This is a genomic window from Pedobacter sp. ok626 (assembly GCF_900100435.1).
Taxonomy (GTDB): Bacteria; Bacteroidota; Bacteroidia; order Sphingobacteriales; family Sphingobacteriaceae; genus Pedobacter.
Genome location: NZ_FNEX01000001.1, coordinates 230,686 through 608,623, shown reverse-complemented (window position 1 = coordinate 608,623; position 377,938 = coordinate 230,686). Strand labels below are relative to the sequence as shown.

The following is a 377,938-nucleotide window of genomic DNA, read 5'->3' as shown; positions in this document are numbered from 1 at the left end:
ACGTATTACTCAGGTAACCATAGACCAACAGTTTCAACATCAAACGGGGATGGAAGCTGGAGGCTCCGCCTCCTTTATATTTACGGTTGATCGGTTTAACATCTACCTGATCGACAACCTGTTTAACGATCCGAACCGGATGGCCTAAAGGCACTAACTCTTCCAGGCTATAAGGTAAAAATGTCGCCTGATCCGGATCATAGGGCTTAAAAACTACTTTTCCTGACATGACTTTAAATTACAAAAATTTCACATCAAAAAAAAGAAGCTGCCTCACTTTTGAGACAGCTTCTTTTGTCTCATAAACTCTTGCTCTTCTATAGTGATGTGATCATCATCAATTGCAGGGGCGGCAGTAATACCAGCTACTTTTAATTCATCCATAATGTCTACAAAGTTTTTGTAGTTGGCTCCTGTTGTAGGTTTAATGATCACAAATAGAGATTTTTTAGGATTATTGGCATTTGCGGCATCCACCTTCAACTTATTTTTCAAAATTGATTGCCTTATACCTCCAAATCCTTCGATTACGGGTTGGCTTTTATCAGCCTCCCCCATATACCAGGCTACTTTGTTACTTTTACCGAGCAAAATGGTCATTGAACGGGAAGCGGGAACAGGCTCCTGCACGTCATCCAGAGGCTCATCTGGCTTTACCACATCCATCGCTACTGGTTTAGATAATGATGTAGTGAGCATAAAAAAGGTAATCAGCAAAAATGCAAGATCAACCATAGCGGTTAAATCAACTTTAGGAACCGCTCTTCTGTTCGAGGAAACGCTTAATTCGGCCATAATCTTTTGTTTTATTTCAATAAGATGATGCGCAAAGAACCCCGATTCCATAAGCGGAATATGGACAAAGTGGATAAATAATTTTTACAGAGAAGTAGGTCTTTTTGAGGCTTTAAGTCTTTTTTCGACAAATGATTTCTCCATAAGGAGTTCTTCATTTTTAGGATCATAAGATAAACCTTCATTAAACTGCTCAAGGGCCAATTGGTATTCTTCCAAACGATTGTAAACCCATCCAAATCCCCTGTATACATCCGGATTTCTAGGATTTAGCATCCACGCCTGGTTAAGTCTATACATGGTAGTTTGCAAATCATCATGACTAAGGTAATCGCATGCTTTCAGAAAATAGTGATTGGATGCAGAATCTGGACTTCCCGCCTTCGCAATAACCGTTTCTAAAAAGATTTTATCAGCATTAATCTGTTCCTGCGATTTAACTCCATTCCCATATTTTGGGCAGAGTCTGAAATCTTCCTTGGCTACTTCCAGCCATTTTTCATAGGCTATTTTTCTCCTTACGGCAGATACTGGCGCATCTGAAGATGAAGAGGAGGAACTCCACTCGCAAGAAGCAACGAGCGTCGCTAACAACATAAAAGAGAGGCATTTAATCATAGAATAAAGGTATGATTTTTTTGAAATAAAAAAAATATCCAGCTATTATGATGATAAATTCATCATTAAACCGCATTGAAACCAATATACAGTTGATTATATTCGCTATCAAATTGTACAAATGGAAACCATAGTCATATTAACGGGTGCTGGAATTAGCGCAGAGAGTGGGCTCAAAACATTCAGAGATTCAGATGGTCTATGGGAAAATCATCGCATCGAAGATGTTGCTACGCCTGAAGCCTGGCTACGTAACCCGGAATTGGTACAAGAGTTTTACAATGAGCGTCGTAAATCAGTACTGGAAGCACAGCCTAATGAGGCACATAAAGCACTTGCCAGATTGCAGGACAAGTACAATGTTCAAATCATTACCCAAAACATTGATGACTTACATGAACGTGCCGGCTCAAAAAACGTATTGCATCTACATGGCGTAATTACCCGCTCACAATCGGATATTGAATCCAACCTAACCTACCCTATATCGGGCTGGGAACTGCGTTTCACTGACCTTTGCGCCCATGGGAAGCCGCTTAGACCACATGTAGTATGGTTTGGTGAAGCTGTGCCGAATATGACATTTGCCACAAGACTTTGTCGTAAAGCGAATGTATTTGCAGTAATAGGCACAAGCTTACAGGTTTATCCGGCGGCAGGTTTAACAGAATATGTACCCAAAGAAACGATTAGGTATGTGGTGGATGTAAATGTGCCATCTATGTCTGGGAGCGATCACATGAGAAAGATTGAACAGCCCGCCACCATTGGGGTTCCAATGATGGTTGAAGAGCTCCTGGCCCGTAAATAGTATAAAAAAATGTTGTAGCTTTGGCGGACATTAAAAGATCCTCATGGCAGTATTACATAGAAAAGAAGAGAAAATTGAAGTTGTGCTTAGTAAACTTCCTAAAGATTACACTGATAAACAGTTTGTTGACATGTTTATTCAACTTTACTCGAAAGACTGGGGAAAGATTAAAGCCAATTACATCAAACAATCGCAGGATAAAGAACCTGGTACCATCATTACCATGCCTAAGCCTGAAATCTATTTGAAAAACATTCTGGAAGTATATCTACAGAACGCTAAATAATAAAGAAAACATCAAAAAAAAGCCTTTCAGTAAAGAGATTCGGAATCTCCTTACTGAAAGGCCCAATAAATAGCAATTACGCTTAAGCTAGCATACTTTCAGCTTTCTCCAGGACTAATTTCAATCCCTCTTTTTGCTTACCACCCGCTGTAGCATAGAAAGGCTGTCCACCTCCGCCACCTTGAATATCTTTAGCCAATTCACGTACTATATTTGAAGCGTTCAAGCCCTTATCTTTTACCAGATTCTCCGACAACATCACCGTAATACCCGGTTTATCATCAATCAGCGTTGTAAATACAAGGAATAAATCATCAACCATGTCCTTTACCGCAAATGCCAGGTTCTTAACCGCATCTGCATTAGGTAGATCAACATGAGTGGCAATCAAATTAACACCATTAATCGTCTTAAGGTGATGTACAATTTCATGTTTTAGATTGGCAGACTGTGCCAAGGTAGCTTTCTCTGCATCCTTTTTTAGCTTGTTATTCTCTTCTATCAAAGCAGAAACAGCTGAAGTTAAATCCTTGCTCCCCTTTAACAAGGCACGCAATTCATTTAATTCTTTGTTCTGATCTAATACAAAAGCTTCAGCTTTATCAGCTGTGATCGCTTCTATACGTCTCACTCCCGCTGCTACAGCTCCCTCAGAAACGATTTTAAAATAACCAATCTGACCGGTAGCTTTAACATGTGTACCGCCACAAAGCTCTTTAGAATAATGATCATCAAATGTAATGATACGCACCAGATCGCCATATTTCTCTCCAAACAAAGCCGTTACTCCGCTTGAGATCGCCTGATCATAAGGCACATACCTTTGCTCTTTCAATGGGATGTTCTCTCTTACTTTCTGATTTACCAAATGCTCTATCTGTGCCAGCTCCTCATCAGTTACCTTAGCGAAGTGAGAAAAGTCAAAACGCAGGTAATCAGCGTTCACCAATGATCCCTTTTGATTCACATGAGCGCCCAATACTTTTTTCAATGCCGCATGCAATAAATGCGTTGCAGTATGGTTGTCCTGCGAAAGCAAGCGTTTATTCTCATCTATAACCGCCCAGAAATGTCCTTCAACATCTTCTGGCAAAGTATCAGCATAATGTACAATGACGCCGTTCTCTTTTTTAGTATCGGTAATTTCAACGAAGAAAAGGCGGCTATGATCTTCCAAACGACCTGTATCACCAACCTGACCTCCACTTTCCGCGTAAAAAGGTGTTTTGCTCAATACAATCTGGTATTGCTCCTTACCTTTTGCAATCACCTTACGGTATTTAATAATCTGGGTTTCAGCTTCAAAATCATCATAACCCACAAACTCAACTTCAAGATCAGGATTAACCAGAACCCAGTCGCCCGTATCTATAGCAGTTGCAGCACGCGAACGCTCTTTTTGCTTAAGTAATTCTGTATTGTAACCTTCCATATCAACGACCCAGCGTTGCTCTCTGGCCATCAATTCAGTCAGGTCAATCGGGAAACCATAAGTATCCTGTAATTCAAAAGCAAAAGCTCCAGAGATCACCATATCGTCTTTCAGGATGCTATACACCCAGGGATCATTAAATGACTTTTCAAGCTCAATGGCGTTCTCAGCCATCAATACCTCTGCTTGCTTTTTAGTGTAATTTTCAAAGCGTTGGATACCTGTAGCTAAAGTTCTTAAGAAGGAAACTTCTTCTTCCAAAACTACCTTTTGTACAAAGTCCTGCTGTAAGGCCAACTCCTCAAAAACGCCTTTAAATTGCTCAGCTAAAATCGGAACAAGCTCATTTAAAAACGGATCTTTTAAGTTTAGGAAAGTATAAGCATAACGCACAGCGCGACGTAAGATACGACGGATTACATAGCCCGCTTTATTGTTTGAAGGCAACTGCCCATCAGCAATTACAAAGGAGATGGCGCGAATATGATCTGCCATTACACGCATTGCAATGTCTGTTTTCTCATCCTTACCATACTCAATACTTGCTTTAGCAGCTATAAATTGGATTAATGGTTGAAAAACATCCGTATCATAATTTGATGATTTCTCTTGTAAAACACGTACCAAACGTTCAAAGCCCATTCCAGTATCTACGTGTTGAGCAGGCAAAGGTTGCAACGAACCGTCTTTAAGGCGGTTAAACTGCATAAATACATTGTTCCAGATCTCGATTACCTGAGGATGATCAGCATTGACCAAGGATTTACCATCGACAGCTTTACGCTCCTCTTCTGAGCGGCAGTCAACATGGATCTCAGAACATGGTCCGCATGGTCCGGTATCGCCCATTTCCCAGAAATTATCCTTTTTATTGCCCAATATGATGCGCTCTTCCGGCACATATTGTTTCCAAAGCTCATAAGCTTCAGTATCTCTCGGAAGACCTTCTTTCTCATCTCCCTCAAAAATTGACACATAAAGCTTGTCTTTTGGTATTTTATAAACCTCTGTAAGCAGTTCCCAGCTCCAGGCGATGGCTTCTTTTTTAAAGTAATCACCAAAGCTCCAGTTACCAAGCATCTCGAACATAGTGTGGTGATAAGTATCGATACCTACTTCTTCGAGGTCATTGTGTTTCCCTGAAACACGTAGACAACGCTGTGTATCGGTAACCCGTGGGTATTTTATAGGGGCTTCGCCCAGAAATAAATCCTTAAACTGGTTCATCCCTGCGTTGGTAAACATCAGGGTTGGATCATTTTTAACTACAATTGGTGCAGATGCAACGATATGGTGCTGTTTCGATTCGAAAAATTTTAAGTATGCCTGTCTGATTTCCTTAGCTGTCATCCTTCTCTTGATTTGTTTTGAGCAAAAATAACATATTATTGTGATATTTTTTTTAATCTACCCATTGATACTTGCATAACTTTTCCTAAGTTTGAACACTTTAAATAAAACCTGTAATCAACTAATAATCAACACAAAAATATGCCTTACAAAGAAAGGGAAATAAATAAAATGTATTACACCATGGGTGAAGTAACCGAAATGTTTGGTGTCAACGCATCTCAGATCCGCTTTTATGAAAAGGAATTCGACGTGTTACAGCCCAAGAAAAACAAAAAGGGCAACAGGTTATTTACTCCTGATGACATTGAAAACTTAAAAATCATTTTCCATCTGGTAGACGATAAAGGTTTCACACTAAAAGGTGCTAAAGAGCATTTAAAAACCAACAGCGGAGAGGTTAAAGAAAACCAAAAAATCATCGCTTCGCTTGAAAAGTTGAAGGACTTCTTACTAAAGCTAAACGAAGAAATTTAAATTATTTCTCAATTATTTTTTTTTATTCAGTAATTTCTACAGTGATTTGGCCAATTTAAGCTGATCACAATGAGAATATTATGTTTGCTATTTCTGCTGCAAGGCGGATTGAGTGCTATAGCTCAAGAAGAAGAAAAAATCAAGGACATCATTGAGGGGCTTGCCGAAAACTCGATTGAAGGCGAAGACTTATCTGAATTAACAGAGCGGCTAACCTTCTTCCGTAAGCACCCTATAAACCTTCATAAAACCTCGTCCGAAGAGTTAAAAGGTCTAATCTTCCTTTCCCCTCTGCAAATCAGCAATTTCTTTAGCTATATCGCAAACACGAAACTGTTGGATGTTTTGGAATTACAGGCCATACCCGGTTTTGATTCGGAAACCATCAACAAGCTACTGCCCTATGTAACCATAAGCACGTTGGAAGGCTATGAGCAGATGAAATTAAAAAAACTGGCACAGATAGCCAATCATGACCTAATTTTAAGATACGCTCAATTACTCCAAAAGCAAAAAGGCTTTAGGGATTTGCCAGGCAGCAGATACCTCGGTAGTCCCGAAAAGTTATTACTCCGTTACAGGTTCCATTATCAGGACATCCTATCTGGCGCAGTGGTAATCGAAAAGGACGCCGGAGAACGACTTTTTAACCGTAGCACAGGATTAGACCACCTTTCTGCCAACATAACTTTACTTAAGCTTGGACGCGTTAAGAAAATCGTTATTGGTGACTATAGTTTACAATTCGGTCAGGGACTAACGCTATGGTCTGGTTTTGCTTTTGGTAAAGGTCCAGATGTGACCAGTGTAGCCGCCAAAGATGTTGGTTTAAAACCCTATACTTCCGCTAATGAAGCCTCCTTCTTCCGTGGAATTTCGAGCAGCCTAAACCTTGGTAGAAACATCCACTTAAGCCCTTTTATTTCCTACAGACGACTTGATGCAAGTTTAAAAGCCACAGACGACCAGAGATTTACACTTGCAAACATTAGCATAAGCGGTTTACATCGCACTCAAACAGAGCTTAAAAATCAAAAGTCATTGAAACAAACCGTTTATGGCGGGGCTTTGCAATACATCACTGACAATCTAAACATCGGATTTGTCGCCTATCAATCCGATTACCAACACCCATTCGTTACAGGCACGCAGTTATATAACAAATACAGCTTTACAGGCAGGCACCTAACTAATATTGGATTACACTACAATTACACTTTTAGGAACATTTACTTTTACGGAGAGCTGGCGCGAAGCATCGGTGCAGGACGCGCGTTGATTAATGGCGCTATGGCAACGCTTTCACGTAAATTATCAGCCGTAGCACTGCACAGAAGCTATGACAAAGACTACCATAACTTCTTTAGTAAAGCTGTTGGTGAAGGCGCTGAAACTAATAATGAAAAAGGTTGGTATGTGGGCCTGAATTATTTATTACCAGGCAACCTTAGTTTGTCAGTATATGGCGACTACTTCAAATTCCCCTGGTTAAAGTACAGAGTCGATTCGGCTTCTGCCGGCTATGAAGTCCTTAGTCAACTAACTTACAAAAGAGGTAAAACATTTAAATCTGCACTGAGATTTAAAAGAGAACAAAAACAACAAAACCCGGATGCGGGAAGTACTTTTCCACACTTAGAACAAGTGCTGAAGCAAACCTACCGCCTGGAAGCCAGCTGGAAACCAAACCAAAAGTATAACTTTCAACAAAGAACAGAAATAACTCAATATCAAAAAGATATAAACAAAAAAGAATCAGGAATATTAGTCTATACCGACGTGAACTACAGCCCAAAAGCATCCAAATTATCAGGAAACATACGTCTTGCTTATTTCAAAACCTCATCCTATAACAGCAGAATTTACGCCTACGAAAATGACGTTTTATATGGATCTGGTTCCGGCATATATTCTGGCAATGGTATCCGTGGTTTTATAAATATCAGGTACCGGCCAGTCAAAAAAATAGACATCTGGTGTAAGTATGCACTCTTCCTCTACATGAACACCAAAACAATCGGTACCGGATTAGATGAAATAGAAGGAAATAAGAAAACTGAGATCAAATTACAACTCAGATATCAGTTCTAATGGACAACCTTAGGGTGGTAGCCCAACCGGAGATCGTTTTTGTAAGAATACTGATCCCCTTTGCCACGGGAATAGTTAGTTGCTATAGCCGCGAAACCCACTTTCTATTTTACGACCTGCTCATCCTAAACCTCTTTTTATTCGCCACTTTGATTTTCATAAACATCAATTATAGTAAGAGAAATATTTATCGTTACAAAGGCATTAATGGAGTAATACTTCATAGTTTTCTATTCGTTGCAGGCAGCTTATCTTCTATTTCATATAATAGTCATACATGTACTGATTATTATATATTTAAAAAATCAAAATACCTAAAAATCAGAATTTTAAACGAACCACAAAAGAGACAGAATATAATTCTGTTTAGCGCTATCGTGACCAAATACAGCCCATCAAAACCCTCATTAACAGCCCAAAAACACAATATTCAGCTTTTAAATAGCGCTTCTGGAAAAATTAGGGTATCTATCCTCGTCAACGATCCAAATCCGCTGACCTTAAAGTATGGTGAGGAGCTGATCATACCTGCCAGATTTTCTGAAATCCCAGCCTCAGTCAACCCAGCCGAGTTTGACTTTAAGGCATGGCTGGCCACCCAAAATATTTACTATCAAACCTTTTTAAAACAAGAGGAATTAATCAAGCTAAATACCAATTCAGGAAACAAACTGATAGCTTTTGCGCTGGAATTAAGGGCGAAGCAGGTAGCGATATACCGCAAGCTCATCAAAAATGATGATGCGTTTGCCGTTGCATCCACACTTATATTAGGTTATAGAGCAGATCTAAGTCCTCAAATGCTTGATATTTATTCAAAAACCGGCACTATACATGCCTTATCGGTTTCTGGAATGCATGTTGGCCTAATTTATCTTGTACTGAATTGGCTGTTCTACTTCCTCAATAAAAACAAAGCTACCAGACTTATCAAAACCACCTTAATTCTTTGCCTGATCTGGTTCTATGCGCTACTTACAGGCTTCTCCCCCTCTGTGCTTCGCTCTGCCATCATGATTTCGGTATATGTCCTGGCCAAATCATTCACCAGAACCACCAATAGCTATAACATTGTTGCTTTTGCTGCTTTTTGTTTATTGCTTTATAAACCTTTCCTCATTTGGGATGTCGGTTTCCAATTGACTTTTCTTGCTATTTTAGGATTAATCTATCTGCAGCCTAAAATCGAGTGCTGGTTCCATCCTAAGCACACCTGGTTAAATAAAATATGGAGCACCATAGCCATGTCTTTAGCTGCACAATTGGCCACCTACCCCTTTAGCGTATACTACTTCCATCAGTTCCCCCTCTACTTTTTACTCAGCAACCTATTTATCACGCTCCCTACGGCATTAATAATGTACATCGGACTCATTATACTTCTTTTTAAATTGGAATGCTTAGGACCACTATTTGAATGGCTCATCACTTTTACAAATTCGGGCTTAGATCAAATTGCCCGACTACCTTTTTCCGGGATATCTGCGATCTGGATCAGCAAAACAGAATTGATTGTGCTATGCATAGCCCTGACGCTATTTATTATGGCTGCAAGTGAAGCCAAGAAGGGCATGTTGATTACCGCTATAGCACTTTTTGTAGGTCTACAGAGCTTCACGACTTATAGGAAGATACATTCCTTTCATCAAAAAAGTACAATTAGGTTCGCCTTAAAGAAAAATTACGCAGTAGCATTTATCTACTCGCATAAGGCCATTCTTTTTACAGATCTAACTTCAGAGAATAAGGCTTTCAAGTATTTTATTAAACCTGCACTCGACCAGCGTAAAGTAACTCAAATTCAATTCAGGGAAGCCGTCGGTTCTCCAGAATTAAAAGATCATTAGGAAAATGTGCTTTCCATCTTTGAAATCATAAGCGAGCTTAAACCCATACTGAGCGCAAATTTGATAGGATATCGCAAGCCCCAAACCCATTCCTTCAGACGCAGCATTTTTGTAAAACCGTTCAAATGCCTGATCCGATAATTTTTCAGGATTACCAGTATTGCTAACACTCAATTCCTGATTATTCAAATGCACAGCAATCTCACCTCCATCATAATTATGACGAATGGCATTACTGAATAGATTATTGATTAATATATCTGCGAGGTATCTATTCATGCTCAACTCTTTATCTTCCAATTTTTGACTTAAAACAACACCCTGTATCTGCATCAGCTCCTGAAACTGCCTGAGCTTTTGTTCGATAAGTTCTTTCAAATTGATTGGTTCTTGATCTGCTGCTATCATGTTATTTTCTAGCTTAGCCAGCAACAAGAGCGATTGATTCAATCTAGATAGTCGGCTTACTGCCAAATAAATATCCTCAATCACCTCTCCTTGAACATTAGTAAAGGTTTCCGTTTGAATTAAGGTATCCAGCTTAGAATTAATCACAGCCAGGGGCGTCAACATTTCATGAGAGGCATTATCAGTAAAGTTTTTCAACTCTTTATAATCCTGTTTCACGCGTGCCGACATGGCTATAACTGCAAGATTTAGCTCCCTGAATTCATCGATATTTGTATCCTCTGCCACCACTTCATCCTTATCAGCAAGATTGAAATCTTTCATCTGTTTTAAAACAGTATAAAATGGTCGCCACAACTTTCCCAGTAAAAATCGATTGATCAGCATCAATGTGATCAAAAGCATAACTGTTACTCCCAGGGTGATCATTAAAATCATCCTCACCAAATCCTCAGCTTGCACACGTGATTTGGTAATTGTAATCCCATATGGCACTCCATTTACATTCAAAGAAGTAACGAAAGTTCTCCCAGGCTCATGCTTATTCTCAGATTCGTTGAGATACGCAGTATTAAAAAAACCACGTTCAAGTGAATCACCCGGCTTCATGAGCCGATAAACGACTTTCTGATCTTTAAAATTTCCAGCCAGCGGTAGCTTGCCAAATGTCTTTACATAAGCAACAATCTCTTCTTCCTCCAGCACCAGATCTTTATCCAGTCGATCCGTTAAAATAAAGTGAATCACAGCATAGTAAATGACACCAGTAAATACAAGTATAATGATAGAGGCAATTATGGTTACCCTGTTGTATTTAACTAATAATTTCATTGGCTTTCGAACTTATAACCTACACCGTACATAGATTTGACATAATCCGGACAACCAGCTTCCATCAGTTTTTTTCTTAGATTTTTAATATGGGTATAAATGAAATCAAAATGATCAACGAGGTCAATTTCATCACCCCACAAATGCTCTGCAAGTGCGTTTTTAGAAATCACTTTCCCCCTGTTTGCAATAAAATAAACCAACAGATCGTATTCTTTTTTTGTAAGGGCTACTGCATGCGCAGCAACTTCAACCTTCATCGCCAATGTATCAATACTGATCTCATTAAAGACAATAACATTGCTACCGCTATAACTTTTTCTTCTAACAATTGCCATCACCCTTGCTTTTAACTCTGAGAGATGGAAAGGTTTAATCAGGTAATCATCTGCGCCAAGATTCAAACCATCTAGTTTATCTTCTAGAGAATGTCGCGCAGAAATAATCAACACGCCATCGTTTTTATTCATTTTTTTGAGACGCCGCAGTATCTCCAGTCCATCACCACCAGGCAAAGTCAGGTCTAGTAAAATACAGTCGTAATTATAAACAGCTATTTTATCTATTGCAGATTTGAAATCAACAGCCGTTTCACAAATATTGCCCTCTCCAGTAAAATAAGCAATAATACTCTCTCTAAGGGGCTGTTCATCTTCAATCAACAATATCTTCATGTAAAACGTTTTGGTTAAATATATCACTTAATTTACCTAAATTCATTCAAAAAAAGATGTGGTGGATTTATGCTTTACTATCAGCCTTTTTCGCCGCCCTTACCGCTGTTTTAGCCAAATTAGGGATTAAAGGAATTGATTCCAACCTGGCAACAGCTATAAGGACGGTCATCATTTTACTTTTAGCATGGGCAATTGTATTGTTCAGAAATGACCAACAGGGAATTTCCGGCCTAACGAGACAGAACTGGACTTTCCTTATTCTTTCCGGTCTCGCCACAGGCCTCTCCTGGATCTTTTATTTCAAAGCACTACAATTAGGAAAAGTATCACAGGTAGCACCAGTAGATAAGGCCAGTGTAGCGATAGCTATCTTATTATCCGTTGTATTTTTAGGCGAACCCCTAACTTTGAAAACCGCTATAGCCGTTTTGCTCATCACGGGTGGAACTATAATCCTCATCTTTCAATAACCGATTTTTGATACAGCTTCCTGATCATACTTGGCAAAATGATTAACAACAATGGAAGCGCAACTATAAAGCCACCAATTACAGCTATAGCAAGCGGCTGATGCAATTGAGCACCGGCCCCTATGCCTAATGCCAATGGAAACAAAGCAATGATCGCTCCTAATGCAGTCATCAATTTAGGCCTAAGCCGGGTGGATATGGCATAAGTAATGGCTTCATCGACATCATTTTCATGCACAGACTCTTTAAATTGCAAAAAAGTAAACACCGCGTTTTCGGCTATGATTCCAACAATCATAATCAATCCTGTATAACTTCCCACATTTAATGCCGTATTGGTAATGAATAAAGCCAGATAACTACCCGAAATGCCCAAAACTGCAATAAGCAAAATCAAAAAAGCAATTTTGAAATCCTTAAACAAGAACAGAATCACGCTAAACACCAATAAACTCGAAGTAATCAGGATCATCAATAACTCTTTAAATGATTGCTGTTGTTCGGCGTAAGCGCCCCCGTATGTAATGTGATAGCCCGATGGCAAAGCTATTTGTGCCCCCACCTCTTGCTTAACATCTTTCATTACACTCCCTAAGTCTCTATTATCTAAACGTGCAGTAACTACACCGATAGACTGCAAGTTCTCTCTTTCTACTTCCGCGCTTCCTGTCTTAAGTTCTATTTTAGCTAAATTGCCAATCGGTATCGCCTTTCCTGAGGGCAGAAATATTTTAAGCTCATTGATGTTCGCAATTGCGAATTGCCTACTTCCCGGATAAATGATACGAATTGGAGACAATTGTTGCTGATCATACAACTCAGCTATTACATTCCCCTCCAAGGCCAGTTGAATTTGAGACTGGAAACTTGCAGGGGTAATTCCATACTGTGCAAGCTCCGAAAAGTTTGGTTGTATACTAACCGTTGGCCCCGACAAAACAATTCCATCAAATACGTCTGCTGTACCGTTTACTTTTCTCAACACATCCGCTACTTTTCTGGATAAAGCCTCCAGCGCAAATTGATCATTACCAAATATTTTTACCTCTACAGGCTGTGTAGAACTCATCAGATCGCCCAGCATATCTCCAATAACCTGTCCAAAATCTACTTTTAAGGCGGGTTGACTGCTTTCTATTTTACGCCTGATCTCAGCAATCACCTCATCCGTAGTTTTACTCCTATTGGGTTTTAGTTGAATCAGATAATCACCAGTATTCGGCTCCGTTATAAAAAAGCCCATTTGTGTCCCCGTTCTTCTCGAATAAGCTTGTACTTCTGGTATTTTAACCAGCTCTTTCTCTACCCCCTGCAGCATCCTATCTGTTTCAGATAATGAGGTTCCCGGCGGCGAGCTATAATCCAGCACAATACTCCCTTCATCCATTTCAGGCAAAAAACCAGTCTCCAAAAGCGGAAAAACGATTACGATAGCAACGACAAGGAACAGCATACCGATTATACTGATATAAGGGCGCTGAATAAAATACCGGATCCATTCCTGTTTTTTAACCGGATGTCCACTATTCTTTTTACTTATAGAATTTGTACCTGCATTTCGAGTAAGCAACAAATAAATAATCGGTAAACCTATCCAGGTTACAAAGAAAGAGCAAACCAACGTAATGATCATGGTATTGGTCATCACTTGAAAGTAAGCCCCAGCTACCCCAGTCATCAGCACAAAAGGAACAAATATTACGATAGTGCTGATAGAAGAGCCCAACATTGCAGGAAAAAGATAATCTACTGCTTTTTTCAACAGATTTACCGTTGGCTCTTCTGGATGCTCTTCATGCGTTCGGTGAATCTGCTCCACCACAACAATGGCATCATCGATAATTAGACCTATAGCCGCAGCAATAGCACCAAGTGTCATAATATTTAAAGAGTACCCAACAAAATAGAGGACAATGATACTTAAGCAAAGTGTTACCGGTATAGTAATTAAAATGGTTGTACTGGCCTTTAAGGATCGCAAAAAAACAACCGCTACAATAATGGCTAATACGAGACCAATCAATAAACTATCCCGAACACTTTTAACAGATTCATTTACAAAATCAGCCTGTACATAATAGGGCTTTATGTATACACCGGATGGAAGAATTTTTTGAAGCTCAGCTACCTTGGTCTCCATTTGTGCAGACAAATCGACTAAATTGGCATTTGGCTGCTTAATTACCGCAATTAAGATCCCATCTTTTCCATTCGCATTGATGCGAGTATAAGCTACCCCCTCCTCTATTTTAACCTTAGCAATATCTTTTACCCTAACGATCCGGTTACCAGTTTTACTAACGATCAATTCTTCCAGATCTCCCTTGCTTTTAACCGTTGCATCTGTAATGGACAGGTATAGATAATTATGGTCAGAAAGGTATCCATTAGACTTGATAAAATTCGTTTGCGCAAGCATGTTGCTCAACTGATCCGGCGAAATAGACAAAGTAGTCATCTTTTGAAGATCAAGCTCCAACCAGTATTCTTTGCTTTTTCCGCCAATCACTCTAATTTCAGAAACCCCATCTACCTGGGATAAAAAAGGCTTTACCGTATAAGTAGCCAACTGCTTGAGTTCAATAGGCGACTTGACATGACTCTCTAGGCTATAGCCACTTACAGGCAATATAGAGGGATTCATTTTTTCAACAGACAAATTTACCCCCGGTGGTAAAGCACTTTTAATTGTTTGTATATGTGCCTCAATTCTTTGCTGGCTAAGATCAATATCCGCTCCACTATTCATATAAGCTGATAGTTCACAACTCCCCCTACTGGTTACACTTCTGATTAGTTTTAAATCTGGCACCTGCTTAATTGCGTTCTCCAGTGGCCGCGTAACTGTAAACACCATCTTATCCACTGGTTGAAGCTCGGCTTCAGCAATGATCTTTATTTTAGGAAAGGTAATCTCAGGAAAAAGAGCTGTCTTTAGCTGATGATAAGAATAAACACCTCCCAAAAGCACCAAAATAAGTACCACCAATAAGGGGTTTCGGTGCGATATAAAAAAATTCTTCATAACTGTTTTACGACTTTAACCCTTGCTGTATCCGTCATACCATAATTCCCCGTCATAACAATGCGGTCCCTAACATTAAACACAGGGCTTAAAACCTCAATCTTATCTTTATTTTCAAGGCCTCGCTTAACCGGAACTTTTATCGCTGTAGAATCATTAATTAGCTTCATCACCCAAAACTCATCCTCAGTCTCGTTCGTTAACACAGCTGATTTTGGCAACATACTCGCATTTGCCTTTGCTACCTTAATGATATTGACCCTGGCAATCAAGCCTTCAGGAATTGGATGTGAAACCTTCACTTTAATGATCACTTTTTGTGTTTGGGAAACAGAATCCACTACAGGCAAAGTGCCACTAATTGTTCCTTTCAGTTTTTCTCCATCAGGTAAAGTAAGTTCAAGCGCTTTGTTACTGGCTATTAATGCTCGTTCTTCATAAGGTAAATCAAGCAAAAACACAAAGCTGTTTTTATTGATGATTACAGCTAAGGCTTCGCCATCCTGAACATAATCTCCTTTCTGATGACTGACCTCAGTGATAAAGCCTGCCTGACCAGCCCTGATGTCCGATGTCCCTGAAAACTTAAATGCCGGATCAAGTTGATTAACTGCATTCCCAATAGCTCTTGCTTCTTTAGTCATCAGGCTAAACAACAACTCATTCCCAGCAACCTGCTGCCCCACTTGTGTGTGGACAGATTGCACATAACCGTTCATATTTGCTTTAACAAAACTCTTTTGCAAATAAGCAGATACAGCATTTAGTTCTGTAGACTCAGAAAGTGGGCCGTTAGTTATGTAAGTCACCAAAACTGGGGTTACAGGTGCAATAGGATCTTCGGCAGAATCGGCTCCATGACAAGCACTTAAGGTCACTGCAATTAACAGACATAAATATTTAGTCAAATTCTCCTTCTTCATAAACCTTCGAGATTATCTATTCCAGTAATTGAGCTGATTGATGAGTCGTAAACGGTTAATATTGGTTTGTCTGAATAGATTTTGTGCCACCATGTAATTATTGATGGCAATTACAAAATCAGCAATCTTAACATTTCCAGTATGCAGCAGCTTACGATCAACATCAATAAGACCGCTGATAATTTTGATTTGATCCTTAATTTGTTGGTATAAACCATCAGTAGCAGCAATTTGCTGCCTAAGTAAATCGATTTGTTGCTTTTGCTGTGCACTGAAGTAAGTTCGATAGGCGGAGCTGGTTTGCAATTGCAAGTTAAGCCTATCGTACTGCATTTTTTTTTGATGTCCATCGTAAAGCGGAACAGAGACTGTAAAGCCTACACTCGTACCAAAATTTTTATATGGCTGAAGCATAAAAGAAGAGTTGTAACCTCCATTTACATACAGACTTGTTCTTGGTTTATAGCTAAAATCCACAGCCTGACGCGCATTTAAAGTTTTAAGACTATCAATTTGGAAACGTTTAATAAAGAAATTCCCTTGTTGCGGCCCATCTTCATCAATTGCAATTAAAGGCTCCATTAGTTTCACTGCACTTGTATCATTAATACCCGATAAGTAATTTAATACACCATAATCATTTTTAAACTGAAGTTCGGCCTGCTTCCATTGCAGCTGCTGTTGTTTTAGGCTAACCAGAAAAGCAAGATATTCGGTCTGCCGGTAAGTATTTGAGCGGGTAAGTTCTTTCAATAAAACCTCTTCCCTGGCCAAAAGGGCATAAACATCACTATTAAAATCAACCTGCTGCTGACTAGCATAGGCTGTGATGTACTGATCAGTTATGGCTTTTTTCAAATCCAATTCTGAGAGCTTTGAGACATAATGGATGGAGTCTCTCTGTAAAAGTATCTGCTGTAACTTGTTATCCTTCGAACCTTTACTGATCAGATTATAATTCAGACTGACCAATGCATCAAGTGTATGTTCATTACTCAATGCCACGTCATAGCCATAACCATTAATTATAGGTGCATATAAACCGGTAGAACTAGTGGTTACTTGTGGCAGATAGCCTGCTCTCCACCTTAGACTATCAATTTTATTCATCAGTAATTGGTTTTTATAATCGTTACTGAGCGGACTTGATGTCAACGCCTGATGAATGAAAAAATTCAGGTCTGCGGTTTCCTTTACCGAGCGCTGGGCATGGCTTCCTAAAGTAAAAAAGCTCAAGCATAAAACAATTACGAATCTTCTTTTTCTAAAATGTTCCATTAAAAGAGAGTCCAAAACTATGTTCCTGATATGATGGTACAACATTATAATTCATTGCCCCCTTGCCCAAAAGCAGTTTTTTCAATTTTGGATAAACAAAATAGGCAACCTTAGTGGATATAATACCGAAGCCTGCACCTGCTACAACATCACTAAACCAGTGTTTATTGTTATACATCCTAAGTGTCCCAGTAGCAGTGGCAACGGCGTACCCGGCAATACCATACCAAGGTGAAACATCTCTGTATTCTTGCCTTAAAAATTCTGCGGCTGCAAATGCATTGGCTGTATGACCTGAAGGAAATGAATTAAACCCGGCTCCATTCGGTCGTTCCCTATGAGTTGCCGACTTTAAAATGAGGACGGTACCACCTGTAATGGAAGAAGACAATAAATACAAACCGGTAGCATCCAACAAAGAATGCTGTCCTTTTATACCAACCAGGTTTAACCCATAAACAGCTACAGCGGGCGCAAATTGTAGATAATTATCCGCATGTGCTGCAAATAGAGGATGGTCCTCCTGTAATTCATCTTTAGTTGAATAATCCAGTCGCCGCACCACATTATTTCCCATCAGAGATACTAAACCATAACCTATAAATGACGCTGGAACAATAAAAGGCACAATACCAGGTTTATACTCCGTAGCAACAGGATTGTATTTATATCCCTTTGCTGTTTGTACCCTTAAAGTATCTTGCGCATTTCCAGTCTGTGCGATACAAAGACCGGGTAAACACAAACAAATTAGTACAATAAATAATTTTCGGTACACTGTACAATGACTAAAAGCGCGCATAACTATAAAGTTTAAGACTAAGTTATATCCCAATTGTGGAGAAAATCTGAAGCTTATCTTATATTTGGTCAGAATAACTGAATATTTGTATGACTGAACCTTTGGTTTTATACTCGTTAAGCCAGCGTATAGCTACCATCTCTATTAACCGTCCGGAAAAGCGCAATGCGTTAAACCCCGAACTCGTTGCTCAACTAACTGTTGCATTTGTTAAGGCTTCGGCGGATGACGAAGTTAAGGTGATTATCTTAAAGGCAAATGGTAGCACATTTAGTGCGGGTGCCGATTTGGCTTACCTACAGCAGCTTCAACAAAACACTTACGAAGAGAATCTTGCTGATTCAGAAAACCTAAAGAACTTATTTACCACCATTTATTATCTACCTAAAGTAGTGATTGCTCAGGTAGAAGGCCATGCTATTGCAGGTGGATGCGGCTTGGCAACGGTTTGCGACATTATATTTGCTGTACCCGAGGCCAGTTTTGGCTATACAGAAGTAAAGCTTGGCTTTGTGCCCGCAATTGTTTCCTGCTTTTTACTGCGTAAAACAAGCGAAACTATCGCCAAAAAGATATTATTTACTGGGGCTCTATTCTCCGCACAAGAGGCTTTAAACTACGGCCTGATCACTTTTGTAACAAACAAAGAGGATATCAGTCTTAATGTAAATAATTTTGCATTAAGTTTGTGTAATGAAGCTTCTGCCAATTCGTTAATGGTTACAAAGCAGCTCATCGGACAAACAACCAATCCTGAATTGGATAAAAGCTTGTCAGAAGCTGTGCGAATCAATGCCCGGGTAAGGGAAAGTGAAGATTTCAGAAAAGGGGTTGCTGCCTTCATCAGTAAAGAAAAAATTAACTGGTAAACTAAATTATTATTTAAAATATGTTTAAATCTATCAAAACTGGAGTTCTTGTAATCATTTTAATAGGAACTGCGATTATCGCTAAAGCTCAAAAGGCAATTGACGCAGGAACAATTACCTATGGAGTTGAATATCTTTTAACAGATGAACAGAAAAAAGCTGTAGATCCATCAGTGTTACCATCAGAAAGTAAAGTAGAGTTTAATGGAAACCTATCTAAAGTGCAGGTAGATATGGGTATGGCCATGTTAAAAATAATTAATGATGGAGCCATCAATAACGCGCTTGTTCTTGTAGATATTCCGATGATGCAAAAACAGTATGCAGCAAAAATGTCAAAATCAGAGATTGAGGAGCAATCAGGGTCCTTGAAATATAGCGATTTTAAAGCAACTGGCGAAAAGCAAACCATTGCAGGTTACAATGCCGAAAAATATACCTATAAAGATAATAACGGAGCCGATTATGAATTATGGGCTACAACAGAGATCAAACTGCCTGTAGGTGCCAATCCTCGCGGGTTTTCTGAATTAAAAGGTACAGCTATCAAATTCACCAATACACAAGATGGCTATAAAACAATGCTTACGCTAAAAAGTATAAAAGAAGGAAAAGTAGGTCCTTTCACTTTGGACATTCCAAAAGGCTACGAAGAAAAAACTATGGCTGAATTAAAAGCTATGAGGGGTGGCCGATAACCCTATAGTAAAATGTTAAAAAGTCTGTTTTTTTTTATCCGCTTCTTCTTATTCTGGCTGTTATTCTTTTTTATTGACCGCCTGATATTTATATTCATCAATCATCAAAAACTTGCTGCTGTTTCCTCCAAAGAAACAACAGCAACGTTTTATTATGCTTTACCTCTAGACTTATCCATGACGGCTTATTTTGCCGTCATTCCGCTTTTAAGTTATATCTATTGGCTTTTAAACGGCCGAAAAATAATAGAACTAAAATGGGTGTCGATTTACAACACCATCTTGATACTGATATGCAGCATCCTTTCTGTTGTTAATTTTAACATTTACAGGGAATGGGGTAGCAAGGTGAACTCAAAGGCGATTGGTTTTGCATTTTTGTCTCCTAAAGAAGCAATGACATCCAGTGCCTCCTCTCCTCTTGGCTTGTCCATATCTTTATTGATCCTGCTTGCGGCATTAGGACTTTTCCTTCAGCGTTATTTGGTATATAGGAAGCTAACCTTTACAGGTAGTCCGATTTGGGCTAGAATATTACTATGTGTAGCCTTGATGGGCGCAAATTTCCTATTGATCAGAGGTGGCGTGGGTGTATCTCCAATTACGCAAAGCAGAGCCTACTTCTCGGAAGTACAGGTATTAAATCATGCTTCAGTAAACACGGAGTGGAACCTGATATCAAGTATAATTTCCGCTAAAATGACCAAAAGCAATCCTTACCAGTATATGGATAGCAAACAGGCGGCAGCAGACATTAGAGCTTTGTATAGCCCCTTAAAGGACACTACAATCAACATACTCCAAACAAAACGCCCAAATATAGTAATGGTCATTATTGAAAGCTTTACGGCCGACTTGACCAAAACCCTGGGCAATGAAGATGGTATTACCCCACATTTTGATAGCCTCATTAACAAAGGTGTACTTTTTAGTCAGATCTATTCGCCTGGAAGTCGTACCGACAAAGGGTTAATTGCTACACTCGCAGGATTCCCTACCCTTGGAACAGGAAGTATTGTAAAATGGCCAGAGAAAATGCAAAAGATACCTGCTATTTCTCAGTCCTTATATAAAAATGGCTACAACACTTCATTTTACTACGGCGGAGAGTCAGAGTTTGACAATTACAAAGCTTTTATTTTAAGTCATAATTATCAAAAACTGATTGATATACACAATTTTGAAAGTACCGGTATGAGATCCAGGTGGGGAAAATTTGATGAGGTGGTATTTCAAAAACAGCTAAGTGATCTGAACAAGGCAAAACAACCCTTCTTTTCTACGACACTTACGTTAACCAATCACGAGCCATTCGACTTACCCGGAACTTCAAAATTTGGCAAGGCCGATAATATTGCCAACTTTAAAAGCACAGCTTATTACACAGATTCTTGCATCAATGCTTTCTTAACCGAGGCAAAAAAACAGCCATGGTATAAAAACACACTATTTGTATTTGTTGCAGACCACGGTCACGTGTATCCTAAAAACATATACGACATTTCTACACCGCAACGCTATCATATCCCTTTGCTATTTTATGGAGACGTAATTAAAGATGAATTTAAGGGGCGCAAATTCAACAATATCGGCAGTCAAACTGATATCGCGGCTACCCTACTGGCTCAACTAGATCTCCCTACTAAACAATTTGAATGGAGTAAAAACCTATTGAATCCCTACAGCAAACCTTTCGCATTTTTTACATGGGACAATGGAATGGGATTTATTGATAACCAACAATGTGTTACATTTGATAATGTAGGAAAAATGATCTTGTATAACAGCAATGAGAAAGATACTGCACAGACTCCAAAAACGCTTAATCATGCAAAAGCATACTTGCAAAATGTATATCGTCAATTTATAGAACTTTAATAAAATGAACTTCAGAAACATCATTTTTAACCTGGCATTAGTCGTACTGATTGGCTTTTATGGAAAAACTCAGGCCCAGAACAAACCTGAGCTTAAATGGACAAAAGATGGAAATGCTTACTATCAGATGATGGATGGTGAATTAGTTTCTATTTCCCTTCCCCAAAATGAACGTAAGACCATTGTAAGTCGTGATTTACTATATTCCAGCGGCACTAACCCTGGTAGAATAATTGATTTTGAACTTTCTGAAGACGGTACAAAAGTGCTGATCTATAGCAATAGCAAAAAAGTTTGGCGCTATGAAACCAGAGGTGATTATTTTGTTGCCGATTTAAAAGCTAATACGCTTACACAAGTAGGAAAAGACAAACCTGCTTCGTCTCTTATGTTTGCTAAATTCTCACCCGATGGCAATAAAGTTGCTTATGTAAGTAAACATAACCTTTACGTGGATGACTTGTTGGCTAAGACGACTAAAGCCTTAACAACCGATGGAACTGACAGAATGATCAACGGAACCTTTGACTGGGTATACGAAGAGGAATTTGATTGCAGGGATGGGTTTAGATGGAGTCCTGATGGACAATCTATCGCTTACTGGCAAATTGATGCGACCAAAATCAGAAACTTCCTAATGATCAACAATACGGATTCTATTTATGCTTTTACAGTTCCTGTTGAGTACCCCAAGGTTGGACAAGATCCTTCATCTTGCAAAGTAGGTATTGTTAATATTGCCACTGCGCAAACTAAATGGTTAAACGTGTCTGGTGACAAAGTCCAAAACTATATACCAAGAATGGATTGGATTCCTAATACCAATGAGGTTATTTTGCAGCAATTGAACAGGGAGCAAAATGTAAGCAAACTGTTTGTGGCCAATGCGGCTACTGGGGCTGCAAATAACATCTACACAGAAACAGACAAAGCCTGGATAGATGCAGCAAAAGACTGGCAGTGGGTAAATCAAGGAAAAGATTTTATCTGGATGAGCGAGAAAGACGGATGGCACCATGCTTATCTAATGAGCAAAGACGGAAAAAAACAAACCTTGATTACAAAAGGAGATTTTGACGTTATAGAAAACTCATTGGTTGATGAAAAGAACAACCTGTTGTATTATATGGCTTCTCCTTTAAATGCTACGCAGAAGTACTTATTTAAAACTAAGTTAAGCGGTGGTGGCAAGCCTGAGATGGTTACCCCTTCTATTTTACCGGGTACACATACTTACGAAATCTCGCCAAATGGGGTATTTGCACGCCATACTTATACAAGTGCATTGGTACCTCGTATTACGGAATGGATGAAACTAACAACTTTAAATCCCCTGACCATGGCTGGTAGTATTACCAATCAATTGGGCAGGACAAAAGCACCTGTAAACAAGGTGGAGTTTTTTAAAGTAAAAACAGAAGATGGGATTGAGCTGGATGGCTGGATGAAAAAACCAGACAATTTTGATCGGACCAAAAAATATCCAGTTGTATTTTATGTTTATGGAGAGCCGGCTGCGCAAACCGTTACTGACACTTATGGTGCCGGTCAAAACTGGCTTTATGCTGGAGATATGCCTAAAGATGGTTACGTTTATATTTCTATTGAAAACAGAGGTGCCCCTGCTCCTAAAGGACGTGAGTGGCGTAAGAGCATTTACAAAAACATAGGTACATTGAATATCCGCGATCAGGCAATGGCTGCTAAAAAGATCATAGAATGGCCATTTATTGACAAAAACCGCGTTGCAGTATGGGGATGGAGCGGTGGTGGTTCATCAACGCTAAACCTGATGTTCCAGTATCCTGAGATTTATAAAACCGGTATTGCCATTGCAGCAGTAGGTAATCAATTAACCTACGACAATATTTACCAGGAACGTTATATGGGTTCTCCATTGGTTACAAAAGAAGCTTATATAAAAGGTTCTCCAGTTACTTATGCTAAAAACCTGAAAGGAAATTTATTGTATATCCATGGAACGGGTGATGACAATGTTCATTATCAGAATGCTGAAATGTTGATTAATGAATTGATCAAAAACAGAAAAATGTTCCAGATGATGTCGTACCCAAACAGAACACATAGTATTAATGAAGGTGAAGGCACGTCAGAACATTTGTCGCTCACTTACACCAAATTCTTACAACAATACTGCCCTCCAGGGGGTAAATAATAGGAAAGCGGCATTTTCCCTTAGGAATAAATATAACGACAGCGCCCGGGCACATTACATGTCCGGGCGCTGTTGTTATATACTTTAATACTTATTTAAATACGGTTGAAAGCTTCTTTTCCAATTCTTCTCCGCGAAGATCTTTTGCGATGATCTTTCCATTGGCATCTACCAGGAAGTTCATTGGAATAGACCTGATGCCATACTCCTGAGCCAAATCACTTTTCCAGCCTTTTAAATCAGAGGCATGTAGCCAGGTCAATTTATCAGCGTCTATAGCTTTTAACCAATTGTCTTTTTTATCATCCAAAGAAATGCCCAAGATCTCAAATCCTTTATCATGATACTTCGAATAAGCCTTTACCAGATTTGGATTCTCTTTTCTACATGGGCCACACCAGGAAGCCCAAAAATCTACCAGCACCACTTTACCCTTCAAAGCTGATAATTTGATTGGTTTACCATCCTTATCAGGCAATGTAAAATCAGGTTTTACACCTATCCCTGTTTTTGCACCGATCTTTAAGGCATTACCAAGTTCTTTACCATAAATAGAATTTTTACTTACTGCAGTTAATAAAGCATAAGTGCTCTGCGCCTTTTCAGGATTCGGATAAGTCACAAAACGATCAGTGATAATATATGGGCTAATTGCCGAAGAAGGATGTCTTTTAACAAAATGCTCTACAGAATCGATTAGTCTTAAACTGAGTTTTTCAAATTCAGCATTTACAGCTGTCCGGTCTCCTTTTTCACCAATACTATCCAGGGCCTTATAAAGCTGTCCTGCACGACCAGATATTACGCCCCAGGTTTTCCCCCACTCTTTCCATACTTTTTGCTCCTTCGCTCCGGTTACTTTCACCTCATTCAGCTTGCTTAAAGTACCTTCAACTTTTATCTGTTCGTTGGGCTGTACTGCAATGCTCATAAATTGTTTACCTAGCCTTAAGCCATATATTAAGGTGCCGGGGGTAGTTCCCTTAAAACTGAAAACACCATTCTGTGCCACTACAGAGTCAGTTAGATCTTTACCAGAATAGCTTCTGCTTAGGTATACTTTTTGATCGCCCAGCCCTTCAATTTGACCATTTATCTGGTAGGGACCTGCTGTCTGCGCGCATACTGTACTCCATAATGCAAATGGGCTTAAAGCCGTTAGAAGTACTTTCGCAAGCAGGTTGTATTTCATTATTTTTAGTTTCATACTCGTAATTTTTATATAAAATTTTAGTTGATTAGTATTTATAAGCCAGATCTACGATCTTACCAAAGCCATTAAACACATTGGTATAAGAGCCCATACCACCTACGTTTGTGATCGTAAAGTAGTACAGTTTCCCCTCTGTTCCGTTCCAGGTCGCCACCAATAATCTGGCACTGGTACTTCCCGAAGTATACTTAGCATACTTTATGCTTGTCACCTGTTCTGCTGCCGGGAAAGTATATGTCTCCACAACTGTATTAGAACTGGTTTCGTACCTCGAAACCGAGTTAGCATTTCCATAGTAGATGTGAGGGGTGCTTGTTGAACCTGATGCAGCAGTGTAATTTAAAATGCCGGGAGCATTCATCAACTCCTTCTTAAGGGTGATGCGTGGTGCAGCATCGGTTTTCTCCGTTTTATACCTCAACAGGTAGGCTTGATTGTTATTATCTTTCATAATCGCATTAAACTCCTTCACCACATCTGCTGAATCCTGAAAGATCATGGTCATCCCTACATTGTTCATATCAAACTCTGTACTTGCCGCTGAAGGAAAGGCTTCCAATGAACCTGCAATTGGTGTAGGGCTATATCCCCTTACAGAATAAAACCGTTTTGCTGTATTGTCATAAACAATGGCTGGGTAGCTATTACCACCCGTTGCAAAAGGCGCCAGATTGTAATTCGTATTTCCTTCTGGAGTAAGCGCTACATCACCCCATTTTTTTATACCCGGAAATCCACCAATCAGGTTCGAGTGCATTTTGCCATTATTGATTACAACTCCCAATCCACCTGACCTATTTGCACTGTTAGTGCTTGGACTCGTCCAGGTCATCACTTGCGGTTTGATAATAGCAGGCGCACTAAAAAACTCAAATGCATAGTCAAACTTCTTCACCATAGTGAGGTAGTTGTATTCCTGGCTTCCATTATCAGCCAAAATATACAAACGTTTTCCAGAAGCGGAAATGTCATCAGTAATTGCAAAAGGTGTCAACTCCAGTTTTTTAGGGCCAATCAATGGGGTTGTGTTCCGATCCGAATAAATCCCATGCTCCACTGAATTATCAGTAAATACAAACGATAGGTCACCTTTCCCAGCTTTGTCTTCTAACACTAACCAACCTGTACCATATTTATTACCGATGAGGATGTTATAGTTTAGGAATGACTTCAAACCGGTAGATTTATCCTTTACGGTTAAGCGCAGCAGGTAGTGCTGACCAAGTGTAAATGGATCACCATTTATTAAATATTTCAGTTCATATTCCTTAGAAAGGATTGCTTCCGGGACTACATAGGAACTGGTTGTAGAGTTATCATAAACACTCCACTCAAACTCAAGTTGATCCATTTTATCACTTAAGGACTGAGATAATGTTGGTTTAAGATTCAATATCTGTCCCTGGAAAGCGTTGAGGGTATTTAAAGTTTTAGGATCAGAAAGAGCTACCTTATTCAATTCGGTTAAGGCCAGTGTACTTTTATCTTTATGACAGCTACTCAGGAACACCATACCTGTTAGCAATAAAATGCCGGAGATCTTTTTATTTATTGTTTTCATCTGTTGATCTTTAAATAACATTAATTAGGGAACACTACGACCTGGCCAAACTCATCAATCATGTCACCATGTGCCTGATTGTACTCTAGCAAAGCGTTTTTAGCCCTTTGCGACATGAAACGGGTGTCAGCAGGGTAAGGATAAGCGTTCCAATCTGTCCTTCCAGTAACTTGCAACAAAAACAAAAATTTCACTTTAGAATAAGTACCAAAATATGCACTCCATGCAGCATCCCATATTGTTGGTTTCGATAAAATATCGGAAATGGTAATCTTATAATTTAGCTGATCTGAAAAGCCCAAATTAAAATCGGCATTTTTCTTCAGTTCCAATTCTACTCTAACCACACTATCCTTTAAACCAGGTTTGCGATAAACATACACAGGAACGGAGGTGCTAAATTCATTTGCTTTGATCACAACCTTACCAATTTTATAATGATAACCTTCTTTTGCAGTCGCTCCCGGCTTTGGGACAAAAGTTACCTCACGGTCGGTTGTTGCAGCAGTACCTATAATCCTCAACGGAATATTTATAGTATCACTTACTACACTCACCGGAGATGTAGCAAAAGTATATGCAGTACTATCTACACTAGCCTCCACATAAACAGATGTCATCTCACTAAACATCAATTGCTTATCCTTACTGCAAGAAGCCAATATTACTAGTGCAGCGAAAAGGATTAAGCCTTTATATATTAATAGTTTCATAATTCTTTAATTTAAATTCCAGATGATCCAAATTGCAATTCGTCGTTAGGAAGCGGCAACACATATTTTGCTGCATTCATTGGGTTAGCCACTCCATTCGGAATATTCAATATATTCTTCCGCTTGTAGTAATACCACAACTGTCCCTCAGCATAAAATTCCTTGCGATATTCGAGCGTAATCTCGCTTTCAAGATTAGCCTGACTTGCAGGTATAGGTAACTCAGGGATCAGGCGGGCTGCCCTTACCACGTTCAGGTACTTCATCCCATCCTCTAAAGTTGGTGCTGCTTCAGCAGCGATGTAATACATCTCGGAAAGTCTGATGGCCGGAATTAAACGCTGTGTTACACTCTTGTCATTATCGCTATAATATTTCTTGGTGTAAACTATACTTGTATTGATCTCGTTCCATAGACTTTTGGAAACACCTACCTTACGAATATCAGTTCCATAACCTACTATCCCACCTTGGTAGGTGGATTCGAGCGTAGCTTTAGCGGTGTAAAAATCACGTGTATCGCCGTAAAAAGATGAGGAGGCAGAAGATTTAAAGGAATCATCAACCAACTTCTTCAACCCAGAAACATAAAACGAAAACACATGCTCTGAGCTAAATGTAAGGTCTGATGTCACTTGCAACGGATCTACAATTAATGAAGGTTGAGCTACAAACTTAAACTTGGTACTATTGATTACCTCCAATGCATACTTCAAGGCATTTACCTTGTCGCCTTTATATTGGTACAATCTGGCTAGTGTAGCCTTTACGGCCCAATAATTCAAATGGTTCTGACGGAACATCAAAAATAAATCTGCACTTGTGCTCCCTTGATTTCCGGCAATCTGATCTATATCCTGATTTGCAGACAATAGTCCTTCTGCCGCCTTCAGATCCGATTCAATTAAATCGAGGTAATCCTTTAATGGGAGTCTCGATTGAGGCACTACCGTAAAGGCCTTTAGATACGCTAAAGACGAAACCGTCGCGTTTGCTCCTCCGTTATAAATTGGAGCAAACAAACGCACCAAATCAAAATGTAGAAATCCACGCATTCCCAAGGCTTCTCCTTGTATAATCTGCTTGCTACTTTGATCCAATATCCCGTTATCTATATTTTTCAATATATAATTGGCTTGTGCTATGGCTCCATAACTATTTGAAAATATTTCGCTGATCCTCTTTTCTGAGGCTGTATCTGTATAATTGTACCTTGCTACGGTCCCAAATGGCGAACCTACAGACATGCCAGAATATTGCTGAGCCAGGATGTCTACAAATCCAAAACTCATATTCCTGCCATAACCTGTTGTTTTTGCCGCAGTTTGATAAATACCAAACAAGGCATCTATAAAACCTTGTCTGGTGCTAAACTGCACCTCTTCTTTCACCTGTGTTTTTGGACTCACATCCAGCCATTTCTTGCAGGAACTAAACACTGCCAGTAAGCCAAATAAAACAGGGATTATATATTTTATACTTTTCATAATTTTCAGGTGTTTTACCGATTAAAATGTTGTTTGTAACTGTAAGGTAAAGGAGTGACTGAAAGGATAATCCAAACCACGCTCCCGTTTGATACTACCCAGTCTAAACAGGTCGTTGGTAAACAACGTAACCTTTGTATTTTGCAACCCCAGTTTCTTATTCAGTTTGTCAGCAAAACGATAGTATACAGATGCACTTTCACCGGCCAGGAAATTGTTCTTTTGCACAAATCTTGAAGAAGCATAAGTCCTGGCTTGATTTAATGGTGTTCCGGTGTAATCCAAAATCCCTTTAAAGAAGGCAACATCGCCAGGTTTCTGCCAACGGTCGCTGGCTACCCTACTGTCCACATTATAATAATTAACATTCACATTCTCTACCCTGTCAATCAACGTTTGATTATAAGAGTCACCCCCAAAATTGAAGCGCAGGTAAACGTTAAAACCAATACCATTAATCTCCATATTCGTACCAAAAGTTCCCTGTAACGTCGGTGTTTCATCGCCAACAATCATCTGGTCAGCAGGATTGTATATTGTAGTAACGTCTCCATTCAGTGTTTGGAACAATTCATTACCCGACGCAGGATCTATCCCTAATGATTTTACTGCCCAGATCGCATTCTTAGATTGACCTTCAGCGTATCGCGGTAGTGGTGTAGTTGAACTAACAGTATTAGACCTGTTATTCAATGCCTCAATTGTTTTTGAAACTTTTTCAATAGTATTCTTAAAATGGAATGCGTTTGCAAATACCGACCAGTTGTTTCTGTTTGCCGGGTTCGCAATGATATTAAAGCGACCATAAAGTTCATAACCTTTATTTACCACATCCCCCATATTATCATAATACCCATAGAATCCTGATGATGGAGCGCTTGAAATAAAGGCAATACTTCCTTTTGTCTGTTCTATGAAGTAATTAGCATTTAATGATAGTCGGTTTCTAAACAAAGTCAGATCCAAACCTATATTTTGTTTAAAAGTCTTTTGCCATGCCAGTGCAGAATTTCCATAACCCAGTAAATAAGTAGCAATAATACCACGGTATTCCCTATCGGTATAATACTGACTGGTGGTTACTCCTTTAAAGCTCTCAAAACTCTCAGATCCGGTGGTACCAACGGTATACCTCAACCTAAATTCATTCACCTGATCATTATCTTTTAAGAAGGATTCATTTTTAATGTTCCAACCTGCGCCCAAAGACCAGAATGGCGCATAGCGCTGATCAGATCCAAATAACGAGGAACCATCCAGTCTAAAAGTTGCATCAAAAAGATACCTGTTATCATAAGAATAAGCTACGCGGGCAAGCGTTCCTATAGATCTCGAAATCCCTTCTGTGCCGGTTGGCTTCCCCCCAGATGGATATTGATTACCCAAAATCAATTCATCTAATGTTGGATTTGGAAAACCCTCTACCCGAATAAACTGCGTGTCGAATGTGTTTTCTTTTACATTTAACGTAGCCGAAGCCGAGAGAAAATGCTTATCAAAGTTCTTATTTGCCTCAGCAGTCAAAAACCCTTCTATACGTTGATTTTTGCCTAGCCCTTTTGTATAAGATCCTTTTTCAAATGTTGGCTTTTCTGCGAAGGAACTATGCTGAGCAGGAAGAAAAATATCAGACTCATCGTTTTGAGTGGTGTAAGATAAACGCCCTGTTAAGCGAAGCCATTCTTTAGCCTGCCATCTGGTTTCAAAATTGTTGGTAATCCCCCTAAAAGAAGTTTGATCTTTTATATTTAACGAAGCATTATAAAGTGGGTTAAGCGGACGTCCTATATAACCATTCAGATTATTATAATTATCGAAGTTAGTTAACCTAATTCCTGTCTGCGGATCTATAATGGTCTCCAGATACACCTTTAAAGTACCGTCAGCGTTGTATGGACTCCAATAAGGATTTAGTTGGGTGTATTGTCTAAACGATCCATAAGGCGAGTTATTAGCCTTATTAAAATTCAAGGTCAGATCATTTCTGAATTGAAAGTTTTTGATACGATAAGATAAAAAAGAATTGGCTGTAGTGGTGGTCCGGTCAGAAGATTTCATCACACCAACATTCCGATCATAAGTTAAACTAAGTCCATAAGATACGGCATCGGCTCCGCCCTCTACATAAACATTGTGTTTCTGTCCAACGCCAGTTCTCAGGGGTTTAGACATCCAGTCAGTATTTACCCCCTCTTTCACTGCTCTTAAACGAGATTCGCGATAAAGATCCAATTGGTCCTGTTTGAAATTCCAACTGTCAATAAAAGCATTTGAACGGTCTTCCAAATCAAATTTCCCTTGAGCATCCAATAAGTTATAACCCGTTAGATCAGGCGCTTCAATAGTCATGCTGGCATTATAGCTTACTCTCAACTTACCATCTACTGGTCGGTTCTGTTCGATAACAATTACACCATTTGCTCCCCTTGATCCATAAATGGCTGTAGCACCAGCATCCTTTAGGATAGTAACGCTTGCAATTCGATTCATATCCAAATCATTAACCCGCTGCAAAGTAGTTTCAAAACCATCCAGAATAAACAATGGCGCGTTTGGTGCGGACTGATAATTGAATGGATTACTGTTTCCGGGTGTACTAATGTCTAAAAGTGTATTTCCACCGCGCAGTACGACATCAGGAAGAACGTTAGGATTAGAGCCGATGTTCAGGTTTTCAGGCATTTGAAATGACGGATCGAGCGACTTCAACGCAGAAAGCACGTTATTGTTCGACACTTTTGACAGCTCTTGGGCATTAAAAGTTCTGGCTGCCCCCGTAAAAGTAGTTTTCGATTGGCTAAAGATACCGGTAACAACTACTCCTTTTAGTGATTGCGCGGATTCTTCCAAACGGATTTCCAGTACCGGTTTAGTTACCGTCACTTCCTGGGTCTCGTAACCAATGTAACTGATCAAGAGTATATCCCCCATCTCTGCACTGATCCGAAAGTTACCCCTGGCATCAGTTAGTGCCCTGGCACTTCCATTCTTTATCCGTACCGTAACGCCTACAAGTCGATCTTTGGTTTTAGCGTCAAAAACAGTTCCCGTTATCAATGCATAAGAAGCGTTGTTTTCGCGTACAATTAAGCTAGGCACTTTCCCTGAGACATACCTAGTAATCAGGATTCTATCATCAATTTGCTTGAACGATAAGGAGGTACCCGCAAGCAATTGCTCCATTAAATGTGCGACACTGATCGACCTGGCATTGATATTCAGGTTATCAATACTTTTAACATCGGCCGTACGGTACAAAAAGCGGAAAGGGGTTAGCTGTTCTATCTTTTTTATCGCCCCGATAAGGTCTTCATTTTCTAATTTTATACTTACGTTGATATTCTCCATAGCCTGTCCCTTCGCCGACGAGGAATAGACCATTTGGAGTGAGAGCAATATAACGAAGCTTACAAGTAAGGTTATACGCATACAGTAAATTAAGGCATGTTGGTATTTCCGGAAAATAGGATCCCCGTATCTTGCTGCATTTGCAGAAAAATTCATATTTTAGTTTTTTTATGTGATTACTAAACTCTTTGCTTGGAATTACATGATGGGTTTCCATTCTAAATGGAATAGCCCCGGGATAAGGCAGACTGTTGAATACTCGCAATATTTAACAATCACCTTATCCTTTTTTATGTTGAGTTTGTAGTGTCTGAGTAGAATTTCTTCATGATTTATTGGTTTAAAGGTTGAATTGATATGGTATTATTTTTATGATTTATCGTATAAGATGCACCAATAAAGGCACAAATACTCTTAATAAAGGATTCTGCGGATTCATTAGCCCGCATCGAATAGTTGAAAGTTGCATTCCTCAGTTCAGGATCCTGCACTGAAATTTTATAGCCAAACTTATCCTCAAGTCTGCTTTTTGCGTCCCCTATAGAAATATCTTTAAATTCAAGATCCTGATGGTTCCAGGACAGCTCTTTTTCGGCATCAATAACTTTACGAGAAATTTTATCTGTGGTTTGATCAACAACAGCCTGCATATTCTTCTTCAGATAGGTTATCCAACTCGACTTTATATTTTTCACTTCCACCAATCCTCTAATCACATTAATCTTTACCGTTTTAGCCCCAGGAATAGCGGTCACATCAAAGGCAGTTCCCAATACAGTAGTCCTCACCTTTCCGGAATAAATGATAAAAGGTTTAGAGGGATTGTGAGCAATATCAAAGAATGCTTTGCCTTCCAGCTCAACTTCTCTGGTATGTTTCTTATTAAATGCAGCCAAGATGGTCAGTTTACTTCCCTTTTGCATAATCACTATACTACCATCTGACAGCTTTACCATACTATTCTCCACCTTAGAAGCAAACAACACTTCATCTTTTAATTCTTCAGTCGCTTGCTGCTTAACCATCTGTTGCTCAACAACAGGTTTAGGACTTGTGTTATTTTTAAATTTATAAACGAAAAGTATAGCCAAAACTGCTACTGCAGCTATCGATGCCCATCTGATCAGTGGGATAATATTGCGTTTAGGTTTAATGTTATTCCACATCTCTTCCTTTGCCAGCAACATTTGATCATCAGCAGGTCTCCTCTCATTTTGCTTCAGCTCGTTCAAATACCAGCCATCCATTATTGCCCGCTCTTCTTCAGTGCAATTTCCGGCAGTATAACGCTCAAATATATCTTTAGAAAACTTCTTCTTCATTTTTTAAATCATCAAAAAACAGTTTTGATTTAGTACATGTCGGGCAAGAAGCAGTTTGGTAGTAGAAGAATGTGAAAAAAAGTTAAAAAAGAAAGAAATAATGATTTGTAAACTTTGGCTTGAGCAACTTTATCGCATTATTAATCTGCTTCTTTACTGTTTTGTCAGAAATATTTAAGGTATCCGCAATCTCCTTATGAGAAAGCTCAGCTTTTCTACTCATCTCAAACACGATTCTCATTTTTTCAGGAAGATTTCGAATTTCCTTTTCCATTTCGTCATTGATCTCCTTTTCTAGCAAAGCATGATCTGTGCAAAGGTTACCCGCAGAGACATAATTATCCAAAGTATCAAGATGGTTCTGGCGCACTTTCTTACGACTGATATAATCGAATACCTTATACCTTACCGCAGTATACAAATAGGATGAAAAAGAAACATTGATTTCCAAATCGGCACCTTTATTTAAAAGAGATATAAAAACTTCCTGAACGACGTCCTTAGCTTCTTCTTCATCCTTCAAAACTTTACAGGCCGAAACGTATAGCAATTGCCAGTAACGCTCATAAATCATCTTAAAAGCGGCTCTATCTCCGCCTTTGAATAAAGACAGCAGATCCTGATCGCTCATGTTAAGATTAGTTACCATTAATGCACTTCAAAAGGAATCCCTTATCCCTATTTATTAAAACCATAAATATCCGCCAGTGTTTATACCCCACCGATTCTATTTGTATCCTCTAAATTACATTTTATGAAACGTAATATCAAAAATGAGTATTTAAATACCAGATATTTTAATTGGAAGCCAAGGTAATTAAAGTCGACTATTTTAATAGTATTAATTTAGTTTTTTTTACACTAATTTGTTTTTTATATTTTTACCCATATGATTTTCCTTGAAAACGAGCATTTAATAGCTTCTTTCGCCAATAAAGGTGCGGAGCTACAAAGTTTAAAAAGCAAAAAACACAACATAGATTATCTGTGGAGCGGAAACCCTACCTATTGGGGGAAGTTTAGCCCTATTCTTTTTCCTATTGTGGGCTCTTTAAAGAACAACACCTATTATTTTGAGAACAAGGAATACAAACTATCTAGACATGGTTTTGCAAGAGACTATGATTTCGAACCTCTTCAACTGAGCAATACTGAGGTCGTATTTACACTTACGCAAAATGATGAGACCTTAAAAGTATACCCTTTTCACTTTGTGTTACGATTGCGGTATATCTTAAATGAATCGGGATTATCCTGCACTTATGAGGTAAGCAATCCAGCCGATGGCTTACTCCTTTTTTCTATTGGAGCACACCCTGCGTTTAGAGTCCCAATCGAGGACGACCTACAGTACACTGACTATTTTCTGAAATTTAATAAAGACCAGGTCTTAGCTTACCATAAAATCAGCGAAGACCTTATTGCAAATGAAACAGTTGAAATGGAACTACAGGATGAAAAACTACCATTACGGCACGAACTTTTTTATGAAGATGCATTGGTTTTTAAATCTTTAAAGAGCGACTGTATCTCTATCGCCAGCGATAAAAACCCTTACGGCCTTCATTTTAAATTTAAAGACTTTCCATTCTTTGGCATCTGGGCGGCAAAAAATGCAGACTTTGTTTGTCTGGAACCTTGGTGTGGCATTGCCGATGGCGTTGACCATCAGCAAAATCTGGAAAAAAAAGAGGGCATTATCTCCCTCGCCCCAGACAAAAGCTGGAGCAGAACATGGGAAATTGAATGCTTTTAATTATTTAACGCCAGGTAACTGAACCGTAAACTTAGCGCCTTTATTTTCACCTTCGCTTTCGGCAAAAATCCAGCCGCCATGAGCTTCAACTAAAACCTTTACAATGGAAAGGCCTAGCCCGGTTGAATGCTCTCCAGCAGTCGGTTGCGCACTCAATCGCGTAAAACGTTGAAACAATTGCGTTTTATCATCAGCTGTTAAACCTGGTCCCTCATCTTCAATCTCTATTACAGCTCTACCATTTAAGGTACTCACCCGTACATAGATATTGGTATTTAAAGGTGCATATTTGATGGCATTATTGATCAGGTTATCTATAACCTCATTTAATTTACCCTCATCAGCATTGATATAGATATCCATTTCAGGAGCAAAATGGATAGTTTGTCCCTTTCTTTCTGCGAGGGGCTGATTCATAGCCACTACATTGCTTACCAGGTAAGAGACGTTTAATTTTATAAGAAGTAATCTAATCTCACCAGCTTCCATACTGCCAGATTGCAATAGTTCATCAATGATACTTACCATATTTAAACTGGCAATTTTGATTTGATCACACATCGCGTCAACAATAACAGGATCACTTTTTTTAAGCTTAATCAGATCGGCACGAACAGGTATCGTAGTTAATGGATTTTTGAGGTCATGAGCTGTTCTATTTAAAATCTGATTGTGCTGTGCCACTGATAGCCTCGAAGTAAGTTTTAGTTCTATCTGCTCCATTACAATGTCTCTCAGATCTCTTAAAATTTCTTGTTCATCGACAGAGAGTACTCTTGGTTTTTTATCGATAATACAAAAAGAGCCCAGGTTAAATCCATCCTTGGTTTTAAGTGGGAATGCTGCATAAAATCTCAATCCAAAAGGGCCTACTACCAGTTTATGGCCCATAGTACGGGGATCTGTGACTGCATTTTCTACCAAATAAAAATCGTCTGATGAAACTACATTTGCACATAAGCCCTCTTCACGTTCCATCTGCTGTACATCTACTCCGTACTTTGATTTAAACCAAACCCGGTGTGTATCAACCAAACTAATGATTGCGACAGGAACATTAAGAAGCTTTGCAGCCAATTTTGTCAGTGTATCAAAAGTATTGTCTGGGGGAGTATCAAGGATGTCGTACCTATGTAAGGCTTTAATTCTTTCTTCTTCAACCGAAATCAGTTCCTGATCTGTTTGTATAGCCATGAGATTCATAATAGAGATACCATAAAGTTAACATTGTTCCTTGGTAAAACAAATTAATATCCCCTTACTTAATAACGGCAGTTCGCGTGCTTGTTGTATAAGCATTAAAGATGCCCAATGCTCCATTACTAAAATTTGAAACCGGATTGGAAGGTGCTACAGGCGGCCCACCCTGCCCACTACTTTGCTTTAAACTATAAAAATAACGATAAACATTTGGGTCTATACATTGAAACTCTACTTCTAAACTATCTCCCGCTACTAAATCTTCCAGCTTGTAAAAAATTACATCCGAAACTTTATTCCCATTATTAAAACGATCATTACTCACCATATCTTCTTCTATTTTCCCTTTCGCTTTTAAAACATAGCGGTATTGATTTACTGCATCTACCGGGTCTTTATAATTAACCGCTATATAAGTGGTTGTTTTACCAAAAAGATTAAACTGTTTAAAGGTAAGCGAGTCTAGCACTACCTTTGCTGGCATCATTGAGCTTGCACTATATTTTTTACCATCTATAGTAACATCTAGTGTATACTTATTGCCCGGAACACCCCGGGTTTTAACGGATTGATATATACCCGGCGAAACTTCTGTATAGGTCACAGTCGACATGTTTGGTCTGGTAACCACCACCTTTGCCCCTGTCACCCCATTAAACTTATTAGGTTCACTAAAGCTATATGTTTTAGATATCTTAATAATCTGATTTTCGCTCTGATCATTTATCCCCCCGTCAATAACTATTACAGGAGCCGAATCATCTAGCTTAAGCTCAATCACTTTCTCGCAACCACTAAGTAACATTCCTGCAAAAATTGCTATAAATAAAATAGGTCTCATCTTACTAAAATTTAAAATTCCATGTTACCGAAGGGATAATTCCAAATAAGGTGGTTCGCACCACTTCAGTCTTGGTTGGATCATCCGGATTATCCTTAAAATCAATCGAAAAAGCATTTTGACGGTTATATAAATTATAAATCCCAAATGACCAACTGGATTGTAATCTTCTCCCTGGTTTACCTTCCAATGTTGCTGCAACATCTAAACGGTGATATGCAGGTGTTCTGTATCCATTCTTTTCGGTATAATAAAAAACGGTTCGATCGTTAATCTGATATTTACCACTTGGATAAGTAACGGCATTACCTGTGTTGTAAACAAAAACAGAGGAGAAGGTCCAGCGTGGACTGGCTTTATAAATACCCACAAGCGACAGGTCATGCGTTCTATCTTGTTTCGCATAAAACCATCTCCCATTGTTAAGGGCATCAAATTGCCTTTCTGTACGCGACCAGGTATAGCCTACCCAACCATTAAAACGGCCAAATCTTTTCTTAAAAAACAACTCTAGTCCGTAAGCCCGACCATCACCATACAACAAATCAGCCTCTACATTCCCATTACCACGCAAATCAGTACCACTACGATACTCAATCTGATTTTGCATCCATTTGTAATATACCTCCGCCGAAAACTCATAGTTATTGTCATTAAAATTTCTGAAATAGCCCAAAGCAACCTGATCAGCAATTTCCGGTTTTACGTTGTTGCTATTCATAATATAAAGGTCTGTCGGCGAAGTAGATGTTGAATTCGACATCAAATGTACATTTTGGATATTCCTGGTGTAGGCACCTTTTAATGAACTTGAATTACTTAACTGATAACTAGCCGACAATCTTGGCTCCAGATTGAAATAACTTTTCACAAACTCCCCAGCTTTATAAGCTTTAGTATCGATGATGTTTCCCTCTGTATCGTAGGATTTGATATTGCCAGGCCCCATTAATGAGAAGCTACTTAAACGCAATCCATAAACCAGATTCATCCGATCACTAACAGCCCATTCATCCGAAACATAAGCAGCCAACTCAAGCCCTTTACGGTCTTCATAAGTTGTTTGATTTACACTAGAAGTTTCTGATGCGGTAAGTTTACCAGGGGCGATAGTATGGTGAATGGCATTTACCCCAAACTTTAAATTATGGCTATTGCTTAAACTATATTCAAAATCCTGCTTTAAATTAAAATCCTTTATGGAAGAATTCACTTCAAAGTTATTCTCTTCCATAAGATTCTGAATCACATAGTTGTAATTGCTATAGATTAAAGAAGTATTAGAGAACAATCTATTGCTGTATAAATGGTTCCACCTCAATGTAACCGTTGCATTCCCCCAGTTGAAACCAAAAGTATCCGCTATACCCAGCTTATCTCTACCAAAATAACCACTTAGGTATATCGTATTCTTATCATCTATCTGGTAATTCGCTTTTGCGTTAAAATCGTAAAAATAGAGGGTATTACTATTTACAGAACTGTCGGATGATAACTTCAAAAAAGCATCCATATAAGTTCTACGGGCGCTAATCATAAATGAACCTTTGTCTTTCACAATAGGGCCTTCTACTTTTAACCTTGATGAGATCAGGCCAAGACCCCCTTCAACAGTATAGGTTTTCCTATTGCCATCGTTCATTTTAATATCCAACACCGAAGCCAATCGGCCTCCATATTGTGCTGGCATCCCGCCCTTATATACACTTACATCTTTTATCGCGTCGGAATTAAATGTAGAAAAGAAACCCAGCAAGTGCGAAGCATTATAAACTGGAGCTTCATCCAAAAGAATCAGGTTTTGATCCGTAGCCCCCCCCCTTACGTAAAAGCCGCTATTGCCCTCCCCAGCCGATTTTATGCCCGGAAGCAATTGCAGCGTTTTAAGCACATCACGTTCTCCCAATAGTACAGGTACACTGTTGATGTCTTTGACATCGATTTTTTGTAAGCCCATTTGCGGACTACTTACATTTTCATTCCGCTTAGTGGCAGCAATCACCACCTCATTTAATTGGTTATCTTCTTCCAGCACAAAATTTATCCTGGTATCTTTAGCTACATTTAGGTTCTGCTTTATTGTCTTATATCCAATAAAACTGACCGAAATCTCGTACGTCCCCTCTTGTGTATTGATTGAATAGAAACCATAAGCATTCGTTACCGTTCCAGCCGTAGCGCTACCAGTCAACTTTACGCTGGCACCGATTAGTGTTTCACCGGTTTTTGCGTCCGTCACATTTCCATTAACAGTTTTTTTATTTTGGGCAAAGACAAATCCTGGTTGGGTAATTATAAAAAGTAGTATCAGTATAATTCTAAAGGTGTTTGGCATAATCACATCGTGAGTTGTAAAAATAGAAAGAATTACCGTATAGACAAGCCATCCAAATATTAGCATTGTTGATATTAAAATTTGCAGTTCGGATTAATCTTTAGGAAATTAGCTACTCAAATAAAACGAATTAAGATGTACCGGAAAATTGATGATTTCCTGAAAGACTGGAAAAACGAAGAGGAATTTACTTTAAAAATTTTTAGTTTAATCAGTGCTGAGGCTAAAGCTGCACAAGTTCATGAACATGTACGCACCTTAGACAGGTTGGCCTGGCATTTAACGCAGACCATTACAGAAATGGGTAAACGTGCAGGATTACTCGCAGAAGATTTACTAGAGCATCAAGCTATTCCGGAGACGATGAATGAAATAGCCGAAATCTACAAGACCAATTCAGAACTCCTTTGTCGTGCCGTACGTTTAAAATGGACAGATTCCTCCCTCGAAGACCTTGTACCTATGTATGGCGACGAATGGATGAAAGGAAAAATTTTACAAATCTTATTGTTACACCAAACACATCATCGTGGACAAATGACTGTAATTATGCGTATATTAGGTTTACCAGTACCGGGACTATATGGACCTTCGAAAGAAGAATGGATTGCAATGGGCTTACCGGCAATGGACTAATCTTAATAAAACGCCGGCCTTATGACTGAATTTTATTGGACTTTTAAACAAACTCAATTTCATGGTATCCATTGGCTACCTCAAAAATTCGATAAGGTAATGATCATCGTACATGGCATCGGGGAGCACATCGGACGTTATGACCAAGTAGCTGCTTTTTTTGTGCAACAAGGCTATGCAGTTATCGGTATTGATCATTATGGTCATGGTAAAACTGATGGCCATAAAGGTGCTTCCCGAGGCTTTGAATTCATGTTTGATTACTTAAAAGCCTTTTTACGTCATGTAAAAACTCAATTCAGCAAACCCGTTGTTATGTTTGGTCATAGCATGGGTGGAGGCGTATTAACAGGGTTCTTACTTAAACGACAACCGGAAATACTAGCTGCAGTTATTTCTGCCCCAGCACTAATTATTGGTACGCGCCCAGGCCCTTTACTTAAGGGGGCACTAAAGGTATTCACCGCTATCGCACCTAACTTCCGTATCTCTCAAGGGCTGGATATCAATAAAGTCTCACATGATCCATTAGCCATAGAAAAGTTTGAGAATGATCCCTTGCGCCATGATAAAATCAGCTTCCGGCTAGCCAACGACATGATACAGAACGGGGTCTGGTGCCTGGAACATGCAGACCAACTGAAGATCCGCACACTGTTAATGCATGGTAGCGCCGATGAATTTACAGCAGTAGAGGGTTCTCGCCTGTTTGCCAAACGTGCACCTGCCAAGCTACTCACTTATAAAGAATGGGACAACCTGTATCATGAGATGCATAATGAACCAGAAAGTGCACAAGTGCTACAGTATGTAGCAGACTGGCTAAAAGGCTAAGCCCCTTCCCGCTTCACATTTGATCTACCGGCATTGATAATTTGCTGAATGATCAATGCTATCAATACCACCAACAAACAACCAATTACATTGAGCCATAAATAAGCTACAAATTCCGATCTTCCCAATACTATAATTATAGCCTCAGTTAGTAAGGCTGCAAAAAACACAGCTCTTCCGTTTACCCGCTTCACATAAAATGCAACCAGAAAAACACCAAGAATAGTTCCGTAAATATAGGACCCTAGAATATTTACTGCTTCCAATAAATTACCAATCTTGCTTGCATATAAAGCCATTACAATACATACTACACCCCAAAACACAGTTGCTAAACGCGATGCCTGCAAATACTGATGATCCGTAGCATCCTTTTTAATCAACCGCTTATAGATATCAATAACAGTTGTCGAAGCCAGTGAATTTAATGCACTTGCCGTAGAGCCCATAGATGCCAGGAAAATGATAGCAATTAATAGCCCTATTAATCCCTTTGGCAAATATTGGGTTACAAAACTTAAAAAGATGTAATTGTTATCCTTAGTATTGGCCTGATCATCATTCTTTAACATTAAATCTGTCACCTCTTTTCTGATTGCCTTCTCCTTCTCATCAGCAAGGCGCAGAGCAGTTCTCTGTTGATCAATAAGTGCTTTGTTATCGGCGTCAAGTGCCGCATTCATCTTATTTACCTCCACCTGTTTTTCATCAAACGCACGGTTATAATTGACTTTAATCTTATCCAGTTCCGGCCCATATTTACTCGTTTCCAGTTTATTTAACTCAAAACTGTTAAAAAAAATAGGTGGTCTGTTATATTGATAAAAAGCAAAAACAAGCACTCCAATTAGTAATATCAGGAACTGCATCGGTATTTTCACCAAGCCATTCATCAATAAACCCAATCTACTCTGACTAACCGAGGCGCCAGACAAATATCGTCCAACCTGGCTCTGATCTGTCCCAAAATAAGACAACTGCAAAAAGAAACCACCTATTAAACCTGTCCACACTGTATACTGATTATTTAAATCAAGTTTAAAATCTATAGCATTGGTTCTGCCCATTTTTCCAGCGATGCTGATGGCTCTACTAAATCCAATATCCCCCGGAAGCAAGTGGACCACCATTATTCCAGCTGCAAACAAACCACAAAAGATAATACTCATTTGTAGCATTTGTGTGTATGAAACAGCTTTAGTACCACCATATACAGTATAAAACACAACCAAACTACCAATAAATAGTGTGGTATAAGTAGTGTTGATATTTAATATAGTCGATAAAATAATAGAGGGTGCATAAATCGTTATTCCTGTAGAAAGTCCACGCTGAATTAGGAAAAGAAATGCCGTTAGCGCCCTTGTTTTCAAATCAAATCGTTGTTCCAGATACTCGTATGCAGTATAAACCTTTAAACGATGAAATATAGGCACAAAGGTGATGCACAAAACAATCATTGCCAAGGGTAAGCCCAGGTAAAACTGCACAAAACTCATACCCGACGAATAAGCCAGCCCCGGTGCCGATAAAAAAGTAATCGCACTGGCTTGCGTAGCCATCACTGATAAACAAACATGGTACCATGGCAGCGACTGATTACCCAACAAATATCCTTGAATATTATGGGCACCGCGACTTTTATAAACGCCATAAACTACAATTACAACAAGTGTAATGATTAAGACAGACCAATCTATAACACTCATTCGAAATATTTAGTAAAAGCGTAAAAAAATAGGATTAAAAACACCAGCCAACCGATCAATAGTCGATAAAACTGCTTCCAAGTTTTAACAAAAGGAGGCAAATCCTGTTCTTTTTCACCCATTGGTTCCTGCTCCATCATATATGATTGGTAGATTAATTATTTTTTGGTGGATAATAAATTCACGAATAAACGGTATGCACCAGGAACACCAGCAGGTAATTGTCTGAAGAAGGAAATACCGGTATATACATACCTGCCTTTTCCATAATTGGCAACAATTAACGATCCTGTTTTAGCACTTTCGCCATTGTCATTCATACTCAGGATTGGTGTATATTTCTGATCTGCATCAGTAACAAAGTACAAGCCACGCTCTTGTATCCAACCATCAAAATCCTTAGCCGTAATTTTGTTAGGATAATTTAAAGCCGGGTCTTCAGGCGCAAGGATAGTAACTTTTGCATCTTCTTCCGTAACCCTATCGCGTGACAATTTAAAGGGATAAGGACCAATATTATCAATCTTTAAAGGGCTATTTACATTATACTGAATTAACAAAATTCCACCATTCTCTACATACTTCATTAACTTAGGTTGCATATTTTTAATCTGGTCATTCACATTGTACAGTCTCACTCCGGTAACGATCGCGTCAAAACCTGACAGATTACTGTTGATTACCTGATGCTCAGTCAAGCTAACTACGTCATAACCTATTTGCTTTAAAGATTCAGGCACAAGGTCACCCGCACCAGCGACGTAACCAATACGTTTTCCAGCAAATTTTAAATCTACTTTATCTAAGCGGGCTTCAGCAAAAGGAAAAAGTGTTTGCAATGGAATATGCTCATAACTAATTACACGAAGCCCCTTGTTATAGGTTTGCCCATCAACCAGCACATTCAACAACAAATTGCCACCTGTAGTATTTCCTGCAGGCGTAACCGTAAACATTACCGATTGTTCATCTCCTTTTTTAGCCAATGTAAAGTCTATCTTCTGAGGACTTACCTTCCATCCCGAAGGTACTTGCGGAGCTAATACTCCAGATGCGTTGTCTTTAAAACTCTTTAACAATACTGAGATGCTTTTGGCTTCATTACCATTAAAAATAAAGGCTTTCTCAGAAAGTGTAGCAGTTACAGGTGCTGCGATAACCAATGGCTGGTAAACCTCTCCACGTACCTGATCGGTATATTTGTAAACCACCGGACGTTTCTTTTCTATGATCTGATCACCTATTTTGATTTTAAATACTGCCATTAGCGCTGGCCTGTTTTGAGGCATCCCAATTAGCAAAAGTGAATCGACTATAAAAGAACCTATTGGATGTTGTTTTTCAAGCCAGTAAGGTTGAGTAATGCCAACATTCGCTGTTGAAATTACTTTATCCTGAGTTCCAAACTTATTTGGAGACAAATCAAATGAGGTACCGCTGTTTACTTCCTCCATTGTAATAGTCATTGGAAATCCCGGTTTTACTCTTGCAATTCCCTGCACTTTTACATTTACTGGTTCGTTTAGGGCGTAGGAAGAGTGTGTTGCAGAACTTTCAAGCCAAACACCTGCACAAGCCAGAATCAAATCATCTAGCAGATCCTGCTTAAAAGGCTTTCCTTTTACCAGCTGTTTTAATTTTAAAAGCTTAGTGATTGATTTTGAAGGATCGGCAACATTGTATTCAGCATTGATCTCTGCCAATAATTGTTGAATAGCAGCAGTTCCAGGTGTTCTATTCAATGTAAAATCTATACCATCAAATATATCCCCCTTTGCTCTTTCACCTGCCACAGGTGTAAAATATTCTATACCCGTTCCGCGCTGTCTTGCAGCACCAAAGCCCTGACTTCTATGATTAGACCTACTCTCTGCAGCTATTTCTCCATAACTTTTACCTAGCAGAGGATTATACAACCCAACATCGATCTTCATTTGATCCTCGGCAGTAGTATTGTTGCCTCCAAAGTTAAATGTATTCCATACAATCCTTTTTGCTTGCCATGGCTTTACAAAAGCCAATTGCTCTGGAAACTGCTTAGGATCTGCAGCAGCCGCGAAGGCCTCACGAGCCAATATTGCGGAGCCGGAATGATGACCGTGTCCTGCACGTGCATCTTCAGGAAAACGTGTAATGATAACATCGGGTTGAAACTTACGGATCACCCAAACCACATCTGAAAGAATCTTTGTCTTGTCCCAGATTTTAAAACTCTCTTCTGGATTTTTAGAAAAGCCAAAATCATTGGCTCTTGTAAAGAATTGTTCTGCACCATCCATTCGACGGGCGGCCAATAGTTCTTGTGTACGTATTAGGCCCAATAACTCGGCCTGTTCATTACCAATCAGGTTTTGCCCGCCATCACCCCTGGTTAATGATAGATAACCGGTTCTTACCTTTTTTTCTTTAGCCAGATAAGTCAGTAATCTGGTATTTTCATCATCTGGATGTGCAGCGATATACAGCACGCTTCCGGTAACATTTAGTGCCTCAAGGCCTTGTTTTATCTCTGCAGCATTTAATTGCTGCATATTTTGTGCCCAGCTAAAAAAAGGAATGATTACAGCAAAAAGGAGCAATGATAAGCGAAACTTCATATTCAAATTTTAAATGATTATTGTGGTTGTACATTGTCTTACTATGCACAACCACGATCATTCGAAATTAATCAAAAATCATTAATCTGAAGTTTTAATTGCAAACTAGTCAGTAACAATACTGCAATAGTACTACAATTTTTATAGGAGAATCTTACTGCTCACTTCTTTATCTATTGTAATAAACCCAGGGTATTTTACCAAGGTGTTTCCAACTTTAATGCTAGGTCTGATCTTAAGCGTAAGGATGCCTTTCTTTTCAGGGCCACCATTCTTACCGCTTTTAAGAAAATCACTAATCTCTCCCATTACTTTACTGTTGGAAATAAATGGGTAAACGTTTACTTCCATATCAACAGGTACAGTAGCAGACCTACCCGCAGCAACATTTAAGGCCTGGTTCACAAAACCTGTAGCCAACTCCTGCTTGTTGATCAAAATTTTATATTCAAATTCATTGATCGAAGCATCATCTCCAGTCGGATTTTGAACTTCCAGATTTAACCGGGCTCTCAAGGGAACATCTTTTCTAAGTAAACCTAATGCTAATCCAGGTAGACTAGCCAGATTAATATCTTGATTGATGACCATCTTTTTCACATCCGCCCCACCAAGAGTAACTTGATCCGCAGAAGTGATCTTGTACCTGCACTTTTCGAGCGCTTTAATTTGCTGCGCCTGTTTATTTATACCACAACTTGATATAACAACAGTAGCGAGACACAATAGCAATATTTTCTTCATAACAGCTATAACGGTATTTGATTCAAAATGATATGTAAGATATAAATATTTAGCGCTTGCGACTGTATAACCTTTTACTAATAATGTTGTCAATGCTGTATTTTCCAGGACCAGATATCAATAAGAAAACGTAAACCAGTAGGTAATGTAAGCCCAATTCTTTCTTATCAAAGCCATCTGGCGCGTGTACAATAAATACGGCAACTACCATTGTAATGATTAGTGGTATGAGCGCTAATCTGGTCCCTAAACCTAGTAACAAAAAAATAGAACAGAAAAATTCGGCAAAAACAGCTAAATACAAGGAGGCCGCCATACCTACTCCTATTGGGTCACCAAATTGAATTTCGCCACCTGCCATAAGCCATCCTAGTTTCTGATAACCATGAACAATCATAAAAGATGCAATACCTACACGTAAAACAAGTAGCATAAAATGCAGAGATGCGTTATTAAAATTGGTGTTAAATAGTCTTTTCATAGAGAAATTTGTTTGTTGGTGATTAAAATATGGATGATTAAGATGTTAAATTAGATATTGATTAAATTAGCAAAGATTTGATAAATCCAGATATGGCGTCTTGTAGTATCTTACGATTCTCCTCCGTAGGCTTACCATCTTTTCTCATCATTTGGATAGACACCAAACCATGAAGGATAGATAAATAAGTATGGTACTTAAGGAAAAAATCAGCCTCCTTATTTGGGCTTGTCGCAATCGTCTCCTGGATGGTCGAAATCATAATCGTTGTCATGTTTTTCATTTCCGAAATCTGATTTACCTTCTCACAAGCCGGAATCCCCAAACCAAACATCAACTGATAAAACTCCTGATGATCAAAGGCAAAATCCCAATAAGCATGTGCCATTGCTTCTAACTGCACAGCGGGTTCCTGATGTTGATCTTTAACCTGTTGAAGTGCCTCGCCTAGTTTTTGAAAACCTTCTTTGGTAAACTCCAGCAATATAGCTTCTTTATTTTCAAAGTGGTTATAAATAACTGGGATACTGTATTCAATAGCATCAGCAATTTTACGAATCGACAAAGATTGCCAGCCATCTGTTAATACCTGAAGCCATGCAGCCTCCAGTATACTTGCTCTGAACTCCTCCTTCTGTCTAATTTTTCTTTCCGCTATTCCCATATGCCATATATTTTAGTTAACAGTGTTAACAAATGTAATGGCTAAAATAATAGTTACAAAAGCTATATCTATTTTCTGACTTAAATACAACAAATATTATTTGATCAGGCGAAAAGTCAAATTGATACGAAGTCCTGTGGGAAGGATTGTTTTAGGTAATCTATGCTCCCATAAATGCTGAGTTTCAGCTTTCATGATCAACAAACTACCATGAATAAGGTCAACTGAAATAATCGGAATTTTATCTCTATAATTCCGAAATTGAAATATTCTCGGTGCACCAAAGCTAACCGAAGCGATAAAGGGATAAGTTCCCAAGCTCTTTTTATTATCACGATGCCAGCCTAAACTATCTTCCCCATTGCGGTAATAGCTAAGCTGACAACTATTAAAATCAACGTCAAATTTATGAGCTATATCCTGCTTAATATTCCGCAACACATCTGTCCATGGTAATGCGTGCATTGTATTTCCAGCGTAACTATAGCTAACGCCCTCATCTCCATAAAAAGCAGTAAAATGCGGCAGTAAGATCTTTTCACCAAATACCTTAGTAGATTTTTGTTTCCAATCGATCGCTGTATTCAAGTAGTTAAAATACTTATCACTGCTTTCTTCATCAAAAAAATCGGGGTAAAAAAACACCTCTCCTGGAATTGGCAACAGATTTAGATGATCCAGATACAGTGATTTATCCATCTAGTAAATATACTAGATATATTCCATCATATATGCTTTCGGTTTTTCTGAACGTAACGTTTTCAGGGCTTTATCTTTAATCTGTCTTACGCGTTCTTTACCCAGTTTCATCTTGCAGCCAATCTCATCCAAACCGATAGCGGTATTCCCTCCCAGTCCATAAAACATAGATAGGATTTCTTTTTCACGCTCTGGTAGTCTTTTCATTAGGCGCTTTATATCAACCGAAACAGAACTTTGCAATACAGTATTATCTGTCTTCTCTACATTAGTGTCTTCAATCGTTTCGGCTAGCGTAAAACCAGACTCTTCGGCAATCACAGCATCAAGTGAAGTGGTCATTGGTGCATGATAGAGATAATCAACTACCTTTTCTTCCGGTAATTCAATAAATTCACAAACCTCTTCCAGACTTGGTATTCTTTCCAGGCGCTGCTCCAATTCACTCATAGCCTTATTGATCCTCATAATGCCACCAATTTGATTAGCAGGCAAGCGAACCATTCTTTTTTGTTCCGCTATTGCCAGCATAATACTCTGACGAATCCACCATACAGCAAAAGAGATAAACTTAAAACCCTTGGTTTCATCAAAGCGTTGGGCTGCTTTAATCAATCCTAAATTGCCTTCTGCAATCAAATCTGACAAGCGAATACCTTGATTCTGGTATTTCTTAGCCACCGAAACCACAAAACGGAGATTAGACTTTACCAACCGATCTAATGCCAGTTGATCCCCATTTCTGATCTTCTGAGCGAGCACGATCTCTTCTTCAACACTCAGCAGGTCAATTCTCGCAATATCATACAAGTATTTTTCGATTGAGTCCGAATCCCGGTTGGTAATGGACTGCTCTATTTTTAATTGTCTCATCGCGAGCAAGGTCAGAAGAAATGATTTTTAGATCAATGGATAACGCTCATTTCCGATTATTTTACGGAAATGATTCAAAAAATTTACACTTTTTACGGAAATCTTATTTTAAATAGCCTTTTTTTTATTAGTTTCGAAATCTCAGTGTACGATACACACTTTCATCTAATCAACTGGTAATGAATACCCCAAATCTAGACAAGACAGACATCGGAATTTTAAGACTTTTACAACAGGATGCGCTACTGAGTAACAAGCAATTGGCATTGGAACTGAACAAATCCACCGCAACCATCCACGAAAGGGTAAGAAGATTAAAATCCGAAGGATACATTAAACGTTCGGTTGCTATCGTGGATGGGAAGAAAATTGGCAAAAGCCTGATTGCTTACTCTCAGGTACAACTTAAGGAGCATACCGATAGTGCACTAAGTAGCTTTGAAAAAGAGGTAGTAAAGTTCCCTGAAGTTATGGAATGCTATCACATGACCGGAGCCTTTGATTTCATCCTCAGGATTGTGATCTCTGATATGGATGCCTATCATAATTTTTTAAGAAGCAAACTGGCACAGCTAAGCAATATTGGTACTGTACAAAGTTTCTTTGTGATGTCTGAAATTAAAACAGAAACCGCATACCCACTTTAATTACTTAATAGCAGTTATTTTATATAGTGGAAAATCAACTGGATTTTCTTTTCCTTTAATCAGTTTGTATTCATAAAAGCGATCAAGGTATTTCTTAAATCTATCTAACGAAGGTATTGCCCCATTATAATCCTCGTCATACTCAACAGTTTCCCCTACCCTAAGTGCAGGCTCAGGATCAGTTAACTTGTGCATTTGCGTTAAATCGTTAGGATTTATATTGTGTCTTAAATCTTCCATTTTTTTAATCAAACCTACACTATTAAAAGGGTAACTCGTCTAATTATCAAATAGTATTTATCTACCACCCTATCCATCTATTCCAAAACCGGATTCTCTTTAATCGGCAATTTGGCAAAACGAATCACTTCAATACTTGGAAAACCAAAATCCTCTACTACTTTACCTAATATCAAATAGCAGCCTTTTCCTCTAAAAGGATAGATGGGGGTATGATTTGGAAAGTGTGTAGTATCGAAGAAGTTTCCATCGGCATCCAGAAAAGTACCAAACCACATCTTTTTATTATTCTTTGCATGTACCGTTTTTTCGCAGACATACAATCCTACCATTTTAACTGTTTGCCCTACATAACGAATCAGGTTATCCGTACGTACATCTCCTCGGTAATCCGTTTTTAGCAGATCAAACATAGAGAGACTAAGGGGAAAACCTAGTAACTCCAGTTCATGGTAAGCATCTTCCAGTTTGGTATTTACCAGTTCAGGCAACCTATAATGCTTACTTTCTATATGAAAAAGCTCGGCATCATTAAGGGGCTTGGCCTTGGCCCCAAGCAATAAATGCACCTCCCAAAGCAGTGCTTTTTTACTCTTACCTGTAAATCTAAAAGCTCCTACCCTGATCAATATCACCACTTGCTCCAAGCCCATACCTGTGCGCTTTACAAAATCTTCCAAACCAGTAAATTCACCATTCAGCCTACGTTCTTCTGTAATCAGTTCAAAGAATTTACTTTCCAGGCCTTGTATTCCGATAAAGCCTAAATATGCCTCGCTCCCTTTAATGGACACCACAGCGGCACTCACATTTACACAAGGCAAATGAACCTTTGCACCTGCCTTTTGCAATTCATGTACATATAACCAACGGGTATAAAAACCACCGTAATTATTCAGTACAGCAACCATAAACTCCTGAGGATAATAAGTCTTCAAGAACAAACTTTGATAACTCTCTACAGCAAAACTTGCAGAGTGCGCCTTGCTAAAACTATATCCTGCAAAAGAAAAGACCTGCCGCCATACCTCAGCTGTAATGGCTTCAGGTCGACCTAATGCTTTAGCTCCATCATGAAACTTATCCACCAACTTGTTAAACTCCATCTTTGATCGATACTTCCCACTCATTCCTCTTCTCAAAATATCCGCATCGCTTCCATTCATACCGGCATAATGGATACAAATCTTGATTACATCTTCCTGATATACCATTACGCCAAAAGTATCTTCAAGCTGCTCCTTCATTACAGGGTGCAAGTAATTTACATTTTCAGGATTATGGTAATTCTGAATATAGGTCTTCATCATACCAGATTGAGCTACTCCTGGCCTGATGATGCTGCTTGCTGCCACCAGCGTCAGATAATCCTCACAACCTATTTTGGTTAGCAGTTGTCGCATAGCTGGGGACTCTATGTAAAAGCAACCAATACTATTCCCTGACTTTAATTTATTGTTCAGGTTCTCATCTTTCATAAACATCCTCACCTGATGGATGTCTATTTTACGTTGCTGATTTTCTTCCACCAGCCTTACCGCTTCCTTGATGTGTCCAATACCCCGCTGACTTAGAATATCATATTTATCGTAACCTATCGCTTCTGCTTCGTACATATCCCATTGCACTGTAGGCATTCCTTTTGGAGGTAAATCCAGGGCCGTATAATAGGTAATTGGTTCTTCCGAAATCAATACTCCTCCGGCATGAATACTCCGCTGATTAGGCATATTTCCCATTAACTCGTATATAGCCATGATCTTTTTAAAGGTACCATTGGCTCTATTTACCGCTGCTCTTGCCGGATCTGTAAAGCCATCAATTTCCTCCTTTGGCAAGCCCATTACTTTACCGATCTCCCGAATTACCGAACGGTCTTTAAAGGTAGATATGGTACCCAGTAATGCAGTATGGTCCTTACCATAGCGTTTAAAAATATAATCTTGTACATCTTCGCGCTCGTCCCATGAATAATCAATATCAAAATCCGGTGGAGAAGTTCGCTGGGCATTCAGGAAGCGTTCAAAATATAGATTCAGTTCGAGCGGATCAACATCAGTAATGCGCAAGCAAAAAGCAACAGTACTATTGGCGCCCGATCCACGCCCTACATGATAATACCCTTTGCCTGTAGAATACCGAATAATATCCCAGGTAATCAAAAAATAGGCGCAGAACTCCAGATCCTCTATCACCTTCAGTTCGTCTTTTACCTTTTTTAGCGCTACTTTATTATTTTTCCCATAGCGTTTAACCATCCCATCCATCGCCAGCTTTTCCAATAGCGCTCTATCATCGTCCTTATTTCCGGTAAAGGTTTTACGGTTTAAGTGCACTTTACCCCGCGCATAATCCATCTTACACCCGTCCATTAACTTCTTTGTATTGTCAAGGATAAAGGCGTATTTACTAAATTTTGCTTCCAACTCGCCAGCAGGTAAAAACTTGTCGGTGTTACTACATTTATCGTCCTGCTTTACCATGGTCAGCAAAGTATTTAAATCTATCCCACGCAGGTACTCGTGCAGTCGGTACTCTATCCTATCGGCCACAAAAACAGGCTGTAATACCACAAACTTATCTTTTATGGGACTGATGTCTTTTCCATGAAGGCCGTGAAGTTCATCAAAACGAATTCCCAGGTACTCATTTTCATTTAATACGCAAGCCTCGGCATAGAGACTATAAGGATAAATGATCACTGCATTTTTAAACGGTCTGGCTTTATCGGGCAATGGCTTTTGCTTCAGGTTATGCCAGGTTAGGAAATCATTAATTTCTTTCATTCCTTCCTTGTCTCGGGCAATACAGATGTAAAGCAATTGCTTATCCCTTCTAAATTCCATCCCCGCAATGGGTTTAATGCCCTTTTTATCGCATTCCCTCATAAACTCCATTACCCCGGTAGAATTATTGATATCGGTAATGACCATTTGTGTGATGCCACAAAAACCGGCTTCTTCTACCAGCTTTTTTATAGGCATAGTGCCATAGCGCATACTATATTGAGAATGGACATTCAGGTACATGTTTTAAAGATTTAAGTTCATAACCGAAGCCCTTGTAATCGCCTTTTCGCCATAGCGCTTGCGGATCTTATCCATAGCTTGTACCAGGCTATATTGTGTAGTTGATTCGCTATACAGATCAATCTGTTCAAATCCATTTACCAGGTTCGAAAGCCGTACACCAACCAACCTTAATAACATTCGTTTTGTATACACCTGTCTAAATAAATCCTTTGCTTTTTCAATTAGCGTACTATCCAGCGAAGTATAAGGAATCACCGCCTGTTTAGTTACGTCTTCAAAATTGGCGTACCTAATGGTTACGGTAATACAGGCTGCGAGTTTATTTTTTTCTCTCAACTGAAAAGCAATATCCATCACCATTGAGATCAATAAATTATTGATGATATCCACATCAATGGTATCTGCTTTAAAGGTGCATTGTGTACCTATAGATTTTTGTTCTGTATAAGGGATTACTGGGCTATTATCAATACCTTTTGCTTTTTGCAATAACTGGAGACCGCTTTTCCCTAGCAAGGCATTCATATGATTGGGATGGATCTGGGCCAGCGTAAAAATCCTCTTGATTCCCATATCACTAAGTTTAAGAAAGGTTTTCTCACCAAGTCCCGGAATTTTTCTAATAGAAAGCGGGTTCAAAAAAGGTTGTACACCAGTCGCTACCACATCCAGTTCTCCGTTGGGCTTACACTCATTAGTAGCCATTTTCGAAACTGTTTTATTTACCGATAAGCCAAAGGAAATGGGCAGTTTCAATTCTTTCATAATTGTTTCACGCAGTTCATGTGCATATTTCATGCAACCATGAAACCGATCCATTCCCGTCATGTCGATATAATGCTCATCGATACTCGCTTTTTCAAAAAGCGGTACTCTTTCTTTGATAATGGCAGTAATATCATGAGAAGCCTGTGAATAGGCATCCATATCCCCCTTAATAAACACCGCATGTGGGCATAATAATTTTGCCATACGCGATGGCATAGCGGCATGCACCCCAAACTTTCTAGCTTCATAACTACATGAAGTCACTACCCCACGATCTGATACCCCACCGATAATTATGGGTTTCCCCTCTAGTTTACTATTTTTCCGCAGCTCAACAGATACAAAAAAAGCATCCTGGTCCATATGGATGATTTGCTTCCCTTCCCTCATAACAAACAAATTTAGCTAAGAGCAAAGTTAAGACTAATATTTTTAGTAAAAACTAATTAAACTAAAAAAATTAGCTGAAAATAGGAATTAGGCTACAATGTCTTCTCGAAACAAACACTATTTTCCACCCCTTCATATTGACCGTAATTAGGAATAATAGCATAGCCCATTTTTCCATATAAACCAATAGCTTCTGGCTGGCGACTCCCTGTTTCTAAAATAGCTTTATTAAAGGCCATTTCTTTAGCCCAGGTTTCAAGTTCCATTAAAACTTTACTAGCTACCTTTTTCCCTCTCGCAGCCTTCAAGACATACATCCTTTTGATCTCTACAGTAAGGGCATCAAAATATTTGAATGCGCCACAACCTACAGGTTTCTCATTCTCATAAGCAACAACGACATTTTTAATCAGATCAATCTTATTAAACTGAGCATAAAACGAATGGTCTTCACCATCTCTCACAGCCAGATCCTTGTCCAATAATTTTACCAAATCAATGAAATCCTGGTTTAATGAATCAGTTCGTACAAAAGCGAGCATAAGTCAAAACGATTAATAAAATTTTAAATGTAAATAAACATATGGTCCTATTTTGCCAATACAACTTCTCTAAACAAGCTTTCGTTTCCTGTACGATCGACCGCAGTTACTGCAATCTTATTTAACTTCGCACCACCCTCTAAAGCCGATTTAACCAAATAGCGATCATTACGATTTAGAATCACGTAGCTCCAGTTATTGTCATACTGAACATATACCACCCACCTAAATACATCTTTAGCATCGATACCATTCCAGCTAAGCTTCCATTGTCCCTGTTTTAATTCAGTTCTAACATCAGGTGCTGCCGGTACTTTATCGTCCAACCAAGGACTCGCCGGAACAAGAGCCTGTTTTTTATAAGGACCTTCAGCAATACCTTTGATTAGTTTCTCATGTTTAGTTAATCCAGCAATACTCCAGTGTGCGGCACCGGGGCTATTGGGTAACATACCACGTGTAATCATGATTTGATTCACAATCTCATCCACATTCTTATCATCTCCACCCAGGCCAACATTCATCCCAGGCCATAAATGTCTATTCATGGTGTTCTCAGATGCCCACCATCCCAGCAATACCGGAAAACTTTGTGCTGCATTATTAATAGACCAATATAGTTGTGGCATAAAATAATCGATCCAACCTTTGTTTAACCAAAACCTCGCATCAGCATATAGTTTATTATATTGATCCAAACCTTCAATTGAAGCCGGGTAACCTGGCTTCCAAATACCAAATGGACTAAGGCCAAACTTCACATATTTCTTTTCCGCTTTAATTTCTTTATAAACCCGCTCTATAAACTGATTCACACTTTGCCGACGCCAATCACCCCTGCTTAGCTTTCCACCACTTTTCAAGTAAGCCGCCCAGCTGACCTCATCTGGGAAATCAGCACCACCGTTATAAGACTCATAAGGATAAAAGTAATCATCAAAATGAACCCCATCAATGTCATAGCGTTTTACAATATCCTTTACTACAGCCGAAGCATGGTCTTGAGTCCCCTTATTTGATGGATCCATCCAATACTGCCCATCTTTTAGCTTCAGCACCAGATCAGGCCTTTTCTTAACGATGGATTGATCGCTAATCACCTTACCCGAAGTATGGTGTGCACGATAAGGATTAAGCCATACATGAAGTTCTAATCCACGATCATGTGCTGCCTCAATCCAAAACTGTAGCGGATCATAATAAGGATTCGGTGCTTGTCCCTGTTTACCAGTTAGAAAAACAGACCATGGCTCCAAATCGCTTTTATAAAAGGCATCAGCTTGTGGCCTAACCTGAAATATAACTGCATTAAAATTGTTCTTTTTTAAAAAATCAAGCAGAAAGAGTGCTTCTTTCTGTTGCTCAGCAGTACTTAAACCAGGCTTAGAAGGCCAGTTGATATTAGCCACAGAGGCGACCCATGCTGCCCTGAATTCTTTAGCAACCTGAGGCCTATCGGCAATCACAGACTTAATTTCAGTAGCCGAAGTCCTAACTCTTTTGCTTGTCCCGCAGGAATAAAATAAAAATAGGCTGCAGCAAGATAATGCCAGCAGCCCCTTTTCAAGATTTTTAAATGATACTTTCAATAGTTCGTAGCTTTTATCGTATGTTGTACCAAAGCTACGAACGATTATTCCTTTAACCTATAAGTAAAGTATTTTTTTTACACGGTATTAAGCCGTTTGTAATTTGGCAATATTTCTGTAAGGAAAAGAACCAAAAATATGACGACGTGCAAATCTACCAGGTGAGTCAGCATTTACCAACTTCACATAAACCGCTTTAGGCACACCAAAATATTCATAAGCACTGCCATCCAAAAAGTGCACAGTAAGTACTAAACCGGCCCAATTGTAATCAGCAATACCACAAGTAGCAGTAGTTTGCGTATATTCATCAATAGAAAGTGCAAGTGTTTCTGGAGCTATACTTACCAGGAAATGATAAGCTTCAATGATTTCCTTACTTTTAGCTTCGGCATCAAGTTTAGCTTCTTCGCTGTCCTGAAACTTATCAGGGTGCCAGTCTTTCATTAAATTCCTGTAAATGGATTTCAATTCTTTTAATTCGGCATCCTTTTGTACACCTAATAGTTTTCTGTAATCAGTGATCTTCTTCATAAAATTTGCGCAAAGGTAAGCATATTTACTTTAACATAAGCATCTTACTCCTCTTCATGTAATCTTCATTTAATTATTTCAACTTTACAATACAATTAACGAATAGAAATAAAAACAGAAACCATGAAAAAATTATTAGGATTAATCGCAATTATGGCATTAGGTTTAACTACCACATTTGCCCAAACACCAGCAACTGCTGTACACAATGCACCAGCAAAAAAAGTGGTGAAAAAAGAAGTTAAAACAGTTACTGCACCTGTAAAAAAAGGAGTTAAAGCTGCTCCAACAACAACTGTAACTACTAAAACAAAGGTAGAGGGTTTAAAAAAAGACGGTACACCAGACATGCGTCTTAAAGAAAATAAAGCAAAAGCTGTAGTAAAACCAGTTGCTGCACCAACCAAAAAAGATGGCACACCTGATATGCGCTATAAAGAAAATAAAGCGGTAAAGAAAATAAAGCGGTAAAGAAAATAAAGCGGTAAAGAAAAATAAATAATTGTTTTAGATTCAATTTTAGGAGAGGTGCTTAATGGCACCTCTTTTTTTGTATAAAATTAAATTCGGCGTATATTAACACTTCAACCCCCTAAAAAAGAACACATGAAACAATCACGCCGTAGTTTTCTTACTCAAATCAGCCTGCTATCCGCCGCGCCTTTGATGGCATCATCCAACTTATTTGCAAGCGTAATTTCCCCTTTTGCAATTCAATATGGCTACGCTGCAATCACCTGGGGCAATAACATTAAACAATCCATTCAGGATATATCTTCACTCGGTTTTAAAGGAATCCAGCTAAGAGCCAATGCTTTTACAGAATTTGGCCAGAAACCCGACGAACTAATCAAATTACTAAAAGACGCAAAATTAAAACTAGCCATGTATTCGAGTGGCAATGCTAATATGAACACGGGTAATGATGAAGCCGAAATCGCCAAACATATAGAAAGCGCTCGTTTTGTTAAAATTCTTGGTGGCGACAGCATACAAGTTACCAATTCCTCACGTCCTAAGTCAGGCCCAGTAACAAATGAAGACCTGATAAAATATGCAAAATTGTTAAATGAAATTGGAAAAAGGACTGCCGCTATTGGAATAAAAACAACTTACCATAATCACATGGGGCAGCTTGGACAAACACCAGAAGAGGTGGCTATAATTTTACAACATTCGGATCCAAAGTATGTTAAACTTTTACTGGATGTAGCCCATTACCAACAAGGTGGCGGAGATCCTACAGCGGCAATATTGAAATATAAAGACCGATTAGATTGTCTGCACATCAAGGATGTAAAAAATACCACAGATGCTAAAGGCTATATTTTTGTAGAGCTTGGCCAGGGGCGCGTTGACTTACCTGCCATACTAGCTGCATTAAAAACCATAAACTACAATGGATATGCAATTGTTGAGCTAGATGCCGTTCCTGTAAAAGACCGCACACCATTGCAAAGTGGTCAGATTACCCGCGATTATTTAACGAACACCTTAAAAGTGAAGATTTAAATACACCACATTCTAAGCTACAATGGCAATTAAGTAAATTTCCCTTTTATATTTGCAAGCATGTTTAAAATTGGATTAGCAGAGGACGACCTGAAAATAGCCGAATTGATTAAAACCGGATTGGAAGAATATGGGTATGAAATAACCAGCATTAGCAACGGTATTCAGGCGCTCGAAAGTTTTCAAACTAATAATTTCGATTTGGTCATCCTTGATCTTATGATGCCTGGACTTAATGGAATAGAACTTTGTCGGCAACTTAGAACAACTCATAAAACGCTGCCAATACTCATGCTTACTGCCTTGGGTTCCATTGATGATAAAGTGACCGGGCTAAAGTCGGGTGCAGATGATTACCTGGTAAAACCATTTCATTTTAAGGAACTGCTGGCAAGGATCGAAGCTTTACTGAGAAGAAATCAGTTTCAACCGGAGAAAACTGATGATCAAATGCTCAGCTTTGATGACATCAGCTTAAATACATATAGCAAAGAGGTGCAACGGGCTGGTGTACCAATAGAGCTTACCGCCAAAGAATTTACTCTACTCGAACTATTTTTACGCAATCCAAACCGCCTACTTTCAAGACAGTACATTGCCGAAAATGCATGGGACATTAACTTTGATACTGGCACCAATGTAATTGATGTATATGTAAACTTTTTACGTAACAAAATAGAAAAAGGATTTGATAGGAAGCTCATCCACACTAAAATAAACATGGGCTACATCCTTAAGTAACAAGCATGAAGATCAGAGACAGACTCGCTTTATATTTTACCTTAAGCAGTACATTAGTCATGCTGATATTATTGTCGGCCATTTATTTCACTTTTCTTAAATTTCTGGAGGCCGACTTCTTTGCGCGACTTACTGATCGGACTATGGTAACTGCAAAGCTGTATCTGGAAGCTGATGAGATCTCTACAGATTCGCTAAGCAAGGTGAGAAATTTGTATCTGGAGAAACTAAATGGAGAAGTGATCCGAATCTACAACTCCAAAAACAATGCGGCATTTATTGGTGATGATCAGCAATACTGGAGTACCAGCACCATTAATAAAGTAAGAAACCTAGGTAAACTCAAATTTAAAGATGGAGAAAGACAAGTAGTCGGCATCTATTATAAAGATAATCAGGGTGATTTTGTAATTATAGCCTCAGCTGTTGATCAAAGCACCTATTATCGTCTTGATAAATTACGAAAAATCATGCTGGTCATTTTTGTGCTCATCTTTATCGGTCTCCTCCTCTCGGGCAGATGGATTGCTAAGAAAATTTTAAGTCCTTTAGACCGCTTTATTGGAGAAGTCAAGCAAATTAAATCCAACAATCTACATTTTAGGGTGCAAGAGGGAAAAAACAAAGATGAGATTAATCTACTGGCCCGTAATTTTAATGCCCTAATGGAACATATAGAACAAGCTTTTGTACTACAAAGAACCTTTGTTGCTAATGCTTCGCACGAACTCAGAACCCCCATAACCAGAATGACCATTGCTGCAGAGCTGGCACTCTCGCAAGAACGTGAAAAACAAGATTACCAAAAAGCATTAAACTCGGTACTGGAAGATGCAGGAAAAATGGAAAGCATCATTACCGGACTGGTAAATCTGGCTCAAGCCGATCTTCACTTTGCTTCTTCGAAACTTAGTCCCGTTCGCATCGATGAAATCTTATGGGCCTTACAAAAGGAATGGAAGGATCGTTCAGCACTTACCCTTCAGATTGAGATGAGGAATCTACCTGAAAATGAAACTGAGTTATTGGTTGAAGCCAATCCCATTTTATTACATATTGCGCTCAACAACATTGTATCTAACGCCTTTAAATTTTCAGACAACCAAGCGGTTCAATGCCTGCTTGATTTACAATCCTCAGAGATCCACCTTTCCTTTACAGACCAGGGAATAGGAATAGCTGAAGCAGAACTTAAGGAGATTTTCAAACCATTTTACAGTTCAGCAGTTGAAAGTGGGTATACAGGTAGTGGTATGGGATTGTATATGGCTCACAAAATCATCACTCTTTATAAAGGCAGTATCACTGCAAGGTCACAAAAAGGCCAAGGCACAACTATAAAGGTTGTCTTCCCAAAGTTTTAATCCCATTTTAATTTCTGTTTAATTTTCCTTTAATGCCATAAGGATAGGTTTGACCAAACGATACACAAATGGTCCGCTTATCTCTAAAATTCAATTCACTTATGAGCATGTTAGCACTGTTGTTTATGACAACTGCAACATCTGCTCAAACCAAAAATGTCATTCAGCTCAGTTTATCAGACGCGGAGAAACATTTCATACAAAGCAATTACCAACTAATTGCCCGGCAATATCAAACCGACCAGGCCAAAGCTGATGTAATTACCGCCAGGCTATTCGATAATCCTGAAATAAGCTACGAAAACTTGCTTTACAACCCTGAGACTAAAAGATTCCTCGAAACTAGCAAGGCCACCGGACAGTACCAGGCTGCGCTATCTCAAATGATCAAACTAGCTGGAAAGCGGAATAAAAATATTCAATTGGCTACTGCCGGGGTCAAACTAGCAGAATACCAATACTTTGATTTGATGCGTACACTACGTTTTAACCTCAATTCTACCTTTTACAAAACCTATTACAATCAACAGTCTGCCAAAATTTACGAACAGCAAATCAACTCCTTGAAATTGCTATTAAGCGCCAATGAGCAGCAGTTAAAACTAGGTAATGTGGCCGTTAAAGACATCATACGCATTAAGTCTTTACTCTACTCCTTACAGGGTGAATACAGTGCACTAATGAATGAGATTGAAGATTGGCAAACTGAGATTAAACTGATGACCAACCTGCAACCTGATGCAGAGCTTGTTTTGGTTGTATCTCCCGAGGAAGAACAGAACTACCAGTTAAACAAACAGGTGTATACAAACCTACTAGATTCTGCACGTAACAACAGAGCGGATTTGCAATTAGCGAAAACAGGTATCAGATATGCCGAAAATAACTTAAAGCTACAAAAGGCTAACGCCATACCAGATGTAGAGTTCTCTCTAAGCTATGATCTAAAAGGAAGTTACCCCGATAATTATACAGGTATTGGAATTAAACTCCCTTTACCCCTATTTAACAGGAATCAGGGAGAGATTAAAAAAGCCAGAATTGCAATTGATGCTCAAAAAGTCCAACTGCAACAACAGGACGCGCAATTGGAAAACGAGGTTCACAACAGCTATACTTCGGCACTACGGACAGAGAGCCTATACCAAGGTTTCGATAAAAACTTCAATGCGGACTTTGACAAACTGATTGCTGAGGTCATCAAAAACTTCAAAAACAGAAATATTGGCCTGATCGAGTTTCTTGATTTTTATGATTCCTATAAGGCGAGTACCCTTCAGATGAACAGCTTAAAATATGAGCGCATGAACGCGAAAGAAGAAATCAATTTTGTAACAGGATCCACCATTTTTAAATAAACGCACATATGCAAAATACGCTAAAAAACATCGGGATTTTAACCACGTTATCTGCCGCCTTATTTTTATCAAGCTGCACTGAAGAGACTAAGGAAACACCAAAAGATGAAAAGTTTGAGTTGACAGATTCACTAATAAAAAGACTCCAAATAGACACCGTAAAAAGTGCAAATAATCAAACTGATATCAATTTCTCAGCAAAGATCACTGCAAACGAAGAAAAGACGGCCAAGATTTACCCAATGGTAAGTGGTCATGTGAAAAACGTTCCGATAAAACTTGGCGACCGCGTGAGCAAAGGACAATTGTTAGCAACTATGACCAGTGCCGAAATGGCGGGCTTTGATAAAGAAGCCATCAGCTCTTCAGCAGAGCTAAGCAATGCACAGCGTAATGTAAAATTGGTCCAAGACCTATATAACAGCGGACTTACCTCAGCTTTGGAGCTAGAGCAAGCTAAAAACGACTTGTTGGTAAAACAAGCAGAAGACAAAAGAAGCCGTTCAATTTTAAATCTGAACGGTGGTAACAAAAATGGAGTTTATGCTTTGACATCGCCATTATCAGGTTTTGTAACCGAAAAAAATGTAACGAGTAATATGCAGGTAAGACCAGATAACAATCAAAATCTATTTACTGTGGCGGATCTTTCGGATGTATGGGCATTGGTTAATATCTACGAAAGCGACATTTCGAAGGTAAAAGAGGGCGATGAAGTAAGTATTTCCATTCTCTCTTATCCAGATAAGTCCTTTAAAGGTAAGATTAGCAAGATCTATAGTATGCTAGATGATGACAGTAAAGTAATGAATGCTCGTGTAGTGATTAATAACCCAGGGTATTTGCTAAAACCAGGAATGATGGCCACTGTACAGATCGCCACTAAAAACGGCATCAGCTTACCTTCAGTACATCCAGACTGTCTCATTTTTGACAACAATAAATATTATGTATTAGTACTGGATCAGGTTAAAAAAATCAGAATCCAGGAAATAGAACTCAGCCGAAAATTTGAAGATAAGGCTTACATCAGCAAAGGGCTTAATACTGGCGACCGTGTGGTTGCTTCTAAGCAGCTATTCCTTTACGACAGCTTGAAACCATAATCGTCTTCACCCTTTAAATCCAAACTGTAATGAATAAATTCATTAAGTCTATTATAAATTTTTCCCTGAAGAATAAGTATTTTATCTTCTTCAGCACCTTCATATTAATTCTGGCGGGCTATTTAAGTTTCAAGCATACCACGATTGAAGCTTTCCCTGATGTAACCAACACCAATATCACCATCATTACGCAATGGCCGGGCCGTAGTGCAGAGGAGGTAGAAAAGTTCGTTTCCCGTCCGCTAGAGATTGCAATGAACCCGACTGAAAAAAGAACCAGTATCCGTTCTTCTTCTCTTTTTGGCCTGTCTGTCGTAAAAATCACCTTCGAAGATGATGTAGATTATCAATTTGCCCGTGTGCAGGTCAACAATCACCTGGATGAAGCTGACCTTCCGGCAGGTGCAAAACCCGAGGTACAACCGCCTTATGGCCCTACCGGCGAGATCTTCCGCTATACCTTAAAAAGCGATAAGAAATCAATAAGAGAACTAAAAACCCTACAAGATTGGGTAATTCAGCGCGAGCTACTTTCCGTTCCAGGAATTGCCGATGTAGTTAGTTTTGGTGGCGAAGTTAAGACCTACCAGATTACTGTCGATCCTCAAAAATCACTTCAATATGGTGTAACGGCAACAGAACTTTTCGAAGCCGTTTCTAAAAGTAATGTCAACGTAGGTGGTGATGTCATCGAACAAAGCGGGCAAGCCTATGTGGTCAGAGGAATTGGTGTATTGAACAACATTGATGAAATTAAGAACATCATCGTTGATAATTTTAAAGGAACACCCGTTTATGTAAAAAACATTGCCGAGGTTACGGAATCAGCCCTACCCAGATTGGGACAAGTTGGCCGCGACCGTGATCCTGATGTAGTAGAAGGTATTGTTGTGATGCGCAAGGGTGAAAACCCAAGCGAAGTCATCACTGCCTTAAAAGAGAAAATAAAGGAAGTAAATGAGAATATTTTACCAGGCGATGTAAAAATCAGTCCATTTTATGATCGTGAAAATCTGGTCAATTTTGCTACACATACAGTGATGCACAATATGCTGGAAGGGATCATTTTTGTAACCCTGATTGTGTTTCTTTTTATGGCCGATTGGCGAACTACATTAATTGTATCCATAATCATCCCACTGGCCTTACTTTTTGCCTTTATCTGTTTAAAACTGAAAGGCATGTCGGCTAACCTATTGTCCATGGGGGCCATCGATTTCGGGATCATCATTGATGGTGCAGTAGTAATGGTCGAAGGGATTTTTGTAGCGCTTGATTACAATTCACATAAAAATGGCACGGAGAAATTTAACCGGATGAGCAAACTTGGTATCATCAAAAGAGCCTGTCTGGAAAATGGTAAGGGTATCTTTTTTGCTAAGCTAATCATCATTACCGGCCTTATGCCCATATTTACCTTCGAAAAGGTAGAAGGAAAAATGTTCTCTCCACTAGCATGGACCTTAAGTTTCGCCTTACTAGGTGCCTTATTGTTAACTTTTACATTGGTACCAGCTATGGCTAGTGTATTGTTAAAGAAGAATGTAAAAGAAAAGCACAACATCTTTTTGGAATACCTAACCAAAGCGGTGATGAGCACTTATAATGCTGCATTTAAATTCCGGAAGCTCGTATTTTTCTCTTCTCTAATCATTTTGATTGTTGGTCTTTTCAGCTTCAAATTTCTAGGTACAGAGTTTTTACCCACCCTTGATGAAGGTTCTATTTACGTAAGGGCCAGTGCGCCGCTTAGTGTTTCCTTAAATGAGACCAAAAAGCTGAGTAACGAGATGCGAAAGATCTTTTTAAGCTTCGAAGAGGTAAAACAAGTGATGTCGCAAACCGGCAGACCAAACGATGGCACCGATGCTACAGGCTTTTACAACATGGAATTTCTGGTAGACATATACCCAAGATCTGAATGGAAACGAAAGGAAACTAAGGAACAACTTGTGCAACGCATGCAGGAGAAACTGAAAGACTATCCTGGTATCAGTCTAAACTTTTCTCAGCCAATCTCTGATAATGTCGAAGAAGCAGTATCGGGTGTAAAAGGTTCTATTGTAGTAAAAATGTTTGGCAGTGATTTCAGTTTTATAGAAGCTCAGGAAGAAAAGATAGAAAACATTCTGAAAACCGTTCCTGGTATTGAAGATCTTGGGGTTCTAAGAAATCTGGGACAGCCGGAACTGCAAATCAATCTGGATCAGAGTAAAATGGCACTGTATGGAGTTACTACTGAAGATGCCAACTCCATTATCGAAATGGCCATTGGTGGTAAAGCGGCTACCCAGATTTACGAAGGGGAGAGAAAATTCGATCTAAGAATCCGTTACCCGGAAGATTTCAGAAACGATGAAGCTTCTATAGGCGCGCTACGCATCCCTACCCTATCAGGCGCTAAAGTACCTTTGAGTGAAATTTCCAGCATCAGGAAGATTACCGGCCCCAGCATTATCTACAGAGATAAACACCAAAGATATGGCGCTATAAAATTCTCAATCCGTGGTCGCGATATGGGGAGTACCATTGCCGAGGCACAGAAGAAAGTAGCCGAGCAAATCAAATTACCGAAAGAATATAAATTGGAATGGGCTGGCGATTTTGAAAACCAGCAACGAGCTACTTCAAGGTTATCTACTGCCGTACCAATTAGCCTGCTGTTGATCTTTTTCATCCTATTTGTACTATTTGGCAATATCAAAGACTCATTACTGGTTTTAAACAATGTTCCTTATGCAATGGTTGGGGGCATACTGGCCTTACTCATCACAAAGGTAAATTTCAACATTTCGGCAGGAATTGGCTTTATTGCTTTGTTTGGTATTTGCGTACAAAACGGTGTAATCCTGATTACGAGGTTCAAAAGCAATATGGTAGAACTAAAACACCATCCAACCTGGACCTTTGCAGACGCCATACGAGATGGTGTAGCAACCAGACTTAGACCGGTAATCATGACGGCTATGATGGCTGCAATAGGCTTAATGCCGGCTGCATTGTCTACAGGAATAGGCTCAGAAGCTTCTAAACCTTTGGCTATTGTGGTCATTGGCGGCTTAATTACCAATACCATTTTCTGCTTATTTGTATACCCTATCGTATTTTATTGGTCCTACAATAAAAAAGCGAAACATTTAAAGCAAATAATAAACCGATAAGACCGCCTTTCCTGGAATATTTTCTCTTGAAAACATTTGCGCAATTAAATGATTGCACTTATATTTGCAATCAAATAGTTGCACAATGATAACAAGAAGAGATGTATTCCAGGCAATAGCCGATCCTACCCGCCGGGAGATTATTCAAAGAATCGCTCAAGGTTCACTGAATCTAAATTCAATAGCTGAATCTTTCGACATTAGTCGACAAGCAGTTTCAAAACATATCCAAATTCTTACCGAATGCGGCTTAGTTGTCATTACCCAAAAAGGACGTGAACGTTATTGTGAAGCCCAGCTTGAACAGCTTAATGAAGTAGTCAGTTGGATTGAGCAATCCAAAAAACAATGGGTTAGTAGATTTGAAAAACTGGATACCTATTTGAACGAATTACAAACTAAAAACCAGCAAGATGGAACAAAATAACCCCCAACAAGAAAAAGAACTGTTCATTACACACCTCTTCAACGCGCCAAGGGAACTTGTATTTGAGGCCTGGACAGATCCTGAAAAACTAATACACTGGTACGCCCCTGACGGCTGTACTGTTGAATTTAAATTTATAGATGTTAAGGAAGGTGGATCCTTTCATTCTTGTATTCACGATCCAATACATGGGGATTGCTGGATAAAGGGGCTTTATAAAGAAGTTATTTTTCCTGAAAAACTGGTCTTCTCTATGATCTTAACTAACGAGGATGGCCATAATGTTGGCGCCACAGAAGCTGGAAAACCGGAGGATTGGCCTGAAGAAACCTTAACGACCGTTACTTTCAAATCAATTGGTAACCAGACTAAGCTTTCTATTCATCAAACCGTTTCTGAAGCAGAAGCTAAACAGACTGGCGCTTACCAAAGCTGGATCAAAATGTTTAACCGACTTGAGACAATATTATTAACATAATACGATAAAACCAGCCACATTCCGAACCAATTCCGAATTTGATTGTTATTGATAAAACGATCACAAAAACGACAAGAAAATATGGGATTAATGGGTTATTATCTGATTGCAGGCATTATGTTTATAGTTGGGCTGATTGTTAGCAACAGGCTCAAAAGTAAATTTAATGAGTATAGCCAGATTGGCCTTCAGAATGGCATGAGCGGCAGAGAAATTGCCGAAAAAATGCTGGCGGATAATGGCATTTACGATGTGCGTGTCACCTCTGTACCAGGGCATTTAAGTGATCATTATAACCCACAAGATAAAACAGTAAATCTGAGCCCCGATGTGTATGAGGGAAGGAGTATATCAGCAGCAGCAGTTGCCGCGCATGAGTGTGGCCATGCCGTGCAACATGCTACTGCTTATCAAATGCTGACTTTCCGTAGTGCAATTGTCCCTATAGTTAATATCAGCGCACAACTTTCCCAATGGATCATACTTGCGGGGCTCGGACTTTTAGTAGGAAACGCAAATCCTACCATTTTACTTGTAGGGATAGCCCTATTTGCCATCACTACACTTTTTACGATCATTACACTTCCTGTTGAATACGATGCGAGTAACCGGGCATTGAGCTGGCTTGAAAGAAGTCACATCACCACCCCTGCCGAACACGACAAAGCAGCAGATGCACTAAAATGGGCAGCACGTACTTATGTTGTAGCTGCAATTAGCTCTATTGCAACCTTACTTTATTACATCTTGCTTTTTGTAAATAGCAGAGACCGCCATTAGTCATTTTACAACAGTCTATCCAATAGGTTATCATTCACCAAATGCGGCATGGTAATGTTCAATGTCGGTGTCCGTTCCATTTCTCTGGTTATGGCAAAGCGGGCTTCTTTATTTCTGGCCCAGCTTCTCCTGGCAATTCCATTATTCACATCAAAAAACAGCATGCTTTTTAACTTTCCAGCAGCAGCCTCTGTCCCATCAAGCACCATTCCAAAACCACCATTAATCACCTCGCCCCAGCCTACACCACCACCATTGTGGATGGATACCCAGGTTGCCCCTCTAAAGCTATCGCCAATCACGTTATGAATAGCCATGTCAGCTGTAAAACGACTTCCATCATAAATATTACTGGTTTCCCTGAAAGGAGAATCTGTACCACTCACATCATGATGATCCCTTCCCAATACCACTGGAGCAGTTAAACGACCTGAATTTACTGCTTCATTAAAGCGCAGGGCGATTTTAGCGCGCCCCTCAGCATCTGCATATAAAATCCTTGCCTGAGAGCCTACCACGAGCTTATTAGCCGCAGCTTCTTTTATCCAAACGATATTATCTTGTAATTGCTGTTGTATTTCTGCTGGAGCTTTTTCTTTGATCTCCTGCATCACTTCACAAGCCAGTTGATCTGTGATCTTCAAATCTTCGGGATTACCCGAAGCACAAACCCATCTAAAAGGACCAAAACCATAGTCAAAACACATTGGACCCAAAATATCCTCTACATAAGATGGATATTTAAAATCTATGCCATTAGTTGCCATTACATCAGCTCCTGCCCTACTACATTCCAATAAGAAAGCATTACCATAATCAAAGAAATAAGTTCCTTTTGATGTATGCCTATTTACAGCCGCGGCGTGTCTGATTAATGAAGCCTGAACTTGCGCTTTAAAATGCTCAGGTTCAGCAGCCATCATTACATTCGACTCCTCATAGCTAAGTCCAACCGGATAATAACCGCCAGACCATGGATTATGTAATGAAGTTTGATCTGATCCAATCTCCACAAAAATACCAGCCTCGTCAAAACCTTCCCATACATCAACGATATTTCCAATATAGGCAAGAGATACGGTTTCCTTTACAGCTTGCGCAGTTTTGATCCTTGCAACCAATCCGTCCAAATCTTCCAACAACTCGTCTACCCAGCCTTGCTCATGCCTTTTACGAGCGGCTGTAGCATTTATTTCAGCACATACTGTGATGCAACCACTTATGTTACCCGCTTTCGGTTGCGCACCACTCATTCCGCCTAAACCTGCGGTCAGAAAAATCCGACCTGCCGGACTTTGAGTAGCATCCAATTTCTTCCTAAAAGCGTTCATTAGGGTGATCGTTGTTCCATGCACAATACCTTGTGGACCGATATACATATAAGAACCAGCGGTCATTTGTCCGTATTGTGTTACCCCCAGCGCACTGTACTTCTCTAAATCATCAGGAGAAGAGTAGTTAGGAATCATCATCCCATTGGTTACAACCACACGTGGAGCCGCTGAAGAAGAAGGAAACAAGCCTTGCGGATGCCCACTGTACATATTCAAGGTCTGCTCATCCGTCATCCTGGCCAGGTACTGCATCGTAAGCAGATACTGCGCCCAATTCTGAAATACACCACCGTTCCCTCCATAAGTAATCAATTCATGTGGATGCTGAGCAATTGCCGGATCAAGATTATTTTGAATCATCAGCATGATACAGGCCGCATGAAGACTCTGATATGGATATTCAGCTACGGGGCGTGCATACATATCATAATCCGGCCTAAAGCGATGCATATAAATCCGGCCATAGGTCTTTAGCTCCTCAAAAAATTCGGCCGCTAGTTCTTCATGCCAGGCTTCAGGGAAGTAACGCAAAGCATTACGAAGTGCTAGCTTCTTTTCTTCCTTCGTTAAAATATCCTTGCGTACCGGTGCATGACTAACCTTTGTATCGTATATTTTTTTTTCAGGCAATTGACTCGGAATCCCCTGTAATATTTGTTCCTTAAAATTCATTATTATTGGGTTTGATAGCTGAACAATACTCAATATTGACCTAAAAATCTTCAAATTGCGCAGTAAATGGAGTAGTGTTAACAACGTTCTCTTTGGCCGCTAATTCCTGAGCAATTTTTAAAACTGTCCCACTCTGTACCATCTCTATTGCTTTTTCCATCATTTCATACATGATCTGATCCTCTTCCAGATGTTCGATTTTAGAACGTACAAACTCATGTACAGCCATTACGATCTTTCCAGACTTTAATGGCGCATGATAATCCATCGCCTGCGCAGCACAGAAAAGTTCTATACCTAAAATTTTCTCTACATTTTCAATCACTTGTAGCGCTTTTCTCCCACTGATAGAGCCCATACTCACATGATCCTCCTGCCCCAATGAGGTAGGAATACTATCGGCACTTGCCGGAAAGCATAGTCCTTTATTTTCACTGGCCAAAGCTGCAGAAGTATACTGTAAGATCATAAAACCGGAATTTAAACCTGTTTCCTTCATCAACAATTTAGGTACACCATCCGTATTTCCTTCCAAAGAAAGATAGATTCTGCGGTCTGATATATTACCAATCTCTGATGCTGCCAAACAAGCGTAATCTAAAGGCATGGCAATAGGCTGTCCATGGAAATTACCACCGCTGATGGTATTGTCTTCGCTAAAGATAATCGGGTTATCTGTAACCGAATTGATCTCGATTTCTAAGGTATCCTTAAGGTGTAACCAGGCATTTCTGGAAGCCCCATGCACTTGCGGAATGCAACGTAAAGAATAAGGATCCTGCACTTTCGCACAATCCAAATGCGAACTTACAATCTCCGAATCCGCCAACAGATTTCTAATGTTAGCAGCCACATGCTGATTCCCAGCGTATGGTCTTAATTTATGTAATCCTTCATCAAAAGGCTTCACCGATCCCATCAATCCTTCCAACATCATGGCAGCAGTGATATCTGCCGTAGCCAATACATTGTAAAAACGAGCCACCACTTTTACCGCATGAGCGGCTATAAACTGAGTACCGTTAATTAGCGCCAGACCTTCCTTCGCTCCTAAAGCAATGGGCTTAAGGTTATGTTCTTTTAAAAGATCCGCGGTAGCTACAACAGCTCCTTTGTAATGCACTTTCCCCAATCCAATTAAGGGAAGAAAAAGATGCGATAAAGGCGCTAAATCACCCGAAGCACCGACAGAGCCTTGCTTTGGAACTAGTGGTATAGCCCCTATTTCCAAATGCCAGATCATACGATCCAAGGTAGCTTCCTGAATACCTGAATAACCTTTTGCTAGTGCTTGTAATTTAAGTACCAACATTAATCTGGATATTTCAGCATCTATAGGTTCTCCTACACCAACGGCATGACTCTTAAGAATATTCTCCTGCAGTTTTTTGGTATCTTCAGCAGAAATCATTTCGGTACACAATGGACCAAAACCAGTATTAATGCCATAAACAGGCTTATCTGCAAGTGCTATTTTTTCAACTATAGCACTGCTTTCTTTTATCTTCTGACGGGTTTCAGGGCTTAAAACCCCTTTCAAGTTTCCTTTACTAATTGCCAGCGCTTTGCTAACTGTAAGGAAGTCTGAACCGTAATTAAAAAACTGATTAACACTCATATCAAAAATCGTTTACACAAATATAACCCCTATCTTTGATACTTATAAATACCAATTACATCATCAACCAATAACCATGAGTTATCAAATAGAACTACGTCACTTGAAATATTTCCAGATTCTTGCTCAGGAATTAAAATTCAGAAAGGCAGCAGAATTACTATTTATTTCACAACCCGGCCTTAGCCGGCAAATCATGCAAATGGAAGAGATATTTAATGTAAGCTTATTCGATCGTAGCAAAAAAAAGGTGGAGCTTACCGCTGCAGGACTGTATTTAAAAGAAGAGGTCGACTTTATTTTTAACCATCTGGAAACCATCAGGCGCCAGCTCGACAATATTAGCCAGGGAAAAGAAACAGAACTGCGCATTGGCTTTTTAGGCTCTGCAGCACAAAAGATAGTCCCAGAACTGGTACTTAGATTAAACACAGAATATCCCGGAATACAAACTATTCTGGACGAAATGCCCAATAGACTACAGGTAGAAATGCTCGAAAAGGACAAATTAGATCTCGCTTTTATCCGACTGCACCGTTTACCAGAAGGAATATCCAGACACCTGGTTCATCAGGACACCTTTGCGATGGTATTACCTATGAACCATCCAATAAATGAAACCAATTTTAATAGCGTAAGGGATTTCAGCAGTGAACAGTTTATCTTTTTCTCAAGTGAGGACAGCCCATTTTACCATGAGCTGATTACCAGTATTTGTGAAGATGCCGGCTTTCGCCCTAAAGTATTCCATAAATCAGTAAATGCGCTTACTATATTTAAGTTGGTCGAAGAAGGTCTTGGGGTAGCAATTGTACCCACATCTTTGCAATATGGGTACAGTTTAAATGTTAAGTTTATTGAGCTCAAAAATATTCCACAGCGAACGGAGTTGTATGTTGCTTGGAAGGAATCGAACAGAAATCCGGCCTTGAAAAACGTAATAGAGCTCTTACTTAAAGAAACAAAAGATTAAACATTTAGGAATCTTTGAGCAGTTCAGGGATCGTAAAATAAAATGTTGTTCCTATCCCCTCCTCACTCTCTGCCCATAAAACGCCACCATGTTTTAATACAAAATCGTTGCAAAGACTCAGGCCTAAACCTGTTCCCTTTTCACCCAAAGTACCAAAAGTAGTATAGTTTGAATTCTTATCGAACAACTCATTGAGCTTATATTTTGGAATTCCAAGCCCATTATCTTTCACAGAAAAGAGTACAGCATTATTATGCTCTACGACCTTAAGTTTGATACTTCCCCCGGCAGCTGTAAATTTAACTGCATTGGAAAGTAAGTTTCTAATAATCGTCTCCAACATTCCGATATCCGCATGAAGCAAAATATCTCCTTTGAAACAAGGGGCAATGTTAATGTTTTTCTTAATCGCCATAGGAGAAACCGTCTGAATACATTTATCTATAAGGCCCGCCAGGTCTTTAATTTCCACAGGATTAAAACTTACGGCATCGAATTGAGATTTTGCCCAGGTCAATAAATCCTCAAGCAGTATATTGGCATTAGATAACTCGGTTTTCATCATTGAAAGATACAAATGGACTTCATCTGCCGAACTCGACTCAAAATCATTGAGTGTCAAATCCAGCAATTGCAAACTTCCTGATATTGGGTTTCGCAAATCATGCCCTATAATCGAAAAGAGTTTATTTTTTTGTTCATTTGAAGCGGTAAGCTCAGTGTTTAAAGCTTGTAATGCATTTTCTTGAAACTTTCTCCTGGTCACATCTCTCATACTGCCTTCAGTCCCTATAATCACGCCATTTTCCACATTAAGTTTTGCGTTAACCGAAGCGTAGCGGAGCTCCTCATCTTTGGTTTTAAGCCTGACTTCAAAATCAATAACAGCACCATTAATGCGCAGCTGTTCTATAATCCGTTCGCGATCCTGGGGATAGTAGTAAAAATCCCCCACAGGTTTTCCAATTATCTCTGTACGGAGATAACCTGAGTGGTGGGCAATAGAAGGACTGATTTCAGTAACAATTCCTTCCTGATTCGTTTGATAGAATACATCCTGTACATTTTCAAAAATGGTTCGATATTTCTTTTCACTCAGTACCAGGTCGTTTTCAATCTCTTTTCTTTTGGTAATATCTTCAATCTGAGAAACATAATGAAGTGCTTTCCCAGCACTGTCATAAAGCATCGTAGCTGCGATAACCACCCAAATGGCACTCCCGTCTTTATGTAAATATCTCTTTTCATATTTCACTTCTTCAATCTTACCCAGGGCCAAATCTTCTAATATAGTCTGGCTCCCCTTAAGATCTTCAGGGTGAGTAAGATCCTGGATACTAAGCGACTTCATTTCGTTCTCCGTATAGCCAAGCATCTGACATAAACTTTTATTTACCCTCTCCCATTTTCCTTGGGGACTAATCAGCGCCATCCCAACGAGCGAATGCTCAAAAGCCTGTTTAAATTGAGCTTCACTTTGATAAAGTTCTTCTTCAAGCTTAATCCTTTTTGTAACATTAAATGCTACTGCACCAACCATTCCGCCCTCTCCATCTTTAAAGGGGAATTTATAGGTTTTATAATACTGAGGATGCCCATTTCCATCTCTTACAGTTTGATGAAATTCCTTGTTTTCCCCAGACCTCAGCACATCTTTATTGTCTAATCGTGCACTTCGGGCTATCTCCTCCCCAAAAATTTCCTCAAGTGGCTTTCCTATTATTTCCGGGGTAAGATGAAGGGTCTCAAAAAAACACTTATTGGCGTATCTTAAAAAATTATCATCATCGGCAATCCAACACAATCCAGGCAATTCATCCATAAATGCATAAAACCTCTTTTCGTTCATTGTAAAAGCACCATGTTCTGCCTTTTTCGTAATATCAGAGATCACATGATCCAGCTCCAATGCAGACTTCGATAGATACTCATGCAAAATATCCTGATCTTCAATAGAAACATTGTCCTTCAGCAATTCAATTAACGACATAATCTGTGTTAGCGGTCCTCTAACTTTATGCGAATGCATCCAGGCAATATCGACTAGTTTTTTGTTTTGATCTTCAATCTCCTTTATATAGTTCCTATTTTCTGTAATGTCTCTTTGGATAGAAATCCAATGGGTGATGGCCCCGGTATGATCAGCAACAGGGCAAATATTAATGCTTACATCGTAAGGCTTTCCACTTTTGGTATAATTAATCAGTTCAGCATTACATGGAAGTCCATTTTTTATAGCGGTATCAATTTTTCTTAACCCCTGTTGAGCATGGTTGTAACCATGAAAAACATCAGGAACTTTTCCAATTAATTCTTCCCGACTAAAACCAGACATGTTCAACAGTGCATCGTTAACATAAATAATAACAGGACCTGATTCAACAGTATTAGTAATCACAACTCCATCTGTTGTATTGATCACTACAGACTCCAATAGCTTAGACCAATGCTCCTCTTCTACACGCTTGGTAATATCATGGACCAAAACTACTCGGGCTTGTTTATCATCAAATTCAATCTCATTACTTTCAACTTCCACAGCGATCAGTTCGCCATTTTTTTTAACATGTCTAAAAGTATTTTTATAGGGCTCTCCTGTTTTAGCATTTTCCCGCACAATATTTTTAGCCATATCTGCATCTTCCGTCGGAATTATAGCAGCTATTGTCATTGTTAAAAACTCCGCCTTCGAAAACCCATATAATACAGTGGCGGCAATATTTACATCAAGAAAGCAATATGTATTGACATCATAAACCCACATAGGCAGTGGGGACTTCTCAAATAAGTTATAGTAGCTCGCTTTTCGTTTCATTTTAATCCTTTACCTTTCACGTTTTACCAAACGGAATGTAGTATTATTTGAACTAAAACACGCCAGAAATTATATTGATTTAATTAAATTCAATTCATCTGCGACACAAAGCGCTTACTCAAAGAAAGTTAACTTAACAAACATCTGATTTTTTTTTAGCAATTGCATCTACTGTCATTTTCAACACAGCAGATGCAATATTTGTACCAGGCAACTTATTTTTTAACCTGGTAATTCCCAGCAACAGCGCCAGTTGATTTTACAATACGGTTCCATGAATTGATCTGCGCTATAGCGAGCGTAAGGTTGGCAATCTCCTGTTTATTAAAATGGCTCAAAAGCACTTCATGAATTTCATCAGCCTCAACATCAGCTTTCATGTAAGTCAGCAACTCTGCAAATTCAAGCACAGCACGTTCTTTTGGCGTATAATAAGGAGCCTCTCTCCAAGCCGAAATAGATATAAGCCGCTGAAAAGTTTCACCTGCATGTAAGGCTTCTTTCGAATGCATATCTAAACAATAAGCACAACCGTTAATTTGTGAAACCCTTAACCTCATCAGCTCAAGTAGCAAATGATCAAGACCTGATTGATCAAGATAAGCTTCCACATGATGCATCGCTGCCATCAATCCTTGTGGCAATTCATTATTTTTAATCCTTTCCATTATACCATATTTTTTTTATCAATAACAAGACAAAAAATAGAAACACAACGTGACAAAAACGTTGAATTACTTTAGGTTTTTTAATTTATCAGGATTCCTGATGATGTAAGCACCAATGATCTGACCATCCTGAAGCGTAAATATTACACATTTTGCTAATACGCCTTTTAGGTAATAGAACAAAGCTGGCTGCTGATTAACTACTCCATGATGCACGACTGCCTCTTCATAAAATTTAGTGTAAAGACCTTGCAACAATGCGGCCACAGACTTTTTGCCATACACAGGATTGATAGCCGCACGAGCCTTACCGCCTCCATCAGAAATAGATACAATATCTTCGTTCAACATAGCCTCTAGCCTATTCATATCACCCGAATGAAGGACATTGAGATAATTAGTTAAAAAAGATTCCGGCACACGACTACGTGTCACTTCTTTCGGATCCCCAATACTTTTCTTGGCTCTCGTTAACAGTTGTCTGGAAAGATCAGGCTTAATATCTAATACGGCCGCAATTTCAGTATGTTCATAATCAAACGCCTCTTTTAAAATAAATACAGCCCTTTGTCTGGGATTTAACTTTTCTAAAAGTACCATCAACGAGTACGACAACAATTCTTTGCGATTGATCCCCCCATCTGAACTTTCAGTAGCCATTGGCTCAGGGAGCCATTCCCCAGGGTAATCCAACATTTGTTTCTTTAACTTCTTCTTTTGATTGATAGCACGATTAATTACCATCCTGATCAGATAAGATTTGGAATCTTCAATATGCTGCTGATCTAAATCCAAAAACTTCAACAATACATCCTGTACCACATCCTCCGCGTCCTCTACCGAGCCACAAATGTTGTATGCATAATTTTTTAAGCTTGGTCTTAAGCGAGTAATCAGTTCTGTGTTCATCTTGTTTTCGGCATCAATAGGGCGTCTAAATTAATAATAAAATTGATATACGATACTCCGAAACAAATTGGTTCTAATTTTCTTTATACTTTTACGTCAAAGCAATAATATGGAATTAGGGATTAGCACATTCGGAGAATTACAACCAGATGGTACTGCTGGAAAAGCAATAAATGCGCAAAAAAGAGTTCAGGAACTATTGGAAGAAGTAAAGTTGGCCGATGATGTTCCGCAATACCAGATTCCTTGCGCAATTGGTAACGGGTGCGATATCGCATAAACAAATTCTAAAAACTATTGAACTGTTTGGTACTAAGGTTGCGCCTGTTGTAAGAAAAGAAACCAGAAAGGGTAATTAGCTTGCTTAACGGCCGCTTGTTTTTTTCAGATTCGCATCGATCAAGGCAACCATTTCTGCAAATTCTTTCTCTGAAAAACCTATCGACTGATAAATGATCTTACCATTTTGGTCTACAATAATGTTCCGTGGAATAGATTGGGTAGCAAATTTGCTAAAAATACTGCGATCAACATCTGGAAGTATAGGGAAAGTGAATCCTTTAGCTTTTTTAAAGGGTTCTAATTTATCCCAGCCTTCTTCACGCCCAAAAACAAAAAATGCGAAGTCAGGGTTGTTACTATATTTCTCCCAAATCTGCTTTTGAACCAGCGGAAGTTCAGTATTACATGGCGGACACCAGGTTGCAAAAAGATTAATAAGAATAAGCTTCCCTTTATAGTCATCGATATTAGCTGTTTTTCCTCTTTCTATCTCAAAAGAAAATTTTGGAACACTTTCTCCAAGTTTCGTTAAGGTACTTTTGTCATCCTGTGCGATAGTGGCGAAGGGTAGCAAAAGCAATAAGATTGCTACGCGGGTCAATTTCATATTCTTTTTATTTAAAGAGATTTAAGCAAATTGTCTGAAGCACAAGCGTGCTTGAAAATCCAGCAGCTGTCTTTTTCTTTTAACCAAATCAGTTTCTCTGGCTTTACTTACATCATATCCTATAGCTTCAAACTGCTTTAGCGTATGCTCCAGTTCGTAAAAGTCGCGATACCTCGTCTTTAGCTCATCCAAAACATACCTTTGGGCTGCAATAAAATGAAAGTATTTAAAAATATGTAAATCCCGTTCTTTTAACTGCGCGCCCAATAGCTCACACTCTGCTTTAGCATCAGGATCATTACAAATTTCATTAAACCTACGTACATCATTCAATACCTCATCATTAAATAAGTCTTCAATGTGATAGATTGGAATTACTACAGGTTTTTGATAAATATCTTCCAGATTTTCAACATAGGGTTCTCTATAATTAAAATACCCCTGGTAAATTTCCGGATAATTTTCATTGTACATAATGGGAATGATTTATTTGGTTCTGCAAAATAAAAAAATAAAACATATTTTCAGCTAAAGTGTTAATATCTAAGGTATCTGTTAGTATTTAATCTGTAAATCAAACTACAATGGGAGCAACAGAATTACAATCACAAGACTTTGACATAGAGGTTAATTTAAACGGAAAACCTACTACCATCCAGGTAAAGGTAGAAGAAACTACCGATGGAGTTGCATATTACGAATGTATACACTCGGGTAAGAGTTTAACACAAATCAGAAAAGAAGAAGATGGAGACTGGGAGCAGATTTGGGGAGATCTGGATCAACAAACGGTAAACCTCATTGGATCAGCAATAAGTAACAAGTAACACCATATTATGACTACACATCAAACTAATCTGAAGCTTCGTTCGGGCAAATTTTCTATTGAAAAACACCAATATGCAAACGTTGGTGTGAATGAACGTATGGTATCCATGTTTTTAGCTGGGATATTAATGAGCAGAGGCATCAAAAAACCATTAGGCGCATCATTTCTATATGGAACCTACCTCGCTTATCGGGCCTTTACAGGTCATTGCCTATTGTACGAGTCATTAGGTATAGATGCCAGCAAACCCCATACGATAAACATTAGAGGCGAATTTGAAATCGACCGTCCAGCCAAAGATGTCTACAATTACTGGCGTAATTTAAATAACCTACCGGGAAGCATTAAGCACTTACTAAATGTAGAAATGGTTGAAGAAAATCTATCCAGATGGAAATCAAATGTGATGGGCAATTTGTTTGCTGTAGACTGGCAAGCAGAAATTATTAAAGATGAGCCCGGACGTTTAATCGGCTGGCGATCCGTTCCGGGCTCATTAATTCAGCATGTTGGAAGGGTTCAATTTACAGCAACACCCGACCAACAGGGTACATTATTAAAAATTGTGCTTTCTTACCGCCCTCCGGCTGGTGGCATTGGCTTGGGAATGGCTAAACTGCTAAACCCGTATTTCGAAAGTCTGCTTAAAAAGGAAATAAAAACCTTTAAACATACTATCGAAAATACTATGCCCCACCAGTTTTAGCCACAAGCGTAAGCAAGATGCCAAGTATATATACAGCCATGATCACAATGGTAACCACACCCCAAAACTTAAATACTGATTTCATTTTTTTCATTGCAACAGTAAAGTTCTCCTGGTCACCGTACAATACCGCAGTATTCGCTGCATTAGAAAATTTAAACAGCAAAAAACTAGGGTAAAACAGCATCAGCGAAACGCATAAAAAATATACTGTCAGAAACGTCGCACCCAACTGGGCCATTGGGTTCCCTGGCGCAGAGACCTGAAGAGTCTCCATGATCGCAGTCGCGCTAAATGCAGTAAGCGCCATCAAGGCTGCAAACAAAAAACCTATAACGGAGAGAAACCGGGTCCACTTTGCAGTCTCGTAAATATAGCTCCTGATCTCTTCAGTTACTACTAGTTGTTCATGTTCTTCAGCTGCTTCTTCTATCGGCTCTGTATCTTCAATATTCTCCATAATCGTTAATTATTACTTAATAAGGTTTAAGTACCCTAAACATAAAAAATATTTTTAAAAAATTGATACCTTTGCGCCAAATCAAGAAAAAAATCATTCATGGCATTACAATGTGGTATCGTTGGTTTACCAAATGTTGGAAAATCTACATTATTTAACTGTTTATCTAACGCGAAAGCCCAAGCGGCGAACTTCCCTTTTTGTACTATCGAGCCTAATATAGGCGTAATTACTGTACCAGACGAGAGATTGACAAAATTAGCCGAGTTGGTTAAGCCAAACCGTATCGTTCCAAATACTATCGAAATCGTAGATATCGCTGGTTTGGTAAAAGGTGCATCAAAAGGTGAAGGTTTAGGCAACCAGTTTTTAGGTAACATCAGGGCTACAAATGCAATCATTCATGTATTGCGTTGTTTTGACGATGGAAATGTGATCCACGTTGATGGTTCAGTTGATCCTATTCGTGATAAAGAAATCATTGATACCGAATTACAACTTAAAGATCTGGATACAGTTGATAAACGCATTCAGAAAGTTGAGAAAATGGCTAAAACAGATAAGGACGCCAAAAGAACTTTCGATATCCTTAGCATTATTAAAGCACAGTTGGAAAGCGGACAATCAGTTCGTTCGGCAGCAGTATCAGCAGAAGATTTCGAATTTATTCAAGACCTGGGCTTGTTAACTCAAAAACCAGTATTGTACGTTTGTAATGTTGATGAAGGTTCGGTAATCAACGGCAACGCTTATGTTGAACGTGTTAGAGAAGCAGTAAAAAATGAGAATGCTGAAGTATTGGTCATCTCTGCTAAAATAGAATCAGAAATTGCTGAATTAGAAAGTTACGAAGAACGTCAGGAGTTTTTAGCTGATCTTGGTTTAACAGAATCTGGTGTAAACAAATTGATTGTTGCAGCATACCGTTTATTAGACTTATATACTTATTTTACTGCAGGTGTACAAGAAGTAAGAGCCTGGACAATTACTAAAGGCTTTACAGCTCCACAAGCTGCTGGTGTAATCCATACCGATTTCGAAAAAGGATTTATCCGCGCTGAGGTGATTAAATATAATGACTTTGTAACCTTAGGTTCTGAGAATGCTTGTAAAGACGCAGGTAAATTAGGTGTCGAAGGAAAAACCTATGTTGTAGAGGATGGTGACATTATGCACTTCCGTTTCAACGTTTAAAATATTAAAATAAAACATTACTCTTCGAAGAAGGAACCTTTTGCCATGAAGAATGGCAAAAATTCCTAGGTCTTCTCTGAGAACGTATTATTTTCTACTCCAAATAGAGATAGGTCATCTCAAAAGATAAAAGTATATTATGAAACAGATTAAACATTTAGTGCTTCTTGCTGCAATTGCAACTGGCTTTACAGCTTGTAAAAGTAGCGTTGATGATTTTGATGCAAACGCACAGTTAACAGCAGATACTATTGCAATCAGAAAATATGTAACTGACAACAAAATTCCTGCCCTTAAAGATAAATCAGGTGTATTTTATCAAGTGATCACTCCAGGCTCAGGCGAGGTAGTTACAGTTAGTAAAACAGTTACTGTTGATTATTCGGGTAAAGTATTGGGAGCATCAAGCAATTTTGATAGCGATCAGGCAAAACCATTTCCATTAAGTAGTTTAATTGTAGGCTGGCAAATTGGAATTCCATATATCCAAAAAGGTGGACAAATAAGACTATTTATCCCATCAGGATACGCTTATGGCAATAATGCACAACCTGGTATTCCAGCAAACTCAGTACTTGATTTCACAATAAAACTTACAAACGTTCAATAATCTTTATAACAGCACTCCTGTTAAAAACATTACTGCTACAGAGAAGTAAATGATTAACCCGGTTACATCAACCAGGGTTGCAACAAAAGGAGCTGACGACGTTGCAGGGTCGGCTCCTAACTTTTTAAGCAGCAGAGGTAACATAGATCCTGCCAGAGAACCCCATAACACTACACCCACCAGTGCTACCCCAACCGTTAAGCCTACCAACATCCAATGCGGTCCGTACATATCTGTAAAGAAGGTCCATACAAATATCCTTAAAAAGCCTATAGTACCCAGTACAATACCAAGCATCAATCCGGAAATGATCTCTCTTCGCATTACGCGCCACCAATCACCTATAGTAATTTCTCCCAATGCCATCGCTTGTATAATCAATGTAGAGGCTTGAGATCCACTATTTCCACCACTCGATATAATTAGTGGCACAAACATGGCTAAAATAACGGCTTTGGCAATATCGGCTTCAAAATGGGCCATTGCTGTAGCGGTAAGCATTTCGCCGAGAAACAGAACAACCAACCAGCCAATCCTTCTTCTAAATAAACCGAAAATTGGCATATCCAGATAAGGTTCGTCTAGCGCTTGGGTACCCCCAATTTTATGCATATCCTCGGTGTACTCTTCATTAGCAATCCATAGAATATCATCAACCGTAACAATACCAAGCAAAACGTTATTATCATCAACCACAGGTAAAGCTACCCGGTTGTTCATTCTAAACACATTAATCGCTTCCTCTTGCGGGTCATTTACTTTCAATGAAATCAAACGATGATCTGTTAACTCACCAATTTTAGCGTCAGGATCTGCAAGTAAGACTTCTCTGATTCTGATGTCATCCAGCAATACACCATCTTTATCAATCACGTAAATCACATCAATGGTTTCAGAGTTTTTTCCATAACGTCTGATGTGAGACAATACCCGGCTAACGGTCCAGTCTTTTTTAACTGCTACATAATCCGGAGTCATCAACCTACCCACACTATCCTCTTCGTAACCCAATAACGAAAGTGCTTCAATCCTATCCTTTGCGGGTAACAGGATAATAAGTTTTTTTACAGCATCCCCTTTCAGTTCGCTAAACAAAGCGGTACGGTCATCTGGAGGCAACAAGTTGATCAGCTCAGCCAGTTTATTTCCCGGAAGTTTTTTAATGATTTTTTCCTGTGTAGGAAAATCAAGGATTCTAAAAACATTAACTGCTCTTTTTATAGACAGCGTATCGATAAATTTTACTGCGTGTTGGGGAAGCTCATCTATTAAATGCTCAACATCCGAAATGTTAAGATCATCAAGATAAACTTTTAATTGTGTATCGTCATCCTGTTCTAACAGTCTAACTATCTCTTCAACCACTTCCTCTTCCATATATACGCAGTTCTTTTACATCTTTATTCTATTGTTTTACAGTTTTGCAAAAGTGCCTTTTATTTTTTAAAAATCTGCCTTTTTATGTGATTAATTCATAGTTTATTTTAAGCCAGGTATATGGGCCAAATACTGCGGTGTATAGTTATTGTCGGATTGTGACCCTTGCAATATTCTTATTACATAAAGAAACCTTCCAAGGCTAAAACACGCCTTAAGAGAGATTGGTTAACTTTTAATTAAAATTAAACAGCAGAATGATAAGGATTAATTGGGTTTTTAAAAAAAAGGCTTAAGTTTGTAATATGAGGTATCTAGCTTTCATATTCACCATATACGTAATGGCCCTGTCCGCATGGCCATGCTGTGGTAATGAAACAGATCTTCCCTCGAGCCATGAAGATGCATGTTATTCCGCTTCGGACAACCATACAGAAAAACATGAAAGCCCACATGCCTGCTCACCATTTTTCCATGCCAGTACTTATCATGCTTTTGTAGCTTCAGCTACGGCAAATAAAGTCCCTGCGCTTGTCCTGGATGAACGAAATAACAGTTTCCCGGATTACCTCGATGTTGCTGTTAGCTTATTTCCTGGCGACATTTGGCAGCCCCCTCAATGGGTATAATTAATTTCAGATTTTTTCTTTTTAATTATTAACCCAGGCATTTTCATGGCAAAAATTTGCTATTGATCTGCTGTAATTAACATCATTATATGTTTAATAAGATTATTTTATTCTCAATAAAGAATAAACTAGCGATTGGCATAATGACCCTGGCATTAGTCATATGGGGGATTTATTCCTTAACAAGATTACCTATTGATGCGGTGCCCGACATCACCAACAATCAAGTACAAATTATCTCCCAAGCCCCAAGTCTGGGTGCACAAGAAGTGGAGCAATTCATTACAGCACCGATTGAGCTGGCCATGGCCAATATTCCCAATGTGATCGAGAAACGCTCTATTTCGCGTTCCGGAATATCCGTAATCACCATTGTTTTCGAAGATGACACTGATATCTACTGGGCAAGGCAACAAGTTTCCGCACAACTAAAAGAAGCCGAAAGCATCATTCCTGATGGTATGGTAGAGCCTACGTTGGCCCCTATCACCACTGGTCTCGGTGAAATTTATCAGTATGTGTTACACACAAAAAAAGGCTACGAAAATAAGTATACCGCTACCGATTTAAGAACCTTGCAAGATTGGGTAGTGAGAACTCAGCTTGCCGGAACTAAAGGCGTTGCCGAAGTAAGCGGCTGGGGAGGTTATGTAAAACAGTATGAAATTGCATTAGACAATGAAAAACTGAATGCCAATAATGTAACCATTTCTCAGATTTACGATGCGCTTAAAAACAACAATGAAAACACTGGAGGTTCCTATATTGAGCAACAAAGCAATGCTTATACCATCCGCGGTATCGGTCAGGTTAAATCCCTGGACGATATTGAAAAGATAGTAGTTAAAAATGTTGGCGGCGTTCCAGTACTGATTAGAGACATTGGAACAGTACAATACGGCACCGCAACAAGATATGGCGCGGTAACTAGAAACGGAACTGGTGAAGTTGTAGCTGGAATTACGCTGATGCTAAAAGGTGAGAACTTCAATCAGGTGATCTCAAACGTAAAGGAACGGATCACACAAATTCAAAAAACCTTACCTGAAGGAGTAGTCATAGAACCTTACATAGACCGTACCGAACTAGTTGGTCGCTCCATCAGTACAGTTCAGAAAAATCTGATTGAAGGAGCCCTGATTGTAATTTTCGTTCTTTTGCTCCTACTTGGAAACTGGAGAGCTGGTCTGATTGTGGCTTCAGTAATTCCATTATCCATGCTATTTGCCTTTTCTATGATGCGTCTTTTTGGGGTGTCTGGTAACCTGATGAGTTTAGGTGCTATAGATTTTGGTCTTATTGTAGATGGTGCGGTAATTATTGTAGAAGCGATTATATTCCGGCTCACAGAAAGCAAGCTTTTTAAAGACACACCAAGGTTAACCCAGCAACAAATGGACAAAGAGGTTTTTACAGCTTCTTCCAAAATCAGAGCGAGCGCAACTTTCGGCGAAATCATCATCCTTATTGTATACCTACCCTTACTCTCATTAGTAGGTATTGAAGGCAAAATGTTTAAGCCTATGGCCGAAACCGTAGTTTTTGCCATTGTTGGTGCCTTTATTCTTTCTCTCACTTATGTACCAATGGTAAGCGCATTATTTTTAAGCAAAAACACGGAACATAAAAGAAATATATCCGACAAGATCATGGATTTTTTCAAACGTGTGTACAAACCCATGCTAGAAAAGGCGCTTGGTTTTAAAAAGCTAGTCGTAGCTATAGCCATTGTCTGCTTTGGTTTTACCTTATGGGTATTTAGCAATATGGGTGGTGAATTCCTACCTCAGCTTGAAGAAGGAGATTTAGCCGTTGAGATTGCCATGGCTCAAGGGACCTCACTTACACAAGTGGTAGAAACATTCAGCAAGGCTGAGAAAATATTGAAAGATAAATTTCCAGAGGTAAAACAGGTCGTAACAAGGATTGGAAGTGCAGAAATACCAACTGACCCGATGCCGATTGAACGTGGTGACATGATGGTTGCTATGCTGCCTAAGGAGGAATGGACCTCTGCCAAAACCAAGGAAGAAATGTCGGAGAAAATGGAAGAAGCATTATCCATTTTACCGGGTGTAAGTGTTGAACTTACTCAACCCATGCAAATGCGTTTCAACGAACTCATGACTGGTGTTCGGCAAGATGTAGCCATTAAAATTTATGGTGAAGATCTGGATGTGCTGGTAGAGGAAGCCAATAAAGTTTCCAAACTGATAGCCCCTGTAGCCGGTGTAAGTGAGCCTTTTGTGGAACAAGTAACCGGACTACCACAAGTATTGGTGACTTACGATAGAGATAAAATCGCACAATATGGATTAACCATTGGCGATATCAATAGTATTTTAAAAACCGCTTTTGCCGGAAATGTGGCCGGAGTAGTATTTGAAGGTGAAAAACGCTTTGACATGGTGGTACGTTTGCAGCGCGACCTTCGGGAGAACATTTCGAGTATAGAGAACTTATATATCCCCCTTCCATCTGGCAATAAAGTCCCGTTAAACCAGGTGGCAAAAATCGAGCTTAAGGAAGCTCCTGCCCAAATCTCACGTGAAGATGGAAAAAGACGTATTTACGTGGGCTTTAATGTTAAAGGAAGAGATGTAGAACGTACTGTTGCTGAAATTCAACAGATACTGGAAGCAAAATTAAAACTGCCATCGGGTTATTACATTACCTATGGTGGCCAGTTCCAAAATCTTAAAGAAGCAAAAAGCAGACTTTCAATAGCAGTTCCGGTAGCCATGCTTTTAATTCTGGCCTTGCTTTATTTTACCTTCAGATCTCTCACACAAACCGTATTGATCTTTACGGCCGTTCCATTATCAGCTATTGGAGGCGTATTTGCCTTATTACTTAGAGGTATGCCTTTCAGCATCTCGGCCGGAGTTGGTTTTATTGCCCTGTTTGGTGTTGCTGTATTGAATGGAATTGTACTCATCTCCTATTTCAATCAATTGAAAGAAGAAGGCGTTACCGACGTTTATAAACGCGTAATGCAAGGTACAGCAGTAAGACTTAGGCCCGTAATTATGACCGCTGCAGTAGCTTCATTAGGCTTTTTACCAATGGCCTTATCAGGTGGCGCTGGTGCTGAGGTTCAAAAACCCTTAGCTACTGTAGTGATTGGTGGTTTACTTTCTGCAACGCTACTTACCCTATTTGTACTGCCTTGTCTTTATATATTGGTTACTGACCGTAAAAAGAAACTAAATATGCCTACAAAACCTTTAGTAATGATCTTGTTGATTTTTGCAGGATTAGGATTTACAGGTTCCGCTAAGGCACAACAATTGCCTATCTCTGCGGATACAGCTGTTGCTCTTGCCTTAAAAAACAACCTGCAATTAAAGTCCTCCGGATTAGCAGTCGACCAGTCGAGGGCCATGCAGAAAACCGCTTTTGATCCAGGAAAAACTGCATTCAGCGTTTCTCAGGATCCTACAGGTGGCGGTAGTAATGACAATTCCATCTCTGTCTCTCAAAGCTTTGCCTGGCCAGGGTTTTATAAAAACCAGAAAAAAGTACTAACTGGACAAACCGGCCTAATGGAAAAAACTGGTAATTACACCAAATCGGAAATTACCCGAGACACCAGATTGGCCTACTATAACCTGCTTTACAGTATCAATACTTTAAAAGTATTGGAATTGCAAGACAGCATCTACCGCAATTTCATTAAAAAATCAGAGCTCAGATACAAAGTAGGTGAAACATCTAATTTGGAGTTGATTACTGCAAAGAACAAGTATCAAGAAGTGCAAGCCTTAAAAAAGGCAGCCGAAGCTGACCTGGCTATCCAACAGTTAAACCTTCAGCAATTGCTGAATTTAACAACAACCATCAGCCCTACTGAAAAAGTACTGCCAGTACTTACGTTAACTGAAACAGGAACAAATGGAACTGATAATAGTCCACTGATTGATGTATACCAACAACAAATAGCAGTGGCTAAGGCAAAAATTGATTTAGAACGTTCACGCGCCATGCCTGATCTTACGCTTGGTTACGCGCAACAATTCGTGATTAAATCTTTCAATCCAGCAAATGTTGACCGTAGTTATACCCCGGGAACCCGTATTGCTGGTATCCAGTTAGGTATTGCTGTGCCCATATTCAATGGTGCAGGCCGTGCCAGGGTAAATAACGAGAAAATTGCGGTACAAATTGCAGAAACAGATTATCAACGGATGCAAAACCAACTGACCATGCAATACAAGCAAGAGCTTCAAAATTACGCCCAGCACAAAAGCATAGTAGATTATTTTACTTCCGGTGGCTTAAAACAAGCCGATGAGCAGCTGCGTATTGCACAGGTATCTTACGATCTGGGAGAGATTGGTTATATTGAGTTTATTCAAAATATGGCCTTAGCTGTACAAAGCAAGCTCAATTATCTTCAAACTGTTAACCAATTGAACCAATCAGTTATTCAATTACAATTTTTAAAAGGGAACTAATCAAATGAACGCAACATCATATATCAAAAGAAACATAGCTGTACTCATATGTTCAGCATTTATCACGGCCGCAATCAGTTCGTGCGGCGATACGACAAAGAAAAACGAAACAACAACTGAAGATGCACACGATCACGGCGCTGAAGGCCATGAAGAACACAGTGAAGCACTTGAGCTGAGTCAGGAACAAATGAATGCCGTAGGTATTGTGATTGGGGAAATTGAACAAAAGAACCTGACTGCTGTAGTAAAAGCAAGCGGACAATTAGCTGTACCACCACAAAATGCGGCCCAAATCAACGTACTTACAGGTGGAATCATCAGAAAGATCAATGTAATTGAAGGCCAGCGCGTAAGTAAAGGACAGGTATTGGTGACCATTGAAAATCAGGACTTGATCAAACTTCAACAGGATTACCTGACCGCTAAAAGTGGCTTTAGTTTCATAGAAGCCGAGTACAACCGTCAGCAACAGCTAAAAGCAGCTAATGCAGGTACCGGTAAGGCTCATCAACAGGCAGAGGCCAATTACAATGCAGAACGTGCAAAACTTAAAGCCCTGGAGCGTCAACTTCAGCAATATGGAATTTCCGTTAGCCGCATTGCTTCAGGAAATATTACCTCGCAAGTACCCGTTACCGCTCCTATCAATGGTACTATAGGAAAAATTTCAGCCGAAACCGGCTCTTATGCACAACCAGGTGTCTCGATCATGGATATTGTAGACAACTCTAAAATCCATGCAGATCTGATTGTATTTGAAAAAGACTTGTCCAAGATTAAAGTGGGACAGAAAGTTGATTTCCGATTAACCAATCAAAAGAATGAGCAAATTGAAGGGCAGATCTACGGCATCAACAAATCATTTGAAAATGATAGCAAAGGAGTGGTTGTACATGCTGTTATAAAAAAACCAGGCGCCAATCTCATCCCAGGGATGTACGTAACCGGCCTTATCGGCGTGGGTACTGAAACAACCAGCGCTGTACCGATTGATGCAGTGGTAAGATCCGAAGGCAAAGAATTCATCTTTGTGGTTGATGAAAGCGCCAAAGCCGCACATGAGGAAGAACATGATCATGCACATAAAGGAGAAGCAGAAGAAAAACATAAAGAAGAAGATGCAAAAGACCAAAATTCAGTGCATTTCAAAAAAGTTGAAGTAACTACCGGAGTTTCAGAGTTAGGCTATATCCAGATCACTCCCGTAGAAAAATTACCTACTCATGTTAAAGTAGTTACAAAAGGGGCCTTTTATTTGCAGTCAAAATCATCAGGACCAGCAGAGCATAGCCATTAATTGAACATTAGCATAAAGCATATGATAAAGGACGCAGAAAGCAGACTTAAAGCCAAGCAAATTAACCCTACCGCCATGCGTTTACTGGTATTGGAGTTTTTAACGAAACAATTTGCGGCTATAAGTTTAAATGATCTTGAAAAAGGCATGGCTCCATCCGACCGTATCACCCTATACAGAACACTAAAAACTTTTGAAGAGAAAGGTTTAGTCCATAGCATAGAAGATGGTAGCGGCGCCACCAAGTATGCTTTATGCGATGAAGATTGTGATGCTGAAAACCATCACGATCTTCATGTTCATTTTTATTGCAATAATTGCAAAGAAACCTTTTGCCTACCCAACACCAGCATTCCAGAACTGGCCTTACCTGAAGGGTTTAAACAACAGGAAATGAACCTGATTATTAAAGGTGTTTGTAAAGTTTGCAATAGCATTGCATAATGTCTTACCTTACCTTTGACATATAACTTAAGGTAATGAAGACATCAAATATAAATTCTGACTGCTGTGGAGCAGAAGAACTCAAGCATAAACATCATCACAACAATCAGCCAACAGCTGTAGCACATGAACATAGCGATGACGATGGGCATAACCATGGCGCCGAAGCCCCTCAAAGTTGGACCAGTCACTGGCCATTATTAACTGCACTTACAATTGTAGTGGTAATGATGGTGTTAGAATATGGTTTCCACATCACCTTTAACAATCTGATACAACTACTCATCTTTATCCCCGCTTACTTCCTTGCCGGATACAATGTGTTGGAGCTAGCTTTTAGAAAAGCCATAAGATTTGATTTTTTTAATGAATTCTTTTTAATGAGCGTGGCTACGATTGGCGCTTTCGCCATTGGCTCTTATAGCGAAGGTGTAGCTGTAATGGTTTTCTATTCTATAGGCGAATGGTTTCAGGATACTGCCGTAAGTAATGCAAAACGAAGCATTAAAGCCCTACTGGACATTAGACCCAATGCAGTTGACGTAATCAGAGATGGAAAAGTAATGACTGTTGATCCTACTGAAGTAGCGATTGATGAGACCATCCAGGTAAAACCCGGCGAAAAAGTAGCATTAGATGGAATACTCTTATCAGACAAGGCTACCTTTAATACCGCAGCATTAACAGGTGAAAGTAGGCCCGATAATAAAGTTAAAGGCGAAATTGTACTGGCCGGAATGATTAACCTGGAACAAGTTAGTACGGTTAAGATTAAAGCTGCTTTTAAAGACAGTAAGCTGAGCAAAATATTAGAAATGGTTCAGGATGCTACTGCACGAAAATCGCAGACTCAATTGTTCATTTCTCGTTTTGCCAAAATATATACCCCCATTGTATTTGCACTGGCCGTGATGGTTGTGCTCCTACCCATGCTCTTTGTTACAGATTATGTGTTTAGAGATTGGTTATATAGAGGTTTAGTATTCTTGGTCATCAGTTGTCCTTGCGCATTGGTGGTTTCCATCCCACTGGGTTATTTTGGTGGAATTGGTTTAGCTTCAAAAAACGGGATCTTGTTTAAAGGATCAAACTTTTTGGATGTAATGACCAAAGTAAATGCCATCGTGATGGATAAAACTGGTACCCTGACAAAAGGCGTATTTGAGGTTCAAAAAGTGGTGGCCAATAATTTTGACGAAAAGGAATTGATCGCACTAACCGCAGCTATAGAAAGCAAATCTACCCACCCTATTGCGCTTGCTGTAGTTAAATACGCAGGGAAGGTGTCTCATGACATCAAAATTGGACACATAGAAGAAGTTGCAGGCCATGGTCTTAAAGGGACAATAAACGATAAAGCCATACTTGCTGGAAACACCAAGCTGCTTACAAAATTTGGTGTTGATTACGACCATAGTATCGACAGCGAAGCGGATACCATTGTAGTGGTTGCCGTTGATGGCAAATATGCAGGTTACATTACCATTGCCGATGAGATTAAAGAAGATGCGAAGCAAGCCATTACTGATTTGCACCGTTTAAATATCCAAACCGTTATGCTTAGCGGTGACAAACAAAGCGTAGTCGATAAAGTGGCCAAACTATTGGGCATAGACAATGCCTTTGGCGATCTGTTACCTGAACATAAAGTGAAAAAAGTAGAAGCGCTTAAAAAGGAAGGCAAGCACCTGGCCTTTGTAGGCGATGGTGTGAATGATGCCCCGGTTGTAGCCCTTGCCGATGCAGGAATTGCCATGGGTGGTCTGGGGAGTGATGTGACAATAGAAACCGCTGATATTGTAATTCAGAACGATCAGCCTTCTAAAATTGTAACCGCTATAAGAATTGGAAAGATAACCAGAAACATTGTTTGGCAAAATATAGCTTTAGCTATGGGCGTTAAAATCATTGTTTTGATTTTAGGTGCCGGTGGCGTAGCTACCTTATGGGAAGCAGTAATTGCCGATGTTGGCGTAGCCCTTTTAGCTATTTTAAATGCAGTACGTATTCAGCAAATGAAGCTGTAAATGCATTGCCAATCGAATTTATAGATCTGCTAATAACACATATTAAAAAATCGGTTTTTATGACGCAATTGCATATGCAATTATAAATTCAAATGAGAACCAAATCAATCTTAGCTATCTGCATTCTTTTTGTTGCAGGATTAACTCTTTCCTTCGTAAAAGACAAAGTATGGACCTCTAAATTCTTAAGGGTAAACAAAGATGGTAGCATTACCTATATCCCCGATGAGAAAGGTAATATCATTCCCGATTTTAGTCTTGTAGGCTACTATCACGGTTTAAAAGAAATCCCACCAGTTAAGGTTGTAAAAACCGTTTCTCCGGTAAAAGGCGATGCAGGTAGTGCCATTCAGCAAGCCATTGATGAGGTATCCGCCATGCCAGTTGGAGCCGACGGTTTTAGAGGTGCAATCCTGTTAAAAAAAGGTGATTATTCGATTGCAGGCACACTCAACATAAAGGCTGATGGCATTGTTTTAAGAGGTGAAGGAAATACCGCTCAAGGCACCAGGTTAATTGCCGCTGGTAAAGGTTTACGTTCACTAATCGAGATTAAGGGAAAAGGAAAAATTTCAGAAGTCGGCAGCAGAGTAAAAATTACAGATACTTATGTACCAACAGGTGCAAAATCTTTTCAAGTGGCTTCTTCGACAGGTTTTAAGGCTGGTGACAAGATCATTGTGTATAGACCTGGAACAGAAAACTGGATCCATGACCTTCAAATGGATAAAATTGTGGAGAGAAATGGCACTAAACAATGGAAACCGGAAGCCTATAACCTAAGTTACGAAAGAGAAATTGTAGCTGTGGATGGTAATAAAATCACGATAGACAATCCTATTGTAATGGCCATGGAAGAGCAATATGGTGGCGGCTTAATTTTTAAATATGAATTTAAAGGACGTATAAAAGAAGTTGGCATTGAAAACATCTATTTTGAATCTGAATACGCGAATGACACAGATGAAGATCATGGTTGGATTGCTGTTGATTTTGATCGCATAGAGAATGCCTGGGTAACTGGGGTAACCTCGCGCTTCTTTGGTTACTCTTGCGTAAGTTTAGGTGGCGATGCAAAAAATGTAACAGTAAAGGCTTCAAAATGCCTGGATGCAAAATCGGTAATTACAGGTGGCAAAAGGTATTCGTTTAACAATAACGGACAACAGAACCTCTTTATGAACCTGGAAACTACTGAAGGTAGGCATGATTATGTTACGGGTGCAAAAACATGTGGTCCTAACGTTTTTTACCATTGCAAATCACGGAATACACATGCGGATATTGGGCCACACCACCGCTGGTCTAGTGGTACTTTATACGACAACATTGACACTGATGGTGAAATTAACGTACAAGATCGCGGCAACTGGGGAAGCGGTCATGGTTGGGCTGGTGTTACTCAGGTTGTATGGAATTGCAAAGTTAAAGGTGCTGCCATACAAAATCCATGGGTGTCAGGCAAAAACTATGCGGTTGGCATACAAGGGACGAAAATGAAAGGACGCTTAGATGGAAAGCCTGATGGAGAATGGGAAGGCCTAAATAAAACTGACCTTCAGCCCAGCTCCTTATATGAAGCTCAACTGAAGGCCAGATAAATCTTACCTGGATAAGACATCGTCGATCATTCCAAATTCCTTAGCTTCAGCTGATGACATCCAGTAGTCACGGCTGGCAGCTTCGTTGATTCTTTCGTAAGGCTGTCCACTGTGTCGGGCGATGACCTGATAAAGCTCTTTTTGTACTTGCAATACCTGCTTAATCGATATATCCATATCTGTCGCTGTCCCCTGGGCTCCGCTTGATGTCTGATGGATCATCACACGGGAATGTTGCAAAGCAGAACGTTTTCCAGCCGCACCGGCACAAAGCAATACAGCGCCCATAGAAAGTGCTATTCCTGTACAAATCGTAGCCACGTCTGGCGCGATAAACTGCATCGTATCGTAAATACCCAAGCCAGCATACACAGATCCCCCAGGTGAATTGACATACAGCTGAATATCTTTTTCAGCATCTGTCGACTGCAGAAAGAGCAATTGAGCTTGTATTACATTAGCGTTTCTATCGTCCACAGCCTCACCCATAAAAATGATGCGATCCATCATTAAACGGGAAAATACATCCATCTGAGCAACATTTAATTGCCGCTCTTCTGTAATGTAAGGTGTCATAGCAGTAGGCCCCACCATAGCCGAGGTTCTGGAAATGTAATTATCTACATACAAGCTATTAATGCGATGATGTTTTACAGCATAGCTGCGAAATTCCTTCTTGTTCATATTCTTTTTTTAGATTAAATCGGGCATAGCATTGCCCTTGCCCATGATCTGGACATTATAAACTTGTCATTAAATTAAAATGGTTTACTTACTAAAGAACTGTTTAATCCGCTCGCTGAAGGAAAAATTTTCAGGCGAGGTAAATAGTTTTTGATGTACCTGCCTGATTTCTTGGCGAAGCTGTTCCCTACCGTAGGTTTCAATCAAGCGATACGTTTTCTGCTGCCAGTACACGCTTTCCTGAAGATCAGGCTGTAGTATCTGACGAGCCTGCATCAATACTTTATCTTCTGCATTGGCATCTCCTAACAGAAAATCTTCAATTAACTGCAGCTCATTCAAGGATGTCTTCATAGCTTATTGATTTTTCTTTTACAGTTTCTTTAACTTTTTCGAGGCATTTAAATTTCTGAACCGTAGCAGAGCGTGGCCCTGAAAAGCCAAACCGCTCAGCAATATTTTCCATCTTTAGCTTCTCATAATAAAATGCACTCAGCAACTGCATACATTTCTGACCTGAGGTTTGTAAAAGCTGAAACAATCGGGATGCAGAGACCTCCTGATCATCAGAATTGAACAAGCCAACCTGTTCGTCAAAATCAGCATCGAGTTCATCAATCGATACCTGCTTTCCAGTTTCTTTATATCGTTTGTTCCACAGGTGACGAGCTATGCCAAACAGGTAAGCTTTATCGCTATGCTTCAGGCTCAGTTCAGCACGTATTGTTTTCTCATAATAAATGATCAATGCATCCTGAAAAATGTCCTGGGCTTCATCCAATGAACCACCCATCCTGCTGATGTGTTTTGCTACCAGCGGAAAAGTAGTCTTGTACAATGTCGTAAGCCAGGCTTGGCGATCATTATGTGATGTATCTTCCTTTAATTTTGTGGCCATGATTACTATGTTTTAATAGTATGTGCACATTTAAAGTCAAATATCACCAAAATATGAGAAAATTTTATCTGGCTTTTAGAATAAAGTCGACTATAGGCTGTGGATTAGGCAAACTATGTGGATGATGCTTTCCTTCGGGCTTATGAATAATTCTAATATCCCCCCCAGCTTGCTTTATTTTCGCTGCAAATGGCAGGGTATTCTCAGACATAGGAACCAACTCATCCATATCGCCACAAACATGAAGCATTGGATATTTACCTTTAACGATCTCCTTAATTTTATCTATCGGACTTCCGGCAAAACCTGCGGCCTGCTCTTCTGTAGCATAACCATAATCCTTTAAAAAGATATCCCATTCCTTTTTACTTCCTGGCCCTATCCCCTTACCACCTGGCCAGCTCTTCAAATCCAAAACCGGATTATCGACGTATACGCAGGCCACTTTTGTAGGATTGGCAGCAGCCCAATTATAAGCATACAACCCACCGCGACTCATTCCTTCCAGTACAGCTTTTTTAGCAAAGCCCATTTTCTGCAACTGCTTATAAAAATCATTCCAGATTCCAATAGCCTCTGTATTACCAAACAACTCAGCTACATCGCAATACACCACATAAAAACCTCTTTCCAACAGGGCGATATCAGTTTGCGGCTCATGCCCCCAAAACCGAGCTCTCCATATCCATGGCGTACCTTTGGCCACTTCTTTTGGTGCTACTATCTTTGCATTATGACCTTTAAAATCAAATGAGAAGCAATTGTATCCATAGAAATTACTTTTTTCTGCCCGACCAATTAAGCCATTGTCAGCCGGAACAGCTTTAGTTTGCAGCTTAATAAAGTCATACAATCGCGAAGCGATAAACCCAGCACCAACCGCATTGGGATGAATTTTATCTGCCAATAGCTCTTCCTTATCTGCAAACAAACTATATAAATCAAGTACCGCTAATTTATCATCATAAGCTACCTTTTGAATCATAGGAATCATACTCGCTTTGAGATAGCTTCCTGAAATACCAAATTTCTCATCCGAAAAAGCTTTTACAGGTAACAATAAAACCACCTTCGGATGACTCGGCAATTCCAAAAAACTCCGGATCATATCATGATAATCCTGCTCAAAATCACCCATCATAGGTCTATTCACCGCTTTACTATCATTGGTTCCCAGTTTAATAAATACCAAATTGGGATTACTCAATAATGCCTTCTGATATTCTGGCGTATTCCAGTACGGTTTATTACCCTTTTTAAGCATCGTAGCCCCACTCACACCAAAATTAAACACTTCATAGCCCGAGCCTAATAAAGTCTGTAGTTGAGCAGGATACGACTCCTGAGCCCTATTCTTTAAGCCAGATCCATAAGTGATGCTATTCCCAATACAAGCGATACGTATTTTCGATTGTCCAAAAGAATTCCCTACTAGCAAGAATAGCCCCCAAATAAGGATGAGCCTAACGATATATTTCATTTCTATTTGATTATTAGCCTCTAATATAAGCATCCATTTTAGCCGCCCAAGCTAGTCGCCTAGCTTAGAGAAAAATTACTTTCTCAGAAAGAGCCTAGCGTTCTTCGCTCCTTCAGCGAAGTAATGCAGCTCTTGAAGAGAACAGTTATTTTTTATTTTAAACGTAAAGACAATTGCGCTTCAAACAGTGATTTTGGCAATACCGTTTCCCCCTGCATTTCTACTAATCCAGCATTATCAAACGTAACCGGCTTATTAGAAGTAAAGCCAACAATGATTGGTGCTGCAATCGTATAATTCCTACGTCTGCTCATGTCCCAAAAATTATAATGCTGGTCCTTATCAGACTTATGATGAAAATTCCATAGTACCAATTCCCTACCATGATGCGGATGTCCTGGTTCAGGGCCTCCTAGATTATAAAAAACACCACCGTCAATATCATCATAAAGCGTAGCATAAGGCTGTCCAGAATGAATATCAAAGTTCTGATCGGTACCTAATGAGCACTGTGTAACAACTGTGCCCACCGCACTATATCCTGTTCCAGCACCATGGTGTTGCGCAGCATTAAAAGTACAATGTTTCACCAGCACACCGTAGCCTGTACGTGCGTGCACAGAAGCATGGCCTTTTTTACCCCTAAAGTGTGTATTCTCTACAGTAACCTGATAACCTGAGCGTATGAAAACCCCCTCATTCCAATCATGAAACTCACAATTGCGAACCCAGCTATTCTTTACAAACTCCATACCTACAGCTTCATAAGCATAATCATGAATCTCATTTTTATGGTGAATAAACTCTTCAGGATAATTTTTCCAATTGCTGGTAAATAAAACATCTTCTACACCACAATGATTAATAGAATTATAAGATTCTATGGTCCAATTGGCAGACTTAACCATTTTAATATCGATGTGAATAGGATTTTTAAAAGTCACCTTATCACCTTCAATTTTAGTGATCGTATGGATTTCATAAATCAACATCCCACCTTTATCACCAAATAACCTTGTCCATTGTGGTTTTAAGTCTAAGGGAGCAAAATAAAGCTTTGTAAATTCCTCACTTTTGTGACGAACAGCTACATCCTGACCAACTTTAAGTTTTGAAGGATCTTTTACGACAACCGAAAAGGTTTCACGTCCGGCATCCTTAACGATGGTTGCTAACTTTTCAACTTTATTCTCTTCGGGTTTAAACAAAAACTGTCTGCCATTAATTCTCTTATTGGCCTGATAGATTTCTGTCCCCCCCTTCCCACTTCCACTACCTTTTAAAACGATATTACTTTTAGTTATCCTGATTTGCTTAGTCGCATCCTCATCTGCTGCTATTAAGTATTTACCCGCTGAGAAAAATACTACACCACCGCCAGGATTCGCTTCAGCTGCATCTATGGCCTTTTGAATAGCTACATCATCAAACTGATCATCATTGGATTTTGCACCATAATCATCTACCTTAAAATACTTTTTATCACTAACAGAAGGGAGTGGTATTTCAGAAAACCCATAGCCCGCATATGAAAAATCAGGGAGTACTGCTGTACCCCCTGATTTTTTAGCTTTGACAAAGTCTTCCCATAAAGGGGCCGTTTTTTGTGCCTGAGCAGTTACTGCTAAGAGCAATACGTTTAAAACAAGAATTATTCTTTTCAAAATCTTATTAATCTAATGCGCCTGTTTTCATTTCTTTCTTAGGTTTTGTCTCTACCTGATGAGCTATTGCCCCTTCAAACTCAACCTTTATCACACTGGCAATTTCGTCTGGTGCTGTCGCTGGTACATTGATGGTTAGCCCATCACCTTTGATTTCTGTTTGCAACTTAGCTTTTGAAGCCAATAATGTTGCCGACAAAACTTTATTATTTACACCTGGAATAACCAATTGTCCATTCGCAGGCCAGTTAAACACAGAAAAATAAAGCGTAGTGCCTTTTGGCGTTTCTTTTCTTGTGCAACGACCCCAACTTAAAGGTGCCAATGGACTCGATTTAGTGCCGTATATAGCTTCGCTATTGATCTTCATCCAGCCACCTATAGTTTTCAAACGATCTACACTTTCCTGCGGAAATGTCCCATCAGGCTTAGGGCCAATATTCAATAAATAGTTACCGCCTTTTGAAGCAATATCAGCCAGGTTACGGATCAAGGTTTCCGTAGATTTCCATTTATGATCTGAAGTTCTAAAGCCCCAGGTACCATTCATGGTCATACAAGTTTCCCAATCCATCCCATCCAATTCGGCCTGACTAGGTATTTTTTGCTCAGGAGTTTTGGTATCACCCGGGAAATTCGGACGTTTTAAGCGATCATTAGTGATAATTTGTGGTTGCGATTTTAGTGCTGCTTGTAGTTTTAAAGCCGCCTCATCCGTCATGTTTGTGGGTGTATCCCACCAAAGCACAGCTACATCTCCATAATTAGTCATCAATTCCTTAACCTGTGGTACAGCTACCTCATCAATGTATTGATCAAAAGTTTTAGTCATCTGAGCCGGATCCCAATGACCTTTATTCGCTAATGTATAAGCATCAATTTTAGCAGAATCCGGATTCAACCAACCTTCTCTCATTTCTTTTCTTGCAGCAGATCCACCTGGGTTGTTCCAATCCTGAGCCTGAGAATAATAAAAGCCCAACTTAATGCCATATTTTTTACAAGCAGCGGCCAATGGAGTTAACAAATCTTTACCATAAGGAGTAGCGTCTGTAATGTCCCATTTGCTTGCTTTAGAATTAAACAAAGCAAATCCATCATGGTGTTTTGCAGTAATGATAATGTATTTCATTCCCGCCTCTTTTGCCATTTTCACCCATGCATCCGGATCATACTTTACCGGATTAAAGCTTTTGGCCATTTCCTGGTATTCAGCAACAGGAATCTTAGAACGGTTCATAATCCATTCTGCTCCACCCCTTAGCTGCTCGTGTCCTTTATAAACACCCGCAAACTGTGCATACACTCCCCAATGGATAAACATACCGAATTTGGCATCTCGCCACCAAGCCATTCGTTCATCCTTTGTTAATGCCTTCTGGCTGTACGCAGACTGGCCTAATACTAAGAAAGCCGCTACTATTAAAAGTACTCTTCGTTTATACATGATTCGTTCTATAATTTGGTTTTACTAACTCCTAATTTAGAGAATATCAATTGATCAATATTCAGCGGAATTGGCTCAATCCTATGCTATTATTGCTTATCTTTTTAATGATTTATACCTTAGCAAAGCCTCAAGGTAATAATAATCAGCATAAGATAAAGGCACATCCACTTCGCTATCTGACGGTTTTGAACCCGTACTGCTTACCAAAATAAAACCCTTGTTCTCTCCTATTGGAGAAATGTATTTAGTACTCAGACTGTTCAACATTTTATCTGCCTTTTGCAGGTAAAGGTTTTTATTTTTACTGTAATCACTCAATTCATATAATCCTGAAGCAATAACTGCCGCCGCCGAAGCATCGCGAGGTTCGTTAGGAATATTAGGTGCATCAAAATCCCAGTAAGGAACCAGGTCAGCTGGCATATTTTTATGGTTAAGGATAAAAGCAGCAATATTTTCTGCCTGTTTTAAATAGATAGGATTCTTGGTAAAACGATAGCACATAGTATATCCATATAATGCCCATGCTTGTCCTCTTGACCAGGCAGATTCATGACTATAGCCCTGATGGGTATTCTTTTTCAATACCGCACCGGTATTTGGATCGTAATCAATCACGTGGTAAGAACTGAAATCAGGACGGAAATGGTTTTTCATGGTCGTATTTGCATGGCTAACCGCAATTTTATAGAAAGAAGAATCACCAGTAAGTGCTGTTGCTTCAAAAAGTAGTTCCAGGTTCATCATATTATCTATGATAACCGGATTTATCCATTTATCAGTGCTATGATCCCATGAGCGAATCACGCCTGTTTTAGGATTGAAACGGGTAGCTAATGTTTTTGCAGATTGGATAATAACATCAGCATAGTGCTTATCTTTGGTGATGCGGTAACCAGTACCTACACTGCAATAAACCTTAAAGCCCATATCATGCGTTTTGCCATTAAATTGCTCTGGCTCCATCAAAGCTGTAAATGCTTTTGCCTGATTAAGCCATTCTTGTTTCCCAGTATATTGATATAAAAACCAAAGTTCTCCAGGAAAAAAGCCACTGGTCCAATCACGTGAAGCAACCAATTTCAATTCACCTTTCTCCAATGTTCTTGGCGAAAACTTATCCGTCTTTGCACCGGCATTCGTTTTCTCAATTTCCTTCAGTAACACAAGCGTTTGCTTGTCGGCCTGTTTAAAAGCTTTTTTTACATCTACTTCCGGTCCACGGGGCGTTGTAATTGTAGCATTGACATATACACCTGGTTTAAAGTCCGGAGTACTACGCTGATTTCCTGAAGTCGTTGTACCAGTAGTAGTAGTTTGAGTACGCACAACGCGCTCTTGTGCAAAAGATGAGGCCGATGCCAACAACAATGCACACATAGTTATAGAAAGTGATTTCATAATTTTTTTCTGTAATTAATTTATAGGTAGAAGTTGAACTTCAAGTAGTTTCATCAATTCTGTGCCCTTAATCGCTACTGCCTTAACACTAAGCTGTACTAATCCGGCAGCAAGTTCTGCAACACCAATTTCTTTGGTTATCACAGCACCTTTTAGCGAGGCTACAACCTCTTCCTGCTTAGAAAAATTGCCAACTCTAACTTCATAAGATGAACCGCCTTCATCAGCAATATATTTTACGACAACTTTGTATTTAGCAGGCTTTAGTGCTTTTAAGTCCCATGATAAATAACTGTCTTTCGATTTCCAGCCATTTACAAAGTAGCGATCGGTTTTTCCATCACCATAAGCCATTTTCTTTCCATGTTGTTCGGCATCAAATACCAGGAACCTGTTTGCAGGAATACTTGAAGATATCACTCTTGCTGCATCGGCCTCTATTTTACCCTTAACCTCCAATACGACCACCACATCAGCATTAGGAGATATATTTGCAGGTAAGCTGACATTTAAATCCGAAGCATCCAAACGCTTAACAGCCAACGCTTTTTTACTTTTATCTGTTAGTAAATAAGCAGTTTTAACATCACTTTTTAAACCACCTACAACAAGGTTACCATCTTTAGGCCAGTTAAATACATGTAGGTAAATATTTTGTCCCTTTTGCGTGCTTACTCCCCATGCAGGAATTGGTAATACACCCTTTTGAGTACCATATATGGCCTCGCCATTTGGCTTTAACCATCCACCTATACTATCTAAAATCTGCTTGTCTTTCTGATCAAAAGTACCGTCCCCTTTAGGTCCGATATTCATCAACAGGTTACCACCTCTTGAAGCAGAATTAGCTAAAAGCTGAATAAAAAATCTAGCCGATTTATGACTATTGTCATGTTTGGAATAACCATAAGATTCGTTGGTAGTAGGGATTGCTTCCGAATCACCTTCAACCGTAAGCAACTCGGCTGGCCTATCTCCAGTATTTACATAATCGCCAAAATTCCCACTTGAGCTTCTGGCCAAACGACCATTCACCACGATATTAGGATCAGTTTCCCTAATCGCTTTAAGGATCCTAATATTTTCAGATAGCGGCAATTTATGTGGGGTATCGAACCATATAATATCAGGATGATACTTATTAATCAATTCTTTTATCTGAGGAATAGCTTTTTCATCAACATACTTTACCGCCTTAGGTAACCACTCCGGATGGTTGTCAAACCAATTGGCACCACCAATTAATTTATCACCACCTGGGTTCTGGTATTCCCAGTCGTTACCAGGTGCATCAGGATGTTCCCAATCAAAAGCATGTGAATAATAAAATCCGAACTTCATCCCATGCTTCTTAGCGGCTGTTGCTAGTTCGGCCATAGGATCACGCTTAAAAGGAGTTTGCTTTATGACATTAAAATCAGAGACTTTTGAATCATACATCGCAAAACCATCATGGTGTTTTGCCGTAATGATAAAGTAGCGCATTCCGGCATTCTTTGCTGTTAAAATCCATTCCTCCGCATTAAACTTAACCGGATTAAACACATGTGCCAGATCAAGATATGCTGCTCTGGTAATTTTCTCTTTACGCATCAAATGCTCAGAATACCCATTTACCTGCTTTCCTTTCCATTCACCAGCAGGTACTGAATACAGTCCCCAATGTATAAACATACCAAAGCGAGCATCACGCCACCATTGTATGCGCTCATCATGAGTTTTCATGGAGTTTTTCCACCAGCCATTTCTAGCCTCATCTATTGCTTTTTGGTCACGCTGCTGAGCCTTGTTCAACATACTTGCATCCTCATCACCAACCACCTGACTGTATGAATAAAGATTTACACATAACAAAGCGGATAATAAAAACGCTGACTTGCTATTTAATTGAGCCATATTAATGGATTTCTTACGGGTAAGTTTCTAATTACTTCTTCTACTTTAGGATTGTGATCAAGCTTAGACCAGGTACTTAACCAAGTGGGTTGATCATAAGCATTGGCACCAAAAACCAAAAATGGTTGTGCTACTGGCCAGTTATTCCAGTACATTACATCTGGCTTTAAAGGCCATTTACTTTTATCAGCTACAAAAGGATATAAATACCCAATCCCTTTTTTAATAGATTTTCCATCCGCAGTTTTAAAGTCCCACAGGTTATCTGTTTTGGTAGAAAGAATCTGACAAAGCGTTGTCATTGCATCCAGATTAAATATGGAATAACCATAAGGTTTTGTGCGAGCAAGTTCTCTTGGGAAACTACCATCCACCGCCATTTGATTGGGTAGTAATACATTTTTATATCTGTCGCGACAAAAATCAAGCAACTTATCGTCATTGCACAATTTTGCAAAAGATGCCACCTGCATGGTAAAACAAGTACCATGGTTATTTTGAGCATTCATCTCATCTTTCCCATACTGATGACTCATTAACCATGTTAAATATTGAGCAAACCATTTTCTCGTCTCCGCTAATACCCCCGATTCCATTGCTTTTTGCATCACAATAATTCCTTGTGCTACTTCCATCAGCTGAATGGTATCAATAATTCCGATGCCACGGCCTGTAAATCTTCCTTTTATAGCCTGGGCATACAATAGATTAGGATTCATCATTGTACCTTCATTGACAAACCAGGCTTGTAAATGCAACATCGCCTGCTTTACATATTTCTGATCTCCGGTAAGTTTATAGGCAGAAGCCAATGCACCAATAATCTTGCTAAAACGAATCATAGCCAAACGATGTGCTACAAAGTTCTCCGGATTGGTCATCCCATCCTTTTGAATGTATGGACCTTCCGAATTTTGTGCATCTGGCCACCAATAATCACCCTCAGAGTAAAAATCATGCTTACCACCTGCGCTTCTTGATGAGCTCTCGGCAGTTACTGTAACCGGGCGTTGCTTCATTGCCCAATCTGCATTTTTCAGAATAGAAGCCTTTAATGTTTTCACAACTTCCTTCTCTATACCGCTTAGGGCGCTCTGACCATCCTTTACCGTAGCAAAGGATGAATAACTGATCATATTTATCAATACAAATGCTGTTAATACCAATTGTTTCATAACGTTCATTTATTTGGTCATAGCTCTAAAGCTAACTTTGTTTATGGTATTCGGTTTCCCTTTTTGAGCAGTAGAAATAGAGGCCTTTAGTTTACCAGATGCATCTTTAACTATGTTAATTTCTCTAAAGCTATATGCACCTTTCTCATAATTAAAAGTCTCGCCATCATCATCATAAAGCATGTACTTACCGGGCTTACTTCCATAATACCTGATCTCCAGATCAATCTTCTCAGTAGATTTAGGTGCATGCATCAAAGCAGGTCCCATAGGCACAATACCACCGTCTTTTACATAAACAGGAATTTTATCCAAGCCCGGAGTGATGGTAATTACCTGACCATCACCAGCGAATTCGCCTGTATAAAAATCAAACCATTTACCTTTAGGTAAAATCACAGTACGCGTTTGTTTTCCAGTAAACATAGGCGCTACCAATAGATATTCCCCAGCCATGTATTGATCTTTAACTTCTTTACTTACGGCTTCAACGTATGGGTTTTCTTCCAGGTTAGTCGTTTTCACTTCCTTTTTAACATCTGCCTGGTAACCCTCTTCAAGATTCATTGCTCTGAATGGTGGAATACCTTTAAAATGGTATTTTGCAAATTCACTATACCAGTAAGGCATCATCTGCATACGCAGCAATGCAATGTCTTTTACTTGTTTCTCTACATTAGGGTACGACCAAGGTTTAGTCCCTGTAGACCAGGCATTGATCATCGCCATCGGCGAGAACACCACAGATTGCATGCGACGTAACCATTCTTCTTCAGTTTTAGAAGCTCTTGCTTCTGGCGTCCACAATACACCAGCAAAACCACTGTTGATCAAGGCGGTAATAAAATCTTCGTGGTTATAATAATCGTTATAAATCACATAAGGCAAAGCGGAACCGCCCCCGTTGGATCCTCTAACCAATCCATAAGTACGCTGATTGCGCTCGTGGTACATATCCGCACTGTAACGCTGAATCAATAAGCCATAAGTCTGGCGCATTTGCTCAGCACTTTTACCCGAAGGAAAAGTCGTTACATCAGGCCATAAATAATGATCATAACCATCTACCTCATCAAATTTATAGCCACTCACGCCAATGTCTACCTGACTCTTTTTCAATTGAGAAAATAAAATATCACGAGCCTGCGGCATCGTCAAATCTGGGATGGCACCCAACCATACGGTATGATCTGCTGTAAATGGTTTAATGCTGTTATAAATTGAGGCTTGCGGAGAAACATAAGGATTAGTCCACAAATTCACTCTCACCCCTTTATTCAATAAGCTTTTCACAAAAACTGATGGATCAGGAAAGCGTATCTTATCCCATTCAAAAGTACAAGGGTAAGCTTTACTTTGCCATCCAGGTTCTAAACCAATAAAATCAAGCGGAAAACCTTTGTCTTCAAAAGCTTTTACCTCAGCCTCTACCTCAGCAGAAGTATATAATGTTTTTACTCTTTGTGTAAAGCCCAATCCCCAACGTGGAGGCAATACGCCACCACCATTTAACAAGTTGTACCTGCGAACGGCATCAAGTGGCTTAGGACCTGCAAACACATAAAACTCAACACCCTCGGCTGGTACCAAGACCTCTACCCCGTCGGAGTACGGACGTGAAGACCATGTTTTATCTGTATTGCGATCTTTGGCCTCAGGTACATTTTTTCCATCACGTTTAACAGCGGATCCTGCGTAAATATCCAGGTACCGGGCTGAATTGATAAATACACCGTAACCGTTTGAGGATACATAAAATGGAGTTGGGGCGTGTGTACGTCCATTATCCTTACCACCAAAATGATCTACATGCAATTGCAGGATCTTACCACGCTGATGCACCGTTTGAAAATTTAAGCCAAAGCCGTAAAGCTGCTCTTTTTTATCCAATGGAAAACGTAGGTAAGTTTTACCATCCGTAAGCTTTGCGGCTATTTCTTCTTTTACAAGGGGAAACGAAACATCGCCCATGTCTTTTAATCCATCCAAGGCGGGTTTGGCTCCAACAGCAGTCAGCAAATTATAGCTTTCGGGCTTGCCGATACTCCCTTTCCAAACTCCGGGTGCAACTTGCTCCCATTTGATATCCTGAGCAGTTAACCGCGAAGTACTAAACAGGAGGATTAAGCAAATTGAATATTTAAATATTCGGTTCATAGCAAATAATGGTTTATTGGGTAATTACTTTATAGGTTTTTCCTTTTTCAGTCTTGAAATCTATGATATAGTTCTTTTTCAGTTCAAGATCCTGAAGTTTTGTTTGTTCATTTTTATGGTATACTGGTTTTTCAGACAATTCATTTAAGTTATTGCTGTTTGAACCCCTGGCTGCTGTTGAAACAACGCCAACGACTTTTACCGGCACAGTTGTGCTTAGCCTGCAGTTACCACCTAATCCAGAATAGATCTGAGCTTCGGATAATTTCCCATTTTTCCAATCGATAGTAACCGTAAAATTGCCTCTGGCTTTTATCCCCTTGATGCTACCGTTTTTCCATTCATCTGGCAATGCTGGCAACAGGCTTACTTCGCCCTCATTACTTTGTAACAACATTTCCGTTATGCCAGCAGTAGCCCCAAAGTTTCCATCGATTTGAAAAGGTGGATGGGCATCAAATAAATTAGGATAAGTGCCACCCCCACTCATTTGGATATTCGTTAATTGTGCAGCCGGAGCTTTTGGATCCGGTTTTGGCTCCACTGTTTTAGCTGGATCGATTAAGGTAAGTCCAGTTTTTAGAATCTTTAAAGCATGGTTTCCATCTTTTAATCTGGCCCACCAATTCATTTTCCAGGCCATCGACCAACCAGTACTCACATCACCACGATGAATTAATGATTGCTTTGCGGCAGCAGCAAGTTCAGGAGTATTTTGTGTGGTAATCTGATTTCCAGGATATAGCGCAAATAAATGAGATAAATGCCTGTGTGTATCTTTAGGATCATCCACATCATTAAACCACTCCTGCAACTGTCCATATTTCCCAATATTGAATGGATATAGCTTTGCACGAGCTTTTAACAGGCGTTCGCGAAAATCAGTATCTATATTTAAGGTTTTAGCAGACTCAATACAATCGTTAAACAACTCCCTGATGATGCCCATATCCATTGTTGTAGCCTTGCTCACTTCATATTCTTTACCGTCAATCTTAAATATATTTTCTGGAGAGGTAGAAGGATTGGTGACCAAATAACCATTTTTATCTTTAACCAGCCAGTTCAACATAAACTCGGCTGCGCCTTTCATTAAGGGATATGCTTTTTCTTTGAGGAATTTCTGATCACCTGTAAACAAATAATGTTCGTACAAATGCGTGCTTAACCAGGCAGCCCCCATCGGCCATGCCGACCATCTTGGGGCACCTTTTGGATCCCAATCGTATCCACCCGAAGGTGATGTTTTAGACCAGATATCAGTATTGTGATGCACTACCCATCCTTGCTGAATGCCATAGTTAACTTTCGCAGTCGTTGCACCACTAACAGCCAGACGACCGATCATGTCAAACAAAGGCTGATGCAATTCTGAAAGATTTGTATTCTCTGCCAACCAATAATTCATTTGCGTATTGGCATTTACGGTATAATTACTTCCCCATGGTGGTTGAACATGGTCATTCCATAAGCCCTGTAAATTGGTAGCCTGAGAACCTGGTCTGGAGCTGGCAATCATCAGGTATCTACCAAATTGATAATAAAGTACCTGTAAGCCTTGATCGTTGCCTGTTGCACCTTGTTTGGACAACCTTACATCTGTTGGCAATTTGGCCAAGCCACTGTTATCAGTCAGATTAAATGAAACACGGTCAAAAAGTTGCTTATAGTCGGCCTCGTGTGCCGTTTTAATGACTGCAAAAGATTTTGGATAAGCTTTACTCAAGTTAGCCTTAGCTTCGATAGCCGGGTCTTTACCTTCAAGCCCTGGTGACTTATCGAAGCCATTAAAACTTGTTCCATTTGTAAGGTAAATCGTTACTGCATCGGCATTGTTAACAGCAATCTTATCGGTTGTCGCCTTTGTTGATCCACCTTCAGCTTTAACTTGTACATGAACTTCAAAGGTCATTCCTTCTTTATCATCGTAAACGATCTGTTGTGGTTCTGTTGCCCGATGAGCCACATGCTTAGGCGCCTTCCCCTTTAATACCAGATAATTTTGTGTGGATGCTGTAACCGTATACTTTAGTTTACTACTGATACCTGTCGTAAAGTTGATTGCATGAGGTTTATCAGCAGTTATACGGATGGCCATTACCTGATCCGGATAGCTGATAATCGTTTCCCGCTTATACTTAACACCTGCAAGCGTATAGGTAACCGTACTTAGCGCATTATTGATATCCAGCTCACGATGGTAAGCAGTAGGAATAGAATCTTTAAGGTTAAAGTCCAAAAAGAGATCAGCCATGGTCAAATAACGGGCAGAATATGGCCCCTGCATGTTTTTTTTCCAGATCTCAGCAGCTTTACCATAATCTCCGGCAAAAACTGCTGCTCTTACCAATGGTAAATTTGCCTGAGCTTTGGGATTGTTTCCTGCATCAGGAGCTCCAGACCAAAGTGTATTGTTATTCAATTGAAACCGCTCTTTATTTACTCGCCCGAATACCATCGCTCCGGTTTTTCCATTCCCCAATGGTAAAGCCTCCTCCCATATCTTGGCAGGCTGATTATACCATAACTTTAAAGGCTCTTGCTTCTTCTGAGCAAATGTGCTTGACACACTAAAAACTAAGACAAGAAAAAGAAGACCATATCTGATCATATCAATTCAATTTAAAAATGTATTCCTTACCTGCCTCAGTTTTAAGATCGTAGTCTTTTGAAGCCGCAACACCCACTGGATTTAATTTCGCTACTGCTGAAATTAAAGGCGCTTTAACTTGCGGGGTTTCATAAAAAGGATTAGAATTTATCCCATTAGCTGCTGGAATTTTCCCCGCATTAAACTTCATATTGTCGTTGATACGTAGCCTACAATTGCCACCAAGTTTAGACTTTATTTTAAGTTCTGTAATTTGATTATTGTTCCAGGCAATGTCGATCACATATCCACCACGCGCTACTAAACCCGTAATTTGACCTGTTGGCCAGTTATCCGGTAATGCAGGTAATAAGTGTACCACTCCATCATGCGACTGCAACAACATTTCGGCGATACCTGCAGTACAGCCAAAATTACCATCGATTTGAAATGGAGGATGTGCATCAAACAGGTTAGGATAAGTTCCACCACCTGTTGTACTTACGCCCTCAATTCGGCCACCTACAAGTTTTAACTGATCAGTGATCAATTTATAAGCATGGTTTCCATCAAGGAAACGGGCCCAGAAATTCACCTTCCATCCCATAGACCAACCTGTAGCTGGATCTCCACGATAGCGCAAAGATGTTCTGGCAGCATCAAATAGTTCAGGTGTTCTTGAAGGAGAAATCTGGTTACCAGGATATAATCCATACAGGTGTGAAACGTGACGATGTTTATCATCCGGACGATCAGAATCGTGCATCCATTCTTGTAGCTGACTATTTTTTCCAATTTGCATAGGAGCTAATCTTGCTATTGTAGCTTTCAGCACCTTACGAAAATCAGGATCAAAGTTTAAAATCTCAGCCGCTTTGCTGGTTTTGGTAAACAAATCAAATAAAAGCTGATTATCCATTGTCGTACCCGCTGCAATAGAAACTCGTTTGCCTGGAACATAAGTGTTTTCAGGAGAATTTGAAGGAGATACCACCAACCATTTATGAGTTGGTTCTTCCTGCAATACATCCAGATAAAATTCACAAGCACCCTTTAATACAGGATAATACTCCTTCAAAAATTGCTGATCGCCGGTAAACATATAATGATCCCAAAGGTGCTGACTTAACCAATTCCCACCCATCGGCCATAAACCAGCATAAGGACGGTCTACAGGGCCTGTAATGCGCCATAAATCAGTATTATGATGAGTTACCCAGCCTTTTGCTCCATACATAACTTTAGCAGTCTCCTTACCGGTAACAGAAAGATCTTTTAGCATCTTAAATAACGGATCATGCAATTCAGAGAGATTTGTAACCTCTGCAGGCCAATAGTTCATCTCCGTATTGATATTGATGGTATACTTGCTGTCCCAGGAAGCCAGCATTTTATCATTCCAAATCCCTTGTAAAGTTGGCGGTTGGTTCCCCGGTTGAGAGCTGGAAATGAGCAAATATCGACCAAACTGGAAATAAAGCGCTGTTAAATGCGGATCATTACCAGTCGCAAATTCAGCAATACGCTGATCCGTTGGCTTATTTACAGCCTCATTTACGCCTATGTTAAACTTAACACGATTAAAATACTGCTGATAAAATTTAATATGCGCTGCCAATGCTGTTGCATAATCTTTTTGAACAGCTTTATCTAAAAATGAAGCTGCTTTTGCATTTGCATTTCCACTGATATCATGGTAATTCTTAAAATTAGTAGCTATTGAAACATAAACAGTTGCAGAATTGGCATTTTTAACAGTCCAGGTATTGTTTTCTAACGCAACTTTTCCACCCTGAGCAACCGCCTTCACCTGCGACTCAAATTTAATCTGACCTTTCTCTCCTTCATGATCAGACGTAATTCCAGCAAATACCAGTTTTCCATTTTCAGTTTTCAACACTCCATTTTGCGGAGAATCCATTGTTGCACTAAAAGAGATTTTACCGGGCTTACTAGCCGTCAACCGCAGCACCATAACCTGGTCTGGAAAGGAAGAAAACACTTCTCTTTTATACTTTACCCCATCCAGTTCATACGTAACTGTAGTTACTGCCTTCTCAATATTTAAATCGCGGTAATAGTTGGTCGCCTTTTCATGTCCATCGAACTTAACAAAGAGATTACCAACTGGCTGATAGATCATTCCGCTATTTTTTTTAGGGAACATCTTCACATCAGCAATAGCTTGAGCCTCCTCAAATTTACCTTCAAATAGTAATTTCCTTAGTTCTGGAATAGCGGCGCCCGATTCTGAGGTAATGTTGCTGTTTGGTCCGCCAGACCAGACTGTCTCTTCATTTAACTGTAGTTGCTCTTTACCCGGATCACCAAAAACCATAGCTCCTAACCTTCCGTTGCCAATTGGTAAAGCTTCGTTCCAGTTTTCAGCAGGTCTGTTGTACCACAGTTTTAATGTCCCGTCGAGTTTTTTTACCTGGCCAAAAGCAAGAGCGCTGTAGCTCAGGGATAAGAGTATAAATAGTTTTCTGATCATCAGGAGTATAAATTAATTAAAGGGTAAGGAAGCTAACTGCTAAACCATCTGCTTTTACACTTGCCACGCTTTTACCTTTATTCAGGTTTACGCTGATCACCGCCCTTCCATTGTAAAGCTGCACTTTACGGGAACCATCTGAGGTACCTTGATCATCGATCAGCCTTCCCTCTCCGGTTAAACCAAATGTCACGTAGTTGCTGGCATCCAAACACAATATATTGTTTTCATCAAATAATCTTACTTGTATAACAGCAATATTATCTTTTTCAGAGATCTTTTCTAATACCAATTTAGCCGGCTTACCCCATTTGGCAGTTTGGTATTGCTGCGTAATTTCATCTGTAATCTCTTTGCCATCCTTGGTCTTGGCAATTACCTTAATTTGATTTGCCCCCTCGTTATATTTAACCATCCATCTTAAACCTGCCGCTGGGAAATTCTGGCTGCTACGCTTCTTTTTACCCATGCTTTTTCCATTCAGAAAAAGTTCAGCTTCAGTACAGTTGGAATAAACCTTTATCATTTTCTTCTCGCCTGCATCACCCCATCTAACCGGCCATGAGTGTCCGTAAATATGAACCATAGGTGATTGTGTCCAATACGACTGGAAAACATAATAAGCTTCCTTCTTCTTGAAATCACGTTCAATTACCCCTTTCTGGTTCATATATGGAACAGGATTATCCGGACGTACAGGAGTAGAGAAATCTTTAAAAGGCCAATAAGCGGCTCCAGTTAACCAAGGCATATTCTCTTGTTCTTTTAAATGCCAGTCAATTAAGTTGACAATATAGCTTTCACTCCAGTCACCATCTTTAGAAACTCTGGCACTTCCACCAAAAAGAGAAGCATCACCATCACGTTCATCGGTTCCAACCCCTGTCTCAACCTCACTCAAAGCTTTATCGGGGGTTTCAGAATGTCTTCCGGCGTGACTATCCCCACCCCACTCTACATGCAGGAAGTGATCTACTCTATCAAATTCCTTTTTAGAAGCATCTTTGTATTCCGTGTAAATCCCTCTATACCAACCGGCCCAAATAGATGGCGAGTAAACATCTACAATGTCTTTACAGAAATCACATCTTCTTATCGCTGTTTTTCTGGAAGCATCCAGTTTATGCGAAAGATCATTCAATTCCTTCATAAAGGTCCTGATCTTTTGCTCATCAAATTCATTGAAATCCCCCGGCCAGTCGTTTTCATTTCCAAGCCCCCAAATGATCACCGCAGCATGGTTATAATGCTGTTCAATCATATTGGTTAACATTCGGCGCGCCTGATCCTTGTAAACATCACCACCAAGACCACCACGGCACCAGGGAATCTCTTCCCAAACCATGATACCAAGGCTATCGCATAAATTCAACACAATACGTGACTGCTGATAATGACCCAGACGAATAAAATTAACGCCCATATCCTTCATCATCACCATTTCCTGGCGAATCATTCCTTCTGTCATCGCTGCAGCTACACCTGCATGATCTTCATGACGGTGCGTTCCTCTTAACAACAAACGTTTGCCATTTAGCATAAAAGGACCCTTTTTAACAAATTCAAAATTCCTGAACCCTATTTTCTCCTGGTGTACGTGTGTATCTCCTTTGACGGTAACACTGGTTTGAACGGTGTAAAGGTTCGGCGCTTCTGGCGACCATAGCTTTGGTGATTTCAAGCTGGTTTCCCACAAAGCTTTATCGCCATGAAAAGCTTTCATTTGATTTCCCCAGCTAGCCACAATTTTGCCTTCCGGATCTTTAACTTCTATTTTGACAGAAATAGTATCTACTCCATCAGGATTCAGGAGCCTTCCTGAAATATTTAGTTTTCCTAATGCGCCCTTAACATCAACGGTCGCAGCAGCAAAGATTTTATCTACAGATACCTTTGGTACATAAACCAAATTCAAATACCGATATAAGCCCCCGTAAACATTAAAATCAGATAAATCCGAAGGGATCATTTCCAAATCACGACTATTGTCGCAACGGATCTCCAATGGTACTTTTCCTTTAAATTGTTTCTGGAAAACATCAGTCTTTTTAAAGGCATTAATCGCATCGGTAATGTCTACAGTCCACTCATCGTAACCTCCAACGTGCTCGCCTACTTTTTTATCATATATATATACCTGTGTTTTCTGACCTGCCCCTTCAAAATGCAGTAATGTTCTTCCGTCTGTATATGGATTACTTACTGCCAGGTGGGTACGATACCAGCCTGGTCCCTGGTAATAATTCTCATCAGGATCAACTGAGTTTAGTGCATTAAAACAATGTGGTAAACTTACATTCTGCCACAATGGAACGCTCTCTGGATTCCCTTCTTTAACTGGCCTGATGGCTTCCCAAACACCGCCTAAATCACCTTTTAAATACTCCCAATTGTGCACTAATCTTTGCTTATTTTGCGCAGAAATATACTGACTGCAAATAAGCAATCCTATAAAAAATACCAGCTTGACTCTCTTCACTTCTTAATCTATGTAACTTTAAAATATGGTTATTTGGGGCTCTTTTTACTAATGCTAAATTGCTCATTAGCATCAGTATATTCGTTCATGCTTTTAGCTTATTCATCAGCTATTTTGGCAAAATAAAATACCTAACCCGCATTGCGGATTGACAAAAAGAGCATAATAAGACATTAAGCGCAGGCGCTAACAAATTCCTTTTGATAGCAAAGCGGACTTTTCCCTGTGATCTTTTTAAAACATTTATGAAAACTTGCAAAATTATTAAACCCACTGTTATAACATACTTGTTTAAGGTTAAGACTATGCTCTATAAGTAACTTACAAGCTTGTCCCACTTTTACCTCTATTAAGAATTGCGAATAGGTTTTTCGAGTGCGAGATTTGAAATAGCGACAGAAAGAGTTCGGACTGATTCGGGCCACTTCTGCAATCTCTTCCAGGTATATTTTATTTTTGAAATTAGCGTAGGTGTAATCATAAATATCATTGATCCTATCTTTTTCAATCATCTCCAGATCATGATGAAATCCAACAGAAGAAAGCACTTCCAACTGACTTGATTTTGCAATTTCTACCAAGGCTTGCATCAAAATGATAATTCTTTCCGTTCCTTCGGCCTTTAGCATTCTTGTAATTAATTCTGCTACCTGCTCTCTATTTTTACCAGTAACCTTTACTCCCCTTTTGGCCTTTTCTAAGATATCTTTCAATTGCTTATTTTCCGGCAAATTGATAAAACAATCCCCAAATAGTTGCTCACTAAAATGAACAACTCTCACATCAGCAGGTGCAGGTTCTACATCTGTAGTAAAATAAGCATCATCAAATCTCCAATAATGAGGTAAGTTAGCGCCTAACAATACGATATCTCCTGATTTAAACCTTTTAATACTATCTCCAATAAATTGTGTACCATCTCCTTTATTGAAATAAATCAATTCAATCTCCTGATGATAGTGCCACTTATTATTAATAGAAGGCTCCAGATCTTGTCTTACACTAAATGATTGTGCAGGCTCCATTGATACTTTAAGTAGTTGTGCTTTCATGATCAATATATTTGGTTAGGTTAAAAATTTGGTTAGATTAAAATTAATTGAACAATAGATTACCCTTCCGCTCGGGACTTGCCATCAGCGGGAGAGATAGTTCGGAATGTTTGTTTGAGAATAAACTGCGAAACGTACTTGATAAAAGTGTAAGCAGTAAAAAGGTAACATAAATTTCGTTCATGGCTCGTTTAGCTTTACAGGTTAAAGACTGTCTAATGTCTTATTAACATTATATTTGGTAAGGCTAATCTACCAATGGACGAAATAGAAAAGGGGGTAAAATCTTAAAAGAAGGGGGTGAAAATCTTAAAAAACCCTCCCCCATGCCCTTTAAATGAAAAATGGTGATATAAAACCTTTTGAACAGAATTTTATATCACCATTTTTTAATTGTTAAAACTAAAAACTATGGGCTGACTAATACAAATTTAAACAATTGATTATCGGCACCAGTATAGGTAGCCTGCACTGCATTTACATTATCGCCAGTACCTGATCCTGTTATCGTAATCGCTTTATTGCTTTTCAAATTGAGAATATAATAATACGTGTTATTTGCATTAGCAGACTTAATAATCCAGGTATCATTAGTCCCTCCGGCGGCTTTTGTATATTGGATAATTTTAGCATTATCATCTATTGAGCCTCCACTTACAGCCATATCCTTAGCCCCATTCCATTTATTGGTTATGGTATTGTTGGTCGTATTATTTTCGCCCGGAATTTGTTTAACAATCCATACTGAGGACAAATCAGTAGCCGGTAAGGCTTTCTGTACGACTTCGGTATTGTTACTATTATTCGCTGTTTTTATAACAAGTGGTTTGTTACTGTGTTTGGCAATAATCTGATAATCATTAGGAAACTCTATCGGGTCTTTGTAATTAGGATCAATAGTTATTCGCTCTGCTATGATTTCATTCCATGCCGTAAAAAAAGTATCTATAGCCAATGGCGTTGGCAAATATGAAGTTCTCCACCTAATGATGGAATTGGCCTTGTAACCGGGCAACTTGGTGGTATCAGCCCAAATCTTACTTCTTTCGGGATTAATGGGATTGGGAACCTGTCTGATTTTTCTTACCCGTTTCGAATTCGACTTATCTGTATATTCAACTGTTACCTCAGAAACCTGTCCACTGGCGCCAAACCAATCCAGGTAAGGATCTTCAGATAAAATAACATGGCTTATGGGATCCTCAACAACCCTATGGATGGCCTTTTCAACTGGTCTATTGGTAATGATACTTTGATAATTAGCGCCAAACACTTCGCCTATAGCTTCGGATCGAATCGAAGCGTTTCCATTTTTATCGTATGCAAAAATTTCAAATGTGTATATACCCTGAGGCAGGCCAGATACAATTTGTTCCATTTTGTCGCCAGTAGTTCTTTCTACTGGAAGAATCAGGGAATCAGCCCTCCTATTCCAAAGTAATTTAATGGTGGCTATTTTAGGATCGGCTGGCAATTTCCAACTTACTTTTAACCGACCATTTCCTGGCGAAACCAGCAAACTATCCGGTCTCCCAGTGTAAAGTCTTTCTCCATCCTTTAAGAATCCACTGTAAGATTCATCCATTTTACTGCAAGAAGTCATCATTACTCCAGCTAGTAAGAGAAAGAGATACTGTTTAATATATCGTTTCATAATTAAAATCTTATTTATCTGAAAAAACTATTTTAACTGACCGAAAAATTTAAGCTCCGCGACGTGCATAAACCCTGTTGCTCCCCCAATTGAAGCCCAATTGTCAATGAGTTTAAATGCAACATACCTAACGGCAGGCAAAGCCGGATCAATATTATATTCCATGCCCAATTCAGCCACAGCCTTGTCGTCATTAGTCAGTACTCCAATTGGCGAACCTGAAGGTTTTACCATTACCTGGTGGTCCAGTTTAATCCAACTATTTGGATCTGCCACATTAGTTGTACCCCAAATTTCCCATTCATGCGGATTACCATGTGTAAATGGCCAGCCGCTTCCAGTCCTTTGCCATAAAACATATCGGCTTAGTTTAGCAGTTACACCAAGATCAACCGGCATCCAGATTGGCATATCATAGCGCTGTTTTGTATGGAAAAAGGTAGTAATATCACCATCAAACATCTTATCCCAGGGATAACTTCCTTCATGTTCTGCATCCTTAACTATACCTGTAAGTTCAGGAAAAGGGGCACGTTGCGGCACTGGATTTTTCCTTGCATCTTTAAATTTCGTACGATCTAGCTCTACCTCAGGCCATGGGGTTAATGTGGTTTTAAGTGTATCCGTATAATTCCCCCACCTGTCCTTTAAAAACACTCCAAATTGTGTCAATACCGAAGGTTGACGCCTTACCGAAAACATTCCTTTGGCCAATCCGCTATAAAAACTATCAAAGCGAACCCATTCTTTCAAAGTATCGTCCCACCTCACAACGCCCATAGTAATGTTACTGTTAACACCACCGCCCAGGGCTGCCGGATTTTCAAACGCAATGGTAAATCCGCCAAAACTTTCATTTACTTGCAGGCTATTGTATACATCATAAACAGGCGCAGGTAAGGGAGTAACTTTAAGCGTTACCGGTGTGGAAAGTTTTTCGGAGCGGCTTACTGCATAAAGGCTAACTTCTTTTTCTTTTGTATCTCCAAACCCTTCTACAATAATAAAATTATTATAATAGGAGGATTTCGCCTCCATTTTTACCCCTTTCAAATCATAAGTTGCCTTTACATACAACAAGCCGGGGTCGTCTGGTAATCTGTAAGTTATTTTAACCCCTCCTGGTATCGCTTCAACATTTGCACTGCTTATTGGCGGTGGTGGATTTTGTCCATCGTATAAAGGCGCTCTAAGATCTTCCTTACATGAAAATATCGAGAGACCAATTAGCGCGTATATAAATATTTTAACTTTTTTCATTTTGTTTTAAATTAAGTACTTACCATCCAGGGTTTTGAGTTAAGTGATTATTCGTCTGCAGTTCAGTAAGCTTAATGGGCATTAAATAATCCTTTACCCCAAATCTTTGATTCCATAATACCACTTCTCTGTAATACGCTTCCGGTTCTTGTTGGGTGATGTCCCACCCTCTGATCACCTGATTTAACTCCACATGTGCCTTTTTCCATCGTCTCAAATCCCAAAACCTTTGACCTTCGAAAGCAAGTTCTATGGTTCTTTCTTGCTGAATAATCTCTCTTAATCCATCTTTTGTTGTGTATTTAGAAGGATTGTTAGAATATAGTCGCCAGGAATCCTCTATAGTTCCAAGTCCTGCGCGCGCTCTAACCAGATTAATCCAATGTGTTGCCTCCGGGCTGTAACCATTAAGCTCATTCAATGCTTCGGAATACATCAGGTACAAATCAGAAAGTCTCATTTCTGGCCATGGATAAGCAGCCTGGTTATTTCCGGTAACATTTCCATCTGCCGCCGCCTGGGTTTCAATCTTCACCAGTTTTTTAACCGTATATCCTGTAATTGAATAATTACTGATTCCTTGTCTCGCAGCTGTTTCAGATTTTCTTCCTTTTACATAAAGTAAAGCCTCTTTATTATAATTATTAATCCAGTTTCCATACCATACGCCCCTATCAAAACCAATAAATGCATAAAACCTGGGCTCCCTGTCAAAATGAAACTTTATGGTTCGCTCACCCCTTCCAATGTAAAATAGGTGATCAAATCCAGCTTCTCTTAAATTGTACTTACCATTAAAGTCCCAGGTTTTATCTTCATCAATCGGAACACCATTTTTGGTGTAGAACTTACTGACAAAACTGATTGGAGGTGCAAGTAATCCCTTAGGTCCCGAACCACTTGTACCCGGCGCCAACAACGGCATAGCCATACGTTGAATGTCAGTAGCAGTACTTGAGGTATTTACCCAAATCATTTCTGTATTTCGTTCTTTATCGCTTATCGCACAGCGAAGATCCAGCTCCCTTTGTATAGTATCATTGATGACATAAGAAGTTGGTGCAACGAAATGATAAAGCTTAAAGTTTTTTGCATGTAGAAAATCAATTGCGGTTTTACAAGCATCAACGGCATCGCTCCATTTTTGCGTTGAATAGTTTGGATCAAATAACTGAACACCTCTTTTATCTCTAAATCCCGCATATTCAGGATTTCCGTTAAATAATGGACTCGCCGCTGTAACCAATACACGAGCTTTGAAAGACAATACGATAGACCTGGTTATTCTTCCCAACTCAGTTAACTCTGTTCCAACCAATACATCGGGCATATCAACTATAGCAGCTGATTCATCCAATAATTCCACAATATATTTCACCACTTCATCCACAGGTTCTCTATAAACCTTAACTTCATCCGGTGTTGCCCCTAATGGAAGATTTTTCCTGACTATGGGAATAGGACCATACATTCTGAGCAGAAAAAAATGATAGTAAGCTTTTAAAAATAACACTTCGGCTTTCCATCTTTCTTTTTCCCAATCTTCAAGTTCAGGGGTCTTATCTATATTTTCCAAAAAGATATTACAGTCACGGATACCTTGCCATAACTTTTTTCCACTTCCGCCGCCGGTCCAGTAATCTGCAAAAGGATTGGTATTATTTTGAAGCCCCTTTGCGATATTGAACATATCTGCATTAATATCAATCTGCGGATCTGGGTTCCATACTTCATCTACTGTGTGAAAAGCCGGATTTGTCGCGTAACTTCCTGTGGCAGGCATATAAGAATAACAGGTATAAAGAAATTTTTCAGCAGAAGTCCGCAAGCTAAATGCATGATCTATAGTTGGAACATCATCTGGAATAACATCTAAATATTTCTTACATGAGCCAAATGTGCCCATCAAGACAACAATTAATATGATTTTAATTTTTTTCATGTTTAATGTTTTTTAAAGACCTAGCTGAATACCAAAATTAATTACACGCTGAACTGGATACCCTAGTCCATTACCTGCCATCTCGACATCCCACATTTTAAATTTGCTCAACGTAAACAGATTAGTTGCCGAGCCGTACAAACGAAGATTACTCACCCTTAATCTTTGCATTAATTTCCTAGGCAGCGTGTACCCGGCTTCAACTTGTTTCAGACGTAAAAAAGCACCATTACGCATAAACCATGTATTGCGGGCATTACTGTTTGCATTTGCTATTGGGGATAAACGTGGCCAAAGGGCATATAAGTTTCTATTTTGCTCAGACCAATGATCTTCTGCATATACTTTAAGCAATTGATTGTTACCCACGAAAGGAGCCGTTGCAGCTGCATCAATCCAAAATGAGGACCTTGCTGAACCTTGAAAAAAGAAATTCAGATCGAAATTTTTAAACGACATAGCCGGTCCGAATCCATAAATAATTTCCGGAGTAGTTGGGTGACCGATTGGCACCATGTCTAGTGAATTAACCTGACCATCATTGTTGACATCCCTAAATTTGATATCCCCCCCCATTACCTTGAATCCGCCAAAGTTTTGACTTGGCGAGCTTCGTACTTCCTCCTCATCTACAAATAGACGCTCGGCAATATAGCCCCATTGTTGACTGGTAGATTGTCCTTTCTTATAGAGCCATTCTTGTGCATAGTCTGGTTCTTCATAGGCTTCAAATCTATTCCTTGAATAAGTAAAGTTACCTCTCAGTTGTATGGTAAAGTCTTTTCCGATACGATCGTTATAGGTAAGCTGAATTTCTGAAGACCTCGATCTAACTTCTCCCACATTGGCTTTTATTGCAGCCTGCAAGCCCATAGTTGCCGGAATTGAAGCTCTGGTCATCAAAATATTATAACGATGGTCTATAAAATATTCCGCGATAATATCCAGTTTATTCCACAGACCCAGCTCTAGTCCAAAAGTAGAATTCCTTGAAGTTTCCCAGGTTACATACGGATTCTCATATCTGAGCACAGATATTCCTGGTCTGCTGGTTCCTGAATTTGTACCAAAACTAGCAGCAGTTGCGCCCGAGTTCATTTCTACTTCGGACAAGTAAAAGAACCGTTCTGCATCACTACCAATTTCATCATTTCCAACCAAGCCTATATTACCACGGATTCTTAATTTATTAACTACCGGCAATAATGGTTTAAAGAATTTTTCATTAGAAATTGCCCAGGCACCCCCAATGGTTGGGAAGAAACCAAAGCGCTCTGAGGTAGAGAAACGTTCGGAACCATTATAGGCATAGTTAAATTCTGCAAAGTAACGGTCATTGTAGTTGTACGTTGCTCTTCCTGAAACACCAAGGTTTCTGGATGGTAAAGACTCTTGTAAAGTTCTAGCATTTCCCTGCCCCTCGGATCGCATAACCACAACCGACATTAGACTCACATTGTGTTTTGCTTTAAAACTTTTGTTCCAATTGGCCGCAAGCTGTGTATGAAAATTAGAAGCAACCGACTGATTACCTCCGCGTACAAAATCCAGAAAATTTGTACCCCCTTCCGGATTCAATGGAGTTAGCCTGTAAGAATTTTCAACCTTGTCATAAGAACTTACCGCGTACCAGAATGGCTTATACTGACGAACGACATCAAAGTAAGAACGTCTGTTTGTATTCATCATACCATTAATGGAAAGCCCAGGGGTTAAAAAGGCCAGGTCCTGAGTAAACTCTAACTGCGCAACCATAAGTGATCTTGAGTATTCTTTATATCCCTTTACTAAATCAGCGTAAGGATTATTTGCTCCTCCCGCCTGAATATTTCCAAACATAATATGGTTCACGTTCTTATAAATTCCTTCATTAGGATAGTAAGGCAAGAATTGCGTTTGAGGGGTACGCATGATGGCTTTATATGTATCCTCTCCATTAGCAATCGGCCCCTGATATTCGTCAAAACCGCCATTCAAACGAACAGTCATTTTCGTTGTTTTGGATACATTTACAATCACATTTGACCTGAGATTGAAATATTTGAGGTCAATATTATTATTAAAATTATTGCGTGGATCAACTTTAAGCAAGCCATTATCCTGATTATAGGTCCCCGATACAAAATAGGTTGCTACCTGACCTCCACCACTTAAACTCATGTTCAGTCTTTGGTTAATCGTACGCTTTTTCAGCAACTCTTGCTGCCAGTCAACCATTGGAAATGCAATAGGATTGGTACCTGCTATCGTATTGTCTATCTGGCTCTGGGTATAAATTGTTGAGGCCGTTGGATTACGTGTTAATGCAGCTTCACTATGAAGCATCATGTAATCAATAGGATTAGCCAATTCAATATCGCGAGTAGGTTGAGAAATCGTATTTTCAAATCTGGCATTAATTCTCGGAGTACCTTCCTTCCCTTGTTTTGTGGTAATCAAAATAACACCATTCGCTCCCCTGGCACCATATAAAGCACTTGCAGATGCATCTTTTAAAATGGAAAAAGTCTCGATATCATCTGGTTGTAAACGTGCCAGATCTGTTGTGGTATATTCCATGTTGTCAATAAGAATCAATGGTGAGGTCTTATAGCCAAAGGTTGTTGCCCCTCTAATAAAGAACTCTGCATCATCCCTTCCCGGCTCTCCACTCCTCTGGAAAGCAATAACGCCAGCTAAACGCCCGGCAAGAGCAGTAGTCAGGTTACTGGAAGGTATCTTTAATTCACCTGGATTGATAGTAGTGATAGATCCGATTACTGATTCCTTTTTCTGTTTACCAAAGGCAACAATCACCGTTTCATCAAGATCATTATTCTTCGCCTTTAATGTTACATTGATCATTGTTTTTCCTCTTACAGGAACTTCCTCTGTAACATAACCCACCATACTGAAAACTAAAACAGCACTTTCGTCTATAACGTCCAGCATATATTTACCATTTAGATCGGTGGTGGTTCCAATCTGCTTTTTACCTTTAACGGAAACAGAAGCTCCGGGTAAAGGACCTACGGTATCCCGAACAGTGCCCCTTATTTCTTTAACCAGGCGGTTAACCTCGATTTTGTGCCTCGGCATTGAGCCGGGTTCAACGACTAACTTATCCTTGCTGATGATTAGCGTCTTATCCTCAAGAATCCATTTAATCGACTTTTTAAAAAAAAACTGATCAAAGACTTCCTGCAAAGAGGCTTCTCTAAAATTAACATCAGTTGCTGGTGCATTGTTAATTAAATCTCCATCACAGACAACCTGGTATCCAGTCTGTCTCGTAATTTCCTTAAATATAGTTTTAATGGATGCCCCCTTTTGTGAGAAAGTAATCTTCTGAGCAAAGCCTGAGGCAGTAACGTCCATTAATAAAGTAGTCATGATGATGATGATCAACTTCATAATACGCAATGTTTGATTAGGTCTGTAAACAAAGCGTTTAGACCTAAATAGATCGTAAAAATTCATACATTTGGTTATTGGGTTTATTGTTGATTGATTAAGTACATTTTTCAAGGGATGAACCTGATGCTAACCGTGGCTACGAGGGCAATCGGAGTCACGGTATTTTCTCATTAGTGAGTAAACCTATTTTCGCACAATGATCCTCCTTCCTTCAATTTTAAAGTGAACTCCTCCTGTTGACTCTAATACAGACAACACCTTTGATACATTTCCATAGCGGGTAACAGATCCCCAAATGGTTTTACCGGCCATGTTATCCTCATACTCAACATCTACATCATACCAGCGCTTAATTTGCTTCATAATATCTTCTATAGGTTCATTTTCAAAAAAGAACCTACCATTTTTCCATGCTATTTCGGATTGCGGATCAACGGTTACAACATTAATCTGAGCAGATGTAGCCCTGATTTGCGACTGATCACCAGGCTTTAATACTTTCTGACTTACTCGTTTTGTGTTTAATAGCCTCACTTTAACAGAACCTTCCAGCAAAGTTGTTTTCGTATCTAACTCATCCTTATACGAACTGATGTTAAAATGGGTTCCCAATACCTGAACCTCTTGTCGATCAGTGATGACAAGAAATGGCTTAGTCGCATCCTTTTCTACTTCAAAATAAGCTTCACCTTGCAGCTCAACTCTTCGCTCTTTCAAATTAAAAAAGCTAACAGGGAATTTAATTAGTGATGCAGCATTGAGCCACACACGAGTACCATCTGGTAAATTCACCTGATACTGTCCCCCCCTCGGCGTAGAAATAGTATTTGTTAATATTTTTCCAGCTACGTTATTTAGTTTTTGGGACTGAGCGTTTTCATTTATTGTATATACCAGTTGTCCGTCATCAGCTTTAATAATCCGAACACCATTCTGGCTAGTTAAATTACCCTTCAACGCTTCATCTAAAACAATTTTTGATCCGTCTGCTAAAGTTAGTAATGCCTTGTTACTTCCTGGGGCAATGTCCCCAGCAAGTTGATTATTATTTAATTTTTGATTTCCTACGTAAAAGTAAAGTCCTGCACTAGTACACAATATTAGCATGGCAGCTACAACGATCCTTCTGCTCCATAATTTTAGCTGAATAGGTTCTCTATGAAAAGAAGGTGTAGTTTCCTGAATTACCTTTTCACGAACCTGACTTAACTCAGCTTTAATATTAGGCATATTCTTAAATTCAGCATCAGCTTTCTTCGATAATTCAGCATCAATCAATTCTTTAAAAAACGATTCATCTTCTTTTGAATGAAACAATTCTAAAAATGATTTCGTTTCCTCTTCAGAACATTCATTTGCCAGATATCGCCTAAATAATCTTATGATCTCTTCTTCTTTTTTCATTAGCTTATAATAGTTCCACAATGGGCGCATTAGGCTTTAAAATATGGCCTTTAGACATAATACGGTCCTCCTGAACAAAGTCCCTGCTCGGAATTACATTTTTTTTATTTGTCATTTTCCGGTCCAAAAGTTTCCTTATAGTTAACTCTATGCAAACTGTTTGAAACTGCTATATACCCGGATATTACCCGGACGTTACTCGGACATTACTCGGACACTACCCGGGTGGAGCCGAGTAGTGTCCGGTTAATGTCCGTTAATAGACTGTGAATTAAGTTGCCTTATAATAGAACCAGAGCGAAACACAACGGGACAACTATTTGCCGTGGAGTATGCGAGAGAGAAATATTGAACAAATAGCTCCTTTGTAACCAAAAAACAGCAATAACTCAGCACAAAAACATAAGAAAAATAGAAACCAAAACCTCAGGAATTGACATCTGAGCCCGGATAAACTTATTGGATTTCAATAAATGATCACTAATGGTTGAGGTAGAAATGTTAAGCATATTACTTACTTCATGGTAGCTTTTCCCTTCCATTTTACATAATGTAAACACCTGCTTTCGTTGTGGAGAAAGTTTGGCCACTGCATCCAAAAATAGCTGATTGCTTTCCTTATAAACGAGTTCTTCTTCAATATGGCTATAGGTCTCGTCCGTAACCGACAAAAGATAGTTTTCCAACTTCCTATCAATCGCTACTTTTCTAAAATGATCATAGGCCAAGTTTCTGGTAATCTGAATTAGGTAAGCCAAAAAGTCCTTTTCAGGATCTATTAAATGACGCTTTTCCCAAATTTTCACAAAAGCAAGCTGTAATAAATCCTGAGCAATATCTGTATCCTTAACTATCCTCAAAAGATTACCATACAGCTGTGCACTGTACAGATCGTAGAGTACCTGAAAAGCAAAATGATCATTATTAATCAACTTTATCAACCACTGTGTGGCTGTAAAATCCTTGTGTGGTTCTTTATTCATACGACCGTTTCCATTTAACTGAAACCGTGGTTATACTTGGTTATGAATAAAGGTAATATAGCCTAATGGCAAATTAATAAATCAATTTGCCATTAGGCTATAGGATTTTGGCACTTATTGATATGTATTTACTTTATTGGGGCCAAATTAACTGACTTTAATTTAAACAGTTCAACTCCATTTTGCAAAGGATTCAAGGTTATCGTATAAATTCCGGGCTTACTAAACGTAGTTGTCGCAATGGTATGTTTAATAAAAGGCAATGGTGCTTTTTTATCAAACTCTGAGGTGCGTAAAGTTCGGAAAAGAAACTCTTGATTGTTGACTTTCATACTTCCTTCCTGTTTTGCACTTTCCGGCGAGCAGGAGTATTCCAAAGTTATTTTATAGACTCCAGGCTCAGTTATACGAATACTAAAATCTGCCTCATCAACCTTATCCTTCATATCAGTCACACAGATTGTATGCTTCCAGTCACCATAATAGTGACTATAGGTTAAGCTCTTTACTTTAGCATTGCCTTTTAGTTTTGCAAATGTAGCCTCAACTACATTATCTTTAAATTGATTAGAAACGGTAATTGGAACGTTCAAATCGTAGTCTGCAATTTTACCAGCGTATTCCATTACAAAAACAGTGTTTGCAGCTTCTGCATCAAAGGCAGGTAAGTCAATCCAAATATCATCACCAACTTTTTTCCATACCAGATTTTTATAATCCGCTAAAGCATATACTTTAGAGACTTTGCCCTTAAAAGCCGGAACCACTAACTTACCATTTTCAGGTCTCTGTAACACGTGCAGATATTGTTTACCCGGTTTTGAAGTACTTACCCCCCATGGTTGTGCAGGAATCAATCCATAAGTACTGCTGTAAATACTCTCTCCATTTTTGTCTAACCACTTACCAGTTTCCCGTAAAAATTTAACAGAATATTCAGGAATACTACCCTCACCATCAGGTCCCACATTCAACATCAGATTTCCACCTTTTGAGGCTACGTTGGCCAGCAATCTGATAATTTCGGTAGGTGTTTTAAAGTTCATATCGTGCTTGATATAACCCCATGAGTCGTTATGGGTATAGATAGACTCCCAGGCGCCTTTAATTGGCGTTGCCGGCACTTCAGAGTCTCCAAAGTCACGATAATCACCCAAGCCCTGTCCTACACGACTGCTAAACAAACTTTTTGGCTGTAAAATACGTAACTCATTTACAAAGCTTTGAGTTTGTTCTTTAGTCATCCCACCTGGTGTATCAAACCATACAATACCCAATGGGCCGTAATTGGTTAGCAACTCCTTTAACTGCGGAATAGCTTTTTCTCTATAGTATTTTTGATAGTCTTTCTTAGACTCATCAAAATCCCATGTATTTTTACCCCCGTTTGGTTCGTACCAATCCTGAAACTGGGAATAATAAAATCCAAATTGGATTCCTCTTTTTCGCGTGGCTTCCGACAGCGCTTTCATTGGATCTTTTTTATAGGGCGTGGCATCTACAATATCAAAATCACTAACCTTAGAATCATACATAGAAAAACCTTCGTGATGCTTTGCCGTAATCACCATGTATTTAATGCCAGCATCCTTTGCCAACTGAGCCCATTCATCCGCATTAAATTTAACAGGGTTAAATGTTTGGGCAACCTGTTTATATTCTGCAACAGGTATCCTAGCCTGATTCATAATCCACTCGCCACTTCCATAATAACGCTTGTCCTTCCACTCGCCAGCAAGTTTAGCATACAATCCCCAATGGATAAACATACCGAACTTGGCTTCTTTAAACCACTTCAAATTGGGATTCTCTTTGCCGGAGACACTACTGTCCCACATTTCATCCATCGTTTGTGCATGAATTGGGGTTACAGTACTACCAGCTAAGGCAAATACAAGGATACTTTTACGAATAAGATTCATGTTCTCTAATAATTCTAAGTATAATTTAAATAAATTTTGTGTCTATCTGTTTATTCTTCAAAAAGTCTCCATTCTGAAGTTGTAAGGTTTGAGCTATCATCAGTTAAGGTAATATTTAACTTAACATACCTTGCTGTAACCTTTGTAAAATTGCTTTTTTCAATAGTGCTAATTGCACTGCTTTTTTCATAAGCTATTTGCCAGTTATTTCCATCGGCAGAATACAATAGCTGATATTTAGCGATCACGTCCCCCCGGTTCCAAAACACCCTCATTCCATTAAAAGCCTTAGCGGTACCAAGGTCCGCAGATAACCAAATATTCAAATCTTTTCGATCACCCGATGAAGGCTGCCAATAAGTATCCAGATCGTCATCTACAGCATTTATTCCTTTCGCTCCGCTGATTTCACTACTGACAGCGACCGGTTTATCCACCACCAGGCTTTCAGGATCAACAGGATCTGTGGCTGGCTCTGGTATAGGGTCTGGAGCAGGTTCTGTAAGCTTTGCAGGTTTGGCCATTTCGTAGGTAGTCGCTATACGCGGCTTGCCTACATAATTAATAATCAACTGAGCATCACCGCCATACACTCCCCATTTTGGGTCGCAATATTCAGCATCCAATGTCCGGCCATAATAGCGCTGAGTACCACCGGTCAATGCTTGTTTTTCGTCGTTATACCAAAATTCCATAAAGCCAACACTTCCATCTCTCGATACTTTTAGCCTAAGCACAAAACGGTTCCAAACATTAATCTTAAGTGGTGTTTTCCAGACTTCTGTTCCTATTTTCCCTGGTGCATAATGCATTAAATGCAAATTCCCATTGGTAGTTGTACTAAATATAATTGGAAAATTTTGCTGCATATCAGCTCCATAAGCTTTCCATTGAAAAACAGCATTCGTTCCAATGTTAGCAGGCATACTAATCTTTGAACGCCAGCCAATATAAATATCATCCCCTTCTTTGGCTTGAAAGCCGCTTGCTGCATGTGATTCTGTTCGATGACTCCCCAATGGTTTATTGAACCTCCAAACAGATCCATAAGTAACATCATTAACTGCACTAATTGTGCCGGTACCTTCTATATTTTGTGCAACTTTCCAAACACTGTTTCCTTTCACAGCATCCCCATCCCATAATAATTTCCCTTCAACTACTGGGGGTACAATTACAACTTCAGCAGGTTTTTCTTCAGCCACTTTTTTCTTTTTACAAGAAAAAAAACAAAGAATAATAAACGAGGCAATAAATAGATTCTTCATATTTGATTATTTTATTGATTCAGACCTCACCAAATTACCTGAATATTAAGCAAGTAATAGCGTACAATTTTGTCTAAACATTCAATTATATCAGCAACGATTTACTCATATTTTTTATCTCTAGTTAATACTCATTTGCAAAGATTCGCCGAGCTTAGTATCAAACACAAAGGTTTTTCCGGAAAGTACCACAGTCTTTTGTCCATTTCTCAGCAACTGCACCTTTTTACCTGGCCATGGATTATCGATAGTACACATCTGTCCTGCCTCACTAAACAATTTCACATACTCGATTTTACCTTTTTCTAAACGGCTGCTGACTAAAAATGCTCCATAAGCCCTTAAATGCTCAAAACTCGCATCTTTGAACCTGTTCCAATTCGGAAAAATCCGGATGGTATGCTCATAACTCTGCATCATCATCTCATTTACAGTTAGGGGAACAGCCGCTAGCGTTTCTATTCCACCACCCTCAGCAGTAATCCATAGGTTGGGTAATGATTGTATATTAATTCGATCCTTTAATTGTTTTAGAATCTCATCCGAATCATACCCTACTCTTACTGCTGCTGGAAAACAAGTTTCAATTCCATTGCCAAGTGTATTTGCCCATTCACCTGGCCCCTTCATTCTTTCTTTCCAACGGCTTACATCGCTCAATAAAATCTGATTAAAAGCGGAATCTGTTTTTGGACCACATACGCCTCCAGGAAGGATCAAGCCATGAATAGAAACCCTGGCCAATCCAGCAACACGACTGTGCCATGCGGAAGGACTTTTCTCTACACTCTTCAGGCTCAATTTACCGTCTACTTCCGCGACGGTGAAATCGCTCATATGTGCGACGATATGCTTCCATTTCGGAATTCTTGAAGCATCTATGTTTAAAAAACTACTGACATCTATCATTCCCTTAAAAAGCATTTTTACCAATCCAAGTGAAAGTGTAGAATTAAAATCACCTAGCTGATCGCGCCATTTGCCATTATTTTTTAAGTTCGGCATCACCTCTCCATAATGGTCCATGTAAATCACATATCTACCATTCTCAAACTTTAGATAATCCTCCCAGAAATTTGCACATTCGAGCATATAGGGATAGACTTTTTGGGCATATACTTTATCGTAAGTACTATAAAAACGCATCAGCATATTACCAACACTAAATACAGCATTGATTTTCTGTCCTAAAAACTTATAGCCCCCATCTATGGTATTTTCTCGTGTTGCATAGCTCCTCTCCATCTCATCTGGCGTTAAAGGCCAACGGGTAGTTACCAATCCTTTTGGCCCTATGCCAACAGGATAATAGATACCTTTCTGATGCAACAAAGCTTTTGCATGTTCTTTTCCTTTTGCCATATAATCCAGCAAAGGCTGATCAAAATTAGCCGTTTCGTCAATGTGGTTGGAAGAGTAAGCTGCCCAATAAGGAGCCTGATAATTATAATTGAGGTGATAGTCGCCACCCCATGCAGAAGAGTCACGTGTTACAAACGGTCCCCAAATACCTGGAGCAAACTTATTCCCTCTGGATGTGGCACCAAATAAATACTGTGAAGCATAGTAGTACTTTTCAATAAATGGATCTCCAATCTCTACTTCAGATTGGCTCCAGAAATCTTTCCACCAAGCCTCATGTTCCTTTTTCATTATTAGAACCTTATCTTCTGTAAGGCTTTTGGCTTCTTTTATAGTTCCAGCTTTCCAGTCTTTACGATCTTGATTGGTATACATCGTAATGGTAAGGGTAACTTTTTCATTTGGTTTCAAATTCAAACTTCCATCCTTTTCCAGGTTTGCGCCCAGCACCTTTAAGGCTAATGCAACATGCGTGGGCCATTCGAGCAAAGACGTATTTTCAAAAGAGCGGGTTACCCAGGTTACGTCTCCATCTAGTCCTGCAGTATTAACAGATGTGTTTTCTTTCGCTGATTTTAAGCCGAGTTTCAAATTACAAGCCTTATTGGTCACAAATTCGATTACCACGGTATTGTGAGTCGCTGCTACCCAGGCTTTCAATGATACCTTAAGTTGATCCTTTGTAAATTCTCCTTTTATAAAGGCTTTGTCCTGAACTTGCTCTGCATAGTAATTAGCGCCCTTGAGGGCGCTAATACTCACTTCTAACCATCCTGGCAAGGCAATTCCACCACCGGGGTAGACCGGATATGCCCGCCAGAAATCATTTTTCCCCAAATAAAATGCTAATTTATCTGGACTACCACCAAGCGTTAAACCTATATCTCCATTTCCTGCTAATGGTCCATCGGGTGTTTTTTTAGTCGGCACCAGTTGAGGCGCCTTTGTAAAAATGGCTTTATATCTTCCTGCATATATTTCCTGTGCATTGCCATTATTTGTAAAACACAATAAGGCTCCCAATACCACTATCCATTTTTTTATTTTCTCCATATTATATTCCTCTTTTAAACTGTTCCGGAGTATTGCCCTCCATCACTAAGATCAAACGGTCCCCCTTTTGTGTATTCAAAGAAATCAGATCGGTGTTTTTAACCGCTTCTTTTTTACCATTCCGATAGACAAGTGCTTTTCTCCCTAACCATGGATTTTTTATTTTACATGTAGATCCTGACTGAGATAAAATCTCCACGAATTCCAATTTACCCTTGTTCATAGAAGAAGTGACCAGAAAATTCCCACGTGTAAGCAAAGTATATTGTGCATCCCACTCTTTCGGCCATGCCGGAAAAACATGGATAACAGATTCTTTGCCCGGACTAGCAGGAGCAGTTTGATTTAGGGCCAATTGTAATGCATCTGCGGCCCTTCCCAAGCGCTGAATATTGGTCGTATAAAACCCTTCACTTACATCCATCCGATTTGCCATGACCTCATCTTTAGCAGCTCTTCTAATTTGATTTGGAATCAAAAACCTTACGGCATCCACATTTCCAAGTATCGCACCTGCAGCTGGTATTTTGGACAATACATATGGATGAACATCTTTGGTGATTCCATTTGGAAAATAGGCCGAATAGGTGGCTAACGCAATTTTACGCATTCCCGGATCAGCTTCCAGATTACACAAGTCAAAGAACCATACCGGCATCGTATTGCCATCTGGTTTCCGTTGGCCGTTTCCTTGTATCCACGGTGGTAAGGAGCCAACCCAAATGTCTTTACCTTCGGCTAGCTTCATATCAGGATAATCCTTGCTACTGGATAATGGAGACAAATGTTGCAGAAACTCAGTCCACAAGCCACGCATTTCAGGATCTGTTCCTAAAATTTCTGAGGCTTTTATGGCTGCCGGAAAAATACCCATCATTGAAGAAATCTCTTCTACGGTATTATGCCCGCCCCATATAGATTCATTGTCATTTACATGATAAATATGATATTTCCCATCTTTCTCTTTTTTCACATTCGGATAGTTGCGATAAAACTCTGCCATTCCCTTCAACATCGGATAAGCGCGATCTCGTAACCATTTTAAATCCTGACTATACTCGTACCTTTGCCAATATTGGTAGGCAATCTTAGCACTTCTGGAAAAAATATGGCTCACAGGACCATAGGGGCCACCTCCACGATCTGTTAGTGGCCAACGACCATCTTTCCAGGTTGCATCTTTTTTCCAATTCCAGCGACTTAAAAAGGGCTGTTTCGTTTCTGCAAAATCCATGAAGCGGGCGGAGCGTTCTGCCCAGGGTTTCTTTAACAAATAAAGTTCCTGCAGTTCGGCAGCAACGCTATCTGGAAGTTCAGGAACCCCATCAAAGCCTACCGTCTCAGGAATGTAAATCCCTTTACTTCCCCACTGCTGAGCTGCACTTTTCTCGAAAGAAGCAAAGCCTTTGGTATACATGTTAAACATAGGGTCCATTAATTCCGTGTGGTTGGTAGGAAACAAAGCATTGTATAAACAACTTTGATTGGCACCCCAAAATCCACCACCCCATTTACGTAAATCACCTCCGGTTGTCCATAACATCCCATTAAATTTAGTTGGGTAAGTACCTCTTGAACTGGCCCCCATCACGTATAAATAATAGGTATAGTTCTTTTCAATAAAATTGGCTTCGCCATCTGCACTTTTCATGCTTACAAACGATTTCATCCAGAAATCTGCCCACCAATTCCGGTTGGCAGCATACACCCCTTCAAAACCAATATTTTTAGCAGCTTCCATTTTTCTTATGGCAAGGGCAGATAAATCTTCTGCAGGGTCAAAGCTCGCAGCACTTGCAATGTAAACCGTAAATGCTTTCTGTCCAGAGGAAGCAATTAACCTAACAGTTGATTCATTTGACCATTCAGCATTCCCTTTTAACCCTGTCATTCCCACAACAACCGCAGAACCACAGTAATAATCATCTTCCCTAAATTCCTGAGTAAGGATGATGTAATCATCTTTTACACTCACTTTGGAAACCGCGGTATGGTTGCCCCTGGTAGTTATTGGCATCCTCAATGTTCTTAAATTGGCAATAAACTGTGCTGTAGGGGGTCTTGAATCTTTAATATTTAAAACCATTACATCTTGGTCGTGCCAGGCAAGCGTCTTCACGTTTATGCCTTTTCCCTGCAGATCAGATGATCCATCATAACAAGATAAATGTTGATGAAAATCAGGTTTACTAAATACCTCAGAACCAAAATCAAGATCTACAAAAGCAGTTCCACCACAATAATCTGTATTGCGTTGAAAAAAATTATTTGATGCAGAATTAGAACCAAAAACATCGACCCTGTTAATCTGCATTTTTAATTGCGAAGGGATCGTCCACAATAAACTACCCATTACCCCATTCCCTACAGGCATACCAGCTTCGCTTTTATCAACAGGCTCCCTGTAATCAAGATCTGCTCTCGAAACCAGCCTCTTATAATCTACCTGAAGCAGGGATGAACCTTTTGCTGATGACCTTGATGGAGACTGCGACCAGCTTATGTTGACACCCAGTGCCAACGATAAAAATAATCCGATAGCGCGCTTCATTATTTTGATGCTAGTTCTGGAAGTATAACTGCTGTTTGTTTATCCCAATCTACGGTTACAGTAGTTCCATCAGCGAAAGTACTGCGTTCCTTTCTGTAGTTCGGATCCAAAAACTCATGCTTAGTCATCTCCAGAAGTGCTACTCTTTTGTTCAACTCACTGATTCTATCCAGTAATTTAATCGTCTGAGCATCTATACCCTTTCTAAAAGACACCTGCGGCATTCCCCCACATAATAAACCTCTCAAGTCATCGGGATTATAAGGGGTAAGAATAGCGTCGTGATATACCAAATCCCAAAGTGGCACAGTAATTCCATTCTTGGCACTTAAAGGCGAAGAGAAATCTACATAAGGAATTGTCCAGTCGCAAGCCGTCTCTGTACCGACAAAGCCTAAATTATTCCTCGACCAATTGTAGCATTTAATTCTATCGTTTAAGCCATCAGTGCGCGTAGATGGATGCTCTGGATTAAAATCTTCATCAGGTGGTACATAACCAAAAACATCCAGGTAATTTCCTTGTGGATGGATATCGTGTTTAAATAGCCATTGGTAATTTTTATTTAAATGCCCTAGCATAAACCGACCGTTTAAGTAGGCCATTTTGCCTCCATCCCAATAATCCATATAAGGAATTTTGCCTTCTTTAACATCACCAAATCGGGTTCCAGGAAACACATTTGCCTTGCCACCTTCTTCTTCAGCGTGAATTGCAAATTGTTTGTTAAAAGACGGAGCATCCAGATAGTAGTCGCGATATTGATCATGTAAACTAAACAAGTACCCAAGCTCTTTACAGGTTTCCGCAAGCCGCTTCATTCCTTCCCATCCCCCGGCAGCAGGTGCAGGCGGCATAGCATCGGGATGCTGACGGTCGTAGCCCTTATTCGGCCAACCAGTTAGCACTACGCAAAGGCTTTTCAAGCCCATTTCTTTATATTTTTTAAACTCTGCAGCCCGTTCATCAAAACTAACTAGTTTATGTCTGGTTGTTGAATCTCTCTTCCAGCGCGCCCCATCCGATTTATAATCTGTAAGAATTCCGGAACGGATGATAGGTGTTCCAATCAATTCTTTTACAATTGGTTTTCTAGCAATCTTATCTTTAAGGGAAACAAATAATCCAGTATTAATTACATAACTGCGGTAGCGTTTGGCCATATCAACATAATTTCCTTCAGGTATGAAGCACATTCTGGCAGTCCGCGGATAGCCAAGTTTACCTAGTGCAGGGCGCCATCTTGGGCCAATTACAGTCGGTCCACCGGCCGGATGTTCAAATTGATAAGCAGCATCGTTTGGTGTTTCAACAATAACCATCATGGCTGATTTCCCCTTTTGAAAGCCCCACCACGACATACACCAATCTTCAATAACATTGCTTTGCAATTCGCTACGGTCAGTTTTTTGAATAGATCCATCCGCTTCATAGGCCCGAATAGGATGATAAGGCTTTGGCCAATTACGCGGCAATAAAACTCCACGCACATTACTCAACAAAGTGCAGTCTACCTGAGCAGCATCTAAAGCAGTTGGCCAATTGAGTTGCCTAACCAGGTCCTGCTTTTCATCAGCCGCCACGTCAAACACCAAATCTTCACTATCCTCTTCTAAACAAACTGTTAAATACAGTTTTAAATTCAAGTTACCCCAAGCACTTAAAGTGATTTTAATCCCGGTTTTATAGCCCGTATCATAATATTCGAAATCTTTCTTTTTCGCATCGGCTAGCCTAACATCAGATTCTTTACCATTTGATTTTACAATCATATCGTTGGGCTGCGAGGGCACCATAGACCAGGAGGTTGATCCTGCTTTTATGGCAAGAGCAAGATCCGATTCTTTAACCGTTACCTGTTGTTTTTTACCCACTATAAGCCATTGACCATTGGCATGAGACACTTTAACTTCTGGTGCTCCCCAGGATGCTCTGGATTGTGCTTCAGATTTATCGATCATCAACGTTAAAGCTAAGAGCAGCAGGTTAGCTTTAATGATCAGAAATAGTTTTCTTTTCATTCTGTTTGGTTTTAATATTAAACTGAAGCGGTCGTCATGACGACCGACTAAAATATTGTCCTACAATAACTTCCTTAACGGTAAGCTGGATTCTGAAAATCAATTCCCATTTTATCCACTTCAGGTTGAGGAACAGGCCATAAATAGTGTTTATCTTCGAACACACGAGTTATATTACCCGGATCTTTAACGCCGTTCATAACCGTTTTGGCAATCTTCCAACGTTTAATATCATAATACCTCAAGCCTTCAAAAGCCAATTCTACTCTACGCTCATTTCGCACTACATCACGTGTTAAAACTGCTTTTGGTGGCATAGCGACCCCCTGTCTCCCCCGCACATCATTTAGTGCTTTTAATGCGTTAAAATCTGTGGTTGTTCCACCACCAATTTCTGTCATCGCCTCGGCGTACATTAGCAATACATCTGCAAAACGGATTTTAACCAATGCCTGTTCACTACCGGTTAAGCCAGCATTCCCGTCATCCACACTTAAATTAATGTATTTACGGACACCTAAATTATTAACTGAAGGCGATTCTGCTTTACCCTTATCTATATTGTTAAAACCAATGGTTTTATTATAGGCCCATGGCGCTCCAGGCGTAAAGATGGTTAGCTTTAGACGTGGATCTCTATTTTGATAAAAGTCATTTCTCATCCTATTGTTCGGATCGTAAGAAGATGGAACAATGGGAGCTACCGGTTTAGTACCATCACTCATCTCATAGGCATCGGCCAAACTATGCATCGGTACCATTGCAAAACGGGAACCATACAACAAATCCAAATTATGAACAGCAGTCGGACTCGATGCTCTGACCGAAAAGATAATCTCTGGATTGTTATTTTGCTCTCCAAAGAATATTCCCGAATAATTTGTAGCTAATGAAGCTTTCTTTTCGTCTATGACTAATTTAGCCGCCGCAGCCGCTTCTGGCCACATTTCATTATACAGGCAAATTCTTGCTCTAAGCGCCAGTGCCGAAGCCCTTACCGGATGACCATTCGTATAAGGAACATTTGGCAAACCTGTACTCGCCTGATCCAGATCTTTAATAATCTTAGCCACAACATCGGCCTTAGGAGATTTCTTTACTTTAAAGACATCAGGCCCAAACCCCAATTCCTCAGTAATCAGAGGAATATCCCCATATAACATGCTGAGTTCATTGTAGAAAAAAGCACGCAGAAAATAGGCTTCACCCAGCATCCGGTTCTTGTCAGCTACAGTCAAATCAGGCACTTTATCAATATTCCCCAAAAACCAGTTGCAACGGGCGATACCACGGTAACCTTCCGTCCACATACGCGCCAGAATTCCGCCGGTTGAAGAAGTTATAATCCCCCTCGATATATCGGTATAACCATCTCCGGTTGAATTGCTATAAGCATTATCGGTAAGGCTTTCGAATTGCATCGAAGAGAACGAACTCACATCAATGGCATATCCAGGAGTTCTTAAAGTACTATAACAACCTGCCAATGCAAGATCTGCATCTTTTTTTGAGGTCCAAAATACTTCATTTGTTAATTTATCAGTGGGCTGTTTGTCCAAAAAATCATCTTTACAACCGAGAAGAAAGATAATCGACGCCGCTAATATGGCATATTTTATAGATTTAATATTCATGATCTTTATCTTTAAAAAGTTGTTTTAATTCCTACCGTATATACATTTGCCTGTGGATAGATGGCGAAACGACCACTTGTATTGTCAAGGATTACTCGTTCCGGATCACCTACAAAATCTGTAATGGTAAACAGGTTATCCCCAGAGAAATAAAGTCTGAGATTTTGTAATCCTATCTTTTTAATAAGTTCGTTTTGGAAAGTATAACCCACCACAAGGTTTTTTAACCTTAAATAAGAAGCATCCTGCAACCAAAAAGAAGAAGCCGCTGTAATAGGTGCATAAGTATCAACATACATTCCTGGTAACTTATTCGTTGGATTTTCTGGTGTCCATCTGTCACGCCAGAATGTAGGTGGTGGCGACCATTGTCTGAAAGCACCGTAGCCCCAATCCGTAGTGTACACTTTTCTACCTGCCACGCCCAAAAAGAATGCAGATAAGTCAAATCCTTTGTACCCGAGGTTCAAGTTAAATCCATAGTTAAAATCAGGATGTTGTCCTTTGATAACCACTCGATCAAAAGGATCAATCTTTCCATCAGGAACACCATTTGGACCACTATGATCAGCAAACCTTAAATCACCTGGTTTTGGACTATTCTGATGTTTTGGAGCAGCATCAATCTCTGCCTGATTTTGGAAAACACCAATCCAATCTAACATATACCAAGAGTTCCATGCCAAACCTTCACGTCTAATCTTATTTCCCTGAATTTCATCAGGACCGAATTTTGTGACCACATTTTTATAAGTGTAAAAATTGGCTCCCAGCTCATAAGTTACATTCCCTATTTTATTTTTATGTGACAATGTAAATTCGAAGCCCGTATTTTTCATGGCACCCGAATTAACCGTTGGTGCTCCCATTCCTATAAAATCAGGTAACTGTGCTACACGTAAAATATCTTTTGTCCTTTTATCGAAATAATCAAAAGTACCCGACAGCTTGCCTTTAAATAAATCAAAGTCAAGTCCAAATCCGGCTGCTGTGGTAGTTTCCCAGGTAATATTTGGGTCTGATAAATTTTGAGATACAATTCCTGTGGTTACGCCATCATAGATATATGTTCCATAGTCCAAGAGATTTTGATAAGGATAATTCGCTATATTCTGATTCCCTAACTGTCCCCATGAACCGCGGATTTTTAAATTACTTAGCCATTCCTTGTCTTTCATGAACGCTTCTTGAGAAACTCTCCATCCAGCCGAAAGAGCTGGAAATGTTCCCCAACGTTTACCTTTATGGAACCTTGAAGAACCATCATAACGTAGTGTTGCTTCGAAAAGATAACGGTTATCATAAGCATAATTCACACGTCCAAATCCTGACTGCAATGCCCATTCATAAGAATATCCGTTAGCAGTTTGCGCATCATTTCCACCTGCATTTAAATCAGATAAATCAGGTGAAGGAAAGTCTCTTCTAAATCCCGCCTGTTGTTGATAGGTATGATTTTCCATATTGTACCCTGCCACAGCACTAAAATGATGTACATTATTGAATGTCTCATCATATGTTAAGGTAGAATAGGCTGTATAATTCATAAACTCCTGCTGAGTTTTTCTAAGTGTGATAAAAGTACCCAGGTAATTCTGTTGTGGCTTATAAACACCTGCTGCATCCGGTTGGAATAAAAAAGTAGGTAATGGAATCCTACTAGCGGTTTGTCTGTCTGTATTGTATCTAACAGCACCTCTAATCTCAGCAACTAAGCCCTTAGCAATATTAAAATTTAGGTAACTGATCGCAGAAATACCATATTCTTTATTGAGGTCCTTACTTGTATTCATTACAGCATAAGCATTCTGATTGGTGGTTTCAAAATCATAGGCTTTACTAACTACCCTACCACTTCCATCTGGCAAATAAGGAGACCAAAGTGGGTGCTGTGCATAGATACTCAACACCAGATTCTCTGAATTATCTACAGGATCTCTCCTATCGCCTTGCATAAAGCTAAAATTGCTCCCAAATGTAACCACCTTACCCATTTGTGTTTTAAAATTCAGAGAAGCATTGTACTTTTTGTATCCTGTATTAAAAAGAATACCCTTTTGATCAAGATAGCCCAATCCGAAATTATAAGTTGTTTTGCCTTCTCCTCCATTGACACTTAAAAAATGCTGTTGCATGCTTGCATCTTTAAACATCAGATCTGCCCAGTTGGTATTTGGGAATTGTGCTGACCCATTTCCATTCTTGTAAGCATCAATCTGGACTTGAGAATACAGCTTTCCAGCATTTTGTCCGGTTCTGTTAATCCCCTCATTACTAAGTTCCATAAACTCGGCCGAATTCCAGATCAGATCGGGAACGCCCGCTGGTTTCTGAACGCCATAATTGTAAGCATATTCTATATTTAACCTGCCTTTAACACCCATTTTTGTGGTGACAAGAATTACTCCGTTAGCGCCCTGAACACCATAAATTGCTGCTGATGCGGCATCCTTTAATACGGAGATATTCTCTATCATATTGGGATTAACGTTACTTAAAGATCCCTCAACCCCATCTATTAAGACTAAAGGATTGTTACCACTTGCACCAAAAGTACCTACCCCGTGAATTTGGATGGAAGGACTTTCCAAACCTGGCTGCGCAGAATTTTGAATGATCTGCAATCCAGGAACTTTACCTTGCAATAAAAGTGAAGCGTTTGCTGCAGGTCTTTTAATTAATTCATCGGCAGCAACTGTGGCTACAGATCCTGTTAAATTAACCTTCTTTTGAGTTCCATACCCAACTACAACCACCTCAGATAAATTCGCATTTTCCTCAGCTAATTTCACGTTTATGATTGTTTTATCACCGATTGGAATTTCCTGACTTGAAAAACCGATATAGCTAAAAACCAATATACCATTGTTATCGGGTACATAAAGCGCATAATTACCATTTTTATCACTCACCACACCTGTTGAGGTCCCCTTCAGTTTTACACTTACTCCTGGCAACCCTATTCCATTTCCATCGGTTATTTTGCCCTTTATGTCGATTTTCCTAAGGTCCTCCATGTTATTACCTAAATCACTCGCTATCTTTTCTTTTACAATAACAGTGCTTTCTTTTAGCAAATAGGTAAATGGTTGGCCCTTAAAACAACGGTTAAGTACCTCTTCAATAGTTTCATTTTTTGCCGAAAGGTCAACTCGTTTTGCTTTTTTAATATCCTCTACATCGTAAAAGAAATCATACCCACTTTGTTTACGGATTTCTTTAAATACCTCTTCCAGGCTTACATTCCTTTGTGAAAAAGTAATGCGTTGCGCCTTGCCTGCCTGAGCAAACTGCAAAAAGGCGGTGATCATTAAAACTGCGGTAAGTTTCATTATCAACAGAAATTTATGTATTAAGCCGGGTGGCTTACATACAGATTGTTTGTAAAAGTTCATACATTTGGTTAGTTGGGGTGAACGAAAAATTAACTGTTTGCGGGTAATCCCAGCCATTTTTTACCGGGAGTGGTTCGAAGCACTTCCGGTTTTTTGGCACACTACCTTAATTAAGGCACTTGTTGTGTAATCTTTTTTTCATACTGTTTAATATTTGGTTTATAATTTTTGCTTGTTTATTTCTGCAGTCTAGATACCGTGACCAATTTGCCTTTGATGTTAAAATCCACTTTACCTGTTGACTCCATAATATTTAGTACTGCTGAAATATTCTTTGAACGGGATATGTATCCGCCGAATTTTAGATTGTCGAAATCACCTTTATATACCACCTCAACATCATACCACCTGGCTACCTTCTTCATGATGCTTTTTAAATCATCACCTTTAAAGATAAAATCGCCGTTTTTCCAGGCAACAATGGACTCAGTATCTACAGCCTTAACTTTTAAATCACCTTCATTTAACTGGCTTTGTTCTCCTGGTTTCAATAACTTAGCGTGGTAATTTTTATTGGTACCCACTGGAATTACACGTACCGATCCCTCCAACAAAGTTGTTTTGATATCATTTTCATCTTTATAGCTGTTGATATTAAAATGGGTACCCAGCACTTCCACCTCCTGCCCTAAGGTTTTTACTACAAAAGGAATATGCACTTTCGCTACTTCAAAGTACCCTTCTCCAGTTAGTTCTACTTTTCTAATACTTCCAGCAAATTTTGTTGGATATCGAAGGGATGAGGCTGCATTTAGCCATACTTTGGTACCATCGGGTAAATTTATCTGATATTGTCCTCCTTTGGGAGTCTCAATTATATTAAATGCTATTTTCTCTTGACCAGCATTTTTTTCTTGGTCAACAACTGTATAAACGATTTTTCCATCAGCAGTTTTATTGATAGATAATCCTTCCTGTTTAACAATTTCACCACTATTGGCATCAGTCAAAGAAATTTTACGGCCATCGGCTAATGTTAAAAAAGCTTTATTACTTCCCGGAACAATCGTATTATTTTTGGACTGATGAGCAGCCAATTGCTGTTTTGGTGTAACAGGGCTTGAATAAAAATAGCCAGCGAGACCAATTATAAATACAGCTGCTGCAGCCGCCCAATACTTTAGACGAGATGTTTTTACCACCGGTTTATTTGCTGTTAAAGAGGACCAAACGATGCGCTTTGTACGCTCTGCAGATCCGGTATCCAAGTCTTCAACTTCGGCCGAACTCAACTTTAGATACCAGCTTTCAACAGCAGCCCTTTCTTCCTCCGTACATAAACCAGCATTGTATTTATCTAATAATTTCTCTGGATCGTCCGTCATAACTATACCTTTTTAGGTTTTTTTAGTCATAAGACAAGAAGCTATAAGGCTTGGGGGTACGTGCGTAAAAAAAATATTAAATAAATGGCAACATCAATCCGATGATAAAGCCAAACTTAGGTTTCAATATTTTAAGCGCCCTTTTAACCTGCGTTTTAACTGTCAATTCGGACAAATTTAATCTGGACGCGATTTCCTTGTGAGACAAACATTCTGTACGACTTAATTTAAATATTTCACTCATTTTTTGAGGTAAAGCCGAAATCTCCTTTTCAATAATGCGCTTTAACTCTCTTTCCCTCACGTAGAAATCAGTGTGATATTCCTCTTGTCCAATAAATTCTCCAAGAGAGTCTAAATATCTATTCTTTACTTTTTTGTGGGCAATCTGGTTTAGCACCATATTCCGCGTGGATGCGTATAAGTAAGCAGAAACACTTCCATTAATGACCAATGAGCTGCGTTTTAGCCATATCATTTCGAACAATTCCTGAACCAGATCCTTAGCCTCATCCTCATCCAAAAGGATTTTTAAGGCATGCAGGTATAAGAGTGAATAAAAACGATCAAAAACTTGTGTATAGGCCGTATGATTCCCCTCCTTTATCAGAACAAACAATTCTTCATCTGTATGTGAGTGATATCCTGACATATAATGGTAAAAATTATCTATTACCGACGGATGATATGCCAAAAATTGACATAAACAGGCCCAGATAATAATGCATTTGGTTAGTGTATTGTCAAATGTAATACAATTAATACATCTCAGATTAGCATTTTATTCAGCTTTATTGGCAATAAATGCACAACAAAAAATGGCAACAGTCATTATAACCATTGCCATTTCTACTTTATTTTTGATTTGTTAGAAATCTGGATTCTGAGTCAGGTTACCATTTGTAGTCCTTTCTGTTTCAGGGATTGGCATCAATAAATACTTATCCTCCAGCACAATATTGTGCACTTTCAGCTGCTGATCCTTCATTCTTCCAAGCCTTAGCAAATCATACCTTCTTTGCCCCTCAGCTGCAAACTCCCAACCTCTTTCATTTACCAACGCGGTGATAAAATCCTCCTTACCTGGAGTATTTACAAAACTTAAAGGTAAAAGCCCTGCTCTGGCTCTAACGGCATTGATACCATTAAATTTATTAACATCGCCAGTATTGATCTGATTCATTGCTTCAGACTGCATTAGCAGCACATCTGCATAGCGCAAAATCACCCAATTATTCCGGGCGCTATTTCCTTGTCTCGAAGGATCAGTAAATTTAAGGTAGTAGAAATTAGTGGTTGCTGGTACCACGCCAATGGTTGCAGCCTTCCTTGTATCTGTTGCCGCATAAGATAAGGCAAAGGAATTTTCTACGTAAAAAGCTTCATTGCCGTCAAAAGGCGCAACAGCTTTTGGTAAGTGCATACGAGGTGTGATATTACCCGTATTTGGTGGTAAACCAAACTGTACAGCAAAAATCTCTTCTTTGTTCGCAGCTTTCTTATTCGGATCAAAAACATCCGCAAAAGGCAACAAAGTGTATACAGCTGGACTTACCGCTATTACCTTATTACACTCCATAAGGGCATTTTGGTAATCCGTAGGTTCGGCAGCCGTACTTGATGCCCTGGTTAAATAAACCTTGGCAAGTAAAGCACTTGCCGCGCCACTCGAAACCCTACCCTTACTTGCTGCAGGAATCTTATCTTCCTTAGTGCAATTGACCTCAGCAAATATTAAATCCTCAATAACCTGGGCATATACCGCTTTAATTGGCGTACGTGCAGGCTTCAAATCGTCTGTTGCCGCAGTCGGTTTAGTAATTAAAGGTACATCACCAAAACTTCTTATTAAATCAAAATAAGCAAGCGCACGCAAAAATTTAGCATTACCAACAATATTGTCTCTTGAAGGGGCTGGAATTGATCCACCCTCAACATTTTTGATCACATCGTTGGCCCGATTGATCAATACATAAGAATTTGTCCACCAATTGCTAATCTCCCCATTGGTAGAGGTGTAGGTCTGACTATACAATTCAGGTCGGTTGGTTTGTGGCGCACCAACTTTCATCTGGTCGCCGGTTAAATCATTTACAATCCAGATGGTACGACCGTAATACTGTTGCAATTGCATAATGCTCACTACTCCATTCAAAGCAGCAAGTGCATCACCTTCAGTTTTATAAAATTTATCTTCTGAGATAAAATCATACGGATCTTCTTCCAGAAACTTTTTACAGGATGAAGTGCTGATGACCATCAGCATAGCTAATATTATATATATCTTCTTCATTGTCTTGTTCTTAATAAATAATCAATTAAAACCCAACTCTTACACCGGCAGTATACATTTTGGTTGTCGGGTAAGCGTTATAATCTGTATTTAAACTCAAAACATTTGTGTTTGCAAATGAGTTCACCTCAGGGTCATAACCACTATACTTGGTAAAAGTTAAAAGATTGGTTCCGGTCACATAAACACTAGCCGATTTAATGGTTTTGCTCAATCCTTTACCTAGCGGCAGGTTATAAGATAAGGATACCGTTTTCAAACGCAGGAAACTTCCATTTTCTACCACATCACTCGTAATACCAGTTCTTCTACGTAAAGTACTATTAGCCTTCGGAATGGTATTGCTAGTATTTGGTCCTGTCCATCTGTCATTTACAGTAGCCAGTTTATTGGTGGTAAAGTCGCCTGATTCCAGCTCATATCTGTTTAAATTCAGTACATCATCTCCTTGTACCCCTTGGATAAATACATTCAGGTTTAAACGACCATAGGTAAAGTTATTGGTCACACCGTAAATAAATTTAGGTTGTGCATGCCCTACAATTTCCCGGTCTTTCGCATCAATTACCTTATCACCGTTCAAATCAGCATATCTTGGATCGCCCGGCAATACACCTTTGATTCCACTGGCAGTGATCTCCTCTGGCGTTTGCCAGATACCTACGAAACGGTAACCATAAAATGAACCAATAGATTCACCTACCCTTAAAATATTGGTCCCGCCTGTTCCTGATGGAAAAAGACTTGTACTGGCGTCACCCACGAAACGTTCTTTCTCACCAGCAAGATCTGTAACCTTGTTACGGTTCAAGGAGAAATTTAGGTTAGTTGTCCATTGAAAAGATTTTCCGTTAATATTCTCACTGTTGATGGCTAATTCAAAGCCTTTATTATCTACGCCGCCAGCATTCAATAAAATACTCGCATAACCTGTAGTACGTGGCACAGAAACATTCAACAACAAATCTTTGGTATGCTTGCTGTAATAGTCAGCAGTCATAGTAATTCTATTTTTAAAAAAAGCCAGGTCTAAACCAATGTCGAATGATGAGGTTGATTCCCATGAAAGATCAGGATTAGGGATATTGGCTGGTGATACGCCAACCACACGAGTGCTCCCTCCTAAAGTTGCACTATTTGTTGGATAGCGTTTTATGGATTGATATGGGTCAATTTCCTGATTACCTGACACCCCCAAACTACCGCGTAATTTTAAATCGCTAATAAAAGGAAGCGATTTCATGAAATCTTCTTCAATAATCCGCCACGCAATTGCTCCTGAAGGAAAATATCCCCATTTGTTGTTTGCACCGAATTTAGAAGAACCATCTGCCCGCATGGTAAATGTAAAGAGATACTTATCCATCAAGCGGTAATTTGCACGGCCAAAGAAAGAGGCTAATGTATTTTTGTTGTGGGTAGAACCCGGTGTCAACACGTTTGCTCCTATACCGATGTTATCATATCCCAGCACATTGGTAAAAAAATTTGTACTGGCAGAGAAAAAATCGTTGGTATCAAATTGTTGCATACTAAAACCACCAATAACATTAATGGCATTATTTTCATTGAGCTGCTTATCATAAGTTAACGTATTCTCATTTACCCAACTTACAGCGTTTGCATATTCTTTTCTTGCCGAGCCCACGGTGTTACTACCCAAAAATATATCAGATGGGATATAAAGATTTCTGGTTTGGAAATCAAAATCTGTGCCTGCAGTTGTTTTAAACTTTAGCCCTTTGATAAGTTCATATTCTCCATAAAAATTAATCAAGCCACGCAAGTCTTTATATTGATTTGTTGTTTTGTTGGCGTAAGCTATTGGATTACCCAATGCAAAGGTGTAGCCCGTTGGCCCGTTTTGATAGGTATAATCGCCATTCGTCATCACAGGAATAGCAGGGTTGATTCTTAAGGCATCTAATAAAACTCCACCAGCAGAACCACCCCCGGTGTTCACAAGCGCACGGTTGTCAATTCCTCCAGTCAGTTGAGAACTAAAACCAAAATTCAGCTTTTCACCCACTTTTTTATCCAAATTAAACCGCACAGATGCTCTTTTATAACCCGAATTGATGATAATTCCCTCCTGGTCAAAATAGTTCATGCTCAGGTTGTATTTGGTTTCCGGAGTTCCACCTATAAAATTTAACTGATAATTACTAATTGGAGCCGTTTGAAATAGTTCATTTTGCCAATCTGTACCCTCGCCAAATGCAGCAATCTGTGCGTCCGTATAGGGTAAGGCTTTTGCCAGAGTCGGAGTTTCTACATTAGTAAGCTTCTGTGCATCATTCAGATAATTAGCATACTCGGTTGCATTCATCATTTTGTAAGGTTTCCTTACTTTTTGCAATCCGTAATACGCCTCGAAATTAATGGCCGCCTGACCCGCCGTTCCTTTTTTAGTCGTTATGATCACAACTCCATTAGCGCCTCTACTTCCATAAATTGCAATTGATGAGGCGTCTTTTAAGATATCTATTGACTGTATATCGTTTGGATTTATGGTATTTAAATTACCTGCTCCTGGAAATCCATCAACCACAAATAATGGTTCATTGTTCGTATTGATGGAATTGGTACCGCGAATCCTTAAACTAGAGGTTCCGCCCGGTTGTGATTGAGTTTGGGTAACCTGTACTCCACTTGCTCTACCCTGAATCATCTGATCTGCACGTGCGATTGGCAAATTCTCTACACTCTTAGCTGAAATAGAAGACACAGCTCCCGTTAAATCCTTTTTCTTCTGTGTACCATAACCCACCACTACAATTTCCGAAAGTGCGCTATTTTCTTCTTTTAATACCACACTAATCCAGGTCCTGTTATCTACTTTAATCTCTTGTGGCGCAAAGCCAACATAGCTAAAAACTAATGTACCATTTCCATCTGGCAAGGTTAAAGCATAACTACCATTCCAGTCGGTCATAGTAGCGATATTACTTCCTTTAAGCTTTATGCTTACACCAGGCATAGGGCCACCTTTTTCATCGGTAACCTTCCCTTTCAGCTCAACTTTTTGAATAAAACTATTCCATAATACTTCAGTTGGCTTACTTTCTTTGACAACCACCGTTCGGTCCTTAAACATAAAAGTGAAAGGCTGATCTTCAAAGCAAAGCTTCAAAACATCTTCCAGCGTCTGATTCTGAACTGAGATATCAATTCTTTTTGCTTTTTTAATGTCTTCCTGATTGTAAAAGAAATCGTATCCACTTTGCTTACGGATCTCTTTAAATAGCTGTTGCAGTGTCGCATTCTTTTTGGAAATAGTGATGCGCTGCGCGTTACTGGCCTGAGCAAATTGTAAAAAGGCGGTGACCAGTAGAATTGTAGTAAACTTCATGATTACCAGAAATTTATGCACAAAGCCCCTCGGCTTACATACAGATTGTTTGTAAAAGTTCATACATTTGGTTAGTTGGGGTTAAACGAAAAATTAACTGTTGGAGGTTATCCCAGCCATTTTTACCGGAAGTGGTTCCACGCACTTCCGGTTTTTTATTATACTTTCACATGTAGATGCGAAAATCTTTGGCTATAATACCTCAAATAAGATGCTTACTCTGTGGTCTTTTTTCTCTTCATACGCTTTACATTTAATTATATTTGGTTTTGTACTATTTGCTCTTTTATCTCTCGTTGTGCAATACTGTAACACGCTTGCCTTCAATTGCAAAATGAATCCTGCCAGTTGACTCCATAATTCCCAATACTGAGGAAATATTTTTAGAACGGGACATCAAACCGCCAAACTTCAAATTATCGAATTCACCCTTATAAATCACCTCTACATCATACCACCGGGCTATTTTTCGCATGATGCTCTTCAAATCATCGCCATCAAAAATAAAGTCACCTTCTTTCCAGGCCATCACACTTTCTACATCAACCGCTTTTACGTTAATGTTTTTCTCATTTAGCTGGCTTTGCTGACCAGGAGTTAACAATTTTGAATCGCTGACTTTAGACGGATTATTCCTGTTTCCTTTTAAAGAGACACGTACAGCCCCTTCCAATAAAGTTGTTTTAATATCGGCCTCATCTTTATAGCCATTGATGTTAAAATGTGTGCCCAATACCTCTACGTCCTGATAGGCCGTTTTAACAATAAAAGGAACTCTTGTACCTTTCTTAGCCTCAGACCAGCCGCCTTGAGCTGTTATTTTCGCAACTTCAAAATATCCCTCGCCGTTCAATTCCACGGTTCTTGTACTTCCTGTAAACTTTGTTGGATAACGCAAAGATGAGGCTGCATTTAGCCATACTTTAGTACCATCTGGCAAATTAATCTGATATTCCCCCCCCTTAGGAGTTTCAATTGTATTAAATAATGGAGCCCCATTTTTACCTTCTTTGTCAGCGCCTGCAACCGTATAAACCAATTGTCCATCAGCAGTTTTCTTGATCACCAATCCCTCTTGTTTGGCAAGCTCCCCATTCGCTGCATCTGTTAATGATATTTTCCTACCATCAGCCAATGTCAAAAAAGCTTTATTACCGCCGGGAAGTACGTCGTTCTTTTTCACTGCCTGATTCGCAACTTGCTGTACCTTTGATTTATTCATAAAAAATAATCCAGTGGCGCCAATTATAGAAATAACAGCAGCCCAGGCAGCAACTCTACGCAAGTAAATTGTTTTTGCGTTTGGTCTTTTTGTTATACCACCCTCAGTGGCAGACAAGGCTGCCCAGACATTATCCTTAGTATTTTCAATAACGGTATGCGTGGGTGCTTCCTCCTCGGACTTTAGCTCCAGGTACCAGCTTTCTACAATTGCTTTTTCTTGATCTGAACAATTGCCGGCCTTGTACTTCTCCAACATTTTTTTTGGGTCTTTACGCATACAGTATATTTGGTATTTTAACTTTATGCTATTATAACAGGAAAGCTGGGGGGTATAGGGTACTCCTTTTGAAAAAAAATAAAAAAACTTTTGCTGGTTTACAAAACAGACACAACATTTAACTTAAACAACATACTCAACTGATCAAATTTAGCTTCGGCAAGGCTCCTTAAATGGCTCGTTCAGGGCTCATAACTAACAGGTACTTTCTAGGTACCTTCTAGGTGTCTACACCAATGAGGTACCTGGTATGTACCTATCATGTACTTATGATATAAATACCTGTCTTAGGCCGAGGCACAACGTTAATTGATAGTCAACACACTTTAATACCCTCGAATGCGCGAAATTAATTGAAGTACAGTAATAAATAGGCAATGATTCCTAATTTTGGCTTGAGTATGCGTAAAGCTTTTTTAACGTGGGTACGTACGGTATGTTCAGATATCTGCAATTTTTCAGCGATCTCTTTATGAGAAAAGTAATCCCTTCTACTCAATTCAAAAATCTCTCTCATTTTTGGGGGTAGCGCAGAAATCTCCTCTTCAATCATCTTCCTCATTTCGTGTTCTCTTACCCTGTAATCTGCAAAGTAAGTATCGCGATCTATAAATCCACGTAAAGAATTGATATACTTATGTTCTACTTCATGATGTGAAATTCGATTAATGATTCGATTTCTTATTGATGCATACAGATAAGCTGATAAGCTTTGTTCAAATGAAAGGCCTTCCCGACGTGTCCAAAGCACTTCAAACAGTTCCTGAACCACATCTTTTGCTTCGTCTTCGTTACGGAGTAACTTGCAGGCATGAACGAATAATAAGCCATAAAAACGATCAAAAATCACAGTATAAGCTTCCCGATCTCCCGCCTTTAAAAGATCGGCTAATTCTTCATCGCTCAACTGGTTGTATAACATAGTTCAAGTTACAAAAAAATTAAGCATTTTAATTGATAACCGACCACTGCAATTCAGCCGACACCTGTAGTCCTCTTTTATCAATTACCGATAAATACCATATCGTAATTCCATCAGGAAGTGTCTGTAACCACACCTTATTGTCCGTTATTTTTACCGGCATACGCTCCCATTTTCTGTCTTTTAACACTGCAGTGGTATCCTTCGTGTAATTAAGATAAGCTTGAACAATAGGTATCTCCGCTTTAAATTTTGAGCTGATTGCTCCTTTTTTTACTTTAATGGCATCAAGTTTTGCTAAAGGAGCTGTTCCATTCAGATAACTATTTATAAAATAATAAATCTCTTCATTGCCCCAACCATAGCTGTGGTTATGTTTCAGGCCAATTTTGATAGAAAGGGTTTTATCTTTCAGCTCCTTATAAGTCTTGGCATAGCTATCCAGAAAAAAATTCCCATCATTTGTGCCATTTATAAACAAAACAGGCATTTTTGCTTTTCCAATATACTGAGAAGGGTCGTATTGTTTAATCCATGTTGCTCTATCTGATGGACTCAATTTATCTAAATCTTTACGCATTGCACTGCTTTGAAATAAATAGCCACAACCGTAAACTGGGACAACGGCTTTAAAGCGGTTATCAATACCAGCCAATGCACAACTAATGATCCCACCCCAACTAATGCCTGTAAGCGCCGTTCTATTGCTATCTACTTCCTTAAAACTTCTGATCAGGTTATGCGCCAATATCGCATCTCCTACCGCCTGGTACATCCATTGTTCATTCAAATCGGGTGTAATGGTAAAGTAAGGGGTTAATGATCCCGGCTCATCAAAGCCTCCAGCTATATGTTGTTTCTTAGCGTCGTTACCCCGTAAATCCATGGCTATAGCTGCATATCCCTTTTTAGCCCATAAAATTGCCCAAGCTTTAAATGCAGTGCCGCCACCACCATGAACCAATACTACTGCCGGTAGGTTTTTATCTTTTGATCTATCGCCAGTTAATGTACCCGGACTGGAATAATAAGCAAACACATTTTTAGGTTGACCTTTATAAGTCAAGCCCTGGTAGACTATGCCAATCGCCGAATCCGTACTTAGCGTTTTATAGTCTGGCACCTTATAAATTTCGTTTGTATCCCAAATTGTTCCTTTTATTTGGGCGTTGATACGTGGTAGCCCAAAAAACAGGAAGATAAATATGAATATTGGTGTGTTATATCTGGTTAGCATATCTATCAAATATAATAGATTACACAGCCTTCTGCTTGCTAAACAATTGGCATTTCATTAAGCTTTTTTAACATCCTATCGGCAGGCTATACCTGGGCCTCTTCAGCATAATCGCTTGGCGTGCGCCCAAATTGTTTCGTAAATTCTTTACTGAAATATTTACTATCACTAAAACCCACCATATAAGCCACTTCATAAACAGTATAGGTCTGTTGTTTCAATAATTGCGCAGCTCTTTTTAAACGTACTGATTTAATGAAATTATTAACCGTTAAACCCGTCAGTGCCTTTATCTTTTTATACAGAATTGGAGTACTCATACCTACATCAGCAGCCAGCACATTTACATTGAACTCGTCAATACTAAAGTTATGCTCGATGATGGACATGATTTTGTTTAAAAACTCTTCGTCAGTAGATTCAATAAGTACATTGGAAGGCTGCAGCGTAATCTGCTGACTAAACTTTCTGCGCATATTATTTTGCAGGGTCAACAGGTTATTGATGTTAAGCTGCAACACATCAATGCTAAAAGGTTTGGTGATATAAGCCTCTGCACCAGTCTTTAAACCACTCACCTCATGTATGTTGCCAGATCGCGCAGTTAACAAAATAATAGGAATATGGCTGGTACGTGGATCCGTTTTAAGTACACGGCACAGTTCAAGTCCATCCATAACAGGCATCATCACGTCACTCACTATAATATCGGGTATTTTTTCAAATGCAATCTGAGTACCCTGTTGACCATCCTCGGCTTCAATGATATGATAAGCGTGTTTTAACGACTGTTTAATAAAATCGCGTATCTCGCGGTTGTCTTCAACAATCAATATCGTAATCCTATCTTCGGCAGGCTGCTCTTTCTCTAAGTCCTGATCCGCTATTTCCTCAAACTCCTCTGGTAACTGATACAGCACAGGACTCTCCACATTTACAAACTGCGGACTGAGCTCGCTCTTTTTAAAATGACTACTTCCAGTACGTAGTTTTAAGCTAAAGCAGGTTTGAACATCTGTTTCAGCAAGCGCTGCACTTGGCAAAAGGATCAGATCACCATGATGTAACCGGGCTATTTTTTTAGATAAAGCAAGCCCAATTCCGGTCCCACTGTTTCTTGAAAGTGGATCTTTTACCTGGTAAAAATTGGTAAACAATTTTTCTCTACTTTCTTCAGGAATCCCTTTACCATTGTCACAAACTTTTATTTCTACAAAACCATTTTCTAACCGATTTACCGATAAATTGATAATACCATATTCAGGGGTAAACTTAAATGCATTTGATAATAAATTAAAAAACACCTTTTCCAGTTGTTCCGAATCAAAATAGACTTCTATCTCATCATCGTTACTTTTAAACTGATAATCAATATGATGTTTTATCGCCAGATACTGGAAGGACAAATAGATCTCTTTAGCAAATTCTACTATATTTTCCGGAGAAACATTCAAAGTCAATTTACCGGCCTCTTGCTTTCTGAAATCCATCAACTCATTTACCAAACGAGTTAACCTTCCGGCATTCTTTCTTACGGTAAGCAATCGACGATTGATCCCAGGATACTCTTTTGTATCATTAATTAAATTCTCCAGGGGACCGATAATCAACGTCAAAGGCGTTCTAATCTCATGAGAAACATTGGTAAAGAAGTCCATTTTCATTTGATAAACCTCATGCTCCTTCCTCAATAAAGCCCTAATCCATAGAAACCTAAATACAAGAAATAAGACCGCAGAAAATAAAATGATATAAATGAGATAGGCCCACCAGGTTTTCCAAAATGGCGGTTTAATGTGGATGATCATTTCTTCTGACTGATTGCTCCAAACCCCATCATTATTTGATCCTTTGATCAATAATTTATACGTGCCTGATGGAAGATTGTAGAATGTGGCAGTTGGGGTAGTCACATAATTCCATTCTTTATCCAGGCCCTCAAGTTTATAGGCGTATTTATTTTTCTCCGATTTGATATAGTTAAGGACTGCAAACTCTACGCTAAAAATATTCTGCGCATGTGAAAAAGTAATTTCCTTAGTTAAACTGATGTTGCGGCTCAACAAGTTGCTTTCATCATCTATAGTAACCGTTTTATTAAAGAGCCTCAGCCGGGTAAAAATAACTTTTGGGATTTTTTTATTCTCTTTGATCTCATTAGGATAGAAACTAACTAAACCATTGTATCCACCAAAGTAAAGCTGTCCCTGGGTATCTTTATAGAATGAATTGTAATTGAATACATTACCTGGCAATCCATCCTCAACGGTATAAGTTTTGAAAGCTTTTCGGTCAAATTTAGCCAATCCATTGTCTGTACTGATCCACAAGTTTCCAGCCTCATCTTCCAAAATCCCCAGGATAACATTGCTGGGTAATCCATTTTTCATGGTGTAAAAACGAACTTTACGAGTTGCCGGCTGATAACGAATTAATCCTGCATCATAACTCCCCAACCAAATTATCCCTCTTGAATCCTCCTGAATCAGGTTGATATCATCAAATTTTGTACTATTGTCGGCGACCTTAAATCTTTTTATTTTATTGGTTACCGGATCAAGAATATAGGTTCCGGAATTGGTGGCGATCCAAATGTTTTTCTTAGAATCCTCAAAAAAATACCTCAAAAACTTTAAATCGTGGTGATTTCCAGGATTGTTGTAGGGTGCAAAATTATTTTCCTTTTCGTTATATATAAAAATACCTTGTGCTCGTGTACCTATCCAAAGCCTGTTTTTACTATCGTGGAGCAAACAGACAATACGATTGGAATTTAAAGCTTTGGGGTCAGTGTAATTTGGCTTGTAATGCCTAAAGCTTCTTGTAGCTGGCAAATAAACATCTAGCCCACCTTCATAGGTGCCAATCCAAACTTCTCCATTTTTATCAATTGAAATGGCTTTAACCAAATTTGAACTAAGTGAATTTTTGTTTTCTGAATCGTGTTTAAAACTGATAAACTTACCTGTTGTTCGATCAAAATAATTTAGGCCCTCGGCCTCTGTTCCCACCCATAAATTGTGGTATTTATCCTCAACTATCGAGCTGACTACATTGCTGCTGATCCCATTTTTGCCTAAACTGGTTTTATATTCTCTAAATGGTGTGGCGTTGGGGTGATAAAAGTTTACGCCGCCAAAATAAGTACCTACCCACATCGAGCCGGTGACATCCTTTACAATGTCATAGATAGAATTATGATTTAAACTTGTAGGATCTTCTGGATTATGATTTAATATCGTGAACTTAAAAGTATTCAGATCCAGAATGTTTATGCCATGAAGAGTTGAAATCCAAAGCCGGCCATCTCGATCCGTCTTAATTTTTCGGATCACATTGCTGCTGATGCTATTGGGGTCTCCCTTTTTTGTTACGAAATGCCTGAAAGTTCCTTTTTCCCGATCCAGTAAATCCAGTCCATTATTATGTGTTCCCACCCAGAGATTATGCTTTGGGTCTTCAAAAACCACACTTATATCGTTATCAATAAGACTCTCGGGATCACCGGACTTATGGAAATAAGATTGATAATGATATTTCCCATTTTTGAATTCCATCCTTGTTAGCCCTTGAATGGTGCCTATCCACATTACACCTTGATGATCCTGATGAACAGATTTAATCAGCTGATTTGCCAGGCCGGGTATATGCTCATTACCAGGCATAAAACGGGCAAAACTATTGCCGCCAATTAACTTATTTAATCCGCTATCTGTTCCTACCCAAATATGCCCTTTATTGTCTTCAAAAATACTCCTTACAATATTATTGCTAAGGCTATTTTTCCGTTTGGGATCATATTGATAGCGCTGAAAAGAATTAGTTTCGGGTAAATATTTATTCAGACCCTTTTGTGTACCAACCCAAAGATTGCCTTTAGTATCGGTTAACAAAGCATTGATATTCTGACCGCTACTTAATGAAGAGCTGTTTCCTCTTTCGCGTTTATAGACCTCAAAATTTCTGGTATTGTACTTATTTAACCCGTCTTTTGTTCCAAACCACATGAAGCCCATGCTGTCTTGCGCTATAGACAGTACGCTACTTTGGGAAAGTCCATCTTCAACAGTCAGGTGCTTAAAACTTATCTTGTCTTTTTGGGCAAAAACCGACCCATACCCGTACAGGAGTATGAATAGCAGCGACAGTTTAACCCAAAAAAAAGATGGCGACATTTACAGGCTCATTTGGTTTAGCGTAAAAATATGATTTTACTTTCATATTAGTTAAAACCGCTAAACAAAAAGAGCCTGTATAAATAGCGTCTATTCGTTATTTCTGTACGCTAAATTTATAAACGGTTACCGTTTTATATACTTGTCCAGGTTTTAATTCCGTCGTTGGAAACGTAGCTTGATTAGGTGAATCTGGGAAATGTTGCGTCTCTAAACAGAATGCCGAACGGTGCGGGTAACTTACAGCCCCTTTACCATCATGCACATCACCAGTTAAAAAATTCCCACTGTAAAATTGTAATCCAGGTTCTTCGGTTAAAACATCCATCACGATACCAGTTTTAGCACTCACAACTGTAGCCACTTTTTGCAAGCCTTTACCTTTTCTAAGTACAAAATTATGGTCGTAACCTTTTCCAAATTTCAGTTGTTCGTTCTGATCATTGATCCTTGCACCAATTAAGGTCGGTTTGTTAAAATCAAATGGTGTTCCTGCAACTTGTTCAATCTTTCCTGTAGGGATTAAAGTCGAATCAACCGGGGTATATGTATCTGCATCAATTGACAGCAAATGATCCGTAATTGTTGAATCGCCTGCTCCATTCAAATTAAAATAAGCATGATTAGTTAAGTTCAATACGGTATGCTTATCCGTAGTTGCGTTATAGCTTATTTTAAGCGAGTTATCGTCGGTTAATTCATACGTTACCTTAACCGTTAAATTACCCGGGTAGCCTGCTTCTCCATCTTTAGACAAATAGCTCAATTCCAGAATTTGATTAGTCACTTTTTTAGCATCCCAAACCTTACCAAAAAAGCCATCAAATCCGCCATGAAGCGTATTTACTCCATCATTCAATTGCAATTGATAAGTTCTGCCATCTAAAGTAAACTTTCCTTGCCCGATCCGATTTCCATAACGACCGATTAATGCGCCAAAGAATGGTTCTCCTTTTTTCTGATATGATTTCAAGCTATCGTAACCTAAAACTACGTCTTTAAATGCATTATGCTTATCCGGAACCAATAAGGATACTACGCGTCCGCCGTAATTGGTAATGGCAGCTTCGACCCCATTTTTATTTTTTAAAACAAAAAGTTCAACATCCTTCCCCGCTATGCTGGCCTTAAATCCGCTTACATCTGGTATATGGGCAGTCGAAATAGCCAAAGAGTCATTTCCGGTAGATTGATGATTGTTTCCATTGCTACAACCGCTTAATGTCCATACCGAAATAAAAATTAAACAAATGGATTTGAAATTTTTGTTCATAATGCGTTTTTATATATTTGATCTTATTACTAATGTATAAAAAGAATATTAAATGTCAAAACAACTATTAATATTCAAAATATGATACATTTACAACTATAGATATTTAGCCCAAAGAACTAATGAGAAAATATATTGATCAGACTCGTTTTTTAATTGCCGTTGATTGCATTGTTTTTGGATTTGATGGAGAGCATTTAAAGATACTCCTCATTAAACGAGGCTTTGAACCGGAAAAGGATAAATGGAGTTTGATGGGTGGTTTTGTTAGGCCCGAGGAGAGTCTGGATGGTGCAGCCAACCGGGTACTTACCCAGCTTACCGGACTTGAGGGCGTTTACCTGGAGCAAATCCAGGCATATGGTGATCCGCTAAGGGATCCCATTGAAAGAACTTTATCAGTTACTTATTTTGCATTGATCGACATTCATAAATATGAAACTCAGATCAGCGATCAGTATCATGCCGAATGGTTCCTCTTGAAAGATGCGCCTGAATTGATCTTTGACCATGGTGAAATGGTGGAAGCGGCAAAAAAGAAAATAAGGTATAAAGCAGCCTTACACCCTATTCTTTTCGAACTTTTACCTAAAAAATTCACCATTCCGCAACTTCAAAACTTATATGAGGATGTATACAATACACAAATAGACAACCGAAATTTTATCCGAAAATTAACAGCAACCAAGCTACTGATCAAGCTTGCTGAGAAAGATAAATCCGGTTCTAAAAAAGGTGCATTTTATTTTAAGCTAGACAAGAAAAAATATAAAGCAAACTTCCAGGCATTCCTCAACTTCATTCCAAACCCCGACAAACTATTAACTGTATAAGAACCTTTTAGCGCATAAAGCAGGATTCTTAAAATAAATTCTTTTATTAAATTAAATAAACGTTAATTAGACATTTATTTAACTAAATATGAGCAAAGATCAATACGTTATAGGGGTTGATTATGGATCGGATTCTGTGCGTTCAGTGATTATTGACGCAAACAATGGCGCAGAACTCGCTTCTTCCGTTTTCTATTACCCCCGCTGGCAGAAAGGGTTATTCTGCAATCCCGCAAAAAATCAGTTCAGACAACATCCCTTAGATTATATTGAAGGTCTTGAACAAAGTATAAAAGACTGCATACTTAAAGCCGGTGGCGATAGAATCGCTGCTGCTATAAAATCAATTGCAGTTGACACCACTGGTTCTTCCCCGGTTGCCGTAAATCAGGCGGGTACTCCGCTTGCCCTGTTACCCGAATTTGAGCAAAATCCTAATGCGATGTTTGTGCTATGGAAAGACCATACTTCTGTTAAGGAAGCCATGCAAATCAACAACCATGCTGCAAAATATGACATCAACTACCTTAAATATTGTGGTGGAATTTATTCATCAGAATGGTTCTGGGCTAAGTTATTGCACATTTTACGCGCTGATGATGTCGTAAAAGAGGCTTGCTATTCCTGGGTAGAGCATTGCGACTGGGTACCTTTCCTACTTACTGGAGGAAAGGACATTTCGGAAATGAAAAGAAGTCGTTGCGCAGCCGGGCACAAAGCGCTTTGGGCAGAAGAATTTGGTGGTTTGCCCCCAAATGAATTCTTTACCGCATTAGATCCGCTTCTTGATGGTTTTACAGACCGTCTATTTAAAGATACCTTCACTTCTGATGCATCCGCCGGAAACCTCAGTACTGAATGGGCCGAACGTTTGGGTTTAAACACAGATGTTGTGGTTGGTGTTGGCGCTTTTGATGCACATATGGGCGCTGTGGGTGGACAAATTGAACCTTATCACTTGAGCAAAGTAATGGGTACTTCTACCTGCGATATTTTGGTGGTGCCACAAGAGGACATCGACGGTAAACTCATCAAGGGAATTTGCGGACAAGTTAATGGTTCGGTGATCCCAGGGATGCCCGGCCTTGAAGCCGGACAATCCGCCTTTGGCGATGTATATGCCTGGTTTAAAGAAGTACTCGCCTGGCCAATTAAGAACTTATTAAGGAATTCGACACTATTAGATAGTCATACTGTTGCAGCACTTGAAAAAGAACTTTTAGATCAGCTTATTCCTGAACTGAGCAAACAGGCTGCGTTGTTACCAAAAACAGACGATGATGAACTGGCCCTAGATTGGTTAAACGGAAGAAGAACACCTGATGCCAATCAAGAATTAAAAGGTGCTATCAACAACCTTGATTTGGGAAGTGATGCTCCACGCATATTCAGAGCTCTGGTTGAGGCCACTTGCTTTGGCGCTAAAAACATAGTTGACCGTTTTAGGGCTGAAGGCATTCCTGTAAAAGGTATTATCGGTATTGGCGGTGTCGCTAAAAAATCACCCTTCGTCATGCAAACTATGGCTAATGTATTGAATATGCCTATCCGTATCCACCAATTTGAACATACTTGTGCCTTAGGTGCAGCCATGTTTGCAGCTGTTGTAGCAGGCATATATCCGAACGTTGAAGCTGCAATGCTGGGCATGGGTAGTGGTTTCGACAAAGAATATACCCCTGAAGAAGGAACGATCGCTTATTATGAGCGCCGCTTTTTACAATACAAAGCCCTTGGAGGATTTATTGAAGCAAGCATAAAAAAATAATTACCATGAACAACTATCAGGAAATTAAAGAAAAGGCGTACCTGGCAAATATGCAACTCCCTAAACTAGGGCTGGTACTTTTCACTTTTGGTAATGCCAGTGCAGCAGATAGAGCTGCTGGTGTATTCGCTATAAAACCAAGTGGTGTACCTTATGAAGAACTTTCGCCAGAGAAAATGGTGATTGTTGACTTTGATGGAAATACCGTTGAAGGAACACTTCGTCCTTCATCTGATACTAAAACACATGCGGTATTGTATAAGCATTGGGAAGACATTGGGGGAATTGTGCATACACATTCTACTTATGGAACAGCCTGGGCACAATCCCAAAGGGCAATTCCGATTTATGGAACCACCCATGCTGATCACCTAACGGTCGACATTCCCTGTGCCCCTCCTATGCCAGATGATATGATCGCAGGGAACTATGAGTATGAAACAGGTTTCCAGATTATGAACCACTTCAAAGAAGCTGGCCTAAGCTACAAGGAAGTAGAGATGATCCTCGTCGGGAATCACGCCCCTTTTACCTGGGGAAAAACAGCAGAAAAAGCGGTTTATAACAGCGCGGTACTGGAAGAAGTTGGCCGTATGGCGCTACTTACAGAGCAAATACGCAGGGATGTACCCAAATTAAAAGATGCCCTGATCAAAAAACACTACGAGAGAAAGCACGGTGCCGACTCCTACTATGGACAATAACAAATCAGATAACCACATTTATAATGATCAATTTAAAAAATTTAGAAGTTTGGTTTATTACCGGAACTCAAGACCTTTATGGTGAAGAAACTTTAAAGCAAGTGGCACTACATGCACAAGAAGTAGCATCATCTTTAGATGCTGCACAGCCAATACAAGTGCGTGTTGTGTATAAACCTATTGTAAAAACACCACAGGAAATTTTTGACACCCTTCAACAGGCGAACACTACAGTCAATTGTATTGGCGTAATAACCTGGATGCATACTTTCTCTCCGGCTAAAATGTGGATCAGGGGTTTAAATATCCTTCAGAAGCCATTGCTGCACTTGCATACACAGTTTAACCGCGATATTCCATGGGATACCATTGACATGGACTTCATGAATCTGAACCAAAGTGCACATGGCGACCGTGAATTTGGATTTATGGTAACCAGAATGCGTAAAGACCGCAAAGTAGTTGTGGGACACTGGCAGGACGAAGAGGTAGTCAAAGAAATTGATACCTGGACACGCGCTGCTGCCGGATGGCACGACTGGCAGGGAGCAAAATTTGTCCGTTTTGGAGACAACATGCGCTATGTGGCGGTTACAGATGGTGATAAGGTTGAAGCTGAACTTAAATTTGGTTTTGAAGTAAATACTTATGGTATAGGTGATCTGGTTGCTGTAATTAACAGCATCCCGGAAACAGCTATACAGGAATTACTGACTGAATATGAAGCTACCTATACTATGACAGCAGACCTCCTTCGTGGTGGAGAAAGGCATGCTTCCGTATATGAAGCGGCGAAAATAGAGCTTGGTTTAAAAAAGTTCCTTGAAGATGGTGGATTCAAAGGCTTCAGTGATACTTTTGAAGACCTGCATGGAATGGTACAATTGCCAGGTATTGCTGCACAACGTTTAATGGCAGCAGGCTACGGTTTTGCCGGAGAAGGTGACTGGAAAACCGCAGCTTTAGTAAGAGCTTGTAAAGTAATGGGTGCTGGCTTACCAGGTGCCAATGCTTTTATGGAAGATTATACCTACCATTTCGATCCTGCTAATTCAATGGTATTAGGTTCACATATGCTTGAGGTAGATGCCTCCCTAGCGAATGGCAAAGCTCGTCTTGAAGTACATCCATTAGGAATCGGGGGCAAGGCAGACCCTGCCAGACTTATTTTTAATGTCGCAGGTGGCAATGCACTCAACGCATCTATTGTAGATATGGGTAACCGTTTCCGTTTACTGGTTAATGAAGTAGAAGCCGTTGAACCTATACACCAACTTCCAAAACTTCCTGTTGCACAGGTACTGTGGAAACCACTCCCTGATATGAAAACAGGATGTGCAGCCTGGATTTATGCAGGTGGAGCTCACCATACCGCATATAGTCAGAATCTAACTACCGCGCATTTACTGGATTTTGCCAATATTGCGGGTATAGAGTATGTAAATATTGGTGCTGATACCAAAATCAATCAGTTCAGAAATGAACTGAAATGGAACGAAGTCTTTTATAAGTAACCGTTTTGTGCCGGATTCGTTCCGGCACAAAACCTATTTAAAACAACCAAATAACCCGCTATGAACAATAGTTTAGTAACTACGGATTATGTAGTTTTCATTATCTACTTTTTAGTCGTATCCGGCTATGGGTATTACATTTATCGCCAGCGCAAAAAAGACGAGCATGATGCCAAAGCCTTTTTTCTGGCCGAGGGCACTTTAACCTGGTGGGCCATTGGTGCCTCACTTATCGCTTCCAATATCTCCGCCGAACAATTTATCGGTATGAGTGGCGAAGGCTTTTTCCTTGGTATTGCAGTGGCCGCATATGAATGGATCGCAGCAATTGCGTTGATCATTGTCGCCGTTTGGTTTATTCCCGTATATCTTAAAAATAAGATTTACACCATGCCGCAGTTTCTCAAGACCAGGTATAATGAATCTGTCGCTTTGATTATGGCCATATTCTGGCTGTTTTTATATGTGTTCGTAAACCTGACCTCGATACTTTATCTGGGTGCTGTCGCCATTAACGGGTTAACCGGTGGCGATTATCTCCACGTCATTATGATCGGACTTGCTGTTTTTGCCCTGATTATTTCGCTGGGTGGAATGAAGGTAGTGGCCTATACAGACGTAATTCAGGTGGGCGTTTTAATTTTCGGCGGACTGGTGACCACCTACATCGCCTTAACCGTAGTGGGACAAAAATTTGGTGTAGGTGCCAATGCCATTGCGGGTTTTAATGTATTAATGGAGCAGGCTCCGGAGCATTTTAAGATGATCATTCCGAAGCCAACGGCTGAATCTACACAAAATGAAATCAGCAAATACCTTACTTTTCCCGGGCTTGCCTCCTATGTTGCCGGTATCTGGATCATCAATCTGAACTATTGGGGCTGTAACCAGTATATCACACAACGTGCTTTAGGTGCCGACCTGCAAACTGCCAGAACTGGTATTTTATTTGCGGGCTTTTTAAAGCTTCTGATGCCTTTAATTGTAATGCTACCTGGTATAGCAGCCTATGTTTTGTATAAAGGCGGACATCTACCACAACTGATTGGCGGTAAAGATGGTGCTTACTCAGCGGTACTGACCTTTTTACCAACTGGCCTTAAAGGTTTATCTGTAGCAGCACTTACCGCAGCGATTGTAGCCTCACTAGCTGGCAAAGTAAATAGTATCTCTACGATCTTTACACTAGACATCTATTCGAAGTACTTTAAGAAAGGTACGGAACAAAAGAACCTGGTTTTTGTTGGAAGAACTACCGTATTTGTTGGAATGATCCTGGCTGTTTTGTTTACCTGGAATGATCTCCTCGGTATAGGTGGAGAAGGTGGTTTCACCTTCATCCAAAAATACACAGGCTTTATCAGTCCGGGTGTTTTTGCGATGTTCATCTTGGGTATGTTCTGGAAAAGAACTACAGGTGCAGCAGCCATTGCTGGTGTTTTATCTGGTTTCCTTTTATCTGTTTTCTTTAACGAGATGGCACCAGGATTATTAGGAAATGATACATTATTATATACTGCCTACCCTAATGGTAAGGGTGCTTTTGAGATCCCTTTCCATATTTGCATGGGCCTATCCTTCTTCTTTACCATGGCTATTATGATTGTCATGAGTTTAGCAGGACCTAAAGTAAATCCTAAAGCTTTCGAACTGGATAAATCGATGTTCAAAGTTGCTCCATCTACGATGGCATTGATAGTGGTTACACTGTTGATCATTGCAGCACTTTATGTGAAGTTCTGGTAAGCAAGTTGCACATTAATTAGAACGGGGATTTGTTTATTACAAATCCCCGTTCTATTTTGCTGCATTACCAACTATAAGAGAGGAAACTGATCTTTAATTACCCAATAGCTCTGTAAGTTTATGATCTATTTCTGTTTCATCCCCCGTTTTAACCAATATTTTACCTTCTTTATCCAGCAATACATAGAGCGGTATTGTACCATGTTTGTACTTACTAACAACCCTTGCCGGCATGTTTTTCACCGGAAATTCATCAATGGTTTGTATCCATGGCATTTTCTCTACATCCATAGCTTTGATCCAATCATTCCATCTGCTGTCGTTCGTTACACTCACGATTTCAAAACCTTTATCTTTATATTTTGCGTACACCTCTTTCCAATGTGGAATGGCCTCCCTACATGGCTTGCACCAACTCGCCCAGAAATCGATCATCACATATTTACCCCTTGTGGATGAAAGCGTGAATTTTGTACTGTCCCTTTGCAACAAAGTAAAATCTTCCGCAAGATTGCCGGGTAATACAGCCTTTCTTTCGGCAATTTCCTTTTGAAGGTTACTGAAGTAAACGGAATGAGTTGCGGGGCCTTTAAACTGATTCATCAGCTGCTCGAGATCCGTAAGGGGCATTCCCGAATTAAACATATAGTGCGTGCTGAGCATATAGACACCTGCAACAGATGAAGGCTTTTTAGCAATAAAGGGACGGATGTAATTCAATTGCCGAGAAAATACCTCTTCTCTTTTTTTGCTCCCTTTCGTCTTGTTCTCGTAGTCTTCGTAATCAGCATGACTTACAGATCCGCTTACTTTAACCTGCTGTAGCGTGGCACCTTTTTTATCCCCGTATTTGGTATAATCATAATGCATTGAGCCTGCGGTATCAATGCTAATGTTAACAGGAACATTTTCCAGAAAAACTCGCGTTCCCCAGTTGCCTGGGGTAAAAGAAAGCCCCATAAGTTCCGGGGTATTCAATTTCCCCGTCATGCTGAACTTACCGTTCTTAACTTTTGCCGTATTGAGTACTTTGTTTGTCCTGGTCCGGGAATCATAGCTTGTAAGGTCCACCTCACCATCGGCAATTCCTTTAACTGTGCCTGTTAGCTTATAGCCATCGGACCTGGTTTGCGCAATTCCAGCTGCCGTTTGTGCAAACAGCAACGTAACAAGAATTAAGTATTTTATGTTCATCAGGTTAGTTATTAAATATTTCTTCCAGTTTCTTGTTCAATATTTCGCCTCTTAAATCTTTTGCAATGATTTTTCCCTGCGGATCAACCAGTAATGTACTTGGGATACCCATAATTCCGTAATAGGTAGACACTTCATTTTTCCAACCCTTTAGGTCTGAAAGCTGTGTCCATGGCATTCCGTCATCTTTTATAGCTTTTTTCCAGTTATCTCCCTTATCATCAAGAGAAACGCCCACAACCGTAAAGTTCTTATCTTTGTATTTATTGTAGGCTTTCAATACATTAGGGTTCTCTGCGCGACATGGTCCACACCAGCTTGCCCAGAAATCGATCAGCACATACTTCCCTTTAAATGCCATGAAGCTTACCGGTTTCCCTTCCGTATCATTTTGTGTAAAATTTAACATAGGAGTACCAATTGCACTCCGTTTTAGTATCACAAGGCGTTCATTCAAGCGTTTTCCTTCTGGCGTGGCTTTTATATTTTTACCCAGCTGATTATAAATAGTCTGTATATCATTGTATTCACCCATTCCAGCACGATCTGTAACTAAGCTTAAGCTAAACGCACTTTCAGGATGCGAAGCAATGTAATTATTAGCGACTGCACGCTTTTGCTTCCTGATATCGGCAAGCTTTTGTTCCAGTTGCAACTGTTCTTCTTTACTTACCTTACCATATTTCTGGTATAAGGGCATTTCCTGAGATGAAAATGGCTCCAGCAGCTTATCATATGCATCTGCCTCCATTTGTATTTTTGATCCACTTAATTTAACCTTGTTCAGTGAATCGGCACTGCCGGTCATCTCCATATTTCCCGGTTCAACAAAGACCCATACGGCTCTTTTGGGGAACATGATGGTGATCTTCTGTGGATTGGGCATAGGGGCGGCCCAGCTGAATTTATCCCCTGCTACTTTCACATTACTGGTTTTAGGTTCATTACCTTCGTAATAATGAAAATTCAGTTCGGCATTACCCAGTCCTTTAATGTTTCCATTGATCCGTGCCTGCTGACCGAAAGCTGTACCAGCCATGCAGAGCATAGCGGCAGCAGTCAAAATTTTAAGTGATTTCATAGTTTTTTATTGATTTACTAGTTAAAAATTTCAGCCAGTTTCTTATCCATCGCTTCGTCATTTTCACCACCTCCACCATAGCGGCCGATGATCATTCCGTTTTTATCTACGAGGATTTTGGTTGGTAGCGAATGAATGGCGTAAGGCTCCGTGATGTCATTCGTCTTGTCATATCCTGTTGCTGTTCTTTTCAATCCTCTCAGAACGTGTTTCCACACACCGATCTTGTCCTGTGCAACGGCCTTTTTCCAGGCTTCATTGTTACTATCGTCATCAGATACACCAATGATTTCCAATCCTCTATCTTTATACTTACTGTACAACGATAACAAATGTGGGTTTCCTTTACGGCAAGGTACACACCAGCTGGCCCAGAAATCGAGCAAGACATATTTTTTACCTTTAAAATCTGCAAGGCTTAGGGGCTGTCCGTTGATGTCCGTTGAACTAAATACCGAAGCCGGGCTTCCGGGCGATCCGCCTTCCAGGCTCTTGATCTCATCTGCAATTTTTTTTCCGTAGCTGCTTTGCTTTATACGTTCTGATAGTTTTGCATAAAGCAGCTTTGATTCAGCAAGTGGCAGCGAAGATACTTTCCAACTTAAGGCATAGGCTGAATAATAGGAGTTTGGGTGGCTTTTAATGTAGGCCATATCTATATTAGCGATCTCCTCCCGAAAAGGTTCCATTTTATCTTTTGCAGCTGTTGCAGCTTCTTTCAATTCTTCCTGTTCAGTTTCTGTTTTTCCAGCTTTTCTAGCATCAATATAGGCCATATTCGCTTTATCATAAGCAGCCGAAAGCACCCGGATCTGATCCATCTGAGTTTTTTTAAGGACTTCCAGTGCAGCTACTTCATCCTGGGTTTTGGAACCTTTCAATTTCAGTTTCTTAAATTCCCCCGCCGTTACCTCCATGGTCATGTTCCCAGGTTCAATAAAGAAATAAGTAAGGTTTGAATCGTCCATACCCCGACTTTTTACTGCTCCCATAAAATAGGCCATTACCGGCCCCGATAATGCCCCCTTAAATTCAAATGAACCGTTTCGTATTGCGCAGCTATCTTGTACGTTTTTACCATCGCCCGATGCATAGGATAATTTCAAAAAACCAGATTCCTGTCCTTTGATCTTTCCATTTAAAATAAATGGCTGTTTTTGTTGCTGACTATACAGTATGCCGGTTTTACCGCAAATCATTAAAGCAATTAAAATATATTTTCTCATAGTTTTCAGATCTTTAATTAGTAAAAGGCTACCATAAGTTTATTGCAACCTTTTACTTTAATACTTAATTATTTGTTATACCCTGGATTCTGATCTCCGAACAATGGGTTGTACAAAAACTCATTGGATGGAACACCGAATATGTAAAGAAGCTGACTGGTAATTGTTGGCCTTAGCTGCTGTACAGTTGATAAAGGTAAACGCAACAGGCACATCCACTCCTGTCCATCTTCGCCGACCATACATCTAACAGTCTCCTTATATATTTCCATCAGCATCGCATCCGGAGTTACAGCAGCTTCAACTTCAAGATAATTGATATTGTTGACTGTAGCTGTAATACCAGCTTTTGCTTGTATGGTATGTAATAGTGTTTTAGCGTCAGTCAAACTTCCACCCGATCGTACTATTGCTTCTGCTTTGAGTAGATAAACTTCAGTTAACCGGATGGCATAATCAGTCTCTGTAAGTGAGGATGCAACAACACCCTGTGCAGCATACTTTGTAAAATAGAAAGTATTAGGCGAACTGGCAGAAGGATTGGCGGTACCAATCATCCAGGCAAGACGGGGATCATTCGCGTAAATATTCTTAAGTGCATTTGAGGCTACATATAAGGAAGATGCACCAGGGTAATACTGCTTAGTTTTGCTGTAGAAATCTGCCGCCTGTAAAGCCTGTGGCTGTAAGCCAAGTATCACCTCTTTACTGCTTAATCCTTTACTTCTGAAAATATCCATCGCATTTGCTTCCAACACGTAAGGACTACTTGTAGTAAGGGTATTGGCCAGACCTATGATCTCTGTGAAATCCCCAGCAGCCCCCCTATTGATCAGCACCCTCATCTTTAAGGCCATTGCAGCCCATTTTGTTGCATAATAGGCTGCATTGGTAGACGGACCATTCGCAATTGCCTCATCCAAATCTGCCAGGATAAAATCATAACTCTCTTTAACTGAGCTCCTGGCTTTGCTGATATTGGTTAGGGTAGACAATTCATCCCTGATCAATACGCCCAGCGCACTGTTTGGCTTAAACCATTCCGCATAGAACATCAATATTCTGAAATGACCATAAGCTCTTAAAAAACGGGCCTCAGCCAATATTTCCTTTTTTCTATTCGCTGTAAACTTATTATCGGCTAGTGCAGTAACTCCTTTAATTACGCCATTTGCTGCATTTAGCAATTTGTAAGATTCAATCCAGAAAGAGGTTCCTGCGTTCTGGTTCAGATCCAAACCATTAGGCCCGTAGCCGTACTGCATGTAGCCTGCCAATCTTGCCGTAGTGATCTGATGCGATTGCCACCCGTTTTTAGTTGAAGTGGCATTTGCAAAATTGTAATAGGCCCCATTCAAGGCAATCTGGGAAGTCCCCTGGTCAAGTATAGTATTCTCCTCCGTTTTAGAATTCTGAGGTAAGGCACTAAGCTCCTTATTGCAGGAATAAAGCGCAGTGGCAATCAAGCAGAATACCACATATACATATATTTTTTTCATCACATTTATTCTTTATTTGTTAAAACCCAAATCGCACACCAAAACTAAACTGTCGCACTGAAGGATAACCTCCTGAATCACTGTAACCACCTATCAAACTATACGGATCATTGCTAACTTCCGGATCTGCTCCAGGATAATTGGTAATCGTAATCAAGTTGGTTCCAGATATGTATACGCTTGCATTGGTCATGTTAATTTTGCTGATCAGATTTTTTGGCAGCTGATAACTGAAAGTCACAGACTTCAACCTGATAAAGGAAGCATCATGAACGTTGTTGCTTGAAGCATAGGCATAATTACTCTGTCCAAGAACAAGCTTAGGAACAGTGGTATTGGTATTTTCAGGTGTCCATCGGTCCAATATCCTTACTCCTTTATTTGCTCTGGTAGACACATCCTGGTTTTGTATATCCGCGAGATAATAGATATCGCCACCTGATGAGAAGGTAGTCAGCGCACTAAGCATGAATCCCTTGTAGCTAAAAGTATTGGTGTAACCTCCATAAAAATTTGGCTCGGCATGACCTATAATGTCATCTTTGTAAAGTGCAAAATTACCTGCGATCGGTGTTCCCAATTTGAAACGGGCATCACCTACTCCTACATAAGATAAAATATAATTAGCATAATAACTGCGCTGCTTGTATTCATTCACCTCGGCCTGATTTTGCATAATTCCGTCGAATACCTTTCCATATAAAAGTCCAAGAGGCTCTCCCACTTTTAACACAGTATTTCCATAAGTATATATCTTAGGATTACTTGGGTCAGCAAAATCATTGGATAGGGCTAGTACTTTTGAACGGTTTCCTGAAATATTCAGGTTCCCAGACCACTGGAAGTTTTTATTCCTTATAAAGTCTCCTCCAAGTTCAAATTCAAGTCCATTGTTTCTTATTTTTGCAATGTTAGCAGTCACACCTGAAAAGCCAGAACTACCTGCAACTGTTGCCGGAAATAAAATACCCGTTGTAATTTTACTATAATAACCTACTTCTGCGCGTAGTCGAGAACCAAAAAGCTGGATATTAATACCTGCATCTTTTTGCAGTGTAGATTCCCATTTAAGTTTGCTGTTACCTAGTTGTGAAGGCGACAGTCCATTCATGCCAGCATAAGACACCGGACTGTATAAAGTGTAAAACAGATTGTCGGCAATATTCTGTGTTCCTGTATACCCCATACTCGCCCTAAGTTTGATCTCATCAATCCATTTTACTTTTTTCAAAAAATTCTCCTGCGAAATACGCCAGGCCACACCTCCCGAAGGAAAATAACCTACCCGGTTATTTTCAGGGAATTTAGATGATGCATCGGAACGTCCGGTAAAAGTGAACAGATATTTATCAAACAGCGCATAGTTAGCTCGCATATAAAAACTCAGCAAGGAGCTTTGTCCGGATAACCCTGTAGAAGGTAAAGTGACAGCAGCAGAAGACAGATTGTTCAAATAAATATCATCAGGAAAACCTTGTCCACTTGCAGAGAATGAATTGGATTTGGTTTTTTGCCACGAAGTACCTACCAATACTGTTAATCTGTTATCCGCATTAAACTCTCTGGCCCAGGTCAGCGTGTTTTCATAAAACATATTGACGTCCTCAGCCTGCGATTGTGTAGCAATTCCATTATTCGAACTTCCCGACCCACTCGGTGTAGCAATAGAAGTGGTACTCGCCACATAATTGTTCTGCCTGTAATTGTTATAGTTAACAGCAACCGAACTTCTGAATTTTAATTCTTTTAAAATATCGTATTCCGCGGCCAGGGAGCCCAATAGTAAGATTCCATTGGAACGGTTGATCCCTTTAAGTAAAGCCAGTGGATTTTGATAGCCCTGATAAGCATATCCACCTATAGAAGCTGGATCCAGTATTTTAACACTTCCGTCCGCATTATAAGCTTCAAATGTAGGAGGAGCAAATAATGCCTGAGTATAAAGTCCATTGGTTACGTTATTAGTGGTAAAACCGTAGTCCAGATTGGTACTAATGCGCAGTTTTGAATTGATTTCATTGTCCAGACTGACTTTACCAGCAATCCGGCGATAGTCAGTCCCCTTAACTGTTCCTTCATTCTTATTGTAGGTAAGCGAGGTGTAATAGCGTGACCCCGTCCCCCCGCCACGTACAGCTAGGTCAGCATTTTGGGTAATGCCGTTCCGCAATACAAGATCCATCCAATTCGTATTTGCAGGGCCTAAAAAATCCGGATTGTTTAAAATCTGATTCGCCACAGGGTCAGACGCCTGCGCCTTAGCGGCTCTCGCATCATTAAGATTTTTTGCAGCTTCCTTCATGATCATGATGTATTGCTCCCTATTTAAAACTTCCTCTGCTTTTGCCTTGGTCATACCCAAATAATAGTTGGCCTCCATAGTAGGCTTTTGGTTGGTTTTTCCCTTTTTAGTGGTAATAATTACAACTCCATTGGCCGCTCTGGAGCCATATATAGCAGTTGCAGAAGCATCTTTTAGAATATCTATACTCTCAATATCATTTATATTCAACCCGCCCAAACTGTTAAGCCCTCTTGCAAATGAGCCAGCAATAGTACCGTTTGGTGAGTCGTTACCACTCCGCTCTGTAGGGCTTACAATATCTGCTGCAGCTTGCTGATAACGGTTTTGAACCTGTACCTGAACACCATCAATAATATAAAGCGGATCATTCCCTCCTAATAACGAGGTTCCTCCTCGTATTCTAATTTTTGCAACGCCACCGGGAGAACCATCTGATTGCACCACCTGGACGCCTGAAGCTTTGCCACTTAATGCCTGATCGATCGTTGCATAAGGTACATCCCTAATTTCACTGATATTTACAGAAGACACCGATCCGGTTAGGTCTTTTCTTTTGGTGCTTCCGTACCCAACAACGACAGTTTCTTCCAATTTATTCTGGCTCAACTGCATAACGATAAGCATACTTGGGCGAACAGGCAACTCTAATGTTACATAGCCGACATAAGAAAAAACAAGCACAGCATTATCTGGCACTGTAGTGCTAAAAAAACCTTGTTCATTGGTAACAATGGATCTTCCTGAACTGTTTTTTGATTTGATGCTCACTCCCGCCATGGGCTTCCCGTTTTCATCCACAACACGACCGCGAACATCAATAGCAGAAAAAACACTCTTGAGTTTATCCAGAAAGGAAGATTCTTTTTTGGACACTACAACAGAGTTTTTAGCTACTGAATAATCAAATGGCTGGTTCTCAAAAACCTGTTCCAGTACCACTTTCAGATCAGCATTCTTCACCTGTATGGTAACAGGTTTTGCATTTTTTAAATTGGTAGTAGTAAACAAAAAGTCATACCCACTCTGGGTCCTGATTTTATCAAGAACATATTTAATGGGCGCATTTTTTTCAGATAAAGTGATTTTTTGCGCATAGCCTCCCGCACTTACCTGCAGGATAACTGTGATTAAGAGTAAAGTGGTCAGGTTAACTCGCATAATCCATTTTCTTTTTCCGGTTTCACTTACCTGGCCAAAGGCTTGGTACCTCATCAACTGGATTTTGGAAATACAGCCCAAAAGCTGTATCAACCTTTTTGTGTAAAAATTGTACATTTGCTTAGCATGGTTTAGAAACGACAGGCCTTCATTTTCGAAGATGGACTGGCATGTCGCTTAGTTGATAGTTTAGATTATTGATGTAAACCGCTTATTGGGTTATCCTGGTTCCGAAGCCAGGGTAACCTTTTTTAAGGGTTTAGGTAGTAAAAGTTTAATTCATTACCATAACCCTCCTTCCTTCAATCTCAAAGTGAACGATTTTTGTCCTTTCCAGCATATCCAGTACATCACTGATATTTGATTTCCGTGAAATAGTTCCTGTAAATCCTTCTAAGGTTGGTTTATCTTTATAAATCACTTCTATATTATACCAGCGGGCAATTTTCTGCATCACGTCAACAATATTTTCATCGTTGAACCGGAAATACCCATTCTTCCAGGAAACAGCCTCTTCAATGTCAGCTATCTGTACATTCAACCGTCCGCCAGTTAATTTAGACTGCTCTCCCGGTTGCAGTACCAGTTCATTATCCTTTCCTGTTACCTTTACACTTCCCTCCAGTAAGGTTGTTTTTATATAACGGCTAGAAACGTAACTATTGATATTGAAGTGTGTTCCCAATACTTCAACAGTCTGTCCTTCTGATTCTACGATAAAAGGATGCGACTTATTTTTAGCGACTTCAAAGTAGGCTTCTCCACGTAATTCCACTTTCCGATTTTTCCCTTTAAAAACAGAAGGAAATTTCAAACTACTTTCCGCATTGAGCACAACAGTAGTACCATCAGGCAAAGTCACATTATAAATACCACCACGGGGTGTACTTGCGGTCATCTCTACAGGCAGGTTAGGTTCGACGCTTTCAGGATCAGACACACGGGTACCGTCATTATAAACCAGTTTATCTGCCCCTATAACCACTCCATTCTTTGCATCACTGAGGTTTATGGTCCTGCCACCTGCCACTGTTAGTATCGCTGTATTTCTACCTGGTGGAATATCCTGTGCTAAAGAAATCTTATCCTTTATACCCATGTTCTGAACCTTATAAAAATAAAATCCTGATCCCATCACCAATAATATCGCTGCAGCACTTGCAATACGGGGCCAGAACCTCATTTTACGCGGCTCTGTTAAATAAGCATTCAAGGCTTGCAAACCTAAATCATGCTCCTCTTGTAGCGCTACAGAACTTAATGTATTCGCTGTTTTATATTTCAAATACCAGCTTTCCACCAAAGCCCTTTCCTCAGGACTCGCAGTTCCATTATTATATGCTTCAATTAATTTATCAGCTTGTTTAAATTCCATGTTCACGTTAAGCGAAATTTCGCGCTATAATGATAAGACACGGCTAAGCAGGCTATAGACTAGATGGTATTAAAAAAAAGTTAAAATAATATAAACAGACTGTTAGCACCCAATTTAACACGTAAAACTTTTAGGGCATTATGCACCTGATTGCGAACGGTGTGTGGTGATAAATTGAGGGCCTCAGCTATTTCATTATGGCTCATCTCCAGCTTACGGCTCATTTCAAAAACAAGACGCATCTGATCAGGTAAGGCAGCAATTTCCTTTTCAACGAGTAAGGCGAGCTCCTTTTCCCTCAGCTGATCTTCAATCACATTTTCGCCCTGATCTATAAATTCCTGTAATGAAGCAGCAAAATTATCTCTTACCTTTTTATTTCTATACTGGTTTAATATGCGATTTCGAACTGAAGCATAGAGATAGGAAGAAAGACTGGTCATATAAAGCTGTTCCCTGCTAGTCCACAGATAAACAAACAACTCCTGTATGATATCTCTTACTTCCTCTCTGTCCGGCAAGCGACGGTAGGCATGGCTATACAAAACGCCCTGATACCTTCTGTAAATCTCGGCAAGCGCAACCTTCTCACCCTTTTTTAACAAAGCAATAAGTTCCAAATCAGTATATGAACTATAAATGGTCATGAAGATTTCCCCTTTTGTAAAATTACTAAAAAATAATATCCTATTACTCATAAGGATAACAAAAAAGCAATTTTATTTCCGTGGCAAACGAAGAATAATTCGCGATCTCCAATGGAAATAACAAAGAGGTATTTGTAAAAACAAATGCCCCTTTGTTATTGATTATCGAATCTTATTTACTGTGTATTCCTACGTATGCCTGATTTGCATTTAGCAAAATTAAATCTGCGTAGGCCTGCAAGAACAATTCTGATTGCCCCTCTTTTAGCGCCTTTATCAACAAATCTGCTAGTTCAGACATTTCCATTCGTAACTTGACACTTAATGGAATAAACAAATAATCACATGACCTTTTCGCCATCAAAGCACAGTTGTAATCCTGAGGGTACCGATCCAAAAAGTCCCTATAAAAAAGCTCATTGAACGAAAATATCCATCCTGTTGAAGGATAAATATCAAGATCAAAAGAAACACCAGATGGTACAAAAACCATACTTTCGCCTTCATCTAACCACATTAAGCGGGAACTAATGGTAGTTTGCAACTTTGCGTCGCTCTTATACTCATCCAGACGATTGATACTTAAAAAATTTAAACTCATTTTTCAGAAATTAGTTGACTACTGGCAAAGTAATCGTGGTGTAGAATGTACACAAATTTGATCAGCATGATTGATAAATCCATACACAGCAGCTAATTTGGAAAAATCTTCCATTAAACACCTTTCAAACAGAATTAAATTCTTTAAAGTGTAAGAAAGTATCTATCTGACAGAATTAAAGCTAACTACTTGACAATCTGAATAGAATAGATTTAATTTGCAAAAAACAAGCGTAAAAATATGGTTATATGACTACTACGACTTTGGATCAGACTGATCTACAACTTTTACGCCTCATTCAAAAAGATGCCTCGTTGACCAACAAACAACTTGGTTTAAAGCTACATAAAGCCGGAAACACCATTTTCAATCGAGTGGAACGGCTCAAAGAGATCGGCTATATTATTGGTACGCTCACCATCATTAACCGTGAAAAACTGGGTGAAATGCTGACCTCCTTTACCTCGATTCAACTGAAAGACCACAGTACCCAGTCCTTAAAGAACTTTGAGCAGGAAGTAGTTAAGTTCACCGAAGTAATGGAATGCTATCACATGACAGGAGATTTTGATTTTATGTTAAAAATCGTGGTTAGCAACATGCATGCTTATAAGGAGTTTATAGTAAATAGACTAGCCAGCCTGCCAGATGTAGGGACTGTGCGTAGCCAGTTTGTGATTAATGAAGCTAAAAGAGAACTAGCCTATACTTTAGAAATGCCCCAATTGCATACTAATGGACAGTAGATTATTAAGATTAATTCCCAATAAACAATAGGTTTGTCATATTAATCTAATCTGGCTATATTGGTTTAATATATACATTAAACCATTTGTTATGCGCTATAAAAAGACGATTACTTTTTCTTTATTATTAGGTACGGTTGTGATGCTAAGTGCTTTTATGCCACAGCAAGAACCTAAACAGGAACCGAAAGCTACAAATCTTAAAGTGCTTCCAAAGAACATCAGCCATGATGATCTTGATAAAGTTATGGACGGCTTTAAACTTGCATTGGGCGTAAAATGTAACTACTGTCATGCTCCTCGCAAAGACAATCCTAAAAAACTTGATTTTGCCAGTGATGAAAATCCTAAAAAAGAGGTTGCAAGGAATATGATGAGAATGACTAACAAGGTCAACAAAAAGTATTTCCACGAAAAAGACAAAGAAGGAAAATTAACCAATATCTCTTGCGCAAGCTGTCATAACGGAAAAGAAGAGCCCGTAACGATTAAAATTTAAATAAAAAACACACTGCCATAGGGTTGTCAGTGGGCCGTGTTTTCTTTGTATTAGAAAAACACATAACCCATAAAAATAAGATTATGACAACGACAACCAACACCGAAACTACGTTATTCGTTTCTACTGAAAACTTATTGAATGAATGGCTAGGCCACCGTCGCCTTACCAGACGAGTAATTGAAGCCTTTCCTGAAGATAAGTTATTTGATTATAGCATTGGCGGTATGCGTCCATTCGCTACAATGATAAAGGAAATCATAGATATTTCAGGTCCTGGCATAAGGGGAATTGCAACCGACAACTGGGAACATGCTGGCAACATTAATAATCATTCCATAAACAAGGAAGATCAGTCTAAGGATGGACTACTTAAATTATTGGATCAATCAACCGAAGAGATTATTGCATTTTGGCCAGAAATTTCTGACGCCCGGTTTCAAGAAGTTGTATTAGCTTTTGGTCAATATGAAGGCCAGGTTTTTTCAACCATTCTATATTTTATTGACAACGAGATTCACCACCGTGCACAGGGTACCGTTTATTTACGCAGCTTAGGTATAGAGCCACCTGCATTTTGGAATAGAGACTAAATTTACTGGAGCCAATTAGTCCGAAAACTAATTGGCTCCTATAATTATTCCACTTCAACCATTGCTTTGATCACCCCATTCGCAGGATCAAGCCAGCTTTGAAATTCATCTTTTACTTCAGCAAATTGAACTTTATGGGTGATGTAAGTGGTTGGATTTACCAGACCAGCTTTCATAGCAGCAATTACATGTTCAAAATCAGCCCTTGTTGCATTTCTACTGCTCATCAGAGTGGCTTCACGTTTATGAAACTCAGGGTGACTAAAGGAAATATTTTCCTTCTGCAAGCCAATAAGCACAAAACGAGCACCATGTGCCATATACTGAAAGGCATTATTAATCGCTTTTAAGCTTCCTGTAGCATCTATCACTACTGTCGGCATATCACCACCGGTAATCGCTTTCAATTGCCCTAAAACGTCTGTAGCAAGCGCATTCACTACATAGGGTACTTTCAGTCTATCCTTGCAAAACTGCAACCGTGCATCATTAATATCAAGTGCAATCACTTTTGCTCCGGCAATTCTGGCAAACTCCATCGTTCCCAGGCCTATGGGACCAGCTCCTATTACCAACACAAATTCATCCTTTTCTATAGCTGCTCTACGCACACCATGAGCTCCGATAGCCAATGGTTCAACCAATGCCAGTTCATCAAAGCTTAAGCCTTCACCATGAATCAGTGTATGTGAAGGAACAGAAAGGTATTCGGCCATTCCGCCATCTACATGTACACCACAGACTTTAATATCCGTGCAACAATTGGGCTTACCTGACCTACATGCAATGCATACACCACAATTAAAATAAGGTATGAATGTAACAGCTTCTCCTTTTTCAAAACCTTCAGCTCCATCAAACTCTTGCAGCTCGCCCGAAAGTTCGTGACCTAAAATCCTTGGATAACTAAAAAAGGGTTGAGTACCTTCAAAAGCATGTAAATCCGTACCACAGATACCGATTCGTTTAATTTTTATAATTGCATTGCCAGAAGTTAATACTGGCTTTTCAGCTGTAGCGTATTCAAATGTTCCTGGTGTAGTGCAAACTAGTGTTTTCATTTATTTCTTCTAAGTTTATCGCATTAAGCATTGGCCAAAGCCCTGTCCAGATGTACATATCCCCCATCCACATGAATGATTTGACCTGTGGTATGGCTTGACCTTCCCGACATCAAAAACACAGCCATATCAGCTATTTCTTGTGCCGTAGTCATTCTGTTTTCAAATGGTATTTTTGAAGTGATCTCTTTTAATTTCTGTTCTGCATCTGGCAGGGTTTCAATCCAGGTTTCGTAAGCAGGAGTCCAACATTCTGCTACTACGACTGCATTTACCCTGATGCCATGTTTCAACAATTCTACGGCCCACTCTCTTGTCAATGCATTTCTACCGCCATTTGCGGCTGCATACGCCGAAGTGTTTCCCTGTCCAGTCTCGGCAGTTTTAGAGGTGATATTTACAATAGCACCCTTGCTTTTAATCAATTCAGGCAAAGCAAAATGCGCCATTAAATAATAGTGAACAACATTCCTATGTAAAGAAGCCATAAAGTCTTTATAATTACCATGCTCCAGTCCCACACCATCATTTACTCCTGCATTATTTACCAGGCCATCAATTCTTCCAAACTGACTAATGATAGCTTTTACCGCATTTTCACAAGCATCCGGATCGCTCAATTCAGCGGCAACCTGTACAGCTTTGCCACCCGCAGTCATAATTTCTTCTACTACTTTCAGGTTATCCGCTTCCTTTCTACCCACAATGATAGCAATGGCGCCTTCAGCAGCAAATGCCTGTGCAGTTGCTTTTCCTATCCCTTTGGCACCACCAGTTACTATGATTACCTTATCTTTTAATTGCAAATCCATATTGATCTAAAAATTATCTCTTTATAAACTGTTTACCAACCCAATTCACCAAGTCCTGTCCCGCTTTAAAGTTATCATATTCAGCAGGCAACTTTCTTCCATCTACATACTCATTGTATAACCATGGATCACCAATAACGAATACAGAACCTTTGCCTAGTTTCGCAACAGCCATCATATTATTTCCATCCTTATCTTTAAGCACAGATTTAGCCGGTGCCACTAGTTTTAACGTGCTATATTCCTTGATGTATAATTGTTCCGCAGTTTTAAAGAGTTCATTGCCTGCAGGCACAATCGCCTTGCCCATTTCGAACTTATTACCAACTACACGGCCCTTGCTGTCTTTGTTAAATTGAACACCGAAGTTCTTAGCCAGCTGGTTAAAATGATCAAACTCTACATTTCCGGTATCATTCCCCATCAATATCAAGACACCACCTGCTTTAACCCAATCCGTAATATTCTTAATGTCATTGGCACCAATAAAATTAGGCTTAGGACTTTCTTTTTGTGTATCAGGATCTACGATGATATAAACCGAAGCATTTTTAAGATTCGCTGCTGTAGGCGCATTGTATAATGTTGAAGTTTTAAAACCTGCATTGTTAAACTGCTCTCCCCACATAGAAAAACCACCATTAGACATTTCTTCCCATTTGTAATGCCATGAAACTACATTACCACTTTGGTCTTTCTTGGTCTCATTATTAAAATACGAATCCAATACTACAGTCTTCCCTAAACCTGGTTTAGGCATAGCTGCAATTTCCATTTCGTTGATCGCTTTTAAAAAGGCACCTACACCTTTAGGATCATTGGTGATTACTTTTTCACTTAAATAGTAGGCGTAGCTACCATCACGATAAGGTTTGCCTCCTAGGCCAGATACGGTAACAGTCCCTTTAAGGTTCACCATATTTTCCGCACGCTGTTCAACAAATTCTTGTTGCATTCCTTTGTATCCCTTATCAGCTACGGCAAAATACGATTGTGGCAAGTATTGCATTCTTACGCCTTTAGCGATAGCATACACAAACATGGCAGAAGCCGAAGATTCAAAGTAATTGCCTTTATCATTTGGACGGTCTAAAATATCATACCATACGCCGGTTTTATTGTTCTGTACCCTTTTGATAGCAGTTGACAATCGGTTCAAGATATTAATCAGTTCTTTTCTTTTCGGATGATCCTTAGGGAAATTATCCAACACATCTACCAATGCCATGGCATACCAACCCATTGCTCTGGCCCAAATATGTGGTGACAAACCTGTTTTAGGGTCAGCCCAACGCTCTACTTTTGATTCATCCCAACCATGATACAACAATCCAGTCTTTGCATCCCTGGCATTTTTCTCCATAAAAATGAATTGGTTCGCAATGTCATCAAAAGCTGGTTTATTGTTAATTAGTGCGGCATATTCAGCATAGAAAGGCTGTCCCATGTACAATCCATCCAACCACATCTGATTTGGATATATTTTTTTATGCCAGAAACCGCCTTCTTTTGTTCTCGGGTGTTTTTGCAATTGCTCCCATAATATGGTTGCTGCTTTGAAATATTTTTGTTGTCCGGTTACTTTGTATAAATCAAGCAAAACCGTACCATTTTTTACGTTATCAATGTTAAAATGATCCTGACTATAAGTATCTATCACACCTTCAGGCGAAATAAACTCATCCATTTTACTTTGAACATATTTGAAGTATACCGCATTACCGGTTCTTCTCCAGATCTCATTCATTCCATCTTGGACAACTCCATCATCATATGACCATTTTTTGGATCTTTCCTTCCATACTTCCATTACAGTAGCCGCCATCTGATCAGATAAAGGCTTAGTCTTCATTTTGGCATCTTGCGCATTAGCCAGTGGAGCCGTCATAACGAAGGCAATCAAGCTAAATATAAAAGGTCTCATTTTCATACTTGTTGTGTTATAAATGGTTTCAATACAATTCTACATAGTTTTAAACAGTGATTTTAGTAATCCCTCCAAAATAAATACGCAATCGTTGCCAAAACCTTATTTTACTAAAATCACGATATCTTTCCGTCTCGATTCGGGTATTACTTTTAACAATTCTACCTTTCCATTCTCCAATACAGCCTCTATCGTAGTTCGCTGAGGAGCATGCAGTTTAAAATGAACATCCCATTCTTTGGGCCATGCTGGAAATAAGAAGATCTTTCCCTCATGGTCTTGCAATAGCATTTCCTGTAAGCCAATCATCCCGGAACCTCCCCAATTGTGATCTGGCACCCAATCAAACCCTGGTCCCCAAAATGCGGGAAACCTTCTGCCAGAATCTTTTAATTTCAACAAGGTCAATTCGGCCGCTTCTTTTACCAAGCCCAATCTTGCCGCAAAAATGTTATCCTGCTTCCAGCCCACATGGCTCTTAAATTTCAAGACGTCTGTATCGTATTTAAAAGTGTTGATAGCGGTGTCCAATCCAGGTTTGCCAACTCCATAAATCCCCCATGGATAAACAGGGTATAATTGTGGACTTTCCGTATTATTTATCCTTTCCCATACTTTAGCCGGAGCAATCGTTGGATGTCCCTCAAACGCTCTGAAGCTAATTGGCGGAATACGTTTTAACATTGCAGACCATGTTTCCCTTTGCCCTTCAGAGAGCCCTTTAAGCTCCAACAAACGGCCCAATACGGTTTTCAATGCGGCAATGGTAGATGTCGCATTATAGCTCATCTTATAAGTCTCTGCTGCAGATCCTGGGTACAAAACCAAATGACCATTGCCATCCAGTGCTTTACTACCCCTTTGCTTAGCTAAATAGCTGTAATGCGCATCAAAAAAGTTAAGACAACTTTCTATAAATGGAAGGTATGGTTTTACATCTTTTCCCGTATAGCTTTCGGTTTCCAACATCATCATACAAAACTCCAGTACGGTATCCCATTCGTATTCCAGCCAGGCATTGTATTCCATACCTTTATCGTAACCTGCAGGTCGTTTCCAACCATACTCAGCAGGATTTGGCAAACCAAAGTTCTCTAGTTGCTCGGTAAAGCTTGCCCCCTTATGCCCCCAATAAAGCTCCGTTCGCAGCTCCGCATTACGCAATAGATTTGTATAAAAATCAAACTGTGGCTTCATCATTTCTACATCCCCAGTTTTCAGCATTGGCCAGTATACCAGTCGTTGGTTTTGTGCCGTATGCGTTCCTCCACCCCAGTTTCTAAAATCAGGGGTATATTTTAATGTTGAATCTACCAATCCCGGATCGTAGGTAAACAAGCCCCCATTAAATTTAGTGGGATAAGTTCCAAAAGCATTGCAACCCAACATATAACGAAACAACTGATAGTTCTTTCCTGCTTGTGCAACTAAGGGCTGCTGTTGGCTGCTCATTTCTATAAAGCTGCGTTCCCAGTAACTCTTCCACCAGTTTTTAGTGGCTTCAAATGCTTGTTTATTTTTAATGGCTGCTGTCTTTCTTAATTCGCTTTCCCAATTGTTGATATACGGGGTTTTTGCGGTATGCAATGTGATCGCAATATTGATGATATTTAAAGCCTTGGCATTTTTTAGTTTCCAGCCTTTAAAGGGTATTCCCGAATAACTACCAGTGTAAGTTCCTGAGGGGACCAAGCCTTCTCCTTGCATTGAGCCTCCAAATACCAGGTGCTTTAGCGGATTAAACAATTTATCCTTAACGCTGTCCATTCCTTGTTGCTTCACTGTAACATCAAAAACAGAAAAGTCTTTGTTCTGATGGAAAAACAATAATCCGTTGTTTTTAAAGGCAATGCTGTCTTTAAAGGTTTTCACTTCGCCCTTCGGTGCCCATTTATAGGAGTTTTGGTTGTTTTCTTTTCCCTTCGTCAAGCGATCTTCATTTCGCCAGCTTTCAAAACCAGCCTCAGCAAAAGTCTTTTGGTTACTTTTTAATTCAAGATGAATGATGGGTTTAAAAACATCAACCCAAACTTTTACTTCCGTCTGTAATCCAGCTTTTGTGCCAGTTACCTTTACATAGCCCTCTTTTAAAACCAGTTCTTGTTTAAAAGTACTACCTGCCTCGAAAGGATTAGGGCTTAACTTAAGTCTTACCCGTCCAAGTTTTAACAAAGTATTGTTTTCGTCGAAGGTTCCACTTCTGGAAATGTAAAAAAGCAGTTCTCCCTTTTCCACCCAAACATTCAGACCAATGTCGCCCCCACCACAAGGCATAGAGCCTGCAGCGTCTTCGCTCTGACTGTTCCATACCAGATTAGTCTCAGCTTGCTTATTTTGTGCATTCGCAGTCCATAAGCAGCTGGAGATCATGATCCAAATAAAAAGAAATTTACTTTTCCCAATCATCCGTTCTAAATGAGGAAACTGGTAAGCCTTCATTTCCATATAAATCGCCAATTACAAAATCTTTAAAAGCATAACGCACTGCTACCGGGGCTTTAACGGCTTCAGCTGAAACCTTTATACTACTTCCAGAAAGTACTGCTTTTGCAGGATAAAATACCTTATCCTCTCCAGCAATTTCAAACAGCGACAAAGGCTTTCCAAATGAGGTAAGACCATTAGCTACATTCTGAAATTTTAGGACTGCAACACCATCATTAACAGTCATTGACTCATACTCAGGACTTGCATAGCTGAAACCTTTAATGCCATAGGTATTGCCCAACGCCAGGTAAGCCAAGCGTACTCCTCCCTTTTCTTTATTTGCTGGATGAATAGATCGTTCTTCTCCAACATCCATTAACACCGCCATTCCGGAATTGGATATTTTACTTAGTGATTTTCGCTGTGCATCCCTGATAAATGCTGAATTAGATTTCTTATCACTCTGAGTTGGATCTTTTGCATATTTATAGGGTGCAATCTGTGCATAATAAAAAGGGAAGTCCCCCATTCCCCATACATTCCGCCATTCCTTCACCATGGCCGGGAACAAATCTTCGTATCTGTCAGGACGCTCCTGATTTGACTCTCCCTGGTACCAAATCGCTCCACGAATACCATAACCAATGGCTGGATACAACATGCCATTGTACAACGTAGTTGGTGTGCGACTGACTTCTTTAATTGAATCCCCTTTTGAAGGGATTTTAACTTCTGGAAATGACTTTAACAATTCGGGCGACATCCATGCTTCTATTGTTGAACCACCATAACTATCGTTAATCAGTCCAACCGGAACGTTTAACATTTCGCTCAATAATTTACCAAAATAATAGGCTGTTGCACTAAAGCTCGACACTGCTTCTGGTCCGGCAAGTTTCCAGTCGGAAGGCTTGCTATTATCTTGTCTTTCTGTTATAGATGAACGTGGCACAGTATACAATCGAATTTGTGAATTCGAAGATTTCAAAATCAGCTCATTAGAGCCCAAAATTGGTTGCGCTTTAAACCCTTTCATAGGCATTTCCATGTTCGATTGTCCGCCACAAAACCAAACCTCGCCAATCAAAATATCTTTCAGGGTGATCGCCTTCCCATCACTTATCGTCACTTCATATGGCCCACCCGCCTTTGGAGTCGCTATCTTCAGCTTCCACTTGCCATTAACATCTGCTTTTACAGTATATTTCTTTTTGTCCCAGGATGGAATCAAAGTAACCAGGCTATTGTTTTTTGCCCAACCCCATACCGCAACATCAGCTTTCTGCTGAAGTACCATATGGTCCGTAAAAATGGATGCTGGTTTTACCTCAGCAAAGGAAGAACCAGCGCAAAAGACAAGAAGTAATGCGGTGGCTGATCTTGAAATGATATTTTTAAGCTTCTTCATATATTTTCTGACTTGTTTTTTCTAGTTCTTCTTCTTTTAAGGCCTGTTTTCTCCAGTAATTAGCCAGGATTGACCCGGAAATGTTCATCCATGGACTAAATACAGCTGCCGCAAGCCCCACAGTTCCCAATTTACCCATGGAACCTGCCAATCCTGAAGCCATACCTCCATTCTGTAAACCAACTTCGAAGGCAACAGTCCTTGATGATCTCTTATCCAGACCAAATATCCGGCTCAACAAATAACCAAAAAGGTAACCAGCCGCATTATGGATCACAGATGCAAGAAACAAAATAAAACCGACTTTTAACAGGTTATCTCTACCAGCAGCTGTAGTAACTGTTGTAAAATAAACAATACCAAACATAGAAATATAAGGCATCAGCTGATCCAGATTACTAAATTTCAATGTAAATAAGTGATAAATCAATCCTACCAGAAATGCACCAGCAAAAAAGCTCAGGATCTCAACGGATTCCATACCCTCAGTAGAAAAGACACGTTCAAGCCCACTCCACATTCCTAAAGGTAGAGCCAGTAACCAAAGCACACATACCGCAGCAATCAGTTTAATCCGCTTCCAGCTTTTCGGCGTTGCCCTTTTCAAGTAATCATGAACCAGTGCCGCACCAATAGGAACGATCACAATCTTAATGATCTCCATCATCATATTGAAGAATTTAATCTCAATCAGCGTACCCGCCAGTAATTTCATCAGCAAGGGCGTCAAAAATGGCGCAATCAGCGTGGCCATTGCGGTAACAGCAACTGATAATACGAGATTTGCACGAGCTATATAAACCATTACATTAGAAGCTAAACCGCTAGAACAGGAACCAATTAAGATGATTCCCGCTGCAATTTCAGTCTCAAAATGAAACACACGTGTTAACATATACCCCATTAATGGCATAATGGTAAAATGACACAACAAGCCAATTACAACCCCTTTTCCTGTGCTACCCAAGCCAGTAAAATCACGAAGGCTCATGTGTATCCCCATACCAAACATCACCATTTGCACCACCACAAGGATGAGCCATTTGTTACGGAGGTCAAACTCGCCCCATTTCAAAAAAGCAGCAGGATAAATCATTCCTGCAACTACAGCAGTAATGATCCAGGCGGTATACTGATAATTTTTCAAGGCTTCCAGGGCGCCAATCCCTATGGCGACTGTTACGGCCATCACTACTGCAGCGGGTTGCCATAGTGTAGGATCTGATCTAAAAAGACCAGCCAGTAGCACTACAAATGCAATCAGCGCCAACAGCAGACATAATCTGCGAAAATTATACATGATGTTCTACTTAAAGAGATCAGCAATGTGTTGAATTGCAAGGGTCGGACTTGCCAGTATCGGCACGCGTTTTTCCGTATCAGGCAATCCATCAACCACGCGCGACATTGAAGCTTGAGCAAGTACAATTACATCAACTTTTGTAGAAAGTTCGATCAGTGCTTTAGCCACCATTTCATCATGCTTTTCCGGCTGTCCACCCATTAGCGCTTCAAATGCGCCTTCGCATAATGTTGAAGTCAGCTCTATTTCTTTACCTGCAATTGCTGCACGACGTTTAACCAGATCACTTGTTGGACCAAGTGTAGTAGGCAATGTTGCGATCACCCCTATCTTTTTACCTGTTTTCACTGCAAGGTCGGCCATAGGCTGATCTACTCTTAAAACCGGAACACCAGTTAAAGCAGCAGCAGCTTCGATGGCTGCACCTATAGAAGAGCAGGTAACCAGAATAAAATCTGCACCGGCAGCTTCTGCTGAGGCGACGTGATCTACTACCCTTCTGGAAGTTAATTTCGTTAGTTCATTGCGGCTAATGACATCTTTAATCAGACTATCATCTACTATATTAAACACGTTTACGCCTGGCAGATAATCACTGCAAAGTTTCTGAAAAACAGGAACTAATGTAGCTGAGGTGTGGACAAGTCCTAATGTTTTAGCTTTCATATTTTAGGTTATATTAGGTTAATGTTAAAAAATCTTCTTTTCCGACTTGTCCCCCTTTAAAGACTAGCTGCAACTGATCAACAGCAGATCCAGGGGCATAAGCACGACACAAAGGTGCTCCGGGCGAGAGTGGGGCTATCATCTCAACGGCCTCTATCCCCATCGCCCTGGCCGCATAGCTTGAGGTATCCCCACCGGCAATAATGATTCTTTTAAGGTCAGTATTTTCTGCCGTTAGCCTTGCAATCTGACCAAGCAGCTGGCCATACAATTGGGCTGTGGCAGTCTTACCAAAGCCTTTCTCTCTAAATATTTTATCCGTATCGGCCACACGGGGATCATCATTACCCAGACTGGTATGAACCAAAGGTTTTTTCCCTTCTTTGATTAATCCAATAACTTTCTGCGCATACTTTTCAGCTGCAGATTTGATAGAGACAGTCTCCATAGAAAGATCATTACCAACCAATTGCGACGCTAACGTCACTGTATCAATTGCCAATTCTGTAAAACCGTGATTCAAGGCATAACGGATCTGTTCAGAAGTCACCGAAGAACAACTTCCCGAGGCAACCAATACAGGCCCATCAGCTTTAATAAGTTTCCATTCTTCATGCTCCTGTAGCACACCGGTCTCCTGCCAGTGATTTCCCAAAGCCATTTCTATAGCTGAGGATCCTGCAGAAAAGACAATGTGTTCATCCCCAGCTTGCCCATCTATCAGCTGTCCTATACTTTTGAGTTCTTCTTCTACAAGTGCATCAAATAATACAATTTCATATGCTGAAAAATCGGGATTAAAAACCTGTTTCTGGTATTTATGCAGTTCAAGGATATTAAATAAGCCTATTTTTTTATCGGTTTGTTTACCTAGATGTAGACGAATATCACTTTCATCCGCCGGCGTTGTTGGGTGATTGCGCATGGAAGGATGCCTATCCAAACGATAAATTTCGCCCTCACTTCCTATGCCCATGCGGGCGAAAAGGTTGCCAAATAAGCCATACCGTCCCAAGTGTGGTGCTGCTGCCAGTAATGGAACAACTGCCGTCTTAAATACAGATGTACCAATATCGATTGCCTTACCAATGCTACCAATAGCTGGCGATGAATCGAAGGTTGAGCAAACTTTATAGTGCACGTGGCGTGGGTTGAGTTTCTGCAATGCAGTAAACGCAGGCCTTAGCTCCACTTCCATTTCAACTGGCGAAAGCGTACGACTCTTACCTGCTACACCGATGGCTTGCAATCCCGGGTAACGTGATAGTTGCGCTGTTGAGGGGGCTTCAATAAACAAAACTGTTTTGATGCCAGCTCTACTTAAAAATTCCAGTGCATCCGTTGATCCGGTAAAATCATCCCCATAAAAAGCAATAAGTAAGCGGTTATTTTCCATGTCTCCCTTACGGTTATTTTTTACCAAATACTGATACGGAATGACCAAACTCCAGGTATTTTGACGCGGCTTCGGCTACCGACAAACCATCAACTGCTGCCTGCCAGGCTTGTTGCAAAGCAACAACTCCTCCAGCTGGTCCATCAGGATGAGCCATAATACCGCCGCCTGCCATATACAGCAAATCGACAGTTTTAGTGCGTCGATAAGTTTCAGGTGCCTGGCCTCCCCATTGTCCGGAAGACACCACTGGCAGTACCGAATAGCCACCTAACAGGGGTGTCAGACAAGCTTCAATAGATTTAACTACTGAATCATCTGATTCCCAGAACTTATTCTGAATCCCATTGACATGAATCTGATCTACACCTGCCAATCTCCATAATTTCTGGTAAGCAGGAAATTCAATCCCCAGTAAAGGATGACGATTGAGCATGCCCCAACCATTGCGGTGACCGTGTATAGCCAGTTCGCCCATATCTCCTATTTTCTTTACGCCAGACAGCCCTACACTATTCAGGCTAATCATTACAGAAGTTCCCCCAGAGTGGAGTACCTTTTCATAATTGCGCTGCATCTGGTCGATATCATCACTAATATTAAAAGCATACATCACCTTTTTACCAGTTTGATCTGCATGTCTATTGATCACATCCATTACCGCATCCACACGCTTATCGAATGGAGAATTGGCAGAAGAGCCTAATAACTCATCATCCTTCACAAAGTCAATACCAGCCTTTGCCAATGTGTTAACCAGCACGGCTGTTTGTTCGGGTGTCATGCCGACGCTCGGCTTAATGATCGTACCAATCAATGGTCTACCGTAAACTCCTGTCAGCTTCCTACAGCCCTCAATGCCAAACTTTGGTCCTTTAAAAGCATGGGCATAAGAGCCAGGAAGTTCCAGGTCCATAAGTTTTAAACCGGTAAACTGGGTTAGTTCATAAAGATTCCCCTGTAAAGTTGATACCAAAACAGGCAGGTTATAGCCAAAATTCTCTATGGACCAGGATACCTCTATCATGGCTCGCTGGTATTTTCCTCCTGAGGAAAGTACCCCCGGAATAGCAGGGCTATCTGCCACATCCATAACGGTGATATTTTCTACTCTAGCGGCGAAACGTTGTTTCAATTCCTCGGTCTCTCCGGGAACGGCAATAAAAGTTCCCGACGACTGTTCTCCGGCCAATACCTGAGCTGATTTTTCAAGATCAAGCGGTGTTTCTATATAATATTTTGCAGTTACTCTTTCCATTTCTGTTGTTCTTATCTACTTACTGGTAACCAAACTGACATTTCCGAATGCCCACGATTGCCCCAGGCGAAGTAAGGCACCAACCTGATAGCCGTAGTGGTATTTGATTCATTGAGTGGACGATAAAGCACATTTTTCCAGTCCTTATTTTCAATAAGCTGAGCATTACCTTCCAGACTCATCATGTTTGCTCCATCAATTTGAATAGGACTGGCCTTCAAATCAATTTTAGCTGGTATAAAGACATTAAAGATTCTTTTACCTGGCAAATCCTGAGATTCCAGGCAATAAACTACAGGTCCCCTTTTAACTGCTACCTGGTTCCTTGTCTCTTCCACAAGCGGATTTGACTCTACCAATTGGGCTTCCATAGGCAATACCAGTTCTACCTGATCACCCGCTTTCCATCTACGGTTCAATTCCGCATAAGTTCCTGGTGTTAATACCAGGTTTTCAGTTTGTCCGTTTACCTTTAAAGTCGCACTAGATGTCCAGCCCGGAATACGAAAAAACATGGAATAAGGCTTATTTTCGGTTGTTTTAATACTAATTTTGATGTTGCCATCCCATGGGTAATTCGTTTCCTGAACAAGGCTAACTTTCGATCCATCACTTAAACTGGTCTGGATGGTACTGCCTCCATAAAGATTGAACCACAAACCTTTATCAGAAATACTATAAGCATAATCGCTAACCTCTGCGATGGTACGCACTACGTTTGGCGGGCAACAATTTGACAACCCGATATAAGGTACACGCTCTTTAGACCAACGTTGTTTAAAAGGCAGATCATCAGAATAGCTTAAAGGATTGGTATATAAAAATTTCTTTCCGTCCAGACTAATACCTGAAAGTACGCTATTGTACAGGGCTAGCTCCATTACATCAGCATATTTTGCATCACCACTGATTTGCAGCATTCTCCAGTTCCATAATACATTACCAATATTGGCACAAGTTTCATTATGAGCCGTGAAGTTTGGCAACTGGTAATCCCTACCGAAAGCCTGGTGGATCTTTTGAACTTCTGCGGGGTTGTAGGATGTACCATCTGGAGAAGTCCCATCATATAAAGAGCCACAGCCTCCTGTGATGTACATCTTGTGTTGGTTTACATCATCCCACATTAAATTCAAGGCATGCATCAGGGAATCGTTACCAGTTTCCGCATACAAGTCGGCCACACCAGCGTAGAGATAATTTGCCCTTACTGCATGTCCCATGGCTTTAGTTTGTTGTAAAAAAGGGATCCGATCTTGATTGTCATCTGTACCATCTTCAATTTTCCCTTTAATGGCAATCAGATGCTTAGCCAATTCCAGATATCGCGGTTCTTTAGTAGTTCGGTACATTTCAATCACCCCCATATAATGAGAGGGACAGATGGCATTTCTGGCCAGTGCCGGGGATGCCTTTTGATAAAATTTGTACAGGTATTCCGTTGCTTTTTTAGCGACTTCCAATAAATTGGTTTTCCCCGTGGCTCGATAATGCACACAGGCAGCAGTCATTAAATGGCCAATGTTGTATGCTTCAAAACTCAACCTATCCTGAAACTGATTGTTCGAGCCTGTTTTTCGCTGTTCTATCATTGCCTTAGTGTAGATATAGCCGTCTTCCCGCTGTGATTTTGCGATTACAGCAATGGCCTTATCCATCTTAGCTTCCAATTTCTTATCATGAGTTGAAGCATACATACTAGCCATGGCCTCTAGTGTTTTATAGTAATCACCATCATGAAAAGAAGGACCTTTATGTGACCCGGTATCCAGTCCGGCAGCAATTTCAAAATTCTTAAAAGCATGACTGATATGCTCATCGTTATAGATGTCCCACATATTTGGCACCATAGTTTCTTTGGCCACTTTAAAACGATCTGCCCAAAAGCCTTTAGTCCAATGCACATCCTTCATATTCGGGCTGTGTAGTTTGACATGTAAACTCTGAGTTGTGTTAACCAGGCTTTTATCCTGCGCTTGACTCATCTGTACCGAAAAAAGCAAGACTGAGATGATAAATATCCTTTTCATGGTTTATATTTTGGTTTTTATGATTCAGTTAATAGTAGTACTTAATAGTCTGGATCGTTACCGGCCCCAGTAAGCCTGCTTTTAGCAAAGGCTTACCTTCCAGGCGGTAAGGTGCATTGGTTTTTGTAATCCGTTTATTTTCAGGCAAACGTTGATCACCAATTAAACGATTGGCCCAGGTATTACTCAGTTCAATGCTGATCTGATTGTTGCCATTACGCAATGCTTTACTGATCTCTACCCGATATGGTGGTGTCCAGACGATCCCACAGGAAACATTGTTGATTTTCACATCAGCAATGTTAGCGACTGCGCCTAAATCAAGCCATACTTCGTCGGTTTTCTTTGACTTGATATTTATGTTTTTATTATAGATTGCTGTACCCGAATAATAGCGGATTAAGGAATCCTGATTCAAACTCCAATCCGTTAAATCCTTAAAAAGTACTGGTTTCGAAGGTCCACCATATGCAGGATCAAAAGTCACCTGCCAATCCTTATCCAATACCTGGGTAGTGGTAAATTCAGACCAATTGCTTTTCCCCTCAACAGGCTTCGTCTGATCAGTATTGCGATCAAAAATTACAAATACAGATGCATTTGCATCCAATTTAATCGCTAACTGCAACCTTCCATCAACAACAGACCAGTTCCTAGCTTTCCAGGTTTTACCCGAAACTGCATCATAAAACTCAGGTACTGTTTTTAAATCAGCTATCCGGAATGAACAATTTAAAACACGATCCTTTTCTAGCTGATTGGCGATAAAGTAAATATCTTTTTGATCCGTTTTTCGATGCGTATACGCTATATATTTTGCATAAGTACTTTGTTCAGCCTCTGCAACAAACAAATCGCGTTCAAGTCCCAACGGCTTAAATGTTTCCTCTTGATAAGGCCCAATAAGAACCTGACCATCACCATTTTTACCGGCAACCCACAATTCATCAACTGCCTTTTTAAATTCAGTTTCGGGAACCTGTTTCAAGCCCGATTGGTAAAGTGGTTTCTCATTTAAAAGTACCGTTGCTCCTGCTTTTACAAGTGCCAACAATTGCTTAACGATTTCAAAATCCATGTACTGGTAATTGGGATCCATAGCCGTTTTACCAGGAATAACCAATACACCATAACTAGCACCACTACTAAAAACTACTTTTTTATCTCTTACAACCGCAGTACTCAATACATCAGGATTAAAAGAATCGTAAGCATAGCCACGTAAAGAGTTAACCCAATTCTCCGAATCGGCCATGTTCGCCGAATGGTTTACCCCCATTGGTTTTATCCTCAAAGGTTCACCTGTATTTAGCAAGCGTAGACGTTCACTTTCTACTACATCTTTTCCGAAGATACCGGGCAAAACGGATACCAGGCGATCAGGTAATACAGATCTACGAGGTAGCTCATTTCCAGTAAAAACTGCGATATCTATGACCGGATCTCCTTGCTGTAACAGCGTTTGTACACGTTCCGCATAATTCACCCAAGCTTTACCCGGTTTCCACCAGGTCTGATCGCGTTGAAAATACAAACCAATACCGTCCAATGTCATTCCTGGTTTTCTGTCCATCCATGGATTATGGGCAAAAACATGGTAAACCATTTTATTGATACCCAATGCATAATTCCGGTCTAGTAAAGTTTTCATATTGCCAGGATGCTCCGACCAGTCCATTCGGATCGAAGTAAAGGCCTCTGCCTGAATGATATTCTTACCATAAATATGAGCTCCTGAAATGGCATCCATCATATCGTTAGGCTTATCATGAGTCGGACTATTCAACCAGAACTCCCCCATAGGTACATCCACCGCTTTATAATGCATCAATCCATCGCTAATCATAGTTGGCGCCACGCTTTCTGCTGAAAAATTTACTCCCTTTTCCTTAGCTAGTGCGACTATAGTTTTATAAAATTGGTCTACGACCAATTCGGCGATAGTTTTTCGCAAATCATATAAGAATTCTTCAGAGATGGCAGCACTTTGTACAGGAATACCTGACATTACAGGCAAATAAGGCATTAAATCATAACCACGACGCTTTTTAAATTCTGAGGCAAACAATGACGACCAATTCTGACTACCACATTCCCAGCTGTCTATAAACAATTCAGTCATAACTTTGGAAGCAATTTCTGGTCCGCCTCTTTTTAAAGCTTCACCGTACCAACTGTCGAACTGTAATTTCACAGCAACCGGATTAAATTTATCGCACTCCAAGCCTTTACCTCCACCACCTGTAGCATTAGTATGCCCGGTAGAGGTATGACCAATCCGCAAGATGGTCCAGTTCCCTTTTGGCGCTTTCCAGTTCAAACTGCCATCGGCATTTAATTTTGCAGTCAGATCGATGATTTTATTTAATGGAACACAAATCTGGTCAGGCAATTGCGCGGCAGTACTGCGCTTACTGATCCGCCATACCGCTGCAGATTTCCCTTCAAACTGATTGATCCTGGCTTCGGCAGAGAGCTCCAGATTAAGCAATTTCAGTGAAGGTTTCCACTTTGCGGCATCCAGATCTTCCGAGCCTGGCTCCGATCCTCTTTTGTCGTAAATAAAACGATAATACCTTGCTGTAACTGGCGCCATGGAATGTGTATAATCAGCATCCGTATCCTGCCAGCCCTGTCTTGGCGGATCGAGTCGCCCTATAGAACGAAAAGCCTTTCCATCATCACTTACCTGTATTTCCAAACGCTGTGCCTGGTAGTTGTTACCACCTGTTTTTATGGTGATGCTACGTGTGGTAAATGGCTGAGCAAAGGCATACTGGAACCAGCAAGGCTCATTGCTACCAAAACTCTTTTTATTTCCTGCGATAACTAATCCGCTTGCATCTAAGCCATTGCTGGTGCTTATTGTAGGAACCATAGTTCGCGTAGAAATACCTGTACCTTCTGGCGAAGGATAGGCGTAAACTGCAATATCTTTATAATAGCCTTCTTTTGTTTCCGGCTGTTCCAATTTAATTTTAGATGCTAAGCCCTCCTTGATATTCAATCGAGTTGAAACCACTTTTTGCATAGATAATTCAGGTGTGATCCAGGGGCCTCCAGCGAGGGCAAAACCATCACTCACATGCATCCCAAGTTTCAAATTTAAACGTTTAGCCTCCTGCATAGCAAAGGTCACCATATCCCACCACTGGGGAGTCAGCTGCACTGAGGGTGGATTGAATATCGGTGGGTTATCAGCACCTTTAATCGACAATAAGTAAGCCCCACCAATACCTGCGGATTTCATGGCCTCCAGATCAGCGGTAATACCAGGTTTTGAAACTCCGGCATGAATCCAATGCCACAACACCCAGGGTTTAGTTGTATCATTTTGCTGGGCATAAACAGGAATTACCGCCAGCTTAAACCAGATTGCAAATATCAATAAAACACCTTTTCCTTTAAACCTCATATCTTAATTTCTATTTACGGGCAATTTTATACCCCTTTAATCCAAAATATAAGATGATCAGATAGCACACCAATGGAATGCTATAACCGATCTGAATATTATCTCCGTTAAAATCAATTAACGTCCCCATGGCATAAGGAAGGATTGCGCCTCCTACTATCGACATGATCAGCCAGGAAGAACCAGGTTTGGTATCGTCACCAATACCATCAATCCCAAGAGCAAAAATAGTTGGGAACATAATGGACATAAAGAAGCCGAGCCCCCCCAATGCATATACTACATATACTCCATCTCCAAAAATGGCAACAATGCTAAGTAGAGCTGATATTACGGCATAAATTGCCAATAGTTTGTTTGAGGAGATATAGCGAAGTAATAAGGTTCCAACAAAACGTCCAACGAGAAATAATGTACCATAAAGGCCTAGATAGTAGAGTGCGGTATATTCGTCAAATCCACCTGCTTGTTGTGCAGCCCGGATAAAAAAGCTGGTTACACACACTTGAGCGCCTACATAAAAAAACTGAGCGATCACGGCCCATCTTAAGTGCTTGTGTTTTAAGGCGCCTAAGAAACTTCCTTTTGAAATGCCATCTTTACTTATGGTTTTTACTTCAGGTAGCTTCATAAAATAAAATAGCAAGGCTACAGCAACCAAAACAGTTCCCAAGATAATGTATGGGGTCTTTACTGTTGCAGCCTCCGTCAGGAAGTAATTGTTTCTAACTGCATCTGTCATTGCTGCCAGTTCATCTTGTGTATGGGATTTACCTGAAAGGATAAATCGCCCAACAATGGTAGCTAGCGGTGCCGCCAAACCATTGAATGTAGCAGCAAGATTAAGCCTCCATGCCGCCTTATCTGGACTTCCCAATATAGCTGCATAAGGATTCGCTGAAGTTTCCAATAGCGTTAAACCACAGCCGATAATAAAAAGCGCAGTTAGAAAAGTGATATAGGAAAGGTTATTTGCTGCCGGAACAAATAGAAATGCACCGAAGGCAAATGCTAACAAACCCGTAATCATAGTCGATTTGTATCCCCATTTTTTCAGGATCATACCTGCCGGAATGGCCATTAAGAAGTAAGCAAGAAATACTGATGTATCAATTAAGGTAGATTCTCTATTGTTGAGATTACAGGCCTTTTTTAAATGTGGGATAAGTATCGAATCAAGGTTATGTGCCATTCCCCACAAAAAGAACAAGCTTACAACAAGAATAAATGGTACTAGATACTTTTTACCCGTCGTCTTATCTCCTTCGATGCCTGTGGCCGGATCTATTGCTACAGCAATTGCCTCCTGTTCTGTATTGTGGTTCATATGTTAGTTTTAGGGTGGTTGTTAATAGGGCTATTTCTTTTTTACAAGTAGCAGGTGATCACAAACCAGTACCACTTCTCCATGTTGGTTTTTAATTTCTACATGCTCTGTCACTGTTCCGTATTCCGGCTTTTTAGCTTCTGCCTTTTCCGAAATGGTAATCTCCGAATGAATCGTATCACCAATAAATACCGGTTTTACAAAGCGAAGGCGGTCGTAACCTTTAGAAAAAGCTTCAGGGTTAATTTCTGATGCGGTTAACCCAATGCCAATACTAAATATCATTGTTCCGTGGGCAATTCTATGTTTAAAAGGTTGGGTTTTGCACCATTCTTCGTCCATATGGTGCGGAAAAAAATCTCCTGTATGGCCCGCGTGAACTACAAAATCTGTTTCTGTAATCGTACGTCCCAATGTTATCCTCTTCTCTTCTAATTGGTAATCTTCAAAAAATATCGATTTAAAATACATGCGCTTTTAATAATTATTTGTTATTCAACTGCTCGCTTACCTTTACTCCACCTTTATCGCTGGAGATATAAGCACTTTCTACTACGGCCATAGTATTGATTACGTCCTCCACACTGGTATGAAGAATATCAGATGAGCCTTCCTTATACCGCATTAAGCTGGCCATTGTACCGATAAATGCTTCTGGAAACCATGAACCTTCTAATTCCACCTGTTTCCATTCAGGAGCCTTGCCCTCTTCTGTCAGGCAATATTCAAACACATCAGGTATACCATGCGGATAATCCATGAGCAAGCCTACGTTTGCCTTAATTGCTCCCTTTGTACCTTCCCATTTGATAAAACACTCTTGATTATGAGCTCCAAAATCATGATCATGATTGGTATTGATTACCGCATGCATAGTATCTCCATAATCCATTAAAATGGTAGACCGGGAAGATGAAAGCGTTTTAGCAGGATGCTTTAAAGTCTTTGCCATTACGGTTTCCGGATTCCCTAAAAAAGAACGGAGCATATCCACATAATGGATGCTATGGTAAAGAATTTCCAGACGGGGATGTACCATCACATGCGGAAAAATCTCCCATGGTGTTTTAATGGTTACCCGAACCTCTAAATCGTACAGCTCTCCAATCATACCCTGTTCTATCATATACCGAGCTGCGCTTACAAATGGGGCAAAACGAAGCTGAAAGTTAATGGCTGCTACCAGTTTTTTCTTCCTGCATAGCTCCAGTATTTCTTTGGCCTGATCAAAATTATCGCCCATTGGTTTCTGGATCAGCACTGCTGCTCCATCGGGTAATTGTGCCAAGACATCCAGATACTGTTCAGGCATAATGGTCAGGTCGTAAACCGTATTTTCAGGTGCATTTGCTACCGCTTCTGCCACGCTATCATACACATGAGGAATTTGAAAATCCTCAGCCAATTTCTCAGCTTTTGCCTTCGTGCGGTTTACAATTCCATGAACTTTAAAACCTGCTTTTTTATAAGCAGGAAGATGGGCATCAGCTACAATACCACCAGCACCGATAATAATAATGGGCTGTATAGTTTCAGGTAGCTGTGGTTGATATATAATGTCCATATATGGTCTACTTGTCTATTAAATTAATTTTATCCTGAGCTGTTTTTACAATTTCAGCAATAGGCAATTCTGAATTTACAGTGCTCAACACCATTTCATCAATTAACGATGCTATATCTGCCCAATTGTGCTTCTGGGGTAGTGTTTTAGCAGATTCATGGAGTTGTTCGAGCTTATGATAGTAAGGAACAATCCGGTTTACTTCCTGGTCTTTCCAGGTCGAAATCCGGCAACCAATCCCGCCCTCAAGGGTTAACAGTTTATCATTTTCTTCATTTACTGCAAAACGGATAAAATCGTAAGCTGCTTGTTTATGCTTACTTCCCGAACCAACCGTATACAACCAGTAAACATTTAATGATGCTGATTGACTACCCGAAGAAACAGGTAACAAGCCAACTTCTACTTTTCCTTTTACCGCAGATGCAGGATCTACCTCACAAACAGAGGCAAAGCCGAACCAGTTGATCATCATCGCTACCTCTCCCCTTGCAAATGCTGCACCTGCCTGTACCGAATCGAAATTCACTGAGCCGGGATGCACCGCATTTTTATCTTTAATGATCTCCCTATAAAACTCAAGTCCCTCGATAGCTTGTTGGGTATTTACATTAACTCTTCCTTGCTCGTTCACTAGCGTTCCGCCTCGACTCCACAATTGGAGGCAAAAATCAAATACCGTATTGTGTCCATCAGGATAACACGCAAATACACTTCCGTATAAATTTTGCTCCGGACGGTTAAAAAAACGGGCCACCTGCTGGAAATCTTCCCATGTTTGAGGCACAACTAATGGTTTCCCGTATTTAGCTAAATAGCTTTTTTGCGAATCTGGATCATCAAACAGATCCTTTCTATAGATCAGACATTCCGGACCATCATGAAAAGGCAATCCAACAATAGCCTCCTCAAATTCCTGCGAAGACAATAAGGAATTGCTCCATCCTTCTGGAAATGCTGCAGGAGATTTTGCAGCTATAAAAGGTTTCAAATCCTCAAAAGCACCACTGGTATATCCTTCATAGAGCCAATCGGTATTGATGTGTGCAACATCCCAATCTCCATTTTTAAGGCCATTTTGCACTAATGTAGTTTCATGAAGTTCATGCAAATCCAGAGGTACCAGTTCTGCCTTCAATTCACAACCGGAATTAAGACAATATTGATCCCATACTTTTTGCATGGCAGATTCAAAGGGGCCAAACTTGCGTACGGCTATTCTGAATACTTCACTTTTACTCATGGATACTTGATTTTACATTAATAAACTGGCGGATGATCTGTCCATTATCCTGTCCCAATTTAGGTGAACCTTTGGCGGAAGTTAGCAATTCTCCATCAATCCTAATCGGACATCTTGTAGTTTGATACTGATAACCATCGTTCATTTTCACTTCCTGAATCATATTTAAGGCTTTAAAACCCTCATGTTCCATCAGTTGCTTCCAGGTCAAAACATCCGCACACCATATGTCTGCCGGCTCTAAAATCGCCAACCATTTTTCCGTAGTTCCAGTTAACAAGTGATCTGCTAGAATAGGTTTAATCTCATCCCGTTTATCAAATGCTTCTGCTGGATCTGTATATTTCTTTAATTCTTCACAACCCAACAAATCAGCTAAAACTGGTATCGAGCCCATCGCCAGTGCGATGTATCCACCGTCTGTTTTATAAATGCCATAAGGTGCACCCAAATAGGCATTTGCATTGTTCTTCGCTGTCCGTTCCGGAAGGATCTCTCCTTCGTTCATGAAGGTTGTAATGGTTTCAAACTGAAAATCATAAGCAGATTCGATCATGCTCACCTGTACCAAGGCCCCTACTTTACTTGTTATTTTACGGAACAAGCAAGCCAGAATACCCTGTGCCAAGTGCGAACCAGCAAGCATATCCACAATAGATAAACCCATTGCCACAGGCCCGCTATCTGCATTACCACTTAACCAGGTTAAACCGGTAACAGACTGCAATAACAAGTCTTGTCCAGGCTTTCCTTTACCATCAACTTCTGCACCATAGCCAGAAAGCTCTGCATAAATGATTTCTGGATTAATTTCTTGTACAGACTCATAATCAAAGCCCAATCTTTCCATCACACCAGGACGAAAATTGTGGATCATCACATCAGCCTTTGCCAACAGCTCACGTACCATTTGACAATCTTGCTCGTCTTTTAAGTTTACTTCAAAACTTTCCTTATTGCGATTAATGGCATGAAATACGGAAGATTCTCCGTTCATGATCACATTAGAAGTATATAGCGTACGACAAATATCGCCAACACCCAACCGCTCTATTTTTATTACCCTTGCACCCATATCGGCCAATCGCAGACTTGCAGAAGGGCCCGACAGAAACTGGCTAAAATCAACTACTAAATATTCTTCAAGGGGTTTCATATACTATTTCAAATCAAATTCTTTATTAATCTTTTCGTTATCGGCACCAATTTTAGGCGCTGCTTTGCTGGCAAATAATTTACCCCCATCTATCCGCATTGGCGCTCTTGTGGTATCCAGTGTTCTACCATTCCCAAGATCAAGCAGTTGTCTGATTTCCATCTTCTTAAACACTTCCAATTCTGTTGCTTCCTTATAGTTCAGCACGGCTGCACACCAGATATCCTGAGGTTCCAATACGCTCAGCCAATGTTTGTTCGTATTGGTTATAAAGGTCTGTCCCAGCAATTCTAACAATGCATCTCTATTTTCAAATGAATCGTCGGCATTCACATAAACTGCTGAAATATCACAACCAATCAGCTTGCTAATCTTACCTAAATCGCCCATCGCTAATGCGATATAACCATCACTAGTCTGATAAGTTCCATAAGGTGCACTTAAATAAGCATGTCCGCTTCCTTTCACCTTACTTCTTTGAGGCAATAGACCTCCATCATTCAGATAAGTTGTCAGTACCTCAAACTGCACATCTAGCGCAGATTCCAGCAGACTCACCTCTACCAGCACACTTTTATTTGTTTTGGCTCGCTTAATTAAAGCCGCAATAATACCCTGGGTAAGGTGGTTACCACACATAATGTCAGTTACCGACAATCCGAATGGCACAGGGCCTTCTTCACTACTGCCCGATAGATGAGTTAATCCCGAAACGGATTGTACAAGTAGATCTTGTCCCGGTTTAGCTGCCCAAGGTCCTTCATTACCATAACCCGTTACCGCAGCATATATAATTTTAAGATTTAGGCTTTGTACAGAAGAATAATCCAATCCAATTTTCTCCATTACCCCAGGTCTGAAATTATGGGTCATCACATCGGCCTTTGCAATCAGTTTCCTGATGATATCCAGATCTTCAGGATTCTTCAAATCTGCCGCGTATGATTCTTTATTTCTATTGATGGTATGAAAAAGTAAACTATCCTCATCAACAAATAGGTTTTTTATCGCCAGTTGTCTGCATGCATCGCCTTTTACCGGACGCTCAATTTTAATCACACGAGCCCCTAAATCAGCCAGTTTCAATCCAGCAGAAGGTCCCGCCAAAAACTGGCAAAACTCTAAAACTAATATTCCTTCAAGTGGTCTTCTCATGATAATATTAAGCTTCTTGATTCCACATATAACTTATTCATCTGCTCCAGCACCAGTAATTCTGATCCGCCATTCATTAGGTAATCTCTTACGATATCACCTGCATGATCCTGAAAGAACATATGTCCGTGATAGCGTGGGCGAAGAAACGCGCGCTGCAAAGCAGGTAATGTATTCGCAAAGAAATTACTTGATTTAGCATTCACATCAGCAGCTGTCCAGGCACTTAAATACCCAGGTTGACCGCCATTATCAAAGAAAACTGTTTGCTGACAGGCTGGAGAAGCTACATAAGCTGCATATTTCACCGCCATTTCTATATTTTTCGAACCAGATGACACAGCCAATCCTGTACCACCTAATGTACTACGTAGATTGGTCTCTCCATCCAGGCTAATCATATCATGAAAATGCAGCGGTTTGCGCGCATAACCATTTCTTGAATAGTTGGAATATCCATACGCAAAAGGACAGTAAGCAATATCATCGCTCAAAGTCATCGCCTCATATACTTGTATCGGATTTCTTTTAAAGTTATCCGGATGAATTTTTGAAGCCAGTTCACGATACATCTGCAATGCTTTTACACCAGTATAACGCGATACAATCAAATCTTCCTGCTGACATGGGTCTTCACCCAGAGAACAGCAGAAAGTATAAAAATTCATCAGTACATCTATAGGAATTCCCGCAAAGGCAACCAAGCCTTTATCGGCCAATTTCAGTAAATCTGAGAAAGAAGCTGGCAACTCAAAGCCATGTTTCTTCAACAGATCAGGACGGCTCGAAGCCACTGGTGTGGCCGCATCTATAGGCAAGGCCCATTGGTGACCATCATAGGAATAGCTCTCAAACGAATGTCCAACTGTATTTACGCGCTGGTCATCTAAATAGGCTTTCGTCAAATAGGTATCCAATGGCAGGATGGATTGAGTTTTAGCCGCAAAACCCGCCCATGGGTGATCGATCACCAACAAGTCAAAACGCTGTGCCAACTCTTGTATCGAAAAATCAGCAAACTGCTGCAAACTTCTCTTTTCCCATGTAATTTCTACCGATGGGTTTAATTCCGAAAACCGCTGTGCCGTGGCCACCATGGGTACAAAGCCCCGACTGTGGTTCCATGTTATTCCTTTTAAATTAATCTTGTCACTCATGACCTATTTTTACTTTATTCCTTTTACACTAATCGATACTTCTGCGGATTTCAACCCTGCAGATATTGCTGTTAATTTTAATTGACCAGCTTTGTTTTTAGCCTGCACAATGGCCAGACATAAGCCACGATAGGCCTTGCGGTAATTAGCTTTAAAAGGTTCCAGGCTTGCCTGAAAACCATTATCAACGCCTGCAATTGTAGCTTCACCTTCTAGCTTAAACTGAACCAGGTTATCTGCATCAGGAACTAAATTTCCCTGGGCATCCAAAATCCTTACCGTTACAAAGGAAAGATCCTTTCCATCTGCTCCAATTTGATTTCTATCTGCAAGTAATTCTATTTTAGCCGGCTTACCAGCAGTGTTAATTTCCTTAACCAATACCACCTGTCCATTCTTTTTAGAAATAGCCTTTATGGTACCCGGTTCGTATTTCACCGACCATACCACATGCAAATCCTCTCCTTGTTTCGTCCTTTTCCCTAATGATTTCCCATTCAAGAACAGCTCTACTTCATCTGCATTGTTGTAATAAGCCCATACATCTACCATTTTACCAGCTGTCCAATTCCAGTGTGGAAACAGGTGTAATACTGGCTTGTTTGTCCACTCACTTTGGTACATATAATAAGCGTCTTTAGGGAATCCTGCAAGATCGACAATACCGAAATAAGAACTTCTCGCAGGCCATGGATAAGGCAATGGCTCACCTAAATAATCAAATCCTGTCCACACAAATAAGCCCGAAACATGGTCATACTTTTTAGCTTCCTTCCAGGTTTCTTCATGTGTAGAGCCCCAGTAAGCAGAAACATTGTCGTAGGACGAAGCGGCAAACTCAGCATTGCCTTCGGTAAACTTGGTTTTGCCATCTTTTGGCCAGCGACGAATACTATCCGAAGGCATTTCGTAAAAACCGCGGGTATCTAATGAAGAGGTTGTCTCCGTCGCTATAAGCTTTTGCCCGGGATAATTTTTAGGAAAATCCTTATACAGTTTATGGTTGTAATTCAAACCATAAACATCTAAAGCACCTGACTGGTAAATAAAATTCTTTTTAGCATCAGTTTCTGTAAGTGCAGATGTAACCGGGCGTGTTGGATCCAGATCTTTTACCAGCTTCACCAATTCTTTAGTCATGGCAACCCCGGTACTGTCAAATTGCTCACGGATCTCATTTCCGATACTCCACATAATAATCGAAGGATGGTTTCTGTCTCGTTTCACCATACTCTGTAAATCCTTCACATGCCATTCGTCCCAGTTCAGGTGATAATCCTGCTTGTTCTTCTTTTTGGCCCACATGTCAAAAGCTTCATCCATCACAAGGAAGCCCATCTTATCACATAAATCAAGTAATTCGGGTGCAGGTGGATTATGCGCAGTACGGATGGCATTGGCCCCCATCGCTTTCATCATCTCTAATTGGCGTTCCATTGCTCTTACATTGATCGCTGCACCTAAAGCTCCTAAATCATGGTGCAGACAAACACCTAGAATCTTCATGTATTCACCGTTCAGTTTAAACCCTTTTTCGGCATCGAAGCTGAAGTGGCGGATGCCAAAGGGAGTTTCATAGCTATCGCTGAGTTTTTTATTGATGAATACCTGCGTAACCAATTTATACAAATATGGGTTCTTCACCGACCATAATTGCGGCTCATTAACGATAGCAGATTGTGCTACTTCAAACAGGGTATCTTTTATGGAAATCGCCTTCATTTCAGCTGAGGAAACGGCTTTTCCCTGCGCATCGTAGATCTGCCATTTTAGATCTATTTTGCCTTTTACGCGTTTCAGGTTTCTGATCTGCGATTTGATGTAAATACTTGCTTTGGTTTTACTGGATGATGTTGTTGAGACAAATGTCCCCCAGTGGTCAACTGCTACATTTTCCGTTGCGGTTAACCATACATTCCGGTAAATTCCTGAACCGGAATACCAGCGGGAATCTGGCTGAGCAGAATTATCTACCCGAACAGCAATCACATTCTTCCCCGGCTTTAAATATTTTGTCAGTTCGTAGTTAAATGAAGAGTAGCCATAAGGACGTTTGCCCAACAAATGACCATTTATCCATGTCTCACTATTTTTATAAACGCCATCAAATTCGACGAATATGTTCTTTTGTTGTAAAGTAGCTGGTAGGGTAAAGGTTTTTCTGTACCAGGCAACTCCGGTAGGCAAACCTCCACCTTCTGGCTTTGCTGGGTTCTTCAAATCAAACTTCCCTTCAATGCTCCAATCGTGAGGCAAGCTTAACTTTCTCCAACTTAAATCGTTAAAGCCAGATGATTTAGCCGCAGCAACATCACCTAAAAAAAACTTCCAGTCCTGGTTAAAACTTTGGCGTATACGAGACTGGCTATTGGCCTTAACACCAACAATCAGCATCAATAAAAGCAATACCAGATTCTTTCTTAACATCATACTTTAATATTCTTTATTTATTATTACCCGCAACAAAGTCAAGCTTACTTTTCCCTAAATCTTTAGAAGTAGCCACAGCAATGCCACGCTGATCTTTTTTATTTACAGCACAATAGAAATGATAAACCACTCCTTTATGTTTTAATACGAATGATTTATGGGCATACAACGCATCATAAGGTTCCGAGGATTGGATCAAATTATCTCCCGTCCAATCCGTCCAGTTTACCAAATCATCGGAGGCTGCGAAGCGATTAAAGGCTCCTTTTCTATCTTGCCAAAAGGCGCCGAAATAGAACATCACCCAGGTATTATTGATCTTCTGAATTACGCCATCACCGGTAATTCCGACAGGCTGATGCACCACAGGATCTTTATCAAACCTTTTCCAATGCAACATATCATCAGACACTGCCATACCAATCCGCTCATACCATCTTGTTTTTTTATTATTTTCCAATGAATCACCAACAGCATTATAGTACATCACAAAAGGATGCCCGGTTAGCTTCTTTTTATCTTCAATCACCGTACTTTTAAAAAGCTTATGACGGTTTTCCCACCACCTTACATCTGCGTCTGTTGAACTTAAAACTGGATTTTCCAAGCGCTGCCATTCCTGAACTATAGCAGGGCTTTTGTCTGTATATGCCATTCCAATACTCAATGGTTCCACTTCGTAACCCTTCTCTTTACCTCCAAAATACGACATCCAGTATTTGCCATTAAACTTACCAAGCTTGTAGTCGCCATCCCATTTTGTACTTGTTAAAGCATTGTAGCCTGCTTTCTGATTATCATCCCATTTACCGGCATCGCCAAAAGACATTAAACGGCCCATATTTTCCCAGTGCAAAAGATCGCTACTTTTTGACAACCAGGTCTCATAACCACGACCGCTATAAATCAGGTAGGTCATGTACCAAAACTTTCCTTCACGAAAAATAGTAGGACAATCCATCTTATGCTGTTCATCATCCGGCACCATCACCAATCCATATTTATAAGGTGTTTTAACTTCCTCATAAAGCTGCTGCATTTTAGCCGCAGAGATCGAATGTTTTCCCGACTGCGCTAAAGCTGCTGATGAAATAAAAAAAGTAAGGATGAATAACTGTATAAGCTTCATGATTAATTCTATTGTACTTTAAATTTGTAACTGCCGGAACCGATATGAATAATAGCTCTGTCTTTTTCAAAACCAGCCAACTTAACCATTGTATTATTTTTTATGGCAACACTACTTTCGGTGATCAATTGATTCGCCTTTGCAGGAAGATAAACTGTTGCTTTTGAGTTTGCAGGAACCACAACAGAAAGCTCAAATGCATTTGCAGATTTCTTCCAATCTGTAGCAATCAATCCATAAGGCGATAAGTAACTTCCTTTGGCTGAGGTCAGATCTCCCACCGGCTCCGGATAAATTCGGATGTGGTTAAAAGCTACTGATCCAACCTCTTGCCGTATGCCTACTACCCCACTATAAAACCATTCCATAATATGTCCGAGCATAAAGTGGTTATTAGAAACCTCGGGCAATGCAGCCCAAGACTCAGTTAGGGCCGTTGCACCATGTGCCAACTGATAACCATAGCCTGGCACATCGCTTCTGCTATTCATATCAAATATCACATCCGAACGGCTTTCCTGCTCTAAAACCCTCAAAACATAGCGATAGCCAATATCACCAGCGGTTAAAGCATTATTTCTATCGCGAATATCTTTGATCAGATTGGCCAAAACAGCCTCCTTATATTGTGGCTCAACCAATTGCATATAGATCGCCATAGCATTAGCAGTTTGACTGCCTGTAGCATATTGCTTGGTTTCCTTATTAAAGAAGGTTGTGTTGAAAGCTTGTTTCACCTCAGCGGCCAAAGCAGCATACTTTGCTGCATCCACAGGATTGCCCGTTAGCGTGGCCATTTTCTGCATTAAACATAAATCATAATAGTAAATCGCAGTGCCTGTTACACCCATTGGGGTTTGCTGCGAAACACCGGGATGTTTAGGACCGATATCATACCAATCCCCTAAGCCCTGTTTTAAAATATTATTTTCTGCTTTGGTTTGTAAGTAAGCGATGTAACGTTGCATGGTTGGATAAGCGTTTTTCATCACTTCGGTATTACCATACCATTCGTACAAATACCAGGGAAGGATAATTCCTGTGCTTCCCCATTCAGGAGAATCACGAAACATCTCACCACCCCATGTAAACTGAATAAATTCCGGAGCAATTTCCGGGATTAGGCCGTTATCCAACTGCGATGTGATCACGTCATTTACAACTTTAGTAGCCAACGTAGTCACATCATAATTATACATAACCGATGAAGCCATCAAATGCGATTCTTCTAACCAGCCTAGTTTCTCGCGATGCGGACAATCTGTAAATACACTGGCCATATTGCTTTTTATCGCCCAGTCGATTAGTTTATCAGTTCTGTTGAAAAGTTGGTTTGAAGAGGCAAACTCGCCAACTCTGCCAGCGGCATTACGGGTATGCAAGCCTTTTAATTCCAATATTTCCGGCAAATGGTTCTCTTTAGCATTTCCAGCTGGCGTAGCCCCTCTTACTTCCAAGTACCTAAAACCATAATAGGTAAAACGTGGCTGCCAGATTTCTTCCCCTAGGCCTTTTAATACGTACTCGAAATAAAATGGACTCCCGGTAGGTTTCTGGTTAACTTTTCCATCTTTAAGGAGTTCTCCTGGATAAACTCTTATGGTATCACCTTTATTCCCCTTTACTTTTAAACTTATGATACCAGAAGCATTTTGTCCCAGATCATAAATCCATTCCCCAGTTGAGATTTTAGTGGTTTTTTGTGCACTGAAGTTTTCAAATATTTTAAGCGGCTCTGCCTGTTGCGACCTGATCGCTGGCGGTCCATCCACAATTAATACATTTTTCCAATGTTCATCTTTAAAAGATGGCGAATCCCAGCCTTGTTGTTCTAAACGCGCATCATAATCCTCTCCGCCATATATGCTGGAAAAAGTAATTGGTCCTGAAGCAGTCTTCCAGCTTTTATCACTGATGATGTTTTCTGTAGTTCCATCCTTATATTCGAGCAGCAACCTGCATATCATTTTTGGATAGCCAAATGCTGGTTTTGATTTTCTGAACCTACCTTTTACGGGTGGCACATAATAAAACCCATTGCCCAACATCACACCAATTGTATTTGCTCCTTTACGCAAGTCGCTGGTTACATCAAAAGTTACATATAAAGCTTCTTTATCATATTTTACCCAACCGGCATCCAGAAAGTGATCGCCCTGCTTTTTACCGTTTAAACTCATATCGAAATGTCCCAAACCGCTGATAAACAAACTGGCTTTCGCTACAGGCTTTTTAACCGCAAAATCCTTTCTTAAAAGCGGCAGCACATTACTTCCAAAATAAGTATCCTTTTTATTGTCTTTCGGCAACACGCTTACATTAGAATCTGCCAGTTTCTCGTAAGCAATCCAAGCGGCATTCTTCCAATCGGCAACACATAAAAGTCCCATTTGCCATTTCGCCGTATTAGTCCAGCTTGAAACATTGCCTTTATTGTCCCATACCTTTACTTTCCAATAATAGGTTTTCCCGGCAGCCAAAGGTTCTCCTTTATACTTTACTTGCAAAGATTTGCCCGAACCGACTTTTTTAGAGTTCCAAATGTTTCCGATATTTTTAGTCAACAAAGCAGCATCATCCGCTACAATTATATGATAGGCTGATTGTTGAACATTCCTTTCGGTAGCCCCTATTTTCCAGCTCAATGAAGGTAGATTTACTTCAATCCCCATCGGGTTAGTTCTATACTCACACCGCAAATCATTCGCACTTAAACCTTGTGCAAAAGCTGGTAAGGTGAAAAGAAATAAACCAAGGAAATATAGTAGTTTGCTCATTCAGTTGATAAGATTAACACCTGCTATAACTAAATTAGTTTTTTAGTTGAAAGATTAACAGGATATTGGGTTTACAAATGGTTGTTAATTCAAATATAAATATTTATTTCAAATATGAAAGTATATATTTAGGTATCTTTTTACTTGTTCTACTATAGAAGGATGAATAAAAAGCATTTAGTATGTTTGTCAATTAAAAAGTTACACGCTTGTTTCTATGAAGGAAAAGGAAATTAAATATCAGGCACCAGCATTAGATAAAGGCTTGGATATTCTTGAATATCTCTCGGCTCAATCTATACCGCTTTCTCAGACCGAGATTGCAACTGGTATAGATAAAAGCCCAAATGAAATTTACAGAATGCTGATGAGTTTGGAAAGTAGAGGTTATATTTTGAGGGATGAAGTTTCTGGGAAGTACAGGCTTTCTTTAAAGCTATTTTACCTTTCGCATCGGCACTCTCCTGTTGATGAATTACGGAAGGCAGCACAATACCCACTTGAAGACCTTGCCAACGCAGTGATGCAATCTTGTCACCTGAGTATATTATATATGAATCAGGTAATGGTGATCATTCATGCTAAAAGTCCGGGACCGATAGCACTGTCTATTGAAGAAGGAAACCTTTTCCCTTTACCTTTAACGGCTTCAGGAAAGGTATTACTAGCTTATATGCCGGATGCTGAGCAGGAGGTTGTCCTGAATGGCAATGACATCTACCAGGCATATACTGATAAGGACAAGAAAAAGTTCTTAAGTTCTTTGCAGGAAATCCAAACTAAAGGTGCTTATATCAGGACCAGTGACTTGGCTGCAGGCGTAGTAGATGTATCCGTTCCTATTGGTCGCGGAAGCACCGGGATCATCGCTTGTTTAACAGTATCTAGTCTTACCGCCTTAAATGTGAATAAGGATATGGATAACGAGGATATTTTGGTTGAGGCGATTAAATGTGCGAAGAAAATTGAAGATCGGATTGGGGTCTTAACAATGTAAAATAGGTGTACTCCTCTAAGAAACCTGATCTTAGGCTCCCTGAAAAAGGGAGCAAAGCTCAGAAGGTCTTTTCGGAGTAACCAATTTTACAACTTACTATCCTACTATAAAACCGGGGCTTTAATAGGTAGCGTCTTCTATTTCTTTTTTAAGCATACCCGCTCTATCCTCATAGCCGTTTTTTTCTTTTTTGCACTGCTCGATAGATATATCAATATATTTTATGGCCATAGGTTTATTCTTTAGGTTTTTATAAATCATCGCCAATGTTGCATTATTGATAAAATTATCTTTTATGGCCAGTGCCCGTTCCGCCCAAGTCTTTGCAATCAGCAGGTTCTTCTCCTTTTTAACCAATCTGGATCCTCCACCAAGAACATTACTGATCTGCAAATCGTCATTATAATAAAACTTTTCAACCAACTTATTTGCATTAACCATATAGTTTTCTTCATCCTCTGCTCGCAAGTAATAATCAGTATCAAATGCCAATGCTTCTTTTTCCGTTAAATTGATCTGTTTTTGTAATATTGCTTTTGCCTCCTGGTATGCTGCAAATGTTGGAAAAGACTTATACCAAACCTTTGCTTGAAATTCTTGTAAATACTCCTTCCTGATAAAGTCATCTACTTTTTCTTTTCCAATCTTGGCTCCAAAATCTTTAGCATGGGCTTCAAGATATTTGAAAGACTTACTATCTGTTGAACTTACATTGTCGGTTATTAAACTGAATGTTTCAGCACTAACATTTGCCACGGCATCAAAGTAACGATCGAAAACCATATTGGTTTCTTTGTCGTCGCCCTTAGTTTTAACAATAACGAAGTAACGATACAATTCTTCTTTGTTAAGCTCATTTTTAGCAAATTTCCCTTTCAACTGCTCATAATCATTGCGAGGTGTTAGTGCCATTTTACCGTGCTCAATCAATTCCTTCACATCAGTAGAGCTTGTTAATCTGTGAATTACTTCTCCATTGTAATTGATGTACGCTAGCGTAGGGTATCCAGATACTTTGTATTCTTTGGCAAGTGCTGGCCCCTCACCTTTCTCGGCATCAACTTTATAAGCAATAAAGTTTTTGTTGTAAAAATCTCCGGCCTCTTTTTGAGGAAAGACATTCATCGTCATTTGTTTACAGGGCGCACACCAAACGGTATAGAAATCAACAAATATCAATTTGTTTTGTGCTTTTGCCATTGCTTTTATTTCAGCCCAGGTGCCATGATTAAAAATCATTCCTTGTGCAATGGCTGATATTGACCCAGCTCCGGTCAATAGTATAGTTAATGTGATAAATAAGTACTTTTTCATATGTAATGATTTTAATTTTTCTGAGTGATTGTTTAATTAATTGTGTTGTATGATCCGCTGTTTAAATTGTCCGATTATCTCCGCTTTCCCATCATCATCCCGCTTAGAGGCGGCAAGGCATAGATCAATGTATTTTAATGCGCTGGTTTTATCTTTTAAGCTGTCGCAAATCAAAGCCAGTGACAAATAGTTTAAGGAATTGTCCTTAATGGCTACAGCCATTTCTGCCCATTTTTTAAGTAGTAATAAATGCGCTTCTTTTTTTACAATATATGCTCCGCCAAGGATCATGCTAATGGCTTCATCATTGTTATAGATATACTTTTCGATCAAAGTAGCCGATGTTTTAATAAAATTATCTTCATCCTTTACCTGCTGATAATAAGATTTATCTAAGTCTAATTCTTCCTGCTCAGTCAAATTAACCTTCAGCTTCAACGCGCGCTTAGCGGCAAGATATCGGTCTAAAGGTTCGTTCTTGTCGTAGTAAAAAAAATCTGAGGCCAACTCCTGGCACAGTAATTTTTTCATAAACTCATCCACCTGCTTTTTCCCTGCCAAATGATAAAAATCACTACGATGTGCTTGCAAATATTTAAAAGATTTAGAATCACTGGAACTTACATATTCCTGCATCATTTCAAAGGCCTGCTTACTAGCCTCATTAAACAAACCGAAATAGCGGTCAAAAACCCCATTTATTTCGGCATCTTTCCCCTTTGCTTTAAGGATAACCATATACCGATAGAGCTCTTCTTTACCAAGCTCATTTTTGGCGTATTTTTCCTTTAAACGCTCATAATCTTCCTGCGGATTTAAGGCCACCTTTCCATATTTGATCAGTTCCTCTGCCGTTTCAGCTCCGCCCGCACGGTAAAGCTGTTTTCCCTCTGTATCGGTAAAGATCAACGTAGGATACCCTGATGGTCCATAAGTTTTTGCCAACATGATCCCTTCGCCTTTTTCTGCATCCACCTTTACATTGATAAAATGCATATTAAAGAATTCACCAGCTTCGGGCAAGGGAAAAACTTCTAGTGCCATCTTTTTACAAGGCGCACACCATACCGTGTAGAAATCTAAAAAGATTAGCTTATTCTCCTTTTTTGCCTTCACTTTAATTTCGGTCCAACTGCCATGGTCAAATTCAATTCCCTGGGCACTAGCAGAACAGGCTGCCCCAGTTAACAGGAGCAGCAATATTGTAATATAACTTTTCATATTCCTCTAATTATTTAAAGGCCAGCTACCTTGGGTTCTGGTCTATTTCCGGATTGGCATTGATCACTTTAGTTGGAATCGGGTATACATAACGGTTACTACCAGGTGCCAATGTCAGCTGTTGTGTTTTAAGTGGGTGTGTAATTGTCTTTACGAGCTTTGGATCCGTATTAAATCTTTTTAGATCGAAAAGACGAAATCCTTTGCAAAAAAGCTCCCTTCTTCTTTCCTGTAAAATTAGCAACAAAGCTGCATCGTCATTAGCGGCAGTTAAAACTGTATAATCTGCTGGCTTAAATCTGAACTTGCGAAGTTCATTCACAACAGCTAATCCAGCCTGTCCTTTTTGTGTTCTGGCCAGACATTCGGCCTTAATCAGCATCATTTCAGGCACAGTTGGACCCATTTGAGTACTGCCAGGAACCGTTTCAAATGGAGCGAAGTAGGTATGATAGGTGCCCGGGTAATTGAAAATCCCAATAGGATCTCCATCTGGACCAACATAGTAGGTAAAGAAATGACTCCTCAGGTCTTTTGTGCCCAACAAGGTTACCAATTCATTACTCAGCGGAAAATTACCCCCTCCATCACTACTTGCCTTCATCCATATCACTTCCGGGTTATTCTGGCTGGTTGGAAGAAAAAAACCATCTGGATAACCTGATCCAGCTCCCATATTCACGTAAGGATTAAGATTAAAAAGAGCCGACTCTATACTCAGTGATAAATTGGCATTATCTAAGGCTTTCTGATATTCACCCATATACAGATAAGTACGAGCCAACAAAGCATATGCTGCAGATTTTGACGGTGCAGTTTTACTTGTAGCCAATGATGGCAGTGTTTGCACACCAGCGCTTAAATCACTTAAGATCAAATCATAAGCAGCACCGACAGTAGCTCGTTTCAAACTTTGTGTATAACCCGGTTCTGTAAGTAAAGGCACACCAAGATCCGTTGCAGCACTACTTACATGATATTCCTTTGCATACAGATTAACCAGACACAAATATGCATAAGCACGATGTACTTTAGCTTCTGCAATTAGCTGTGCCTTTAAATTCGCGTCGCCAGATTTTGCCTCCGGCAGTCCCTGAATGGCCACATTGGCATTGTATATCTGTTTGTAAAATAAGTTCCATTCCGGATCATCTTCATTCGCCTGATAAAAGAGGTCAGCCCATTTATAAATCTGCAAAGATCGTACATCAAAGCTATTGATGAAGTCATCATTTAATAAAGCGATATCATCGGTCGGATAATCCACACTTCCATAAGACAGATTGAACACCTCACTGTTATTCAGCAACAGCTGATAATCATTTACCGTACTGGGTATAATTTTGCCCTGAGGTTCAAGCTCCACATACTTCCTACACGAACTGGCAGAAATTGAGAAGACAATTAATAATATATAGTAATATTTTTGAGTGTACATAGTTTCAGGATTAAGGTTTAAAAAGTCGCTTTAATACTAAATACAATGGATTTAGAAGGAGGCAAAGCTGACAAACTCAAATTATCAAGATAATCAGGGTCTATTCCTTCTTTGTTGGCCGTCCAAAGTGCCAGATTCCTGCCAGTCGCACTAACACTTAGCATTTGAAAGGCGCTCCACTTGATTTTCTTTACTGGAATATGGTAGGTTAAGGTAACATCACGCCACCTGACATAACTGGCATCTTCCACGAAATAGTCACTATCAATGTAGCGGAATGTCCCAGTATGTTGAGGATCTATAGCGGGGATATTCGTCTTCGATTCATCTCCCGGCACTCTCCATCTATTTGCCAGATCAGCCTGCGCGAGCCTAGTATATGGTAGTTTAAAAACCTCATTTGCCGTTGGACGCATAAATTTGTGCCCCGCTTTGAAAGTGAATAGCGTAAACAGCTCAAAATCTTTATAAGTAAATGTGTTTGACATTCCACCAAAATAGGGAGGTGTAACATTTCCCTGAAACTGCAGAGCTCCCAGATCTTTCTCATCAAAAGTCACCAGATCAGCCAAAACCTTTTCACCCTTACCATTGTAAATCATTGCATTCCCCTTTTCATTAAGTCCAGCATATTTATAGGTATACAAACTACCTAACTCTTGGCCTTGTTTAGGGCTATTCGTGTTGGTGTAGTAACTAGTAGTTTCTTGTTGAAAATAAGCTTTCGTTACCTTATTCGTATTAAATGAAACATTTACAGATGGAGTCCAACTGAACCCTGCCGCATTGATTGCTCTTGCACTCAGTTCGACATCTACTCCGCGGCTTTTCATCTCCAGTTTATTAGCCAATAATGAGGTAAAACCATAAGTAGGATTGATGTCTACATTTCCGAGCAAATCCAGACTTTTGCGCCAGTAAGCATCCACACTTCCGCTAATTCTGGAATTAAATAGGGAAAAGTCTGTTCCAATATTGTAAGTTTGAACCCTTTCCCATCGTAGTTGAGGATTTGCGGGATTATAAATACTTCCATAAGGATCATTATTGACAGGGTTACTTCCCGACTGCTGCATCACCAGGTAAGGAGAAGTATCCTTATTTAGGTTCCCATTGTACCCCGCGGTTGCCCTTAAATTCAATTTAGAAAGCCATTCTACAGGAGCCATAAAACCTTCATCTTTAACCCTCCACATTGCTCCGATCGACCATAAAGGCACTGTACGAAACTCCTTTGAAGCACCAAATAAATTAGAATCATCTTTACGGAAACTTCCAGACAAGGAATATTTAGATTTATAGGTATAGGTAAAATTCCCAAAGATCGAAGCGTATCTATCTTTTCGATTATTAAGATTAAGGATATATGGAACTTTCGCATCACCATCAGCGGTTTTGTAAACTTGCGTATAATTTACAGGTGTTGAACTGAGTAAGCGGTTATCATAACCATAGGCGCGGTTTCCATAAGCGGAAAACAAGGTTTCTCTAAACTCTGCTCCAATTACCGCATCAAGACGGCCTGCCGCACCCAGATCAGGATTAAAATTCAGTTGCCCCCTGATGTTATAATTATTTTGTTCTGCATCATTGAGGTCAAGAATCCCACCAATCGGCACGCCTCTTACATGGCTAGTTGCCACCGTATAGGTGTTAATGGTATTTCTTGCCATATAAGTGTCGGGACTGTAATAATTCCTTGTCTTATCAAATTCCCGTTCAGTCATATACTTCAAATCGGCACTCATCCAAGGCATAATTTTATAGTTTAACCCAGCAGTTAGCCTATAAGCTAAAGATCTAGAGGTATTATCCGCGTTTGCCAGCTCATCTATATAATTGTATTTCCAGGGCAAATAATCACGTTTCTCCAAAGAATCCAACGTTTGTACCTTTGCTTTATAAGAAAAATTGGTTGCATTACCATTCGCATCAACAATCTGATCATAAGGTAACAATGCATTTGTTCCTGGTTGATTGGCGGTTAATCCAATACCATTATTTTCTTGTTTCATTAGCGAAACAAAGGTTTCAGCTGAAAAAGTAAGCTTTGGTGTTATTTTGGTCTCATTGCTGAAGTTAACAACCATCCTGCTACCATAATCACCTTTATTATTGGTATGTTCATCGGTATAAGAAGCCGAAAGGTAATTACGCGTGATGGAAGATCCACCACTAATGCTTACATTGTATTGCTGAGAAAATGGAGATTGCAAAAGATATCGCTGATACTGCTCGTTCACATCAGTTTTACTAAGTCGTCCTACTTCATCATTATACTGTTGCTGAGTAATCGCTCCTCTTTTAAATCGCATGTATAGATCTGTCCCAGTAGTTAATGGTAGCGGATAAATAGAAAATGCAGATTTTTGACCTGGAAGAATCCCTTTATCTACCAACTCTTTTTCAAGATCTAAATATTGAGCAGAATTGAGCACTTTTCTATAATCCAATCTAGGTTTGCCCGTCAATGAAAAAACGCTTGAAAAGTTAACCTGTGGTTTATTAGAATAAGTGCCCTTTTTGGATTCAATAACAATTACCCCATTTGCGGCTCTTACCCCCCAAATGCTCGCGGCTGCTGCATCTTTTAAGATGGTGATGTTCTCGACATTATCAGGATTGATATTCACCAGATCCAGTTCAGTAGGAAAACCGTCTAAAACAATTAGTGGTTTTTTTTCAGAGTTGATCGTCGATGTACCGCGTATGGTAAAATTATCCCGGCCTTGAGTAAGACTACGATCTGGTGTGCCCACATTCACCAATAAGCCTGATCCAGTTCCTTCCAGACGCTCCAACAAGTTTGGCGAAATCTTTTTCCCAATTTCCTCTCCAGAAATAATTGCGTAAGCCCCTGTTGCCCTATCCTTTGGAATACTTTGATAGCCAGTGCTAAAGGTGACATTCACCTCATCCAGATCACTCTTTGCCGAAATAAGTATCACTTTCAAAGGCATTCTTTTCCCCTTTACCGCAATTTCCTGAGTCCTATACCCCACATACGAGAAGACTAAAACAGTGCTTTCATCTACCTCCGAAAAGGCAAATACACCATCCGAAGGTGTAACTATAGATTTGGAAGAACCTTTTATGCGCACCGTTGCGCCAGGCAGGACATTACCTTCATCATCAAAGACAGTTCCATACACATCAAAAGATTTGAATTTATCAATCACTCTATCAAAAATTGATTTATCTTCCTTTTTGATCACTATTGTTTTTTCATCAATTGCAAAAACCAGGGATTGGTTTTTAAGACAATATTCCAGCACTTCTTTAAGCGCTGTTTTCTTGAAGTTAACATCCAGTTTTTTCTGATCATTCAACTGGCTATCAAAATAAATTACATTGTACCCCGTTTGTTTTTTAATTTCCTGGAATACCTGCTCTAATGAAACATTCCTTTTAGATAAAGTAAGCTGCTGCGCAAAACCCGCAGCACTAACTTGTAAAAAAGTTGCAATCATTAAAACAGTAATAAGGTTAATTCGCATGATCCATTTATTTTTACTGCCTCCATTGATTTGGTTAAAAACCGAATCAATAATTCGCAGAATTTTAGGCATATGGCGTTCCGGCCAACACAATATCTTAGTATAAATTTTATACATTTGTTTGTCTGGTTAAGTTGATAAATTTTGTGTTCTACAAAGATTTTTAGGTTTTATCAGATACTTAAGGGCTTCGATGGCAAGATCGGAGTCCTTTTTTTCTGTAAAACTTTTCTAGATTTTGCTAATGGTCTATCTGAAGGTTGTTCATGTTTTGTTTTATTGGTTTAGGTTATATTGCGCTAGTATACAGTTACAGTTTTTCCCTGAATTTTAAATTTTATATCTCCTGTCATTTCTAAAATCCGAAGTACTTTAGCAACTTGTTCAAATCTTGAAATATTGCCACTAAGTGTCTTTTTGCTGAGTTCTTTATTATTAAAAATAACCTCAATATTATACCACCTTGCAATTTTCCTCATAATGCTGCCCAATTCTTCGTTCTTAAATGAAAATTCTCCATTTTTCCATGCGACAGTATTTTCAACATTCACTTCCTTTATGCTTATTTCTCCGTTGATCAAATCAGACTGCTGACCAGGTTTCAGTAATTTTGCTTGGCCATCCGTCTTTATTTTTACAGCCCCCTCCAGCAGGGTAGTTTTCACATTTACTTCTTCCGGATAAGCATTTACGTTAAAGTGTGTACCTAATACTTCTATCTGCTGCCCCCTACTCGCTACAATAAATGGGTGCATTTTATCCTTTGCTACCTCAAAGTAAGCCTCGCCACTCAACTCCACCTTACGCGAAGTCCCGATAAATTTAGTGGGGAAACTCAGTCCAGAAGCAGCATTTAGCCAAACTCTGGTCCCATCAGGCAATACGACCTGGTAAGTTCCTCCTCGTGGGGTACTCACTTTCGCATAGCGCGAAGTATCTCCTGATGCAGAAATGACCTGAATTTCTGTACCATCACTATAGGCTAATTTGGTTGCATCTATAATTACTCCATTTTTAGTTTCACTTAGCACGATCTTTTTTCCGTCATCTAGGGTCAAAAATGCTTTATTTCCACCTGCAATAATCCCACTTCGGGATGCCTGTTGTTCCAAAAAGAAACTGGTATTCTTAGTTAGATAAAAATGAAGACCAATACTTAAGCAAAGCAATATTGAAGCTGCTACGGCTATTCTCCGCCATAAAAACATTCTTCCCTTAGTCCGGGCCTTGCCAGCAGCCAATATCTTATCCTGAGTTTTATTCCATACCGAGGCTTTATTTGCAGCATGGAACATTTTTAACTGCTGATCTATCTTTTCCTGTTGGCAAAAATCATTAAACCAGTTTAAATGGTCATTTGAAGCTTGTTGCCATTCCTTTAGTTTAGTTTCTTGTTCCTTGGTTAAATCTCCTCTAAGATATCCCGCAACAAGGATGGAGATTTCATATGCTACTTCAAATTTTTGCTGAGGGATCATCTATATTCCTATTTTGTTATAGAAACAACAATATTAAAAAAACAACCAAAAGAATTTTGCTTTTTTTTATCGATCTATAAATAAGAGGAATGCTAATGTCATTGCGGCGGATAGGCCTTTCTTCAAAAAAGATGTTTTAAGCAGTTCTATAGCTCTTGTTTTATGATTTCTTACGGTTTGTACCGATAGGCCTAACATTACAGCTATTTCATCTGTTTTCCGGTTCTCCAGATAGATCAATTTAAAAACCTCACGACATTTATCTGGTAATCCTTCAATCTCCTGACTCAGGATGGTCAAGATTTCCGTTTCAATCACCTCATAGAAGATGGTTTCTTCTCCCTCTTCTAGTTGCTGAATATATTCCTGCTGTATAGCCGTTTTACGTTTCGTCTTTTTAAGATGGTTCAAACAAGCATTCCGGCAGCTGATGTACAAAAATGCTTTGATATTTTGGGCAGTTTCAAAATCTTGATGACGCTCCCATAGCTTGTAAAAACAATCAGAGACTACCTCTTCGGCCTCCATATCATCCTGCAATAGTCGCCCGGCAAAATAACAAAGTGATCTATAATGCAATTCAAAGAAATGGGACAGCGCATGATCATTACCCTTTCGAAAAGCGACTATCCAATATTGTTCATCAAAGGTTTCCGTCAAAAGCATTGTTTGTTAGCTATATTTCCCGCAGCAATATCCGAAAAAATATCACAGTATCAATACGCACAAATCTTGACATCAAACTATGAAAAACAAAATAAATTGACCTTTCAATCGAAGAGATCGAATTGATTACCCATGGGCAATCAATTCGTGATTAATAAAAGCTCCAGCTTTACCGCCAGCTGCTACTGCAGCCGAAACTGCGCGAAATTTGCTGGTGTTATCGCCTGCAGCAAAGACGCCTGCAACTGTTGTTTTCTGAAGATCATCTACCTGTATATAGCCCATTTTATTGATTTCGCAGCCAATTTCTTTTGGAACGGGACAATGCTGTACAAATGGCGGCCTAGCATATAGTGCATTTAGCATATGGCTACTGCCATCGGTAAACAAGACTCGCTCCATCGCCCCCCCCTTGTGTTCAATATCCTGTAATGGTTTTTCAATAACATCTATTTTCAAAGTGCTTAACTGTTGCAGCTGTACTTCAGTTAATTCTGCTTTTCCATTGGTGAAAACAGTTAATTTCTTTGTCCAATTATTGATCATTGATGCCATTTCATAGGCAGTATCTCCATTGGCTAGAATACCTGTAGCCTGATCTTTAAACTCATACCCATGACAATAAGGACAATGAATTACAGATATTCCCCAGCAATCCGCAAAACCAGGGATCTCTGGCAGCAAATCCTTTACACCTGTACTAAATAACAATTTGCGCGCTTTTATCGCTTTACCGGAGTTCGTAATCACCTGGAAGTTATTGTTCTCTCCTTTTACTCCGGTCACCAAATCTGTTAAAAATTCTACTGTTGGATACTGCATTACTTCAAATTTTCCCAATGCAGCTATGCCTGCCGGAGTGTTGCCATCCTGGGTAAGAAAGTTATGAGAATGCGGTGTCTGACGGTTACAAGGATTTCCACTATCAATAACTAGTACATTTCTTATTGCCCTACCGAGTGCTAAAGCTGCTGACAGTCCGGCATAACTTCCGCCGATGATGACTACATCGTAATTTTGATTTTTTTCCATTGCAATATTATTTTGCAACAAAGTTGCGTATTTACAAATACAACACAAAGATCAATTGCAACTTTGATGCAATTGAAATGTAATTTTTATGGAACATTCAAAGTCAAAATTTGCTTAAAATTTGTTATTTTTATATAAATCCCATCTTACAAATGAATTACGTGCTCCAATCCTTATCCGAGATTATCAGCTATGCCAGCATTGCCATCATCTGTTATGGTGCAGCACTTGGTCTCCTCAAATTTATTAGTAACGAGTTAAGTCGTTTCAAGAATTCCTTTTCACTGGAAAAAACCGTTCAAATAAAAATAGAAGTAGGTTATTACTTATTGCTGGGTTTGGAATTTCTGATCGCATCTGATATTATCGACACGATCCTTAACCCATCATTTGATGATTTGGGCATATTGGCCGGAACTGTTGTCATCAGAACAGGCTTATCCTTTTTTCTAAATAAAGAAATTGAAAGCATAGCAGAAAACAAAGTGCCGGAAAATAAAAAACGAGCTTAGCTATTTCAGTTTTACAGTTACCTCCTGCTCCTTCTGGTTCCTGAATACCTTAAGTACAACAGTAGTCTTACTTTGAGAACCCTTTCTTTCTTCCATTAAGTCTTGAACTGTTAGCACGGGATAATTGCCCATTTGTAGAATCACATCATTAGGCTTAATTGTATTGTTCATTAAACTCCCATTATCTACATTAAGTACCAACACCCCAGTTTCAGTAGACATTCCAGTTGCGGATCTTTCAGCAAGTGTAGTCAAATTTTTCACTTTAACACCCGAAAAATCATATACAGTATCCTCTTTCCATACCTTCGGTACAATTAAAGGAATAGCGACCTTTTTAGCCTTTTTGATCAGATTTGTTGACACCACTCCAAAATTCATCTCAAAATTTTTAAATCCGATAGCAAAGGCTTTTGAACCCTCCTTAACCCGATAATTTCCCTTTTCTACATTCATAAACTGTGGATCACCAACCACCGAGTTCAAATCTACTTTCCATTCCTGTACTTTTTTAAGTGAAAACTCATCCGGAAAAAGATTGCTATCTATTTGCTTTCCCCAGTCCACAACGTGAACAGGATAATAAACTGCGCTTACGATATTATGTTTAAACACATCCTGGCTATTCTTAAACCACACGTGCGGATGAAAGGAGTTATTGATCATAATGTTATTTTCCACTATTCTCTTAAATCCTTCTCTTAGCTTTAAGCCACCATTTAAACACACATTGTTCTTGATGATGTAATTGGAAGAACCATCATCCAAATCGATATCCCAGCCATGATCACATCTGAATCTGTTATTGAAAATCAAAGTAGGTTTCATGGCATCAAGAAATATCAACTCTGGGCGATTAGCCGCAATACTATCCATAACCGCGCGCTTAGGGTGCCAATACCGATCTCTTCCCCAGGAGTTAAAAGCACCATGATCTCCGGTTTCCAAAACGGTATTAAAAACGTCGTTATACTCAATATTATGTCCACCCCATGTACCCTCATTGATATTAATACCTGCTCTAGGTACATCATAAATGGTATTGTGGCTTACTTTAATATTTTGTGACATAGAGATATGCACACCAGCTGTTTGTTTTTCTACCTGGCCAATATTATGGATCAGGTTATCGTATACGGTGCATTCAGAAGGGAAATTATTGCCAATAGGGCCGAATTTCGTATCCATATCCTTTAGGTACACAAATTGACTATATTGAAAGGAGGCCGAACGAACAGCCTTAGGATCACCAACAAATACTACTGCACTACTCCCTGAATTATAGATGTGATTACCAGAAAACATATGCTGCTTGTTGTAATTACTATACACCAAAACATTACCGCCCAACTCAGTGAATACACATTTTTCTATGTCGATGTGCTCGCCGCCTTCAATGGTAATGGCCCCCTTTCGATATATAGTCCAATCACTTCGCAATAAAGGTTCTTTGTTTTTCATAAAAGTGCGCAGCGCATGGGTAAAAGTAATCCCCTTTATTGTGATGTTTTTCACAGGCTTTGCAGCCGAACCTTTTACTTCCAATAAACTTTCCATCTGCGGGCTCTCAATCAGCGCAGTGGCCAAATTCACATTGGTCTTTAAGTAAAGTTCTTGTTGTTGCTTATCAAAATACCATTCATTTAGTGTATCCAGCTCTTCTGCTATATTTTCAATAAAACGGTAATCTTTGTGCATAGTAGTGGGGCGATTGTTTTGCCATCCACCTTCCATTTCCAACTTCGTCCCTTTCTTTCCCTTAATCTGATAGGCAAAACCACCCCACATGGCCGTCTGCATCGCATGAAGATAAGCTCCTTCAGGGGCTTTCCATTTCTTAATATGCGCCTCACTTAATACATCAGCCGCAGTGCCATTAAAAGGTACTTTTCCTTGTTGATAATTAGGATACCTTGCCATCTGCATCAATACACCGTTTAAATAAAGCTGATCAAAGATTAGTCCTGACTGCGGGACTTTAGCCGCGTAAATACCATCCTTCTGTTGCCAGTTAAGTTTTAATTTTGCTGAACCTTTAATAGTGACAGTTTCCTGTTGGTACCCCTGAATGCTAAGTCCCTCGCCTTGAGCACGACTATCTTCGACTGTAAAAACTATAGGTCGGCTTAAATCATAAGCTCCTTTTCGCAATAGTATATTCACCTGCTCGGCTTTATATTTTCTTGCTTCCATTTGCGCTCTGTACAAGGTTGCGAAGGGGCTATTCATCGTTCCTTTATTTTTATCACTCCCTTTTGGAGAAATATAAATGTCTTTTGCATGGCTGTACCCAACCATTAAAAAACCAACCAATAGCATCGTAGAAAACTTCATTCGACTAAATTCAATATTCTTAGTCGATATCGGTTCAAGTATATTGGCAGAATGCTAAGTTATTTATCCCGGTACATATGTTCAATGTTCATGGACAACTAAATTGGAAATCGCAACTTTCGGCTTCCAATTTGGCTAGGAAAGTTTCCTTAAAGTTAAGGTCTATTTAACGGCATTTGAACGCCCGTTGAACGGACACTGAACGGACACTGAACGGGCCAAGCCGTCCAATAGCCATTAATTAGTAGTTAATCAATCGACAACTAGCAGTTAACAATCACGCACCAAACTTTATGCGATTGTTTACCGATCCCGGATCCAAAATTAAATCCCGAAATAGTAAAAACATAATCCCTTTAGCGTTAGCATCCTATAGTTTAATATGCACATATTTGTAATCTTATTTAGATTTATTAAAAATAAAACAACATATGAATTACGCTTACAAAACAAAAATTAACAGACTAATATTAAACATCTCGTACGTAGTTTGCCTATTGGCAGCATTCTTTACCCTTTCCTGTACAAAGACTATGGAGCTTGCTCCTCTTTCTCAAAACAAGATTACAGAGTTCAAAATTGTCAATCTACCAGATACAGTGATCTTCGGATCTATTGATCAGGTTGAAAAATCCATTACGGTATATATCCCCTACTATTATGGTTTAGCAGTGATCGATCCGGAAATTAAAGTGTCTGAAGGTGCACGGCTTAAGGAAGAAGTTTTGCCTGTCGACCTGAATGAAACTGGTACAACTTATACCGTAAAAGCGAAAGACGGCAGTACACAGGTATACAAGCTTAAAATTGTCCAGCAAAACACACCTGATTTAACGGTAAGATGGAGCAATACCGGTGTATTTTACCCAAGAACAACACTGAGTATAACTGGAAACTTTATGGCAAGTGGCGTTGGTTTAGCAAAAGTACACCTCATATCAGAAAAGACAAGTAAAGAAACCCTTCTAAACGGAGGTATATTGGTGACTGGTAGTGGTCTTTACGAATATTATTTGAACGCGCTAGAAATCCCTACTGACATTGATACAGGCTACTATAAAGGGCGGATTAGCTTTCTGGGGCACGTTAAAGAACTTCCACAAATACATATTATATATAAACAACCGGATGTGCTCATCGGATCGAAAGAGGTGAAAAGAGGTGATGAAATTGTTTATTCAGCCGCGCCTGAAACCTTAATTATCGGATTAAAATCGGTCAATGTTACTATCGCGGGTATTACTTATGATTTACCTATAAAAAGCTATAACAACACCTCTATCACACTAATTATCCCTAATGACTTCCCATTAGGCGAACACCTTTATATTCCTATGAAAATTTTATTCAACAACTGGGTTACCCTAAATAAAACAGCCTCAATTACAGTAACCAATTAACCTCGAATCCACATTCCTATATTATATTTTAACATTTAAAATTAAATTTATGACGCTTAAAATTAAAACAATGTTTAAAACTGTCGCTCTCATAGCCGCAGTTGGTCTGATCGCAGTATCTTGTAAAAAAGAACAAGCAGGAACTGAAGACCTCTTAATCGCTAACGGGAAAAGAAGCAGCAATATCTCTACCTTATCAAGTACCTGTGATACTTCTTCTTACAAAGTATTAGGCAAAGGAGGTTATTCCAGGACACGTGTTGGATTTGATACGGTTTATGTTGACCTGAACACGCCCGATCAGGATTCACTCTCAACTTTTACCGATGTAAATGCATGGTTTACCAGCAGCTCTAATTCTTTCATATCGACTCCAGGTACATTAAAATACTTACTTGCACCAGGTAAAGCAATTTGTGATCTTACTTTGTCTGATTATTCCGCAGCAACAACCGCAAGTATAGTTGGCATGAATACAGGTGGTAGCACACCAAACGGATGGTATAACTATGTTGCACCAAACGGACCAACACCAATTCCAAACTTTTACGTATTTATTAACGACGGAGTAAATACTTATGCTATTCAATTGGTAGCCTTTACCGATGCGATTAGCTGGGGTTCTGGTGTGAACTTACAAAATAAAGCAAATACAGTAATCCGTTACCGCAAGCTGTAAAACCAACGGCCAATAAAATAAACAGAGGCAACAGCGTGGGTTATGTTGCCTCTATTATAATTGCATATCCCGCAATGAGATGATGCACTGATCTGAAATAATATAAAATGCAAAAAGAGATTTTTAAACACAAGCTTTTAGTCTTTAACTATGCGCTGGCAGCACTCCTGCTGATGCTAACTTATTCCTGTAAAAAAAAGTATCCTGATTTCCCGTACAATGAAATCGAAAAATTCAGTATCAAAGATGTTTCTGGCATAGAACTAAATGCCGCTATACAAGGGAAAAACATCATCATTTACTGGCCTCCGTTTCAGGATCAGCCGGATTCCATACAGCCACAGATTGCAGTTTCCGACCGTGCGATAATTACTCCGAAAAGTGACTCAAAAATCCCCTTCAAAGAAGGTTTCAGCTATGAAGTAAAAGCGCAGAATGGCTCCATCAATACTTACACTTTAAAGATCGCTAATAATCAACCTCTTCCTTATTTTGAGGTCAATGAGCTGGTGATAAATTTAAACAGGTCAATGAGTCTCTTGGGTGATTACCTCATTCCTGACGCAACCCAAACAGCTGTATATCTGGTGGATAAGAATAAAAAAGAAACACTACTAATCATTAATTCTATTTCTAACAATGGAGTAAACGTAAACATACCCCTGGTGCTTAGCCAGGATACCAGTCATTATCACATTAAAGTGATCACTGGAAAACGCAATCTGACCAAAGGTCCATACTACATAGATAGACCTCTACTGGCACTCGGAACCGTTACGCTTCCTGCCGATGTACTCACAGTTAAACGCGGGCAATCTATCGTTTTTAAACACAGTGCCACACCGGGTACCTTAAAATATTATGCACAAACAGGCAGATATGCTTCAGTTGCCATTACCAGCAGAATAACACGTAACGTTCCTATGCAGATTACAGATACAGAAATCACCCTCACCATTCCTCAAGATTTCCCTTTAGGTGCAACTTATGGTAGTATATCATTTTTAGTGGAAGACAAAGCAAAAGGAACTTGGCAACGACGAACCAGTCCTTTTACTGTAGTCCAGTAACCAATGGAAAAATGATCAATTAAAAAAGTCACCGTCTACCAAGGAGGCCTCAGACGCTCTTTGTGAGATGGTGACTTTTTTGTGATTACTTCTTATAAGAAACAACGTAAGCTACACCTTTTTTCAGCTTAAGTTCATAAGTCCTTTTTCCTACTTCAACAGCCTCTCCACCATTGACAACCGGTTTAGAAATACTTTTGAACCTCAACACACCCGATCCCTCGTCGGACTTCACTTTAATCTCTTTTTTGCTGCAATACAACGAAATCTCTCCTGAAGGTGTCGGTACCTTACCCTCCATCCAGTCCAACCCGCCCAAAGCAGGTTCCACAACATAAGTTTCATATCCAGCCGAAAGCGGCTTAACACCTAAATAATACTTACCCAATAGATAAATCGGACTTGCACCCCAGGCATGGCAAAGGCTTTTACCAAAGGGACGACCGTACATGGCCAAATGTTCTGTACCTTTCTTGTCTGGATTGTACTCTTCCCAAAACGAAGTAGCGCCTAAATCCAACATCCCACCCCAGTAATCTTTCATTTGCTTTAACACATACGACTGCTCGCCCATGGCGCAAAGTGCTTCCAACTCATAAAAACGCATATATGGTGTAGTGATCTTTTTGATCTGGTCATTCATCAACACATGTTGTTTCACATCTAGCTTTTGAGCAGGTGTAAAGTAATCGAAAAAAATACCGAACATGTTGGCGTAACGCGTTACATTATCTGTCGGTTTACCAGCAACCCTGCTATGGACCAGCGCATGTTTGCCTTCATCCCAATACAACTTAAATATCTTTGCCTTTAAATCTGCAGCAAGTTTTTTGTAGTTAGCAGCAGCTTCAGTATCCTTTGCCATATCGGCGCAAAGCGCCATGGTTTCCAAACTACGGCAAAATAACAGTTGCTCAAAACTTACTTCCCCGTCTTTACTTAGCTTATCCGCCCAGTCGATGAAAATCCAATCTCCCGGCATCCATTCCAACAAACCATCTTTATTCCTACGATTTAACACATAATCCATCAAGCTTTTCATCCTTGGATAAATATCCTGTACAAATTTCTGATCTCCAGAATACTGGTAGTAATCATAAATCCCCAGGAACCAATAGAAAGAGTAATCCATAATGGTATTGATGTGAGCCGTTACCGGATCTTTTCCTCTTTGCGCCAATAAAGTCCTTTTCACTATCGGCGACTCATTGAAGGAATAATAGTTCATCAGATAGCTTTGGTAAGCATCTCCCGACCATACCCATCTATCGCGCTTAATTCCGTCGATAAAAAACTCCCGTGTGTTTAAATGAAACGTGTATTTGGATACATCATAAATCTTATTGATTTGCTCATCAGAACAGCGAAAACTCCCTTTTTCTGTTACTGGCGCATACTCGTACAGCATACTTACCTTATCTATGGTAACATCGCCTTCAGGCTGGCAGTTTACATAACGAAAGGCTTTAGACAGCTCAATTACCGAGTCTGTTTTACCCTTTAGGTCAATTTCCAACAAGTCCAGCGTTTCACATTTATCAGCAGATAAGGCCTCTTCTTTGGATTCGCCATAATAAATATGCAGTTTTCCTTTTCCCTTTAAACCATGAAGTTTAAGGAAGCCAAAGCTTTCTTTGCCAAAATCAGCCACAAAACCTTTATCCACCTTATCGGTTTTTACAACTTCCATTGCCTTTGTAGCCAACTTAAATTGCGAAGGCGGTAATAATGGGTCTGTTAAATTCCAGGATCCAACCGAAACAAAGGTCGTCCCCGACTTATCAGAAGCCTTTCCACTCTCATCAATCCATTCCTTATCTTCAAAAGTAGTTAACCAGGTTTCATCAGAAACCACCGTTTTGCCTTGTACAAATATCGCCGGGACCTTATCCTGCCCATATACCTTTAAGCTTAACTTGTGCTTACCCGCTGGGATGGTAATCTTTTTTGGATAACCAGAAAAGGCCTGTCCATCAATCTTCACATTGTATTGCCCTTCTACATACAACTTTACCTCTTCAGCACTAGCCAGATTAAATTCCTTATGAAACTCAACCAGCACATAGTGACTGTCCATTTTCCAGAATGGGGGAAGAAAAGCTCCTCTTTCTGTTCTGCGGTTCTGCATTTTGTTGGATACCCAGATATCAAGATCACCAGGATACCAGATCCAGGAAGCTTTTTTGGTACTCTGAGCTTGGCTGGCATCAGTACACAACACGGTTAGTAAAAGCACAAGTGCTCCAAACTTATGTAGACCTGTTTTTAAAAATTTCATATGCGTCTATTAAAATTAATGTCCGTTAAAAAAGATATATAAAGCAACCATCACAATTGCCAGCGCAATCCAGGATACCCAGACACGCTTTGTTGGTTTTTCGATTGCACTTTCATCCAGTTCGTTGATCTCGTAAACCGTTGGATTTCTATCCGCCAAAGAGATCACTATGGCGATTAACAGCAACCCAGCAAAGATCAAAAAGGAAAGAATCAGATAATGCGGCCAGAAAGGATATTTATCCGGCGGAAGAATCCATAAGTAGGTCACCCCTGTACCTAAGCTCAAAACCGAACCTACAGATAGCGTAAAGTTGACAGCTTTTCGAGATGTCCTTTTCCAGAAAACGGTTAGCAAGAAAACCACCGATAATGGCGGAGCAATAAAGCCCAGCACCGATTGAAAAACATCAAAGAGGTTTAATCCCTTAATGTTATCTATGGCCAGCACAACAATTACTGCAAGTACACATCCGGCAATGACAGATATCCTACCCATTCTAATGATTTGCTTATTGGTAGCTTGTGGATTAATATTCTTCACATACACGTCCATGGTAAACACCGTACTCAAAGAGTTTAGAGAAGAACCAATAGTTCCTACCAACACCGCAATCAGCACCACGATCACCAGTCCATTCATCCCTGGAGGGAATAGATTAGTAACCATCGTCATATAAGCTTCGTTAGGATCTTTCAAATCTGGAAACAATACAAAACACAATACCCCAGTAATGATAAACAGAGGCAGCGACAAGATCTTTAACCAGCCGATAAAGCTAACCCCCAGCTGACCTTGTTCGAGATTCTTAGCTCCCAACACAGATTGGACCATGGCCTGATCCGTACAAAAGAAAGCCACAGCTGCTACTGGATATCCCAATAAAATGGCATACCATGGATATTTAGGATCACTAGCTGGCTGGATCAGGTTCCAATAATGCGATGGCGTTTTGCTGTATAGCGCCTCAATACCACCAACTTTGTGCAGGCCCAATATGGTGAGTGCAAGGGATACAAAAATGAGCAGAATCATCTGAAAGACGTTTACCTTAGCAATAGCTTTTAAACCACCAAAGAAAGTAAACAAACCTGCAAAAGCGACCAATACAGTTACCGATTGCCACATTGGAATACCGAGAATCTGCCTAACTAAAAAGCCACCGGCGAACAAACCTAGCGATAACCAGGAGATTAATATCTTGATCAGTGCATACCAGGCAAGGATATTCTGTGTGGAGTCTCCGTACCTTTTACCCATAAACTCGGGCATGGTACTTACTTTCGCAGCCAGATATTTAGGCGCAAAAACGATAGCGAGTAAAAACAGGAATACAAAGGCGTACCAGTCGAAATTAACCGCCACAATGCCTGTGCTATAGCCTATACTGGCAAAAGCCAACAACATAGATGGACCAACATTAGTCCCCCACATGTTAAAACCGATACTAGACCAGCCCAAGGATTTATTCGCCAGAAATAGGGTTTCATCCTCGTTCTTCTTCGAGAAGCTCGCCCTATAACCGATAATGATTAGAATAACCAGGTAAGCAACTACAATGAAGTAATCCAGATTGGTTAAGCGTTCTACAATGTTTCCCATTTAATGTTTTTTGGTTTGGTTGATCGGTTTGGTTTTCTTCTACAGTCCTAAATCGGCTCTCAGCAACTCGTATTCATTCAAAATCTCATTGATTTTAACAGGAATACCAGTTTGCAAGGACCTATCCATCGCCTGCAGCAAGGCAATTGTACCTATCCCTTCTTTTAAATCCGGATAAGCAACGGTGTTATTTTCGATGCTTTCAGCAAAGTATTCCAGGTAATTCTGGTATTCTCCGGCATGGTGACTTTGTCCTTCGAAACGGAAAAAATGCTTCAATTTTGCGTCTCCCCAGGTAATCAGCTGCTCTTCGCCAGTATTGGTGGTTACCGCATAGCGAAGCTCATGATAATCGGCCTGACTAGCTCCTTCTGTCCCCCTCAATACGCAACTCATCTCACTTTCACGGTATGCAGGTTGTATTGGACCAGTATAGGAACCACTTACGCGAGCAATCCTACCATCGGTTGATTTAAAAATGAAGTGCATGGTATCTTCATTTTTTAAACCCGATTTTTTGCCGTTGGCACTGATCATTCCATATCCCATTACTTCTTCTATTTCCGGCAAGTACCACCTGATAAAGTCAACAGGGTGGCTCAATCCACCATAAAGCCACTTAAAAGAGGCTTCCAAAGCCCATTTCTTTTCAAGAAACCAACGGTGATCTGCATTGTAATGACACTCAACGGTGATGAGATCTCCAATGATACCCGCAGTATAATCCGTTCTTTGTCGCTTATAAGGTTCGAAGAACCGAGAGCTCTGACCAACAAATACTTTCTTGCCACTTTGCTTTGAAACGGCTAAGAGCTCTTTAGCTCGTCCCAAATCATCGATGAATGGTTTTGTACAAACCACATGCTTATCGTGTAACAGCGCTTGTTTTACGTGGTCTGCGTGCAAATGATCTGGAGTATATATAGCAATCACATCAATAGAAGCGTCATTCAGCATCTCCTGATAGCTGGTGGTATAATGCGGGAAATCGAACTCTTTAGCGCGTTGCTTACACACTTCCTCGTTCGCATCACAGATTTTAACCAACTCGTATTTATCGCTTGCAAGGGCAGCAGACATCGTGCTTCTGCCTTCTCCCAGCCCTAATATTCCTAACTTTAACATATAATTTCTTTATTTATTTTGACTAAAAAACACCCAAACCTCATCCGGTTTAGTGCCTGATATACCTTCCTGATATTTCTTCATTAAAGCATTCCATTGGTCAACCCTTGGGTTATTCAGTGTAGTTTTCGGATTTAACTCATCTAAACTTGCTCCCTTCGGAATACTGATCACCAACATCAACTGCCTTCCATTCTTAAAAATCCGCAGCTGTTGAAAATCAGCATTGCAAAAGCCTTTGGCGACTTCCGGCCATTTCTCAAATTGTGTAGCATGGTAGCTCAGATACTCCTTTTGCATCGCCTCATCTTTTACCAGATTGGTACTCAAAATGATGTTATCCCATTCCTTAACCGGCTCCTGTCCACAATTCTTTTTCCGGTCAAACTTGTAAAATACATCCTTGTACAATCTAACCTCAGCCCCCTTAATTCGTTGCTGAAATTGTCGCATCAAAGCTTCTGCGTCATTCGTTGTTGCATACACCAATAAGCGATTATTCCATTGATAGATCGCAGAAGCTGACACGCCCTTTTCTCTACAAATCTCTACCATCAATGGCTTAGTCAATTCTGCAGATGAAGATAGAACAACCTCTATTACAATCTCATTCCCGTTTCCAGATTCAACACTATTTAAGGGCTGACTATTACTATTTATCAATCTGTTATTCAACAAATAAATATAATTAGATTCAAGTCCAGCTTTAACTTTAACACTGTCAGCTACCTTAGGACCATTACCCATCCAAACATTGTCGGGACCATTGGCATTCTGCAAATATTTCTCCGATGGAGTCCAATTATTTTTCACTGTAAAATAGGACGAACCTTCATCTGTATAGAGATAAAACCAATGCTCAGGATCATGCGGATACGGTGCTTTATAAATGCTATCGATATAGTTGTTCGAGATTAGGGAACCCGGCTGGGCCGACAAAGTGTAAATGCCCGCAACGTCATACAAGTACTTTCCATAATGATGGATCTTGTTAGCATGGATGGTATTGTCGCGCATGGCATTGTTAGACTTAGTCCAGCCCCAGCCCATGCTAATGCCTGAATAAGACACCTCACTAATCTCATTGTGAGCGATATTAATCCCCCTTACATAACCAGCACCTATACCCACACAGCCCCAATCTTCATTGGTCGCATCAGTAATCAGGTTATTGGTGATACTTTCATTTGTACAGATTTCCCGCTGATCTGTTGGGTTATACGGCAAATGCACTTCGGTAGCTTCATCAGAAAAAACACCTACCAATATGGCACTACCCCCTATATCTTTAAAAAGGTTGCCTTTAATCTCGTTATCATGGGTGCCCCGTTTATAATCCAGTCCGGTTGAAGCGTGGTGCTCAAACTTACAACCTTCAAAACCAGTGTGGTGGGCATAACTGACTTCAACAGCCGCTGCTGGGCGGCCTACCCAAGCCTGATTTTCCAATCCTTCTTTGTCGGGAGTACCCGGGGTTTTCAATTTATAAGCATCCAACATATACATCCCGGCTTGATGCGGCACGTGACCAAAGCCTGAAGGCCTTAACCAGCCCGCGTGTTGAAAGGAAACACCTTTAAATGACACATACGCTACCGGGTTATCAATCGTGCCTTCTATCCGCACTAGAGTCTCTAGATTTGGTACAACAACCTTAGCGGCGTTCATGTTTTCAGCAGCTCTAGGCCAGTAATAAACCTTGCCGTTTTTTAAGTCTTCATACCATTCTCCAGGCTCATCCAAAAACTGAATGGCATTGGTTAAATAATATGGGGAGTTACCAGTCTTGGTAGATATCCAGGGAGCAGGCCATGGATGCTCAGACTGTACACGGCTCTCCGGTTCCATAAAACTCAACTCCGCTTCTGCTCCATTCAATTGAATCGATTTCACCCTCAAATTGGCAATAGCCCACCATTGCTGGATCACCATTTCTATGCCTTTAATGTGCGCTAATCCGGCGGCATCTTTAGCAGCTGAAAATGGAATCTTGCAGGTTTTTGCGGGAAAATTCCAGCTTAAAATCCGGCCCATTTGTGCACCATTCGAATCTCGGGCCCTGACAGCCTTTTTTCCATCAACCCACAACTGTCTAAATTCTAACATACTACATCCCAGACTAGATACATCAGCTACCCAAACTTTACCTTTAGCTATACTTGGGAGTCCAGGCAGGTTATTAACCGCCTTTTTCCAGCCAGAGATAGGCAAACCGCCACTTAACACAGCTTGATCTTCATTCAATGAAGTGATGGTTGTTGGGCTCTCCGCAGTCCCCGAATCTTCGGGCCGCAGAATCACGCTTTCCGACAAATAGTAAACCCCTTTTTCAATAAAAATATTGATCCCGTTTTTTACAGATGGATCATTTAAGCGCCTCAATTCACGGACCTTACGTAAGGCATTTAACAAGCTCGCTACAGGGGCTGCTTTTGTACCTTCGTTCCTATCCGATCCTTTCAGGGAGACGTAGATATCGGCAGCTTTAACAGTGGCGCTACCCAACAGGAAGACCACAAGCAAGACCAGTCCGCAAGGTTTATAGTTCATCATTTCGGGTTATATATCTGATTGAAAAACAGACTTCACATAAGCTGTATTTGCACTAAAATTCCACTTTACATTTCGGGCATCCTTAGCATCTCTGGAGCGTTCTACAACTAGCCACCCCTTCCATCCCATATCGTCTAATGTGCTTCGAACTGCCTTCATATCAATCTTAGGATCGTTCTGTAACCATACGCCATCGTCGTTGGTACAGTGAATTTGAATGATGTTCTTTTTGCCCAAAATCCGCAACTCCTTATTCAAATCCCGACCGTTTTTTATAGCGTTAGAAAAATTGAAATAGCTTTTTACTGCACTCGAACCTATATCCTTTAAGAACTGTAACTCAGCAGTTGCATCCAAAGCCGTCTCAATACCAATTACCACTCCTGCCTTCTTTGCCATGCTTCCAACTACCTTTAGGCGTTCCACTAAAGCAGGTCTCAACTCAGGATTCTTTACTAAATCACCCTGTACACCTAAGGGCAAAAAGGCCACTTTCACATTCATCGCTTTCATAGTCGCGATACAATCACCAACCATTTGCTGATAAGTAGGTCTTGTAGCCAGCGATTGCGCATAAAACCCTGTCATGGCTAATGAACAGATCTCCAGGTTCAATGCTTTAGCCGTATCCATAAACTCCTTTCGGGTTGCCGGATCAGCCAATTTATTGTCAAAAGTATCCCTATTACCCAATCCACCCATATCCAGTTCCACACCATCAGCACCGATATCCTTAGTCAGCTGAAAAGCACTTAGCTTTTGCCGCTTTAAGATCATCAGATCCACAACCGCAACTTTATACCGTTGCTTTTTTACTCCTAAAGCCCATGTAAACTGATTACTTAGCATTAAGCCACCCGTAAGCAGACTCAACTTCCCTATAAACTGACGACGATTTTCCATAGCTTTATTTTGAAGTACTGGCTTTAAATACCTGTTCTAGTTGTTCAAATCCTTTTATAGCATTTGCCGGCAAACGTTCTCCTTTATCACCAAAGACATACATCGCCGATTCTTTCTCAACCGTGCATTTGCTTTCATCATATTGACCGGTTTTATCCTTTACCAAGGCTGCATTCAGCTTAAAGCTTTTAATAACAAAATCATAAACAGCCTTGCGTTTCGAAGGTCCAAAATCATGACCTTCCTCAGGCAGGTGAACATTCTCTACGAGATCAGGTCGACCATAATAACCATATATTTTTTTAAGAAAAGGCATGTCATGCTCCGGTACAGTAACCGTCCAATCTTTCCCATCGGACACTACTAACTGCGGATTAGGCGCGGTCATTGCAGCGATCTCTACATTGTTTGTACCCCCTGCACACAGGTGAACAGGCATCCCACTTTCGCAAGGACAACCGCCATAAAATGAAGATGATAAAGACACCACCGGAATGCTTAGTTTAATACGATCATCCATAGCAGCCATTAACACCGTATGGCTACCCCCACCCGATCCACCACTAATACCAACGCGATTTGGATCGGTTTCTTTAAGGGACAAAACGTAATCCAGTATTCTGATGCCACCAAGTGTTTGTATGGTTTGCGCCAGACTTCGCCTATGGTCTTCTGACTTAAATTGAAGCAAAGATTCACCCCATGCAAAGAGGTCATAGCTTATTGCCATCACGCCCATTCGCGCCATCATCGCACAGCGAATCTGGCAATCGGCCCGATAACGTTGCTGTGCCCAATGTCCATCCGGACTTAGCATGACCGGGATCTTTCCTTTAACTTTTAAAGGCTTATACAATGAGCCATTCACATATAGTCCAGGTAATATTTCGATAGCGATATTCTCAACGCTATAGCCATCCATTATTCTTTTAGGGGTAGTAATGGGTTTTGACGCAGGTTTAACCGGTAATGGCGATAAACCCTGGGCCTCATACAAACCTGGCTTAATTAAGGCTTTGCGTTTTTCCCAGCTAGCTTTATCATGATATTGGGCTGCCAATTGATCCAACTTATCTTGCCCATCTTGTACATTCCAACGGTAATACTCGTATTCTTTCAGCTTGTAAACGCCCTCTTTCTCCTTATTCACCTTTAAATCCAAAGGAGCCAACACGTTAGACAATGTTTCGTCCAATTCCGGTCTAAAACGCCAGAGTGCATAGTTCACCCAACGATCCTTCACCTGATCGTCATTGTATTTTATCTTCACTTTAAAACGACTTTCTATCTCCGTCAGCACCGTTTTAAGTGGCTGCCGGTACAAGAGGTCGGAATTTTGCATTTGCGCAATAGCGCCGCTTAAAATCAGCGAAAATCCAAGGGTTAGAAATAGGGCTATTCTTTTCATCAGCTTACTCCTCGTTTTTAATAGCTGTAACCACAGGTGCGGTATATCCTTTTAATTTTGGCCAAACACCATTTACAATCTTTTTAAGTTTCAGTTTTGAAGGGTCAACTACCACATGTTTGATCTTCTCTCTTCTCCAGGTATAAATGAAATGCAGCATACCATCGGCAGTCTGAATTACTGCGGGATAAGAGTACTGGCTAATTGGGGAATCTTCCAGGATCAAGGCTGCATACCATTCCTTGCCATCTTTAGAAATTGCGACGTTTAGCGGTGTTCTTGGACCTTTGGCCAGATCCCCCGGAGGCAATACATGGTTATAAACCAGTACATGACGGCCATCTTTTAAAGTAACAGCATCGGTACCGGAGTTATTATTAGGCAAGGTTGTTTTCGCTAAAGCTGACCAGGTCTCTCCATTATCGGCTGACCATGACTCCACTATTGCTCTGTTTTTACTTCTTGCTAAAATTTGCAATTGGCCTTTTCCATGGTCTAAAATACTTGGCTGGATAGCATCCAATCCGCCACCTGCAATCGGGCCAACTGTGCGCCAGTTTTGACCATTATCTTTGGTGACTTCAAAATGTACTTTCCAGCCATCCCCTTCTTTACTTGAAGGACAGAATAAATTACCATTGCTTAGTAATACGGGTTTATTTTTAACTGGCCCGATATATCCATCAGGTAGTTTTTTAGCATCCGACCAGGTAATACCACCATCTTTAGAGGTCCTCATCAATCCCCACCATTCTGATGGCTTAGGACCAATTTTGTAAAACAACAGCAAATCACCGCCGGGAACCTGATACAAAACAGGGTTCCAGGTAGGCAACCTTAATTTCTCATTCTGGATGCCATTGGCTACCGAAACCGGCGCTAACCATGTCCCGTTTACTTTACGACTGATGTAAATTTCAACGTCGGGATTGCGCTCTTTCGTACCGCCAAAATAAGCAGCCACCAAACCTGTCGGGGTTTCGGCAATTGTTGCTGAATGACAGGAAGGGAAAGACGCCTTTTCATACAAAAACTCATCGGTTATAATTCCAGAACGCCATTTTTGCGATTGTGCTTTTAAGTTCAATCCGCCCATTATGCAGATTAGCAAAGTCAATATGTATATTTTTCTATTCATCATTTTTATATTTTATTGTGCAACACTAAAGGCATAATTGCCCGAACCAAGCTCAAACACTGCCCTACCCGCTTCCATCTGTATAAATTTCAATCCTTTTGTAGCAGTTGCCTGCGCTGCTCCTTCTTTTACCTCTCCAGCCGATTTTGCGGGAATACTGATCCTAGCTGTAGTATTTGGTGGAACACTGATGTTCCAACTAAACTTACTATCAGTTTTAGTCCAACTACTTTTTATAGGACCATATACTGATTGATAAGTCGCATTTACCTTGTCCAATCCTTTAATTAACTCTGGTTTCATTACAATTTCCTTAAAACCCGGCGCTCCAGCCTTAATACCAGCGAGGTTTTCGTAATACCAGATCAGTAAATCGCCCAACATCATCACATGGTTCTGCGAGTTCATTTTAGGGGCAGCAGTATTTCCATTCCATAACTCCCAGATCGCTGTTGCACCATTTTCAATCATATATCCCCATGAAGGATAGGTTTTCTGAGCAGCAATTCGATAAGCAAGATCACTTCTTCCATTATCAGTAAGTGTTCGCATCAGGAAATTTGTTCCTATTACTCCAGTACTCAAGTGTCCATTGTTCTTTTCTTCAATAATGGAACATATCTGCTTTACTACTTGCTCTTTATATTGATCTTCAACTATACCGAAATAAACAGGTAGCAAGTTATCTGTTAACTTATTATCGCCATAATATCCCTGCGCATTATAAAATTTACGATTAAATGCTTTTTTTAATTCTATGGCCAATGCAACATAACCAGCGCTATCGCCATCGTTGCCTGTAAGCTTACTGTATTTGGCCATCATCGTTGCCAGCTGATAATAATAAGCGGTAGCAATCAATGCACTGGGATGTTTCTGATCCGCATTTACACCTTTTCCATCTTCAGCAGTCGCAGGAGGGGCACACCAGTCGCCATAACTATCTTTTATCATGATCCCTTCAGTGTTCATATACCTATCCTTCATATAGCCCATCCATTTCTTCACGGCAGGATAGTTTTTATGTAGCACAGTAATATCACCTGTTTGCTTATACAGCATATCAGCCACAAAAAGCAAGGTTGCAGGCCAGGTCACATTGTCGCTGTAATACCTCCAGAATGCAGGAGCAACATCAGGTATCGCACCATCTTCTTTTTGGGCGTAGCGAATATCATCCAGCCATTTTTTATATAAAGCAGTATTGTCGAATAAAAAGCTTTCACCATAGGCACCCACAGTTCTATCGCCGAGCCAAGGCTGGCGCTCATTGCGCTGTGGACAATCAACCGGCATCCCCTTGTAATTGGATGCAATGCCCCACCATGAGTTTTTAAAGATTTGATTGAGGAGGCTGTTAGAAGATTCAAAAGCCCCTACCGTCCTCATGTCATCAGAAACCAAACATCCTATAAAATCACTTTTTTGCGGAGTTCCAGGATAACCACTCAATTCTACATACCTAAAGCCCTGATAAGTAAATCTCGGCGACCAGCTCTCTGTTTCCTCTCCTTTAAGCGTATATGTATCGGTCGCCTTTGCGTCGCGTAAATTTGTTCTGAACAGTTCTCCGTTTGGCTCCAGTGACTCAGCAAAGCGCAAAGAAACAACAGTGCCTTTAGCCCCTTTAACATTAAATTTCAGCCAGCCGGCAAAGTTTTGCCCAAAATCTATGATGTATTTACCATTTGGGCGCTTGGTGACCGATACAGCTGCAATATTCTTCATCACCTTCATGCCTTCATTCAGCTGTGCTTCATAGGTCCCACCAGGCTCCTGCACATACTCACTTTTAAGCCATTTGCTTTCGTCAAATCCGGGTTCGTTCCAGCCTTTTAACTCCTTACGGGCATCATACACCTCGCCATCGTATTCGTTATTGGCAAGAATTGGCCCATCCGCAGTACCCTTCCAGGTATCGTCTGTTTTAATTGATGCAGTAGAACCATCTGTATATTTAATAACCACCTGCACCAATAATTTAGGGAAGCCAAAGGTCTTCACCTTGTAAGCTTTAGCCTGACGCATGGCAAAAAAACGACCATTTCCCAAGATAACACCAATAGCGTGCTTACCTTGTTTCAGCTGCGCCGTAATATCCAGCGTATTGTATTTTATATTCTTTGTATAATCCGTAGGTATTGGAGCCAATACCTGATCACCGATTTTCTTACCGTCAATATACAGCTCGTATAAACCCATCCCCATAATATATGCGGTAGCGGATGCGACTGTTTTATTCGTTGAAAACTCTTTTCTGAAATAACGGGCAGATAAACGGCCTTCAGCTTGATTATCCCAGGGAAAGAAGCGGTCAAACCCTATCCAACGTCCTTCCCAATCTTTATAGTTCAGTAATCCCATCGACCATGATGCAGGCTTACTCCAGGTCGTTTCACCTTTATTTGTGGAGATTTTAACCTTCCAGTAATACTTGTTTTTGCTCTTTAATGCCAAACCTGCATATTGGTTGTAAATCGATTCCGACGATTTTATCTTTCCAGAGTTCCATATGTCTGCATCCTTTTCAGTAAGCTTATCTACCGATGAGGCCACCAGAATATGATAAGCGATCTGCTTAACATCGCGCTGAGCTGAAGTAATTTCCCAGCTTAACCTCGGCTGAACCACATCAATCCCCAATGGATCTTGTAAAAGTTCACAGCGCAGATTTCCCAACGATACCTGGCCAAGTGCCCCAGTAAAGCTTAGCATTAAAATAGCTGCAAGAATAATATATCGTTTAAGCTTCATTTGGTTCAGGCTTTTCTATTCAATTTAAGCAATTAATTATGAGTTGAAAAATCAAAATACAACGTCATGTTCAATGCCCTTTCAGGGTCTTTCTCATAATCATAAAAAATGTTTTTCATCGCCATTGGGCCGCTTCTATCTGCTCTTTGTGTTTTGGTACCTATTCCAGGAATCCCCTGCATAAACGAAATATCGCCAGAAGGGAAAAGTGGTTCATAATTATGCCATTGATCTGTCTTAAAGGCTGCACTAAACAGTCTTAAAAAGATATCCTCGTTCTCAGTGATCACAGTAAATGGTTGCTCTTTGGTGATAAATTTACACCAGTACATATTGGAATGATAACCTTTAAATTCAGGATACACCCAGGCTTCGCCGGTTTCGGTGTTGTTATAATCCTTTTTCCATACGCCAAACGGATTTCCTTTTAAACGGTTCTTCCAAACGCGATATGGACCTCTTCCCATATATTCTACCCCTTTAATCTGATCTTCCGGGAAGGAAAAATTCAATCCAATAAAATTCGTCAGATATTCTGCGGGGAAATATTTCACATTTAACTTTAGCATACCTGAAGGATAAACTGTCCATTGCAAGGTATTATAAGCTTCTTTTCTATCAAATGAGGATTCGATGATCAGGTTTTCCCCTTCCATATGATGACTGATGTTTCTGAAATTGGTTGCCCCTTCCTGAACTACCGGTCCGTTTGTAAAGGGAATAATGCTTTTTCCGTTTTTCACCTGACGCAGCATACCCGTTTTTTTACTAAAACTTAAAGAAATGCCATTAGCAGTTGCGGTAACCAAAGAATCTATTTCTTTAATGGCTACAGGAGCACCACCCTCCTTTTTAACCATGGCTAAAGCTTCCTTTTTAGGGAGCGTAATTGGGAAACTCCAGGTATACAGCTCTTTTCCATGCATATCAGTAGCCTTGATATACAATACATCATAGCTATTCCAATTTAACGGAAGCGTTACACTTAACTTGCCTTTCTCAAGAGGCTTAAGATCAGGCGCTATAGCATTTCCATTGATTTCCTGTTGATTTTTCAGGTTCAGCAATTTCCAATCAAACCGACAGCTATTCAGGTTAGCAAAATGATAGCGATTTTCTATATTAAACATCCCATCAAAATCATCTGTCATTTCACGATGCTCAAAAAACACAGGACTCCAAATTTCTTTAATGGCAAAAAAGCTGCCCTCTTTTTCATGATAAGGCCCTACTATACCATCTGCACCACGATTACCATCGGCATCTATGATATTGCTTTTGTCCGTACGTACTACGCCCTGATCTGCAAAATCCCACAGAAATCCACCTGCAGAAAGGGGATTCAGGAGCATATCATTCCAGTAATCTTCTAATCCGGCACCATGACCGCCATCAAACATGCCATGTAAAAACTCCGTAGGCATCACAATACTATGCCCGTGTCTGTAATTACCTATACCATAATTATACTCACGGTAATGCTGGGTATCAAAACCATTAAAGTCTTCCCATGGATGAATAACAGGGCGTTTCTGAATGTCCTCCTGTGCAAACAATGGATCAAGCTCGCGATTGTGTCCGCCTTCATTTCCATTTGCCCAGAACACAATGGAAGGGTGATTTACATCATTCCTCATCATTTCCGCAACCAACTTTGTACCTGTTGGCGTATCATAATGCCCATGCCAGCCCGCCAGTTCATCCATTACATATAAACCAAGAGAATCACAGACATCCAAAAAATGACCGTCAGGCGGATAATGCGACATGCGCACCGCATTCATGTTCATTTCCTTCATCAGCTCAACATCCTCAATGCTGTTCTTTTTACTTAAAGTCCTGCCAGATGCGGGACGGAAAGAATGTCTGTTTACTCCTTTAAATTTAATTTTAACACCATTTACAAAAACACCATCTCGTGGTTTTACCACGATGGTTCTGAAACCAATTTTCTTAGATAAGGTATGAACGGCTTTATTTTTATGATATAGCGTAAAGGTTGCATTATATAGATTAGGAAACTCGGAAGACCATAATTTAGGGGAATTAAACGATCTACTGATCATTGCTGATCCCTTTTTCAGCCCTGCTTCAAAGGGCAAACCATACTTTTCACCCTCAGCAGTGTACAACTGTACAGCTACCCTATCTGCATTACCAGCTACCTTAAGCTCAGCTTTAAATTGTCCGTCTGCTTTTGCATCTATAGCGACTCTTTCTATGTGTTGTGAAGGCAAGGCTTCCAGATATACAGGCCTGAATATCCCACCGAACAACCAGAAATCAGCCTTACGTTCTGCCTCATTTACTGATTTATTGGCCGAATGCTTTGACACTTTTACCTCGAGCAGATTACCAATGCCATATTTTAGCAAGGCAGTCACATCATAACGAAACACGTAAAATGCCCCTTGGTGAATTGGACCAGCCAACTTACCATTGATCTTTACTTCGGTATCGGTCATCGAACCTTCAAATACGATGTTGATCTTTTTGCCTTTCCAACCAGCAGGAACTTTAAAATTATACTTATATAAACCTTGTTCTTTTCCCCTTACACTGTCTTTCGCAAAACCATAATCGTATTTACCGAAACCTTGCAATTCCCAATTTGAGGGTACGGATATAGTTGTCCATTTTCCCGAGTTCATTCCGGCTGTGCAGAAGAAATCCCATTTTATAGTATCGTCATTTCCAGTTCCAGACAAATAGAGTTGCTCCGTCTGCTGGGCGCGGACAGAGCTGAATAGCATCAGCAAAATAACAGAAAGGATCGATGTAAGCTTCATGAATAAAGGATCTGAATTATATAGGTTTAAATTGTTTTGTTAACGGATTATCTGTTCTGAATGGCAAGGCTGGTAAACCATCCTTATTGTATAAGTTAGGGCGCATGGCCTCATTCCATCCAAAGCGTACGGCAAATGGTTTCTTCAACCCTTTTGCCGATACAATGATTTTATTTCCCTTAATCCGGGCATCAGCTGGTACAAACTTCCCATCAGCACCCGCAATGGTAAAGCAATCCAAAGCTTTCCCATCTGCACTTTGGAGTCCTTTGCCAATATGATCAAATTCCAATTCAGCAGTTTCTCCTTTAAGGGTTATAGATTGATAAATAGGACCTGAATAGGTTATTTTTTTTCCATAGTTATTGGCCAGGGCCCATAAGGCCAACCTGCGGCCTATCTCCCATTTATAGGTAGGATGAAGATCTTCTGGATAATCGTTTAAGTCGGTCGTGACCACCATTCCTGTACTGGGCATTCTTAACAATTGTGCCTGAGCCTCCCAAAACTCAGGTTCGGTTTCTACATCTAACACCACCTTACCCTTGGTTGTTGAATAATTAAAAGGAGCAATCTGTACATAGTAGAATGGCAACTCGCCCCCCCATGCTTTTCTCCAGCTATCGATTAAAGCTTTCATTTTATAGCTATAACTGATGTTCTCCTTTAAAAAGCAATTGGTTTCGCCTTGATACCACAAAAACCCTCGCAGGGCGAATGGTGTTAAAGGTTCAATCATTGGCGTATAAAACTTACCGGGATCATTCCCAACCTTCTGTCCTTCAAAATAACCAGTTTCTAAACTTTCTTTGGGTATCCATGGTTCAATGGGACTGCCACTTACGGCTGAAGAGATGATGCCTATTGGTATATGTAGTTTATCGTACAATTCTTTTGCGGAGAAGTAACCCGCTGCCGAGAAGTTCTTCAAAGCAGAATCCTGAGCAATATTCCAGCTTTTATGAATCGAGTCAGGTTTGCTTAGCTCCTTTCGGTTAACTAAAAAGATACGGATTTGCGGGTTGTTGGCCTTTTCGAGTTCATCAACAGGATAACCCAATTTCTCTTTTAAAGGCTTCTTCACTTTCGCAAGCTTGCGCATGCCATACTCCATGTTCGACTGCCCGGAACAAAGCCAAACTTCGCCAACTAAGATATTGTCAAGTATAATGGTATTTGTCCCTTTAATCGTCATCGTGGCAGGCAGAGCTGAGGTTTGCAAAGGCGCTAAACCCACCTTCCATTTACCATTTGCATCGGTTACTGCTTCCTTAAGCTGACCGGCAAAGCTTACGGTTACGGCTTCACCTGCTGCACCAAAACCCCAGATATTTAAAGGCTTATCGCGCTGCAAAACCATGTTACTGGAAAGAATTTGCGGCAATAGTATTTTTGCCTCGGCTTCAACCTTCATCCCTAATAACGCAATCAACAGAAAATATCTTTTTAAGCCCATGATTCTTAATATTAAAATGCTGCTGTTTTTAATGATTTGATGTAATAAACAGCTTCTTTTACCGGAGTGCCCGCATCTTTCAGATCATAATCCTGATCTGTAGGGGTATCTACATCAGGATAACGACGTACATCGCCTGTTCTAAACACTACGCGTTCAAATGAACTCACCGGAACAAACATTAACCGTGTTCCTTTACTTTCACCATTTACAAAAATGTTATACATCCGCTTGTTCATATCCAATTCGACACGGATGTTATATACTTTTCCAGCTTCATATTTCATAATTCCAGAATTGCGATAGCCCACTTTGGCTGTAAATTCACCATCCGCACCAAATATCAACCTAGCAGCAGCTGTTCCTTTCGCGTCCTGAAACTCTATCTGCAACGACCCGGTATTGTTTTGAGCTGGGGTTACCGAAAACTCTACATTTACTTTTCTTGCTGCAGGAATTACCCTGTCTGCTTTCGCATAGTCATAAGGGTCTTTGTCTCTTAAGGTAAGTGCCTTTGTACCATCGGATGCTTTTTCAATTTTAACCGAGGCCCAAAGTGGACTAAAGGTATTCCATAACTTAAGCTCTTGTCCATCAGGAAGCGAATTAAACACCTCGTTTACCGCGCCAGACACTTTAGCTGTTACCGGCACAGGTACTTTTGCTACCCAGATATCTTCCTTATTCATACTATAGGTAAGCCACATGTTTCCATCTGCTGGTTTCCCATCGGTCTCCGGAATTCCACGGATATACTGTGGTCCGTAAGATTTATAATTGCCACCATAGCGCATTTGCGATATTTCACCATTTACAAGCAAAAGATCTTTATAATTCAAACCGTCATCACTGGTTGAAACAGCTAATGGCCAGCGAAATTCGGAAGGGTTGTACACAATGGCATAACGACCGTCAGACGTGCGTTGCCCCCATATTTTAGCATTACTATTTACTACCCCAGGAGCTCTTAAAGGTGTATACTGCCATGTTTTTCCATGATCATTACTCACAGAAGTTAAGGCGTGTTTCCATAATCCTACTACTTTACCATTAGCCATGTGATAATAACTAAAAGCTTTTACAGGTCTATTCAAAGGTATTAAAGGATCATTTCTATCTGCTTCCTCTACCATTTGCTGCATCATCAACGGGCTCGCCAAAATTTCTATACAGGCAGTTACTAAGCTTTTATCTTTACTACTGGTATACATCGGATAAAGCGTATGCTTCATATCCCAGGTAGAATTCGGTCTCAATAAATAAATTGGACCATAAGTTCCATCTTTTTTAATCTCCCTGATTACCCTGCCTATTCCTTTTCCATCGTTAGGATCATCTGTTTTATCCATAGCAATGCCATAATAAGCTAAAGCATACAAGCGATCTGCTTTCGAAACATAAAAACCCACACGCTGGTGCATAGTGGCATATAAGTCTTTCGCTACCCCCGGAACACCTTCTTTTTTCCATCCATCTGGAATTTTATAGGGCGGAAAAATGATATCAGGCTTAGACCATTTGTAACCGTCTTTAGAGGTTTGCAACAACGTTCTGCTTGGTGGGATGTGCTCTCCTACAGGATCACTTAGATATTCCAGATAAAAGGTATTGTTCCAATAAGCCAACATTGGCGCATGATTATAAGTCCAGTTTAATCCATCCGCAAGCTCAGGATGCTCCCTGTTTGCGCGAAATGTTTGAATGTTGTGTACCCCCACTGCAGGGACAAGCTGACCATGATGATAATCGGCGTTAACTATTGTTGTGCCGGTATACCGTAGCGTATCTTGTGCTTGCGTCGCTTCTACTGTTATGAGCAGCGCGGAGACTAACGAAATCTTCTTATATATCTTCATTTTTGTTATTTCAAACGCTTAATTACTTTCCTACTTACGGGTACTATGGTCCCATGCTTATGCCCTTCAGGAATTACTGTTTCGGTAGAAACATCCTTAAAACTGTTAAAATCATTGGTTTTCATTGCGGCATACCTTTTCTCCCCATAAGCGTCATAGTAAATCAACCAATCTTTACCCACTTTAACCACTGTTGGCCCTTCGGTAAGCTTACCACTAAATGCTTCCGAAACACCTGTATATGCCCCCAACGCATCATTACTGAAGGCCACCTTTAAATTCCTGTTTGGCCGGGTATTGTCTTTCAATACCAACACATAGTCTTGAGCTGCTTTCTTTACGATCACCGCATCAATTACACTAAATCCCGGATCAAGGAATAATTTAGCCTCAGTAAACGTTTTAAAATCTTTAGTGGTAATCGCGTACATTCTGTGGTTGTTATCCTCTTCTTCTATTCCTTTTGCAAAGCGATGTGGAATAGTCGAGGCCCAAATGATGATAAACTCCTTCTTAGCCTCATCGTAAAACAATTCTGGTGCCCAGACATTTACTGTTGTCGGCTCATTTTGCATTACTGGGATAAATTGTTGCTCAGACCAATGGATTAAATCCTTAGAGCTGGCATAACCAAAACCTCTATCACCTTTCCAACCACAAGTCCATACCAAATGAAAAACACCATCTGGTCCTTGTACCATAGAAGGATCCCGCATAATCTTTTGCTTTCCAATTTCTGGTTTCAGGAAAATCTTCTTCAGGTCCACCCACTTATAACCATCGTAGCTATACAACATACGCAGTCCTTCATTTGCTGGCTCATGAAAAGAGGTAAACAAATAGCCCTTTTTGGAACAAGAGCTAAATGCCACCACCAAACCAAATAGCAAAAACAAACGATAAGTACGCTTCATGCCGTTCATCATTATATTTTATCTACTATCAATACCCAATCATTACCATCCATTTCTTCTCCCGGCGGGTCGAATTGATGTGTTCCTTTATTTTCAATATTACCAATAAGGGTAGTTTTCCCATCACGTGGACTAAACCATGAGGCTTTAACCTGATCACCTGAAAGCACAGCCATTTTTAATGGGATGTTTCTTCCTGTATAAGTGTACACGAAAATGTAATCTTTACCTTTAGTGGCCATCAGTCTATTGTATTTTTCGCCATCACCGCCTACTGTACCAACAATTAGCGATTGATCTGGCACCCTATCCAAATAGGCATCCCGAGATAACATCAGATTTTTCAAGTGTACCATTTGTCCTGCTCCTGGATCATTCAATGCAGTTTGCCATGGTTTTGTTGCTCCATAAGCCGCATCTTTCTTCTCCGGATTATACATTTGCATTACAGAGTTATCTCCATAAGTATAGCCAAATGCACCGGCAAAAACCGACCAGTAACCGTATCTCCTTACATCTGCATCGTTCCATCTTGGTTGCGAAACATCATGTAGTCCTTGCGGTATACCTTCATAAGAAGGCTCAGCATCAATTGTTGGCTTAACTGGTTTTAGGTTGTAATCTTTCTCAATGTACTTCCAGTTGTCTTCGCCATAATGCCATTTTTCTTTTGCCGAAGTATCCTGATCATAGCGACGATGGCCGGATTGCACCATATTAAAATCTAACCATTTGGCATCGTGAAACCACTCCGAAGAACCAGTTCTGCCTCTTGGGTGAAACGTAATCAGGTGATTTGGATCATTAGCCCTCAAAGTATTGCCAATCACTTCCCAAACTTTGCCACCATCAGTTCCCTTAATGTCGCCACCATTTAACCAGATGATGTTACTTTTATCTTTATACCTTTTGGCTAAAAATTCGGCATATATTTTTGCCTGCTCAGGTGTTACTTTCTTGTTTTTTACATTGGTACCCCAAACCGGAACCATCGCCATATAAATGCCTTTTTCTTTCGCTTTATCAACCACATAATCAATATGGTCCCAGAAATCATATTGGGTAGAATCGGCAAAAGAACTGCCTTCCGTAACCTTTGGTTTAGAAACATTACCATTTACCAACGAAGAATCGCCATAAATATTTACGGATGGAACACTATGCAATACCATAACCTGCACCACATTAAATCCTTTTTGTTTACGGTCTTCCAAATATTGATCCGCTTGCTCGCGAGTCACTTTATTAAATAAGAGCCATCCCGTATCACCTAGCCAAAAAAATGGCTTGCCATCTTCTGTTAAATACCGGCCATTCTCTGAAACCTGTAGACCTTTAGAACCTGCAGGTTTCTTGTTAGAAACACAACCAAACAGCGCTAACGAGATTATGGCAAATAAGAATACCCTTTTATACATTGTAATAATATTTTAGATTTTATTGATAAAAACTACTTCTTCTCCTGATGAGTGTTTTTTTAATTCGATGATTGATCCGCCTTTGAACTTTTCCTCATTAACCAAAGCGCCATTGCGGGGATTGATGTATTTAGCGGTGAAATTACCTGAAGCATTGCTTAGGTCGACCTTTAATGATGTAGCTGAACTGTTATAGTAAACGTATGCTTTACCTGAATTTGCTAAAGCATACTGTCCGATAGACTTTCCTGTCATTGCGACAGGTTTCATTCCGGCAGTTGCCGAAAGCAAAGCATTGTTAAAGCCAGGAATATCTGATAGTGAGCCGCCAGCCATAAAAATAGCCCAACCAAAAGAATCATAGCTATCTCCAGAATACATAACAGCCTTTTCAGGGTATTGTAAACGGTATTCGGATACAGCACGGTATACCTGTTCGAAAGAAGTCTTTTTAGGTTTTAGTAAACGTGCATGTTGACGTGGAGCCAGATTTTGTCCGCCTTGTGGTGCATAGGCTGTTCCATCAGCCTGATAATGCCAATAACGGATGTCAATCAAATCAACCACAGCAGCTCTGTCTTTATCAGCAAGGATCGCATCCTGCACATCTTTAGTGGTACTTAAACCAATTATCGGATGTTTACCTGTTTCTTTTTCCCATTCTTTTATGGTATCAATCCAGAACTGCACAAAATGCAAAGGCCCCGTAAATTCCGCTCCAATCAACTGTATCACGCCAGTGTTGGCAGCAAAATTATCCAGGCATTTTCGGATGTAGGCACGGTGTAATTCTCTGCGAGTTGGATTGGTAATATCGTAATACTGTTCGGCCATAAATATGCGCTTATCGCCCGCATAAGGAACTGGCTCCGGAAAACCTGTGCTATTGATGTTATTGGCCGTACGCCATGGGTAATCCGCATAATGTGCCCCTGCTTCTATGATGTTGTGCTGAAAATAGTTCTGATGAATCAGTACCAAGCCTTTTTGATCAGCAAGATCAGCAAACTGCTTAAGCCTATCCCAATACCATAAATTATATTTAGTCAGATCATATTTACTTAAACCATCCCAGGCTTTATCTTGCCCGCTTCTGGCAAACGGCAACTCATAAAATGGGGTCCACACCTCTCCGTCCATCCTTCTGATGCGTTCATGATCATCACGACGACGATCATACCACAGTCCGTAATTATGGTCTAAAATCTTTACTGTTCCATTTTGCATAGAATCAGTGGTTTGATCAAGGTCGTCAGTTAGACCTTTTCCCGTGCGTCCTGGAACAAAGCGGGTAATGTGTGACTTTGTGCTTTTCAAGCCATATGGTCTAGCACTTCCATTCCACCATTGCACATCCTGCCTGTCTCCGGTGACTACGGCATTACCGCGTACCAACCATCCATTGTTTACCAACATTGCTACCGCCAATGGAGCTTGCACAGGTTTTTCTACACCAATTTTGTCTATACTTTTAGCAGAACTGGCAGCTGTATTGATCTTTTGTCTTTGTGCCGCCTGATCTATATATTCCATAAGTGTCATTGCAGGCTTCACAGACAACTTCGTTAATTTCATTGCGACATCTACAGGTGGACTACTAGAAGCCTCAGTCTCCACAGGCATAACGAATGTGCGTGAATCTACCTGGCCGCCTAACCTATCTTTCAATTGAGCATAATATAAACTACGCGGCTGAATCTGCTCGTTCGACATATCCCAATATCCATCACCTGCAAACTGTGCCCAGGTACCAAAAGCCCAGTTTTGTGCTGTTGGTGGTTGATAGCAATCTACCCTTGCCGCTGTGCATTGCCAAAAAACACTGTTTGCCGCAGCCCAACCTGCCCCCTGCCCGTCCTGTCCACGGTTCATAAAACTCAGTGCCTGTCCGTCAATGTTTATCACATCAAACAATACACCGGATGCCCAGCTATCAATCGCCCCACTAAAGCTAAATGGCAAATAGGCCTGACATTGAACAAAAGCATTGGGACCTGGCGCACAATAGCCTACCGCGAAATCATGGTAACCATATTCCGAATACAATCTTTGAAACAATGTTTGTCCACCTGTAGTTAAAAAGGTATACCTACGTTCGCCACCTATCTCCGAAACCGGCGCTAAAGATTTACAATCTTCAACCGTTATTCTTTTAGCCGTTTCCTGTACGGTAACTACCGAACCTGCAAAATGCTCAAATGTAATCTGGCGAACCCAGGCGTCTTCAATATTCTCTAAGGAGATACCTGTCCAACGATGGTACTCATCTTTGGTATTTTTAGGATCAAAGGCAGATTCCAACCTCATATTTTCTGCTCCCGAATGGGAAATCCTACCTATCCATGTATATTTTGACACAGTAGCCTCGCCATACATTACATCTAGCGCTGTAGTTAAAGGTGCATCTAGTGTAAGCTCATTACCATTTACGGCAAGGACTTTCCTATCCCAGTAAATATCACGCTGACCGGGTTTCCAGCCTAAAGAAGTAATCCCACCACCAAAATGATCTGTGCCAATAACATCTATCCAGTCCTTTGTAGATGCCCGTTGCACGATCACTTTATCCCCTGATTTAAATGCACCTGCATTGGCCACTGTAATTTTCATGGCATTTACCGGAACATATTTATCGGTAATGGTTACTGGTTTTTCTTTAACAAGGTTACCCTGACCGGCTATACGTAAAACGCCTGACCGATCTAAACCAGTTGCATATAGTATAGTCCCACTTTCGTCCATACCACTACCCCGAAGCACTACACCCGAAGCATTGATTTTTAAAGTTCCCGCAATTTCATATTTCCCTTTCTCCAACAATACGGCTCCTCTTAAACCATCCTTACCTACAGGCAATTTGGCCACATAATTTAAAGCCGATTGGATTCTTAAGGTAGCATCTCCACCTTTAGCAGGCACAACAACTTTAACCAAGGCATCAGGAATAGCCTGTTCGCTGGCCATGTAACCACAATAAGAGAAATCAGGAATACGATTGCCTTTTTCATCAGGCGTATAATTCAATTTGCCATCCTTACCTTTAAATATAGGTTTAGGTGGTTCTACTACTTTTACTTTTTGTGCAAGTACCGGGCTGACATTTAAACAAATCAAAAATGCATAAAGCAGAACAGGTCTTATTTTTGCCCGAGCTTGCTTGTTAAAAAAATGTTGATTTGTCAGTATCATATTTGGTTAAGACTGATGAATTATGAGTGATTTATGGTTTCACCTCTTTTAAAGGTACCACACTATTGATGTAATTTTCAATATTTGAATAACCATTTTTTGTAATCTTTGTTGCATCCGATGCATCTTTAGGGTTTAAGCCGTTTTTAACTTCCCACGCATCTGGCATACCATCATTATCAGAATCTTTATAAGGAGTACCTTTATATTCTGGATATCCACCTACCTGACTGATATCAGATATGATACCCTTTTTATAAGAATCAGCAGGTAGTCTCCTTTTGATAAACTGACCTCCAGCAGGTTGCTTTGCCTGATCACTATATTTGATTACTCCAGTTTTAACCTGATCCACAATACGAGTGTCTACAGGATCGCGTTTTGGTAGTGATGCACCGGCATTATTCAAAACATAGGTATAAGCATCCTTAGCCGTAAGAGTGGTTACCTTTGCCATTGGCAAAGGTTTGTCTGTACGGATAGAATCCAACAGTTTTTGATTATTCGTTGCATCAGCTGGCTGTATACCTCCGGCCCAATTGTCCTTAGTTACTTTATCATTTCCTTCAATCACATTCCCTACAACATAAGCCTTTCCAAATAGGTGCGCATATCGTTTATCACGTCCCGATTCCGGTTTTAAGATCCTATAAGAAATAGGCTGACCTGGAGGGGTAATTGGACCTGGTTTATAATAGTTATTGATAAAGCTAAAAAACGAATTGTTATCACCTCCATCCGCACTTCTGTTCCACCAATTAAAAATTACGTTATTTACAAAGCCAAAGTCCCCGTACATTCCCACAGAAGGGTTTCTACTAATATTAGATGCCCACAAATTCCTCATGAACGTACTATTTAAGCCACCAATTGTACTGCCAAATGAATGGTTATAAGTATCTAGTGCTTCGGAGAAAATAGAGTTTTGTATAGTCACATTTACCGTAGGTAGCTTTTCTGGTGCAGCACCCTCGGTTTTGTAAACATGTCGGTATATTGACATGTTCTCATCTAATCCCCAGCTAGCCGATACATGATCGATTATAATATTACCAATCGGATTACCTCCTAAAGCATCATCCCTGCGGGTTACCTCTGTAGCTCCACGACGGAAACGCATATAACGGATCACCACATCATGAGTATCTATCCAGACAGACTCTCCAGCGATACATACCCCGTCACCTGGAGCAGATTGTCCCGCAATGGTGATGTATGGTGCACGGATGCTAACTGGACTTTTTAATTTTATAATTCCTGCTACATTAAATACGACAATACGTGACCCGCCTTCTTCACAAGCTGCACGAAATGATCCGGGTCCACTATCCGCCAGATTCGATACTACGATTACTCTACCTCCACGACCACCGGTAGTAAATGCACCGCCACCTTCTGCACCAGGAAAAGCAGGCAGACTAGACTTTAAAAGATCAGATGGTTTCGAAGCATTTGGAACGTAAGGTTTACCATTTTTAGCTTCCTGCTGAACAATCTTAAAGGCCTTATCCCATGCCAGATCAGATAATTTATCATACTTTGCCTGAACCGCGTCTGATGAATCCTGCATCGCAGGGGGTATCTTTGGATACTGTGCCGAGGCAACATTTCCAATTCCAACGGCGGCAACAGCCAGTATCAACGAAAGTGCTTTCATGGTATTACGGTTTAACAATTTTTACAGGAACAACACTATTTAAATAAACTTCGATATTTGAGTAACCACTTTTTGCGATTTTTGCTGCATCTGAAGCATCATTAGGATTCAATCCATTTTTAACTTCATAGCTATCTGGCATCCCATCGTTGTCAGCATCTTTGTAAGGCGTCCCTTTATACTCAGGATATCCTCCTACCTGACTGATGTCGGTAATGATGCCCATTTTATAAGAAGCTTTTGGTAACCTGCGGTGCTCAAAATCTGGTTTATCTGATAATTTAACATTTGCAGCGTAAGTAATTTTACCTGTTTTTACTTGCTCAATTACACGTGTATCTACAGGATCACGCTTAGGTAAAGTAGCCCCAACATTGGCCAATACATATTTATGTGCATCCATAGTTGGCAAAATGGTCATTTCGGCCATTGGAAAAGGCTTCTTAACACGCATTGCAGCAAAATATGGCTTTGCCTGCTCGTAAGTCATCAGGTTACCTTTTTTATCTTCAACCTGCACACCACCGTCCCAGTTGTCTTTAGTTACTTTTTCATTGCCTTCAATGATGTTTCCTTCTACATAAGCTCTTCCAAATACAACATAAGGTAATTTGCTTCTGCCTGATTCTGGTTTTAATATTCTATAACTGATCGGATCTTTTAATGAGGTTACCGGACCAGGTTTGTAGTAGTTATTGATAATATTGTACATCGCGGTATAATCTCCGCCATCTGTTGAACGATTGTTCCAGTTAAAGATCACGTTATTGGCAAAATTGAAGATCCCATTCCATCCGATTGATGGGTTACGGGCACCGTTATCTGCCCAGAGGTTACGCATAAAGTTACAGTTCTCACCTCCTAATGTACTACCAAATGCATGGTTCCAGGTATCTAAAGCTTCAGAGAAGATAGAGTTTTGGATCGTAATGTTTACTGTTGCCAACTTAACTTCTGTTTTACCTGTACTATCGTTATACATGTGTCGGTACATAGACATGTTTTCATCTAGTCCCCAACTTGCTGATACGTGATCGATCATGATGTTGCCTACTGGATTTCCTCCAATAGCATCATCTCTTCGGCCGACAAAAGTTTCTCCCCTTCTGAAACGCATAAAACGAACAATCACATCATGTGTATTTAGCCATACTGATTCACCAGCAACACAAACACCGTCACCTGGTGCAGTCTGGCCTGAAATGGTAATATAAGGTGCTCTTATGATTAAAGGTGTTTTAATCCGGATAATTCCTGAAACGTTAAATACGACAATCCTTGCGCCACCTTGCTCGCAAGCATCACGCAAAGAACCTGGACCGCTATCGTTTAGATTGGTAACGACAATTACTCGACCACCACGACCACCAAAGCTATGTGCTCCACCACCTTCAGCGCCAGGAAAAGCCAGAAGGTCTGATTGTGGAAGATCTACGGGGCGACCTGCCCATGGAATATAAGGTTTCCCTTCTTTCGCTTCTTTATCTATAATAGGTAGTGCTTTTTGCCAGGCGATATCTGATTGGCGATAAGCTTCCTTCATCATGTCTTCTGATTCTTTTTTGACATCAGCAGGTATGTTAGGATATTGTGCGAAAGCTGAGGGCGCCGCAACAACAAGTGCCGCAGAAAATACGAAATGCAAAAATCTCTTTTTCATCAATGTCTCGTTTAATTGAACATCAAAAAGTACGCAATTAATTTATATATAAAAAATATATTCAACTATAAATGCGAAATCAGTCTGACATATCCGATTTATAAATTTGGTTAGATTGTATATTAATCCAAAAATGCGATCTAAAAAATGGCTTTTACTATAGCATTTTTTCTATCTATTGTACAATCTTATCGCATCAGCTTTTATACGTCAAAATAACGTTTTATGTCGCGATGATGTTACAAGAGGAGCATTAAAATGGATCATTTTAACAAAAAAAGGGTGATCATTATGATCACCCTTCGATATTTTCTTTTTCTAAACCTTTTTTAAAAGTTGAATACTAATCCAGTGTTAAGACTACATCAACCATCAATTACAACTTATCAACTTCCTCAAGAGAAAGCCGTGTAAACTTTACGATTTTATCAAGAGGAAAACCATCCCTTTTCATTTCTTTGGCTATTTCTAAAGCCTCTTCATGACGCCCTTCTAATTTACCTTCACGTCTTTCTTGCATTTTTAGTACTTCTATTACACTCATATTTACATTACCTCCTGTTAACTTTTCTATCTGTTTATCAAACACTTTATTAATTTGCTCATTGTCAATAAATATGAAGTTTTTCAAGAACCCCAAAAAACTGATAATCCTATCATGGCTATAGCCCTGATTTAACAAAGCCCTTGCTATATTAAGCCTTGCTTTACCCAATTCAACATCAGAAATTTTCCCTTCCAATAATGCCTTTTGACATGCCAATACAACCAGTGCAAAAGGATTTTTATTTGCTAGAAGCACTTCCTCACTGTGTTCAAAAATATGGATGGCCAGATACTTAAAAGAAAGTATAGTTCCCAGTAGTTCGTCTCTATATTCTACTGGTCTCTTTTGGTTTTCACTTCCCGTAAACAAGGCAATAGCAGCTACTGATGAGTTGTAACGATCCCTTATTCGATAATTATACTGATAAAGTCGATAGGCAAAATCTGGTTCATTCCCACCTTCTATTTCGAGATTAAGCAATACCCATTTTTCTGTACCATCTTTCAAATAAAGCTTAGCCAGCAAATCCGCTTCACGCTTATCTCTCCTACGCTCTCTATTGGGAATAATAGAATGTAGTTCTTTATCCATAAACTCAATCCCCTTTTCAAAATCTAGTAGTTCATTGGCATCTGGATAAATAAAACGCAAAAAATCAGGAAAATTCTCTTTGAAAATCCCTTTTAGCAACTCATCATTTTTCTTTCGAGGCGTTAAACTAGCTTTTCCACCTTTTTCAATAGGCGAGTATTCTGACTCTTCTGGCATACCAGTTGCTTTATTTCATCAAAATATAACCAAAACGATTCACTACAACAACAAAAAATAACAACAAAATGATATTATTTTTCTAATTAAATAATATTTCACATAATAACATATTCAAAACCTTATATCAAACGAAAAAGCTGCTACCTTTCGATAACAGCTTTTTCCGTACGATCTAAAATCGAACTTATTTCTAATAACCTGGATTCTGGAATCCTGAAGGATTACTAATCGCATCGATTTGCCCTTGAGGGATCGGCCTTAATCCATGTGTACCGTCTATAAAATACTGCCCTACGTCTGGGTTCTTTTGTGTCAGGTAAGTTTTATTCAGCTTTCCGGTACGTTTCAAATCATACCATCTACCGTATTCACCGCAAAGCTCCCTCGCACGTTCGTCGAGCAAAAACTGTAAAGATATATCAGCAGCACTAACTTGCTGCCCTACTACTCTTGTTCTTAAAGCATTTACGTATCCCGCTGCAGTGCCATTTGCACCACGAAGGTAAAATTCTGCTTCCGCGGCAATCAGATATACCTCTCCTAAACGCATTATGGTTGAATAAGCATCACTGGTAAACTGATTTGCTTTTGGACTGATTAATGATCCGGAATTAAACTTGGTTAAGGAAGGATAAAAACGGATAAACGGGTTTTCTACTTCACCAGGTGCCTGGTTTACCCTTGTATACTTCATTTTGACCTTTTGGTCATCCCCATATAAATCTTTATAATCAACAACAATGTATTTCTGAGCTAATCTTGCTGCCTGTTCAGCAGTATAACCGGCGTCCTCCGGACGTATAAATTTAATAGCTGGTTCTCCACTGGTTACTGCAGTGCCCGCAGGTATAGCGGCAGACCTATCAAACTGTCTAATGGCATCCGCATTCCAGCTGTAATTAGTATTGGCAGTCCAGCTGGTTTGAAACGACAGCGCGTATCTTGGATCCAGCGTTCCGTCAGGGTTCTTAAATACATCCATCAGGTATTTTGTTGGCATAAAACTACCACCCGACCAGCGACCTACCACAGTTTCAAATCCTCCTGATACAATCGCACCAAACGCAGTTGGCGTACAATAGAAACGCTTAAAGTCATTGTTATGATCGTACAAGTTTGTAGAGCCATAATTTTGTGAATATGGAAGCTGATAAAGTGCTTCCAGATTGTTTCTATTATTTGCTGCATTAAAATTGTCGACAAAGTTATTGTACAAACGTGTGTTATAATTTGCTGGTGCATCTATTAGCTTTTTAGCTGCATTAATTGCCTCTTCCAGGTATTTATCGGTTCCATATTCTTTGGTTTGAAGGCAAGCTTTCGCTAAAAGACCAATAGCAGATTTTTTTGACGGGCGTCCCGCCTGAGCAACTGTTACTGTAGTAGGTAAATTATCAGCAGCAAAACGCAAATCAGGTAGAATCACTTTTTCATAAACTTCCAGCGCAGGTGTGCGGGATGACGCTAAAACAGGTGCATCGGTTTCTGAAATACTCAATGGAACCGCTCCAAATTGTTCCACCAGGTGGAAATAGTATAATGCCCTTAAAAAATGAGCTTCAGCAACAAGTGCATTCTTTTCCTGCTCGCTACTAAAATCCTGTACCTGGTCTGCCCTCAGTATAACGATGTTACAATAGTTAATGGCATCGTAAGCACCGTTCCAGTAGTCTTTCGCCATATCTATCGACATGGTACCACCAGAAGCATATTTCATGTAATTTTGATTGTTATTGGTATTTAGATCAGAGGTCCAGATATCCGTTCCACCTTCCGTCACCAGTAGTAAGTTACGTCCATAGAAATACCTTGACAAGTCAAAATAACAACTTGTTACCAGCTTATTAAACCCCGCCTTGTTCGCTGCAACTTTATCAACTGTTACCCCAGAAGGATTAACCTCTTCAAGTGAACAAGAACTGGCAAATAATCCCAGTCCCAGCATGGCCATATATATATATTTTATCTTCATGTCTGTAAAAAATTAAAATGTAACGTTTAGTCCGAGTACAAACTGTTTGGTTAGTGGAAAGTTATCAGAACCATTAGATTCCGGATCCTGATATTTTAACAAATCACTTTTGGTAAAGATGAATGGATTGTTGGCTGTAGCATAAAAACGAAGTTTTTTAATAGCAACTTTTTTGATTACACTTTCGGGTAAGGTGTAACCTAAAGTGAGATTTCTGATTTTAAAGAAAGAACCGTTTACATATTTTAAGGCATCAAAACCAACATAACCGGATGTATTAGAGTGAATTCCAGGTCTTGGCAGATAAGCTCCAGGATTCTCAGGTGTCCAGTAATCAATATCATCAGGACTATTTGCTGAAGTTCCACTGATTGGGTTGTAGCGGGTAATCAAATTACTCGCAATCATTTGCCCCCATCTTGCAGTCAGCATTACACTGGCATCGAAATTCTTATATCTAAAATTATTCTGCAAACCGGCGGTCCAGTCAGGAACTTCAGAGCCTAATATAACCCTGTCGGTGAGGCTGTAGGTATGCTTACCATCGGCATTAAATGTACCATCGGTGGCTAGCTTAATGTCGCCAGGCTCAGAATTATACTTTGCCGCTTCTGCAATTTCACTTTCCTGCCAGATGCCTAAATACTTGTAATCAAATAAAGCTGAAAGCGGTTGTCCATAAAATTTTTTATCTGTGATCAGGTCTTTGCCTCCAGGTAACGAAGTAATTTTTTCTTTGTTGGTTGCAAAGGTCAAGGTACTTCCCCATGAGAAATCATCCCGCTCCATGTTTCGTGTGTTGATGAGTATCTCCAAACCTTTATTGTTCATTTCACCCACATTTTGCCAGATCAAAAATGGTGATCCCCATGAACCTCCAAGAGATCCGGGAAGGGTGCGCTTAAACAACATATCCCTGGTATCGGTATTGTACCAATCCACGGTTAGGTTTACCACTCCTTTAAAAAACTCGGCATCCAAACCTACGTTGGTATTGTAAGATTTTTCCCAGCCCAGTTCTCTGTTTGCAAGGAGCTGGTTGAGGATAAATGCCGGGGCTGCAACATCGCCAAAACCAACTGCCCGTGGTGTATTAAAGCCTCCTGCCTGTGTACCGTAAGCCTCCACACCACCTGAATTTCCTGTTATGCCATAACCTATACGAAGTTTAAGACTGGATACACTTTTGATTTCCTTAAAAAAATCTTCATCGCTAATTCTCCAAGCCACCGCTCCCGCTGGAAAAGAGTCCCACTTATGTCCTTCGGATAAGCGAGACACACCGTCCCAACGATTAGAAAGCGTAAACAGATATTTACCCTTATAGTTATAGTTCATCCTTCCTACGAATGAATTAGATTGATCCTGTGTGTATACAGAATTAACTACGGCTGATGTTCCGCCACTAAGGTTGTAAAAGGAATAGGAATCCATATCAAATCCAGAATTGCCTGCTAAATTACTTTCTGTCCGGTTTTTAGCTAAGGATGTTACCCCGGTAAAACTAAAATGGTGGTCATCCTTGAGGGCAAATTCATAGCTTAGGATATTTTCCCAACGATAGTTTACAGTTCTCCGGTTTTCGATTACCGCAGCAGGAATTTTATAGCCTGCCACAGGATTCGCAATGGATTGCGTCCCAAAGTACTTTCCGTTTCTAGACGATGCTAATGTAGTTCCAATCACTGAACGGAAAGACAGACCTTTGATGGGTTTGAATTCCAGATAAGCATTACCTGCGAAATAAGTATTTAAGGTATTATTTTCATATTGGTTTTCAATCTGATCAGACAAGGGATTGGTCACACCTTCTACAGGTTTAGGGTTAATTTTCCCATTAGCATCGAAGGCATCTCCTAGTGGAGCAAAGGTTAAACTGTTCCCAAAAATATTCTGGCCAGCAGCATCATTGTCGGTATAGGTTAACTGCAAATTGGTTCCTACCTTAAAAATCTTAGACAAAGTGTGATCAATATTTGCACGCACCGCGTACTTTTTATTCTGATCATTTTTGATCAGACCTTGTTCATCATTATAGTTTAAGGATAGGTAAGCCTTTGTTTTTTCTGTCCCTCCGGTAACGGAAACACTATAATTCTGCTGTATTCCATCTCTTAACGCTAGATCTACCCAGTCTACCCATTTCCCAGCTTCGTAAGCAGCGAGCTGGCCAGGCACAGTAAAGATGTTACTCATGAACTCTGGATACACATCATTAGCTCCGCGATAAGCCTCACGTTTTAACTTGATGTAATCATCTCCGATCAATCCGTGTGGATATTTAGGAAAACCATTGTAGCCAAAAAAAGAATCGAAAGTGATGCTGCTACTTCCAACTTTTCCTTGTTTGGTCGTGATCATGACCACCCCATTTGCCCCGGCAGAACCATAAATAGCAGTAGATGAAGCGTCTTTCAACACATCTATAGACTCAATATCATTCGGATTCAGTTCAGCATAACTGCCCTGAATACCATCAATAATATATAAAGGATCATTGCTTCCAAAAGCAGACCGATTACCTCGAAGTCTAATGGTCGGACTAGATCCAGCTTTACCGGAAGTAGTCGTAATATCCATACCAGATACTTTTCCTTGCAAAGCATTCATTGCATTGGCTGTTGGTGTAAGCACGATATCATCTGCTTTTACAGACGCTACTGAACCGGTAAGGTCACGTTTTTTTACCGTTCCATAACCTACTACTATAACCTCATCTAAATCAGATGTTTCGTCTTCCAGTACAACTGAAATCGTCGTTTTTCCAGCTGCTGATATTTCCTGAGTTTTGTAGCCCAGCATAGTAATTACCAATGTTTCTGTTCCTGTTGGCAAATTTAATCTGAAAACACCATTGGCATCTGTTGAAGTTCCTGTAGTTGTGCCTTTGATTTTAACACTTGCACCCGGCAACGGCTGGCCTTTGGCGTCTTTAATTGTTCCTGTTACGTTTACGAAAGGAGAAACGATACCAGTGCTTTGCGCTCTTTTAATAGTTGGAATGACTGCAAAACCAGATACCGGTAAAAATAACGCCATGACTAAAGGAGCATAAGATTCCTTTAACCATTTGCTTTTAAAAAGCCTTTTTTGTTTCATACTTCTTCTCGTCAAATGATTTAAAATTTGGTTTATTCTTTTTGTATTTTAATAAGGGAGTGCGGAATTGATGATCAGTTCATCTAAGGATGGTGTATCCTCATAGATAGTACTTATCAGACCTGTACATGCTGACGGTGTATTGCTGCTTAATTTTATAGTGTTTGGATTTATTGATTAGGGTTCAAAAATGCAATCAATAACAAATAGTTTACTGTAGTATTTTTTCAATGAATTGTACAATATTACCATATCATTTTATAAACGTCAGAATAACGGTTTATGTCGCATATATTTTACAAAGGGTTATAATGTAAAAAGGCTGCCTTTTGATGAAGACAGCCTCTAAATACAAAATAATGAAGATTTTATCTTGCAATTTTTACATCTACATTCATAAACACTGCTTTCCCAACATTATTAGTTTCGATTGAATTAACATAAAAAGCTCCATATTTACCTTCTGGTGTAAGAAAATAGAATAAGCTTCCAGCTATCAATCCCGTACTGGTATTTGTCCGTGTTGTTGTAGGTTTTGCACTTTTTGCTGCATTCACAATTTGTTCACCTGTCCTAAGGCCTAAAAATGCACTCGATTGACCATTTTTAGGAACAGAATAGAGTGTCGCTCTTTTCGTCCAAGAACTTATGTCATATGAAGTAAAAGGCAGTGGATTTGCATTTAATGCATAGATCTCATACTTATAAGTTGCCAATCTTCCGGTGCCATCTAATACTGGAACTCTAAATAGTCCCAAATCTATTTTTGAGGAATTTACTTCAGCATTGGAATAGTTGAAAAGTTCACCAGTTTTAAGTGCATAATAGCACTTATTCACTTTCCCAACAGTATCAGGTGTTGTCAGTTCCCGGCCGGCCCAATAGTCATAATCGGATTTCACATCCAATGTAATGGTTTTATATCCATCTCCAAGGTAAACACCAGCCTTATCAATAGCCCATATACGATAGGAAATTTTTCCAACTCGAGTATTCATTTTTAGTTTTACAATACCAGAATAGCTTCTACGCTGATCATCAGTTAAGAATATCTTCGTCGGAATTGCTGCCGAAGTTTCAAAAATACATACTGCTGCCATATCCTTATTGGCAGATTCGATTGTATATTCTAGATAAACACTATCCCCGGGATTTACTACTTTAAAATCGGTAACAGCGTACGGACTGTTTGAATGATAAGTAACCTTTACATCATCAAACATATTAAAAATATTAGTCGTTTCCTTCTTGCAGGAAGAAAAGATAAGGGCCATAACTATTGCAAACCCGGCATATTTATTAATTAATTTCATCATCATTTTCTTTAAAGGTTATGACTAAATAATTATTTACAATGGATCAAATGTTCCTCCGTCCCATCCGATCGTTTGTTCCAGTAAAGGGCTGGAATTCATAAATGTAGAGGGTAGAGCATAAAAATAATAGGTCTCAGGAATACTAAATCCAGTTACACCAACTGTATTGACACTGGTTTTAAAATACTTATCAAATGTTGTTCTGTCATTAATATTAATTCCTTCACGGAACATAGCGCCGGTAGTTGGGTTCACAACCTCCAATTCATTTCTAAGTGCGTCAGTTTTCGTTTCCCATACCTGAATACGCATTTGCCCAGATAGTAAATGAAAAGTACGTGTACGTCTCAAATCATATCCACGCTTACCTTCGAAAGCAAATTCGATCTTCCGCTCATCCATAATCAAATCACGCATTTGTGTTGTACTTGCAGCTAATGATAAACCATAATCCATTGTACCAGGTTGAATATTTGCACGTATACGGATCTCTCTTACTAAATCTTTGGCTAAGCTAAGATTACCTATTTCATTTGCACATTCAGCATAATTTATAATTACTTCTGCATAGCGCAATTCTATCCAATCCATGCCGTTTCCACCAAAGTCATTTGAATAACTAACCGATCCTTTTGCCAAATCAGGATTTGCAAAACGTTTCATGTAAAAGCCTTGAATTCCAGTTGTACCTTCAGATGCATTTTTTAAATAATTCCACTGTCTTCTTGTTGCATTACCACTAAGCTTCCAATTAGCACCATTATAGGCGATAGTTGCATCGAATCTTGGATCTCTATTTAACCAGAAAAGCACCGGATCATATGTATATGAAGATCCTTTACCAATTGGAACTCCATCCTTCATAGGATAGCTTTCTACAAGCTGCAATGTTGGTGTGAAGGCTGAAGCACCTCCGCCTTCCTGTCCTGGCCTTAATTTAGCTTCGACATTCTGGCCTCTTTTAGCAATTGCACTGGAGTAGGTCCTTACTATAATCGCTTCTGTATTCGGTGTGCCCTCTTTTAGAAAAATATCAGAATAATTTTGCATTAACGCACTACCCGATGCTTTGCAGATATCGTAAGCATCTTTACAAGCCAAATAAGCAGTTTGCCATCTATTTGGGTCATAAGGATGCGCCGGGTCAGTACGTGGATTAAATTGAGGGCTCGCCCAATATAATAACGCTCGACCTTTAAGAGCTGCTGCTGCTTGACGTGTAAACTTACCTCTTTCTTTTGCATCATCCAAAACGACCCCGTTTAACAATACCATCGCCGAATCCAGGTCATTAACAATTGCTTTAAAGCACTCAGAGGCTTTTGCACGACCTTCTAATTTAACATTGTCAGGGTTCTGCGGTTCCAATACAAGAGGCACGCCTCCATATAAACGTACCAATTCAAAATAAGACAATGCCCTTAAAGCATAAAATTGCCCCCTTAGCCTATTTTTGGATTGTTGAGACAGGCTTCCTCCTGGAATTTCCTTTAATGCGGTATTACAACGCGCTATATCGAAGTATCTGTTATCACCCTTTGTGCCTTGGTATTTGGTAGCAATAAATTTAACATCGTTTGATGTCAATGCTCCGTTAACACCAATTGCTTTTCTCATAATAGCATCGTTAGAAGAAAAACGATCCTCGTCACTCGCATATATAACGTTGTTTGCTGGATATTCATAAGGAAATTCCGGCATCACAACATCATAAGTATCATTTAAAAGAAACTGGATTGCTCCCTCATTATTCCATATTTGCGAATCAAGAGCATTACGGTCTTTAAGGTCAAAAAAATCTTTTTTACATCCTGCAAATACAACTATTAACGAAACTGCCGCAGCTAAAGTAAATACTTTTTTATATTGATATTTCATCTTTCTAGTTTTAAAATTCTTGATCATTACAAACTCACATTTAAACCCAAAGAAATCGTTCTCAAAGTTGGGTAATCGTAGATAGTTGAAGAATAAGGATCTTTATATTTCAATGGATTGATAATTGTCCAAAGGTTATTACCCGTCAATACGAGTCTTGAATCGCCAATTCCAATTTTACTTAAGAAAGCTTTAGGCATTTTATAGGTCAATGTCATGCTGTTTATTCTAATCATTGTACCGCTTACTGCCCAAAAATCTGAATTCCACCCTGCGGCTATAGAAGCATCGTCATATCTCGGAAATTTAGCATTTGGATTTTCCGCTGTCCAGTGATCTTTCCAATATGCAGGAACATTTAAAGTCGTACTTGCAGGGGCTTTGGATTTACTATCATAAAATTCTTTGCCGCCAAATCTAGTTACAAAGTTGGTACTTAAACTTAGAGTTTTGTAAGTTACCCCTACATTGAAACCTACGCCAAACGAATTCGTGCTATTAAACATAGGCACCTGATCTTTTTCTGTTATTTTCCCGTCCCCATTCGTGTCTTCATAATATAGCCAACCAACCTGTGGCACTTTAGCATTAATCGTATAAGTTGGATTTTCATTCATAAAAGCATCCAATTGTGCTTGTGTTCTAAACATACCTTTAGAGATCAAACCATAATTAGCGCTGTTATATTTTTTTGTATCAGTTCCAAACTGATATTTTAAGTCCGGATAAGTAATATCCCATAACTGAAATTCATTATAAAACATTTTATCAATTCTATTATTGGCAAAACCAAAAAGCACATCAGTACTTATCCCCCAGTCTGAACCAATTTTAGTGCGGTACCCAACTGTGAATTCAGACCCCCAACTGGTACGTTCTTGATAATTTACAGTTGGAGCTTCAAAACCTGCGTACATTGGAAAATTTTCATTATTTCCTGTATCGTAAGCATCGTAAGAATACCTGTGATAAAACTCATATGTAAAACTTAGTTTATTGTCTAACATGGAAGCGTCCAAACCTAAATTCAACGTACGCGATTTCTCCCATGAAATATCCGGATTTGGCATTGCAGATGGATTTACTCCCCCTGTTAAGTTATCTCCATATAAATAACCATTTGGATCGACAATATATCGGTATTGCCATAAACGAGCATTAACTCGACTTTCTCCAACTAGACCATAATTTGCTCTAACTTTCAAACGGTTGACAAATTTCACATTTTTTTTAAAAAAATCTTCTTCACTAATCGCCCAACCTAAGCCTAAACTCGGAAAAACACCCCAACGATTTCCAGGAGCAAAATTAGATGAGGCATCCATACGAGCTATACCTTCAATAAAATATTTTTTGTCATAATCGTAATTTAACCGACTAATATAAGATCGTTGAACTGTTTCAAAAATGCTCTTATTCTGTAATGTAAAAGAAGACCTGTCAAAACCCCAGTATTCATCTATATTTGCTAAGACTTGATTTCTCCATAAAACAGAAAGACTTTCGTCAACACCTTCAGATTGATCGAACGCTGCCATTACGTTAAAACTGTGTTTGCCTATAGTTTTATCGTAGCTTAAAGACGCAATAGCCTGATAACTTGAACCAAGAGTTGTTCCTGTCAACAATTGAGCATTAGCTGAACTAATAGCTTCAACGACATGATTTTGTGTAGCTGGAATATTCGTATAAAGCAAATTATTTTGACCAGTCATTTGAAAATTATACACATTATATGCTGGTGTGTACTGATTACTATTACCGCTTCTGCTGTTTTTTCCAAATTGAACCCTCGCGGTTAACCCAGATAAAAATTTAGGTTTATAATCAAGTGAAGCATTTAACGCCAAACCTTGCGATTTATCCCAAATGTTATTACCAGCCTGCATAACACCATAAGGATTTGTTTTATTGTTATAATTAACAGCTTTCCCATCTATTTGCATCGGCACCCATTTAGGGGTAGTTATCAACTGTTGAAAAAATGCCTGGTCGTTTTCGCCACCATTTTTATAAGTATCGCTTGTTCGTTTAGAAAAATCAGCATTGAGCGTTACCTGAGCAGTTAAGCCTTCAATTATTTTAGCTGTCATTCCCGAACGGAAGGCGTATTTGCTGTATTTAATACCACCATAATTACCGGATTCATCGTAGTAATTACCACCCGCAAAAAAAGTGATCGCATCAGAGCCACCTGAAACATTCATATTGTGTCTGTTTACAGCTGATGTTTGCCACAATTCATCGAACCATCCTTTTGTTTTATTATTTTTTAGTTGTTCCAAATCTGCCTCAGAAAAGAATTTGTTTGAGGCTTCATTTGCAACTTTAAATCCATCATTTAAAAGAATAGCATGATCATATGCTGATAACATATCAACACTTGAAGCATTATCTGATACCCCCCTGAATCCGGTATAGCTAATCTGCGGTTTCCCTCTTTTACCCTTTTTTGTAGTTATAAGTACAACCCCCTTAGCTCCTGACGCTCCATATATCGCTGCAGAAGCATCTTTAAGAAACGATATATCTTCAACCATCGTCGGGTCTATATTATCGAAATCATCCCTAGTAACAGTTATACCATCAATAACATAGAGCGGTTCACTACTTACACCTAAGCCTTTTGCCGACTCCGATACCGCGGAATTACGAATATTAATAGTCACAGATGCCCCAGGCTTACCAGAAACGGCATTTACACCTACACCGGGTAGTCTATTCCTTAAAGCGGCTGCAATATTTGGAACTGGCAAATCCTGAATATCTTCAGCTTTAATATTTACCACAGAGCCTAATATTTCGGATTTCTTTTTGGAACCATAACCAACAACGATCACTTCATCCAGATCAGCATTATCAGAAGCGAGTGAAATGTTTAATGTTGTTTTACCTGCAAGAACAATCGTTTGCCTTTTGAAACCGATATAAGAAAACACCAACGCATCAGTAGCAGGATCAGCCTGAATGGTGTATATACCATCGGCATTGGTGGCTACGTTACTGGGCTTGCCTTTAATGCTGACATTAACGCCGGGCATCGACCCTCCGTCACTGGCATCAGTAACTTTACCAGTAATTTTCTTTACTTGCGCGTACGATGTAGCACAAAAAAGCAGGGACAATAGGACTATCCCTTTTAACGTTCGTAAAAGTTTAAAATTCATACTTAGTTTGTTGGTTTATGTTTGGTTAATTGGTTAATCCGAGAGGATTAAACAGCTTTTCACAAGCACAGAATGGTATTGATAAAACTGTTATTGGTGCAGTTTTTTAGTGCGGAATGAGCTGTCAATCTAGTTCAGATTTATTTTTGTAAAGCTTTTATCAAATAATATTATTTAATGTTGTTAATTATCTGTTTGTGTGTTCTTGGTATTAAAAACCCGTTACCGATAGTTACTTTAATCAGTAACGGGAGTTCTCTTCTAACCAAATAAAGAACTTCTGAGAGCGCCTATCTAACCAAAGAATGCGTTTGTCTTTTTATAATTTTACTGCAAGGGGTCAAACGTTCCTCCCCAACCCTTATTTTGCAACAATTTAGGATTGTTTGCTATGGATGCAATAGGTATACCAAAGAAGTAGTACTCCTCCTTCCAGGATATAGTATAGCCGGTATCCATATTTTTCACACTTAATGTAAAAAATGGTGTGGCCTGATCCACAGTAAGACCATCTCTTCCTGCAAAAGGAGATACAGAAAGGCTAGTTGGTGCTCCCGCTTTAATGTTTAATTGAATGCCTGTTCTAACTTTTCCATTCAAAACTGAAGAAAAAAGTTTCCTTCTACGAAGATCCCAAAAACGTTTTCCTTCAAACGCAAATTCGATCTGACGTTCATACATCACAGCATTAATCAATTGAACATTCGTCATGCCAATATCTAAACCATATAATCCATTTGCTCCAACTTCTATCCCAGCACGTTTTCTAATAAGTTTCAGGTTATCATAAGCCTCAGACGAACGTCCAGTTGCCGCCGCACATTCAGCTAGGTTCAACAGTACTTCCGCGTACCTTATCTCCATCCAATCTGTACCTGAATATTGTACATTACTTTGTAATACATTCGGATCTATCGCCTTTCTACAGTAGAAACCTGTACCTGATGCTTTAGGTTCGGAAGTGCTAAACACAGTTGGTTTACTTAAGTCCGGGTTATAGAAATAAGTCCAAAGCCTGTAATTCTGATTTCCAATGATATTCCAAGTACAACCATTATAAGCAATCGTTTTATCAAAACGAGGATCTCGATTTTTATAATAGGTATCATTTGAAAATGTATAGGCTGACGTAGGATCTCCAGGCTTTTTACCGTCTTTCATAGGATAAGCTTTAACCATATCCCATGTCGGTTGGTTACTACCGCCACTTGTACCTAAATAAGAAGGTCTGGTTGCAACATCATATCCATTATTTCTCCTGCTATCAGTTGTAAGATTATTATACCCTGTTACAAAAACTGCTTCGGGATTATTTACCTCAGTGAACCACATGTTTTCATATGAAGCATTTAAACCAAATCCATTACTTGATAATAAAGTTACAGCTTGGGTATTAGCGATGTAAGCATCCTCCCAACGCTGAGGGATACTTGCAGGATTACTTGGATCACTTACGCCTTCTGTAATAAACTGTGGACTTGCCCATGTCAGTAAAACCCGACCTTTAAGCGCAGCAGCAGCCCCCGCAGTAATGCGTCCCCAATCAGAACTTCCTGCCCATTTTTTCGGCAGGTACTTAATTCCGCTATCCAAATCTGCAACGATCTGCGCTATACATTCAGACGTTTTGTTACGTGGAAGTAAAGCGGCATCTTTAGCCTCAGTACCGACAGCTTCCAAAGGGGTAAGTACTAGTGGAACACCACCATACAGTCTAACCATATCAAAATAACGAAATGCACGTAGAAATAAGGCCTGAGAAATCATTCTATTCTTTGTGCCTTGTGGCATTGTACCGCTATTAACATCTCTTATAAAAGTATTGATGTATCGAATTTTTCCGTAGTTATTATTTACATTGGAACCAGTAGTAATGTCAGTGACATCGCTGTTTGTTAAAGTGCCTCTAAAAAATTTATTATCATTATAGGTTTCTTCCGATATTCCACCCGGATTAGAAATAGCACCACCGGTATTACCTGCCCAATCCGGTAAATTAGAATTATACAAATAGTTCAAATTCAGTACTGCCAATGTAGAATCATTAAATATCTGATCTGCAACCGCATTTCCCTGATCAACATTATCCAGAACTTTTTTACAACTGCTAAGTGCCAAAGACAAACAAAGTGCAGCTACTAATATTTTATATCTTTTCATATCATTAAGTATTAAAAACCAACATTTAAACCAAACGACCAGGATTGAAGATTAGGATAAGTATTATAAGAAGTAGCATTGTCCCGATAAGTATATGGATTATAAAAATTAATCGGGTTTGTAGCTACCATAAATGCTTTCAAGCTTCCTATTCCCATTTTTTGAGTAAGTTTTGAAGGGAAAGTATATCCTAGGTTAATATTACTTACTCTAAATGTATAAGAGTTAACAAACCAGAATTCAGATGTCATCTCGTAAGTATCCTTGTAAAAAGGATTGGGATATTTTGCATTTACGTTAGTCGGACTCCAAGTGTCAGACCAGAATTCCGGACGGTTAGATATATTGCTAGCTTGTTTCCTAGCGTCTCCCTCGATAAGATCTTGTCCGCCAAACGACATACCCATCGTCACATTCAAACTTAACCCCTTATAGCCACCACCAAAATTTAATCCTAGTGAATAGTGATTGCTCGATTTTGGTGTCAAATAATCCTGATCTAAATCATCAACTACCCCATCCGGACCTGTATAATTCCCAGAAGCATCCTTAGGCCCGCGAACATCAGCATAGTATAGCATACCCGCTTTAGGCACCTGCCCTTTAACCTTGTATCCTGGATTAGCAGTTGCATAGGCATCGGCTTCTTCCTGTGATCTGAACATGCCTAGGTAATGAAATCCAAAAACACCTCTGTCGCTTGACTGACCAAGAATATCCAAATAAGTTCCAACATTACCCAAGGGTTGGTCAGCAATCAACAGCTTGTTGTCATTCCAGGCAAAAAAGGGACTAAAACTGTAAGTTACGTCCTGCCCTATTTTATCTTTCCATCCAAGAGAAATCTCGTAGCCAAAGGTATTTACTTTAGCAAAGTTCTCAGTAGGTGTTGCGGCGCCAATAACAGCTGGTACAGAAGAAGTTAAAGCAGACAACATATTGTATCGATGAGCATAAAAGCCATCAGCACTAAGAGATAAACGATTGTTTAAAAATTGTGCATCAATACCAAGATTGGTACTTAGATTGCTATCCCAGGTTGTATTTGCATTGGCTATAGCTACATTCGGAGAATATGTTAATCCTCTATCGTTATTCCCTCCAAAAACAGCTCCTTTGCCAGTCTCCAATCTATAATTTTCCTGATACAAGTAAGGTTTAGAACTATCATTGCCCAACAAACCAACCGATCCTCGTATTTTAAAGAAGTTCACAAACTTAAGATTATCTTTAAAGAAATTTTCTTCAGACATCACCCAACCTAATGATGTAGATGGAAAAAATCCCCATTCCTTACCAGGAGCAAAGTTATTATTTGCGTCTGCACGCAGAGAGATTTCGACAAGATACTTATTTGCATATGCATAATTTAAGCGTGTCGCATAGGCCAAACGACCAAATTCCACTACCCTGCCATTTGACTGATCTGTCGCCTGGGCACCAGTTGCAAAATTCATATTATCAAATCCACCAACAAGTGTACCTTCTCTGGATGCGGCAAGGCTCTCTGCTGAGTCATGTTTTTGCTCAAACAAGGCTATCATAGAAATATCGTGTTTGCCAAATTTTCTTCCATAACTCAATAAACCATTTAATTGATAAACATCAGTTATTCCAGGGGTAAACCGCACAATATCTCCATTTTTTGCAGAAACAGTGTTAAGCACGTTACCACCTACAATGTGTTTATTTTCACCCAGGTTGGTAAAAGAATATAGTGTATACTTTGTTCCGTATTGTTTACTGAAATCATTATTTAAATTTCTGTTATAATTCAGACTCGCTTTCAATCCTTTAATAAAAGGGACTTCATATTCTGCAGTCGCTTGAATATTTAAGACGTTTGTCTTTTGTAATGTATAATTATTCAAACGTTGTACTTCAAAAAAGTTTGCTCCTTCTACCGTTCCAGTGTTAGCAGCTTGCAAAACCGGAAGTCCATTATAATAAAAAGGCATAAATTGTGGCGAAGCCAGTAGCGATTTGAAGTCATTATCTAAACTTTCAGACCCTTGTTTAAAATAATATCTTTTGTTATAATAAAGATCCCCGCTAACTCCCAATCCAACCTTCAATCCATTTGCAACCTTAGCATCAGTGCTTGCACGAAAAGTTAGTTTATTTGTATTTACACCTTTAAAATTTGAATTTTGTTGAGTATAACTACCGCCTGCAAAATAAGTCGCCTTATCTGACCCCCCACTCACATTTAATGCATGACGTGTAACATAAGAAGATTGCCATGCTTCTTTGACATGATCGCTACTATTTGCAGTAAAATACTCTAATTCATCCGGACTATAATAACCTGCTTCTTTATTTGTAGTTGTTCCAATTACACCTGTTGGAGATAGATTATATCCATTCTTCCCCTGCAGCATATTATTCAAATATGACGCCTGTTGAATGCCATTCATCATTTTTGGCAGCATTGTGGCATCAGTTATACCATAAGAGCCACTATAATTGATTTTTGGCGCTCCGACTTTACCTCTTTTTGTTCTAACGACAATAACCCCATTGGCACCTAAAATACCATATATGGCTGCAGCTGCATCTTTCAACACTGAAATACTCTCGACTTCACTTGCGTCCAACATGTTAAAGTCATTTAAACTCCTTTGTATATCGTCAATAATGTATAAAGGATCCGTTTTTCCATCTTTAGCAAAAAATATCGGGTTACGAATTGTAATGCTCGCATTTTCACCTGGTCTCGATACTCCGCCTGTTATTCCCACACCAGGTAACTGGCCCCTCAAGGCTGCGGCTAAGTTTGTGGTCGGAATATCTTCAATATTTTTAATATCAACACTAGCTACGGCGCCCGTTAAATGTGTTTTTTTCTGAGTTCCATACCCCACAACAACAACTTCATCCAAATCCTTATTATCAGAAGCTAATGAAACATCGATGTTTGACAGCTTCCCCACGGGTATGGTCTGTCTAAGAAATCCTATATAAGAAAACACCAATACATCTGCATCAGAGCTTACCTGTATGGTATACACACCTTGAGCATTCGTACTAACATTACTGGGCTTTCCCTTGATGCTCACATTTACTCCCGGAATGGGTTGCCCATCTGTCTTGTCTACAACCTTCCCTGTCACTTTTCTTTCCTGAGCATACAACGTAGTACACGCAAGCAGCATGAGCAATAGCGCCCACGAAAATTTGCTTAGTAGTTTTAGGTTCATCGTTTATTAATTTGGTTAGTACTAGTTTACTCTTTTGCTCTTATTGTTTAGTTTCCTTTTGCATTTGCGGCAGCTTTCCTACGCAACTCCCAATCCTGCCCTTCTTTCTTCAGATCATAACCTGCAGCTGAAAGGTAATTATTGATTCTACCTTTATATTTGCCAAACCAGGCATGCTTTTTATCCGATGATTCCGCATCAATGGCATGCTCGCGTGCTTCAGTAAGCCAAGTAAAAATTTGTTTTTTCTGATCTTCGGTAAGGGTTAATATTTGTTCCTGGTAAGCTTTATAAGTAATAGGTAGAACATTATAAGTCATTCCATTTTTTACCTGATCAACTTGTTCTGCAGTTAATTTAGAAGACAGTTTACTCAGGTATTTTTTATGAAGCTTTGCTAATTTATCATCTGTTTTAGTTGCTTCTACTTTTATTGCCGCTTCAGCAGCTACTTTATCTGTACTGTTGGCCTCTTTTATTGCCTTAACATTTGCATCACGTTCCGTATAAATATCATTCAAACTATTATACTGATCACGAATAATGTCTCTAACCTTTTCTTGTTTCGCAACATCATTTATGTTAAGTACAGCTGCAATCTTATCGGCGCGCTGAGTGATCACCTTTAAGTATGCAGTCTTTTCGTTCTCGGGAATGGCATTATTTTGCGCAAACACACCGACGATGCCTGAGAGCATTAAAGACAGTAATAGGTAAACACGTTTCATAATTTATTTGTTTGGTTAGTAATTGTATTTCTATGAAAATCTATAAAGCGTTGGTTGTTTTGAGGGGACAGATGACAGTTTATTTTAGACTCCGATTCACAGCAATTTTGATCTGCTGACAGTCGTAAATCTCCGTCGAAAACCAGTAAATTTTTCATGTTTTCCCGTCTTTTAATGATTCATTAATGAATACATTCTTTATATAAAAAGAATATATCGGTTTATATTTTGGTTATCTCCTATTGTCTCTTATACAAAACTCAACAATAGCACTTATCAATTACTGATGCTTATTAGCAAATTATTGTATGATATTACCATAATATCTCTTAACTTTAGTTAATTATATACAATATTTGCTAAATCATCGTTTTCAATAATTAAATATAAATATTATATTCAAATATAAAAAATAAAAATGAAGCCTCACTTCCATAAAATCCCAAGTACGCTCCAAAGCTCCTTCAGTATCCGCCATGATATTAAGCCTGATTTCGGAAACACCTGGCACTACCATCCGGAACTTGAACTTCACTATGTTGTTAAAGGTGAAGGTGTCCGTTTTATAGGCGATAACATCAGTAATTTCACACCTGATGAAATGATCCTGTTGGGAGAAAACCTTCCACATACCTGGCGCTGTAAAGACGAATACTTCCAAAACAATCCAGACCTCCATGTAGAGGCCATGGTGATTCAGTTTCTACCGGATTGTTTGGGTAAAAATTTATTGAGCCTACCTGAAGCTTACCTGATCCCGAAATTATTCGAGAAAGCTAAAAGCGGAATGGTGATCACTGGTAAGGCTAAGGACAAACTGGCAGAATTAATGAGATCCTCTATTGAGGCAACCAATCTCGATCGCATCATTATCCTGCTAAGTATTTTAAAAACCTTAGCGGAAACAGACGAGTATTCCACAATTGTAAATGGCAAGAATACTTTTTACCAATCTAATGAATCGGAAACGCTACGTATCAATAAGATATGTACCTATACGATGACAAATTACAAAAATGACATTACACTAGAAGAGATTGCCTCCTTAAGCAACCTGAGTATCACCTCATTTTGCAGGTATTTTAAGTTGATGACCAAGAAAACCTATTACGATTTCCTGATCGAGATTAGGGTAAGTCATGCCTGCCGCTTCTTAATTGAGAGCAAACTCCCTACAGAAATGATCTGTTTTGACTGCGGCTTTAATAACGTATCTAATTTTTACCGACACTTTAAAAAGGTAACAGGCATGACCCCACTAGATTATAAGCGGAAATATTTAAATGAATAAATAAGAATTTATTACTGAACATCAAGCCCATCCATACTCAATCCTTCTGCATCAACTGCAATTAGCCGTACCCTATAAGTACCGGCGTTGATCATTGTACCAGTGTTGGTATTAAAATAATTCCATTTACCCTTTTTAGTTGGTGTAAACTCTACAGCTTCCGCAGCTTTTAAGACTGTACCATCCATTGTCAATACCTCTATTTTTCCTTTTAACGACCGCTCAAATGGATTGTGATATTTTAAGGTAAGCGAATAGGTATCTGCAACACCAACTACCATCTGCCATTCCAAGATATCGCCAGATGCTTTTTTAAAGGTAACACGCTCCTTGCCCATTAACTCTTCTTTAACCAGTCCAGTGCCTTTAAAATTTGCATCCGTCGCTTTATAGGTTGTTACCGTTTTAAGGTCGTAAGCAGGCTGCATATTGCTTAGCGGCAATATAGCAATCGTATACATAGCTGTATTGGACTCCTTTTCGACCAGTTTTAGGATTTCATCTTTGCTATAGCGTTTCTTATATACATTAAAGCGCTGTCCCCTGCTATTTTGCAATGTTGTTTTAGTATCCTCATAATCAGCTAACCAAATGAGCCGCTTAGCCGCAGCATCGACTGCTACATATACATCAGCATCGGAAGTAACTTTAAATTCTAAAGCAGTACTTCTTTTGTTAGATCCCTGTATCCATTCTGCACCATATAGCGCTGAAGGCAAGGAAGTAAAATAAACAGAATCATCAGTATATTGCTGATCACCCAGATCCATCCATGTCTTAGATTTAAAACTGCTTCCATTGGTCAGTTTAATAATACTTTCGCTCTCTTTTGCTGGGCTTATATTTTTTGTTGTCGAAGCAATAGCAATTGCCGAAATCACCGCTTGTCCCGATTTTACCTGAGGAAAAGAAATAACGAGCTGTCCAGCCTTAACCTTTGCCTTTACCGTTTTCTTTAAAGCGGCATCATGCCCAACTTCGGCCCAGATATCCACGTCTTTAAGCAGCGTAGTGCCATTTACCGCCACATCAAACAAACGCATCCCTTTTGCATTCATGCCTCCGCCAGTACCTAGCCAAGGTTCAATAAAATAGAGTTCTACTAAATATTCTCCATCTGGAACAGGAAAATGATAAGTCAGCTGATCACGCCCATATCTAAATGTTTGAAATAACTTCCAATCCGTACTGCCTTTAATCGGATCAAATGTGCGGCGCTGACTGGCAAAAAAAGCAGGCATACCAGGAAAATTTGTGGTCCAGGATTGAGAACCAAAACCAACATCAGTTAGCTGTCTATCGGCCGACCACAATTGACCATTCTGATCTGTATATGCTGGTCCACCGCAATTTACCCTATACAAATAGCTATAGTCTTTTAAAGGAGCCGTTATTTTCGTAGCCTCCTTATTAAAATCATTAAAATGGGGTGCCTGCGGTAAATTGTTCAACACAATATAATCCTTAGCTACAGCTTTTCCATTTACATAACCCACAGCATACAGCACATTATACTGAATAGCTACATCATCCCATTGGAAATGCGTACCAATCTCAGCTCGTTTTCTTTTCCCTAAGGAGACCTTGTTTACATCATTAAAAAGCTCGACCTCATCACAATTAGAATACACGGTGATGCTATCCTTTTTACCTGCTTTCAACCATCTTTCAGGCCAGGTATGCGAAACAATATAAACCATTGGCTCTGTTTCCTTAGGTGCATAATTGGCTCTAAACATATAAAATACATCTAGCGGCTCTTCCCAAGGGGTAAACATACCTTTGTAATTTATGGGACCTACACGATCGAGTTCTCTTAAACCCTCGCCACCTTGCACCCTACCCGGGTTGTCGTGTGAACTGAATAGCCAGAAATAATGCCCCGCCGTTTTATCTTTTACAGATTCAGCAAGCCTAACCTTAGTCTCCATCAATTGGGTCATGTTATTTTCACTATATGGACCCTTCTGTATAAAGGGACCTTCGGTATGCAAATCAAGGGTGCGCCAGGCACCATATTCGCCAATAAGCACCTGCCTTTGTATATCATCTGCATAGGTTAAAGGATCACCTCCATAAGTACCTGTCCAGTTTTGCGGCACATCCCAATCTGTTCCTTTGCCGCCGTTACAAGTCGTTACTTTACGCTGTGCGGATGCCGTAGGATCAAGCTTGCGAATGAGCGCTGTACATTCTCTTGCAAAATCTTCTGGCAATGTGCTTTCATTTTCGAGTCCCCATAATACAACTGAAGGACTGTTGCGTCGCTCTTTTACCCAATCGGTAAGCAATGATTTAAAGTTAGCCCTAAATTCAGGGGTATCATACCAGATATGAGCAGCCATCTGTGTCCATGATAAAATCCCCAACTTGTCCCAATACTCCTGATAAAGCAAATTATGTGGCTGGTGCGCATCGCGAAAAGAATTAAAACCAGCAGCTTTGATCTGCATTACGCGCGACCTGATTTGCTCTGCACTAAAAGCATGACTGTTACCGATCAAGTGTTCATATTCTGCCACTCCGTTTATAAAGACCGGTTTTCCATTCAATAGAAATCGTTTAGGATCGGCAGGATGGTCTCCGATAGGCCAGCTGATCCAGCGAATGCCATAAGGCGTACCCAGCTCATCAATTACTTTATTTCCTTCTATAATGCTCGTTTTAAGCGTATATAAATAAGGATTCTCTATAGACCATAGCTTTACATTTTTCAGTTGCGCAGTTTGCTGAGCTACAGTTAAACGCTTTCCAGGCAATAACCTATTTACGTTCTTACTTTCAGTTACTTTTTTACCATTCTGATCAAACAGCTGGTTAACGACCGTTATCGTACGGGCTGTTGCACCATAATTCTTAATTTCCGTCTCCATTTTCAGCAAGGCCGATTTCTCGGACACCTTATCATCATTCCAGATGTGTACGCCAAAAGGTTCAATCCTGACATCATTAGTCACAACCAAATGTACAGGTCTAAAAATCCCCATAGGCTGTGAACCTTCAGAGAATCCCCTTTCTGTTGAACAGCCGCCATCTACCCAAGGCAAGTCTTGAATATTAGCCGGATGATCCGCACGTACCGCCAATAAATTAGGTTGATTGTTCAATTTAATCACGTTCGTTACGTCAAGCGTAAAAGTAGTACGACCACCTGCATGGTAGCCCACCTTTTTACCGTTTAGCCAAACGCTCGCATAAGAGCCTACGCCTTCAAAATAAAGAAAGAACCGCTTGCCTTTTTTTTGTGCGGTAGTTGTAAAGGTTTTACGGTACCAGGCATAGCCATGCCTATTGCCATGCAACATCCTGCGGTAGCCCTCATACTGATCCCAATTGTGCGGAACATTAACGGTTTTCCAGCCCTTATCATTAAAGCTGCTTTGTTCAAAACCAGTATAGGCATTGATATTTGTATCATTGGCAATACTTTGCCAGTTGTTATTTAGTGTTGTGCTTTTACGTAATCCTGTCTGTGTAAAACCTGTACTTGTTAAAAGAATACCTATCAAAAAAACAATAAGCTTTCTTTTATAATCTCTCCAAATCTCCATTCAATTTATATATTTCCCCCTTTTGTGTGGCGATACTTGTTATTTTATTTCCGTACCGCAGTAAACAAACACCTCCTGTTTTCGAAGAGATCTCTAATGCCGTCAACACACCTTTACTCCATTTAAAATTTAGTTCAAAGCCCCCACGTGCACATATACCTTTCACTTCTCCCTCTGGAATATCCGCAGGTAGTGCTGGCAACAATTCAACAAACTGGGTATGACTCTGTAAAAGCATTTCGGAAATCCCCGCCGCACCGCCAAAATTGCCGTCAATCTGAAATGGTGGATGTGCATCAAATAGATTCACATAAGCACCACCCCCCTTTTCCGCAGGACTAATCAGCATTTTTACCATTTTCATTGCATGGTCGCCATCTTTAAACCTCGACCAAAAATTGATCTTCCAGGCTAAACTCCAGCCGGTACCTGCATCGCCTCTATAGATCAGCGACTGGCGCGCAGCTTTCATCATATCCGGTGTATCCCATGTAATGTCATTGCCCGGATGTACGCCCCATAAATGTGAAACATGGCGATGTACATTGGTGGTATCGTCTTTATCTTCTAACCACTCCTGTAGCTGTCCATATTTACCAATCTGATTAGGCGCAATCAACGTCAGTTTTTCCTGTAATGTTTTTCTAAATTCAGCATCCAGCCCTAGCAGTTCGCTGGCTGCGATACAGTTTTTAAATAAGGTACGAATGATCTGGTGATCCATAGTTGGTCCAGCCACTAATCCACCATTTTCAGGAGAATTAGATGGTGTACTGATCAGCCAACCTGTTTTAGGATCTTTAACCAGGAAATCGACAAAGAAAACTGCCGCCTGTTTCATTAGAGGATAGGCTTCAGTTCTAAGAAAAACACGGTCTTGCGTAAACTGATAATGCTCCCATAAATGCTGGCTCAACCAACCGGCACCAGAAACCCAGATCCCGTGATTGGATGCGTTTATTGGCGCTGTACCATTCCATAAATCAGTATTATGGTGTAATACCCATCCATTTGCATTGTAGTGTACTTTAGCTGTAACAGCACCATTTTTTGCTAGTCCTTCTATCTTTTTAAACAAAGGCTCATTCATGGCCCCAAGATTCAATGGACCAGTCGGCCAATAATTCATCTCCAGATTAATATTCGTAGTATACTTACTACCCCATGGTGGAGTTAACAAATCATTCCATATGCCTTGCAAATTGGCTGGCTGTGTTCCCGGTCTCGAACTGGAAATCAGCAAATAGCGACCATATTGAACATATAAAGCAGCAAAAGGAGCGTCAGCTGATCCTGCAAATTTTTCTATACGCTCATCGGTAGGTAAGCTTTCATTTTCACTCTTTCCAAAACTAATCGAAAAAGGATTATAGTATTTCTGGTATTCTTTTATATGTGCTGTCTTAACCTGGGCATACGTTTTATTCTGTAAGCTTGTAATGGCCTTTATGCAGTCAGTTGCTGGATTTCCAGCTACATTTTTATCGTTGATAAAATTGGTTCCAGCAGTAAGGTAAAGTGTAACGTCATCAGCATTAGTGATGCTCAATTTACCTTGACTTACCGACAATTTACCTTTAGTAACCACTGCTTTGAGCTGACTTTGACCTTTTAAAACGCCACCTCTTACACTTAGGGTAAGCGAAATCGTGCTTTCATTTAGTTTTTTAACAGCAGAATATTTATGCGGACTAGCCAACAATGCATCTAAGCTAATGCTCCCTTTTTTATCAGCAGTTAAGCGGATTACGACGGCCTGATTTGGCTGACTGGAGAAATATTCACGTAAATAATTCACGCCGTTCAAAGTGTAGGATGTACTGGCAATTGCTGTACTTAAATCAAGCTTACGTTTGTAATTGGTAACTGGGGCAGTTTGATTCTTGAAGTTCAGATATAAATCGCCAAAAGGCTGATAACTTGCCTGAAACTGCGACACCACTGGTGGCTCATCATTCTGCATTTTATATTTCCATTCTTTAACCAGTGAAAACCCTGCCTCTGGCTGAGTACCTTCCGGATAAACTGCTATAGCCCTGCTAGTATCTTTGTAACCTGCTATACCACCTTTATCGAAATAATTCAATACTTGTATCGCAATTGTATTTGTCCCCTTTTTAATCAATTTAGCAGGAATGGTATATTTCCTTGGGTTTGTACCATCCGTATTGCCAATCAGAGTGCCATTCACATAAGAAAAATCCTGATCGCGGATGCGATTCAAGTCGAGCACCAAATCTTTGCCCTGCCAGCTTTCAGGTGCATCAAAGGTTGTACGTAACCATACCGCCCCATCAAAACCCGATAATCCTACCGTTTCCCAACCTTCGTAACTTGGAACTTTAATCGTTTTCCATGAACTGTCATCGTAGTTTTCCAAAGCCGGATTGCCCTGCATACCTTTCAAGGCTTTCATTTCTGCAGTCCATTTATCCCTGTCGCCCGCTCCACTCTGAGTACCCATAAATTTTTCGGCAGCTAGCTTTTCTGCCGCTTCCTGTTTCCCTTCAAAAAGTAACTTCCTAATCTCGCCAAGTGCAGCTGCAGCCCCTTTATGGTTATAATCTCTGGGGCCACCTGTCCATAAAGTTTCTTCATTAAACTGAATATGATCCTTTTCTACTCCGGCATATATCATGGCACCAATGCGTCCATTACCAATAGGCAAAGCATCAGTCCATTTTACAGCAGGCTTGGTATACCAAAGCTGATAAGCAGGTTGTTGGGCATGGGCATGTATAATGGTCATACAATTGATCACTACTACATACATCCAGATTGGGGAGCTCATGAATTTCATGTTGATACAAATTAAAAATTACTTAATTGAATCTCCCGAAATAACCCTTACTACTTCTGTAACTTCCCTCTCAGTTAAAACAGGAGTTTTAGCGTTACTAAAGTTATTATTTCCTAGCGTTATATTTTTAATTTTTTCTCCACTTATTTTTAAATACATTTCTGTACCAGCAACCGGAAAAGAATTATAAATAAATGCGTCTGTTACGTTTTTAAGGTCTATTACAGCTGCATTTTTATGAGGGGTATAACTCTTCAAACCATTAACAGTCAAGATATTTACATTCTCAGCTTTTACAGAAGGTCCCATTTCTGTGTTTACTTGCACATTATGAAATTCTATTCTGTTGGAATTATGGATATCGAAACCAGTTTTAGCCTCCATATTGATGTCATTAAAACTGATATTTTCAATAGGCATTTCTTCTAATCCATTCAAATAACCAGCCTGATTTACCTGCCCGGTAATGTTACTAAAATGGATATTTCTGAACCTTGGTGTACGCTCAGAAACAGGCTCAACTGTCGACTTAGCATACTGAAGATCAAGCACGATCGCTTGCTTGCCTATATTTTTCATGATGACGTTATCCACCCTGATTTCTTCTACTATGCCACCCCTACCACGAGCTGATTTGATACGGATTCCTCTATCAGTACCATCAAATACGCAATTAGAAATGGTTATTTTTCGTACATCACCAGACATTTCACTTCCAATAACCACCCCACCATGACCAGATAACATAGTGCAATTGGTAATGGTATAGTTCTCGGCTGGCACGGCCATTTTTCTGCCTGGCGCATCTTTACCCGACTTAATCGTAATACAATCATCACCAACACTAATATGGCAATCGGAAATACGCACATTCTTACAAGACTCTGGATTGATGCCATCCGTATTTGGAGCAAAAGAACCGGGGTTGTTAATCGTTACAGCATGGACAGTTACATTGTCGCAAAACTCAGGATTAACTGTCCAGAAAGGAGAATTACGAATGGTAATTCCTTCTATCAATACATTTTTACAATACATCGTCTGAATGAAAGGTGGACGAAGAAAACCGCGTTTCATCTGCTTCGGTTCATCAGGCATCAGGATATCCTTATTGAGCGCATCAAACTGATGTTGCCATTTAGACCGTGGCTGTCCTTCTTTATAGCCCTCTACAAAATCCCACCACTTTTTACCGTGTCCATCTATGATGCCACGACCCGTAATCGCAATGTTATCTGCTTCATAAGCATAAAACAAGGGTGAGAAACTAGTCACATCAACCCCTTCATATCTGCTTTTTACCATGGGCAGATAATCATCAAAATTATCACTAAAATGAAGCTCAGCGCCAGCATCAATAAAAATGGTGATGTTACTTTTCAGGTGTATTGCTCCTGTTAAATACTTTCCCGCTGGGAAATAAACAGTACCTCCACCAGCTTTTGAAGCTGCATCAATAGCCTTTTTAATCGCTAATGTCGCTAGTTTACTGCTGTCGTTCTTTGCACCATATTTTAATACATTATAATAGGATTGCGCGTTGACATTAGCTACCGTTGCGAAACAGCATATTATAAAAACGGCAGCTATTCTGATGATAAGATATGGGCTATAAAACTTCATTTTCGGCTATATTATTTATTTAGTTGAATCACTGCTGGTTTTAGACTCGCAGCGCGATAAATCTCTTTTCCATCGGCATAGATGTATAATCCTTTTCCTTTCTTGTATTTCTTTCCGGTCTTATCCCAAACTACCTTAAGCGTTTTTCCGTGGGAAGAAATATTGTCTAATGAGAACCAGGCCCATTGCCCTTCAGGGATAAGCGGATAAAAACCGATGGCATGATCTGCTCTGGGTTTTATCCCAATCAAATCATTAATCACCAAATCGCAAAAAGTAGAATGATTGTAAAAACTGCTTCTTGGATTATCTCCTTTTAGCCATTCCCCATTTTTTTCATCCTGATACTCTCCCAAATAAGGCTTACCATTCTTTTGGTGAGATTTGGCGTACTTGTGCAATTCATCATAAAAGACTTTTGAGGTCATTTTACCATGATTCTTATAATTGGTTAGCAAATTCGCTAAACCTTTTAAAGTTTGAGAACTGGCAAAAGGCCAAAGTGCACCATCCCACTCACAACTATGCCCAGTACCTCTTGTTCTGAATGTTGGCTCCCTTCTTTCAGCAGTCGTTAAGCCCCATGGTGCATTAAATCCTGCTGTATCCAATAATTGGTCCCAGGCCTTAGCATAAATGGGCTGATCTGCTGGTAGGTCAAAATCCCATGGTACAAAACCAATGGCTTCACGTGCAGAAGCATAGCTTCCATCAGGGTGTTTAGTTTTAAAGAAATTGTCTTTGCTATCCCAAAGACTATCCTGCACTAATTTTTTAAGCTGACTGGCTTTTCCCTTATATTTTTGTACCAACGCTTTATCCCCTGTAAGATCAGCTATGCTTGCCAGCGCTTTAGCATTGCCATACATATAGCTGCTAATGGTTGGGCGTCTATTTTGATCTTTCCTCGATCCGCTAACAGACTCTTCCATTCCGTCCTTCACATCAAACTGCCAAAACAAACCACTATTTAACTGTCTTTCTTTCTCCCATTTGGCATAATCGGCATCTAGTGCAGGTAAAATCCGCTTTAAATGAGCTAGATCGGGTGTTACCAAATAATTCTGATAAACCGCGTCGTCCAGCCAACTGCTAAACTGGTGAAAACGTTGCTTAGTCTGACCCACATCAGCATGATATAGCCAGAAATCAATGTACTCCTTTAAGTAATCGGTATTTTTAAGCCAGCGACCTTCGTAGATATGATGCCCCAACGCACAGCTGATGGAATTGTATTTACCGGCATGTTTAACCGGTTCTATAAACTCTGTGAAGATAAAGCCCTCAGGTGTCTTTACAAGGTGCTTACGGAAAGACCACCAGCGGTAATAATAGTTTTGCTCCAACACCTCATCCGGACAATCCAGCAAAGGCACATTTTGCGCCAACCAATCAAATGCTTGTGCATTAGGCACAAAATTCTTTACCACCTCTGTATCGATGGAGTTAAAGTAAGTCACATATTTTTTAAGCTTTAGCTGCCCAGCTTGTGACTGTGCAAATACGCCCGTTCCTGTTAATAAAAAAAGGGCGATAGCTATCAATTTCTTTCTATTCATCATTATTCAAATAACCAATCAATATCTTTTCCTTTACCGTCCAATCCTGCATTATAAATACGCATTTCCTGATTTTCGTTGATAAAACCAAGCACCATGCAAGCTCCCTTTCCTAAAGTTAAGGTATTTGTTCCTGCCTCAAACGAATAAGCGTGTACATTAATTGGTGGATATCCATCTAAAACCAAGGCGTTAGAAATCTTGATCTCCGATTGTCCGTAGTTATTTGCACTGGCATCAGTTTCCAATTCAGGCGCAGCCAGGTAGGAAGGGTCTTTTTTATTGAAGAAACCGACCAATACTTTTACTGCTGCAGTATTGCTGAACTTAATTGTAGTACCTGATTTTATTTGCTGGGCTTTAACCATTTTCAGGCCTTTAAGTCCCTGCAATTGCTCAGTCAGGTCTTTTATCTTCGCTACCGAATCAGTAAATACCAAGGCTTCTTTATTAATCACATAACGCTCGTTACCAGATAACAGCTTAACGGTAGCATTTTTAAATGGCGCTAGTACGTTCGCTTTTCCCGAACCCACTGTTTTCAAAGAATCAATGCTCCTTTTAAAATGCCCTAGTTCTTTGGTAAATACCGGCAACATTTCTTTCCAATGAATAAAAGTTTTATCCACCCCGCGCATCGGTATCTTGCGCTGTTTGGTTTGCATACTGTTTGCATACAAGTAATCATTCTGGGTCAATTTAACCAGATCTGCATAATGAGCTACACTCCTTTCCAAAAATGGCAAGGCCTTCTCCAGATCAGCTACATCATTAGAATATTTATAGCGTAAAACCCATAACGCTGATTTCACCTTTTCTGCATAAAAATTCGCCATGGCATCATAGCAGTACATATCATTTCTAAGCCTTCTAAACTCTGCTGTATCTTTAGTTACTGTCAACGAAGCTTTATTGATCGCTTCCAATGCCTTTCTGCCATGCTCTATTACTTCTTTGGCCACTTGCACAGGTGTTTCGCCTATATGTCCCTGTTTTTTCCATTCCTTCTCCGCATACTCAATAATCATTTCACCTTCGGGCGCTTCTGATTCGTACATTAAGGTAAACAAACCATATCGATAAGGATTAATCAACTGAGTCATCAACATCCCCAAGGTTAGGGTCTGTCTGTTTCCATCTGTAATCCCGTATCGACGTAAAAGCTTAGGAGAGATTTCACCAGATTCTTCATAGGCATCCAGAATTGCTTTTCCTCCATTAAGATCAGTTCCGTATTTATTGGCCAACTCCTGTCCCCAATAATTAATTTCCTCATTTCTATCCCTGGTGGAGTTCCAGGCATACCTGGCCCATTCCTTATACCAAATCCAATCTCTATCTACCTGTAATTGCCTTTCGCTAATTTTATCTGCCGTGTAAGGCCAATCCCAATAACCAGATTGTGGGTACAGGTGTAAACCTTTAGCTCCATATATTTTGTTCATGGCCTGCACCGATTTCTGGATAAAATCGGCAGATCCATAGCGAAAAGGCTCAAGATTGGCCAGGATATGTACATTGGCAATATGAACTGTACCAATCGCACTTAATTTTCTATGCAGTTCTGCCCAGCTTCCTCTTGGTGTATATGTCGTTAAAGCTTCGCCGGTATACTTATTTTCGGTATACAAATTTTTATAAAGTGGTAAAGATGCTGCCATCACACTTGGTGCATCGGTATCATGTGCTCTCAATACAATTGGCGGTTCATTTTTAATACCTGCCGCTTTTAAGCCATCTTTTACACCCGGGATAATGGTCTTTGTAAACCAATCTATATCATCCTGCCCGACTCCTTCCATGGCTTCTCCCAGCGCTACCAGCAAACCTACATTAGGGTACTTTTCTACAAATGCCGCAATCGATTTTCTGGTGTAGTCGGCTATCAATGGAATAATCGGACGGTTTCTATCCTGAGTTTTCAAATGATGTTTTTCGGCAAAAGGTTTTGGGATAAGGATGTTATAAAACATCTGAATTATCCAAATGCCACGTTTGTCGGCTTCCTGGGTTAAGAACTTAAACATCTCTTCGTTCTTTTTTAAAGTCGCGTCATCAACCTCTACCGCATAAGGATAATCTTTAAGTCGCAGCAATGAAGAGAAAGGGTGCCCATTCCAGAGATACAATGAATTGTAGCGGTTCTCTACCATCATATCTAAATATTGCAGCCATAGCGCTTTATCGTAGAACCAGGGAAAGGTTTCTGGGGTATAGGGATATTCGTATACATCTCTACCCGGCAGGTAATCCGGTTTCTGCAAACCAATACAGGTACCGCGCAACACCATTTCTGGTTGATCGGTAAGGGCTATATTTTCCGGGATTTTACCTTTAGCTTTTATCTCATCTGCCAATTCCATACAACCGTATAAGGCGCCAGAGGGATCTGTACCTTCAATAACCAGATTCTTGTTTTTAGTATAACTGATGTTAAAACCTTCTTTTCCGGCTTGTTTACCTGAATTATTTAACGCTGCCGATAAGCCAGCTAATAATTGATCTCCTTTTACCCCAATAACAATCAGGTCTTTACCATTTGTTGCTTTATCGCTCTGTACAATCTTAACATCATAACCAATTAATGTTAAAGACTTTGCCAATTTTTCTGCACCAAACTTAATCCTTGGATTGTTTTGGGCAGGGATAATGATAGTACGTTTATTTTTCTTATAGACCTCAATTGCACCGGATTCGGTAGTGCTAAAAAGCAAAAGACACAAACAAATAAAAATGGGGAAATTTCTCATTCAATACAGATTTCAGCATATCTGAAGCTTAAAAATGGTTCAGACTACATTTGGTTAAATACGCAAATATCAAATATAGCAACTGCTCAATAGGGTTTCCTGTAGTATTTCCCCAAAATACTGTAGGATGTTGCCATTGGGCATTTTATGCTGTAAAAAAGCTGTTATACTCCTCCTGGTATCTTCGTATAAATACCTATTAATGGGTATTGTAAGCCATATTTTGAATTTGTTGTTTTACACAAATTTTAAAACCTACTTAAACAAAACAATTATGAAAAATTTTACGCTACTAATTCTATTACTTATTACAACGGTAAGCATCACTGGATGTAAAAAAGACAAAGACGAAGATTCCGGCGGGATTGTAGGCAAATGGTACCTCTATTCCTATATTAACATCGTATATACAAACGGAAAAGTAACAGATCAAACTAGCCAGACTGCTCCCGATCGCTCTAATTACATCGAATTTAAGAGCAATGGAACTGCTGCTGATAATGAAGGTGATCAGTTCAGTTACAAAATAAACGGCACACAATTAATTCTCAAAGACCTTGAGGATGGTGAAGAGGAATTATATGAAATAAAAAAGATCAACAACACTGAACTTGTTATATTTAACGAGCTGGTTCAGCAAGCTGGATCAGATCAAATCAAGTATACGACCGAAACTACGTTTAAAAAATAAACTCAAAGGGCCGCATCATGAATGATGTGACCCTTTTATATAAAAAAACTATTAAAACTTAAACAGCTCCTTCAAACGTACGGTCTTGTTATTGATCATCGGCTTAGCATAATAAGCAAGGAACAAGATATAGGCCAATGTGATGTAAACGAACATCAAGGCATAACGCAAGCCTATTGCGTCTCCCAATGAACCAATAATTAAAGGTACCAATGCTCCGCCAAAAATACCGGAACACAAAATCCCCGAAAAAGAACCATGATGCTGTGCAACAGAATTTAAAGCCAATGAGAAGATAATCGAGAACATAACAGAGATAAAGAATCCTGCAGCTGGAAAAGCATACAACGCCATATCTTTATCTCCAAATAGTGCAACTGAAAGGGTAACCATCGAAATCAATGTAGCTATTTTAAGGATCAACTTAGAATCCCATAATTTCAATAAAGCCAAACCTAGTAAACAACCTAGCGACATTAAGCCCCAGAACCAGGCTACTGCTTGTGCGCCCTCTTTATTTGGATCTACACCATGGTAAGCCCTTAAAAACTCTGACATCCAGTTGGCCAATGCTTGTTCCGTTCCCACATAAGCTACTATCCCAACAAAAAACAACAATACTTCTTTGTTTTTAAGCAAGCTCAGATAAACACCTGTAGCACCAGATTTCTCATCGTCCTTTAACTCTACCACAGGCATCTTAATAAAGGATAGTAGCAACAGAATCAATAAAAAGATAAAGCTAAATAACCAATACAAGGCTGTCCATGATAAATTATCTCTCACCAAACCTCCCAGCATAGCTACTAATGGATTTTCAATCGGATTGGTAGAAAGTGCTGCCAAGAGATAAGAGAATACAAATGGGCTGATAAAAGAAGCCAAACCGAATACCAATTGGCCCATTACCGAAAAGAATGCAAAGTTCTCTTCGCCACCAGCAGTACGCATGAGCGGATTAATAATCACTTGCAACATCGCCATTCCTATCCCAATGATAAATAGAGAGCCCAAGGCAATACCATACTGCGGGTATAAACCGAAAGCTAAGGCCCCGATAAAATTCAAGCTAAAAGCGATCAACATTGATTTCTTCTCCCCAATCCGCTCAATCATTATTCCTGAAGGAATAGACATAATTCCATAAGCCAAAAAGAACGAAAAGGGCAGAAAAGCCGCCATCGTAAGGCTCAATTTATAGGTCTGAATGATGATGGGCATCAATGGACCCAGGATGTTAGTCACAAATGAGATGACGAACCAGATCAATAAGATCACGCCAACCAGAAAGTTATTACGTTGCATACAATTTTTTATAAATGGTTAAAACTTTGAAAATACTCTAGCTGCGCAGCCCAGCAACCCCGCCTGATTACCTAATTTTGCAGCCACAATATGGGTATACTGTGAGGTTCCAGGCATCACCTTTTCCATCACTCTTGACTTGATTTCTTCAATATAGAATTTGCCAGATTCGGTGATACCACCGCCCAGTACTACTTTTTGCGGACTAAACACATTTACATAACTTGCAATACCTGTAGCCATGTAGTCGAAATGCTTTTGCATTGCCGAAACGGCTTTCTGCTCTTTGGCCAGGTAGTTATCTACAATCATTTTACCGGTTATACCTTCCGTATCTGTTCCGTGCAATAAGGCATAATCCTTAATCAAGGCACTCACTGAGGCATAGGCTTCGAAACAGCCAGAAGACCCACAAGAACACGCAATTCCACCATGTTGAATCGTGATGTGCCCCAATTCCGTGCCCCTATTTTTATAACCGCCATACAGCTTACCATCGATGATCAGTCCACCACCTATTCCTGTCCCAATGGTCAGAAAAACTACATCAGTACAATCGCCGGCAGCTCCGTAAACAAGCTCGCCCCAGCCCATCATGTTGGCATCGTTATCAATTACCACCTTTAAACTGGTAGAAGCGGCAATGATTTTACCTAAATCCAGGTTTTCAAATCCGGGCAGATTATCTGCGCCACCGATCACAACATTCTGATCTACGATACCAGGAAAACCGATACCAACACCAATCACTTTTTCGGGAGCATGCTCCACACATTTGCGAATGGCTGCATTAATTAAGGCAATCACCTCGCCTTCTGTTACAATATTATTTAGTGGGAATAAAAAGGAATAGATCACTTCTCCCGTGTTGCTCACCAGTCCACATTTTAATGATGAACCACCCACGTCAATTCCGATAGCGTACGATTTTGTCAATTTTTCTCAGGTTTCAATTACAAAATCGAAATTAGCGGTAAAGCACCTGAAGAGATTTCAATATTGTCTTAAATGATTTAGATTTTGTGCTAAAAAAACTTAATTAATGTCCGTTTCTTTCTTTGCAAGGTACTCTGTTGGCATACAGTCGTAATATTGCTTAAATGCCGTAGAGAAATATGAAGGTGAATTAAAGCCCGACATATACGCAACTTGTGCAATTGTATACTGCCGCGACTCCATCAATTCTACTGCCTTTTTAAAGCGGATACGCTTGATAAAATCGGTCGCAGATTCGCCGGTAATTGCTTTTAGCTTCAAATAAAGATTAGACCTGCTCATACCTATTGCGCGACTAAACTTATCTACAGAAAAATCAGATTCGGTAATGTGCGCCTCAATGATAGCGATGGCTTCTCTTAAAAACTCTTCATCAAGTGTATTGAAAGCTATATTCTCCGGAACGATCTCTTTTGAGCTGGAATAATACTCTTTTAATCGTTTGCGCGAGCGACTGATGTTTTGCAGTTTGGCTTCGAGCAGGGCGATAGAAAAAGGTTTAGTGACATAATCATCCGCGCCGACTTCCAATCCTTTAATCTGGTGATTGGTTTCATTTTTAGCGGTCAGCAAAATCACCGGTATATGACAGGTCTGAATATTCTGCTTTATCCGTTTACAAAAGTGTATTCCATCCAATTCAGGCATCATTACATCGCAAATGATCAGGTCTACAGGCTCCTCTTCTAACAGTGCCAATGCTTCCTTGCCATCATAAGCAACGCTTACCTGGTAAATATGATCAAAATAGCTTTTAAGATAACCTACAATCTCCGGGTTATCATCAATCACCATCAGTTTCTCTTTTTCAATTGCCAGACCTTCTGGCTCCAATGGCTCAATCACTTCATTTTCTTCGCTCAGACTACTGATCTCGTTTTCTACAGAAAGTTCATACGTTGGCGCTTCTGCATGTTCATCAGTAGCATAAAACTCATCTCCCAATGGTATAGCTACCACAAAAACGCTCCCCTTACCCAATGTACTATCTACGCTTATTGATCCATGATGCAATTCAACCAGACGCTTAGTGAAAGCCAGACCAACACCAGAGCCCAGGTTCATCTCCCTACCATCTACCTGGTAAAACCGATCAAATACCCGATCCTTATGTTGTACATCAATACCAATACCTGTATCGCTTACTTTAATCACCGCATCCCCATCCTTACTCGCAAATTCTACATTTATTGAGCCACCTTCCGGAGTATATTTAAATGCATTAGAAAGCAGGTTAAAGATGATTTTTTCTACCGCATCTTTATCAAAATAGAAAAGCAATCTGGCCTCAGTCGATCGGAAAGTATACTTCACCTTGTTCTTTTCAGACAAAGTGGTAAACGAACGGTAAATATCATGGATAAAACTCACCATATCCGTCTTGCTTACCTTCAATTTCTTAGTCCCCAACTCCGTTTTCTTAAAATCAAAAAGTTGCTCTACAAGATGATACAAACGCTTTGCATTGTGCATCATCAGCTCATGATGTTTTCTAAGTGGTTTATCTGTAACGGGCTTATTCAAGATCTCCTCCAATGGCGCAAGGATCAGGGTTAAAGGGGTACGGAACTCATGTGAAACGTTAGTAAAGAATTCCATCTTCATCTTGTTGATGTAATCTACCTTTTCATGTTCCATTCGCTCCAGCTTTAACTGATGCTGTGCTCTTATCCTTTCAGAAACTACGCGATAAACCATATATCCAGCAACAGCAGCCAATATGGTCATCAATAGGTAGAACCAACCACTATTCCACCAAGGTGGTGAAATCACAATATCCAGACTTTTCTCTGCGCTACTTTCGCCTAAAGGACCAATCGCTCTTACCTTAAATACATATTTGCCAGGTTGGACATTGGTATAACTGGCCTTAGCCATCCCCTCAGTCATCTGCCAATCCGTATCAAAACCTTCCAGCTTATACTCGTACTTTGTTTTGTTGGGCGAGATGTAATTGAAAGCATTAAAAAAGATCGTAAACTGCTTAAACTCGTGCTTAAAAGTCAGCCTTTTTGCCTGATCTATATGCTGATCCAATACATCATTGCCATCATCAGGAACAACCGTTTTATTGAATACTTCAAGACCAGTGAAGGTTACCTTCAGCTTCATTGGATCTTGTTTTAAGGCTTTGGGATAGAAATAGGAAATTCCATTTATACCACCAAAAAGCATCATCCCATCGGCTGCTTTGCAAAAAGCATAGAGGTTAAATTGGTTATTCTGAAAACCATCTTTATTGTCGAAAACCTGTAGCTTACGGGTATCCGGCTGAAATTTGACCAAACCTTTGTTGGTCGAGATCCACAAAAATCCCTCATCATCGGCAAGTATGCCATAGATAGTTCCTTTAAGAAAATCCTTACGTGTATTAAAGCTAACAAATGATCGGGTGCTTTCATTAAATAGATTTAAGCCATCGCGTGTTCCGATCCAGATCCGATTCTTATTATCCTGAGCAATACAGTTTACCACATCATTGCTCAGTAATGCACCTGGAAAGGATTCGAACAATTGATTATCTGGGTAAAACATGTTTACACCATTTGTAGTACCTATCCAGATTCTCTTTTTAGCATCTTCAAATAAATAAGTCACCTCATCAGAAGTCAACCGTTTCCCTGCTTTATCCAGGTAAATATGATTAAAGGATTGATCGACAACATTAAAAATGTCGAGACCAGTACGTGTCCCCACCCAGATTCTATTCTTATGGTCTTTTAACAAGGCATAAACCATGTCCCCTGCAATGCTTTTAGGATCAGTAGATGAATGTCTGTATACCCTACTGCTTCCAGTAGCTGGATCAAAATGATTAAGTCCAGCATTATGCGTACCGACCAATAGTTTACCACTCTGATCAAAAGCAATAGCTTTGATGTTGTTAGAACTTATAGCCCCTTGGCCGGACTCTTTATACGTATAATACCTAACGGTATTGGCTTTTCTATCCCAATAATTTAGCCCTTTATCATTCGTACCGATCCAGAAATCGCCTTTACTATCCTGCTTAATTACGTTTACTACCTGATCATTTAATGACAGCGTTCCCGTATTCTGATTTAAAAGGTTAAACTTAATGTCGTTGTGATGATAATAGTTTATTCCACCATAAAAGGTACCCAGCCACATTCCATTTTGCTTATCGCGATAAATACAACGTACAGAATTCTGACTAATGCTGTAAGGAATTGAGGCCTGATGATAGTAGGTTTGAATAGTACCATCTTTAGCATTAAGGATAGAAAGCCCTCTAAAGGTACCCAACCAAATATTGCCCTGCGCATCTTTATTGATACCACGAACATCATTATCAGCCAATCCTGCAGAATTACCTGGAGTATGCCTATAATTACTCAATGCAGCAGTAGCAGTGTCATATTTAATTAACCCATTTCCCTCGGTACCAACCAATAAGGATGGCCCGTCTATAAAAAACTCATTGATTCTGGGCCTATTTACCCCCAGATTTAAAGCTTCCAGCTTCTTTGTGGCTACATTCAATTTAAATAAACCTACATCCGTGCCCACCAGCAAGGTATTTTTCAACAAACCCAGACGGGTTATATTTTTAATATCATAAGCGGAGGCATCGAAATTGATCTGCTTAAACTGCTCAGAACCTTCAGCCAGGTAAAAAATTTCCCCTGCACTTGAGCTGGCCCAGATTAACTTCCCTGCATCTTGTACGATAGATGAAATAAACCATTCGCCGGATTTACGAGGTAATCTATAATTCTTAAAGCTATTGGTTGCATAATCATAACGACTTATGCCCTGATTGCCACCCACCCATAGCAAACCTTTATGGTCCAGATAGATGCTACGAATATAGTTTGATTGCAGACTGGTTTTATCACCTTTAGAAGGACGGTAAACGGTGAAGCTTTCTCCATCATAGCGATTAAGCCCATCCTGGGTGGCCATCCACATAAAACCAAGGGTATCCTGTACGATAGTGAATACCGTACTTTGTGATAAGCCCTTATCCACAGAAATACTTCTGAAATAACGCTTTAAAGGCTGTTCAGTAATATTTTGCGCATGTAAAATCTGGGCCGATAACACCAACCCTAACAACAAACAAAAAGATATTACTTTCCTCATAGCCCCCACACAAAATTATTTACGTTTAAATCCAGCATCAAAATTAACTACATCTGGCAAAAGATCCACAATTTCTTGCCTATTTAATGTCTTATTTTCGAATTCAGGCCTAAGCAAAGCCGATTGAAGGATAATTGCTAAGGTCGTAGCCATATATATCTTATTTTTTTAACGCATAAAATGAGTCCTGATGTGTTTTACACCATTTCTTAAGATAGGTACGCATTTGGTTCAATTTCTTTTTATAGCTAGGTTTTACAGCTAGATTATGCATCTCGCCTGGGTCATTTTCAAGGTCAAACAATTGCTCTCTAATCTCCCCCTTATCATAAACGATATATTTAAAATCTTTGGTAATTACAGCTCTACCTTTAATACCTAATAATATTTCATTATCAGCAAAATCTGTTTCTATAACTAGTGTATCGCGCAACTTAACAGCTGGATTTTCAATACGTTTACTTAAATCCAGGCCTTTTAAATAAGCTGGGGCGCTGACACCTACAAAGCCGCATATTGTAGGAATTAGATCAATTCCATTGCAAACCAACTGATCATCAGTTTTTGCTTTCCATTGTCCGATCTTAGAGATCATAAATGGTATTTTAGCTGATTCTTCATAAAGAACCTGTTTCTGGTTCCATTCATGTGCGGCATAGCCGTCGCCATGATCACTGGTAAAAATGATGATGGTATTGTCTTCAATACCGTATTTCTTTAATGAGCCTAAAACCATGGCTACATAGTTATCTACCTTCTCTACCAAACGGTTATAAGCCCAACGGTATTTACGCCATTGCGTTTCATCCCAACCTACTGAAGGATAGGTACGTGGACTTACTTTTTGTTGTTCTCTAATGATGGCAGGTTCATTTGGAGAGATAATCCAATTGGCAGGTAGTTTAGGACAAAATGCAGTATCAGGTGCAGTACCTAATACATCCATTTTTAATTCGTCGCCTCTGGCCCACTCGCAAATGTCGTGTGGATTAAGAAAGGAAGCCACCAACAGGAAGGGATTTGCTTTATTTTTTTTAATAAAAGCAGCACATTGTGAGGGTGTAGCTGCATCGGTATAATCTCCTGCACCGGTATTTGCAATGGTTTCAAAACCATGTTGTTCTACCTTAGTAACAGGAACAGGCAGGTGCCATTTGCCGACATAGCCGGTTTTATAGCCTCCTGCCTTTAGTATTTTCCCCATCATCAGCACAGAATCTGGCCATTGTCCGTCCTTTTCAGGAGCATTTCCTGTAAAGCCCGTTTCATGAGGCATTTTCCCACTAAAGATAGATGATCTTGAAGGTGTACAAAGTGGTTGAGCGCAATAAGCACGGGTAAAACGAGTTCCATTTGCTGCCAGCACATCCATGGCTGGCGTATGTAAATCTTTGTTGCCAGCATTACTCATTGCATCAGCAGTTTGCTGATCCGTCATGATGATAATAATATTGGGTTTTGAAGCAATACGCTTTGGAGCCTGTGCTTTAATATTTCCAAATCCTGCCAGCAATGCGGCAGTTATCAATAGTCCTTTTACTTTGTACCTCTTCATCCTTATTTCAAATAATCGTAAGCAGAATCTAAATTAAAACGCTTTTGCATTTCCTTACTTGGTTTCGGTTTTTTGTCGACCTCGCTAAAATAATCAGCCGTATCCCAAACCTCTGTATCGCCACCGGTTTCTCTCGGATCTTGTGTTTTCACCAGGTAATCATGCATTTGAGCGCCTAATTTTGTTTTAATTTTCGCATATGCAGGATCTGCCGCCAGGTTATGCAATTGATCAGGATCTTTGTTGATATCAAATAACTCTTCAGCGGGCCTTTTGCCCATTGCCAATTCAAAAAACGGCTTAACTTTTGGGTCATTTCTATTTTCGATCAGATAGTATTTAGTTGCTCCAGGCCAGTTGAACATATATGGATCTATATCTCCATAAAACGGTGGATCACCTGCCGGCCATCTGTTTGGCTCATAGTTTTTAATGTACAAAAATTCTTTGGTACGTATTGCCCTTCCTGGATAACCTAAACCATGCTGTCTAACAAAAGCATGACGCTCACGGCCAAGCACCACATAATCTCTTTGTAAATCATTTTTACCATCTTTCTCAACAATTGGCAATAGACTTTTTCCGGTCATTTCAGCAGGGATTTTAGTTCCGCCCAAAGCTAAAAATGTCGGAGCCAAATCATTTAAAGTTACCATATTATCCGCTACTACATCCTGTTTAAATTTACCTGGCCAAGATATAATAAGTGGTACGTGTGTACCGAAATCATATAGATTAGCTAAGCCACGAGGCATTTGCCAACCATTATCGCTACAAATTACAATAACAGTGTTTTCCAATTGACCAGTTGCTTTCAGTTCCTTTAGCGCCTCGCCAATTTCCCTATCAAATGATTCTATCGCTGCATAATAATCTGCTATATCTTTTCTGATGTCGATTTGATCAGGTAAATATCCCGGTACTTTTACTTTAGCAGGATCTATTCCGGCTTTTTCTCCCGAACCTTCTACATAAGGTCTATGAGGTTCGTGACTACTTAGCCAGTAACACCAAGGATTATCCTTATTTTTAAGTTTCAAAAATTCATCGAAATTTTTATACGGATTACCTGCTGGATTGTGCTTACGTCCATTGGCTTCAAAACTACCTGGCCCCCAACCTTTTCCCTGAAAACCTACTGCATAACCATTGTTTTCAAGCAGATCCGTATATATTTTATATTGTGTTGGCAGAACGCCCCATAAATTGGCACCTTCTTTTAAACGCCAGATATCTTGTCCAGCTAACATGCCTGCCCTTGCAGGAGTACAAGAAGGAGAACTACAAAAAGCATTGGTAAAACGAACCCCTTGTTTGGCAATTAAATCCATATTAGGTGTCCGTACGGTTTTGTCTCCATAACTACCTACGTGATTCCATGACTGGTTATCAGACATGATCATCAAGATGTTAGGACGCTCCTGCTTCTTTTCTGGCGAACAAGAAGCCCAGCTGAGGATTATCATAAATGCTGCTGGAATGTACTTGAAATTGTTAAACTTCATCTTCATTATTTATTTTGTAATTGTTTCTGTTGGATTGGTGTCTTTGTATTGCAGCTGTAATTTTTCAAGTTGTGCTTTTAGCTCCTTGATCACAGGCTGATAAGTCTTATCACCATATAAATTCTTCATTGCTTTTGGATCCTTTTGCATATCGTAAAGTTCCCATTCATCCACATCATTGTAAAAATGGATCAGCTTGTAACGCTCGGTTCTGATGCCATAATGCCTTTTAACAGCATGCCAACTTGGATACTCATAATAATGATAATATACTGCCTTACGCCAGTTTTCTGGTGCTTTACCTGCATTATCCAATAGCGGACGCAGCGATACACCTTGCATATCATCAGGAATTTTAACACCTGCATAATCCAATAAAGTTGGTGCAAAATCAAGATTCATGGCAAAAGCATTGCTTACTGAACCAGCTTTAATAGATGCTGGATATCTAACCAACAATGGCGTTCTGAAGGACTCATCGTACATAAAACGCTTATCAAAATAACCGTGTTCACCTAAAAAGAAGCCCTGATCAGAAGTATAAACAATGATGGTATTGTCCAGCTCACCGATTTTCTTCAAATAATCCATTAGTCTACCTACGTTTTCATCTACAGAAACTACACAAGCCAGGTAATCGCGCATATATTGCTGGTATTTCCAACGTACCAAATCAGCTCCTTTAGGATTTATTTTTTTGAACTCAGCAACACGCTTGTCATAAACCTTTCTCCATTTCACTTTTTCTTCATCCGTCATGCGATTATAAACTTCGAAGAAACGAGCTTTATCTAATGATGGATCATTGGCATGTTTATAATCATCACCCTTGGCATCTTTAAAATTTTCTTTGGGTAATTTAGCCATAGAATCTAACTGTGCCGTCGAAAGCATTTTAAGATCCCAGGCTGGCCACATATCTGTAGAGATATTCATCAGTTGCTCTTTTGCAGCCCTGCCTCTGTTATTAAAATCATCTAATAGATTATCCGGTTCAGGGAAAACCGTATTGTCGAACATTCCCAAATGCCTTGGTGCCGGTAACCAGTTGCGATGCGGCGCTTTATGTTGATAAATCATCATAAAAGGCTTGTCATGGTCTCTTTTTTCCAAAAAGCCAATAGCCTTATCCGTAATCACATCGGTAACATAACCTTGTTCTTTGATCAGTTTACCATTTTCTAAGAATTCTGGTTGGTAATACAGCCCTTGGTTAGGTAAAATACTGTAATAATCGAAGCCCATCGGCGTTGAGCCCAGGTGCCATTTTCCAATCATTGCTGTCTGATAACCGGCCTTTTTTAACAATTGAGGATAGATCACCTGTGTGCTATCGAATACCTTAGAGTTATCCGTCAAACCATTCAGGTGGCTGTATTTACCGGTCAAGATGGTAGCCCTTGAAGGTCCGCAAACTGCATTGGTTACAAAACAGTTATTAAACAACATGCCCTCATTGGCAATCCTATCCAGATTAGGCGTTTTAACAAGCTTACTACCGTAAGCACTCATGGCTTGAATGGTGTGGTCATCGGTCATGATGAACACAATATTTGGTCTTTTTGTAGTTTCGGCAGTTTTTGGTTGTTGGCAGGAGCTCAAACTCATACCGGCAACCAAAGCCGATAATATAATTTTTAAATTACCCATTGTTTTGCTTAGTTCGATAAAAACGAAAATATAGTAGTCTGCCAAGATTAGGTTTCGATATTGTTTAAAATCCTATCAATTTTGGTTAACACAGTAAATATTTTACAAAACAGGCAGTTATTGGCCCTTTTTTGCCTTTTTTCATAAAGCTGTTACAATAAATCGTCAAAAATTTCTGTGCATTCATCAATTTCTAAATGAATATATCCGATTCCTAAAGCCGCTGTTTTTTTTGCTCCCTACCTTCATAAAATCATTAATATCTAAAATTGATAGCTCGAATAGCATAAAAAACAAGAAATAATTATGAAAACATTACTAGGTGTATTTGTTGCTTCTATCGCTTTGATGGGATCAACAAATAGTAAGGCAGTCACGAAGGACAACGGAAATGATTGGTTAAGGAAGTCGACAAAAACTGCGGTATACCAGTTGACAAAAGCAGCGCAAACTTTTACACCGGGCATGAACCCAAGGTCCATCAACCCTGATGGAACTGTAAGACTTGCTCCTGTGCGCGATTGGACCACCGGATTTTTCCCAGGTACCTTATGGTATGGATATGAGTTATCGGGTGATAAAAATTTAGCAGAACAAGCTAAAAGGTTCACACTTGGTTTAGATTCGTTACAATACATAAAAGATACCCATGATTTAGGTTTTATGTTGTATTGCTCTTATGGCAATGGCTACAGATTAACAGGCGATCCTGTGTACCGTAAACCTTTAGAAAATGGTGCGGCTAATTTATATGCGCGTTTCAATAAAAAAGTTGGTGCTATTCGCTCATGGGATTTTGGTCACTGGCAGTTCCCTGTAATTATCGACAATATGATGAACCTGGAGTATTTATACTGGGCAGGAAACGAATTCAAGAAACCAGAGTGGTTTGACGCAGCTAAAACGCATGCGGTAACCACCATGAAAAACCATTTCAGAAAAGACTATAGCTCATACCACGTAATTGGCTATGATCCTTTAACTGGAAAAGTATTGGAAAGAGAAACGCACCAGGGTTTAACGAATAATTCTGCATGGGCTAGAGGACAAGCATGGGCGGTATATGGTTACGCCATGAGCTTTAGAGATACTAAAGACAAAAAATTTGTAGAACAAGCTGAAAAAGTTGCTGCGTTTATCATGAATCACCCGAAAATGCCTAAGGATAAAATTCCACTTTGGGATTTTGATGTGCATAATGCCGACCGTTCACCAAGAGATGCTTCTGCCGCTGCTGTAATCGCTTCTGCATTATTAGAATTAAGTACTCAAGTAAAAGACGGTGATAAATACTTTAAATTTGCGGAGGATATTTTAAAAACCTTGTCAACAGACCAGTATTTAGCTAAGCCGGGAGAAAACCAATTTTTCATCTTGAAACACAGCGTTGGTGCACTTCTTTACAATGTGGAAATCGATACGCCTTTAAACTATGCAGATTATTACTTCATGGAAGCTTTGAAGAGATATGCAGAGATTAAAAAGATTGATTTGAAAACAATCGCTCAATCTTAATCTAAAAACCAAATAAAGATGAACGTAAAAAAAATCATCCTCTTACTAGCCCTTGCTCCCACCCTATTATTTGCGAAGCAGCAGGGTACGCCGGTAACTAAGGACAGCTTCAGCAACCTGAATCTGAATTATCCGGGACTGGAAGAGGTAAATAAACTTGTTGCAGCTAAGGATTATGAAAATGCTGCAAAAGCTTTATTAAAATATTATAGAAAAAGGGATAATGTTAAGCATCCTGACTATAACATGAGTGATAAAGCCAACTTTGCTGGCAAAAAACTACCGGAAGGCGTATTAGAAAAAGCTGATAAAGGTATGCTACACCAATTCTATGTTCATCCGGGATATGGATTTATTGATTATGGCCAGGACATCAACTGGCAACATTGGCCTATTAAAGACAACGAGATCCGTTGGCAGTTACACCGCATGTATTGGTGGCAGCCAATGGGATTGGCTTACTGGTCAACCGGCGATGAAAAATATGCAAAAGAATGGGTTTCACAGTTTCGCGACTGGGCAAAAAAGAATCCAAAAGGCTTGTCCAAAGAAAACGATCGCTTTGCATGGCGCCCATTAGAGGTTTCGACGAGAATTCAGGATCAAACTGGGACGTTCAACATGTTTGTGAGCTCTCCTAATTTTACACCTGATTTCCTACTCGAATTCCTTAATGTATATAACCAACAAGCTGATCACATCCTTAACAATTACTCTAAACAAGGAAATCACCTGTTATTTGAGGCTCAAAGGATTATTTACGCGGGCTGCTACTTTCCAGAGTTGAAAGCTGCTGATACCTGGAGAAAAAGTGGTATTGAGATCTTAAATGCAGAGATCAAGAAACAAATCTATCCTGATGGATTGCAGTTTGAACTTTCGCCAAACTATCACGTAGCCACCATCAATATTTTCTTAAAAGCCTTACGTGTGACTCAACTGACAGGAATGTCTAATGAGTTTCCAGAAAGCTACAAGAAAACTATTGAAGGAATGATCATCGCTTTAACTGACTTTTCTTTCCCTGATTATTCTTATCCAATGTTTGGTGATGCCAAATTAACAGGTAAGAAAGAAATGCAAAAGGAATACAAAGACTGGTTGCAGGTATTCCCACACAACCAGGTGATTAAGCATTTTGCAACAGATGGAAAACAAGGTACTGCACCAGCATACTTATCAAGTGCATTAAAAACTGGCGGTTTCTATACTTTTAGAAACGGCTGGAAAAACGATGCTACGGTAATGGTATTGAGAGCCAGTCCACCAGCATTCTTCCACAGTCAGCCAGACAATGGTACTTTTGACCTTTGGGTAAAAGGACGCAATTTTATGCCTGATGCAGGTGCTTATGTATACAGTGGTAGTGCTGAAATTCAAAAATTGAGAGATGCTTACCGTCAGACTAAAGTTCACAAAACCCTAACGCTTGACAATATCAATATGGATAGCTGCAATGCGAAATTAGTAGCTTGGAAAACTAGTCCTGCCGTTGACTTATTGGTATACAATAACCAGAGTTATAAAGAACTGAACCATCGTCGTAGTGTATTGTTTATCGATAAAAAGTATTTTGTGATTATTGATGAGGCTATTGGTGATGCTAAAGGTAATGTAGGTATCCATTTCCAGCTTGCCGAAGAAAGTGGTACGACTTTCAACAAAGCAAAAAACAGTGTGCAAACTGGTTACAAAGACGGCAACAACTTGTTGATCCAAACCCTAAATAAAGGTACTGTATTGACAGAAGAAGAAGGTAAAGTATCCTATAAATACCGTAAAGAGGTTGCACGCCCTGCTTTTGCCTATGAAAAAGCTAAGAACGACAACAATACAGTAAGTTTTACAACTGTACTTTATCCTTTTGAAGGTAGCAAAGCTCCTGAAATTAGTGTAAAGGAAGGTTCAAAACATAACCTTGCTAAAGGTATTGTTGATTTAATATTCACTATTAATGGCAAAAAAACTCAGATTACTGAGCAATTAGTGGCTAATTAATACTACCTATTATTATACAAAAAACGGGCTGTCGCAATAATGTGGCAGTCCGTTTTTGTAAGCATTCTTTTTTCTTTTTAATTCAGCTCAAATACGGCCTGTATTTCTACCGAAGAATTCATCGGCAAAGATGATGCCCCTACTGTTGCCCGTGTATGCATACCGGCTTCTCCAAATATTTCTACCAACAAGTTCGACGCTTCATTCATTAGCACCGCGTGTTTCGTATAGCCTGCTGGTGTATAAAAGAAGCCTGTCAGCTGTACAGCTTGCTTTACGCGATCCAGATCGCCACCAGCAGCCTGTTTCAACACCGCCAGCACATTTAGCAAAGTTTGTCGGGTAGCCAGTTTGGCCTGCTCTTCAGTAACTTCCTTTTCAATCATTCCTGGATGCTCCAGTTTACCCGCTTTCAAAGCAATTTGGTTGATGAATACCTGGTTTCCTACAATTTTAAAAGGTTTATAATTTCCTACTGGTGCCGGAGCATCTGGTAAAGTGATATTCAGTGCTTTCAGACGTGCTTCAATTACAGGCATTTTCATAGTTATATTTTCAGTTAGTTGATCCGTCCCTAAGGCCATACGCATCATTTTATACCCTTTGGCTGCTTTAGCTAAAGCATAACCTTGCAGGGCAGCTATGTGTTTTTCACCTTCAGACGGACGAACTGAGCCCGGAACACTGGCTAAAGAAGAAGCACCAAATGCTGTATTACCTTGTGCAATGCGCTTGTCAATATCTGCGGTCCCCATAATTCCTGTCGGGACAATCAGCATCCCATGAACAGCAAGTGTATTCCAAAAGGAAAGTATAGCCGCCTCCCTTCCGGCACCACTACCGGCCGACATGAATACCGTAGCGGGCATACCTTCCAGTTTACGGGCAGTCCAAATTCCTACTGATTGGTCTAAAAAGTAACGCATATCAGCACTCATATTACCAAAATGCACTGCAGATCCAAAAGCAATACCATCGTAATCCGGCAATTCGTCTATGCTTGCGTAAGGTATAGCAGCAAATGCTTTTTCCTTCTCTTTATCCAGGGCCTTAATCCTTGGCACCTGTTTTAACACGGCCTTTGCACCCGGTAAGCGATTCACCCCAGCAGCAATTTCTTGGCCCATTTTATAAGTTCCGCCGCTTTCTGTATTGAAAAGAACCAGTATTTTTAAACTGACATCTGCTGATTTCATATTTGTCTGAGCTTTTAATAATGCGCCGCTAAACAAGAACAATACACCTAGCAGGCTTGTTTTTAAACGCATAGAATTGATCATAATCATGTATTAATTATTTATATGGATTTATTGTGGCAAAGGTCTGTAAAACAATCTGTCGCCAAATATCTATATTTGCCAATCACATGTTATAATACGACAAATGGAACGTGCCCGATTTTGCCACTTAACCGTAGACGCGGTTCAAAAACAAGCTTATGTATGGCATGAGGCTGATTGGAAGTTTTCCGCTGACTGGCATTCGCACCATATGGGTCAGTTGATTTTTGTAGAAAAAGGGGTACAATATTTACATACCGCCGAACGGACTTATCTTTTACCTACCCACCATTGTGCCTGGATCCCGCCCGGTTTAGCACACCGTACGTCGAGCCCGGTCAGTCCTGTTTACCTGCGTTGTATTTTTCTAAGCCAAACGGCTGATGATGCATTTTTTAAGGAGCTCAACATTTTCCATACCCCTAAAGTTTTGAGAGAAATGATCCTGTTTACAGCGCAATGGTCCAGACTGGAAGAAGAAGATCAATTGGAACTTGATTTCCTAAAAGCCTTAATTGGAATCTTACCCATCACATTTCAATCTGCATTGCCATTGGTCTTACCTGTCCCGCAGAACCCGAGAATTGCCAGCATGATTGATTACCTGACTGAAAATATTGCCAAGGACATTAAAATCCCAGAAGTGGCATCAAAATACAACCTTTCTGCCCGCACTATGGAGCGCTTATTTAAGCAAGATATCGGAATCACGGTAGCAGGTTACATCAAGCTATACAAAATCATTAAAGCTGTTGAACTGCTATCCATTACCGGAGAAACCGTAAAAAGTGTGGCCGTTCAAGTTGGTTATGACAGCGTATCTACTTTTAGCAATACGTTTTATAATGTACTGGGCTTACGTCCACAAGACATGATTGTTGGATAAACTATTTAATACTGCTAAAGGCTTAAGAGCTTTTACCATCAGCTTACTCAGCAAGCTATGATAAAGAGAAAAGCGTGTCCAAAAAGTATGGACACGCTCTTCAATCCTTGAACAATCCCACCTTTACCTGGCAGGTGTAATTACTATTTTTCTATATTCTATTGGCTGATGATCTCCCTGAAGATAAATTGGTCCGGGTTCGCCTTCATTACTATCTAATGCACCACCAGTGATACCAGGTATTTCCTGATTGCTGATGATTGTTTTACCATTAGCGACTACAGTTACCATTCTGCCAACCAATGTAATATCATAGGTTTGCCATTGATCAGGACCAAGCGTTACCATTTCATTGGCAGTCAAAAATCCATAAATCCCACCAAATAAAACACTGTTAGGATGTGCATCTTTAGGACTGTCCTCTATTTGTGTTTCATAACGACCTCTCAAATACACACCACTGTTTCCGCCTTTTGGATATTTGAATTCGACATGTAGTTTAAAGTCTTCAAATTTTTGATCGGTTATTAAATTAGATCCTGGTTTTGGGCTGGTTAAAATACCATCTTTTACCACCCATTGGTTTTGGCCAGTAGCCTTCCAACCGGTTAAATCTTTTCCATTAAATAAGTTGATCGACTTACCCCATACCGGAGCGGCAGTTCTTTTTAAGTACGGAGCTTTTACGCCTTTCCAGGTATATTTTTTACCCTCACTTGTTACCATTGTACCTTGAATTCCATCGCCCACCAATTCGCCTTCAATCACAAGATTCTGGCTACCGTTTTCCCATTGTGGTGGAATCTCAAACCTGAATTTACCATTATCAAACTTTACCTCAGCAACCGGGCGGGCACTGCCAGAGGAAGCTACAAAATACCCTACTAAAGTACGAAAGCCTGAAAGCTTTACTTCCAGCCATGATGGTGCAGATTTTCCGTTCTCATCCACAGTGATGTCCCAACGGCCTATCAGATCTTTTGGCGCTACAGTTTGTGGTTTAACAGCGACTTTATTACCTGATGCAAATAAACATTCGGCCGAACCCACCATCAGTAGGCAACTCATACCGAATACAATAAGATTTTTACGCATAAAATATTAATTTTAGATTATCATTTGTCAACACAAGATATAAATTATTCTATCAAAATTACCCATTGAGAAACTTAATCAGCTGCGACTTGTTTCTCTGTAAAAAAAGAGCACAAATGAAAATACTTCTCCAAGTTGCAATATTAGATGATTATCAAAATGTAGGCCTTTCCTATGGTGATTGGTCTACCGTACAAGAACATGCTCAGGTAATTGTTTTTAATGACCACATTACAGATCAAGCAGCAATAATAAATCGATTAATGCCATTTGAAGTCGTCTGTGTGATGCGCGAACGAACTCCTCTAACCAGAGAAATTCTCTCTCATTTACCCAACCTTAAACTTATTATCTCGACCGGCCTTCGCAATGCTTCTATAGATACAAAAGCTGCCGAAGAATTAGGCATTGCCATTTCAACAACTGGTTATCATGCAAGTGGGGCACCCGAATTGACTTGGGCCTTGCTTCTTGCTATATCACGGCGTATTGTACCAGAATCAAGCTCCTTGCGGAACGGTGAGTGGCAAAAGGAAATTGGCATAGACCTGAAAGGGAAAACTATTGGAATTGTTGGTTTAGGGAATATTGGCAGTGTAATAGCTCGATATGCCAAAGCCTTTGAAATGGAGGTAGTTGCCTGGAGTGAAAACCTTACCTTAGAAAAAGCCAATGAACACGGAGTAAAACTAGTTAGTAAAGAAGGATTGTTTAAGATGGCTGATTTTGTAAGTTTACATTTAATTTTGAGCTCAAGGTCTAGAAACATCATTACCTCAAAAGAGCTTTCGTTGATGAAAGCAACAGCTTATCTTATCAATACATCTAGGGGACCATTAGTCAATGAAGCGGATCTTATTGATGCCTTAATGAACAAAAGAATCGCCGGTGCCGCCTTAGATGTATACGACATCGAGCCATTACCAACGGATCATCCCTTCCGTAAATTACCCAATTTATTAGCCACACCCCATATTGGCTATGTAACAGAAGATACCTATCAGATATTTTACGAGGATACAATTCTTAGAATTAAAGAATTTCTATCTTTACGAGAAACTAAATAACAACCTCATGGAGATACCACACTAATCCATGTTTTGTACATACGCCTCAAATCCCTAACAAAACAGCATCCAAACTCCCTATAAGATGAATTCAATAAAAAAATAATAGAAAAAACATTAAGTGTCGACTTTTGTTATGGTTAACCGACGAAGCCATTACAAACGCCACATCCAGCTTAATCATACCCAGATTCCATTCGTATTTTCTCAGCACCGCAATTACATTGTTTTTTTTATCCAATTAAAAAAATAATTATGATTCATCTATTTCAACCAATTGAAGATTTTGTCGTCAAATTAGCCAAGCCTGAAAGTGATCCTATAAATCAGGCTCGTGTTAAAATGCTCTTATACATTCTTATACTATACCTGCCATTTACGGCTATATTAACTGTCACCTATATTTTAAGTGGTCAGACACTACATTTGATGCGGGTTAGTGCCGTTTTCCTGGCCAGTTTAATGCTTTTAGGTTTAATTCGTTATGCCCGTGCCTGGCGATTGGCTTCTCATATATCACTTTGTTTGCTCACATTCGCCGTTTTGAGTAATTTATCGATATATGTCCAGGATACTAATGTAGAAACGCTGCAATTTATCTGGTTTGCCTGTGCCCTTAGCTTTTATATGCATGGTTTAAAATGGGGCTGGTTTTATTCGGCTATTAACATATTACCAATAATCATATACACTGCTATTGACAGCAAAAACTATTTCTACCTGGGAATAGGCCCCAAAGAAGTTAATCAGGCCACTTATCTATTTGTCACATCCTATAATTTCTTACTAATCGTCTATCTCCATTACTATTTTTTCAAAACTTTTAATCGTAACTTCATTAACCTGACTAAAACAAAAAATGAGCTAAAAGAGCTGAATGAGAAGCTAAGTACAACATTGTCCGATCTTAAAAAAGTATCCAATTCACGAATGGAGTTTTTGTCAACCATGTCACACGAATTGCGTACGCCCTTAAACGGTGTGATTGGTATATCCAATGCGTTATTACTACAAGACCCTCGTCAGGATCAGGAGGAAAACCTTTCTGTCCTTAAATTTTCGGCAGAAAACCTATTGTTACTCGTTAATAACATTCTAGATTTCAATAAATTTGATTCAGATAAGGTTGAGATGGAGCACATTGCCTTCGATCTCTCTATCTTACTAAAAAACAATTACTCAAGCCTAAAACTAAAGGCTCAGGAAAAAATGCTGGACTTAAGACTCGCTATTGCGGATGAGCTTGAAGATAAAATTGTAATTGGCGATCCTACGCGCCTAACCCAGGTGTTGGTAAACCTATTAAACAATGCAATTAAGTTTACAGAAAGTGGATACGTAGCCCTATCTACCGAAACCATTGAAATCACCGAAACGCTGATCACCATTCGTTTTACAATTGAAGATACTGGCATAGGTGTAGCGCTCCATAAACAACAGCATATCTTTGAGCCATTTACGCAGGCATCAACAAGTACAAGTCGTCACTATGGAGGCACAGGTCTTGGCCTTCCTATTGTTAAAAAAGTCTTAAAAATGTTTAATAGCGATATTCAGATCGTGAGCACTGTGAATACAGGTGCAAAATTCTTTTTTGACATCACCTTTCCATACCTTGTTGCCGATGCGACGATCATTCATAAGCCACTGGATACAAAGTATGAATTGGCTCATCTTAAAGTTTTGGTTGCCGAGGATAATCCAGTAAATATTCTAGTCATTAAAAAGACGCTTGAGCAATGGAATATAGTTCCAATCATCGCCGAAAATGGACTATTTGCATTACAAAAGCTAGAAGAGGGAGATTTTGATGTGATACTGATGGATCTTTATATGCCTGAAATGGATGGTTATGAGGTAACCGAAGCTATTCGTAGCCTAAGGGATAAAACTAAGGCAAATGTGCATATCATTGCGCTTACGGCGAGCGTAAACAATAATGTAGCAGAAAGGGTGAAAAATTCGGGAATGAACGACTATCTATCAAAACCATTTGATCCCCATCATTTATTCCAAAAACTAAAAAAAATAGGTATTGAGGCTCCAATAGTCTATAGGACATAAGAATTGTGCTAAAAACTTCTGTGGCATCATTATTGGAATATGTTCATCAGTCTACCAATAATTTACAATCTTAAAAGCACCTTAAAATGGAAACAAACAAACCTTTTAACCCAACGCCTGTTACCTCCGACAACGGGAAGACAGCTGCTATCCTGAGCTATTTCGGTATAATCTTATGGTTGATTGCCTACTTTGCACTGCATAAAGACAAAAAAACGGACTTTGGTAGCTACCATTTGAGACAAACCCTACTGTTTGCAATAGTGTCGACAGTTATATATTTCGCCCTCAGCTTTTTTCTAGGGATGTTAATAGCAACTACAGGTATGTTTGGGATTATTTACCTGGCCTATATTGTATACGCCGGGCTATTTGTGATCTGGATTATTGGATTTATAGGCGTTTTAAATGGGGAGAAAAAACCAATGCCTTTGATTGGTGAAAGAGCACAAACTATGTTCCCAGAGATTTAGAATCAGGAACATAGTAAGCGCTATTAATTCTATTGTACAATTAGCTTGCCTCTCATCGTAGCGGCATGTCCTGGAAAGGAGCAAATAAAATCATAAGTACCTTTTTCAGGGACAGTAAACTCAATTGTATCGGACTCTCCACCTGCAAGTAATTTGGTATGAGCGATAATTTTATCGCTTTCAGATTTAGGAATGTAGTCGTTATCCTTTGCTGTTAAGGCCTTTTTCACAAAATCATCAATATTTGTACCCTGTTTTAACAGGATAAAATTATGGCCCATTGCATTTCTATCCATTGTACCAATATGTGCAAATGTTAATGTAATTGGTTTTCCTGCAAGTGCCTTTAATTCTGTTTTGTCAAACTTCATCTGGTCGTGGGCCGATAAGCTTAAAGTATTGCTGATTGCTTCCTCCACTGGCGGAACCATCACATCTTCTACAGGTGTAGTTGCAGTTTCGCTTTTGTTTTCATTACCACCACCACACGAACTAAGTGTCAATGCAAAAACGGTAACCAATGCTGTAATACTAAAGATTTTTTTCATTTTCTTATTTTTAAATACAGCACTATAACATTGCTATCAGAGATATAGTTTGTTATAATTCAGATTAGCCATGAATGGCTTCTTTATTGCCAAAGCTTTGAATCAGCTCACCTTCAAATTCAAGCCATTCTTTCCATCTTTTATCCACATCAATATCAATGGTATATTTACGGGCGAAATTTAGAAACACAGTGTAATGCCCTGCTTCTGAAACCATTAAATCATAGTAAAATTTTGCCAATTCCTGGTCTTTGATATTTTGTGACAATACGCGGAAACGCTCGCAGCTTCTCGCCTCAATCATTGCAGCAAATAAAAGACGATCAATAAACGCATTGTTCCTACTACCGTCTCTACGACTAAACTTAACCAATTGGCCTACGTAATCATCTTTACGTTCACGGCCAAGTGTATAACCCCGTTGTTTAATGATGTCGACAACCATTTGGAAGTGCTGCATTTCTTCAATTGCAATAGCCGTGAGGGCTTCTACTAAATCCATATGCTCCGAATTATTGGCAATTAGAGTGATGGCATTCGTTGCTGCTTTTTGTTCGCACCAGGCATGATCGGTTAAAATCTCTTCTAAATTTGATTCAGCAATGTTTGCCCAACGTGGGTCTGTCAATAATTTTAATCCAAGCATAACGATAAATATCTTCTCCGGGCCAAAATTAGGAAAGATTTCAGTACCTATAGCTATATTTGAAAATAATCAAATATGTACGTGAAGAAAGCATTATTACTGTTTTTAGGGATGATTTTCATCCTATCTGGTTGTTCCAATAGTGAGTCTGGTCGTAATGAGACTAAAACATTATACCAGGCTATAAACAAGGGGGACACCGCTACATTTAAAATAAAACTGACCAACAAGGAGTTCTACGGCCAATATGAAATCAATTATCATGGGGCGTTTAAAGATTCTGGAGATGTAATGGGAATTGTTAAAGGGGATACTTTAAGGGGAACTTACCGTTTTCAACATTACGGAATAGAGAAATGGCATACTACTCCAATTGCTTTGTTAAAAAAAGATGAGCGGTTAATTATGGGAGAAGGCGCGCTAGAAATTTACATGAACATGCCTTATTTCAAAAAAAACATCCCAATCAATTATAAAAATCCAAAGTTTGTATTTGAAAAGATGCATTAGTATGCGCCCCTTATCTAAATCTTTTTACCCTCAACCTTTTTCCCACCCTGATAAAGGAAAAGTTTGCTAATTTTTCCTTTATCATCTTTTGTAAACTCAACCTTAGCTGTGACTACTTTTAAATAGAACATATTGTCTGATTCAGCAAAGATCTCGTTCTTTCCCTGTCCGGTGGCTTGGGCGAATAAACGACTTCCATCTTTTGTAATCACAAGAGAAAAACCAGGCGCCAATTGATATTCGCCCACATAGGTTAATAGCGTCGCGTCCGGCACGTTGATTTCTACAGGAGGCTTTTTATTTTCAAACTTCTCCGCTTTATCTGCGATTGGTTTGCCAATAGCAATTGCTGAAATCTTCTTGCCGATCTCATCGGGCGATTTGGCTGTAGAATTTGAAAGAACAACAACTAAAACCTTCTCTGCCGGCAGGTAATTGGCGTAAGATAAAAAGCCATTAATACCACCGCCATGTAGGATAATTGGGCTGCCCTGAAGTGAATCTAAAATCAATCCATAACCATATTTCGTTGCTTTACCGGTGCTTAAAACATATGGTTTCAATGCCTTATCAAGGCTTTCCTTTTTTATAATTTTATATGAAAAAAGTGCTTGATTCCATTTGTATAGATCACCAACGGTAGACATTAGTGATCCTGCAGCGTAAGGCAAGGTCATACTAAGCAAAATAGCATTACCTAAGCCTTTTGGTCCTGGATCATAACCGGCCGCCCTATTTTTAATAATTCGATCATTGTCGCCATAATAAGAAGTGCTCATATCAGCAAGCTTAAACACGTGATCTTCAATATACTTCCCATAGGGCATCCCAGTTATCTTTTCGATAATATATCCTAAGATGAAATATCCGGAATTGTTGTACTTAAACTTTGTACCCGGTGCAAAATCAACCGGCTGAGTTTTAATAATCTGAATGAGCTCAAGCGGAGTCATATTATTGGGCATCATTTTTCCAAAATCTGTCATCCCTGTATAGCTTTTTATACCAGAAGTGTGTGTAAGCAGGTGCTCTATCGTAATTTTAGATCCTTTAGTAGGATAATCCGGGATGTATTTGGTGATATCATCTTGTAAATTTAATTTCCCTTGCTCCAGAAGTTGCAGTATGGCGACAGCAGTAAACTGTTTTGTAACGGAGCCGATCTTGAAAACCATATCCGTTGTCATAGGGACATTCAACTCCAGATTTGCCATTCCAAATGCCTTCTTATAGATAACCTCTCCATTTTTTGCGACTAGCGCTACGGCACCTGTTTCACTAGGTTTAAACTGGGCTGACAGCAATTCATCATATTGTGCAGAAAAATCCTTGTCGCCCTGCGCAAAAGTCAGTAGAGTTGAAACAAGAAGAAGAAGAATTAGTTTGTAACGAAGCGACATAATTAAATTGGTTTATCTGAAGTTAACCAAATTTATCTATTTTTCCCATTACGTTAACTTTTACCTGTTTCAATTGTTACTTATTTGATGAAAGTAGTTAAGGAAAAGTTTACCAGAAAACAAGAGCTCCTCCATGGACTAATCCATGGTATTGGTGTGCTATTTGGTGTTAGTGGTATACCGGTACTCATCGGAATCGCCACAGCACACAACAATGTCCCTGCAATAGTCGGAGCAGGTATTTACGGCTTTTGTTTCCTCATGTTATTCACCTGTTCAATGGTGTACCATCTGGCACTAGAGTTTGGGGTAAAAAGACTATTTGAAATCCTTGATCACATCAGTATTTACTTTCTTATTGCAGGAACTTATACCCCTTTCTTACTGATCTATATGAACAATAGTTTCGGGATCACGTTACTTTGCCTATTATGGGGACTCACGCTTGTGGGTATATTTTTTAAGATATGGTATACGGGTAAATACAATATCATTTCAACAATCATTTACCTACTAATGGGATGGATGATGTTAATTGGCGGAAATAAGTTTTTTACAGCACTTCCAAAATCAGTGATTATCATGTTGTTTATTGGCGCCGGATTTTACTCAATAGGAACAGCGTTTTATCTATTTGGCAAACGACCCTATTCTCATGCATTATGGCATGCAATGGTACTGGCCGCAGCCATCTTTCATTATGTAGCAGTATTGCTTTCTATGTAGAGTCCTAACTATTCCTTATCAGGATCTTTAATGTCCAAATTATGAAGATAAATATCTTGTTGAGGATATGGTATTGTGAAAAAGAGCCTTCCATATACATACCTCTTTGGGTTACCAAACCCATTTTTCCGTATAAACGGAAAAGCTAATCAAGTATGCCTATCTCGAATCGATTGAAACCATTGACCTCCTTACCTTTCCTCATTTGTTTAGCACTATTGATGCTCAATGATTTCTATCTAAAAGAAGCCTTTCATAATACCTTCACAGGAAAGCTATCCGATTTCTGCGGGTTATTTATATTCTCCATTTTCTGGTCAGCTTTTCTGCCTAAACGCAAACTAGCGATATTTATCCTTACCGGGCTGCTGTTTATCTATTGGAAAAGCAGTTATTCTTCAACATTTATTGAATTTTTCAGCACTTATATCTTCCCCATTCAACGCGTAGTAGACCCTACCGACCTTCTAGCTCTGATCGTTCTGCCGTTGGCTTGGTATAGTTTAAACAGTTTTACTTTCAGCATTAACTTTTACCCTCAATTTATCGCGGCCTTGGCATTTTTCGCCTTTTGCGCAAGTAGTGCACCGAGGTATATACAAAGTTTCGATCAACCGCAGTATGTGCTTTTTAAATCTAATGTACTACCCGATTCCAATTATTATGAAGAAGATTTTACATTTCACCGTTTCGATTCATTACTCGTAGTTGAGGTAAAACAATTGGTAACTACCAGACGACCTGTTAAAAGCGACGACTACACCAAAAACCTTTTCCTTATCAGCCTGGATGAGTCCTTACATAATCAAATGCCCGAAATTGTAAAGCCAATGACTTTGGGAAAGATTACCTACCTCAGGCTTAAAACTCCAAATTATGAAGACTCAATCCGATTTAAGGGGAGCCGTTTGGATGGAAAGTTCATCAGGAAAAATGCCGATACTACATTAATAGAAGGTTATTATAAAAATGGGATCGAAGACTCCATCTGGACCTATCGGGAGCCTACAAATACTATCGTTACTAAAAAGACCTTCATTAAAGGAGAAAACACTCAAATTCAAAAATTCGAAGGGGACCGGATGATTTCTTCTGACAGGATTAATACCCGGGCAGACACGATTACCAGGAAATATATCCAACTTGCTGTATTGACGATGCTGGTCATTTTGGTGATCGTACTCATCGTAAAAAACTACCGCGCTACCTACCCGGAGGCAGTACAGATGAAATGGGGTTGGAAATATTTTCTATGCTTTCTCCTCCCTATTTCAGTTTGGCTGGCACAGATGGGCATTACTGTATTCATAACTGACCCTTATTCCACGTCTCTCGATTTTATTTTTAACTTCATTATAATTTATATCATTACGCTCCCACTTTTTATCATAATCACATCTTGGATTAAATGGAGAAAGAAAGTTGACATACTCTGGTATTGTTTGTTATTTGCATTGATGTACACCGTTTTTCTTGAATGCCAAATGTTAGTAGCGCTGTCTGCTATTGTTTAATCCATTTGATATGTTCTTAATGTCATATCAAATCAAACATTGATTTGTCGATTGAACAATTTCTTAGCTTAGTAGCTTAAGACTATACTATGGAATTCAAAAAAAATCTATAAAACAATGACATATGTACTAGTAGCTATTAACACTTTAACTTTTCTTTTCCTTTCATTTTTGCATATATATTGGGCTTTCGGCGGCACATGGGCAAAAAAAAACACATTACCAGTTAAGCCAAACGGAGCGCTAGCCTTAAACCCCAGTAGATTTGGAACCCTGATTGTTGGACTAGGGCTATTCATATTCGCATTCATTACCCTGGCAAATATTGGATTTGCAGACCAGCTGATAGAAAGAAAATATATTCATGTGGCGACTTATCTTATTGCAGGAATATTCTGCCTTCGTGCGATCGGAGATTTCAAATATGTCGGTTTGATGAAAAGTGTTAAAGGAACCGACTTTGCAAAGGAAGACAACAGATATTATGTTCCACTTTGCCTTATGCTCTCTATATTTAGTTTATCTATTCCATTGCTGACCTGCGGACCATAGAATAGTTTTTTTATGGCGCTATAATAGTAAATAGATAAACCATAAATATCACTAACAACACGATTCCCTGCAGCACATTAGTACGCCCAGTTGCCAAGGAAAGCATGATGGTAAACTGTGCCAATAGCAGCAATACAGTAGCCTTCATATCAATTCCCAACGTAATGTTCATCCCCGTTATGATAGATACAATGGCTACAGCTGGAATTGTTAAACCAATACTGGCCAATGCGGATCCCAAAGCAAGATTTAAGCTCGTTTGTAAACGGTTTTTTCTAGCTGCACGATAGGCTGCCAACCCCTCAGGCAGTAATACTACTGCTGCGATGATCACCCCTACTAATGATTTTGGCGCACCAAAATTCACTACCGCATTTTCTATATCAGGCGCCAATGCCTTTGCCAATAACACAACAACGCCCAAACATAAAACCAATAAAAACGTACTTAATAATGCAACCTTGTTCGTCGGTGGTGCAGCATGCACTTCCTCATCACCATCAGCATCCGGTGGTAAAAAGAAATCACGGTGCCTCATGGTTTGAACCATTACAAAAGCACCATACAGCACCAAACAAACCACAGCAACAAAGATGAGCTGGACCTGAGTGTATTCAGGACCTTCCTTACTGGTGGTATAATTAGGAAGAATCAGCGTCAGCACCAATATAGCAGTAAGCGTAACTAAAGCCGCACTTACTCCAGGTAAGCTAAACACCTGTTCTTTAAACTTTGCACCCCCTACCAATAAGCACAAACCAATAATTCCAGTTAAAATTATCATCACAGCAGCCAGAACCGTATCCCGGGCAAGCGCAGCCGTATCGGGACCACCCGTTAGCATCAGAGAGACAATCAGTGCGACCTCAATTACCGTAATGGCCAGTGCCAATAGCAAGGTACCAAATGGCTCACCAACACGATGGGCCACAACTTCAGCATGGTGTACTGCAGCAAGTACTCCTGCAATAAGAACAGCAGCAAGGAAGAATATATAGAAAGCGCCAAGATCTAGTGAGTTCCCAAAATAGGCCAACCAAGCTACCATCGGGGATATAATCGTCCATAAAGGCAATGGTAATTTTTTCTTCATCAATTTGGGATTAAGTATAAATAATGAGCATCAAACTAAAACTACAATTATTGTGCTGAAAACCACAAAATAGAATGTAACGATTTAAAATACTATCATTTTTATAATACCTAACTACTATTTATACTATTATGATGATGCTGATTTTTTAGGGAATTTTGCCCCGTCAAAAAAATAACAAAATGGAATACAGAAAATTAGGAAATACAGATTTAGAATTGTCAACGATTACTTACGGTGCATTTGCCATTGGCGGTACTATGTGGGGTGGAAATGCGCAAAAAGATTCTATTGAGTCAATCCATGCGTCTTTGGATAACGGTGTGACCACTTTAGATACCGCTCCTTTTTATGGTTTCGGATTAAGTGAAGAATTGATTGGAACAGCCTTAAAAGGAAAAGACAGAACTAAAGTACAATTGCTAACCAAATTCGGTCTCGTTTGGGATGGCAGCAATCAAGGAAAAGGAGAACATTTCTTTGATGTCGCTGAAAACGGAAAAAATATCCCAATCTATAAATTATCCTCAAAAGCGAACATCATAAAAGAAGTAGAAGAAAGTCTGAAACGTTTAAACACAGACTACATAGATTTGCTTCAACAACATTGGCCAGATGCCACAACGCCTATTGATGAAACTATGGAAGCCATGGAAAGCCTGATCAAACAAGGTAAAATTCGTGCAGCAGCCGTATCTAATCACAGTGTGGATTTGTTAAAAGAAGCCAGTAAAACATTTGCCCCTGCTTCAAACCAGGTAGCTTACAGTATGCTAAACCGTACCATCGAAGCTGATCTGGTTCCATACTCAGTAACAAACAATGTAGGAATCATCGTTTATAGTCCGATGGAAAGAGGTTTACTTTCTGGTAAATACTTCCAGAACGAAAAACTTAAAAGTGATGACCACAGAAACGGATATTTTGGTCAATTTGATTTGGAAAAAGTAAAGGTATTTCTGGAGAGTATTCGTCCAATTGCGGCAGAAAAGAATGCAAGTCTTGCACAATTGGTGTTACGTTGGACAAGTTTACAAAAAGGAATTACCATAGTATTGGCCGGCGCGAGAAATGCAGAACAAGCAGTTTCCAACGCAGAATCAATGAATTTTGATTTAAGTGCTGAAGAATTAAGCTTCATCAATTCAGAACTCAATAAAATTTAAACAAATTAAGAAAGATTTAAGAACAAATTAAGAAATCGGTTGTAGTATGATACAGCCGTTTTTTTTTGTACACTCAAGTAACATTAAAACCCTAATTTTTCTATATGCAATTGCTACTACACCAATGACGTCATGAAATAGATTTAAAATCATAACATAATGAACATTTCGAAAACACTAATGACCGCCCTACTCTTAGGAGCGACTGGTTTAATTGCATGCCAAAACAATACAAAATCTCCTAATGATATGGGAAAGAAGAAGGAAATAATTGAAATAGACAGCGATGAAGTACTCTCGGCAAAAGTTTTAACCGCCGAACAACAGGCGAAATTAACACCGGATACAGTGCTGAATATTCTAAAAAAAGGAAATGAGGATTTTGTTGCCGATGCCTTAACGATTCGAAATACTTCCACTAGAATTCGCGAGGCTGCACTGGGGCAATACCCTAAAGCCGTAATTTTATCCTGTCTGGATTCCCGTATTCCTGTAGAAGATGTGTTCCATCGTGGAATTGGAGATCTCTTTGTCGCTCGCGTAGCTGGTAATATTGTAAACGAGGATATCTTAGGAAGTCTGGAATACGCCTGTAAAGTCTCAGGATCAAAAGTCATTGTTGTTTTAGGACATGAGCATTGCGGAGCGATAAAATCTGCCATCGACGATGTTAAACTTGGAAACATTACAGCGTTACTCTCGAAAATTCGCCCTGTGATCAATGCAGATACCCCATTCGAAGGAGAAAAGACTTCTAAAAACAAAACATATGTCGATCATATCTGCCTCGAAAACGTAAAACTAAGTATCCATACGATTAGAGAAAAGAGTCCTATCCTAAAGGAAATGGAAACAAAAGGCGAGATCAAAATCGTTGGCGGTATTTACAAAATGGAAACTGGCAAAGTAGAATTCTTCGAGCTATTATAAAATATATTTACTGCTATCCGTATCCAGGAAAAGTACGGCCCCAGTATGCTTCCGCAGGATCGTAGAAGGGAAATCACTGCATATGGCCTGAGTTAAAGTATTCAAAACAGCTTGTGCTTTTGCGGTGCCCGGCACCACACAATTGATTACTTTAGCGCTCATTAAGAGAGGAATGGTTAAGGTCAGGGCTCGGGTAGGAACAGCTACGAGACTAGCAAAACAACCGTCATTAACCTGTTGTTGCCTGCAAGGCAGATCAAGCTCAACCACCTTTACCATTTCCGGATCATTAAAATTGGCTACCGGCGGATCATTAAAAGCAAGATGTCCATTTTCACCTATTCCCATACAAACGATATCAATGGGATGGTTTTCAAGTAAGCTGGCATACCGTTTACATTCGCTGTCAATGTCATCGACATTTCCATCCAGGTAATGAACCGACTTAAAATTGTACTTCGAAAATAAACGCTCTTTTAAAAAATTTCCAAACCTTTGGGGTGCATGCACATCTAAATTGATATACTCATCCATATGAAAAGCATTGACCTGCTCCCATTTGATATTCTCGTAAAAAAGCGCAGCCAAAAATTCATTTTGTGAAGGGGCTGCGGCGAATATGATGTTAACGCAATCCTTACTTTTCAAAAACACTTCTATCTCTTGGGCAAGTCGGCTTGCAGCCGCCGCTCCCATTAATTTTCTCGACTCGTAAATCTTAACTTCTGGTAGTTTTAAATCTTTTTCTAACAACACTGGATATCAAATTAAATTGGTTTTGTATATACTCTTTTTCCAGAAACTATGGTTTCCGTAATGTTTATCTCCCCGTCAAATATCACAAGGTCTGCATCTTTACCTGCCACAAGCGATCCTTTTCGGTCGCCAATCCCGATGATATTTGCAGGGCTAAGGGAGGCCATTTTAACGGCATCCTCAAGTGTGGCATCTGCCATCACCATCATATTCCTCACCAGCCGGTCCATCGTTGCCACACTTCCAGCAAAGGCAGTCCGATCCTTTAATTTGGCTACGCCATCTTCAACAATAACCTCCAGGCCATCGCGTCTACTTCCCAAAATACTTGGTCCGGGAGGCATGCCTGCAGCACGCATCGCATCGGTAACCAATGCTATCCGATCTGCACCTTTGATCTTGAGTACCAGTTTAAGCAAGGGGGCAGGAAGGTGAACGCCATCGGCAATGATCTCGACGGTCATGGCATCCAGCAGATATGCGCTTTCAATCACCCCAGCATAGCGGTAAGCATTTCGCCTCGAAACGCCAGACATGCAGGAATAAAAATGTGTAGCGTGACTAAACCCTTTTTCAAAGGCCGGCAATACTTCTTCGTAAATGGCATTGGTATGTGCAATGGACGGTAAAATGCCATTTCCACACAAATATTGGGCAAATTCCAGGGCTCCTTCAAGCTCTGGTGCTGCACTCCAGCGTCTAATAGATTTAGAACCCGCAATAATTTCCTGGTACTCCGCAGGTACAGGTGCCCTGATGTATCTTGGATCTTGTGCGCCCCTTTGCTCCATAGAGAAATAAGGCCCCTCAATATGTATTCCTATAAACTGTGCCCCTTTAGTATTTTTAGCATGAGCAGTTTCATATATGCTTAAAGTATCTAGCAAATCCTGGTGCTCACTGCTTAATGTTGTGGGCATGAGCGCGGTGGTACCATGTTTGGCATGCAACTCCGCAATGGCCAGGTAACCTTCAGACTCGTTATCCATAAAATCATGCCCACCACCACCATGTACATGCAAATCAATAAATCCAGGTGAAATATAATTCCCCATCGCATTGATTTCCACTGCGCCTTCAAACTCGATATTTTCGGCACTTACGGCTAAAATTTTTCCCCCTTCGATTAGGATACAGCCGCCATTAATCACACGATGTGGCGTAACTATTTTACCATTATATATCTTGATCTTTTCCATTTATAGTTCGTCATTTTTGGCAACCATCCCTCCCCTTCCTAAACTATTGAAGGCTCGAAAACGAAGCGCTTTTGATGTTGGTACAGGTTGTTGATACAGTTTACTTTTTACAGTTGGAACAGTACCATCAGTGGTGTAGCGGATCTGAAATCCAGGAATATCTGTATTGGCGCTAACCATTCCCGCCGTTGGGATTGCCGGTGTAGGAATTCTATAAGCATAGCCACCCGCATAATGATCCAGCCGGTTCAATTCCCTTCCCACCGATGTGGTCAGCCTATGCCAGTCCTGCTCATACAATTGTTTCGCTTTTGCCGTATCGGCTGATACCGCCCATTCTGGTTGTGCAGCCCAGGCCTTCTCTGACAGTGCAAGAAGCCTTGGCAGATACATGTATTCCAGTCGTTCGGCTGTTTGTACAGTTTCAGACCAAAGCAGCCCCTGGATACCATATATGTTCTGCTTTCCTGCCTCGGTTAATGGTTCAAATTTCTGAAGCATAGCTTTGGGTAGTGGCCGGTTCACATAATCTGTATGTTGGTTCTTCAGGTAATCGAAAGGAATAAATTTATACGCTTGCTCCAGATTGATAAAACCACCCCAATTAAAACCAGGCTCATCAAATTCCCTGACATAAGCCATATCGAAATAAAAATTGGTTACAAAAGAAAGGATGACCTTATATCCCGAATTGGCCAATCTATAGGCCAGATCTTCATTACCAGACATGTTGTTCCATACGTTTACATGGAAATTCCTGTCCAGGAATAAAGGGTTGGGTTGCCATTTTTTACCCCCGGCTATAGTTGATTTTCGCAATGCAGTTTCTTCCCAGCCAGAGAGATATAGTTTTCTTTGATCCAGCATGCTGGCAAGGCGGCCAAAAAAGTAGTTCCAAAGGTCTGTTGCGTCTTTGATTTCCGGATGCTTTTTTTTCAGTGCGTTAACAGATGGTGATCCTGTCCAAACCCCAGCGGGTACTTCATCTCCACCGAAATGTATCGTTTGCAAGGGAGCCCCTGCTTGTTTATACATATCTACGATTTCATCGGTCACTGTTTCCAGAAAATGATATACTGAAGGCATGGATACATCCATCACATGATCATTCCATTGCTGTACCGAACGGTAAACGGAAGTGTCTGCCATATCCCTCAGCAAATAAGCTTTTGCACCAATTGTATCACCAGATTTCATCAGGTTATTGTACCTGGCCTGCATCGAAACAATCGCAGCGCGGGCGTGCCCAGGTGTTTCTATTTCCGGAATGACATTGATGTGCCTTCGCGCTGCATATTTTAAAATTTCGATAAAGTCAGCCCTTGAATAAAAGCCGCTTCCCGATGATTTTCCAGCCAGTGGTCCAGATCCATAAGCAGGCATCAGACTGTTCTGTTCGTTAATGCCATGACCCCGGTTTGCACCTACACTGGTCAATTCGGGCAGTGCATTGATCTGCAAACGCCAGCCTTCATCGTCATTGAGGTGAAAATGAAGTGTGGTAAATTTGTATAGTGACAATAAATCGATCAACTTCATCACTTCCCGCTTAGATTGAAAGTTCCGGGCTACATCCAGCATAATTGCCCTGAAGCCAAAATTAGGACGATCTTCTACCGCAACACATTTGACTTGTATGGCTTTCGTCTTTGCATTTGTGGCATAAGCAGAAGGATCTAAAAGGACTTTTAAGGACTGTATCCCATAATGGATTTCACGTGGATTATTGGCAGAAATCAGGATACCAGATGGTAATACACTAAGTGTATAACTGTCTTTTTTAACCGATGGATCTTTTTTAAGCCGAATGGTTGCCTGCGTTTTACTCCCGTTCGTAACTGCCGGTCTTTTCCCGATCAACAATTTCAATTCATCAGCAAACAATTGCCCTTCGGCATTAAATTCAGGATCTGTTACGATGTCAACCGTATGATCAAGTTTAAAGTAACCAGGTCTTTCTTTGTAAAATAATGGACTGGGAAATATTTTCCGCTGTCCCCCTTTTTCAGTTTTTCCCCGTTCGTTCAATGCATAATGCTGTGCAGAACTAAGTTCCCGATCCCCAGCAAACCGATCCATTTTATGCGAATCTGCGGGAGTAGCTATTTTAACATTAGGCAATGGAATACCAATACTGGCCGCATTGTCCCACACCAAATAAAATCCTTGGGGCGCATCGCTCTTATTGACTACCCAGGAATTGGAAATGAATTGTTGTGCCATACTCTTGCCGGCAGCAAGCGCTTTAAAATCCTTACCTGGAGAAATATAGTAAAGACCACCATTGACATGAATGATTTTCAATTGCTCGGTTCCGACAACCGTACTTACTCTTTTACCAAGGTTAAAATAAATTCTCCAGCCCGTACTTGGAAAAGCTTCTTTCGCCCCATTCCGAATGCCAATTGAAAAAAGTGTCTGGTCTTTTCCGAGGTGATGGTTCTCGTAAACTTGCCAATGCATCTCCAGTCTGTCGGGTGTTGAATATTGCTGCATAGCAGCGTGGCCAGCCGTTCCGATCAAGAACGTAAAAAGCAGGTAGCTATATACTATTTTATACAATTTTATCATCTTTAAATGGTGGATAATTGACATTACCTAAGCCTTTTCAATCTTTGGAGCAATACCTGGATTTTTCCATTTCTGAGTTCATTCTCCTGTGCCATTTCGGCCGGATACATCACAGCTGAATTGAGTGCGATAAATTTTTTATCCAGTTCTTTGGTGTGCAATGCTTCAAGTTCGGTAATCAATGGCTTAAGTTGCTCTGCAGTCATTCCTGCCGCATTTGCCCTGGATTCTATAGATTGGTAACTGAGGTATTGTACACGGATAGCGGCCATTAAGCGGTAGTGCTCAAATTCCGTTACATTTTTTACTGGTTTGAGTTTCCCAAGGATCGATAATGCATTTCTTGTACTATCCAGCATCTGATCAATACTCAGCTCTGTATTGATCGGTTTTCCCTGTGTAATTTCATATGGAACAGTTGAGATCGCTTTCCAAAACTTCCTTGCGTCATTTTTTGACAGACCATACTGCAACTGGGCATAACTATTTATGAAAATATCTGCATCAAGTGGTTTTGCAGTTTTGATAGATTCCAGAAAGGCTGCGATCAGCATGTTAAACCCACTGATTGGGTATACACGTCGGATCGCATACAGATCAATGATGTCCCGGGTAGTTTCAAATACCGGCGAATACAATCCTGAAGTAGACCATGAAGTCATGACAATGCCTTTGTAGCCCAGCTCCTTTGCCATGGGAACGAAATCAGTAATGTTTTTAAAGTGTTTTGCCCACTGGCTAAGGAAATAATTATCCGGGTGACTCCTGATGGATGGCGCGCCCCAGATCTCGAAACCACTTTGCATCAGTTTTTGGTGGTCGCCAAACATATTGATATCCCATCCGTAGTTCCAGTCGATAAAAATGGTCTCTTTGGGTAATCCTTTCAATGCTTCAGGATATTTTAAGGCAATATCTGCCCAAAGTACCGGTCTTTTACCCAATCCAACCACCACATCGCAGAGCATTTTGATGTAATCTCCATATAGCCTTCCGATGCCAACGGCTTTAATTTTCTTTTTAGATTCTTCTGAATGGCCTAACAAATAGGTTTCATCACCACCAATATGAATATATGGAGAATGGTGTGTTGAAATTAAGTCTTTGTAAAGTGTGATAAATAGCTTCTTTGCCTCTGCCTCACGTATTGGATTAACCTGAGAGTAATCCTTCTGATCCTCTCTCAGGTCCTTATATTTCGGGTTTCTCAGGATGTATTCCACATGTCCAAAACTCTGTTGGAGCGGGATCACATCTAAATTGATCGTACCACAATAAGCGATAAAAGCTTTTACTTCATCCCTGGTATATGCAAAGCGATTGGCAATCAGAGGTTCTTCCTGAAAAGGGTAAGTCCCTTCCCATTCCATAACCAATGTATTGATGCCGCCTTTGACCAATTGCAAAGCCAGTTTTTTAAGTGCTGGCATAGGAATCGCCTGAATGCGCAGATCGAGATGAAATCCCCTTACTGGAAATGGCGAAACCGGATCGCTTATCTCTTTTTGAAATGCCTTTGCCTGCAGAAAAAATGTGCTTAGCAGCATCAGGAAAAATACTTTTATTTTCATCTATTTATTGTTTTTATCAATAATTTCCATCTTTTATATCCCCTTAAATACATCCAATTCTCATTGAAAACTTTAAAGCTTAAGCAATTGATTATTGGATTGCAATATCCAGTTTTAGTGGCGACTCAAAATAACCGCCGTTTTGATCTCTAGCCTCAAAAATGATTTGATCGCTGGTACCAGATCCGTTATACAAATATTTAATCGCCCCTTTTGCAATATCAGCCTGAGAAAAAGAAGCATTTGCTGCCAGTGGAATGCCGTATTTCACTAAAAACCCAGCTACTGGAACTTGTTTCACCGTGTAAGTGATGTTTTTATCAGCGGTACCTTCCATTTTCAGATTGGTTAGCGATAGCGGTACAATCTGTTTGGCAGCAGCAACGTTAAGTACGCTGACCTGTCCAAGTTTCAAAAGCGTTTGCGGTGGCGAACTCAGCATGATGTAAGCAGCGAAAAGACCGTCAGAAAACTCCTTTGGTCTAAGCTTGATGAAATTATCAACGTTGTGCCTTAAAAACACATTGATGAAAGTTCCATTATTGGCGTAAAGTTGAGCAACTGCAGAGGTGATATCGAAAGAAACCCAACCTACGGTGGCACCAGGTATTGGTAAGGTAGACATTGGAACAGCATTATAGGTTGGTGCATTGTTCCAGGTAATTGTATTTTCTACCCAATCCTTGTTTTCGCCCAAATGTGCAGAAAAAGAGAATGTAGTTGTCGGCGTTAGTCCGGTATTATAAATATAAACGTACATTCTGGCCGCGCCGATTTTATCACCAAAAGTTGGTTTATCCAATGGATACTGCATCACACCAATACGTCCTACTGTAGCATCCGCAGCACTGATTGCTTTCAGATCCATCGTCGCCGGATCGTTAAAATTCGCATTAGAATTACCTGAACCACCACGGATAAAAACATCTTTAGCGACTTTAATTTTTTGGGTAATTACATTTCCAGCCGGATCAGCATCATCTGGTTTATCGTCTAACAAGCGGTAAAAAGTAAATTGTGAGGTAACTTGTGCAACACCATTTTTAAACTCCAGATCCTGAGATCTTACCAATGCAGAAGAAGAACCCAATGTTGGATTTTGATTGATGCTCAAAACATATTGATCTGATGTGCTTGCCGTTCTGGAGTAATAAATGTAGTTCCCGTTAATGGTTTCTATTTTCCGTGTTTCGTTGAGGCTAAGGTCAGTAGATTTTAATTTACCTCTAATGATCAGGTCACCCAGCAGGTTTTTAAGAATAACCGGAGGCACAGCATCTACAGTAGCATAACCAACAGTCGACAATAACTGTTTTACTCCTGAATTGCTCAGGAATACTACGGTATAATCATCGCTTTTGCCAAGCGTGTCCATCAGGCCGGATCGCTTCACCGCTGTTGCGAAAAGATCAAGTTCCGATAAGTCAGAACTGTGGTCAGCCAGTAAAAACTGCTGTATAGTCTGCGATTTGAGGTTAGCACCAGCATCAGATCCATTACTATCCTCATTTTTCAAAAGTTCGAATTTGCCACAACTCAGCATAGTGAGCAGGTACATGCAGAGAAACAGTGCTCTTGAGTAAAGATTTAATTTGTTCATCTCTTGATATTTTATTGATAATATGAATTTTGATCCAACAAAGGATTTAATCTGATTTCGGCAAGGCTGATTGGCCAAAGGTAATTTTCGGTCTGGCTAAGGCCGTTGATGGGTTTAAGCACTTTAATCGCTTTACCAGTACGCACCAGGTCAAACCATCTTTTTCCTTCGTAACAAAGTTCCCTTGCGCGTTCATCCAGGATTAGGTCTTCAATCTGGTCTGTACTTAAGCCATTATAAGAAGCTTCAGTATAGGCTACAGCACCCGCACGTGTACGGATTTGGTTCACCAGGGTCATGGCACCCGGAACGTCGCCAGTTTTATTCAAGGCTTCTGCACGCAATAGCAAGATATCAGCAAGGCGATAAACAATGACGTTTTTATCGTCTTGTGTTCCGCGAACAAATCCTGATTTCTCAAAATATTTGACAATGCCAGAGTTGGTATCAAAGTTAATTTTAGACCGCAGATCGGTTGATGTAAATTTACTGGACAGGTAACCGCTGGCTTTAAAGAAAGGCTGAAAGCCTATGTCGCCATAGACGGTGATTAAAAATGACCTGGTAGCCCGCTCTGCGAAATTATAATCTACTTCAAATATAGATTCCGTTGCAAATCCCTTGGTAAACATTTGCGCATAAGCAGTATTGTCAATTAAAGCTGGATTTACGTTATAATCTACAGTTGATGAAGCGCTGTAAAGCGAGGTAAGCGAATAAGTGGAGTTGCTCATGATTTTTTGTGAGGCAGCAAGTGCATTACTGTACTGGTGGCGCCACATATAGAAATCCGTATACAACGCGTTCACCGCCCCTAAGGTAAACTGTGCCCGGGTAGCTGAAGATGTGCTATAAGAAGCAGGGATTGGCATGACTGATGCAGAATCCAGATCTGACTGAATTTGGGTATAAACAGCAGTGGTATCTGAACGTGTAATGGTTACATTCTGATTTGCATCCAATAACGGTTGCGTAACCAAAGGCAATTTACCCCAGATTCGGGTCATGTAGAAATAACAGAAAGCACGCATGGCATAAGCCTGGCCACGTACACTGGCATATTCAGCATCTTTACCTAAGTACAAGCCTTTGGCTTTCATTTCCAAGGTATTTTTCAGGATTAAATTGCTCTGATTAACTACCTGGTAAAAACCATTCCAGCTGGTAATCGGAAGACTTGAATTAAGGTTGTTAGTCAGCAGATTCAATGTTTGCGAGCTTAGAGCCAGTGGATTGATCACCACATTATCTGCTCTTCCTTCTCCATAAAGGACAAATTCCGGAGCCATGGCGCCTTGCAAAAGCGTGTATGCTCCATACAACGCTGCCGTAGCCTGTGGTGTTTCTGTCCAGAAATTGGAACTCGAATAAGAAGTTGTAGGATCAATTTCTAAAGCCTTTTTACAGCTGGATAAGAAAACCAGGGTGATCAGGATAAGACTGTATATTTTATAATCTTTTCTTTTCATGGTATTAAAGACTAAGGTTCAATGATAAATTATAAGTTCTGGTTCTAGGGAAAGATCCGCGGTCTACACCAACAGCAAGTGCATTTGTTGACGAGCTGACTTCCGGATCATATCCTGTATAAGAGCCAAATGTGAGTAAGTTAACCACCGAGAATCCGACAGTAGCATTGCTGATTTTAAATTTGCTCAGCATTTTGGCTGGAATTCTATAATTGAGCGCCACATTTTGCAGCCGGATAAAGGAACCATCTTCTACAAAGCGATTCGAAATGGCATAGTTTAACATTGGATCTGTTTTCACCAATCTTGGAACATCTGTTACATCGCCTTGTTTCCTCCATCTTCTCAATTGATCGGTTGTTAAGTTCTGATCATATGGTGAAGCATCCAGGTTTCGTTTCACTTCATTAAACACATCATTACCAAAACTGTACGTAATTAAGGTTGTAAGTGCGAAATTTTTATAACTGAACTCATTTTGAAAACCGCCCGTAAAATCTGGATTAGGATCTCCGATTACTTGTAAATCAGCATCGTTAATGATGCCATCGCCGTTAACATCCTCCCAAATCACATCTCCACCTTTATAAATCGCTCCATTTGCAGAACCCTGGCGGTAAGGCACCACAGCTCCGCTTGTTGCATTGCGTTGATAAACGTTATCCGCATCATAAGCATATACGCCCAAAGCCTTTAGTCCGTAAAATACGCCAGCAGTTTCGCCAACCCTGGCCATGTTGTAGATGTTTGGCCGATAATCCTGGTTTCCTGGAAGCGCAAGCACCTTATTTCTATTTAGGGATAAGGTGAAAGTAGAATTCCATTTAAACGCTCGATCCAGATTAACCGTCGAAAGCGTAAATTCAAGACCTTTATTTTGTAGACTGCCAAAGTTTGCAGGTACGGTAGCATAGCCTGTTGTACCCGGAACCGCAACATCAAATAACAGTCCGGTTGTTTTTTTCAGGTAAGCATCCGCTGTAAAACGAATTCTGTCCTGAAGAAAAGCCAGGTCCAGCCCGATGTTTGATTGTTTGGTTGTTTCCCATTTTAAAGAAGCATTTGGCACGCCGTTAGAAACAATAGCGACATTCCCCAGGTAGGTACCATTGGTATTTAACGCGCCCTGCCAGGCATAATTACCGATAGACTGGTTACCGGTTACCCCATAACTTCCACGAATCTTTGCATCCGAAATAAAACTCAGTTGCTTAAACCAGTCTTCCTGAGATAATCTCCAGCCGGCCGAGAAGGAAGGAAAATAGCCAAATCTGTTGTCCGCTCCAAATCTGGAAGAACCATCTGCCCGCATTACTGCAGAAAAAAGGTATTTTCCTTTGTAATCGTAATTTGCACGGGCAAAATAAGAGAGCAAACTGTGCTCTTCTATATTCTGGTTATAAAGAGAAACGACCGAAGTACCGTTGATCGAGGTAATTGTTGCATCAATTAAGCCCCTTCCAATCACATTCACATTGTTGTCGGTAAACTTCTGATAAGACTGACCGAGCAGCAAAGTCAGGTTGTGATCTTTGTTTATCGTTCTTCGGTAATTCAAGGTATTCTCATTGATGAAAGAGTAGTTTTTGCCTGTGGTGAGGTATGACGAACTGATCTGACCTTGTGGTAACAAAGCCTGTGGTGTAAAATTGGTTTCTTCGGTATTCGAATAATCAAATCCTAAGGTTGTTTTAAACTCCAGGCCTTTTGCAATTTTGACCCTGAAATCCTGATTTCCAAACATGCGCCAGCGGTTGATTTTATTGGCGGCCAGATCAGCAATGGCAATTGGATTGGGTTTACTACCCTCCAAAAGTGGAATGAGTTGCCCATTAATCGGATCATATGGACTATATACCGGCATGGTGCTTAAAGCCTGGTATATCGCACTTTGATTGCTTAACCCGCTCAATATTCTATTGTAGTCGTTGGTAGATACATTGAAATTTGTATTCCCGGAAATGACTTTATTTACGGTATAGTAGACCTTTGCAGAAGCATAGGTTTGTTTGAATTTAGTATCGATGATAATGGGATTGATGTCCTTATATCCGGCGCTAATGAAGTAATTCATATTGTTGTCTTTAGAAGCACCTTTGATGCTCACATCAGCTTTGTACTGCAATGCCGAACGATACATCAGGTCCTGCCAATTGTTAGACTTGGAATAATAAGGATGCAAAGAATCGATGACAGACACTTTAGTCGTCTGCGCCCCTGTAAAATTATAAACCGCATCCATAAACGCACTTCTGAACTGTGGCGCATCCAACACCCCTATTTTCCTGGTAATGTTTGCCACACTTCCATTAGCTGAAAACTGAATTTCAGGCTTTTTGGCATTCTTTCCACTTTTGGTGGTAATGATAATTACCCCATTGGAAGCCCTGGAACCATATATTGATGCAGTTCCGTCTTTCAGCACTTCTATAGATTCAATATCTTGTGGATTTAAATCAGCTAAAGGACTAAAAGTAGAAGCATCATCTACCAATCCACCACCATAGGTATCTGAATTGATGGGAACCCCATCTACAATATATAGGGGTTGACTACTTCCGTTGATGGAAGATGCCCCCCGGATCCGCACTGTTGCGCCAGCACCAGGCTCACCGGAATTGCTGGTGATCTGAAGACCAGCAATCTTTCCCTGTAAACTTGTGTTGACATCTCCAAGGGCATGGTTATCCATCTGTTTGGCAGTAATGGATCCAACTGCACCCGTCACCTCTTTAATTTTCTGAGTTCCGTAACCTACATTGATGGTGACTTCAGAAAGCTGCTGCGCGCTTGGAGCAAGTTTAATGTTTAAGCTCTTGCGATCACCAACATTGACGCGCTGATTTTGATAGCCAATATAGCTAATCAAAATCACGGCGCCGGGGTTTAGCGCCAGACTAAAATTACCATTCTTGTCAGTAGCGGTGCCTTTATCCATTCCTTCTACTCGAATTGAAACACCGATTAAGGTTTCATTCGTTTTTGCATCGGTTACCTGCCCAGTCAGCCTAAACGATGTCCCCTGGGCGGGACTGACCTGCGCAAAACTACTCAACATGGAAAATACGAGCATCATGGTCATTAAATATATCCTTTTCATTAGCGATTTGATTTGGTTTGATATATGAGATCAGCATGAGCCTCTTCAGGTTCCAGCTAATCCTTTGCTGTAAATTAATAAACAAAAGACCTTACTCGTTTACGTACACGACTAAAAGTCAAAAAAAAGGGCTACGAAGCGGGGGTAAATTTAAAACTCCTGATGACGATTTCCACTTCTTTACCATCGCTTGGTGCCAGGCCACGAAAGCACCATAAGTTCATTTTTACCGGCATTTTTGCTGTTGGAATAACAGATAAAGGCGGTACAAAAGTATGTGTAAAAAAGAGGTTCGTATCATCGTTATAAAAACCGTTCATACTTTTAACCACCACCGAGTTCTCCGTCCAGATATACCTGTGTGTACTGGCTGTTCCTCCAGACTGCGCCCATTCTGTGGTGATGCGTTGTTGTTTTCCAGTGGTTCCCGCAGCTGGATATACACTATAATTTACATTGGGTTTAGCGGAATCTCCCCAGCGCGCAAATTCGACATCCAGTTCATTGTATCCATCAGGACCAGAATAATGGAAAAGTCCGGCCACGATATTTTTATCCAGTGTACTTACCGGGCCTTGAACCTGCCATTGATAAGTACCATATCCGAAATTTTCTGTCGAAGTAATTCCAGCACATAACCATTTGGAGGTGGCACTATTGTAAGAAACTTTAAGGTGCAACAATCCGCCCGCGTCTACCCAGGCATTCTGTTCTGCCCAGGTGTTCGGTCCGGGGCCCATCCCTGCTCCGCTTTTGACAGTCCAGGTATATCCACTAAATTTAATCGTTGCAGATGCAGCAGTCTGACCTGGTGTAGATACTGATACCACCGGGCCTTCTGATTTTTGTGTCCTGGGCTGCACAACATCTGATTTGCAGGTCCATATCAAAGGCAGCAAAAGTAAAAATCTATTCATCTTGTTTGGTTGTTTAGTTGATTAAGTAATGTGCTGAAATCTAATCCGGACTAAGATTACAACTATCTAAATGCTAATATATTAAAAAAACGGGCACGTGCACTAATTTATTTTAAAAAAAATAAAATTAAGGGTTAAAACCACTGAACACCTCCGCTATAGGCATGAATTGAATTGCCCCAAAATAGTCTGGACGGTGAAAATCAGGTGTTGGCGATACAATCTTGTTCCAACATAAAAAATGAGGATTTGGCAATCCATCTCCGCATTTATAAAAATTGGCTCTTGCAGCCAGGCCATCAAGACTTTCAATTTGGTGAAATACAAAAGTATCGACAGGAATACGCAAAACCATCTCCCAATTAAATGCGCCATCCTTAACATCAGATCTTGTCCAGGTATGGATTTTTTGCACTACGGATTCCTCCAGTAATGTTCTTCCCTGCTTTTGTTTACCATAGCCAATTTTCCCAATCCCAAGACAATTGAATTCAATATTGTAATAGTGTCCGGATTGATCAAAAGCAATAAAAAATTCCACACAATTATCCAGGTGCACTTCGCCATTAATCGGTCTTACTATGGAACGAAAGTAATCATGAGCTATTGTAAATTTGATCAGGATCTCTCGTTCCGTATGTGCGATCACAAAGTCTGCAACGCAGTCGGTAGGGATTTGAGGCCATGAATTATTGGTTAAATGATGCTTTGGATAGGCCGCTAGTTTCTCCGAAAGTTGATCCGTAGCCGTATTGGCATCTTCATCTAAGTAAAAAACGTTTAAATTCATTTTAAAATTGGTAACATATCATAACAGGTGATTTTTATTAATTAAGCCAACGCTCAAGCTTGTACCCTTTGTAAGCATAGAACAACAGGTATAGATAACATGGCAAAAGCACCAGGTAGGCGTTTTGCAATCCATAAACGTCAGCAAGGTGACCATACACCAATGGCATCACTGCATTTCCAGAAAGTCCCATAATTAGAATTGCAGCGCCAATTTTGATAAAACGCCCAAGCCTGTCCATAGACAATGGCCATATCCCCGCCCAGATCATGGAATTGGCAAAGCCAAGCAATACGATAAACCAGATGGAGATATCTGCCCGATGCCCTAATATCGTAACGCTGCCATTGCAGAACACGATGCATAAAGTGAACAGGATCCCAAGTAGAATACATGCACGCAGCGCAAAAACCTGAGAAAGATATTTCGGAATCAGCGAAATTCCCAAAACATAACCAACAATTGTAGCGGTAAGGGTGTAAGAAGGGAATACCTTGGCTTCTAAAAGCGAAATGTCCATAGAATGGGCATAACCAATAATGGTATCTACCGCAATAACCTGCGAACCTACGTGCACAAATATCGCAATGGCACCCAGGATCAAGTGTGGAAACTGAAAAATGTGATGTTTTCCTTTATTTGACTCCGCCGTAACTTCATCTTCCTTTTCTGTATTAATCTCGGGTAAAGAGGAGAAACGAACCAGAAAGCCTAACAGTATCAGAATCACTCCAACACATGAATAAGGTAGGATAACCCTTCTGATCAGCTCATCTAGTAAAGGTGCCCGTTCTATTGCCTGCATGGACTTAACCTGTTCAAACAAGGCTTGATCAGAAGACTTGAGTATAACCGCAGCAAAAAGCAAAGGTGCAAGAATACCCGCAAACTTATTACAGATTCCCATAATGCTGAAACGCATTGCTGCACTTTCTTTAGGACCTAATATGGTTACGTAAGGATTTGCAGCAGTCTGTAATACCGCGAGTCCCGCTCCCAGTGTGAAAAGGCCAATTAAGAAGAGCAAATAATTACGCATCAGCGCGGCAGGAACAAATATAAAAGCACCAATCGCCATCACGAAAAAGCCGATCATCATTCCGTTCTTAAAACCAACTTTTTTAAGCAATAATGAGGCAGGGAAAGAAATGAATAAATAAGAGATATAAAAAGCAAACGCTACAAAATAAGATTCGAGATTATTCAGCTCACAGCAAATTTTGAAATAAGGAATGAGCATGGCATTGATCCAGGTCACAAAGCCGAAGACAAAAAAAAGTACAGCAATGATATACAGCGATTTGATATAAGTCTTCTGATCCATGTGGTTTATTTTGGCTAACGCTTAAGGTTCGGTAAGTAATAAACGTTCACGTGCACGAAGAAAGGAAACATTTCTTGTATTTCCAAATTCGGCACTTGAAATTAATTTTGTTACTAAAGTCTGTATATGGTAATTAGAACTTAATTGATGTAGAAATCACAGTTTTCACTGGTGATGATATCAATTGGCATAAAATTATTTTTTTCGCCCACTTTAGCGTGCACAACAAACTGATATAAGGCCATCAATCCTTTATAGCCCTGTTCCCTGGGTTTCTGACAAATTAGAAAGTCAATATCTCCAGATTTAAGATAAGCAAGGTTCTCTTTGGTATAATCAAATCCGATTAAGAGCCTATTGGCAGCTCCACTCCTTTTCAAATATTTAGCTACGGTAGATACCCTGGAATTCGTCACGAAAACTGCAGCGACATGATGGCGCTGTAACACATCCTCAATAGATTTGCTCACATAAGCATAATCTGTCTGCTTAATATCAATTTTCAGAATGGGGTTTGTTAATTTCTTATCGATGAAATAGTTTCTGAATCCTTCCTCTTTACGTAAAAGGTGATGTTGGTTGTCAATTTCCTTTGAAATGTTAACTATCAAAATTTCTTCTCCTTCTTTTACCAGATATTTCATGAGGTGCGCTGAAAGGTAACCGCTTTTGTAAAGATCAGGACCAAAATAACTCAGACTGTCATGTCCCTGAATATCCGAATTGATAAATACATAAGGTATTTTTCTGCTTTCCAGTTTCTTTACAAAATGCTCAGACTCTTCAATGAAACTTGGTGCCAAAAGTACGCCCTGCACCGTAGATAGATCAATGAGTGCGATCTGTTCCAGAAAAGACTTTTTATCATTTAGGTCATATAAATACTTTTTCAAAGTAATTCCATAAGGGCTAATTTCCGCTCCCGCTTCTGTTATACCAAGAAGTGGCTCTTCCCAATAATTGGTTTCTAACGAGACACCTGGAATCAGTACCGCAAAAACAACCTGCTTTTTGGACGCCAGACTTCGTGCAAAGATATTTGGTTGATAATCGAGCTCCTTGATAATCGCATTAACGATATCGATGGTTTTCTGTGATACACCCGTACGATTATGGATCACACGATCTACTGTTCCTCTTGAAACATTTGCTCTTCTTGCAATTTCCTTAACGCCTGTTAGTTCACTATCTTTTGCTGACATATATTGAAAAATTAGCTAAAGATAATAGATTTTATTTTTTGAACGTTCCACCCTTCTCGTAAAATGTATTTCGTTCATCAAATTAAAAGCAAACATCATTGTTCGTGTACGATAACTTATATGTTTTTATTATAATTTATCGCCAATTATCAAATGGAATATGCTATTATTGTATGACCAAATATAGCCAGAATGAAAAAGTTCATACAATGCATCGCCGCCCTGCTGTTATTTACGATTACTGTACAGGCCACCATCAAACTTCCCCGATTAGTAAGCAATGGAATGGTATTACAAAGAGATCAAAACATTAAGATTTGGGGCTGGGCTGATATTGGTGAAGAAATCACCTTAACCTTTAAGAATAAAAAATACGCCACAAAAGCTGGCTCAGATCACAAATGGGTGATAAATATTGAACCGCAGCAAGCTGGGGGACCATTCAATATGCAAATCAATAACGTTGAGCTTAAGGATTTGCTCATAGGTGATGTTTGGCTATGTTCCGGCCAGTCTAATATGGAGGCTACAATGGGTAGACCTAACATCAAAGCAAATTACCCTCAAGTAATTGAACAAAGTAATTATCCGATGATCAGGCAATTTGCTGTTAAAAGAGACATGGCTTTTAACCCAATACCAGATGTAAGCAGCGATAACGGCTGGGTAAGTGCAAACCCCAAAACGATCTTGTCTTTTTCGGCGGTAGCTTATTTCTTCGCAAGAGATTTACATGAAAAATATAAAGTGCCCATAGGTATTATCCTTTCAAGTGTAGGTGGTACACCAGCCCAATCATGGGTAAATAGCGAGTCCTTAAAACAATTTCCAGATTACGATAAGGTAGCCCAAAAATTAAAAGATACCGCCGAAGTAGCACGCCTACTAAATGCACATCAATTAACAACAAAAGCCTGGAATAAATCAATAAAAGAAGATGATTTAGGGATAAACGAGAAATGGTTTTTAACCGCATATCAGGATGTAACAGATTGGCAGGAAACTGCAAATTTAGCACAGCTAAATGAAAAAATAAAAACGCCAAAATATGGCTCTATCTGGTTTAAAACTGAAGTCAATATCCCAGAGCATTTAGCAGGTAAAGCGGTCAGTCTTTCTTTGGGAATGATGCAGACTCAAGATGAAACTTACCTAAACGGACAAAAAATAGGATCTCTAAACAGCGGCTATACCGAGCGTAATTATACCATCAAACCTGGAATACTCAAAGCAGGAAAAAACACCATCACCATCAGATTGATCAGTCCAACAAACCCAATTGCTTTCAATTTAAAAAGCAGGTATCAACTTAAATTCACTAATGATTCAATAGCCTTAGATGGCGCCTGGAAATTTAAAACTGGAATCGAAACTCCAGTTTTACCTAGAGGGAATGGATTGTCAGGACACAGCCCAACAGCCTATTACTACGCCATGATTCAACCCCTTTCCAATTACAGCATTAAAGGGATAACCTGGTACCAAGGCGAGAGTAACGCACCTAAACCAGAGCAATATCAAGCTTTACTCAGCTCCTTAATCAATTCATGGCGTAAGGATTGGCAACAGCCAAATTTGCCATTTTTATATGTACAATTGGCCAATTATTGTAGTACAGGCACAGAACCTCTAAATAGTAATTGGGCCTTATTGAGAGAAGCTCAGATGAAGACCTTAAATGTACCGAACACTGGCATGGCTGTCATTCATGATATTGGAGAGAAAGGCGACATACACCCCGCCAATAAATTAGATGTAGGAAAGCGACTGGCTTTGGCAGCAGAGCGAATAGCTTATCATGAAAACCTTGTTTTCTCGGGGCCCATTTACAAATCTGCAAAAGTTTCGCGTAATCAGATATACGTATCCTTTGATCATGTTGGAACAGGACTAAAGTGTTTAGGCGAAAAATTAAACATGTTCGCTATATCTGCTGATGGGAAAGAATTTGTCCCTGCACAAGCCAAAATAGTTGGAAAACAAGTGGTAGTTTGGAGCGATACCATCAGCAGACCAATTGCTGTGCGGTATGCCTGGGCGGATAGTCCAGATGGTGCAAACCTTTACAATCAAGAAGGCTTACCCGCTTCAAGTTTCAAGAGCAATTAATCATTTATAAATCTTAAAATTTCCGAATGAATTATCAAAAAATACTGTTCACAGTTTTATCAATAAGCCTATCCTTAACTGTTTGTGCACAAAGTTTCAAGGTTGATCAGAACTTAATCCCTACCCCGCTTACAGACAGCACCAATTTCTCCTTACTAAATTCACGTTTGGGTAGTCGCTTTACTTTCTCCTTGCTGAATGAAAAACAAAGCATGCAAACAGGTAGTTTGGGCTTCGATATGGACGAACAAACAGGCTTACTCATCGGCTTAACCGTTAACAAAAAAACATATTGTTTTAGAACAACAAAGCTGCCTAGAAATGCAAGCTATTTTAAAAACCAGCAACTCCGATTCGGACCATCATCCATGCTCATTAGCGGCGAGACTCCCGAAGGTGTAAAGGTTAATTTTACACTAATTTCTGCCTTTACTTCTTCGAAAGACCTGGCAGATACTGCAGCCATCAAAACTCAGATCTTCCCGGGCTTTTACTTGCAAATTAATGTAGCCAACGAAAGTCAAACTGCTATAGACTGCAAGCTTAAAGTTGCGATTGCAAAAACACCTGTAAAAGGCTTCAACTTCATGGCCCTTGAACCGATGAAACCAGACAATACTGAACAGACCGTTCTATTTAGAGATAATGCCAATTTAAATGGCAAAATGGCCCTGTCGGCGATTAAAACCCCTGCAAAAGGCACGTTCAGCGAAGCAGGGTTTGGCGGATTATTTTATGAATTCAACCTACCTCAACAAGCGAATAAAGAGTTCAATCAAATTTATGCAACCTATCACGATCATACCGTGATTGAGGATAAACGAGTAAACCTGCCACTCAAATTTTACTATACCCATTACTGGAAAAACATCAATGAGGTTTTGCAATATGCCACAGAAAATTTTGAGCAGAACATACGTCTTACCCAAAAATTTGAGGATAGTTTAATGAATGGTGCTCTAACAGATCAGGAGAAATGGGTTTTAGCCTTAACCTTTCATACCGATTTGGCAAATACCTTCTTCCTATTGGATGAAAATAAAACCCCTCGATTTTATGTTTCTGAAGGCAGATTTAAACACCTCAGTACGGTAGATGTGGCGCACGAAACTGAAGTGAGTGCTATTTTCTGCCCCTGGCGTTTAAAACTTCAACTGAGCCAGTGGACAAACTATATCGCCCGTGCAGAGCTTACCGTTCCGGCCAATCCGGTTCAAAATAAACCCGCTTACCAACAAGGTATGACAGCTGCAGAATATGGCCCCTACTTGTATCATGATGTGGGCGATTTACCCTTTGTAAGCGAAACGGCAAACTACAACTACGGTCCACATATGGCTGTAGAAGAAAATACATCCTTCGTATTGCTGCTTTATTACTATTGGAAAATTAGCAAAGATGATACTTTTGTAAAATCGATGCTGGGCACAGTAGACGTGCTCTTACAATCTGTCATCAACAGAGATACCAATGGAAACGGAATCGCCGATAAAGCATTTGGCTGGACCACCTATGATGCCAACGAAGCGCTCAAACTTTCGCCAGACAATACCTTCTTAGGGGCCAAACAATTGAGTGCCTATGCCGTAGCGGCCGAAATGTTCAGAGCCTTATCCAATAAAGCACAGGTTCATGCAATAGATGCTACAAAAAAAGGTGTAGTTGATGGAGAAGGTGCTGGTTATAAAAACATGGGGGTAGCTGTAAATAATGAAGGCTTAAGAAACAAACAGGCCCTGCATTTTGAAAAAGAAGCCAACCTCATCCTCAACACCTTAAAAAAAGCACAACAGAAATACGGCTTTATTCCGGTAAGTTTAGATGAAAGCTTCCCAAAATGGAACCAACGTTCGGTAGTGATTGGCGAGGGGCTATTTTTACCGGGCCTTGTCGGCGCTAAATTACCCTTACTCAACCAACTTGCCGCAGTATTGAAAAAAGATTATGCTGAAACCTACAGCCAAAGTATAACAGATTACGGAATCAAACTAACCACCCAAGAAGGCACCACCTGGTTCAGCAAAACCATTGTTGCCGATGTGGTAGCGGCACAATGGTATGGCATTAAACATTCATCGGCATCCTATGTTTACAATTGGAACAAAAACAGCCCATATGCGTACAATGATGGACTGCTTAAAAAAGATGATGTTTGGATTGGCTATTGGTATCCTAGAGGAATATCTATCTTAGGCTATTGGTTAATGCGATAAATGAGCATATCGCTTTTCTAAAAAGCTTTTCATAAAAAGGTTTACCTCCCACAAATCGCTAACAGGCTCTTGATTAAATGGCAATTGTGGCATGTAAGGATAAGGACCAAATTCACAAGTAATAGTCAAGGTCTTGGTTTTCAAAGCAGCGTGACGTTGCACAATCGCATCCCACCATGCACAATGAAAATCAAGTGCCTCTTTCCATTCTGGAGCTGCTGGATGATTGACCTGAGGGCCTCCTGGAAAGCCTACACGAGAATGAAAATGATCTGACCGATCAATAGCCAACTGTAGTATTTCTTGTTGATCTTGCAAATACGATTCCGCCACACAGCACCAATGAGAAAAATCTGCTGTTAATCTTAAATCTGGATACTGACGTAAATAAAGACCGGTAGCCGAAGTGCAAAAACTAAATTTACCACGATGCGTTTCATGCAATATCCGCACACCAGTTTCCTTACTTATTCTGGCCGCTAATGCGATCAACTCAGAATTTTGCTCGAACGTAAAAAAATCCTTCCCCGTTTGCGAATTGATCAAAACCGGATTTGCCGCTGCTAAAGCATACAATCGTGTTTCAAATTGCGGAACATGCGCCGCAAAATCGGCGGTAGCTGTTTCAAAGTGTTGGCCGATCCAACGCAAACCCTTCTCTTTTAGTTGTCTAAACATATCCAACTGCTCCTCCTCATCTACAGGCAAACCAGCCTCTACCCCAGCATAACCTGCAAGCTTCGCCTTGCTTGCAAAGTCAGCCCATGATAAATGCCTATTCCCCCATCTAGGGATATAAAATTCTAATTCCATTCGATAATTAATTTGTGCTTAAGTACTGCGATTGATATTCAGTTGGTGTCAGTCCTTTAAATCGCTTAAACAAGCGGTTAAAATAAGAAGGGTTGTTAAAACCAGATTCGAATGCCACCTCTGCTATCGTAAGGTCCCCTTTCAGCAATAATTTAGCCGCATTTCCCAACCTGATCTCATTCATAAAATCTACAAAGGTCTTCCCCGTTTTTCGTTTAAAATACCTACAAAATGCAGCGGTATTCATGTTACACCTTAAAGCAATATCGTCCAGGCTCAAATCAGCTTTAAAGTTGTTCAGCACATAATCATAAACCGCATCTATTTTTTCGATGTCGTTACTTTTGTATTGATGCGCATAACCGATGCTACATAAATAATCATAGGATTTCTGCGTTGCAATGCTCAATAAAATAGTGGTTAAAGCTATAATCCTCTGCGCCTCATCAAGCGTTAAAAAGTCGATCAACTTTTGTTGTAAATCAGGATGTGGCTCCCGAATATGAATGCCCCTTTTTGCATCATTCAGTAAATCAAGAACAGGTTTCATCGGCGGAATTTTAAGAAATTCGCTGCCCGCATAATCCTGATTAAAGCGAATAATAATGGCTTCTGCACCTTTTTCCGCTGGCGCTTGATAATAACTGCTGTGATTACGCCAATAATGTGGTAAACGGGAACCCAAAAGAATAATCTCACCCGGTTTAAATTCTGAAATGTGATCCCCAATAAATTTAGTGCCCTCACTTTTAATCACAAAAGTGATCTCCAACTCATCATGAAAGTGCCAGGGATTAGCAAAATAACTGACCTGCTCCCGCCTCGCATCAATGTAAAATTTACTATAAGCCGGAACTTTAAGATGAAGTGCTTTCATTGCACAAAAATTAATCATTTAATCCCAAAAAAAACCATAAGCGCAAAATTTGTTCTATAACTAGCAAAATTAGCGCTAAAGGCTGCTCCCATTTTGTCATAGCTTCGTTTAAGCCAAATATTTAAACACACGAGAATGAGCTTTTCCATTCTTTAATTGAACGACATGAAAATTTCTTACGGATGGAAAATTTGCATCCTCCTTTTTTTTAGCACCACGATCAATTACCTGGATAGGCATGTGCTCAGCATTTTGGCCCCAGAACTACAGCATTTGTACAATTGGAGCGAAGTAGAATACAGCTATATTGTAACTGCATTCCAGGTTTCGTATGGGCTGGGCGTTGTCTTATCAGGAAAACTATTAGACAAGTTTGGTACCAAATGGATCTTCGCCATTGGCGTCGCTTTATGGAGTGCAGCTGGTATGGCCCATGCTTTCGCAAAAGGAGCAATTGGCTTTGGCCTTGCGCGTTTTAGTTTGGGATTGGGAGAGTCTGTAAACTTCCCCGCCAGTGTTAAAACCGTGGCCGAATTATTTCCCGCTTCTCAAAGAGCCTTTGCCACCGGATTTTTCAATGCAGGTTCAAATATTGGCGCCATCGTGGCTCCTCTACTGATCCCTTTTATTGCTTATAAATTTGGTTGGCAATGGGCCTTTATCTTAACAGGTGCATTAGGTTTTATATGGATGTTCTTTTGGATCATTACTTATAAAAAACCTATACAAACGCCTGAACCAGCTTCTGCGCAAAATCCAGAAGAAAGGCCTGAGCAAAACCCTCAAAGAAACCAAGCAACAACACTCAAAAGCTGGAAACAAGTCGTTTTCAAAAAGGAAGTACTAACCATTTGCCTGGTTCGATTTATATCTGATCCAACCTGGTGGTTCTTACTGTACTGGCTGCCTAAATTCTTAAACGAAACCAAGGCCGTAAGTACCGGCTCTTTAGGCTGGCCTTTGGTTACAGTTTACGTTTTGGCTGATATAGGCAGTCTTGCAGGAGGTGCTTACTCATCCTACTTGATTAGAAAAGGCAAAGGTGTATATGGGGCCAGAAAACAAGCACTATTGGTATGCGCCTTAATTGGCTTATTACTTTGTGGAGTTGGCTTTGCCGATAATTTATGGATGGCAGTAGTCCTGATTGGCTTAGGAGCGGCCGCACATTGTGGCTGGACGGCAAATATATTTGCCACCATTACCGATGTTTTTCCGAAAGAAGAAGTTGGTACAGTGATGGGCGTAGCTACACTTTCTGCAGTAAGTGGCGGAATTGTCCTATCCCTGCTAACCGGACGAATTTTAGCATTAACAGGTAGCTACAGCAGCATCTTCATGATGGTCGGCTGCACCTATTTACTGGGCTACTTTTTACTTACCCGTTTAATCCCCGCAATAAAAACAAATCAAACATAAGAACATGGACTATAAAAAATTAAGTGCAGCAGACAAAGCCCGCTTCAACGAAGATGGGTATGTATTGATCAAAGGAATGCTTAAGCCCGAAGAGGTGAAAAAGCTATATGATATTGCTATCCACGACCAGGTGATCAGCAATAAATCATTTGACAGAGGCGATGCAAATGGCCTCAGGACCAAACTGGCTTTGTGGTATTCATTAGCTGATGATGCCTATAGCCTACTAGCCCGCTCTAAACGAATTGTCGAAGGTGTTCAGCTTTTACTAGAAGGCAAACCAGCACACTTTCATTCCAAATTGATGCAAAAAGAGCCCAAAGTTGGTGGCGCATGGGAATGGCATCAGGATTACGGCTATTGGTACCGCGATGGCTTCCTATATCCGCAGATGTTAAGCGTGCTCACGGCACTAAGTCCGGCCACTAAGGAAAATGGTTGCTTACAAGTTATTAAAGGCTCACACCTAACCGGAAGGATCGAGCATGGCTTTAGCGGAGAACAAGTTGGCGCAAATCAAGAAAGAGTAGATGAATTATTAAAGCGACTAGAACTGGTCTATGTAGAAATGGAAGCTGGAGATACTTTATTCTTCCACAGCAATACCTTACACCGTTCGGATGCCAATCTTAGCGATGCACCACGATGGTCCTTAATCTCGGCCTACAACCTCATCAGCAACAAACCTTACAAAGGAAACTACCCATCCGCAAGCGAAGCCATACAAATGGTAAATGATGAATCTTTATTAGCCTCAAACAGCGAAGGAATACAAGAAGACGCTAATTTTTTAATTAAATAAAAGGCGCATTCTTTTTATATATTTAGGTTTTTATTCTCGGATTTAGTAATACTTTTACGGAAGAATTCGATATCCAAAAATGAAATCAAATATGCAAACTGGTGTTAAGGAAATAGCGAGGAGGGCGAATGTTTCTATAGGTACTGTTGATAGAGTGTTACACAACAGGACTGGTGTTTCAGACACGACCAAGAATAAAATATTGGCCATTATGAAAGATCTGGATTACCAGCCTAACATTTTGGCCCGTAGACTGGCCTCTAAAAAAGTATTGCGCTTCGCGAGTCTAATCCCCGCTGTTTCTACAGAAACTGAATTTTGGGATGCACCAAGTAAAGGCATAGAAATGGCCGAAGCCGAGATTAAGCAATTTGGCATTGTGATCGATAAATATTTTTATGATCAAAATGACAAAGCTTCTTTCGTAAAACAAACGAAAAACATACTTAAAACCGAGATTGATGGCATATTAGTCGCACCTATTTTCATTGAAGAATCACTAGCCTTTTCTAAGCTTTGTAACCTTAAGAAAATCCCGCAGGTCTTTATCAACTCTGATATCCCGAATGAATCCAGACTGAGTTACATTGGTCCGGATTTATTTCAAAGTGGTCATTTAAGTGCCCATATGGTCAACTATTTAGTCAAAGAAGGGGATAAAATCCTGATCGTAAACATCTCGAAAGAGATCGATAGCTACCATCACTTGTCGCGAAAAGAAGAAGGTTTTAGAGCTTACTTCAAAGACCATGAAAAGCAGGTTCGAATTGTGAAAGCCGACATTACGCCCGAAACAGATTACCTTTCCGTTGCGAAACGCATGACCGAAGTATTAAGCGAGCATACAGATGTAAGGGCCATTTTTGTAACCAATTCCAGGGTTTTCTCTGTGGCCCAATTTTTAGAAAAAACCAATCAGGAACATATCTTTTTAGTGGGTTACGATTTCTTGCCTCAAAGTATCGAACACTTAAAAAAAGGAGTAATAGACTTTTTAATCTGCCAAAAACCACAAGAGCAAGGATATAAAGGTATCATGGCCTTGTACCAAAATGTGGTTTTAAATGGAGAAATAGAGCCTACCTATTACATGCCTATTGACATCATCACCAAAGAAAATTATAAATCATATAGAAACTAACAGCGCTTATATAGCTGTTAGTTTTTTATACCTTAATAAAGCCTCTAAGTAATAATAATCTGCATAAACAATTGGCGTATTGATCTCAGACTTTGCCGGCTTATGCCCTACCGAATGCTTTAAGATAAAATTATTGTTCTCATTCAAATTCGCCGTGTATGCCGGAGAAGCTAAACTAGCCAACATTTGCTCTGCCGTATTGAAATATAAGTCTTTGTTCTTTTTGCTAAACGTACTCAATTCCAAAAATGCAGAAGCAAATACAGCTGCTGCCGAAGCATCTCTTTCTTCGCCTGGTCTATCAAAATCCCAATAAGGTACTTTATCCGCAGGAAGATTTGGATGGTTAATCACAAAATTTGCAATACCTTCTGCCTGTTTAAGGTACTTCTTATCCTTAGTTTCTCTGTACATCAAAGTATAACCATACACTGCCCATGCCTGTCCCCTCGCCCAAGCCGAAGAATCCGCTGCACCCTGGTGCGTTTTCTGTCTAAAAACTTTGGTTCCAGGCAAATAACAAACCACATGGTAACTGCTAAAATCTTTTCTAAAATGATGTTTCATCGTATTGTCCGCATGCGTTACCGCGATGTCATACAATCTTTTATCTTTTGTTTGTTTAGCCACCCAAAATAAAAACTCCAGGTTCATCATATTGTCTATAATCACCGGATATTCGCAATCTGCATGCTTATCCCATGATTTGATCAAACCATATGCAGGATTAAACCTTGTCGCCAAAGAGTTTGCACCCGTAACCATTGGCTCTATGTAATCCTTATTCTGAGTAATGCGATAGCCATTTCCATACGGACAGTAAAGCATAAAACCTAAATCATGCGTGCTCTTATTGTACTTTTCCTTATCTAAAGCTCTGGTCCATTTATCTGCGGCAACTTTCCAGCTGTCTCCCTGGGTGTATTCATATAAATACCATAGAGATCCGCCAAAAAAACCGCTACACCACCATTCAGAAGTCCTGTCATAAGGCTCTCCGTTCGGTTTTGTCGATTGTGGAAATTTGGTTAAATCCTGGTGACTGGCCAACATATTTGTATATTGCTTAGCGGCAAAGTCGAATGCTTTATCTACGTCTACCAATGGCTTTTTCTGGGCAAAACCATTCGCAATAATCATGGTCATTAAAATGAAAAGGACAACTGTTTTCTTCATGTTTGGATAGGTACTATATGTTATGATTGAGGTTTAATTAAATTGGAAACTTACAGTTGCTCCCTTCTGATCTCCCTGTGGTAAACTGATCGGGAAAAGTTCCTTGATGTCAAGGAATGCGGAACTAAAGCTAATATGTAAATCTGTTAATTTTTGAGTAGGATCTGAAAGGTATAGGACTGGATTTTTAGACTTCAACGCTTTGATTAACAAAACACAAGGCTGATCAACAGTGACAGAGAAATTTGGCTTGGTCAAACTACCCGCCTCATAAAACACCACCTGCAGCATTTGTAAATCTTCATTTTCAACCGCCTGCACAGCAGGTGTATTTACTAATATTTTTGTATTCAAAGCCTTGTTACTTTTCATCTCATTTTCACTGATACTTGGTTTTACAATATAGGCATAAGATTGATTAACTGGGTCATGTCCATGATTAAACCATAATTTAAACACCTTTCCTTGAACCACTTTTTTAGATCGATTCGCATTGATTAAACTCCAGCTACCGCTTTGCTTTCCACTGGTCCATTTAAGATCTCCCTGATTTGGAAAATAATAACCAATACTATCCTGCCAGATCCCTTTGATACCATTTTCAAAAACCTTTACCGGACCTTTTGCCCAGGCTTGATTAACGGTTGTGGTAATGGCTTCTTTAGCCAAGCTATTGATATCCGTACCTAAACATACTATTTCATCATCAAAGAAAAACCAAGCCTTTTTTGCCGTAACCTCATCATAATCCAATTGGTAAACGGTTGTTCCATACAAGCCATCAGATGTCCCACCAATAAAAGAGCCCACTCCTCTTTCTCCCCACTCAATCGTTGTTCTTTGGTCCACCTTATAATCCCGACCCGTCACACCCGGAATTTTATCCCATTCCCAAACCGGCATAATGTTAAAATATTCCGCCCCAGTACGCTGAATATTAGTAGAACCATCAGGCAAAAATTTACCGATTAAATTCTCCTTGTTCCCAAATTCCGTTCTAACTGTACGTCTGGAAACTGTCCTTACATTAAAGGAGTAAGCTGGTCGATTGTGTAACGTATAGTCACTCTTATAAAAATGAGTATGACTAGGTTTGACCGCGAAAGATGGTGCTTGAATTTGTAGAATTCGTTGTTCCGCCTCATCCAATACCCCTACATTTTTTGGATTCACTTCTTTGGCTAAAGCCAATAAACTATGCGCTCCTGCTTTAGTGGTAATATTTGTTTTATCTAAAATATCATTCCTCGAAATCCCCCGGCCTTCGGTATTAAAATCAATATATCGGCCCCTAATGGTCTTTAAAAAAGTATTTATTAAGTAGTGATCAAGAATCTTTAACTTTTCTGACTGGATTGCATAACTGGTTCCCGACAACCAGGATGCTACTTTATATTCACCAATTAAAAACACCTGACCATAACTTGCAATCTGCAATTGCGGCCCGTGTTGCAAATAAGAATAATCATATTGTAAACCTTGCCTATTCCCTAAGGTAATAGGCATAAATGCCTGGTTAACGGCTGAATCCATCAGTACCTTATCTCTGGTGAGACAAGCCCTATACATCATGTGAATGGCAATATCCAACTTATTGGCACCAGCAGCCCTTACCACATCCCCCTGCTTCATCGAATTGATCAAGGAATCTTGCAAAGTTGAAGGCAACGTATGGTTACTTTTTAAGAGCATCAAGATCTCCCCTATAGCGGTTGGCGATGCAATATCATTTTGAAACCAATTGACACTCCCTGGGCGCTGTTGCAACCAATACCGTAAAGCGCTAATGGTTTGTGAGGCCAGTTTCTTATCTCCTGCAGCCCCTGCATCGTTTAAAGCCAGGGCAAACTGCTTAACTCTGTTTAAGTGGATCAGCGGAGCCCAATTTGTTTCGGCTCTAGACGAATAATCAATCCCCAACCAACGCCCATCATTTTGAATCGCTAATGAGTTCTTTTTGAGGTCTTGGTTGAACTGATTGCCTTCAACGTCTGATTTTATATACCTTGTAATTTTTGATTCAATAACTTGAAATTCATCCTGACTATGGGCCTTACTTACTGTAAAAAAAGACATAGCCAGGACGCTATAAAATATGGGTAACCTCATTTAACTACTCTTTTTATTCGGTGCCAAAGCCATAACAAAGGTTAATTTTCCACCGCCAACAATTTCAGCATGGGTAATATATAAACGATTTAATACTTTTCCATTTAAAAGTACCTGCTTCACGTAAACATTTTTGGTACTTTGGTTTTTAGCTTCCACAGTAAACTGCTTACCATTTTCGAGATTAAGGGTCGCATTCAATACCGATGGACTGCCCAATTCATAACGATCAGAAGCCGGTGCCATTGGATAAAAACCAAGAGAAGACATCATGTACCAGGCGCTCATTTGTCCACAATCATCATTTCCGCCCAAACCATCAGGTCCGTTATGGTATTGTTTTCCCAAAATCATCCGCACAGTTTTCTGTGTTTTCCAGGGCTGAGAGGTATAATTGTAAAGGTAAGCCACATGATGTGCAGGCTCATTTCCATGTACATAATTACCAATAATCCCCTCTCTGGTGATGTCCTCTGTATGCGCAAAAAAGACATCGGGTAAATCCATGGTAAATAGTGAATCCAAATGCGGAACAAACTTTTTGTCACCACCCATTAGCTTAATCAAAGCCTCTGGGTTTTGAGGAACATACAGACTATAGTTCCATGCATTACCTTCAATAAATCCCTGCCCCTCAGTTTCTAAAACATCAAACTCTTTTCTAAAAGATCCATCCGATAAACGTGGCCTCATGAAACCAATCGTAGCATCATACACATTTCTCCAATTTTCAGACCGTTTGATAAAGGTGTTGTATACTTCCGTATTGCCTATTTTTTTCGCTAACTGTGCGATACACCAATCGTCATAAGCATACTCCAGCGTATTAGAAACCGCAGTCCGGTTTTTATCCGATGGCACGTAACCTTTATCTATATAATCTCCTATGCCTTCAAAATTACGCTGATTTGCCGTCCGCACACAAGCTGCTAAAGCTTGATTTACATCACCACTGAAATTGCCTTTAATAATCGCATCCGCAACTACAGATACACTATGGTAACCACTCATGCACCAGGTATCGTTGGCCGAGTTAGACCATACCGGCAACATCGGTAAAGCACTTTGATCAAAGTGTGCCAGCATAGATTTCACCATATCGTTATTTCTTTGCGGCTGAATCAGGTTAAAAAAGGGATGTAAGGTTCTGTAAGTATCCCATAAAGAAAAGGTGGTATAGTTTACAAATCCCTTGGTCTCATGTGCTTTTTGGTCTAAACCTTTGTACTCATTATTTACGTCCATGTAAACTGTTGGACTTAAAAAAGCATGGTACATAGCCGTATAAAAATTGATCGCCTCTTCCTTTTTCTCTGTTTTCACTTCAATCTTTTGAAGCTCCTTATTCCACAGCTGCTGACCTTTTTCTTTCACCTGATTAAAATCCCAACCCGGTATTTCTGCCTTCATATTCATCAAGGCATTGTCGCTGCTCACCGACGAAATCGCAAACTTGATCTTTACCTTTTCTGCCTCTTCTGTATCAAAATTAAAATACATTCTAATTTGCCTTGCAGCTAGTTCCGGGAAGTTTCTGGTTTGATCAAACTTTCCCCAAAACCCTTTGTAAACCTCTTTTTTAGTAAAATCTTTAGCCCCGTAAGACTTAAATGGTTTAGAGAAAGACATCGCAAAATATACCGTACGGTTTTTCGCCCAGCCATTGGTTTGTCTGTAACCAGTAACCAAAGTATCATTGACGACCCGGACATAAGTCCAAACGTTTTTATTGTCGTAGTTATAAAGACCATGCATCAAATCCAATATAATATTGGCTTCCTTAGATTTCGGAAAAGTATACTGATGAAAACCCACTCTTGCAGATGTGGTTAACTCTGCCAAAACACCATCATCATCCAGTTTCACCTTGTAATAATTGGCTTCAGCAAGTTCATTTTGGTGGCTAAATTTTGAACGGTAACCACTTTCCGGAGACTTAGCCGTACCTGGGTTAAGTTGTACTTTTCCAACAGTTGGCATCACTAAAAAATCACCCAAATCCGAATGCCCGGTTCCACTATAATGCGTGTGACTGAAGCCTACAATCGTTGGATCATCATACTGATAACCTGCGCAATACCGGTAAACATCCTTATTGTACCTCCCATTCTCTTCGTAGGAAAGCGTATCGGTATCCGGGCTCAATTGGACCATACCAAAGGGCACAGTAGCTCCTGGATAAGTATGCCCCATTTTTTGAGTACCAATAATGGGTTTTACATATTTATATAAATCGTTTTTATTTTGCGCATTTACAACACATACGATATTCCCGATCAAAGCGGTAACAACTAAACATCTGCTAAACTGGTTCATTGCAAAGAAGAATTAAGATGGAATTAAATATAGGTCATTTAATTAACCTTTACATTGGTTGACTTATAGGTATGCAATAATTTTTTCTGATCGATTTGTTGAAAGGTAATTTTTTTCAACTCTGCACCATGCACATCATCCATTACAATTGGTAAACGGTAATCTTTCTTTTCTGCTTTCAATGATAGATTAGAGAAATTGATGTTTTTCGCATGTCGCACGTAAATACCCCATGCTGGAATCTCTTTAAACATAGAAAACTCTGGATAACCTGCTGCCTCTTCCGGAATGCTGTCTAGTTTATCTAATGCTACGTAGGCCATGTATTTACTGCCCGCACCAGGATAAGAAATGTCAAAATTGCTGAAGGTCACATCCTCAATATATTGCCCTGGTAAACCAGCGATAATAATTGGAGAAATATTTCTTGGCATGTCTTCAATCGGTCCCTCATAATCGTAACCAGCATCTGCTTTACCAATAGGCACATCCGCTACCACATTTTTGATGGATATTCTTTTCATGGTCGATTTTTTACCTGGGATACGTTCTCCTAATCTTAAAAAGATCACATGACCAGTGTTCGTACTTTTTAAACCATCTACTACAATATCTTCTAAAAAGCCTCCATCCACACTTTGCAATGCAATAGCCGAGCGATAAGTATTGTATACCGTATTGTTCAATATTTTAATATTTCTGAAACCACCTTTACCAGCAGTACCTAATTTGATTCCGTTTGCACTGGTGCGTACAATGTTATTTTCGATTAATATATTGTGGCAGAAAAAGCCCTCAGTATGCGACTTAAGACAAATTCCATCATCAGCAGCATCTATTTTGTTATTTGTAATCACCACATTATCACAGTCCACAATATCAATACCGTCACTATTCCAATAAGCAACGTTGTTTACCGTAATATTGTCGATCACCATATTTTTGCAACGCTCATAAGTCTGTAACCAACAAGCCGAATTTTGAAGAATCAAGTCTTTGATATTCACATTTACGCAATTGTAAAAGTAAATCACCATTGGTCGGATGGATTCACGGGTACGGTCATATTTCAGAATATCGACAATCAATCCATCATTTGCATAAGCGATAGAATTATTGGCCAATGGCCTACCTTGTCCATCAATCATTCCTTTACCGGTGATCCCTATATTTTCTACATCCCGCGCATGAATAAGTGCTGTATTGCCAATTCTATCATAATCAAAAGGATTGGTCGAACCCAATAAAACTGCTCCTTCTTCTAACTGAATCGTCACATTAGATTTCATGTAAATGGAACCTGTCAAATACCTGCCCACATAAAAAACCAATCTACCTCCACCATTTTTGCTGATGTAATCGATCGCAAACTGAATAGAGCGGGTGTTCATCGTCGAACCATCTGATTTGATATGGAAAAATGAGGCTTTATAGTCTTTCGCAAAAACAGCTGTACACTGAATCATAATCAGCAGCATCAGAATTACTTTCTTTTGAATTTTCATTATATTTTCGATTAAAATAAGTTAATAGGGCCAACCAAACCCATGGATTGAAGTGGTTGTTCTTTCTTTTTATTGTTCGACCAGTATTGTGCGGTCGCATTTTCCGTTAAAGATTTCATGTAATTCAGCATTACCGTAGTCACTTTAATTTCAATAGTATTTGTACCCTTTTTCAACAGATTTCCTAGCGCATAAGCCCTACGACCGAACCATTGTGCGCCTAAGTTTTCCCCATTCACAATCAATTCTGCGATGCCAAATACCTTTCCTAAATCTAGATAACGAAGGCTTGTAGGGTTGGATAAACTGATCGTGGTTTTATAGGAAACCGTGCCAGAGAAATAAGTGTAATCAGGTAAATCCTTTAAATCAGTAAGCTCTGTCAGGTCCTGAGTTTTCACTGTCCCATCCATATGGCTAAACTCAGCCTTCCAAGGGGATTTTAGGCTCATTGCATTGGCGCTGATTTCAGGAACCGGATCCCAGTTCTTCCCATTTCTATCCTTATTAAAAACAATAATTTTAGAATCAGCCGGACAGAGTTTCACTTTAAAATTCCGGTCTTTCAAATCCAGTTTAAAGCGTTCTCCACTTACTGCATCCCAAATCCAGGCTTGTTTTTTATCTGTAATCTCCGGTAAAAATGTAGCGTCTAAATCTATGCTGAGATGCGCACTCGCATTGTTAAACAAAAAGATATCCGAGTTTTTTGTTTGATACCGCACCTGGGTCACAAAAGTATTTGGATTGGCGATTTTAACATAAGGCGTAACCTTATACTTCGCTTGTACCGTTTGATACCATTCCTTAAAGTTTGCCGCTGGTTTTGGCAACAAAACAAATTGATCTGGATAAGCTTTTAGTTTCGTCACCCATTCCTTTACTGCGGCATCTTTTTCTTCGTGCTTAAACCAACCTAATGACTGCTCCGGATAAGCTTCTATACAGAAAATCCGACCACCGGCCTTCACAAAATCATATAATTTTTTAGCCGTTTGAGGCTGAATACTTCTTACTTCTATTAAAAATAACGCGTGGTACTTTCTCGGACCATAACTCATCCAACCGCCTTTAAAATCCGCATCCGCAATTACCTGTTCCGAAACATAGTCGCAGGCATTTCCATTTTGATGGATAGATTCCCAAATCAATTGTTGATAGGGAGGCGTTACACCCCATGGAAAAGGTTCCATTTGCGCACCAAACTCAGCCCACATATCGCCAATTGGTGCCATAATCGCTATATCCGCAAAAAAAGTAGCCTGTTGCAATAATGCAGATAACCTTGCTCTATAATCCGTATAATGCTTAAAATACGGCCACATGGTATTTTGCTCATTAAAATAGCCACCATAGGTGATCCAACCTGGAAAAGCGGCATCTGGTGGCGAGTAATTAAATCCGTGAAAAATCGGATGCGTAACTCCCGAAATGGTACTTTGATCGCCGGCTATTTTAAACAGCTCCAACGACTCATTAAATACCATATCTGTATTCGTTAATTCTTCAGAGCTGATCAGTTTTTTCCCTTTCAAATGCGCCGCTGAAGAAACATATTTATTGATCATGGTATTCCCACGACCTAAATGCCAGGGATACTTCATAAAATCTCTTTCAGAAATCTCCTCCCCTATACCATATTTCATCCAGGTTTCGCATTCCGGGATGTCCATATCAAAGGTACCCTCTAAAGGAAAATGTCCCCTACCATAAGCCTGTGCCCTTGATTTTATTTTGTTTTCAGCACACCATTCAATAAAACTCTTCGAAAACCGCTCTCTAAAAAGCTCAGCTTTGGTGTATTCAAAATCATACCGCATCCTGTTCAGCATTTTTTTCATCTCAGGACTGATATTTACGGCATAGTATAAGTCAATCGTATTCCCCATTCTACCTGTTTTAAAGAGTATAAATGGTAGGTAAGGATATAAATCATAGCCCCTTCTTTTTTGAAACTCGACCATCATGTCACCCGTCCAATTGGCGCCTTCCATTTCTAAACTATCCAGAAAAAAGGAACGTACATCTGGTGCCAATGGGCCAATTCTTTTTTGAATGGTACCGCTGATTTTATTCAGGTAATTTTTAACTGCTTTTTCATTGTAATGATTGAGTACAGGTCCTGTCCCACCGGGGGCACCTTGTATCACCTTCATAAAACCTTTTATTTTCACTAAACCGTACACTGCGAAATTCCCTTTCGGCAAATCAATTTTCACAGCATCATTGACCACTTGATGGGTAATGTTTTTCACCTGATCCATGCTGGTCAAAGGATCTGGAACAATACTTAATCCCAACAATTCCATTTTACGTCCGGTATAAGGACTCAAAGTTGCCGGGTCTGCTTCTTTAAAAATATCAAATAGCGAAAATTCGGTTTTTAAAGGACCTACCAGTTTTTTCACAGCCACCACCACCACTTGGGCACGGTCTTCCTCAGGTAAAAATCCAGCACCATATGGGAATCCTGTACCAGCTAAAAGATCGCAGGTCATCCCTAGTTTTTTAGCTTCAGTTAAGCTAAACTTCAATAAATCTATCCAGTCATCACTTAGCCAATCCACCGATGGGATCCCCATATCATCCGTATTGGATGGAAAGGAAATCGGATTGATTTCAACCCCACCAATACCTGCCTCTTTTAACAGTTTAAGTTCTCTCACCAATTCCGTTCTTTCTATCTTATTCCCGTTCCACCACCAGCGTACAAATGGCCTATAGCCAATGGATGGGTTCTTAAAGAGCTGATATAAATCATCATCCGTATCGTCTATCAGTGTATTTACTACCGACTGAGAAAAAGCATTATTCTTCAACATCAACAAGCTGGCAACAGAAAAAATAGCACTTTGCTGTAAAAATGTTTTCCTCTTCATAATTCCTGGTTTAGCAGTACCGCTTTTGTAAAAAGTCTTTCATCCATAAATTTATTCGCCATTGCTCCTCTCTTAAAGAGCTCGTCCTATTCCCCTTTACCATATAGGGAGCTGGTCCAAACTCTGGCGTAATCGTGATCGGCATTTGATTAGTTTTCATTAAGTTAACCCATTTATCCCATATCTGAACATGAGCTGCTAAAGCATCCGCATACTCGGCATCCGCCGGATCCCAAACCTGCGAACTTTGTGTACTCCCAACCCTTGCATGGATATGTCGCGCATGTGCGATGGCGCTGTTTACCGCAGCTTGCTGATCTTCCAAATAGCTCTCAGAAACACAAAACCAATGCGAAGCATCCAGGGTGAGTTTCAAATCCGGATGTGTGGCCAATACTGGTGCTACCCGATGTGCCGCATACGTCCATTTATTGCGGTGTGTTTCCTGATGAATTGGTGTTTGATATTGCGCTTCAAACTGATCGCAAAGATCCAGACAAGCTTGTATTTGATCATCGTTAAAGAACTCTCTACCAGTCTGGGCACTGAAAAATAAGGGTGCTTTAAACTCATCTCTGATCTCCATCAATTGACTTAAATCCTGCTTAAGACCTTCCAGGTATTGCTCAAACGTGGCATAAGGCTTAATCACTGCCATTACGATGGCAAAATCCAGGTCATAATACTTCAGCAAATCCAATACCTCCTGATGATCACAGTTTTCTCCAAAAGGGAACCATTCAATACCAGCGTAATTGGCTTCTTTCACACGTTTCAAAAAAACGGGCCAGGGCAGTTCTTCAAATCCCCAACGCGGACACAAAAACTTTAGGGTCGAACTCATGACTTAGGATTTATAAATCAGCGGATTTTGTTCATCATTATTCAACAAATCACCAACTTTAAGCGTCTTCAAATAAGCTTCAGGTAAAATATTAGGTTCACCATTAAAAGTATTGCCATCAGGCATGTAAGCACAAGTCATGGCTCTTCTATGTCCGCTGCTCATATTGGCACCCGCCCCATGTATGGTTAATCCGTTATGGAAAGAGCAACTTCCGGCTTTCATACTGGCCGACACTGAGGCCACCTGCGCAAATTGTGGGTAAGCTTCAAAAATGCCGTCCATGTTTTTACCTATTCCTTTATTCACGAAGGTTGTTTCTTTAAATGATGCCGGGATAAAATATAAGCAACCATTTTCTAAAGTTGCATCATCCAGGGCTACCCAAATCGATAAGGCTCTTCTATCCGAAAAGGACCAAAATGGGGTATCTAAATGCCAGGAAGTTGGATTTGCCCAGGGACGTTTAAATAAAGCCTGATCGTGCCATATTCTTATCCCATCAGCACCCGAAAGCTGTGCAGCCATTTTACCAATGCGCTCATCCAGCATAATCTCTTTCACTTTATCATTCGTTTGCCAAAGATTTAGCAATTGATCAAAAACTTTAGAGAAATATTCTGAGTCTTTATTAATGCCATCATCCATCCCAACTTTCCCTTCCTTTCCAGGCATTTTTATTCCATTTCTATCTTTTACTGCTTCCGTAACCGCTTCACGCCATTTCGTCAACTCTTCAGGAGATAGAAAATCTTCGATGACAATAAATCCATTAGTTTGAAAAAACTGAATCTGTTCTGTACTTAATTCACATTTCATTTTCGTTGGTTCTTTAGGTTTAAAAATCGCTTTTGTATGGATCAGATGCGTAAACTGCTCTGATCATCCAAAAACAAGACTGCATTTTGGTGATTTCTCAAATGGGTAGAAGGAAATCTATCACTGATTTCTTCATTTAAGGTATGGTAAACGGCTTGCGCCTTTTTCTCGGTAGGCACAGTACAAAAAGCATAAGGCGCTTTCAATAAAGCAGGCAGGGTAAGTGTCAAAGCATGTGTAGGTACTTCGTCTACAGTCTTAAAACAGCCATCATTCACTTGTTGGTTGCGACACTGCTCGTCCAAATCAACGCGTTTCACCAAATAAGGATCATTAATCGCTGCTACATGTGGATCATTAAATGCCAAATGCGTATTCTCTCCAATACCTAAGCACACAATATCCGTTTCAAATTCATTCAATAAGGCAGTATACCGTAAACATTCCGCCTCATAATCGGCTTCATTTCCATTGATATAATTTACGGTGTTAAAAGGAGCTAAATCAAATAAGCGCGTTTTTATAAAATTGCCAAATCCTTGCGGAGCATCCGCAGCCAGGTTTACATACTCATCCATGTGGAAAGCATTCAATCTGGTCCAATCGATGTCTTTTTTCAGCAATTCCTCAAAAAACTCATTCTGAGACGGTGCCGCACCAAATATGATATTAACGAAGGCTTGGGTACTCAACAATATATTTATCCGCTCAGCAACAGCCGAAGCAACCGCCGCACCCATTAGGTTTCTATTGTCAAAAACCTTCACGGTTAATTTATCTTTTATAAACTCTTTCATTTTTGATAGATTACTTTTCCATTAATGATGGTGGTTTTGATATTGATGTTTTCATCAAAAATTAGCACATCAGCATCTTTACCCACAGTTAGTGTTCCCTTTCTATTTTCAACACCCATAATGGTAGCAGGTGTTTTGGACATCATCCGAACCGCTTCTACCAATGGGACATCGGCCATTTGAACCATCGTTCTTACCAATCGATCTGTCGTGGCTACGCTACCGGCAAAAGAAGATCTGTCGGCCATAATAGCTACTCCATTTTCAATAATCACTTTCAGTCCAGTGTCTTTATTTCCGAGAATGCTCTCCCCTTCTGGCATTCCTGCCCCACGCATGGCATCTGTAATTAGCGCAATGCGATCAGGTGCTTTAATTTTACAAACCAGCTTCAACAATGGCGGTGGCAAATGGATTCCATCCGCAATAATCTCTACATCCATGGCATCAATTAAAAAAGCACTTTCAATTACGCCTGCATAGCGATAGGTATTTCGTCTGGTTACGCCCGACATCGCCGAATATAAATGTGTGGCCAGACTATAGCCATTTTCTACTGCATCTAAAACTTCTTCATAAATGGCATCAGTATGGGCAATCGCTGCAATAATTCCATTTGATTTTAGGTATTTACCCATTTCAATCGCCCCTGGTAATTCAGGCGCAACACTCCAACGTTTAATCAGGTTCTCGCCATAGGCAATTACCTCTTTATACTCTTCCACATCAGGATTTCTGATGTATCTGGGATCTTGCGCACCACTCTGACTAAGCGCAAAGTAAGGACCTTCCAGGTGCATGCCTATAAACTGCGCACCCTTCGTATTTTTAGCATCAGCACTTTTATAAAGATCTATCGCTTTTAACAGATCTGCTTTGGCACAGGTTAAGGTTGTGGGAGCCATTGCGGTGGTCCCGTAAGTAGCATGAATTTCAGCAATTCTCAGATAGGCCTCTTCTGTTGCATCCATAAAATCATGCCCGCCTCCACCATGAATATGAATATCGATAAAGCCTGGAGAAACATAATTCCCCTTTGCATCGATAACCTCATAATCTGGTGCTTCGATATCCCCCTCCGCTACTGCTTCTATTTGATGCCCCTTAATTAATAGCGTACCGTTTTTAATGATGCGATAAGGTGTGATGATCTGCCCATTAATTATTTTAACTTTCTTCATATGTAGATTTTATATTTTGAGATCAGCAGCTTCACCAAATGCTAATGATCCAAAGAACTCAGGCAAATGAAAATTAGGCGCTTCGGCCTCAATCTCATTCCAACTGCAAAAATGTGGTTGCGGTAAATCATCACCACACTTAAAAAAATTACCGAAGCCAGTTTGCTGGCTTAGCGTTTTTAAATTACTATACCCAAATACCACTATCGGAATCATTAAAGTGATTTCCCATACATATTTGCGCTTACTGTTTTCTGCTGCCGTTTTAATCACAGCATGTGTTTTTATCATTTTCACCAACTCCTTTGGCAAGAAATCTCTATTTGATCTTTCTTTTCCGTAAGCGATTAAACATATGCCAACGCAATTCACCTCGATGTTGTAATAAGACTTATCTGTACCAAAGGACACAAAAAACTCAACACAGTTGTCTTTGTGCACAACCCCATTTAATTCCGATGTGGCCACCTTAATGGTATCCTCATGTACTTCATATTTTAACCATATGGCATCATTACTATGGGCAATGGTAAAATTGGCTTGTATAGGAGTATAGAATTCAGGCCATGGCTGATGAGCGATTTGATTTTTCGGTAAAGCATCTAATAAAGTCGAGACGGTTTCCATGCTGTCATTGACAGCATATTGATCCAGGAACGGTACAAATAAATTTTTCATTAAATAGAAGTAGTCATATATGGTAAATAAAACAGGCTGTATCATTAATCCGGTCGTAGGATGACGATCGCTTTATCGTAACCGGATTAATGATACCTCCTATTTTCAGACTTTATTTAAAATAGCCAAGGTTTTGACCCAATGGCGCATCCTTATTGAGGTCAATTTCAGTCTGCGGAATCGGTAAAAGCACATTGTGAGGCTTAATGGTCGTATTTTCCTTAAAGTTTAAGCGCTGTACCCTATCCAGTAAAGTTCCTGTTCGTACCAGAGTCATTCTTCTATTTTCCTCGCCAATCAATTCTCTTGCGCGTTCATCTAAAATAAAATCAAGTGTAATATCAGCTGCAGATACCTGTGCAGCATTTGCTCTGGTTCTTAATTTATTGATGCTGATTGCAGCACCACCAGGGTTGTTTTGCTTGAGTTGTGCTTCTGCCAACAATAAATAAGTTTCACCCAAACGCATCATAATTAAATCTTTATAAGATCCAGTACCAGTGGGATCTGTAGGGATAAAATGATTCCATTTTGTAGTGTAAGGAACAAGATGAAACAGGGTATCCGCGTTAGGTATGATAACTTTTTTTCCGACTAGCAAGGGTTTACTTGGGTCGTTGTAATAAAAATCACGACGAAGGTTGTATTTAGAATTACGCATATCATTAGCCCCTGAGGTTGTGTATAGTTTTTTTACCACCCAAGGACTTAAACGTAGACGGCCGATACCACGTCCACCTAATGAATCACAAACCACTAGTCCCCCCGTACTGGCGCCACTATAAAAAGGCACCCAAACTCTACGGTGTTGATCCAAATTCGCCGCACCGCCTGGAATATTGTATTCCAACTCCTGCACCCAAATGGCTTCAGTATTTCCCTGACGACGACGTTGATTACCAGTAATAAACATATCCGCGAAAGGATCACCTGGTTCAGTTTTCTTAACTCCGTATCTGGCATTCACTAAACTAAACTTATTACCGGTAATAATCGCTTGGCATTGTGCCTCGGCTAAATCATTTTTACCCTGTCTCAAATACACTTCTGCAAATAATTGCTGAGCGGCTTCTTTACTGATACGGCCTGGTTTAGAAACCTGATCTATAGCCGGTAAGTTAACCGTAGCGTATAAAAGATCATCATTCATAAATTTGTTTAAATCGGCTACGCTGGCACGGGTAAAATCTGTTTTAGGCTCATCATACGGGCGATCAACCAGGGGAACTTCTCCCCATAAGGTAACCAGGAAATTGTAAGCATAAGCTCTATAAAAGCGGGCTTCAGCAGTGTATAATTGTCGTTGAGCGTCAGTTAAAGCAGCCGAAGGATCTGCTGTACCTCTCAAAATTTGATTAGCGTTGGTAATCACTCTATAAGCCCAGGTCCAGTAGAATACGGATGCCGCATCTGGAGAAGCAAGAAGCGAATAATTATGGTAAGGTATGGATTCACCACCCTCCCCACCAAAACACGCTACATCCGTTCCCACTTGAAAAACACAAAGTAACGACTGTAAAGCCTGTAGGGTATATTGCTCTCTAACAGAAGCCTGTAGGCCTGCAATCCCGGCTTCCAAACCGGCAACATTTTTAAAACTATTAACTGGCGAATAACTAGAGTCAGATTTTTCATCTAAAAAACTCTTACTGCAAGAAATTAAGCCAACACTTGCAATAAATATGAATGATAAAAGAATATGCTTTTTCATAATTTTATTTTTAAAGATTAACGCAATGTTATGTTTAAACCAACGACAACGCTAGTCACTAATGGGTATACTCCGTAGGTTAGGGGTTGGTTGGCCGATCCAGCTTGTATAGCAGGGGTTGCATTCACACTCAATTCAGGATCTGCTCCAATCCAATTGGTAAAGGTGTGTAGATTACGACCACTCGCAAACACCGACAGACTGCCTAATTTTAACTGCTCTGCAGCTTTATTAGATAAGTTGTAGCTAAGCGTGATGTCTTTTATTCTAAAATAGTTTTGTTTTGATGGATAAGCATACAAACGTGGATTAGTAAAGCTTAAAGAAGGTGCCTCATTATTGTTGTTTTCTGCCGTCCAATATTGAAGTTCTCTTGGCGTATTTACCCGACCACCATAACCTTGAAGGTTTAGCATCGGATTATTGATCAAGGATCCCTGAGAAGTTTGAACGAAAACACTCAGTCCAAAATTTTTGTATTTAAAATTATTGATCATACCGCCGGTCCATTTAGGCAAACTGTTGCCCAAATAAGACTTATCTGCTTCCGTAATTTTTTTATCGCCATTAAGATCAGCAAACTTTAAATCTCCAGGCTTTGCAGTCGGATCAACATTTGAGGGATCTTCACCGGTTTGCCAAATGCCTTCTAACGTATAATCATAGATGGCATACAATGACTTACCAATAAACCATTTGTTACCTATATCATCTAAATTATCGCCATACAAGGAAACAATTTTGTTTCTGCTGGCTGAGAAGTTAAAGTTTGTAGACCAGGTAAAATTCTCATTTTTAATGTTTACTGTATTTAAAGTAAATTCTATCCCTTTGTTCGATACTTTACCCAAGTTGTCAAAGATGATCGGGTAACCGATGATGGCTGGTAACTTACGTTTCAATAACACATCTTTAGTTTCCGTTTTATATACCTCTACAGTACCCGAAATCCTGCTGCCAAATAAAGAGAAATCAACCGCTAAGTTTGTACCGGTAGTACTTTCCCAATTTAGATTTATATTTCCTAATACTCCATTAACAAGTGCAGAACTAGACACTAATCCAGTAGTAGTTACGCCATTGTAGATATACTTGGTGACTCCTTGGGTGGTAATCGTCTGATAAGCATTAATCGCTTGATTTCCAGATTTTCCATACGAAGCTCTCAACTTGATATTATCAATTTGTGATACATTTTTTAAAAAGCTCTCATTAGAAATATTCCAACCTAAAGCAATGGAAGGAAAGGTGCCATACTTACTTGTTCCTGATCCGAAAGCCGAATATCCATCCCTTCTTACTGTGGCTGTAATTAAATATTTACTCTTATAAGAATAATTTAAACGGCCCATTTGAGAAATCATCGCATCTCTGGAATAAGTAGAACCGGCCTCAATTGTTCCCGCTGCGCCAACGTTATTGAAGGATAAATCATCATTTACGAAGGTGCTCCCTTTAACAGTTAGCCTCGTATATTCCTTCTCTTGTGCGCCATACAACGCAGTTACATCCAAATGATGATCATTCCAATCTTTATTGTAAGAAAGGATGTGCTCTAATAACCAACCTTGAGTTTCTGTTTTTTCTCTAAATGCCGTTCCGTTTAAAGTATTACCTGCATCCGGGCCAGCATAAGTATCTTCGGTAGTAGGCTGAAAAGTATAGTTTCCATTGAACCTATATTTTAATCCAGGAATAAAAGCTGGCTTAACTTCGGCATAAAAAGTACCGTTCAAATTCTTTTTACGATCTTGCACATCACTATTTAAACCCAACATTGGACTTTTAAAAAGGGTTTCGCTAAACATTGGATAAATCGTATAATCCCCATTTGGCTCATACAAGCGTCCATAAGGGCTCATCTGCATTGCACTACTGTAACTTACCTTTCCCCCATCCGCATTGTTGTTAGAGAAAAATAGCGAGGTACCTGCTGTTAACCATGAGGTAACCGTCGCATCCAAATTAGAGCGTACAGAAGCACGATTAAATTGATAGCCTTTTAATACCCCTACTTGTTTTTGATACGCTCCAGATACGAAATATTTAATCTTCTCTGTACCTCCAGAAATGCTCAGGTTATGATCTTGAATACTACCAGATTGAGAGATTTCCTTCATCCAATCTACAGTAGTACCGGCATTATAATTTGGAACTTCATATTGGTTAGGTACAGGTGGATTGTTAGGCGTCCGGTTCATCTGCTTTGAAAAATCCAGATATTTCTGAACATATGCTGGCCCCTCTAATGGATGTAAATTTTTGTTCTGGTACTCTGGGCCGGCGTAAACACTGTATCTAATCGTAGGCTCTCCTGTTTTTCCTCTTTTTGTGGTGATTAAGATTACACCACTAGAACCACGTGTTCCATAAATAGCTACTGCTGATGCATCCTTAAGGATCTCAATAGAGGCAATGTCATTAGGGTTAATGTCATTCATGGAACCGCCCAGATTACTAAATGGTACTCCATCAATAACTGTTAGTGGTCCGGTACCCGCATTGATAGAGTTCACCCCTCTAACCAATACCGTTGGCGAACTACCAGGTACAGATGAGGTTGAGGAAACATTTAGCCCCGCAGTCGTACCTTCAATGGCGGAAAGCACGTTGGTAACCGGCAGGTCAGATAACCTTTCCTTTGGTACCGAAGTTACCGATCCGGTGATATCCGAACGTTTTTGCGTACCGTAGCCCACTACCACTACCTCGTTCATTTGGTATTTACCTTCATCAATCAACATGGTTACATTGATTACTGACTTGTTACCCACGCTGATGTTTTGCGAAACATAGCCCAGATAACTAAAGATTAAGGTTGAACCTTCCGGTGCAGTGAGTTGATATTCACCAGAAGCATTAGTTTTAGTACCAATCTTGCTATCCTTAACAGTAACCGTGACGCCCGACAATGCAGCACCGCCCTCGCCCTTTACTGTACCTTTTATTGTTACATCCTTAGCGCGATTGATCGCTATGGTTTTATGATTTGTTTCCTTCAGAAACTTCTCCGAAGCTGCGTTTACACTTGAAGAGAGTATTAAAACAGAAGTGCATAAGAAAGCTTGCTTAAATAGTTGTTTTTTCATCCTTTTGAATTAAAATTTTTTAATAATTACAGGGATATAATGTCCCATCAGAATTTGCCTCTTAAGCTAATGTTAGTTTGTTTCCGTGTTCATATCTTGTTTGGTTTAGGTTATGCTTGTTTATATTTGGTTGAATTGAAAGGTTATTTTTGATGATGCTAGTTGGCCTTACTCATGAGTTCCGACTCTTGCGCATTGTTCTTTTTAAATGTGGGCAACCAACGTTTGATCAGGTGTCCGTAAAAGGCATAAAACATGAGGTAGAGGTAGCAAGGAAACAATATCCAGTATGCTGTTCTTACATCATATAAATCGGCTACATGACCATATATCAATGGGAAAATAGCACTACCACAGAGTGCCATAATCAACATAGATGCCCCGACCTTTGTAAATCGGCCAAGGTTATTTAAAGCCAATGGCCAAATCCCTGCCCAAACCAATGAGTTGGCTAAGCCCAACAACACAATAAACCAGATGGAGATATCAATCGTATGACCCAAGATGGTATGAGCACCGGAGCTGTAAATAATTAAAAGGGTTAATATGGCGCCCAAAAGGGTACAAAAACGCAGGACATTCACTTGTGAAATGTATTTTGGAATCAAGACGATGCCTAAGCCGTAGCCTATAATGGTCGTAAATAAAGTATAAGAGGGAAAAACTTTAGCTTCCATAATGGGCATCCCCATTACACTTGCATAACCAATGATGGTATCGATAGCAATTACCTGTGTACCTACGTGAAAGAATATGGCTAAAACCCCTAGTATTAAATAAGGAAAATCAAACAGGCTTTTCTTATCTGCATTGATGATGGTTAGCTCTTCGTTCTCCTGTTCGGTATCAATTTCTGGCAGTGGAGAAAAACGGATTAATATTCCAAGTGTAGCCAATACAGTACCCAAAACACCATATGGAAGAATTACTCTTCTAATTAACTCATCTAAAACTACACCTCTTTCAGTAGCACCCATTAAAGGCAATTGCTTTAACATTTCGTTGTCGGCAACCTTAAATATCACATGAGCAAATATGAGCGGAGCCAAAATACCCGCCCCTTTATTACATATGCCCATAAAGCTAATGCGCTTTGCGGCTTTCTCTATAGGGCCTAAAATGGTGATGTAAGGATTCGCAGCAGTTTGCAATATGGCTAAACCCGATCCTATAGTAAATAGGCCAACAAGAAACACTTCATAGGTTCTACCGAGTGCGGCTGGGATAAATATAAATACGCCTATAGCCATCACCCAAAGGCCATACATGATTCCTTTTTTGAATCCTACCCGCTTCAACAGATAAGAAGAAGGTAGCGACATAATGAAATAAGAGATATAAAAGGCAAAGGCTACGAGGTAGGATTGAAAATTGCTCAGTTCGCAAGCGATTTTGAAATAAGGAATTAAGATTGCGTTGATCCAGGTGATAAAACCGAAGACAAAAAACAAGCCTCCTAGAATAAACATAGAAATTAACGTCTCTCTTGAACTAAGTGAATTTACTTTTACTGATCCCATCTGTTTTTTTATTTAAACATCGCATTAAATCATTAATAAAAAGGGCTATCACTATTACGTTAACGTACCCGTAAATGAATTAAAAAAATTCGCTTTGATTATTTTTAATTAAAGCGAGTTTCAATACTCCTAACAACCTGCCTATATTTGGTACGTTGAACGTGTTAACGTTAACGTACACGAATATATAAACTTTTTATTCAAACAAGAATTTTTATTGATTTTTTTATCTTTTCTGAATTGCGCACGCAGCGCGTGCGCAATTCAGAAAGCCCTACTATAATATTGTATCCAATTTAATTACGAACGCAAGCGTTCGCAATTGAAAATGCCCAGCCCTCCTCTTAACACTTAAATATAAAAACCTGAAATTGAACCATTTCCAATTGCGAACGCAGTGCGTTCGTAATTGGAAATGGCTAGTAATGCTATTAATAGGACGATCTGATTTCCTTGTTCATCTCCTCTATCAGTTGTTGCGCTGTAGGTAGATACAGTTGATATTTACTAGCTACAATAGTTTCATTGTTTTCCGGTAGTGTAAACTTAACCAGTGCATCATTTTTGTCTGCGCAAAGCAATATCCCAATTGTTGGATTTTCAGTTGGTAGTTTTTCCATACGGTCATAATAATTAACATACATCTGCATCTGGCCGATATCACCATGGGTTAGCTTATTCTTTTTTATCTCAAGGATAACAAAGCAAGACAGTAACCTATTGTATAGTACTAAATCACAAAAGAAATCATCACCACCTATATGAATCCGTTTTTGTCTGGCTACGAATGAAAAGCCATTACCAAGCTCCAACAAGAATTCTTGCAAATTTGTAATGATAGCGGATTCCAGATCTTTCTCACAATAAGATGATTCATTTTTAAGTCCTAAGAATTCGAGATACATTGGATCTTTTAAAATTTGTTTCGCATCCGTAGGGTATTGTTCTGCTTTTGCAATTGCCATTACAGCTTCCTGATTGTTACTCATTAAAAGCCTCCCAAATAGATTACTGTTAATCTGCCGTTCGAGCTGGCGGGAAGACCAATTATTTTTGACTGTTTCAGCGGTATAAAACTCAATTTTATTCTGGTTGTCAAGTCGAATAAGAAGTCTATAATGTGTCCAACTCAATTGCGAACGCAGTGCGTTCGCAATTGGAAATGTTCGATAAAACTGGCGGCACATCTCCATTTGACGCACCGAAAACCCGCTTCCAAACTCCGGTTCAAGTTGTTTCGAAATAGTTTTAATCAAAAACTTCCCGTAATCTGCTCTGTCCTTCCCCTCTTGTTCTTCCAAAAAAATCCGCTGGCCAATATGCCAGTACATCAAAACTCTTTCAGTATCAACAGCACGTATAGCTTTTTCCTTCGCACTATTGATAATACGCTTAATATCGGATATAACATTGTCGCTTAACATCATATAAATAATATATTAAGCAAACCTCAAAAGATATCTAACGATAAACCTTACTTGACTAAAATTCTGCGTTAAACATCAAATAATTCAATTTTTCTGCCATAAAATAATGTTGGGCAAGAGTTAGAAGGGATTCTACGTAATATTATTTTGACTAACGTTCAAGAGATAAACCTCCAAAGAAAACAATAGCATCCTACCACTCCTATTAAAAGGATAATAAACCCAGATGTAAAGTTAATTGTGCGTTCATATCGCTGCCACCCTTCCCAAATATTCACTATTGGCTACTTTCTTTCCATTCAAGGAGATCAAACTTACGTAGACATCAAGGCTTCTACCTATCAATTTAGGATTCAACTTTAAACTGCATTTCAGATCAGCTCTTCTTACGCCACCAATAAAACCATCTACAATTTTAAGTTCGCGATTGTATACAGTGAGGATCAACAGGTCGTCTAAAGAAGAATCATCGTTATAATTCTGTTCCCAAGTCAGCTCCAGCTCTTTGGCATTGGCAGAAAACTGTGCCTTTGCATTAAAAAATCCAGGTAGATACCCCTTACTGAGCACTACTTTGCGGTAGTCAATACTTAAATCAGGATAGACCCCAACAGTAGCCAATTTGTAATTTATAGAGAAAGCTGCGTTGATCTCTGTTTTTTCATTCGCATGGTTTTTAAAACCGACAGTTACATACGGGTGAAAAGGCACTAACCATTCCGTTACGAACTTAAACTTTTCTCTGCAAGCTATTTGTGCAGGAGTCCCTGTTTTACCGTTTTCAGTTTTATTGGGCAGCACACGTAGGTAAGGGATATTTTTCCAGGTTGCTCCTACCAGATTACCCAATTTCCCCTGTATTGGTCCAAATATCCCATTTCTAATTTTTGCCATGATTTCTATTTTTTAAATGTGAATTGATAATTTTTTTCGATTTTTTTTCAGGCCCTTTGCAGGCTGGATAGCACTCATTAATGTGGCATTACTGCTACTCGTCTGGGGATGCTCTTCCATTTGGGTTTTTACCGAACAAAGACGAACCAGAGACGAAGCAAAGTCGACTCAATAACGACTTTGTAAAGAGCCTGAACACCGCCATCCTATAAGGGTAATACAGACCCGAAAATGATCCTGAAAATTTGTTAAAGGGTTGTGTTTTTGCTTTCATAAACTAAATGTAGTGCTAATAAAAATAGTGCTTGTCGCGAAATGACGCTTTTGTCGTATTTGTCGCATTTATACGGATTTGTCGTGAAAAGACGTTTCTCTACATAATGTTTATCCGTTTAGTAAAAAAATATACATACACCTAATCAACCAAATTTTGAACCCACCGACCAGTAGGCCTGTTAAAGAGGTTGCATCAAAGGTTGGTTACCCAGATTCGTTTTATTTTAGTAGGGTGTTTAAGAAATATCATAAAATCAAACCGAGCGAGGTTTGTTAAAAACCTAAAGTTGGAGCCTTTCCAAACTTCTTTTTAAAGGCATGTGAAAAATGCGAAAGGCTTTCAAATCCCAGTTCAAGATAAATAGCAGAAGGTTTTTTGTTTTTATCTTCTATGAGGTATCGCGCCTCTCCCAATCTTCTGTCCTGTAGCCAAGTCCTGGGCGGCATGCCAAAGACTTTTTGGAAGTCACGCTTAAAGCCCGCAAGGCTTCTTCCTGTGAGTTGTGCAAATTTTTCAACAGGAACATTAAAATGATAATTATTGACCATGAATTTTTCAAGGTCCATTTTATGAGGTTCTGAAAAGTCAAACAGGAATTCCCTTAGCCCCGGCATGGTATTTAATAATAAATGCACCGCCTCTCTCACCTTTAACCCACTCAATGTTTCCGTTATCTTTTCTCCCGGATGGCTTACATAGGGCATTATGGATTGAAAAAAGCCACTCAAAAAATCATTTCCCGGGATAAGCACATTGGAGAGGCCGGTGTATTTTTGCACAGCTTCTATTTGCTCTTCGAGGGCAATCTTCCTGAGCAGACCTTCTTTTAGGACTATAACGATGCTTTGGTAACCTTCACTTTCCAAAGGAATCTTAGTCAGTTCTCCCAGTTGATTTTTTCGTATCAACAGCATCTCACCACGTTTTATTGAAATTCTCTCATTGGCAGTTTCCAAAGTAAGCTGACCAGATACCATTAATACCAGGATACTTTGCTCAAAAAAACCTACTCTTTCCTTTCTCATCGTCGAAAGAAAAGAGTAAAACAAAACACCAGGTATGATTTCGGTTGGGTTTATCATTACTTAAAGATATAAAATACTTAGGTGTTATCGTTGCAGATAAGTCCCTCCAAGTATTGAGCCCACTGAAAAGTGCTCATCTAGCGTATGCATCTCCTTAGTAGAGAACACAATATCCATGGCTTCCGTGTTTTCAGGTAGCCTGGATCTCCGGCTCATACTTACTAAGGGCATAATATGGTCGCCCTGTGCATTAACCCAGGCGATCGCTAATTGTGATGGGGTATATCCTTTTTCCTTTGCCAGGCTCTTTAATATCTCCACCTTTTCCAAATTTTTTATCAGGTTCTCTCCCTGAAAACGCGAGAAGTGGTTTTGGTAGGCATCCGGTGAAAGCGGTGCCTTCATTTCGCCAGTGAGTAATCCTTCGGCCGTATTGGCAAAAGCAACGACTCCGATTCCCAGTTCTTTAGCAGTAGGAAGCAAATCATGTTCTATTTGACGATCAGCCAGTGAATAGCCTATCTCCAATGCCGTTACAGGGTATATGTTATTGGCCTTTCGCAGCTGTTCTGCAGCGATTTCAGATACACCAAGATGACGTACCTTCCCTTCCTTAATGAGCTCGGCAACAGTTCCTATTACATCTTCCATAGGTACACTATCATCCAACCTGCAGGGCTGGTAAAGATCGATAGTATCAATGCCCAAACGTACTAAAGAATAATTGATAAAATTCCTAATAGACATTGGGCGAAGGTCTAAGCCAAGCCATTGGCCATTGTCGAATATAGCGCCAAACTTGACACTTATAAAAGCATCGTCCCTGCGGTCTTTAATCGCTTTCCCAATAAGTAATTCATTGTGTCCGTTGCCGTAAAAGTCTCCCGTATTCAGAAAATTAATACCATGATCTAAAGCAGATTGAATAGTCGCTATACCTTCGCTTTCGTTACTTACGCGGCTACCGTAAATTGGCGACATGCGCATACAGCCCAATCCGAGTTTAGATACCATTGGACCATTTTTACCAAGTGCTATTTTTTTTATTGTTGACATTCCAGTTATTTTAATGATTACAGTACAAAGGTCAATGTTTATTCCCTTTGAAGCTTTCGTTTACGGCTCAAATAACTTGCCTCAGTGGTTCAACATATCTTCAACTTGAGTTATTGGCCAAGTTAAATAGAGGTATAATTATAAATGGTTGTTTGATTTTTATAATTTTACAGAATGAAACAAGCAGAGAGTGTCAGCGATTTTTACAATAGGCTGCCAAGCCATGCTCCAACAGATGTTCCGCTGGATAATGCAGGCATTGGCCATATCAATGTATTCAGCAGAGAGACATGCGCCGTGGTAAGCCCATACAGCCGTCGGGATTTTTATAAGGTTTCCCTGATCATCGGCAAGGGGAAGATCTATTACGCGGATAAGTGGATACAGATCGACCGTCCTGCATTGCTCTTTTCAAATCCTGTCGTGCCTTATTCATGGGAGGCAGAGTCCGAACAGCAGTCAGGCTGGTATTGTCTTTTTACTGAAGATTTCATTCAGCATAGTGAGCGGGTAACCAACCTGCAGGATTCACCATTGTTTAAGATCGGTTCTAACCCGATATTCTTCCCGAACGAGGCTCAATTGAAGGAACTTTCAACTATATTCAAAAAAATGCAGGCCGAGATGTGCTCCACTTACCCGCATAAGTATGATATATTGCGCAGCTATTTGCATCTGATCATTCATGAGGCAATGAAAAATAATCCGACTACAAATTTTCATGCTTATGCAAATGCCGCGTCAAGGGTTTCCGCTTTATTCCTTGAATTACTGGAAAGGCAGTTTCCTATTGATTCTCCCGCACTTACACTCAAGCTGAAAAATCCCGCGGATTATGCGACCTCCCTATCCGTCCATATTAATCACCTCAACCGCTCGGTAAAGGAGGTAACCGGTAAAACCACAACCACTCACATCGCTTCCCGTATCATCAGGGAGGCTAAAGCTTTATTGCAGCATACCGACTGGAACATCTCCGATATTGCCTACAGTCTGGGCTTCGAATATCCTTCCTATTTTACCCTGTTCTTCAAAAAACACACAGGTTTGGCCCCTACTCAATTGCGCTAGACTGTTTGAATATTATAACAATCTGTTTGAAGGTTATAAGTCAGAGTTTTGCTTCTCTACCGACATTTGAGGGAACAAAAATTTGACAATAATGAAATACAGAAATCTCGGAACAACTGGCGAGCAGCTATCAGCACTTGGCCTGGGCTGCATGGGCATGAGCTTTGCCTATGGCCCCACAGACGACAAAGAAAGTTTAGCCACACTGGAGAAAGCTCTTGACCTGGGCATCAACTTTTGGGACACCGCCGATATGTATGCAAACGGCGCTAATGAGGAACTGATCTCGAAAATACTGGTACCCAACCGCGACAAGGTATTCATCGCAACGAAATTCGGCTTTCGTTTTAAGGACGGAGTTGCCGGGCCTAGCAGCGCTAAAGGAACCTACTTCGACGGATCACCTGCATGGATGAAAGTTGCCGTCGAAAAAAGCCTGAAGCGTCTGAAAATTGACACCATTGACCTCTACTATGCCCACCGGGTTGACCCAAACATCCCGATAGAGGAAACTGTTGGCGCTATGGCTGACCTGGTAAGAGAAGGAAAGGTACGCTACCTTGGATTGAGTGAAACCTCTGCCACTTCGTTACGAAAAGCTCATGCCGTGCATCCGATTGCGGCGCTGCAAAGTGAGTACTCGCTGCTGACAAGAGATGTGGAAAATGGGATATTGCAGACTACCCGTGAGCTTGGGATTTCACTTATACCTTATTCTCCTTTGGCGCGGGGATTGGTTACCAATACACTCGATGTGGCTACCCTTGCGGCTGATGATTTCAGGAGAACCCTGCCACGCTACCAGCAGGAAAACATAGCCAACAACAATAGGCTTGTTGTGGAATTTGCGGCCTTGGCAAGCAGCAAGGATTGCACACCTGCTCAGCTTGCCCTGGCATGGGTATTAGCACAGGGCGAGGATATTATCCCTATTCCAGGCACAAAAAAAAGAAAATATCTGGAAGAGAATGTGGCTGCGATTAATGTTAACCTGACAAGTGCAGATCTTACGGCAATTAATGAGCTGATCAAGCGATACCCTATAGTTGGCGAGCGTTACAGCGAAGAAGCAATGAAGATGGTCAATCACTAACCCTAACGGGATCACAAAGAATAGCAATAAAACGCATAAAAGCTTGCAAATAAGGGTTGCAGGCTTTTAGCTTTCATACTGAATATCTATCAAGAAGAAATTGAGCTTACACCCAATAAAAAAGGAGCTCTTTCTTAATTTTGTCTTAGTATCCTTTTTTACTCCTGTTCGATATTTAATTTTGACCAAATGTGATTACGCTGCGTTTTCAACCAAATTTCAGCAAAGTGAGATTTATCACTAATTATCTCGAGAGGTTTGCTTAAATAATTAGGGGAAAATGAGTGAAGAAACGGGCAGCAAAACAGATCCAGTAAACAAAAATAAAGTTACACGATTTATTGATCCTTATAGCGACTTTGGATTTAAACACATTTTTGGTAAAGCCCACAACAAAAACCTATTAATCAGTTTTATCAATCAGGTGCTAAAAGGAAGGAAAGTAATTGTTGATATTCAATATAATAATACCGAGTTTAAAGGTTCTGGCGAGGATTATAGGAAGACCGTATTTGATTTACTCTGTACTGGTGACAGGGGTGAAAAATTTATCGTAGAAATGCAGAAGGCAAAACCTAAAAACTTTAAAGACCGAAGTATTTTTTATACAGCAAATCTGATTCAGGAGCAGGGCATCGGTGTACCAGCAGACTGGGATTATGAGATTCCTGAAGTATTCTTTATAGGGATCATGAATTTTAATTTCGACAACAGTCACCCGGATCATTTTATACATGATATTAGGCTAATAGACAACAATACGCACCAGGAATTTTATTCAAAGTTGTCATATACTTTTATAGAGATGCCTAAATTTAAAAAACTGGAAGCTGAATTGGAAACTAAACTGGATCAGTGGCTTTACATCTTAAACAACCTGGAAAAATTATCTGAAATACCGCTATCTTTGGTAGGCAATAGAGAATACGAAAAAATATTTGAGCTTGCTGAAGTTGGCAATTTAACACGAGAAGAAATGTGCGAATACAATCAAAGATTAAAAATACAACGGGATAACTATAGCGTGATGGAAAATGCGAAAGATGAAGGCCGTGAAGAAGGCCGCGAAGAGGGACTTAAAGAAGTCGCTATTAAATTAAAAGCAGGAAATATCGCTTTAAGCTTTATTGCTGAAGCTACAGGACTCACTATTGAGCAAATAGAGTCTTTGTAGCAACCATTTTCACCTTAGAGACAACAAAACTTAAAACGGGGGGTAATGAAAAATAAAAAAAGTGGATTTTATCAATCCACTTCAAAATAATATATTCGGTTACAAGAATACGTAACCTACTTACTTATTTTAAAAACTATACATATTGAACTTCTAAAGTAATATTTACGCTTAAGGCTTTAGAGATGATACAGTTCGCTTTCGCTCCTTCTGCAATCTTTTTAAAAGTTTCTTCATCAACACCATCAATCGCTCCACCAACTAATTTCAAATGGATACCAGTAACACTCAATGTAGCCATATCCAGATCTAAAACTGCTTCTGTATTTAAATCAGCTGGAGTAAAACCCGCATCTGATAATGCAGCACTCACTGCCATGGTAAAACAGCCTGCATGTGCTGCTGCCAACAATTCTTCCGGATTGGTACCAATTCCATCCTGAAATCTTGTTTTAAAAGAATATTGAGTTTCATTTAAAATGGTACTCTGAGTAGAAATTTCACCTTTTCCGGCAGTCAGGGTGCCATTCCAATGCGCTTTTGCTGTACGTTTCATTATTTTCCTATTTAAGTAATAATTATGTCCTAATTTAAAACAATATATGTTATTTATAAAGCAGTCAATTGATAAGTTATATTTTTTACAGTTTTAAATTTAGTCTGATAGCCTACAGCATTTTTTTCGGAACTAAACTTTACACCAGTTATTTTTATTGGCAAATCTGTTTGCAAAATGCACTCCGCTCCATTTATGGATTTTATGGAGCCACTCAACAATTTTCCTTTTTTCCAGTTAACTGCGATTTCAAATCCGCCCCTGGCTTTGAGCCCTTTTATTTCTCCTTCAGTCCAGGCTCTTGGCAGGGCAGGCAATAACTGAATAAAGCCAAGGTGACTTTGCATCAGCATTTCGGCCATTCCAGCAGTACCTGCAAAATTACCATCAATCTGGAACGGCGGATGTGCATCAAAGAAATTAGGATAAGTTCCTCCTTTTTGACCACCTCCCGTAGTTTCTACATAGTTTAACAATTGCCTAATCAAGCTATAAGCATGGTCTCCATCCAACAATCTCGCCCACCAGTTGATCTTCCAGCCTTTACTCCAACCGGTACCATCGTCTCCGCGTATTTCCAAAGTTTTTCGTGCCGCAGCAAAATACGCTGGTGTTAAAAACGATATCTCGCGACCTGGGTGTAAACCAAAAAGGTGCGAAACATGCCGGTGATGAATTTCTGTTTCAGGGAAATCTTTGTACCATTCCAGAATCTGTCCCTTACTTCCGATTTTTAACGGATAGAGTTTTCTTTGTTTTGAAATCAGTAAGTCCCTGAAAGCAGGATCCGTACCTAAAACATTTGCAGCATCTATCACATTTGCGAAAAGATCTCTGATGATGGACATATCCATCGTGGTGGCTACAGATACACTTTGCTGATTTCCGGATGCATCTTTAAATTTATTTTCTGGCGAGGTTGCCGGGGCTGTAACCAAATAGCCATCCTTGTCTTCAACCAACCAATCCAATGTAAAAAGTGCGGCTTCCTTCATCAAAGGGTATGCTTTTTCAGCAAGGAACTTCTTGTCTCCGGTATATCGGTAATGTTCGAATAAATGCTGGGAAAGCCAGTTTCCACCCATAGCCCAGTTTGCCCAAACCGGATCACCCGCACCACGATCACCTACCGGATTACTTATAGCCCATAGATCGGAATTGTGATGTGCAACCCAACCGCTTGCATTGTAAAATTCTCTTGCAGTTGCCTTTCCTGTCTTCGCCAAACTTTGGATCCAGTTTAAAAGTGGTGTATGCATTTCTGAAAGGTTAGTAACTTCAGCAGGCCAGTAGTTCATCTGGGTATTGATATTAATCGTATAATTTGAACTCCAGGGTGCACGGAGTTCCTTGTTCCAAATTCCCTGAAGATTTGCTGGTGGTCCACCCGGACGAGAAGAGGACATCAGCAGATACCTTCCATATTGAAAATACAGCGTCTCCAGGCCAGGATCATATGCTCCGGAACTATACCGCTTTAATCTTTCATTTGAAGGCAGATCAAGGTTTGGATTATGAAGCAAAGTATCTTTTACACTGAAGGATACCCGATCAAAATACTTTTTAAAATCGGCAACATGTCGATTAAAAATATTTTGATAAGTTTTTTTTGTGGCTTTACTAATTAAATCTGATGCCAGTTTATTTTCATCCTTACCTTCTTTATCCGGGCATTTATCAAAGCCATTATAACTTGTCGCCGCAGCTACATATAACCATACTTCTGTAGCCCCAGATACCAGCAACTGCCCATTTTGCGTATTCACAGTTCCATCTTTATTAATTGCCTTAATCCGATATTGAAACCTCATTCCATCGCATCCGCTAGTATCTTCATAAACAACTGGTTCTATCCCTTTAGGGTTATAATAAGAGGGGTTTACACGGGCTGGTGCTTTACCACTTACAATAATTTCATTTTTTACCGGTGTAGATAAACGATATTTCAATAAGCTCTTTACAGCTACTGAAAATTTGAGTTTACCGACCTTATTTGCACGGATTCTGATCATCATGATCTGATCCGGTTCGGAAGTAAAAATTTCACGCGTATATTCAACTCCGTCAATTGTAAAACGCGTAGTGGCGAGGCCATTTTTCAAACTCAAATCACGGTAATAATTACTGGCCTTCAATCCTCCAAAATCTTGTTTAATGAGGATATCCCCCATAGGCAAATAAGACTGCGTGTAAAGTCCCTGCATCTTTTTGGAGAGATCGTTTGCTGCTGTATAATCTTCATTTTTCAATAAGGCTTCACGTAATTTCGGAAGGTAATTTTTAGCCTCTGGATTTACATCCTTTTTTACCGGCCCACCGCTCCACAGTGTACTTTCATTGAGTTGTAGCAGCTCTTCTTCTACGCCTCCAAAAATCATGGCTCCGATTTTCCCATTTCCAACCGGTAATGCTTCTACCCATTTCTCTGCGGGCTTATTATACCATAATTTCAGGTTCTTTCCATTCTGAGAAAAACAGCAAAGGGAAATGAATGATAAAAAGCTAGCCAATAGATATTTCATGTTTTAAGGTTTAATTTGTACATATCTACAATTATTTCATTTAAAAAGGTAAATATTTTATAAAACATTTTGCAATACTAGGTGTTCACACCAAGCAATCACAATTAATGCTATTGCCTCCCTATTCTAAAAGATTTTTATTATGCCAGTTCATAGCAAATCATCTTTTGACTATCTCGCGCATCTAAAGGATGCTGGGGAAATGGGCAATCTAATATATTCGACCAATTGGCCCAACACGAGCTTAGGTACTGCGGATACATGGCCGCAAAATTTACTCACCGCATTGGACATTATGCTAGGCTCAAAATTTCCAATGTTTCTATGGTGGGGTCCTGAGCATATTCAATTTTATAATGACAAATATAAACCAACCCTCGAAAAATTACACAAACATCCTGGAGCATTAGGGGCAAGAGCTCAGGATTGCTGGCCGGAAGTCTGGCAGGCAATAGAACCCAGTATTGAGATGGCTATGTCCGGTGATAAAATATTGGAACAGGAAGACCAATTGATTCCAAAACAACACAATGGAAACCCTGTCAATAGTTTCTGGGTTTTCAATTGCAGCCAACTCTATGATGTTAAGGGAAAGGTTTGTGGACTATTCGTTACCTTCTACGAATCAAATAGCCAAAAAAAATCTGAACATCAGATTTACGACACATTAAGGCAACTTGCAGAACGCGAAGCCAGATTTCGATCGCTACTTGCAGATGCACCCGTGGCCATTGCAGTATTTAAAGGAAGAGAACTAATTATTGAAACGGTAAACGAGAAAATGCTTGAAGTTTGGGGCAAACCATCTACAATTATAAACAAGCCACTTAAATTAGCCATACCTGAGATAGAGGCTCAGGGTTTTCTCCGGATCATGGATCAGGTTTACCTTACTGGTATTCCTTATTATGGAAATGAAGTGAAAGTTTTTCATAAACACGATGATAAAACAGAGGAAGTCTATTCAAACTTTGTCTATCAACCCCTGAAAAATACAAAAGGAAAGACTGATAGAATAATGCTGGTAGCCAATCTAATTACAGAACAAGTAAAGTCGAGGATGCGAGCAGAAAAAAGTGAAAAGCGATTCCGTTCTTTAATCGATGCGCTTCCTCAAATGGCAATGACCAATACGGCGAAGGGAAAAATGACTTTTTTTAACCAACGTTGGTATGATTACACAGGTCTTAGTCCCACTGAAACATACGGCAGAAAATGGCTTAAAGTAATTCATCCAGATGACTTACATGAAACACTCCGCAAATATAATTTGATTAGATCAGGTCAGGAAGGAGGAGAATTTGAAAACAGATATCGTAATGCTGACGGAACCTACCGCTGGCATTTAAACCGAATGCAACCAATTCAGGAAGATGGGATGGTTGGTCTTTGGATTATAACAGCCACCGATATTCATGACCTAAAACAACTCCAGCAACAGAAAGATGATTTTGTGAGTATTGCCGGTCATGAACTAAAAACACCCATTACCAGCTTATCTGCTTTTATGCAACTCATCAGCAGACTTCAGAAACATCCAGAAACAGATTTCTTGCCTAGTCTAATTGAAAAGGCTTCTAGAAGTTTGGATAAAATCAACATTCTGGTCGATGACCTGCTAATCGCAAGCAAGTTAAATCAGGGGGAACTTTATATCAAAAAAAACTGGTTTATCCTCTCTGAATTGGCAGTAGACTGTTGCAATCACCTCAAAATTGAAGGCATATATACCGTTAAAACTACCGGCGACCTGAATTTGAGTGTATATGCAGATCCTCATAGAATCGATCAGGTGATTATAAACTTTGTAAATAATGCCAGAAACTATGCCCCGGAGTCTAAAGAGATCATTATTGATATTCAAAAAATAAAAAACAAAGTAAAGGTTTGTGTAATAGACAAGGGTCCAGGAATACCACAAGATCAGATCCCCCATTTGTTTAACCGCTATTTCAGAGGCGATAAAAGCCGGAGCCCTTATTCAGGTTTAGGCCTTGGCTTATATATATCGTCAGAAATTATTAAAAAACATAATGGTGAAATTGGAGCAGAAAGTGAGCTTGGAAAAGGCAGTACTTTTTGGTTTACGCTCCCAATTGAGTAATAATGAAAACCCAAAAAAGGCCGTATCATTTTTTAGAATGATACGGCCTCGATCCACTAAACGGCATCAATTGCCTCACGCAATGCTTTAGCAGCCAAAGCCGGATCCTCAGCTCCATAAATTGCAGCACCAGCAACCACCACCTGCGCACCTGCTTTAACCACAGCAGCTATGTTACTAATGTTTACACCACCAGCTACAGAAACAGGAACACCTACTCTAGCGGCCTCATCAATCAATACCTGGATAGAATAACCAGCTGTCCACTGCTCATCTAAGCCAGCATGGAGCTCTACGAATTCTACCCCAAGTTTAGTCACTTCCTGTGCTCGTCTTACACGATCGGGATAACCAATGGTATCCACAACAACACCTTTGCCATGAGCTTTTGCTGCCTTAACCGCACCAATAATCGTAGCATCACCTGCGGCCCCCATTACAGTTACCAGGTCTGCCCCAGCCTTAAAGGCTATATCAGCTTCCAGTTCACCTGCATCAGCCGTTTTAAGATCTGCAAAAACTAGTTTATCTGGATGTGCATTTTTCATCGCAGTGATCACTGCTGATCCCATGTTTTTGATTAAAGGTGTCCCCAATTCAATGATATCTACATAGGGAGCGACTTTAGCCGCTAATGCCAATGCTTCTTCTGTGGTTAATAAGTCTATTGCTACTTGTAATTTTGCCATAATGATAATATATAATTGATTTAAATGTGCTTATTCAAGATTTGCATGCCTTTTCCAGAGCTCCGCTGCCGGTATGCCTTCCAATTTCCATAAGGACTGAAATACCGAATCAGTTAACAACA

264 protein-coding genes and 1 pseudogene (1 of these 265 cut by a window edge) are annotated in these 377,938 nt (G+C 39.8%); 73 read left to right on the top strand and 192 right to left on the bottom strand.

The genetic code is table 11. From position 1 onward, the window contains the following. The 3 genes and pseudogenes from BLS35_RS02135 to BLS35_RS02125 all read right to left on the bottom strand — a co-directional run. Window positions 1–229, bottom strand: a pseudogene (locus BLS35_RS02135) (IS1182 family transposase); the annotation flags it as partial. A 44-nt stretch (window positions 230–273) separates the two neighbouring features. After that, window positions 274–795, bottom strand: coding sequence for an ExbD/TolR family protein (locus BLS35_RS02130; protein ID WP_090777357.1), 522 nt, complete (start codon window positions 793–795; stop codon window positions 274–276). Between the two features lie 84 nt (window positions 796–879). Next, window positions 880–1,413 (bottom strand): tetratricopeptide repeat protein, encoded by a 534-nt coding sequence (locus BLS35_RS02125; protein ID WP_132225896.1) that lies wholly within the window; start codon window positions 1,411–1,413, stop codon window positions 880–882. A gap of 121 nt (window positions 1,414–1,534) precedes the next feature. Here BLS35_RS02125 and BLS35_RS02120 point away from each other — a divergent pair, with 121 nt between their 5' ends. Together BLS35_RS02120 and BLS35_RS02115 are read left to right on the top strand one after the other, a co-directional pair. Then, window positions 1,535–2,224, top strand: coding sequence for an SIR2 family NAD-dependent protein deacylase (locus tag BLS35_RS02120; protein WP_090777287.1), 690 nt, complete (start codon window positions 1,535–1,537; stop codon window positions 2,222–2,224). A gap of 43 nt (window positions 2,225–2,267) precedes the next feature. Then, window positions 2,268–2,510, top strand: coding sequence for a hypothetical protein (locus BLS35_RS02115; RefSeq protein ID WP_090777285.1), 243 nt, complete (start codon window positions 2,268–2,270; stop codon window positions 2,508–2,510). An 82-nt stretch (window positions 2,511–2,592) separates the two neighbouring features. Here BLS35_RS02115 and alaS read toward each other — a convergent pair whose 3' ends face one another. After that, the gene (gene alaS, locus BLS35_RS02110) at window positions 2,593–5,292 is read right to left on the bottom strand and encodes an alanine--tRNA ligase (RefSeq protein WP_090777283.1); all 2,700 of its coding nucleotides are present in this window, start codon (window positions 5,290–5,292) and stop codon (window positions 2,593–2,595) included. Between the two features lie 141 nt (window positions 5,293–5,433). Between alaS and BLS35_RS02105 the strand changes: the two genes are divergently transcribed. The 3 genes from BLS35_RS02105 to BLS35_RS02095 all read left to right on the top strand — a co-directional run bounded on the left by BLS35_RS02105 (window position 5,434) and on the right by BLS35_RS02095 (window position 9,707). After that, complete coding sequence (locus tag BLS35_RS02105) at window positions 5,434–5,769, top strand: MerR family transcriptional regulator (protein WP_090777281.1); 336 nt, start codon at window positions 5,434–5,436, stop codon at window positions 5,767–5,769. Window positions 5,770–5,838: 69 nt separating this feature from the next. Further along, window positions 5,839–7,860: a type II secretion system protein GspK gene (locus tag BLS35_RS02100; RefSeq protein ID WP_090777279.1), complete on the top strand. Its 2,022-nt coding sequence runs from the start codon at window positions 5,839–5,841 to the stop codon at window positions 7,858–7,860. Next, the gene (locus tag BLS35_RS02095; protein ID WP_090777277.1) at window positions 7,860–9,707 is read left to right on the top strand and encodes a ComEC/Rec2 family competence protein; all 1,848 of its coding nucleotides are present in this window, start codon (window positions 7,860–7,862) and stop codon (window positions 9,705–9,707) included. Before BLS35_RS02100 ends, BLS35_RS02095 begins: the two co-directional genes overlap by 1 nt. Here the strand turns inward: BLS35_RS02095 and BLS35_RS02090 are convergent. Together BLS35_RS02090 and BLS35_RS02085 are read right to left on the bottom strand one after the other, a co-directional pair. Beyond that, window positions 9,693–10,946, bottom strand: a complete 1,254-nt coding sequence (locus tag BLS35_RS02090) for a sensor histidine kinase (RefSeq protein ID WP_090777275.1) — start codon at window positions 10,944–10,946, stop codon at window positions 9,693–9,695. The two genes, BLS35_RS02095 and BLS35_RS02090, sit on opposite strands and share 15 nt — an antisense overlap. Then, window positions 10,943–11,620 carry a response regulator transcription factor gene (locus BLS35_RS02085; protein ID WP_090777273.1) on the bottom strand — a complete coding sequence of 226 codons (678 nt, stop codon included), beginning with the start codon at window positions 11,618–11,620 and terminating at the stop codon, window positions 10,943–10,945. Before BLS35_RS02085 ends, BLS35_RS02090 begins: the two co-directional genes overlap by 4 nt. Before the next feature lie 44 nt (window positions 11,621–11,664). Here BLS35_RS02085 and BLS35_RS02080 point away from each other — a divergent pair, with 44 nt between their 5' ends. After that, window positions 11,665–12,093 carry an EamA family transporter gene (locus BLS35_RS02080; RefSeq protein WP_371328233.1) on the top strand — a complete coding sequence of 143 codons (429 nt, stop codon included), beginning with the start codon at window positions 11,665–11,667 and terminating at the stop codon, window positions 12,091–12,093. On the opposite strand, the gene BLS35_RS02075 is transcribed toward BLS35_RS02080, so the two are convergent. Genes BLS35_RS02075 through BLS35_RS02060 form a run of 4 tightly spaced genes read right to left on the bottom strand, consistent with a single transcriptional unit; the run spans window position 12,080 to window position 18,121 of the window. Then, complete coding sequence (locus BLS35_RS02075; protein ID WP_090777269.1) at window positions 12,080–15,118, bottom strand: efflux RND transporter permease subunit; 3,039 nt, start codon at window positions 15,116–15,118, stop codon at window positions 12,080–12,082. The two genes, BLS35_RS02080 and BLS35_RS02075, sit on opposite strands and share 14 nt — an antisense overlap. Further along, on the bottom strand, window positions 15,115–16,041 hold the full coding sequence (locus tag BLS35_RS02070; protein WP_090777267.1) for an efflux RND transporter periplasmic adaptor subunit: 927 nt from the start codon (window positions 16,039–16,041) through the stop codon (window positions 15,115–15,117). The genes BLS35_RS02075 and BLS35_RS02070 overlap by 4 nt, the downstream gene beginning before the upstream one ends. Before the next feature lie 12 nt (window positions 16,042–16,053). Then, on the bottom strand, window positions 16,054–17,319 hold the full coding sequence (locus BLS35_RS02065) for a TolC family protein (protein ID WP_165973181.1): 1,266 nt from the start codon (window positions 17,317–17,319) through the stop codon (window positions 16,054–16,056). Continuing rightward, window positions 17,306–18,121 carry a phosphatase PAP2 family protein gene (locus BLS35_RS02060; RefSeq protein ID WP_090777263.1) on the bottom strand — a complete coding sequence of 272 codons (816 nt, stop codon included), beginning with the start codon at window positions 18,119–18,121 and terminating at the stop codon, window positions 17,306–17,308. The genes BLS35_RS02065 and BLS35_RS02060 overlap by 14 nt, the downstream gene beginning before the upstream one ends. Window positions 18,122–18,210: 89 nt before the next feature. On the opposite strand from BLS35_RS02060, the gene BLS35_RS02055 reads away from it, so the two are divergent. Genes BLS35_RS02055 through BLS35_RS02040 form a run of 4 tightly spaced genes read left to right on the top strand, consistent with a single transcriptional unit; the run spans window position 18,211 to window position 23,742 of the window. Continuing rightward, window positions 18,211–18,990, top strand: a complete 780-nt coding sequence (locus BLS35_RS02055; RefSeq protein WP_090777261.1) for an enoyl-CoA hydratase/isomerase family protein — start codon at window positions 18,211–18,213, stop codon at window positions 18,988–18,990. Window positions 18,991–19,010: 20 nt separating this feature from the next. Continuing rightward, entirely contained in the window at window positions 19,011–19,688 is a 678-nt protein-coding gene (locus BLS35_RS02050; protein WP_090777259.1) for a hypothetical protein, read from the top strand. A gap of 12 nt (window positions 19,689–19,700) precedes the next feature. Further along, window positions 19,701–21,566 carry an LTA synthase family protein gene (locus tag BLS35_RS02045; RefSeq protein ID WP_090777257.1) on the top strand — a complete coding sequence of 622 codons (1,866 nt, stop codon included), beginning with the start codon at window positions 19,701–19,703 and terminating at the stop codon, window positions 21,564–21,566. Between the two features lie 4 nt (window positions 21,567–21,570). Continuing rightward, window positions 21,571–23,742, top strand: coding sequence for a S9 family peptidase (locus BLS35_RS02040; RefSeq protein WP_090777255.1), 2,172 nt, complete (start codon window positions 21,571–21,573; stop codon window positions 23,740–23,742). A gap of 91 nt (window positions 23,743–23,833) precedes the next feature. Here the strand turns inward: BLS35_RS02040 and BLS35_RS02035 are convergent, their stop codons facing one another. The 7 genes from BLS35_RS02035 to BLS35_RS02005 all read right to left on the bottom strand — a co-directional run bounded on the left by BLS35_RS02035 (window position 23,834) and on the right by BLS35_RS02005 (window position 34,035). Beyond that, on the bottom strand, window positions 23,834–24,949 hold the full coding sequence (locus BLS35_RS02035; RefSeq protein ID WP_090777253.1) for a TlpA disulfide reductase family protein: 1,116 nt from the start codon (window positions 24,947–24,949) through the stop codon (window positions 23,834–23,836). 31 nt (window positions 24,950–24,980) lie between these two features. Next, the gene (locus BLS35_RS02030; RefSeq protein ID WP_165973182.1) at window positions 24,981–26,516 is read right to left on the bottom strand and encodes a PKD-like family lipoprotein; all 1,536 of its coding nucleotides are present in this window, start codon (window positions 26,514–26,516) and stop codon (window positions 24,981–24,983) included. Between the two features lie 20 nt (window positions 26,517–26,536). Beyond that, the gene (locus BLS35_RS02025; RefSeq protein WP_090777250.1) at window positions 26,537–27,229 is read right to left on the bottom strand and encodes a DUF4843 domain-containing protein; all 693 of its coding nucleotides are present in this window, start codon (window positions 27,227–27,229) and stop codon (window positions 26,537–26,539) included. An 11-nt stretch (window positions 27,230–27,240) separates the two neighbouring features. Next, a complete protein-coding gene (locus BLS35_RS02020; RefSeq protein WP_090777248.1) occupies window positions 27,241–28,716 on the bottom strand; it encodes a RagB/SusD family nutrient uptake outer membrane protein in 1,476 nt (491 codons plus the stop codon). Window positions 28,717–28,737: 21 nt separating this feature from the next. Beyond that, complete coding sequence (locus BLS35_RS02015; RefSeq protein WP_090777246.1) at window positions 28,738–32,220, bottom strand: SusC/RagA family TonB-linked outer membrane protein; 3,483 nt, start codon at window positions 32,218–32,220, stop codon at window positions 28,738–28,740. A gap of 176 nt (window positions 32,221–32,396) precedes the next feature. Continuing rightward, window positions 32,397–33,386: a FecR family protein gene (locus tag BLS35_RS02010; RefSeq protein WP_090777243.1), complete on the bottom strand. Its 990-nt coding sequence runs from the start codon at window positions 33,384–33,386 to the stop codon at window positions 32,397–32,399. 82 nt (window positions 33,387–33,468) lie between these two features. After that, window positions 33,469–34,035 (bottom strand): RNA polymerase sigma factor, encoded by a 567-nt coding sequence (locus BLS35_RS02005; protein ID WP_090777241.1) that lies wholly within the window; start codon window positions 34,033–34,035, stop codon window positions 33,469–33,471. 240 nt (window positions 34,036–34,275) lie between these two features. Here BLS35_RS02005 and BLS35_RS02000 point away from each other — a divergent pair, with 240 nt between their 5' ends. Beyond that, window positions 34,276–35,142, top strand: coding sequence for an aldose 1-epimerase family protein (locus tag BLS35_RS02000; RefSeq protein ID WP_090777239.1), 867 nt, complete (start codon window positions 34,276–34,278; stop codon window positions 35,140–35,142). Here BLS35_RS02000 and BLS35_RS01995 read toward each other — a convergent pair whose 3' ends face one another. The 3 genes from BLS35_RS01995 to BLS35_RS01985 form a co-directional block, all read right to left on the bottom strand. Beyond that, window positions 35,143–36,336, bottom strand: a complete 1,194-nt coding sequence (locus tag BLS35_RS01995; RefSeq protein ID WP_090777237.1) for a GAF domain-containing sensor histidine kinase — start codon at window positions 36,334–36,336, stop codon at window positions 35,143–35,145. It abuts the gene before it with no gap. A gap of 64 nt (window positions 36,337–36,400) precedes the next feature. Continuing rightward, window positions 36,401–37,183, bottom strand: coding sequence for a DUF4249 domain-containing protein (locus tag BLS35_RS01990; RefSeq protein WP_254778610.1), 783 nt, complete (start codon window positions 37,181–37,183; stop codon window positions 36,401–36,403). Window positions 37,184–37,187: 4 nt separating this feature from the next. After that, a complete protein-coding gene (locus BLS35_RS01985; RefSeq protein ID WP_090777235.1) occupies window positions 37,188–39,518 on the bottom strand; it encodes a TonB-dependent receptor in 2,331 nt (776 codons plus the stop codon). A gap of 135 nt (window positions 39,519–39,653) precedes the next feature. Between BLS35_RS01985 and BLS35_RS01980 the strand changes: the two genes are divergently transcribed. Then, window positions 39,654–40,154: a DinB family protein gene (locus BLS35_RS01980; RefSeq protein WP_090777233.1), complete on the top strand. Its 501-nt coding sequence runs from the start codon at window positions 39,654–39,656 to the stop codon at window positions 40,152–40,154. Window positions 40,155–40,175: 21 nt separating this feature from the next. Next, the gene (locus BLS35_RS01975) at window positions 40,176–40,988 is read left to right on the top strand and encodes an alpha/beta hydrolase (RefSeq protein WP_090777231.1); all 813 of its coding nucleotides are present in this window, start codon (window positions 40,176–40,178) and stop codon (window positions 40,986–40,988) included. Here BLS35_RS01975 and BLS35_RS01970 read toward each other — a convergent pair. From BLS35_RS01970 to BLS35_RS01940, 7 genes are all read right to left on the bottom strand, one after another. Next, a complete protein-coding gene (locus BLS35_RS01970) occupies window positions 40,985–42,697 on the bottom strand; it encodes a sodium:solute symporter family protein (RefSeq protein ID WP_090777229.1) in 1,713 nt (570 codons plus the stop codon). The two genes, BLS35_RS01975 and BLS35_RS01970, sit on opposite strands and share 4 nt — an antisense overlap. 158 nt (window positions 42,698–42,855) lie before the next feature. Beyond that, window positions 42,856–45,294 carry a PIG-L family deacetylase gene (locus BLS35_RS01965; RefSeq protein WP_090777227.1) on the bottom strand — a complete coding sequence of 813 codons (2,439 nt, stop codon included), beginning with the start codon at window positions 45,292–45,294 and terminating at the stop codon, window positions 42,856–42,858. A gap of 141 nt (window positions 45,295–45,435) precedes the next feature. Continuing rightward, window positions 45,436–46,038 (bottom strand): LEA/WHy family protein, encoded by a 603-nt coding sequence (locus BLS35_RS01960; RefSeq protein WP_090777225.1) that lies wholly within the window; start codon window positions 46,036–46,038, stop codon window positions 45,436–45,438. Between the two features lie 49 nt (window positions 46,039–46,087). Next, window positions 46,088–46,519, bottom strand: coding sequence for a DoxX family protein (locus tag BLS35_RS01955; protein WP_090777223.1), 432 nt, complete (start codon window positions 46,517–46,519; stop codon window positions 46,088–46,090). A 61-nt stretch (window positions 46,520–46,580) separates the two neighbouring features. Next, entirely contained in the window at window positions 46,581–47,183 is a 603-nt protein-coding gene (locus BLS35_RS01950) for a TetR/AcrR family transcriptional regulator (protein ID WP_090777221.1), read from the bottom strand. Window positions 47,184–47,279: 96 nt separating this feature from the next. Then, on the bottom strand, window positions 47,280–47,882 hold the full coding sequence (locus BLS35_RS01945) for an alpha-ketoglutarate-dependent dioxygenase AlkB family protein (RefSeq protein WP_090777219.1): 603 nt from the start codon (window positions 47,880–47,882) through the stop codon (window positions 47,280–47,282). 12 nt (window positions 47,883–47,894) lie between these two features. Continuing rightward, on the bottom strand, window positions 47,895–48,755 hold the full coding sequence (locus tag BLS35_RS01940; protein ID WP_090777217.1) for a sigma-70 family RNA polymerase sigma factor: 861 nt from the start codon (window positions 48,753–48,755) through the stop codon (window positions 47,895–47,897). Window positions 48,756–48,934: 179 nt separating this feature from the next. Between BLS35_RS01940 and BLS35_RS01935 the strand changes: the two genes are divergently transcribed. Then, a complete protein-coding gene (locus tag BLS35_RS01935; RefSeq protein ID WP_090777215.1) occupies window positions 48,935–49,402 on the top strand; it encodes an Lrp/AsnC family transcriptional regulator in 468 nt (155 codons plus the stop codon). On the opposite strand, the gene BLS35_RS01930 is transcribed toward BLS35_RS01935, so the two are convergent. From BLS35_RS01930 to BLS35_RS01905, 6 genes are all read right to left on the bottom strand, one after another. Then, window positions 49,403–49,642, bottom strand: coding sequence for a hypothetical protein (locus tag BLS35_RS01930; protein ID WP_090777213.1), 240 nt, complete (start codon window positions 49,640–49,642; stop codon window positions 49,403–49,405). A gap of 77 nt (window positions 49,643–49,719) precedes the next feature. Then, complete coding sequence (gene dnaE / locus BLS35_RS01925) at window positions 49,720–52,671, bottom strand: DNA polymerase III subunit alpha (protein ID WP_090777211.1); 2,952 nt, start codon at window positions 52,669–52,671, stop codon at window positions 49,720–49,722. Between the two features lie 3 nt (window positions 52,672–52,674). Continuing rightward, a complete protein-coding gene (gene dinB, locus BLS35_RS01920) occupies window positions 52,675–53,832 on the bottom strand; it encodes a DNA polymerase IV (RefSeq protein ID WP_090777209.1) in 1,158 nt (385 codons plus the stop codon). A gap of 92 nt (window positions 53,833–53,924) precedes the next feature. Next, window positions 53,925–54,374 carry a GNAT family N-acetyltransferase gene (locus BLS35_RS01915; RefSeq protein ID WP_090777207.1) on the bottom strand — a complete coding sequence of 150 codons (450 nt, stop codon included), beginning with the start codon at window positions 54,372–54,374 and terminating at the stop codon, window positions 53,925–53,927. 47 nt (window positions 54,375–54,421) lie between these two features. Further along, entirely contained in the window at window positions 54,422–55,963 is a 1,542-nt protein-coding gene (locus BLS35_RS01910; RefSeq protein ID WP_090777204.1) for a glycoside hydrolase family 10-like protein, read from the bottom strand. 87 nt (window positions 55,964–56,050) lie between these two features. Then, window positions 56,051–56,497 carry a KTSC domain-containing protein gene (locus BLS35_RS01905; RefSeq protein WP_090777202.1) on the bottom strand — a complete coding sequence of 149 codons (447 nt, stop codon included), beginning with the start codon at window positions 56,495–56,497 and terminating at the stop codon, window positions 56,051–56,053. A 123-nt stretch (window positions 56,498–56,620) separates the two neighbouring features. Between BLS35_RS01905 and BLS35_RS01900 the strand changes: the two genes are divergently transcribed. From BLS35_RS01900 to BLS35_RS01855, 10 genes are all read left to right on the top strand, one after another. Continuing rightward, complete coding sequence (locus tag BLS35_RS01900) at window positions 56,621–56,968, top strand: hypothetical protein (RefSeq protein ID WP_090777200.1); 348 nt, start codon at window positions 56,621–56,623, stop codon at window positions 56,966–56,968. A gap of 135 nt (window positions 56,969–57,103) precedes the next feature. After that, window positions 57,104–58,009 (top strand): sugar phosphate isomerase/epimerase family protein, encoded by a 906-nt coding sequence (locus BLS35_RS01895; RefSeq protein ID WP_090777198.1) that lies wholly within the window; start codon window positions 57,104–57,106, stop codon window positions 58,007–58,009. Between the two features lie 60 nt (window positions 58,010–58,069). Next, window positions 58,070–58,750 carry a response regulator transcription factor gene (locus BLS35_RS01890; RefSeq protein ID WP_090777195.1) on the top strand — a complete coding sequence of 227 codons (681 nt, stop codon included), beginning with the start codon at window positions 58,070–58,072 and terminating at the stop codon, window positions 58,748–58,750. A gap of 5 nt (window positions 58,751–58,755) precedes the next feature. Continuing rightward, a complete protein-coding gene (locus BLS35_RS01885) occupies window positions 58,756–60,114 on the top strand; it encodes a sensor histidine kinase (RefSeq protein ID WP_090777193.1) in 1,359 nt (452 codons plus the stop codon). A 101-nt stretch (window positions 60,115–60,215) separates the two neighbouring features. Then, complete coding sequence (locus BLS35_RS01880) at window positions 60,216–61,472, top strand: TolC family protein (protein ID WP_254778608.1); 1,257 nt, start codon at window positions 60,216–60,218, stop codon at window positions 61,470–61,472. An 8-nt stretch (window positions 61,473–61,480) separates the two neighbouring features. Next, window positions 61,481–62,578: an efflux RND transporter periplasmic adaptor subunit gene (locus tag BLS35_RS01875; RefSeq protein WP_090777189.1), complete on the top strand. Its 1,098-nt coding sequence runs from the start codon at window positions 61,481–61,483 to the stop codon at window positions 62,576–62,578. A 29-nt stretch (window positions 62,579–62,607) separates the two neighbouring features. Beyond that, window positions 62,608–65,739 (top strand): efflux RND transporter permease subunit, encoded by a 3,132-nt coding sequence (locus BLS35_RS01870; protein WP_090777187.1) that lies wholly within the window; start codon window positions 62,608–62,610, stop codon window positions 65,737–65,739. An 85-nt stretch (window positions 65,740–65,824) separates the two neighbouring features. Beyond that, window positions 65,825–66,166, top strand: a complete 342-nt coding sequence (locus BLS35_RS01865; RefSeq protein ID WP_090777185.1) for an ArsR/SmtB family transcription factor — start codon at window positions 65,825–65,827, stop codon at window positions 66,164–66,166. Continuing rightward, window positions 66,153–66,644 carry an SRPBCC family protein gene (locus tag BLS35_RS01860; RefSeq protein WP_090777183.1) on the top strand — a complete coding sequence of 164 codons (492 nt, stop codon included), beginning with the start codon at window positions 66,153–66,155 and terminating at the stop codon, window positions 66,642–66,644. The genes BLS35_RS01865 and BLS35_RS01860 overlap by 14 nt, the downstream gene beginning before the upstream one ends. 81 nt (window positions 66,645–66,725) lie before the next feature. Beyond that, complete coding sequence (locus BLS35_RS01855) at window positions 66,726–67,424, top strand: zinc metallopeptidase (protein ID WP_090777181.1); 699 nt, start codon at window positions 66,726–66,728, stop codon at window positions 67,422–67,424. Window positions 67,425–67,429: 5 nt separating this feature from the next. Here the strand turns inward: BLS35_RS01855 and BLS35_RS01850 are convergent, their stop codons facing one another. Beyond that, window positions 67,430–69,430, bottom strand: a complete 2,001-nt coding sequence (locus BLS35_RS01850) for a urocanate hydratase (RefSeq protein WP_090777179.1) — start codon at window positions 69,428–69,430, stop codon at window positions 67,430–67,432. 40 nt (window positions 69,431–69,470) lie between these two features. Then, on the bottom strand, window positions 69,471–71,048 hold the full coding sequence (gene hutH / locus BLS35_RS01845; RefSeq protein ID WP_090777177.1) for a histidine ammonia-lyase: 1,578 nt from the start codon (window positions 71,046–71,048) through the stop codon (window positions 69,471–69,473). Between the two features lie 76 nt (window positions 71,049–71,124). Here hutH and BLS35_RS01840 point away from each other — a divergent pair, with 76 nt between their 5' ends. After that, a complete protein-coding gene (locus BLS35_RS01840) occupies window positions 71,125–72,021 on the top strand; it encodes a LysR family transcriptional regulator (protein ID WP_090777175.1) in 897 nt (298 codons plus the stop codon). Between the two features lie 4 nt (window positions 72,022–72,025). On the opposite strand, the gene BLS35_RS01835 is transcribed toward BLS35_RS01840, so the two are convergent. From BLS35_RS01835 to BLS35_RS01825, 3 genes are all read right to left on the bottom strand, one after another. Continuing rightward, window positions 72,026–74,836: a PAS domain S-box protein gene (locus BLS35_RS01835; protein ID WP_090777173.1), complete on the bottom strand. Its 2,811-nt coding sequence runs from the start codon at window positions 74,834–74,836 to the stop codon at window positions 72,026–72,028. Window positions 74,837–75,051: 215 nt separating this feature from the next. Continuing rightward, on the bottom strand, window positions 75,052–75,504 hold the full coding sequence (locus BLS35_RS01830; RefSeq protein ID WP_090777171.1) for a carboxymuconolactone decarboxylase family protein: 453 nt from the start codon (window positions 75,502–75,504) through the stop codon (window positions 75,052–75,054). Between the two features lie 66 nt (window positions 75,505–75,570). Beyond that, window positions 75,571–76,413, bottom strand: coding sequence for a sigma-70 family RNA polymerase sigma factor (locus tag BLS35_RS01825; RefSeq protein ID WP_090777169.1), 843 nt, complete (start codon window positions 76,411–76,413; stop codon window positions 75,571–75,573). A gap of 109 nt (window positions 76,414–76,522) precedes the next feature. Here BLS35_RS01825 and BLS35_RS01820 point away from each other — a divergent pair, with 109 nt between their 5' ends. After that, window positions 76,523–76,693, top strand: a complete 171-nt coding sequence (locus BLS35_RS01820; RefSeq protein ID WP_207909061.1) for a hypothetical protein — start codon at window positions 76,523–76,525, stop codon at window positions 76,691–76,693. An 84-nt stretch (window positions 76,694–76,777) separates the two neighbouring features. On the opposite strand, the gene BLS35_RS01815 is transcribed toward BLS35_RS01820, so the two are convergent. Together BLS35_RS01815 and BLS35_RS01810 are read right to left on the bottom strand one after the other, a co-directional pair. Next, a complete protein-coding gene (locus BLS35_RS01815) occupies window positions 76,778–77,302 on the bottom strand; it encodes a TlpA family protein disulfide reductase (protein WP_090777167.1) in 525 nt (174 codons plus the stop codon). A 21-nt stretch (window positions 77,303–77,323) separates the two neighbouring features. Beyond that, window positions 77,324–77,776, bottom strand: coding sequence for a hypothetical protein (locus BLS35_RS01810; RefSeq protein ID WP_090777165.1), 453 nt, complete (start codon window positions 77,774–77,776; stop codon window positions 77,324–77,326). Between the two features lie 110 nt (window positions 77,777–77,886). Here BLS35_RS01810 and BLS35_RS01805 point away from each other — a divergent pair, with 110 nt between their 5' ends. Further along, complete coding sequence (locus BLS35_RS01805) at window positions 77,887–78,129, top strand: hypothetical protein (protein ID WP_090777163.1); 243 nt, start codon at window positions 77,887–77,889, stop codon at window positions 78,127–78,129. Window positions 78,130–78,138: 9 nt separating this feature from the next. After that, window positions 78,139–78,837 (top strand): SRPBCC family protein, encoded by a 699-nt coding sequence (locus tag BLS35_RS01800; protein WP_090777161.1) that lies wholly within the window; start codon window positions 78,139–78,141, stop codon window positions 78,835–78,837. On the opposite strand, the gene BLS35_RS01795 is transcribed toward BLS35_RS01800, so the two are convergent. Further along, entirely contained in the window at window positions 78,818–79,297 is a 480-nt protein-coding gene (locus BLS35_RS01795) for a DUF5362 family protein (protein WP_090777159.1), read from the bottom strand. The two genes, BLS35_RS01800 and BLS35_RS01795, sit on opposite strands and share 20 nt — an antisense overlap. 99 nt (window positions 79,298–79,396) lie before the next feature. Here BLS35_RS01795 and ychF point away from each other — a divergent pair, with 99 nt between their 5' ends. Together ychF and BLS35_RS01785 are read left to right on the top strand one after the other, a co-directional pair. Beyond that, complete coding sequence (ychF, locus tag BLS35_RS01790; protein WP_090777157.1) at window positions 79,397–80,491, top strand: redox-regulated ATPase YchF; 1,095 nt, start codon at window positions 79,397–79,399, stop codon at window positions 80,489–80,491. A 139-nt stretch (window positions 80,492–80,630) separates the two neighbouring features. After that, window positions 80,631–81,101, top strand: a complete 471-nt coding sequence (locus tag BLS35_RS01785) for an FKBP-type peptidyl-prolyl cis-trans isomerase (RefSeq protein WP_090777155.1) — start codon at window positions 80,631–80,633, stop codon at window positions 81,099–81,101. 3 nt (window positions 81,102–81,104) lie between these two features. Here BLS35_RS01785 and mgtE read toward each other — a convergent pair whose 3' ends face one another. Continuing rightward, window positions 81,105–82,478, bottom strand: coding sequence for a magnesium transporter (gene mgtE / locus BLS35_RS01780; RefSeq protein ID WP_090777153.1), 1,374 nt, complete (start codon window positions 82,476–82,478; stop codon window positions 81,105–81,107). 305 nt (window positions 82,479–82,783) lie between these two features. On the opposite strand from mgtE, the gene BLS35_RS01775 reads away from it, so the two are divergent. The 6 genes from BLS35_RS01775 (at window position 82,784) to BLS35_RS01750 (ending at window position 92,936) form a co-directional block, all read left to right on the top strand. Next, on the top strand, window positions 82,784–83,107 hold the full coding sequence (locus BLS35_RS01775) for a hypothetical protein (protein WP_090777151.1): 324 nt from the start codon (window positions 82,784–82,786) through the stop codon (window positions 83,105–83,107). An 89-nt stretch (window positions 83,108–83,196) separates the two neighbouring features. Further along, window positions 83,197–87,564, top strand: coding sequence for a CusA/CzcA family heavy metal efflux RND transporter (locus BLS35_RS01770; RefSeq protein WP_090777150.1), 4,368 nt, complete (start codon window positions 83,197–83,199; stop codon window positions 87,562–87,564). Between the two features lie 4 nt (window positions 87,565–87,568). After that, entirely contained in the window at window positions 87,569–88,864 is a 1,296-nt protein-coding gene (locus BLS35_RS01765) for an efflux RND transporter periplasmic adaptor subunit (RefSeq protein ID WP_090777148.1), read from the top strand. A gap of 21 nt (window positions 88,865–88,885) precedes the next feature. Further along, the gene (locus BLS35_RS01760; protein WP_090777146.1) at window positions 88,886–89,308 is read left to right on the top strand and encodes a Fur family transcriptional regulator; all 423 of its coding nucleotides are present in this window, start codon (window positions 88,886–88,888) and stop codon (window positions 89,306–89,308) included. Window positions 89,309–89,343: 35 nt separating this feature from the next. Beyond that, a complete protein-coding gene (locus BLS35_RS01755) occupies window positions 89,344–91,335 on the top strand; it encodes a heavy metal translocating P-type ATPase (RefSeq protein ID WP_090777144.1) in 1,992 nt (663 codons plus the stop codon). 92 nt (window positions 91,336–91,427) lie between these two features. Beyond that, on the top strand, window positions 91,428–92,936 hold the full coding sequence (locus tag BLS35_RS01750) for a hypothetical protein (RefSeq protein ID WP_090777142.1): 1,509 nt from the start codon (window positions 91,428–91,430) through the stop codon (window positions 92,934–92,936). Window positions 92,937–92,939: 3 nt separating this feature from the next. On the opposite strand, the gene BLS35_RS01745 is transcribed toward BLS35_RS01750, so the two are convergent. The 36 genes from BLS35_RS01745 to BLS35_RS01570 form a co-directional block, all read right to left on the bottom strand. After that, window positions 92,940–93,620: an ATP-dependent Clp protease proteolytic subunit gene (locus tag BLS35_RS01745; protein ID WP_090777140.1), complete on the bottom strand. Its 681-nt coding sequence runs from the start codon at window positions 93,618–93,620 to the stop codon at window positions 92,940–92,942. An 84-nt stretch (window positions 93,621–93,704) separates the two neighbouring features. Further along, window positions 93,705–93,974 carry a hypothetical protein gene (locus BLS35_RS01740; RefSeq protein WP_090777138.1) on the bottom strand — a complete coding sequence of 90 codons (270 nt, stop codon included), beginning with the start codon at window positions 93,972–93,974 and terminating at the stop codon, window positions 93,705–93,707. Further along, window positions 93,955–94,518 carry an RNA polymerase sigma factor gene (locus BLS35_RS01735; RefSeq protein WP_090777136.1) on the bottom strand — a complete coding sequence of 188 codons (564 nt, stop codon included), beginning with the start codon at window positions 94,516–94,518 and terminating at the stop codon, window positions 93,955–93,957. The genes BLS35_RS01740 and BLS35_RS01735 overlap by 20 nt, the downstream gene beginning before the upstream one ends. 64 nt (window positions 94,519–94,582) lie before the next feature. Further along, window positions 94,583–95,998: a GDSL-type esterase/lipase family protein gene (locus BLS35_RS01730; RefSeq protein WP_090777134.1), complete on the bottom strand. Its 1,416-nt coding sequence runs from the start codon at window positions 95,996–95,998 to the stop codon at window positions 94,583–94,585. Between the two features lie 152 nt (window positions 95,999–96,150). Continuing rightward, window positions 96,151–97,662 (bottom strand): DUF4955 domain-containing protein, encoded by a 1,512-nt coding sequence (locus BLS35_RS01725; protein ID WP_254778604.1) that lies wholly within the window; start codon window positions 97,660–97,662, stop codon window positions 96,151–96,153. Between the two features lie 7 nt (window positions 97,663–97,669). Then, window positions 97,670–99,109: an alpha-L-fucosidase gene (locus BLS35_RS01720; RefSeq protein WP_090777132.1), complete on the bottom strand. Its 1,440-nt coding sequence runs from the start codon at window positions 99,107–99,109 to the stop codon at window positions 97,670–97,672. Between the two features lie 96 nt (window positions 99,110–99,205). Continuing rightward, the gene (locus BLS35_RS01715; RefSeq protein ID WP_254778602.1) at window positions 99,206–100,513 is read right to left on the bottom strand and encodes a glycoside hydrolase family 88 protein; all 1,308 of its coding nucleotides are present in this window, start codon (window positions 100,511–100,513) and stop codon (window positions 99,206–99,208) included. A gap of 15 nt (window positions 100,514–100,528) precedes the next feature. Beyond that, window positions 100,529–102,409, bottom strand: a complete 1,881-nt coding sequence (locus BLS35_RS01710) for an alpha-L-fucosidase (RefSeq protein WP_090777128.1) — start codon at window positions 102,407–102,409, stop codon at window positions 100,529–100,531. Then, window positions 102,397–103,584: an alginate lyase family protein gene (locus BLS35_RS01705; protein ID WP_090777351.1), complete on the bottom strand. Its 1,188-nt coding sequence runs from the start codon at window positions 103,582–103,584 to the stop codon at window positions 102,397–102,399. The genes BLS35_RS01710 and BLS35_RS01705 overlap by 13 nt, the downstream gene beginning before the upstream one ends. Window positions 103,585–103,593: 9 nt before the next feature. Then, on the bottom strand, window positions 103,594–105,741 hold the full coding sequence (locus tag BLS35_RS01700) for a glycoside hydrolase family 31 protein (RefSeq protein ID WP_090777127.1): 2,148 nt from the start codon (window positions 105,739–105,741) through the stop codon (window positions 103,594–103,596). A gap of 13 nt (window positions 105,742–105,754) precedes the next feature. Next, a complete protein-coding gene (locus BLS35_RS01695; protein WP_090777124.1) occupies window positions 105,755–108,352 on the bottom strand; it encodes a glycoside hydrolase family 95 protein in 2,598 nt (865 codons plus the stop codon). Window position 108,353: 1 nt separating this feature from the next. Continuing rightward, window positions 108,354–110,825, bottom strand: coding sequence for a glycoside hydrolase family 95 protein (locus BLS35_RS01690; protein ID WP_090777123.1), 2,472 nt, complete (start codon window positions 110,823–110,825; stop codon window positions 108,354–108,356). 16 nt (window positions 110,826–110,841) lie between these two features. Beyond that, a complete protein-coding gene (locus tag BLS35_RS01685) occupies window positions 110,842–113,304 on the bottom strand; it encodes a glycoside hydrolase family 2 TIM barrel-domain containing protein (RefSeq protein ID WP_090777119.1) in 2,463 nt (820 codons plus the stop codon). 173 nt (window positions 113,305–113,477) lie between these two features. Further along, a complete protein-coding gene (locus BLS35_RS01680; RefSeq protein ID WP_090777117.1) occupies window positions 113,478–114,356 on the bottom strand; it encodes an AraC family transcriptional regulator in 879 nt (292 codons plus the stop codon). Window positions 114,357–114,765: 409 nt separating this feature from the next. After that, window positions 114,766–116,010: a DUF4998 domain-containing protein gene (locus BLS35_RS01675; protein WP_090777115.1), complete on the bottom strand. Its 1,245-nt coding sequence runs from the start codon at window positions 116,008–116,010 to the stop codon at window positions 114,766–114,768. Between the two features lie 27 nt (window positions 116,011–116,037). Beyond that, on the bottom strand, window positions 116,038–117,270 hold the full coding sequence (locus BLS35_RS01670; RefSeq protein ID WP_090777114.1) for a DUF4959 domain-containing protein: 1,233 nt from the start codon (window positions 117,268–117,270) through the stop codon (window positions 116,038–116,040). 19 nt (window positions 117,271–117,289) lie between these two features. Then, window positions 117,290–119,212: a RagB/SusD family nutrient uptake outer membrane protein gene (locus BLS35_RS01665; protein WP_090777112.1), complete on the bottom strand. Its 1,923-nt coding sequence runs from the start codon at window positions 119,210–119,212 to the stop codon at window positions 117,290–117,292. Window positions 119,213–119,224: 12 nt separating this feature from the next. Beyond that, the gene (locus tag BLS35_RS01660; protein WP_090777110.1) at window positions 119,225–122,671 is read right to left on the bottom strand and encodes a SusC/RagA family TonB-linked outer membrane protein; all 3,447 of its coding nucleotides are present in this window, start codon (window positions 122,669–122,671) and stop codon (window positions 119,225–119,227) included. A gap of 120 nt (window positions 122,672–122,791) precedes the next feature. Beyond that, window positions 122,792–124,012 (bottom strand): FecR family protein, encoded by a 1,221-nt coding sequence (locus BLS35_RS01655; RefSeq protein ID WP_165973183.1) that lies wholly within the window; start codon window positions 124,010–124,012, stop codon window positions 122,792–122,794. Window positions 124,013–124,401: 389 nt separating this feature from the next. Continuing rightward, entirely contained in the window at window positions 124,402–124,995 is a 594-nt protein-coding gene (locus BLS35_RS01650) for an RNA polymerase sigma factor (RefSeq protein ID WP_090777106.1), read from the bottom strand. A gap of 128 nt (window positions 124,996–125,123) precedes the next feature. Further along, window positions 125,124–126,917, bottom strand: a complete 1,794-nt coding sequence (locus BLS35_RS01645; RefSeq protein WP_090777103.1) for an alpha-L-fucosidase — start codon at window positions 126,915–126,917, stop codon at window positions 125,124–125,126. A gap of 50 nt (window positions 126,918–126,967) precedes the next feature. Beyond that, window positions 126,968–128,185, bottom strand: a complete 1,218-nt coding sequence (locus BLS35_RS01640) for a discoidin domain-containing protein (RefSeq protein ID WP_090777101.1) — start codon at window positions 128,183–128,185, stop codon at window positions 126,968–126,970. A 120-nt stretch (window positions 128,186–128,305) separates the two neighbouring features. After that, a complete protein-coding gene (locus tag BLS35_RS01635) occupies window positions 128,306–130,600 on the bottom strand; it encodes a glycosyl hydrolase family 95 catalytic domain-containing protein (RefSeq protein WP_090777099.1) in 2,295 nt (764 codons plus the stop codon). 1 nt (window position 130,601) lies between these two features. Then, a complete protein-coding gene (locus BLS35_RS01630) occupies window positions 130,602–133,151 on the bottom strand; it encodes a glycosyl hydrolase family 95 catalytic domain-containing protein (RefSeq protein ID WP_090777097.1) in 2,550 nt (849 codons plus the stop codon). Beyond that, a complete protein-coding gene (locus BLS35_RS01625; protein ID WP_090777095.1) occupies window positions 133,151–135,172 on the bottom strand; it encodes a DUF5696 domain-containing protein in 2,022 nt (673 codons plus the stop codon). The genes BLS35_RS01630 and BLS35_RS01625 overlap by 1 nt, the downstream gene beginning before the upstream one ends. 74 nt (window positions 135,173–135,246) lie before the next feature. Beyond that, window positions 135,247–136,806, bottom strand: coding sequence for a RagB/SusD family nutrient uptake outer membrane protein (locus tag BLS35_RS01620; RefSeq protein WP_090777093.1), 1,560 nt, complete (start codon window positions 136,804–136,806; stop codon window positions 135,247–135,249). An 11-nt stretch (window positions 136,807–136,817) separates the two neighbouring features. After that, complete coding sequence (locus BLS35_RS01615) at window positions 136,818–140,138, bottom strand: TonB-dependent receptor (protein WP_090777348.1); 3,321 nt, start codon at window positions 140,136–140,138, stop codon at window positions 136,818–136,820. A gap of 239 nt (window positions 140,139–140,377) precedes the next feature. Continuing rightward, complete coding sequence (locus tag BLS35_RS01610) at window positions 140,378–141,526, bottom strand: FecR family protein (protein WP_090777091.1); 1,149 nt, start codon at window positions 141,524–141,526, stop codon at window positions 140,378–140,380. Window positions 141,527–141,602: 76 nt separating this feature from the next. Beyond that, window positions 141,603–142,178 carry an RNA polymerase sigma factor gene (locus BLS35_RS01605; protein WP_090777089.1) on the bottom strand — a complete coding sequence of 192 codons (576 nt, stop codon included), beginning with the start codon at window positions 142,176–142,178 and terminating at the stop codon, window positions 141,603–141,605. Between the two features lie 216 nt (window positions 142,179–142,394). Continuing rightward, complete coding sequence (locus BLS35_RS01600; RefSeq protein WP_090777087.1) at window positions 142,395–143,819, bottom strand: RagB/SusD family nutrient uptake outer membrane protein; 1,425 nt, start codon at window positions 143,817–143,819, stop codon at window positions 142,395–142,397. Between the two features lie 25 nt (window positions 143,820–143,844). Continuing rightward, on the bottom strand, window positions 143,845–147,234 hold the full coding sequence (locus BLS35_RS01595; protein WP_090777085.1) for a TonB-dependent receptor: 3,390 nt from the start codon (window positions 147,232–147,234) through the stop codon (window positions 143,845–143,847). Between the two features lie 223 nt (window positions 147,235–147,457). Continuing rightward, the gene (locus BLS35_RS01590) at window positions 147,458–148,672 is read right to left on the bottom strand and encodes a FecR family protein (protein WP_090777083.1); all 1,215 of its coding nucleotides are present in this window, start codon (window positions 148,670–148,672) and stop codon (window positions 147,458–147,460) included. A 349-nt stretch (window positions 148,673–149,021) separates the two neighbouring features. Continuing rightward, entirely contained in the window at window positions 149,022–149,594 is a 573-nt protein-coding gene (locus BLS35_RS01585; protein WP_090777081.1) for an RNA polymerase sigma factor, read from the bottom strand. Between the two features lie 28 nt (window positions 149,595–149,622). Beyond that, entirely contained in the window at window positions 149,623–150,831 is a 1,209-nt protein-coding gene (locus BLS35_RS01580) for an alpha/beta hydrolase family protein (protein ID WP_090777079.1), read from the bottom strand. An 86-nt stretch (window positions 150,832–150,917) separates the two neighbouring features. Next, a complete protein-coding gene (locus tag BLS35_RS01575) occupies window positions 150,918–155,006 on the bottom strand; it encodes a hybrid sensor histidine kinase/response regulator transcription factor (RefSeq protein WP_090777077.1) in 4,089 nt (1,362 codons plus the stop codon). Window positions 155,007–155,103: 97 nt separating this feature from the next. Next, the gene (locus BLS35_RS01570; protein WP_090777075.1) at window positions 155,104–156,279 is read right to left on the bottom strand and encodes an aldose epimerase family protein; all 1,176 of its coding nucleotides are present in this window, start codon (window positions 156,277–156,279) and stop codon (window positions 155,104–155,106) included. A 122-nt stretch (window positions 156,280–156,401) separates the two neighbouring features. On the opposite strand from BLS35_RS01570, the gene BLS35_RS01565 reads away from it, so the two are divergent. From BLS35_RS01565 to BLS35_RS01545, 5 genes are all read left to right on the top strand, one after another. Further along, complete coding sequence (locus BLS35_RS01565; protein ID WP_090777073.1) at window positions 156,402–157,112, top strand: NUDIX hydrolase; 711 nt, start codon at window positions 156,402–156,404, stop codon at window positions 157,110–157,112. 88 nt (window positions 157,113–157,200) lie between these two features. Next, complete coding sequence (locus BLS35_RS01560) at window positions 157,201–158,880, top strand: ribulokinase (protein WP_090777071.1); 1,680 nt, start codon at window positions 157,201–157,203, stop codon at window positions 158,878–158,880. 5 nt (window positions 158,881–158,885) lie between these two features. Next, complete coding sequence (locus BLS35_RS01555) at window positions 158,886–159,584, top strand: L-ribulose-5-phosphate 4-epimerase (RefSeq protein ID WP_090777069.1); 699 nt, start codon at window positions 158,886–158,888, stop codon at window positions 159,582–159,584. A 23-nt stretch (window positions 159,585–159,607) separates the two neighbouring features. Then, entirely contained in the window at window positions 159,608–161,098 is a 1,491-nt protein-coding gene (gene araA, locus BLS35_RS01550; protein ID WP_090777067.1) for an L-arabinose isomerase, read from the top strand. A 60-nt stretch (window positions 161,099–161,158) separates the two neighbouring features. Further along, a complete protein-coding gene (locus tag BLS35_RS01545; RefSeq protein ID WP_090777065.1) occupies window positions 161,159–162,844 on the top strand; it encodes a sodium/sugar symporter in 1,686 nt (561 codons plus the stop codon). Window positions 162,845–162,937: 93 nt separating this feature from the next. On the opposite strand, the gene BLS35_RS01540 is transcribed toward BLS35_RS01545, so the two are convergent. The 8 genes from BLS35_RS01540 to BLS35_RS01505 form a co-directional block, all read right to left on the bottom strand. Continuing rightward, complete coding sequence (locus tag BLS35_RS01540) at window positions 162,938–164,038, bottom strand: TlpA disulfide reductase family protein (protein ID WP_090777063.1); 1,101 nt, start codon at window positions 164,036–164,038, stop codon at window positions 162,938–162,940. Between the two features lie 4 nt (window positions 164,039–164,042). Continuing rightward, on the bottom strand, window positions 164,043–165,119 hold the full coding sequence (locus tag BLS35_RS01535; RefSeq protein WP_090777061.1) for a TlpA disulfide reductase family protein: 1,077 nt from the start codon (window positions 165,117–165,119) through the stop codon (window positions 164,043–164,045). Between the two features lie 17 nt (window positions 165,120–165,136). Next, window positions 165,137–166,345 (bottom strand): TlpA disulfide reductase family protein, encoded by a 1,209-nt coding sequence (locus BLS35_RS01530; RefSeq protein ID WP_254778600.1) that lies wholly within the window; start codon window positions 166,343–166,345, stop codon window positions 165,137–165,139. Between the two features lie 68 nt (window positions 166,346–166,413). Next, window positions 166,414–167,844, bottom strand: a complete 1,431-nt coding sequence (locus BLS35_RS01525) for a RagB/SusD family nutrient uptake outer membrane protein (protein WP_090777059.1) — start codon at window positions 167,842–167,844, stop codon at window positions 166,414–166,416. A gap of 19 nt (window positions 167,845–167,863) precedes the next feature. Beyond that, complete coding sequence (locus BLS35_RS01520) at window positions 167,864–171,361, bottom strand: TonB-dependent receptor (RefSeq protein WP_254778598.1); 3,498 nt, start codon at window positions 171,359–171,361, stop codon at window positions 167,864–167,866. Window positions 171,362–171,581: 220 nt separating this feature from the next. Beyond that, on the bottom strand, window positions 171,582–172,682 hold the full coding sequence (locus BLS35_RS01515; RefSeq protein WP_090777057.1) for a FecR family protein: 1,101 nt from the start codon (window positions 172,680–172,682) through the stop codon (window positions 171,582–171,584). A gap of 80 nt (window positions 172,683–172,762) precedes the next feature. Next, on the bottom strand, window positions 172,763–173,329 hold the full coding sequence (locus BLS35_RS01510; protein WP_090777342.1) for an RNA polymerase sigma factor: 567 nt from the start codon (window positions 173,327–173,329) through the stop codon (window positions 172,763–172,765). Window positions 173,330–173,501: 172 nt separating this feature from the next. Further along, entirely contained in the window at window positions 173,502–173,930 is a 429-nt protein-coding gene (locus BLS35_RS01505; RefSeq protein WP_090777055.1) for a hypothetical protein, read from the bottom strand. Between the two features lie 248 nt (window positions 173,931–174,178). Between BLS35_RS01505 and BLS35_RS01500 the strand changes: the two genes are divergently transcribed. The 3 genes from BLS35_RS01500 to BLS35_RS01490 all read left to right on the top strand — a co-directional run bounded on the left by BLS35_RS01500 (window position 174,179) and on the right by BLS35_RS01490 (window position 175,768). Beyond that, window positions 174,179–174,676 (top strand): Lrp/AsnC family transcriptional regulator, encoded by a 498-nt coding sequence (locus BLS35_RS01500; RefSeq protein ID WP_090777053.1) that lies wholly within the window; start codon window positions 174,179–174,181, stop codon window positions 174,674–174,676. A gap of 91 nt (window positions 174,677–174,767) precedes the next feature. Then, on the top strand, window positions 174,768–175,175 hold the full coding sequence (locus BLS35_RS01495) for a c-type cytochrome (protein WP_090777051.1): 408 nt from the start codon (window positions 174,768–174,770) through the stop codon (window positions 175,173–175,175). A gap of 83 nt (window positions 175,176–175,258) precedes the next feature. Continuing rightward, the gene (locus BLS35_RS01490) at window positions 175,259–175,768 is read left to right on the top strand and encodes a DinB family protein (RefSeq protein WP_090777049.1); all 510 of its coding nucleotides are present in this window, start codon (window positions 175,259–175,261) and stop codon (window positions 175,766–175,768) included. Window positions 175,769–175,812: 44 nt separating this feature from the next. Here the strand turns inward: BLS35_RS01490 and BLS35_RS01485 are convergent, their stop codons facing one another. From BLS35_RS01485 to BLS35_RS01385, 21 genes are all read right to left on the bottom strand, one after another. Beyond that, window positions 175,813–176,829 carry a zinc-binding alcohol dehydrogenase family protein gene (locus BLS35_RS01485; RefSeq protein WP_090777047.1) on the bottom strand — a complete coding sequence of 339 codons (1,017 nt, stop codon included), beginning with the start codon at window positions 176,827–176,829 and terminating at the stop codon, window positions 175,813–175,815. Between the two features lie 23 nt (window positions 176,830–176,852). Then, window positions 176,853–177,641: an SDR family oxidoreductase gene (locus BLS35_RS01480; RefSeq protein ID WP_090777045.1), complete on the bottom strand. Its 789-nt coding sequence runs from the start codon at window positions 177,639–177,641 to the stop codon at window positions 176,853–176,855. A 13-nt stretch (window positions 177,642–177,654) separates the two neighbouring features. Next, the gene (locus BLS35_RS01475) at window positions 177,655–179,571 is read right to left on the bottom strand and encodes a glycoside hydrolase family 88/105 protein (protein WP_090777043.1); all 1,917 of its coding nucleotides are present in this window, start codon (window positions 179,569–179,571) and stop codon (window positions 177,655–177,657) included. A gap of 99 nt (window positions 179,572–179,670) precedes the next feature. Further along, entirely contained in the window at window positions 179,671–182,013 is a 2,343-nt protein-coding gene (locus BLS35_RS01470; RefSeq protein ID WP_090777041.1) for a DUF5703 domain-containing protein, read from the bottom strand. Beyond that, on the bottom strand, window positions 181,958–183,403 hold the full coding sequence (locus BLS35_RS01465; RefSeq protein ID WP_090777039.1) for a sialate O-acetylesterase: 1,446 nt from the start codon (window positions 183,401–183,403) through the stop codon (window positions 181,958–181,960). Before BLS35_RS01465 ends, BLS35_RS01470 begins: the two co-directional genes overlap by 56 nt. Continuing rightward, a complete protein-coding gene (locus tag BLS35_RS01460; protein WP_090777038.1) occupies window positions 183,390–184,703 on the bottom strand; it encodes a bile acid:sodium symporter family protein in 1,314 nt (437 codons plus the stop codon). The genes BLS35_RS01465 and BLS35_RS01460 overlap by 14 nt, the downstream gene beginning before the upstream one ends. Before the next feature lie 6 nt (window positions 184,704–184,709). Next, window positions 184,710–185,372, bottom strand: a complete 663-nt coding sequence (locus tag BLS35_RS01455) for an aspartate/glutamate racemase family protein (protein WP_090777036.1) — start codon at window positions 185,370–185,372, stop codon at window positions 184,710–184,712. A 13-nt stretch (window positions 185,373–185,385) separates the two neighbouring features. Continuing rightward, window positions 185,386–186,768, bottom strand: coding sequence for a four-carbon acid sugar kinase family protein (locus tag BLS35_RS01450; RefSeq protein ID WP_090777340.1), 1,383 nt, complete (start codon window positions 186,766–186,768; stop codon window positions 185,386–185,388). Between the two features lie 13 nt (window positions 186,769–186,781). Next, window positions 186,782–188,026 (bottom strand): ribulose-bisphosphate carboxylase large subunit family protein, encoded by a 1,245-nt coding sequence (locus BLS35_RS01445; RefSeq protein WP_090777034.1) that lies wholly within the window; start codon window positions 188,024–188,026, stop codon window positions 186,782–186,784. A gap of 11 nt (window positions 188,027–188,037) precedes the next feature. Then, window positions 188,038–190,056: an aceric acid hydrolase gene (locus tag BLS35_RS01440; RefSeq protein WP_090777032.1), complete on the bottom strand. Its 2,019-nt coding sequence runs from the start codon at window positions 190,054–190,056 to the stop codon at window positions 188,038–188,040. Between the two features lie 28 nt (window positions 190,057–190,084). After that, a complete protein-coding gene (locus tag BLS35_RS01435) occupies window positions 190,085–193,471 on the bottom strand; it encodes a glycosyl hydrolase (protein ID WP_090777030.1) in 3,387 nt (1,128 codons plus the stop codon). 10 nt (window positions 193,472–193,481) lie between these two features. Further along, window positions 193,482–194,798, bottom strand: a complete 1,317-nt coding sequence (gene fucP, locus BLS35_RS01430) for an L-fucose:H+ symporter permease (RefSeq protein WP_090777028.1) — start codon at window positions 194,796–194,798, stop codon at window positions 193,482–193,484. A 30-nt stretch (window positions 194,799–194,828) separates the two neighbouring features. Then, a complete protein-coding gene (locus BLS35_RS01425; protein ID WP_090777026.1) occupies window positions 194,829–195,269 on the bottom strand; it encodes a MaoC/PaaZ C-terminal domain-containing protein in 441 nt (146 codons plus the stop codon). 13 nt (window positions 195,270–195,282) lie between these two features. Next, the gene (locus BLS35_RS01420) at window positions 195,283–196,362 is read right to left on the bottom strand and encodes a Gfo/Idh/MocA family protein (protein ID WP_090777024.1); all 1,080 of its coding nucleotides are present in this window, start codon (window positions 196,360–196,362) and stop codon (window positions 195,283–195,285) included. 7 nt (window positions 196,363–196,369) lie between these two features. Next, window positions 196,370–197,605, bottom strand: coding sequence for an extracellular solute-binding protein (locus BLS35_RS01415; protein ID WP_090777022.1), 1,236 nt, complete (start codon window positions 197,603–197,605; stop codon window positions 196,370–196,372). Beyond that, on the bottom strand, window positions 197,598–198,761 hold the full coding sequence (locus tag BLS35_RS01410) for a CaiB/BaiF CoA transferase family protein (protein ID WP_090777020.1): 1,164 nt from the start codon (window positions 198,759–198,761) through the stop codon (window positions 197,598–197,600). Before BLS35_RS01410 ends, BLS35_RS01415 begins: the two co-directional genes overlap by 8 nt. Before the next feature lie 3 nt (window positions 198,762–198,764). Next, window positions 198,765–199,916, bottom strand: coding sequence for a CaiB/BaiF CoA transferase family protein (locus tag BLS35_RS01405; protein WP_090777018.1), 1,152 nt, complete (start codon window positions 199,914–199,916; stop codon window positions 198,765–198,767). Then, window positions 199,913–201,073 (bottom strand): ABC transporter substrate-binding protein, encoded by a 1,161-nt coding sequence (locus BLS35_RS01400; protein ID WP_090777016.1) that lies wholly within the window; start codon window positions 201,071–201,073, stop codon window positions 199,913–199,915. The genes BLS35_RS01405 and BLS35_RS01400 overlap by 4 nt, the downstream gene beginning before the upstream one ends. A gap of 9 nt (window positions 201,074–201,082) precedes the next feature. Beyond that, a complete protein-coding gene (galB, locus tag BLS35_RS01395; RefSeq protein WP_090777014.1) occupies window positions 201,083–203,503 on the bottom strand; it encodes a beta-galactosidase GalB in 2,421 nt (806 codons plus the stop codon). Window positions 203,504–203,516: 13 nt separating this feature from the next. Beyond that, a complete protein-coding gene (locus BLS35_RS01390; RefSeq protein WP_090777012.1) occupies window positions 203,517–204,632 on the bottom strand; it encodes a glycoside hydrolase family protein in 1,116 nt (371 codons plus the stop codon). Between the two features lie 8 nt (window positions 204,633–204,640). Next, window positions 204,641–207,409, bottom strand: coding sequence for a family 78 glycoside hydrolase catalytic domain (locus BLS35_RS01385; RefSeq protein ID WP_090777010.1), 2,769 nt, complete (start codon window positions 207,407–207,409; stop codon window positions 204,641–204,643). Between the two features lie 217 nt (window positions 207,410–207,626). Between BLS35_RS01385 and BLS35_RS01380 the strand changes: the two genes are divergently transcribed. Further along, window positions 207,627–208,406 carry an IclR family transcriptional regulator gene (locus BLS35_RS01380; protein WP_090777008.1) on the top strand — a complete coding sequence of 260 codons (780 nt, stop codon included), beginning with the start codon at window positions 207,627–207,629 and terminating at the stop codon, window positions 208,404–208,406. A 120-nt stretch (window positions 208,407–208,526) separates the two neighbouring features. Here BLS35_RS01380 and BLS35_RS01375 read toward each other — a convergent pair whose 3' ends face one another. The 7 genes from BLS35_RS01375 to BLS35_RS01345 all read right to left on the bottom strand — a co-directional run bounded on the left by BLS35_RS01375 (window position 208,527) and on the right by BLS35_RS01345 (window position 219,052). After that, on the bottom strand, window positions 208,527–209,720 hold the full coding sequence (locus BLS35_RS01375; RefSeq protein WP_090777006.1) for a thioredoxin domain-containing protein: 1,194 nt from the start codon (window positions 209,718–209,720) through the stop codon (window positions 208,527–208,529). A gap of 36 nt (window positions 209,721–209,756) precedes the next feature. After that, window positions 209,757–210,941 carry a thioredoxin fold domain-containing protein gene (locus BLS35_RS01370; RefSeq protein WP_090777004.1) on the bottom strand — a complete coding sequence of 395 codons (1,185 nt, stop codon included), beginning with the start codon at window positions 210,939–210,941 and terminating at the stop codon, window positions 209,757–209,759. A gap of 25 nt (window positions 210,942–210,966) precedes the next feature. Beyond that, complete coding sequence (locus tag BLS35_RS01365) at window positions 210,967–212,379, bottom strand: RagB/SusD family nutrient uptake outer membrane protein (protein WP_090777002.1); 1,413 nt, start codon at window positions 212,377–212,379, stop codon at window positions 210,967–210,969. 17 nt (window positions 212,380–212,396) lie between these two features. Further along, window positions 212,397–215,993, bottom strand: coding sequence for a SusC/RagA family TonB-linked outer membrane protein (locus tag BLS35_RS01360; protein ID WP_090777000.1), 3,597 nt, complete (start codon window positions 215,991–215,993; stop codon window positions 212,397–212,399). A gap of 182 nt (window positions 215,994–216,175) precedes the next feature. Beyond that, complete coding sequence (locus BLS35_RS01355) at window positions 216,176–217,354, bottom strand: FecR family protein (RefSeq protein WP_090776998.1); 1,179 nt, start codon at window positions 217,352–217,354, stop codon at window positions 216,176–216,178. Window positions 217,355–217,420: 66 nt separating this feature from the next. Beyond that, entirely contained in the window at window positions 217,421–218,020 is a 600-nt protein-coding gene (locus BLS35_RS01350) for an RNA polymerase sigma factor (RefSeq protein WP_090776997.1), read from the bottom strand. A gap of 126 nt (window positions 218,021–218,146) precedes the next feature. Further along, window positions 218,147–219,052, bottom strand: coding sequence for an NAD(P)/FAD-dependent oxidoreductase (locus BLS35_RS01345; protein ID WP_090776995.1), 906 nt, complete (start codon window positions 219,050–219,052; stop codon window positions 218,147–218,149). Between the two features lie 152 nt (window positions 219,053–219,204). On the opposite strand from BLS35_RS01345, the gene BLS35_RS01340 reads away from it, so the two are divergent. Further along, window positions 219,205–219,564, top strand: coding sequence for a DUF1622 domain-containing protein (locus tag BLS35_RS01340; RefSeq protein WP_090776993.1), 360 nt, complete (start codon window positions 219,205–219,207; stop codon window positions 219,562–219,564). Here the strand turns inward: BLS35_RS01340 and BLS35_RS01335 are convergent, their stop codons facing one another. Further along, window positions 219,565–221,898, bottom strand: coding sequence for a PDZ domain-containing protein (locus BLS35_RS01335; protein ID WP_090776991.1), 2,334 nt, complete (start codon window positions 221,896–221,898; stop codon window positions 219,565–219,567). It lies immediately after the preceding gene. Window positions 221,899–222,329: 431 nt separating this feature from the next. Between BLS35_RS01335 and BLS35_RS01330 the strand changes: the two genes are divergently transcribed. From BLS35_RS01330 to BLS35_RS01320, 3 genes are all read left to right on the top strand, one after another. Further along, window positions 222,330–223,298 carry a hypothetical protein gene (locus BLS35_RS01330; protein ID WP_132225897.1) on the top strand — a complete coding sequence of 323 codons (969 nt, stop codon included), beginning with the start codon at window positions 222,330–222,332 and terminating at the stop codon, window positions 223,296–223,298. 49 nt (window positions 223,299–223,347) lie between these two features. Beyond that, on the top strand, window positions 223,348–223,977 hold the full coding sequence (locus BLS35_RS01325; RefSeq protein WP_090776987.1) for a hypothetical protein: 630 nt from the start codon (window positions 223,348–223,350) through the stop codon (window positions 223,975–223,977). A 107-nt stretch (window positions 223,978–224,084) separates the two neighbouring features. Next, complete coding sequence (locus tag BLS35_RS01320) at window positions 224,085–225,047, top strand: hypothetical protein (RefSeq protein ID WP_090776985.1); 963 nt, start codon at window positions 224,085–224,087, stop codon at window positions 225,045–225,047. Window positions 225,048–225,132: 85 nt separating this feature from the next. On the opposite strand, the gene BLS35_RS01315 is transcribed toward BLS35_RS01320, so the two are convergent. The 25 genes from BLS35_RS01315 to BLS35_RS01195 form a co-directional block, all read right to left on the bottom strand. Then, entirely contained in the window at window positions 225,133–227,325 is a 2,193-nt protein-coding gene (locus BLS35_RS01315; RefSeq protein WP_090776983.1) for an alpha-L-rhamnosidase-related protein, read from the bottom strand. 15 nt (window positions 227,326–227,340) lie between these two features. Next, a complete protein-coding gene (locus tag BLS35_RS01310) occupies window positions 227,341–228,927 on the bottom strand; it encodes a sodium:solute symporter family transporter (protein ID WP_090776980.1) in 1,587 nt (528 codons plus the stop codon). A gap of 39 nt (window positions 228,928–228,966) precedes the next feature. Then, a complete protein-coding gene (locus BLS35_RS01305; RefSeq protein ID WP_090776978.1) occupies window positions 228,967–230,052 on the bottom strand; it encodes a Gfo/Idh/MocA family protein in 1,086 nt (361 codons plus the stop codon). 9 nt (window positions 230,053–230,061) lie between these two features. Then, window positions 230,062–232,605 carry an L-rhamnose mutarotase gene (locus BLS35_RS01300; protein WP_254778596.1) on the bottom strand — a complete coding sequence of 848 codons (2,544 nt, stop codon included), beginning with the start codon at window positions 232,603–232,605 and terminating at the stop codon, window positions 230,062–230,064. 6 nt (window positions 232,606–232,611) lie between these two features. After that, the gene (locus BLS35_RS01295) at window positions 232,612–233,508 is read right to left on the bottom strand and encodes a sugar phosphate isomerase/epimerase family protein (protein ID WP_090776973.1); all 897 of its coding nucleotides are present in this window, start codon (window positions 233,506–233,508) and stop codon (window positions 232,612–232,614) included. Window positions 233,509–233,512: 4 nt separating this feature from the next. Next, window positions 233,513–234,916 carry an acetylxylan esterase gene (locus BLS35_RS01290; protein WP_090776971.1) on the bottom strand — a complete coding sequence of 468 codons (1,404 nt, stop codon included), beginning with the start codon at window positions 234,914–234,916 and terminating at the stop codon, window positions 233,513–233,515. A 4-nt stretch (window positions 234,917–234,920) separates the two neighbouring features. Continuing rightward, on the bottom strand, window positions 234,921–236,057 hold the full coding sequence (locus BLS35_RS01285; protein ID WP_254778594.1) for a sialidase family protein: 1,137 nt from the start codon (window positions 236,055–236,057) through the stop codon (window positions 234,921–234,923). 9 nt (window positions 236,058–236,066) lie between these two features. Then, entirely contained in the window at window positions 236,067–238,808 is a 2,742-nt protein-coding gene (locus BLS35_RS01280; RefSeq protein ID WP_090776970.1) for a glycoside hydrolase family 78 protein, read from the bottom strand. A gap of 32 nt (window positions 238,809–238,840) precedes the next feature. Further along, window positions 238,841–241,597 carry a glycoside hydrolase family 2 TIM barrel-domain containing protein gene (locus BLS35_RS01275; RefSeq protein WP_090776969.1) on the bottom strand — a complete coding sequence of 919 codons (2,757 nt, stop codon included), beginning with the start codon at window positions 241,595–241,597 and terminating at the stop codon, window positions 238,841–238,843. 16 nt (window positions 241,598–241,613) lie between these two features. Further along, the gene (locus BLS35_RS01270) at window positions 241,614–243,053 is read right to left on the bottom strand and encodes a sialate O-acetylesterase (RefSeq protein WP_090776968.1); all 1,440 of its coding nucleotides are present in this window, start codon (window positions 243,051–243,053) and stop codon (window positions 241,614–241,616) included. A gap of 11 nt (window positions 243,054–243,064) precedes the next feature. Continuing rightward, window positions 243,065–244,909 carry an exo-alpha-sialidase gene (locus BLS35_RS01265; protein ID WP_090776967.1) on the bottom strand — a complete coding sequence of 615 codons (1,845 nt, stop codon included), beginning with the start codon at window positions 244,907–244,909 and terminating at the stop codon, window positions 243,065–243,067. Window positions 244,910–244,914: 5 nt separating this feature from the next. Further along, window positions 244,915–245,835 (bottom strand): glycoside hydrolase family 43 protein, encoded by a 921-nt coding sequence (locus tag BLS35_RS01260; RefSeq protein WP_090776966.1) that lies wholly within the window; start codon window positions 245,833–245,835, stop codon window positions 244,915–244,917. Next, the gene (locus BLS35_RS01255; RefSeq protein ID WP_090776965.1) at window positions 245,835–247,241 is read right to left on the bottom strand and encodes a glycoside hydrolase family 140 protein; all 1,407 of its coding nucleotides are present in this window, start codon (window positions 247,239–247,241) and stop codon (window positions 245,835–245,837) included. The genes BLS35_RS01260 and BLS35_RS01255 overlap by 1 nt, the downstream gene beginning before the upstream one ends. A gap of 12 nt (window positions 247,242–247,253) precedes the next feature. Continuing rightward, window positions 247,254–250,430 carry a DUF6298 domain-containing protein gene (locus BLS35_RS01250; protein ID WP_254778592.1) on the bottom strand — a complete coding sequence of 1,059 codons (3,177 nt, stop codon included), beginning with the start codon at window positions 250,428–250,430 and terminating at the stop codon, window positions 247,254–247,256. Between the two features lie 31 nt (window positions 250,431–250,461). Further along, a complete protein-coding gene (locus BLS35_RS01245) occupies window positions 250,462–252,087 on the bottom strand; it encodes a polysaccharide lyase (protein ID WP_090776964.1) in 1,626 nt (541 codons plus the stop codon). 4 nt (window positions 252,088–252,091) lie between these two features. Beyond that, complete coding sequence (locus BLS35_RS01240; RefSeq protein WP_090776963.1) at window positions 252,092–253,747, bottom strand: polysaccharide lyase; 1,656 nt, start codon at window positions 253,745–253,747, stop codon at window positions 252,092–252,094. A gap of 376 nt (window positions 253,748–254,123) precedes the next feature. Continuing rightward, a complete protein-coding gene (locus tag BLS35_RS01235) occupies window positions 254,124–255,062 on the bottom strand; it encodes an RpnC/YadD family protein (RefSeq protein ID WP_090776962.1) in 939 nt (312 codons plus the stop codon). A 193-nt stretch (window positions 255,063–255,255) separates the two neighbouring features. After that, on the bottom strand, window positions 255,256–257,037 hold the full coding sequence (locus BLS35_RS01230; protein WP_090776961.1) for a RagB/SusD family nutrient uptake outer membrane protein: 1,782 nt from the start codon (window positions 257,035–257,037) through the stop codon (window positions 255,256–255,258). A gap of 12 nt (window positions 257,038–257,049) precedes the next feature. Then, entirely contained in the window at window positions 257,050–260,136 is a 3,087-nt protein-coding gene (locus BLS35_RS01225; protein WP_090776960.1) for a SusC/RagA family TonB-linked outer membrane protein, read from the bottom strand. Window positions 260,137–260,504: 368 nt separating this feature from the next. Continuing rightward, on the bottom strand, window positions 260,505–261,455 hold the full coding sequence (locus tag BLS35_RS01220; RefSeq protein ID WP_090776959.1) for a hypothetical protein: 951 nt from the start codon (window positions 261,453–261,455) through the stop codon (window positions 260,505–260,507). 30 nt (window positions 261,456–261,485) lie between these two features. Continuing rightward, window positions 261,486–263,330 (bottom strand): RagB/SusD family nutrient uptake outer membrane protein, encoded by a 1,845-nt coding sequence (locus BLS35_RS01215; protein ID WP_090777334.1) that lies wholly within the window; start codon window positions 263,328–263,330, stop codon window positions 261,486–261,488. 26 nt (window positions 263,331–263,356) lie between these two features. Further along, window positions 263,357–266,497: a SusC/RagA family TonB-linked outer membrane protein gene (locus tag BLS35_RS01210; protein ID WP_090776958.1), complete on the bottom strand. Its 3,141-nt coding sequence runs from the start codon at window positions 266,495–266,497 to the stop codon at window positions 263,357–263,359. A gap of 327 nt (window positions 266,498–266,824) precedes the next feature. Continuing rightward, window positions 266,825–268,657, bottom strand: coding sequence for a RagB/SusD family nutrient uptake outer membrane protein (locus BLS35_RS01205; RefSeq protein WP_090776957.1), 1,833 nt, complete (start codon window positions 268,655–268,657; stop codon window positions 266,825–266,827). An 11-nt stretch (window positions 268,658–268,668) separates the two neighbouring features. Then, window positions 268,669–271,857 carry a SusC/RagA family TonB-linked outer membrane protein gene (locus tag BLS35_RS01200; protein WP_090776956.1) on the bottom strand — a complete coding sequence of 1,063 codons (3,189 nt, stop codon included), beginning with the start codon at window positions 271,855–271,857 and terminating at the stop codon, window positions 268,669–268,671. Between the two features lie 47 nt (window positions 271,858–271,904). Further along, the gene (locus BLS35_RS01195) at window positions 271,905–272,585 is read right to left on the bottom strand and encodes a DUF3826 domain-containing protein (RefSeq protein WP_090776955.1); all 681 of its coding nucleotides are present in this window, start codon (window positions 272,583–272,585) and stop codon (window positions 271,905–271,907) included. Between the two features lie 418 nt (window positions 272,586–273,003). Here BLS35_RS01195 and BLS35_RS01190 point away from each other — a divergent pair, with 418 nt between their 5' ends. After that, window positions 273,004–273,876: an AraC family transcriptional regulator gene (locus tag BLS35_RS01190; protein ID WP_090776954.1), complete on the top strand. Its 873-nt coding sequence runs from the start codon at window positions 273,004–273,006 to the stop codon at window positions 273,874–273,876. An 11-nt stretch (window positions 273,877–273,887) separates the two neighbouring features. On the opposite strand, the gene BLS35_RS01185 is transcribed toward BLS35_RS01190, so the two are convergent. From BLS35_RS01185 to BLS35_RS01165, 5 genes are read right to left on the bottom strand one after another with little or no spacing between them, the layout of a single operon-like run. Beyond that, entirely contained in the window at window positions 273,888–277,427 is a 3,540-nt protein-coding gene (locus tag BLS35_RS01185) for a malectin domain-containing carbohydrate-binding protein (protein ID WP_090776953.1), read from the bottom strand. Then, complete coding sequence (locus BLS35_RS01180) at window positions 277,405–280,227, bottom strand: glycoside hydrolase family 95 protein (protein WP_254778590.1); 2,823 nt, start codon at window positions 280,225–280,227, stop codon at window positions 277,405–277,407. Before BLS35_RS01180 ends, BLS35_RS01185 begins: the two co-directional genes overlap by 23 nt. A gap of 18 nt (window positions 280,228–280,245) precedes the next feature. Then, window positions 280,246–281,850 carry a glycoside hydrolase family 28 protein gene (locus BLS35_RS01175; RefSeq protein ID WP_090776952.1) on the bottom strand — a complete coding sequence of 535 codons (1,605 nt, stop codon included), beginning with the start codon at window positions 281,848–281,850 and terminating at the stop codon, window positions 280,246–280,248. A gap of 11 nt (window positions 281,851–281,861) precedes the next feature. Continuing rightward, complete coding sequence (locus BLS35_RS01170; RefSeq protein ID WP_090776951.1) at window positions 281,862–283,412, bottom strand: MGH1-like glycoside hydrolase domain-containing protein; 1,551 nt, start codon at window positions 283,410–283,412, stop codon at window positions 281,862–281,864. Further along, window positions 283,412–286,159, bottom strand: a complete 2,748-nt coding sequence (locus BLS35_RS01165; RefSeq protein ID WP_090776950.1) for an alpha-d-galacturonidase — start codon at window positions 286,157–286,159, stop codon at window positions 283,412–283,414. The genes BLS35_RS01170 and BLS35_RS01165 overlap by 1 nt, the downstream gene beginning before the upstream one ends. Window positions 286,160–286,433: 274 nt before the next feature. Between BLS35_RS01165 and BLS35_RS01160 the strand changes: the two genes are divergently transcribed. Then, a complete protein-coding gene (locus BLS35_RS01160) occupies window positions 286,434–286,850 on the top strand; it encodes a lipocalin family protein (RefSeq protein ID WP_165973185.1) in 417 nt (138 codons plus the stop codon). A 51-nt stretch (window positions 286,851–286,901) separates the two neighbouring features. Here BLS35_RS01160 and BLS35_RS01155 read toward each other — a convergent pair whose 3' ends face one another. The 7 genes from BLS35_RS01155 to BLS35_RS01130 all read right to left on the bottom strand — a co-directional run bounded on the left by BLS35_RS01155 (window position 286,902) and on the right by BLS35_RS01130 (window position 297,968). Continuing rightward, window positions 286,902–288,155: an MFS transporter gene (locus BLS35_RS01155; protein ID WP_090776948.1), complete on the bottom strand. Its 1,254-nt coding sequence runs from the start codon at window positions 288,153–288,155 to the stop codon at window positions 286,902–286,904. An 18-nt stretch (window positions 288,156–288,173) separates the two neighbouring features. Further along, window positions 288,174–289,091, bottom strand: coding sequence for an ROK family protein (locus tag BLS35_RS01150; protein WP_090776947.1), 918 nt, complete (start codon window positions 289,089–289,091; stop codon window positions 288,174–288,176). A gap of 99 nt (window positions 289,092–289,190) precedes the next feature. Continuing rightward, a complete protein-coding gene (locus BLS35_RS01145) occupies window positions 289,191–293,258 on the bottom strand; it encodes a hybrid sensor histidine kinase/response regulator transcription factor (protein WP_090776946.1) in 4,068 nt (1,355 codons plus the stop codon). 15 nt (window positions 293,259–293,273) lie between these two features. After that, a complete protein-coding gene (locus BLS35_RS27645; protein ID WP_165973186.1) occupies window positions 293,274–293,411 on the bottom strand; it encodes a hypothetical protein in 138 nt (45 codons plus the stop codon). 7 nt (window positions 293,412–293,418) lie between these two features. Then, entirely contained in the window at window positions 293,419–294,813 is a 1,395-nt protein-coding gene (locus BLS35_RS01140) for a sulfatase family protein (RefSeq protein ID WP_090776945.1), read from the bottom strand. Window positions 294,814–294,815: 2 nt separating this feature from the next. Next, the gene (locus BLS35_RS01135; protein ID WP_090776944.1) at window positions 294,816–296,318 is read right to left on the bottom strand and encodes a sulfatase family protein; all 1,503 of its coding nucleotides are present in this window, start codon (window positions 296,316–296,318) and stop codon (window positions 294,816–294,818) included. 9 nt (window positions 296,319–296,327) lie between these two features. After that, window positions 296,328–297,968, bottom strand: coding sequence for a sulfatase family protein (locus BLS35_RS01130; RefSeq protein ID WP_090776943.1), 1,641 nt, complete (start codon window positions 297,966–297,968; stop codon window positions 296,328–296,330). Between the two features lie 306 nt (window positions 297,969–298,274). Here BLS35_RS01130 and BLS35_RS01125 point away from each other — a divergent pair, with 306 nt between their 5' ends. Then, window positions 298,275–299,483 (top strand): glycoside hydrolase family 88 protein, encoded by a 1,209-nt coding sequence (locus BLS35_RS01125; RefSeq protein ID WP_090776942.1) that lies wholly within the window; start codon window positions 298,275–298,277, stop codon window positions 299,481–299,483. 18 nt (window positions 299,484–299,501) lie between these two features. Beyond that, window positions 299,502–301,481 carry a heparin-sulfate lyase HepC gene (gene hepC, locus BLS35_RS01120; protein ID WP_090776941.1) on the top strand — a complete coding sequence of 660 codons (1,980 nt, stop codon included), beginning with the start codon at window positions 299,502–299,504 and terminating at the stop codon, window positions 301,479–301,481. A 77-nt stretch (window positions 301,482–301,558) separates the two neighbouring features. Here hepC and wrbA read toward each other — a convergent pair whose 3' ends face one another. Continuing rightward, window positions 301,559–302,767, bottom strand: coding sequence for an NAD(P)H:quinone oxidoreductase type IV (wrbA, locus tag BLS35_RS01115; protein WP_207909063.1), 1,209 nt, complete (start codon window positions 302,765–302,767; stop codon window positions 301,559–301,561). Between the two features lie 97 nt (window positions 302,768–302,864). Here wrbA and BLS35_RS01110 point away from each other — a divergent pair, with 97 nt between their 5' ends. Further along, entirely contained in the window at window positions 302,865–303,647 is a 783-nt protein-coding gene (locus tag BLS35_RS01110) for an AraC family transcriptional regulator (RefSeq protein WP_090776940.1), read from the top strand. A 123-nt stretch (window positions 303,648–303,770) separates the two neighbouring features. Here the strand turns inward: BLS35_RS01110 and BLS35_RS01105 are convergent, their stop codons facing one another. Next, window positions 303,771–304,742, bottom strand: coding sequence for a 3-keto-disaccharide hydrolase (locus tag BLS35_RS01105; RefSeq protein ID WP_090776939.1), 972 nt, complete (start codon window positions 304,740–304,742; stop codon window positions 303,771–303,773). Window positions 304,743–304,858: 116 nt separating this feature from the next. On the opposite strand from BLS35_RS01105, the gene BLS35_RS01100 reads away from it, so the two are divergent. The 3 genes from BLS35_RS01100 (at window position 304,859) to BLS35_RS01090 (ending at window position 308,346) form a co-directional block, all read left to right on the top strand. Beyond that, window positions 304,859–305,809, top strand: a complete 951-nt coding sequence (locus BLS35_RS01100; RefSeq protein WP_090776938.1) for a D-2-hydroxyacid dehydrogenase family protein — start codon at window positions 304,859–304,861, stop codon at window positions 305,807–305,809. 255 nt (window positions 305,810–306,064) lie between these two features. Beyond that, complete coding sequence (locus tag BLS35_RS01095; RefSeq protein ID WP_090776937.1) at window positions 306,065–307,873, top strand: response regulator; 1,809 nt, start codon at window positions 306,065–306,067, stop codon at window positions 307,871–307,873. A gap of 86 nt (window positions 307,874–307,959) precedes the next feature. Beyond that, on the top strand, window positions 307,960–308,346 hold the full coding sequence (locus BLS35_RS01090) for a magnetosome magnetite crystal formation protein family (RefSeq protein WP_090776936.1): 387 nt from the start codon (window positions 307,960–307,962) through the stop codon (window positions 308,344–308,346). 29 nt (window positions 308,347–308,375) lie between these two features. On the opposite strand, the gene BLS35_RS01085 is transcribed toward BLS35_RS01090, so the two are convergent. Together BLS35_RS01085 and BLS35_RS01080 are read right to left on the bottom strand one after the other, a co-directional pair. Next, a complete protein-coding gene (locus tag BLS35_RS01085) occupies window positions 308,376–308,894 on the bottom strand; it encodes a plastocyanin/azurin family copper-binding protein (protein WP_090776935.1) in 519 nt (172 codons plus the stop codon). A 64-nt stretch (window positions 308,895–308,958) separates the two neighbouring features. Further along, window positions 308,959–309,540 carry a MiaE family protein gene (locus BLS35_RS01080; protein ID WP_090776934.1) on the bottom strand — a complete coding sequence of 194 codons (582 nt, stop codon included), beginning with the start codon at window positions 309,538–309,540 and terminating at the stop codon, window positions 308,959–308,961. An 81-nt stretch (window positions 309,541–309,621) separates the two neighbouring features. Between BLS35_RS01080 and BLS35_RS01075 the strand changes: the two genes are divergently transcribed. After that, complete coding sequence (locus BLS35_RS01075; protein ID WP_132225898.1) at window positions 309,622–310,050, top strand: hypothetical protein; 429 nt, start codon at window positions 309,622–309,624, stop codon at window positions 310,048–310,050. Between the two features lie 14 nt (window positions 310,051–310,064). Here BLS35_RS01075 and BLS35_RS01070 read toward each other — a convergent pair whose 3' ends face one another. Beyond that, window positions 310,065–311,450 (bottom strand): serine hydrolase, encoded by a 1,386-nt coding sequence (locus tag BLS35_RS01070; protein ID WP_090776932.1) that lies wholly within the window; start codon window positions 311,448–311,450, stop codon window positions 310,065–310,067. A gap of 87 nt (window positions 311,451–311,537) precedes the next feature. Here BLS35_RS01070 and BLS35_RS01065 point away from each other — a divergent pair, with 87 nt between their 5' ends. From BLS35_RS01065 to BLS35_RS01055, 3 genes are all read left to right on the top strand, one after another. After that, entirely contained in the window at window positions 311,538–312,176 is a 639-nt protein-coding gene (locus BLS35_RS01065; RefSeq protein ID WP_090776931.1) for a PAQR family membrane homeostasis protein TrhA, read from the top strand. 155 nt (window positions 312,177–312,331) lie between these two features. After that, window positions 312,332–313,690 carry a hypothetical protein gene (locus BLS35_RS01060; protein WP_132225899.1) on the top strand — a complete coding sequence of 453 codons (1,359 nt, stop codon included), beginning with the start codon at window positions 312,332–312,334 and terminating at the stop codon, window positions 313,688–313,690. 117 nt (window positions 313,691–313,807) lie between these two features. Then, the gene (locus BLS35_RS01055; RefSeq protein WP_090776929.1) at window positions 313,808–314,242 is read left to right on the top strand and encodes a DUF3995 domain-containing protein; all 435 of its coding nucleotides are present in this window, start codon (window positions 313,808–313,810) and stop codon (window positions 314,240–314,242) included. 10 nt (window positions 314,243–314,252) lie between these two features. On the opposite strand, the gene BLS35_RS01050 is transcribed toward BLS35_RS01055, so the two are convergent. Beyond that, on the bottom strand, window positions 314,253–315,335 hold the full coding sequence (locus BLS35_RS01050; protein ID WP_090776928.1) for a calcium:cation antiporter: 1,083 nt from the start codon (window positions 315,333–315,335) through the stop codon (window positions 314,253–314,255). Between the two features lie 182 nt (window positions 315,336–315,517). Here BLS35_RS01050 and BLS35_RS01045 point away from each other — a divergent pair, with 182 nt between their 5' ends. Both BLS35_RS01045 and BLS35_RS01040 read left to right on the top strand, forming a co-directional pair. Next, a complete protein-coding gene (locus BLS35_RS01045; RefSeq protein ID WP_090776927.1) occupies window positions 315,518–316,501 on the top strand; it encodes an aldo/keto reductase in 984 nt (327 codons plus the stop codon). Between the two features lie 159 nt (window positions 316,502–316,660). Further along, window positions 316,661–317,431 (top strand): carbonic anhydrase family protein, encoded by a 771-nt coding sequence (locus BLS35_RS01040; RefSeq protein WP_207909064.1) that lies wholly within the window; start codon window positions 316,661–316,663, stop codon window positions 317,429–317,431. On the opposite strand, the gene BLS35_RS01035 is transcribed toward BLS35_RS01040, so the two are convergent. The 11 genes from BLS35_RS01035 to BLS35_RS00985 form a co-directional block, all read right to left on the bottom strand. Then, complete coding sequence (locus tag BLS35_RS01035; protein WP_371328232.1) at window positions 317,426–318,187, bottom strand: glucosamine-6-phosphate deaminase; 762 nt, start codon at window positions 318,185–318,187, stop codon at window positions 317,426–317,428. The genes BLS35_RS01040 and BLS35_RS01035 overlap by 6 nt on opposite strands. 11 nt (window positions 318,188–318,198) lie before the next feature. Further along, entirely contained in the window at window positions 318,199–319,386 is a 1,188-nt protein-coding gene (gene nagA / locus BLS35_RS01030; protein WP_090776925.1) for an N-acetylglucosamine-6-phosphate deacetylase, read from the bottom strand. Next, window positions 319,387–321,948: a family 20 glycosylhydrolase gene (locus BLS35_RS01025; RefSeq protein WP_165973187.1), complete on the bottom strand. Its 2,562-nt coding sequence runs from the start codon at window positions 321,946–321,948 to the stop codon at window positions 319,387–319,389. 32 nt (window positions 321,949–321,980) lie between these two features. After that, window positions 321,981–323,528, bottom strand: coding sequence for a family 20 glycosylhydrolase (locus BLS35_RS01020; RefSeq protein WP_254778588.1), 1,548 nt, complete (start codon window positions 323,526–323,528; stop codon window positions 321,981–321,983). Window positions 323,529–323,619: 91 nt separating this feature from the next. Continuing rightward, a complete protein-coding gene (locus BLS35_RS01015) occupies window positions 323,620–325,128 on the bottom strand; it encodes a CBM96 family carbohydrate-binding protein (RefSeq protein ID WP_090776923.1) in 1,509 nt (502 codons plus the stop codon). Window positions 325,129–325,139: 11 nt separating this feature from the next. Further along, window positions 325,140–326,597: a RagB/SusD family nutrient uptake outer membrane protein gene (locus BLS35_RS01010; protein ID WP_090776922.1), complete on the bottom strand. Its 1,458-nt coding sequence runs from the start codon at window positions 326,595–326,597 to the stop codon at window positions 325,140–325,142. Between the two features lie 4 nt (window positions 326,598–326,601). Continuing rightward, entirely contained in the window at window positions 326,602–329,697 is a 3,096-nt protein-coding gene (locus tag BLS35_RS01005; RefSeq protein WP_090776921.1) for a SusC/RagA family TonB-linked outer membrane protein, read from the bottom strand. Window positions 329,698–329,828: 131 nt separating this feature from the next. Further along, entirely contained in the window at window positions 329,829–330,614 is a 786-nt protein-coding gene (locus BLS35_RS01000; RefSeq protein ID WP_090776920.1) for a glycoside hydrolase family 16 protein, read from the bottom strand. A gap of 127 nt (window positions 330,615–330,741) precedes the next feature. Further along, on the bottom strand, window positions 330,742–331,404 hold the full coding sequence (locus BLS35_RS00995; RefSeq protein ID WP_090776919.1) for a carbohydrate-binding family 9-like protein: 663 nt from the start codon (window positions 331,402–331,404) through the stop codon (window positions 330,742–330,744). 37 nt (window positions 331,405–331,441) lie between these two features. After that, window positions 331,442–332,728 carry a sugar MFS transporter gene (locus BLS35_RS00990; protein WP_090776918.1) on the bottom strand — a complete coding sequence of 429 codons (1,287 nt, stop codon included), beginning with the start codon at window positions 332,726–332,728 and terminating at the stop codon, window positions 331,442–331,444. A gap of 140 nt (window positions 332,729–332,868) precedes the next feature. Continuing rightward, on the bottom strand, window positions 332,869–333,930 hold the full coding sequence (locus tag BLS35_RS00985) for a LacI family DNA-binding transcriptional regulator (protein ID WP_090776917.1): 1,062 nt from the start codon (window positions 333,928–333,930) through the stop codon (window positions 332,869–332,871). Window positions 333,931–334,122: 192 nt separating this feature from the next. Between BLS35_RS00985 and BLS35_RS00980 the strand changes: the two genes are divergently transcribed. Both BLS35_RS00980 and BLS35_RS00975 read left to right on the top strand, forming a co-directional pair. Then, the gene (locus BLS35_RS00980) at window positions 334,123–336,039 is read left to right on the top strand and encodes a sialate O-acetylesterase (protein ID WP_090776916.1); all 1,917 of its coding nucleotides are present in this window, start codon (window positions 334,123–334,125) and stop codon (window positions 336,037–336,039) included. Between the two features lie 26 nt (window positions 336,040–336,065). Further along, window positions 336,066–338,252 (top strand): glycoside hydrolase family 52 protein, encoded by a 2,187-nt coding sequence (locus BLS35_RS00975; RefSeq protein ID WP_090776915.1) that lies wholly within the window; start codon window positions 336,066–336,068, stop codon window positions 338,250–338,252. Here BLS35_RS00975 and BLS35_RS00970 read toward each other — a convergent pair. Both BLS35_RS00970 and BLS35_RS00965 read right to left on the bottom strand, forming a co-directional pair. After that, on the bottom strand, window positions 338,241–339,065 hold the full coding sequence (locus BLS35_RS00970; protein ID WP_090776914.1) for a sugar phosphate isomerase/epimerase family protein: 825 nt from the start codon (window positions 339,063–339,065) through the stop codon (window positions 338,241–338,243). The genes BLS35_RS00975 and BLS35_RS00970 overlap by 12 nt on opposite strands. 7 nt (window positions 339,066–339,072) lie before the next feature. Beyond that, window positions 339,073–339,942 carry an AraC family transcriptional regulator gene (locus BLS35_RS00965; protein WP_165973188.1) on the bottom strand — a complete coding sequence of 290 codons (870 nt, stop codon included), beginning with the start codon at window positions 339,940–339,942 and terminating at the stop codon, window positions 339,073–339,075. Between the two features lie 165 nt (window positions 339,943–340,107). Between BLS35_RS00965 and BLS35_RS00960 the strand changes: the two genes are divergently transcribed. The 3 genes from BLS35_RS00960 to BLS35_RS00950 all read left to right on the top strand — a co-directional run bounded on the left by BLS35_RS00960 (window position 340,108) and on the right by BLS35_RS00950 (window position 343,304). Next, window positions 340,108–341,361, top strand: coding sequence for an MFS transporter (locus BLS35_RS00960; protein WP_090776912.1), 1,254 nt, complete (start codon window positions 340,108–340,110; stop codon window positions 341,359–341,361). A 4-nt stretch (window positions 341,362–341,365) separates the two neighbouring features. Continuing rightward, window positions 341,366–342,163 (top strand): phytanoyl-CoA dioxygenase family protein, encoded by a 798-nt coding sequence (locus tag BLS35_RS00955; RefSeq protein WP_090776911.1) that lies wholly within the window; start codon window positions 341,366–341,368, stop codon window positions 342,161–342,163. Window positions 342,164–342,242: 79 nt separating this feature from the next. Beyond that, window positions 342,243–343,304: a LacI family DNA-binding transcriptional regulator gene (locus tag BLS35_RS00950; RefSeq protein ID WP_090776910.1), complete on the top strand. Its 1,062-nt coding sequence runs from the start codon at window positions 342,243–342,245 to the stop codon at window positions 343,302–343,304. A 6-nt stretch (window positions 343,305–343,310) separates the two neighbouring features. On the opposite strand, the gene BLS35_RS00945 is transcribed toward BLS35_RS00950, so the two are convergent. From BLS35_RS00945 to BLS35_RS00875, 15 genes are all read right to left on the bottom strand, one after another. After that, window positions 343,311–344,480 (bottom strand): glycoside hydrolase family 88 protein, encoded by a 1,170-nt coding sequence (locus BLS35_RS00945; protein ID WP_090776909.1) that lies wholly within the window; start codon window positions 344,478–344,480, stop codon window positions 343,311–343,313. Between the two features lie 33 nt (window positions 344,481–344,513). After that, window positions 344,514–346,589 (bottom strand): polysaccharide lyase family 8 super-sandwich domain-containing protein, encoded by a 2,076-nt coding sequence (locus BLS35_RS00940; RefSeq protein WP_090776908.1) that lies wholly within the window; start codon window positions 346,587–346,589, stop codon window positions 344,514–344,516. Then, on the bottom strand, window positions 346,590–348,905 hold the full coding sequence (locus tag BLS35_RS00935; RefSeq protein WP_090776907.1) for a GH92 family glycosyl hydrolase: 2,316 nt from the start codon (window positions 348,903–348,905) through the stop codon (window positions 346,590–346,592). Window positions 348,906–348,943: 38 nt separating this feature from the next. Beyond that, complete coding sequence (locus tag BLS35_RS00930; protein ID WP_090776906.1) at window positions 348,944–350,410, bottom strand: glycoside hydrolase family 28 protein; 1,467 nt, start codon at window positions 350,408–350,410, stop codon at window positions 348,944–348,946. Window positions 350,411–350,421: 11 nt separating this feature from the next. Then, complete coding sequence (locus BLS35_RS00925) at window positions 350,422–353,289, bottom strand: glycosyl hydrolase (protein WP_090776905.1); 2,868 nt, start codon at window positions 353,287–353,289, stop codon at window positions 350,422–350,424. Window positions 353,290–353,299: 10 nt separating this feature from the next. Further along, window positions 353,300–354,133 (bottom strand): sugar phosphate isomerase/epimerase family protein, encoded by an 834-nt coding sequence (locus tag BLS35_RS00920; RefSeq protein WP_090776904.1) that lies wholly within the window; start codon window positions 354,131–354,133, stop codon window positions 353,300–353,302. 3 nt (window positions 354,134–354,136) lie between these two features. After that, complete coding sequence (locus tag BLS35_RS00915; RefSeq protein ID WP_090776903.1) at window positions 354,137–354,952, bottom strand: phytanoyl-CoA dioxygenase family protein; 816 nt, start codon at window positions 354,950–354,952, stop codon at window positions 354,137–354,139. A gap of 41 nt (window positions 354,953–354,993) precedes the next feature. Beyond that, window positions 354,994–355,749: a 6-phosphogluconolactonase gene (locus BLS35_RS00910; protein WP_090776902.1), complete on the bottom strand. Its 756-nt coding sequence runs from the start codon at window positions 355,747–355,749 to the stop codon at window positions 354,994–354,996. Next, the gene (nagA, locus tag BLS35_RS00905; RefSeq protein ID WP_090776901.1) at window positions 355,746–356,930 is read right to left on the bottom strand and encodes an N-acetylglucosamine-6-phosphate deacetylase; all 1,185 of its coding nucleotides are present in this window, start codon (window positions 356,928–356,930) and stop codon (window positions 355,746–355,748) included. The genes BLS35_RS00910 and nagA (BLS35_RS00905) overlap by 4 nt, the downstream gene beginning before the upstream one ends. 9 nt (window positions 356,931–356,939) lie before the next feature. Further along, a complete protein-coding gene (locus BLS35_RS00900; RefSeq protein WP_165973189.1) occupies window positions 356,940–357,608 on the bottom strand; it encodes a carbohydrate-binding family 9-like protein in 669 nt (222 codons plus the stop codon). Between the two features lie 112 nt (window positions 357,609–357,720). After that, entirely contained in the window at window positions 357,721–359,319 is a 1,599-nt protein-coding gene (locus tag BLS35_RS00895) for a RagB/SusD family nutrient uptake outer membrane protein (protein ID WP_090776899.1), read from the bottom strand. A gap of 17 nt (window positions 359,320–359,336) precedes the next feature. After that, window positions 359,337–362,408, bottom strand: a complete 3,072-nt coding sequence (locus tag BLS35_RS00890) for a SusC/RagA family TonB-linked outer membrane protein (RefSeq protein ID WP_090776898.1) — start codon at window positions 362,406–362,408, stop codon at window positions 359,337–359,339. Between the two features lie 158 nt (window positions 362,409–362,566). Beyond that, complete coding sequence (locus tag BLS35_RS00885) at window positions 362,567–363,928, bottom strand: sugar MFS transporter (protein ID WP_090776897.1); 1,362 nt, start codon at window positions 363,926–363,928, stop codon at window positions 362,567–362,569. Window positions 363,929–364,359: 431 nt separating this feature from the next. Further along, window positions 364,360–365,355, bottom strand: coding sequence for a PDDEXK nuclease domain-containing protein (locus BLS35_RS00880; RefSeq protein ID WP_090776896.1), 996 nt, complete (start codon window positions 365,353–365,355; stop codon window positions 364,360–364,362). Window positions 365,356–365,601: 246 nt separating this feature from the next. After that, entirely contained in the window at window positions 365,602–366,249 is a 648-nt protein-coding gene (locus BLS35_RS00875) for a DUF6266 family protein (protein WP_090776895.1), read from the bottom strand. A 430-nt stretch (window positions 366,250–366,679) separates the two neighbouring features. Between BLS35_RS00875 and BLS35_RS28340 the strand changes: the two genes are divergently transcribed. Beyond that, a complete protein-coding gene (locus tag BLS35_RS28340) occupies window positions 366,680–366,802 on the top strand; it encodes an AraC family transcriptional regulator (RefSeq protein ID WP_165973190.1) in 123 nt (40 codons plus the stop codon). Here the strand turns inward: BLS35_RS28340 and BLS35_RS00865 are convergent. After that, window positions 366,799–367,608: an AraC family transcriptional regulator gene (locus BLS35_RS00865; protein WP_090776893.1), complete on the bottom strand. Its 810-nt coding sequence runs from the start codon at window positions 367,606–367,608 to the stop codon at window positions 366,799–366,801. The two genes, BLS35_RS28340 and BLS35_RS00865, sit on opposite strands and share 4 nt — an antisense overlap. A 27-nt stretch (window positions 367,609–367,635) precedes the next feature. Then, window positions 367,636–368,607 carry an aldo/keto reductase gene (locus BLS35_RS00860; protein WP_090776892.1) on the bottom strand — a complete coding sequence of 324 codons (972 nt, stop codon included), beginning with the start codon at window positions 368,605–368,607 and terminating at the stop codon, window positions 367,636–367,638. Window positions 368,608–368,781: 174 nt separating this feature from the next. On the opposite strand from BLS35_RS00860, the gene BLS35_RS00855 reads away from it, so the two are divergent. From BLS35_RS00855 to BLS35_RS00845, 3 genes are all read left to right on the top strand, one after another. Next, window positions 368,782–369,678 carry a helix-turn-helix domain-containing protein gene (locus BLS35_RS00855; protein ID WP_090776891.1) on the top strand — a complete coding sequence of 299 codons (897 nt, stop codon included), beginning with the start codon at window positions 368,782–368,784 and terminating at the stop codon, window positions 369,676–369,678. A 91-nt stretch (window positions 369,679–369,769) separates the two neighbouring features. Beyond that, window positions 369,770–370,771: an aldo/keto reductase gene (locus tag BLS35_RS00850; RefSeq protein ID WP_090776890.1), complete on the top strand. Its 1,002-nt coding sequence runs from the start codon at window positions 369,770–369,772 to the stop codon at window positions 370,769–370,771. A gap of 280 nt (window positions 370,772–371,051) precedes the next feature. Beyond that, window positions 371,052–371,945, top strand: coding sequence for an Rpn family recombination-promoting nuclease/putative transposase (locus BLS35_RS00845; protein ID WP_090776889.1), 894 nt, complete (start codon window positions 371,052–371,054; stop codon window positions 371,943–371,945). A gap of 136 nt (window positions 371,946–372,081) precedes the next feature. Here BLS35_RS00845 and BLS35_RS00840 read toward each other — a convergent pair whose 3' ends face one another. Both BLS35_RS00840 and BLS35_RS00835 read right to left on the bottom strand, forming a co-directional pair. After that, window positions 372,082–372,501, bottom strand: a complete 420-nt coding sequence (locus BLS35_RS00840; RefSeq protein WP_090776888.1) for an OsmC family protein — start codon at window positions 372,499–372,501, stop codon at window positions 372,082–372,084. A 53-nt stretch (window positions 372,502–372,554) separates the two neighbouring features. Continuing rightward, window positions 372,555–375,023 (bottom strand): glycoside hydrolase family 95 protein, encoded by a 2,469-nt coding sequence (locus BLS35_RS00835; protein WP_090776887.1) that lies wholly within the window; start codon window positions 375,021–375,023, stop codon window positions 372,555–372,557. A gap of 142 nt (window positions 375,024–375,165) precedes the next feature. Here BLS35_RS00835 and BLS35_RS00830 point away from each other — a divergent pair, with 142 nt between their 5' ends. Next, window positions 375,166–377,127 carry a PAS domain-containing sensor histidine kinase gene (locus BLS35_RS00830; RefSeq protein ID WP_090776886.1) on the top strand — a complete coding sequence of 654 codons (1,962 nt, stop codon included), beginning with the start codon at window positions 375,166–375,168 and terminating at the stop codon, window positions 377,125–377,127. A gap of 56 nt (window positions 377,128–377,183) precedes the next feature. Here BLS35_RS00830 and hxlA read toward each other — a convergent pair whose 3' ends face one another. Beyond that, entirely contained in the window at window positions 377,184–377,816 is a 633-nt protein-coding gene (hxlA, locus tag BLS35_RS00825; protein ID WP_090776885.1) for a 3-hexulose-6-phosphate synthase, read from the bottom strand. Between the two features lie 30 nt (window positions 377,817–377,846). Continuing rightward, on the bottom strand, window positions 377,847–377,938 hold the 3' end of the coding sequence (hxlB, locus tag BLS35_RS00820) for a 6-phospho-3-hexuloisomerase (RefSeq protein WP_090776884.1). Its footprint extends 499 nt past the window's final position; 92 of the gene's 591 nt are visible here — the last part of the coding sequence; its start codon lies beyond the right edge, outside the window; it ends in the stop codon at window positions 377,847–377,849.

Excerpts from the sequence above, each read along its gene's own strand:
- BLS35_RS01370 (WP_090777004.1), bottom strand. The coding sequence starts at position 210,941 with ATGAAAAGTTATATTACAATATTGCTGCTCCTGTTAACTGGGGCAGCC.
- BLS35_RS01170 (WP_090776951.1), bottom strand. The coding sequence starts at position 283,412 with ATGATGAATAGAAAGAAATTGATAGCTATCGCCCTTTTTTTATTAACA.
- BLS35_RS01915 (WP_090777207.1), bottom strand. The coding sequence starts at position 54,374 with ATGCTCGCTTTTGTACGAACTGATTCATTAAACCAGGATTTCATTGAT.
- BLS35_RS01525 (WP_090777059.1), bottom strand. The coding sequence starts at position 167,844 with ATGAAAAAAATATATGTATATGTGGTATTCTGCTTGATTGCCACTGCG.
- galB (WP_090777014.1), bottom strand. The coding sequence starts at position 203,503 with ATGATGTTAAGAAAGAATCTGGTATTGCTTTTATTGATGCTGATTGTT.
- BLS35_RS02060 (WP_090777263.1), bottom strand. The coding sequence starts at position 18,121 with ATGCGCGCTTTTAGTCATTGTACAGTGTACCGAAAATTATTTATTGTA.
- BLS35_RS01615 (WP_090777348.1), bottom strand. The coding sequence starts at position 140,138 with ATGAAACTTACCGCAGTTTTAATGATCACCGCCTTTTTGCAGTTTGCT.
- BLS35_RS02045 (WP_090777257.1), top strand. The coding sequence starts at position 19,701 with ATGTTAAAAAGTCTGTTTTTTTTTATCCGCTTCTTCTTATTCTGGCTG.
- BLS35_RS01155 (WP_090776948.1), bottom strand. The coding sequence starts at position 288,155 with ATGCAACGTAATAACTTTCTGGTTGGCGTGATCTTATTGATCTGGTTC.
- BLS35_RS01490 (WP_090777049.1), top strand. The coding sequence starts at position 175,259 with ATGACAACGACAACCAACACCGAAACTACGTTATTCGTTTCTACTGAA.
- BLS35_RS01560 (WP_090777071.1), top strand. The coding sequence starts at position 157,201 with ATGAGCAAAGATCAATACGTTATAGGGGTTGATTATGGATCGGATTCT.
- BLS35_RS01215 (WP_090777334.1), bottom strand. The coding sequence starts at position 263,330 with ATGAAATATCAATATAAAAAAGTATTTACTTTAGCTGCGGCAGTTTCG.
- BLS35_RS01185 (WP_090776953.1), bottom strand. The coding sequence starts at position 277,427 with ATGGAGATTTGGAGAGATTATAAAAGAAAGCTTATTGTTTTTTTGATA.
- BLS35_RS01850 (WP_090777179.1), bottom strand. The coding sequence starts at position 69,430 with ATGAATTTTAAGGAACAAATATTACAGGGGATTCCGAGTCAATTGCCT.
- BLS35_RS01105 (WP_090776939.1), bottom strand. The coding sequence starts at position 304,742 with ATGCGTAAAAATCTTATTGTATTCGGTATGAGTTGCCTACTGATGGTG.
- BLS35_RS02085 (WP_090777273.1), bottom strand. The coding sequence starts at position 11,620 with ATGAAGATATTGTTGATTGAAGATGAACAGCCCCTTAGAGAGAGTATT.
- BLS35_RS01220 (WP_090776959.1), bottom strand. The coding sequence starts at position 261,455 with ATGATGATGAAATTAATTAATAAATATGCCGGGTTTGCAATAGTTATG.
- BLS35_RS01760 (WP_090777146.1), top strand. The coding sequence starts at position 88,886 with ATGATAAAGGACGCAGAAAGCAGACTTAAAGCCAAGCAAATTAACCCT.
- BLS35_RS02115 (WP_090777285.1), top strand. The coding sequence starts at position 2,268 with ATGGCAGTATTACATAGAAAAGAAGAGAAAATTGAAGTTGTGCTTAGT.
- BLS35_RS00970 (WP_090776914.1), bottom strand. The coding sequence starts at position 339,065 with ATGGAATTAGAATTTTATATCCCTAGATGGGGGAATAGGCATTTATCA.
- BLS35_RS27645 (WP_165973186.1), bottom strand. The coding sequence starts at position 293,411 with ATGGCTACGACCTTAGCAATTATCCTTCAATCGGCTTTGCTTAGGCCT.
- nagA (WP_090776901.1), bottom strand. The coding sequence starts at position 356,930 with ATGAAGAAAGTTAAAATAATTAATGGGCAGATCATCACACCTTATCGC.
- BLS35_RS01740 (WP_090777138.1), bottom strand. The coding sequence starts at position 93,974 with ATGAAGACATCCTTGAATGAGCTGCAGTTAATTGAAGATTTTCTGTTA.
- BLS35_RS01610 (WP_090777091.1), bottom strand. The coding sequence starts at position 141,526 with ATGACGGACGATCCAGAGAAATTATTAGATAAATACAATGCTGGTTTA.
- BLS35_RS01190 (WP_090776954.1), top strand. The coding sequence starts at position 273,004 with ATGAAGCCTCACTTCCATAAAATCCCAAGTACGCTCCAAAGCTCCTTC.
- BLS35_RS02105 (WP_090777281.1), top strand. The coding sequence starts at position 5,434 with ATGCCTTACAAAGAAAGGGAAATAAATAAAATGTATTACACCATGGGT.
- BLS35_RS01830 (WP_090777171.1), bottom strand. The coding sequence starts at position 75,504 with ATGGAAAGGATTAAAAATAATGAATTGCCACAAGGATTGATGGCAGCG.
- BLS35_RS01005 (WP_090776921.1), bottom strand. The coding sequence starts at position 329,697 with ATGAAAAGGATATATTTAATGACCATGATGCTCGTATTTTCCATGTTG.
- BLS35_RS01485 (WP_090777047.1), bottom strand. The coding sequence starts at position 176,829 with ATGAAAACACTAGTTTGCACTACACCAGGAACATTTGAATACGCTACA.
- BLS35_RS02090 (WP_090777275.1), bottom strand. The coding sequence starts at position 10,946 with ATGAAATTATTAGTTAAATACAACAGGGTAACCATAATTGCCTCTATC.
- BLS35_RS01350 (WP_090776997.1), bottom strand. The coding sequence starts at position 218,020 with ATGCTTTTGACGGAAACCTTTGATGAACAATATTGGATAGTCGCTTTT.
- BLS35_RS01495 (WP_090777051.1), top strand. The coding sequence starts at position 174,768 with ATGCGCTATAAAAAGACGATTACTTTTTCTTTATTATTAGGTACGGTT.
- BLS35_RS01735 (WP_090777136.1), bottom strand. The coding sequence starts at position 94,518 with ATGGCCACAAAATTAAAGGAAGATACATCACATAATGATCGCCAAGCC.
- BLS35_RS00885 (WP_090776897.1), bottom strand. The coding sequence starts at position 363,928 with ATGGGATCAGTAAAAGTAAATTCACTTAGTTCAAGAGAGACGTTAATT.
- BLS35_RS01015 (WP_090776923.1), bottom strand. The coding sequence starts at position 325,128 with ATGAACAAATTAAATCTTTACTCAAGAGCACTGTTTCTCTGCATGTAC.
- BLS35_RS01000 (WP_090776920.1), bottom strand. The coding sequence starts at position 330,614 with ATGAATAGATTTTTACTTTTGCTGCCTTTGATATGGACCTGCAAATCA.
- BLS35_RS02010 (WP_090777243.1), bottom strand. The coding sequence starts at position 33,386 with ATGAAGAAGAAGTTTTCTAAAGATATATTTGAGCGTTATACTGCCGGA.
- hepC (WP_090776941.1), top strand. The coding sequence starts at position 299,502 with ATGAACGTAAAAAAAATCATCCTCTTACTAGCCCTTGCTCCCACCCTA.
- BLS35_RS01825 (WP_090777169.1), bottom strand. The coding sequence starts at position 76,413 with ATGAACACAGAACTGATTACTCGCTTAAGACCAAGCTTAAAAAATTAT.
- BLS35_RS01010 (WP_090776922.1), bottom strand. The coding sequence starts at position 326,597 with ATGAAAAGAAAAGATTATAAAATATACAGTCTTATCCTGATCACCCTG.
- BLS35_RS01665 (WP_090777112.1), bottom strand. The coding sequence starts at position 119,212 with ATGAAAAAAATTAAAATCATATTAATTGTTGTCTTGATGGGCACATTT.
- BLS35_RS00900 (WP_165973189.1), bottom strand. The coding sequence starts at position 357,608 with ATGAAAAATTTATTTGTACCGTTCCTGGATCAATATGCTGTCAATGAC.
- BLS35_RS01270 (WP_090776968.1), bottom strand. The coding sequence starts at position 243,053 with ATGGGCTTAAAAAGATATTTTCTGTTGATTGCGTTATTAGGGATGAAG.
- BLS35_RS01085 (WP_090776935.1), bottom strand. The coding sequence starts at position 308,894 with ATGAAAAAAATCTTTAGTATTACAGCATTGGTTACCGTTTTTGCATTG.
- BLS35_RS02020 (WP_090777248.1), bottom strand. The coding sequence starts at position 28,716 with ATGAAAAGTATAAAATATATAATCCCTGTTTTATTTGGCTTACTGGCA.
- BLS35_RS01440 (WP_090777032.1), bottom strand. The coding sequence starts at position 190,056 with ATGAAAAGGATATTTATCATCTCAGTCTTGCTTTTTTCGGTACAGATG.
- BLS35_RS01945 (WP_090777219.1), bottom strand. The coding sequence starts at position 47,882 with ATGGATAAATCACTGTATCTGGATCATCTAAATCTGTTGCCAATTCCA.
- BLS35_RS01660 (WP_090777110.1), bottom strand. The coding sequence starts at position 122,671 with ATGAATTTTTACGATCTATTTAGGTCTAAACGCTTTGTTTACAGACCT.
- BLS35_RS00945 (WP_090776909.1), bottom strand. The coding sequence starts at position 344,480 with ATGAAGAAAACAGTTGTCCTTTTCATTTTAATGACCATGATTATTGCG.
- BLS35_RS01630 (WP_090777097.1), bottom strand. The coding sequence starts at position 133,151 with ATGAAGCGCGCTATCGGATTATTTTTATCGTTGGCACTGGGTGTCAAC.
- BLS35_RS01100 (WP_090776938.1), top strand. The coding sequence starts at position 304,859 with ATGAAAATACTTCTCCAAGTTGCAATATTAGATGATTATCAAAATGTA.
- BLS35_RS00965 (WP_165973188.1), bottom strand. The coding sequence starts at position 339,942 with ATGAAAGCACTTCATCTTAAAGTTCCGGCTTATAGTAAATTTTACATT.
- BLS35_RS01645 (WP_090777103.1), bottom strand. The coding sequence starts at position 126,917 with ATGAATCTTATTCGTAAAAGTATCCTTGTATTTGCCTTAGCTGGTAGT.
- BLS35_RS01840 (WP_090777175.1), top strand. The coding sequence starts at position 71,125 with ATGAGTTATCAAATAGAACTACGTCACTTGAAATATTTCCAGATTCTT.
- BLS35_RS01365 (WP_090777002.1), bottom strand. The coding sequence starts at position 212,379 with ATGTACACTCAAAAATATTACTATATATTATTAATTGTCTTCTCAATT.
- BLS35_RS02065 (WP_165973181.1), bottom strand. The coding sequence starts at position 17,319 with ATGGAACATTTTAGAAAAAGAAGATTCGTAATTGTTTTATGCTTGAGC.
- BLS35_RS01320 (WP_090776985.1), top strand. The coding sequence starts at position 224,085 with ATGCAAAAAGAGATTTTTAAACACAAGCTTTTAGTCTTTAACTATGCG.
- BLS35_RS01580 (WP_090777079.1), bottom strand. The coding sequence starts at position 150,831 with ATGCTAACCAGATATAACACACCAATATTCATATTTATCTTCCTGTTT.
- BLS35_RS01210 (WP_090776958.1), bottom strand. The coding sequence starts at position 266,497 with ATGAATTTTAAACTTTTACGAACGTTAAAAGGGATAGTCCTATTGTCC.
- BLS35_RS01180 (WP_254778590.1), bottom strand. The coding sequence starts at position 280,227 with ATGAAATTCATGAGCTCCCCAATCTGGATGTATGTAGTAGTGATCAAT.
- BLS35_RS01585 (WP_090777081.1), bottom strand. The coding sequence starts at position 149,594 with ATGTTATACAACCAGTTGAGCGATGAAGAATTAGCCGATCTTTTAAAG.
- BLS35_RS01570 (WP_090777075.1), bottom strand. The coding sequence starts at position 156,279 with ATGAACAAAAATTTCAAATCCATTTGTTTAATTTTTATTTCGGTATGG.
- BLS35_RS01330 (WP_132225897.1), top strand. The coding sequence starts at position 222,330 with ATGAATTACGCTTACAAAACAAAAATTAACAGACTAATATTAAACATC.
- BLS35_RS02120 (WP_090777287.1), top strand. The coding sequence starts at position 1,535 with ATGGAAACCATAGTCATATTAACGGGTGCTGGAATTAGCGCAGAGAGT.
- BLS35_RS01715 (WP_254778602.1), bottom strand. The coding sequence starts at position 100,513 with ATGAAATCACTTTCTATAACTATGTGTGCATTGTTGTTGGCATCGGCC.
- BLS35_RS01315 (WP_090776983.1), bottom strand. The coding sequence starts at position 227,325 with ATGAAATTTTTAAAAACAGGTCTACATAAGTTTGGAGCACTTGTGCTT.
- BLS35_RS01880 (WP_254778608.1), top strand. The coding sequence starts at position 60,216 with ATGAGCATGTTAGCACTGTTGTTTATGACAACTGCAACATCTGCTCAA.
- BLS35_RS01555 (WP_090777069.1), top strand. The coding sequence starts at position 158,886 with ATGAACAACTATCAGGAAATTAAAGAAAAGGCGTACCTGGCAAATATG.
- BLS35_RS01720 (WP_090777132.1), bottom strand. The coding sequence starts at position 99,109 with ATGTATAAACGAAGAGTACTTTTAATAGTAGCGGCTTTCTTAGTATTA.
- BLS35_RS01895 (WP_090777198.1), top strand. The coding sequence starts at position 57,104 with ATGAAACAATCACGCCGTAGTTTTCTTACTCAAATCAGCCTGCTATCC.
- BLS35_RS01635 (WP_090777099.1), bottom strand. The coding sequence starts at position 130,600 with ATGGAGAAAATAAAAAAATGGATAGTGGTATTGGGAGCCTTATTGTGT.
- alaS (WP_090777283.1), bottom strand. The coding sequence starts at position 5,292 with ATGACAGCTAAGGAAATCAGACAGGCATACTTAAAATTTTTCGAATCG.
- BLS35_RS00895 (WP_090776899.1), bottom strand. The coding sequence starts at position 359,319 with ATGAAAAAGCATATTCTTTTATCATTCATATTTATTGCAAGTGTTGGC.
- BLS35_RS00890 (WP_090776898.1), bottom strand. The coding sequence starts at position 362,408 with ATGAAAAAACAACTATTTAAGCAAGCTTTCTTATGCACTTCTGTTTTA.
- BLS35_RS01500 (WP_090777053.1), top strand. The coding sequence starts at position 174,179 with ATGACTACTACGACTTTGGATCAGACTGATCTACAACTTTTACGCCTC.
- BLS35_RS01160 (WP_165973185.1), top strand. The coding sequence starts at position 286,434 with ATGAAAAATTTTACGCTACTAATTCTATTACTTATTACAACGGTAAGC.
- BLS35_RS02075 (WP_090777269.1), bottom strand. The coding sequence starts at position 15,118 with ATGAAGAATTTTTTTATATCGCACCGAAACCCCTTATTGGTGGTACTT.
- BLS35_RS01240 (WP_090776963.1), bottom strand. The coding sequence starts at position 253,747 with ATGAAAAAGAGATTTTTGCATTTCGTATTTTCTGCGGCACTTGTTGTT.
- BLS35_RS02070 (WP_090777267.1), bottom strand. The coding sequence starts at position 16,041 with ATGAAGAAGGAGAATTTGACTAAATATTTATGTCTGTTAATTGCAGTG.
- fucP (WP_090777028.1), bottom strand. The coding sequence starts at position 194,798 with ATGAACCACAATACAGAACAGGAGGCAATTGCTGTAGCAATAGATCCG.
- BLS35_RS00985 (WP_090776917.1), bottom strand. The coding sequence starts at position 333,930 with ATGTCAGCAAAAGATAGTGAACTAACAGGCGTTAAGGAAATTGCAAGA.
- BLS35_RS01255 (WP_090776965.1), bottom strand. The coding sequence starts at position 247,241 with ATGTATAAAAGGGTATTCTTATTTGCCATAATCTCGTTAGCGCTGTTT.
- BLS35_RS01545 (WP_090777065.1), top strand. The coding sequence starts at position 161,159 with ATGAACAATAGTTTAGTAACTACGGATTATGTAGTTTTCATTATCTAC.
- BLS35_RS01750 (WP_090777142.1), top strand. The coding sequence starts at position 91,428 with ATGAGAACCAAATCAATCTTAGCTATCTGCATTCTTTTTGTTGCAGGA.
- BLS35_RS00915 (WP_090776903.1), bottom strand. The coding sequence starts at position 354,952 with ATGAAATGTGAATTAAGTACAGAACAGATTCAGTTTTTTCAAACTAAT.
- BLS35_RS01625 (WP_090777095.1), bottom strand. The coding sequence starts at position 135,172 with ATGAAAAGAAAACTATTTCTGATCATTAAAGCTAACCTGCTGCTCTTA.
- BLS35_RS01795 (WP_090777159.1), bottom strand. The coding sequence starts at position 79,297 with ATGGAGAATATTGAAGATACAGAGCCGATAGAAGAAGCAGCTGAAGAA.
- BLS35_RS01250 (WP_254778592.1), bottom strand. The coding sequence starts at position 250,430 with ATGATACTGACAAATCAACATTTTTTTAACAAGCAAGCTCGGGCAAAA.
- BLS35_RS01960 (WP_090777225.1), bottom strand. The coding sequence starts at position 46,038 with ATGAAGAAAATATTGCTATTGTGTCTCGCTACTGTTGTTATATCAAGT.
- ychF (WP_090777157.1), top strand. The coding sequence starts at position 79,397 with ATGGCATTACAATGTGGTATCGTTGGTTTACCAAATGTTGGAAAATCT.
- hxlA (WP_090776885.1), bottom strand. The coding sequence starts at position 377,816 with ATGGCAAAATTACAAGTAGCAATAGACTTATTAACCACAGAAGAAGCA.
- BLS35_RS01950 (WP_090777221.1), bottom strand. The coding sequence starts at position 47,183 with ATGGGAATAGCGGAAAGAAAAATTAGACAGAAGGAGGAGTTCAGAGCA.
- BLS35_RS01345 (WP_090776995.1), bottom strand. The coding sequence starts at position 219,052 with ATGGAAAAAAATCAAAATTACGATGTAGTCATCATCGGCGGAAGTTAT.
- dnaE (WP_090777211.1), bottom strand. The coding sequence starts at position 52,671 with ATGTACCTGAATGTCCATTCTCAATATAGTATGCGCTATGGCACTATG.
- BLS35_RS00930 (WP_090776906.1), bottom strand. The coding sequence starts at position 350,410 with ATGAAAATTCAAAAGAAAGTAATTCTGATGCTGCTGATTATGATTCAG.
- BLS35_RS01935 (WP_090777215.1), top strand. The coding sequence starts at position 48,935 with ATGAATACCCCAAATCTAGACAAGACAGACATCGGAATTTTAAGACTT.
- BLS35_RS01875 (WP_090777189.1), top strand. The coding sequence starts at position 61,481 with ATGCAAAATACGCTAAAAAACATCGGGATTTTAACCACGTTATCTGCC.
- BLS35_RS01805 (WP_090777163.1), top strand. The coding sequence starts at position 77,887 with ATGGGAGCAACAGAATTACAATCACAAGACTTTGACATAGAGGTTAAT.
- BLS35_RS01655 (WP_165973183.1), bottom strand. The coding sequence starts at position 124,012 with ATGAAAAAAGAAGAAGAGATCATAAGATTATTTAGGCGATATCTGGCA.
- BLS35_RS01275 (WP_090776969.1), bottom strand. The coding sequence starts at position 241,597 with ATGAAGCTTACATCGATCCTTTCTGTTATTTTGCTGATGCTATTCAGC.
- BLS35_RS00835 (WP_090776887.1), bottom strand. The coding sequence starts at position 375,023 with ATGAAATATCTATTGGCTAGCTTTTTATCATTCATTTCCCTTTGCTGT.
- BLS35_RS01905 (WP_090777202.1), bottom strand. The coding sequence starts at position 56,497 with ATGAAGAAGATCACTGATTACAGAAAACTATTAGGTGTACAAAAGGAT.
- BLS35_RS01520 (WP_254778598.1), bottom strand. The coding sequence starts at position 171,361 with ATGAGGTACCAAGCCTTTGGCCAGGTAAGTGAAACCGGAAAAAGAAAA.
- BLS35_RS01460 (WP_090777038.1), bottom strand. The coding sequence starts at position 184,703 with ATGTATAATTTTCGCAGATTATGTCTGCTGTTGGCGCTGATTGCATTT.
- BLS35_RS01130 (WP_090776943.1), bottom strand. The coding sequence starts at position 297,968 with ATGGGTAATTTAAAAATTATATTATCGGCTTTGGTTGCCGGTATGAGT.
- BLS35_RS01400 (WP_090777016.1), bottom strand. The coding sequence starts at position 201,073 with ATGAGTGACAAGATTAATTTAAAAGGAATAACATGGAACCACAGTCGG.
- BLS35_RS01055 (WP_090776929.1), top strand. The coding sequence starts at position 313,808 with ATGACATATGTACTAGTAGCTATTAACACTTTAACTTTTCTTTTCCTT.
- BLS35_RS00840 (WP_090776888.1), bottom strand. The coding sequence starts at position 372,501 with ATGAAACGTACAGCAAAAGCGCATTGGAATGGCACCCTGACTGCCGGA.
- BLS35_RS02000 (WP_090777239.1), top strand. The coding sequence starts at position 34,276 with ATGATTTTCCTTGAAAACGAGCATTTAATAGCTTCTTTCGCCAATAAA.
- BLS35_RS00850 (WP_090776890.1), top strand. The coding sequence starts at position 369,770 with ATGAAATACAGAAATCTCGGAACAACTGGCGAGCAGCTATCAGCACTT.
- BLS35_RS01810 (WP_090777165.1), bottom strand. The coding sequence starts at position 77,776 with ATGTACAATGAAAATTATCCGGAAATTTACCAGGGGTATTTTAATTAT.
- BLS35_RS01415 (WP_090777022.1), bottom strand. The coding sequence starts at position 197,605 with ATGAGTAAAAGTGAAGTATTCAGAATAGCCGTACGCAAGTTTGGCCCC.
- BLS35_RS01445 (WP_090777034.1), bottom strand. The coding sequence starts at position 188,026 with ATGGAAAGAGTAACTGCAAAATATTATATAGAAACACCGCTTGATCTT.
- BLS35_RS01410 (WP_090777020.1), bottom strand. The coding sequence starts at position 198,761 with ATGAAACCCCTTGAAGAATATTTAGTAGTTGATTTTAGCCAGTTTCTG.
- BLS35_RS00855 (WP_090776891.1), top strand. The coding sequence starts at position 368,782 with ATGAAACAAGCAGAGAGTGTCAGCGATTTTTACAATAGGCTGCCAAGC.
- BLS35_RS01470 (WP_090777041.1), bottom strand. The coding sequence starts at position 182,013 with ATGGAAATGAAGGCTTACCAGTTTCCTCATTTAGAACGGATGATTGGG.
- BLS35_RS00845 (WP_090776889.1), top strand. The coding sequence starts at position 371,052 with ATGAGTGAAGAAACGGGCAGCAAAACAGATCCAGTAAACAAAAATAAA.
- BLS35_RS01670 (WP_090777114.1), bottom strand. The coding sequence starts at position 117,270 with ATGAAAAAAGTTAAAATATTTATATACGCGCTAATTGGTCTCTCGATA.
- BLS35_RS01930 (WP_090777213.1), bottom strand. The coding sequence starts at position 49,642 with ATGGAAGATTTAAGACACAATATAAATCCTAACGATTTAACGCAAATG.
- BLS35_RS01355 (WP_090776998.1), bottom strand. The coding sequence starts at position 217,354 with ATGATCCCTCAGCAAAAATTTGAAGTAGCATATGAAATCTCCATCCTT.
- BLS35_RS01965 (WP_090777227.1), bottom strand. The coding sequence starts at position 45,294 with ATGAAGTTTCGCTTATCATTGCTCCTTTTTGCTGTAATCATTCCTTTT.
- BLS35_RS01515 (WP_090777057.1), bottom strand. The coding sequence starts at position 172,682 with ATGGAATTTAAACAAGCTGATAAATTAATTGAAGCATATAATAATGGA.
- BLS35_RS01145 (WP_090776946.1), bottom strand. The coding sequence starts at position 293,258 with ATGAGGAAAGTAATATCTTTTTGTTTGTTGTTAGGGTTGGTGTTATCG.
- BLS35_RS00960 (WP_090776912.1), top strand. The coding sequence starts at position 340,108 with ATGAAAATTTCTTACGGATGGAAAATTTGCATCCTCCTTTTTTTTAGC.
- BLS35_RS02030 (WP_165973182.1), bottom strand. The coding sequence starts at position 26,516 with ATGAAAACAATAAATAAAAAGATCTCCGGCATTTTATTGCTAACAGGT.
- BLS35_RS01700 (WP_090777127.1), bottom strand. The coding sequence starts at position 105,741 with ATGAACCGAATATTTAAATATTCAATTTGCTTAATCCTCCTGTTTAGT.
- BLS35_RS01260 (WP_090776966.1), bottom strand. The coding sequence starts at position 245,835 with ATGATGAACGGCATGAAGCGTACTTATCGTTTGTTTTTGCTATTTGGT.
- BLS35_RS01050 (WP_090776928.1), bottom strand. The coding sequence starts at position 315,335 with ATGAAGAAAAAATTACCATTGCCTTTATGGACGATTATATCCCCGATG.
- BLS35_RS02025 (WP_090777250.1), bottom strand. The coding sequence starts at position 27,229 with ATGAAACTATTAATATATAAAGGCTTAATCCTTTTCGCTGCACTAGTA.
- BLS35_RS02095 (WP_090777277.1), top strand. The coding sequence starts at position 7,860 with ATGGACAACCTTAGGGTGGTAGCCCAACCGGAGATCGTTTTTGTAAGA.
- BLS35_RS00860 (WP_090776892.1), bottom strand. The coding sequence starts at position 368,607 with ATGTCAACAATAAAAAAAATAGCACTTGGTAAAAATGGTCCAATGGTA.
- BLS35_RS01425 (WP_090777026.1), bottom strand. The coding sequence starts at position 195,269 with ATGTATTTTAAATCGATATTTTTTGAAGATTACCAATTAGAAGAGAAG.
- BLS35_RS01535 (WP_090777061.1), bottom strand. The coding sequence starts at position 165,119 with ATGAAATCACTTAAAATTTTGACTGCTGCCGCTATGCTCTGCATGGCT.
- BLS35_RS01380 (WP_090777008.1), top strand. The coding sequence starts at position 207,627 with ATGAAGGAAAAGGAAATTAAATATCAGGCACCAGCATTAGATAAAGGC.
- BLS35_RS01475 (WP_090777043.1), bottom strand. The coding sequence starts at position 179,571 with ATGAAAATGAGACCTTTTATATTTAGCTTGATTGCCTTCGTTATGACG.
- BLS35_RS00975 (WP_090776915.1), top strand. The coding sequence starts at position 336,066 with ATGAATTATCAAAAAATACTGTTCACAGTTTTATCAATAAGCCTATCC.
- BLS35_RS01835 (WP_090777173.1), bottom strand. The coding sequence starts at position 74,836 with ATGAAACGAAAAGCGAGCTACTATAACTTATTTGAGAAGTCCCCACTG.
- BLS35_RS00950 (WP_090776910.1), top strand. The coding sequence starts at position 342,243 with ATGAAATCAAATATGCAAACTGGTGTTAAGGAAATAGCGAGGAGGGCG.
- BLS35_RS01135 (WP_090776944.1), bottom strand. The coding sequence starts at position 296,318 with ATGAAGTTTAACAATTTCAAGTACATTCCAGCAGCATTTATGATAATC.
- BLS35_RS01995 (WP_090777237.1), bottom strand. The coding sequence starts at position 36,336 with ATGGCTATACAAACAGATCAGGAACTGATTTCGGTTGAAGAAGAAAGA.
- BLS35_RS01060 (WP_132225899.1), top strand. The coding sequence starts at position 312,332 with ATGCCTATCTCGAATCGATTGAAACCATTGACCTCCTTACCTTTCCTC.
- BLS35_RS00910 (WP_090776902.1), bottom strand. The coding sequence starts at position 355,749 with ATGAAAGAGTTTATAAAAGATAAATTAACCGTGAAGGTTTTTGACAAT.
- BLS35_RS01785 (WP_090777155.1), top strand. The coding sequence starts at position 80,631 with ATGAAACAGATTAAACATTTAGTGCTTCTTGCTGCAATTGCAACTGGC.
- BLS35_RS01855 (WP_090777181.1), top strand. The coding sequence starts at position 66,726 with ATGGGATTAATGGGTTATTATCTGATTGCAGGCATTATGTTTATAGTT.
- BLS35_RS00990 (WP_090776918.1), bottom strand. The coding sequence starts at position 332,728 with ATGGATCAGAAGACTTATATCAAATCGCTGTATATCATTGCTGTACTT.
- BLS35_RS01955 (WP_090777223.1), bottom strand. The coding sequence starts at position 46,519 with ATGAAAAGACTATTTAACACCAATTTTAATAACGCATCTCTGCATTTT.
- BLS35_RS02050 (WP_090777259.1), top strand. The coding sequence starts at position 19,011 with ATGTTTAAATCTATCAAAACTGGAGTTCTTGTAATCATTTTAATAGGA.
- BLS35_RS01480 (WP_090777045.1), bottom strand. The coding sequence starts at position 177,641 with ATGGATTTGCAATTAAAAGATAAGGTAATCATAGTAACTGGTGGTGCC.
- BLS35_RS01650 (WP_090777106.1), bottom strand. The coding sequence starts at position 124,995 with ATGAATAAAGAACCACACAAGGATTTTACAGCCACACAGTGGTTGATA.
- BLS35_RS00935 (WP_090776907.1), bottom strand. The coding sequence starts at position 348,905 with ATGAACCAGTTTAGCAGATGTTTAGTTGTTACCGCTTTGATCGGGAAT.
- BLS35_RS01865 (WP_090777185.1), top strand. The coding sequence starts at position 65,825 with ATGATAACAAGAAGAGATGTATTCCAGGCAATAGCCGATCCTACCCGC.
- BLS35_RS01890 (WP_090777195.1), top strand. The coding sequence starts at position 58,070 with ATGTTTAAAATTGGATTAGCAGAGGACGACCTGAAAATAGCCGAATTG.
- BLS35_RS02055 (WP_090777261.1), top strand. The coding sequence starts at position 18,211 with ATGACTGAACCTTTGGTTTTATACTCGTTAAGCCAGCGTATAGCTACC.
- BLS35_RS01045 (WP_090776927.1), top strand. The coding sequence starts at position 315,518 with ATGGAATACAGAAAATTAGGAAATACAGATTTAGAATTGTCAACGATT.
- BLS35_RS01710 (WP_090777128.1), bottom strand. The coding sequence starts at position 102,409 with ATGGCTCAATTAAATAGCAAGTCAGCGTTTTTATTATCCGCTTTGTTA.
- BLS35_RS01340 (WP_090776993.1), top strand. The coding sequence starts at position 219,205 with ATGAATTACGTGCTCCAATCCTTATCCGAGATTATCAGCTATGCCAGC.
- BLS35_RS01595 (WP_090777085.1), bottom strand. The coding sequence starts at position 147,234 with ATGAACTTTTACAAACAATCTGTATGTAAGCCGAGGGGCTTTGTGCAT.
- BLS35_RS00940 (WP_090776908.1), bottom strand. The coding sequence starts at position 346,589 with ATGAGGTTACCCATATTTTATAGCGTCCTGGCTATGTCTTTTTTTACA.
- BLS35_RS01295 (WP_090776973.1), bottom strand. The coding sequence starts at position 233,508 with ATGGAAAATCGTCGTCAGTTTATAGGGAAGTTGAGTCTGCTTACGGGT.
- BLS35_RS01040 (WP_207909064.1), top strand. The coding sequence starts at position 316,661 with ATGAACATTTCGAAAACACTAATGACCGCCCTACTCTTAGGAGCGACT.
- BLS35_RS02100 (WP_090777279.1), top strand. The coding sequence starts at position 5,839 with ATGAGAATATTATGTTTGCTATTTCTGCTGCAAGGCGGATTGAGTGCT.
- BLS35_RS02125 (WP_132225896.1), bottom strand. The coding sequence starts at position 1,413 with ATGATTAAATGCCTCTCTTTTATGTTGTTAGCGACGCTCGTTGCTTCT.
- BLS35_RS01290 (WP_090776971.1), bottom strand. The coding sequence starts at position 234,916 with ATGAAAAGAATAGCCCTATTTCTAACCCTTGGATTTTCGCTGATTTTA.
- BLS35_RS01900 (WP_090777200.1), top strand. The coding sequence starts at position 56,621 with ATGAAAAAATTATTAGGATTAATCGCAATTATGGCATTAGGTTTAACT.
- BLS35_RS02015 (WP_090777246.1), bottom strand. The coding sequence starts at position 32,220 with ATGAATTTTTCTGCAAATGCAGCAAGATACGGGGATCCTATTTTCCGG.
- BLS35_RS01975 (WP_090777231.1), top strand. The coding sequence starts at position 40,176 with ATGACTGAATTTTATTGGACTTTTAAACAAACTCAATTTCATGGTATC.
- BLS35_RS00875 (WP_090776895.1), bottom strand. The coding sequence starts at position 366,249 with ATGGCAAAAATTAGAAATGGGATATTTGGACCAATACAGGGGAAATTG.
- BLS35_RS01200 (WP_090776956.1), bottom strand. The coding sequence starts at position 271,857 with ATGAACCTAAAACTACTAAGCAAATTTTCGTGGGCGCTATTGCTCATG.
- BLS35_RS01305 (WP_090776978.1), bottom strand. The coding sequence starts at position 230,052 with ATGTTAAAGTTAGGAATATTAGGGCTGGGAGAAGGCAGAAGCACGATG.
- BLS35_RS01325 (WP_090776987.1), top strand. The coding sequence starts at position 223,348 with ATGACGCTTAAAATTAAAACAATGTTTAAAACTGTCGCTCTCATAGCC.
- BLS35_RS01690 (WP_090777123.1), bottom strand. The coding sequence starts at position 110,825 with ATGATCAGAAAACTATTTATACTCTTATCCCTGAGCTACAGCGCTCTT.
- BLS35_RS01590 (WP_090777083.1), bottom strand. The coding sequence starts at position 148,672 with ATGCGTAAAGACCCAAAAAAAATGTTGGAGAAGTACAAGGCCGGCAAT.
- hutH (WP_090777177.1), bottom strand. The coding sequence starts at position 71,048 with ATGAGTGTTAATCAGTTTTTTAATTACGGTTCAGACTTCCTTACAGTT.
- BLS35_RS01885 (WP_090777193.1), top strand. The coding sequence starts at position 58,756 with ATGAAGATCAGAGACAGACTCGCTTTATATTTTACCTTAAGCAGTACA.
- BLS35_RS01310 (WP_090776980.1), bottom strand. The coding sequence starts at position 228,927 with ATGGGAAACATTGTAGAACGCTTAACCAATCTGGATTACTTCATTGTA.
- BLS35_RS01280 (WP_090776970.1), bottom strand. The coding sequence starts at position 238,808 with ATGAAGCTTAAACGATATATTATTCTTGCAGCTATTTTAATGCTAAGC.
- BLS35_RS01125 (WP_090776942.1), top strand. The coding sequence starts at position 298,275 with ATGAAAACATTACTAGGTGTATTTGTTGCTTCTATCGCTTTGATGGGA.
- BLS35_RS01375 (WP_090777006.1), bottom strand. The coding sequence starts at position 209,720 with ATGAAAAAGTACTTATTTATCACATTAACTATACTATTGACCGGAGCT.
- BLS35_RS01860 (WP_090777183.1), top strand. The coding sequence starts at position 66,153 with ATGGAACAAAATAACCCCCAACAAGAAAAAGAACTGTTCATTACACAC.
- BLS35_RS01300 (WP_254778596.1), bottom strand. The coding sequence starts at position 232,605 with ATGATGAACTATAAACCTTGCGGACTGGTCTTGCTTGTGGTCTTCCTG.
- BLS35_RS01940 (WP_090777217.1), bottom strand. The coding sequence starts at position 48,755 with ATGAGACAATTAAAAATAGAGCAGTCCATTACCAACCGGGATTCGGAC.
- BLS35_RS02005 (WP_090777241.1), bottom strand. The coding sequence starts at position 34,035 with ATGGTAACTAATCTTAACATGAGCGATCAGGATCTGCTGTCTTTATTC.
- BLS35_RS01765 (WP_090777148.1), top strand. The coding sequence starts at position 87,569 with ATGAACGCAACATCATATATCAAAAGAAACATAGCTGTACTCATATGT.
- BLS35_RS01070 (WP_090776932.1), bottom strand. The coding sequence starts at position 311,450 with ATGTCGCTTCGTTACAAACTAATTCTTCTTCTTCTTGTTTCAACTCTA.
- BLS35_RS01140 (WP_090776945.1), bottom strand. The coding sequence starts at position 294,813 with ATGAAGAGGTACAAAGTAAAAGGACTATTGATAACTGCCGCATTGCTG.
- nagA (WP_090776925.1), bottom strand. The coding sequence starts at position 319,386 with ATGGAAAAGATCAAGATATATAATGGTAAAATAGTTACGCCACATCGT.
- BLS35_RS01265 (WP_090776967.1), bottom strand. The coding sequence starts at position 244,909 with ATGAAGATATATAAGAAGATTTCGTTAGTCTCCGCGCTGCTCATAACA.
- wrbA (WP_207909063.1), bottom strand. The coding sequence starts at position 302,767 with ATGATTATGATCAATTCTATGCGTTTAAAAACAAGCCTGCTAGGTGTA.
- BLS35_RS01990 (WP_254778610.1), bottom strand. The coding sequence starts at position 37,183 with ATGAGACCTATTTTATTTATAGCAATTTTTGCAGGAATGTTACTTAGT.
- BLS35_RS01165 (WP_090776950.1), bottom strand. The coding sequence starts at position 286,159 with ATGAGAAATTTCCCCATTTTTATTTGTTTGTGTCTTTTGCTTTTTAGC.
- BLS35_RS01970 (WP_090777229.1), bottom strand. The coding sequence starts at position 42,697 with ATGAGTGTTATAGATTGGTCTGTCTTAATCATTACACTTGTTGTAATT.
- BLS35_RS01705 (WP_090777351.1), bottom strand. The coding sequence starts at position 103,584 with ATGAAACAATTGGTATTAACAGCATTTGTATTGATAAATATGATCAGT.
- BLS35_RS01450 (WP_090777340.1), bottom strand. The coding sequence starts at position 186,768 with ATGGAAAATAACCGCTTACTTATTGCTTTTTATGGGGATGATTTTACC.
- BLS35_RS01205 (WP_090776957.1), bottom strand. The coding sequence starts at position 268,657 with ATGAAAAGATATAAAATATTAGTAGCTGCACTTTGTTTGTCTTTGGCA.
- BLS35_RS01540 (WP_090777063.1), bottom strand. The coding sequence starts at position 164,038 with ATGAACATAAAATACTTAATTCTTGTTACGTTGCTGTTTGCACAAACG.
- BLS35_RS01985 (WP_090777235.1), bottom strand. The coding sequence starts at position 39,518 with ATGCCAAACACCTTTAGAATTATACTGATACTACTTTTTATAATTACC.
- BLS35_RS01565 (WP_090777073.1), top strand. The coding sequence starts at position 156,402 with ATGAGAAAATATATTGATCAGACTCGTTTTTTAATTGCCGTTGATTGC.
- BLS35_RS01675 (WP_090777115.1), bottom strand. The coding sequence starts at position 116,010 with ATGAAACGATATATTAAACAGTATCTCTTTCTCTTACTAGCTGGAGTA.
- BLS35_RS00980 (WP_090776916.1), top strand. The coding sequence starts at position 334,123 with ATGAAAAAGTTCATACAATGCATCGCCGCCCTGCTGTTATTTACGATT.
- BLS35_RS01110 (WP_090776940.1), top strand. The coding sequence starts at position 302,865 with ATGGAACGTGCCCGATTTTGCCACTTAACCGTAGACGCGGTTCAAAAA.
- BLS35_RS01695 (WP_090777124.1), bottom strand. The coding sequence starts at position 108,352 with ATGATCAGATATGGTCTTCTTTTTCTTGTCTTAGTTTTTAGTGTGTCA.
- BLS35_RS01195 (WP_090776955.1), bottom strand. The coding sequence starts at position 272,585 with ATGAAACGTGTTTACCTATTACTGTCTTTAATGCTCTCAGGCATCGTC.
- dinB (WP_090777209.1), bottom strand. The coding sequence starts at position 53,832 with ATGAGGGAAGGGAAGCAAATCATCCATATGGACCAGGATGCTTTTTTT.
- BLS35_RS01455 (WP_090777036.1), bottom strand. The coding sequence starts at position 185,372 with ATGAAAGCTAAAACATTAGGACTTGTCCACACCTCAGCTACATTAGTT.
- BLS35_RS00865 (WP_090776893.1), bottom strand. The coding sequence starts at position 367,608 with ATGATAAACCCAACCGAAATCATACCTGGTGTTTTGTTTTACTCTTTT.
- BLS35_RS01230 (WP_090776961.1), bottom strand. The coding sequence starts at position 257,037 with ATGAAGATAAAATATATATATATGGCCATGCTGGGACTGGGATTATTT.
- BLS35_RS01090 (WP_090776936.1), top strand. The coding sequence starts at position 307,960 with ATGGAAACAAACAAACCTTTTAACCCAACGCCTGTTACCTCCGACAAC.
- BLS35_RS01505 (WP_090777055.1), bottom strand. The coding sequence starts at position 173,930 with ATGAGTTTAAATTTTTTAAGTATCAATCGTCTGGATGAGTATAAGAGC.
- BLS35_RS01080 (WP_090776934.1), bottom strand. The coding sequence starts at position 309,540 with ATGCTTGGATTAAAATTATTGACAGACCCACGTTGGGCAAACATTGCT.
- BLS35_RS01605 (WP_090777089.1), bottom strand. The coding sequence starts at position 142,178 with ATGTCAGGATATCACTCACATACAGATGAAGAATTGTTTGTTCTGATA.
- BLS35_RS01820 (WP_207909061.1), top strand. The coding sequence starts at position 76,523 with ATGGAATTAGGGATTAGCACATTCGGAGAATTACAACCAGATGGTACT.
- BLS35_RS01420 (WP_090777024.1), bottom strand. The coding sequence starts at position 196,362 with ATGGACATTATATATCAACCACAGCTACCTGAAACTATACAGCCCATT.
- BLS35_RS01745 (WP_090777140.1), bottom strand. The coding sequence starts at position 93,620 with ATGAACAAGAAGGAATTTCGCAGCTATGCTGTAAAACATCATCGCATT.
- BLS35_RS00920 (WP_090776904.1), bottom strand. The coding sequence starts at position 354,133 with ATGAGTTCGACCCTAAAGTTTTTGTGTCCGCGTTGGGGATTTGAAGAA.
- BLS35_RS01770 (WP_090777150.1), top strand. The coding sequence starts at position 83,197 with ATGTTTAATAAGATTATTTTATTCTCAATAAAGAATAAACTAGCGATT.
- BLS35_RS01245 (WP_090776964.1), bottom strand. The coding sequence starts at position 252,087 with ATGAAAGCACTTTCGTTGATACTGGCTGTTGCCGCCGTTGGAATTGGA.
- BLS35_RS01980 (WP_090777233.1), top strand. The coding sequence starts at position 39,654 with ATGTACCGGAAAATTGATGATTTCCTGAAAGACTGGAAAAACGAAGAG.
- BLS35_RS01335 (WP_090776991.1), bottom strand. The coding sequence starts at position 221,898 with ATGAAGTTTTCTACGATGCTATTGGTTGGTTTTTTAATGGTTGGGTAC.
- BLS35_RS01385 (WP_090777010.1), bottom strand. The coding sequence starts at position 207,409 with ATGAGCAAACTACTATATTTCCTTGGTTTATTTCTTTTCACCTTACCA.
- BLS35_RS01640 (WP_090777101.1), bottom strand. The coding sequence starts at position 128,185 with ATGAAGAATCTATTTATTGCCTCGTTTATTATTCTTTGTTTTTTTTCT.
- BLS35_RS01095 (WP_090776937.1), top strand. The coding sequence starts at position 306,065 with ATGATTCATCTATTTCAACCAATTGAAGATTTTGTCGTCAAATTAGCC.
- BLS35_RS01175 (WP_090776952.1), bottom strand. The coding sequence starts at position 281,850 with ATGAAGTTTTATAGCCCATATCTTATCATCAGAATAGCTGCCGTTTTT.
- BLS35_RS01435 (WP_090777030.1), bottom strand. The coding sequence starts at position 193,471 with ATGAGGTTTAAAGGAAAAGGTGTTTTATTGATATTTGCAATCTGGTTT.
- BLS35_RS01360 (WP_090777000.1), bottom strand. The coding sequence starts at position 215,993 with ATGTATAAAATTTATACTAAGATATTGTGTTGGCCGGAACGCCATATG.
- BLS35_RS01510 (WP_090777342.1), bottom strand. The coding sequence starts at position 173,329 with ATGACCATTTATAGTTCATATACTGATTTGGAACTTATTGCTTTGTTA.
- BLS35_RS01620 (WP_090777093.1), bottom strand. The coding sequence starts at position 136,806 with ATGAATATTAAATCTATAAAATATGCCATATTAGCGGCGTCGATTATC.
- araA (WP_090777067.1), top strand. The coding sequence starts at position 159,608 with ATGATCAATTTAAAAAATTTAGAAGTTTGGTTTATTACCGGAACTCAA.
- BLS35_RS00995 (WP_090776919.1), bottom strand. The coding sequence starts at position 331,404 with ATGAATTTAAACGTTTTTTACTTAGATGAAGATGCCAATACGGCTACG.
- BLS35_RS01390 (WP_090777012.1), bottom strand. The coding sequence starts at position 204,632 with ATGAAGCTTATACAGTTATTCATCCTTACTTTTTTTATTTCATCAGCA.
- BLS35_RS01730 (WP_090777134.1), bottom strand. The coding sequence starts at position 95,998 with ATGAAATATATCGTTAGGCTCATCCTTATTTGGGGGCTATTCTTGCTA.
- BLS35_RS01800 (WP_090777161.1), top strand. The coding sequence starts at position 78,139 with ATGACTACACATCAAACTAATCTGAAGCTTCGTTCGGGCAAATTTTCT.
- BLS35_RS01285 (WP_254778594.1), bottom strand. The coding sequence starts at position 236,057 with ATGATGAATAGAAAAATATACATATTGACTTTGCTAATCTGCATAATG.
- BLS35_RS01870 (WP_090777187.1), top strand. The coding sequence starts at position 62,608 with ATGAATAAATTCATTAAGTCTATTATAAATTTTTCCCTGAAGAATAAG.
- BLS35_RS01600 (WP_090777087.1), bottom strand. The coding sequence starts at position 143,819 with ATGAAGAAGATATATATAATATTAGCTATGCTGATGGTCATCAGCACT.
- mgtE (WP_090777153.1), bottom strand. The coding sequence starts at position 82,478 with ATGGAAGAGGAAGTGGTTGAAGAGATAGTTAGACTGTTAGAACAGGAT.
- BLS35_RS00880 (WP_090776896.1), bottom strand. The coding sequence starts at position 365,355 with ATGATGTTAAGCGACAATGTTATATCCGATATTAAGCGTATTATCAAT.
- BLS35_RS01530 (WP_254778600.1), bottom strand. The coding sequence starts at position 166,345 with ATGAGAAAATATATTTTAATTGCTTTAATGATTTGCGGTAAAACCGGC.
- BLS35_RS01755 (WP_090777144.1), top strand. The coding sequence starts at position 89,344 with ATGAAGACATCAAATATAAATTCTGACTGCTGTGGAGCAGAAGAACTC.
- BLS35_RS02040 (WP_090777255.1), top strand. The coding sequence starts at position 21,571 with ATGAACTTCAGAAACATCATTTTTAACCTGGCATTAGTCGTACTGATT.
- BLS35_RS00955 (WP_090776911.1), top strand. The coding sequence starts at position 341,366 with ATGGACTATAAAAAATTAAGTGCAGCAGACAAAGCCCGCTTCAACGAA.
- BLS35_RS02130 (WP_090777357.1), bottom strand. The coding sequence starts at position 795 with ATGGCCGAATTAAGCGTTTCCTCGAACAGAAGAGCGGTTCCTAAAGTT.
- BLS35_RS01465 (WP_090777039.1), bottom strand. The coding sequence starts at position 183,403 with ATGAAGAAGCTTAAAAATATCATTTCAAGATCAGCCACCGCATTACTT.
- BLS35_RS01065 (WP_090776931.1), top strand. The coding sequence starts at position 311,538 with ATGAAAGTAGTTAAGGAAAAGTTTACCAGAAAACAAGAGCTCCTCCAT.
- BLS35_RS01405 (WP_090777018.1), bottom strand. The coding sequence starts at position 199,916 with ATGAGAAGACCACTTGAAGGAATATTAGTTTTAGAGTTTTGCCAGTTT.
- BLS35_RS01815 (WP_090777167.1), bottom strand. The coding sequence starts at position 77,302 with ATGAAATTGACCCGCGTAGCAATCTTATTGCTTTTGCTACCCTTCGCC.
- BLS35_RS01020 (WP_254778588.1), bottom strand. The coding sequence starts at position 323,528 with ATGAAAATAAAAGTATTTTTCCTGATGCTGCTAAGCACATTTTTTCTG.
- BLS35_RS01225 (WP_090776960.1), bottom strand. The coding sequence starts at position 260,136 with ATGAAACAAAAAAGGCTTTTTAAAAGCAAATGGTTAAAGGAATCTTAT.
- BLS35_RS01680 (WP_090777117.1), bottom strand. The coding sequence starts at position 114,356 with ATGAAAGCACAACTACTTAAAGTATCAATGGAGCCTGCACAATCATTT.
- BLS35_RS02035 (WP_090777253.1), bottom strand. The coding sequence starts at position 24,949 with ATGAAACTAAAAATAATGAAATACAACCTGCTTGCGAAAGTACTTCTA.
- BLS35_RS00925 (WP_090776905.1), bottom strand. The coding sequence starts at position 353,289 with ATGAAGAGGAAAACATTTTTACAGCAAAGTGCTATTTTTTCTGTTGCC.
- BLS35_RS01775 (WP_090777151.1), top strand. The coding sequence starts at position 82,784 with ATGAGGTATCTAGCTTTCATATTCACCATATACGTAATGGCCCTGTCC.
- BLS35_RS00830 (WP_090776886.1), top strand. The coding sequence starts at position 375,166 with ATGCCAGTTCATAGCAAATCATCTTTTGACTATCTCGCGCATCTAAAG.
- BLS35_RS01575 (WP_090777077.1), bottom strand. The coding sequence starts at position 155,006 with ATGTCGCCATCTTTTTTTTGGGTTAAACTGTCGCTGCTATTCATACTC.
- BLS35_RS01235 (WP_090776962.1), bottom strand. The coding sequence starts at position 255,062 with ATGCCAGAAGAGTCAGAATACTCGCCTATTGAAAAAGGTGGAAAAGCT.